This is a genomic window from Nannocystis bainbridge (assembly GCF_028368995.1).
Classification (GTDB): Bacteria; Myxococcota_A; Polyangia; order Nannocystales; family Nannocystaceae; genus Nannocystis; species Nannocystis bainbridge.
This window is the reverse complement of the sequence record NZ_JAQNDL010000001.1, coordinates 3622500-4083872: the sequence shown is the minus strand read 5'-3', so window position 1 is coordinate 4083872 and position 461373 is coordinate 3622500. Positions and strand designations below refer to the sequence as shown.

The window sequence follows — 461373 nt, the reverse complement described above, 5'->3', positions numbered from 1 at the left end:
TGGACCGGCGGGACTATCTGAACCCGGACAAGAACCCGTTCTTCAAGCACGCGCAGGCGGCGTTCTGGATCGCGCGCAAGGACGGGCGCGACGTCGCCCGGGTCGCCGCCGTACGCGACGAAGACTTCGTGAAATTCCATGGCGAGCAGACCGGCTACCTCGGCATGTTCGAGTGCCCCGACGACCCCGCGCTCGCGCAGGCGCTGGTCGACGTCGCCAAGGCCTGGCTCGCGGCCCGCGGCTGCACCGCGATGATCGGCCCGTTCGAGCTGTCGATGAACTACATCTCCGGCGTGCTGATCGAGGGGTTCGACCGCGACCCCGGCATCAACATGCCGTATAACCCGCCGTACTACGACCGCCTGCTCCAAGGGACAGGTCTGCGCAAGGCCAAGGACCTGCTGCACTGGGGCGTCGATCCGCAGCGACCGATCCCCGAGCGCGTCGAGCGGATCGCCGCCAAGGTCGCCGCGCGGCGCGGCATCACCGTCCGCGACATGCGCTTCGACGACTGGGACGCCGAGGTCCTGCGCTCGCTCGAGGTGATGAACGACGCGTGGGAGAAGAACTGGGGCTTCGTCCCGGTCGGCCGCGAGGAGTACCTGCACATCGCCAAGGACCTCAAGATGGTGCTCGAGCCCGGGCTGCCGATCATCGCCGAGGTGAAGGGCGAGCCGGTCGCGTTCGTGATCACCGTGCTCGACGTGAACCCGGTGCTGAAGAAGCTCGACGGCCGGCTGTTCCCGTTCGGGGTCCTGCGCCTCCTGTGGGACCTGAAGGTGCGCAAGGTCGTCAAGGGGGGGCGGCTCATCCTGCTCGGGATCAAGGCCGCCTACCGCGGCCAGGGCATCGACACGCTGCTGTTCCTCGCCACCCACCGGGCCGCGGCCCGGCTCGGCTGGACCGAGGGGCAGATCGGCTGGACCCTCGAGGACAACGACCGGGTCAACGCCGCGGTGAAGAGCATGGGCGGCTACCCGATCGCCACGTATCGCGTGTACGAGACCACGCTGTGACCCCGCTAACGGTGGCCGGCGCGCGCGCGGCTTCCGGCGCGGCTCCAGTTGCGATATAGCCGCCGGTACTCCGGGGAGCGCCGTGACTGAAGCCGCAAGACCTACCTACGAAGCCGTGCTCGCCAAGATCTACGCCTACTTCGACGAGAACCTGGCCGAAAAGCCAGCTGCTCCGGTGAGCGAGCAGTCGCACCTGATCCAGGACCTGCGGCTCGACTCGATGCAGAGCTTCGAGATGGTGTCCGACCTCGAGGATCACTTCGGCATCACCATGCCGATGGAGCTGTTCCAGCACGTGGTCACCGTCGGCGACGTCGCGCGCGAGGTCGTCAAGGTCATCGCGCAGGAACGCGGCGAGGCCTGAGGACGATGACGCGGCCCGAGACGCTCACGCAGGCCCTCGACGCGGCGACCGCCCGCGCCGACGCCGGCTACTCGCACCTCGTCCAGGAGAAGGACCCGGTCAGGTTCCTCTCGTACGCCGAGACCGCGCGGCGGGCCCGCCGCTTCGGCGCGGCGCTGCAGGCCGCGGGGGTCCGCCCGGGCGAGCGCGTCGGCCTCATCCTCCCGGACTCGTCGGAGTTCGTCGAGGCGATCTTCGGGGCGATGTACGCCGGCGCGATCCCGGTGCCGGTGTATCCGCCGATGAACCTCGGCCAGTTCGAGGGCTACCTCTCGAACACCACCCACATCCTGCGCCAGGCCGGCTGCTCGCTGGTGGTCACCGACGCCAAGGTGCGGCCGATCCTCGGCAAGCTGATGAGCAACGTGCCGAGCGTGCGCGCGGTCGAGGTCTACGCCTCGTTCGTCAAGCCGGTCGACGAGCGCGCGGCGCCGATCGGCGTCGACGTGAAGCCCGACGACGTCGCGTTCCTGCAGTTCACCTCGGGCAGCACCTCGCAGCCCAAGGGCGTCACGCTCACCCACGCCAACCTGATCGCCAACATCGCGGCGCTCGGGGCCGGCCTGCGCGCCGACGGCGACACCTTCGGCCTCAGCTGGTTGCCGCTCTACCACGACATGGGCCTCATCGGCTTCGTGTTCACGCCGGCGGTGCTGCAGGTGCGCGGGGTCCAGTTCATGTCGCCGCTGCTGTTCCTCAAGCGGCCGGCGATGTGGCTGCGCCAGCTGTCGGAGCGCAAGGCCAGCGTCTCGTTCGCGCCCAACTTCGCGTACGGCCTGTGCACCGCGCGGATCAAGGACCACGAGCTGCAGGGCGTCGACCTGTCGCACCTGCGCGTGGCCGGCTGCGGCGCCGAGCCGATCCAGTACGACACGCTCAACGCGTTCGCCGAGCGGTTCGCCCCCTGGGGCTTCAAGCGCACCGCCTTTTTGCCGTGCTACGGCATGGCCGAGCACAGCCTCGCCGTCACCTTCGTCGAGCTGGAGGAGGACCTGCGCGCCGACGTGGTCGACCCCGACGCGCTGGTCCACGGCGAGGCGAAGCCCAGCGACGCCGACGACGCGCTCAAGGTCGTCTGCTGCGGGCGCACCTTCCCCGAGCACGAGCTGCGGATCGTCGACGCCGAGGGCGGCCCGCTGCCGGACCGTCGCGTCGGCCAGATCGAGCTGCGCGGTCCGAGCGTGATGCGCGGCTACTGGGGCGACGCCGAGCGCACCTTGCAGGTGCTCAAGGACGGCTGGCTGTCGACGGGCGACCTCGGCTACCTGGCCGACGGCGAGCTCTACGTGTGCGGCCGGATCAAAGATCTCATCATCATCCACGGCCGCAACTACTACCCGCAGGACCTCGAGTGGCAGGCCTCGCAGGTCGAGGGCGTGCGCCGCGGCAACGTGGTCGCCTTCGGCATCGAGGACGCCTCGCTCGGGCGCGAGCGGGTGATCGTCGCCTGCGAGGTCCGGGCTCCGCACGCCGAGGACCTGCGCGACAAGATCGCCGCCAAGATCCTCGAGACCCTCGCGCTCAAGCCTGACGAGGTCGTGCTGCTGGTGCCCGGCAGCCTGCCCAAGACCTCGAGCGGCAAGCTGCAGCGCAACAAGACCTCGGAGCTGTTCCGCGACGGTCAGCTCGGCAAGGGCGTCGTCAAGGCCGGCACGATCGACGTCATCAAGCACCTGGCGACGTCGCGCTGGAGCTACATCCGCGCGGCCTTCGGCAGCCGCGACGCCGAAGACTGAGCGGCCCCGCCCGGCGCGCTTACGGTCGCTACCGACACCACGACCATGATCACGATCGTGATCATGGTCGCGGCCGCTTTGGCGTATCGTCGCCGCGGAGGTGCAGATGAGACGAGCGACGTGGCGGATCTCGGGAGCGGGCGTGGCGACCCTTGCGATCGCCTGCAGCACGGCGGCGAGCGCCATCGACACCGACGGCGGGCCCACCGGCAACGCGACCGGCCCAGCGACCTCGCTGTCCACCACCGACGACCCCGGCGGCCTCACCGGTGGTGGCACTGAGGGCACCACCGACGGGCCCGCGCCGACGACCGGCTTCGACCCGACCGGCAGCCCCGAGGGCACCACCGGCGGCACCACTGGCGAGCCGCCCGCGCCGAGCTGTGACGGCGGCGGTGGATCGGCCCTCGCTGCCGAACCTGTCCTTGCGTACAGCTTGAAAGATCGCTGGGAGGAGGCCTGGCTCGGCTCCCCCGCCGTCGCCGACCTCGACCTCGACGGCGCCCACGAGGTCATCGTCCCGCGCGGTCAGGCCTTGCTCGCCTGGGCCGCCGACGGCGAGGTCCTTTTCAAATTCGAGGCCGGGGGCGGGCGGATCTGGTCGAGCCCCGTCGTCGCCGACTTCATCGGCGGGCCCGAGCTCGAGATCGCCTTTGCCGCCCGCGACCAGGTCTACCTGCTCGATCGGTCAGGTGCCCTCGCGCCTGGTTTTCCTGTCACCTGGGAGGACGAGCTGCGCAGCATCGCCGCTGGCGACCTCGACGGCGACGGTCGGCTCGACATCGCCGTCAGCGTCGGCCGCAGCGGCCCGACCGACGTCGTGCACGCCTGGCGCGGCGATGGCAGCCCGGTGCCCGGTTTTCCGCCCAACGAGGCCGGCAGCGCGGGCTGCGACGACCAGTGTTACCTGGCTGGCTGCTACGATCAGAACCTGGCCGTCGGCGACCTCGACGGCGACGGCAAGGCCGACCTCGTCGCCCCGCACGACAACGCCTACGTCAGCATTCATCACGGCAGCGGCGAGGCCTTCGACGCCGCCGACATCTTCCCCGTCAGCAAGACCCCCGGCGTCCGCTACCTGCACGACCTCGCCGAGGCGATGCAGGGCTACGCCGACGACGAGGACAGCGCGCTGCAGGCTCACTTCACCAACACCGCCCCCGCGATCGCCGATCTGGACGGCGACGGCCAGCGCGAGATCGTCATGCTCGCCAGCGTGCAGAACGCCACCCAGAGCGACCGCGAGGAGGGCGTCGCCGTATGGGTCGTCGGCGCCGACGCCAGCCGCCGCCCCGGCTTCGAGACGCCGGTGCACTTGCCCGACTATCTCTCGGGCCTGTGGGACTACGGCGACACCAACATCGTCGGCATCACCAACCAGGTCGCGGTCGCTGACCTGCGCGCCGATCACCCCGGCCTCGAGATCGTGTTCGTCGGCTTCGACGGGCGCGTGCACGCCGTGAGCGCCGCCGGCCAGGTGCTGTGGAGCACCGCGTACACCACCGACCCCGAGGTCGCGGCCGGCGGCGTGGTGATCGGTGACCTCTCCGGCGACGGCGCGCCCGAGGTCGTGTTCAACAGCTACAGCACCGGTGACGACAAGGGCGCGCTGTTCGTCCTCGGCAGCGACGGCGCCGTGCAGCATCAGCTGCCCTTGCCGCGGCGCGGCGCGATGCCGGTGCCCACCCTCGCCGACGTCGACGGCGACGGCCAGGTCGAGATCGTCGTCTCGCTCAAGGACGCCGAGGACATGGTCGAGAGCGTGCGCGTCTACACCGTGCCCGGCTCGACCGCCTCGTGCCTGCTGTGGCCGACGGGCCGCGGCAACAACCTGCGCAACGGCCTCGTGCCCTGAGGTGCCGATTCGGACATGGCCGATGGGACATGTCCGAACGGACTCGCACAAGGCTCAGCTCGCTGCAAAATCAGACATGGCCGAAAGGTCATGTCTCACTATTTTGGCGGATGCGATCACGGCCTCTCCGTTCGCTCTCCAGCGCTGCCTCCGGACCCGCGCCCACCGACGATCCCGAACGCCTCCCGGCCCGCGGCCTCGGCGCCGCGTCTGCGTAGTCGCTTGCGCGCCCGCCAGCCCGCGTGCGCCAGCGCCTCCAGGCCGATACGGGACTGCGCCCGCACGGTTTGCTAGCGTTAGCATCATGTCCGACTCTGCCCGCAGTCACCGGGATCTCGTCATGGGCGCGCTCGCGGGCCAGGCCGCGCTCGCCGCTCGCTCTGCTGCCCGCACGCTCTACGACACCGGTGGCCGCGAAGTGCTGCCCACCGTGGCCCAGGCCGGCCTGCAGACCGTGCTCACCCGCACCGCCAGCAGCACCGTCGCGGGCGCGGCGCCGACGCTCGTCGATGTCGCGGCGCAGGCCGGCGCGGCCGAGGTCGTCAGCCTCGCGGTGGTGACGACCGCTCGCGCGGCGGGGCTCCAGATCGCGCGCACGGCCGCGCGGGCGGGCGTGGTCGGCCTCGTCATCGACGCCGCCTTCGGGGCCGCCGAGGGCGTCGTGGCCTGGCGCCGCGGCACCATGTCCGGCAAGCAGGCCTGTGTCCACGCCACCGTCGAGGCTGGCACCGGGGCCGCCTCGACCTCGGTCGGCGTGCTCGTCGCCGCTGGCGCTGTCGCCCTGACCGGCGGTCTGGCTGCTCCTGCGGTCATGGCCATTGGGACAGGTACTGCCCTCGCCACCAAGCTCGGCCTGAAGCGCCTGTTCGTCCGCAACCGCGCCAGCACCCCGGTCGCGCCGCTGCCGGCCGCCGGCTGAGCTGCCAGCCCTCCGCGTCGACTGCCAAGTCGTCGACGCGTGCCCGGCCTCGGCTGCCAAGCAGCTCGCCCGACCCTCCGCGCGCAGGAGCGCTGCGCGCCAGCGCTCGCGCGACAGGCGACTGATTCGGCCGCTTGTGCGCCTCCACGGCTTCTGGCAGGCATATGAGGCCTTGTAGCGACAGTGTGCGGAGAGTCGCCCCCATGCGTGGGGCGAGCCGTCGCCGGGGCGTGGAGGGTGAACATGCGAACGTTAGAGCTTGGCCTGCGGCGATCTGTCCTTTCGACCACCTTGTTGCTCGCGGCGTGCGGTGATTCCGGCACGGCCGGCACTGTCGGCGCGAGCGAGGCCACCACCACCGGCGGCGACGTGCAGACCAGCACCGGGGTGGCGACGACGACCACCACCGTCGGCGTCACCGACACGCCGACCACCACGCAGGGCATGACCGGCGGCATGACCGTCGCCACGACCGGCGACAGCACCACCACCACGACCACCGGCGAGACCACCGATACCACCACTGGCGAGCCCGACCCCGTCTGCGGCGACGGTCAGCTCGATCGGGGCGAGGCCTGCGACGACGGCCCCGACAACGGCGCCGGCAAGCCGTGCAACATGCAGTGTCAGGCCAATGCCTGCGGCGACGGCGATCAGGGCCCCGGCGAGGAGTGTGACGACGGCGCCGACAACATGGACACCAATAGCTGCAAGGCCGACTGCACCGACAACGTCTGCGGCGACGGGGCCGTCGGCCCGGGCGAGGGATGCGACGACGGCGACGAAGACGACACCGACGACTGCACCAATTCCTGCGCGCTCGCCAGCTGCGGCGACGGCATCGTCGCCCCGACCGAGCAGTGTGACGACGGCAACGCCGACAACAGCGACGATTGCACCGACACCTGCACCGACGCCACCTGCAGCGACGGTCACGTCCAGGACAGCGTCGGCGAGCAGTGCGACGACGGCAACGCCAACGCCGACAACGCCGCCTGCACCACCAGCTGCAAGCTCAACGTCTGCGGCGACGGGGCCCTCTACAACACCGGCGACGGCATCGAGGAGTGCGACGACGGCGTCGACAACGGGGCAGGCAAGGCCTGCAACGCCGGGTGTCAATTCAACACCTGCGGCGACGGCGACCAGGGCCCCGGCGAGGCCTGCGACGACGGCGACCTCGATCCGGGCGACGGCTGCTCGGCCACTTGCAAGCTCGAGGAGTGCGGCAACGGTACCCTCGATCCGGGCGAGGACTGCGACGACGGGCAGAACGGCGACGACGACGACGGCTGCACCGACAGCTGCGAGCTCCCCGCCTGCGGCGACGGCATCCATCAGCCCAACGAGGGCGAGCAGTGCGACCTCGGCGGCAGCAACAGCGACAGCGGCGCCTGCACCGTCGCTTGCAAGCTCGCCACCTGCGGCGACAGCCTCGTCCAGGCCAACGTCGAGCAGTGCGACGACGGCGTCAACAACGGCCCCGGCAAGCCGTGCAACGCCATGTGCAAGACCAACATCTGCGGCGACGGCGACAAGAGCCCCAGCGAGGCCTGCGACGACGGCAACCAGAGCAACGACGACGCCTGCACCAACGTCTGCAAGCTCGCCACCTGCGGCGACGGCTTCAAGCAGCCCGGCGAGCAGTGTGACGCCGGCATCGGCAACAGCAACACCGGCGTCTGCACCCTCGCCTGCAACAACCCGATCTGCGGCGACACCTTCGTCCAGCCCGGCAAGGGCGAGCAGTGCGACGACGGCAACCTGTCCGACAACGACGCCTGCCTCAACACCTGCAAGTCCGCCAGCTGCGGCGACGCCATCGTCCATCAGGGCGTCGAGCAGTGCGACGACGGCAACGCCAACAACAACGATTTTTGCAACAATCAGTGTCTGCTGCCGACCTGCAGCGACGGCGTCAAGAACGGCACCGAGAGCGACGTCGACTGCGGCGGCTCGTGTGGCAAGTGCGGCCTCAACCTCCAGTGCACCGGCGGCCTCGACTGCACCACCGGCTTCTGCACCGGCGGCAAGTGTGGCATCGCCACCAGCTGCAAGGCCATCAAGCAGGCCACTCCTGGCGCTGGCAACGGCGTCTACCCGATCGATCCGGACGGCGCCGGCGCCCTGCAGCCGTTCAACGTCTTCTGCGAGATGACCATCGACGGCGGCGGCTGGACCCTCGCCCTCAAGGCCAACGGCACCCTCAACACCTTCACCTACGCCGCCGCGCTGTGGACCAATGCTTCGACCTACCAGCCGCAGTTCCCCGACCTCGACCACAACGAGGCCAAGCTGCAGAGCTTCATGAGCGTGCCGTTCAACGACGTGCTCGTCGGCATGGAGTACCCGATCGGCAACGGGCCGCTGGTGCTCAAGACCATCAAGCTGCCGGGCCTCAACCGGCCGTCGCTGCAGAACCTGCTGAGCGGCGCCTACGTCGCGACCAGCGTCGGCCGCGACGCCTGGAAGAGCCTGATCACCGGCAGCTCGCTGCAGTCGTTCTGCAACCGCGAGGGCTTCAATTCGATGCCGTGGGCGGTGGCGGGCTGGCCGCGGGTGCGGATCGGCGTCGTCTCCAACCAGGAGAACGACTGCACCTCGCCCGACTCGTACATCGGCATCGGCGGCGATGGGGGCCAGTGCAGCGTGCTCGGTTACGCCGTCGGCGACCTCGCCAGCTGCGGCGGCGACAACGGCGACAAGAACCTCGCCACCTTCGGCGCCGTGTTCGTCCGCTGAGCTCGCCGGCCTCGCCGCGCGCTGGTGCCGCGCGCGAGGCGGGCAGGCATGAACCGGGCGCGGGCGGGCAGAAGGAGGCCCGCTCGCGCCTTCGAGCGGCTGTGGGGCCGCACAGCGTCGCCGAGACCGTCGCGGGGCCGGCACGCCGCGGCCCTCGTCGCGGTCGCCGGCCGACATGTCCCGAGAGACAGCCGCTCCGTCCGCGCCGCGAACGCCCCATGTTGCCGGGTCGCCCGTTTCGAAGCATCGTCCTCGCATGCCCCGCGACCCGCAGCTGCGCGCTCCTGACGACGTGCGCCAGATCGCCGCCTTGCTCGACAACGCCGTGCGGATCCCCGGCACCGACTGGCGCGTCGGCCTCGACCCCCTCCTCGGCCTCGCGCCTGGCCTCGGCGACACCCTCTCCTCCGTGCTGTCGGGCTGGATCGTCGTGCGCGCGGCCGGCCTCGGCGCCTCGCCGGCCACCCTCGCGCGCATGACCGGCAACGTGCTCGTCGACGCCCTGGTCGGCTCCGTGCCTGTCCTCGGGGACATGTTCGATTTCGGCTTCAAGGCCAACCAGCGCAACCTCGCCTTGCTCGAGGGCCACCTCGCCGAGCCCGCGCAGCGGCGCGCCGTCGATCGCCGGCTCGTGGTCGCCGCCGTGGTCGCCGCCGTGCTGATCCCCGTCGGCATCGCCGTCCTGATCGGCTGGCTGGTGTTCGCGGCCCTGCGCGCGATCGGCTGGTGACGCCGCGATCGCAGAGGTCGGCCCGCGGCCATCGCCCGCCGCGCGCTCCCGCCGCGACGCATTGCGCCGCCGCGAACCTCGTTCTCGGGCCCGCTCGGGTTGCCCGCGCCCGTGGACCTGCGCTATGAGCCATCGTCGCAGTCCTCGCCACGAACGGCCCCGCGCGATGCACCGACGCTCCACGATCTCCTCCTCCGTCGCCCTCGGCGGCCTCCTCCTCGCCGCCTGTGGCTCCGGCGCCCAGAGCCCTGCCCAGCCCGCTGCGACCGCGCCTGCGACCGCCGAGGCGCCTACCCAGCCGCTCCCGCCCGCGCCGGCCATCCCCGAGGGGCCGGCGCTCGGCGCCGACGAGCGGGCCGCCGCGCCCGGGCGGATCTTCTTCCTCGCCGAGCGCGAGGGCGGGGCCGCGATCGATGTCATCTTGCCTTCGGGACAGGGCGCAAAGACCATGCTCCAGGGGACAGGCGGCGAGGGGCCGCCGTCGGTGCTGCCCGGCCCGATCTCGCCGAGCGGCGAGCTGATGGCGATCATCACCGTCGACGAGCACGAGGGCGGCCACTTCGAGCGCATCGAGGTCCGGCCGCTCGGGGCCGCCGGCGAGCTCGGCGAGCCGCTGTGGCGCAGCGAGACCGCCCCCCAGGTGCGCAGCCCGGCGTGGTCGCCCGACGGGCGCAAGCTCGCCTTCGAGGCCGCCTTCTCGAGCTTCCGCGACATCTACGCCGTCGACCTCGCCGACCGCGCCGCGCCCAAGCTGAACCGCCTGACCGACCACCCCGCCGGCAACTACGAGCCCGCCTGGTCGCCCGACGGGCGCCGGATCGCCTTTGTCTCGAGCCGCGACGGCAACGCCGAGATCTATGTCATGCACGCCGACGGCCGCGAGCCGCAGCGCGTGACCCACTTCCAGCTCGACGACTGGGGCCCGGTGTGGTCGCGGGACGGCGGGCTCCTGGCGTTCCTCAGCAACCGCGAGAGCGCCGAGCGGATCTTCCTGGTCAAGCCCGACGGCACCGATCTGCGGCGGCTGACCGCCGACGCGCCGGGCGACCGCAAGGAGTTCGAGCCGGCCGAGGCCGAGCCGACCTTCACGCCCGACGGCGGCGGCCTGGTGTTCAGCACTCGCACCGGCTCGCAGCAGGCCGCGCTGCGCCGGGCCGACCTGGCGACCGGGGCGATCGTCCCGCTGACCGCCGGCACCAGCTCCAACCGTGAGCCGGTCTTCTCGCCCGACGGCAAGCTGCTGGTGTTCGCCTCCGACCGCGACGGCGACCCCGAGCTCTACCTGATGCGCCCCGACGGCTCCGGCGTCGTCCGCCTCACCGACCGCAAGGGCGTCGACTGGTTGCCGCGCTGGAGCCCGCGCTGAGGCGCTGGCCTCCGGAGCATGCTCTCCGGGACATGCGCGAAGGGACATGCCCCATGGGGCATGTCCCTTCGATCAGCCGCCCGTATCGAGCGGAATCCGGGGGCGGCCGGATCGCCGCTCAGGTCGCGGCGGCCGCTTGCTTGGCCTCGGCCTCGGCGCGCTCGCGGGCGATGCGCTCGCTGTCCTTGGCGTAGGCGTAGTCGTCGGGCTTCGGCTTGCGGATGAACACCAGGTACACGCCGGCGGCGAAGATGATCATCGTCGCGTAGTGAGCCGTGGTCAGGCCCAGGTACAGCTTGTCCTTCTCGCGCATGAAGTCGAGCGCGAACCGGAACGGCGCGTAGAGCAGGGCCGTGAGGCCGGAGATGCGGCCCGGTGCCGACTTGCCCCAGTTGAACACGAAGTGCACGAACAGCACGATCGGCACCAGGTACATGAACTCGAGCAGGCCGTTGTCGAAGCGGTACTCGCCGCCGGGCCACGGGCCGACCGCGAGGAAGTGCGACGGGTCGACGATCGCGCCCGGGTGGTCGTGGACCAGCGAGCAGCCGAGGCGGCCGAGGGTGAAGCCGACCAGCAGGCCGAACACCAGCATGTCGCACCAGAGCAGGTACGGCTGCTTCATCTTGCGCAGGTACCAGAAGAACCCGACCAGCGCGCCGAAGAACCCGCCGACGCTCGACAGGCCGTTCCAGATCATCAGCAGCACCGCGGGGTTCCGCGCCACGTCCTCGGGGAAGTAGAACAGCACCGAGACCCAGTGCGAGATGACGAAGCCCGTGATCAGGATGTAGAACATCAGGTCGCGGGCGATGAACTCGTCCATGTCGCGCTTCTTCGCGAACGCCAGGCAGCGGTGGTACCCGAGGATGACGCCCAGCGCGACCAGCGGCCCGAACACCTGCAGCTTGAGCGGCCCGATGACGGGAAGATCGGCGATCAGCTTCTCGGGCGGCTTGATGTACGGGATCAGTGCTTCGAGCATCGGCCGCAAGGTAGCCCAAGCCCCCCGGCCCTGCAAAACCCCTCAGCCCGCGCCGGAGCCCGGTTCGCCGTGCCCACCGCCCCCGGGCGTCTCGATCGTGAGCCGCTGGCCGGCCTGCACCGTGGTCCGCGCGCGTCCAGGCAGCTCCGCCCCGTCCAGCAGATTGCGCCCGCACGCCCCCGCAGCGCCGCCTGCCAGCCCGAACGGCGCTCGCCCGCGGCGCTCCGCCACGATCGAGACTTCGATCCCCCCGCGCAGGAATTCGAGTTCGCGCACGAGCCCGTCGCCCCCGCGCCAGCGCCCGATCCCCCCCGAACCGCGGCGCAGCGCGAACCGATGCACGCGCACCGGAAATCGCGCCTCGAGCACCTCCGGGTCGGTGATCCGCGTGTTCGTCATGTGCGTGTGCACCCCGGACGCGCCGGCCTCGCCCGCGATCGCGCCGCTGCCGCCGCCGATCGTCTCATAGTAACCGAAGCTCGCGTCGCCGAAGCTCAGGTTGTTCATCGTCCCCTGGCTGGCGGCCGCGGCCCCCAGCGCGCCGAGCAGCACATCGACCACGCGCTGCGCCGTCTCGACGTTGCCCGAGGCCACCGCCGCACCTGGCCCCGGGGACAGGATCGTGCCCGCCGGCAGCGCCAGGTCGACCGCGCGCAGGCAGCCCGACGCCAGCGGGATCGGTCGCCCCGCCAGCACGCGCAGCACGTACAGCAGCGCCGACACCGTGACCGCGCGCGGCGCATTGGCGTTGCTCGCCGACTGCGGCCCCGTGCCGGTGAAGTCGACCGCGAGCCGCGACCCGTGGCGCGTCAGCGTCACCGCGATCGCCGTGCCGTCGTCGAGCGCGTCGACGAACGTGCGCGGGCCCGCCGGCATGCGCGCGACCAGCTCGCCGACGCAGGCCGCCGCGTCGTCCTGGATCGCCCGCAGGTGGCTCGCCAGCGCCTCCGGGCCGATGCTCGTCGCCAGCTCCCGCAGCAGCCGCGCGCCCGCCTGGTTGGCGGCGATCTGCGCCTCGAGGTCGGCCAGGTTCTCCTCCGGCCGCCGCGCCGGCCATGGCCCTTCGGACAGGATCGCCAGCACCCCCGCGCGGTCGAACCGCCCGCCGCGCACCGCAGGGAACGCGCGGAACACCACGCCCTCCTCGGCCAGCGTGCGCGCGTCGGGCGGCATCGACCCGGGCGTGATGCCGCCGACGTCGGCGTGGTGCCCGCGGTTGGCCACGAACCCGCACAGCGCCCCCGCGTCGTCGTGCACCGGCGCGATCACGGTGATGTCGGGCAAGTGCGAACCACCGGCCGCGGGGTCGTTGGTGACGAACACGTCGCCCTGCCGCGGCGCCGGGTGGGCCGCCAGCACCCCGCGGATCGACTCGCTCATCGCCCCGAGGTGGACCGGGATGTGCGGCGCGTTGGCCACCAGGCCGCCTCCGGCGTCGAACACCGCGCACGAGAAATCGAGCCGCTCGCGGATGTTGGTCGACAGCGCGGTCCGCTGCAGCACGACGCCCATGTGGCGAGCGATGCCGGAGATCCGCGCACCCATGATCTCGAGGCTGACGGGGTCGATGCTGCCGGCGGCGACGACCTCGACGCCGGTGAGGTCGCGCGCGACCAGGCAGCCGTCGGCCGCCAGCTCGGCGACGAAGCCGGGCTCGAGCACGATCGTCGCCGTCGCGTCGAGGATCAGCGCCGGCCCCACGATCACCTGCCCGGCCGCGATCGCCTCGCGCCGCAGCGTCGGCACCCGCTGCCACTCGCCCGCGACCCACATGTCCGAACGGTCAGGTACGTCGGAATCATCTGTCTCTTCAGGCAGGTGACCGCCGACCGCCTCGTCGTCGACCCGCAGCTCGACCCGCGCGCTGACCACCTCGATCGGGTGGTCCGGCCGGGCGTAGCCGAACTCGCGCGCGTGGGCCTGCTCGAACGCCGCGCGCAGACCCAAACCCCACGCGACCGTCAGCGCCACATGGGTCCCGCGGTAGCGCAGGTCGACCCGCCGCACCGCCGAGACCTCGCGCGCGCCCTCGGCCGCCAGCGCCGCCCGGCCCTCGTCCTCTAGCCTTTGGAACATGTCCGAAAGTTCCAGGGACTCCGCGAGCTCGAGCCCGCCGACGTCCGCCTGACCGTGCCAGCCGGGCCGGGCCGCGCCGATGCCGAAGGCCGACAGCACCCCCGCGAGCGGATGGAACACCAGCGTGCGGATCTGCAGCGCCCGCGCCACCGCGCACGCGTGCTGACCCCCGGCCCCGCCGAACACCACCAGCGCGTGCTTGCGGACGTCGTGGCCGCGCCGCACCGTGACGTCGCGGATCGCCGCCGCCATGCGCTCGTCGGCGATCTGCCGCAGCCCCTCGGCGACCTGCAGCGGCGACATCGCGGCCCCGCCGGCGTTCACCTCCGCCGCCAGCGCCTCGAGCCCCGCGAACGCGCGCTCGCGGTCGAGCGCGAACGGGAAGCGGGCCGGGTGCAGGCGGCCGAGCGCGAGGTCGACGTCGGTCAGCGTCAACGCCTGCGCGCTCGCTCGCCCGTAGCACAGCGGCCCCGGGTCGGCGCCGGCGCTGTCGGGCCCGACGGCCAGCTTGCGATCGCGGTACCTGCAGACCGAGCCGCCGCCGGCCGCGATCGTGTGGACCGCCAGCATCGGCGTGCGCAGGCGGACCCCGGCGACCCGCGTCTCGTAGCTGCGCTCGAGCTCGCCGCCCCAGCGGACCACGTCGGTCGAAGTCCCGCCCATGTCGAACCCGATCACCTGCGACAGCCCCAGCCGCGCAGCGATCGCCGCGCACGCCACTGCTCCGCCGGCCGGTCCCGACAGCACCGCGTCGCGCCCGCGGAACCGCTCCGCCGCGCACAGGTCGCCGCTCGACTGCATCAGCTGCAGCGCCGCCGCCGGGCCCAGGCGCGCCTGCAGCCCGCGCACGTAGGCCCGCAGCAGCGGCGTCAGGTAAGCGTCGACCACCGCGGTCTCGGCCCGCGCCAGCAGCCCCTGCGCCGGCGCGACCTCGTGCGACAGCACCACCTCCTCGAACCCGGCTGCCCGCGCCGCCGCCCCGACGATCCGCTCGAGCCCGCCGTCGCGGTGATCGTGGATCACCGCGACCGCCGCGCTGCGGACGCCGCGATCATGGATGTCCCTCAGGACATGCTCCAAAGCACCTGTCTCGGGGGACACAATCACTGCACCGTCGGCGGCCCGCCGCGCGTCGACCTCGCAGGTCGTCGCGGCCAGCGGCGGCGGCTTGTGGATCGCCAGCGCGAACAACTCCGGTCGGGCCTGGTCGCCGATCTCGAGCAGGTCGGCGAAGCCGCGGGTGATGAGCAGGGCCGTGGGCGCGCCCTTGCGCTCGAGCAGGGCGTTGGTGGCGACGGTGGTGCCGAGGCGGATTTGGCACCGCGGGATAGGCTCGTGGTCGCCGAGGCCGAGCAGCCCGCGGATCGCCCGCAGCGGCGCGTCGTCGGTCGACAGCACCTTGATAGCGCGCAGCCGGCCGGTCCCGGGCGCCCGGCCGACGCAGTCGGTGAACGTCCCGCCGCGATCGATCCAGAACTCCCACGACTCCTCGCGCATCGCGGTCTCCTTACCACGTCACCGCCGCGCCGCTCACTCGGGCCGCTCCGCCAGGGATATCGTGTCCCACAGCGCCTCCCAGACCTCCTCGGCCATCGCCGACTCCTTGCGCCCGGGGCCCGCCGCGATCGGCCAGGCGATGTCCCAGTGCACGACCTCGCCGGTGCGGCCCTCGCGTCGCTCGATGATCATCAGCTGCCCGTCGAACTCGCCCGGAGGCGCGAACTTCGCCTGATCGGGCAGCTTCCACGCCGGTTGCAGCTTGGCCGCCACCAGCGCCCAGTCGACCGGCTCACGCGGCTGCGGCCGGCACATCCCGAGGCCGTGGCCGGTGCGCCGGTCGCCGCACGCGATCCAGTCGCGGTACTCGGCGTAGATGCCGTCGTCCTCCGCTTGCGACGGCGCCGACCAGAACACCCACATCTCGCCGGTGACACCGTCGGCGCCGCTGCGCAGCTCGACCAGAGCGCGCCGCGCCGGGGTCCGGATCCACACCCGCAGCTCGCTGTCGAGGGACCCCAGCCGGGCCTGGGCCAGCGGCGGTGCGTTGCGCAGCAGGTCGACGCGCGCCAGCTCGTCCATGCGAGCGGCCAGCCAGTCGACGGGCGGCAGCTCGCGCACGATGGTCGCCTCGCGCGGCGCAGCACAACCTGTCCCAAAAGTCCAGTGGAGCCCGAGCAGGGCGCCGGCGACGAGCCGTTGAAGCGAGACGTGCATCGCAGCGAGCAGCGTAGCGGGCCGGGCGAGCGTTGCCAAACCACTGGTTACATGCCAACCATCCGCCCGGCGATGACGACCGGCGAGAAGATCTTTCGTCATTTGCGGCGCCGCGCCAATCAGATGTTCGCGCGCCTGCGCCCGCCCCCGGCCACGTTCGTCTACGGCCCGCATTACGAGTGTTCGTGGCCGGGCTCCGAGGTCGACGAGGTGCGCGGCGAACGGATCCTCACCGCGCTGGCGGCCGAGGGCCTCGTCACCTTCGAGCAGGTGCGGCGGCCGTCGCTGGCCACGTACCACGCGATCCGGCGGGTCCACGACGACGCCTACCTCGACGCCTGTCAGCGCCCCGAGGTCATGGTCGACATCCTCGGCGGGCTCGAGGTCAGCGAGGTCGACACGGCGCGGATCCTCGACCTGCAGCGGGCCATGACCGGCGGCACCATGCTCGCCACCGACATCGCGCTCGGCACCGGCAAGATCGCCGTCAACCTCGGCGGCGGGTTCCACCACGCCCAGCGCGGGCGCGGGCGTGGCTTCTGCGTGTTCCACGACGTCGCGGTGGCGATCGCCGAGCAGCGCGCGCTCGGCTTCCACGAGCGCATCCTCGTCGTCGACCTCGACCAGCACGACGGCGACGGCACGCGCTCGCTGTTCGCCGACGACCCCAGCGTGTTCACGCTGTCGATCCACAACCAACACTGGGGCGCCACCGAGGCGGTCGCGTCGACCAGCGTCGCGCTCGGCGACGTCGTCGGCGACACGCTCTACCTCGAGACGGTGCAGCTGCACCTGACCGAGGCCCTGCGGCAGCACCGGCCGCGGCTCATCTACTTCCTCGCCGGCACCGACCCGGCCGCCGGCGACAAGATCGGCGTGTGGCAGATCAGCGCCGAGGGCATGCTGGGCCGCGACATCGCCGTGTTCGAGGCGATCCGCGCGTTCGCGCCCGACGCCGCGGTGGTGGTCTGCCTCGCCGGCGGCTACGGGCCGAGCACCTGGCAGCACAGCGCGCGCAGCTTCGCGTGGCTGCAGAGCGGCCACCGCGGGTTCGAGCCGCCCGACAACGACGAGCTGACGCTGATGCGCGCCCGTCACTACGCGGCGCTGCTCAAGCCGGCCGAGCTGACGGGCGAGGGCGACGACCTCGGGCTCACGCTCGAGGACCTGGTGCCGAGCCTGGCCGCGACCGCCCGCGAGCCGCGGTTTTTGGGCTACTACTCGCGCCAGGGCCTCGAATTGGCGCTCGAGCGCCACGGCTTCCTCGGCCGCCTGCGCGGCAAGGGCTTTCAGCCGTCGCTCGAGTTCAACCTCGTCGATCCGCAGCGGCACATCCTCAAGATCTTCGGCGACGCCGAGCACAAGGAGCTGCTGTTCGAGCTGGTCGTGCGCCGCGACCGTCGCACCGTGCCCGGCTTCGAGCTGCTGGCGATCGACTGGCTGCTGCTGCAGAACCCGCGCGAGCACTTCTCCGCGGACAGGCCCGCGCTGCCCGGCCAGCGCCACCCCGGCCTCGGCCTGTTCGAGGAGACCGTCGCGCTGTTGATCATCGCCTGCGAGCGGGTCGGCCTGGCCGGCCTGGTGGTGACGCCGTCGCAGTACCACCTGGCGGTCCAGTGGCAGAAGCGGCTGCGCTTCGTCGACCCCCGCGCCGGCGCGCGCATGCGTGCGGTCCGCGAGGCGATGCCCGGCGCGAGCCTGGCCGAGGCCGCGCGCGCGCTGCACGAGGGCCGCGTGGTCGACCCGTCCGGAAGGCCATGTTCGTACGAGCCTTCGCCGATGATCTTCCCGCTGTCGGACGAGCTCAAGGCGGAGCTCGACCCCGAGAACTACCTGCGAGCGATCGACGAGGCGGCCGAGGACTACCGCTTCCAGCTGTCCTCGCCGCGCTGACGACAGCTCGTGAAATCGTAGCGAACCATGATATGGCCCGCGCCGGCCGGATCGGACGGTTGCAGACGAGACGTGCCGGCGGTTTACTGCCGCTGCAATCGCACCGTCACGGCCGGCGATTCATCCGACTGCGAGTTGACCCGCAAATAGTAGGTCCCCGGTTCAAGGACCATCGTGCGCTCCGAAGTCTCGCGCGCGAGGAAGACGTCGTGCGGCTCCCAGGGGCAGCCGAAGCACGGACCGAAGCGCGCCGTGACCTCGGTGTTATCGAGCCAGAGGGTGTAGTATCCTCGTTCCGGGACCTCGAGCGTGACCGCATAAAAACTCGGCCACACCCAGTCCGGGCCGATTCCTCCGACGACGCCCGGAGCGTCACAGGCCATCGACACCTCGTGCTCCCACAACTTTTCAGAGCTCCAGTCAATGCTCGGCCCGGAGCACTCGTGTACATTCAAGGGGTGGGCGTCCGCCTCGCACGGCGGAATCCTCTCGCGGAAGGTCGCAATTTCGTCGGCAAGCTCGAGCCCGTATGCGCGCCGAAACTGCCTTTGGAGCCACGGCATCGTCACTGGCCCCCCGAGGCTGCGATAGAATTCATGAAAGCGCTCGGGGCCGTAGCGGACGATGAGAAATGTGACGAACACAGCAGCGGTCTCATAGTTCACGTCGCTGGGATTCGTGGCCGTCATCGTCGTCCGCGGGTCCCATGCCGGTTCGGCGAGGGCGGAGTCGGACCATACATACCGCGGTCCGACGTCATCATCGAGCAGATCTACGGCCGTGGCAATCCCCTCGGAGAAGAACATCGCGGGCATCCCTCCGGTGATGACATGGGTGAGCTCGTGAATATGAATCGGATCGGTCGCCCATGCATGGTCGCCCACAGCCCTGGCGAGGGTCGGCACCCCGAGCGGCATCCATGAATCGCTCGCCGCGATCCACGAGAACCTTAGCCGTTCGGGGGCACGGAACGCCAACTGCTTCTCAAGGAATGGGACGACTCGGTCTACGTAGTGAGCGGTGCCCGCGCAAGGGTAAAGCCCCTCGCTATGCTCGTAGAGCACGCGCTCTCCCTGAGATTGTTCGTAGTTCGGCAGACACGCCATCGGGGCGATGGCGATCAACGCGATGAACGAGCAAATCCGCATCATGGAGTTTCCATGGTATATCACCTATTTCTGAGGAGATCGAGTCACGAAAACACTGTCGTTAAAACCATCTCACGGATGTTTCGCACGTGAAGGCGGGCGAGTGGAGCGCCAGCCCCCATGTTAGACTGACCGTGAGGACTGCATGACACACAACGCTACTTCGTGCAAGATTGCGCTTTTCGTGGGTGCCTTCGCTATCATGGGGTGTGGGGCGCCAAAGGACTATACGATCCTCACATGTGAGTGGAAGGAAGAGACACCTGGCGGCCCAGAGTTGAAGACGGCTACCTTTTGCTACAAAAACCAGGATTTTTGCAAGAACAGTTTCCCAGATCTCCAGGAGTTCTGCGCTTGGAACGTGTTCACCTCCCAAGAATCTTCCGATATCGCAAAGTTTTCGAACCCAGACGGGTTTGCAGGCCAGAGTGATTGGCAGGAAGGGAGTTGTCTCGGTGCTGGCGGCCATCAGCAGTCGAAGGACTTTCCGCCACAGTCTGAAAATGACAACGCCTGCTACTCCATGGGCTCGGCCGGGAGCGGTCAGTCTTCCGCGTCCGCCACGGACCCTACTACGGGCGGAACGACCACGACCACGGGCTCGACCACGGACGAGCCGACGAGCACGACAGGACCGGAAGACGGCCGAGCGAAATACATTTGTAGCATGCAGTCCCCGTGGAAGTGCGCAAATCTTCAGCCCGACAGTGCTTTGGCAGAATATCCGACGTATCCCGACCCGTGGACGGATGCGAATCAGCTGACCCATTCGCTTTGGGATAATTGTTGGAGCCGGGTTGAGGTGGACGGGACGCCATACCACTATTCCAAATGCGTGATGGGTCTCAGTGAAGCCGACGCGGCGAGCATCTGCGAAGATGATTGCAAAGAGTACCGCAAGGGTATGGAAGAAGCTTGTGCGGTCGACCCGGACTGCGCCATCGTGGGGAGTATTGACTGTGATCTGGATGGCAGCTACGTCAACTCCAGTGGCGTATCGATCACCGGAAACCCGAGCGGAGAACGGCCCGTGTTGAAGTCCACGCTCTCCGGCTGGGAGTGCGACGGCGAAGCGCTCCTTCCTAAGGACGGTGCCTATCATCAATTCGAAGGGAGTGCCACGCTTGTCACGCCACAGGGTGATTCTGCGGGAGTAAGTAGCTTTCACGGCTACCTGGGGTATACGCTCACGGCATGTAGCCCTGCTCAATGTACGCTCACCATCGATAGTCTTGTCGGATTGACGAAGGCTGTCGAGGGGGGTTACTCCGATGCGGCCGGTGCGGGGGGCCTCTTCGAGGTGCAGCACATGGGGTTCCAGACGATCGCTCCGTTCACTGGTACGTGGAACCGCTCCCGAGGTACCGTGACGTTCCCCGACGCCACCATGAACACCCAGTTTTGGGCGGACGCCGTGATCGTGGACGGGACGCCAGTCACGTCGGGCTACGGAGCGTATAACGTTGAGACGGATCAGCTCGTAGGGAGTCTCCGCGCCACCGATGCCCCGCTTACCCTCAACCTCACCATCGACATGATGCCGTTCTACGGGATCGTGTCCGTGTCTTTGCACACGGTTCCGCCGGTCTGATCCTTGGCATCCTGTACGGGCCGATGCTCGTCCTCGCTGCCCTCACGGTGCTGCTCACCATCGCGCCCTCTGCCGGTCCACCGTCGGAGGGCGCGCGCAAGCTGGTCTTTGCCAACCGTTACAGCGTCCAGTGGAGCATCGTCTCCGGTGTGCCGGGCGGAGAGCTCGGGCTCTTTCTCGGTTCTTCACTGCGCCCGCGCTTCGATCGCCACAATCGACCGTGGAAAACTGCCCTTGGTTACGAATTCGCGGTGAGCGTCGGCGGCGCCGACCGCGGTACGGCGTTCTTTAGCTGGGGGGGGAACTACGGCTTGGTCTATCACCGCCACCACGTGGCTGCCCTTGGATATGGAGGGCCCGGTGATCGTCTGTTCTATCAGTTCGGCGGTGGCGTCATGCTCTGGCGATCCACGCTCGTCGCACTCGAAGCAGAGGTACGTCTGGGAGTCGTCCTCGGAGCGCGGCGGCAAGAGCGTGTCAAGGGCATCGTCGGGGGCGAAGCTCGGATCGTCGGCATTCTTGGAGGCGTACCGCTGCCACATTTCGGTGTATTTGCTGGCCTTCTGTTGTTCTGAGTGCTGCTGGGCGAAGCGCAAGTGGGCCGCTCGAAGGCTCGATGGGACATGTCAGGTCGGGTTCTCGGCGAGCCAGGCCGCGGCGTCGCGGGTGAAGAACGCCAGGGGCTCCTCGCCATACGCGGGGAAGTGGCGCTCGCCGTCGCGGTGCAGGCCAACTTTTAAAAGGACGCGCTGGGAGTCGACGTGCGGCAGGTCGGTGATCGCGGAGATCTGCGGCAGCCCGAGCTCGGCGAAGCCGTATCGCAGCAGGCGCGCGGCCATCTCGGTGGCGTAGCCGCGGCCCCAGTACTCGGGGTAGAGCAGGTAGCCGACCTGGATGACCGTGTCGTCGCGGACGTGGTTCAGCAGGTGCATGCCGACCGGGGCGCCCGTGGCCCGCTCGCTCGTCAGCCAGATGCCGAGGCCGGGGTGCTGGTCGTAGTAGGCGAGGATCCGCTCGCGCATCATCGCCTCGCTGCGGGCCCGGTCCTGGAGGCCGCCGGCGAAGCGCATGACCCGAATATCGGTGTGCAGGCGCACCAGCAGGTCGAGGTCGTCGGCGGTGTAACGACGCAACACCAGGCGCTCGGAGGTCAGCGTGTCGTGCGGAGCTCTCATGACCGCAGCACGGTAACACGCGGCGCGCGGCCGACCGACGCCGCGCAGCGAACCGGCGCGGACCTCTGCGGATCGTTGTTCGCGGCGACAGGAATAATTCGGGCCGGGCGCCGCTTGAACGTGGAGCGGCGGGTTCGCCGGATGGAGGTCCTGGGATGAGCTTCGACATGCGTTCGGGAATGATGCTGGCGCTCGGCTTCGCGGCCGGGCTGGTGTTCGTCGTCGGCTGTCCGTTCGACAGCAGCCCCGCGGTCGCGTGGGCCGAGGAGGGCGACTGTGGCCAATGGGAGGTCTCCGCCTGGACGCAGTACGACCCGGCCTCGGTCGACGCGTTGCCCGCCGGCTGGCACCCGTTCGCGGCCGTCGCCACCGGTGATTCGCTGGGCAGCGTCGAGGTGTTCGCGCGGCGCTGCGTGTCGCGTTGATGACGATCTGAATCCGTCGCAGGGAAACGGCGCGTGACGATCGGGTCACGTCACCGGTCGTCGCCAGGCGGGAGCCTCGAACCGGAGGATCCCGGTGGCGTCGACGCGCAGAGCTGGGCGGTGGTTTGAGCCGAGGTCTGCCCGCGCTCGGCGCAGAGCGGTAGAAACGCCTGGCTGCCAGGCGCCTCGGCGTGCAGGCGGCCGGTCGCTCGTTCAGGCCATGGGATGCACGCGCCGCGCTCGGAGCTGCAGCGCGAGCGCGATCCAGCCGAGCGCGGCGATGACCGACAGGCCCACGCCGACCCACCGGTTACTCGCCTCGGCCCCGACGTCCGATCCTGGCGGGATCGCCACCACCAGCGCGGCTATCACAGTGAGCAAGCTGGCGACGGCCAGCGAGAACGCGACGCCGCGGCCGTCATGGACGGTGAAGACCTTCGCGCACCGGCTGCAGGCGTAGCGGCAGCGCGTGCCGACGTCCATCCCCCACATCTGCCGCCGGTGCATGGCCGTGCAGCGCGCCCGCCCGCGACACCCGGCGCAGACGCGGTCCCCCGGCCCGCGGGGCGGCGAGGTCGAGGCACCATCCACCACCGGGTTGTCACTCCAAGCTCGCGCCTTGCGGCGAGCGCTGGCCATGAAGTAGAGGCCCGGGAAGATCGCCGGCAGCATCACGAAGGCGAACACGCGCTCGACCGCGATGTGCTTCGGCGAGTACAGCGTGACCTTGGCGCCGCACGACCGGCACTCGAGCTCCCGCGTCCAGGTGCCCGTGGCGACCCCCAATACCCGGTGCTGCCAGTCACGGGCGCACACCAGGGCTGCCTGGCCGCACCGGGCGCAGCGACGAAGTTCGTCGGGTCTGACGCTGCTGGTGTGCATGGGTGAGGGAGTGAGATAACACCGCGCCTCGACACCGTCCAGCCGACTGGAGACCACGCCCGGGTGCTGGCTGCCCCGTGCTCGGCCCGTGCGACACAGACGCCGCGCTGGTCGTCGCCGCAAAAGTCCCGCCCGTGCCCCGTGGACGATTGTCGAACGAGCACTTCGCAAGCGTCAGGCCGGCCGGGTGGTAGCCGTCACGACGAGGTTTGTCGAACGAGTACCTCAGACTCTGGGGCGGCAATGGCTTGAGCGTCGCTATTTGTCTCATCTCCCTCGGCCCTCCCCCGTTCTGAGCCCCATTACATTTATCGGTGCGGCGATCGTGGGATGCATGCTCCTCCTTGCCCCCGCCGTGGGCCGCGGCGCGCGCGTGCAGCCAGACGCGTCCGCAGCCGCGTGGCGCCTGGGTGGCAGCGGGCCGCGACGATTGGGTGGGGGCGGCGACTGTGGCGAGAGATCGCGGCGGCGCTATGGTCGCCGACCGCGAGCACGGATGTGCTCGCGGTCCCGAGGAAATCACCTCACCGCGGCGGCGGCGCGGCCTCGAGCACCGTCGCGCCGGCCTCGTCGCTGACTACCAGGATTGCGAACTGCTCGACGCGGTCGAGGTCATCCGTCGAGAGCGTCGCGTAGTCGAAGCGGCCGCGCATGTCGGTGTAGCCGTCCTTGAAGAACGCGACGTTGCCCCCGTGCTGGCGGGCGTAGACCTTGACGTAGGTCGCGGGCAGCGGCGTCTGGGTCGACGCGCGCAGCACCTTGATCTGGCCGTACTGGTGGGCGAGCTGGGTGGCGAGGTCGTGTGAGTAGTGGGTGATCGATCGGCGCAGGCCGGCGGCGACGGCGTCGATGACCAGATTGGCGCCGCGCATGCCCTGGGGGATCTCGACGGTCGTGCGGCTCTCGCCGGCGGGCAGCTGCACCTCGAGCGTGGCGCCGGGCTCGATCCACGAGAAGCGCTCGACGTCGCCCTGGACGAACGGCTGGCGCGAGAACAGCAGCTCGATGTCCATGCGGTAGAAGCGGAGCTGGCAGGTCGTCACGTTGTGGTGCTGGAGGATGATCCGGCCCTGCTCGGCGGTGACGGCGAGCGCAGGCTGACGCGCGGCCAGCTCGTCCATGCGTTGCTCGCGGCTGTCGTCGTCGACGGCGACGGCCGGGCCGCGACCCTCGGCCTCGTCGAGCATGGCCAGCAGGGCGGCGAAGCGGCTGCGCCAGCGGTCGACGGGGTGGGCGCGCCACGGCTCGGCGAGGGCCCGCGCGGTGGCGAGGTCGCCGCTGCAGCAGGCAGCGTAGGCGGCGAGGTAGTCGTATTGCAGGCGGGTCGCCAGCTGGCCGCGGTCGACGCGGGCGAGGGCAGCGAGGGCGTCGTCGGTGCGGTCGAGGCTGAACAGATAATGCGCGGCGGCCAGCAGATCGTCGGGGCCGGCGGCGGGGCGGTGGGCGACGAGCTCGAGGAAGTTGTTGTACTGGGCGGCGAGGGCGTCGTTGAGGACCTGACGCTTGCTGCCGAGGCGGTGGGCGCGGGCACCGACGAGCGGGGCGTACTCGAGGTGCTCGTACCAATTGCGCTCCGCGGCGTCGATTTCGATGACGCCGCCGACGAGCGCGGGCCCGGCCTTGCGCACGAAGGCGTCCTGGTGGCGCAGCCACTCGGCGACGCGCGGGCGGTCGGCGTGGGCCAGCGCGTAGGCCCACAGGCGATCGTTGTAGGTGCGGCGATCGGTGAGCAGGGCGAGCACGCGGGTGAAGGCGTCGCGGTCGCGCATGCGCCAGGCGATCCGCTCGAGCTCGACGCGGCCGAGGTTGGCGCCGGCGAGGAAGCCGAGGACCTCGTCGGTGGTGCCGTGCTGCGAGACGTGGGCCCACGAGCCGGCGTCGACGCGGGTCGGCGTGACGACGACGGCCAGCACGGCCGGCGGGCCGGCGCCGACGAGCTCGACCCGCTCGCCGCGGTGCTCGCTGACGTGGGCCGGGAAGTGGGTGAACTGCCCGGCGGCGGGGAAGTAGAAGGCGTACTCGAGCAGCTGGGTGCCGTAGCCGTGGAGCTGGAGGTTGAAGGTGCGGGTGTAGAAGCCGCTGGCGACCGGCATGGCGCCGCGGGGGATCTGCAGCAGGGCGGCGATCCGGCGGTGGCGGCTGGTCGGGTTGGTGACGACGACCTGGCAGCGATAGACGACGCCGACCAGGAACTCGCCGTCGACGACCTTCTCGCGCTGCTCGGCGCCGTCCCACTCCCAGCGGTCGTCGCTGCGGACGTAGCTCTGGCCGACGAGCAGGGCGGCGCGGGTGTCCTCGGCGGCCTCGACGGCGGCGATCCGGGTGCGCGCGGCGAGGGCCGGGGAGGCGCAGGTGAGGCTGAGGCGGGTGTCCTCGACGGTGACGGCGTGCGCGCCGGCGACGAACGGGAGGTCGAGCACGGCCAGTGCACAAAGGGCAGAGGCGAAATCGCCGGCGCACTCGTCCAAATGCGGGGAGAGGAACGGGCCGGTCGCGGGGTCGTGGCGGGCGAAGTCCCGCCAATAGCGATGGACGGCGATCAGGAAGCTGGTGGCATTGGTGGCGCGGATGTGCCACCAATCCGACTCGGCCCATTCCTGGGTCTTGTCGGCGCCGCGGTAGAGCGGGGCGGAGCGCCGACGCTCGCGCAGGTCGGCGGTGATGGTGGTGTCGTCGAAGTCGCCGCCGCCGCCGCGGCTGCCGGCGCGCATGGCCTTGGCGGCGGCCGGTGCACCGGGGGGCGGCGGCGGCGGGCCACCACCGCCGACGGCGCTGAAGCCGTCGCCCGCCTCTTCTTCGTCGCGGTCCATGGCGTCGATCTCGCGGCGGCTGCGGCGAGCCATCTTCTTGTGCTCTTTGACAGGCGCGCCTTCGCTGCCGAACGAGTCCTCGGCGAGCTCCATGGTGGCGGGGGCGGCCGCGGCGAGCGGGCTGCCCTCGAGGGCGGAGGCGCCGAGCAGGGTGTCGACGAGGCGATCGTCGCGCTCGGGGTCGGGCGGGATGAGGTCGACGGCGTCGCCGAGCAAGCGCACGATCGAGGCGCGGGCGTCGGGCAGGCGGCGGGCGAGCAGGGCCCGCTCGAGCGCGTTGAGGCGGCCGAACGCCCACGGCTCCAGGTAGCCCGAGAGGTCGGCGCCGAGCAGCCAGTGATCGACGAAGGTCTTGCGCCGCTTGTGCTCGAGGTACGGCCTGACGACGCGGGCGAAGAACTCGGGGTCGCGGAAGTGGAGGAACAGGTGCAGCTCGTGGCAGGCGTACTTGCTGTAACGGGCGCGGCGGGTGGCGTCGTCGAGGGCGTGCCACTGGGTGACGAAGGCGAACTCGCGCAAGGTGTCGGGGGCGCCGAGCGAGAGCAGGACCTGGTGGGCGCGAGCGACGGTGTCGACCAGCTCGAGCTTGCCGGAGCGCAGGTCCTCGACGACGAGGGTGGCGCCGGCAGGGGCCCCGTCGACGCCGCGCAGCTCGGTGAAGTGCTGGTCGTGGACGAGGGCGAAGCGCAGCCGGAGATCGCGCGGGCGCAGGTCGGTGGCCGGCAGGCCGAGGTCGACGACGCTGGTCAGCGCGGGGTCGACGACGACGATGCGCACGCTCTGGGCCGGGCCGAGGTCGGCCAGCGGGACGCGCAGGCGGCCGCTCTCGTCGGGGCGCAGGTTGGCGAGCACGACCGCGGGCGCGGGCAGGAAATCGAGCGCGACGAAGCCGACCTGCTCGCCGCCAAAGGCCGCCTGGGTCCGCGGCGCGGCGGTGGCCGGCGCGGCAGCGGGGCGCGCCGGACTGGCAGCGTAAGCCCCGCCGCCCTTGGCGTGCTGGACCCCGGTGCTGGTGGTCCGCACGGCCCACGGGTTGAGCAAGAGACCTGGCTTTTCGAGCAGCATGCCCGGGCGGCGCGCATGGTTGCGGCGATCGAGGACGTAGCGGTACTCGTCGCCGATGTCGCGGCCCGAGACGTAGTGCGAGAGCACCGGGGCGACGGCGCCGGCGAGCGGCGGCCGCGGGGCGCGACGCAGGCTGCGCGGCAGCACGCGATCGGGGCGGAAGCGGGTCGCCAGCAGGTGCACGCGAGTGTTGGGACCGGCGCCGTCGAGCTCGAGCTCGAGCTGATCGGCGGCGGCGCGCAGGCCGGTGATCAGCGGCAGCGGCGGCGACAGCTCGATCGAGGTCGGACCGGCGGCGGCCCAACCATCGACGATCGGGGTGTCGGCAGGCACGACGACGATCCGCACGTCGGCGACGCCGCGGCTCTGCAGCAGGTACTCGCCGGCCGGGAGGTCGCCGGCGACGACGAGCACGCGCTCGTCGAGGGAGACGCGGGCGGTCAGGTCGCGCGTGGGGGCGCCGCCGCGGAGCTCGACGAGCGAGGAGTCGCCGTCGCCGAGCGCGGGCGGGCGCGGCAGCAGGACCTGCTGGCCGGCGACGGCGTGGATCGTGCGGGCGGCGTCGAGCTCGGGCCAGAGCGCGAAGTGCTGCGATTCACTGGTCGGCAGCGAGGCGGTGATGCGCTCGATGCCGGGCAGGTGGCCGAGCTCGATGCGGCCGCGGGCGTCGGTCTCGAGCGTGGTCGACAGCTCGAAGGTGACGGCGACGTGCTTGAAGCTCAGGGCGATCGCGCGGCCGGCCCGGGGCTCACCTGTCTTTCCGAGCAGGTGGAGGACGTGGCCCTCGGCGCCGCTGGCGAGGTGCACCGCCTCGGTGTACTCGGTGCGGTGGATCCGCCCGACCTCGGCGCTGGCGCTGTCGAGCAGGTCGGCGGTCTTCTGGGTCGAGGCGACGCGGACCTGGCCGCGGGCGGTGAGGGTGAGCTGGGCGGCGTCCTCGGGGACGACGAGCTCGACGAGGGTCTCGGCGTCGTCGCGCAGGACCACCGGCAGGCTCCGCGTCGAGGTGGTGCCGGCGTTGTCGGTGACGGCGATCTCGACGATCGGGTCGTCGATCAGGGCGACGGTCGCGGGCCAGCCGGCGACGGTGAGCATCGGCCGCAGCAGCGCGCGGGCCTGCTTGCCGGGCACCAGGGACTCGCGCTCGAGGTGGATGCCGGCGTGGAAGTGATACTGCTCGGCGGGGTGCTGCAGGGCCTCGGCCTGGGCGATGTCGCCGTGGACCAGCAGCATGGTGGCGCGCGTGGGGGCGGTCGAGAACGGGATGGTGATCGAGCCGTCGTCGCGCGGGGCGTACTCGCGGCCCGCGAGCCAGATCCGTGCGTCGGGCAGCGGATGGCCGAGGTCGTCGAGGACGCGGATCGTCGGCCCGGCGACGCCGACGCGCACGGTGTGGCGCAGGCCGCCCTTGCGGATCAGCGCGCGGCTCGACTTGCCGCCGCCGATCAGCTCGATCACGTAGGTGCCGGGGCGGCCGCAGCCGGCGAGGTCGATGCGCCGACGCACGCGCTGGATCGCGGGGGCGTCGCCGAGGAACACTTGCTCGTCGCTGGCGACCAGGCCGTCGAGGTCGATGGTGGTGTCGACCTCGGCGCGACGGGCGAGGAAGTGGGCGACGGCGTCGATGCGGTAGGTCTTGACGACCAGGCGCGGGACGTTCTTGACCTCGACCTCGAGCGCGACCGGGGCGTCGGCGGCGAAGCGCGCGGGGTTGCGGAGGGTGAGCTCGAGGTCGACGCGGTCGCGCAGGGCGGCGAGGCGAGCCGGGCCGAGGAGGGCGGCCCAGCGCTCGGGCTCGGGGGCGCCGGCGAGCAGGCGGGCGGTGGCGAGCTGCTCGGCGAGCCAGTCGGCGCGCAGGTACTCGGCGAAGGCGTCGCCGTCTTCTTGCAGCAGCAACAGCTCGAGGTACTCGCGCACCAGCGGCTCGTCGTCGCCGATCGACTCGAGGCCGGCCGACTGGGCGGCGTGCCCACCGGGCGCGACCTGCTGGTCGGAGGGGACGTGGCGCAGGCGCTCGGCGGGGGCGTAGGCGACCTTGCGCGGGAGGGCGAGGTACCGCAGGAAGCGCTCGCGGTCGAGCACGCCGCGGCGGCGGTCGAGGTCGAGCTGGTGATAGAGGACCTGGGCCTTGAGGGCGTTGAAGGCGGCCGGCAGACCGGCGACGAAGGCCCACAGCTCGGCGAGGTAGGCGGCGCGCGCCTCGAGGTCGGTGCGCCAGTCGATATGAGTCGGCGGCCGCAGGCGCACGAGCACGGCGTCGACGAACTGCGGGTGCTTGCGCAGCTCGGGCCGCAAGGCGGCGAGCTCGTCGAGCTGGGCGCGGGTGAGGCGAGCGTGGACCGGCAGCGAGCCGAAGCTGTGCGAGGATTTCTCACCGAGGTCGGCGGCGACGAGGGCGACGAGCCCGGGGAAGTTGGTGCGAGTCAGTCGCTGCAGCAGGTTGCGGCGCTCGGTGGCGTCGAGGTCGCGATCGACGAGGTCGGGCAAGGCCCAGTCGGTGAGGTAGCCGAGCTCGGAGCCGCGGCGGCGGGCTTCGTCGACGAGCGCGTCCTGATCGATCAGCGCGGGATCGAGGCGGGTGGGGTAGCGGTGGGCGGCGGCGACGGCCTCGGCCTCGTCGTCGAGCCGCACGTGGGCCTCGAAGCGGAGGGCGTCGGCGTGCTTGCCGAGGTCGAGACCTGACCGAAGGAGCAGCTGACGCCGCGCCAGGCGGGCGTGAAAATCATCGGTCCGGCCGTGTCGCTTCTTCCACCCCGAGAGGATCGCGTCGACCTCGTCGAGCCGGCCGTGGTGCTGCGAGTGCACGCCGCGCCAGTAATCGTGCTCGGGCGTGCCGGGCAACAGGCCGGCGAGGGCGGCGGCGCGGTCGTCGGAGAGCGCGAGGGCTTCGAGGTGCTCGAGATCCATGAGGACGCTGAGGGTATGCCGCCGACAAGGCCGGTGCCACTGCGTGCGATCGCCCGGCGAGCGCGGACGAGCGCGGCGGGAGTGGGGATGTCTCTTGGGACATGTAGCGCGCATGCTGCGAGCGGTACGTCGTTCGTCGGGGCGATTGCGCGCGTTCGCCCCGAGCAGCCGCTGCCGGGCCGACGCGAGGCCAGGAGAACTCGGGTAGGCTCGCGGTCGGGATGGATCTCGAGGAGTTCAGGGCCTTCGTCGGCGTGGTCGAGACCGGCTCGTTCCTGGCCGCGGCGACCCAGCTCAACATGGCCCGCGCGACGCTGCGGCGCCGCGTCGAGGCGCTCGAGGCCCGCGCCGGGGTGCCGCTGCTCGAGCGCAGCGCCCGCGGGGTGGTGGTGACGGAGGCGGGGGCGGTGCTGGCAGCGAGGGGCCGCCACGTGCTGCAAGAGGCGAGCGCGCTGGTGGCTTCGGTGCGGGAGATCGGGCGCGAGCCGGTGGGGGTGCTGCGAGCGCTGCTGCCGATGGGGCTGCCGCCGCACGCGTTGACGCCGCTGTTCGCGGCGCTGCGCTCGGCGTTCCCGCGGCTGTCGCTGCAGCTGCGCTTCAGCGAGGATCCGGTGGCGAGCGCGCTGGAAGACGTCGATCTGCTGGTCCATTTCGGACCGACAGGGCCGGCGGGGCCGTGGCTGTCGCATGAGGTGTGGCGCCTGCGCGAGTGGCTGGTGGCGACGACGGAGTACGTGGGGCGCCGCGGGACGCCGAAATCACTCGAGGAGCTGACTCGCCACGAGGTGCTGGCATGGGCGCCGCCAGGCGAGGACCCCCGGGTGCTGCCGACGTTGACCGGCGAGTCGTTCGAGGTCGAGCCGTCGCTGATCTCGGCCGATGTGCATTGCCTGCGCCAGATGGTGCTCGCGGGCCTGGGGATCGGCTTCTTGCCCGATGCGCTGCTGCCGGACCCGGGCGTGCCCGACGGGGTGCTGGTGCCGGTGCTGCCGGAGCTGGTCGGTCGCTCGCGCGGGCTGCACGTGGTGGTGCCCGCGGCCCAGGCAGGGCTGCCGAAGCTGCGATCGATCTTGCAGCACGTGCGGGCGTTCGCGGAGCGCTCGGCGGCGCTGCGCGCCGGCTGAAGGCCGCGTGACGATGCGCAAACCCGAGGCTGAGACGTGAGCGGCCGCGTGATACTCTTTAAAAGAATGCTGCGAGCGCTCGGGACAGTCCTCGTGATCGCCGGGATCGGCTGTGGTTCGACCGATATGTCCGGAGAGACAGGTAGTACGAGTGGGACGGGCTCGACGGGGTCCACGACGGGCACGGCGGGCACGGCGAGCACGACGAGCACGGGCGAGGTGCCGACGAGCTCGAGCAGCACGACGGGCGAGCCGGTCGGCAACCTGTTGCTGTCGGACAAATTTCTGAACATCGCGCATCGCGGGGGGGCGTCGCTGCGGCCGGAGGAGACGCTGCTGGCGTTCGAGCACGCGCTGGCGGTCGGGGCGGACGTGCTCGAGTTCGATGTGCACGCGAGCAGCGACGGGGTGATCGTGGCGATGCACGACGGGACGGTCGACCGCACGACCGACGGGACAGGGCCGATCAAGGCGCAGACGCTGGCGCAGCTACGGGCGCTCGACGCGGGCTATCGCTTCACGACCGACGGGGGGCAGACGTTCCCGTACCGCGGGGCGGGGATCGTTATCCCGACGCTGGAGGAGATCCTCGAAAAATTCCCGGAGTCGTACTGCTTGATCGAGATCAAGCAGAACGATCCGCCGATCGTGGAGGGGCTGCTGTCGGCGCTCGCGGAGCACGGGGCGCTGGAGCGGGTGGTGATCGCGGCGACCGAGCTCGAGACGATCCAGGCGGTGCGCGCGGCGGCGCCGATGGTGTTCACGTCGCTCAGCACGCCGGAGATGCTCGACCTGCACCTGAACGTCGGCAGCCCGGACTACGTGGCGCCGGCGCAGTTCGTGCACGCGCCGTGGGACCTGGCGAGCGCCGAGCTGGTGACGTTCGCGCACGGGCTGGGCATGAAGGTGCACCCGTGGACGGTCAACCAGGAGAGCCGCATGGTCGAGCTGGTCGCGCGTGGGGTCGACGGGATCATGACGGACGACCCGGCGCTGCTGGCGACGGTGGCGCCGTGAGGCGGGCCGGTGAATTCATGGACATGTTCAAAGGGACATGACGGAAAGGACATGCGCGTCAGGGCATGTCCTCCGGGTCCGACAGGCAGCCGCTGCACAGCCGGAGCTTGCCGCGCAGCTCCTCCGGGGGCGCGGCGCCGGGGGTCCACGCGGCGCCGGGCTCGACGAACGGGATGAAGGTGCAGCCGCTGGTGACGGCGAAGACGTTGAAGCCGGCGCCGTGCGGGGCGGCTTCGCTCGGGTAGTTGAATTCGGCGGTCGGCGCGAACGGGTCGGTCTCGTCGAGGAGGCAGGACCGGGGGTCGCAGTCGGCGAGCTCCGGCAGGCACTGCGGCTGCTTGATGGGGGCGCTGTTCTGCAGGGTGGCGTTCAGCCACGTATCGGTGGGCACGTCGACGGTGATGTCGGCGGCCCAGGGCTCGGGCGCGCGGACCACCAGCTGGCCGAAGTTGTCGATGCCGCACGGACATTCGGGCGACCAGGCCTCGAGGCCGCTGCCGTCGGGGAACTTTTCGCAGGCCTCGACGCTGGCGGGCGGGCAGGCCGGGGCCGGCGAGAGGTCGCGGCACAGGCGGACCTGGGCCCGGCCGGCCTCGAGGTCGATCTCGCCGCCGCTGCACAGATCGAGGACAGTGACGTCGCCGCGGCGCGGCCAGCCGTCCTCGGCGGTGTTGTCCTCGGTGGCGACCAGCAGCTCGCCGCGATACGCCCGGGGCAGGTGGACGCGGAGGTCCATGCCGGTGCGGCTCGGCTGGGACTTGCCGTCGTAATAGGCGTAGATGGCACAGTTGTCCTTCCACGCGCCCTTGGTGCAATCGGTCGATGGATCGGGGTTGCGCGCGGGGTTGCCGGCGTGCACGAATGCCCACAGCGACAGCCGCTCGAACGCATCGATGTCGCTGGCGATGCCGAACACGTACTTGCGGGTCTCGATGGTGATGGTCGGCTCGTCGTGGTCGAAGAGGACCTCGACGACGCCGCGGTTGGCGAAGTTGTCGTCGTACTCCTTGCGACCGACGGTGAGGGTGTGAACGTCGGCGAGCGGGAAGGGCAAGGCCTCGAGGGCGACCTCCCACGGGCCCTCGCGCGGGCCGAGCTCGTCCGGCATGAGATCGCCGGTGGTCGAGGCGTCACCCGTGGTGCCGGTCTCGGCCCCGCCGCCGGGGCCACAGCCGGCGAGGCCGAGGCCGCCGAGCAGGAGCATGCATACGCCGCGAGAATAGGAGGTGGGCATGTTCCTCGGTTAGCACGCGATGTGACGGATCGACTCCGCGCACCGAGCGCGGACCGATCGCCAATCGTGCGACATCGAGCGGACGCGAGCTGGAGAACATGCGTGATAGGGTCGGTCGATGCGAGGCCCCACGCTCACCCTGGTGCTGACGATCTCGGCCTGCAGCCCGCACGCGCCGGCGCCGACGCTGGAGGAGGCGAAGGTCGAAGCGCCTGCGGAGGCGCCGCCCGGGCCGCCGCCGCCGCGCGAGCCGCTGCCGCCGAAGCCGGCGCCGGCGACCACGACGTGGACAACGCTGACGGTCGCGCCCGGCTGCGAGCTGCAGATCGCCGACGCGCCGGCGAGCCTCGGGCCGCCGATCGCCTGGACGCCGTGCAAGGGCGGACCGAATGGTTGCTTCGAGGCGCCGACGCAATCACCGGAGGGGTTGGCGCCCGATCTCGACGTGGTGGGGCTGTCGCGCGGCGGGCAGGTGACGATCGCGGCGCTGCGATCGCTGCCGGGGTCGCGGTCGCGCTATTCGCTGGCGCCGCGCGACGGGCTGCCGTTCTTCGCGGTCGAGGGCCCGCGCTCCGAACAATGCTCATTGGGGCAGATCGGGCTGTCGGACGACGGGGCGGTGATCGAGGTGGTGTTCGACAACAAGGACGGCTACGCATCGCGCGCGTACCTGCGAGGGCCGCTGGCCGGGGATCCGAGCTGGCGCGAGGTGGCCGCGGTGCTGCCGCGGCGGCAGTTCCCGGAGTTCATCGGCGAGTCGATGCTGTCGGTCGGCGGGCGGGTGATGGTCGAGCAGAACGGCGGGCCGCTGCGCTGGTACGACCCGGGCGAAAAGCGCTGGCACGAGGTGCCAGGCTCGCGCGCCGGCTGGGAGTGTTGCGCCAGCGGCCACGGCGACGCGGTGGTGTTCTTGCTGGCGTCGATCCCCGAGCGACCGATGGCGGCGCGCCTCGGCGAGCGCGCGCACCCGCTGCGATCCGGAACGATCGGGGGCACCAGCCCGGTGATGATCGACGGCTCGCAGGCGGTGTGGCTCGAGGGCCGCGGTCGCAACAACAACAATTTTTATAAAAGCATCGCGCTGTGGACGGCGGCGGTGGTCGACGGGCCGGCGCTGGCGGACGCACGGCAGGTGCTGACATTGCCGCTGAAGACGATGAGGACGCCGAGCTTCGCCGACGGGGTGGTGGCGATCCCGCAGGAGCTCCACGAGGCGATGATCGTGCGGGTCGAGTCGGGCGCGCAGCTGGCCCTGCGGGCGCCGGACGATCTGGCGATCGAGCGGATCCTGTGGCTGACGCGCGACGAGGTGGCGGTGCGCATCGGTCACGCCGACACGAGCGGTCGGCCGAGCGTGATGCGCCGGCTGCCGCTCGCGGCGCTGCCGCCGTGGACCGCGAAGTGAGAGGTTGCAGGGGCGGGCGAAACGGCCTAGCGTCGGCACGCCCATGGATCTGCCGCGCTTCGAAGCCCTGATGGTCGACCTCACCGCGAAGGTCGCAGGCCGCCCGCTCGACGCCGATCTGGCCGAGTGGCTCAACCGCGAGGTGCCGGCCGACGGGCCCGAGTTCGCCGCGATCGCGCAGGCCTGCCGCGAGGCTGTGGCGGCGGGGTGGATGTGCAGCCGCGAGCACGCGGGCATCAAGTACGGGCGGGTGATCAAGGCCGGGCCGGCGACGCATGGGTTCTCGGTCGACGTGGTCGACATGGACGAGGTGGCCGGTGGGCACCACGTGCACCCGAACGGCGAGATCGACATGGTGATGCCGCTCGCCGACGCGGCCCAGTTCGACGGTCACGGCGCCGGCTGGTGCGTGTATCCGCCGGGCAGCGCGCACACGCCGACGGTCGCGGGTGGGCGAGCGTTCGTGCTGTACCTGCTGCCGCAAGGCGCGATCCAGTTCACCCCGGCGGCGTGACGACGGCGAGGTCGTGCGTGTCATCCGCGCGCGCCTGCGACCGCGCGTGCGCGGGGCCGCGAACTTCGGTACCGTGAGGCGTGCGCCTCGCCCTCGCCGCCGCCCTGGTCCTCGTCGCCTGCGGCGGCTCTGCGCCCGCGAGCACCGACGGCAGCACGAGCACCACGACGAGCTCGACGGGCACCACGGCCGCGCCGATCGACTGCGCCGTCGAGCCCGACGCGCTCTTCATTAAAAGAATCGCGCCGCTGCTGGCGACCGACCGGCCGAAGACCTGCAACACCTGCCACCTGTCGGGCGTCGACATGGAGATGTTCGTGCAGGACACGCCGTGTCAGACGATGGCGTGCCTCGACGACCGGGGCCTGGTCGACCTGACAGATCCGCAGGCCAGCCTCGTGCTGCAGTGGATCTCCCGCGCCGACCCGGCCAGCCCTTTGATCGACCAGTCGGTGATCGACGAGGAGTACGCGGCGTTTCTGGCGTGGATCGAGGCGACCGCCGAATGTGGGTTGTGCTGGTCCGGTGATTCGCCGTGCGGCGAGCCGAGCGGGGCCAAATGCGAGGAGGACGAGGCGGCGTCGGCGTGGGTCGACCCTGGCGATTGCTCGCCGCTGACCCGCGAGTCGATGTTTCGCCACAAGGTGTACGCGTGGCGCGACCGCTGCTTCCCGTGCCACTTCGACAGCCACGACTTCGAGGCGCCGAAGTGGATCGCCACCGGCTCGTGCGAGCTCGGCTCGCTGATGACGATGCGGAACGTGCTGGAGCGCGGGCTCGTCGATTTCGCCGCGCCGGACCAGAGCCTGCTGCTGCTGAAGCCGCTGGCCGAGAGCGAGGGCGGGGTGATGCACGGCGGCCACACCAAGTTCGCCGACAAGAGCGACGAGGCCTACGTGGACTTCCTGGCGTGGATCTCCCGCGAGGTCGCGTGCACCCCGTAGTACCTGTCTCTTGGGACATCTAGAGCACGGTGGAGAGCGCTGTGCGTATGCGCAGGTCTCCCACATTTTGTGTTGACGCCACAGGACCACCCCCATATATTGCGGTCGGCGCTGGTACCTTCTGCGTTTGCAAGACGCCGAGGGTTTAATAGGGAACCCGGTGAGAATCCGGGGCTGCCCCGCAGCGGTAAGCGAGAACGAACCCCACGGAGCACTGGCCACGCGGCCGGGAAGTGTGGGTAGTAGGGACTCGGCGGTGACGTCGAGCAGCTCGTGAGCCCGAAGACCTGCCTGCGCCCGGCGACGGGAGACATCCGTCGCCGGAACGACCTGGAAGCCTCGCGGGAGGCGCGGTGCAAGCGAAGCGGTGACCCCGCGACTCGCCTCTGCCCCCGTCCCGCGCCGACTTCCGGTCGCCCGCGGGGGCGAGAGGTCGGTGCAGGGCGTCCGCTCGCGCTGATTCGCTGCCCCGGCTTTTCCTCGCGGTCCACACGCGACACGAGGAGGCGAGATGGACAGGGACACGACGACGAGCGAGGCGGCGCTGGCGGGCGAGCCGACCCGACCTGACCTTTCGGTCAGCACGCGCTTTCAGACCAGCATGCGGGTGAAGAAGCGCAGCGGCGCGCTCGAGCCGGTCGACATCCACAAGATCGTGCAGGCAGTCGACCGCTGCTGCGCCGGGCTCGACGCCGTCGACGCGGTGCGGGTGGCGACGCGCACGATCAGCGGGCTCTACGACGGCGCGACCACGCAAGAGCTCGACTTGCTGTCGATCCAGACCGCCGCGGGGCTGATCGCCGAGGAGCCGCAGTACTCGCGGCTGGCGGCGCGGCTGCTTTCCACTTATGTCGAGGCCGAGGTCGAACTGTCCGGGGTCCGCAGCTTCTCGCAGTCGGTCGCGCACGGGCGCGCGCTGAACCTGATCCACGAGCGCCTGCAGGCGTTCGTGGGCGCCCACGCGGAGGAGCTCGACGCGGCGATCGATCGCTCGCGCGACCTCGAGTTCGAGTACTTCGGCCTGCGCACCGTCTACGACCGCTACCTGCTGCGCCACCCGCAGACGCGGCTGGTGATCGAGACGCCGCAGCAGTTCTTCATGCGGATCGCGTGCGCGCTGGCCGAGTCCGTGGCGGAGGCGCGCGAGCTGTACGCGCTGCTGTCGGCGCTCGAGTACCTGCCGAGCTCGCCGACGCTGTTCAACAGCGGCACGCGGCACGAGCAGCTGGCGAGCTGCTTCCTGCTCGACTCGCCGCGCGATCAGCTGTCGCACATCTATCAGCGCTACCACGACGTGGCGATGCTGTCGAAGTTCTCCGGCGGGATCGGCATGGCGTTCCACCGGGTGCGCTCGCGCGGCTCGTTGATCACGGTGACGAACGGGATCTCGTGCGGGATCGTGCCGTGGCTCAAGACGCTCGACGCGTCGGTGGCGGCGGTCAACCAGGGCGGCAAGCGCAAGGGCGCCTGCTGCGTGTACCTCGAGTCGTGGCACGCCGACATCGAGGCGTTCCTCGAGCTGCGCGACAACACCGGCGACGAGGCCAGCCGCACGCACAACCTCAACCTCGCCAACTGGGTGCCCGACCTGTTCATGCGCCGGGTCGAGGCCGACGCGGCGTGGAGCCTGTTCGACCCCAAGACGGTCAAGGACCTGCCCGACCTGTACGGCGAGGCGTTCGAGGCCCGCTACGTCGAGTACGAGGCGGCCGGCCTGGCCGTGCGGACCGTCCCGGCGCGCGACCTCTACGCGCGCATGATGCGGACGCTGGCGCAGACCGGCAACGGCTGGATGACCTTCAAGGACCGCTGCAACACCACCTGCAACCAGACCGGAGCGCCGGGGCGGGTGGTGCACCTCTCGAACCTTTGCACGGAGATCGTCGAGGTCACGGCCGGCGACGAGGTGGCGGTGTGCAACCTCGGCTCGATCAACCTCGGGCGCCACGTCAATACATGTCCCGACGGACAGGTCGCCTTCGACTTCGAGAAGCTGGCGCAGACGGTCGCGCTGGCGGTGCGGCAGCTCGACCGGGTGATCGACCTCAACTACTACTCGCTGCCGGGCGCGCGCGACTCGAACGTGCAGTGGCGGCCGGTCGGGCTGGGGCTCATGGGGCTGCAGGACGTGTTCTTCCAGCTCGGGCTGTCGTTCGACGGGGGGGCGGCGCGGCAGCTGTCGCGGGACATCTCCGAGGCGGTGTACTTCCACGCGCTGACGGCCTCGTGCGCGCTTGCGCGGGAGCGCGGGCGGCACCCGACGTACGAGGAGACCCGGGTGGCCCGCGGCGAGCTGCAGTTCGACGCCTGGGGCGTGACGCCGAGCGAACCTGAACGATGGGACAGGCTGCGGGCGGACATCCGCGAGCACGGGCTGCGCAACTCGCTGCTGGTGGCGATCGCGCCGACGGCGACGATCGCGGCGATCGCCGGCTGCTACGAGTGCATCGAGCCGCAGGTGTCGAACCTCTTCAAGCGCGAGACGCTGTCGGGCGACTTCCTGCAGGTCAACCGCTACCTGGTGGCGACGCTCAAGCGACTCGGGCTGTGGACCGAGGCGACGCGCAACCAGCTCAAGCTGGCCGAGGGCTCGGTGCAGCAGCTGGAGGGGCTGCCGGAGGCGCTGAAGCTGGTGTACCGCACGGCGTGGGAGCTGCCGATGCGCTCGCTGGTCGACATGGCGGCCGAGCGCGGGGCATACATCGATCAGAGCCAGTCGCTGAACCTGTTCATCGAGAGCCCGAGCATCGGTCAACTCTCGAGCATGTACTTCTACGCGTGGAAGCGCGGGCTGAAGACGACATACTACCTGCGCTCGCGCCCGGCGACGCGGATCGCCAAGGCGACGGTCGATTCGACCCCGACCGCCGAGCCGATCGCGCCGCGAGCCGCGGTCGCGTGTTCGCTGGAAAACCCCGAATCTTGCGAGGCCTGCCAATGAGTCACGTCCACCGCCCCGCCCGCCTGCTCGAACCCGGGCTCTGCCTCACGCTGCGGCCGATGGCCTACCCGGTGTTCTTCGAGATGTACCGGGCGGCGATCAAGAACACCTGGACGGTCGAGGAGGTCGACTTCGCGACCGACGTGGCCGACCTGCGCGGCCGCATGTCGGAGGCGGAGCGCCACCTGGTCCAGCGGCTGGTGGCGTTCTTCGCCACCGGCGACGCGATCGTCGCCAACAACGTGGTGCTGAGCCTGTACCGCCACATCAACGCCCCCGAGGCGCGCATGTACCTGTCGCGCCAGCTGTACGAGGAGGCGCTGCACGTGCAGTTCTACCTGACGCTGCTCGACACGTATGTGCCGGACCCGGAGGAGCGTCACCGGGCGTTCGCGGCGATCGAGACGATCCCGTCGATCCGCCGCAAGGCCGAGTTCTGCATGCGCTGGCTCGAGACGGTGCAAGGCGTGGACCGGCTCGATTCGCGCGAAGATCGGCGCCGGTTCTTGCTCAACCTGATCTGCTTCGCGGCGTGCGTCGAGGGGCTGTTCTTCTTCGGGGCGTTCGCGTACGTGTATTTCCTGCGCTCGCGCGGGCTGCTGCACGGGCTGGCGGCCGGGACGAACTGGGTGTTCCGCGACGAGAGCGCGCACATGCGGTTCGCGTTCGAGGTGGTGAACACGATCCGCCGCGAGGAGCCGTCGCTGTTCGACGCGTCGCTCGAGGCGGAGGTGCAGGCGATGATCGCGGAGGCGATCGACTGCGAGACACAATTCGCGGAGGACCTGGTCGGCGGCGGGGTGGCAGGACTGTCGGTGCACGACATCCGGCAATACCTCGAGTTCTGCGCGGACCAGCGGTTGACGACGCTGGGGATGGCGCGCCGCTACGGGGTGAAGAACCCGCTGGCGTTCATGGAGCTGCAGGACGTGCAAGAGGTGGCAAATTTCTTCGAGCGCCGGGTGTCGGCGTACCAGGTCGGGGTGACGGGACAGGTGGTGCTCGATGCCGCCTTCTGAGAACGAGCGCATCGACGCCGGCCGGGTCCGCGAGGCACGGCTGATCGAGATGGTGTTCCCGGAGCAGACGAACCACTACGGGACGCTGTTCGGCGGGCAAGCGCTGGCGCTGATGGACAAGGCGGCGTTCGTGGCAGCTTCGCGGTACGCCCGCCGGACGGTGGTGACGGCGAGCAGCGAGCGGGTCGATTTCCATGTGCCCATCCGCCAGGGACAGCTGGTGGAGCTGATCGCGCGGGTGGTGGCGACGGGGCGCACTTCGATCACGGTCGATGTGGAGGTCTTTGCCGAAGACCTGCTGACAGGGGATCGGCAGCTGGGGACGCGCGGGCGGTTCGTGCTGGTGGCCCTCGATGCGCATGGGCATCCGACTTCGGTGCCTGCGATCTCGGAGTGACTTGGTTCGCGGAGCGCTTGATGGGGCGCTTCGCGACTTCGGTGCCTGCGATCTCGGAGTGACTTGGTTCGCGGAGTGCTTGAGGGGGCTTCGCGAATTGCCGCCTGCGCCTCGCATGGGGTCCGGGGAAGGGTCGGCGACGAGTTCAGCGTCGGGGTGGGCGCTCGTGCCTCGCGCCCACCCTGCCTCGTATTCGTCGCCGACCCTTCCCCGAACCCCGAGCACGGCTGCAGCCGTGAGAGGCCGCCTCGCCGGTGCGGGCTTCGATGGGAAGGTGTCTCTTGGGGCAGGTCGTCGGCGCCTGTTCGACGGCCGGGGCTGGCCGCCGAACAGGCGCTTTCTCGCGGTGCGGAACGGCGTGGCATCGTTCACGCAAATGTGGCCTGTATGCGCGGGCTTCCATAGATCGCTCGCAATTAAATCGGCTCTTCAGGGTTGAGGGTGGCGTGGGTTGCGCGCGAAATCGCGCCGTGATACCGTGCGCGAATGGCAGAGACCGAACTCTATGCCCGCATTCTCGGTATCGAGGCTCCCTGGCGTGTTGCTGCGGTGAAGCTGCAGCTCGGGCAGGGGCAGATCGTCATCGAGGTCGAGCACGACTCCGATGTGCCGACGAGGTGCCCGGAGTGTGACCAGGCTGTTCCCCGTCACGATACACGGACTCGTCGATGGCGGCACCTCGATACGTGTCAGTATCGGACGATCATCGAAGCCGGCGTACCGCGGACGTCGTGCCCGAAGCACGGTACGCTGACGATGCGCGTCTCTTGGGCGGACGGTAGCGCCCGGCTCACCGCGCTGTTCGAGGCGCTGGTGATCGACTGGCTCCGCGAGGCGTCGATCGCAGTGGTCGCGGAGCGCCTCGGCCTCTCGTGGGATCAGGTCGCCGGCGTCCAGGAGCGTGCAGTACAACGTGGACTCGAGCGCCGCGAGGTCGCGCTGCCGTCGATGCTCGCCGTCGACGAGACCTCCTTCCAGCGGCGCCACGAGTACGTCACGATCGTGCATGACCCGAAGTCCGCCAGCAAGCGGGTCATCCACGTCGCCGACGGACGCGGCAAAGGGGCCCTCAAGGGCTTCCTGAGCGGCTTTTCGCGCCCAGAGAGGGCTGCGGTCTCGGTGGTCGTCATGGACATGCACGAGCCCTACATTCAAGCTGTCCGCGAGGCCATCCCCGATGGCGACGCGAAGATCGCCTTCGACAAGTACCACGTCGCCGCGCGCCTCGGTCAAGCCGTCGACCACGTGCGACGCGAGGAACACCGCGCTCTCCACGGCCTCGGCGACGACCGGCTCAAGGGCACCAAGTACCTCTGGCTGCGCAACCCCGAACGGATGAGCAAGGAGGTCTGGGACGACTTCGAGGCGCTGCGGACGAGCTCGCTGCGGACGGCCCGCGCGTGGGCGCTCAAGGAGGCGGCGATGGAGGTCTGGGAGCACACCTCGCCGAGCAACATGCGGGATCAATGGGCCATGTGGTACGATTGGGCCATCCGCTCTCGCCTGGAGCCGATGAAGGCCGCCGCGCGCATGGTCAAGAATCACCTCGGCGGCATCATCCATGCAGCCACCGAACGGATCACCAACGCCTCTGCCGAGGGCCTCAACTCGGTCATCCAGAAGCTCAAGTACGTCGCCCGCGGCTTCCGTAACCGCGAGCGCTTCCGAGATGCGATCTACTTCCACCTCGGCGGCCTCGACCTCTATCCTGCCGGGATCACGCGCTGAATCAGCGGTATCCACCACAAACCCTGAAGAGCCATTAAATCGCTGCCCCCGGGATATTAGTGAAATCCGAAGCCTGCTCATGCATCACTATTGCAAGAGCACGTGGCTAAGTCGAACCCTCACCCGGCTCCTCGAAGCCCTGAACCAGCGCATACCTTCAAATCAGCGTAAGTTCCTGCAGGCCCTGGCCAACACGGTGGCTGATCCGGACCGGCGCAACAACCTCGGCAGTTTTCCGCAGTGGCGTTTGCCCGGGTGAGACCCTGCGACGCGCCACCTGACCGTCGACGCACGGGAGCGCCTCTCGACGCGCGAGTGACCTGCGCCTTGACCCCAGCGATCAATCGACGCTGAAGACGACCTGGCCGCCGATGCTGGCGCCGGTGGCGAGGTCGAGGCCGAGACGAGGGAACAACTGCGGGCACAGGGGGTCGACCTGGCGCGACCAGCAGCCGCACGGGGTGCCGGCGCTCTGGCTGCAGAAGCCGAGGTCCACTTTATTAAAAATGCTGCGCCAGTCGGCGATGATGGTGCTGGTGTCGGGGTCGAAGTTGTCGAGGGCGACTTCGAATTGATTGGGGCGTCCACCATCGGCGCCGAGGTCGAGGCCGACGCCGGAGAACAGGGGCGCGCCGGCGGCGAAGGGCTCCTGCTTGGCCCAGGCGGTGAGGAACAGGTGGGCGCCGGTGACGGCGGAGCGCATGGTGGGTTCGTCGAGCGGGGCGGGCAGGTCGGCGAATTCGGTGGTGTCGAGCTCGGGCGGGACGCCGACGCGGAAGCGGAGGCCGATGTAGTCGGCGCGCTGATTGCGGTGCTCGTCGGAGAGGACGCCGCGGATCGTCTTGTTGAGGGCCGGGGTGCCGCGGCGGCACTCGCCGGTGGCGTCCTCGAAGTCGAGGAGGGCGACGCCGCGGGCCTGGAACTGGCCGTCGTCGAGCAGCTCGAGCGGGTGCTCGTCACCCGCGGCGGTGACGAGGCGAATGGCGTGCACGAACAGCCGAAAGTCCTGCGGCTTCACGTTGGCGGTAGTTTCGCGGTAGATCTCGTCGCAGCTGAAGTAGCTGCCGGCGACGGTCGGGCGGAAGAACAGCTCGACGGCGCCGTCGTCGGTGTCGCGGGCGGTGCAGGCGGGGAGGACGGCGACGATCAAGAGCAGCGCGCGCATGGTCCGAGCTTAGCGGAGGTGGCCCGCGACAGGGCGAAGGCGGGCGCGGAGGTCCGTCGGCGGACCGATGGTTTTCGCTGTTCTGCCGGGGCCGTGCGGCAAGGGGATGGCGGCCTTGGCAGCGGCGGCGAATCAGTCGCGATGCGTCGGGCCGTCAGGCACACGGTGCGCCGCCGAGGGCGGCCTTGGCAGCGGCGGCGAATCAGTCGCGATGCGTCGGGCCGTCAGGCACACGGTGCGCCGCCGATGGCGGCCTCGCACTGGGAGGCGTCGACCAGGGCCTGCTCGCAGTGGTAGAGCCGACATTCGAGCGAATCGCCGGATATGGCCGGCATGCCGACGGTGGGCCACATCGCGGCGGCGGCGCTGCAGTTCTCCTCCGACTGCGGGTGCTCTTCGCCCCAGGTGCCATGATACTGGTCGTGGCAATTGACCAGCATGCACTCGCAATAATCGGCGATCGGCGAACCACCGCCCGTGGTCGTATCGGTAGTGGTATCGGAGGAGGTGGATGAGGAGGTGTGATCGTGACCGGTCTCGGTGTGCGCGTGACCCGTGGAGGTCGGCTCGGTGGCGTGGTCGTGGCCGGTCGAGGCGGTGGTGCCGGTCTCGGTGTCGTGCACGTGGCCGCTGGTGTCGTGCGAGTCGTGGTCGGTGCCGGAGTGGGTGGTCCCGCAGGCAGTCACGGCGAGGAGCAGGGGCGCGAGGATCGTCTTCATGGCGCGTGGTCGGCGGTACGCCCGAACGGGGCGGGTAGACCGGCCGAGCACTGTAGCCGAGGTGGCGGAGGGGCCGCGCTGCGGCCGCTTGTCGCAGGGCCGGAGAACGCGCGGGGCATGGATGGGTCGCGGGCGTGGATGGGGCCCGTGGGCCACGGCTGCGCGGGCGAAATCGTGAACGGGGGCAGGGCTGGCGCGGTGAAGCCGCGTGCGTGGTCGCGCCAGCATGTGGATTCGGGTCGGGGGCTCGTGACCTCCGAATGAATGGGGGGACTTCGTTTCCGGGGGTCGCAGGAATCAATCGACATCGTGATGACCGGGGCGGCGATCCCCGATGAGAGGATGCATTCATTGCTCGTACATGACGGACGGTCCAAGGCGAGGATCGGCGTGTCAAAATGGATCGCGTTGTCACCGCCGATGCTCGTCGGCCCTCCGAGCTGTCTGTTCGTGTGCGAGGCGGTGCCGCGATGGGCGAGGTCGTCCGCGCGTCCGTGAGCCGATCTGGGAGGCTTGTAGCACAGTTTGTGCCCAGATTGCTGCGATGTTCGGGCGCCGGTCTCGAGGTTGGAAACGGTCAAATCTCGGCTACGCACCGTTCTGTGGCAATGACTCCTTGCTCCAGGGTCGAATGGCGGTATCGGCGCCGAAATCAATGTGTACACCGCGTGGAGGACATCGAGTAGTTTGCGTTCTTATGCACTCCCGTCATTTCCTCCTGGGCCTCCCTGCGTGTGTGGGCATCGCCTGTTCGAGCGGCGCGGGGATCGAGCATTCCGGATTCACCAGTGCGACGCTCAGCGCGAGCGGCGCCACGTCCCCCGCGACGATGGGGCTCACCGAGGCCGACGCGGCCAGCAGTGGGTCGAGCAGCAGCGAGACGCAGGGGAGCAGCGACGGCGGGACGACCGTGGACCCGGCGCCCGGCACGAGCAGCAGCTCGACGACGACCGGCAACCTGAGCGGGGCGTTCGAGACGACGGAGCTGAGCGCGAGCAGCGGCGCACCGACGACCACGAGCGAGACGCCGGGGACGACGACCGGGGCCGATACGACGACGACGACGGGGACGACGTCGGGGACGACGACGACGACCGGGGACGGCACGACCGGCGGCCAGGGCAAGCCGCCGGTGCCCGACAACGCGACCGACGCGGACCTGCTGGTCGCGCTGCTCGGCGACCAGGGCACGGGCAAGGACACCAAGGCGGTGTACTCGCTGCTGCTGGCGGAGAAGGCCGATTTCGTGATCATCCTCGGCGACTTCGATTACGGCGACAACCCCGACGCGTGGGCGAACGAGATGGAGAGCGTGCTCGGCGACAGCTTCCCGGTGTTCGGGGTGATCGGCAATCACGACAAAGACGCGTGGTCGGGCTACCAGAACAAGCTCGAGGCGAGGCTGGCGAAGATCGCAGGGGCCAGCTGCGTGGGCGATCTGGGGGTGAAGTCGAATTGCACGTACCGCGGGCTGCACTTCGTGCTGTCGGGCCTCGGCACCAAGGGCTCGGACAAGGACCACGAGGAGTTCATCGCCGGGGTGCTGGCGAGCGACGATCACCTGTGGAGCCTGTGTACGTTCCACAAGAATCAGCGCGACCTGCAGGCGGGGGACAAGCCCGACGACCTGACGTGGAAGGCGCTGCAGTCGTGTCAAAACGACGGGTCGATCATCGTGATGGGCCACGAGCACTCGTACGCGCGCACGCGCACGCTGACCGACGTGGGGAACAAGGGAGCGGCCCATGGCGCGACCGGGATGGCCGAGCTGCTGGAGGTCGGACCGGGGCGCACGTTCTCGGTGGTGTCAGGGCTCGGGGGCAGGAGCATCCGCGAATGGGACGCGGGCCTGCACGGCGACGAGGACTGGTGGGCGTCAGTCTACACGAAAGATTACTGGCTGAAGAACGGGGTCGAGGAGGACAACTTCGAGGCCGACCACGGGGCGCTGTTCATTCGCTTCCACGTCGGCGGCGATCCCAACGCGGCGCATGGTTATTTCAAGAATATCCAGGGCGATGTGATCGACGAATTCGACATTGTCCACAAGTAGCGCGGGCGTGGCGTTGCGGGTCAGCGCCAGGCGCTCATGAATGCGTTGTCGTGGGCGAGGTCGTTGGCGAGGGTGGACGAGCGGCGGGCCGAGAGCGAGGCGAACGGGTTGGGCGTGGGGGCGAGCAGCGGTTCGGCGCCGATCGCCCGCAACAGGCGGGCCTCGCCGGCGGCCTCCCAGGCGCGATAGCTGGTGAGCGCGAACGGGACGCCCGAGCCGCGCAGGTCGTGCATGGTCGGCTTCCACGTGGGATAGAGGAGGAGGCCGCAGTCGTAACCGATGACGAGGTCGGGGCGCCCGAGCGCGGGCCACAGGTCGCGCCGATAGAGGGCCGTCACGGCACGCACGCCCGGTCCGAGGTCGCCGGGCGCGAGCTCGGGGCCGATGAGAGTGATGGCGAAGCGACGGTCGGGGTGCAGGCGCTCGAGCTCGCGCCACAGCGCCGGCGAGACGTCGCGCTCGCGCTGGGCGGCGGCGATGACGTGGATCGCGGTGGGATTCGAGATGTCCTTCGGGACATGTTCGGAGAGCAAGCCGAGGAGGTGAGCGAGCGTCAGCGGCCGGGTGGCGAGGTCGCTGAGGCAACGGCGCTCGACGGGCGCGAGGTCGGGGCCGAGCCAGGCGTCCCAGGAGGTGGGAAGGGCGGCGGTCCGACCGGCGCGGGCGAGGAGCCGGGCTTCGAGCCAGGGGCGCGCATGGGCGGCGAAGAAGGCGAGGTCGTCGGCGATCGCCCGCAGCGCGGGGCAGACCGGGGCGTGCCAGCGCAGGTCGAGCCGGCGGTGCTCGTCGCCGCAGTAGGCGACGCCGCCGCAGCGGTCGCACGGGCGGGCGGGGCCGGCGTCGCACACGAGGCAGGTGGCGGCGGGCGAGGGGGCGGCGAGACCCGCAGCAGGGTCGGAGGGGGCGGCGGGGCGCGGCTCGAGGCGTGCGATCTTCTCGAGCTCGGCGCATTGCCGGGAGTAGTCGAGGCGCGGCGGCATCGCGGGCGGAGTGTAGGACCGCGAGGGTCGGCGGGGGCCGCGAGCGCAGATCGGTGCATCGCTGCCGGGGTGGGCCGTGGCATCGCGCGGCGAGGTCGATGAATTGCGGCCGGCGAGCGCAGCGCACGCGGGCACGGACGCGCTAAGCTCGGCGCGCCCGTGCAGTCGTCGCTCGAGCCCCACGCGCCCCGACCCGGCCTCGTCGGGGCCGATGCGAGCGAGCGCGGGGCCGTGTTCACGCGGCCCGAGGTGGTCGAGGCGATGCTCGACCTGGCGGGCTATACGGCCGACCAGCCGCTGCAGCAGTGGTCGGTGCTCGAGCCGTCGTTCGGCGCGGGCGAGTTCATCATGGCGATCGTCGAGCGGCTGCTGGCCGCGTGCGCGCGCACGGGGCTGGGACCGGAGCAGGCGCGTCGGCTCGAGTCGACGGTGCGCGGGGTCGAGGTGCACGCGGAGTCGTTCGAGCGGACGCGCGAGCGGGTGCGGGCGCGGCTGCACGAGTGGGGCGCGAGCAGCCGCGAGGTGAGCCGGCTGTGCGATGCGTGGCTGATCCGCGGCGACTTTTTGCTGGCGCCGCTGACCGAGAAATTCGAGGTCGTGGTCGGCAACCCGCCGTACGTGCGGCAGGAGCGGATCCCCGAGGCCCTGCTCGTAGAATATCGCCGGCGCTATCATACCATCTACGATCGGGCCGACCTCTACGTGCCGTTCTTCGAGCGCGGGCTGCAATTGCTCGCGGATGACGGGCGGCTGGCGTTCATCTGCGCCAATCGGTGGCTGAAGAACCGCTACGGGGGGCCGCTGCGCGGGCTGGTGGCGCGCGACTATCACCTCTCGCATTACATCGACATGGAGGGGACGGACGCGTTCCAGTCGGAGGTGTTCGCGTATCCGGCGATCACGGTGATCCGTCGCGGTGCGGGCGAGCTGACGCGGATCGCCCGCAGGCCGCAGATCGCGGGCGAGCTGCCGGCGGTGGTGCAGGCGATGATCCGCGCGGACCCGGTCGACGATCCGCGGGTCGAGGTGGTGGCGCAGGCGGTCCGCGGCGAGGACCCGTGGCTGCTAGACGGCGCCGATCAGCTCGCGGTGCTGCGCCGGCTCGAGGGCGAGTTCAGGACGCTCGAGGACACCGATTGTCGGGTCGGGATCGGGGTGGCGACGGGCGCCGATCGGGTGTTCGTCGGCGATTATTCGGGGCTGCCGGTGGAGCCGGCGCGCAAGCTGCCGCTGGTGATGGCGGCCGACCTGCGCGGGGGCACGATCGCGTGGGGCGGCCGCGGGATCGTCAATCCGTTCGAGGCGGACGGGGCGCTGGCGGAGACCGGCCGTTATCCGCGCTTCGCGGCCTACGTGCATGCGCACCGCGAGGCGCTGCAGCGGCGCTACGTGGCTCGCCGCAGCCCGGAGGCGTGGTACCGGACGATCGATCGCATCGACCCTGCGCTGGCGCGCACGCCCAAGCTGCTGATCCCCGACATCAAGGGCGAGGCGACGGTCGCTTACGACGCGGGCGACTATTATCCGCACCACAACCTCTATCACGTGACGTCGCCGACGTGGGACCTGCAAGCGCTGGCGACGATCCTGCGCTCGTCGCTGGCGACGCTGTTCGTGGCCAACTACGGGATCCGGATGGCCGGCGGGTTCTTGCGGTTCCAGGCCCAGTACCTGCGGCGGATCCGGGTGCCGTCGTGGGCCGAGGTGCCGGCGAAGGCCCGGGCCGCGCTGGTCGCGGCAGCGCCCGCAGACCTCGCAGCGATCGATCGCGCGACGTTCGCGGCCTACGGAGTCGGGCGGGCGGAGGGCGAGACGATCCGCCGCGCGGCGGCGGCGGTCCGCGTCGGGCGCAGGAGCGCATAGATGGCTGAAAGGACATGCGCGGAGGGGCATGTCCTTGGGGACACAATGGATTGACTTCGCTCAGGACAGGGCGTCTTCGAGGCCGGCGACCATCCAGGCGAGCTGCTGGCGCTGGGGCTGGCTGAGGGGGCCGGTCCTGGCGGCGGCGGCGAGGGCGTCGAGGTGGGCGGCGGCCTGCGAGACGGCAGGGACGCGGGGCGCGAGGTGGCGGGCGAGGGTCCGCAGCGAGGCGATGGTGGCGAGGTCGTCGCGGGCGTGGGTGTCGAACGTGGGCGCGTCGGGCCGCTCGCGCAGCATCTGGACCAGGCCGGCGAGGTACTCGACGGTGGAGACGATCTTGTCGTAATCGAGCCGATCGGGGGTGTCGGTGGGCTGATGATAGTGCTCCCAGCGCCCGCAGCTGAGGAAGAGCACCGGGACGCCGGCCTCGCGGAACGGCTGGTAGTCGCTGAGCGGCGGGATGACGTCGAGGTCGGCGCGGCGCGGGTAGATGCCGCCGGCGATCGCGGCGGCGTCGACGAGCTCGCCAGTGCCGTGACTGAGCTCGGCGCCGAGCACGAACACGGAGTCGCGGACCTCGCTCGGGCAGCCGACAGGCCCGAGAGCGTGGCCGCACAGGTCCATGCAGACCATCATGTCGATGCCGGCGAGCGGGGCGGTCGGGTGGGCGACGTGATACATCGAGCCCATGGTGCCGTGGAGGAAATGCGGCGGCTCCTCGCCGTCGTAGGCGGCGAGCACGACGCGACGACCCGAACGGCGGCGGGCGAGCAGCTCGCGCCCGACCTCGACGAGGATCGCCACGGCGGCGGCGTTGTCGTCGGCGCCCCAAAAAGTGTCGCCGCCGAGCGAGCCCAAATGATCGTAGTGCGCGGCGACGACGATCGTGTGCTCGGCGAGCGGGCCGTGGCCAGGGATCTCGGCGAGGACGTTGGCGCCGCAGCCGGGCACGGGCTGCAAAAAGCCATCAGTGCCGCCAGGCGCGGCCCCGATCGCGCGGAACTCGTCGACGATGCGGGTGCGCGCGGCGATGCCCCCGGCCGTGTCTGGCGCCCTCCCGGCGCACTCCGGCGAGCAGAGGTAGCGAACGAGCGCTTCGATCCGCGCGCGTCTCTCCGATGGGCGAACTTGCATCCGACGATCGTAGCGGAATCCCGCGGGGCCCGGGCCGGTGAGGTCGGCGCGCGCGGTGAAGAGCAGCGGGGCGAAGACGTCCGGAGGCGCCGCGCCGTGGTCGACGGAATGGGGTGAGAACAATGGTCTATCGCAATTGAGCGAGACCGCCCGCGCTCTTCGTGGGTTCGTTGACCCCAGGGTCGCCGTCGACCTACACTCGTGAACTCGGAGTGATCATGGGCGCATTTCATGAGCAGTTACAGAAGCTCGCGGAGCAGATTCGCCGACGTCTGCCTCACGTGCACGGGGAAGAGTCGACGAAGCAGGCGCTGATTTTGCCCTTCATCGGCGCCCTCGGCTACGATATCTACGATCCGACCGAGATCCGGCCGGAATATGTCGCCGACTTCGCCAAGAAGCGCCCGGGCGGCCCGGCCGAGAAGGTCGATTATGCCATTCACCTGGCGGGCTCGCCGGTGATCTTCGTCGAATGCAAGTCGGCCGACGTGAACCTGCAGAACTTCAGCGGGCAGCTCGCGCGCTACTTCAACGCGACGCCCGTGTGCCCGGTGGCGGTGCTGACGAATGGCGTGAAGTACCTGTTTTATACGGACCTCGAGGAGCGCAACATCCTCAGCGAGAAGGCGTTCTTCGAGTTCGACATCCTGTCGTTCACGGAGGCCGACGTCGAGGTGCTGGAGTCGTTCACGCGCGAGCGGTTCAACCCGACGGGGGTGCGCGAGCAGGCCGAAGAGATCATCTATACCAGCAAGATCAGCGGCTATATCGGATCGATCTTGCGCAGCCCGCCCGAGAACTTCACCCGCTTCGTGCTCGGGGAGCTCAGCGTGTTCGCCGGCAAGCGGCTCACGCCGCGGGTGATCGAGAAGTTCACGCCGACGATCAAGCGGGCGATCCAGGCGACCCTGCTCGACATGGCGACGCGGTCGATCAAGGACCAGGGCGAGTCTAAGCCGGAGGTGCCGGTGGTCCCGCCGCCGCCGAAGGTCGAGGCGCCGCCGGTGCTGCCGCCGCCGCCGGTGATCAAGGTCGAGGAGAAGCCGGCGGCGCCGGCGGCTCCGGCGGCCCCCAACATCGTCACGACGGCCGAAGAGCTGGAGGCGCTGGAGATCATTCGCTCGATCTGCGCCGATTCGCCGGTGAGCCCGAGCGCGCCGATTCTTCACAAGGATACGACCAGCTGGTTCACGATCTCGACGATCTCGATCCGGCGGTGGTTCGTCCGGCTGTACTTCAATCAGCGCAAGAAATCGATCTTCACCAAGGTGTCCCCCGAGCAGGCCAAGGCGCTGTCGCCCGGGTTCGAGGTCGACAAGGGGTACGTCTATATCAATGGCGTGAAGGACCTGTACCGGCTGCGGCCGCTGATCCTGCTGGCGTACGAGGAGGCCGCGCGGCAGATCGAGCCGGTCGAGGCCGAGGCCGGGTGACGCGCTCAGGGGCGTGACGGAATCGCCGCGGTCCGGCCACCTGCGGCGATTCCCGCGGGTTTGGGCCGGTCCTGGTCGCTGCGTCGTTGCTGGGCCGCGGTCGTGATAGGAAGAGGGATGGCTCTCTCCCTTTCGGCTCGCGCGGCGCTCGGCGTCGCCCTCGTCACCTGCTTCGTCGCGCGCGAGGCGACGGCTTGCCTCGACCTCGGCGAGGCGTGCGCGGATGTCATGACGTGGACGACGGTCGAGTCGATGGCGGGGTCCCGCGAGCTGCCGCTCGACGCGATGATCTTGCTGAAGGTGTCGGGGCCGTCGCAGGTGCCGGTGCCACTCGACGTGATGACGGTGGAGGTGACGCTGGGCGGGATGCCGGTGGCGGGGCAGCTCGAGTCGACGGGGATCGACGGGCTGCTCGGCTGGCGGCCGGCGGGGCCGCTGGCGGCCGACAGCACGTATGTGGTGGCCGGCACGATCCACAACGTCGAGGCGACGCCGGGCGATCCGACCTGCGGCCTCGAGTTCGAGCCGTTCGAGTTCGAGGTGAGCACGGGCAGCGGGGTGATGCCGCCGCTGGTCGCGCCGGAGGTGAGCAGCAAGGAGGCGGCGGAGGTCACCGAGGTGCTGACGCTCGACAACCTGGTGTGCTGCGACGGGGCGTTCCCGGCGTTCTCCGGGGGGTGCGGCAGCGGCGGGGGATCGGTGGGCTTCGCCGAGGGTGAGTGCGTGCCGCTGCAGTGGACGGGGCGGCTGCGCGTCGACTTCGAGGGGCAGGTGCCGGGCGCGAGCGACGAGGCCGCGTCGATGGTGAGCGCGACGCTGGTGGTCGGCGGGTTCGTGGTCGAGGAGAGGTTCGTGACGTCGAGCTTCGATTTCCGCTCGCGCAACACGGGGCCGTTCTGTGCGCAGGTGGTGCTGCGCAACCTGGTGACCGGCGAGACGGCCCCGGGGTCGGAGCTCTGTCACGGGGATACGCTGGTCGATCAGCTCGGGGCGCAGACGCTGACGCAGGATTCGCCGGCGCTCGCGGTCTGCGTGGGCGCGCCGTACGTGTGTGAGATCGACGAGCTCGGTGATTCGTGGGACCCCGACCGCTGCACGGCGTGGCCGGCGAGCGAGGACAGCACGGGCGGGCCGGACGAGCCGACGACGGGGGGCCCGACGACGGGCGGGCCGACGACGGGCGGCTCGACGGGTGAGCCGGGCAGCGGGACGACGGCGGGGACTTCGGAGGACGGGGCGACGACGAACCCCGCGGACGGGCTGATCGTGCCCGGGTGCGCCTGCTCGGGCGGCGGAGCGGGGAGCGGGGGCTGGCTCGCGGGGCTCATGCTGGTCGGGTTGCGGCGGCGACGGGCGCGGGCTTGAGGCTGTTTCTTGAGACAGGTTGATTGCTGGCGCGAGAGAGGTTCTCGCGCTTCGAGGTTGGCTGTCACTCGGGACATGTGATTCGGAGGCGTCGGGCGCTGCCGCCCGGCGTCAGGCGTCGCTACGGAGCAGGCGGTAGCCGGGCTGCGGAACCGCCGCGCGTGGCCCAGCGCTGGACCGAGGAGCGGCGCCGACCTGTCGAGCGACGCGCTTGCGCTTCGAGATTGGCTGTCCCTTGGGACATGTGATTCCGAGACACTGACTCTGCCGCCCGGCCTCAGGCGTCGCTGCGGAGCAGGCGGTAGCCGGCCCATGCCAGCTCGGGGCCCTCGGGGCCGTCGAAGGCCGCGACGCGCTGGCCCTTGCCGCGGCCGACACCGAAGGTCCGGGCCTCGTGTGGGCCGGTGACGATGAGCGCGTAGCGGGCCAGGGTCGAGCTGGTGGCGAACGCTTGCGGCAGCTCGAGGCGGAGCTCGAGGCCGCCCTCGACGGCGGTGAGGTGGGCGGCCTTGAAGGCGACGACCTCGTCGGGGCCGGCGTCGACGGTGTAGCGGCCGACGCGGCGGAGCCAGTCCTCGGGGACATGTTCGAAGGGACAGCGCACACCGATCCGGGTCTCGACGCCGCGCACGGTGCTGGTGACGACGTGGTGGCCGGCGCGCTCGGCGATGGTGACGTGAGCGTCGGGGTTGTCGGCGCTGTGGAAGCCGCCGCCCGCCGCGGGGATCAGCGCGGTCTTGCCGATCTCGGCGCGCGAGACCAGGCCGCCGCGCTCGACGGCGAGGCGGACGACGTCGAACTCGTGGGCGTAGCGGCCGACGTGGGCCTGCAGCGCGGCGGGGTCGAAGGGGGCGCGCGGGCGGGCTTCGGCGTCGCCGGCGCTGGGCGGGAGGTCGAGGCCGTCGCGCTCGAGCAGGGCGGTCTGGAGGGCGAAGGCGGCGAGGTCCTCGACGCCGCCGGCCTCGCGGAAGTTGGCGAGCACGGCGACGCCGAGGCCGCGATCGGGCAGGGCGAACAGGGCGGCGCGGTGGCCGAAGGTGCGGCCGGTGTGCCAGGCGACGCGGCCGGCGTGGGCGAGGCCGACGTGCTGCAGGGCGAGGCCGAGGCCCCAGCGCTCGTCGAAATCGAGCGGGCCGGCCGACTGCGGGGTGAGCATGGCCGCGGCGGCGCCCTCACCGGCGAGCAGCCAGCGCAGCAGCGGGACGAGATCGAGGACGCTGCCGAACATGCCGGCGGCGGGCTGCAGGCGCAGGCGCGGCTCGTGCTCGCGCTGGCCGGCGCAGTAGCTGGCGGCCATGCCGGGGGGCGGGTCGAAGCCCAGGCCGGAGCCGCCGAGCGCGAGGCGGGCGACGTCGAGGACGTGCTCTTGATATGGTTTATCGGACATGTCGTCGAGGACATGTCCCATGAGGGTGTAGCCGACGTTGGAGTAGGCGTACCAGCTGTCGGGCGCGGCGAGCAGGGGCTCCTCGGCGACCTCGTCGGCGACGCGTCGCCAGTCGGGCGGGCGCGCGCCGAGGCTGCCGCGGTGCCAGTCGGAGACGAGGCCGGAGCGGTGACAGAGGAGCTGACGCAAGCGGATGGCGTCGCTGCCGAGCGCGCGCAACTGCGGGAGGTGGCGCTGCAGCGGGGCCTCGAGGTCGAGCCGGCCGGCCTGCGCGGCGCGCACGGCCGCGAGGGCGGTGTAGATCTTGGTGAGCGAGCCGATCGCGTAGACGGTGTCGGCGGTGGCAGGCTGCCGCGCCTCGCGGTCGGCCATGCCGAAGCCGGTGGCCCAGGCGAGCTCGCCGCGATCGACGAGGGCGATGCTGAGGCCGACGACGGGCATCTTCTCGCGCCAGGCGTCGAGCAGGGCGGCGACGGTGTCGCGCGTCTCGCCGAAGCCAGGCTCGACCCTGCGCGGCCGACCGCACGCGAGCGCGGCGGTCCCGGCGAGGAAGCTGCGGCGGCGCACCCGGGCATCGTACGCGAGGGCGGGCGCGGAAGGGGGATGGGCGTGGCAATGAGATGTCCCGAGAGACAGGTTGATTCGAGGGGCGGACGGGCGCGCCCGCGCGCGCCTGTCCCCCGGCGGAGGATCGGCGTGGCGATGAGATGTCCCGAGAGACAGGTGCTTGCGAGGCGCGCGGACGGGCGCGCGCGGGCGCGCCTTGCTGGGCCAGGGCGGCTGCGATAGCGTGGGCGCCACCGTGGACTTCCGCTCGCTCCGCGTCGCCGACCTCGAGGTTCGTCTGTTCGGCGAAGGGCCGGTGGCGGGGACGCGGCTGGAGTTCGCGGACGTGCGAGCGGCGGCGGCCTTCGTGACGCAGCTGCTCGCCGACCCGCGCGACGCGTGGGTGCTGCGGCGACTGGCGGGCGAGCTCGAGTTCTTCGCCGGCGAGGACGTGGTGAGCCGCCTGGCGGGAGCGCTGGTGGCGGGCCGCCTGGTGCTCACGCGCGGCGGGGCGACCGAGGCGCCGATCATCGGGCCGCCGGGCGAGGAGGCCGAGGGCGAGCAGCCGAACGAGGACGGGTTCACGGCGGTGGAGGCGGGGCTGCCGACGCACTGGGTGGAGATCCAGCTGATCGGCGAGGACGGCGAAGGGATCCCAGGGCAGCGCTACCGGATCATCACGCCGGACGAGGTCGAGTGGCGCGGCTTCACCGACTCCCTCGGGGTCGCGCGAGTGAACCGAATCCCGGCCGGCATCTGCCAGGTGTTCTTTCCCGACCTCGACGGCGAAGCCTGGGAGCCCGCGGCGACGATCGCCGGGCCGCCTGGCGAAGTAGCCGAAGCCTGGAAGGCGCCGGTCGTCGGGCCGCCGGGCAAAAAAGCCGAGGGCGAGCCGCGGAACGAGGGCCGGTCCACGGCGGTGGAAGCGGGGCCGCCGACGCACTGGGTGGGGGTCCAGCTGGTCGGCGAGGACGGCGAGGGGATCCCGGGTCAGCGCTACCGGATCGTGGCACCGGACGGGGTCGAGTGGCGCGGCTTCACCGACTCTCTCGGCTTCGCGCGGGTCAGCCGGATCCCCGCAGGCAACTGCGAGGTTTACTTTCCCGACCTCGACGCCGAAGCCTGGGAGCCCGCGTGAGGCGATCGCCGCGCCGGTGATTTCGTGCGATCCTGACGGCCTCTCTCTCGCCGCAGGAGCTCGAAGTGCTGGTCCCGCTCACGATCCTCGACTTCATGCGCCGCGCCGAGCAGGTCTACGGCGAGCGCGTCGCCGTGTTCGATGAACCGATGCAACCAGCGGCGCCGCTGGCCCCGCTGACGTACGGCCGCCTGGCCGCGCTGGCCCGCGCGCAGGCGGCCGGGCTCGACACGCTGGGGGTCGGGTTCGGCGAGCGGGTGGCGATCGTGTCGCACAACGCGGCGCGCATGCTGGTGGCGTTCTTCGGGGTGGCGGCCCACGGGCGCGCGCTGGTGCCGATCAACTTCCGCCTCAGCCCGGCCGAGATCGCGTACATCGTCGCGCACTCGGGGGCCTCGATGCTGCTGGTCGATCCGGAGCTCGACGCGTCGCTGGCAGAGGTGAGCTGCGCGCGGCGCTTCGTGCTCGGGGCCGAGAGCGACGCGCTGCTGCTGCGCCACGACGTCGCGCCGGCGCGCTGGCAACCCGACGAAGGGGCGACGGCGACGATCAACTACACGAGCGGGACGACGGCGCGACCGAAGGGGGTGCAGCTGACGCACCGCAACCTGTGGATCAACGCGACCACGTTCGCGCTGCACACGGGGGTGTCGGACCGCGACGTGTACCTGCACACGCTGCCGATGTTCCACTGCAATGGTTGGGGCATGCCGTTCGCGCTGGCGGGGCTGGGGGCCCGGCAGCACGTGCTGCGCAAGGTCGACGGGGCGGAGATCTTGCGCCGGGTAGCAGCGCACGGGATCACGCTGATGTGCGGGGCGCCGGCGGTGCTGAACGCGATCCTGACGGCGGCACAGGGGTGGCAGGGGCCGATCCCGGGGCGCGGCAAGCTGCGCGTGGTGTGTGCCGGGGCGCCGCCGCCGACGCGGACGATCGAGCGCGTGGAGTCGGAGCTCGGGTGGGAGTTCATCCAGATCTACGGGCTGACCGAGACCTCGCCGCTGCTGACGATCACGCGCACGCGCGAGGAGTGGGACGGGCTGACGGACCACGAGCGGGCCGAGAAGCTGGGCCGCGCGGGCGCGCCGGCGCTGGGCACCGAGATCGAGGTCGACGCGCACGGCGAGGTGCTGGCGCGCGGCAACACGGTGCTCGAGGGTTACTGGCAGGAGCAGGCGGCGACGGCGACGGCGCTCGAAGACGGGTGGTTTCACACCGGCGACGGCGGGACGGTCGATGCCGAGGGCTATCTGGCGATCTCCGACCGCAAGAAGGACGTGATCATCAGCGGCGGCGAGAACGTGTCGTCGATCGAGGTCGAGGACGCGCTCTGCTCACACCCCGCGGTCGCCGAGGCGGCGGTGATCGGGGTGCCGGACGAGAAGTGGGGCGAGACGGTCAAGGCGCTGGTGGTGCTCGCGCCGGGCGCGACGGTCGGCGAGGCCGAGCTGATCGCCCACTGTCGCCAGCGCCTGGCCCACTACAAGTGCCCGACGTCGGTCGAGCTGCGCACCGAGCTGGCGCGCACCTCGACCGGCAAGCTGCAGAAATTCAAGCTGCGCGCGCCCTACTGGGAAGGGCGCGCGCGGCAGATCAACTGAGCGCGCGCGCGTCAGTAGGGCTTCTCGCCCTGGCCGATGACGAACGGGCTCAGCGGGGCGCCCACGCCGTTGACGGTGGTGCCGCCGTTGTGGATCGCGGGGAACACCGGCTGCATGCTCTGCGGGAAGCCGAAGGTCGGCTTGGTGAGCGCGTCGAGGCGGGCCAGGTCATTGGCGTTCAGCTTGACCTCGAGCGCCTTGATGTTGTCCTCGAGCTGGGCCACGAGGCGCGCGCCGATGATCGTCGAGGTCACGCCCGGGCGGCCCTGCACCCACGCCAGGGCCACGCGGGCGACCGTGGTCTCGTGCGCGCGGGCGATCTCCACCAGCACGTCGACCAGCGCGAAGGTCTTCTCGTTGAGGTAGGGCTCGACGAACGCGCCGCGGCCGGCCTTCTCGTTGCCGTTGCGGGTGTACTTGCCGCTGAGCACGCCGCTCTTCAGCGGCGACCACGGGGTGATGCCGATGCCGAACTCGAGCGCGAGCGGGACCAGCTCTTGCTCGACCGTGCGCTCGAGCAGCGAGTACTCGATCTGCATGGCGATGAAGGCCGACCAGCCGCGGAACTGCGCCGTCACGTTGGCCTGGGCGATCTTCCACGCGGGGGTGTCGGAGACGCCGATGTAGCGGACCTTGCCGGCGCGCACGAGGTCGTCCAGCGCCGCCATCGTCTCCTCGATCGGCGTGTGGACGTCCCAGTTGTGAAGCCAGTAGAGGTCGATGTAGTCGGTCTGCAGGCGACGCAGCGAATTGTCGCACGCGGCGAGGATCGACTTGCGGCTCGAGCCGCCGCCGTTGGGGTCGCCCGGGTAGAGGTTGCCGCTGAACTTGGTGGCGAGCACCAGGCGGTCGCGGCGCGCGGCGTGGCGGCCGACGTGGTCGCCGAGGATCTTCTCGGAGTGGCTCTTGGTGTAGAAGTTGGCGGTGTCGATGAAGTTGCCGCCGAGCTCGATGTAGCGATCGATGATCTGCTGCGACTCCTTGACGCTGGAACCCCACCCGAGGTCCTCGCCGAAGGTCATCGCACCGAGGCAGAAGGGGCTCACGCGCAGGCCGGAGCGGCCGAGCGTCACATAATGGTCGAGGGGCATCGTGACTCCTGGTATGTTCGAGATGGTTCAGGCTCGAACTTGTTCAACCTTGAACTGGTTTAGTCCTGAACTAACCCGACCGCAAGGGGAGCCATGACGAAAATCGACGCCGCCAGGCTGTGGTCGCTCAATCACCGTTTGCTGATGTCCGTGATCACCACGGTGGCGGCCGAGGTGGGTGCGCTGGGCCTCGAGGTCAAGGAGCTGTTCGTGCTGTCGGAGGTCGACGAGCACCCGTACCCGGCCGAGCTGGCGGTGGCGCTGGTGATGCCGAAGCCGACCATGACGCTGTACGTGAAGCGGCTCGAGGCGGCGGGCTTCCTCAAGCGGGAGATCGACGCGGCCGACCTGCGCAAGCACCGGCTGGTGGTCACGCCGGCCGGGCGCAAGGTGATGCAGCGCGGGCTGACGCTGCTCGCCGACGCCTTCGCGGCCCGGCTGGGCCGCCTGAGCGGCGGCGAACAGGCCCAGCTGCGCGGGCTGCTCGAGAAGCTTGTTTGAGCTGTCCATCACGACATGTCATGGAGGACATGTCGCGAGAGACAGCCGGTGATCACGGGGCCGCGCAGACGTCGGAGCGGATCAAAAAGCGCACGCCCTCGGGGGCCTCGAGCGAGAAGCCGGAGCCGCGGCCGCGCACGACGTCGAGGGTGAGGCGGGTGTGGCGCCAGCGCTCGTACTGGTCGCCGCCGATGTAGAACGGGGCGCCGCCGACGTGGCCGAGCAGGACGTCGCGGGCGCCGAGCTTGAACTCGCCGGCGGGGTAGCACATGGGCGCGCTGCCGTCGCAACAGCCGCCCGACTGGTGGAACATCAGCGGGCCGTGCCGCTCGCTCAGCGCGGCCACCAGCGCCAGCGCGGCCGGCGTGGCGTCGATCGCGGGCGGCGCGGCGGCCATCAGAAGAACCCCATCGGCTTGGGGTCGTAGCTGACGAGCAGGTTCTTGGTCTGCTGGTAGTGGTTCAGCATCATGCGGTGGGTCTCGCGCCCGATGCCCGACTGCTTGTAGCCGCCGAACGCGGCGTGGGCCGGATACAGGTGGTAGCAGTTGGTCCACACGCGGCCGGCGGCGATGTTGCGGCCGGCGCGGAAGGCCGTGTGCACGTCGCGGGTCCAGACCCCGGCGCCGAGCCCGTAGAGCGTATCGTTGGCCTGGGCGATCGCGTCGTCGAAGCCGTCGAAGCTGCCCACCGAGACCACCGGGCCGAAGATCTCCTCCTGGAAGATCCGCATCTTGTTGTGGCCCTCGAAGATCGTCGGCGCGACGTAGTAGCCCTCCTCGAGGCCGTCGCCGAGGCGCACTCGCTCGCCGCCGGTGCGCACGCGGGCGCCCTCCTTCTTGCCGATGTCGATGTAGGCGAGGATCTTCTCCAGCTGGTCGTTGCTGGCCTGGGCGCCGATCATCGTGCGGGTGTCGAGCGGGTCGCCCTGGACGATCTGTTTGGTGCGCTCGGTCGCCAGCTCGAGGAAGCTGCCGTAGATCTTCTTGTCGATGAGCGCGCGCGACGGGCAGGTGCAGACCTCGCCCTGGTTGAGCGCGAACATGGCGAAGCCCTCGAGCGCCTTGGAGCGGAAATCGTCGTCGTGGTCGAGGATGTCGGCGAAGAACAGGTTGGGCGACTTGCCGCCGAGCTCGAGCGTCACCGGGATGATGTTCTCGGAGGCGTACTGCATGATGAGGCGGCCGGTGGTGGTCTCGCCGGTGAACGCGACCTTGGCCACGCGCGGGCTCTGGGCCAGCGGCTTGCCGGCCTCGACGCCGAAGCCGTTGACGATGTTGAGGACGCCGGGCGGGAGGATCGATCCGACCAGCTTGGCCCACAGGAGGATCGTCGCGGGGGTCTGCTCGGCCGGCTTGAGGACCACGCAGTTGCCGGCGGCCAGCGCCGGCGCGAGCTTCCACGCGGCCATCAGCAGCGGGAAGTTCCACGGGATGATCTGGCCGACCACGCCGAGCGGCTCCTTGAAGTGATACGAGACGGTGTGCTCGTCGAGCTCGGCGAGGCTGCCCTCCTCGGCGCGGATGCAGCCGGCGAAGTAGCGGAAGTGGTCGATCGCCAGCGGCAGGTCGGCGGCCAGGGTCTCGCGGACCGGCTTGCCGTTGTCCCACGTCTCCGAGACGGCGAGCTCCTCGAGGTGGGCCTCCATGACGTCGGCGATCTTGTTGAGCAGGCGGGCCCGCTCGGCGGCCGGGGTCTTGCCCCACCTGTCCTTCGCGCCATGTGCGGCGTCGAGCGCGAGCTCGATGTCCTCGCCGCTCGAGCGGGCGACCTCGCAGAAGGTCTGGCCCGTCACCGGGCTCGGGTTCTCGAAGTACTGCCCCTTGACCGGGGCGACGAACTCGCCGCCGATGAAGTTGTCGTAGCGCGACTCGTAGCGGACCTTCGCGTCGGGAGTGTTGGGCCTGGCATATCGCATGACGTCGGTGCTCCTCGCGAGCCAAGATACTCCCGCGCGGGGGCGGGCGCGTGGGGACTGTGGCCGACACGCGGGCGAGGGGCGCGCCGCGCCGTCGTTGCGGCGAATGGGGTCGCGGGGCCGACCGCGGTTCATTCGCGCGGGCGCGACGGGTGCGCGGGCTGCGAGGCGATCAGCGCGGGCGCGGGCCGCGAGCGGCGAAGTCCTGCATGAGCGGGCCGTACTGCTCGGGCGGCGGCAGGTCGGGGAACGAGTGCTTCGCCGGGGTGGTGACCCACGGCAGCTTCTCGGAGGTCGCGGTCTCCATGAAGGGGACGAACCACGCGTGGTCGTCGAGCATGGTGGCGCGGATCATGACGAGGTGGTCCATGCCGTCCGGGCGGGTGAACATCCACGACTTGCAGTGCGGGCAGTAGAAGTGGCGGCTCGGACCGTGCAGGCCGCCGATCGCCGGCTCGCCGCTGGTCAGCGTGAAGCCCTCGGACAGCAGCATCAGGCTCATCGAGAACGGGCCGGCGGTCATGCGCTGGCAGCCGCGGCAGTGACAGGCGCTGGTGACGAGCGGCGGCGTGGTGACGCGGAACCGCACGCGGTCGCAGCGGCAGCCGCCGGTCCAGGGGAGCTTCCATTCGTCGTTCATCGGTCGTCCTCGCAGGGGTCGCCGCGCAGGCTGTCCGGAAGGGCAGGTGACGCCGGCGCCTGAGTTCTAGCCCGCCGCCGCGAGAAGACAAGCGCGGTGCAGCGAGCGCGGCGGGCTCATGCGACGCGGCGTCGCGGCGTGTGGCATCATGCGCCGCATGTCCAGGCGTTGCCCGTGCGGTCGTCGCACCTACGAGAGCTGCTGCGGCCCGCTCCTCGCCGGCGCGCGGCCGGCCGAGACCGCGGAAGATCTGATGCGCAGCCGCTACACGGCGTATGTGGAGGGGGCGGTGGACTATCTCCTCGAGACCACAAGCGCGGCGACGCGCGGGTCGATCGATCGCCAGCAGCTCGCCGCGTACTGTCGCGGCTTGCGAGGGATGTCGCTCACCATCGTCGATACGGTCGCCGGCGGGCCTGCGGATGACACCGGCGTGGTCGCGTTCGAGGCGGCGCTCAAGTCCGAGGGGCGCCGCTTCGTGCAGCGCGAGCGCAGCCGGTTCACCCGCGAAGACGGGCGATGGGTGTACGTCGACGGCGTGGCGCAGGGCTAGCGGTGGCGCCGGATCGGTGAGGTCCTGGTTGACGGCCGGCGGGCCGTGGTCGACGTTCGCGGGATGACCCATCGCTTTGTCGTCGTCGCACCATTCGTCGCGCTGATCATGACCACGCCGGAGGCCGCGGAGGCGGCGTCGCCGTGCGACTGCGACCACGTGATCGAGCTGGCGGGGGAGGTCGTGAACGGCGCCCAGATGGGCGTGAAGCCGGGCGACAGCGTGTGCGTGCGCGGCGGCGACCGGCCGTTCTTGCGCCTGCAGGACTTCGTCGGCGAGGAGAGCTCGCCGATCGAGGTCCGCAACTGCGAGGGCCAGGTCAACATCGACAACGACGACAAGGGCTACGGGCTCACGGTCGACGGCTCGCACTTCCTGCGGGTGACCGGCGCGGGCGACCGCGACATCCCGTACGGCTTCAAGGTGCGGGCGTCGCGGACGGGGCCCGACTACTCGGCGTTCGGGGTGGCGGTGGGCGGTCTCAGCAGCGACATCGAGATCGATCACATGGAGGTCTACGAGGCGGGCTTCGCCGGGGTGGTGATGAAGACGGAGTCGCGCTGCGACGGCACGGCCAACCTCGGCAATTTCGTGATGTACAACTCGAAGCTGCACCACATGTACATCCACGACGTGAAGGGCGAAGGCATCTATTTCGGCAGCACCGGCTACGGCGGGCGCGTGTTCACCTGCGACGGCAAAGACGTGACGCTGTACCCGCACGAGCACCACGGCGCGGAGATCCACGACAACATCATCGAGAACACCGGCTGGGACGGGGCGCAGATCGGGGTGACGCCGGTCGACTGTCACTTCTATCGCAACACCATCAAGAACGTCGGCACCGCCGGCGAGCTGTACCAGCAGCAGGGGCTGCAGGTCGGCGGCGCTTCGAGTTGCAAGATTTGGGGCAATACCCTGCTCGACGGCCCCACCAACGGCTTTTTCATCTTCGGCGCCGGCCACACCCAGCTCTACAACAACGTGGTCGCCAACTTCGACGACTCCGGCATCTACGTCAACGATCAGAACCTGAACATGGGCTCGAAGATCCAGATCGCTCACAACACCGTGATCGACTCGGGCGAGTGGGGCATCGCGGTGTTCGGGGCGGCGCTCGGGCCGGGCTTCGTGCGCAACAACGCGGTCGCTGCGGCCGCCATGGGCGAGATCGCGGTCAACGGCGAGGTGCCCGAGTTCATCGACGAGGGCAACCAGATGGCCGGCGATCCTGCCAGCTTCGGGTTCGTCGACCTGGCGGCGCGCGACTTCCATCTGACCGACGATTCGCCGCTGCGCAACGTCGGCTTCCCGGTGCCCGAGTTCGAGATCGTCGACGATCACGACGGGGTGCCGCGCGACGACGGGGCGCCGGACGTCGGCGCGTTCGAGGTGACCGACACCGGGACGGGCGGCGATACGACGTCGACCACCGCCGATCCGACCGAGGGCACGTCGAGTGACAGCGAGACGGGCGGGCCGACGAGCGGGCCGACCAGCGACGACAGCGGCGACGACACCGGCATCGGCAGCGTCAGCGAGTCGGAGGGCGAGTCGAACGGCAGCACTGGTGGCATCACCGGCGACGGGCCGACGACTTCGGCGTCTTCAGCGAGCGGTGGGACCGACGACGCTTCGACCGGCGCCGATGCGGCGACCGCCGGCGAAGGCGAGGGCGACGCGAGTGGTTGCGCCTGCTCGAGCGAGACCAACGCGACGGCGGCGTGGCCGATGCTGCTGGTGCTGGTCGGCTTCCGTCGGCGCAAGCAGGCCGCGGCGGCCTGATCGCGGCGGGCTCGAAGCGTGGCGAGGCGCTCCTGCGGGGCGCCTCGCTGCGTTTGCGGCCGAGGTCGCCCGGGGCTGCATGGAAGGGGAGGCCGGCGAAGGGCCCGGGGCGGCCGGCGGAGGGCGTGCGAGACTCCGGGGCGGATACGCTCATTGCGACGACCTCGAGTGCCGTCATTCCCCGCGGGTACCTTCGAGTGCCCACAACGCCCCGGGCCGCGGCCGATCTGGCCGAAAAAGCAGTACCCAAGGGGCTGGCGGCGTGGGATGGTCGGCGCGTGGTGAAGCTTGAAAAGCAGGAGACGGCCCGCGTCGATCGCCTGCACCGCACCCTGGACGTGCCGCAGGCCGATCGCCTGAGCAACATCCGGCAGCTGGTGGCGGCGGTGCGCGACGGCATCGAACACGCGGGCATGCTGCTCGAGCTGCTCGATGTCGACCGGCGACACTTCCTCTACTACCGACAGGCGGCGGTGATCCTCGGGGCGGTGGAGTTCAATGCGCGCGGCGAGCTGCTGGTGACGTCGCTCGGACAGCGGCTGCTGGCCACGGGCGAGGGCTCGCGCGAGGAGCGACAGGTGTTCGCGGAGGCGGTCGGGCTGGCGCGGGCGCTGCGACCGTTCGCGTCGTTCTTCGCCGGCGAGGCGCTCGACCTGACGACGCTGACGCGCCGGCTCGAGGTGATGACGGGGCTGTCGCGGACGACGGCGGAGCGACGGGCGCACACGCTGATCAAGTGGCGTCGCTACATTCAGGGGCCGGACGCGACGCCGGCGGGGCAGCTCGAGCTCGGCGACCCGGCGCCGCAGATCGAGGCGCTGGTGGCCCGCCACAACGCGCTGGTGAAGCAGCAGACGCTGCAGTGGCTGATGGGGGTCGAGCCGCGCAAGTTCGAGGCGATCGTGGCCGAGCTGCTCAAGGCGATGGGCTACGTCGACGTCGAGGAGCGCGGCGGTCCGCTCGACGGCGGGGTCGACGTGGTGGCGGCGCACATCGACGCGTGGGGCCATCGCTCGCGGATCGCCGTGCAGGCCAAGCGCTACGCGGCGCCGGTCGGGCGCCGCTTCGTCGACGAGCTGCTGGGGGCGTACCGCCGGCAACAATTCGCGGAGGCGCTGCTGGTGACGACCTCGGAGTTCTCGCCGCAGGCGATCGGCGCGGCCCACGGGGAGCCGAACCTCAAGCTGGTCGACGGGCCGAAGTTCGTCGACATGCTGGCGCAGCACGGGGTGCTGCTGCGGGTCGGCAAGTTCGGGGAGCTCAAGCGGCTCGGGGCGTGAAATCGTTGTGCAGACGCGCGGGCGTTGAAGCAAGATCGGGCCCATGAGCCCGACGCTCCGCCTCGCCACCCTCGACGACATCCCGGCGCTGCGCGAGCTGATCGCCGCATCGGCGCGCGGGCTGCAACGCGAGGACTACTCGCCGGCGCAGATCGAGGCGGCGCTGGGCTCGGCGTTCGGGGTCGACACGCAGCTGATCGCGGACAGGACGTACTTCGTCGCCGAGGCCGAGGGCGCGCCGGTGGCGTGCGGTGGCTGGAGCTTCCGCCGCACGCTGTTCGGCGGCGACGACCAGCCGGGGCGCGAGGCGGAGCGCCTCGACCCGAAGCGCGAGGCGGCGAGGATCCGGGCATTCTTTGTCGATCCGGGGTGGGCCCGCCGTGGGCTCGGGCGCGCGATCCTGACCCGCTGCGAGGATGAAGCCCGCGCCGCCGGCTTCCATCGGGTGGAGCTGATGGCGACGCTGCCAGGGGTGCGGCTGTACGCGGCGCTGGGCTACGAGGGGACGGCGCCGCTGGAGGTGCCGCTGCGCGACGGGCTGACGATCACGTTCGTGCCGATGAGCAAGGCGATCTAGCTGTCCGCAGGGACAGGTCGTGACGGGCGGACGGCACAATCATGGGACTGCCGCTCGCCCGCAAGAGCCCGGCTGTCGACGGACGGCGGCGGGTAGGGGCGCACAGCAGCGGCCCGTGCAGGTCGCAGCGCTCGTGCGGGCCAGGCGGGGGACGCGATGATTGGATAGAGTGACGGGCTCTTGCGGGCCGCCCGCGGCGAATGTCTATACTGTGACGGTGAGCACAATCGGGGCCGCGGGGCCGCCGGAGCCGGAGCACGACGCGTCCGCGGCGGCCTGAGCCTGATCCGCGAGACCCGAGCGCGGCGGCGCGTGATTCGGGTCGTGCCCAGACTCGTGACATTCCCGAGGGCGCCGCGCCGCCCTCGCAGCAGACGAGAAGGAGTGCGAGTGATGTTCTTTCAATACAAGCGACGCTTTCACGCGGGCCTGATGATGGGGGCGCTGGTGCTGGGCTGTGCGCTCGCGGAGGACGACGACGACGACGCAGTGGCGGTCTGTGCCGTGGACGCCGACGACACCGATTGTGACGTGTGCATCAAGACCGGCTGTTGCGGCGCGTACTCGTCGTGCCAAAACGACCCGGACTGCATCTGCGTGCTCAACTGCGCCAACGAGAACCAACCCCGCGAGGTCTGCGCGAGCCGCTGCAACGTGCCGACCACCGAGATCTCCGACATCCTGACCGTGCTGGGCGGGACCGATCAAACCTGCACGGTCCAGTGCGACGACGAATGCGCGGTGTACGACTTCGTCGACGATGACGGGATCTGAAGCCGCTCTGACGCAACAGAGGAGGTTCGCGCGGGGTCGACAGGCTGTCGTCCCCGCGCGACGTCGCTGGGGGTGGATGAGGCCGCGAGGGGGTGGTAGCGTGCGCGCGTGCTCGCGTGTCCGGCTCGCCGCTCGCCCCCGGCCTGGATGAGGCGGGTGATTGCGCTGATTCTGCTGCTGTCTGGGTGCGCGGCGGGGCGGACGGACGAGGCGGCGGCGCCGGGCGAGCTGGTGATCGGGCGGTCGATCACGATCGATTCGCAGGTGCTGGGAGAGACGCGGCGGATCAACATCTACACGCCGCCGGGGCACGGGCCCGAAGGGCCGCCGCTGCCGGTGCTTTACATGCCGGACGGGGGGATGCAGGAGGATTTTCACCACATCACGGGGATCGTGCAGGTCTTGACGGGCAACGGGACGATGCGGCCGTTTTTGGTGGTGGGGATCGAGAACACCGAGCGGCGCCGCGATCTGACGGGGCCGACGAGCGATCCGGAGGACCGCAAGATCGCGCCGCGGGTCGGCGGGTCGGCGGCGTTCCGCAGGTTCCTGCGCGAGGAGCTGATGCCGCAGATCCAGCAGCGCCATCGCATCACCGGGGAGACGGCGATCGTGGGCGAGTCGCTGGCGGGGCTGTTCGTGATGGAGACGTTCTTTGTCGAGCCGGCGCTGTTCGACACCTACGTGGCGATCGATCCGAGCGTGTGGTGGGACCGCGGAGCGCTGGCGCGGGAGGCGGCCGCGCGGCTGCAGCAGCCGGGGCAGCCGCCGCGCACGCTGTACGTGGCGACCTCCGACGAGCGCGACATGCAGGAGGGCGTGCAGGCGATCGTCGGGGCGCTGGGCCAGGCGGCCGTGCCGGGCGTGCGCTGGCACCACGAGCCGATGCCCGAGGAGCGGCACAGCACGATCTTTCATGCCGCGGCGCTGCGGGCGTTTTGTAAGCTGTTCGGGCCCGCGGCGGCGGCTCTTTGAACTTCAGCGCGGCTTGCTGCTGCGTCGCGCCGGCCGGGTGACGCACGCCTCGAGGGTGTCGCAGATCGCGGTCAGCTCCTCGGGCGTGTGGGCGGCGAAGCCGAAGCGGAACGCCTCGATGGAGCCGTGAGCCAGGTGGGTCGCGCCGGGGGCGAGCGCGAGGCCACGGACCAGCGCGCGCGCGACCAGGTCGTCGAGGCGGGTCGCGCCGTGCAGGCGGACCCACAGCGCGAGGCCGCCGCTCGGGGGCTCGCAGGCGAAGTTGGCGGCCAGCAGCGGGCTGGCGGCGAAGCGCTGCAGCAGGTGGTCGCGGCGTTGGACGTAGAGCTGGCGGGCGCGCCGGGCGTGGCGCTGGAGCTCATCGTCCTCGATGAGCTCGGCGACGGCGCGCTCGAGCACGACGTCGCCCTGGCGATCGAGGCACTCGCGGGTCGCTTGCAGGCGCTGGGCGATCGGCCTGCTGGCGATGACGTAGCCGAGCCGCACCGCCGGGGCCAGCAGCTTGGACAGCGAGGCGACGTAGACGCACGACGGGCCGGCGAACGAAGCGGCGGACAGCGGCAGGCGTGGGGCACCGTCGAATTGGTACTCGTAATCGTAGTCGTCCTCGACGATGGTACAATCATAGGAGTCGCAGAGCTGGCGCAGGTGCATGCGCCGCTCCGGCGACAGCGTCACGGTGGTCGGATATTGATGATGCGGGGTGACGTAGACCGCCTTCAGGCGCCCGCGCAGCCGCTTCGCCGCGGCCTCGAGCAGGTCGGTGCGCAGGCCGTCCTGGTCGACGCCGATGTGCAGCACCGACGCGCCGGCGAGCTCGAAGGCCCGCCAGGCCGGGGCGTAGCCGGGGTGCTCGACGGCGACGACGTCGCCCGGTCGCAGGACCGCGAGCGCGAACAGGGCGAGGGCGCCCTGGCTGCCGCGGGTGAGCACCAGCTCGTCGCGCGTGCAGGCGAGGCCGCGGGCCTGGTTGACGAATGTTGCGAGGACGTCGCGCAGCACCGGGTCGCCGGCGGGGTCGCCGTAGCCGAGCCCGGCGCTGCGGGCCAGCGAGCGGAGCGCCCGCCGCTGCGCGCGAGCCAGGGCGTCGACCGGGGCGATGCGCGCGTCCGGGACGCCGTCGCCGATCCGCATGTGCACGGCCGGCCGTGGGGTCGGCCGAGGGGCTCGTGAGCGTCGCGCCTGGGCGTCGCCGACGGGCGACGTCGGCAGGTCCAGCGCCACGCGGATGCCCCGCGCCGGCAGGGCCTCGAGCCAGCCCTGCGCCACCAGCTCGTCGGTCGCCGCGACCACCACCTTGCGGTTGACGCCGACCTGCGCCGCCAGCGTGCGGCTGCCCGGCAGGAACGACCCGGGCGCCAGGCGGCCGCGCTGGATCTCCGCCACCAGCGCGCGCGCCAGCTGGGTCTGGCGCGGCACCGCGGCGGAATTGTCGAGCACCAGATCGAAGCGCCACGGCCGGCGATCTGGACCCGTGGGTATGTCGGTTCTGGCTCCTGTCACGGGTCCAGTGTCGCGCTACCTCTGTGGAGACGCAAGGAGCAGAGACATGACCGACAGATATCACTCGGCGGACTTCGACAAGACACCCCCGCGGCCGCGGGTCGTGATGCCCGAGCGGCTGGCCCACCCCGCGGTCGAGGCCGACGGGCAGCAGAGCGACTACTCGAAGGCGAGGAAGCACCCGGTGTTCTTCGTCGACCTGCCGTCGCACGCGATCAGCATGACGATCGGCTGGCTCGACGCGGGCCAATCGTCCAACCGCCACCGCCACACCTACGAGACGCTGGTCTACATCCTCGAGGGCGAGGGCTACTCGTACATCGGCGGCCGGCGCGTGGCGTGGAAGCAGGGCGACGCGGTGTACGTGCCGGTGTGGGCCTGGCACAACCACGTCAACACGGGCACGGGCCGCGCGCGCTACCTCGCCTGCGAGAACGCGCCGATGCTGCAGAACATGGGCGGCGTGGCGCTGCGCGAGGAGGTGCCCGATCGCGGCGACCGGCTGTTCGACGTCGATCACGAGGCCGAAGGGGGGGGCCGATGAGCGCGCCGCTGCGGGGGATCGTCGCGTACCCGATCACGCCGTTCACGGACTCGGGGCGGGTCGACGAGCGGCTGCTGACGCGCATCGTCGACGACATGCTGGCCGCGGGGGTGCACGCGCTGGCGCCGCTCGGCAGCACCGGGGTGCTGCCGTATCTGACGGACGACGAGCGCGAGGCGGTCGCCGAGACGGTGGTGAAGCGGGCCGCCGGGCGGGTGCCGACGCTGGTCGGCGTCTCGAGCCTGACGACCGAGCGCACGGTCCACCACGCGCGGCACGCCGAGCAGGTCGGGGCCAGCGCGGTGATGGTCATCCCGCTGAGCTACTGGAAGCTCACCGACGACGAGATCGTCGGCCACTTCGAGGCCGTCGCGCGGGCGATCTCGATCCCGATCGCCGTCTACAACAACCCCGCGACCGGCGGCCTCGACCTCGGGCCCGAGACGCTCGCGCGGCTGCTGCAGATCGACAACGTCACGATGGTCAAGGAGAGCACCGGCGACGTGCATCGCATGCACCGCCTCGTGCAACTGTGCGGCGAGCAAGTCGCGTTTTACAACGGCAGCAATCCGCTGGCGCTGGCGGCGCTGGTAGCCGGGGCGCGCGGCTGGTGCACCGCCGCGCCGCACGTGATCCCGCGGCTGAACGTCGAGCTGTGGGAGGCGGTCGCGCGCGGGGACCTCGAGGCGGCGCGGCGATCGTTTTACCGGCAGCTGCCGTTCCTGCAGTTCATCGTCGCGCACGGGCTGCCGCGCACGATCGCGGCGGCGCTGGAGCTGATGGGCACGCGCGTCGGGCCGCTGCGCGCGCCGCTGCGTCCGCTTGAGCCGGGGCGGGTCGAGGTGTTGCGGCAGATCCTGCTCGAGCTGCAGGTCCTCCCGGAGCGATGACGGCGTCAGTAGGGCGCGGTCTCGTGCGTGCTCCACGTCGGTCCGGGGGATACCATCGCCAGGCGCGGGTCTCGCCCCGGCCTCTGGCGATTGCGCGCCCGCGGCCGCAGCGCCCATTGGGGTGAGGGGCAGCGCCCGATAGGGCGCTCGCCGACTGCCCACATTCGCGGAAACAAGCGCCTGCAGTTCGCGGATGAAGCTCACGGCCGGCGGCGCGAAATAGGCGCATTCGCTCGCGGCTTGGTGATAGCTTGCGGGCCGACATTTTTTTTGGACGTGGGCGGCTCGACTGTGGACATTCGAGCGTCGGCGTCGGAGGGGCCTATTGCCGAGCCTCATCAAGGACGATCCGAGCGCGGAGGAGTTGAGCGCCATCGTATGGGGCGTGACGAATCACGAGCTGTGGGCCGTCCGCACGGCGTCCATCCGGGACCGAAGCGCGCGCGAGCTGCTGCTCGCGACCATCTATCAGGGGCGGAAGACGGGGCAGGCCTATCTGCACCGCCTGCAGGCCCTCGAGGCCGAGGCCCCGCCCGCGCACGCGAGCGCCGCAACCCAGTTCGCGCAGGTGTGGCGGAGGTTGCTGGCGACCGTGCTGGTGCGGACGACGCACACGATGAGCGCGCTGGCGCGGCAGCGGCTCCTCGCGGCCGCGCACGCGCGGTTCGAGGCGCTGTGGCAGGCCCTCGTGGCGGATGGGCCGGCTCAGGCCGGTCTGCCCGCGGCCGCGGAGATTCTCGGGGACATCCACGACGGGGTGGACCTCCTCCGGCGATTGCATGAGGTCGACCTGCAGCGGCCGCTGCTCTCGACTCAGAAATGGGGCGAGCTCGACGACGCGCAGCGGGCGACGGCGACCGCGGAGGCGCTGGAGGCCGCGGGGCTGGCGTCGGCGAGCCGGGTGGTCCGGTTCTTCGGTCACGCGACGATCGCGGCCGCCGTCGCGCTCGAGCGGTGGAGCCTGGCGGTATCGAAGCAGATCGTGGTCGATGCGGGGGACTTCGGCGCGGTCGCGCTGACGACCCCGGAGACGTCGGAGCAGGCGAGGCTCGCCGAACCGCTGGTGCTCCGGTCGCTGCTTCCGGCCGAGCCGTCGAGCGCCATCGAGCTGGCGCCGACGGAGGGCAGGATCGTGCTCGGGCTGGCCGTCAGCGCGATCGTCGAGGCGATGCTCGACGGCGTGCCGACCACGCCGCTGGCGCTCCCCGCCGAGCGCGCGGTGAGCCTCGCGGCGCCGGTGACCGACGCGACGGCGAGGTCGCTGGTGGCGTCGCTCGTGGTGACGCCGCGGTAGATCGCCCGCGGCCCGCCTCGAGTGGCGGGGCAAATGCGGCGCGCGACGTCGGTCGCGTCACTTCGCGGCGGGTGCAGGAGCGGAGCCGTCGGCGGGCGCTGGCGGTGCGGCCCCGGGGGTCGCGAGGGCCTTCGTGACCGCCTGCGAGAGCTCGCTGCAGAGGCCCCGGTTCGCGTCCTTGTTGTCGTTCGACCGGTCCGTCCAGGCTTGCGACGGGCCCTCGGCGCGGATGGCGACCTGACAGGTCGGAGCGCCCTCGTCGTCGAACACGACGGCCCGACCCTCGACGACGCCCGGGACCAGCACGGTGCCGGCCGCCTGCGGGAGCTTCTCGCTCTTCAGCTGGAAGAGCACGAGTTTGGTCGTCTCCTCGATCTTCTTCTCCTGCCAGTCGCCCGCGCCGTCGCGGTAGTTGGACCACGCCTCTTCCTCGCCGAACCCGGTCGAACCGCACGTCTGGGGGATGCCTGAACCGCCCTGGCCGCGGAGCACCAGCCGAAGCGGCTTCTCGACCGGCGTCGTGCAGGCGGCGAGGTCCCCGGCGGGGAAGGCCGCCGCAGCCTTGTTGAAGAGGGCCCGGCGCGGCGAGACGGCCGCCTTGTCGCCCGGGCTCGGGGCGCCCGACGAGCCCTTGTCGTCACACGCGACGGCGGCGAGCGAGAGCAGGAGGAGCAATTTCACGCAGACGTGGGTGGCCATGCGCGGGGGAGTATCGGTCGATGCAGCCGGATGGTTCAAGCGCTTCGGCGTCCGCACGCGTCGCATGAAACAGGCCGTCAGAGGCCCTTGCGGCGGCCACGGCCGAAGTGCCAGGCGACGTTGAGGCCGATCTCGGTGGCGAACGCGACCGCGCCGATGCCCCCGATCATGCCGAACTCGGCGTGACCGCCGAGGCTCCAGCGCTCGTTGATCTTGCCGAGCACCATCGGGCCGCCGAGCATCCAGCCGGCGAAGCCGACGCCGCTGGCCGAGCCGTGGGTGATGCCGACGCCGAGGCCGAGGCGGAACGAGAACAGGCCGACGATGCGGTCGTTGCCGCCGCCGACCAGGAGGTTGCCCTCGGGGCCGATGTAGTGGGTGGCGAAGTCGTAGCCGGCGAGGCCGGTCTCGCGGCCACGGACGCCGCGGTAGTGCAGGCGCGGGCCGCCGCCGATGTAGCCGCGCTGGCGCGCGCCGAACCGCTGCGAGGCGTGCACGCCGATGCCGAAGTGGCCGCCGTGGAAGCCGTCGCCCGGGTACCTCAGCGAGTAGCCGCCGAACATGCGCAGGGCCCAGTCGGGGTGCTTCTTGCCGGGGCTGCCCGAAGGGACAGGTGCGGGCTCGGGCGCGTCGGCGACCGTGCCGTCGGCGGGCAAGCTGCCCCCGCCCTCGGTGACGATGAAGCCGGCGCGGCGGTTGGCGGTCCAGATCTCCTTGCACTCGGCGAGCTTGTCGTCGGCGACGGTGTCCTCCGAGCGGTTGCGACAGCCGGCAGGCTCGACGCGCTCGGGCTGGCTCTCGCCGAAGCCGCGGGCGTCGAGGCGCTCGCTGGCGACGCCGCGGCGGATCAGCGCGTTGCGGATCGACTTGGCGCGCAGATCCGACAGCTCCTGGTTGGACTTGGTGCTGCCGCGGCTGTCGGTGTGACCCTCGACCCGGATCTTCAGCTCGGGGTACTGCTTGAGGACGGCGGCGTAGCGGTCGAGGATGTCGTCGGTGCCGCCGCCCACCAGCGCGGCCGAGCCGGTCTCGAACTCGATCTCGCCGTTCTCGTAGTCGAGCTTGTCGCCGTGGCGCACGATCGTCACCGAGGCGCGGGCGATCGACGGCTCGGCCGAGCCGCGGGTCGGCGGGGTCGATACGTTCAACGAGGCGGAGGCCGTACAACCGGCGCCGCCCGCGAGCGCGAGGGCGACGACGAGGTGACGAACGTGGCTGCGCATGCGCGGAAAATACACCACACCCGCGCCGACGAAGCGACGAAGTCAGTGGCCGGTGAGGCGCTGGAGGCCGGCGCGGGTCAGGCCGCAGACGAACAGCTCCATGCGATTGCTGGGCAGCTGCGTGGCCTTGACCTCTTCCATGCCCATGGCGCTGATCGAGGCGAGCAGGCGGGGCACGTGCCGGACGGCGCGCCAGTCGTCGAGCTTGAGAGTGAGGAGAACACCGTGAAGCGCGTGGCGAGGCCGGGCGGCGAGGCGGCGGGCGGTGATGAGGGCGACCTGCGGGGCGAGGTTCACGTCCATCAGCACCCAGTGCAGCGCGGCCGGGAGGTCGGCGCGCTGGACCAGGCTCATCGGGCGGTGCAAGTGAATGAAGCGATTGTCGGCCGGACTTTCGCCGCGGTAATCGAGCACGACCGGGTCCATCAGCGCCGGGTCGATGCCGTAGACGGTGACGCCGCGGCGCAGCAGGGCATAACTGGCGCCGCCGGGGGCGCTGCCGATCTCGACCGCGACGTCGCCGGCGCGCACCGGGGCGCCGGACCAGATCAGCGCCTCCTCGAGCTTGCGATAGGCGCGCGACGGGGCCTCGGGCGGCATGTCGACGGCGATCCGCCCGCCGGGCAACGGGGAGTGGCCGGGGCCGTGGACGTGATGGCCGATCCACCACGGCTCGCCCTCGGCGACGATGACGTCGAGCACGCGATCGCCAGGCTCGGCGACCTCGCCCGCGAGCAGCGGATGGCGCTGCGCGGGCCAGGCGGCCGTCAGCGCGGCGCGGACCTCGGCGGCGCGCGGGCCGTAGCGGAAGCCGGGCGGCTCCTCGCCGGGGCGGGTGACGTCGCGCTCCCACACGTGCAGGCGAATTGGCTGGCCTTCGGGACATGTCCCGGAGAGCATTGTGAACACCTGCTCGGGGCTGTCGGCCGGGCCGAGCGAGGCCCCGAAGGCGCGCACGAACACGGCCGGCAGCGGGGCGTCGGGGGCCACCGGCCCGGGCGACTTGAAGGTGACGAGGCCCGGCCGGCTGTAGGCGAAGCGGAGCTCGGGGCGCAGCGTGGCGAGCTCGACCTTGACGGCCGGCTCGGCGCCGAGCTGGCAGACGCAGAAGAAAAAGTGGGTCACGCGGGCGCTACTTGACGAACACCGCGACGTCGCGGATGCCCCACGACTCGTCTTCGATGGGCTCGTCGAGGTTGCTGGTGAAGCTGAGGGCGATGGCGTCGCCCTCGTGCGTGGCCGGGTCGGTGGCGATCGGCAACACGCCGTCGCCGACGCCGCCGCTGCCGCAGGCGTCCTCGTCCTGGTTGCAGCTGAACGGCGAGGCCGAGTCGCACAGGTGCGAGAAGATGTCGACGTCGTCGAGCTTGATGAGCAGCTGCTCGCCGTTGAAGGCGTCCCACGAGTCCATCACGACCGCCTCGGCGACCACGCGCAGCTGCTTGTGCGGGACGGCGGCGGCGGTGGTGGCGAGCAGGAGCACGTCGCCCATGCCGAACGGGCCCATCATGGCGCCGAGGTCGCCGCAGGCGCCCTCGACCTCGGGGGTCCAGGTGCCCTCGCCGCCGGCCGCGAACACCTGCGTCCAGCCGGGGCTCTCGGGGTCCATGTCGCAGTAGAAATCGGCCGCGGTGCCGTCGCCGTCAGGGTCGAGCGGGTAGGTGCCGCTCGGCAGGTCGGGCTTGGCGTCGAGCAGCTGCATGCAGCTGGCGGGCAGCGCCACGCAGGTCCCGGCGTCGCAGTTGTCCGAGCTGCAGTCGACGTCCTCGTCGCAGGCGAGGCCGCCGCCGCACGGGCTGCAGGTGCCGCCGCAGTCGATGTCGCTCTCTTCGCCGTTCTTCACGCCGTCGCCACAACCATCGGGCACGTCCGTGGTGTTCGTGGTGAGGGTGTCCGAGGTCATCACCGATTCGGTGGTGGTCGGCTCGGTGAGGCTGGTGCCGGGGCCGCTCGACGAGCCGGTGTCGGTCGTGTCGTCGGTCCCGCCCGTGGTGCCCCCCGGGGCCGGGTCGCCGCAGCCGAGGAGGAGCCCGGGCAGGGCCAGGGCGGTGACGAAGAGACAGGTCTTGAAGGACATGTGGCTCAGTGCTCGCTCAGGAAGCGGAGTGCGTCGACCGAGGTGTCGACCCACCGTATTGTGCCAGTCTTGCTGCGGATGGCCAGGCTTTGCAGGTGCATGCGATCACCGATTCGTCGCACACCTTTCAGCAGGGGGCCCCCGGTGACGCCGGTGGCGACGAAGATGACGTCGCCCCGGACCAGATCCTCGACGCCGAACACGCGGTCGGGGTCTTTGTGCCCCATGGCGATCGCCCGCTGACGCTCGTCGTCGGAGCGGAACACCAGCTTGCCGATGAACTCGCCGCCCATGCAGTGGATCGCCGCAGCCCCGAGCACGCCCTCGGGCGCGCCGCCGATGCCGTACACCATGTCGATGCCGCTCTTGGGGATGCAGGTGGCGACCACGGGGGCGACGTCGCCGTCGGTGATCAAGTGAATGCGAGCGCCGGCCTCACGCAGCTCGGTGACGAGGTTCTCGTGGCGCGGCCGGTCGAGCACGACGACGGTGAGCTCGTCGGGCCGGCGACCCTTGGCGGCGGCGAGGGTGTAGAGGTTGTCGCGCGGCGACTTCGACAGCGAGATCTTGCCGCGACCCTCGGGGCCGCAGGCGATCTTCATCATGTAGCAGTCAGGGGCGTTGAGGAGCAGGCCGCGGTCGGTGACGGCGAGCACGGTGATCGCCCCGGGCAAGCCGTTGGCGCACAGGTTGGTGCCCTCGAGCGGGTCGACGGCGATGTCGACCTCGGGCAGCGAAGGGTCGGAGGGGCCGACCTTCTCGCCGATGTAGAGCATGGGCGCCTCGTCGCGCTCGCCCTCGCCGATGACGATGGTGCCGCGCGCCGCGACGCGCTCGAACGCCTCGCGCATGGCCTTGACGGCGGCCGCGTCGGCGCCGTTGCGGTCGCCCCGACCGATCATGGTCGAGGCGGCGATCGCGGCGGCCTCGGTGACGCGGGTGTACTCGAGCACGAGGGTGCGGTCCATGTCAGTCGTCTCCTTCTGGCTCGGGGGCCAGGTTGGCGAGGGCGGCCCGCAGCGGGCCAGGAAAACGCGCCGGGCGCCCATCGGCGCGGGCGATGCAACAGTGGCAAGTCTCGGCGAAGGCGAGGGTCAACGGCTGCTCCAGGCCCTTGCGATCGCCAGCAGCGACGAGCACCTGGTAGCCGAGGATGAGCCGCGCGTAGCCGATCTCGACGACGCCGACCATGATCGAGAGGATGTCGTCGTAACGCGCCGGCGAGAGGTAGCTGATCTGCAGGTCGGTCAGCGGCAAGGCGAACCCGGCGGCCTCGACGTCGGCGTAGGTCTGCCCGGCGTCCCGCATGTACTCGACCCGCGCCGCCTCGAGGTAGCGCGCGTAGGTGCCGTGGTAAACGACGCCCATCTGGTCGGTGTCGGCGTAGATGACCCGCAACTTGACGCCGAGCCGCAGCTCTCGAGCAGGCGAACGGGTGAGCCGAGGTGTGCGCGCCATGAGGAGCGGCGCGAGGGTAAACCGCGGAAGCTGCGAGCGGGACAGACCGGGACGTGAGTCGGGTCGCGTGGGGGAGGAAAAAATGACGGGCGAGCGGGGCGAGAGCCTCCCAAGCGACGTTCAACGCCGGGGATCCGCGGCGAAGCGAGGGCGAAGCGTCGAGGAGCCGCGGCCGCGGCTGTGCTTGCTCTGCCCGTTGGAGGATTCGGCGGGGCCGCAGACCTCGCGAGGCCCGGTCGGGTGGCTGATTCTCACCGCGACGCAGAGGGGGCGAGCGTCGCGGACCGATGCGGCTCGGGCTCAGCGCTCTTGCTCGAGGACGAAGCCGTCGTCGATGCAGTAGAGGTGGGCGAGCTGCTTGCACTGCGAGGTCTCGAAGCTGGTCCACCAGCGTTCGGCTCGCCAGAGGTCCCAGTCGACGCCTTGCTCGAGGACAAGCGCGTTGAAGCCGCGACGGGCCACCAGCATGATGTCGGCGGCGAGCCAGTTCTCGCAGTGATCATCGATGCTGAAGATCTCGCCGAACGCCGATGTATTGGTCCATACTGGCCGGTTGAACACAGAATCGCCGAGCTCGGTGCGGGCGATTCCCGTGTGCGGGCCATTGCCGACCAGGTCGGCCAAGTCGTCGGCGACGACGACTCCGCCGGGGAGGATGACGGGTACTCCCGGCAGTTCCCACTGGTCGAAGCGAGTCTCTGGAGCCTGAAAATTGTCGCTCAGCCAGGCGCGGTAGGTATGGGCGTGCTCCAAGCCGGCAGCCGCAGCAGCGGCCTGGCACTTCAGGTCGGCGCCAGAGACACCGCCGAGGTTGCCCGAGTACTGCTGGCTGGTGATGAAAAGCAATCGACCAAAGTACCCACAGACGAGGGAGCACGGGGCGAGCTCGTCGTCCGTGACGCCCGTGCCGTTGAGAGCGCCCCGGTCGCAAATCTCATGCTCGGCCTGGAGCAGCCCGTCGCCGCATCGAGGGCCGAAGGCACAATCGAGGCAGCCATCGTAGGAGTCGTCGTTGCCGAGGCCGAAGTCGCACTGCTCGATGCCCTCCTGGACGAGGCCGTCGCCGCACGAGGCGAGCTTGCACTCGAGCGTGCAAGCGCCCGCGTTGGCGTTGGCCTCGCCGAGGTCGCACTGCTCCTCTTCGCCGACGACGCCGTCGCCGCAGATCGAGCCGTCAGGCCCGCTGGTTGCGGTGAGCTCGCCAGTCGAGGCGGAGCCCGTCGTCGGGAGGGTACTGGTGATCGGTGGCTCCGCGGTGGTCTCGGACGTGGAAGACGGCGGCTCGAAGGAGGTCTGCGAACCGCTCCCTCCGTCCGAGGCTGGCATCGAGACCAGCGGGTCGTCGGTGCATGCTGTTGCCATGAATACGGTCGCCAGTCCGACGAGGAAAATTTCGGGTCGCATGTTCATTCACCCTCGATGCAATAGAATCGGGCGTTGAGGCCGATGCAGCGCACGGGATTGAATTGGGGATCGGGTTCCATCGTCCAGCGCTCGTCGGTCTCCGTGACGAAGCCGATGTGGGCTGAGAAGTCGGAGAGCTTCTCCACGGTCCAGTTCTCGCAATGCGTGCCAGGTGCGGCCGTACCGTCGGGTTTGGTGCCGGTGACGACGGCGCCAAAAAGGTCCTGGTTGTCGTGCTCGTCGACGTTGATCGGGGCGTCGATCGAGCCCGAGAAGAACTGCTCGACCGAGGCGACGACGACGACGCCGTCGGTGCGCACGTAGCGGCCGCGGCCCGGGTAGAGGCGGTCGCGCACGTCGTGGTCGGCGTCGGACATCCAGGCGATGAAGGTCTTCCACGAGTCGTCGGCGCGGCCGCTCTGGAGCGCGTATTGCCGGCACAGGCTGTCGGCACCCTCGACGCCGCCCCAGGTGGGGTCGTTGTGAAGCGCGGCCGTGGCGAAGATCCAGCGGTTCTTGGCGCAGGCGTGGCAGCGGTCGCCCGCGACGTCGTTGCCGTCGTCGCACTCCTCGTCGCCGTCGACGACGCCGTCGCCGCACACGGGGTTGCCGTCGTCGGTGGTCATGGTGGTGCTACTCGTATCGGGCTCGGTGCCGGTCGAGGTCGTGCCGGAGTGCGACGCGGCGCCGGTGCCCTCGTCCTCGGTGGTCGTCATGATCGGGCCGCTCGTCGAGCTGCTCTCACCATCGGTGGTGGTCGTCGAGTCGCTGTCGCCCGTGGACGAAGAGGTCATCGGGATGTACTTCAGGCCAGGTGCGACGCAGCCGGTCAGCAGCAGGGCGGCGGGCAGCAGGGCCTGAATGCGCGACATCGCGCAAACGGTCTCATGATCGTCGGAAGCTTGTCAACCGCGGCTCCGGGGCGTGGCGCGGCCGTGCGCGGCCTACGGGCTCGCTGCGCGGACGAGCGCGAGCGGGCGGGCGGAGCCGCGAGCCGAGCGGTGTATGCTCCCGCGCGCAACGACATGCCGATCCACAACTACGCTCAGCCGCGCGGCACCACCGTCCATCTCGAGATCGATTCGCCGGCGCTGGCGGCCAACGTGGTCGGCGATCCGCCGTCGCGGGCGGTCGCGGTGTACTTGCCCGAGGGCTACGAGCGCGGGCACGAGCGCTACCCGATCTTCGTCGATCTGGCGGGGTACAGCAGCTCGGGGCTCAAGCGGCTCGGGTGGACCGGGTTCGGCGAGTCGATGCCGCAGCGGCTCGATCGGCTGATCGCCAGCGGGGCGATGGGGCCGGTGATCGGCGTGTTCCCCGATTGCTTCACGGCGCTCGGTGGCAATCAGTACATCAACTCGAGCGCGCTCGGGCTGTGGGAGGATTTCTTGGCCGAGGACCTGCCGCGGCGGCTCGAGCGGGAGTTCCGGATCGAGCCCGGGCGCGCGGGGCGGGCGCTGTTCGGCCACTCGAGCGGGGGCTACGGGGCGCTGGTCCACGGCATGCGCCGCGCCGACGTGTGGGGGGCGGTCGGCTGTCACGCCGGCGACTGCAACTTCGACCTGGTCTATCGGCCAGATTTCCCCAAGCTGCTGACGGCGCTGCAGCGCCACGGCGGGGTCGAGGGCTTTTTAAAAGCGTTCGCGGCGGCGCCGAAGTGGGGCGGCGGCGATCACCTGCCGCTGATGCTGTTGGCGATGGCGGCCACCTACGACCCCGACCCCTCCGCGTTCATGGGCGTGCGCTTGCCGGTCGACCCGCACACGTGCGAGCTCGACGCCGAGGCGTGGGCCCGCTGGCTGCGCTGGGACCCGCTGCGCATGGTCGAGGCGCCGGAGGTGCAGGCCAACCTGCGGCGGCTGCACGGGCTCTTCATCGACGCCGGCTCGCGCGATCAATACATGGCCCACTTCGGCGCGCGCGCGCTGGTGCGGCGGCTGAGCGCGCTGGGCATCGCGCACACGTACGAGGAGTTCCCCGACGACCATTCGAATACCAGCTACCGCCTCGACGTGTCGCTGCCGTTCCTGTGGCGCGCGCTCGACGGGGCGAAGTCCGAGTAACAGCGACGCCGGCGTACCCGCTGCGCGCACGACGGGCGGCGCGCGTGGCCCGAGAAGTCGCTGACGAGTCGCTGGGGTGCGCTCGACGGGGCGGGGCGCGAAGTGTATCCTGCGGCCCCATGCCGCCTGTCCGCTCGACCATCTTCGTGGCGCTCGCGCTCGCCGCGTGCCAGAACCCCGACGTGAGCAAGAGCGACAGGGCCCCGGCGGAGGAGGCCGAGGACGAGGCGGTGAAGCCGGCCAAGCCGGCGAAGCCGGCGCCGAAGCAGCCGGAGGTGAAGCCGCCGACCCAGGCCGAGCTGCTGCGCGCGAAGATCGATCAGTTCGTGACTTCGCCGCTGACGACCGACGTGTCGGCGCTGCCGCCGGCGGAGAAGGCGGCGCTCGACAAGCTGATCGAGGCGGCGCGGCTGATGGACCCGATCTTCGACCGCCAGGCGTGGGCCGGCAACCCGGCGCTGCGGGCGGAGCTCGAGAAGGACACCAGCGAGCTCGGGGTCATCAAGCTCGACTACTTCACGGTGATGCGCGGGCCGTGGGACCGACAGGCGCACTACGCCCCGTTCGCGACCACGCAGCCGCACCCCGCGGGCGGTGGTTTTTATCCCGAGGACCTCAGCGCCGACGCCTTCAAGAAGTGGGTCGCCGATCACCCGGAGGACAGGGCGGCGTTCGAGAGCCTGACCACGGTGATCGCCCGCGTCGGTGACAAGCTCGAGGCGCGGCCCTACAGCGCCGAGTACGGCGAGTGGTTGGGCCCGGCCGCCAAGGCGCTCGAGGACGCGGCCAAGCTGACGAAGAATCGGTCGCTGACGAAGTTCCTGCGCTCGCGCGCGCAGGCGTTCCGCTCCGACGACTATTATCAGTCGGACAAGGACTGGATGGACCTCGACAGCCTGGTCGAGATCACCATCGGGCCCTACGAGACCTACGAGGACGAGCTGCTCGGGCTCAAGGCCGCGTTCGAGGCCTTCGTCACCGTCAGCGACCCCAAGGCCTCGGCCGAGCTGGCCAAGTACAAGAAGTACCTGCCGGAGATGGAGCAGCACCTGCCGATCCCCGACGACATCAAGACGAAGCGCGGCAGCGAGAGCCCGATCCGCGTGGTCGACCTGGTGTTCTCGGCCGGCGACGCGCGCAAGTCGGTGCAGACGATCGCGTTCAACCTGCCCAACGACGAGCGCGTCCGGGCCGAGAAGGGCGCCAAGAAGGTCCTGCTGCGCAACCTGATCCAGACCAAATTCGAGGCGATCATGCGCCCGATCGGCAACGAGGTGCTGCACGCCGATCACGTCGCGTCGCTGTCGGGCGAGGCGTTCTTCCTGCAGGTGCTGTTCCACGAGCTGTCGCACAGCCTCGGGCCGGCGTTCGTCGGCGGCGACGCGGCCAAGGACAAGGACGGCAAGAAGGCCGCCAAGGTCGACGTCCGGGTCGCGCTCGAGGCCAGCTATTCGCCGCTCGAGGAGGCCAAGGCCGACGTGATGGGCGCTTACAACGTGCTCTACATGATCGAGAAGGGCGAGCTCGCGGCCGAGCTGAAGGACAAGGTGCTGCTGTCGTACTTCGCCGGGCTGTTCCGCAGCGCCCGCTTCGGCGTGGCCGAGGCGCACGGGCGCGGGGCGGCGCTGCAGCTGAACCGCTTCCTCGCGGCCGGGGCCGTGATGCCCGAGAGCTCGAGCGGCAAGTTCAAGGTCGACCTCGCCAAGCTCGAGACGGCGATCTCCGAGCTGGTGCGCGACATCTGCCTGATCCAGCACAGCGGCGACAAGGCGGCGGCCGACAAGCTGCTCGAGGAGTACGGCAAGATCACGCCGCTGCTGCAGGCCGCGCTCGACAAGCTGGGCAACATCCCGGTCGACATCCGCCCCTCTTACCCGCTCGCCGGCGAGATCTTGCCGCAGTGAGCGCGGTCGACGACATCGGCGCCGGGTCCCGCACGCTGCGGGAGTTCGCGGCCAAGCTGATCGAGCACCCCGACAAGAGCACCTCGTCGGACGCGATCCTCGAGTGCTTCCTCGATTGGGTCACCGAGACGGGGCTCGAGCTGTACCCGGCGCAGGAGGAGGCGATCCTCGAGATCCTCGGCGGCAAGCACGTGGTGCTCAACACGCCGACCGGCTCGGGCAAGTCGCTGGTGGCGACGGCGATGCACCTGGCGGCGGTGGCCCGCCGGCGCCGGAGCGTGTACACGAGCCCGATCAAGGCGCTGGTCAGCGAGAAGTTCTTCGCCCTGTGCCGCGACTTCGGGCCCGACCGCGTCGGCATGATGACCGGCGACGCGAGCGTCAACCGCGACGCGCCGATCCTGTGCTGCACCGCGGAGATCCTCGCCAACATGGCGCTGCGCGACGGGCGGGCGGCGCCGGTCGACGACGCGGTGCTCGACGAGTTCCACTACTACGGCGACCGCGACCGCGGGATGGCGTGGCAGATCCCGCTGCTGTCGCTGCCGTACACGACCTTCCTTTTGATGTCGGCGACGCTCGGCGACACGACCAAGGTCGAGGAGGGGCTCAAGCGGCTGACGAAGCAGGACGTCGCGGTGGTCCGCTCGGCGGTCCGGCCGGTGCCGCTCGACTTCGAGTACCGCGAGACGCCGCTGCACGAGACGATCGGCTACCTGCTCGACCGCGGGCGCGCGCCGATCTACATCGTCAGCTTCACCCAGCGCGAGGCCGCCGAGGAGGCGCAGAACCTGATGAGCACGAACCTGTGCTCGCGCGAGGAGAAGGCGGCGATCGCCGAGGCGATGGCGGGGTTCCGCTTCGACACGCCGTACGGCAAGGAGATCCAGGGCTACCTCAAGCACGGCGTCGGGGTCCACCACGCGGGGCTGCTGCCGAAGTACCGCCTGCTGGTCGAGAAGCTGGCGCAGCAGGGCAAGCTGCGGGTGATCTGCGGCACCGATACGCTCGGGGTCGGGGTCAACATCCCGATCCGCACGGTGCTGTTCACCAAGCTCTGCAAGTACGACGGCGAGCAGACGCGGATCCTCGGGGCCCGCGACTTCAAGCAGATCGCCGGGCGGGCCGGGCGCAAGGGCTTCGACGACCAGGGCTTCGTGGTCTGTCAGGCGCCGGAGCACGTGATCGAGAACAAGAAGCTCGAGGCCAAGGCGGCGGCCGACACGAAGAAGAAGAAGTTCGTGCGCAGGCAGCCGCCCGAGCGGGGATATGTCCCCTGGGACAAGTCGACCTTCGAGAAGCTCATCGACCGCGAACCGGAGCCGCTGCAGTCGCGGTTCGTGGTGTCGTTCGGGATGATCTTGAGCCTGATCCAGTCGCCGGCCAACACCAACGCGTGGGGCGGCGGCTACCGCCGGCTGATCGAGCTGATCGCGGCGGCGCACGACGAGGGGCGGGCCAAGACCCGCCACCGGCGCGAGGCGGCGACGCTGTTCCGGGCGCTGCGCAAGGCGGGCATCGTCAAGCTGGTGCCGCTCGACGCGCGCAAGGACGGCGGCGGCGGCCGGGCAGTCCGGCTCGACGAGCACCTGCAGAAGGACTTCTCGCTCCACCACACGCTGTCGCTGTACCTGCTCGACACGCTCGGCCGCGTGCCGCTGGACTCGCCGACCTACGCGCTCGACGTGGTGTCGCTGGTCGAGTCGCTGCTCGAGAACCCGCAGGTGGTGCTGCAGGCGCAGGAGCACCGCGCCCGCTCGGAGAAGATCGGCGAGCTCAAGGCGGCCGGCGTCGAGTACGAGGAGCGCATGGCCGAGCTCGAGAAGGTGTCGTACCCGAAGCCGCTGGCCGACTTCATCTACGACACCTTCAACGAGTTCACCGCGATCCACCCGTGGGTCGGGCAAGAGAACATCCGCCCGAAGTCGGTGGTCCGCGACATGGTCGAGCGCTACGTCGCGTTCAACGACTACGTCAAGGAGTACGGGCTGCAGCGCAGCGAGGGCGTGCTGCTGCGCTACTTGATGCAGGCCTACAAGCTGCTGGTGCAGACGGTGCCCGACGCGGCCAAGACCGACGAGGTGCACGACGTGATCGGCTTCTTGCGGGCGATGTTCGAGTACGTCGACACCAGCCTCTTGCAAGAGTGGGAGCGCATGCTGCACCCGCCGGCGGTCGAGGGCGAAGCCGCGCCCGTCGGGCCGCGCGATCTGTCGGCCGATCCCAAGGCGTTCGCGGCGCGCGTGCGCGCGGAGATGCACGCGCTGGTCCGCGCGCTCGCCGAACGCGACTACGAGGTCGCGGCGGTCGGCACGCGCGCCGACCCCGACGACCCCTGGACCCCGCAGCGCTTCGCCCAGGCGATGGCGGACTACTACGCCGAGTACCCGACGCTGCGCTTCGACCACGGGGCCCGGTTCCCCAAGTACACCCGCATCGAGGCGGTCGCCGACCAGCGCTGGCGGGTCACGCAGGTGCTCGTCGACCCCGAAGAGGAGAACCTGTGGCACATCGAGGGCGAGGTCGACCTGCGGGGCGAAGGGTTCCCCGAGGGTCCTTTGGTGACGGTCCGCGCGATCGCGGTGTGAGTCCCGGCGCGACATTCGCTCCGTGTCACCCCGCCCGTCCCCGCGTTGCCCCGGGGCCCGTGTTTGACCGACACTCGAGCGGGGCGCCGGTGCGTCCGCGGAGGCGACAGGATGTACGGTCTCGTCAACAAGGCGGTCGAGGATCTGGTGTGCTCGCACTACGGCGAGCTGACGTGGGCGCAGATCCAGGCGCGCGCCGGGGTGCAGGCGCCGGGCTTCGTGGCGATGGAGTCCTACCCCGACGAGGTCACGTACAAGCTGGTCGCCGCGGCCAGCGAGGTGCTCGGGGCGCCGACGGCGGTGCTGCTCGAGGCGGTCGGCGAGCACTGGATCCTCTTCACCGCGCGCCACGGTTATGGTGAGCTGCTGCCGATGTTCGGCGCGACGCTGCGCGAATTCGTGACCAACCTCGACAACATGCACGCGCGCGTCGGCCTGACGTTCGCCAAGCTGCGGCCGCCGAGCTTCGTGGTCCGCGACGCCGGGCCGCAGGTGCTCTTGCTCGAGTATCACTCGAGCCGCGAGGGCCTGGCGCCGATGGTGATCGGGCTGCTGAAGGGCCTGGCGCGCACCTTCGCCGAGGAGATCGCGGTCGAGCACGTGCACGGCCGCGAACGCGGCGGCTTCGACCTGTTCCGTCTCGAACTCCAACCGGCGGCGGCCTGACCATGCTGTTGCTTCTGCGCGAGCAATGTGAGCGGCTGTTCCCGTTCTCGATCCACCTCGACGAGGAGATGCGGATCCTCGACCTCGGGCGCTCGCTGCGGCGAGTGATGGCGGCGGACGTGACGGGGCGGCCGTTCGACGAGTGGTTCGTGATCGACCGCCCGGTCCTGGACGAGCTGTCGCTGAAGGCGCTGCTGGCCCGCCGCGACTCGGTGGTGCTGCTGCAGGTCCGCGACCTCGAGCTGCGCCTGCGCGGAGAGATCGTCGAGGTCGACGGCGGGGCGCTGTTCGTCGGCACGCCGTGGCTGACCGAGCTGGGGCAGGTCGCGGCGTCCGGGCTGATGCTGCGGGACTTCGCGCTGCACGACCCGACCACCGAGATGCTGGTGGTGATGAAGACGATGCAGACGGCGATCCAGGACGCCAACATGCTGGCCGATCGGCTGCGCCGGCAGGCGGCCCAGCTGCAGGCGGCGGAGCTGCTGGCGGAGCACCTGACGGCCGCCAAGAGCTCGTTCATCGCCAACCTGAGCCTCGAGCTGCGCACGCCGCTGAACGCGATCTTCGGCTACAGCGAGCTGATGCTCGACGAGCTGGGCGAGGCGACGCCGGACGAGATGCGCGACGATCTCCAGCGGATCCAGCTGGCCGGCCAGCAGCTGCTGCGGCTGGTCGCCGACGTGCTCGACCTGTCGCGCATCGAGGCCCAGCGGGTCGAGCTGCGCGAGGACGTGTTCTCGCTGGCGAGCCTGCTGCGCACGCTGCAGGCGACGGTGCTGCCGCAGCTGCGCCGGGGCGTGGCGCTGGTCTGGCCCGAAGACCAGGACGCGGCGCTGTTCGGCGACCAGGAGCGGGTGCGCCAGGTGCTGCAGGGCTTGCTCAGCAACGCCTGCAAGTTCACCGAGCTCGGCGAGGTCGGCCTGGCGGTGCGGATCGCCGACGACGGTCAGGCCGAATTCGTGGTCCACGACACCGGCATCGGCATCAAGCCCGAGCAGCAGGGCCGCCTGTTCGAGGCGTTCTACCAGGCCGACAGCTCGCTGCGGAAGCGCTTCGGCGGCTCGGGCCTGGGCCTGGCGCTGGCCCGCGGCTTCGTCGTGGCGATGGGCGGGACGATCACCGTCGAGAGCGAGCACGAGATGGGCTCGCGCTTCACGGTGCGAGTGCCGCTCGGCCGCTCTCAGAGCCCGAGGCCGAGAGCCGGCAGCAAGAGCGCCCCGCACGCGATCAGCACCAAGTAACCCAGCAGGTCGAGCACGATCCCGAAGCGGATCATCGACTGGATGCGGATGAGACCCGTGCCGTAGGCGATGGCGTTCGGCGGGGTCGAGACCGGCAGGGTGAAGGCGAAGCTGGCGGCCATGGTGACGCACAGGGTGGTCGGCAGCGGGTCGATGCCGGCCGCCTGGGCGATGGCGATCAGCACCGGGACCATCATGCTGGTGGTGGCGACGTTGCTTGTGACCTCGGTCAGCCACAGCACGAGGAAGGTGGCGGTCGCGAGCAGGCCGAACGGCGAGCTGGCGAGCGGACCGGCGATGGCCAGGAAGCCGCGCGCGAGCGCCTCGGCGAGGCCGGTGTCGAACATCATCGCGCCGAGCGAGAAGCCGCCGCCGAGCAGGTAGAGCGTCGACCAGTCGAGCTTCATCGCCTTGTCCCACGGCAGCACCGGGACGCCCGCCTGGCGGCCGCCGGGGACGATGCACAGCAGCACGCCGGCGAGGGTGGCGACGACGCCCTCCTGCAGGCAGCGGTCGGCCCACTGCGCGGCCGGGTGGGCGGCGCCGAGAGTGACCTTGAGGATCGACGGCAGCAGCCAGCCGAGCACCGCCAGCAGGAACACGCCGGCGGCCCGCCGCTCGCCCGCCGACAGCGGCCCGAGCGCGCGCAGCTGCTCGCGGACCTCGACGGTGAGTCCGTCGAGCCGATCGACCGGCGAGGGGAAGCGGCGGTGGGCGTAGACGAGGGCGATCGCCAGAGTGACGAGGCCGGTCGGCAAGCCGAAGCTGATCCACTGGAAGAAATCGAGCTGGATGCCGGCCTGCCGCTCGAGGAAATCGAGGGCGATGACGTTGGGCGCCGTGCCGATCGGGGTGGCGATGCCGCCGATCGAGCAAGCATAGGTGAGGGTCAGCAGCATGCCCTCGGCGTAGCGGTCGAACTTGGGCTGGTCTTCGGGGCGGGCGACGCCGCGGATCGCCGCGCACAGGCCGAGCGCGACGGGGATCAACATCGCAGTGGTCGCGGTGTTGGAGATCCACATCGAGCAGGCGAACGCGCCGAGGCCGACGGCCGTGCGCGCCCGCGCGGGCGAGCCGCGGACCCAGTCGCGCGCGAGCAGCCACAGCGCGGCCCGGCGGTCGAGCCCCTGCTCGCTGAGTCCGAGCGCGAGCATGAAGCCGCCGAGGAACAGGAAGATCAGCGGGCTGGCGAACGGGGCGAACGCCTTGGCCGCGGGGGTGACGTCCATCGCCACCGCCAGCGCCGGGGCGATCAGCGCGGCGGCGCCGAGCGGCACGGCCTCGCACACCCACAGGACCACGGTGGCGGCGAAGATCGCGGCCAGGCGGTGGGCCGGCGCGGGCAGGCCGGTGGGGGCGACGAGGATGATGAAGAAGACCAGCGGCGCGAGCACGCGGCCGACCCGCTGACGGGCGACGTCAAAGGCGCTACGAGCGACGCGATCCATGCGGGTTCAACGATCTTGGCGGAGGAACGGGATCAGCACCAGGCAGGGGATGCAGGCGACGGCGGCGATCGAGAAGTAGACGATGGGGCCGTGGGCCTCGTAGAGGAAGCCGCTGTAGGTGCCCGAGATGGTCTGCGCGAGCGAATAGATGGCAGTCGCGAACGCGAAGTGAGCCGCCTTGTGATCGGGGTGGCAGCGGCTCATGATGAAGATCGTCTGGGCAGCGGTGGCGAGGCCGCCGCACAGCTGCTCGATGACGAGGATGGTGCCGACGTGCCACAGCGGCGGCGACAGCGTGTGCGCGAGGCTCAGCGGGGCGCCGAAGCCGAGCATGACGTCGGCGGGCAGGCGCGGGGCGGCGAGCAGCAGGTAGAGCGGCAAGGTGCCGGCCATGATCAGGGCGATCGGCAGCAGCGCGCGCCGCAGGCCGACGCGCGCGACCCATAGCCCGCCGAGCATGGCGCCGGCGATGCTGGCGGCGGTGCCGAAGCCGTTGAGGACGCCGCGGTCGGGGGTGCTGATGCCGAGCTCGCGGAACAGCACCTTCGACATGCCGAACATCAGCGCGTCGCCCAGCTTGAAGCTGAGGAGGAACAGCAGGACGACGAGGGCCCGCGGCTGCAGCAGGAAGCTGAAGTAGGCGCCGCGCACGTGGGCGAGGCGGGCCCGCCAGTCGGCCGCCTTGTCGCCGCTGGAGGCCGAGACCGGGCGCACGGCGCCGATCTGCGGCAACCACACGCGGTGAGCCACGGCGAGCCCGACCATGAGCACGGCGCCGACGCCGAAGCCGGCCAGCCAGTGGACGCGACCGCCGAGGAACACCAGGCCGGACGAGCCGACGAGCATCGCCACGCGGAAGGCGGCCACGCGAATGCCGGTGTAGCGGGCCTGGTCGGCGCGGCCGAGCGCGGTCATGTAGTAGCCGTCGCAGGCGATGTCGTGGGTGGCGCTGAACAGGCCGATGACGATCAGCACCACCCAGATGGCGGCGGTGCCGGAACCTGTCCCCGAGGCCATGTTGTGGGCGAACACGGCGAGCACGGCCATCAGCACGCCGAGGCCGAACTGGGTGGCGACGATCCACTGGCGCAGGGTGCCGATCAGGTCGACGATCGGGCTCCACACGAACTTGAGGCTCGAGGTGAAGTGCAGCGCCGAGGTGAAGCCGACCTCGCGCGCGGGCAGGCCGGCGGCGGTGAAGAACTCGGCCGCGACCTGGTGGAGGATCGACCACGGCAAGCCCTCGCCGAAGTAGGTCGAGGCGGTCCACGCGACGGTGCCGCCGCGCCGCGTCGAAGGCTCCGACCCGGAGGGCCCCGAAGACGGGTCGGGCGGTGCGGCGGCGGTGCTCAAGCGGCTGGCCCGGTCATACCGGCAGGCGCGCCAGCGTCCAAGTTTCCGGGCAGGCGACCGCGGTCGCGGGAGGCCCAGTGTCGTTGCCGGGGGCGTCTCGGTGAGGCGGCCCCGCCAGGGGCTTGTTGCCGAGTCCGGCAAGCGCGTGGGCCGGGGCTGACCTTGCGGCAGGTCGGCGGCGGGCTGTCTGCGGCCGGCATTGCCGATCGCGGCCGAACGCCGTCAACCAAAACCGGCGGCGATCGCGGATGCCGGGGGCGCCAGCGAGGCGACGACCGGGCTGAGCAGGGCGATGGGACCGGCGAACATCGAGCACCCGGCGCGACGGCGAGGATCTCGATCGTCGCGCAGCACCGACCGTCTCGGAGACGGCGCACCCGCTCGAGCATACGCAGGCGCGCCTGTTCTTCGGGACAGGTCGTCAAGTTACGCGATCGGTCCGGCGAGCGCGCCGCCCGGAGACGTCGACGAGCGACCGGTCGCGCCGACTCACGATTCCCCGGCGCGCACGGAGGTGTCGAAGTCGGCGATCGACGCGCGTCGTCGTCTCGGTGCTCCGCGTTTATTCCGCTCGCGCTCTCTTTTTTGGAGAGGAACAGACGGGTGAGGTCGTGGGCGCGTCCTCGTTTTCGCCGCGCCGGATGTCGAACGCGCGCGGAGAGATCGGTGCGCACAATGTCGACCCTCGGAGTCATCGCACGCGCGCCGCGAACGAGCCGTCGACGCGCCTGCGGAGGTCGCTCGAGCGGCGGTCGGCGCGAGCAGCCAAGTGCCTGTCTGCGGCCAAAGGCGCGAGCCCGCGCCCTCGTTCTGTCCCTCGGGACATGTAGCGATGTCGCGCCTCCGCTCGCGAACGACCGTTCGCGCTCGATATGCGCCGGTTGACCCGCGATTCCTCTCCTATACAATGTCGCGGCGATGGGTGGCCGGCGGGCGACGAAGCAGGTGAGTGATATTGCGGCGCGCATCATGGATGAGTGCACGGCGTATCGCTTGCGCATCATCAACCGCGCGATCAGCAAGCTCTACGACGACGCGCTGCGACCCTTCGAGCTGCGCATCGCCCAGCTCAACACGCTGGTCGTGGTGATGCAGACGCAGGGGTTGACGCCGAACGAGCTGTCGGTGCGCATGCACATGGACGCTTCGACGGTCAGCCGCAACGTCGAGCGCATGTGCAACAGCGGCTGGCTCAAGCTGGCCGACATCGACGACGCGCGCTCGCACGAGATCCAGATCACCGAGAAGGGCATGAAGCTCATCGCCGACGTCGCGCCGGCGTGGGAGGCGGCCCAGCGCGACGCCGAAGAGCTGCTCGGCGTGTCGATCGGCAAGGCGATCGCCCGCGGGGCCGATCGCCTGGCCGGCGACTGACGCCCGCCCGCCGCTTCGCGGCCCTCGTCGGGTCTGCGTGACCTGCGCGAATTGTGGCTGGGGTGCCCAGGACCCGCCCGGGCCGCTCGCTGCAGGTCCGATCGCGGGTGGGTTGTAAGTCTCGCGCGAGTTCTGCATTCTGGGGGTCCTTTCGGTGACTACGGCCGTCCTCCTGCTCGCCCTGGTTCAGGCGCCCGCCCCCGCGCCCTCGGGTCCTGCCCCCGAGCACGGGCCGTTTTTCGCGCCCGTGGCCGCGAGCGAGTCGAACTTCGCCAGCGGGCCGCCGCCGGCCGCACCGCCGCGCTTCTCCGTCGGCCAGGGCGCGTTCTGCTTCGTCGAGGACTCGCAGTGTCGCTCGGCCCTGATCGCCAGCGTCGATGTCGGCGTCGGCATCAACGGCATCGCCGGTGACCGCGGCGTCGACCTGCCATACGCCCACTACAACTTCCGCGGCGGCTTCACGGTGCGCCCGGTGATGCTGGCGCGCAAGCGCTGGAACCCGTGGTCGGTCGGGCTGATCGCCAGCTGGTCGCGCGGCACCGGCGTGATGGCCAACACCGGCTCCATCGTCGACGCGCCCGACGAGGTGCTGCAGACGACCCCGCACACGTCCTCGTATCGCTTCGGTCTCGTCAATCAGCTGTGGCTGAGCCAGAAGCGCAACGCCTTCCACATCGACCTGACCGTCGGCGTGGTCCGCTCGTCGGTGCTCACGTACGCCGGCTGGTACAACGGCACGCACCTCGAGGTCGCGGCCGGCTGGGGCGGCTGGGGCGGGCTGTTCGTCAGCGGTGATTTCCTCGACGGCGACACCCGCGTGATCACGGGCTTCCGCGCCCACGCCATCCCCGCGTTGCCGGCGATCGGCCTCGTCTTGCTCGGCCTGCTGGCCGGAGGAGCGATGCAATGAGCGCGCTCCTACCTGCCTTTTGGGCCATCTCGCTGACGCTCGCGCAGCCGCCGGTGCAGACGCCGACGAGCGCGCCGCCGCCGGTGCAGACGCCGAGCTCGACGAGCACGACGACGACCACGACCTCGACCGGCACGACGACGACGACCACGAGCGCCACCGCGACGGCGACGACGCCGGCCGGGACTGAGACGAGCGCGCCGCCGGTGCAGGCGCCGAAGGCCTTGCCGGCCTGGGACCCGGCCGCGACCGGGGCCGTGCCCGCGGCGCCGATCGAGCCGCCGGTGCCGGTGCCGGTGGCCGAGACCGCGGCACCGCCGGCCGACGCCGCCACGCCCGCGCCGGCAGAGCAGCAGGGCCCGCCGTTCTACAGCACGACCGACATGCAGCAGCTGCGCGCGCGTCACGGGCTCGAGGCGAGCCCGCCGGCCAGCGAACGGCGGTCGCGCTGGCGCTGCCTGATCGCCGACCCGACCTGCGGCCTGGTGGTCGAGGTGCAGGCGACCTCGGGCTACGCCTACCGCGTGCGCCAGGGCGACGTGACCTCGCCGGGCGACCTTTACCGGTGGAGCTCGGCCCGCGTGCAATACGACGTGTGGGTCAGCATCCCGACGCTGGTCGAGTCGCGCGGGTCGTTCAAGTACACCCGCGTGTCGCTCGGCCCCAAGGGCGGCATCATCGCCAGCGACAGCAAAGATGTGTGGGGCAACGTCGGCTTCGCCGGCCGCTACTGGTTCAAGCGGACCCGCTGGTCGCCGACGATCGAGTTCTCGAGCGGCCTGGCGTTCAAGGTCGCCGGCATCCAGAAGCCCGACGGGCGGTTCGACAACGTGCGCAGCCCGATCGGCTTCGTCGCCGACGTCGGCATCGGCCTCGGCGGCTTCGGGGCGATCGTGCTCGGCGGCCAGTTCGACAGCCCGCTGGCGCGCGAGGACGTGCCCGAGCGCGCGCGCACGCCGGCGGCGGGGATGTTCTACATCGGCTTCCGCGGCAACATCCTGTGGGGCGCGCCGGCGGCGATCGGCGTGGCCACCCACGCGGCCGCGCTGCGCGGCGTCAACGCTCCCTGAGCGCGCGTATGCGGCCCGCAGGGGGTCCGCATCGGTGTTTTTGCGATTGGTTGTAATCTGGGGGCCGCTCGCGCGGCTCACCGGTCCGAGCGCATGACCCCTGGCAGTCACCTCCGGCCGGTGCCCTCTCTCCCGGGCCCGACCTCGCCCGCCGCCCCGCCGCAGCGGGCGAGCACCGAACAATTGGTCCAGCGGGCCAAGGCCGGGGAGATGAGCGCGTGGTCGCGGCTCTACCAGGACCACTACGAGCGGGTCTATCGCCACGTCCGCGCGCTGACCGGCGACGCCGGCCTGAGCGAAGAATTGGTGCAGGAGACGTTCGTCCAGGCGCTGCTGAAGATCGCCGCGTTCGACGGTCGCTCGCAGCTGTCGACCTGGCTGCACGGCGTGGCGATCAACGTGGTGCGCAATCACTGGCGATCGCAGCGCAGCACCGCCAAGGCGCACGCGCGGCTCGAGGTGATGCACTCGCTCGGCGCCGGCGTGCAGCCGCTCGACGGGGCGCTCCACCAGCGCCAGCGCGTGCGGGCGCTCTACGCTGCGCTCGAGGGCTTGCCGGACCACCTGCGCGTCGCCTTCGTGCTGCGCGACCTCGAGGGCCTGAGCCCCGAGGAGGCCGCGGAGCAGCTTGCGATCTCGCCTGGCAACCTGGCCGTGCGGGCCAGCCGGGCGCGTCAGCGGATCCGCAAACAATTGGTGGAGTGGGGCGTGCTCCCGCCGCAGGAGGAGGAGCCGACGTGAAGGACCTCGATGTCCTCGTCGAAGCGGCGGCCGACGACCTGGCCCGGGCGATGCGTCGCGAGCTCGCGCCCGACTTCGCCGCGGTGGTCGCCGAGGCCCACGCGCGCGACCCGAGGCGGGTGCCGGCCGGCGCGCTGGTCGAGGTGCGCGCGCTGGCCCCGGTGGCGCAGCTGCGCGGCGATCCGAGCGGGCGGGTGCCGGCGCGCGAGCAGGCCGAATTCGCGGCGCTGCTGGTAGCGGCGCGAGCGGAGATCGACGCCGATTGTGCGGCCGTGCGCGCAGCCGGGCCGCCGCCAGTACCTGTCCCGAAGGCCAGGCGAGCGGCGACGCGGCCGTGGATGTGGTTGGCGGCGGCGGCGGCGGTGGCGGGCCTGGCGTTCGGTGCTCGCCCGCTGCTGACCCGCGGGCAGGGCGGGCCCGACACGGCCCTGCAGGCGCCGTTTCACGACCAGGCGTCGCCGCCCCGCCACGAGGTCGCGCCCGCGCCGAAGAGCGTCGAGCGGGTGCGGCCGGCGAGCGCGCCGGAGCCCGAGGCGCCCGTCGAGGTCGCGCCGGCCGTCGAGCATGACCCGAAGACCATGGTTGAAGAGACAGGTCCAAAGGGCCAGCCCGAAAAGGCGGCCGCGCGAGCGCGGGGCGAGTCGCGGGCGGACCGGCTGCGGCGGCTCGACGCCGAGGCCGAGGCGAGCTGGGAGGCGGGCGACCTCGCCGGGGCCGAGGCGCTGTACCGGGAGATCGCCGCGCTCGCGCCGGGCTCGCGCGCGGCCGACCTGGCCTACGGCGATCTGTTCTCGCTCGCGCGCCAGCGCCACGGCGGCGACGAGGAGGTCGCGCTGTGGCGCAGTTACTTGCGCCAATTCCCGCGCGGGCGCTACGCCGACGACGCGCGCGCGGGCCTGTGCCGCCGGGCCGAGGAGGGCCAACGCGCGGCCTGCTGGCGCGATTACGCGGCCGACTTTCCGAACGGCGTGCATCGCCACCAGGCGGCCCGCGTGCTCGAGGGCGAGCCATGAGGATGAGGCTCTGTGCGCTGCGGGTGATCCTCGCAGGATGGGCGCTCGCGGGCTGTCGACCGGTGACTTACGAGTTCGTCGACAGCGCCAGCGCCACCGAGGCCGTCTCGGAGACCATGTCCTCGGGGACAGATACGGCGCTCTCCGAGCCGCCGCCGGCGCCGGTCGAGCCGTGCTTCGACGGAATCATCAACGGGGCCGAGACCGACCTCGACTGCGGCGGGCCGGTGTGTCCGCCGTGCGGGCCGGGGCAGCAGTGCTCCGGGCCGTGGGACTGCGCCGGCGGGCTGTGCGAGGCCGGGCTGTGCCGACCGCCGCTGCAGTGCCGGGTCGCCGAGGATTGTCCGGACGAGCCGTGTCGCCAGCCGCAGTGCGACGGCGGGCAGTGCTCTTACGTCGAGCTCGAGGGCATCAAGTGCGACGACGGCGACCTCTGCACCGAGGCCAACGTATGCATCGCCGGCGCATGCACCGGGGTGCCGCGCGATTGCAGCGGGCACGGCGGCGCGTGCCAGCAGGGCTTCTGCAACCCGGCCTCCGGCAACTGTGCGATCGAGCTGCTCGAGGACGGCGCGCCGTGCGACGACGGGCTCGGCTGCACCTTCGATGATTTTTGCGCCGGGGGTCAGTGCTTCGGCAAGCCGGGGCTGCCGATCCTGTTCGCCGATTTCACCGATCCCGGGACGTGGCTGACCGATCCGCCGTGGATGATCGGCCCGGCGAAGCCCTCCGCGTGCGCCTTCAACGGGCTCGAGGATCCGGCCGAGGATCACAGCCCCGGCGACGACAACATGCTCGCGGGCGCCGCGATCGGCGGGTGCTTGCCGGACGAGCCGTTGCCGATGGACGCCTGCCTCACCAGCCCGCCGATCGAGCTGCAGGAGGGGCCGGAGCCGCTCCTGCTGCACTACTGGAGTCAGATCTCGCTCGTGCCGCTGCCGCCGCGGCTGCCAGCGAGCGCGCGCGTCGATGTGTGGACCGGCAAGGAATGGTTGGCGGTGTTCGAGAGCAAGAACGAGCCGTTCGAGGATCCCGAGTGGACGCCGCACGCGATCGACATCACGCCCTTTCGCAACCCCGGGCTGATGGTTCGTTTTTGTCATCACCACCCGGAGCCGGGGCTGCCGCCGATCGCGGGCTGGAGCGTGGACGACGTGTTCATCGGCCCGCCCGATTGTCAGCCGCCGTGAATCACAATTCGTGAGGGTCGGCTGTAATCGCGGCCCGGGCCGGGCCACTCACCGTGCGAACGCATCGCAAGAAGGACGTTGAAATGACTACACTGCCCCTGCTGCGCCGACTCGGCCTCCTGTTCTCGTGCACGGTGTTCACCGTGCTGGTCCCCACCGGCTGCGACGTGAAGGTCGACCTCGAGGAGAAAGACGGGGACGACGAGCCGGCCCCCGACGATTGCAAGCAGCAATACGTGGGCTGCCTCGACCAGGGCCACACGGCCGAGGAGTGCGCGCCGCTGCTCGAGGGCTGCGCGCCGCCGCCGGCGCCCGAGCCGCCGGACTGCGAATGGCAGCTGCAGCTCTGCTTCGAGGCGGGCGTCGACCCGACGCTCTGCAAGGCCGAGTTCGAGCAGTGCGTTCAGCCGCCGCCCGACTGCAAGGGCGAGCTGGTGAAGTGCCTCGAGCAGGGCCATCCGGTCGAGGTCTGCGAGCAGCTGTGCCCGCCGGACCCGTGCCCGCCGCCGGCGGAGGACGCGTGCAAGCTGCAGCTCGAGATCTGCCTCGAGCAGGGCAACGACCCGGGCGAGTGCGAGGCGCAATGGCAGCAGTGCGTCGGCGAGCCGCCGCCGGCGCCGGACGAGTGCCACTGGCATTTCCAGGAGTGCCTCGAGCAGGGGATCGATCCGTCGGAGTGCGAGGGGGCGCTGCAAGAGTGCCTCGGCGAGCCGCCGCCGCCGCCCGACGGCTGCAAGTGGCAATTCGAGGGGTGCCTGCAGCAGGGGATCGATCCGGCCGAGTGCGAGGCGCAGTTGCAGGAGTGCCTGGGCCAGCCGCCGGCGCCGGACGAGTGCCACTGGCATTTCCAGCAGTGCCTCGAGCAGGGGATCGATCCGTCGGAGTGCGAGGGGGCGCTGCAAGAGTGCCTCGGCGAGCCGCCGCCGCCGCCGCCGGACGACTGCAAGTGGCAATTCGAGGGGTGCCTGCAGCAGGGGATCGATCCGGCCGAGTGCGAGGCGCAATTGCAGGAGTGCCTGGGCCAGCCGCCGGCGCCGGACGAGTGCCACTGGCATTTCCAGCAGTGCCTCGAGCAGGGGATCGATCCGTCGGAGTGCGAGGGGGCGCTGCAGGAGTGCCTCGGCGAGCCGCCGCCGCCGAATGGTTGCGACCTCGAGCTCGAGCTGTGCTTGCAAGAGGGCATCGCCCCGGAGGAGTGCAAGGCGCAGTGGGAGCTGTGCGCGGGCCCGCCGGAGCCGCCGCCGCCGTTCGAGTGCTTCGAGCAGCACCAGGGGTGCCTCGAGCAAGGGGGCGAGCCTGCCGTGTGCGATCAGAAGCTCGCCGATTGCCTCGGCCAGCCCTGACGGCAGGGATCACGAACGAGCGCCCGCGGCTGACGAGGGCTGCTGCGTCCGCTCGTCACGCGCCGGTCGCCTCGAGTCGACCGGCGCGACGGCTTGTCCCGGGCAACATGCCCAGGACGATCGGCCACGCTGGTCGGTTGCGCCTGTAGCCGAGGTTCGCGTCTGCTCGCCTCAGGTCGGGCGCAACATGCAGTGAGGCGAGGCACCCCGATCGAGCCGCGGCGGTGAGCGTGGCGAGATTGCGCGAGTCGACACGCACCTGCCGGCAGCCCTCGCCGCGTCGGCCCCGGCGGGCTATATAGCGGCTCGCCGTGCTCTTCGCTCCTCTGCTCGCGCTCGCGCTGACGAGCCCGACCGCCGCGCCTGGCGGGGCGGCGAAGCGTGATGCGGCCCTGTCGTCCGCGGCGCCGGGAGCGAGCGAGCCTTCGCCACCGAGGGACGATCAGGCGGCGAAGCGTGACGCGGCGCCGGGAGCGAGCGAGCGTTCGTCACCGAGGGACGATCAGGGAGCGAAGCGTGATGCGGCCCTGTCGCCTGCGAGCGTGGCTCCGCCACCGAGGGACGAACAGGGGGCGAAGCGTGACGCAGTCGCGTCACCTTCTGCGGCGCCGGGAGCGAGCGAGCCTTCGCCACCGAGGGACGATCGGGGGGCGAAGCGCCATACGGCCACGTCGCCTCCAGCGATGTCGGGAGCGAGCGTGCCTTCGCCGCCAAGCGACGCGAGCTCGAGTCCTGACGCAGCGCCGAGGGATGCGAGCACGGGACCTCCCGCAGCAGTGCAGATGGGCGCGAGCGAAGGCCCGGTCGGCGTGCGGGCGCTGACGATCGCCGGGGCGCTGGTGCACGTCGAGGGGCTGGTGTTCGCCGACGTCGCGCGGGCGCTGCGGGTGCGCTTGCCGTCGCTGGCGCTGGCGCAGCAGGGCGAGGCGCTGCCCGTGGGCGACGGCCTGCGCGCGTTCGTCGACCTGCGGCGGACGTCGCCGACGCAGGTGCAGGTGGCGCTGATCCTCGCTGACGGGCGGGCCTATTTCCGCGTCGTCGACACCGAGGACGAGCCGCCCGCGCGCCCGGTGGCGGCCGCGCTGGCGCTGCTGATCGCCGCCATCGAGGACGACTCGGTCGCCCCCGATCAGCGCGACGTGCCGGTGCCGCCGGCGATCGCCGCCGCACCACCGCCGCAGTCGCCTGTCCCGAAGGACATTTCTAATAGGACATGTCCCGAGGTGCAGCTTTGTCCGCGGTTGCCCGCGCCTGCGAAGCCGCGGGTGCCCGCGCTCGAGCTCGGCCTGGTCCGCTACGACGGGGCCTCGTTCGGGCTCGACCGGCCGCTCGCGGGGGTGCGCGGCGCGATGTTCGGGCTCGGGCTCGACCTGCGCTGGCGTCGCGGGGCGATCGCGGCGGTCGAGGTGCGGGCGACGGTGGCCCCGGTCGATCGCCACACGCTGGTGCGCGTGCGGATGGCGGCGGGGGCGGGCTTCGGCGTGCGGGTGCGGGCGTTCGAGCTGCCGATCGTCGGGCTGGTCGGGGTCGAGTGGTGGGGCCTGGCAGGCGGCGAGGCGACGGTGATCCGCGGCGGGTCGCGGCCGCTGCTCGGCGGCGGGCTGCGGCTGTCGCCGGGCTTCTGGCTGCGTCTCCCGGCCGTGGCGGTGCGCGCCGGGGCGCGCGCGGAGCTGTGGGCCTCGGGGGAGCCAGGCGCAGGCGGGCCGCGCAAGCCGCTGCTGGCGCGCCCGGGGGAGCCGGCGCTGGCGGCCATCGGCGGGGTCGAGCTCAACCTCGGGATCGAGGTGGCGGTGTGGTTCGACCCGGGCCGGCGCAAGCGCGCCCCGTGACATGCGCGAAAGAACATGTCTAAATGAGCATGCGCATAGGAGCATGTTCTCGGGAACATGTTCGAAGGTTTATGAGAATGCGAGCGGGGGCTCAGGAGCGGGCCTCGGGCGAGAGAATGTCGACCTCGGTGTGCCAGCGATAGCCGACGCCGCGCACCGTCTCGATCATGCCCGCGTGCTCGCCGAGCTTGGTCCGCAGGTTCTTGACGTGGACGTCGATCATGTTGGTGCCGGGGTCGTAGGTGGCCTCCCACACGTTTTGCAGCAGCTCGAGGCGGGAGACGACGCGGCCGGCCTCGCGCGCGAGGTAGCCGAGCAGCATGAACTCGCGGTGGGTGAGGTCGAGGTCGACGCCGGCGAAGCAGACGGTGCGGTCCTGGCGATCGATGCGCAGCAGGCCGACCTCGAGGAAGCGGTCGCGCTGGCCGCGACGGCCGAGGGCGCGCACGCGGGCGAGCAGCTCGCTGAGGTCGAACGGCTTGGGTAAAAAATCGTCGGCGCCGGCGTCGAGGCCGGAGATCCGGTCACAGAAGTCGGCGCGGGCGGTGAGCATGAGGATCGGGACGGTCTTGCCCGCGGTCCTCAGGGCGCGGCAGACGTGGAGGCCGTCGAGCGAGGGCAGCATCCAGTCGAGGATCACGAGGTTGTAGGGGATGCTGCGCGCCTGCGACACCGCGACCGCGCCGTCCTCGACGAGGTCGACGACGTAGCCCTCCTCGGAGAGCGCGCGCGAGAGGAAGCTGGCGAGCTTGCGGTTGTCCTCGACGACGAGGATCTTGGCGACGGTGGCTGGAGTGGGTGCCTGCATGATCGAAGCCGGTGGGTGAGTCGTGCGTGGCGAGGAGGTCGAGGACGGAGGTCGGCGGGCGCGCCCGTGAGAGCATCAGCAGGCGGGGCCGCCGAGCGAGAGGTCGAGGCTGTGGCCGCACAGGGGCACGTCGGCGAGCGAGCCGCCGCGCACGGCGGTGGCCAGGGCGGGCCAGGCGAACATGGCGGGGTCCTGGGCGCGATAGTCGATCAGCTGACCGGTGGCGTCGGTCTCGAGCAAATGGACGATCGGCCCGCGCGCGCCCTCGACGGCGGCGATCGCCAGGTGACGCGCGGCGAGCGGGGCGATCCCCGAGGTACGCGCAGCGGCGGCCCCGGCGACGCAGCCGAGGATCCACGCGAGGGCGGCCTCGACCTCGTGCACGCGCACGGAGGTGCGGGCGAGGCAGTCGCCGTCGTGCTCGACGAACAGCTCGACCTCGTGGCGGCGGTAGAGGCGGCCGGGGAGGTCGCGCCGGAGGTCGTGCGCCAGGCCGCTGGCGCGCGCAGCCGGACCGACGAGGCCGGCGAGGGCGGCGTCGCGGCGGCTGAGACCCCCGACGCCGTCGAGGCGGGCCTGGACCGAGCGAGCGCGCAGCAGGCCCGCGCCGGTGCGAGCGAAGGCGTCGCGCAGCGCAGCGAGGGTGGCGCGCACGTCGGCGATGCGGGAAGCGTTGAACGGCTCGGGCGCGCCGCCGGGGCGGATGAAGCCGTGCCCGTGGGGGTCGCCGCACAGGCGCACGAGGAGGTCGCGGACGCGGGCGTGCAGGCGCTCGAGCTCGGACGCGGCGGGGCCGCAGCCGATCGCGCGGGCGATGCGAGCGAGGCCGAGGAGGTGGCCGGCGATCCGCTCGAGCTCGAGGCCGACGCCGCGGTGCACGCTGCAGGCGAGGTCGACCTCGACGCCGGCGAGGCCCTCGATCGCCAGGGCGTGGGCCCAGGCGCGGGCGATGCTGCCCTCGTCGCGCAGGGCCTCGATCCGCGCGGGCAGCTCGGCGAACGGCTGCGTGCCCAGGGCGGACTCGAAGTCGCGCTCGGCGAGCGGGCGCAGCTCGGCGACGCGGATCTGGTCGCCGCGGCAGTGCAGGCGCAGCGGGCCGTGCTCGACGAGGCCGCCGAAGCTCGCGTCGCGGTCGCCGGGGCCGAGGTGCTTGTCGGCGGGCCAGAACCACATGTCGCGCGGGTCGGTCGATTCTTCGCGCGAAGGCGGGGCGGCGAGCTGCAGGCCGTAGGTCCGCTCGAGCAGGCGCTCGTGGGCGCCGAGCGGGCCGCTCAGGGCCGGCAGCGGGCGGTCGGGCACGGCGCGGCCGCGCATCACCGCGAGGCCGCGCGGGCGCACCAGCGCGGCGGTCAAGACGACGCCGCGGTCGTCGTCGCGGCGGGCGTGATAGGCCAGGACGCGCGTGCCGGCGGCGGTCTCGCGGGCGAGGGCGGCGACGAAGACGTCGCCCGTGAGCTCCGGCAAATCGTCGATCGCGGCGACGAGCGAGGGGCGCGGGCCGCCGTCGCCAGGGGCGGCGCGGCGCGAATGCGACGACACCAATTGCAAGCAGGGGCGCGACGCGGGGTGCGGGGGGGCATATCGTGGTACCGTCATTCGGCTCCTTGCAGGGGAAGGACGGCGCCGTGACGCTCGCACGGCGCGGCGGGCTCGCCGGCGCAGCCGGGCAGCGGCGGCGAACGGGAGGCGCATCGGCGCTCTCGCCACCGGAGCGGCGGCGATCGAGGACAGGCGGAGGAGCTGCGCAGCGCCCCGACTGGACTCGACGCAATCAAAGTACGAGCGAGGCCGCGAGCGGTCGAGTTAAGTGCGGTTCACCGGTTCCAGGGCCGCGCGAGGGCGACGCGGATGAACGGGCGCTCATCGAAACGCGGGTCGATGCACATGTCCAAAAGGTCAGGTGAAGCGGGTGCCCTGGCGAATGTGACAGTACGGCAGCGCTCGCGGTCGGTGAAGGCCGCGCGGGAACGGTGGCCGGGGCGTCTCCACGGCCGGGGGCGGTGCGAGGAGGCGAGCAGGGGGCGTTTGGCAGGCGAGTCGGCGAAGAGTAAGTGGGGAAATAAATGGCCGGAAATGATGGCGGCTTAACGGGAAAGCTGCCACGAGGCGGGCGAGACGCTGTTCATTCTTCGTGCGCGTGAGGCGCGGTGAGGGGCGGGGTGGGCGGAATTGCGCTTGCGAGATCTCCGTGACGCTCCGGCAGGTTCAGCAGGCGGTGGCCGCAATGCGAGGGCGGTGGCTTCGGGCCATCGCCGCGGCGCTGGCAGGGGGACCGTCAGCGGCCGCGGCGCTGGCGAGGCGCAGCAGGGCAATCAGCGGCGGCGGCGGCGGACGAGCGCGAGCAGCAGCAGCGCGAGGCTGCCGGCCGGGCTGCTCTGGCGGCAGCCGCAGCCGTCTTCGCCGCCGGTCTGCCCGCTGGTCGTCGCGCTGTCGGACGCTCCGCCGCTCGTGCTGGTGGGCGTCGCGCCCGAGCTCGACGACGTCGGCTCCGTCGTCGCGCCGGTGGTCGGCGCCGGGCCGGTGGTGTCGCTGGTGGTGTCGCTGTCGGTCGCGCCGGTGTCGGTCGCGCCCTCCTCGACCAGGCCGACGACCGGCACCGAGGCTGTCCATTCGGCCAGGACCAATGGATCAGGTTCGGCCGGGAACAGGGCCCGCGCGTCGGCGCCGGCGCTGTTGGTGTGGTTCTCGTCGGCCAGGAAATCGAGGTAGGCCGGGGTGTTGATGACGTAGAGGAGGCGGACGCGGAGGTCGAGCACGTCGGCCACGCCGGGGGTGGTGTCGATCGCCTGGCCCGGGCCGAACGAGTAGGTGACCTCGTCCCAGTGCGGCCAGGTCTCGTCGGGCAGCGGGGTGTAGCGGTCGCCGACGGGGTCGGTCTCGATGCCCGCCTGGAGGCCTTTGGGGGGGATCCTGCTGTCGACCTGCCAGTAGTCGTTGAGCAGCAAATGGTTGGTGACGCCGGTCTGCTGGTGGACGGCGATCGCCTCGTAGGTGCGCTGCTGAGGGTCACCCTCGAGGCCCTCGCCGGCGAGCCACCGGCCCGAGGCGTAGACGACCTCGTCGAAGTAGCTCGCGGTGACCTCGAGCCACATGACGCGACCCTCGGAGTAGCCGGTCGGCAGCTTGTGGCCGGTGTTGTTGGTGACCTTGACCGTCCACGCGTCGATGCCCGCGGCGAGGTCGACCTCCGCCGGCGCGGTGACCTCGAGCGTGGCGGCCCCGGCCAGCGACAGGTCGATGCCGGCGAGCGCGACCTCGAAGTACGCGTCCTCGATGTCGCCGCTGCCCTCGCTGCCGTAGAGGGTTTTCAAGATCTCGACCATGCGGCGGTTCGCCCCCGCGAGGTCGTGGCGGCGGCCGCCGGTCGGGTGGAAGGTGCCCTGGCCGTTGAACTCGGCGCAGCCGGCCACGTCGTCGACCGCCGGCATGTGGCAGTCCTGGCACGACTTGAACTCGAGGCCCTCGCTCGCGTAGGCGCTGGCGAGCCACTCGCTGTAGGTGCGCTGCTCGTTGAACTTGGCGCCGATCGGCTGGCCGCGGTCGTCGAGGCGGTCGCGCCCGGTGGTGACGTCGTGACAGGTGCCGCAGTGCTCGGAGCGGCCCAGCAGGTCGCCGACGACCCAGCTGTGCATCGGCTTGTCGCCGCCGTCGTAGGACCACGGGCCCTGCTTGGGCACGTCGCCGGCGTCGCCGACGACGTCGTCGATGGTGTAGTGCGCGTCGCCGAACGGGGTGAGGCCGTCGTCGATCATGCGGTGACAGAGGTCGCAGTCCACGCCGGAGAGGTCGTCGGGATCGAGGTCGTCGATCGCCGTGGCGTCGTCGCGGCCAGCCACGAAGGCCCGCGGCGAGTGGCAGCGGATGCAGCTATTGGTCTCGCCGGGCATGTCCTGGGCGGCGATCGCCACGCCGGCCCAGAACACCGGGTCGCGGGCGGCGTTGGCCATCATCCCGCCGGCCCACGCGATCGGCGAGACGTTGGGCAGCTCGACGTGCTGCGGCGGGTTGGCGAAGGCGTGGCACTTGCGGCAGTCGGCCGCCTTCTCGAGCGGGTTCTGCAGGCTGCCCGGCTCGGTCGCGGCGCTCGCCCTGCCGGACAGGAGCGCCGCGAGGGCGAGAGAGACCATGGGCCACGCGTCGCGAGGGACCGCCGTCATGGCGGGCATCCTATCGCGGCAGGCCGCGCCGGCGCATGCGCACGGGCGTGCGGATCGGCGCACCGTGTCCGTGACATGAGGCCTTCGCAGGTGCTTCGCGGATACGGCAGGACGGCGGGCAGGGCCGATCGAGGGGGCGCCGGACGGCCCGCGAAGCGAGACGTCGGGGGCGGGGGCGGCTATGCTCCGGCCGCATGCCTCGCGCGCGGGACGCTCTCTTCGCGGTGGTGCTCCTCGCCGCCTGTACCCCGGCCCCGGAAGGGCGCTCGGCCTCGCCGACGTCGTCGGACGCCGCGCCGGCGCCGACGCAGCCGAGCCCGCCCGCGGGCCGCACCGCCAACAACGACGCGCGCGGGTTCGCCAACCAGCCCGACTACGACGGCGAGGCGGCGGCGCTGCGGACCCAGGTCGCGTCGCGCCTGCCCGACCCGCTGCCGACCGACCGCAAGCAGGCCTGCTCGGCCATGTTCGCCGCCGCCGACGCGCTCTACCGCGACATCGACAGCGCGGGCGCGGCCGCGAAGCTGCTGCAGGCCAGCCGCGCGGCCGACCAGAGCGCCTGCGAGCGCGAGACCAGCCCGCGCGCCGCGGCGTGCGTGACGGTGCTGCTGGGCGACCGCAACGCCGAGCTGCCGTGGCTGCTCGACCAGTGCTCACGGGCGTTCCCGGACTGAGAGACATGTCCTGACGGGCATGTTCTTTCGCGCATGCCATAAAGAGCATGTTCGAAGGGGCATGTTCATCGGGACAGGAGCATCGCCGGGCATGGGTCCTCGAGTCGCGCACCTCGCGAGTTCTCCGGCGCATGCGGTGCTCGGAGTCGTGCCGGGTCGCGTGGACCCCGGCGTGCCGCTCGCTCGCGCGTGAGCAGGACCGCGACGGTGCGAGCGCCCGGGCGTGCGTGTCGCGGGGACCCTCACGCGCTCACGCAGGGCGGCGAATTCCTGCCCGGAGGGCTTGGCACGCCGTGTGCCTATGGTCCGTCGCCATGCTGCCTCGTGCTCTGCTCCCCCTCCACGCGCTCCTCCTCGTCACCGCGATCGTCGCGCCCGCCTGCAAGCCCGAGGGAGGGACCACGAGCGACACCGACGCGACCGATTCGGCGGCGACCGACACTGCTGCGACCGACACGGCGGCGACCGACACCGACGCGACCGACTCCGCGGCGACCGAGCCGACGACCGGTGACACGGCGGCGACCGACACCGATGCCGACACGGCGGCGACCGACACCGACACGGATACCGGCGGCGAGGCCTGCGTGTCGGCCGATCCCGCCGCCACCGCGTCGATCGGCATCAACTTCGGCGACTGGCCGGTCATCGACGGCGAGCAGCAGACCATCACCATGGCCGCCGCCTGCACCGTGCAGACGGCGACGGCCGCGGCGGGCAAGATCGACGTCGCGCTCCTCTGCAGCGAGGGCGAGCAGGTCGACGTCGCCATCACGCTCAACGTGACGGCGCCCGCCGACTTCGCCATCGACATCCAGAGCGGGCAGACGGTCGCGCTCGACGCCTACTGGCAGGGCGAGGGCCACCACTCCAGCGAGGGCGAGTGGTTCGTGCTCAAGGCGGCCGACACCGGGGCGGTGCTGCTGGCGGGGGTCGCCAACGAGAGCAACTACGGCGTCAACGAGAAGCTCGGCGCGCTCTCGGTCGACACGGTGGAAGGGGTGTGCCCGCTGCCCTGCGGCGACGATTGCTTCGACTCCGCCGACCCCGAGCGGGTCGGCTTCCGCTTCGCCCACGACGAGGGGCCGTGGGTCGAGCTGCTCGACGGCAACCGCGGCGAGTTCCTGGCCCTCGGCCGCAAGTACGACGCGGTGGTCTCGACCGCCGAGAAGTACTACTGCCTGAACTGCTGGAGCTGGTACGTGTGGGTCATGGCCTCGGTCCCGGCGTGAGGCGGGCGAGCGGCCGGCTCGCCCGCGCCGGGTCACATGTCCCGAAGGACATGCGAGGCGCCGGTCAGCCCGGCGGCTCGAACTCGTCGCAGGCGACGTCGATGACGCTGACCGCCTCGGCGAAGAACGGGGTGTAGTCGGCCGCGCAGACGCTGCCGATCACCCCGTTGGAGAACATCTTGACGAAGCTCTGCAGGCGCGGGGAGTCCTCGGCGCCGTCGGCGTCGCTGTTGGGGTCGACGCCGGGCTGGCACTGGCCCATCGGCAGGTTGCTGTCGCCGAGCAGGCCGAGGACCACCGCCGCCTTCTCCTCGCCCTTCTTGGCGGCGACCACGGCCTCGAACCACGCGGCCGGCTCGCCCGGCGAGCCCTTGCCGTCGTCGGCGACGTCGTCCTCCTCGTCGGTGATGAACACCAGCACGAGGATCGCGTCGTCGCGCAGGAAGCCCTCGTCGCAGCCGCCGGGGCCGTTCTGCGGCGCGCCGAGGGCCGAGGTGGCGGCCAGCATCGGCTTCTCGGCGCCGCTGCCGTAGGTGCCGACGTTGGCGATGCACTGGAACGTCTGCGCCAGGTCGGGCTGGCTGGCCGTCATGTAGCGCTTCATGTCGGCGAGCATGCAGTGCTTGCCGGCGGCGTCGAACTCCTTGCCGGTGCCGAACTCGAAGTGGCACTGCGACAGCGGCAGGTCGTCGCAGGCGAAGCCGTTGCAGGTCTCGCCCGAGCCGCCGCAGGCGTTCTCGCAGCAGACCGGCGCGGGGGTGCAGTTGCAGGTGCCGTTGGTGCACGAGCTGCTGAGGCCCGTGTTCATGCCGTCGTCGGTCGACACGGCCATGATGTGATAGTCCTTGGCCACCAGCGTATCGGTGATGGTGGCGATGAAGCCGGGGAACGAGGCGATCAGGTTGGCCTGCTCGTCGGCCATCGAGCCCGAGTTGTCGACCACGAACAAGAAATCGATCTTGTCGCAGCCGGCCGCCAGCGGGTCGCCCGGGCCGGTGGTCCCTTCCGGCTGCTCGCCGAGGTCGAGCTTCGGCAGGCCGTCGGGCGGCGAGCTCTCGGTGGTGGTGCCGGCGCTCGGATCGCCGCTGGTGGTCGGGACGGCCGTCGAATCGCCGGACGGGGCGTCCGGGCCGGTGGTGGTCGCGGGGGCCTGGCCGGTGAGGCCGGTGGCGCCGGTGATCCCGGTGGCGGTGGCAGGGCTAGGTCCGCCGCTGTCGCCACAAGCGGCGACGACGGCGAGCCCGAGGAAGGATTCGACGGCGAATCGGGAGGAGCGACGCATCATCGCCGCGATGATCGCTCACGCCATGACAGCGGCGATAGGCGCGAGGGCCATTGTCGTGTGTGTGCGCCGTCACGAATGATTGTGGAGCGATTGCGCGGTGCGGCGGGCGCCTCGCCGTATGTCCTTTAGGGCATGTATGTAGATTCTCGGAATGACGCCAGAGCGGACGGCGTTCACGGCAATCGCAGCCATGGCGCCCGGCCCGCCGGCGCGGGGCGGACGCCGCGTGAATGAGGGTACTTCGACGGTTCGCCGGGAATGCCAGCACCGCGCGTCAGCCGACCGGCACGAACACGTCGCAGGCGAAATCGATCACCCCGACCGCCTCGGAGAAGAACGGGGTGTAGTCGGTGGCGCAGACGCTGCCGATGACCCCGTTGTCGAACCGGTCGACGAACTCCTGCAGCCGCGGGCACGGCTCGGCGCCAGTGCCGTCCATGTTCGGGCCGCCGCCGGGCGGGCACACGCTGCCGCTCAGGTTGCCGTCGCCGACCAGGCCGAGCACCACCACCGCGTCGGTGTCGCCGTGCTTGGCGGCGATCAGCTGCTCGTGCCACTCCTTGGGCAGGCCGGGCGTGCCCTCGCCGGCGATCGCGTTGTCGTCCTCTTCGTCGGTGATGATGATGACGACCAGGATCGCGTCGTCGCGCAGGAAGCCCTCGTCGCAGCCGCCGGGGCCGTTGAGCGCGGCGCTGACGGCCTCGAGGGTGGCCAGCACCGGCTTCTCGGCGCCGCTGCCGTGGGTGCCGATGTTGGCGACGCACTCGAAGGTGCCGGCGAGGTCGGGCTGGTCGGCCTTCATGTAGCGGCGCTCGTCGGCGATCGGGCACCGGTTGCCGGTGGCGCCGTAGATGTTGCCGCGGCCGTAGACCTGGTCGCAGGCGCCGATCGGCAGGGCGTCGCAGGCGAAGCCGTTGCAGTCCTTGCCGAACAGCTCGCAGGTCTTTTGGCAGCAGATCGGGGCCGGCATGCAGGCGCAGCCGTCGTCGTTGCACTTGGTGCTGAGGCCGGCGGCCTGGCCGTCGTCGGTCGGCACGGCCATGATGTGATAGTCCTGGGCCGCGATGGTCTGGGTGATGGTGGCGATGAAGCCGGGGAACGAGGCGATCAGGTTGGCCTGCTCGTCGGCCATCGAGCCCGAGTTGTCGATGACGAACAGGAAATCGGCCTTGGCGCAGCCGGACGCGGCGGGATCGTCGGGCCGACCGCCGTCGGAGGGCGGGAGGTCGAGCTTGCCGACCGCGCCCGGGCCCGGCACTTCGATGCCGCCGCTGGAGTCGTCGCCCGTCAGCACAATGCCGCCCGAGGCCCCTTCGCCGGCGGTGCTGCCATTGTTGTCATTCTCGCACGCCGACCCCACCGCCCACAGCGTGAGCGTCGACGCGAACACGAAGCGATGCATGAAGCTGTATATGTGCCCGATCGCCGGGGCCCGCGGCCGACCGGTGGGGGCCGTCACATCGCCGGCGCGCGGCGCTTCACGACGACGAGGATATGAGCCGCGTCCGCTCGGCGGAGAGCGCTGATTTCACGCGGCCGAACTCGCGGGCCAGGGCCGCGAGCTCGTGGCTCACGGGCTGCTCCGCGCGGGCGGCGGCATAGAGGGACTGACAGCGTTCGGCGAGCAATCGCGCGCCGAACCCGGCGGAGCTGCCCTTGAGGCGGTGCGCCAGTTGAGCGACCCGCGCGATCTCCTGGCCCGCGGCGGCCTCCTCCATGGCCTCGAGGTCGCGCTCGGCCTCGCGGAGGTAGACATCGATGAGGCCGGGCACGAAGGCCGGATCCTCGGCGGTGACGTAGCCGCGGATCACCGCCAGGTCGACCGGCTGGGTGCGCTGGGCGGCGACGCGGACGATCGTGGCGCGCAGGGTCTCGAGCTTGACCGGCTTGATCAGGATCGCGTCGATGCCGGCGCCCTTGCAGCGGCCGAGCACGTCGATCTCGGTGTGGCCGGTGAGGGCGATCAGGGCCACGTCGCCGCGCACGTCGCGGATCTGCCGGGCCGCGTCGGGGCCGTCGAGCTCGGGCAACTGGACGTCGAGGATGACCGCGACGTAGGGCCGGGCCAGCGCGCTGGCGACCGCGGCCGCGCCGTCGGCCACGCCGTCGACCGCGTAGCCGCTACGGCGCAGGGCGGTGGCCAGCAGCTCGCGCCCGGCGCTGTCGTCGTCGGCGACCAGCACGCGCGGGCGGTTGTCGGCGGCGGCCGCCTGCTCGGCCGGGAGCGCGGCGAGCAGCGGCATGCGGACCTCGAAGCGAAAGGTGGTGCCGACGCCCGGGTCGCTGTCGACCTCGAGGCGGCCGCCGAGGGCCTCGACCAGTTGTTTGCTGATCGAGAGGCCGAGGCCGGTGCCCTCGACGCTCGGGTCGCCGACGCGCGCGAACTCGCGGAACAGCCGGCCGAGCGCCTCGGGGCTCATGCCGACGCCGGTGTCGCTGACCTCGACCTGCAGGTGCGCGACCTCGTCTTCGACGCGCGCCGCGACGCGCAGCTCGACGTGGCCCTGGCGCGTGAACTTGATCGAGTTGCCGATCAGGTTGATGACGATCTGGCGCAGGCGCAGGCGATCGCCGCGCAGCCGCGGCGGCAGGTCGGGCGCCAGCGCGGCCCGCAGCTCGAGCCCGCGCTTGTGCGCGCTCGGGCCGAGCAGGTCGACCAATTGCTCGAGCGTGGCCCGCGGCGAGAAATCATCGGCGCGCAGCGAGGGCCGCTTGCCCTCGATCTGCGCGGTGTCGAGGAGGCCGTCGATCAGCAGCAGCAGATCCTCGGTGGAGCCGCGCAGGGTGCTCAGGTGCTGCCGGCGCTGCTCGAGCGGCAGGCCGTGCTCGTCGAGCAGCGCGAGCAAGCTCATGATCGCCTGCATCGGCGTGCGCAGCTCGTGGCTGACGTGCGCGACCATGCGGGCGCGCAGCTCGGCGGTGGCGTGGGCGGCGTCGCAGCGCTCGCGCAGGGCGTGGTTCTCGGCGGTCAGCCGGGCCAGGGCGGCGCGATCGATCGCGGCACGCCGCCGCGCGAGGATCACCGAGGCGACCAGGGCGAGCGAGAGAGCGGCGACGACGACGGCCAGGACGACCGTCGCGACCGTCAATTCGGGCCCCCGACGACGATGAAGATCTCGGCCTCGCCCTTGCCCTTGATCTCGCTGAGGCCGATGCTCTCGGTCTCGTAGTCGGGTTCGACCTGCCGCCGCGCCGCGGCGCTGATGCAGACCTGACCGACGCGGGCGTTTTGTTCGATGCGCTGGGCGGTGTTCACCGTGTCGCCCCAGATGTCGAAGATGTACTGACGCGTGCCGACCACGCCGCCGACGACCGGGCCGACGTGGATGCCGATGCGCAGGTTCCAGTGGGTCGCGAGGTCGGCGCCGGCCGCCAGGATCGCGCGGCCGAACTGGACGCAGCGCAGGGCCGGGCGCTCGTCCTCGGCGCTGAACAGGCCGGCGGCGCCCATGAAGGAGTCGCCGATCGTCTTGATCTTCTGCACGCCGAACTCGAGCGCGAGCTGCTCGAAGCGGGTGAACAGGTCCTGCAGGCTGATGAGCACCTCTTCGGGGCTGTGGCGGTCGCAGTAGGCGGTGAAGCCGACGATGTCGGCGAACACCACGGCGACGTTGTCGAGCCGGCGCGGGGCGATCGTGCCGGTCGACTGCAGCTCGTCGGCGATCGGGTCGGGCAGCAGCACGCGCAGCAGGTCGTTGGCGCGCCGGCCCTCGGCCGCCAGCTGGATGAGGTGGTGGCGGGCCTTGTCGCGCAGGAACTTCTTCTCGAGGCAGGCGCCGAGGCGGGCCCGCAAGAGCGCCGGGCTGACCGGCTTGGGCAAGAAGTCCTCGGCCCCGCGCTCGATGCAGGCGGCCACGCTCGAGGTCTCCTCGACCGCGGAGATCATCAAGACGCTGAGCCGCTCGAGCGCGCCTTTTTCTCGCAGCTCCTCGAGCACGGCGATGCCGTCGCTGTCGGGCAGGAGGACGTCGAGCAGGACGACGTCGAACTCCTGCTGCCACACCAGGTCGAGCGCCTCGCTGGCGGTGCCCGCGACCTCGACGGTGTTGCCGGCCTGCCGCAGCTGGTGAGCCAGCAGCTCGCGGCTGGTCGGGCTGTCGTCGACGACCAGGACCGAGCCGGTGCGCCGCTCGGGCTCGGGGCCGGCGTCGGGCACGGCGAGCCGGGCCAGCCGCGCCGAGGCCTCGAACGAGTTCTTCCACCCGCCGCCGCTCAGCGACGCGACGGCCTGGGTCTCGCCGAGCGCGTTGACCAGCGCCGCCTGCTGCGACCCGGGGGCGACGCCGCCCAGCACGGTGAAGAACACGGTCGCGGTGTTGCCGGTGGTGTTGCCGGCCGACATGCGCCCGCCGAGCGAGAGCACCAGCAGGCGACAGATCGCCAGGTCGAGCCGGCCGCCCTGGCTGCGCGCGCCGCTGGTCAGCGGGTCGAACTCGACGTCGGCGGTGGTATCGGTCAGCGGATAGCCGGTGTCGCGGACCGAGAACAGCAGCTGGTGCGATGATTTGTCCCCGGGGACAGGTTCGACGGCGATCCGGATCTCGCCGCCCGGGGCCCGCGCGATCGCGTTGAGCCCGAGCAGGCCCAGGATCTGCCGGATCTGCGCCTCGCGCCCGTAGAAGGTCGAAGGCACGCCCTGCTCGACGTAGTGGCGCACGATCACCCCGGCGCGCCCGGCCTGGACCGACAGCGCCTCGGCGGCGTCGCGCAGCAGCGCGGCCGGCTGGAACACCCGCGCCCCCTCGGCGCTGCCGCCGAGGCGACCGACCTCGAGCAGGCTCTGGGCGACGCGCTCGAGCTGTTCGCCGGCGACGCCGATCTTGCGGGCCATGGCGGCGACGTCGGCCTCGGGCGGGGCGTCGACGAGGGCGCGAGAGGCCCGCGACAGCTGGCCCAGCGGGTCGCGCAGCTCGACCGCCACCAGCGCCATGAATTCGTTGCGGGCGCGCAAGATCTCCTCGGCGATCCGGACCGCGTCGTCGAGCTGACGTCGGCGCAGGCGGTCCTCGCGGATGTCGGTCAGCACGCACACGAACCCGCGGTGCGCCGGCACGATCGCCACCGCCACCGGCACCACCGCGCCGTCGCGGCGGCGCAGCTCGTGCTCGTGGGTGTGCGGCATGTCGATGCTGCTCTTGACCGCCGAGGTCGCGAACGGGTTCTCGAGCCCGACCGCCTGCATGATCGACTTGCCGACCAGGGCGCTGGCGGGCAGGCCGGTGATCTCGCACAGCTTGCGGTTGACGGTGCGGACGACGCCGCGGTCGTCGACCAGCAGCACGGCGTGGCTGAGGGCCTCGAGCATGTCGCCGACCTGGCGCTGGGTCATGCTCGACTTCACCAGCGCCTGCATGGTGCGGAAGCTGGCGTCCGCGGCGAGGTATACGAACACCCCACCGCCCAGGAAGATGACGCCGGTCAGCGCCACCACCGCCTCTTGCAGGCCGAGCAGGACGACGACCGCGGTGGCGATGTAGGCGGCGATGCAGACGACGATCAGGGAGAGCAGGACCCGCCACGGTCCGGCATGAGGGGTGACCTGACGCAGTCGAAGGAGCGCCAGCGTCCGCTTCGCGCCCAGCGCCAGGACCCCGGAGCCCACGACGATCAAGGCCGCGGTCACTGCGTGGAACGGCGTCATGATCTGCTTGCGAGCTTGCGCGAAGCGGCCCCGGCGCTCAAGGCCCCGGCGCGAATGGACAGGCGTCCGCACCGCCTGCGAGCGCGACGGCCGTGGCCTGCGTGACAGCGACGAGAGGTGTCGCGGCGTGCGGGCCGACCGACGTTCGCAGCGGCCTTCTGCGGCGCTTTTCGGCGCGCTTTGGCCCGTGAACGTCGGACTGCGCACGTCGCTTGTCGGTGCGCGTTGCCGCGCCGCGGAGGCCGCCCCATAGACCGGTCATGGCCAGGTTTCCGCAGCGCCTCCCGCGGGAGCGGCCGCGACCCGTGCGAGCGGTGGAGCGCAGCCGGATCCGTGCCCGGGCTCGCGCCGCGGTCGCGGTCGAGACGGCGCTCATGCGGCGGTGGTTCGGCGCCGCCGAATTCGACGAGCGCGAGCGCAGCATCGCCAGCGTCGCCGCCGAGCAGGAGATCCCCGCCTACGCGGCGCAGCTCGAGGAGGAGTACCGCTACGACGGCGTGTGGGCGCTGCGCTGCCCCGGCTTCCTGCGCATCGGCGAGGTCGCGGCGCTGCCCGACCGCGCGCTGCTGGCCTGGCTCGATCGGCTCAGCGGGCTGCGCCTGCCGCGGACCCTGGCGATCCTCGACGAGGCGCCCGAGTTCGCGTCGGCGTGGCAGCTGGCGTTGCGCGTGTACATGACGCAGACCCTCGCCGAGGCCGACCAGGACCTGCTCGGCCTGCTCGCCGTCGAGGTGTGGAAGCGCCGCCGGCCCGAGCGACCCTGCCTCGAGGTCCTGCTCGACGAGGAGTTCGCGGCCCACGTCGCCTGTCTGGCCGACGCCGGGCGCAACCTCGGCCGCTACGTCGCGTTCGTCCGCCGCGTGTTCCCGCTGCTGCAGGGCGACAACTTCGACGACGCGACCCTCGGGGGCGACAGCGCCAGCCACCTGGTGCTGTGCGTGGCCCGCCTGGCCAAGCTGTCCCTACGTGCCGCTTGCGCCGCGCCGGCGCAGGCAGAGGGCGGCATGGCCGAGGCGCTGCGCTGGTACGACCGCCTGCCCGTCCGCCGCGGCGACCTCCGCGGCCCGTTCGCGCGGATCCTCGCCGAGGGCCTCGAGGCGCTCGGCCGCGGCGACGAGGCGGCCCGCCTGCGCCGCCGGGCAGAGCCGCCGTTCACGTGATGTCCGAGCGGACATGCTCTCAAGGATATGCCCGATCGATAATGTTCGATGAGACATGTCGAATGAGGCATGTTCTTCGGGACATGCTGGGCACGCACGAGACTTGATTGACTCGCCACGCGTCGGAGCGCCGCGCCCACGGCCCCATCGCTCGCGCGCTCACGGCCCGTAAGCGTAGATCGCCGCCGACACCGTCCAGCTGCCGCCCTCCTTGACCTTGTCGATGGCGAACTGGAACTCGTGGTCCGGGCCGGCGCCGAGGGCCGAGGTGACGGGGCCGCGCAGCGGGGCGACGAGGTCGCCGGGGCACCAGTTGGCGCGCGCGGCCTGGACCGAGGCGATCGCGCCGCACGGGTTCTCGGCGCAGAACTTGGCCGGGCCGACGCCGAGCGCATTGTCGGTGATCGTGCACAGCTCGCCGCAGTCGGTGCGCCAGGCCTCGAACGAGGTGACGACGGCGCCGTCGAGGCTGATGTGGTGCTTGCGCTTGCAGAACTCCTCGGCGGGGCCGATGCAGCCGCCGCTGTTGTCGGTCGCGCCGCCGTGGCCGCTGACGGTGTAGACGAGCTCGGCCTTCTTGAAGCCCGCGGGCAGGCTGAACGGCACCGTGGTGGTCGCGCCGTCGACCCCGACGTCGCCGGCGAACAGCGAGACGGCCGCGAGCACCTCGCGCGGGGCCGGGCCGGGCTGGCCCTCGATGCGCACGCTGAGGTGCCAGCCGCCGGCCGAGCCGCTGACCTTGCCGGCGCCGTCAGGCCAGGTGTTGATGTACGAGCGCAGCACGTGCTCGCCAGGGTGGGCGTTGGCGTAGTCGGTGATGTCGGCCTCGAGGTGAGCGGGGCCGCCAAACGGGGTGATCGAGCGCAGCAGCTCGAAGCCGGGCGGGTCGCCCGGGTCGCCGCCCGGGTCGCTGATGAAGCCCATGGTCCGGTCGAACGCGTCGCACGAGGCCGGCCACGACTGCCCCGGCGGCGGCGGGCTGGCCTGCCAATTTTCCCACGGATAACAGTCGGTGCCGAGATCGACGATCAGCGTGACCTTTGAAAAGGGGGCTGCGCCGAGGTCGAAGGCGATGTCCTGGTGCTGGGTGGTCCAACCGTCGGTGCCGGTGATCCAGGCATTGTCGAGCACCTGAATGCTGAACGGCTCGCGGTCGACAGGCGCGCCGGTGGTGGTGCCAGTCGGCGCGTCGGTGGTCGGCGCGGTGGTGCCAGTCGAGGCGTCAAGGGTCGCCGCGGTGGTGGTGGACGTGGTCGTCGTGGTGGCCGGCTCGCCGGTCGAGGCGGTGGTCTCACCGCCGCTCGCGGGACAGGCAGCGAGGATCGAGAGACATGCACCAAGGGACAGGTTTCGCGCGGCCACCGACATGCGCTCGCAGTAGACCGAGCCGGCCAGGTCGGCGCAAGCGACCGGGGACCACGAGCCCCGCAGAACGCCGCCCCGACGCGAGTGAGCGAAGCCCCGGAAGCCGCGTGCGCGGGACATCACCCGAGCGGTCGCTCGAGAGGCCCGGACGAGGTCGCCCACGTGTCGGAGATCCTGGGACCTCTGGGCGGAGGATGTGGATGTCCCGAGGGACAGGTCCCTCGCGGGGTCAGGCGGCGCGGCCGAGAGAAGCTGTCCCGAAGGACAGGCGGGTCAGGCCGAGGCGGCGACCTCGACGTTGGCGGGGATCCGGCTCATGGCCCGCTCGGCGAGGGCGGTGATCGTGAGCGAGGGGTTGACGCCAGGGTTGGCCGAGACGGCCGAGCCGTCGATGACGTAGAGGCCGTCGTAACCAAAGGCGCGGTGCTGATGGTCGATGACGCCGGTCTCGGCCGAGTCGCCCATGGTGCAGCCGCCGAGGATGTGGGCGGTGGTCGGAATATTGAACAGGGTCTCGGTGACGAGCGACATCGAGTAGCCCTGGATCTTGTCGGCGACGCGACGGGCGATGTCGGTGGCCTCGGGGATCGATGCGGTGGGCGGCTTGCCGGAGGAGAGGTCGGTGGCGAGGCCGGTGGCGCCGAGGCGGAGGCGCAAGGTGCCCTCGGCGGTCTTCATGTAGAGGAGGATGATCGAGTACTTGGCGAGGTCGGGGACCATCAAGGCGCGGGCGAACTTGATCGGGTGGCGGAGGAAGGCGCCGGCGAACCGCGACAGGCGGACCAGGGCCTTCTCGCCGGCGACGTGCGGGGCGAGCAGCAGGCGCCAGAAGCCGGAGCCGGCGGAGTAGCGCACGGGCTCGACGTGCGAGTGCTCGTCGAGCTGGATGATCGAGCCGATGGCGACGCCGCGCGAGAGGTCGTGCTGACGCTGGGCGCCGACGATGCCGATGAGCGACTCGGAGTTGGTGCGCACGTTCTCGCCGAGGCGGTCGGACAACTTGGGCAGGCCGTCGGGGTCCTGCTTCATGCGCAGCAGCAGGTCGACGGTGCCGAGCACGCCGCCGGCGAGCACGACGTTGCGGGCGGTGAAGCTGCGGGCCTGGCGGCCGAGCAGGCCGGTGCCGCTGCGCGCCTCGACGCGATAACCACCGCCCGGCAGGGCGCGCACGGCGGTGACCTCGGTGTCGGCCTGCAGCTCGAGGCCGCGCTTGCGCGCGAAGAAGAGGTAGTTCTTGTCGAGGGTGTTCTTGCTGCCGAAGCGACAGCCGAGCATGCAGCCGCCGCAGTAAATGCAGCCGGTCCGCTCGGGGCCGCTGCCGCCGAAGTACGGGTCGGCCACGGTCTTGCCCGGCTCGCCGAAATAGACCGCGACATGGGTCGGCTCGACGGTCTTGCCCATGTCGGCAGCGACGCCCCGCATGACCCGGTCGACCGGGGTGACCGCAGGGTTCGGCGCCGCGCCGAGCATCCGCAGCGCGGTCTCGTAGTGCGGCTTCAGCTCGTTCTCCCAGTCGGCGAGGCGAGCCCACGAGGGCGACTCGAAGAAGCTGTGCTTCGGGACAGGTAGCGTGTTGGCGTAGACCAGCGAGCCGCCGCCGACGCCGACGCCCGAGAGCACGGTGACGTGGCGGAAGAAGGTCATCTGAAACAGGCCGCGCCAGCCGAGCTTCGGCATCCACAGCCACCGCTTGAGGTTCCAGTTGGTCTTCGGAAACTCGGCCGGCCCGAGCTCGCCGCCCTTCTCGAGCATGAGGACGCGGTAGCCCTTCTCGGTCAGCCGGAGGCCGGAGACGCTGCCGCCGAAGCCGGAGCCGACGACGATGAAGTCGTAGTCGAAGTCGGAAGTCACGAGATCGGGTGTATCACGGCCGGCGCGGCGCTGGCGACGAGCCGGCCGGCGGCGGCGTCGCAGGCCGGCGAACGGTGAATCTCCGGAGCGCGTCGGGGATCGCGTCCTACGCAGTCGGCGTGCGATCCTCGTCGGGTGATGGGCCGCCGGAGCCACCGTCACCGCGCGTCAGACCGGCGATGCGCCGGCGAACCGCCGTACGCGGCCACAGCAGGCCGCCAGGCGTCGGCGATCCGGACCGCCCGCGGTCGAGTTCGCCGGCGAGGCAGCCCCGCGGCACCGCGAGCGCTGCGCCCCCGCGCGATTGGTACTACGCTGTCGCCCAGCGATGGACCACCTCACCAAAGAACAGCTCGCCGATCTGAAGCAGCGCCTCGACGCCGAGCGCTCGTCCCTGCTCCGCCGGGAGATCGAGCACCGCGCCGACACCACCGACCCACTCACGCCCGACGTCGGCGACCAACAAGATCACGCCGCCAACGAGGCGGCCCAGGTGGCCCAGCTCAGCATCGCCGACCACGACCGCTCGCGCCTGCGCGAGGTCGAGGACGCGCTGGCCCGCATGCAGGCCGGGACGTACGGGATCTGCGAAGACACGGAGGAGGAGATCCCGTTCGAGCGCCTGTCCGCGCAGCCGACGGCGCGGCTGACGGTGGAGGCGCAGGAGATCCGCGAACGCGAGGCGCGTGAGCGGGCGGAGCTCCGCGAGGCGTATTGAGGGACAGGCGCCGCCGGCCGTGATGCTGCAGCGCCTCCCACAAGGGCTGCGGCCCAGGCCCGGCGAGCGCCGGGATACGGTGGCGGACCTGATTGCGTTATGGTGAGCGCGGCCTGATGTCGCGCTCGCAAGACCTGTCGAAGCTGTTGGCAAAGACGCTTTCGGTCGAGGAGATGCGCCAATTGTCGCGCGAGCTGCCCGACGGGCATGTACTCAAGCTCAATATTCTCGAAGGCAATTTGACTCGCTCGAGCTTCGCCTCCGACCTGGTCGAGGTGCTGGTTCGGCACAAAATGCTCGACTCGGCGCTGTTCGAGCGGTGGGTGGAGAGAGTGCCGGGCCAGCGCGAGGCCATCGAGGATGTCGCGCGTGCGTGGGACATCACGCTGCCGCTCACGGTCGTCAATCACTCCCGCGTGCCGCGGGGACGGCGAGGCAAGATGCTCGGGGTCGGCGGTGCGCTGGTGTTGCTGGTCGTCGGCATCGGCTCGTCGTTCGTCCAACGCGGGTCCGAGCGCGTCTGCTTCGCGGGGCGGGATGGGGTGCCCGAGCTCGCCCATGCGGCCTGTGCGACGTATCTCGACACCATTCGCGCTTACAACGAACGCGATCTCGCCCGCTACCACGCGGGCTTCGCTGCGCCGATGGAGTGCTTCTACGATCACACGAACGCGGAGATCGGGCAGCGGCGCTCCGAGCTGCGCGGCAGCCTCGACGTCGCACCCGCGAGCGTGTCGTTCTTGCGGGTGGAGGGCGCGGATCGGGTCGTCCTCTGCGACCTCGGCGTCTACGACCGCGGCGACGGCAAGGGCCGCAAGCCGCACAACAAGGTCATCGTCATGACGCAGCGCGGCGGCGAGTGGAAGATCGCGGTGGAGACGTCGCGCGAGGCCGCGAAGTGCTATCAATCGCCGTGCTGATCATTGCGCGGCCGTGAACCCGCGCGACCGCGAGGAGCGTCGCTCTCAGCGGTAGCCCTGCGCCTGCAGCGAGAACAGGCGCTCGTAGCGGCCGCCTTGCTGCATCAGCGACGCGTGGTCGCCGTCCTCGAGGATCCGGCCGTCGTGGAGCACGAGGATGTGGTCGGCCGCGCGCACCGTCGAGAAGCGGTGGGAGATCAGGATGACCATGCGGTCTTTTGAAAGATTGCGGACGTGCTCGAACACCTGGGCCTCGGCCTCGGCGTCCATCGCGGCGGTCGGCTCGTCGAGGACCAGCACGTCGGCGCCGCTGCGCATGAAGGCGCGCGACAGGGCGATCTTCTGCCACTGACCGCCCGACAGCTCGCGGCCTTCTTTAAAAAGTCGGCCGAGCTGGGTCTCGTACTGCTTCGGCATGCCCTTGATGAATTCTTCGGACATGCCTTTTTGCGCGGACGCCTGCCAGCGCGCGCGATCTTCGAACGCGGTGACGTCGCCGGCGCCGATGTTCTCGCCGACCTTGAGCTGGTAGCGGGCGAAGTCCTGGAAGATCACCCCCACGCGGCGGCGCAGCGCCGTCGCGTCCCACTCGCGGAGGTCGCGGCCGTCGAGGGAGATGTGGCCGGCCGTCGGGTCATAGAGGCGCGTCAGGAGTTTAATCAGGGTGGTCTTGCCGCTGCCGTTCTCGCCGACCAGCGCCAGGCTCTGGCCGGGGCGGATGTGAAAGCTGACGTCGTGCAGCGTCGGCGCGGGCGCGCCCGGGTAGGTGAAGCCGACGTGGTCGAAGCGGATGCCGTCGCTCGGATCGGGGCCGGAGGTCGCGGTGCCCGAGGGCGCGGCGACGTCCTGCGAAAGGTATTCGTAGAGGGTCGAGAGGTAGAGGTTGTCCTCGTACATGCCGCCGATCGCCCCGAGGATCGCCGAGACCGCGGTCTGACCCTGGCGGAACAGCAACAGGTACATCGTCATCTCGCCGAGCGAGATTTCGCCGGCTACCGCGGCGATGGCGATCCACATGTACGCGCCATAAAAAGCGCCGGTGGCGAGCAGGCCGAGCGCGCCGCTCCACAGGCCGCGGCGCAGCGTCAGCTTGCGGTCCTCGGCGTAGAGGTCGCGGAAGATCTGCCGATAGCGGCGGAGGAACAGCGGACCGAGTCCGTAGAGCTTGACCTCCTTGGCGTAATCGAGGGTGCTGATCGCCGTCTCGTAATAATATTGCATGCGCGTCTCGGGGGCGCGCCAGCGGAACAGGCGGAAGGCGTCGCCCGAGAACTTGGCCTCGGCGAGGAACGAGGGCAGCCCGGCGAGCGCGAGGATCAGCGCGGCCCACGGCGAGAAGCCGAACAGCAGGGCGGCGAAGCTGGTCAGCGAGATGGCGTTCTGGACCAGCGCGAAGGTGCGGCCGACGAGGCTCAGCGGGCGGCTCGAGGCCTCGCGGCGGGCGCGGGTCAGCTTGTCGTAGAAGTCGGCGTCCTCGAAGTGGGTGAGGTCGAGCGTCAGCGCCTTTTCGAGGATCATGACGTTGACGCGCTGGCCGAGCTGGGTGCGCAGCAGCGAGTGACAGACGGCGATCGCTCGCTGGGCGAAGGCGAGCAGGACGACCAGCAGCGCCTCGACGGCGACGAGCCGCAGCACCGGCGACGGATCGTGGCTGACCTGGGCGGCGTGCACGACGGCGTCGACGATGAGCTGGCCGACGTAGGCCGCGGCAGCGGGCAGCAGGCCGACGACGAGGGTGAGCGCGGCGAGGGCGACGGTCAGCGACTTGCTGGTCGACCACACCAGCCCCAGCGCGCGGCGGCCGTAACGGAACACGCCGAGGAAGCGGCGCAGGCCTGGTTCTTCGGGCGGAGCGGCCACGTCGAGCAGTGTGGCCGAAAGCTGCGCCGATCTGACGCTTCACCGCGGGCTCGGGAGCTCGAGAGCGACGAGCTCGGCAGCGAACGAGGCGGAAGCGCGGGGCGTGATGCGCCCGCTGTCAGTGGAGGATCTCGGCGGTCTGCAGGCGAGCGGGCTCGGCCGGTGATTTTCGCTCGGGCTCACCGGGCTCATGAGCGTCGTCGTCGATCGGCCGGGGCCAGGCGTCGACCGGCAGCAGCTCCGCCGATCGCAGGAGCGGCGGCGGGGCCTCGAGGTCGGGCACGATCGGCACCGACGGCAGGAATTCGGCGGTCTGCAGGCGCATGACCTCGTGCCGGGCCTCTGCCTCGAGCCGGATCGTCTCGGCCCGGTCGACGGCGAGGTGATGGCTGCCGAGGTCCTGAGACTCGAGCAGTACCACCATGGCGACGCCGACGAGGCCGGTGATGGCGATGACCGCGAGGATGACCCGGGTGAGTTGCAGGCCGGTGCGACGCGCGTGGTCACGGGCCAGGGACGCGGGCGGGCCGTAGATCGACACGAGGCCCACACGCTAGCGGAGGTCGAGGCGCGCGCCCAGCTCAGGCGGCGGCGATGCCCTGGGCGCGAAAATACTCGACGGTGCGGCGGATGCCCTCGAGCATCGAGACCTGGGGCTTGTAGCCGAGGTCGGCGGCCGCGCGCGCGCAGTCGAAGTAGTGGTGGGTGCAGATGTAGCGGATCGAGAACCGCGACAGGCCCTCCTCGGCGTGCAGGGTGCCGCCGCGGACGATGGTGTCGAAGGTCTCGCGGGCGGCAGCGGCGGCGTAGGCGACGGCGTAGGGGATGCGGAACCGCGGGGTCGGGTAGCCGAGGCCGACGAGGACGCGGCGCACGAAGTCCCAGAAGTTCATCGGCTCGCCGTTGGTGATGAAGTAGGCGCGACCGCCGACCGGTGAGCCGGGCACCAGGCGCTCGTCGGCGGCCAGCAGGGCGTCGACGATGTTGGTGACATAGGTGAAGTCGTTGAGGCGGTCGCCGCCGCCGACGGTGAACTTGAGGTTGCCGGCCCTGGCGCGGGCGAGGATCGCCGGCAGCAGGCGGGTGTCGCCGGGCCCGAAGATCATGTGCGGGCGGATGGCGCAGGTGAGCAGGCCGCCCTGACCGTTGGCGTTCAGGACCTCCTCCTCGGCGATCCGCTTGGTCTCGGCGTAGGGCGCGAGCCACTCGCGGGCGTAGGGCAGGTTCTCGTCGCCGCGCTCGATGTCGCGCCCCTCGTAGACGACGCTGGCGGAGCTGACGTAGACGAGCTTCGGCACCTGTCCCTTGCGACAGGCTTCGAGGACGTTGCGGGTGCCGTCGATGTTGACGGCGCGGACCTGCTCGACGCGGCTGTGCTTGGTGTGGACCAGCGAGGCGTTGTGGAACACGACGTCCTGGCCGGCGCAGGCGCGGGCGACGACCTCGGGGTCGCAGATGTCGCCGGCGATGAACTGGACGTCGTCGCGCCAGCGATCGACCTTGTGGTCGAGGACGGTGACCTTGTCACCGCGGCGGACGAGGGCGTCGACGAGGAAGCGGCCGAGGAAGCCGCAGCCGCCGGTGACGAGAGACTTGCGAGGCTCGGACATGCGAGGCGCGGACTTTAGCGAGCCAGGGCCGGCCGCTCAAGGGCAGATGCGCAAGCCCACCGTACCCTCGAGCTCCACATTCACGACGCACGGGTCCGCGTCGAACTCGATGCCCTCCAGGCCGCAACACGGCTTGCGCTTGTTGAACAGCTTGAACAGCTCGCCGTCCTTGTAGTAAGGGCAACTGGCGCCCCTCGGGGTGCAGCAGCCGTTGTCGGGGCCGCCGTCCTCGGGCTCGAGGAAGCTCTCACAGGTGGCGCTGCATGCGTAGGTGCACGCGATCATGAGGCCGCCGGCGTCGCAGCGGTCCTGACAGAACGCGCTCAGCGCTTGCAGATCGGGCGCCACCCCGGCGTCGCAGACTTCGGGCGCGAAGTCGTGCCTCCCGGCGTCGTCGAGGTGGAGGTCGTACTTGTCGATGACGGCGAGGCTCTCGAGGCGCGCGTTGCCGCAGTAGGTGCAGTCGGAGCGGTCCCATGTGCAGTCGGCGGTGCACTGGGTCGAGGTGCCGTCGCCGTAGGCGCGGTAGGTCGGGGCGGGGAGGTCGACGCATTCGACGCTGAGCGGGGCGCCCTTGTCGGTGAGGTCGTCGGGCCGACCCCAGTCGCACTCCTCGAGGTCGAGGTCGACGACGCCGTCGCCGCAGGTGCGCGGGCAGCTCGAGACGTCGATGGTGCAGTCGCTGCGGCAGCGGGCCAGGCCTGCGAGCGGACATGCCGGTTGGGACATGTCCCTTGGGTCACATGCCTCGCCGGGATCGAGCAGGCCGTTGCCGCAGCGGGTGCAGGCGTCGCGGTCGAAGGTGCAGGTCTCGCGGTCGCACGCGCCCGGGCCGGGGACCTCGTCGGCGCCGCAGAAGCCGAGCATGCCGGCGACCAGCGAGGGCTCGCAGTCCTCACCGGCGAGCTTGTCGATGAAACCGTCGCCGCAGTCGCGCACCGGGTCGAGCGGGACGACGCAGCCCACCCCGGCAGCGACGGCAGCAGCGACGAGCAGCGCGTACGGCGGGCGCATCGACTTCAAGGTAGCACACGCGGCAAACCGGCCGCGTGCGCCGCAGAGCCCGGCCAGGGCCGAGGCGGCGGTCAGGCGCTCGCGCCCGGTCACCAGGCCATGAGGCCGCGGAACCGGGGAGGGCGCACGCGGGCCGTTCGCTGCGCTGCCGGAGGCGCGAGATCGCCGCTCTGGAGCGAGGCTTCGCGCCGCGCGCGCGAGGCGACACGAGGCATGCCAGGCGGCCATACGGCGCCCGAGCTCGCTGCCCGCTCCGCGCCGGTGGTCGCCGGGTTCAGCGGCGGCGTGCCCTCTGCGATCAGCGGCACGTGTAGATGAGGTTTGGGAAGCCGGTCGGCTCGCAGGGATTCTCGTCCGGATGGGTGAGCTTGCGGCAGCAGTGGCTGCGGCCGGGCATCAGTTCGCCGGTCTGCGGGTCGTAGGGGCAGGTCTCTTTGCGGGCGGTGCAGCAGCCGAGCTCTTCGGTCGGCACGCCCACGTTCTCGAACTCCAGACAGTCGGTGGCGCAGGAGAACTGGCACTCGACGCGGTAGCTGCTGCCGCAGGCCGACTGGCAATGAGCCACCAGGGCCTCGGGGTCGGCGTGCTGGTTGTCGCAGACCTCGGGCGGCGGCTGGATGGTCTGCTCGAAGTCGACGTAGAGGCCGTCGACCTCGTCGCCCTCGAGCTTGTCGTTCTGGCAGTAGGAGCAGCGCGAGCGGTCCCACTCGCACTTGCTGGTGCAGCGGGTCGACTCGCCCGAGCCGTAGCGGCGGGAGATGCCGCCCGGCGAGTCGAGCTCCGCGCAGGCGATCGTCAGGGCCAGGTCGTCGAGGTCGAGGGCGAAGTCGCATTCCTCGTCGACGTCGAGCACGCCGTTGCCGCAGGCCGAGCAGGCCGAGCGGTCGACGGTGCAGTTGTCGCGGCAGGTCGCTACCCCTTCTCCGGGACATGTCGGTTCGGACATGTCCTCGGGGTCACACTCCTCGCCGGGGTCGAGCACGCCGTTGCCGCAGGCGAGGCAGCCGCTGGCGGCGAAGCGGCAGGTCTTGGGGTCGCAGGCGGCCGGGCTGGCGACGCGGTCGAGCTCGGCGCAGCGGTCGGCGTAGCTGTCGGGCAGGGACGGCTCGCAGTCCTCCTGGGCGAGCACGTCGATGAAGCCGTCGCCGCAGTCGGCCGGCGGGTCGAGCTCGACCAGGCAGCCCGAGACGACGCCGATCGTCGCCGCGAGCAGCACCAGGAGCCGGGAGCCGGGCCTCATCGTCGAGGACCATAGCATGCCGCCTCGCGCCCAGCGCCGAACCGCGCTCCGGTCCCCGACTCACGCTCCGCGTACGCGAACGCGGGCCAGTGAAGCTCGCAAATCGGCAAAGCCACGAGGCTGGCAACTCAGGCTACGATCGCGGTGATGCAGCCTCACGATCCACCGCCTCCGCAGCAGTCTCAAGTGCGCTCGTCACCGGCGGCGCTCCGCAATCGCGGGGCGATCGCAGAGGTGTTGGCACGGGTCCTGCCTGCGGAGGGTCGCGTGCTCGAAATCGCCAGCGGCACCGGAGAGCACGCGGTGAGCTTCGCGGCCGCGTTCCCTGGGGTCTCGTGGCAACCGACCGACGTCGACCCCGGGGCGCTGGCGTCGATCGCCGCGCGCGTCATCAGCGAGGGGACCCCCAACCTGCGCGCGCCGCTGCGGCTCGACGTCGGCGCGTGGCCGTGGCCCGTCGAGGCGGCCGAGGCGATCGTGTGCATCAACATGATCCACATCGCCCCGTGGTCCGCCTGCGAGGCGCTGATGGCCGGGGCCGGGCGAGTGCTGCCTGCGGGCGGGCTGCTCTTCTTGTACGGGCCGTTCAAGCGCGGCGGCCAGCACACCGCGCCGAGCAACGCGGCCTTCGACGACGACCTGCGGGCCCGCGACCCGGCCTGGGGCGTGCGCGACGAGGCCGTCGTGCGCGCGGCGGCGGCGACCCACGGGTTGCAGGCGACCGAGCTGGTGGCGATGCCGGCCAACAATTTCTCACTGGTGTTCCGCCGGGGCTGAGAGCCGCCGGTCCCGAGGGACATGCCCTTTGGGGCAGGTCGGCTGCGCTTGCGCGGGCGGGCAGCTGGGGCTATCCTGCGCAAAAGCGCGCATGGCTCCTCAGCTCGACCTCTTCGCCGATCCCTCGCAGGACCCGACCCCCGGCGGCCTCGGCCGTGGCGGCGGCAACAAGAAGACGCCGCTGCCGATCTTGCCGGCCGCGGCCCCGGCCGAGCTGGAGGCGCTGGCCGAGCGGCTGCCGAAGAACCTGCACTTCGGGACATCTTCGTGGGCCTACCCGGGCTGGTCGGGGCTCGTTTACGACCTGCCGCACAGCCAGCAGCGGCTCGCCCGCGAGGGTCTGGCCGCGTACGCGCGCCACCCGCTGATGCGCGCGGTGGGCATCGACCGCTCGTACTACGCGCCGCCGCGGACCGACGAGTACGCGGCCTACGCGGCGGCGGTGCCGGCCGAGTTCCGCTTCCTGGTCAAGGCCCACGAGGCCTGCACGACGGCGGTGTGGCCGAGGCACCAGCGCTACGGCAAGGTCCGCGGCCAGCCCAACGAGCGCTTCCTCGACCCGGTGTACGCCAGCGAATTCGTGGTCGCGCCGGCGGTCGAGGGCCTCGGCGAGACGCTGGGGCCGCTGCTGTTCCAGTTCGCGCCGCAGGACTTCGGGGCGCTCGGCGGGCCGCGCTGGCTGGTCGACCGCCTGCGCTATTTCCTCGACGGGCTGCCCCGCGGGCCGCTCTACGCGATCGAGCTGCGCAACCGCGAGCTGATGACCGGCGCCTACGCCGCCGCGCTGGCCGAGTTCGGCGCGTGCCACTGCATCAACGTCTACCCGAGCATGCCGCCGGCCCGGACCCAGCGGTCGCGCGTCAACCAGGGCCAGGCGCCGGCGCTGGTGTGCCGCTGGATGCTGCACCCGAGCATGAACTACGAGCGCGCCGAGGCCCGCTACGACCCATTCGACCACCTGGTCGACGAGGACCCCGGCAACCGCGATGAGCTGGCCCGCGTGTGCGTCGAGGCCGACCTCGACCTGCCGGTCTACGTGATCGTCAACAACAAGGCCGAGGGCTCGTCGCCGCGGACGATCGCCAGGCTGGCCCAGCGCATCGCCGAGCTGCGCGGTTAGCTGTCCGCGAGGACAGGTCCCGCGGGGGAGATCTCCCTGCCTGTCCCGAGGGACAGGTCAACGGACGAGGTGAAGTCCAGAGACTGTCCCGTGGGACAGGTCAGTGGACCAGGCGAAGTCCAGCGACTGTCTCGAGGGACAGGTCAGCGGAACAGGCGAAGTCCATCGACTGTCCCGAGGGACAGGTCAGCGGAGGGTCGCGGGCGGGGCGCTCGAGCGAGTCGGGCCGGGCGAGACGAGGGTGCTCACCTCCGAGCCGATGATCGTCTCGAGCGTGTACATGGCGTCGAAGTAGGTGCCGTAGGCGTCGAGCGCCTCGGTCTGGATCCGCAAGAAATTCTCGCGGGCGACGAACACCTCGATGATGTCGACCTCGCCGAGCTCGAAGGCCCGCTGCAGCAGCTGCAGGTTCTCCTCGAAGCGCGGCACGACCTCGCGCGAGTAGGTGCGCACGCGCTCGGCCGCGGTGTTGATGGCGTCGACCGCCCGGCGGGCGTTCATCGCCAGCTGGTAGCGCGTGACCTCGAGCTCGGTGTTGGCGACGCTCAGCTCGGCTCGGGTCTGGGCCCGCGCCAGCTGGTTGCGTTTGAAGAATGGCAGCGGGATCGTGATCATGCCGAGCACGATCCGCGAGGCCGGCATGTTCTCCATCAGGCCCGGCTCGCGCTCGCGGCCGACGTAGACGCCGACCCACGGCTCGGGCAGGCGGTCGCGCTTGGCCGACTTGGCGCGGGCCTCGCCGAGCTCGACCTGCGCCTCCCGGGTCTTGAGCGCGGGGTGCTCTTTCTGCACGTTGGCGATCAGGTCCTCGGGGTCGCGGACCTTGATCGGGTCGCCGAGCTCGCCGGCCGGGGCGATGAGCTGTCCCGAAGGCCAGCCGGCCATCTCGGCCAGGTGGATGCACGCCAGGCGGAAGTTGAGGTCCGCGGCCAGCTTGCTCTGGCGGGCGCGCGCCAGCTCACCCTCGGCCACGCGCACGCGCAGGCGCGAGATCTCACCGGCCTGCTGGCGCCGGCTGGCGATGTCGAGGAGGCGCTCGGCGAACTGCTGCGTGCGCGAGGCGGTGCGGGCGCGCTCCTTGGCGATCAGCGCCGTGTTGTAGGCGTAGTGGACCTGCGCGTGGGTGGTCCAGCGGACCTGCGCCAGCTCCTTGTCGAGGAACTCGCGGTACTCGCGGCCCGCCTTGATGCGGAGGCTGCGTTCGCGGCCGATCTCGATCGGCTGCTGCAGCGTGGCCTGCAGCTCGAACTGCGTGTCGTCCGTGTACGCGGGGTTCATGCGCGCGCCCATGCCGAGGTACAGCTGCGGGTTGTCGATCAGCAGCGGCTTGGCGCCGGTGATCGCGGCGTCGCCGAGCTCGAGCCGCGTGCGCGCGGCGCGGACCGGCATCGCGTTCTCTTCGGCGTGCTTGAGGATGGCGTCGAGCGGCAGCACCTGGGCCCCGGCGACGACGGGTTCGGGGATCGACTGGCTCGGCTCGGGCGCCGGCGCGAGCAGCGGTGCCGGCGGGTCGCCGGTCTTGCGCGCGGGGGCGGGGGCGGGCGCGGCTCCGGCCGCGGGGGCGAGCGACGCTGCGGTCACGGCCACGGCCAGCGTGAACATCGACGAGGTCCGGACGAAGAAGGCTGTGCGTCGTGGCATGCGAATCGGAGTGCGGACGGGTTCGTCGCGCGCTGTCAAGCCCGCGGACTCTTACACGCGGGGTCTGGCGTTGCCAAGATCCTTGTTCGGCCCGAGAGTTTCGGCACGTGTGAAGTGCTTTGGGAGCGGGGGAATCCTTGACATGAAGGCTCCGTAATGTAAGCAATAGTGTTCGAAACACCATCCCAGGGCCCTTTTCGGGCGAGATTCGTCCTCGTCCCGCCGGGCCCTGCGCCACGTTCGGGCCCGGGTGTGGCGCGCGGATTCCAGGTCTCCCAGGACGTGTCGTGATGAGCAATTCCTCTGCCCCCGGTCGAGCCTCGCGCTGGCTGATCCTCCTCGACCACGCGCGACGCTGCTTCGTGCTCATGTTCGTGTTCGCGGTCGCCACGCCGCTCGGCTGCAACCATGGCGAGGCGGCCGAGGCCGACGCGGCGACCAAGCCGCCCGAGCTGCCGTACTTCGAGGACGGCGTGATCAAGCTGCCGGAGGTGTTCGCCGAGAAGGCGGCGCTGCAGAGCGGCACGGTCGAGATGATGGAGGTGTCGCCGGTGGTCCACGTGACCGGCGTGCTCGAGTTCGACGAGCTGCGCATCGCCGAGGTCGGCTCGCGCATCTCGGGGCGCGTCAAAGAGGTCAAGGTCATCGAGGGCACGAAGGTCGAGACCGGCGACGTCCTGGCGACGCTCGACAGCGCGGAGCTCGGCAAGGCCCAGGCCGAGATCTCGGCGGTGGTGGCCAAGGCGGAGCTGGCCGAGCGCGACAAGGAGCGCAAGCGGCGGCTGCTGCAAGAGGGCATCGCCTCGCAGCGCGCGGCCGACCTGGCCAGCGCCGAGGTGTCGGTCGCCAGCGCCGAGCTGCGCGCGGCCAAGCAGCGGGTCCAGGCGCTCGGCGGCGGGTCGTCGAGCAGCGCGTCGCTCGGGGTGATGTCGCTGACCTCGCCGATCGAGGGCGACGTGGTCCGCGTGCGAGTGTTCCGCGGCCAGGCGGTCGAGCCGAGCTACACGGCCTTCACGATCGCCGACCGCAGCACGCTGTGGGTGCGCCTCAGCGTGTTCGAGGGCGAGGTCATCAACATCCGCGTCGGTGACTCGGTCGAGATCTCGTCGCAGGTGACGCCCGACGAGGTGCTGACGGGCACCGTGACGTTCGTCAGCACGGTGCTCGACCCGGTGACCCGCAGCGCCGAGGTGCGCGTGGTGGTCCCGAACGAGGCCGGCAAGCTGCGCGTCGGCCAGGCGGTCAACGCGAGGATCCGGCCGGGCGCGGCGCGCAAGCAGGCGCTGGCGATCCCGCGCAAGGCGATGGTGCAGGTCGACGGCAAGCCGACCGTGTTCGTCGAGGTCGGGGAGCGCCAGGTCATGCCGCGCACCGTCGAGATCGGCGCGCAGGGGCCCGACCTGGTCGAGATCAAGAAGGGTCTCGAGCCGGGCGAGCGCATCATCACCGAGGGAGTGTTCGCCCTCAAGTCCGAGCTGTTCCGCTAGCCGCGCGCCCAGGAGACGATCCCCATGCTGGGCGCACTCATCGATATTTCCATTCGCCTGCGCTTCTTGATGGCGGGCCTGCTCGCCGCGTTGCTGGTGGCCGGCGCGATCGCGGCCAAGAGCCTGCCGATCGACGCGCTGCCCGACATCTCGACGATCCAGGTCACGGTCATCACCGAGGCCCCCGGCATGTCGGCCCTCGAGGTCGAGCGCAACGTCACCTTCCCGATGGAGAACGCCCTCAACGGCGTGCCCGGGCTCGACGAGCTGCGATCGATCTCCCGCGCCGACATCTCGTCGATCACGGTGGTCTTCCGCGACGGCACCGACCCGTGGTTCGCGCGCCAGCTGGTGTTCGAGCGCATGCTGCAGGCCAAAGGCGACCTGCCGGCGACGATCCAGACGCCGATCCTGGCCCCGCTGTCGACCGGCCTCGGCGAGATCTTCCAGTTCGTGGTCCGCTCGCCGGTCCACACGCGCAAGCAGCTGCGGACGATGCTCGAGTGGGAGATCGTGCCGCGCCTGCGCGGGGTGCCGGGGGTCATCGAGGTCAACTCGATCGGCGGCGACCTCAAGCAGTACCAGGTGATCGTGCAGCCCGACCGGCTGGCGGCCTACGGGCTGACGATCCGCGAGCTGTCCGAGACGCTGGTCGGCTCGAACGCGATCGTGTCCGGCGGCTACATCGACCGCACCGCCGAGAGCTTCACGCTGCGCGCGGTCGGCACGTTCACGAGCATCGAGGACATCGGCAACGTGGTCCTCAAGGTCTCGGAGGGCCAGCCGGTGCTGGTCCGCCACATCGCCGAGGTGCGCGACGGCTCGGCCCTGCGCCACGGCGTCGTCACCTTCAACGGCGAGGACGAGGCGGTCGCGGGCATCATCATGATGCTGCTGGGCTCGAACAGCCGCGACGTCATCTACGCGGTCAAGGACCGGGTGGCGGAGATCCAGGCCGACCTGCCGGCCGGCGTGGTCATCGAGGCGGTCTACGACCGCGCGAACTTCGTCGAGCGCACGCTGGCGACGGTGCTGAAGAACCTCGCCGAGGGCGCGGGGGTGGTGTTCATCGTCCTGGTGCTGTTCCTCGGCACGGTCCGCGGCGCGCTCGTGTGCGTGCTCGGCATCCCGGCGTCGATGTCGGTGGCGCTGTTCGGCATGCACTGGGTCGGGATCGCCGGTGACCTGATGTCGCTCGGCGCGATCGACTTCGGGTTCCTCGTGGACGGCCCGATCGTCGTGCTCGAGGCGCTGATCGCGACCTATGTCGGCCAGCAGATGTCCCGCGAGGAGCGGGCGCAGGCCTACACGAACAGCATCGGGGTGGTGATGCGACCGGTCGCGTTCGCGGTGGCCATCATCATGCTGGTGTACATCCCGCTGCTCAGCCTCGAAGGGGTCGAGGGCCGGCTGTTCAAGCCGATGGCGACGACGATGGCGTTCGCGCTGTTCGGCGCGCTGGTCTACTCGGTGGTGTTCCTGCCGGCGCTGCTGGCCCTGTTCGTGCCGCCGCTGAAGAAGGAGGGCGCGACCTGGCTCAACCCGATCGCGCGCGGCTACAAGCGGGCGGTGCCGCACGCGATCCGCCTGCGCTGGCCGCTGATCCTCGGGGCCGCCGCGGCGCTGCTGATCTCCGGCTACATCTTCAAGGAGAAGGGCGCCGACTTCGTGCCGCGCATCGACGAGGGCGACCTGGTGGTCAGCATCCGCCGGCCGCCGTCGATCAACCTCGAGGAGGCCAAGCGCCTCGACTATCAGACGCAGAAGATCCTGCTGCAGTACCCGGAGATCCAGAAGACGCTGACGATGACCGGCCGCGCCGAGGTGGCGATCGAGCCGGTCGGCAAGGACCGGACCGAGATCACGATCCCGCTGCTGCCGAAGGAGGAGTGGTCGACGGCGCACGACCTCGACGAGCTCAGCGTGATCCTCAAGAACGACATCGAGTCGCAGGTGCCCGGCACCTTCGTCGCGGTGTCGCAGCCGATCGAGGACCGCAACAACGAGATCATCACCGGCTCACGCGCCGACATCCAGATCGTGGTCGCCGGCAACGAGCTGCTCGAGCTCAAGAACATCGCCGACCAGATCGCCGACGCGATCCGGCCGATCGAAGGCACCGGCGACCTCCGCGTCGAGCAGGTGCTCGGCATGCCCGAGCTGACCGTGCGGCCGGACCGGGCCCGCCTGGCCCGCTACGGCGTCAGCATGCAGGACGCGCTGCTGGCGATCGAGACCGCGCGGGTCGGCAAGACCTTCGGCCTGGTCTACGAGGGCATCCGCCGGTTCGACGCGCGGCTGCTGATCCCGCCGCGCGCGCCGGTGCCGGAGGCGCTCGGCGACCTGTTCATCGAGACGATCGACGGCCACCGCGTGCCGCTGTCGGAGGTGGCGACGATCGAGGAGGCGGAGGGCCCGGCGCAGATCCGGCGCAAGAACCGGGTCCGCGTGGTCCGCGTCGAGGTCAACCTGCGCGGCCGCGACCTGCTGTCGTGGGTGACGGACGCGCAGGCGGCGGTCGACGAGAAGGTCCAGATCACGCCGGGCTACAAGATCGAGTGGTCGGGTCAGTTCGAGAACTTCGAGCGCGCGTCGAAGCGCCTCGCGGTGGTCGTGCCGATCTGCCTGATGCTGATCTTCGGCATGCTGCTCTGGAACTTCGGCGACATCCGCTACGCGACGGCGGTGTTCGCGATCGTGCCGTTCGCGCTGATCGGCGGGTTCGTCGGCCTCATCATCCGCGACATGGCGTTCAGCATCCCGGCGGCGGTCGGCTTCATCGCCCTCGCCGGCGTGGCGGTGCTCAACGGGGTGGTGATGGCGAACGACGTGCGCCACGCGATCGACGAGGGCCATCCGTTCGACAAGGCGCTGGTCAAGGGTGCCGTGCACACGATGCGCGCGGTGCTGACCACCGGCGCGGTCGCGGCGCTGGGCTTCCTGCCGATGGCCCTGGCCACCGGCGCCGGCTCCGAGGTGCAGCGTCCGCTGGCGACGACGGTGGTGTTCGGCATCGGCGCTTCGACGCTGATGACGATGTTCCTGCTGCCGGCGATCCTCAAGATGACGCTGCGCCGCGAGCAGCGGGTGACCCCCGAGGCCCACGTGGCACCGCGATCGGGCTCCGAGCGCTCCTGAGCCGCGAGGCCAGGTGCGACGAGACCGGACGAGCCCACACGGGCGCGTCCGGTCTCGCTGCTTTCGGGAGGTGGTCTTCGGGACCGGTGAGGGTGCGCGGCCTGGCCCGAAGGTCATGTCGCGGGCGACGACCGCGGCCCCGCGGGCCTGTCCCGAAGGTCAGGCGGCGGCCGACTTGTTGGTGCCGGTGAGCTGCTCGGAGACCTCCCACAGGCGGAGGGCGGCGGCGCGGTCGAGCGCGTAGCGGGTGGGGCGGCTCTGCTTCGATTTCTCGAAGTACTGGCCGCTGGTCTGCGCGAGCTCGGGGGCGGTGGCGGCGTAGATGGAGGTGCGGGCGCCCTGCTCCGGGGTGATCATGAAGCGCTGGGCCAGGCCGAAGAGGAAGCGATAGAGGCCGCGGGTGTCGCCGTCGGCGCCGAAGCCGGACGCGACCACGCCGGGGTGGACGGCGTTGACGGTGACGCCGGTGCCGCGCAGGCGCTCCGCGAGCTCGAGGGTGAACAGCAGGTTGGCAAGCTTGGAGCGGCAGTAGACGGGCAGGCCGCGGTACTTGCGGCGGGACTGCAGATCGTCGAAGTCGAGGCCGCGGGCCGCGCGGTGGGCACCCGACGCGAGCACCACGATCCGCGAGGGCGCGCTCGCCTTGAGGCGGTCGAGCAGCAGGTGCGTGAGCAGGAAGTGACCGAGGTGATTGACGCCGAAGGTGGTCTCGAAGCCGTCGACCGTCTCGCTGCGGTCGGACTGCACGAGGCCGGCGTTGTTGATGAGCACGTCGAGGCGCGGGTGCGTGGCCAGGTACTCGGCGGCGAACCGGCGCACGTCCGCCAGCGAGGCGAGGTCGAGGCGCAGGAGCTCGACGGCGCCCGAACCGCTCAGCCGTTTGATGTCGGCGACCGCCGCTTCGCCCTTGGCCGGGTCGCGCGAGGTGATCGTCACGGCCGCGCCCATGCGCGCCAGCTCGACCGCGGTGGCCTTGCCGATCCCGGTGTTGCCGCCCGTGATCAGCACGTGTTTGCCTTGCATCGTCATGGCGCGGACCCATAGCAGAGCGGTCCAGACGGCGCCACGGGGGCCCAAGGCCCCGCGCGTGGTCGCCCCTCGGCCGGCAGATCCGCTACAACAGGAGGGTCATGTCCGCGTCGTCCCCTCCCGCCGTCCGCCCGCTCCGCCGCGGGGTTGCCCCCGACATGGTTTTTAAGACAGGTGGCGCGCGAGGTCGGCGATGAACGCGATCGAGGACGAGCTGCAGGCCGACGGCGAGGCGCTGCTGCGCCGGCGCGAGGCGATCGAGCGCAGCATCTCCCGCGACTTTCGCGGGTCGCGGGCGGCCGTGCTGGTGCAGGTGGCCCAGGTCGAGCGCGAGCGCGAACGCCTGCGCGCGGAGCTGCAGCGGCTGGTCCGCGAGGTCGACGAGGCCGACCCCCAGGACAGTTACGAGGACGAGGACGAGGCGGGCGCGGCCGACGGGTTCTACGCGGCGCGCGAGCGGCTGGCGGCGCGCGACCGCGAGCTGGTCCACCGCGGGGAGGCGCTCCAGCGCCGCGCGGCGGAGCTCCGCAAGGCGCCGGCGCCGGCGAAGCTGACCGAGCTCGAGCGCGAACGCGACCAGCTCGAGTCGCACCTCCGCCAGTGGCGCGGCCGCTGCCGCAGGGCCGGGCTCATGCTCGACCTGCCGCGCTGGGGCGAGTTCGCCGGCGCCGCCGCGGAGGACTGATCGGGCATGCCCGATCGGGCATGTTTTGAGAGACATTGTCGATTGGACATGTTGCATGGGACATGTCCTTGCGTGCGGCCGCGGCGTCTCTGAAGCGCGGCTCTGGACGATGAGAGAGCGCGGGACTTCCGGCAAGGTCGGCGGGCTCGCGCTCAGCGGCGGGAGGTTGGTCGGTCTCGGGCGCTCGAGCTCAGCGGGAGCTCGGGCGGTCTCGGGCGCTCGAGCCCAGCGGCGGGAGCCCGGTCGGTCTCGGGCGCTCGAGCTCAGCGGGAGCTCGGGCGGTCTCGGGCGGGCTCGAGCCGAGCGGCGGGAGCCGGCCGGTCTCGGTGCTCAGCGGCGGCGGCGGAGGCGGGGGATGAAGAGGAGGGCGAGGGTGAGGCCGAGCAGGTCGGGCCCGCCCGTGCCGCTGTTGCAGGCGCAGCCCTTTTCACCGTCGGCCGAGTCGCCGCCGGACGCGGAAGCGCCGTCGCCGGTGGTGCTGCCGGTCGAGTCGGCGCCAGTGGGGTCGTCGGTCGAGGAGCCGGTCGGCGCGGCTTCGGTCTCTCCGGTCGCGCCGTCGGTGGTGTCAGTGTCGGTGGCGGCGGCCTCGACGACCTCGACGGAGATGACGTCGATCTCGCTGGCGCCGCCGGGGCCCTCGCCGATGGCGTACAGCATGTACAGGGCCGGGGGCAGGGAGATCTCGAGCATGCAGGGCGAGGGCCCGGCCGGGCAGGCGTCCTCGCGCACGGTGGTCCACGGGCCGTCGCCGCCCTCGCGGGCGCGCGCGTCGAGCTTGATGTCGGCGCCGTCGAGGGTCTCGAACTCGATGATCAACTGAATGGTGGCGTCCGGCGTGCCGCTGAACACGTCGCCCGAGGTGGGCTGGACGATGGTGATGAGCTGCGGCGGCTCACCGCTGGTCTCCGGGAAGGTGTCGCTGTCGGACTCGCCGGTGGTGACGGGGATCGACGCCGCGGCAGGGGCCGTGAATCCGAGCAGCGCGAGAAGGAGAACCGAGATGCGCGAGCCGAGCGAAGCCATGCCCCGGTGTTAGCAATCGGCCAGCAGGGCGGTCAACCGCGACAGGGCTGTCGCGCTCACGACCGGGCTGTCGGCGTCACGGTCGCGAGGTTGTGGTTTGTAACCGTGTTCTTCGAGCGGCGGGGTGCTGCGCGCGTGGGCGTCCATGAGCGGCGGTATGCATGGACATGATTTTTTGCACATGTCTCATGGGGCATGTCCTTGAAAACATATCAATCGAGCGCCAGCAGCACGTCGAAGGCGCCCGCGCCGCGGGGTGGGGCGAGCGGGCCGGTGAACCAGGCGGTCACTGCCACGTGCACGCCGTGAGGAGCGGGGCTGAGGTGGGCGCCGAGGGCCCGGGCGGCGTGGCGGTAGGCGCTGCGCAGGACCGAGGGCGGCTGGATCGGAAAGCTGGCGAGGAGGGCCCCGGTCTCGGGGTCGCGCAGCTGGAGCTGCAGCGCGGGGGGGTCGTCGCCGGACGTGCGCGGGGCGACCGGGGCGGCGGGGATCAGCAGGTAGCCGCCGTGCAGGACGGGGTCGCCGACCGGGCGGGCGCACAGGGACCACAACAGGCGACCGTCGCGGGTGAGGCGGTGGATCTTGTGGTGATGGGCGGCGCCGGTGCGGGTGTGCTCGCCCTCGGTGAAGAGCAGCACGAGGTCGTCGCCGAGCGCCCGGACGATCCCGCGCGGGTGCAGCGACTCCAGGCCCTCGGTGGCGTCGATGCGCAGCGACCAGCGGGGGGCGTCGCCGAGGCGCTCGACGGTGACGAAGCGTGGTCCGGCGAACTCGACGCGGTAGTGCACGGCGGACATCGCGAAATTTTTAAAGAGGTCGCGCCGGTCAGGCGAGCAGATCGCTCAGGTCGGCGCCTGGTGGCACCTCCGTGGGCTTCTGATCGCGGCGGAAGATCCGGGCGCCGGTGACGCCGAGCAGGCTGAGCCGCGGACCCTCGCGCCGCAGCAGCGAGCCCTCGCGCAGGCCCACCACCGGCTGCGGGTTCTCCTCGTGGAACTGCTCGATCCGCTTCTCGCGGGTCTCGCCCATGTGCGTCGACCCGGGTTCCGGATCGAGGTAGTGCGGGTTGAGGTTGAACGGCACGAGGGCGAGGGCGCGGAAGCTCGGCGGTTCGACGATCGGCATGTCGTTGGTGGTGCCGATCGTCAGGCCGGCGATGTTCGAGCCGGCCGAGGAGCCGATGTACGGCATGTCCGAAAGGACACGTTCGCGCAGGGGCGCGAGCACGTCGAGCGCATAGAGCTGGCGCAGCAGCCGGAAGGTGTTGCCGCCGCCGGTGAACACGGCCTGGGCGGTCTGCACGGCGGCGCGTGGGTCGGCGGCCTCGTGCAGGCTGTCGAGCTGGTAGCCGAACTCGGCGAAGCGGGCCCGCGCCTGGGCGGCGTAGGCGTCGCGGTCGTGCAGCGCGAACGGGATGAACAGGACGCGCGTGACGCCGCGGCCGAGGAACTGCCCGATCTGCTCGGCGCAGTGATCGAGGTAGCCGGAGCCGTGGAGCGTGGAGTTGCTGACGAGCAGGAGGCGAGTCATGGCGGCGCGTCGAGGATAGCGCGACGGCGCGGGCTCGCGGCGGGCTTTACCTCGATCGCGCTCGCAAGACCGCCGTGGGCCGTTCACGAACCGTTCGAGCGTCCGCGAGCGTCACGACTTGCGCAGGTCGGCCAGCGCGAGGGTCATGCGGCGCACGGCTTCGGTGAGGCCGCGTTCGTCGAGGCCGGCGAAGCCGAGGCGCACGTACGGGAGCGGGCGCGACTCGAAGCTGAACTGCTTGCCGACCTGAAAAGCGACGCCGCGGGCCTGGGCGGCGCGGGCCCACGCGGAAGGGTCGACGCCGTGGGTGCGGGCCCACAGGGCCATGCCGCCGCTCGGCGGGGCGATCCGCAGGACCCCGGCGAGGCGCGTGGCGAGGGCGGCGAGCAGGGCGTCGCGGCGGGCCAGGTAGGTGCGACGGGCGCGGCGAATGTGACGACCGACCTCGCCGCTCGTCAGCAGCTCGGCGACGGCGGCCTCGAGGGTGCGATCGCCGTTGAGATCGGTGAAGGAGCGGACGGCGACGACGCGCTCGAGCAACGGCTGCGGGGCGACGCAGTAGCCGATCCGCAGACCCGGCGCGAGGACCTTCGAGAGGGTGCCGACGTAGACGACGGAGCCGGCCGCGTCGCCGCTGGCGAGCGGGAGCACGGGGCGGCCCTCGTAGTGGAATTCGTGGTCGTAGTCGTCCTCGAGGATCGCCATGCGGTGGGCGCGGGCGAGCGCCAACAGCTGCAAGCGGCGACCGGCGGCGAGGGTGACGGTGGTCGGATATTGATGGTGCGGGGTGGTGTAGACGGCGCGCACTGGTTCGCGCTCGAGCAGGGCGGCGAGGGCGTCGACGTCGAGGCCGCTGGCGTCGGTGGCGATCGGTACGAGGCGCGCTCCGGCGAGGCGCAGGGCCTCCCACGCGGGGCGATAGCCGGGGTCCTCGACGGCGACGACGTCACCGGGGCGCAGCAGGGCGCGGGCCACCAGCGAGAGGGCCATCTGGCTGCCGCGCGTGACGATCAGGTCGTCTTCGCCGCAGGCCAGGCCGCGGGTGGCGGCGAGCATGTCGGCGAGGGCGCGGCGCAGGTCGACGAGGCCGCGCGGGTCGCCATAGCCGAGCAAGTCGGGGCGGGCGAGGGCGCGGCGATAGGCGCGGGCGAGGCTGGCGGCGGGCACGAGGTGCAGGTCGGGCACGCCGCCGGGCAAGACGAGCAGGCCGGGCGTGCGCGGGATGGGGAAGTAGCCGTCGGGGCCGGGCGCGAGGTCGAACGCCGGCCGGGCAGGGACGCCGGTGCGCAGGGCCTGGCCGGCGCGCCGCGGGGTGGGCTCGGGGAGGGTGGGCGAGACGAAGGTGCCGCGGGCGCGGGCGCTGTCGATCCACCCCTCGGACTCGAGCTCGCGGAAGGCGGCGAGCACGGTGTTGCGGTGGACGCCGAGGTCGTCGGCGAGGCGCCGGCTGCCGGGCAGCGGGTCACCGGGGCGCAGGCGGCCGCGCCGGATGTCGGCCGAGACGGCGTGGGCGATCTGCACGAACAGCGGCAGATCGCCGGCGGGGTCGAGGTCGACGGCGATCTGCCACGGGCGAACTGGTCTGCTCGACATGGAAGAACTGGACCTTTTTCATGGACCAGTGTGCGGCCATCCTCGAAGCATGCGCAAGCAGGAGTTCTTCGGGATGGCGCGCGAGGAGGCGGTCGCGCTGCTGGCGGCGGCGCCGGTGGTGCGCCTGGCGGGGATCGGCGAGCAGGGGCAGCCGGTGCTGCGCACGCTGCACGCGGTGGTGGTCGACGATTGGCTGTACTTCCACGCGGCGCCCGTCGGCGAGAAGTCGGAGGCGGTGGGGCGCGCGGCGGTGATCGCCGCGGACGAGCTGGTGGCGACGATCCCGAGCCACGTGTTCGACCCGGAGCGGGCCTGCCCGGCGACCACGTATTACCGCAGCGCCCAGGTGCACGGGACGCTGGTGGGCGTGGAGGACCCGGCGCTCAAGGCCCGGGTGCTGCAAGCGTTGATGGAGAAGCATCAGCCGGAGGGCGGCCATGCGCCGATCACCGCCGACGATCCGCGCTACCGCGGGCCGGTGCGGGGGATCGCGGTGGTCGGCCTGCCGCTGACGCAGGTCGACGGCAAGGCCAAGCTGGGCCAGAACCGCAGCGCCGACGACCTGGGCAAGGTGCTGCGATTCCTGTGGGCGCGCGGCGAGGCTGGGGATCCGCGGGCGATCGATTTGGTGCGGGCAGCCAACCCGAACGTGGCGACGCCCGAGTTCCTGCAGGCGCCCGCGGGGGCGCGGCTCCACTGCGCGCTCGGGCCGGCCGACGTCGCGGAGGTGGCCCTGCTGCTCGGGGGGCAATACTGGAACGTGGATGTCCCGAAGGACAGGATCGTGCGCGCGCAGCTCTCGTCGTCGGCGTGGGTGGGCGCGCGCGACCAGGCGGGGGCGCTCGTCGCCACCGGGCGAGCGATCGCCGACGGGGCCCGCTGCGCCTTCTTGCTCGACATCGCGGTGGCGGAGTCGTGGCGCGGCCGCGGGCTCGGCAAGGCTCTTACAAAGATGTTGCTCGATCACCCGCGGGTCCGCGGCTGTCGGCGCGTCCTCCTGCGCACCCGCGACGCGCAGTCGTTCTATCACGGGCTCGGGTTCCGCGAGGGCGTGGCGCTGCCCGGCAGCGAGATGACGCTGATGCGGTGATCGCAGGTCGAGGGGACACCATGCTCATCGCGCAGATCAGCGATACGCACATCGGGGCGCCGGGGCGCGATGATCTCCTGCGCACGTCCTGGCACCTGGCCCGCGCCGTCGCGCACCTGAACCGCCGCGAGCGGCGTCCGGACCTGGTGGTGATCACCGGCGATCTGGTCGACCACGGCGAGGTCGGCGAATACGAGCACCTGCGCGAGCTGCTGGCGCCGCTGCGCATGCCCGTGTTCTTGCTGCCCGGCAACCACGACGATCGGCACAACCTCCGCCGCGCATTCGCCGATCACGCCTATCTTCAGCGCGAGGGCCCTTATTTAAACTATGTCGTCGACGATTGGCCGGTGCGGCTCGTCGCGCTCGATACGCTGGTCCCGGGGCAGCCCGGCGGTCGGCTCTGTGATGGGCAGCTCGCCTGGCTCGCGGATCGCCTCGCGGAGGCGCCGGCGCGGCCGACGGTGATCGCCATGCACCACCCGCCGTTCTCGAGCGGGGTCGCGGTGCTGGACGCCTTCGGGCTCGCGGGCAGCGACGCGCTGGCGGCCGTGCTCCGGCGCCACCCGCAGGTCGAGCGCGTCCTGTGCGGGCACCTCCACCGGCCGATCGTGCGGCGATTCGCGGGCACCGTGGCCTGCACCTGCCCATCGACCGCGCACCAGGTCGCGCTCGACTTGCCGCCGGCCGACCGGCTCGCGTTCGTGATGGAGCCGCCGGCCTGCATGCTTCACCTGTGGCTCGGCGAGGAGGAGGGGACCATCACCCATCTGAGCCCCATCGCGGACGAGCGCCCGCTGTGGGTCATGCACGACGGTGAGGGCTGGGTCCGCGGCTCGCGGCCGCCGGCGGGCTTTCATCCGACCTGAGCGGCGCGGGCCTCAATTAAAATCGTAGATCTCGCTGAGCCGGCAGGTGTCGCGGTGATAGGCGGCGAACCACGAGATGTCGGAGCCGGGGAACACGATGTCGGGGTGACGCAGGACGCGGAACTCCTCGAGGTCGTGGAAGTAGGGGTCCTCTTCGATGTGGACCAGCTCGACGACGAGGTCGAGCGACACCGAGGCCTGGGCCTGCTGCAGGCTGTTGCCGCCGGACGAGGAGATGTCGGCGCCGAACTGTCGATAGTAGGCCACGAGGTGGCTGCGCAGGTCGGCGACGAAGGTCGAGACCAGGTCGCGTTCGCAGTGCTCGGTGAACATCCGCAGTGACATCGGCGCTCGGGGAGCGATGGACCAGGAGAAGGTCGGTGGGGGCGTTAGCGGCCGCCGCCGTCGGCTATCGGTCCGGTCTTGCATACCCATCTTCATGATCGACTGACGGGCGCCGGCAACGGTGACATGAGGGGTGCGCGCCGACAACGGCCGCGGATTTCGGCGGTGTTACGGCTCGCCTCGGCGTTGAATCGTCTTCAATGACCCGTCCGGCGGAACGGCTCGCGCCGGCCGCCAGGTGAACGGCGGTCGAGCGCGCGCGTCGTCCGCTCGAGCGCAGCGCGGCGCGACGGCCACAGCCCTGCACACGCGTTCGCTGCTCCAATTGGCGACCGCGGCGCGCGGTTTCGGCGTGCAGGGGACGGGATGCGCAATGCGCGCGGAGCTATCAAGAACGAACGTCGGCTGCCGATGATTGCAACTGCAGCGACTGCGACGCGGGCGCGGCCCCGGCGGGCCGCGCTCCGGGGCGCTAGATGTTGAAGTACTTGGCGTCCGGGTGGTGGACGATGATCGCGCTGGTCGACTGTTCAGGGACCAGCTGGAAGCCCTCTTCGGTGAGGGTGACGCCGATCTCCTCGGTGCGGAGCAGCTTGCACAGGTGGGCCTGGTCCTCCAGGCGCGGGCAGGCCGGGTAGCCGAAGCTGTAGCGCGAGCCCTGGTAGTGCTGGCCGAACAGGCCCTTGATGTCGGTGCTGTCGTCCTGGGCGATGTCGAGTTCGCGACGGACCCGCTTGTGCCACAGCTCGGCCAGGCCCTCGGCGCCCTCGACCCCGATGCCGTAGAAGTGCAGGTAGTCGTCGTAGCGGTTGGCCGCGAACATCTCCTGGCAGTGCTGGGTGGCGACCTCGCCCATCGTCACGCAGGTGAGGGCGATGACGTCGCGCTCGCCGGAGCGCACGCTGCGGAAGAAGTCGGCGATGCAGAGGCGGTTCTTGTCGAGCTGGCGCGGGAGGGTGAGCCGGATCCGCGGCGTGCGGTCGTCGGGCTCGCCCGGCGCCGGGTAGATGAGCAGGTCGTTGTGGTCGCTCTGGCACGGGAAGTAGCCGTAGACCACGCGCGGCTGCAGCATCTTGTCGGCGATGGCGCGCTCGCACCACATGCGGAACTTGGGCTCGACCGTCTTCTCGAGCAGCTCCTCGTACTCGGCCTCGGACAGCTTGCCGCGGCGGTACTGCCACTGGCCGACGAACAGCGCCTTCTTGTTCATGTAGCGGAAGATCTCGCCGAGCTGCAGCTCCTCCGGGCCGACCACGCGCGCGCCCCAGAACGGCGGCTTCGGGACCCGCGCGGCCGGTTGGACCTCGCTCTTCACGTAGGTGTCCATGGCCTTGCGCAGGTGGGCTTCCCACTCCTCTTGCGTGGTCTGGCGATAGGCCTTGATCCGCTTGGGCGCGGTCAGGTTGATCTTCTCGGGCGGCACGTGGCCGCACAGCTCGTCCATCAGGCCGAGGCCCTCGAACGCGTCCTTGGCGTAGAACACCCGCGAGCGCGGGCGTGAGTCGGCCTGCCGCTGCGGCGATGTGTCGGTCGCGGCCTCGCCGGCGGCCAGGTCCTCGTCGTGGCCGCTGTAGGCGTTCTGCAGGTTGTGCTCGACGTAGCCGCGGGTCAGCGCCGCGCCGCCGCAGATCACCGGCATCATGTGCCCGAGCTCGCGCATGCGCTCGAGGTTCTCCTTCATGATGACGGTCGACTTCACCAGCAGGCCGCTCATGCCGATCGTGTCCGGCTTGTGCTCGGCGGCGGCGGCCAGGATCGTCTCGAGCGGCTGCTTGATGCCGAGGTTGACGACCTTGTAGCCGTTGTTGCTGAGGATGATGTCGACGAGGTTCTTGCCGATGTCGTGGACGTCGCCCTTGACCGTGGCGAGCACCATGCAGCCCTTGCTCGGGCCGGCCGTCTTCGACATGTGAGGCTCGAGGTGGCGCACGGCGGTCTTCATCGCCTCGGCCGACTGCAACACGAACGGCAGCTGCATCTTGCCGGCGCCGAACAGCTCGCCGACGGTCTTCATGCCCGCGAGCAGGATCTCGTTGATGATGCGCAGCGGCGGGTGGATCTCGAGCGCGCGGTCGAGCAGGACATCGAAGCCGACCTTGTTGCCGTCGACGATCCGCTTCTTGATCTGCTCCTCGAGCGGCAGCGTCTCCTCGGGCGGGCCCGAATCGATCTTCTTGGCCCCGGCGAACCGGTCGATGAAGGCGAACAGCGGGTCGTAGCCGTCGGCGCGGCGGTCGTAGATCAGGTCGCGCGTGACCTTGAGGTCGTCCTCGGTCAGCTTGTGGGTGGGGATGATCTTCTTGGCGTTGAGGATCGCGGCGTCGAGGCCGTGCTCGCGCGCCTCGGCCAGATAGACCGAGTTCAAGATCTGCCGCGGGTAGGGCTTGAGGCCGAACGAGATGTTGGAGAGGCCGAGGATCGTGCGCGCCTCGGGCAGGTGGGTGTCGATCAGGCGGATGCCCTCGAGCGTCTCGAGCCCGAGCTTGCGGCTGTCCTCCTCGCCCTGGGCGATGGTGAAGGTCAGCGGGTCGAACACGAGGTCGGCCTCGAGCAGGCCGTGGCGGTCGACGGCGAGGTCGCGCATGCGCGTGGCGACGGCCAGCTTGCCGGCGGCGTCCTTGGCCATGCCGACCTCGTCGATGGTGAGCGCGACCAGGGCGGCGCCGTACTCGCGGGCGAGCACGGCGATCTTGTCGAACTTGCCCTCGCCGTCCTCGAGGTTGATCGAGTTGATGATCGGCCGGCCGCCGATCAGCTTGAGCGCGGCCTCGAGCACGTCGAGCTGGGTGGTGTCGATCATGATCGGCAGCGACACCGCCGGGACGATCTTCTTGAGGCACTCGGTCATGTCCCGGACCTCGTCGCGGCCGACGTAGGCGACGCACACGTCGAGCACGTGGGCGCCCTCGGCCTGCTGCTCCTTGGCCAGCTCGGCGATGCCGTCCCAGTCCTCGACGAGCAGCATCTCGCGGAACTTGAGGCTGCCGTTGGCGTTGGTCCGCTCGCCGATCAGGAGCGGGCCGGACTCCTGGTCCAAAGGACAGGTGGTGTAGAGGCTGGCCAGCTGCGGGGCGATCTTCTCGGGGCGCGGGGCGGGCACGACGCCGGCCACGGCCTCGGCGATCGCCTTGATGTGCGCCGGGGTGGTGCCGCAGCAGCCGCCGACCAGGCCGGCGCCGAACTCCTCGGCGAAGCGGCGGTGCGCCTTGGCCAGCTCGGCCGGGGTGAGGTGGTAGACGGCCCGGCCGTCGACGTTCTGCGGCAGGCCGGCGTTGGGCTGGACCGAGACGAGGCGGGTGCTGGTGCGCCCGAGGTGACGCACGTGCTCGACCATGAGGTCGGGGCCGGTGGCGCAATTGAGGCCGACGACGTCGACCGGCAAGGACTCGAGGATGACCAGCGCGGCGGCGGTGTCGGTGCCGACGAGCATGGTGCCGGTGGTCTCGACGGTGACCTGCACGAGCACCGGGACCTCGACGCCCCGCTGACGCGCGACCCGGCTGATCGCCAGCACGGCGCACTTGACCTGCAAGATGTCCTGGCAGGTCTCGACGAGCAGGCCGTCGACGCCGCCGTCGATGAGGCCCTCGGCCTGGCGCGAGATGCTCGCCAGCAGGTCGTCGAAGCTCATGTGCCCGAGCGAGACCAGGCGGGTGCCGGGGCCGATCGAGCCGAGCACGAAGCGCGGCTTGTCGGGGGTCGAGTACTCGCGGGCGGCCTCCCTGGCGATCTCGGCGGCGCGGCGGTTGAGCTCGTAGCAGTCGGCGGCGAGGTCGAACTCGGCGAGCACGTGCGGCATGCCGCCGAAGGTGTTGGTCTCGACGCAGTCGGCCCCGGCCTCGAAGTAGGCGGCGTGGATGTCCCGGATGACGTCGGGCCGGGTGCGCACGAGGATCTCGGGGCAGCCGTCGTAACCACCGTAGTCGTCGAGGGTCAGGGTGCGGGCCTGGATCATCGTGCCCATGGCCCCGTCGCACACGAGCACGCGCTCCTGCATGGCCTTGAGCAGCGGCAGGGTGCGCCGGCGCGCGGCCAGATCGAAGCGAGGGACCGGGACCGTAATGTCATTGCCCGCAGACATGGGTGTGGGCTTGGTAGCAAGGCGGCGAGGCCATTGCAAACCTCGTCACGCCGCAGAAGTCGGACGGAAGGCCACGCGCCGAGTCGGACTCGAAGGCCGCCTGCGAGGCGGTGACACAAGACTCACGAGCACGGATCGCCGGCCGGCCTGCCGCCGCCGTCGGCGGGCATCCCACCGATCACGCGCCCGCGCAGGGCGACGTTGTGGACCTCGATCCGGTTGTTCTGCGCCCGGCCCTCGGGCGTCGAACCATCGACGAGCGGCTTGGTGTCGCCGAAGCCGACCGGATAGAGCCGCTGGCAGTCGATGCCCATGCGCACGAGCTCACGCGCGACCGCCAGCGCCCGCCGCTCCGACATGGCCTGGGCGTCAGGGCCGCTGAAGTGACCCTCGATGCGAACCTGCGTGACCGACGGTTTGGCCCGCAAATAGCCGCGAACGTGCTCCAGCGCGATCTCGCTCCCGCGGCCCGGGACGTCGGCGGTGGCGGCGAAGTCGAGCGGCCGCGGCAAGACGAGGCGGTTGCCATCGAGCTGGTAGGCGATCGGCTCGACAGGCGCGCTGGGCTCGACAGGCGCAGGCTCGGCAGGCGCGGGCTCGGCAGGGGCAGGCTCGGCGAGGTCGGGCGCCGAGGGCGCCTGCGGCTCGGCCGGGGCGGCGGGCCGACAGGCGCACAGACTCACGAGCACGAGCCGCGACCACCGCATCCACCGCATCGGCCGCATCCCCCGCATGATCGCTGCTCCCCGCGCGGGCGACTCAGCAGACGCGGCGCAGGAGCACGGCGCTGATGTTGTCGGGGCCGCCGTGACGGTTGGCGGCGTTGACCAGCCGACGCGTGGCCTCCTGCGGGTGATGCTGGGTGATGATGCTGTGCATCTCCTCGTTGGGGACGACATCGGAGAGGCCGTCGGAGCACAGCAGGATGTTGTCCCCGGTCTCGATGATGCCGGCGTTGATGTCAGGCACGCCCTTCGAGCGGCCGTGGCCGAGGCAGCGGGAGATCCGTCCGCGATAGGGGTGGACGGCGGCCTGCTCCTTGGTGATCACGCCCTTGCTCACGAGCTCCTGGACCATCGTGTGATCGAGGGTGATCGGCGTGGCAGCCTTCTTGTCGACGAGGTAGGCCCGACTGTCGCCCGAGTGCGCGACCCACATCTTGTCGCGGATGCCCATGACCATCACGCAGGTGCAGCCCATGCCCTCGGTGTCGGGGCTCTTGGCGCTGAACTCGGTGATCGCGGTGCTGGCCAGCAAAAAGGCGTGGTACAGCAGCTCGCGCGGGCCCTGCTTGCGGAAGTTGCCGTCGATGTAGGCGGTGATCCGCTCGACCGCGAGGGCCGAGGCGAGCTCGCCGGCGTTGTGGCCACCCATGCCGTCGCACACGACGGCGAGGTAGTAGCCGCGACCGTCGTCCTCCTGGATCGAGATCGCGTCTTCGTTGTGCTCGCGCGACATGCCGGTGTCGCAGGCGCCCGCCATCTGCACCTCGAAGTGACCCGGATAAAAGGTGCGCTTGAAGAGCTTGTACATGAACCGAGGGCTGCGGGCGTGAGGTCCGCCGATCCTGGCACCTCGGCGCAGCCGGTTCAAGCCATGATCGCGGCCGTCGCGCGGACGAAAGCCGCGCGTCGTGGTCGGCGGCCGTGAAAATCGAGGCCGTTAAAAGCTTCGAGCCCGAAGTCGGGTGACTTCGGGCTCGAATTCTAGTGGAGCAGAGGGGGATCGAACCCCTGACCTGTGCATTGCGAACGCACCGCTCTCCCAGCTGAGCTACTGCCCCGGCGAACTTGGAGGCCCGGGAAGCTACCCCAAGTGCTTCAGCGACGCAAGCGTCGCCCGACCGGCGAGGAGGCCGCGGGCACCGCGGGCGATGGGGGAAACATCACGCGGGCGGCGGCCGGTGCTGGCCGCGCCAGGCGAGCCCGAGCAACCCGCACCCGACCACGAGGACGAGGAGGACGATCTGGGGCCCGTCCAGCGGAGAGACCCACCAGTTCAGGGCCGCCTCGGGGCCCGCGGGCGCGACGGCGAGGTGCTGCGTGCGCGCCACCAGCTTGCGATATACGACAGGGCCCCGTGCCGCAACCTCCCCGCGTCCGCCTCGACAAGCTCGTCGTCGACCGCGGCCTGTGTGACTCCCGCTCGCGGGCCCAGGCGCTCATCATGGCCGGCAAGGTCGTCGTCGGCGACCACACCGAGAGCAAGCCCGGGGCGCTCGTGCCGGAGGACGCGGCGGTCCGCCTGCGCGTGGCCGACCACCCGTTCGTGTCGCGCGGCGGGCTCAAGCTGCGCGGCGCGCTCGACCAGTTCGCGGCGCTCGATGTCCGCGAGCGCGTGGCCCTCGATGTCGGGGCGTCGACCGGCGGCTTCACCGACTGCCTGCTGCAGGCCGGCGCGGCCCGGGTCTACGCGATCGATGTCGGCTACGGGCAGCTGGCGTGGAAGCTGGCGAGCGACCCGCGGGTGACCGTGCTCGACCGCAGCAACATCCGCACGCTGGCCCGCGAGGCGATCCCGGAGCCGGCCGACCTGGCGGTGGCCGACTGCTCGTTCATCTCGCTGGCGAAGGTGCTGCCGTCGGTGCTGCCGTTCTTGGCGGCCCGCGCGGACATCGTGGCGCTGATCAAGCCGCAGTTCGAGCTCGGCCCGGGGCGCGTCGGCAAGGGCGGGATCGTGCGCGCGGCCGAGGACCACGCCGAAGCCTGCCGCGCGGTCGTCGCCGCGGCCGAGGCGCTGGGCCTGCGCCAGATGGGCCTGTGCGACTCGCCGATCGAAGGCCAGGACGGCAACCGCGAATTCCTGGTGTGGCTGCGACAGGGGGCGTGAGTCGCGCGCGCGACCGCGCGCACGCGTGAGCCGGGCCGCGGCGGGCGTGCGACGGGTACACTCCGCCGCGTGAACCGCCCTGTCCTCGGCGCCCGCAGCCGCGCCTTCCTCAAGTCGCTCGCCCATCCCCTGGCCCCGGTGGTGCAGATCGGCGCAGAGGGGATCTCCCCCGAAGTCGTGCGCGCCACGAGCATCGCGCTCGAGGACCACGAGCTCATCAAGGTCAAGCTCGGCCAGAACTTCCCCGGCGAGCGGGTCGAAGCGGCCGAAGAGCTCGCCGCCGGGACCGGCAGCGCCGCCGTGCAGGTGATCGGCCGCGTGATCGTGCTCTACCGCCGCCGTTCGCGTGAAGATCCGAAGCGCCCGCGGATCGAGCTCCCGCGGCGCTGACCAATGTCGGTTATCATGCGGCCGATGTCGGCCAGACCCGCGGCGACCCCGGCGCTCTCGCGCGCGAGCCGAGACGCCGCGAGCGCGGGTGCCCTGACGGCGCGCCCGTGGTTGGCCGCGCTGGTCGGGGCGCTGACGCTGGTGAGCTGCCAGCCGCGCAAGGCGACCACGTCGCCGGCGGCGGACGTGTGGGAGGTCGGCGGCGATGCGGCGCGCGAGCACGCGATCACGCGCAAGCGGGCCCCGGTGGGCCTGCCCGAACCTGTCCTTGATTTCCTGGCCCAAGAGACACTCAAGAACCTGACCCAGCTGCAGGGCGAGGGCGCGGAGGTGCCGGCGTACTTCCTCGCCTACGACCTGATCGCCCGCGACCACCTGTGGCTCGAGGCGCAGAACGGGCAGATCGTGCGCAACCGGACCGACACCGACCGCACGGTCGACGTCGACGTCCGCGTCGGCACGCGCCAGCTCGACAACAGCCACCCGGGCGACGCCAACTACGGGCCGGGCAACGGGCTCGGCAGCGGCATGTTCGTGTCGGTGCAGAGCGATCCGCTGGCGCTGTCGCAGGCGCTCTGGCAGTACACCGAGGCGCAGTACAAGGACGCGCTGGCGGCCTTCAGCGCGGCCGAGAGCGCCGAGCAGCTGAAGAGCCAGACCGAGGACAAGCCGCCGTCGCCGGACTTCAGCGAGGAGAAGCCGAACATCCACGCCGAGCCGCCGGTCAGCCTCGACCTCGCCGCGCTGGGCAAGCTGTGGGAGCCGCGGCTGCGCGAGATCTCGGCGGCGCTGGCCGACGACCCGCACGTGCTCGAGAGCCAGGCGGTGTTCCTGGCGTGGGTCGACAACCGCGCCTACGTCAACAGCGAGAACACGCGGATCCAGGGCTCGCAGGTGCGCCTGCGCCTGATGCTGCAGGCCAAGGCCCAGGCCGACGACGGCATGACGCTCGACCGCTTCGAGAGCTTCGAGGCGATGGACCCGGAGCAGATGCCGGCGCAGTCGGTGCTGGTGGCCACCGCCAAGCGCCTGCGCGACGAGGTGCTGGCGCTGCGGGTGGCGCCGCTGGCCGAGCCCTACAACGGGCCGGCGGTGCTGGCCGGCCGCGCGGCGGGGGTGTTCTTCCACGAGATCTTCGGCCACCGCCTCGAGGGCCACCGGCAGAAGGACGACCTCGAGGGTCAGACCTTCGCCAACATGATCGGCAAGCGGGTGCTGCCTGTCTTTTTGGACATGGTCGACGACCCCACGGCCGAGACGCTCGGCGGCGTGCCGCTGTCGGGCCACTACCACGTCGACGACGAGGGGGTGCCGGCCGAGCGGGTGGTGCTGGTCGAGCGCGGCAAGCTGCGCACGTTCCTGCTCGGTCGCTCGCCGGTGCTGCCGTTCACGAAGAGCAACGGCCACGGCCGGCGCGAGCGCGGGTACCAGGCGGTGGCCCGCCAGGGCAACCTGATCGTCACCAGCCGCAAGACGATCCCCGACAAGGAGCTCCGCCGCGCGCTCATCGACGAGGTCAAGCGGCAGGGCAAGCCGTACGGGCTGTGGTTCTCCGACATCCAGGGCGGCTACACCACGACCGAGCGCTCGGGCCCGCAGGCGTTCAAGGTGATGCCGCTGCTGGTCTACCGGATCTGGGCCGACGGCCGCCCCGACGAGCTGGTCCGCGGGGTCGACATCGTCGGGACGCCGCTGGCGGCGTTCGAGACGATCGCGGCGACCGGCGACACGCCGGGGATCTTCAACGGGATGTGCGGCGCGGAGTCGGGCGATGTGCCGGTGTCGGCCGTCAGCCCGTCGCTGCTGCTGCGCAACCTCGAGGTCGAGCGCGCCACCCACGAGCGCGGCAAGCCGCCGCTGCTGCCGCCGCCGCCGACCAGCGGCAAGGCGGCTGACCCGAAGAACATGTCCCCGGCGCCATCTGCTGCAGGGGCCCGCAAGAGCGTGAATTCGGCGCTAGATGGCCGAAGGGACATGTCCCCGGCGCCAGCTTCGCGGAGGTCGCGATGAAGCCGCTGGTCCTGGCCCTGGCGCTCGCTCCGGCGGCGGCCGCCGCACCGGCGCCGGCGCCGACGCCCGCCGCGCCGACGACCCCCGTCAGCGCCGAGGCGGCCGAGGTCGAGATCGCGGCGATCGAGCAGGAGATCGCGCGCGGGATCGCGGGGCTGCGCCTGCCGGACTCGCCGGCGCCGTACCACGCGACGGTCTATGTGGTGCGCGCCGAGGTGCTCAGCATCGACGGCAGCTTCGGCGGCATCATCACCGACGTGCGCGAGGACCAGGCGGCCGCGGGCATCGACATCCGCGTCGGCACGGCCGAGCGCGACCAGACGGGGGTGTTCGGCCAGGACGGAGCGTGGCCGCGCTTCATCCTGTCGCTGGCGCCGTCGCCCGAGCTGACCCGGCACAAGCTGTGGCTCGGGCTCGACCAGGCGTTCCGCCGGGCCACCGGCACGTACGCGCAGAAGCTGGCGATCCTGGCCCGGCTTGCGGGTGAGCCGCTGCCGGCCGACTTCGGGCCCAAGCCTGAGCCGCTGGCGCGCCAGCCGGTGCCGGCGCCGCTGACCGACTCGGTCGACCGCGAGGGGCTGCGCGAGCTGGTGCGCGCGCTGAGCAAGCGGTTCGCCGACCACCCGGCGATCGACAACGGCGACGTGTTCGTGCAAGTGCTGCGCAGCCACGTCACGACGATCACGAGCGAGGGGTTGGTGCTGCACGAGCAGCGCGACCGCGCGGTGCTGGCGGTGATGGCCGACACGCGCGCGCTCGACGGGATGCACCTCGACCACGGGGCGGCGATCCATCTGCAAGAGCTGCCACGCGCGACGGAGGAGCTGCGCAAGCGCGGCGAAGAGCTGGTCGACGGGGTGCTCAAAGAGCTGACGCTGATGGCCGACGCGCCGATGCTCGACGACGACTACGACGGGCCGATCCTGTTCGCGGGGCCGGCCTCGGCGCAGCTGCTGGCGTCGACGATCGCGGTGCACACGGGCGGGACGCCGGCGCCGCTGGGCGACAACGGCCGGGTCCGCGACTTCGAACCCCACTGGCAAGACAGCCTCGGCAAGTCGGTGCTGCCGGGCTTCCTCGACCTCGAGGACGATCCGCGCGAGGGCTTCGGCCGGGTGACGATCGACGCGCAGGGCTTCGCGCCCAAGCCGCTGACGCTGGTGAAGAACGGGGTGCTGCAGGACCTGCTGATGACGCGCTCGCCGAACACGCAGCGCAAGGACAGCAACGGCCGCGCGCGCCTGAGCCCGGGCCTGGCGTGGGGCGCGGCGATCACGAACCTCGAGCTCAAGTCGAAGAAGCGCGGGTCGCCGCGCAAGGCGCTCGAGAAGGAGCTGCTCCGCCGGGCCCGCGAGGACGGCTACGAGTACGCGTACGTGGTCGAGTCGCTGCGCGACGGGAACATCCTCGGGCCGGTGAACCGCGAGGGCGCGACGAGCTACAGCACGGGCCGCAAGGTGTCGCTGCCGCTGCCGGCGAAGATCTACCGGCTCGATGCGTCGGGCAAGAAGACGCTGGTGCGCGGGGCGATGCTGGCGCCGGCGTCGATGCGAGTGCTCCGGCGGATCCGCGCAGTCGGCAACAGCGCGCCGGCGCTGCCGCTGCGGATCGCTCCGGGCGCGACGGGCGGCTTCGGGGCGGAGACGGGGATGGACGGGATCCTCAGCAACACGGTCGATGTGAGCGTGAGCTCGCCCGATCTGCTGCTCGATGGGCTCGAGCTGGTGGTGGAGCGCAGCGAGAACGAGCGCTTGCCGATCCTCGAGCATCCGCTGCGCCGCGGGCAGACTTCGCCTGCGCCTGCGGCTGCGGGCGACTTGGAGTAGAGGGCTTCGCGAGTCGAGGGCTCGGGGTTCGCTCGGGGTTCGTGCTTCGCGAATTGCCGGCTGCGCCTCGCGTGGGGGTCCGGGGAAGGATCGCCGGAGAGTTCAGCGCCAGAATGGGCGCTCGTGCCTCGCTCCCATTATGTCTCGAATTCTCCGTCGTCCCTTCCCCGGACCCCCTGGCACGGCTACAGCCGTGAGGGGCCGCCACCCCGTCGTGGGCTCCGATGCGGGACGTCGCCGGTTTGGCGATCGACGGGCGCCTGTTCGACGGCCAGGGCTGGCCGCCGGACAGACGCTTTCTCGGGGCCTTGACGGGGTGGCCTTCCGGGCGACGGCGGTCGCGGCGGCGCTCTCGAGGTTGTCGTGTCGCTTCAGCGCGTCAGCACCACGGCGAGGGCGGTGAGGATCAGGGCGCCGAGGGCGACGTTGAAGACGATGAGGCCGCGCGGGGACAGCCAGGGCTTGTCGAGGGCGGATTCGGGGCGGGCTCGGGCGATGGGCGCGGTCGCTGTCGGTGGCGCATCCTCGAGGTCGCGTGATTCATGGGATGGCCGATGGGGCATGTCCCTGGGGTCAGACAGGGCCAGCGTCGATTCGGCGGGCAGGGAGCCGGGTTGATCGAGGACCACGGTCGCTTCGGGGCGCTTGCCGGGCGAGAGCACGGATGGGTCGGTCAGGGCGAGCGTCGCCTCGGCGGGGCGTGGACCTGTCCTTGCGGGCATGTCCCTCGGTTCATCATCGATCACGGTCGAGCCGGGGCCGCGGCGGGGCAGCGCGCGCGTTTCGTCGTCGCCGGGGCCGTCGGGCAGGTCGCCGGCGGCGGAATTCAGCGGCGGGCGCCGCAGCGTCGGCATGGCGGTGGTCGCCGCGTCTTCGTCGGTGGTGGGGTTCGGCCGCTCGGGCTGGCGTCGGTCGTCGCGCCCGGGAGTTGAACCTGGCTTTCGCGCCAGGTCATCGACGGACGGCGTGAGGGGCTTTCGCGGCGGACGGGTGGGGTCGCGCTCGGTGGTGATCCAGTCGGCGGGAAGATCGGGCGGACCGGGGACGTAGTTAGCGGTGGGCCGGGCGGACTTCGAGGCCTGGAGCTGGCGGGCGACGGGCTCGAGTGAACCTGTCTTTCGGGACATGCGTGGAGATTCGGGCAGCGAGATCGTCGGCTCGGCGGGCGCGGAGCGGCGGGCGTCGCGTTCGGTGCTCGGCTCGGGATCGAGCCGGGGCAGGGCGGAGGGCGGAGGTTGAGGAGTGGTCGGCGTGCGCGTCGGGGTGGCTCGCTCGCGTCCGGTGCCCAGCAGCGCCGGCTCGTCGGCCGCGCGGAGGTCGGGCGGGTCGGCGGTGAACGGCGCGACGGGGGCCATGAAGGCCTGGCTGGCGCCGCGGGCGGGCGCCTCGATCGCCGCGGCGGGTTGGGGGCGCTGCACGGGGATCCGCAGCTGCGTGGTCGGATCGACGACGGGCTCGGCGGGCTCCGCGGTATGTGCATTGTCGACGGCGGCGGCCGGGCGCGGGGCGGCGCTGCCGACCGATTGCCGCACCAGCGTCAATGCGCGCAGGAACTCGCGCGCATTGGCGTGACGCTCCTCCGGGCGCCGCGCCAGCGCGCGGACCAGCAGCGGCCGGGCCTGGGCCGGCAGGCCGGCGGTCGCCAGGTCGGGCGCCGACTGCAGCGCCTTGTGGGCCGCCTTGAACGCGGAGGCGCCGGTGAATGGATGGACCCCGGTCGTCGATTCGAATAGCAGCACCGCGAGCGTGAACACGTCGGAGCGGGCGTCGCCGGCGTGGCCCTCGAGCTGCTCCGGCGCCCGGTATTCGACGAACACGCCGCCGGGGCGGGCCGGCACCGGCGTCACGCCGAGCTCGGCGATCCCGAGGTCCAGGAGCCGCACCTGCGAGTCCCCGGTGATGAACACATTGCCAGGCTTCAGCGCGCGGTGCGCGAGCCCTGTGGCCTCGTGAACGACCGCGAGCGCGTCCGCGCAGGTGCTCACGATCTCGGCGGCCCGCGACCATTGCAGCGCCCCGTCGCGGCCGCGCAGGCCGTCGAGGTCGAGGCCCTCCAGCCATTCGCGCACCGCGATGCGCGGGCCCCCGGCGACGGTGGGTGTCGCGGGCAGCACGAGCGCGGGGTGACGCGCCGCGGCGGCGCTGCGCACGGCCTCGGCGAACCGGCGGAACGCGTCGGGGGTGACGGCGCCGGGGTCGAACAGCTTGAGCGCGCAGGGCTGGCGGCGCTCGCGGTCCCAGGCGAAGAAGACCCGGCCGGGGCCGCTCGTATCGATCGATTCGCGCAGCTCCCAACGCTCGCCGAGCACGTCTCCGACCTTGGCTCTGGTCTCGGCGTCCGTCACGACCGAGCGAGCATCTACGGATCGGCGCAGGCTTTCAACCGCATATGCGGTGACCGAAGTCGCGCGCGTGCAAACGGTGCGGTTTTGTCGCGGCGCCGCGGCGCCTTGTCGAGGCCGATCGCATGTAGTAGCTTTTTGGCTCCGTTCGAGCGCTCATGACGGAAAGTGGCAGCACGGCCCTGCTGGGCAATCGATCGATGTTCACATTCACGGTGGACGGCTGCGGCGAGGAGCTGCGGGTGGTCCGCTTCGGCGGCGAGGAGGCCGTCTCCTCGCTGTTCGAGTTCCGCTTCGAGCTGGCGTCGACGACGATCCCGCTCGACGACCTGGTCGGCCACGCGGCGGTGTTGACGATCCACGGCCGCGAGGGCCTGCGCCACGTCCACGGGCTGGTGTGCGACGCCCGCTACATCGGTGAATCGTCGAGCTACACCCTGCACGAGGTCACGCTGGTGCCCGAGGTCTGGAGCCTGCAGCAGCGCGCGGGCAGCCGGATCTTCCAGGGCCAATCGACGCCCGAGATCGTCGCCAAGGTGCTCGAGACGGCCGGGATCCCGCGCGCGGGCGTGCGGATGCAGCTGCACGCGACCTACGCCCCGCGCGACTACTGCGTACAATACCGCGAGACCGACTTCGCGTTCGTCAGTCGGCTGCTCGAAGCCGACGGCATGTATTATTTCTTCGAGCACCACGAGGACAGCCACGTCCTCGTGATCACCGATCAGGCCGACGGCGGGACGCCGATCGCCGAAGATCCGGCGCTCGGGTTCAACGCCACCCGCGAGCGCGAGCGGCTGCTGCGATTTTCGCTCGGCGAGAGCATCCGCCCGCAGCGGGTGTCGCTGCGCGATCGCAACCTGCACACGCCCGCCGAGGAGGTCGAGGCCGAGGAGGGGCAGGGCGACGCGCGCGAGCTCTACGACTACCCCGGCGGCTTCCAGACCGGCGGCCGCGGCGGGCCGGAGACGGCGGGCAAGCAGGCGCGCATGCGCCTCGAGGCGGTCCAGGCGACCCGCCGCGCCGGCACCGGCGAGAGCGACAGCCCGCGCCTCACCCCCGGCTGCTTCTTTCACGTCGCCGACGAGTCGCGGCCGCACCTCGAGGGCGAGTACCGCCTGCTCCGCGTCCGCCACCGCGGCGAGCAGCCGCAGGTGCTCGACGAGGGCGCGGTCGGCGAGTTCTCGTACACCAACCGCTTCGAGTGCGCGGCCGCCGATCTGCCGTACCGCGCGCCGCGGACCACCCGCAGGCCGACGGTGCACGGGGTGCAGACGGCGACGGTGGTCGGCCCCGGCAGCGAGGAGATCCACTGCGACGAGCACGGCCGCGTCAAGGTGCAGTTCCATTGGGACCGCCGCGGGGCCTACGACGACGGCAGCTCGTGCTGGGTCCGTGTCAGTCAGATGTGGGCCGGCAATGGCTTCGGGGCGATGTTTTTGCCGCGCATCGGTCACGAGGTGATCGTCGACTTCATCGAGGGCGACCCCGACCGACCGATCATCACCGGGCGGATCTACACCGGCGTCAACACCCCGCCCTATCCGCTGCCGGATCAGAAGACGAAGAGCACCATCAAGTCGGAGTCGAGCCCGGGCGGCGGCGGATCCAACGAGCTGCGCTTCGAGGACGCGAAGGGCAGCGAGGAGATCTTCCTCCACGGGCAGAAGGACTGGAACATCGTCATCGAGCACGACAAGGGCCAGTCGGTCGGCCACGACGAGGCGCGCTCGGTCGGGCACGACAGCAGCGTGGCGATCGGCCACGACGAGGCGATCGAGGTCGGCAACGACCGCACGATCACGGTCGGCAAGATGCACGTCGAGCGCATCGGCGCCAACATGTCGATCGGGGTCGGCCAGAACCTCACCGAGTCGGTCGGCGCTAGCGCGACCTTCACGGTGGCCGCCGACCAGACCGAGTCGATCGGCGCCAACAAGGCCGAGACGGTCGGCATCGCCAGCATGCTGACGGTCGGCGCGGCCTATGCGGTGACCGTCGGCGGGGCGATGACCGAGACGGTCGGCCTCGCCAAGTCGGAGACGGTCGGGCTGGCCCGGGCCGTCAGCGTCGGCGGCAGCAGCTCCGAGAGCGTCGGCGGGGCCAAGAGCGTCAGCGTGGCCGGCAACCTCACCGAGAGCGCTGGCCAGAACATCGCCCTCCAGGCCGGCAAGCACGTCAACCTCACCGCCGGCGAGAACTTCAACGCGGCCGCCGGCAAGAAGGCGGCGATCGTCGCCGCCGACCAGTTGACGATCCAGTGCGGGGGCGCGACGGTCGTGCTCAAGAAGAACGGCGACGTCACGATCCAGGCCAAGAAGCTCAGCATCAAGGCCTCGGGCGAGGTCACCGTCAAGGGCTCGAAGATCAAGCTCAATTGATGCCACGCCGCCGCCATTCGCCGGAGCGTTCCACGAGCCCCGCCAGCGCGTTTCACGGGCCCGTGGGCCCTCTTTGATCGAGTCTCACGAACCGAGGAGCAACTGTCATGGCCGCACGTCGCCCCGCATCGTCCCGCGTCGTCCCCATCGTCCCGCCGACCCCGGCGCCAGCGCTGCCTGCGGTGATCCTCGGGTGGCTGACCGCCGCCGAGCCGCCGTTGGTCGATTTCCCCGGCAACGCCGCCGGCCCGGTGCCGGTGCGCCTGCTGATCGAGCTCGATACGCGGGCGCTGACGAACGCGGTGGCGACGCGGCAGCCGGCGGCCCTGATGTTCGAGGGCGGCGACCCGGCGCGGCCGCTGGTGGTCGGTCTGGTGCAGGCGCCGGGCTCGGGGAGCGAGGCCCGCGTCGACGGCAAGCGCGTGGTCCTGACCGGCACCGAGGAGGTCGAGCTGCGCTGCGGCGAGGCCAGCATCTCGCTGAAGAAGGACGGCAAGCTGGTGATCCGCGGCGCCTACGTCGAGACCCGCGCGAAGGGCACGAATCGCATCAAGGGCGGTTCGGTGCAGATCAACTGAGCATGCGCGCGAGCGACGACGAGCCGCTGTGGGACGTGCTCGAGGAGCACCTCGACGAGGCCGAGTTCCTGTGGGAGTCGTGGGAGGGCAGCCTGGTCGCCCCCAACTACACGCTCGCCGAGGTCGAGGCGAACGTCGAATCGCGGCTGCACGCGCACCTCGACGGTCTGGTGATCGGCGGGCCGGTGGCGGCGCAGCAATTGTTGGTACCCGCGCTCGAGTCGGATGAATCGGGCCGGGTCGCGGCGGCGGCGGCGGCGCTGCTGCTGGGGCCGGACGAGACGGCGCTCTCGACGTTGTTCGCGGCGCTGCACGAGCTGCCGGCGGCGAGGCCGGCGCTGGTGCGGGCGTTCGCGTGCATCGACCGCGCCGAGCTGCTGCCGCGCCTGCGCGCGTGCCTGACCGACGTCGACGAGGCGATCGTCGGCGCGGCCGCGGAGGCGCTGGTGTTCCGCCACGAGCCGCTCGGCGAGGCGCTGTCGGTGCTGCTGGCCAGCGACGAGCCGGCGCTGCGCGGCCTCGGGCTGCGGGCGCTGGCGGGCGAGCCCGGGGGCGCGGGGCAGGTGCGGGCGATCCAGGCGGCGCTGGCCGACGAGGCGCCGCAGGTGGTCGACGCCGCGATCGCGGCCGGCCTGGTGCTGGCGCCGGCGCCGACGTGGACGCGCGTGCGCTCGCGGGCCGAGCAGCCGGACGGGGCGCTGGCGCTGCTGCTGCTGGCGCTGCGCGATGGCCCCGGCGACCGCGCGGCGCTGCTGGCGGCCCTGGGCGACGCGTCGCGGCGCCCGGCGGCGATCTACGCGCTCGGCCACGTCGGCGCGCCGGAGCTGGTCGACGCTTGCCTCGAGTGGCTCGACGACGGCGACTGCGGGCCGCTCGTCGGCGAGGCGATGCAGGCGCTCACGGGCCTCGACCTCGACGAGGCCGGGGTGACGGCGACGGTCGAGGACGAGGCGACGGAGCACACGCCCGAGCACGACCTGGCGCGGCCCGATCCGCTGCCTGCCATGCAGTGGTGGCTGCGCCAGCGCCCGCGCTTCGCGGATGGTCAGCGCTACCTGCAAGGCGAGCCGCGGGCGCGCGCCGGGGTGATCGAGGCGCTGACGAGCGGGCCGATGCGCCGCCGCCCGGCCCTGCTGCTCGACCTGCAGCTCAAGGCGCCGCGCGGGGCGCTGCTGCGCCTGCAGACCGCGGCGCCGACGGCCAGGCAGCGCCGCGAGCTGGCCGAGCTGCGGCGCGCGCTCGGGTGAGCAGCGAGATGATCGTGGACATGTCCCGATAGACATGTCCAGATGAACATATTCACATGGACATGTCCCGGAGGACATGTCCTGGCCATCGGGGCCACGGCCCGGGCGAGCCGGCGTGATGACCTCGCGACCCGAGTTCGGCCGGCTTAAATGCAAATGGCCCTTCGGACAGGTCCGAAGGGCCATGCGGCTCAGGCCGGCGTCAGCGGCTCAGAGCTCCTTCTTGGCGAACTCGATCGCCTGGATGATCGTCCACTGGTCGTCCTTGCCCTTGCCGGCCAGCTCGTCGCCGGCGGGCGGGGTCTGGATGCCCTCGGAGTGCCAGCGGACGATGCCGTCCTCGTCGAGGAGGACGATCGCCGGCGGCTGGCGCAGGTACTGCTGGTAGGTCGTCGCGCCCTCGAGGCCGAGCTCGCGGGACGGCTGGTACTCGGTGGCGTTGGGGAAGCGGTAGGTCGGCAGCGTGCCCTTGTCGGGCAGGCCGCTGGTCTTCTGCCACTGGCGGAGGCCGGAGTCGTTCATCGGCGCCACGCGGGTGTTGGACGGGAACTGGATGTGCGTGAACATGATCTCCACGCCCGAGTTCTGCAGGTCGTCGCGGGCCATCTGCAGCACGCGCAGCATGTTGGCGGCCTGGGCCTGCTCCTCGCGGGTCGCCCAGTCCCAGAACAGCATCAGGCGCTTCTTGCCGACCAGCTGGCGGCCGTCGGTGATGCCGCCGTCCATGTTGACGAGCATCGCCATGAGGCTGGCGTGGCCGTACAGGTTGCGGCGGGCCCACAAGGGCGCCTTGTCGAGCTCGGCGGCGCCCACCGACCAGAACGGCGGGGCCTCCTTGATCGGCGGCAGCTTCTCGCTCGGGGTGGCGACGATCTCGACCTCGACCACCTGGCCGCCCTTCTTCTGCACCTTGAGCTTGACCGGCTGACCGGTGGCGATCTGGCTGACGCGCAGGTCCTTGGCGGTCGACACCGGCTGGCCGTTCAGCTCGAGCACGAGGTCGCCGCGGCCGAGCTGGTCGCAGCCCTTCTCGCAGCCGTTGACGTAGGTGATGAACACGCCGCCCGGCTTGAGCTGGTCGCTCGTGACCTCGACGGTCGGCGGGGACGAGCCGGCGCCGTCACAAGCGGCGACGGCCGACAGGGAGACGGCCAGCATGGAGGCGAAGCCGAGGGGGGCGAGACGGTGAACCAGACCGCGGAGCATCGCCGCGGACTTTAGAGCGGGGTCCCGCGAGCGTCAAATCCGGGCGGCGTGCGTAAAGAGCGCGGTCCGAATCTCGCGGGCCGGCAGGGCCGTGCAGGCCAACTGCGGGCCGAACTGCGGGCTGGGCGGCGGCGACGTCGTCGCTCACAGGCCCAGGCGGAAGCGGACGCTGACGGAGAACGACCAGAAGTGCGGCAGCCCCTTGCGGAGGTTGGTGCCGGCGTCGAGCGCCGCGCCCTCGATGATCGACAGCGGGGCCACCCCGGACAGCTCGGGGTGACTGACCCCGGTGATGACATAGAACGCGTAGTGATAGGCGAACTCGCCGGTGACGGCGATGTTGGGGTGGACGAAGGCGCCGCCGCCGACGCGGAACGGGGCGACGAAGCCGTGGAAGTCCATGCGGGTCGGGCCGCCGGTGGTCTCGTAGCGGTTGCGCCACAGCTGGTAGTGGATGCCGGTGCCGATGTACGCGACGCCGCGGCCCTTGCGGAGGAAGTGGATCCGCAGGGCCGGGCCGGCGCTGACGGCCCGCGCCTTGGCGCTCTCGACGGTCAGCTGGTTGAAGTCGACGTCGACCTCGGTGCCGAGCCGCTCCGACAGCGCCTGCTCGAGGCGGGCCGGGTCGATGCCGTAGAGCGTCACGGCGTTCTTGCCCGCGAGGTCGCCCGGCCGCAGCGTGCCCCACTGGGCCTCGATGCCGAGGTCGACCAGGCCGAGCAGGTTGCCGCCGACGAAGCCGCCGAGCAGCGCGCCGGGCCGCTCGTGGTGGCCGGCACTGCCGGCGCAGAACTCCCGCGTGCAGCCGAGGGTGCCGAACCGCGGCTCGAGGATGAGGCCGGCGTGGCGCCATTTCTTCGGCTGCTTGCGCCGGGCCCGGGCCGCCTCTTCTTCGATCTCCTCCTGCGACTTCGGCTCGGCCGGCTTGTCCGGCTTGGCGTCGGACCCGGTCGGGTCGGCGCCCGCGATCATCGGCGCCCGCGTGCCCTGCGGCGCCGGACCCTCGGGCGCCGGCTGCGTCGGGTCGGCGCCGGGCGAGCTGACCGAAGGGACAGGTGGCGGCGGGGTCGGCACCGGGCTCGTCACCGGCGGCGGCGAGCCCGGCGCGGCCGGCGGCGGCACCGACTCGACGGGAGGTTCAGCGGCAGGCGGCGGCGGCGTCGGGACCGGCGCGGGCGCGGGCCGTACGGACGGGCGCATCACCGGCGGCCCGGGGGCGGGCTTGACGGGCGTCGGCGCGGCGGTGGTCGGCGGCGCGGTCGGGCCAGGGCTCTGGGGCGGGACGTTCTGCGAGCCGAAGTCCGGCAGGGCCGGCGGCGGACCCACGTCGGGCAGCTTGGGCGGTGGCCCGACCGGAGCGGCGTTCGCCAGCGCCGGGGCGGCCCAGGCGAGCGCCAGCGCGCCGAGACAGGCCAGAGACAACGCAGCGCGACGGGCAGAGGGCATCACGGGCTCGAGTACGATGCGTGACCGACCCGGTGATTACAAGCCGAGTCCGACGCCGGGAGGTGTGCGCAGGCATCGACGGCGAGGCTCGCAGATCGGTGACGGATCTCGACCTGCGCGCGCCCGAGTTCCTGTCCCGAGGGACAGCTTCGAGTCGCGCCCCTGCGGCAAGCTGCTTTCTTCGCCGGAGCGATTGTGCGATAACGCGCGGGCGCTCGCGTTCTGGCGACGGATTCGATCCATGTCGCCTGCCTCGGTTATGATTCGGATCGCTCCCGCTGCTCCCGTCTTATGGACCCGTCGTCCCACACGCTCGAGCCGGCCCCCGGTGAATCCTCGGGAGTCATCAAAATTCCCAGCCTCGCGCAGGAGGCGGACCCGGCGTCGCGCAGCGGCAATCGCTTCGCCAAGCTCGCCGAGCCCGATGAGCCCGACGACCTGATCGAGCGCACCGTCGGCAACTACCGGCTGGTGCGATCGCTCGGCGGGCGCGGGCTGGCGACCGTGTACGAGGCCCGGGCCGTGGCCGGCGGCGACCGCCGGTTCGCGGTCAAGGTCCTGCGCAACGCCAACTTTAACCGCGGCGCGCTCGATGTCGTGCAGCGACGGTTCGTCCAGGAGGCGCGCGTCGCGTCGCGCCTGCATCACCCGCACATCGGCGACGTGGTCGACTTCGGCACCGACGCCGTGCTGGCGTACATCGTCACGGAGCTGCTCGAGGGCGAGAGCCTGCGCGAGACGTTGACCCGCCACGGGCCGCTGCCGTGGACGCGCGTGCTGCCGATGTTCCTGCACATCTGCGACGCGCTCGAGGCGGCCCACGCGCAAGGGGTGATCCACCGCGACCTCAAGCCGAGCAACGTGTACCGGGTGCGCCACGCCAGCAGCGACGATTATGTGAAGGTGGTCGACTTCGGCCTCGCGCGCATCGTCGACGAAGATCTGCCCGAGGGCCTGCTGGCCGGCGGCGTGCTGCTTTCGACGCCGGAGTACATGGCGCCGGAGCTGATCCGCGGGTCCAAGCCCGACCCACGCGTCGACATCTACGCCGTCGGCGTGCTCCTCTACGAATTGCTGACCGGTTCGTGCCCGTTCAAGAGCGGCAAGCAGACGACCGTGCTGGCGATGCAGCTGCTCGACACGCCGATCCCGCCGCGGCGGGTCGCGCCCGACGCCAACATCCCCGGCGTGGTCGAGCGGGTGATCCTCAAGGCCCTGAGCAAGGCCCCCGAGGAGCGCTATCAAAACATCATGGAACTGCGCCTCGCCCTGCTCGACGACAACCGCATCGGCCGCGCCGAAGCCTCCGCCGTACCCGCCAAGATCTCGTCCGGACCGATCAAGAGCGCCACCAGCGGCTCCGCGCCGGTCAAAGAGAGCAGCGTCGGCGTCACGATCGTCCTGGCGCTGATCGCCGCAGGCCTGATCGCGTGGGTCCTCGTCGGCACCCCGGGCCTCGAGTACGTCACCGGCGCCCCACCGCCGGGCCCCGCGCCCATGGTCGCGCCGGCTGCGGCCGTGGCCCCGCTCGACGGCCAACCCCCGGCCGCGACCGACCCACGCGTGCTCGAGACCACGCCGCCGGTGCCGTCGCAGGACCCGCCGATCGAGGCCGCAGGCGAGCCCCAGGAGCCGCCGCCCGAGCCGGACGACCCACCGGTGGCGCTGCCGAGCACGCCGCCCGAGCCGCTGCCGCCGAGCCACCCCGAGCCGACGGCGCTCAAGGCCGGCCGAACGATCAAGTCCTCCGAGACAGGCGCGAAGGAGCCGGTCAACTACGACATCGTCGACGACCCGAACGAGGCGACGGTGGTCACCGAGGGCCAGATCGACGACCTGCTGAAGCCCTTCCGCCCGGCCGCGGCCCAGTGCGGGCGCCAGCACGGGGTCGAGCTCGAGTCGACGGTGACGTTCAAGTTCATGCTGACGAAGGACGGCCGCCTGACGCAGATCAAGCCGGTCGGCCGCCCCGCCAGCGATCCCGCCGCGGTCTGCATGATCGAGCTGATCCGCGACGCCCGCCTGCCAGTGCCGGCCGGCAGCAGCTTTAAACACGCGTTCTTCGACTACGGCTTCCGCGTGTACTGAGGGCCGCGCGGAGGCGGTCGCGCGCGCCGACGCCGAGCTGGGCCTGAGGGTCGAGCTCGGCCGGTGAGGCCATAAGACCCGCGCCGGGGGGAGCTACTCGGCGCTCAGCCGCCGCAGGCCCACGAGATCTGAGGGTGGCCGACGGAGCATGTTCGAGGGGACATGCTCGGTAGAGCATGTCGTTTCGGACATGACCGATCAGGCAGGTCCGATCGGTCAACCTTTAATCCTCGAGGTCGCCGTCCTCGAAGCAGTAGAGGGGCCACAGCTTGTCGCACTTCCAGGCGAGGACGCTGGTCCACTGGCGTTCGTCGCGCCAGGCGTCCCAGGCGGGTCCCATCTCGAGCTCCAGCGCGTTGTAGCCGGTGCGGGCGGCGGCGAGGTTGCTGTTGGTGGTCCAGCCGGCGCAGTGGTCGGCCGCGCTGAACGGTTCGCCGAACGCCGACGTATTGGTCCACACGAATTGTTCCGTCACATGCGCGCCCGTCTCGGTCAGCGCGATCCCGGTGCGTGGCCCCTGCTCGATCAACTCGGTGAAGTCGGCGGCGACGATCCGTCCGTTCGGCAGCACGTAGGGCGCGCCTTGCAGGTCGACCTGCTCAAAGCGGCTCAGCGGCGCGTCGACGCCGTCGCTCAGCCAGGCGCGGAAGCTCTGCGCGTGCTCGAGGCCGGCGGCCGCGGCCAGGTTGCGGCAGCGGAGGTCGGCGCCGGACAGGCCGCCGAGGTCGCCGTCGTAGGTCGCGCTGCTGAGGAACACCATTCGGCCTTGCCAGCGGCACGTGGCGCTGCAAGGGGGACCCTGTCCTCGAGCCCCATGCCGGTGCCGTTGAGGAGGCCGAGGTCGCACTCTTCGAGGCCCGCGTCGAGCTTGCCGTCGCCGCAGCGGGGCGCCCACGTGCAGTCCGGGCGGCAGCCGCCGTACTCGCCGACGTTGCCCGGGCCGAAGTCGCAGTCCTCCTCGCCGAGCCACAACAGGCCGTCGCCGCAGGTCGCCGGGTCGCACATCAGCGTGCACGCGCCATTGTTGCTGTTGTCCGGGCCGAGGTCGCAGTCCTCGCCGAGGTCGACCTGACCGTCGCCGCAGGCCGGGCCAGGGTCGCCGGTCGACGCGTCGGTGGTGCTGCTCGTCGTCGTGGTGGTCGGGGTCGGGTCGATCGCCGTCGTGGTCGGCGCGGCGGTTTGAGAGAGATCGCCGAAGCTCGAGGTACCGCTGCTCGTCGTCGACGAGGTCGCGCCCGCGCCGGGCTCGTGGGTGGGCAGGCACGCCGGCGCGAGCGGCAGGGCCAGGCCGAGGGCGGCGCGGAGCTTCATGGCTCAGGCGCCCTCGAAGCAGTAGAGCCGCAGCGTCCCGGCGCAACTGGTCGGGTTGAAAGCGGCGTCGGGATCGAAGGTCCAGCGGCCGTCGATCGCGCCACTCTGACCGTAGTGGCCCTGGATCGCCGCCAGGTCGTCGATCGTCCAGTCGTCGCAGTGGCTGACGCCGACAGCAGCGGTGCCGTCGGGCAGGGTGCCGGTCCAGGCACCGCCGAGGGCGGTCTGGCCGAACTCGTCGACGTCGAAGGTGGCGCTGAGCGTGCCCGAGAGGAACTGCTCGAAGTTCTCGGCGATGACCACGCCGTCGCGGCGGCGGTAGCGACCCATGCCGGCGAAGATGCGCTCGCCGGCGCTGGTGCTGCTGTCGCTGAGCCAGGCGCGGTAGCTCTGCCAATTGTCGCCGAGGCCGGCCTGGTTGGCGAGCTGGCCGCACAGGCTGTCGGCCCCGGCGAGGCCGCCGATGAGGTCGGGCTGGAACATCATGCTGGTGGCGAAGACCCACCGGTCGCGAAAGCAGGCGGCGCAGCCGTCGTCGGGGTCGGCGTTGGCGTCGTCGCACTCCTCGTCGACGTCGACGAGGCCGTCCCCGCACTCGCCGACGCTGCCGGTCGTGCTGCTGCTGCTGCCGTCGCCGCTGCTGCCGTCGCTGTCCGTCTCGGAGCCGCCCGGGCCGTCCGTGGTGCCGGTCGAGGTCGTCGAGGTCATGACCGAGGTCCCCGTGCTCGAGTCCGGGTCGCCGCCCGTCGAACCGGAGCTCGAGGACTCCGCGCGGGTGGTCGCGTCCTGCTGCGGCGGAGCGGTCAGGAAGTGATCGAGCCCGGGCGCCGTGCACCCGGCGAGGGCGACGAGCGCGATGAAGACGCTGCGCGACACCGCGCCACGGTACCACGAGGAGCGCCGATCGACCAATACGGCCGGCCACAGCGCGTTTCACGCCTGTCGGCAAGCGCCCCCGCTCGGCGTCGCCCTCCAGCCGCAGGCCTGCGCACCGGGATGCATTGATATGTCTTTTAGGACATATCATCAATGACGGCGAGCGCCGCGAGCAGGTCCGACACCCCGCGAGACTCGAGAGCGCGCCTGTCACCCCCGGCACCTTCCATCCCGCCGCCTTCGAGCGCCGCAAACAGGCCCGACGGGGCCCCGGGATCGGGACCTCGCACGAACCGCGCGGCGTGTCTTCGCGGCCATGCTCGGCGCTTCTGCATCCGCCGGGCCCGGGCAGCCGCGCGCTGAAGGTCACGCCGAGTTCGCAGCGATGTGATGCGGAGTGCCCATAAAGTCGGGCCCGCGATGTCCGACCACGATGACGAGACCGGGGGCCCACGAAAGCTCGCGCGGCGAGACTTTTTAAAACTCGCAGGTGCGACGCTGGTGGCGGTGCCGGCCTGCGCCGACGACGTGATGGCGGGCACCGAGGGGCCCGACGGCAGCAGCACCGGCGCCGGCAGCAGCACGACCGGCGGCGAGGTGCCGACCACCGACGCGCCGACCACGAGCACGTCGGCCACCGGCACCGACGGGACGACGACCACCGGCGTCGACTCGACCACCACCGGCGACGACAGCACGACCTCCAGCAGCACCGGCGAGCCGAGCGACATGGGCGCCGAGCCGCAGGCCTGCGAGGGCCGCGAGATCGCCTTCGCCCCCGACGCGCTGGCCGAGGATCTGGCCCGGTTCCCGACCGCGGTGATGGCCGGCGCGATGCGGCAGGAGTCGGCGCTGCTGCACGGCCGCAGCGAGCTGCCGGAGCCGGCGCTGCTGCGCGTGTGGCAGCCGGGCGACGCGCCCGGCACGGTGCGGGTGGTCCACGAGCTCGAGGTGATGCCCGACGAGAGCGGCTACTTGCGGCAGCTCGTCGACGGGCTGTGTCCGGGCCAGTGGTACCGCTACGGCTTCTTCACCACCGACGGCGGCGAGCCGATCGCGCGGGGGATGCTGGGCGAGTTCCGCACCGCGATCGCCGACGACGCGCTCGAGCCGATCACGGTGGCGATCTCGTGCTGCAACGGGCTCGACAACTTCCCGTGGCCGGCGCTGCAGCGGACCAGCGACGAGTACTACGACGTCTTCCTCCACCTCGGCGACATGGCCTACAACGACGGCGAGATGTCGCTGGCGGACTATCGCAGCAGCTGGCAGTCGTACCTCGCGGTCGCCGACGCCGGCGGCATGGCCCTGGCTTACGCGCGCGCCGGCCTCTATTGCACGCTCGACGACCACGAGGTCACCAACGACTTCAACCCGGAGACGATCGATCCGCAGCGGCTGCAGGACGCGATGACCTCGTACTTCGAGGCCATCCCTGTGACCGATGCGCCGCAGGACTTCCGCGTGTGGCAGAGCTTCCGCTGGGGCCTGACGGTCGAGTTCATCGTGCTCGACTGCCGGACCGAGCGGAAGCCGTCGACCGCGAACTCGGGCGACCCGATCTACATCAGCAAGGAGCAGATGGCGTGGCTCAAGCAGCGGCTGCAGACGAGCCCGTGTCACTTCAAGGTGATCCTCAACTCGGTGCCGATCACCGACATGCCGACGATCCCGTGGGACTTCGCGGCCAACGACCGCTGGGAGGGCTACCCGCTGCAGCGCCAGGAGCTGCTCGATTTCATCGCCAGCGAGGCGGTCGCCAACGTCTGGTTCCTGTCGGGGGACTTCCACACGTGCTTCATCAGCCACATCGAGCCGGACGGTGACGGGGTGGTCGCCAAGACGCGCGAGATCGCCGTGACCGGCGGCAACACCAACATCCTCGGCGACTTCCTCGCCGGGTCGCAGTTCTCGTTCGGCTCGGCGAGCCCGCACGGTTGCATCATCACGTTCGACCCGGCCGCCGACGAGGTGCTGGTGCGCTTCATCGACCCCGACAGCGGACAGGACGCGTACAGCGAGACGCTGAGCCAAAAGTGAAGCGCCCGTCACGTGTACTTCGGGACATGTCCTCCAGCGCGTTCGCGCGCGGTAATGTCTTGAGGATCCACACGGCCGCGCGCGGACCGAAGCGGGGGCTTTGCGCCGCCGATCCTGGACGATGTGGCCCATGGAGATCCCGCAGGGACCCAGCCGCATCATGCCGACGTCGATGCTCAGCAGCGGCGCTGAGGACCTCGACTGCCTGGGACGCGAGCTCGAGCTGAACGTGCTGGACGGGGCGCTGCCGGCGGACATCCACGGGCACCTGTTCATCGCCGGCTCGATCGCCTCGCTCGGGCGCCCGGCCTTCACCGGCGAGGGCACGATCTATCGCTTCGACCTCGCGCCCGACCGCGTGCGCCTGGCCCAGAACATCATGCGGCCGCCGTGTCACTACGCCGACCGGGCGGCCACCAACTTCGGCGAGCTGATGCAGTTCCGCGACATCGGCCTGTCGCGGATCTCGCCGCTGCTGGGGGTCCGCACGGTGCTGAGCAATTCGCCGATCCCGCTGCGCGACCGCATGATCGTGACGACCGACGCCGGCCGCCCGTGGGAGTTCGACCCGGTCACGCTCGAGCTCGTGACCCCGATCGGCAAGGCCGACGAGTGGCTGGGCTCGATCCCGCTGCCGTGGCCCTTCCCGCTGGTGCTGAGCACCGCCCACCCCGCCGAGGACGAGGCGACCGGCGAGCTGTTCTCGGTCAACTTCTCCAACCCGGCGCCCGGCGGCCGGGCTGGCTTTTCCCACCTGGTCCGCTGGACAGGCAAGGCGCTCGAGCACTTCAGCCTGATCGATGGCGACGGCGAGCCGGTCCAGATCCACCAGTGCGTCCACCAGATCCAGGTGACGCGCAACTGGGTCCTCGTGCAGGACTCGGCGTTCGTGGTCGAGATGCGGCAGCTGGCGCTCGACGTGCTGGGGCAGGTGCTGCCGGTCGGGCCGCTGCGCGACCTGCTGGGCGCGAGCACGATGCGGACGCAGCGGCCGAGCACGGTGATCTACGCGATCCGCCGCCGCGACCTGCGGCCGCGCGCGGGCGGGTTCGCGGACCACCCGACGCCGGTGATGGCCCACCGCATCGAGCTCGAGGGCGAGTCGGTGCACTTCTACGCCGACTTCGAGGACGACGGCGAGACGGTGCGGCTGATCGTGCCGCACACGCCGACGCTCGACGTGTCGGAGTGGATCCACCAGGGGGACGACCTGCTGAGCGGCGGTGAGGCCGGGATCGAGGTCGCGGGCATGCAGATCCCCTGCGCGCTGGCCCGCGGGCGGCTGGGGATCCACAAGGTCCACGTGCCGTCGGGTAAGACGGAGTCACGCTTCGTCGAGGGCCGCGAGACCTGGGGCCTGGCCCTCGGGACATACGCCCGCCGCAGCCGCGAGGACCCGATCGAGGTCGTCTATTACAACACCAGCGGGTTCGCGCCGGAGCTGGTGCCGGCGCGCCTGCTGTCCGCGTACGCGCCGCGCGTCGACATCGCGGCGCTGCCGCTGGCCGACGGCGAGCCGCCGCGGCTGCTCGAGATCGACACCGAGACGGGGGCGCTGCGCAGCTATACGGCGCCGAACGGCTGGAGCTTGCTGTCGCCCAACTTCGTGCCCCGCCGCGGCGGGCCCCGCCACGCGCGCGACGGCTACATCGCGGTGCTGGCCCACGCGTCGGACTCGGTGCCGCGCACGCTGGGGTCGACCGGCGAGGAGCTGTGGCTGTTCGACGCCGCCGACATCACGAAGGGCCCGATCGTCCGCCTGGGCCACTCCGAGCTCGATTTCTCGTTCACGATCCACGGCTCGTGGGTGCCGACGCTGACGCCCAGCCGCCACGACTACAAGGTCGACATCCGCCACGAGCTCGACCTCGAGTTCATCCGCACGCGCGCGCTCGGCTCGCTGGCGTTCTCGGAGCTGTTCAATGAGACGCTGGGCCGGGTGATGCGCAGCGACGACGTCGAGGCGCTGCTGCTGACGGCGGTGTTCCCGAAGTACTGAGGCCGCTCGCCCGGCGACTCAGCGCTTCTTGCTCGCGGCCCTCTTCGCCGGGGGTCGTGCGCTCGTCCGTCGACGGGTACGCTCGCCTGCATTGAGCTCGTCGTCGATGCTGCGCTCGGCGTCGCTATCATGGATCTTCGGGCGGAAGCGTCGCTCGCAAAACCCTCGAGGGACCACACATTGGTGATCGTCGGTACGAACTATTCGGAATTTTGCGAATAGTTGCCAGTGAGTCGAGCTCGCCTCTTCATATACGTTTTGAGGTGCTCACACCCGGTGGAGATCGGCGATGAGGCCCGGCTGAGCCGAACCATGCTTTCTGCGAGCCGGACCTGGACTCGCGTATCACCATTGCATGCACGAGAAACTGGTTCACCGACGAGGCCATGAGTCGCTCGGACGCAGCCCCGAACCCCGTGAAGACTGGGACCTCGCCGGGGCGCGCGGTGCACGAGTCCGCGAAGGTGGTGAGAAATGTCTCCGGTCTCGTGGCGGCCCGCCCGCCGGAGGCTCGCCGGGAGCTTGACGGCCGGCCCCGGATCTCGTACCACTGCGCCCCCGCGCCCAGGTAGCTCAGTCGGTAGAGCAGGGGACTGAAAATCCCCGTGTCGGCGGTTCGATTCCGTCCCTGGGCACTCTCAAAAACAGACAGCAGAAGAGGCGGAGCGCCTGGCGCCCCGCCTCTTCGCTTTTGGGTCTCACGCGCGGGCGCGGCGGCCCAGGCGCGACGGCTTGTCCCACAGCTGGAGCTGGGCCGTGAAGCCGCCCATGTCGAGGTTCAGCGAGCGGCGCAGGACCAGGCCGGCCGCCTCGGCTGCCGGGTCGGTGGTCCGGGGGATCGGCGAGATCCACGCCAGGCGGCCGCCGGGGGCCAGGGTCGCGGCCGCGTTGGCGATGAAGGCCGTCAGCAGCGGGCCGACGTCGCCGCGATGGACGCGGCGGCCCATCGGCGGGTTGGTGATGACGAGGGTGACGCCCGGCGGTCGGTGGGTGGTCGCGTCGGCCTGGCGGAGGTCGGCGCGCAGGCCGGCGTTGCGCAGGTTGGTGGCGGCGACGGCGAGGGCGCGTGGGTCGAGGTCGGTGCCGAGCAGGGTCGTGGCGGGGCCGAGCAGGCCGCGCTCGCACAGCTCGAGGCCGGAGCCGACGAACGGGTCCCAGACGACGTCGTCGGGGCGGACCTCGGCGAGCTGCGCGAGGGCGGCGGCGATCGTCGGGTGCGAGGCGGCGGGGACGTCGCCGCTGCGGTAGGCGAACCGCGGGTCGGTGGTCTCGAGCGCGGGCTTGTCGTCGCTGGCGAGGTCGTCGGCGCTGGCGCTGGTGAGGTCGGCGGGCGGGCGTTCGGCGCTCCACCGGCGCGGGCGCAGCTCGGCGCGGACGAGCAGACCGGCGTCGTCGACCACGACCTCCCAGGTCGTCTCGCGTGGGTCGTTGACCAGCTCCGGCCACAGCGCGGCGGCGGCGGCGGCGACCTGCCACACGAGGGCGCGGCGGTGGCCGCCGCGGGCCCAGGCGAGCCGATAGCGGACCTGTCCCTTGGTATATGTCCCAAAGACCAGGCGCGCCTCGGGGCCGGTCAGCAGCGCCGCCACGGCCGCGGACAGATCTGTCCCGGCGGACAGGGGCGGCAGCGGCAGGCCGACCTCGGTCCACAGGCGCACGGCGAGCAGCTCGCGCAGCGGGCCGCGCAGGGTCGCGGTGACGCGGCCGGGGGCGACGACGCGGGGGGCGAAGGCGGCGCCGAGGGCCTCGGCGAGCAGCGTCTCGAGGCCGGGGCGGCAGCCGAGCACCAGCGGGCGCGGGGCCGGGGCGACGGCTTCGAGGTCGATCGCGGAGTCGACCTCGCCGCGGCCGAGGCTGCGGCCGAGCATCAGGCGGGCGCGCGCGGTCAGGCGCTGCAGCTCGGGGTCGTCGGCCTCGAGGCGGTCGAGCCAGGCGAGGGCGTCGGCGTCGCCGACCTTGCCGAGCGCCTCGACCAGGCTGCGCAGGTGCGGCAGCGAGGTCTCGGCGCGGGCGCAAGTCAGCAGGGCGGTGGCGACGCCCTCGCCGCCGCGCTTGCCGAGCGCGCCGATGGCGTTGCGCCTGGTCTTCGGGTCATGGTCTTCGAGACATGTTTTTAAGGACATGTCAATGGCGGGGTCGGCAGGCAGGCGGCCGAGCACGCGGACGAGGCGCGGGCGCAGCGGCGGCTCTGCCCCGGGCAGGCGGCGCAGGAGGGCCGGAGCCGCGGCGGCGCCGGCCCGCAGGAGGGCGCGCTCGACGTGGACGGCGAGGTCCTCGTCGTCGCCGAGCAGCTCGACGACGTCGCGCATGTCGGCGCGGCCCGGCGTGTAGCCGAGGTCGACGACGGCGCGCGCGAGGCTCTCGCGGCGCTGGGGCAGGAGCGGGGCGGGCTCGTGGCGCTGGGCGGTCGCTGCGCTGCTCGGAGCGAGCCCGGATGGCTCATGCGGGGCGGTCGTCGTCTCGCCCGGAACGGGTTCACGCCGCGTGTTCGCTGCCTGGTCCGGAGCGGTGGGTCGGGTCGCCATGAGCGGCGAAGCATAAGCGATGACCGCGGCGAAGGGCTGGCATGCCGGTCGACGGCAGCGCAGCGGAGCTCACTCGTGCGGAGGCTCCATCGCATCACGCGTGGCGCGGCGCGGCGCAGACGTGACCTCGCAGGTCCGCGTCGACGGGGCGCGGTCGCGGGGACGGCTCACAGGGCGGGTGTCGAAGCGATCGCTCGCGCCGCGGCGGATCATTCGTCGCGCAGCGGCGGGCCGTGATCTCGCGGTCGACATGCCGGCGGGGCGGCTCGCCGTGCGCCCCGCAGTGATGGCGAGGCGAATCACTCGCAGCGTTCGCCGAGCCCGGTCGTCACCTGCCGAGAGGGGCCTTCTCCATCAGCACCGGCACGGCGTTGGGGCCGCGGCGGACCTGGAACGAGGTCATGGCGGTGCGGTAGCCGGGGGCGTTGAAGCGGAGCAGCAAGGTCGCGCCGTCGTCCTTGAGCGGGAGCTCGGGGAACTTGTCGACCGTGTAAGGCTTGTTGTTGACGCACGGCCCGCTGACGCACTCGACGGTGGTGCCGGCGGGGGCGCCCTCGAACTGGAACACGGCGCTCTCGGGGGCGCCGAACTCCCGCTCGAGCGCGAACTGAATGAAGTTGCGGCCGGGCACGAGGTTGTAGCTGCCGACGTAGGGCTTGTAGTGCATCGCCCGGAACTCGAGCTGCACGGTCGCGCCGGCGGCCGGGATGGCGATCGGCGGATAGACGCCGGTGATGAAGTCGGCCGAGCGCGTCGGACACGGGCCGCTCACGCACTGCACGATCGTGTTCTGCGGGCCCCTCGCAAATTCGAGGTTGGCGACGGCAGCGTCGCCGGTCGGAGCGGTGGGTGCGCCGGAAGCGCTGCTCGAATTCGCGGCGACGTCCGGCGCTGACGCGCTCGCAGCAGCGACGAGCTCGCAGGTGCAGTGGGCGTCGTCGACGGCGGCGCAGCGCACGCCCGGGGCGACGCGCTCGATGTAGACGGCGCACGGGTCGCTCCCGGGGCCGCTGGCGACGGTGGGAGCGGCAGGGGCCGCAGAGGCAGTCGCGTCCGGCCGGGACCGGGCGCAGGCGAGGCCGAGGACGCACAGACCGAGCAGGGCAGGAGTGATTGCACGCATGGCGCAGCTCAGCTTTTAGCGCGGGCCGGCCGCTCGCTCAAGAAACGGACCGGGCGGAGGGAGGCGGTCCACCGAGCTCGGCCGCCGCGATCGGCAAGCGGGCGCGGAACGAGGGGGCCCGGCGAGCGCCGGCCGCCGCGACGTCGCGCCGGATGTGCACGCGAGCGCGAAGCGAAGGCGAGGCCGACGCGCGGCGGTTACTGGCGGCCGAGCGCGGCCGGGTCGCGCGCGGCGAGCGACCCCGCGAGCGGCAGCACGAACAAGACCTGCGATCCCCGGCAAGCCGAGCGAGCGGGCCGAGCGAGCGCGCCAGGTCGCACGCGGCGAGCGACCGCGCGAGCGGCAGCACGAACAAGACCCGCGACCGCCGGCGAGCGGGCCGTCCTGCGATCACGGGCGAGCGGGCCGTGCCGCGATCGCGGGCGAGCGAGCGGGCCGGGTCGCACACCCGGCCACCCCGCGAGCGCGGCGCAGCGTATGAACCGAGATTCACGTGCCGCGCGGGCCGGGTTCGGCTAAGTGCGAAGCATGGAGATCCTGGACCGACTCAAGAGCATCGTGGGGATCGGCAAGGCGACGATCGAGCTGTCGCGGGTCGACACGCCGGTGCGCGCGGGGGCCGAGCTGCACGCCACCGTGACCTTGCGCGGCGGAGACTACGACGTGGCGGTCCAGGACGTGCGCCTGCACTTCGACGAGGAGCGCATGGTGTACACTGCGCAGGGCCGCGGCGACTTCGCGTTCTGGCAGCAACACGCCAACGTGACGATCCCGCTGGGCGGCCGCACGCTCGGCAAGGACGAGCAGCTGGAGATGCCGGTGGTCCTCACGCTGCCGGCCGATCTGGCGCCGAACGCGGAGAACCTGCGCTACGTGGTCATCGCCGAGACCGAGATCCCCGGGCTCAATCCCAAGCACGCCGTGCCGGTCGAGGTCGTGGCATAACCACGATCGATGCCCGACGAGCGACTCGACGCGGAAGAGCTCGCGCGCCTGCGCGAGCTGGGCCAGCGGTTCATGCGGGGGGTGCCGCACAACAAGGCGCTCGGCCTCGAGCTGCGGGCGATGAGCGACGCGCGAGCCGAGCTGTTGCTGCCGTACGACCCCCGCCTGGTCGGCAACCCCGAGACCGGGGTGCTGCACGGCGGGGCGATCTCGGCGCTGATCGACGCCTGCTGCGGGGCGGCGGTGTTCCAGGCGCTGCAGAAGCCGATGGCGATCGCCACGCTCGACCTCCGCATCGATTACCTCAAGCCGGCCGCGCCAGGCCGCGCGGTGATCGCCCGCGCGCACTGCTACAAGGTGACGCGCCACGTGGCGTTCGTCCGCGGGGTGGCGTTCCTCGACAGCGAGGACGACCCGATCGCCACCAGCGCCGGGACCTTCATGCTCGGCACGCGCACCACCAGCCGCACCGAGGGGGCCGCGTGAGCCCGACCGACGCGTGGTTGCAGCAGGTGGTGGCCGAGGCCCGCGCGGCCGGCGATCCGGGCCGCCTGGCCGCGGTGATCCCATACGCGCAGACGATGGGGATCTCGCTGCGGCTGGCGCCGGATGGGCCGCACGCGGGGGAGCTGCAGGGGGTGATGCGGTTCGGCGAGCAGCTGATCGGCAATCCGATGCTGCCGGCGCTGCACGGGGGAGCCCTGTGCGCGCTGCTCGAGTCGACGGCGATCTTCCAGCTGCTGTGGGAGAGCGCGCCTCCAGCGACGCCGCGCACGATCAGTCTCACCGTGGAGTACCTGCGCTCCGGTCGGCCCGTCGATACGTTCGCCCGCGGGGTGCCGACCCGCCAGGGCCGCCGCGTCACCAATGTCCGCGTGGAGGCGTGGCAGGACGACCGCGCGCGGCCGATCGCGGTGGCCAGCGCGCACCTGTTGGTGCACAGCGACGAGGGACCGGTGAAGTTCGAGCTCTGACGCCTCCGGCCGGCGGCGTGGCGGCGGGCGGGTAAGGTCGAGGACGACACGGGGCGGAGCGAAGTCGTGCCCGGTGGGCCGCCGAGCGAGCAGCGCGGCCCCGCGGAGCGCCGGGGAGGCGCCCGGGTCCGCCGCGAGGACGGGCAGAAAGCTCGCCGCGGGCGCGAACGCCGGCCTGAAGCCGAGCGCGCTCGTCCCGGCCGCGCGAGCCGGTACACTGCTCGCGTGTCCCCGCCGCACCACGGCCGGCTCGAGGCCGCAGGATGACAGGCGCGCCGCCTGGCTCCGAGTTCCGGGCCCGCGCCCGCGCCGAGGCCGACCGCTACGGGCCCGACCCGTGGGTGTTCGTGCGCGAGCTGCTGCAGAACGCCCGCGACGCCGGGGCGACGAAGGTCGAGTTCACGGCCGAGGCGCGCGGCGGTCGGTGGGTGCTGCGCTGCCGCGACGACGGCGAGGGCATGACCTTCGCCCACGCGCGCCGCTATTTGTTCGCGCTGTACGCGTCGAGCAAGGAGTCGCGCCGCGACCAGGTCGGGCGCTTCGGGGTCGGCTTCTGGTCGGTGCTGCGCTTCGAGCCGGAGCGGATAGCGATCCGCTCGCGGGCGCGGCGCCCGGACCCGAACTCACCTGACCCGGAGGACAGGTCGGGGGCGTGGGCGCTCGAGCTCGACGGCGATCTTTCGACGGCGCGCAAGACGACGCCGCCGAGCCTGCCGGGCACGGAGATCGAGCTCGAGCGGGCGGCAGTCGACGAGGCGCTCGAGCGGCGGGTGTTCGACGCGGCGCTGCAGAACGCGCGGTTCCTGGCGACGCGCGACGATCCGGAGCGGCCGCTGACGGTGACGGTCAACGGCCGCAAGGTCAACAAGCCGTTCGCGCTGCCGGCCCCGAGCGCGAGCTTCCGCCGCGGGCGGGTGCGCGGGGTGGTGGGGCTCGGCGAGGCGGCGCGGGTCGAGCTGTTCTCGCGCGGGCTCCGGGTCCGCTCGGCGGCTTCGCTCTCCGATTTCGTGGTGGCCGGCGGCCGCAGCACCGACAACAGCCGGGTCCAGTTCACCGAGCTGCCGGGGCGGCTGGCCCCGCAGGCGCTGCTCGAGAGCGACGCGCTCGAGCTGATGCTGTCGCGCTCCGACGCGCGCGACAACAAGGCGCTGCGCCGGCTGGTCGACCTGGCCCAGCGGGAGCTCGAGGGGCTGATCGCCCGCCAGCTCGACGCGATCCGGCCGCTGCCGCTGTGGCAGCGGCCGTGGGCGGCGCTGCGCGGGCTGGTCCGCCGCTCGCTGGCGGTGCGCATGTTCCTGGCGGCGCTGCTGGGGGCGGCGCTGGCCGGCGGGGCGGCGTGGGCGCTGTGGGGCGACCGCGTGTGGGCCCGCTTCCGGCCGGCGCCCGGGATGTCCTACGGGACAGGTCCCATCGAACATGGCGAAACGGCCAGCGCCAACCTGCCGGCCCGTTACTCCGACCTGGCGGCGCGCTACCGCGGGCCGCAGGTCGACGTGCTGACCGGGGCCGGGGCCCGCGAGCCGCCGCTGACGTTCCGCCCGGCCGACCTGCGCCTGCACTTCGCGGCGCTGCTGTTCACCCGCCTGGGCGACGCGGCCGAGGCGCGGGCGCCGGCGCCGGGCGGTGATTATGTCTTCACGACATGTCTCGAAGGACAGGTGTGCCCGGAGGTCGAGCTGCGGCTCGGCGCGCCGGCCGGGCCGATGCGGCTGCCGGTGCCGACCGGCCACCGGGTGGTCGACGGCAGCGCGGCGCTGAGCGACGCCGACCACCCCGAGGGCGCGCCGGTGGTGCTGCAGCGCGGGGCCGACGACGACGCGCTGCTGATGCTGGCGGCGCCGTCGGACGGGACGCTGCGCTACCGCACCGCGCCGGCGCCGGCGGGCAGGCCGATCCGGCCGGTGTCGTCGGGGCTGCTGCCAGCCGACGTGCGCCGCGAGGCGCGAGCGCTGCGCGGACGAGCGATCGCCGCGCGGGTGTCGGCGCTGACGCGGCTGACCCGCGAGCTGGTGGCGTACAGCACGGCGCCCGAGGTGGCGGCGCAGCACCGGGCGCTGGCTGGCGAGCACTTCATCACCCGCGCGCTCGAGATCGGGCAAGGCGACTGCGACGTGCAGAACGGGCTGCTGACGGCGCTGCTGCAGGAGGCGGGGGTCGAGTCGCGGCTGGCGATCGGGTTCGTGGGCCAAAACGGGCGGGTCAACCCGTGGCTGCACGCGTGGGCGGAGTACCGCGGGCAGGACGGCGAGTGGGCGGTGGCCGACGCGAGCACGGGGATCGCTCTCGGGACGCCGGCGGGGCCGGTCGAGCCGGGGGAGATCGACGCGGCGTGGGAGACGGTCGGGGCGACGGACGAGACTGCCGGCGAACCGGCGGGCGCGGCGAGCGACGGGCCGGCGGAGATGGCCGTCGGGGCAGGTTCTTCAGAACATGTCGAAAGGGTCATGTCACCGCCGCGCGCGCTGGCGCCGTGGGGGCTGGCGATCGGGGCGGCGGCGCTGTTCGCGGTGGCGCTGCTGGGGCTGCTGCGCGAGCGGACGCGCCGGCGGGTGGCGCTCGACGCGACGGGCGATCTGTCGCGGCTGCTGCAGGGGGCGCTGCAGCAGCCGGAGGTGTTCCAGGCGGTGCCGGCGGTGTTCGAGCGGCCGCTGGTGCCGACGGCCGCCGGCGGGGCGCTGTCGCTGGCGCAGGCCAAGCGGCTGGCGGCCCGCGGCCGGCTGTACCGCACGCGCCGGCGCACGCCGCTGGCCGTCGACGCGCTGGCCGGCGACGCGGCGGTGCTCGACGAGGAGCGCGCCGAGGCCCGCGCGGTCGCCGATGCGCTCGGCGCGACCGACCTCGATCTGTGGGACGCGCTGCTGGCGAGCGCGCAGGAGACCGAATTGCTCAGGGCCGTGAGCGCGCGCCTGACCGCGGCCGGCGAGCCGTGGCAGGCGCTGGCCAGCCCTTCGCTCGGCAGCGAGGAGCTGCGAAGCCTCGACCTGGCGCCGCTGCGCTTGCGCAAATCACCGCTGCGCGGGCGCCGGGTGGTGGTGGTCGGGGCGCACAACCCGTGGCTGCAGGACGCCGCGGGGGCGCTGGCGAGTCGCCCGGCGGCGGCCGTGTTCGCGGCGCTCGACTATCTGCTCGACCGCCTCGACCTCGGCCCGGAACGCACGGCCCGCCTGCTGCGCGCGGCGGCCCGCGACGCGGTGCACGAGGCGGCCCGCGGGAGGCCGGCGTGAGCGGACTGGATGTCTCTCGGGACAGGCAACGGGCGGGCGAGGCGCGCGGGCTCGGCGTGAGCGGGCGGGATGTCTCTCGGGACAGGCAGCGCGCGGGCAGGGCGCGTCGGCTCGAAGCGAGCGAGCAGAATGGACTCCGGGCCGGGTGTCGGCTCGAGATCATGGCTGTCGCTCGGGACATGTCCTTCGAGGTTGCTCCGCGACATGTCCTTCGGGACATGTTAAGCGAGGTTGTTTCGAGACATGTCCTTCGGGACATCTGGGGGAAGCGAGCCAGCGCGAGGAGGCCTGGGTGAGCGAGACGGTCGACCTGCGCCAGCTGTTGGCGATCGACATCGAGGCCGAGCTGCGCAAGCTGGCGACGGCGCAGCTGCAGGGGCCGTGGCAGCTGCCGGCGGAGCTGGTGCGGCGGGCGCTGGCGGCCGGGGCCCGCACGGTCGAGGTCGAGCTCGGGCGGGCGTCGGTGCGCGTGCGCGACGACGGGGCGGCGATCGGGCGCGAGCTGCTGCTGGCGGTGGCGGACCTGCTCGACGCCGGGGTCCCGGCCGAGCGGCGGCACCGGGCCCTGCTGGCGCTCGAGCAGGCCGGGGCGCTGGCGCTGCTGGCCCTGCCGGCGCTGCGCCCGGGGCGGGTCGAGATCGTCGCGCGCTCGCACGGGCTGGTGCGTCGCCTCGAGTTCGCGGGGCCAGGGCGGGCGAACCTGTCCGAAGGGGCAGATCCGTCCGGCGGCCGCGGGACCGAGTTCGTGGTCCGCGGAGCCGAGCTCGAGCCGGCTCGCGCGCGCAGCTACCTGGCCGACGTGGCCCGCTTCGCGCCGGCGGCGATCCGCGTCGACGGGGCGGCGCTCGGCGACGGCCTGCGCCAGTTCCTCGCGCGCGCCGAGCTCGAGCTGCCGCAGTTCAAGCTGCGCGGGCACGTGGGGCTGGCCCATCGCGGCGAGCCGGCGCGGATCTGGCTGCTGGTCGACGGGGTGGTGTCGACGCACGTGGGGGTCACGCGCGCGCCGTGCTTCGAGGCGGTGGTCGAGCTGGCGGACAAGATCGCGGCCGGCGAGCTGACCCCTTCCGCGACCGCGGCCGACCTGCGCGAGGCGATCGCACCGGCGCTCGAGGCGATCGTCGACGCCGGTGTGCAGTTGATGCTGGCCACCGGGGCGCGCTCGGCCAGCCTGCCGACCGTCAGCCAGGCGCGGGTGCTGCACCTGCTGCTGCAGGCGCTGCGCTCGCGGCGACGCGCGGCCGAGGTGCTGGCGCTGCCAGTGGTGCCGGCGCTGGTGAGCCGCGACGAGCGGCGATGGTTGCCGATCGAGAGCCTGCCGGCGCTGGCCCGACCGGAGCCGGCGTTCGCCCTCGACCCCGACCAGGACCCCGAGGCGTTCGCCCTGCCCGGACCGCCGGTCCTGCTCCTCGGCACGGCCGAGCGCGGGATCCTGGCCGAATTATTGAACTTGCGGTTTCGCTCGCCACCGCCGCGCGGAAACGAGCAGTTGCCGGCCTCGGCAAGCCTGGCGCGCGGCTGGCGGCGGCTCTCGCAGGCGTTCGGCGGGGCGCGGCGGCCGTTGCCGGACTCGGCGCTGTCGTCGGCCGAGCGGCAATTCCTGGCGGCGCTGCGCGCGGCCGTGCATGGCGGGGCCGGGTCGCCCGAGCGGGTCGAGCTGTGCGCTGGTGCCGGCTCGCCGCGCGTGGTCGGGGAGCCGCCGGCGCTCTACCTCGGCCGCGAGCACCCGGACGTGCGCGCGGCGATCGCCGCGGCCGAGTCCGGCGAGGCGTGGCTGTTCCCCGCCTGCGTGGCTCTGCTCGCCGGAAGCGGCATGCCGGGGACGGCGAGCCGGGCGACGTGGGTGCGGACCTGGCACCGGCTGGTCCAGGGCCGGTGAGGGGCGCCTGGCGGGCCTGCGACTCGTTCGGGCTCCCTGAGTTCGCCGCGCTGTTACAAGGCCGAGCATGATCCCGGTTCGCGTCGACGATCCCGACGACCCGCGCCTCGCCGACTACAGGGCTCTGGAGGCGCTCGCTCACCGCTCCGACCCGCACCGCTTCGTCGCCGAGAGCGAGCTGGTGGTCGAGCGCTTGCTGCGGAGCGACTACGGCGTGGCCTCGGTGCTGACGACGGCCAGTCACTGCGAGCGGCTCGCGCCGATCTTGGCGGCCCGGCCCGAGGTCCCGGTCTACGTCGGCGAGCAGGCGGTGCTGCGGCAGGCCGTCGGCCAGAATTTCCACCGCGGCGTCGCGGCCTGCGGGCTGCGGCCTGCGGGGCTGCGCTGGAATGACATGTCCCCGGAGACAGATCGTCAACCTGTCCTCGAGGACACCCTTTTAGAAGATGTCGCCGGGCGCCCGGCGTACACCGTCTTGCTCGCCCAGGGCCTGGCCGACCCGGCCAATGTCGGCGCCATCGTCCGGGCTGCCCGGGCTTTTGGCGTCGACCTGCTCCTGCTCGACCGCGCCGGCGCGGACCCACTGAGTCGGCGGGCGATCCGCGCCGCGGCCGGGAACGTGTTCGCCCAGGCGACCCTCGGCGTCGGTGACCTCGTCGGGGCGGTCCAGCGGCTGCGCGGGGCGGGGGCCACCGTGCTGGCGGCCACGCCCGGTCCGCGAGCGCGGCCCCTGGGGGCGGTGGTGCGACCGGCGCGGCTGGTGATCCTGGTCGGCAGCGAGGGCCAGGGGCTGCCGGCGGCGTTGCGCGCGGTCGGCGACGACGAGGTCGCGATCCCGATGCGCCCGGGGGTCGACTCGCTGGGGGTCGCGGCCGCCACCGCGATCCTGCTGTACGCCCTCGCCGGGGCGCACGGCCCGGGGTTATGATGGGCGCAGGCGAACGACATGGACGTCATTCTCAGCGCCTCGCTCGGGCTCCTGTTTTTGGTCGTCGGCACGGCTGCCGTGTTCCTGATGTACTACCTCTGGGGCTTTCCGTTCGACAAAGCCACGCGCACGAGCGCGGCCCCGCCGTCGCTGATGCGGCTGCACCGACAGCTCGGGTGGTTCTACGTCCTGATCTACATCGTCTTGATGTTCGAGATGGTGCCGCGGATGTGGAACTACCAGGTCGAGTGGCCGGCGCGGACCGTCGCGCACATGTGCCTCGGCATGGGGGTGGGCTTCATCCTGCTGGTCAAGGTGGCGATCTTGCGGTTCTTCCGCCACCTCGAGGAGTGGATGCCGGCGCTGGGCACGGCGCTGCTGGTATGCACGATCATGCTCGCCGGGCTGTCGATGCCGCACGCGTTCCGCGAGATGGTGCTCGCCAGCGAGATGGGCGACGTCTACGGCGACGACAACCGGGCCCGCGTGAAGCGGCTGCTCGAGTCGGCCAAGCTGCCTGAAGAGGCGCCGGTCGACGAGCTGTCGACGGTCGACTCGCTGCAGGCGGGCCGCCAGGTGCTGCTCAAGAAGTGCGTCGCCTGCCACGACCTCAAGACGATCCTCGACCGGCCGCGCTCGCCGCTCGACTGGGTCGGCACCGTCGACCGCATGGTCATCAAGCCCAGCTTCAACGAGCCGATCTCCGAGTTCGAGGGCTGGCAGGTCACGGCCTACATGATCGCCATCTCGCGCGACCTCCAGCGCTCGCTCAAGGAGCGCCGGGCCCAGGAGGAGCAGCGCGTGCAGGCCGACGCCGCCCTGGCCGCGCCGCCGCCGTCGGCCGAGGCCGTCGCCACCGCGACCGAGCCGGCCGCGCCGCGCCCGGTCGACGAGGTCGCCGCGCGCAAGACCTACGAGAGCGTGTGCAGCCAGTGCCACGAGCTGTCGGAGGTCGAGAAGGCGCCGCCGACCAGCGAGGGCGAGGTCGTCGAGGTCATCCGCCGCATGGTCGACGACAACGAGATGAAGGTGACGCCCGAGCAGGTGACCCTCATCGAGTGGCACATGATCAAGGTATTCGTCCACCGCGGGTGACACCGCGGGTGACCGTTCGGACAAGTACTTTCGGACAGCGACAACAACGAGAGACACGGAAGGATCTCAGGACATGCAGCGCGATCTCGAGGGGCTCACCATCGTCGTCACCGGAGGCGCAGGCGCGCTCGGTGGGGCCGTCGTCCAGGAGCTGGCTGACGCCGGCGCGAACGTGGTGGTGCCGGCGATCGACGACGGGCCGGGTGAGCGGGTCGGCGGGGTGCGCTACGTGCCGCGCGTCGACCTGTCTCAAGAGGCAGCCGTGGCCGGGTTCTACGGCGAGCTGCCGGCGCTGTGGGCCTCGGTCCACCTGGCCGGCGGCTTCACCTGGGCCAAGCTCGCGGACACCGACCTGGCGACGGTCCAGGGCCAGTGGACGCTCAACGCGGTGACGGCGTTCCTGTGCAGCCGCGCGGCGGTGGCGAAGATCCGGGCGAGCGGCGGGCAGGGCGGGCGCATCGTCAACACCGTCGCCCGCGCGGTCAGCCAGCCGGCCGCCGGCCTGTCCGCCTACGCGATGGCCAAGGGAGCCATCGCGGCGCTCACCGGCCAGCTCGCCGAGGAACTGCGCGAGGAGGGCATCACGGTCAACGCGATCGCCCCGGGCCTCATCGACACGCCGATCAACCGCAAGAGCATGCCGGACGCCGACTTCTCGCGCTGGACCAAGCCGACGGAGATCGCCCGCACGGTGCACGCGCTGGTGTCCCCGGGCCTCGGGGTGACGAGCGGGGCGATCGTGCCGGTCTACGGCCGCTCCTGAGCGAAAGGACAGGTCGCGCCGCTGCTCGAACGACGCAGCGGCGACCTCTCCTGCCCCCATTGTGAGCGCGACGCAGAAGCGGCCCCGGTTCGGTGAGCCGGAGCCGGCTCGCGCAGCGCGGGGCCTGTTTCGTCGCGACGCCGAAGACGAGGCCGCGAAATGCGAACGGCCCCGGTTCGCGAGAACCGAGGCCGTGGGCGTGGAGCGAGCGACGAATCAGTCGCGCAGCTGGACGTACTCGAAGTCGACCGGCTGACCCTCGATGCCGCGGGTCGGCGGGGCGATCCAGTTGGCGAACTTGCCGCGCTCGTGCGCGGGCTTCATGATCGACAGCAGGTAGTCGTTGTCGGCCGGGTTCAGCACCCACTCGTGACGCCGCTGGTCGAACTGATCCCTGGTGATCAGGTTGCCGGTCGGGTCAAAGGTGTGGTCGGCGTAGATGCCCTGGTGGCGGTGGAAGCGGCGGCTCGGCAGGGCCAGGCGCGTGGGCGAGCCGGCCTCCTCGAGGGTGCGGTTCCACTTGCGGAGCGCGCGCTCGCAGTCGTGGACGTAGGCGTCGCGCAGGACCTCGTTCATGGCGTTGCGCATCGGCACGTCGCGCTCGCCGAGGCGGCCGTTCTCGACCACGGGCAGGCGGTAGGTGCCCTCGAGGGCGCGGTGCTCCTCGTACTTGTCCTCGCGGTAGCGGCCCTTGAGGCCGGTGGCGAAGAAGTCGGCGGCGTTGCTCGAGATCTCGCCGCCGAACAAATCGAGCGAGTAGGTGTACCAGTAGTTGATCGTGCGCTGGATCAGGTCGAAGTCGATGCCGCCCTGGTTGCGCACGTCGCCGTTGGGGTCGAGGCGCTGCAGCTCGGCCGAGCGCTTGACGATGCGGTCCATGCCGGTCTCGCCGACGAACAGGTGGTGCGCCTCTTCGGTGAGCATGAACTCGGTCGTGCGGGCCAGCGGGTCGAAGCCGCTCTGGGCCAGCGCGGCGAGCTGATACTTGCCGTCGCGGTCGGTGAACATGGTGAACGCGAAGAAGCTCAGCCAGTGGTCGCACGGCTGGTTGAACGCGCCGAGGATGCGCGGCTTGTCGGGGTCGCCGCTGCGCCGCTCGAGCAGCATGTCGGCCTCGTCGCGCCCGTCACGGCCGAAGTACTTGTGGAGCAGGTAGACCATCGCCCACAGGTGGCGGCCCTCCTCGACGTTGACCTGGAACAGGTTACGCATGTCGTAGAGGCTGGGCGCGGTGTGGCCGAGCAGGCGCTGCTGCTCGACGCTGGCCGGCTCGGTGTCGGCCTGGGTGACGATGATGCGGCGCAGCGCGTTGCGGTGCTCGCCCGGGACCTCGTGCCACGCGGCCTTGCCAGCGTCGTCGCCGCAGCGGATCAGCGACTCCTCCTGGCGCGGGTTGAGGAAGATGCCCCAGCGGTAGTCGGGCATCTTGACGTGGTCGTAGTGGGCCCAGCCGTCGTTGTCGACCGACACGGCGGTGCGCAGGTAGACGTTCTTCTGGGCGAAGTCCGACGGGCCCATGTCGTTCCACCACTCGAGGTAGTTGGGCAACCACCTCTCGAGCGCGCGCTGCAGCTTCACGTCGTCGGACAGCCCGACGTTGTTGGGGATCTTGGCGTTGAGGTCGACGTTGTTGCTGACCATGGGATCCGTGTGCTCCGAAGACGGGCGGGAGAGCGGGGGTGAAGTCGGGGGTGCTTACACGCGGTTGAGGTCGAAGTGCGGGCGCTGGGGCTTGCCGTAGAGGCTGAGCGCGCCCTCGGGGCCGGTGGCGTTGGGCCGGATGAAGATCCAGTTCTGCCACGCGGTGAGTCGAGCGAAGATCTTGCTGGTGTCGTTCTCGGCGCCGACGAAGCGGAGGTTGGCCTCCATGCCGGTGAGCGCGTCGGGCGACATGCTGGCGCGCTCCTCGATGGCGACGCGGGTGTCGTCGTCCCAGTCGATCTTGTCGAGCCGCACGGTGACGAGGCCGGCCTCGTCGGCCGCCTCGGGGTCCATCAGCTCCTGCTGCTCGTGCAGCCGGGCGACCTGGTCCGGATCGGCGGCGAGCCGCACGGACAGGCGCGAAGGGCCATGGCTCATCGGCAATGTCCCAAAGTTCAGGGGGCCGAGGCCGACGCGCACGGCCTCGTCGTCGAGCAGGTAGAAGCGGTCGGCGGCGAGGGCCAGCTCGAGCAGGCAGCCGGCGAAGGCCGAGTCGGTGGCGTCGCCGAGGGCGTAGAACGAGCGGCTGGTGAGGTCGAGGCGGCGCAGCACGCGGGCCATGTGCAGCGCGACCTCGCTGACGAACCAGTGGTCGCGGGCGGCGAACAGCGCCCGGTCGTGGGCCAGCACCCGCGCCGAGTCGCCCTCGGTGCGCAGCAGGACCAGGCCGATGTCGAGCAGGTTGAACCGCAGCCACAGCAGCGCGTCGTCGAGCTCGCGCATGGCCCGGAGCGCCCACAGTTGGTCGCCCGCGGCGTGGATGGCGGCGGCGCCCTTCTCGACCAGCGCCACGTCGTCGGCGCTCGGGCCCTTGACGGTGATCGTGGCGGTGCGGGTGGCCGTGTCCCAGATGAGCGCGACGTGGCGGTAGCTGCGGCGGCCTTCGCTGCGATCGGGGGTGATCGGGCCGAGGGTGACGCCGGTGCGCTCGCCGGGCCGCAGCTCGACCTTGCGCTCGGCGGAGGCCTTGGCCTTCTTGGCGACCTCCTGCTCGAAGCGGCTGCGCGGGAACACGGCGTCGACGAGGCCCCACTGCAGCGCACGCTTGCCGCGCACGCCCTCGGCGGTGGTGCAGAAGATGTCAGCGCGGTCGCGCCGGACCTTGCGCTTGTCGACCACGCGGGTCAGGCCGCCGGTGCCGGGCAACACGCCGAGCAGCGGCACCTCGGGCAAGCTGACCGCCGAGTTGCCGTCGTCCTGCAGGTAGATCTCGGCGCACGCCAGCGCGAGCTCGTAGCCGCCGCCGGCGCAGGTGCCGTTGAGCGCGGCGACGTAGACCTGATCGCTGTGAGCGGTCGCGTCCTCGATCTCGCAGCGCGTCTCGTTGGTGAACTTGCAGAAGTTGACCTTCCACGCGTGCGTCGAGCTGCCGAGCATGAAGATGTTGGCGCCGGCGCAGAACACGTTGTCGTGACCGGAGGTGACGACGACGGTGCGCACCTCGGGGTGCTCGAAGCGCAGGCGGCGGACCACGTCGGCCAGCTCGATGTCGACGCCGAGGTCGTAGCTGTTGAGCTTGAGCTCGTAGCCGGGGCGCAGACCGGCGGCGGCGTCGACCCGCATCAGCACCTTCGCAATCGCGCCGTCGTACTGCACTTGCCAATGGTGGTAGCGCGAGGGGTCGGTCTCGAACTCGACGGGGGGGTGTTGCTGCGGCGAAGCGTCCATCGCAGACAAAAAATTACATGGGCTCGTCGCTTCGTGTGCCGCTGTGCATCGTGTGCTCTCGCACGATTCGCGCGATGCGTGCGGTGGGCCGGGGGAGCTGCTTGGCGAACATCGGCGATCGTCGCGCGACTCTCGAAGTCGTCATGGATCGTCGCAAAACCGTGTGGACGCGCACGCGTGTGCGCTCGCACGGATCGCGGAATTTCGGGCTCCAACGGCGTTCTACGGCGATGTTCAACGACTTCTCTCGGCGCTCGGCCGGCGGCTCGCAACCTGTCCTTCGGGACAATTCGTGTGCTGACTCGCCGCGCCGCATCACGACTGCGGAGCGCGCTGCATTCGTCGCGAGCTTCGCAGTCGCGAAGTCGACACGCGCTGCGATGCGTGCGTCGGCCGCCGCCTGGCGCTGCGATGCAATCGTGTGCATCCACACGACGATCTGTCCCACAGTTCCGGATCTCCCGCCGAGCGCGACTTCAAGCCGCTGCGAGTGCTAGACAGCCCTCGTGCTCCGCGGCGTCCTCTTCGACCTCGACGGCGTGCTGGTCGACTCGCTGGCCTCGATCGGCGCTTGCTTCAACCACGCGCTCCAGACGCTCGGCCGCCCGCCGCTGACCCTGACGTCGCTGCGGCCGCTGATCGGGCCGCCGCTCGAGGAGAGCGCGCAGTCGGTGATCGGCGACGATCCGCAGCTGCTCGCGCGCTTCATCGCGGCGTATCGCGAGCGCTACGCGGCGACCTCGGTCGACGAGACGCGGCCGGCCGCCGGTTTGGTCGAGGTGGTGACGGAGCTGGCGCAGCGCACCGAGCTGGCCGTGGCGACCAGCAAGCCCGAGGTGTACGCGCGACCGATCCTCGCCGGCCTCGGGGTGGCGCACCTGTTCAAGGCGATCTGCGGCCGCTCGCTCGCCCTCGACGTGGAGCCCAAGGCGGCGGTGATCGCCCGCGCGCTGCATTCGTTCGCCGGCCGCGCCGAGGGGCTGGTGATGGTCGGCGACCGCCGCCACGACGTGGCCGGCGCGCAGGTCCACGGGATCCCGACCATCGGGGTGCTGCACGGGATGGGCAGCGAGGACGAGCTGCGCGCAGCCGGCGCTCGCTGGCTGGCCGCCGATCTGCGCGCGCTGCCGGGGCTGCTGCGCGAGATCGAGGCCGAGCTCTGATGCTGTTTTAAGGGACATGCCCGTGGGGGCATGTTCCGAAAGACATGTTGAATTCGGGGTCGATGAACTCCGAGAGATCCGCCGCCCGGATGCGAGCCGACGCTCGTCCGAAGCGAGGTCGTCGGTCGAGGTGACGCGGCGGTGATCTTGAGGCTCAGTCGTCGCCTGTCCCGTGGGACAGCCAGGCGACGAGCTCGAGGTGTGGGGTGTGGGGCAGGGTGTCGTAGGCGCGCAGGCGGCGGAGGACGTAGCCGCCGGCCTGCAGCGTGGCGAGGTCGCGGACCAGGGCGTCGGCGCTGCAGCTCATGATCTGCAGGCGCGGGGCGGCCTGGCGGACCAGGGCGGCGCACACGGCGGGGCCCATGCCGCCGCGCGGCGGGTTGGCGACGACGAGCTCGGGGTGGCGACCTTCGGCCTGCTGGCGGGCGAGGAAGACCTCGGCGGGTTCGGCGGGGACGCCCAGCGCGGCGGCGCTCTCGGGGTAGACCTCGCACGGGACGACCTCGGCGAACTCGCGCCGCAGCAAGGCAGTCGTCACCCCGGCGCCGGCGTAGAGGTCGAAGGCGAGTTTGCCGCGGTGCGGGGCGCCGGCCTCGTCGGCGACGAGGTCGCGATAGGCGAGCTCGGCGACGCGCGGATTGGGCTGCAAGAACCCGAGCGGGCCGACCTCGACGGGGACGCCGGCGAGGCTGACTGAAAGGACAGGTCGTCCGCGCAGCTGCACGGGCGGCTCGCCGCGCACGGCGTTGCCGCGGCCGGCCTGCACGCTCCAGGCGACGCCGGCGGGCAGCTTCAGGGCGGCGGGTAGCAGCTCGGCCGCGGGGCTCGGGCTGGCGGCGGTGATGAGGGTGAGGAGGACGTCCCGGCCGTCGGTCTTGAACCAGGCGTAGCGCAGGTCGCCGCTGCCGGTGGCCTCGTCGTAGGGGACGATCGCCAGGGCCGAGGCGGCGGCCTGCAGCTCGCGCGCGGCGGCGGCGATGCTCGGGTGGTCGACGCGGCAGTCATTCATGGCGGCCGGGGCGTGCGAGCCGCGGTGGTAGCTGCCCACGAGGACATGTCCCGAAGTACCTGTGATGATCCGCTTGCTCGACCACCGATAACCCCAGGCGTCGGGGCCGGCGACCAGCGGGCCGGGGTCGAGGCCGTGGCGGCGGACCAGAGCCGCGCGCTTGAGCTCGCGCTGGGCGGCGAGGTCGAGGGCCTGCAGCGGGCAGCCGGAGCAGGCGCCGCGGCGGGGGGCGATGCCGGCGTCGCTGTGCGGGCAGGGCGGCGCGACCCGGGCCGGGTGGGCCTGCAGCAGCGTGCGCAGGCGGGCGTGGGCCCGCGGGGTCTGGCGCGAGACGTGCTCGACCCGGACCTCGGCGCGCTCGCCGGGATAAACCCCGGGGACATGGACCGAAGTACCTGTGCTTTCGGACAGCCCGTCGCCCTCGGGCGTGAGCACCTCGAGGTCGACGGTGACGAGGTCGCCGGCGCGCACGCTCACTCGACCATGCCGAGGCCGGCGAGGACCTCGAAGTACTTGGGGAAGGTCTTGGCGACGCAGCCGGGGTCGCGGATCGTGACGTGGCCGGCGAGACTGAAGGCCATGGCGACGCGGTGGTCGCGGTAGGTGTCGATCGCGGCGCCAGCGACGATCTGCGCCGGCGGGGTGATGTCGAGGCCGTCTTCGTGCTCGACGACCTCGGCGCCGAGCTTGCGCAGCTCGGTGGCGGCAGCGGCGATCCGGTCGCTCTCGTGGTGACGCAGGACCTCGACGCCGCGGATCCGCGTCGGCCCGACGGCGTGCAGCGCGAGCACGGCGGCGGTCAGCGTGGTGTCGGGCATGTCGGAGAGGTCGAGGTCGACGCCGTGCAGGGTGCCGGCGCCGCGCACGAGGGTGATCTCGGGGCCCTGGAGGACGCTCGCGCCCATGCGCCCGAGCACGTCGCAGAAGCGGGTGTCGCCCTGCTGGCTGGCGCGACCGAGGCCGGGGACGCGCACCTCGCCGCCGAAGATCGCGGCCAGCGACAGCAAGTAGGTGGCGGCGGAGGCGTCGGGCTCGACGTGGTAGTCGCGGCCGCGCAAGGTGGTGGGGCTGACCTCGAGCACATCTCGCTCGAGCCAGCGCGCGTCGGCCCCGAAGTCACGCAGGCAGGCGAGGGTCATGTCGACGTAGGGCCGCGCGGGGGTGCCCTGCTCGAGCACGATGCGCAGCGGAGCGTCGGCGAGCGGGGCGGCGATCAGGAGGGCGGAGATGAACTGGGAGCTGGGCGGGCGAGCGAGGCGGATCTCGCCGCCGCGCAGGCGAGCGCCGCGGATCTCGCACGGCAACATGTCCTCGGCGGCGGTGCAGCGGATGTCGGCGCCCTGGGCCCGCAGAGCCTGCAGGAGGCCCTCCATGGGCCGTTCGCGCATGCGCGCGCTGCCGTCGACGAGGCAGGTGATCGGCGAGGCGGCGAACACGGCGGCGAGGAAGCGAGCGGCGGTGCCGGCGGTGGCGACGTCGATCGGCCGCTCGGGCTCGTCGACGCGCGTCAGCGGGCCGCCGACGCCGGTGACGCGGACCTCGCTGGCGTCCTCGCTGGCCTCGCAGACGACGCCGCAGCGGGCCAGCGCGGCGCGCATGACCTGGGTGTCCTCGGAGTCGAGGCAGCCGCGCAGCATGGATGTCCCTTCGGACATGGCCGCAAGGACAAGCGCGCGGTTGGTCAGGCTCTTCGAGCCAGGCGGGGTGAGGGCGGCCAAGATCGGGCCGGGTGGGGGGCGGACGCGGACTTCGCTCGTCATTGGATGACCTCGAATTCGACGCGCCCGACCAACTGGTCGTCCTCGGTGACGACGTCGATGCTCCACGGGCCGGTGCGGTCCGAGGGGATGTGGAACGAACGCAAGGTGGAACGCAGGCGGACGCTGCCGGGCGGTGGGTCGACGGCGGGCTCGCTGGCGCCGCGCTGGACCTCGAGGCCGCGGTGACGCCAGACGTGCAGGAGGTTGTCGCCGCGGCCGCCCGGGGTGACGACGTCGGTGATCGCGTGCATCTCGGTGATCAGCGACTCGTGGAGGGCGCTGACGTGCATGCTGAGGCGACCGTCGGGCAAGAGGGTCGGGCCGACCGCGCCGACGGCGACGTACATCGGCACCGGCGGGATGCCGCGCCGGCCGGCGTAGGCGATGAACACGGCCATGCCGACGGCGGCCACCAGGGCGAAGAACCACGCCGGCTTGAGCAGGTTCTTGAACGGCACGTGCATGGTGAAGAACACCACCGTCGCCAGCGCGGCTGCGGCCAGCAAGGTGACGAGCGTGCGCGTGTCAGGGAAGATCGCCGGCAACACCAGGTTGAGGCAGGCGAACAGGATGAACAGGTAGACGACCGAGGCCGGGGCCTTGTAGCGCATCAAGACCTGGTCGAACACGACGTCGACGGTCGACAGCAGCGCGAGCAGGCCGAGCAGGTAGAGGAAGAAGCGGTTGTCGGCGTCGAGCGTGGCGGCCTTCCAATAGAAGGGCACCAGGAAGAACAGCATGCTCTGGTAGAGGTTCTTCAGCGCCGTGGTCATCACGTAGAAGCGCAGCTTCGACTTGGCGTCGGTGACCCTGTCCTTCTGCCCGCGGCCCTGGCCGAAGTGGCGGAAGAACATGACGATCACCAGCCAGCCGGCGCACAACAGCACGACCATCCAGCGGGCGCGGTCGTAGCCCTCGGCGGCGTACATCATGACGAACGCGCCGAAGGTCATGGCGTAGGCCGAGTGCAGCCACCACAGCAGGTGACCGTGCTTGGCAAAGAAGGCGCGGAACCTGGCGAAGCGCTTGACGGTGGCGATCTCGCCGGCCGTCATGTCCTTGGGGACATCGACAGGCTCGCCGGTCTCGTCGCCGACCTGCGCCAGCTCGGCGGCGGCGACCTGCAGCTCGGGGCTCAGCGCGGCGGTCGGCGTGCCCACGGGCGGCACGGGCGGCGCGGGCGGGACGGCGCTGGCTTCAGTGGGCTCGATCTTCGGGTCCTGCGGCGTCTCGGCCATCCGATGGGTGAGGATGCGTGATTCACGGGCCGGTGCCAACCGTCGTCGCCGTACCATCTGCGGTGGCGCCCGTGGTGGCCGCGGTGCCGCCGGTGCCGTCGGTGTCGCCGGTGCCAGCGGTCTCGGCCATCGGCTCGGGGCGGTCGGTGGCCCACTGCACGCGCTCGGCCGTGAAGTTGAAGTACATCCACACGCCCTGGCCGTAGAGGCCGTGGTTGTCGATGTCGCTGAAGGTGTTCATGGCGTCGGCCTGGCAGCCGGCGCCGCCAGCGAGGACGTTCCACGGGACGAAGCTGATGCCGTTGGCCTGCCCGGCCGCCAGCATGGCGGTGGCCGCGGGCATGAAGCCGCGCAGGACGCCCTGGACGAGCTTCTGCGGCTGGCCGTCGATCGCGTAGGCGGCGGCGATCTCGACCTCGACGAGGGCGAGGTCGAGCGGGGTCATGCCGGCCTGCGCCGCCAGCCGCACGGGGGTGCCGGCGATCTTGGCGCTGACGAGGCACGGCGCGGGGGGCCGCGGCGGGGCGTCGTAGGCGGCGTTGAGCGAGTTGGGCTCGGTGTTCCCGCAGGCGCCGGCCTCGCGGTTGAAGGCGTCGATGTCGACGGTGTGGGTGCCGGCGATCATGCGGTCGGTGCAGTTGGTCGGCGAGCCGGCGATGCACAGCGCCGAGACGAACTGCAGCTTGGCGACGGCGCTCTTGAGGTCGAGCGGGCGCAGCACGAGCACGTTGCTGACGTCGTAGTCGGCGATGCCCTGGGCGATGAAGCCGTTGAGGGTGGCGGTCGAATCGGTGCACACGCCGAGCACGGGGTCGAAGGTGTAGGTGTGCGGGTCGACGAGCTCGAGCGAGGTGATCCGAAACGCGACGGGGCTCTCGGGCGGCGGGTCAGGACAGACGCCCGTGTTTGCGCACAGGCCCTCGAGGTAGTCGCTGCTGTAACAGCCGCCGAGGAGGCCGACCGCGAGCGCCAGCGCGGGGCGCATCCGTGCGGTGACGAGGCGACGACCGGCGACGAGCAAGGCGGCGCCATCATAGCGAAAATCCGCGCGGCCCGGCCGCCGCCCGCGATGTGTGTTGCCGCCGCCCGGCGCCTGGCGCACCATCCAGCCATGACTTCGCTTATTTCGCCGCGCGAGGCCCCAGGAGCCCGCCCGCCCGGCGTCTTCACCGAGAGGTGGCGGGCGGCCGTCCTGCCGCTGCTCGCCGGGATCGCCTGCCTCGCGTGCGAGCTCCGCGTGCACAACGAGACGGCGAGCGAGAGCGACAGCAGCAGCGAGGCGACCTCGGCCGGCGATGGCGCGCCAGAGGTGTGCCTGCGCTACGTGGCCTGCCTGAAGGAGGTCGACGCCGCCGCCGGAGCCGAGGCCGAGGCGACCCACGGGGCGGAGGGCAGCTGCTGGTCGGGCAACGAAGAGGAGGCGGCCGACTGCCTGGCGCTGTGCGACGCGCAGCTGCGCAACTACGCGGCGGCGTTCCCCGACCTCACAGCCTGCGAGGACGAGGGGATCGTTTCGGACGTCGAGTTCGAGATCGGGCAGGCAGTGTTCGACCCGGTCGACCCGTTCCTGCCGCCGGTGTACGCGAAACTCGAAGCCGGGGGGACGCTGCCGGTGGTTCGCGGCGGTCAGGGGCTGCTGATGCTGGCGTTCAGCCTGCGCGGCAAGAACTTCGTGATCACCGAGGACCCCAACGACTGGGACAACCCGAAGATGCCGCACGTGGACATGTGGGTCGATATCGAGGGCCACAACGTCGGCTTCGGCGGCCACTTCGCCCGCCTCAACAACTATTCGGTCGGCTTCTATCCGATAGGGGACGGCATGGGCACGCTCGAGCACATGTACATCGCCATCATCGTGCCCGACGCGATCGCCGACCCGCAGACGCTGACGAACAAGCCCGGGTTGGTCCACATCGAGCTGAGCACGTTCGGCGAGCCGGCGAGCATCCAGGAGCTGGAGTTCGTGGTGGCGCCGGAGATCCAGGAGTACTGACGCGCCATGAACCAAGCCGTCCGCGAGTTCATCCCCGTGCACGCCGCCGTGCTGACGGTCTCCGACACCCGCACGCTGGCGACCGATACGTCAGGCCAGACGGCGGTCGACCGCCTCACCGAGGCCGGGCACAAGGTGGTCCGCCGCGCGATCGTCCGCGACGACCGCGAGGAGATCCGCGCAGCCCTGCAAGGCTTCATCGACGACCCGGAGGTCGAGGTGGTGATCACCACCGGCGGCACCGGGGTGACGCCGCGCGACGTGACGCCCGAGGCGCTGGCGCCCCTGGTGACCAAGCCGATCCCCGGCTTCGGCGAGCTGTTCCGCTGGCTCAGCTTCGCGGAGATCGGGACTTCGACGATCCAGAGCCGCGCCGAGGCGGCCCTGTGCGGCACGACCTACGTGTTCCTGCTGCCCGGCTCGACCGGGGCGGTGCGCACGGCGTTCGACAAGATCCTGCTGCAGCAGCTCGACCACCGCCACAAGCCCTGCAACTTCGTCGAGCTGCTGCCGCGCATCCGCGGCGAACGGCCGGGCTGAGCGGCCGACAATCGGGACATGTCGCCGTGGACATGTCTCGCGGGACATGCTCGCTCGGGCATGCTCCCGGGGGCATGTCCCCGAGGACAGGCCGCTACAGCATCTGCTGGCCGGCGACCAGGTCGAAGACGTGGCCGGGCAGGGCGATCCGGAAGCCCGCCGCCTCGACGCGCGGGCGGTAGAGCTCGAGGTTGTCCTCGTGGTGCATGATCACGAGCTTGCGCCGGACCGCCTCGGGCAGGGCCTCGAGCCGGTCGAAGAAGCCGTGGACCTGACCGGGGTAGTCGATGAAGGTGCAGTCGTGGAAGAAGATGCTGGTGCGCGGCTCGATGCTGTGGAGGAAGGCGGGGTCGACGACGCCGTCGCCGGACCACCAGGCGATCCGCGGGTCCCGCGGGTCCTCGCCGACGTGCAGCTCGAGCGCGCACGACGGCTTGCCGGGCACGTGCTCGTTCTCGCGGGTGACCACGCGCAGGCCGTCGACCTCGAAGGCCTCGGCGTGGTTCCAGGGGTTCTTGCGCGGCGGCTCGACCGCGGCCGGAGGGATGACCTGAAAGAAGTGCTGCAGGGTGCCGCTGCGCAGGTTGCCGCGGCCGTCCTGGACGTAGCGCAGCGAGGGCGCCAGCGTCTCCCACACCTCGTCGCGCACGGCGCTGTGCGAGACGTACTTGGGCAGCGGCCCGCCGCGGCTCGAGGCCATCACCTCGGCGTGGGTCTCGAAGTAGCGGACGAAAGCGAAGTCCTCGAGGCCGAAGACGTGGTCGCCGTGGCAGTGGGTGATGATCTGGCCGTGGATGTCGTGCCAGGCGTAGCCGGCCGCGTACAGCTGGTCCGGCGCCTGACGCCCGCAGTCGATGAGCCACCGCTTGCCGTCGCGCAGGGTGACCATCGAGCAGGTCGTCCCGTAGCGACGGGAGAACGCGCCGCCGGCCCCGAACAGGCGCAGCGAGATGGTTTGACTGCTGGCGGACACGACCTTGAGGTTGTAGTGAAGCGCTCGGCTGCGGGGATGCAAGCCCCCGGGCCACGGGGCCGGGGGGACGGGCTCAGAGGGACCAGGTGGAGCGGTCGACGCCGTCCCGGACAAGGACCCCGATCGAGCTTAACTCAGCTCGCAGGCGGTCCGCCTCTTTCCAGTCTTTTTTGACCCGCGCCTCGTCGCGGAGGGCGACCTTCCGCTCGACATCGTCCACGTCGAGCCCGAGCCGCGCGGCCTTGCGAGACCGGCGCCCGAGCAGCCAGGCCTCGGGGTCGGCGGCGAACAGGCCCAGCATGCGCGCGACGGCCGGGAAGTCGGCGAGGAAGCGGCGCAGCGTGGCCGTACGACCGGCAGCGGCGCCCTTCTTCTTGGCCTCGAGCAGGCGGTTGATCTCGCGCAAGGGCTCGCTCAGGGCGGCCACCGCCGCGGCAGTGTTGAGGTCGTCGTAAAGCGCGGCGGTGAACGCGGCCAACATCCCACCCACGGCCGCAGAAACGGCGGTCTCGTGCGAATCCTCGGACTCGGCCAGAGCGCGGCGAGCGCGCGCGAGGGTGTCGTAGACGTAGGCGACCCGCTCGTCGGCCTCCTCCAGGCCGGGGAAGCGGATGTGGGCCCGCAGGCGCTCGCGGTCGAGCCCGGCGCCGCACTCGGGGCAGGCGCTGCCCTGCTGGGCCTCGGTGTCGAGCGGGCGCGCGCACGCCGGGCACGGGACCTCGACGTCGAAGTTGATGCCCGAGCGGTAGTGGACCCCGAGCAGGAACCACCGCACGGCCTCGGGCGGATACAGCGCGGTGACCTCGCGGATGGTGAAGAAGTTGCCGAGGCTCTTCGACATCTTCTCGCCGGCGAAGTCGACGAAGCCGTTGTGCATCCAGTGGCGGGCGAAGGTCCCGTGGCCGCACGCGCCCTGCGACTGGGCGATCTCGTTCTCGTGGTGAGGGAAGATGAGATCGCGGCCGCCGGCGTGGAGGTCGAAGCTCTCGCCGAGGTGGACCTTGCTCATGGCCGAGCACTCGATGTGCCAGCCCGGCCGCCCGGGGCCCCACGGGCTCGGCCAGGCCGGCTCGCCCGGCTTCTCGGCCTTCCACAGCGCGAAGTCGAGCGGGTTCTCCTTGAGCTCGCTGACCTCGACGCGCGCGCCGGCCTGCATGTCGTCGAGGCTGCGCTTGCTCAGCGCGCCGTAGGTCGGGTAGGCGGCGACGCGGAAGTACACGTCGCCACCTGACTCATAGGCCAGGTCGCGGGCGATCAAGGTCTCGATGAGGGCGACGATCTCGGGGATCGTGCCAGTGACGCGCGGCTCGACGTCGGGCCGCAGGCAGCCGAGCGAGTCGAGGTCTTCGTGGTAGGCCGCGGTGTACTTGGCGGCGACCTCGCCGGGGCTGATGCCCTCGACGTTGGCCCGCTTGATGATCTTGTCGTCGATGTCGGTGACGTTGCGGACGAAGGTGACGCGCACGTCCTGCTCGCGCAGGAAGCGGACCACGGTGTCGGCGACGATGGCGGAGCGCGCGTGCCCGACGTGGCTCAGATCGTAGACGGTGGGGCCACACAGGTAGAGGCCGATGTGTCCCGGCTCGATCGGCTCGAGCGGGCGCTTGCTCCCGCTCATGGTGTCGTAAAGAAGCAGCGTGGGCGTCGTACTCATCTCGGGCGAGGCAGTGTGCCTCAAGCCCGCCGCGCGCGCCACCCGGCGACCAGGCTGGTGACGTTCCAGCCGACGACGATCAGCACCAGGCACCACATCACGACCTCGAGCCAGCGGTCGCGCGGGCGGACGCCGACGTCGATCACGTAGCCCTGCGGGTCGACGGTGACGGGCCGCTCGAGCCGCACGGCCTTGACGTCGCCGGGATCGAGCACGAGCCGGCCGGCCTGCAGGGGCCGCGGGACGAGCTTGCCGTCCTGGAGGTCGAAGCCCGGCTTGGCGTTGTCGCCGGGCACGAAGCCGAACTTGCCGCCGTCGCCAGTGATGTCACTCGCAGGCACCGGGTAGCTGGTGATCCACGGCAAGATCGCCGCGCCCACGCTCGGGTCGGCCGGCTTGGCGTCCGCGGGGATGACCGCGGCGGCCGACAGCTTGGCCTGCGCCGACTCACGCTCGCCCGCGGGCAAGCGCACGTAGAAGTTGTAGAAGCGGGCGCTGCTCTGCTCGGGCGGGGCGTAGTACGGGAAGCCGAGCGCGGCCACGGCGGCCTCCGCGGCGGCCGGCGAGTCGAAGCTGCTGCGCCCGAGCTGGGCCTGCACGTCGGGCTGCTCGACCACGATGGTGACGGTGGCCTTGGTGCCGAGCGTGATGCTCTGGCCGTCGGTGTCGACGACGGTGATGCCGTCGCCCTGGCGCTTGCCGAGCGCTTCGAGCAGGGCCGCGGGGGTGGCGTCGCGGCCCTCGACGATGCGCTCGCCGTCAAAGTGCTGCTGGATGGCGGCGAAGTTGGGCGACTCGGAAAGCCGGCGCATGCGGCCCTCGAACACGCCCTCGAACTGCTGCGGCGCGGCCTCGGTGGTCCGCGGGATGGCGGCGAACAGGCTGCCGCCGCCCTCGATGAGGCGCAGGTAGCCGATCGTCCGCCCGGCCTGGCCGGACTTGGGCTCGATGCGCAGGCGGGCGGCGTGCTGGACGTCGGGGGTGCCGCGGAGGACGACGAAGGTGTCGTCGAGGCCGGGATCGACGCCCTTGGCGACCAGGGCGGCGGCGTCGCCGAGGTCGCGCGGCTCGCTACCCTGGAGGAAGTAGCGGACGTCGCCGAACATCCAGAACAGCATGTAGCCGCCGAGCGCGACCACCGCGACATCGATGATCGGAGAACGGCGCCGACGCGGGGCATCGGCCGGGGGAAAGTCGTCTGCTGGATCCGTCGCTTCGCTCACGACAACCTCGCAAAATCCAGGGCCGGAGGCCCGTGCAGCCGCCAGGGCCGGAGGCCCGTGCAGCCGCCAGGGCCGGAGGCCCGTGCAGCTATATCACACGTGGCGTGTGGCCGTGGGACCGTCGCCGCGGGGGGAGGTTCCCCCGTCACTCGCGAAAGACCCATACTTCGCGGGTCGCCTCGATATCGTCGCCGTCGCGGGCGGTGACGAGGATCCGGTTGCTCCCGGGCTCCAGCGGCACCTGCGCGGAGAACTGGAGGCTGCGGGCGGCGGCGCCCTGATGCGCGGGATTGGCCCGATAGTCGAGTTTGCGCTCGACCTGGGCCGTGCCCGGCGGTTTGACAGCGATGACGACGTCGCGGACCCGACCCTCGTGGCGGGCCGTCCCGCGGAGCTCCACCGTCTCGCCCGCAGCCACGGGTGCCACCGGTTCGACCTCGATCACCGGCGGCTGCACCAGCAGGGCCGGCCGCTCCGGCAGCTTGCTGCCCTTGCCGACGGCGCCGCCGATCTTCACGAGATCGCTGGGGAGCCAGGCGCGGCGGCCCGGACCGGCCGCGACGGCGCTCCATCCGCCGGCGGCGCCCAGGATGTCGAGCGCGGTGCCGCCGGCGACCTCGGAGAGCTGGCGCGAGCCGCTGTCGGCCGCGTTGTAGAGCCGCACCGGCTCCTCGCCGGCGACCACGCGCGCGGGCCCGGCGACGAACCCGGAGGCGGGCGGGCCGAGCGGGACCTCGAACTTGTGGCGCACGCTCTCGCGGACGACGACGTCGGCGACGATGACCTCGAGCTCGACGGGTTTGCTCGGGTCGGCCTGCTCGCTGACGCTGAGGCCGAACGCGCCGCGCACCGCGCCCTTGGCGGGGATCTTCCCCAGCTGCAAGAAGCCCTCTTCGAGCAGCACCTGGGCGCCGGACATGTTGTGGATGAGGGCGCGCGCGTCGGAGCTGTCGGCGCCGCTGTCGTTGCGGATCTCGAGCGCGAGCAGGACCTGCTCGCCGGGTTGCAGCACGCCGTCGCCGTTGCCCTTGACCACGAACGGCGGCTCGCCCGGGATCGGCGGCGACTTGGGCCGCTGCGGCGCGGCGGCCACCAGCTCGGGGTCGTCGACGATCCAGTAGTCGTAGGCGAAGCGCGGTCGCGGCAGGCCGCCGATGTCGAAGCGCACCGTGGTGCTGGCGTCGGCCTGTGGGCCCGGCTCGCCGGCGTGGAGGTCGACGCGCAGGGTGTCGACGAGGTCGGTGTGCCAGGCCATGACGTAGAGGCGGACGTCGCGGGTCACGGTCGCGCCGGGCTCGATGCGGCCGAGCAGCAGCTCGATGCCGTCGAGTTCGTCGCGCAGGCAGTCGGTGATCACGTGGACGCGCTCGGCGGCCTCGCTGCCGCTGTTGGTGACCTCGACGCGCAGCGTGAACGGCTGACCGGCGGCGATCTTCTTGTCGTCGACCACGCGGGCGCGCAGCTCGAGCGTGGGGTCGCTGCCGAGCCCGAGCGTGCCGGCCCAGTCGATCTTGGTGGCGGCGATGCCGGCGGCGATCTTCTCGTCCTCGCGCGCGGCGAGCTCGCCGGTGAGCGCGGCCAGGCGCTCGGTCCGTTGCTTGCTGTCCGAAAGGCCAGCCAGCGCGTCGGCCACGTCGCGGGCGAGCTGGACCTCCGGATCGGCCATCGCCGCCGGACCCTCGGCGGGGCGCGGCAGCGGCGTGCCCTGGCGGCCGGCGAAGTAGCGCAGGCGCGGCCCGTCGCCGGCGGCCTTGCCGGCGAACGCGGCCTCGTGCTTGCCCGAGGGCAGGTGCGCGACCTGGGTCGACTCGCGGCGGCGCTCGAACCGCTCGGTATCGTAGTAGTTGGCGACGGCGACGATCTCGCTGAGCTCGACCGGGTAGAGCGAGAGGTCGGGGCGCACGCCGACGGTCTGGATCTTGGTGTCGCCGGCGACGCGGTATTCGGCGATCGTCATCTTGAGCGCGAGCTCGCGGCCGTACAGGTTCTGCGGCTTGAGCAGCTGCACGGTGCCCTTGCCGAAGCTCGGGCGGCCGAGCACGACGCCGCGGCCGAGCGCCTTGACGCCGCCGCTGACGATCTCCGCCGCCGACGCCGAGTCCTCGTTGATCAGCGCGACCACGGCGGCGTCGGCCGGCAGGTTGACCTCGGGCTTGGCGTCCTCCGCCTCGCGGCCGAGCGCCGAGCGCACGATCACCAGCTCGCCCGCGGCGACCAGCGCGTCGACGACCTCGACCGCCTGCGTGAGCAGCCCGCCGCTGTTGTCGCGCAGGTCGAGCACCAGCCCGCGCAGCGCCTCGCCCTCCGGCGTGAGCTCGGCGATGGCCTTGCGCACTTGCTCGCCGGTGTTCTCCTGGAAGGTCGAGATCTCGAGCAGGGCGATCTTGCCCGGCAGCAGCGAGGCGGTGACGCTGTCGACGCGGATGATCTTGCGCGTGATCGTCAGCGTCAGCGTCTCCTGGCCGCGCTGGATCTTGACCGACACCTTGGTGTCGATCGGCCCGCGCAGCAGCAGTTGCGCGTCGGACGAGCGCAGGTTGACCGTGCTCTGCTTGTCGATCTGCAGCAGCAGGTCGCCGTCCTTGAGGCCCGCGGCCGCGGCCGGGCTGTTCGGCAGGACCTTGACGATCCGGATCCGCCGCTCGTCCTCGCGGATCTCGGCCCCGATCCCGCCGAACTGACCGCGCGTCTTGACGCCCAGGTCGGTGTGCTCCTCGGGCGTCAGGAGGATCGTGTGCGGGTCGAGCGGCGCGAGCATGCCGTTGATCGCCGCGTACTCGACCTTGTGCGTGGCCTCGGCGTCGAGGCGCAGGCTCTCCTGCACGAACGCGAGCACCTCCTCGAGGCGGTCGGCGACGGCCGGCAGGTCGCCGAGACCGGCCAGCGAGAACTCGCGGCGGAAATCGGCGACGGTGACGGTGGCGGTGTCGCCGGCGACGGTGGCGAAGAACTCCGGCGTGTTGAGGCCGAGGTGGCGCAGGGCCTCGGCGAACTGCTCGCGCGGGTCGATGCGCTCCTTGTCGAAGTAGTCCTGCTGGACCACGTAGGCGGTCCACACGGTCAGCGGGAAGCGACGGCGGTCGAGCTGCAGGCGCGTGGCGACGTCGACTTCGGGCTCGGCCACTTCCTCCGCCGGGCGGGCGGCCGCCGCGGCCTCGCCGGGGTGCTTCGCGGAGCAGGCGCAGAGCAAAACGGAGGCGAGACCCGCGGCGAGGCGACGAGCGACCATCGGCGCTAGCATAACGTTCGCCGGCCCCAGCCGAGGGTCGATGTAGGGGCCTCCGGCGCAAATCTACGAATCATCGCGACCATGATGGTTTTTGTCGCGAGCGGTTCTCGCGCTCATAGCCAAGTCACCTGAAACACTGATCATGGGCCCTGGCACGGGACCGGCATGTCAAGTTTTCTGCTTGCGGACCACGAACCTGCTCTCCCTGGTTACGGCCGTGCTCGTGGTGGGCTGCGTCGACGCGCCCATCACTCCCGAGCACATCCTGCCCGACGGGCAACTCCGCTCCGATCTCTCGTCGTCCCAGGCCGCGTTCGCGGCCACGCCCGCCCGCCCGGTCGGACACGCCGTGCAGGTCGCGGCCGTGCTGGCGGCGCAGGCGGCCGGGCCGCTGGTCGACGCTGCGACGTTCCCGGCCGAGTCGGGCTCGGTGCACCTGCACCTGCGCGCCGACAGGCTGCTCGAGCCGCGGCCCGTGACTTTCGTGTGGACGTACGGTGACTCGCGCGAAGAGGTCCCGGGCGTCCTCGCGCCGACGACCACGCTCGCGCTCGCGGCCAGCCATCCGCTGGGGCCTGAGCAGCGCGGCCCGTGGAAGGTCGAAGTGTTCACGCTGGCGGGGGACGAGCCCGCGCAACTGCTGCTCACCCGCGAATTCGAGGTTCTCTAGACGCTCTCTGCTTGGTGGCGTCGAGTCGTGCGACGCCCGCGGTCCAAGCTGGACCGCGGGCGTTTTCTATTTGCGGCCGGCGCTGGCGGCGACGGTGCCATGCCCGTACCATTCCGGGCCATGGAGAGCCAGCAAGGCAGCATGACCCCCGAGGAGATCGACGTGTTCGCCCGCGGTCTGCACCACCTCGCCAGCGTCGACGGCATCGATCCGCGGGAGGCGGAGCTCATCGGCGAATTCCTGCGCGAGTCGGGGGCAGAGATCACGCTCGACGACCTGAAGGCCAGCAGCTTCAGCAAGTTCGAGGCGGTGCAGGTGCTCGACAAGACCTACCTGCGGCGGATCTTCCTCAAGACCGCGATCGCCCTGGTCCACCGTGACGGGCACACCAGCCTGGCCGAGCGCCGCGCGCTCGCCGAGCTCGCCGATGTGTTCGGCCTGAGCAACCTCGAGTTCGTCGAGCTCGAGACCGAGGCCCTCGGCGCGGGCCTGGCCTGAAACCACCGGCCGCATCACCCCCTCGAACCACCAGCAGCACCGGAGCGACCATGGGCATCCTCAGCTTCATCAAGGGCCAGTTCATCGAGATCATCGAGTGGCTGGACAACACCAACTACACGCTGGTCTACCGCTTCCCCGACGACGACCACGAGATCAAGAACGGCGCCAAGCTGGTCTGCCGCGAGAACCAGGCCGCGATCCTCATCAACGAGGGTCAGCTCGCCGACGTGTTCGGCCCCGGCACGCACACGCTCAGCACGCAGAACTTGCCGATCTTGTCGCGCCTGAAGGGCTGGAAGTACGGCTTCAACAGCCCGTTCAAGGTCGAGATCTACTTCGTCAACCTGCGCCAGTACGTCGACCAGAAGTGGGGTACGGCCAACCCGGTGCTCATCCGCGACCCCGAGTTCTCGGTCGCCGGCCGCCCCGGTCGCGTGCGGATCCGGGCCTTCGGCGCGTACAACTTCAAGATCTCCGACCCCGCCGTGTTCTTCAAGGAGATCGTCGGCACCCAGGGCCTGACGACCACCGACTCGATCGCCGAGTACCTCAAGCGTCAGCTCGTCAGTAAGTTCACCGTCGCCGCCGGCAAGAGCGACCTCAGCGTCGCCGACATGGCGGCGCACTACAACGTGCTCGAGAACGCGGTCAAGGGCGACCTCGCCGAGGAGTTCGGCAAGCTGGGCCTGCTGCTGACCAGCTTCGTGATCGAGAACATCTCGCTGCCGCCCGAGATCGAGAAGGCGCTCGACGCCGCGGCGGCGCAGGCGGCCCGCGGGGTCGACAACACGATGGCCTGGGAGGGCCTCAACGTGATGCGCGACGCGGCCCGCAACCCCGGCGCCGGCGGAGCCTCGTCCGCGGGCATGGGCATGGGCATGGGCATGGGCATGGGCCAGATGATGGCGCAGATGATGGGCGGCATGGCCGGCGCCGTGAACCCGCAGCAGCAGTTCCACCCGCAGCAGCAGCAGTTCCAGCAGCAGCCGCAGCAGCAGCAAGCGCCCGCCGACGACAACAGCCTCGAGGCCAAGCTGCGCAAGCTCAAGGCCGCGTTCGAGGCCGAGCTCCTCACCGAAGAGGAGTACAAGGCCAAGCGCGCCAAGCTGCTCGAGGCCTTCTGAGCCCGAGCGGCGACCCCGGGCCTGCCGCGTGGGCAGGCCCGCCGCGGGTGTTCCTGGTCGGCACCGACACCGACTGCGGCAAGACGACCCTCGCGTGCGCGCTCCTGCGAGCGGCCGCGGGGGCGGGCCTGCGTGCGCTGCCGTTCAAGCCGGCCGCGAGCGGACCCGAGGGGCCGAGCGGTGACCCCGAGCGCCTCGCCGCCGCCAGCGACCTCGGCGTGACCGCCAGCGAGATCTGCCCGCTGCGCTTCGCCGAGCCGCTGGCGCCCGGCATCGTCGAGGACGCGCAGAGGTTCTCGCAGGGTCCGCGGCTGGATGTCTCCCAGGACATGCTGCGAGAGACAGGGCCGATCGGGCATGTCCGAAGGACCATGGAGGCGCTCGAGGCGAAGCACCGGCCCGCGGTGACGCTGATCGAGGGCGCGGGCGGGCTGTGGGTGCCGATGCCCGGCGGGACGTGGCTGCCGGCGTGGATCGCCGGGCTGGCCGCGGCGCCGGTGGTGGTCGGCCGCCTCGGCCTCGGCGGGGTCAACCACGCGCTGCTGACGATCTTCGGCCTGCGGGCGCTGGGCCTGCCGCCGCGTGGGTTCTTCCTGGTCGACACGCACAGCAGCCCGGACGCGGCGCGCACCCACAACCCGGCCGTGATCGCGGCGGCGAGCGGGCTGCCGTGCCTGGGGGTGATGCCGTTCGCGGCGACGAGCACGACGTGGCTGGCGGTGGACGCGTGGGCGCAGATGACCGGCGCGTGAGCGCGGGCCGGTGAATCGGCACGAGACCTGGGACAGCGAAGGCTCGCTGCACTCGCCGCTCGTGACCCAAACGGGCCGCGACGGGCTGATTCAGCCTCGTGGTCCCGCGGGCAGCCGCCCGGGTCGGCGAGCGTTCAGCTGACTCTCAGGACATGCCGCATCGGACATGTCCCGAAGCTCAGGCAGGCAGCGATCAGAATTGTCCGCGGAAGATCAGGCTGCCCGGGCCGATGCCGAGCTGCCGGGTGCCGCGGCGAGCGGCGCGCTTGTCACCGGCGTCGGTCTTGGAGCGGGAGTTGATGAGGATGACGGTGCCGAGGGTGAGGAGGGCCGCGCCGGCGAGGGTGGCGGCGACGCCGTACCACTTCGTGTTGAAGAGGTACTTGCACTCCTTTTCGCCGGTGATGCCGGGGTTCATCACGTTCTCGCCGGCGCAGTCGAGCGAGTAGTTGCGGCCGTCGATGGCGGTGAGGGCGATGCCGCCGCCGATCCCGAGGATGCCGACGGCGATCGAGGCGTAGCCCCAGCGCTTGCCGGGCAGACGGCTCGGCAGCTTCTCCAGCGAGTACTGCAGCTCCTCGCCGACGCCCTCGACGAAGGTCACCTCGCGCTCGAGGGCGATGAAGCCCTCCTTGCTGATCCGGATGATGTGCTTGCCGGGGACCGTGGGGCGGTTCAGCGGGGTGGTGCCGGCGATCTCGCCGTCGATGGTGACGAGCGCGCCGGGCGGGTCGGTCTGCAGCTTGAAGGAGGCCGGACCCTTGGCGAGGGCGTCGAGCTTGAGGCGCAGGGTGGCGGCGGCGGAGTCGATGAGACCGCTGGCGTCGACGACGCCGCAGATCTCGCAACCATCCTGGGTGGCGGCGATGCGCTGACCGTCGGCGCCGTTGAAGAGGTCGACGTGGACGTTGTAGTCGCGGTCGCGCACGGTGACGGCGGCGCGGACGATGTAGGCGGCGCTGGTCTTGGTGGCGATCGACTTGTAACAGACGGCGTTGTCGCAGCTGGCGGCGCCGCTGTCGGCGGCGATGACCTGCTCGGGCGCGAGGACGGTGAAGCTGCCGCGCTGCAGGCCGCTGATGAGCGATTGCGTCAGCGAGTTCTGGTCGGCCTCGCTCAGCGAACCCTCGACCACCAGCGGCAAGATCGCCAGCTTGGACCCCTGCTGCTCGCCACCCTCGCCAGGGGCCGCGAGCGCCAGCACGGGCCGCGAGGCCGCCGCGGCTGCCTCACCGATCCCCGAAGTGCTGAGGCACACACTGGCGGCCATCGCCACCGCAAGGCTCCGTCGCGCGAGGTCCATCTCGAGCCGAGGCTATCACGCTTGACCTTGGCGCCTCCACCGTCCCACCCTGTGCAAGCCCGGTGACTCCCCTCCGCACCGCTCTGCTCGCCGCTTCGCTCGCGTTCGCGCCCGGCTGCCCGCAAGGGCCCGCGGTCGACCTGCCGCCGCCGCCCGCGCAGACCCCCGCACGCGCGCCCGAGCCGTGGCTGTACGCGCCGGCGCTGCACGAGGCGATTCCGGCGGGGCTCGCGGTTCGCCCGGTGTTCGAGCTCGCCGACGGTCACAAGGGCCGGGCGGAGATCGGCGTGGCGGTGGCGAGTCCGGGCGCGGCGCCGCGGCTCGAAGTGTGGGAATTCAGCCAGAACAACCCGAAAGAGCGGCTTCAGCGGGTCGGCGAGGCGCGCGAGCTGGTCGCCCTCGACGCGCCCCGCGAGGCCCGCGGTCAGCTCGACGCGATTCGCACGGCGATCGCCCGCCCGGGCAACGAGTTCGTGCGCATGCGCGGCCTCGACGGCGAGCCGGAGGCGATCGTCGCCGAATTGCAGCGCCTGGCGGCGACGGTCCGCGACGAGGCCGCCAGCCCGGAGCTGCGCGCGGAGGCCCTGGCCAGCCTCACGCGCGCGCTCGACGATCACCTGCTGTTCACCGAGAACCGCCTGCCCGGGCTGCTGGCAGCCCTCGCCGGCGAGCTGGTGATCGCCTCGCGCGAGCCGGTCGGCGAGCGGCGGGTGATCGTGACGACGCGTGAACCACCGCACCGGCTGACGTTCGCCCGCACCGGCGATCGCTGGGCCCTCGTCGAGCTGCAGCTCGCCCTGGCGAGCGCGCCGAAGCCCTGAGCCCGCGGCGTCCTCGCTACGTGTCCCGAGGGACATGCGCGACCGGCCATGTCTCTTCGGACATGGCGTTTCGGGCATGTTGAGATCGACATGCCCCGAGGGACATGCCGTCACTCGGCGTCGGCGGCGCCAGCGGCGGAGCCGTCGCCCACGGCGCCCTGGCGCATGTACTTCTCGACCGCGGCCTCGTGCTCGGCGAGCGTCTTCGAGAACTGGTGGGTCTTGTCGTTGCGCGACACGAAGTACAGGAAGCGCGACTTCTTCGGCGCCAGCACGGCCTCGAACGCGGACTTGCCGGCGTTCGTGATCGGGCCCGGCGGCAGGCCCTCGTGCGTGTATGTGTTGTACGGGTTGTCGGGGTCGCGCAGGTGGATCCGGCGGATGCGGCCCTCGAACTTCTCGCAGGCCGCCGACTTCTTCACCGCCGCCGTGCAGCCGTAGATGATCGTCGGGTCGGTCTCGAGCCGCTTGGGCTGGAACGACGAGAAGCGCAGGCGGTTGAGGAACACGCCGGCGATGAGCGGCCGCTCGTGCTTGGCGGCGGTCTCCTTCTCGACCAGCGACGCCATGATGATGATCTCGCGGTCGCCCCAGCCGAGGGTCTTGCGCAGCTCCTCGAGCGCCTCGCGATGGCTGCGCTTGAGGTTGTCGTAGACCTTGCGGTGCTGCTCGACCATGCGGCGGACCACCTGCTCGGGCGTGGCCTCGGTCGGGAACTTGTAAGTGTCGGGGTAGAGGTAACCCTCGACGCTCTCGCCCTCGATCCCGAACTCCTTGAGCAGGGCAGGATCGCGCATCGCGGCCAGGATCACCGAGGCGTCGCCGTAGCCGGCGACCGCGAGGATGTCGGCGACCTCGAGGATGTTGCGGCCCTCGGGGATCGTCACCCGCGTCTCTTCGGTGCGCTGGGCCCGGATCAGCTCGGCGAGCACCTGCTCGGGCGTCATGTCGCCGCGGAAGCTGTGCGCGCCGGCGGTGATCTTGCCGGCGGCGCCGCGGTGGAGCACGAACAGCTTGAAGTAGAGGCCCTCGTCCTCGGGGATCACGCCGGCCTCGAGCAGCTGCGTCAACACCTGCGGGAAGCTGGCGCCCTTGGCGACCTCGACGGCGATCGGCTCGGCGCTGCCGACCCCCGGCCGCTCCGGATAGTCGATCACCCGCTGGTACGTGCGCGACAGCCACACGCCGCCGACCACCAGCGTGACCGCCACCACCGCGAGGGCGACGTACTGCGCCCAGCGGGACCGTCGCGGGCGCCACCACGGCAGGCGCTTGCCGGCGGCCCGCGTCATGTACCTGTCCCTCCGGACATGTCCCTTCGGCGCTGGCCTTCGAGCCAGCCCTCGAGGATGAACTGGGCCGCGGCGGCGTCGATGACCTGCTTGCGGCGGGTGCGGGACACGTCGGCCTGCAGCAGGGCGCGCTCGGCCCCGGCGGTGCTGAAGCGCTCGTCCCAGGTGGACGCGCGCGGCGAGCCGGGCAGCGCGGCGAGCAGGGGCTCGAGGACGGCGAGGAAGCGCTGGACCTGGCGGGCGCGGTGGCCGACCGAGCCGTCGAGCTCGAGCGGGAGGCCGACGACGACGTCGGCGGCTTCGAGGTCGCGGGCGAGCGCGGCGATGGCGGCTGCGTCCTCCGCGTGACCCCGGCGCGTGAGGACCTCGCGCGGGCTGGCGATCGTGCCGCTCGGGTCGGACACGGCGACGCCGATCGTCTTGCTACCGACGTCGAGGCCGAGGGCGCGCATGCCCGGGTTTCTAGCACAGGGAGGCGCACCCCGGGCAAATTCGCGAGCATCCGCGTGATCTTGAGCGGGCTCACCGCACACTCGGGGCCGGCCGGTCTTGCGCGGGCCCGGGCCTGGGGTCGATGCTCCGCCGCATGCTCGATCAGGTCCCGCATGCGCCGCAGAAGCTGCCCGTCGTCGGTCACATGGCCGCGCTCATGGCGGGCGCGCCGTGGGACGTGACGGAGCGCTGGCTGCGGGAGCGCGGGCCCACCGTGCGGCTGCGGATCCCCGGCGCCAGCTACCTCGTCACCTCGGACCCCGAGTTCATCCGCCACGTGATCGTCGGCGCCGCCGATCACTACGTCAAGGATCTGCGCGCCATGGGCGCCTTCCTCGACATCCTCGGACATGGCCTTTTGACCAGCGACGGCGAGCTGTGGAAGCGCCAGCGGGCGGTGCTGGCCCGGGCGTTCCGCATCGACGCGCTGCGCAACGTCGCCGAGGCGTCGATCCGCGCGGTCGACCGCATGGGGGCGGTGCTCGACGCCCACGCGCGCAGCGGCCTCCCGGTCGACATCGGCGCGCAGATGCGGCGGGTGACCCTGCAGGTGATCGCCGAGGCGACGCTGCAGATGCCGCCGCACCAGAGCGACGACGTGCTGCCGCGGCTCTACGAGCCCCTCGTCGAAGAGGCCAACAAGCGGGTCTGGCTGCCCTTCCGCGGCTATTTACCGACGCCCGCGAAGTTCCGCTACGACCGCTCGCTGGCCCAGCTCGACGCCTTTTTGCTCGAGAAGATCCGCGCGCGCATGCAGAAGCGGCGCGCCGACCCCAAGGCGCGCCCGAGCGACATGCTCGACATGCTGCTCGCCAGCCTCGACGACGGCACCTGGTCCGAGGACAGCGAGCGGCTCGTCAGCGACGAGCTCAAGACCATGCTGTTCGCCGGCCACGACACCTCGAGCGCGATGCTGACGTGGACGCTGCACGCGTTGACGCAGCAGCCGGCCGAGCTCGAGCGGCTGCGCGCCGACGCGGCCCTGGTGTTCAAGGGCGACGGCGTGCCCGACTACGAGCAGCTCAAGCGCCTCGATTTCGCCGGCGCGTGCCTCAAGGAGGCGCTGCGGCTCTACAACATCGTGCCGATCGTCGTGCGCGAGGCGATCGTCGACGACCGCTTCGGCGAGCTCGTCATCCCGCGCGGCACCAAGGTGATGGTGCACATGCAGGCGCTGCACAAGGACCCGCGCCACTGGCCCGAGCCCGAGGCGTTCCGCCCCGACCGCTTCCTCGGCGACGAGCCGGTCGGCCACCGCTGGCTGCCCTTCATCACCGGCCCGCGCAGCTGCGTCGGCCAGCACTTCTCGCTGCTCGAGGCGAAGATCGTGCTGTCGCGCCTGGCGCTGCGCTACGAGTTCGCGCCGGTCGCCGAGAACAGCGACGCCCGCCACCGCTTCAACATCCCCGTCGGCCCGCGCGGCAGCATCCTCATGCACGTGCGCCCGCGCGGGTGAGCGCGAGCGTCCGGAGTGACTCGGGGACATCGTCTCCGGCGGACTCGACCTGTCCTCGCGGCCATGCGAGGTCAGCGACCGCAATTCATATGTCTCTTGGGACATATGGTACGCGCGAAGCTCGGGCGGATCCCCAGGAGCCGATTGCACGCAGCGGCGGTCCGGTGACCTCGCGCCGTGTCCGGCCGACGGTCCGGCGGGCTCGGCCGTGGAGCTGACATGTCCCGGGGGACAGGCCCCCCGCGGCGCGTCGCGAATCATGGCTGCGGCGCGGAGGCGTGCTGTCCCGAGAGACAGATCGATGCGCTCGCCCGCTGCTGTCATTGTGCGGAGTCTGCGAGCGCGGCTCGGGGCGCGTGAACTGCGAGCAGCGGCGCGGGCCTGCGCCTGGGCTCGCTTACACGACCCGCCATGTCCCGAATCGACGCGTATCGACAGAGCTGCCGCTCCTCGCTATTCAGGTGCGAGTCTATGTCGATACGTCGTCGAAGCGTCTTGCACGGCCTCGGGATCGGTCTGGTCGCCGCCCCGTTTTTGAACCTGCTGTCGGCGCCGAGCAGTCGGGCTGACGGCGGACCGACCGCCAAGCGGCTGATCGTGTTCTTCAGCCCCAACGGCACCATCCCGCAGCAGTGGAAGCCGAGCGGGACCGAGACGAACTTCAGCTTTCCGCCGGGCTCGATCCTCGAGCCGCTGACGGAGATCCAAGATCAGCTGATCGTGGTCGAGGGCCTCGATTTCTTCGGCGCCGACAACCATGAGGGCGGCATGGCGGCGATGTTGACCGCCAGCGGCACCGCCTCCGACGAGTCGGGCGGGATGTCGATCGATCAATACGTGGCGGCGCAGATCGGTCAGGACACGCGCTTCTCCTCGCTCGAGTTCGGGGTCCAGACGTCGGCGTGGGGCGGCGGCGTGCAGACGCGCATGTCGTACTCGGGTCCGGGCGCGTGGGTCACGCCCGACGACGACCCGATGCACGTGTACGGCCGGCTGTTCGGCGACTTCATGGGCGGGGACGAGGCCGCGGCGGCGCTGCGAGCCCGGCGGCAGCGGGTGGTCGACCTGCTGGTCGACGAGGCTACCAGCCTGCGCGGGCGGCTCGGCAGCGAGGAGCGGCCCAAGCTCGACGCTCACCTCGACGCGCTGGCCAAGGTCGAGAAGGGCTTGATGGGCGCGGTCGGCTGCGGCTTGCCCGACGCGCCGATGGGCGGGGGCACGCAGGACAACGCCAACTTCCCGAACATCACCGCGGCGCAGATCGACATGATGGTGGCGGCGCTGGCGTGCGACATGACGCGCGTGGCCTCGCTGCAGCTGTCGCACACGGTCAGCCCGACGGTGTGCTCGTGGCTCGGCGTGTCCGAGGGTCACCACTCGCTGTCGCACATCGACGACTCGAACGTGGCCGGCGTGGCCCAGTTCGTCGAGTGCGAGCGGTGGATGGCCGAGCAGTTCAAGTACCTCGTGCAGAAGCTGGCGATGACGCCCGAGGCCGACATGCAGGGCTCGATGCTCGACAACTCGGTGGTGGTGTGGGCCAAGGAGATGGGCGACTCGCGGCTGCACACCTGCTCCGGCGTGCCGTTCGTGATTGCCGGCGGCGCGGGCGGGCGCTGGCAGACCGGTCGTTACCTCAAGTTCGCCGGCGAGTCGCACGGCAAGCTGATGGTCTCGCTGTGTCAGGCGATGGGCCTGAGCAACGAGACCTTCGGCAACTCCATGGTCGGCAACGGCCCGCTCCCGAGCCTGGTGTGAGGAGGACGATGACCATGCGAACGATCTACGCCAGCAACCTCGCGCTCCTCCTCGCGCTCGCGGCCTGCCCGAGCGGCGGCGGCGGGGCGAGCACCGACTCCGACACCGACGCCGCCACGGGCGGCACCGACACGATGGCCACCGGCAACGGCGACCCGACCGACGGCGGCGGCGACTGCCCGAGCGACGCGCAGTTCTTCGAGACCAGCGTGTGGACGCCGATCCTTAGCAAGACCTGCATCACCTGTCACAACCCCGACGGCCTGGCCAAGGACACGCGGATGGTCCTGCTGGCCGAGGGCGCGGAGGGCTGGCTCGAGGCCAACCTCGCGGCGGTCAAGGAGGTCGCGCTCGACGAGGACGGCGGCGTGTCGCTGCTGCTGCTCAAGCCGACCAACCAGCACCCCGACATGCACAAGGGCGGGATGGTCGTCACGCCCGACACCGAGGCCTACGACGCGCTGGCGGAGTTCGTCGCGCGCAGCCAGGGCACGTTCTCGTGCACGGCGCCCGACGGCGAGGGCGCGGCCGGCTGCGACGAGGGCGGCGCGGGGGTCCGGCGGGTGCGCCGGCTCAGCCACGTCGAGTACAACCGCAGCCTCGCGGCGGTGCTCGGCGCCCCGACCGACCTCGGGCTCGGCTTCGCGGCCGACACGGTGGTCCACGGCTACACCAACAACGCCGGGGCGCTGGTGGTCTCGGGGCTGCTGGCCGACCAGTACCGCGACGCGGCCGAGAAGATCGCCGACCTCATCGTCGCCGACCTGCCGGCGCGGCTCGGCTGCGATCCGGAGGCCGACGGCGAGCAGGCGTGCGCCCACGCGTTCATCGCCCGCTTCGGCAAGCAGGTGTTCCGCCGGCCGCTCACCGCCGACGAGCAGGCCCGCTACGAGACGCTGTGGAAGGAGGCCGCCGCGATCGAGAAATTCGCCGGCGGGATCCGCTGGACCATCGCCGCGATGTTGCAGTCGCCCGGGTTCCTCTACCGCACCGAGCTCGGCGAGCACGCGGGCGACGGCATCTATCAGCTCACGCCGCACGAGCTGGCCAGCGAGCTGTCGTACCTGATCGTCGGCGGCCCGCCTGACGCCCAGCTCATGGCCGCCGCCGACGACGGGACCTTGAAAGATCCGCCGGAGCTCAAGAAGCAGGCCGCCCGCCTGCTCGCCGACGCCGACGCCGACGCCACGCTGCACCGCTTCGTCGACGAGTGGCTGCACATCGATCGCCTGCGCACGGTCCCGCGCGACGCGGCGCTGTACCCCGAGCTGACGCCGCAGATCCGCGACGCCATGCTCGGCGAGACGCACCGGTTCGTCGGCGACGTGTACCGCGGCGGTGGTTCGCTGGCCGAGCTGCTGACGGCCGATTACTCGTACATGACCGACGACCTCGCCGGTTACTACGGCGTCCCGGCCGGCGCGGGCGAGCCCGATCCGGGCGGCTTCAAGAAGGCCGAGACCGGCGCGGCGGCGGGCCTGCTGACGCACGGCGCGGTGATGACGACGCACGCGCTGCCGACCTCGTCGTCGCCGATCCACCGCGGCAAGCTGGTGCGCGAGCGGCTGCTGTGCCAGGACATGCCGCCGCCGCCGCCGGCGCTCGACACCTCGCCGCCGCCGGTCGACCCGGGCCTGAGCACGCGCGAGCGCTACACCCAGCACTCGAGCGACCCGACCTGCGCTGGTTGCCACGCGCGCATCGATCCGATCGGCTTCGGCTTCGAGCACTATGACGCGGTCGGTCGCACGCGGACGATGGACGGGATCCACCCGATCGACGCCAGCGGCGAGGTGCTGCTGACCGACAATTCGGACGGGCCGTTCGACGGCGCCGACGAGCTGGCGCAGCTGCTGGCGGGCAGCCCCGACGTCGAGGCCTGCTTCACCCTGCAGTGGGCCCGTTACGCTGTCGGCTCGGCGGCGGGCAGCGAGCTGCAGTGCGTGCAGGACGAGTTGCGGGCGGCCTTCTCCGAGGCCGAGGGGCGGCTCGACAGCCTGGTGCTGGCGCTGGTCGGCACGCGGTTCTTCCGCGAGCGCGGCGGGGCGCCGAGCAGCGACCCCGACCCGACGACGGGCGGCGACCCGACCACCGGCGGCCCGGCGACGACCGGCGAGGACGAGACCACGACGGGCGACGGCACCACCGGCGGGCCGATGTCGGGGCCGATGACGACGCCGGGCATCGACGTGCAGATCACCCAGGACTCGAAGTGGGAGCAGGGCGAGTGCAACTCGGTCACCGTCAGCAACACGACCGGCGCGCCGATCGTGTGGCAGGTGGTGATCGCGATGCAGGGCACGATCCAGAACGCGTGGAACGCCAAGTACACGCAGGACGCGTCGCACCTGCTGTGGACCGGCGAGCCCTACAACGCCGAGGTCGCGGCCCAGGGCACGACCAGCTTCGGCTTCTGCATCCTCTACTGATCTTCGCGGCGATCGATCATGGCCGCGAGCTGCTCGCGATCATGATCGTCGCGTTTGACGATCGCGCCGGGGCCCTCGGCGCGGTCGACGGCGAGCACCCCGTCGAGGTGGTCGAGCTCGTGCTGTAAGAGCTCGGACTCGGCGGCGGGCAGGCGCTCGCGCAGGTGGAGCCGGCCGTGCTCGTCGCGGTGGCGCACGGAGATCGAGGTCCACCGCCTGACCCGCACGAGCAGCTCGGGGAAGCACATGCAGTCGTCCCACAGCGTGAAGGTCTCATCGCTGTGCCACACGATCTCGGGGTCGACGAGGGTGCGTGGGCCGTCGCCGAGGTTCATGGCGACGAGCCGCAGGCCGATGCCGAGCTGTGGCGCCGCGATCGCGCGGCCGAAGCCGTGCTCGGCCCGGAACTCGGCGAGCGCGTGGTGCAGCCCGCGCGACGGCGGCCGGGAATTCAGGGTCGGCGAGGTCGACGGGGCGAGCGACGGCACGCAACCGCGGGTCGCCGAGGCGGAGGATCGCGGACACGACGGCACCATCGCACGAGGAGGAGGAGGGGGCGCTGCCGTGGGCCGCAGACAGAAAGCAGGGCGCGAAAAAAATCGTGTCACGCCGCGGAGGGGCTGCCTCGTCCTCCTGGCGAACCAGGAGAACTCGCATGTCCCCCCATCTCGTCGTCATCGGTACCGGCTACGCCGGCCTGCTCGCGGCCCTTCGCGCCGCCCGGATCGCCCGCGGCCGTCTCACCGTCACCCTCGTCGGCGCCAGCGACCAACTCGTCGAGCGCGTCCGCCTCCACGAGCAGGCGGCCAGCGGCCGCAGCGTCGCCCACCCCATCGCCGCGCTGCTCGCCGGCACCGCGGTCCGCTTCGTCCACGCCCGCGCGCTCGAAGTCGCCCCGGGCCGCCTCGTCACCGACGCTGGCGTCATCCAATTCGACCGCGCCATCGTGTGCACGGGCGGCTCGGTCGACCTCGACCTCGTGCCCGGGGCGCGCGAGCACGCCTTTGCCATCGACGGCGACCGCATGGCCCGGCTGTTCGGCGAGGCGCGGCGCATTGCCGAGTGCGGCGGCCGGCTCGCCGTATGCGGCGGTGGCCTCACCGGCGTCGAGATCGCCACGGAGCTGGCGGAGGCCGTGCCCGGGCTGCGGGTCGAGCTGGTGTCGGCGAGCGAGATCGTGCCGGCGCTGAGCCACAAGGCGCGCGAACACGCGCGGGCGGCCCTGCGGCGGCTCGGCGTGACGGTGCGGGAGGGCGTGCGGGTGACGGCCGTGGCGGCCGACCACCTCGACACCGCGGCCGGGCCGATCGCCTTTGACCTGTGCGCCTGGGCGGCCGGGTTCCGGGCGATGCCGCTGCTTGCCGGGCTCGGCTTGCCGATGGCGGCCGACGGGCGGGTGATCGTCGACAGCCACCTTTACGCGCGGCCGGACCTGCTGGTCGCCGGTGACGCCGCGGCCTTCGCCACGCCGGGCGGCTGGCTGGCGGCCGGCTGCAAGACTGCGATGCCGATGGCGGCGCACGCGGCCGACACGGCAGTGGCCGAGATGACCGGAGGTCAGATGGATGCCTTCAGCTTCGGCGACCCGGGCTACTGCGTGAGCCTGGGCCGCCGGGATGGCATCGTGCAGTTCGTGGACGCGGCCGGGCAGCCCCGCGAGCGCATCTTGAAGGGGCGCGTGGCGGCGTGGATCAAGGAGCGGGTGTGTCGCTACACCGTGTTCGCGCTGCGGGCCGAGCAGCGGCGACTGATGGCGTACCGCTGGCAGCACGGGGCCGTGCGGCCGCTGGTGGCGGTGGAGGCGGTGCGATGAGCCCGGACGAGGCGGCGACCCTGTTCGGGGCTCACCGCTCGCGGCTGTTCGGGCTGGCGTACCGCATGCTCGGCAGCGCGGCCGAGGCCGAGGACGTGCTGCAGGAGGCGCACGTGCGCTGGCAGGCGGCCGAGCACGCGGCGATCGAGGCGCCGGGCGGGTGGCTGACCACCGTCGTCTCGCGCCTGTGCCTCGATCAACTGAAGTCGGCGCGGTCGCGGCGCGAGGCCTACGTCGGCACCTGGCTGCCCGAGCCGCTGCCGACCGAGCAGCTCGAGCGGACGCCGGATCTCGAGTCGATCTCGCTCGCTTTTTTAGTCCTGCTCGAGGCCCTGAGCCCGCTCGAGCGGGCGGTGTTCGTGCTGCGCGAGGTGTTTGATTACGACTTCGCCGAGGTCGCGGCGATCGTCGGCCGCGAGGAGGCTGCGTGCCGCCAGCTGGCCCACCGCGCGCGCGAGCACGTGCGCTCGAAGCGGCCGCGGTTCGCCCGCTCGCGCGAGCAGCACGAGCAGCTGCTCGGCGCCTTCCTCGGGGCGGTCGCCCAGGGCGACCTCGACGGGCTGCAGCGGCTGCTGGCCGACGACGTGGTCGCGTGGTCGGACGGCGGCGGGCGAGCGCGAGCCGCTCGCAACCCGGTGTTCGGGCCCGAACGCGTGGGCCGCATGATGGTCGGGATCGCCAAGAAGGGCGGCGCTCACGGCACGATCTCGCTGATCGAGATCAACGGCTGGCCGGCCGCGGTGCTGTGGGACGGCGGCGTGGCGGTGGCTGCTGTGTCGATCGAGGCCGACGACGACCAGATCCACGCGCTGCACATCATGGTCAACCCGGAGAAGCTGGCAGCGCTGAACTGAGGGGTCGATTTTTGTTCGGGGATGTCTTCCGGGGCATGTCCGTACGGGCATGTCCAAAGATCGCCATAAGGTGTCTCGAGGGACATGTCTCAAGTGACACGGTCGAGCGCGACGGCCAGGGCGCGGCGGCCGAGCGCGTGGAAGTCCGGGTCGGCGTGGCGTTCGGCCCAGGCCAGGGTGGCCACCGCGTGCAGGGCGAGCAGGACGTCGAGGCGGGCGGCGGCGTCGGTGTCCAGCGATCCGTGACCGGCGAGGAAGGCCTCGGCGAGCGCAGGGTTCTCGGCCCAGGTGTCGGCGCAGAGCTTGACGAGGTCGGCCTCGGCGGCGTCGAGGCGGGCGTGCTCGAAGTCGAGGACGTGCAGGGCATCGCCGGCGAGCAACCAGTTGTCGGGGGTGAAGTCGCGATGACAGGGCACGCGGCGCACGCCGGCAAAGGCGTCTCGGCGGGCGGCGAGCCGCTGCAGCGCGTCGCGCTCGGCCGGGCTCAGGATGTCGCGGGCGCGGGCGTGCCAGGCGTCGAGGCGCGCGGCGACGGCGGCGACGAGCGGGATGGGATCGTCGTCGACGGCGGGGAGCTGGTGAAGGGCGCGGAGGAACCGGCCCGCGGCCGCGTGGGCGGCGAGGGTCGAGGGAGAATCATGTGTCCCGAGATACAGGCGCTCGCCGGGCGCGGCGGACAGCGCGAGGCCCAGGCTGCGGCGATCGCTGGCGAGCAGCGCGGGGACACGAACGGCGAGCAGGTCATGCACGCCAGGTTCACGCGCGGGCGCGGGAGGAAGCGGCTCCGGCAGGCCGAGGAGGGGACTGTGCGAGTCCGATGAACTGCGGAGGTGAGGCTCCTGCGGGCCCGACGGACCGCGGAGGTGAGGGTGCTGCGAGTCCGACGGACCGCGGAGGTGAGGCTGCTGCGAGTCCGACGGACCGCGGAGGTGAGGCTGCTGCGAGTCCGACGGACCGCGGTGGTGAGGCTGCTGCGAGTCCGACGGACCGCGGAGGTGAGGAGCGTCCCGCGCGTCGAGCAGGCCCGGCAGCCAGTCGCGATAGGCCTGCAGCTCCTGCGCGAACGGGCGCGGGTGGCGGTGCTGCTTGAGGACGATCGCGCCCGCGGGGGAGTCGACGCGCCAGACCGCCGCGCACATCACATGAATTTTAAGACATGTCCATAAGAGCATGTCCTCAGGGACATGCTCGATCGCCAGGGCGCGGGAGGCCAGCGCGCGCAGCTCGGGGGTCACGGATCACCGGCGGAGGTTGGCCAGGCTGACGCGGCTCTCGCCGCGGGTGAACAGCCACAGGCCGAGGACCAGGACCAGGACCGAGAACAGCCCGCAGACGGCGCCCCACAGCAGGTAGGAGCCGCCGAGCGCGGCGGCGATGTGGGCCGAGTCGGACGGCATCACGCCCGCCGAGGTCTGGGCGCTGGCGGTGAACAGGTAATCGGCGCGGGAGAACACGCTGAGGGCCAGCTGCACCGCGACGAAGACCAGCGCGGTCTGGGCCGTGGTGGCGCTGGCGCGGGCGGCGAGGGCCAGCAGCAGCAGGCCGACGCCGCTGATGTACCAGAAGCCGAACGGGTTCTCGACGACGAGCGCGACGGCGGCCAGGAAGCCGAGCCCGAGCAGGCCGAGCACCACGCGGGCGACGGCGGGCCGGCGCGCGAGGGCGAAGCACAGGCCCGCGACGATCGCCGGACCGATCAGCCCGCCGGCGGCGACGATGGCCTGAAGGACATGTCCTTCGGGACCGGAATGAACAGCCATGCCCGAACCGTCCGGCCACAAGTAGAAGGCATGGAACGTGCCGCCGGTGGCGAGCGCGGCCAGGCCGTGGCCGAGCTCGTGGGCCAGGGTCGACAGCAGCAGCAGCGGATAGATGAGCAGGCCGCCGAACGGGACCAGGTAGAGCAGGAGGGTGATCGCGGCGCTGGCGAACAGGGCGCCGCGGGCCCGCCGCGTGACCTGGACGTGGTCGTGGGCTCTGGCGAAGGCGCGCGCTGCGGAGGACATCGAAGGGCAGCGTAGCATGGCGAGTCGGCCGCGCTCGCGGGCGCGAAGCGGGCGGGCGAGCGCGAGGGCTGAAACTCGCGGCCGATCGACGGGGTCGTGCGAGCCGGCGCGCCGAGGCCTGCCGCCGGCGCGGCCGTCGCTGAACCGTAGCCGTCCGCGTCGCGACGCTAGAGTCGCTCAGCCGTAGGCTTCTTCGGCGCGCACCGACTCGAGCACGATCGCGTCGCCGAGCAGGGCACATTTATAAAGCGTGTGGGCGAGCATCTGCGGGCACTCGCGGACGATCACCGGGCCGTGGGCCGCGGCGGCGCGCAGGCGCTCGACCCACGCGAGCACGACCTCGGGCGCGTCGGCGTCGACCTCGGACAGGTCGAACACCTGCGGCGCGCCGCTCACCGCGGCGGGACTCCGAAGCGCTGCAAGAGCTCGGCGAGCGGTCGGTCCATCACGTCCCAGAAGTCGTGGCGGCGCGTGAAGTCCTCGGTGGTCGCGCGCCCGCGATCGCGCGCGGCGAGGATCCGCGCCGGCTCGAAAGTGAGGCCGACGGGGTCGCCGACGCGCGCGCCGACGGCGTGCTGAAGCAGGACCAGGAACAGCGCGCTCGACGGGTCCTCGCGGCGCAGGCCGGCGATGAAGGCCAGGGTCTCGAGCTCGCCCTGGAGGTCGGCCTCGTAGCCGGCCAGGATGTGGGTGATGTCGTGGTGCACGAGCGCCTCGGGCACGCCACCCAGCTCGCCGGCGAACGCGAACTGTCGCTCGCGGTAGTACCGCCACAGCTCGCGCCCGAGCGTGCCCTCGGGCAGCAGACCGACCCGGCGATAGCGCCACGCGAGCTCGCTGTTCTCGCGGATCTTCGGCAGGGCGAGCAGGTCCTCGGTGAAGAAGCTGAGGACGCCCTGCCAGCCCTGGGCGGCGTACAGGGTGCCGACCTGCGGCGAGCCGAGGCGGCGCTGCAGCTCGTACTGAGTCCGCTGCCGGTGCTGCTGCACGAGGTCGTGGAACACCTGCATGGCGCCCTCCTCGACCCCGAGGGCCGAGCGGAAGGCCGACAGCACGCGCCACTCCTCCGGCGAGACCTGGCCGTCGACGATGCCCATCACGAGGCAGGCCTTGAGGGCCATGAGGCGCCGCTCCGGATCGTTCAGCGCGGCGGCGAGCTCGTCGGGCGAGAGCGTGGTGACGGCGTCGGGATCGGCGTCGACGCCGAGCAGCTCGGCCGAGGCCGCCAGCAGCGACCGCTCCTTGACCGCAAAGGTGCCGTCGGCCATCGCCACGGTCTTCAGGGCCTGGAGAACTGCTTTCGCCTCGTCGGTCGTGAACGGGAACAGCGCGGCCATGGCGGGGCCCACGCTACCAGGCCGGCCCGGCAGCGCAACCCTGACGGGCCGGCGCGCGACGAGAGGTCGCTGCGCGCCGCGGGCTGGCCGATGCACGCGACCTCACGCGCGCGGACGCCTGACCAGCCGCGCACGCGCAGCGGGACGGGCGCCGCGGGCCGGCGGGGGCTGTCCGCGGACAGTCGCGCCGCGGAAGTGGCGAGAGGCGGAGCGCGACGCGTGACGAAGGCCGCGGCGCAGACGCGCAGGGGCGAGGCGGGGGGACCATGACAGGCCGTTCATGGGCGAGGGCCGCGTCGCGGACGCGCAGGGCCGTCGCCGTGACGCGGCCGCCGGCGCGACCGGCCCGAAGGCGTTCGTCTGCGCTCGAGCGCACGTCTGGCGAAAGGAACATGTCCGATCAGAAATGCCCGAACGGACCTGTCTGAAAAAGCATGGCCGAGGGGACATGCCCTCGCGGGCATGTCTTTTAAGACAGCCGCTACTTCGCGGTGCGGACCCGCTCCATCGCCTGCTTCGCCGGCGCGGGCAGCTTCGGCTCGGCGCCGGCGCGGGCGGCGAGGATCTTCGCGCGGGTGTCGTCGCCGGCGGCCTCGGCGGCGAGGGCCAGGACCACCAGGGTGTCGACGGGGCCCTTGGCGAGCGGGCCGTCGTTCATGTGCTTGAGCGCGCGGTCGCTGAGGCTGCGGGCGCGCGGCTTGTCGCCGGCCGCGGCGGCGCGCAGAGCCTGGCCGCCGAGCGTGAGCGGGTGGAGCGGGGCGATCGCGGCGGCGCGGTCGAGCGCGTAGTCGCGGTTCGGGGCGTCGGCGGTGACGGCCGCCAGCATCACCAGGCGCGCGGCCGGGTCGTAGCTCATGCCGTCGATCGCCAGGCCCTCGCGCAGCAGCGCCTTTTCGCGGGCCACGTCGCCGTCGCGGCGGGCCAGCTCGCCCAGGCGGATGATCGGCTCGACCGCCTCGGGGCGGAAGCCGCGGGCCTTTTCATAGTGATCGGCGGCCTGCTTCCAGCTCGGGCCCTGCATCAGCACCTCGGCCAGGGTCATGCGCGGGATGTAGCCGTCGCCGCGGCCCTGGATCAGCTGCTGCAGCGCCCGCGCGGCCGAGGTCATGTCTTTCTTTTGCGCGTGGCCGAGCGCGGTCGACAGCAGCTTGTCGCGCTCGTCGGGCTTGTCGCCGCGGCTCTTGGCCGGCTCCCAGCCCTTGACCTTGGCGTCGAGCTGGCCGAACAGCCAGGTCTCGAAATCCTTCTCGACCACCGCGAGCGGCTTGCCGAGGTGGCGCTCCATCAGCGCCTCGGTGGTGCCGCCCTCGCCGTAGCCCTTGAGCATGGCGATCAGGCGCGGCAGGCCGTAGGTCTGGCCGAGGTAGCGGATGGCGTAGGCGGCGGTGGTGTAGGCGACCTCCATGGCCTGGGCGCTGCCGGCCCGCAGGAACGCCAGCTCGAGCTCGGACAGGCGGCGCAGGGTGCCCTTGCGGCGCGCGGCGGCCAGCAGCTCGGCGCTCTCGCGGGCCCACGACGGGTCGGCGAGCTCGGACTCCCACTCGGACAGGCCCTCGGTGAACCACCGTGGCACGCGGCCCTTGCTGAGCTGGACGGCGTAGACGTGGGCGAGCTCGTGCCACACGACCTGATGGAAGTTGTGGGTGCCGGCATACGGGCCGACGGCGGTGATGAGGCGGCCGAAGCAGACGCCGACGGCGCCGAGGCTGGGCACGCCGATCGTGCGGACCGAGAAGTCGCTGGGGTCGGCGAACACTTCGATGCGCAGCGGGGTCGGGCGCAGGGCGTAGCGCTTGTCGAGGCTCTGGCGGGCGCGGGCGATGATCGCCAACATGTCCCCGGAGACATACTCCTGGTCCTCCTTGAGGAGGCGCAGGCTGAGGTCGCCGTCGCTGACGTCGGTGTAGAGCGGGTCGATGCGCTGGTCGTAGAGGTCGAGGGTGTTGCGGGTGCGCTCGTTGAAGCGGTCGCGCTTCCACGCGGCCTTGAGCGCGGCCCGGCCCTCGGTCTCCTTGCCGAGGCGCAGCAGGTTGAGGCCCTTGGCCGACTGCACGTAGGCGTTGTCGGGGGCGCGCCCCGCCGCCTCGTCGAGGACCGTACCTGTCTGTTCGTACATGTGCATCGAGACGAGCAGGTCGGCCAGCGCGAGGTAAAACGGCAGCGGGTTGCCAGCCGCGGCCTGGTCGCGCAGGCGGGCGTAGGCGGCCTGGTCGTCGCGGGCCAGCGCCGCGCCGGCGAGCACCGCCAGCGCGTCGGGGTGACCGGGGCTGGCCGCCAGCATGTCGCCCTGCGCGCGCGCGGTCGCCTCGTCGCGGCGACCCTCGACCAGCGCCACCTTGGCCAGCACCCCGAGCGCCTCGGTCTGGCGCGGGTTGACCTGCAGCGCCCGCTGGGCCGCGTCGCTCGCGGCGGCCAGGCGCAGCTCCTCGAGGTGGGCCACGGCCACGCCCGCGAGCGCCTCCGCGTGCCACGCGTCGCGCCGCAAGATCTGCTCGTAGGTCTCGATCGCCTCGGTCGCCGCGTACTTCTCGCGGAACATCGCCCCGCGCAGCAGCAGCGCCCGGTCGCGCAGCACGTAGCCGGGCTCGGGCGCACCTGTCTCGAGGGGCAGCTTCTCCGCCTCGCCGAGCACCATGTTGGCGTCGTGGAACGCGCCCGTCGAGCCGCGGGCCAGCGCCGCCCGGGCCACCGCCGTGAGCTCCTCGACGGTCTTGGCCTTGCCGGCGTCGTAGGCGTCATAGAGCTGCTCGCGCAGGGCGACGGCCCTGGGATCTTTGTCCTGCCCGGCCGCGACCAGCAGGCTGAGCAGCTCACCGCGCGCGGGCAGCTCGGCGGGCTCGGCGGTGGCCTTCTGCAGCAAGGCGATCGCGCCGGCCCGATCGCCGCGGGCCGCGAGCAGGCGCGCGAGCAGGCGCAGCCGCGCGGCGCTCGGTTGACCGAGCTTGGGGTCGAGCGCGGCGGCGGCGAGGTCGTTGGCGCCGGTGGCCAGGTGGGCGTGGGCGAGCGCGAGGCGGACCTTCTCGTCACCTGGCTTTTGGCGCAGGGCGCCGGCGAGGAACGCCGCGGCGCCCTCGGGATTGCCCTGCTCGAGCGCCGCGAAGGCGCCCGGCAGATCGCTGACGACGACCGGCTCGGGTCGCTTCGGCGGCTGCTTGGCGACCGGCTCCTCGCCCTCTTCGAGGTCCTGGGGCCCGCCCAGCTCGAGCGGCGGCGGAGCTGTGCGTTCGGACAGGTCAGAGCTCGCCGGCGGGGCTGCGGACGGCGGCGCCGTGCGACACGCGGCGGAGGCGGCGGCGAGGACCGCGAGCAAGCGCACGGGCCACGCGGCGCGCGGACGGGACGACCATGAGCGCGGCATGCGGGCCGGAATTGTGCGAGCCACGCGCGGCCCTGTCAAAGGAATCCGGGGGCTCTGCTATGCTGGCGCGCATGGCAGCCAGCAGCAGCAGTCACACGGCCTACCCGAGCGAGGTGTACGAGTCCTTCGACGCCTTCATGCAGCAGGTGATCAAGGACACCTACGAGCGCGGGGCCAAGCGGCCGGAATTCGTGGCCCTGGTGCTGGCCTCCGGCGAGCTGCTGCCGATGGCCTGGGGCAAGATGCGCAAGAGCGGGATCCGCGAGCTCGCCGTCGGGGTCGGCGGCGTCGTCGCCCTCCGCTACGGCCTGGCGTACATCGTCAGCGGCCCGATCGGCGTCGCGCTGACCGGTTTCACGGTGGCGGCCATGGTCTCGTTCTTCTGGCAGAACCAAAAAGAGGTCCTGGCCCGCCGCAAGCCCTACAAGCAGCTGATCAACGACACCCGCGAGAAGTACGAGGACATCCAGGCCCGCTACCACGACGGGGTCTACGACTCGGGCGAGCGCGCGCTGATGGTCGAGGGGCTGCTGCGGCGCATGGTCGCGCAGATCGAGGCGCCGCTCGAGGAGCCGATCAAGGCGTCGTCCTGAGCCGTTTCGCCCGTGGCTGTCCCGAGAGACATGTGATTGGCGCGCTCGCGCGCTCGCGGCGACGACTGGCGAGCCGCCGCGGGCCGCGCGACCCGAGGAGACCATGCCGCTGCAGCGCGTGACCCACGTGCCCTCCGACCTGCCGCTCGGCGAGGGCCGCGACCGCTACCTGGCGCAGAACGGGTTCTCGATGGCCGAGTACTCGGCGCCGAAGTTCGCGTTCTACATCTTCGGCCGCGCCGTGCAGGTGCCGAACCCGCCGGCGCGCCGGCGTGTGGTGGCGCTGCACGACCTCCACCACGTGCTGACGGGCTACGGGACGGACCTCGCCGGCGAGTCGGAGATCGGGGCCTGGGAGCTGCGCGCCGGCTGCAACACGCCCTTCTTGTGGATGATCAACCTCACCGCGGTGGTCGGCGGGCTGTTCGTCGCGCCGCTGCGGACGCTGCGGGCGTTTCGCGCTGCGAAGGGCCAGCGCAGCCTCTACGTCGACGGCCGCGACGTCGAGGCGGTGCTGAAGATCCCCATCGCCGAGCTCCGCCGACAGCTCGAGATCCCCGCTGGCGGCCACACCGCCGCGCCCTGAGACCGCGCGGTCCGGGCTACACTCCGCGCCCTCGCCGATGTCGTCCGCGTCCCCGCCCCGCCCCGCGCGCCAGCAGCTCTGGACCGTCCAGGAGGTGCTGCAGTGGACCGTCGAGCGGTTCGAGCGCGCCGGCTTCGCCGAGGCCCGCGCCGACGGGCAGCACCTGGTGGCGCAGGCGCTCGGGTGCACGCGCATGCAGATCTTCCTCCGCTACGACGCGCTGGTCGACGACACCCAGCGGGGCGCGCTGCGCGAGCTGATCCGCCGCCGCCTGGCGCGCGAGCCGGTGGCGTACATCGCCGGCAAGCGCGGCTTCCACGGGCTGGGGCTCGAGCTCGCGGTCGACCGGCGCGTGTTGATCCCGCGGCCGGAGACGGAGCTGCTGGTCGACTGGTTGCTCGAGCGGCTGCCGCCGTCGCCGCCGCCGTACCCGCTGCACGTGCTCGACGTCGGCACGGGCTCGGGGGCGATCGCGCTGGCGGTCAAGCACGCGCGCCGCGATGTCGCGGTCACGGCGGTCGACGTGTCGCCCGACGCGCTCGCGGTGGCGCGCGAAAACGCGGGCAGCCTCGGCCTGCAGGTCGAGTTCGTGCGCGGCGATCTCCTGCGCGGACCGACGATCCCCGCCGGCGGCTTCGCGGCGATCGCCGCCAACCTCCCCTACATCGCCTCGCCCGAGATCGCCGAGCTCCAGCCCGAGGTCCGCGACTACGAGCCCCGCCTCGCCCTCGACGGCGGTAGCGACGGCCTCGATCTGGTGCGACGCCTCATCGACCAGTGCGCGGCGCCGGAGGTGCTGGTGCCCGAAGGCCGGCTGTTCCTCGAGATCGGGCTCGGCCAGGCCGAGGCGACCCGCGAGCTGCTGCTGGCGCGCGGCTACGAGGCGGTCGAGATCCGCCGCGACCTGGCCGGGATCGACCGGGTCGTCAGCGGCGCGGCGCCGAACCGCTGACGAACCCGAAGCAGCCGCCGCGGTGACGACGGCGGTTCATCGGCGCGGCGAGCCGGCGATGAACTGGCGGCCAGGGCGCAGCTCTCCTATCCTTTCGTGATGGTCCCGCGAGCGCGCGCAGGTGGCCGCAGGTCGGCCGGGCCGCGCGCCTCCGCGCTGCTGCTCGGACTTGTCCTTGGGGACATGTCCTGCGGGACAGCCACCGAGCGGATGATCCGCCGCGCGGTGCCGGCCGGCATCGACGAGACGCTGACGACGCTCGAGGACCCGAAGGTGCAGCGGCGCATCGAGGGGCTGCTCGACCTGCCCGAGGTCCAGCAAGCGGCGCGCGACCTGGCCGAGCAGGTGGCGGCCGGGGCGTTCGACGGGCTGACCGAACCGCAGCGCCTGGCCAAGGTCCGCCAGTTCAGCGAGGACTTCGTCGGCGCCCTGTCAAAGGCGGTCGGCCAGGGGCTGCGCGAGGACGTGAGCCCCGCGGTGGTCGAGACCAGCCGCCGCGCGGTCGAGCAGGCGATCCAGGCGGCGCTGTCACCGGCGACGCGGCGCGGCGCGGCGAACCTGGCCGAGGCGCTGACGCGCAGGACGCTGACGACCCTGAGCGAGGGCCTGCGCGACGAGCTGGGGCCGGCGACGCAGACGGTGCTCGAGCGCAACGTCGGGCCGGCGATCCAGCGGGTGGTCGAGGACAACGTCGGGCCGGCGCTGCGCCACACGATCGAGAAGGACCTGGCGCCGGCGCTGCGCGACGCGCTGAACACCGAGCTCGCGCCGGCGGCCGGCAAGGTGTCGCGCGAGGTCAGCCGCGAGGCGCTGCTCGGCGCGGTCGATGCCCTCGACCGCGTCGAGACCGACCCGCAATACGAAAAATTCCGCGAGCGCTTCTGGGGCCGCATCGACGGCACGCTCAGCAAGGGCGCGAAGGTCGGCGAGACGATCGCGTGGATCCTCGCGCTCATCGTCGTGATCCTCGGGCTGCTGCTGGCCCGTGCGATCGTGGTGCGCCGCCGCGAGCAGGACGAGCGCGAACGCAGCGAGCGGATGTTGCTGGCGATCCTGCAGGAGCTGAAGCAGGACGGCGCGGTGAAGGTGGAGCAGGTGGTGGACCACGTGTGCGCCCGCCACCCCGACCTGGCCCGCTCGAGCTCGCTCAACGCGATGATCCACCGGGCGGTCGCCGTGGGCCGTGACCTGTTCGACGGCCGCCCCGACCTCGACGGCAAGCCCGACGCGCCGAAGCGCTGACGCTCCGCGAGCTGTCTCGAAGGTCAGGCGTAGCGCGACGCAGGCCTGTCCCGAGGGACATCCGAGAACCCAACGCGCGACCGGCTGTCTCGGAGGACATGTGCTCCGCGGTCTGCAGGCGTCGACGTGCGTGCGATGCGAGGTGACCCAAGAGACATGTGTTCATCCGCGCGCGCGACGGTCGTCTACCGGTAGATAGCAAAGGATAAGAACAAAGCTGCATTCTTCCCCGGGCAAAGCCATTCAACTCCGCGGAATGACGCAGATCCAGCAAGCCATCATGGTCACGGTCCGATGCCTGCTCAAGGGGTCTGACAAGGAGCCCGTCATGGTCAACCTCTCGATCTTCACCACCCGCAAGGCCGCTCCCGTCGCTGACGCGGTGAACGAGGCAGGGGGTCGGGCGTACGCCCTGAGCGACAAGCACGCGCTGGCTCAGTACGCCGCGACCGGTTGCCTCAACAACACCTACTACGCGTCCGGTCAGAAGCAGCTCGAGGCGGTGCAGGCGCTGGTCGCCAAGGTCGACGCCGAGTTCGTCGCCAAGACGGCCGTGTACACCCGGCAGCACAGCCACATGAAGGACATGCCGGCGCTGCTCCTGGCGGAGCTGGCGAGCCGCAACGGGTTGATGCTCGACAAGGTGTTCGGGCGGGTGTGCGACAACGGCAAGATGCTGCGCAACTTCGTGCAGATCGTGCGGTCGGGGGCGACGGGTCGGCGTTCGTTCGGGACGCGGCCCAAGCGGCTGGTGCAGCGGTGGCTCGACCGCCGCAGCGACGCGCAGGTGCTCGGTGACTCGGTCGGCAACGACCCGTCGCTGACGGACGTGGTCCGGATGGTCCACCCCAAGCCGGCCAACGACGGCCGCCGGGCCCTCTACGGCTACCTGCTCGGCCGCCCGCACGACGCCGCGGCCCTGCCCGCGTGCGTGCGCGCCTTCGAGGACTTCAAGGCCGGCCGCACCGACGAGGTCCCGGACGTGCCGTTCCAGCTGCTCACCGGGACGCCGCTGCGCGAGAGCGCGTGGCGGGCCATCGCCGCCCGGGCCGGCTGGCAGATGCTGCGCATGAACCTCAACACCTTCCTGCGTCACGGCGTCTTCGACGACGCGACGCTCACCAAGGCGCTCGCCAAGAAGCTGGCGTCGCCCGACGAGGTGCGGAAGGCGCGGGTGTTCCCGTACCAGCTGCTCATGGCCTACAAGCAGGCCGACGACGCCATCCCGAAGAAGATCCGGGACGCGCTCCACGACGCCATGGAGGCGGCGCTCACCAACGTGCCCGAGGTCGAGGGCCAGATCTATGTCCTGCTCGACGTCTCGGGATCGATGCACTCCCCGGCCACGGGGTTCCGCAAGGGGGCGACCTCGGCGGTGCGGTGCATCGACGCGGCGGCCCTGGTCGCGGCGGCGTTCCTCCGCAAGAACCGTGACACCGAGGTGATCCCGTTCCACGACAAGGTCGTGCCGTGCAAGATCGACGGCCACGACAGCGTCCTCACCAACGCGCAGCGCCTGGCGAAGCTCCCGTCCGGCGGGACCAACTGCGCGGCGCCCCTGCAGGAGCTGAACCGCCGCAAGGCCAAGGGCGACCTGGTGATCTTCGTGTCGGACAACGAGTCGTGGATCGACACCCGCAACACGTACCGGCGCGGGACCCAGGTGATGGAGGAGTGGCGGGCCTACAAGGGCCGCAACCCCGCGGCGAAGCTGGTCTGCATCGACATCCAGCCGGGGGCGACCACGCAGGCGCCTGACCGAAAGGACATCCTCAACGTCGGCGGCTTCTCGGACGACGTCTTCTCACTCATCGCCGCGTTCGCGCGCGGCGGCCTCGCGGGCGAGCACTGGGTCCGCGCGATCGAGGCGGTCACGCTGTGAACGCCTGAAACCTTGGCTGCGAATGCAGGGCGGGACTACATCTTGGTTTGACGATGTCTCGCCCACCCTCGTCGCAGCCGCCTTCTTCGGGCTTCGAATGCCGAAGGGACTACATTCCAAAGGGGGACGCCGGTTCGAGTCCGGCCCGGCCCGCGAGGGTCGGTGGTTCAGGGGTAGAACGCCCGTATGTCTCTTCAACACCTGGTCGAAGCCCACCTTTTTACGCCCGACGATTTCGGGCCCCGAATGCCGAGGGGACTACATTTTAACGGTACGGTCGTCGGTTCGAATCCGGCCCGCTCCGAACCCATGGAGCGGTAGCTCAGCGGTAGAGCGGACCGCAGTTCGTCTCTTCGATCCCTCGTCGAGGCCCACCTTTTCTTCACACCCGGCTTTTGGACTCCGAATGCCCGGAGAGACTACATCTTCCAGGGATCGAGGTCGCTGGTTCGAATCCAGCCCGCTCCACTCGTACGGGGCGGTAGCTCAGCGGCAGAGCGCGTAAACGTCTCTTCGACCCTCGTCGGGGTCCACCTTCTCTGTGCACACATACCGTTTTGGGCCTCGAATGCCCGCGGGGACTACATTTTTAATGTCGAGGTCGTCGGTTCGAATCCGACCCGCTCCATCTCCACGGGGCGGTAGCTCAGCCCGGTAGAGCACGAATGTCTCCGTACCTTTCGTCGAGGTCCACCTATCTTTGGCTGCGAATGCTTGGCGGGACTACATCCTTTCACGACGCACGTCTCGCCGATTTCTCGTCGCAGCTGCCTTCTTCAGGGTCGCGAATGCCGAAGTGACTACAAGGGACCACGAGGTCGCTGGTTCGAATCCAGCCCGCCCTTCGGGGCGGTGGCTCAGCCTGGTAGAGCGCGTGGTAAAATGTCACTTCGAACTTCGTCGCGACCCGCCTTTTTCGTCAGCGGTAGATCTTCGGGCGGGCGCTCGACTCGCGCACGACGACGCCAGCGTCCTCGCGCAGCTCCGCGAGCGCGCGGGTCCGCTGCGGCGGGCTGAACGATCGCCCGCAACGCGGGTCGCCGCAGATCCACGCATCCGGGGCCGCGCGATAGACGGTCGCAGAGCGACCGCAACACGGGCACGGCAGCGGCAGCGCCAGGTGGGCGTAGAGCTTCTTGACCGGCGTCGGCAGCGGCAGCGGCGGGAGATCGGCGGGCGGCGGTCCGGGGCATGTCGGCCGGCGCAACGACACCAGCACCAGATCGTCGCCAGGGAAGATCCACACCCAGCGCGCGGCGTCGGCGAAGCCCACCAGCGCGTGGCCGTCCTCCTCGGCGAGGCGGAACGCGAGCGGCTGTCCTCGAGGACAGATGTTCGCGCGGCTCAGCAGCACGTGCAGCGTGGCCGCTGCCGGCTCGGTGACGTACGACAGGGTGCGGCCGCCGATGAACCTGACGGTGAACCCGCGCGCGCTGATCTCGGTGTCGGTGTCGCCGGTGAACAGGACGCGCAGCATCGTCGTGACGACGGATCGCGGCCGCGAGGTGAAGGGCGCGCCCTGAAGCAGCTCGCGGACCCGCGCGAAGTCTCCCGGCGGATCGTCGGCCCGCATGTCAGTCGAACTCGCTCTCGACGCTGCGCACGCGCCCCAGCGCGGCCTCGGGCGAGCTCGCCTGGCACAGCTCGGCGACGGTCTCGGGGGTGGCGAGGCGGGCGGCGCGGGCCAGCAGCTCGAGCGGCGCTTTGCCGCCGCCGAGGATCACGAGGAGCATCTGCAGCGGGATGTCGTCGGGCGTGGCGACCTGCAGCGGCCGGGCGAGGGTGACGAGCGCGGCGACGGGCTGGATGTCCGGGGTGAGGGCGTGAGGGACGGCGACGCCGTGACCGATGCCGGTCGGCGATTCGCGCTCGCGTTCGCGGATCTCGCCGGCGATGACGGCGGCGTTGAGGCCGGGGGCGGCGCCGGCGAGGCGCACGGCGGCGACGTCGATGGCGTCGCCGAGGTAGCTGCACGACAGCTTGAGGATCACCCGCTCCGGCGCGAGCAGCTGATGCAGGCGCGGGGTGGTCGAGCGAGCGACGCTGCGGGCCGGGAACTCGGCCTCGAGGAAGGCGTGCACGCGCGCGAGCTGGGCCGCGTTGAGCTTGCGCCGCGCGATCTCGAGGAACAGCGAGTTGGCCGCGGGCACATCCTCGAGGTAGCGAGCGACGAACGGCGAGACGCGCTGGGCCAGGTCGATGAGGAGGGTCGGCGGGAGCTCGAGCTCGCGGGCGATGGCCAGCAGGCGATCGGGCGTGGGGGCCTGATCGTGGCCGTTCTCGACCCGGCTGAGGTACGCGCTCGAGACGCCGATCTTCTGCGCGAGGGCGCGGAGGCTGACGCCGGCGTCGACGCGGAGGAGGCGGAGGGTGGCGCCGAAGTGCATGGGTGGCTCGCGGGGTGATGCCTAGCCGTTCGCGACGGCCCCGGCCTGCGGTTCGGTGAGCGGCCGGGGGCGCCGCGCGGCGGTCTGGGGCCGCTCGCGGTGATGCACGACCAGGAACGAGGTCGGGCAGCGCGTCATGATCTCGTCGGCCGACAGCGGGGTGGCGCCGAGAATGACGAGGTCCTGGCCCGCGGCGGCCTTGACCACCAGGTCGACCGCGCTGTTGCCGTCGTCGTCGGCCTCGACCACGGTGACGCGGTCGGCGGCCATGTCGGCGAGGAAGGCGTCGACGCGCGGGGCGTTGGCGTCGCGCACGCGGATGCGGAGGATCGTGATCTCGGCGCCGATGGCGAAGGCCATGCGCCGCGCCAGGCGGACCGCGACCTCGTCGTGCAGCGAGCCGCAGAACGGGACCAGGACCCGGCGCACCGCCCCGAGGTCGCGGCTGACGAGCACGGCGACGTCGGCCGGCGCGTCCTTCATGACGTCGTGCACCATGCCGCCGAGCAGGGCCTGACCGAACAGGGTCTTGTGCCAGCCGAGCAGGATCAGGTCGACGTCCTTGACCTCGGCGACGCTGCAGATGTCGTGCGCCGGCTCGCCGGAGACGAACGACATCGGCCGCACGTTGAGCCCGTGGTCGCGGCCGCGCGCGAGCAGCGGGTCGAGCGCGCTGGGGCTCTCGAGGTCGTCGCCGCCCTCGACCAGGGTCGAGGTGCGCTCGGCCGGTCGGTGCAGCTGCAAGCCGTAGAGGCGATCGGCGGGGTTCTGCTTGCCGACCAGGGCGCCGGCGATCTGGGCCATGCCGGGGCCGGAGCGGTCGAAGGCGACGCACATCAGGACGCTGAAGCCCTCGGGCAAGGTCGCGCGCATGTCGGTCGGCGGCGGCTCGACCAGCTCCTGGGCCAGCAGCTCCGGCGGGTACACCAGCTGCAAGATCGGCGTCGTCATGAAGGTCGTGACCAGCGCCATGATGACCATCATCGTGAACAGCGTCGGAGAGATCACCCCGAGGTCGAGGCCGATGTTGAGGACGATCAGCTCCATCAACCCGCGGGTGTTCATCAGGATGCCGAGCGCCGTCGACTCGCGCCAGCCGAGGCCGGTCCAGCGGGCGGCCACGTAGCTGCCGCCGAACTTGCCGAGGCAGGCGACGACGATGATGAGCAGGCACTGGACCCACGCCTCGGGCGTGTTGAGCAGGCCGATGTGGGTGCGCAGGCCGCTGAGCGCGAAGAAGGTCGGCAGCAGGACGATGACGACGATGTCCTCGAGCTTCTCCGCCAGCACGCGGGCGAAGCCGCCCTCGCGCGGGATGATCGCGCCCATCAAAAAGGCGCCGAACAGCGCGTGGATGCCGATCAGCTCGGTCGCCCAGGCCGACAGGAACAGCAGCACGAAGGTGAAGGCGACGACGTTCTGCGTCAGGCCCTCGCGGCCGGTGCCGCGCGCGGCCAGGCGGGCCAGGAACGGCCGCACGACCGTCAGCATGCCGACGGTGTAGGCGACGGCGAGGACGGTGGTGACGACGGCCTCGGTCAGCGCGGTGGCCCGGACGATCGAGACGACGAAGGCGAGGATGCACCACGCGGTCACGTCGTCGACGGCGGCGCAGGTGATGGTGACGGCGCCGACCTTGGTGCGGAGCAGGCGGCGTTCGGTGAGGATGCGCGCCAGCACCGGGAAGGCGGTGATGCTCATCGCCACGCCCATGAACAGGGTGAACGACGAGAACGCGACGCCCTCGGGCATGAGCGTCGGGTAGATGTAGAGCGCCAGCACGGTGCCGAGCGCGAACGGGGCGACGATGCTGGTGTGGCTGATGAGCACCGAGGCGCGGCCGCGCCCGCGCAGCAGGCCGAGGTCCATCTCGAGGCCGACCAGGAACATGAAGAGCAGCAGGCCGACCTGGCTGAGCATGCCGAGGATGCCGAGCGAGGCCGTGGGGAACAGCGCGGCCTTGACGTCGGGCGCGACCGCGCCGAGCAGCGAGGGCCCGAGCAGGATGCCGGCGACGACCTCGGCGATCACCAGCGGCTGGTGGATCTTCCGCGCCGCGAGGCCGAGGAGGCGCGCCGTGATGATGATGACGACGAGTTGCGCGATGAGCAGGCAGAGCGGGCTGTGAAGGAGGTACGCCATGACGCCTCGTCGTTGATTAAGTGCTCGCTTATCACCGGGCCGCAGGGGCCGTCAACCCGGGTGAAGACGCGAGCGCGACGCCGTGGGCGCCACGAGCGCTGAACCGGACGCGCGGCGCGGCGCGGCGGTCGACACGGCGAGCGCCGCGCGGACGAGCGAGGGCGCGAGGGAGCGCGCGAGGGCGAAGCGAGCGAGCGGGAGCTCCGCGCGAGAGCGAAGCGAGGGAGCGCGCCGCTGGGATCTCCGTCTGCTCGAGGTGGGAGACGCAGCCACGCGCAGCCGCGAGACGAGCGCGGGATGGACGCCGCGAAACGTTTGCGGGCTCCGGGTGATGGATGCTGCTGAGCGCCGGGTCGAAGGGACATGTGCGAACAGACATGCCCATTACGCCATGTCACCCTGGTGCGCTCGGGGCGGCGGCCTTGGCCTCGGCGACGATCGCTCGCGCCTCGTCGATCGTCGGGGCGGCGCGCATGCGGGTCATGGCTTCGCGGTTCTTGGCGTTCTGGGCCGGGCTGACGCCGAGCTTGGCGGCGTAGTCGTCGCTGTAGACGGCCAGCCACCACGAGCCGGCGGCGCGGGTCTTGGGGACCAGTGGGGTGCGGTCGAGGGCGCTGAGGTCGGCAAGCGCCAGGTCGGCGTCGGTGAGGTCGGTGGTGGCGAGGTCGCACTGCGTGAAGTCGACGCCGTGCAGGATGGCGCTGCCGAGCTGGGCCTTGGTGAGCACAGTCTTGCGCAGGCTGGCGCGGGTGAGGTCGGCGCGCACGAGGTTGGCGTCGGTGAGCACGGCGTCGACGAGGATGGCGTCGACCAGCTTGGCGTCGGTGAGGTTGGCGCCGGACAGGTCGGTGCGCGCGAGCTGGGAGATCGACAGGTCGGCGAGGGCCAGGTTGGCGGCCGGGAACTTGGCGTCGTAGAGCGCGGCCTGGCGGATGCTGACGCCCGGGAGCTGGAGCTGCGGCAGCTCGGTGCTGTGCAGGTCGACGTGGTTGAGGAAGGCGCGAGACAGGTCGATCTCGCTGACATCGACGTTGACGGCCGAGAGGTAGCGCAGGACCTGCTCCTGCTCGGGGCTCTTGATGTCCTCGGTGACGGCGTTGTCGACCGGGTCGACGCCCTTGTACGGCTGCAGCTGCGAGACGGTGGCGGTGATGAGGAGACGTGTCCCTTGGGTCAGCTCCTTGCGCTCGCCGCCGCCCTTGCCGGGGTCGCTGGCGATCGCGGCGAACACCTCGCGGGCGGTGGTCTGGCGCCGGTCGGCGATGCTGAGGGCGATCTCGACGGCCTGGCGCTTCTCCTCGAACGCGAGCTGCTTGATCGTGAGGTCGGTCTGGACCCGGATGAGCTCGTTCTGCTCGGTCATGCGCTCGACCTGCATGAACGAGGTGAGGAACACGGCGAAGCTGATCGCGCTGCCGAGGACCGCGAACAGGGCCGACAGCGCGGCCATGCGGAAGAAGGCGGCGAAGCCGAGGCCGGCGACCTCCTCGACGGCGGGGCGCAGGCGACGGAGGCGCTCCCAGACGCTCGGGAGGTGGCTCATGTCGCGCTGCAGGACCACGACGGCGAGCTCGTCGCCGAGGCCGGGCAGCTCGCTGCCGGCCTGGCGCAGCATGTCGAGCCCGTGCCGCTGCAAGCGCTTGCGGCGCGCCTCGAACATGTAGTGGCCGACGACGGCGCCGAACACCAGCGCGGCCAGCACGAGCATCAGGCCGCTGGCGATGTACCAGGCGGCGTCGAGCTTGAGCGCGACGCCGCCGAGCAGCGCCAGCACGACGCCCACCGCCATGCCCTTGATCATCGATGGTTCGGTGAACCACAGGACCAGGCGGACGATGGGGTTGCGCGACGGGCGGAACGGGGGCGGCGACGAGGGCGAGGTCACGGGCAGCGGCTGGTTCATCGCGGGCTCGGGGCGAGGCGCACTATAGCCTGGTCGCTGGGGCGCGGCGTATCATCTGGCGCGTGGCGGACGACGACGCGACGCGCGACAGCCTCTGCGGATTCCCACCGGTCACCATCGACGCCTGGCGCGAGCTGGCGACGCGCGAGCTGGGGGGCGCATCCACCCAAAAGCTCGTGACGCGCACCGCGGAGGGGCTCGAGCTGACGCCGCTGGTGACGGCCGAGGACGCGGGCGCCGCGGTGCCGCGCGCGCCGCTGCTGGCCCGCGGCAGGCGCGGGTGGGCGATCGCCCAGGAGTACCGGCAAGCCGCGGCGAAGATCGCGGGCGCGGCGGCGGCGGAAGATCTGTCTCATGGGACAGAGGCGGCGTGGTTCGTGCTCGACGAGGCGATCGCGGCGGGGCTGACGGGCGGCGCGCATGACGGGCACGGGCGAGGCACCGGGGTGGTGGTCGCGGGCGCGGCCGACGTCGCGGCGCTGGTGGCGGGGATCGATCTGGCGCAGGCCGAGGTGGTGATCGACGCAGGGGCGCGGGCGCTGCCGGTCGCGGCGGCGCTGGTGGCCGAGGCCCAGCGGCGCGGAGTCGCGCCCGGGCAGCTGCGTGGGGCGGTCGCCGGCGACCCGCTGGCGCTGCTGCTGGCGACGGGGGAGCTCGGCTGGCCGATCGAGCATGTCTATGAGGACATGGCCGAACTGACAGGCTGGGCGCGGGCCCACGCGCCGGGGCTGCGCACGGCGCTGGTCGACGCGACGCCGTGGCACGAGGCCGGGGCGAGCGCGGCCGACGAGGTCGCGGGGGCGCTGGCGGCCGCGCTGGAGCACCTGCGCGGGCTGCAGGCCGCGGGCGTGACAGTCGACGCGGCCGCAGGGGCGCTGGTGTTCGTGCTGGCGGTCGGGCGCGACCTGGCGCTCGAGCTGGCCAAGCTGCGGGCGGCGCGGAGCCTGTGGGCCCGGGTGGCGGCCGCCTGTGGGGTCGGTCCCGAAGGCCAGGTGATGCGGCTGCACGCGCGGGCGTCGCGGCGCGAGCTGAGCAACCTCGACCCGTGGGTGAACCTGATCCGCGCGACGACGGAGGGGGTGACGGCGGCGCTGGCCGGGGCCGACTCGATCGCGCTGCCGAGCCTCGACGAGGGGCTCGGCGAGCCGTCGACGCTGGGCCGCCGGCTGGCTCGCAACACGCAGCTGCTGCTGCGCGACGAGTCGCACCTGGGGGCGGTGACCGATCCGGCCGGCGGCAGCCACACGATTGAGCGCGCGACCGATGCGCTGGCGCGGGCGGCCTGGACCCGGCTGCAGGCGATCGAGCGCGAGGGCGGGCTGCTGGCTTCGCTGCGCGCGGGCGCGGCGCAGGGGCGGGTGGCCGCGCAGGCGCAGGCGCAAGCGCAGGCGGCGGCGACGCTGCGGCTGCCGATCGTCGGCGCGAGCCGCTATGCGACGCGGCCGATGGGGCCGCCGCTGGGGGCGAAGGTGCCGGCCGCGAGTGATTCTTCGGGCGCGACGGCGGGCGGGGCGGCTGTCCGAGAGGTCCTGTCGCAAGCGACATGGTCCGAAGGACATGCTTTTAAGAGCATGTCCGAAGTGCAAGCTGCGTTCACGGGCGCGCGCGGGCTCGGCGGGTTCCGGCGGCCGGGGCCGGGGCCGCGGGCGACGCCGCTGGCGCGCGGGCGGCTGGCGGGGCCGTTCGAGGCGCTGCGGGCCCGCGGGGCGGCGCTCGGCGAGCCGAGGGTCGCTCTGGTGCCGCTCGGCACGGCGAGTGAGGTGCGGCCGCGGGTCGAGTACGCGCGGGCGTACTTCCCGGTCGGCGGCTTCGAGGTGGTCGAGGTCGAGGCGACGGAGGAGCTGCAGGTGGCGGCGGCGCGGTTCGCCAACAGCGGGGCCCGGGTCGCGGTGATCTGCGGGACCGACGCTCGCTACGCGGCGGCGGTGCCCGAGCTGGTGCCGGGGCTGCGGGCCGCGGGCGCGCACGTGATCGTGCTGGCCGGCCGGCCCAAGGATTCATGGGAGGCGCTCGCGGCCGCGGGCGTCGATGTCTTCATCGCCGCGGGGGCCGACGCCCTGGCGGCGCTCGGCGCGGTGCAAGAGCGCCTGGAGGTGCTCGCGTGACGACGACACGGCCGTTCCCCGACCTCGCGCAGCTCGCCTACGACGATCTGCCTCAAGTGTCTCTTCCGACAGGTCCCGAAGGACAGGCGTGGGCGACGCCGGAGGGCATCGCGGTGCCGCCGGTGTACGGGCCCGAGGCGCTGCAGGCGATCGAGCCGGCCTGCCTGCGCACGCTGCCGGGCCTGCCGCCGTTCACGCGCGGGCCGTACGCGACGATGTACACCCAGCGGCCGTGGACGATCCGCCAGTACGCCGGGTTCTCGACCGCGGAGGAGAGCAACGCGTTCTATCGGCGCAACCTGGCGGCCGGGCAGAAGGGCCTGTCGATCGCGTTCGACCTGGCGACCCACCGCGGCTACGACTCCGACCACCCGCGCGTGCTCGGCGACGTCGGCATGGCGGGGGTGGCGATCGACTCGATCCTCGACATGCGGGTGCTGTTCGCCGGCATCCCGCTCGACCAGATGTCGGTGTCGATGACGATGAACGGGGCGGTGCTGCCGATCCTCGCGCTCTACGTGGTCGCGGCCGAGGAGCAAGGAGTGCGCCCGGAGCAGCTCAGCGGGACCATCCAGAACGACATTTTAAAAGAGTTCATGGTCCGCAACACGTACATCTATCCGCCCGAGCCGTCGATGCGGATCGTGGCGGATATCTTCGCCTACACGGCGAAGCACATGCCGCGCTTCAACAGCATCAGCATCTCCGGCTATCACATGCAGGAGGCGGGGGCGACGGCGGACCTCGAGCTGGCGTACACGCTGGCCGACGGGCTCGAGTACGTGCGCACGGGGGTCCGCGCGGGGCTCGATGTCGACGCGTTCGCGCCGCGGCTGTCGTTCTTCTTCGGCATCGGCATGAACCTGGCGATGGAGGTGGCCAAGCTGCGGGCGGCGCGGCTGCTGTGGGCCAAGATCGTGCGCGGCTTCGGGGCCAAGAGCGACAAGAGCCTGGCCCTGCGCACGCACTGCCAGACTTCGGGGTGGAGCCTGGCGGCCCAGGACCCCTACAACAACGTGGCGCGCACGTGCGTCGAGGCGCTGGCGGCGGTGCTCGGCGGGACGCAGTCGCTGCACACCAACAGCTTCGACGAGGCGCTGGCGCTGCCGACCGACTTCTCGGCGCGGATCGCCCGCAACACCCAGATCTTCCTGCAAGAAGAGGCGGGGGTGTGCCGCACGATCGACGCGCTCGGCGGCAGTTACTACATCGAGTCGCTGACGCACGAGCTGGCGCGCAGCGCATGGTCGCTGATCGAGGAGGTCGAGTCGCTCGGCGGAATGGCGCAGGCGATCGTGCAGGGCCTGCCGAAGCTGCGCATCGAGGAGGCGGCGGCGCGGACGCAGGGGCGCATCGACAGCGGGTCGCAGGCGGTGATCGGGGTCAACCGTCAGCGACTCGAGCAAGAGGAGCCGCTCGAGGTGCTGGTGGTCGACAACTCGGCGGTGCGCGCGGCCCAGCTGGCGCGGCTCGAGGAGCTGAAGCGCGGGCGCGACGAGGCGGCGACGCAGGCGGCGCTCGCGGCTCTGGGCCGCAGCGCGAGCGACGGCCAGGGCAACCTGCTGGCGCTGGCGATCGACGCGGTGCGGGCCAAGGCGACGGTCGGCGAGGTGAGCGCGGCGCTCGAGCAGGTGTGGGGCCGCCATCAGGCGGTGACGCGGACGATCCGCGGGGTCTATAGTGCGGCGGTGGACGACGACCGCAGCGTCGCGCGCGTGCAGGCGAGGGCCGCGGCGTTCGCCGCGGCGGAGGGCCGCCGGCCGCGCCTGCTGGTGGCGAAGATGGGCCAGGACGGCCATGACCGCGGGGCCAAGGTGATCGCCACGGCGTTCGCCGACATGGGCTTCGATGTCGACATCGGCCCGCTGTTCCAGACGCCGGCCGAGACGGCGATGCAGGCGGTCGAGAACGACGTGCACGTGGTCGGGGTGTCGTCGCTGGCGGCCGGCCACCTGACGCTGGTGCCGGAGCTGCGCGCGGCGCTGGAGCAGCTCGGCCGCGACGACATGATGGTGGTGGTCGGCGGGGTGATTCCGCCGCGCGACGTGGCCACGCTCGAGGCGATGGGCGTGGCCGCGGTGTTCGGCCCGGGCACGGTGCTGACGACCGCGGCAGAGTCGATCATCGACGCGCTGGCGCAACGCCTCGGTCACGCGGACTGAGGCCAGCGCGGCTCGATCCGCGCGAGGTCATCGGCCGCCTCGTCCCGCCGACGAGGCAGCGCTCGCGTCGCGTGATGTGGGTCGCGGGCCGCGAGTCGCCGTCGCTCGGTCGCAGGTGATGGACCGCGGAGCGAGCGCCGCTCGCTCCGCGGCGGACCTCGTCCTCCGAGGTCGCGACTTCTGGACATGTCCCTTGGGACATGTCGTGCGGGTGTTGACAGCGCTGGCGGGGGTTGCAAGAGTGCGCCGCGCATGAGCACGGCGATCGGGATCGATCTGGGGACGACGCGCTGCACGGTGGGGATCTTCGAGCACGGTCGGGCCTCGGCGCTGCTGCAGGGCAAGGGCGTGATGGTGCTGCCGGCGGCGGTGGCGATCGACGGCGAGGGCGCGGTGGTGGTCGGCGACCGGGCGCGGCGGATGGCGCTGCTGCGGCCCGACGGCAGCCAGCTCTACGTGCTCCGGCTGCTCGGGCGCCGGTTCGAGGCGGTGACGCCGGGGGTGTGGCAGCCGCAGACGCTGGTGCGGGCCGAGCACGGCGAGGCGTCGGTCAAGCTGGGCGAGCACGCGATCTTGCCGCAGGCGCTGGTGGCCGCGCAGGTCGCCGAGGTGCGGGCGATCGCCGAGGAGCAGCTCGGCGAGCCGGTGCTGCACGCGGTCGTGACGGTGCCGGTCCACTTCGGCGACGCGCAGCGGCGGGCGCTGCTGCACGCGTGCCGGCTCGGCGGGCTCGAGGTGCGGCGGCTGGTGCACGCGACGACGGCGGCGGCGCTGCTGTACCAGGCCGAAAGGACAGGCGTCGAGGACGAGGTGATCGTGCTCGTCGACGTCGGCGCGGGCGGGGCCAGCTGCGCGGTGGTGGAGATCAAGGAGCGCGAGGTCTCGGTGCTGGCTCAGCGCGGGCTGGCGCTCGGCGGCGAGGACATCGACGGGCGGCTGGTCGAGTGGCTGCTGAGCGAGCGCGGCGAGGAGGGCGGCGACGCGGAGCTGGTGCGCTCGCGGGTCCGCGACGCGGCGGAGAAGGCCAAGATCGCGCTGTCGGAGCGCAAGGACGTCGAGGTCCACCTGCCGTTCCTCAGCGCCGACGAGGCGGGCCCGAAGCACCTGGCGGCCAAGCTGACGCAGGCGCGGCTCGAGAAGCTGGCCGGCGACGTGGTCCAGCGGATCGCCGGGCTGGTGGGCCGCGTGTTCGAGGAGTCAGGGGTGGCGGAGGGGCGCGTCGGCGAGGTCATGCTGCTCGGCGGGACCAGCCGGGTGCCGGCGCTGCACGAGAAGATCGAGGCCATCTTTAAAAAGATCCCGTCGAGCAAGCTCGATACGATCGACACGGTCGCGCGCGGGGCGGCGATCCTCGCCGGGCTGATGGCGTCGCGGCACCCGGAGGTGCGGGTGCACGAGGCGCTGGTGCAGCCGCTGGTCGTGCGGCTGTCGGGCGGCGAGGTGCAGACGCTGCTGACGGCGCGCGCGGCGGTGCCGGCCGAGACGGCGGTGACCCTGAATACGCCGGGCGACGGGCGAGCCTCGGCCGAGGCGCGGCTGTTCCAGGGCGACCGCGGGGCCGAGGAGGATGACCTGCTCGCCAGCTTCGTGGTGACCGGTCGGCCGGAGGTCGAGGTCAAGCTGCGGATCGACGACAATCAGGTGCTCGAGCTGTCGGTGCGCGAGCTGCTGCGCGGCAAGGAGGCGCGGCTGCATGTGCGCGAGCGCGGCGGGCTGGCGGAGGAGCAGCTGAGCGCGATGGTCGAGGCGGCGCGCGAGCGCGAGGCGGCGGGCCGGCTCGAGCGCGAGGCGCACGAGCGACGGGCGCGGCTCGAGGGGATGGTCCAGCGCTGCGAGCGGATCGTCGCCGAGCAGGAGAAGCTGGCGCCCGAGGTGCGCGCGACGGTGGAGGGCGGCCTGCGCGACGCGCGGGCGGTGCTGGCCGGCGGCGACCCGGAGCTGGTGCGCGCGGGCATCGAGGGGCTGGCGGCGCTGCTGCAGCCGCTCGGCGGCGAGTGGGCGGCCATCGCCGCGCCGCCGCCCCCGCGCGCGCGCCTGCAGCCGGTCGTGGCGCCGCCGCCGAAGCGGATCACGGCCGACGCCGCGGCCGCGCTCGAAGAAGTGGGCGAGGTCGTCGAAGACGACGACGAGTAGGGTGTCTCTCGGGATATGTGCGAAGGAGCATGTTCATAGGAACATGCTCTGAGGGGAATGTCCTCAAGGACATGACCGGCAGGATGTGCTCGACGGTGCCGTGGCGTTGAAGCGAGGCTACGAGCGCGAGGGCTCGCTGCGTCCGTGGCGTGCCGGGGCTTTCCGCTGCGGCGCGGAGCCGCGGGCGCTCGGCTCGGGGCTCAGCGCTGGCGGGCGGCGAAGGCCAGGGCGCCGCTGCGCATGCGCCGGCCCTGGTCGAGCGTGAAGATCTGGCGCGGGCCCTGGCGGCAGGAGCACATCAGGTTCTGCGTCGAGGTGTCGTGCTCGAGGCCGAACAGGTGGCCGAGCTCGTGGACGAAGGTGGTGGCGGGGGCGTCGTTGCTGACGATGAGGTACTCGCGGTTGCGCATCTTGCCGAGCAGGCCGCGGTAGCGCCAGTGGAGGCCGCGGACGCTGCGGTCGGCGCGGAGCGTGCCGCCGAGCTCGAGGTTGCCGACGAGGAACACGTGCACGGTGCCGTCGGGCGGGGCGAAGCTGGAGAGGCGCCGACGGTCGCGGCGGTGGCGGATCTCGGCGAAGCCCTCGGGCAGGAGCTCGACGCGGGCGACGTAGACCTCGATGCCGGAGGCGCGCAGGGCCTCGTTGGCGCGGCCGACGGCGCGGTTGAGGCGGCGCAGGTCGAACACGACCTTGTCGGCCCCGGTGGCGACGTGGATCGTCAGCGGCAGGCGCACGAGCCGGGCGCCGGCGCGCAGCTCGGGCTGCGACTCGCCGCGGATGTCGGGCACGACGTGCCGGTCGGCGGCGCGGGCCGGGGTGAACCACATCGCGGCGACGAACAGACTCACCAGCGCTGGGAGGCGCGGACCGACGAGCCGACGAAGACGCGAGGCCAGTATCACCCGAGGATCGACATTACTCGAAACGCAGAAGAAAAAAACTGCGCGGTGCGCACCGAGGGGTGCGAAGCACAGCGCGCGGGTGATCGCGAGCATGTGCAGCCGACGGGACGCGGGGCTCGACGCGACGCCGCCCGCGGAGACCGACTGTGACCGATCGAGACCGATCGAGGACGACCGATGCTGAGCCGACGCTGACCGGGACACGGGCGTCATACCTGCCTTGCAGACCCGCAAGCCCGCGAGGCGTCGCGCACGCGCCTGCAGAGCCGCGCGGCTGCTGCTATCTTGGCGGGGAACATGCTGCAGTTCGGAGAGCGGGCCGCGAAGGCCCCGGAGTTCATCCCCGACCTCGAGACTCGCACGTGGCTGGCGCAGAGCCTCGCCGACGTGGTCGCCCACCTGGGGCCACCGGCGCGCAAGCAGCAGTGGGTGTCCGAGTCACCGCTGAAGAAGGCCGCCCCGCCGCGCGACCTCGACGCGCTGTTCGAGCTGGTCTGCGCCGCGCAGGAGCACATCGGCCAGGGCGACGTCGACATCACGCTGGCGCCGCCGGGGGCCGGCAACGCGGCAGTACCGCCGGGCTTCAAGGTGCTCGGCGATCCGTCGGGGCACCTGCTTCACACGTTCGTGCGCGGGTCCGAACTCGCGCTGGTGGTGATGCCGCAGGTGTTCAAGGCGCCGTCGCTGCTGCTCGGCAACCTGGCCCGCGAGCTGGGGCGGATCGGCTTGTGGATACAACCGACGCAGTCCCCCGCGGTGGCGCAGATCGACGGCGAGGCCGCGGCCGAGCTGGCGGCGATCTCCCTCGGGCTCGGCGTGTGGGTGGCCAACGGCGCGTACATGTTCGAGAACGCCTGCTGCGGCGGCGGCTGCGGGATCGACCTGCGGAACATGCGGGCCGGCCTGTCGCTGCCGGAGGCCAGCTACGCGCTGGCCCTCGACGCCCACCGCAAGGGCCTGTCCCGCCGCGCGGCGGCGAAGCAGCTCGAGCCGACGCAGGAGACGGCCTTCAAAAAGTGCTTCGAGGCGTGCGCGAGCGACGTGGTGGCAGCCCTGCCCCCGGCGCGCGAGCGGCCGGCGCTGCGAGCCTGATGGCCGCGAGGACATGTCCGTGAGGTCATGTCCTTTGGGGCATGTCCGCGATGTCATGTCCTTTGGGGCATAGAGCCGTGCGCTTGCGGGCGGACGCGAGTTCGCGGGCGATGCCGCGGGTGCACGCGGTCTCGCTCGACCGAAGAGAGTGGTGGCCTGCTCGCGCACTGGACGGCGCGTTCGGATGCGAGGGCTCGTGAAGGGGCAGGCCCTGGGGACAGGGACCTTGAGCTCGTAGGCGCCGCGTTCCCGCGGGGGACGCGACTATTGCGGACGAGGTCGCCTGACCCACGGGACAGGTCCTAGGGGACGGGGACCTTGAGCAGGGTGTAGTGGGCGTTGTCGTAGGCGACCTCGCTGCGGGAGCGCAGGTCGGCGGGCAGGGAGCTCTTGGCGCGGGCGCCGTGGCCTCCGGTGGTGATGATCCAGACGTTGCGGCCGTGGCCGCGGTTGGCGTCGATCAGCTCGGCCAGGGCCTCGCGGTCGGCCTCTTTTTTCACCCACACGGCGCCCTTCGTAAAGAAGGTCTCGCCGCGGTAGTAGAACCACCAGCTGGCCAGCGGGTCGTCGGGGCCGCGGTGGTCGTAGTAGTGGCGGAGCGCCGAGCGCTGCGACCAGTGCTCCGACACCGCGGGCAGGTAGCTGTTGAGCGTGTAGTGCAGGGTGATGAAGCCGGCCAGCAGCATGGCGACGAGCGCGGCCCGCTGGCGCCGCGCGGCCCACAGCGCCAGGCCGAGGGCGAACGGCAGGGCGCAGGCGACCAGGCCCGTGGTCTCGGGCGCGCCGTTGCGCCACATGTGGTCGTAGAGGTAGGTGGTGAGGTGGGTGATCCACGCCGGCTCGACGATGGCGTCGCGCAGGACCAGCGCGAGCAGGGCGGCGCCGAGGCCCGCGGCGGCCCAGGCGAGCTTGCGGTCCCGCGCGGCCGGGGCCGGCTCGCTCAGCCACAGGCCCAGCAGCAGGGCCAGCGGCGGCAGGGTCGGCAGCAGGTAGTGGTAGTACTTGGTGACGCTGGTGGTCAGCAGCGCCAGGGTGGCGAAGAACCACAGCAGGGCGAAGCGCCACAGCTCGCCCGTGGCCTCGCGCGGGGCGGGAGACATGTCCGTGGCGACATGTCCTTCGGGACCTGGTGATTGCGACAGGTCCTCGGGGACATGCCCCGAAGGACCGTCACCGCGCAGCCGGCGGGCGGCGGCCCACAGCGCGGCGGGCAGGGCGGCCGACCACGGCAGGGCGGCGATGCCGAGGGTGCGCAGGTAGTAGGCGAAGCCGCCGACGGCCTGGTCCTGCTCGCCGCTGCCGAAGCGGGCCAGGTTGTTGACGATGATCAGCTCGTTGAGCCACGGGTCGCCGCGGTAGATCCACATCGCGTGGTGCCACGGCAGCGAGGCCAGCGCGAACAGCAGGAGGCCCGTCAGCGGGCCGCAGCGCCACAGGTTGGCGAGGGTGAGGCGGCCGCCGACGATCAGGTGCAGCAGCACCAGCAGGCCGACCAGGCCCGGGCCGATCATGCCCTTGCCGATCAGCGAGATGCCGGCGGCGAGGTAGAGCACGCCCATCCACACCTGGGCCCGCGTGCGCCAGCGGAGGGTCCGCAGCAGCACCAGCAGGGCCACGGCGGCGTAGCCGAGCATGACGAGGTGGATCTTCACCAGGGTGGCGAAGTTGGGGACGCCGGGCTTCTTCACGAAGCGCGACACGCGGGCGACGGTGTGGTCGCTGCTGACGTGGAGGTCGAGGGCGACGATCGGGGCGACCACCGCGAGCAGGAAGAGCAGGAGGAAGCCGAGGTAGGCCCGGTCCCACGGCAGCTGCAGGCGGCCGATCGCGGGCAGGCGCGCGCGCCAGCCGGTGGCCGCAGGCGTCGAGTTGGCGGAGTCGGCGCGCGGGAGATCGGTCCCGGCGCGGCGCGAGAGATCGGTCGCGTGGGCCGGCGAAGCTGACGATGCGGACAGGTCCGGGGTCGCGGGCGCGAGCGCGGGATCGCCTGGCTTCGGGGACATGTCGCCGGCTGCGGTCAGAGCGGCGCCTGTACGAGCGGACAGGTCCGCGGGCGCGGTAATGTCTGTCTTTTTGGACATGTCGGAAGAGACATGACCATTGGGACCGACGCCGGAGTTCACGAATCGGAGGCGACGCGGGAGCAGATCGACGAGGGCGCGGCGGCCCAGCGCACGGTCGGGGCGCAGCCAGGCGAGGGCCCAGGCGGCCATGGCGAGCGTCACCGGGGCGACGAAGAACATGTCGGTCAGCGCCTGGCGGCTGACGATCGCCCACTGCGGCATGGTGACGAGGGCGAGGGCGGTGTAGAAGCCGGCGCGCACCGCCTGGCCGGGTTCGGCGGGGCGGGCGGCGGCGAGCAAGCGGGCGCAGGCCCAGCCGAGGAAGGCGGCGCAGCCCAGGCCGGTGATCATGCTCGGCAGGCGGATCGCCAGCTCGGGCCAGGGGGCGCGCACCATCTCGTCAGGGGCGGCGCCGAGGCCGATGCCGAGCAGCTTCATGCTGACGGCCATCAGCCAGAACGGCAGGGCAGGCTTGGACCAGAAGGTGTTCTCGGCGTTGCCGTCGGGGCCGACTCCGGGCTTCCACCACAGGTCGAGCGGGTCGTTCCGGACGAGGATCTGCCGCGCGACCTCGCCGTAATGGGTCTCCCACGGGTCCCACGGGCCGCAGGCGGCCATCGACCAGGCGCTGAGCGCGACGACGGCGAGGGCGGCGAGTGCGAACAGCGCCCAGGTCGGCGGGCGAAAGACGGGTCCGAAGGCCACGAGCGGGAGAGTCGTACCAAAGCCGCGGCCGCGGGTGTAGCCTGGCGTGCGTGACGATGTCCGTCGATGACGTGCGCGCCGCGGCCGAGCGCCTCGCCGGGAAGGTCGTGAGGACACCGGTGCTCCGCTCGCCGGCCCTCGACGCGCTGGCCGGGGCCGAGCTGTGGCTCAAGGCCGAGTGCCTGCAGCGGGTCGGGGCGTTCAAGGCGCGCGGGGCGTTGCACGCGGTCGGGCGCCTGAGCCCGGCGGCCCGCGACCGCGGCGTGATCACCTACAGCTCCGGCAACCACGCGCAGGCGGTGGCCCTGGCAGCGCGCGAGTTCGGGGTGCCGGCGACGATCGCCATGCCGACCGACGCGCCGGCGGTCAAGGTCGCGGGCGTGCGCGCGCTCGGGGCCGAGATCGTGTTCGCCGGGACGACTTCGGAGGAGCGGCGCGCGGCGGCGCTCGCGGTCCAGGCGCGGACCGGCGGGGCGATCGTCGAGCCGTTCGACGACCCCGACGTCATCGCCGGCCAGGGCACGGCGACCCTCGAGCTGGTCGAGGAGGTCGCGGCCCACGGGTCGAAGCTCGACGCGATCGTGGCGCCGGTCGGCGGCGGGGGCCTGATCGCCGGGGCCTGCCTGGTCGCCGAGGCGGCCGACATCGCGGTCTACGGCGCCGAGCCCGGGACCTGCAACGCGCTGGCCCGGAGCCTGGCCGCCGGCGAGCGCGTGGGCGTGCCGCCGGGGCCGACCCTGGCCGACGGGCTGAAGCCGGTCCGCGTCGGCGCGCACAACTTCGAGATCGCCCGCCGGGTGGTCCGCGGCAGCTTCGAGGTCGACGACGAGGCGCTCGGGCGAGCGCTGGTGGCGGTGCTGCTGCACGCCAAGGTGCTGGTCGAGCCGTCGGGCGCGGCCGCGGTGGCGGCGACGCTGTCGGGGGCGCTGCGCGGGCGTCGGGTCGGGATCTTGCTGTCGGGCGGCAACGTCGAGCCCGATCGGGTCGCGGCGCTGCTGACCCGCCACGCGGGATCGGTGTGAACTTCGGGACAGGTCATGAAGGACATGGCTCGAAGGACAATGCTTAATCGGACATGTCTGTTGGGACATGTCCTGGTGTACGGGCTGGCCTGCGGGCGCCCGGCCGAGCAGGCGCGGCCGAGCGCGACGGCGCCCGAGCAGCCGGCGCCGAGCCCGACGAAGGAGGCGCCGCCGCCCGAGCCGACGCCCGCGGAGCTGGCGGCCGAGGAGGCGCGCCGGGCCGAGGCCGCCGCCCACCGGGTGGTGTTCGCCGACCGGATCTCCTTCGGGTACGTGCTGCTGCTACCCGGACCGCCCGGGCCGGCCCCGACGCGCGAGGAGCTGCAGGCGATCGTGCGCCGGATGTTCGCCGAGAGCGTGGGCGACCCGGAGGTCGAGCTGCTGCTCGACCTGGTGGCGACGCCGCCGCGCGCGGACCTGAGCGCGCTGCACGGGCCGGGGCAGGCTGCCCCGCAGGCCAGGGCCGACGAGCCGCCGCTCGACCCCGAGGCGGCGGCCCGGGTGTGGGCCACGTCCGACCTGCTGGGCCTCGAGATCGACGCGCTGCCGGCCGCGGCGGTCGAGCCCAAGCTGCTGGCCGACCCCGAGCTGACGCGGGCGCTCGAGCCCGAGGAGCGGGCCAGCCTGCCCGAGCGCACCCAGCTGGTGATGGTGCGCGCGCTCTACCGCAACCAGAACGCGGTCCGCGGGCTGCGCCTGCTGCAGGCGCTGGTGCGGGCGGTGGCGGCCGACACCGGCGCGCTGGTGCACGACCCCGACACGCTCGAGACCTTCGGGCCGGCGGCGTTCGCTGCGCGCCGGCTGCAGGCCAGCCTCGGCAACGTCGCCGACCAGGTGGCGGTGGTCCCGTTCGTCGACCCGCGCCAGCCCGAAGCGGTGCGCCTCACGACCCGCGGGATGCGGCGCTTCGGCAGCGTCGACCTCGAGCTCGACGGGCTGGTGCGCGACCTGCCGGCGCTGCAGCAGGCGACATACTTCCTGCACGGGCTCGGCCTGGTGATGGTGCGGCTGGGGGAATTCGACCGCTCGGGCTTCGCCGTCGAAGCCCCGGAGGTCATCGGGCTGCACTATCGCGACTGCGTCGACGCTTACGGCGGTCAGGTAGCGTTGCCGCGGTGCAGCGGGTGTCCGGAGGAGGTGGAGATCCACCTCGTGGAGCGCCCGGCCGAAGCGCATGACTCCCCCGGCCACGTGGTGGCGCGGGTCGTGGCGCCGCAGGCCATCAGCGGCCGCTCCGACTACGATCACATCGCATGGATCCGCGCCGCCCTCGACCGGGTGCTCGGGCCGCCCGCGACTTGACGCCGGTCTGCGCTCGCCGGGGAGGGCCCGGTCGCCGCCGCCGGTTGGCGCGCCGCGGCGAGGCCCGATATACTGATGTCGGGCCGAGTTCGGCCTCTTGCGTCCCGACTTTGCGCTCCGGGCCCCGTGCGGGCTTCGGGCGGGCCTCCAGGCCGCGGGCTTCGGCCCGACCCACTGAATTACTCCTTGTCTGAGGTCGCCATGTCCTCTCTTCGCGGGTCCCCCCCCGTGTGTCCGTCAACCCCTGCTGCCGCCAGCCCCGCGGACGCAGTTCGCCCCGAAAACGAGCCGCGCGCGCGGCCCCGGTGGTCCCACCCCGGCGCGCTGCTGGGGCCGTGGAGCCTGGCGCTGACGGTGCTGGCGGCCGGGTGCTCGTCGGCGGCCAACGTCGGCGGCGCTCAGGACGGCGACACCGACACCGACGGCTTCGGTGGCTTCGCCTCCGGGCTGTCGGCCTCGCAGGGCGAATCGAGCGGCGAGGGCACGACGGCGGCGTCCGACGGGGCGGTCACCACCGGCAACGACGAGACCGGCGGCGCTTCGACCTCGGGCACCAGCGAGCTGCCAGCGCCGCCCTCGGACGAGCCGGCTCCGATCGACGAGAAGGACCCGCAGAACGTCCCCGAAGACGTGGTGTGCGCGGGTGACCAGACCACGGGGTGGCGGCTGGCGGCGCGCGACCCCGACGCGATGTCGTCGCCGGCCCACGCGCGCGAGGCGATGCTCGGGCAGTGGCCGTCGCTGACGAGCGTGTCGATCCGCCCGTGGGAATTCCTCAACTACTACACGTTCGCCTATCCGGCGGCGTCGCCGGGGCAGCTGCTCGCGGGGGCGCAGCTGCGCGCGAGCCAGGATGACCTCGGCGACCTCTACGAGCTGCAGGTGGCGATCCGCGGCCCCGAGCTGGCCGAGGCCGACCGCCCGCCGGTCCACCTGACGCTGGCGCTCGACAACTCGGGCTCGATGGAGGGCAAGGCGCTGGAGCTGCTGAAGCAGTCCGGCCACGTGCTGGCCGGCAAGCTGCGCGCGGGCGACACGGTGGCGGTGGTCAGCTGGAACGAGGCCGACGCGCCGCTCTTGCCGGTGAAGATGGTGTCCGGCCCGCACGACAAGGAGCTGCTGGCGGCGATCGACGGGTTCACCGTCGGCGGCTCGGCCGAGCTGACGCAGGCGCTGACCGCCGGCTACGCGCAGGCCGACAAGGCGTATGTCCCGAAGGACATCAACCGCCTGATCCTCGTCAGCGACGGCGGCGCGACCGCGACCCAGGACGACCTCGAGCAGATGGCCAAGCGGGCCGGCGACGTCGCCAACAAGACCGGCGTGCACGCGATCGGCGTCGGCGTCGGCGACCCGGGCCTCTACCGCAGCGGCCTCATCGACGCGATCGGGGTGGCCGGCGCGGGCCCTTCGATCTACGTCGGCAGCGGCGGCGCGGCCGAGACCCAGCTCGGCCAGCGCTTCCTCAGCCTGGTCGGGTTGACGGCCTCGGCGGTCGATGTCCGCGTGACGCTGCCGCCGGGCCTCGAGCTGGTGGCCGACGTGCCGGACGAGGCGCAGGTGCTCGGCCAGGACCACGTGACCGCGGCGCCGACCGACAACTCGGTGATCCACCGCCGCCTGCGGCCGTGCGTCGACGAGCTCGACCCGCAAGGGGTGGTGCAGGTCGAGATCCTCTGGGTCGACGCGCTCACGGGCGAGGCCAAGCAGACCAGCGCCGAGTGGAAGCTGACCCAGCTGTTGTCCGGCGAGACGGGCTGGCTGGAGAAGGGCGAGGCGGTGCTGGCCTACGCGGCGGCGCTGCGCACGATCCAGTACGACGCCGGCGACGTCGGCGCGATCGACCGCGCGTGGGAGCGACTCGAGGCGGCGAAGAAGGCGCTGCCCGGCGATCCGGAGCTGACGGAGATCGGTCAGGTGCTCGCGGCGCTGCAAGAGCCGTAGTAGGATCGCGCGGCCATGGACGCCGCGCCGCCGCTCGTGTGGATCGACCTCGAGATGTCGGGCCTCGACCCCGACCACTGCCAGATCCTCGAGATCGCGGCGATCATCACCGACGGCGACCTCAACGTCGTCGCCGAGGGCCCCGACCTGGTGGTCCACCAGCCCGACGCGGTGCTCGACGCGATGGACGAGTGGTGCACGCGCCAGCACGGCAACAGCGGGCTGACGGCGGCGGTCAAGGCGTCGCCGGTGTCGCTGGCCGAGGCCGAGGCGCAGGTGCTCGAGCTGGTCCGCCGCCACTGCCCGGCCGGCAAGTCGCCGCTGTGCGGCAACTCGATCGGCCACGACCGCCGGTTCCTGATCCGCTACATGCCGGCGCTCACCGGCCACCTCAGCTACCGCAACATCGACGTGTCGTCGATCAAGGAGCTGGTCCGCCGCTGGTACCCGACCGTCAGCGCGCCGACCAAGCGCGAGACCCACCGCGCGCTCGACGACATCCGCGAGTCGATCGCCGAGCTCCGGTTCTACCGCGAGCACGTGTTCCGCTGAGCCGCATGCGCACGGCGGGCTTCAAGCTCCACTACTTCCTGCTGTATGCGGTGGTCGGGGCGTACCTGCCCTATGTGCCAGTATTCTTGGGACATGACCTGAAGTTACCGGACAGCCAGATCGGCTGGATCACCGGGGCTTACGGGCTCGCCGTCCTGGTCGCGCCGCCGGCAGTGGCGGCCCTCGCCGACCGCAAGGTCCCGGGGCGCACGCTGGTGGCCGTCGGTTACGCGCTGTCGTGCGCGGTGCTGCTGGCGTTCGCGTGGGCCGAGGAGTTCGCGGCGGCGCTGCTGCTGTCGGCGGCGTTCGGGCTGGCCTATACGCCAATGACGCCGCTGCTCGACGCGCTGGCGTTCACCGAGATGGCGCGCGCGCGCACTTCGGGCGCGACACCGCCGAACTACGGGGCGCTGCGGGTGTGGGGCAGCCTCGGCTTCATGGCGCCGGCGTTCGTGCTGTTCGCGTTGATGCACTCGGGCCTCGCGGGCGGGCGCGCGGCGATGCTGACGGGCGCGGCCGCGGCGGCGCTGGCGGTGCTGTGCGCGCCGCTGCTGCCGCGGGTGGTGCCGGAGCCACGCAGCGCGACGGCGGTGCCGACGGCGGCGGCGTGGGCCGAGCTGCGCCGGCCGCCGACGTTCGCGCTGGTCGGGCCGCTGGTGCTGCTGTTCGCGTCGATCAGCGTGTTCTATGCGTTCTACCCGCGGCTGGTGGTCGAGGTGGGGATCGATCCGTCGTGGGTGGGTCTGGTGTCGAACCTCGGGGTGCTGTTCGAGCTGCCGTGGATCTTTTTGGCGCCGGCGATCCTGCGCCGCACGAGCGTGCGCTCGTTGATGCTGTTCGGGGCGGGGTGCATGACGGTGAGGATGGCGCTGCTGGCGGTGGAGGCGACGCCGACGACGGTGCTGGCGACGCAGGTGCTGCACGGGCCGGTGGTGATGAGCCTGTATCTGCTGCCGCCGATGGTGCTCGACCACAAGGCGACGCCGGACTTCCGCAACTCGGTGCAGGGGCTGTACGCGGCGCTGTGCTACGGGGCGGCGCGGTTCGTCGGCTCGGGCGCGGCCGGCCACGCGGCAGAGTTCGGGCTGCAGTGGGCCTTCGCGCTCGCGGCCGCGTTCGCGCTCGCGGCCGCGCTGTGGCTGGCGGTCGGCTGGCGCGATCCGGCGGTCGAGACGGCGCTGCGCGGCTCGCGGTAAGCTGGCGGCCGATGCGACGACTCGCGCTCGTGGTGATTTTCGCGGCCGGGTGCAGGCCGGCCTCCACGGCGACGACGAAGCCCGAGGCGCGCGCGACGGCGCCGGCGCAGGCGGGCGACCCGGAGCTCGAGGCGGTGGCCGCGAAGCTCGACCCGGGGCCGCAGCCGCCGCTGCACGAGGTGCTGCCGCCGTGGCTCAAGGCCAGGGTCGAGTCGTCGCTGACCGGCGACCCGAAGTCGCCGAAGCGGATCGCCGAGGCGCGCGAGGCGATCGCGGCGTGGGACAAGCTCGATACGCGCGACGCCGGATCGATGATGCAGACGGCGCTGCTGTTCGCGCGCGGGCTGATCCTGGCGGAGCGCGCGGTGGTGGCCGGCAGCGACGATCCAGAGCTGCTGGCGGCGCTGACGAAGGCGTACGGGGTGGTCGACAGCCTGCGGCTGTTCCAGCGCAGCGCGCTGTTCGGTCAGCTGCTCGAGCTGGCGATCGCTACGGCGCGCAAGGAGGCCCAGCTCGAGGCGCAGCAGATCGAGGAGGCGCTGGCGGCGGCGGGCCGGGCGGTCGAGCGGGCGCCTTCGCTGCACATGCACGTGACGGCGCGACTGCTGCGCGAGCACCCGCGTCACCCGACGGTGCCGGAGGTGCTGGTGCGCGCGAGCCAGGCGAAGCGAGAGGCCGAACAGTTCGCGGAGGCGGTGGCGCTGCGCCGGCTGGCGGTGCAGCGCAAGGGCGCGCGCGCGACCGGGGGCGACTACGCGGAGCTGACGGGGTCGTGCCTGACGGCGCTCGACCTCGCGTGCGCCGAGGAGGCGCGCGCGCTGGCGGCGGCGCGCGGGCCCGAGGAGGCCGGCGAGGCCAAGGCGGCGGCGTTCGCCAAGCGACTGGCGGATCTCGACGCGACAGCGACGCTGGTGCGACGCGTGGCGGAGATCGGGCAAACGCCAGAGCTGACGCTGCAGCTCGAGCGCGGGCACCTGCTGCTGAAGCTGAACCGCCTGGGCGACGCGGAGGCGACGTTCAAGGCGATGGCGACGGCGCACCCGAGCGACGCGCGCCCGCTGACGGGGCTGGCAGTGGTGGCGCTGCAGCGCAACTTCGATCTGGCGATCGCGACCCGCCACGTCCGCGCGGCCCGCGAGCTGGCCAATCACGACCGGCTCTACTACGAGGTCGCGCTCGGTACGGTGCCGCTGGTGATGATCGGCGAGCTCGCCACCCAGATGACGCGCGCGCCCGAGGCACCGCCGCCGAACCTCGACGCGCAGCTGGCGGAGCTGATGGCGCTGGTCCACGGCTTCCGCGCTCACGACCCGGCGCGCGCGGCGGTGCTCGAGCTGTTGTTCACGCTGACGCGCGAGGCGATGCCGAAGTTCGTGGCCAAGCAGCGCGCGCCGGCGCTGGCGCTGCTGCGCAAGCTGCCCGAGCAGGCGCTGGCGCTGACGCGCAAGTTCCCGGAGTCGCGCGACGCGTGGCGGCTGGTGTTCTCGAGCACGCGGCTGCTCGCCGATCCGCGCAAGGTCCGGCTGCTGGCGAGCGCGCCGCTGCCGGCGACGCTGCAGGAGGATCCGGATCTGCGGCTGCAGCAGGCCCGCGCGCAGCTGGCGGGGGCGCTGGCGTGGGAGGACGAGGAGCTGCTGCTGACGGCGGTGAAGTCGGTGAAGAGCCTGCCGAGCGGGGTCGATGCCGACGCGGCGGCGTTCTTCAACGCGACGGTGGACGCGATCGCGGGCCGCGAGGGCGAGAAGGCGTTGCTGCAGCGAGCGTTCGACGGGTTCACGGCGCTGGCCGAGCGCAAGACCGGGAAAGATCGGGCGCTGGCGCTGAACAACGCGGCGCTGGTGGTGGCCTTCTCGGGCGACCTGCCGGCGGCGATGACGATCCTCGAGCGCGCGGCGGCGGCCGACGGGGACGAGCTGGCCGCCCGCCTCAACGCGGGGGCGCTGGCGTTCCGCATGCAGAGCCTCGAGGGCCTGCCGGAGCTGTTCGCGAGCGTGGCCGCAGGTGCGGGCACCTCGAGCCTGCGGCTGCAGGCGCGCGCGTGGCTGGTGGCGCTGGCGGAGGCGGGCCACGGCGACGTGGCGGTGACGCGCGAGGAGTTCGCGACCGCGAAGCGCGAGGAAGAGGCGAACGAGTTCCGCGGGCGGGTACCGCTCGGTCGCTGGGGGGTGGTCGAGCAAGGCGACTTCAAGGTGTCGCTGGGCTACTCCTCGAAGGAAGGGCTGGTGCTGCTCGACGAGGTGGAGCAGCGCTGGTGGCTGGTGGTGCCGCCAGCGAGGATGGACTCGCTGCTGGCGGAGAAGCAGGGGCCGAAGAAGAAGAAGGCCGTGAAGCAGACGAAGCCGTGAGCGCAGGCGCCGAGGGGGGTGGCGTCCCGGAGAGCGTCGGGTCGGTGTCTTAGGAGGTGACCGTCGAGGTCGAGGGCGACTCCGTAGGTCATGAGGTTGGTGTTTGTGAGCGCAGCCGTCGAGGTCGTGGGCGCGACTCCGGAGGTTGTCTTATTTGGTGTCCCAGTAGACATGTCCTCGAGGACATGTTCTGTGGACACATCTCCTGGCGAACCCGTCAGGCGTCGAGGCGCAGGCCGGTCAACGGGCCGTCGCCGTCCTCGCCGAAGCGGGTGTCGGGCAGGCCGAGGGCCTGGAGGAGCGAGACGTAGAGGCGCGCCAGCGGGGTGCCTGTCTCATAGGCCAGGTGACGGCCGCCACCCCACAGGTCGTCGCCGCCGGCCAGCAGGACCGGCAGGTCGTGGTGGGAGTGGCTGTTGCCGTCGCCGACGTCGCTGCCGAGCAGGACGATGGTCGAGCGCAGCAGGTCGCCGTCGCCGTCGGGGGTGTCGGCGAGCCGCTGCAGCAGGCGCGCGAACTGGGCCGCTTGCCAGGCGTCGACCTGGCGCAGGCCGGCGATCTTGCTGGCGTCGCCGGCGTGATGCGAGAGGTCGTGGTGGCCACCCTCGACGCCGAGGAAGGGGAAGGCGCGGTTGCTGGCGGCGTTGCCGAGCATGAAGGTGAGGACGCGCGTGCGGTCGCAGGCGAACGCGAGCACCATCAGCTCGTTCATGAGGTCGAGGTGGGCGAGGAAATCGGCGGGCTCGCCGGGCGGGCTGGCGGCCGGACAGGCGCCAGCGGGGGCGTCGACCTGGCGCTCGAGCGCGCGCAAGCCCGCGAGGTAGGCGTCCAGACGGACGCGATCGCCGACGCCGAGGTCGCCCTCGAGGTCATGAATGTCGGCGAGCACGACGTCGAGCACGGAGCGCCGCTGGGCCCGCCGCCGGGCCCGCGCGGCCGCGCTGGCGCCGGGATCGTCGCCGGCGAGGAGGAGGTCGAAGGCGAGCCGCGGCGAGGTGAGCTTGGGCAGCGGGGTGGTGGACGAGGACCAGGAGATCGATCGGTGATAAGCGCAGGCGAAGCCGATGTCGCAGGCGCCGAAGGAGCCGCCGCCCTCGCACCCGAGCTGCAGCGAGTCGAGCGGGGTGGCGCCGGCGATCGCGGCGGCGTATCGCTGGTCGAGCGAGACGCCGACGTGCAGATCGACCTCGGAGCGCCGCGCCTTGCGAGCGGTGAGGAAGGCGGCCGTGCCCGAGGCGTGCGAGCCCGGCAGCTCGGGCAAACCAGGGGCGTTGGCGAGGCCGGAGAAGACGATGACGCGCTCCTTGACCGGGGCGAGGGCGGCCAGCGAGGGCGAGAGCTGCAGCACCGGGTCGGACGCGGGGAACCAGGCGTCGCCGCGCACACCGTTGGGCACGAAGTAACAGAGGAGCCGCCGCGGCCGCACGGGCCCGGCCGCGCGCGCAGGCGGGCGCATGACGTCGAGGAAGGGCAGACCGACGGCGACGGCGCCGCCCGCCAGCAAGGCGCGACGCGAGAGGCCCCGACGCGTGGCGGACTTCATGGGGCCTCCTGATGAGATGTCCGAGAGGACAGGTGAGATGTGCGAGCCATGCGCGGAGGAGTCGCGCACGGGGGCGATGAATCAAATGTCCGAGAGGACAGGCGAGCTGCGCGAGCAGGCGCTTTGAAGGGGAGGCTCATGGGGCCTCCGGATGGGATGTCCGCGAGGACATGTGAGGATGGAGGAGTCGCGCGCGGGGGTGACGAATCAAATGTCCGAGAGGACAGGTGATGTGTGCGCGCCGGCGCCTTGAAGAAGAGGCTCATGGGGCCTCCTGGGCGCGGCGGGCCCGGAACGGATCGCTCTGGACCACGGCCACGATCAGCGCGACCAGGTCGCGGTCGGCGGCGATGAACTTTTTATAAATGTTCGAGAGGACGGGTTGGTCCTCGGCGACCAGCGGGCGGCCGAGGGCGTAGGTCAGGACATGAGTGGCGACGCAGCGGGGGAAGCGGGGGTCGTCGGCGACGATCGCCGCCAGCTCGCGGACGTCGGCGAAGCGCTCGCCGGTGGGCAGCTCGCCGGCGGCGTCGATGAGCTCGCCGTGTTCGCTGCCGCGCCAGGCGCCGACGGCGTCGAAGTGTTCGAAGGCGAGGCCGATGGGGTCGAGGATCGCGTGGCAGCCGGCGCAGGCCGGATCGGCGCGGTGGTGGGCGAGGCGCTCGCGGGCGGTGCTGGCGTCGCTCACCGGCTGGGCGGCGGCCTCGGGCGGGGGCGGCGGTAGGGGCGAGCACAGCAGTTGCTCGAGCACGAAGCGGCCGCGGCGGGTCGGGGCGCTGGCGAACGGATAGGCGAGCACGGTCATCAGGCCTGGCTCGGTGAGCAGGCCGCGGCGCTTGTGCGGGCCGAGGTCGATGCGCGTGAATTCTCCGACGGCGACCTCGTCGGGCAGGTAGTAGAGCGCGGCCAGCTCGGCGTCGACGTGGGCGTGGGTGTCGAGCAGCAGGTCGCGGAGGTCGCGGCCGGGGACCAGGAACTCGCGGAAGCGGCGGCGCATCGCCTCGCGCATCGAGTCGCGCACGGCCTCGTCGTAGCGCGGGTAGCGGTGGGCGTCGCGGAAGATGTCGTCGAGGCCGCGGAAGTGCAGCCACTGGCCGGCGAAGCCGTCGACGAAGCCGGCCGCGCGTGGGTCGGCGAGCATGCGCTCGACTTGCTCGGCCAGCACCGACGCGTCCTGCAGGCGGCCGACGACGGCCAGCGCCAGCAGCTCGTCGTCGGGCGCGCTGCTCCACAGGAAGTAGGAGAGGCGCACGGCGAGGGCGTGGTCGTCGAGCCAGTGCGACTCGCCCGGCGCGCCGGCGTCGCGCTCCCAGCGGAAGGTGAACTGCGGCGACAGCAAGGCGGCCTCGATCACGAGGCGCAGGCCGGCGTCGAGCTCGGCGGGCTCGATGAGGGCCAAGTAGCGCTCGAGCTCGGCGCGTTCGGGCGGGCGCCGCCACGCGCGCGTGAGCAGCGACTCGACGATCGCGCGCAGGCACGGCGACGGATCGGCGGGCGCGGGCGTGCACACGTGCAGCGCCGCCCGGGCCGACTCGGAGCGCAGGGTCGCGTCGGCGATCGACTCCGCCGAGTGTTGGAAGATCTGGACCAGCAGCGAAGAGGGGGGCTGCGAGGTCGCCACCGTGTCGAAGCCGAGCGCTGGCGGATCGCCGGGGAACTCGCGCGCGAGTGATGCCTCGACCCCGAGGACGTCGCGCACGGTGTTGGCGTACTCGAAGGCGGTGAGGCGGCGGACCATGGCCTCGGGGACAGGTGGCGCCGCGGGCTCGGGCGCGCAGGCGACCGCGAAGATGCCGAGCAGCAGGAGGCCGATCGCTGCGCGCTCGCCGTGCCCGGGCGCTCGCTCGGTGGCGCGGCGGGTCGAGTCGGAGCTGGCGCTCGCGGATCGCATGGCTCGTCCTGGCGCTCAGGCGTGACGCCGGCGGCGCCACGGGGCGAACAGGGCGAACAGGGCCAGGCCCAGCACGTCGGCGGCGCCCGGGCCGGCGTTGCAGCCGCAGCCCTGCTTGTCGCCGTCGCCGCTGCCGCTGCTGTCGCTCTCGGTGTCGGTGGCGTCGGTGTCGGTGGCGTCGGTGTCGGCGCCGGTGCCGGTGGGCTGGCCGGTCGGGTCGGTGTCGGTGTCGCTGCCGGACTCGGTCTCGGCGCTGGTGGCCTTGACCTCGATCGTGATCTCGTGGACGTCGGTCCCGGCGATGACGTCGTTGCCGACGGCCTTCAGCACGTGGGTGCCGGGGGCCAGGGTCGCCTCGAACGTGCACGGCGGCGCTTCGGGGCAGGCGCCGACCTCGGCCTCGTCGATCCACAGCGAGACGTCGGTCGGGCTCGGGTAGCCCTGATGCTCGATCGTGACGGGGACGACGGCGTCGGGCGTGCCGTCGAAGCTGCTGCCGTCGGCGGGCGAGACGATGACGACCGAGGGTGGCTCGAAGTCGGTGTCGCTGGTGGTGACGAACTCGGCGGCGGAGGCCGGGGCGGCGGCGAGGAGGAGGAGCGCGGAGAAGCCAAAAATAAGGGAACGCATACCAGGACGGGGTTAGCCGGCCGGGCGAGGGGGGTCAAGTGTGACAGCGATGCCGCGGTCACGGCATGGATGGCATATGTTCGAAGGGACATGTCGCGCGGACGGGCTCGGGCTCGCGGGCTGCGGGCCCGCGTCCAGGGGCGATGAACAATGTGTCCTCGAGGACAGGGTATGTCCTCGGTGGCGACGCGCGTGATCGAACCGGTTGCAGCGGGTCGCTGCAGGCTCGCCGGCGGCCCGTCGGCCGGGCCGATGCCACGAAGACGAAGAGTCCCGCGCGGCATGGGCTGCTGCGCGGGACTCGGCGGGCGCGACGTTCCGATCAGTTCGGGTCGGGCTTGATGGTGTCGGGGCCGCTGATCGGCAGGTCCGGCAGCTTGATGTAGTCCATGTCGATCTTGCCGGTGAGGCTGTCGAGGAAGGCGATCAGGTAGGTCTTCTCCTCGTCCGAAAGCTTGCCCTTGGCGAGCTGGTACTCGGCCATGACGTCGAGCGCGTCGCCGAGCTCCTTGGCCGAGCCGTCGTGCAGGTAGGGCGCGGTCTTGGCGACGTTGCGCAGGCCGGGGACCTTGAACACGAACTTGTCCTCGGGCTTGTTGGTGACCTTGAAGCGGCCGACGTCCTTCGACTCGTACGGCTTCACGGCGCCGAGCTTCTGGTACATCGTGCCGCCGAGCGTCGGGCCGGTGTGACAGCTGACGCAGTTGAGCTCGATGAACAGCTCGAGGCCGCGGAGGGCGTCGGAGCTGAGCGCGGTCATGTTGCCGCCCAGGAAGTCGTCGAACGGCGCGGGGGTGACCAGGCCGCGCTCGAAGGCGCCGATCGCCAGCGAGATGTTGCGCGGGTTGCAGGGGTCGGGGTCGGCCGGGAAGGCGGCCTTGAACAGGTCGGCGTAGCCGGGCACCGACTTGACCGAGTTGACGCAGGCGGCCTCGTCGGCCAGCGCCATCTCGACCGGGTTCGTCACCGGCTTGAGCGCCTGGTCCTCGACGTCGGTGGCGCGGCCGTCCCAGAACTGGGCGATGTGCATGGCCGCGTTGTAGACGGTCGGGGTGTTGCGCTCGCCGCGTTGCTTCTTGTGGCCGGGCGAGGTCGCCTCGTGGTCGACGCCGTACTCGTCGAGCTTGTGGCAGCTGTTGCACGACAGGTCGTGGTTCTTCGACAGGCGCGTGTCGTAGTAGAGGATCCGGCCGAGCGCGACCTTCTCGAGGGTGATCGGGTTGTTCGGCGAATCAGCGGAGGCGGGCAGCGGCGCGAAGTACTTCTTGGCGGTATCGAGCAGCTGCGCGGCCGAGGGCACCGGCCGGCTCGCCTTCTTCTTGGGCGCGTCGGACTTGCTCTCGGACTTGCTCGCGACGGCAGGAGTTGGGGAGGCCTTGCCGGCGCCTCCTTCGCAGCCGGCTGCCGCGATAGCGGCCCCGAGCACGAGCAACGGGCCAAAGCAGGGAACTGTTGCGGAACGCTTGCGACGAACCATGACTGTTGCGACCATAGCGCACCGTGACCAGCTTTACGCGCACTCTGCAAACTGCGACCCTGGCGCTTTTCGGGGTCTCCCTGACACCCATGGCCGCGTGCGGCGGAGAGGACGCCGAGGACCGGCTGCCGCTCACGAACCGCGTGTGGCTGACCCAGGTGCCCAAGAAGGCGGGCGACACCGTCGGCGCCCTGGTGGTGTTCGAGGCCCGCGGCCGGCGCCAATTCGGCGCGCTCTACAAGGGTTCGCTGCTGCGGGGCTCGTTCGAGCTGTTCGAGTGGCAGCCCGACGAGCACGAGGGCCGGGCCCACATGCGCCTGCTGCAGGACGACAAGTCCGTGAAGATCCGCACCGAGACGTGCGAGCCGGACGCCGGCCTCGACAGCTGCATCATGCTGCACGGCGACCCGCTCGGGGCGGTCCGCTACCAGTCGAAGCGCATCTGGGGCCTGCGCGGGCGCCCGGCCGTCAACTCGCCGCTCGAGCTCGACATCGCCGGCGACGTGCGCGGCCTGCTGGCGGCCGACCCGGAGCTGGCGGCGCTGCTGGCCGAAGAGACATGAGTGACTGAGGACATGTTCTCACGGACAGGTCCCAAACGACAGGTCGGGCGAGCGTGAGCGACGTCGCCGCGCTGCTCGACCGACTGGTCGCGCAGTTCGAGGGGCCGTACGACTTCCTGCGCGAGCTGGTCCAGAACGCCCTCGACGCGGGCAGCGACCGCGCCGAGGTGGCGCTCGACGTCCACCCGGGCGAGTCGGCCGACCCCGACGAGGTGGTGTTCGAGCTGCGGGTGGCCGACGCCGGCGCGGGCATGGACGAGGCGATCGTCGACGGCGGGCTGACGCGGCTGTTCGCGTCGACCAAGGCCGACGACCGCACGATGGCCGGCGGGTTCGGCATCGGCTTCGTCAGCGTGTTCGCGTGGCAGCCCGAGGCGGTGGTGGTCCAGACGGGCCGCGCGGGCGAGGCGTGGGAGCTGACGTTCTACGCCGACCGCCGGTTCGACAAGCGCGCGCTGGCGGAGCCGTTCGAGGGCACGACGGTGACGCTGCTGCGCCGCGGCCGGGCGCCCGAGCGCGGCCCGATCGCCGAGGCGGTGCGCGACAGCCTGTGGCGCTGGTGCCGGTTCTGCAGGCTCGAGCTGTCGTTCGAGGACGTGGCCGGCGGCGAGGGTCCGGAGCTGATCCAGGACGCTCCGGCGCCGCCAGGGGCGCTGGCGGCGGTGGAGGCCCAGGCCGACGGGGCGATCCACGTGGCGTTCGCGGTCCCGCCGGCGGCGGTGATGCTGCGGCGCGGTCTGGTGCTGTCTCAAGGGACAGCCGCGGATCTGCTGGCCGACCTGCAGCCGCCGCCAGGGCCGACGCTCGAGCACCTGCAAGTCTGGGCCGACTCGCCGAACCTGCGCACGACGATGGCGCGCGACAAGGTGGTCGACGACCCGGGCCGCGCGGCGGTGCTGGGGAAGATCGCGCAGGCGATCGCGGGGCTGCGCGAGCGCCTGGTCGAAAGGACAGCCGAGGCGGCGGCCGAGCCGGGGCCGTGGACGCGCGCGCGCCACGACCACTACGCGTACCTGCACGCGCACCTGGCCCGCGAGCGCGGCCACCTCGGCGCGAGCCTAAGCGGGCGGCCGGTGCTGCGCGACCTGGCAGGGGGGCGGGCGCTGACGCTGGGGCAGCTGCAAGCCGCAGGGCGGCCGCTGCTGTGGGCGCCGCCGGGGACGAACGAGGCGGCGACGGAGCGGCTGCTGGCGGCGGCCGGGGCGGCCGGGGTGCCGGTGCTGGCGGCGGAGGCGGGCGATCTCGAGTGGTTGGGGCGCCTGGTCGAAGGGACAGGTCTGACGCTGGCCGAGCTCGGCCGCTGCTGCGCGCTGGTCGGCGAGGCGGCGGGCGAGGCAGAGCCGCTGCGAGCGGCGGTCGAGGCCGGGCTGCAGGCCGCGGGGGCGCCGGTGCAGCTGCGGGTGGGGACGGAGCCAGGCAGCGAGTCGCCGCGCGGCGGCGTGGGGGTGGAGCTGGGCCGCAGCCCGGAGGGGGTGCTGGTCTTGTGGACAGGTCAGCCGCTGGCGGGGGCGTGCTGGCGGGCGACGCCGCTGTGGCTCGACGCCGGTGAACCACTGCTGCGGGCGGCGGCGAAGAGCCATCCGGCCGAGCCGCGAGCGGCGGGACGCGGGCTGGCGCTGGCGATCCGCGCGCAGCTGAGCGAGGGGCCTCCGCCGGAGCGGGTGGCAGAGGCGATCGACGCAGGGCTCGGCCGGGCGGGCTGAGGTCGCGCTGCGCGAGGTCGCAAGATGGCGCGCGGAGTTGGGGCGTGCGACAGTCGCGGGACCGTGCACACGATCGCGAAGAGGTCGAACCTGGTGATGCTCGTCGGTACGTTGATGGGGAGCGGGTTGGCCTGCGGGCCGCTGCCGGCGGCGACGACGACGACGGACGGGACGACGGAGACCTCGAGCACGACGACGAGCACGGGCACGGGCACGAACACGAGCACGGCGCCGACGAGCACGACGTCGACGAGTGATACGACGACGAGTGATACGACGACCGGCGGGTCGTGCCTCGAGTTCGAGACGTCCGAGCGCCCGGAAGAGGAGGGGTTGCCGGTCCAGTTCACGTGCGGCCACACGACGGTGGTGTGCCCGTCGAACGGGGTCGCGGGGCTGTTCTCGTTCGAGGGCCCGCCGGAGTCGGAAGAGACGGTCAGCACGGAAGATCTGTCGCGGGTCCACTGCCTGATCGAGGCGCTGCGCGACCGCGTGATCGGCGAGGTCTCGTTCGAGCTGAGCTGGCCGGTGCTCGGCTCCGATCGAGTGACGCTCGAGATCGCGGGCGAGTTCGTGATCTCGCGCCGGGAGGTGGTCGAGGACTTTAATTATGAGTACGCCGAGGCGGCGCTATGGCTGGAGTCAGGGAAGGTGTTCGCCCTCTGCAGGGGGCAGAACACGGCGAGCGCGGCGTGGGGGTGCCTGCGACCGTATATCCTCGTCGATACGCAGCAGCTCAAGTGCGTGGCCGGGCCGCTCGTGTGCGAGTGACGGGGCGGAGTTGCGGTAGACTGACGGCCGTGGCGGGGCGGCGAGCGAGGGCGTGCGGATGAGCGAGCTGCACCCGAGCGTGGCGTTGGCGCTGGCGCGGATCCGCCGGGGCGAGGGCGAGGGCGGGGCGCTGCGGGCGTTCACGGTGGCGCGCACGGAGGCGGTGCTGCGCCTGCGCGAGCTGCCGCGGCCAGGGGCGTGGCACTTCACGCAGCCGCTGGTGCGGGCGGCCAACGCGGTGGCCAGCGGGGCGCGTGGCTTCGCCAAGGAGCAGGAGCAGGGCGAGCTGCGCACGCTGACGCTGACGTTCGCGACGGGCGGCTTCGATTTCACGGGGGTCGACCTGCGCGGGCTGGTGCTGGCGGCGGCGGAGGGTGATTCGGACATGTCCGAAGGGACATGTGCGATGGGGCAGTTCGCGGCGTGGCGCCGGCTGGTCGGAGCGGGGGTCAACGAGGCGCTGGCAGGGTCGCCGGTGGCGGTCGAGGTGCGGACTTCGGCGGGGGCGGTGCGATATGTCCGTAAGGACAGCTTCGCGGCGGGGCAGGATCCGTACGGCGAGCAGCGGTCGGCGGGGCGCTGCCTGCCGCAGGCGTTCGAGGTCGAGCTGCAGTGGCCGCGGCCGGGCTTCGGGCGCCGGCTGACGAGCTGGCTGGCGCGCCAGGCGAGCGCGGAGGCGGCGCTGACGGAGCTGTGGCTGGCGGCGCTGCCGGGGGCGGAGCCGAGCGAGAAGGCGAGCTCGTGGCTCCGGCTGGGGCGGCCGCTGCCGGGGCTCGAGGTGGCGCTCGGGACCGCCGAGGCGCCGATCGGGACGTGGGGCTGGGCGCCGCAGCAGGGCGGGCCATGGCTGGTGCGCGAGGGGGTGCGGCTGGTGTCGCTGGCGCCGGCGCTGACCCGCCTGGGGCTGACGCCGGCCGAGTTCGCGGGGTGGATCGATTGTCCGCGGATCCGGCTGACGGCGGACGAGGCGTCGGTGGCGATCGACGCCGGCTGCGAGCTGCTGGCGGCGTGGCTGCTCGACGCGCGGGCGCACAGCTTCCCGGACACGAGCGCGGCCGGGTTCGCGGTCCAGTGGCCGAGCGAGCTGCGCCACGTGCCGACAGTGTCGGGCCGGCCGGCGCCGCTCGAGCAGGTGGCGCAGCGCTGCCGTCAGGGCCGCGATCTGGTGTACGTGTGGCCGCATCAGGCGTCGTCGGTGCCGGAGGCGATCCGGGCGCGGGTGTTCGCGCTGTGGCCGTCGGAGCTGGCGCTGCTGCAGAAGGCGATCCCAGAGGCGCGGCCGGTGCCGGCGCGAGCGCTCGGCGAGAGCCCGCAGTTCGAGCGAGCTGACCTTTCAAACCTGTTCAAAAGTTCATTGCCTTCGAGCCAGGTGGCGATGGGGCCGGAGGCGAGCGTGATGACGCCGGCGGGGCGGGTGCAGTTGACGCTGGAGGCGTTCGTGCACCGGTTCGCGTCGGCCGAGGAGGGGGCGATCGCGCTGCTGTTCCACGAGCGGCGGGTGGCCCACGTGCGCGAGGCGGGGCGCACGATCGCCGGGGTGACGCTGGTGGCCAAGCTGGTCGGCGAGACGCCCGAGGCGCTGACGATCGACGGGCTGCGGGCCGAGAAGGGGCTCTTGAACGCGATCGCGGACAGCTGCAAGGCGGCGGCGCAGCGGGCGATCGCCGGGCTGTTGGCGCCGGCGCTGGCCCACGAGAGCCCGTGGGAGCTGCCGCTGGTGCGGGCGCAGGCGGGGGCGCTGACGGGGGCAGGGCTGGCGGTGCGCTACCGGCCGCGGCGCGAGCCGGGCGGGGCGGAGCTGGCGGAGCTGGCGTGGGACGAGTCACCGCTGCTGGCGCTGAAGGTCGGGCACGACATGGCGGGGCAGCCAGTGACGCTGCAGCAGGCGCTGGTCCGCTGCCGCGAGGTCGGCGGGATCGTGGTCGAAGATCCGAAGCAGCGCTGGACGACCTTCCGCTCGCGCGACCCACTCCACGAGCCGTGGGCGCTGAGCCGCGAGGGCCGGGCGCTGTGCGAGCGGGTGATCGGGGCAGCTGTCCTCTGGGACATGCCGACGACGCCGGAGGGGCACCTGCTGCCGGGGCCGGCGGAGGCGCAGCGGCGGCTGGTCCTCGGGCCAGGTGCGATCGAGCAGGCGCTGGCATCGCCGAAGCCGCCGCGGCTGCGGGCGGAGCTGCGGGCGCACCTGCTGGTGGCGGAGGGGCTGGGGCTGCCGGTGGCGGAGGTGATCGATGCGCCGCTGTGGATCCGCTACGACCCGCGCACGCTCGAGCCGGTGCGGATGGTGTCGCGCTCGGACGCGCGGACGGAGGGGCTGGGGCTGCTGCCGCCGGGGTCGGGGACGCGGGCGCTGGCGGGGCCGGTGCTGCTGGTGACGCCGGGCGAGGCGCGGCTGCTGCACGCGGCCGGGCACCCGCTGGCGGCGGCGGCGACGGGGACGGCGACGATGCACGCGCGGCCGAGCCGGGCGCCGCTGCGTCGCGCGGGCGGGGCCGGGCCGCCGCTGGCGGTGCTGCCGGTGGCCGACGCGCTGGGCCTGGGGGCGCTGCGGGTGGAGGCAGGGCCGGCCAAGATCGCGGTGTGGGGCGGAGGGCTGCACATCAGCGATGTCGAGCTGCCGCCGCCGCTCGACTGGATCGGCGGGCGCCTGGCGCTGACGCGCGAAGGGGCGCGGGCGGGCAGCGAGCGGCTGGCGGCGCAGGTGAAGGGGCTGGCCCGCGAGGTGGTCCGCACGGCGCTGCGCGAGCGGCTGCTGCACGCGCCGGGCTCGCCGCAACGGGCCGGGCTCGACGCGTTCCGCGAGCGCTGCGCGGCGCCGGGCTCACCTGTCGCAGAGTTTATGCGCGAACGGACAGGTATCGAAGGACATGCCCTTGCGGACATGTGCGCGCAGTCGCTGAAGCAGCACCCGCTGCGCCGGCTGCCCGCGGGGCCGCGCGGGTTCGAGGGGTTGTTGAAGCAGGCGCTGGTGCGGCCGGTGGCGGTGGAGGGGGCGATCCTGTCGTGGCAGGCGGCGCGACTGGGCAACGTGGAGGGGCGAGCGTGGTCGGTGGAGCTGGGGCGCCGCAACGCGGAGATCCAGCGCGCGCTGGCAGAGGAGGCATCGCACGACGCGCTGTTCGCGGCCGCTTCGCTGGCGCTGGCGCAGCTGTTCGCCGAGGCGCGCGCTCGCGGGCTGCCAGGGTCCGGGCTTCCCGAGGAGCTGGTGGCCGGCTATCGTGTCCTGGCGTTGCTGTACGCACATGTCCCTTGAGTCATCCATGACGCACGCCTCCAATCGCGAGTGGCTGGCCGCCGAGCCGTTCACGCTGGCCCTGTCGGCCGGGTTCTTCGGCTTCTTCGCCCACACGGGGGTGCTGCAGGCGCTCGAGGAGGCCGGGCTTTCGCCGCGGCGGATCGTGGGGGTGAGCGCGGGGGCGCTGGCGGGCGGGCTGTGGGCTTCGGGGCTGTCGGCGACCGAGCTGGCGGAGGAGCTGCTGCGCCTGCGTCGGGCCGATTTCTGGGACCCGGGGCTGCCGCTCGGGGGGCTGCTCAAGGGCGGGAAGTTCGCGGCGAAGCTGCGCTCGCTGCTCGACGACCGCGGGGTCCGCAAGGTGGAGGACTGCCGGCTGCCGTTCGCGGCGGTGGTCTACGACGTGGGCTCGCGCCGGGTCCGGGCGGTCGACCAGGGGCCGCTGGGTCCGGCGATCCAGGCGTCGTGCACGGTGCCGCTGATGTTCCGCCCGCTGCGCCACGAGGGCCGACTGCTGCTCGACGGCGGGGTGGCGGACCGGCTGGGGCTGTGCGCGCTGAAGCCGGGCGAGCGAGCGCTCCACCACGCGCTGCGCTCGCGCAGCCCGTGGCGCGGGCTGTCGGCCGGGGTGCCGCACGGGCTGTCCGATGGGCCAGGCCGCAAGGTGCTGATGGTCGACGACCTGCCGCGAGTGACGCCGTTCCGCCTCGACGCGGGACCGGCGGCGCTGCGCAGCGGGCACGCGGCGATGACGGCGTGGCTGGCGGGGCGGAGCTGAGGCTGTCCGAAGGGACGTCGGTCAGCAGGGCTGCGGCGATGAGGCCGGGGCAGGCGGCGCGGGGATGAGGCAGTTGTAGGTGTGGTTCACAGAGATGGCGTGAAGGACATGTTCTTGGGAGCATGTCCTTCCGACAATGTCTTCAAGGACATGTCATAAAGTTTGAAAGACGACGGGCGCCGGGAGTCAGTCGTCTTCCTGCTCGCGGGCCTCGGCGGCGGCGAGGGCGGCGGCGGCTGCTGCCTCGCGTTCGCGGCGGATCTGCTCGAGCTCGGGGGTCAGGGCCTGCTCGTCGAGGCCGCGGCGGGCGGCGGCCCAGCGGGCGGCGTCGTGGACGCGTGAGTCGGGCTCGAGCAGGCCGGCGGCGAAGGCGTGGCGCTCGTCGGGGTCGGGGGCGCCGGTGCGGTTGCCGAGCGCGAGCAGGGCGTTGCGGCGCATGAGGCGGTGGGGGATTCGCCGCAGGGCGGTGTGGCGGACGAAGCCGCGGTACTGGGCGCCGCCGAGCGCGGCCATGGCGGTGACGGTGGGCGCGGGCCGGGGCGCGGGCGGGAGCCAGGCGACCGTGGGGATCCGCGCATTGCGGCCGAGGCCGGCGTTGTAGGGGCAGACCTCCTGGCACACGTCGCAGCCGGCCAGGCGCTCGCCGAACTTTTCGGACATGTCCTCGGGGACAGGCCCGCGGTGCTCGATGGTGAGGTAGCTGAGGCAGCGCCGGGGGTCGAGCTGGCCAGGGGCGTCGAAGGCGGCGGTGGGGCAGGCGTCGAGGCAGCGGGTGCAGGCGCCGCAAGCGTCCCACGGGACGCCCCGGGGCGGGGCGGAGGGAGGTGGTTCGGACCAGTCGGCGGTGCAGAGGAGCTCGCCGAGCAGAACGTAGCTGCCGAGGCCAGGGACGATGAGGCAGCCGTGCTTGCCGATGAAGCCGAGGCCAGCGAGGGCGGCGGCGCTGCGCTCGAGGACGGGCTTGGTGTCGACGCAGATCAGGCTGCGTACGCCGGGGAGCTCGGCGTGCAGGGCGGCCTCGAGGGCGATGAGGCGCTGGTGGACGACGGTGTGGTAGTCGACGGTGCGGGCGTAGCGGGCGATCGGGCCCGGCTCGCCGCCGTAAGGGACGGCGGCGACGAGCATGGTGCGCGCGCCAGGGAGCATGCCGGACGGATCTTTGCGCAGGTCGAGGGTGCGCGGGATGAAGTCCATGTCACCAGCCTTGCCGGCGGCGACGTAGGCGTCCAGAGCGGCGCGCGCAGGGACGAAGCCAGGATGGTCGAGGCGGACGACGCCGAGTTTTAATAGGCCGCTCGCCTCGGCGACGGCGGCGAGGCGGGCGAGGATCGCAGGGGTGAGGGTGAGTGAGGTGTCCTCGGGGACAGGTGAGACGGCGGGGGCGAGTGAGGTGTCCTCGGGGACAGGTTGTGCGCTGCCCGGCGGGTCCGAAGCGAGTCCCTTCGGCGCGTGGGAGGTCGCAGAGAGATCCAGTGAATCCCTGTCTTTGGGGACAGGCGGCATCACGGCGCCTCGGGCGGGCGGGCAGGGGCGAGGTCGAGGCGCTGCAGCAGGTCGTAGACGATGCGGGCCGTGGCGCCCCACAGCGGGGGTTCGTGGATCTGGAACTCGTGCAGCTCGTAGCGCTGGCCCTGCCACTCGCGCTCGCCGGCGAAGCGGTAGAGGGCGGGGTCGGCGACGCGGCGGAAGGACGGCATGAGGACGGCGGTGACCTCGGCCTCGGCGTGGGTGGGGACGAAGGGGCCGTCGACGAGGCCGACGAAGGGGATGATGAGGTAGCCGGTGGGGACGGGGACGGGGCTGAGGCGGCCGAGGATGGTGACCCGCTCCGGCGGCAGGGCGACCTCCTCCCAGGCCTCGCGCAGGGCGGTGGCGACGAGGTCGCGGTCCTCGGGGTCGGGCTTGCCGCCAGGGAAGGCGATCTGGCCGGGGTGGTTGCGCAGGTTGCCGGCGCGCTCGATGAGGAGGAGGCGGGGGCCGTCGCCGGGGGTCTCCTCGATCAAGATCGGGGCGAGCACTGCCGCGTGGCGGAGCGGCGCGGGGTCGGGCAACGGGTCGCCGATGGGGTCGAGCCGCAGGCTGAGGTCGCGCGGGAGGGAGTGCACGCGCGCGAAGTTTGGCACATCACCAGGCGGGCGGCCGCACGGGACGACCGGCCCGGTGACTCGCGCGGGGCGCCCCTGCACGCTCGGGGCGTGCTCAGGCGGCGGCTGCACGGGACGACGGCCCTGGGCGACGCGCGCGCGGCCTCCTGCACGCTCGGGGCATCATCAACAGGCGGATGGCTGCACGGGACGACCGCCCTGGACGACCCGCAGGCTCGGTATCACCAGGCGGGTGGCCGCACGGGACGACCGCCCTGGACGACCAGCGCGGGGCGCTCGAGCACGCGGATGTCGGTGAGGGGGTCGCCGTCGACGACGAGCAGGTCGGCGATGAAGCCGGGCTTGACCTGGCCGAGGTCGCGCAGGCCGAGCAGCTCGGCGGCGCTGCGGGTGGCGGCGACGATGGCGTCCTTGGGGGCCATGCCGAGGTCGACCATGACGGCGAACTCGCGGGCGTTGTCGCCGTGGGGGAAGACGCCGGCGTCGGTGCCGAAGGCGATCTTGACGCCGGCCTTGACGGCGCGGGCGAAGCTGTCGCGCATGCGCGGGGCGATGAAGCGGGCCTTGGCGGCGCTGTCGGGCGCGAGCTTGCCGGTCTCGGCGGCCTGCTCGACGACGCGGCCGACGTAGACGGTGGGCACGAGGAAGGTGCCCTTCTTCTTCATGAGGGCGATGGCGTCGGCGTCGAGCAGGCTGCCGTGCTCGATGCTGTGCACGCCGGCGCGCACGGCGTCCTTGATGCCCTCGGTGCCGTGGGCGTGCGCGGCGACCTTGCGCCCGGCGCGGGCGGCCTCGTCGACGATGGCGGTGAGCTCGGCCGGGGTGAGCTGCGGGTCGCCGACGCCGTCGCCGGAGCTGAGCACGCCGCCGGTGGCGCAGACCTTGATGACGTCGGCGCCGAGCTTGATCTGGTGGCGCACGGCCTTGCGCACGTCGTCGGGGCCGTCGGCGATGCCGGCGCGAAAGTCGGGCGGGCCGCCGAAGACTTCGGGGCGCAGGCCGTTGGTGTCGTCACAGTGGCCGCCGGTGATGCCGATGGCGTGGTTGGCAGCGACGATCCGCGGGCCGGCGATCCGTCCGGCGGCGATGGCGTCGCGCAGGCTGCGGATGGCGAAGGTGCCGCCGACGTCGCGCACGGTGGTGAAGCCGGCCAGCAAGGTGGCGCGCGCGTGGGCGACGCCGCGCAAGGCGAGGTCGGCGTCGCTCTCCTGGACCTCGAGCATGACGGCCTCGGCGTGCGAGGCGGGCATGTGGCCGAGGAGGTGGGTGTGGGCATCGATGAGGCCGGGCAGGAGGGTGCGGCCGCCGAGGTCGATGACGGCGGCGCCAGCAGGCGCGGCGAGGCCCTTGCCGATCTCGGCGATCCGCCCGGCCTTGAGGAGGATGTCGACGCCGAGCTGCGGGGCGCCGCCGCTGCCGTCGATGAGCCGGGCGTTGCGCAGGAGGAGGGCCTCGGCGGCGGCTGTCTCCGGGGACAGGTCGGCGGCGCGCACGAGCGGGGCGTCGCGCTCGGGGACCGGACATACGGCCGCGGGCTGGGGCGGCGGCGCCGGCCTCGCGGCGCAGGCGGAGAGGATGGCGCTGGCGAGGAGCAGGCGAGGCAGCACGCCCGGATGATGCCACGCCCGGGGGGCTCGACGCGGGCGACGAGCGCGGCGGCGATCGGCCGGTGGCGGCGCCGCGGAGGCTCGACGCGGGGTGAGCGAGGCGGCGCAGCGGGGGCTCGACGCGGGCGGCGAGCGCGGCGATAGTCCGGCCGATGGCGGCGCCCCCCGAGAGCGAGTGGCCTTACGAGGTGTCCGAGTTCGCGTGCCATCGCTGCGGCAACTGCTGCCGCGGCGACGGCGACGTGGTCCTGACGGCGGACGACGTGACGCGGCTGGCGGCCCACGCGGGGCTGGAGGAAGCGGCGTACCTGGCCCGTTATACGGTTCGGCGCGAGGACGGGGCGACCTGTCTGATCGACCAGGGGGACGCGCTGCGCTCGTGCGTGTACCTGACGCCGGAGAACACCTGCGAGGTGCACGCGCTCAAGCCGACGCAGTGCGTGGGGTTTCCGATGAAGTGGCGGCCAGGCGACGCGCTCGAGATCTGCGCCGGGCTGCGCGCGGCGGCCGGGCTGCCGTACCCGACGCGGCGGACGATGAACCGACGGACGGGGTGAGCGGTGGCCCGCAAGCAAGACCTGGCGCCGGCCGCGGTGGCGCCGCTGTTCTGGCTGTTCGCGCTGGTGTTCGCGGCGATGGTGTTGTCGCGGTTCGACGGCTTCGGCGGGCAAATCCCGGCGCAGGCCCACGCGGCGATGCTGTGGGCCTGCTTCCCGCTGCTGCTGGTCGCCGGCGCGCTCGAGGGGCGCCTCGACTACGGGGAGCACGCGCGCCGGATGCCGCGGTGGATGGCGATCGACTCGCGGCCGGTGCGCTACACGTTCGCGCTGGCGCTCACGTACGTCGGGCTGGTGACGCTGCAGGCGTTCGACGTGTCGCTGGGGATCGTCGACCCGCGGGCGCCGACAGGCTGGCCGCCGCAACAGCGGCTGCTGTGGTTCGTCGGGTTCTCGTTCGGCATGGGCTTCGCCAATTACCTGGCGGCGGCAGGGGTGCTCATCCCGGGGCTGCGCGTGCTGACGGCGCCCTTTTCGCGCCTGCCAGCGCCGCTCGGACTCGGGCTGCTGGTGGCGCTCGGGCTCGGGCTCGCAGCGGCGGCGTTCGAGCTGCTGGTGCACGGACCGGTCTGGCGCGCCGAGTTCACGGCGGCGGCGAGCCGCGCGTGGCAACCGGAGTAGCCGGCGGCAGGCCGCAGCGCTGGCGACGGGTGTTGCGGCGGCGATCGGTGCTCCGCTGCGAAATTGAATAATTTCAAGGAGAAACGCGACGGCGCGAGGATTGTAAAGGGGGCGGCATCCCGGTCCAGCAGCGGACCACAAAAGGATTCCCGGCCATGTCGATCTTCACCCGTATCCGCACGCTCACCCTCACCGCTCTCACCGCCGCGACCGTCGTCGCCCCCGGCTGTGACGATGCCGCGACCTACGAGTCGCTCGGTGTGACGGTCGAGGACCTCGAGGTGATGTCCGCCGAGGAGCTCGATGCGCTCGATGCGGAGCTCGAGGCAGGTCCGCTCGAGCTGACCGACGAGCGGCTCTTGACGCACCGGCCGCACCAGCGCCCGGAGGGGCTGAAGGAGCTCCGCAACCCGCTCGTGTTCACTCACACGGAAGGCCTCGGCGCCCGCGAGGGGCTGACGATCCGGCCGCGCCCGACGCACGCAGGCGAGGTCCCCGCCCCGGCCTCCGACGCGCTCGCAGCCGAGCCCGAGGAGCTCGGTCCGTGTGACACGCACGGCGAAGATGTCGAGTTCGCCGACGAGTGAGCAGACACAGTCACCACCTCACCAAAAAGCGTGAGGTCGCACGCCCCCCGCAGCGCGCTACGGTCGCGCCGGGGGGCGTGTGCTTGACCGTATCATCGAGTTCGGCAAGCGTTAGCCCTGGCGCACGCGCCGACGAGGTGAAGCGAGTGGTGGTGATGACGACGCTCGGGGTCGATGCCCTGGTGGTGCTCGGTTGGCGCGAGTGGGTGGCGTTGCCCGATCTGGGGATCGGCGCGCTCAAGGTCAAGGTCGATACCGGGGCCCGTACCTCCGCTCTGCACGCGTTTGGCGTCGAAAAGCTGCCGAACGCGAGGGTCCGCTTCCGCGTCCATCCGCATCAGAACCACGACGGCGACGCCGTGGTGTCGGAGGCGATGATGGTCGACGAGCGCGTGGTCCGGACCTCCGGCGGCCACAGCGAGCTGCGACCCGTGGTGCAGACGCCGATCCGCGTCGGCTCGCTCGAGTTCGACGTGGAGCTGACGCTGTCCAACCGAGCGCTGCTCGGCTTTCGTATGCTGCTCGGACGCGAAGCCGTGCGCGGGCGCTTCCTCGTCGACCCACAGCGGAGCTTCTGCTGCGGTCACAAGCTGCGGAGGGTGTCGTGAAGATCGCGATCTTGTCGCGTGACGGGTCGCTGTACTCGACCAGCCGCCTGCGCGAGGCGGCCGAGCATCGCGGGCACGAGGTGCAGGTGGTCGACTACCTGCGCTGCTACATGAACATCACGTCGAGCCGACCCCACGTGGTCTACCACGGCGAAGACCTGCGCGATGTCGACGCGATCATCCCGCGGATCGGGGCTTCCAATACGTTCTACGGGACGGCGGTGGTCCGCCAGTTCGAGATGATGGGGGTGTTCACGCCGAACCGCTCGCAGGCGATCTCGCGCTCGCGCGACAAGCTGCGGACGATGCAGATCCTGGCGGCGAAAGGCATCGGGCTGCCGATCACGGGGTTCGGCCACTCGATCAAGGACATCGAGGGCCTGCTCGAGGTGATCGGCGGACCACCAGTGGTGGTGAAGATGCTCGAGGGGACGCAAGGGATCGGGGTGGTGCTGGCCGATACGCCGGCAGCCGCTCGCAGCGTGATCGAGGCGTTCCGCGGGCTCGACGTGAACATCCTGGTCCAGGAGTTCGTGAAGGAAGCCGAAGGCGCGGACATCCGGGCGTTCGTGATCGGCAACCGGGTGGTGGCAGCGATGAAGCGCCAGGGCGCACCAGGCGAGTTCCGCTCGAACCTCCACCGCGGCGGGAAGGCGACGAAGATCAAGCTGACGCCGAAGGAACGCTCGACGGCGGTCCGCGCCGCCGCGATCCTGGGACTGAAGGTGGCAGGGGTCGATATCCTCCGCAGCCGCCGCGGTCCGGTGGTGCTCGAGGTGAACTCTTCGCCAGGGCTCGAGGGGATCGAGCGGACGACCGAGATCGATGTGGCGGACTCGATCATCGAGTACATCGAGCGGTCGGTGGCGGGGGCGGACCGCAAGAGCGAGATGCCCAGTCCCTACTGAGCTCGCTCGAGGGGGGCAGGCTGCTTCGCATATTGCCGACTGCGCCTCGCAAGGGGTCCGGGGGAGGGTCGGCGACGAGTTCAGCGTCTGGATGGACGCTCGTTCCTCGCGGCCATCCTGTCTCGTATTCGTCGCCGACCCTCCCCCGAACCCCGAGCACGGCTGCAGCCGTGAGAGGCCCGACCGCCGTCCTCGGCTCCGCTGCGAGGGACGCCCAGGCGGCGATCGGCGGCGCCTGTTCGTCGGCCAGGGCTGGCCGCCGAACAGACGCTTTCTCGCGAAAAGTTCGGCGTTCGTTCCGGCGAGACGAGGCGTTCGTCCCGGCGCGACGAGCGGGAGGCTGGCGACGACGAGGGCGTCGTCGCGGCGCGACGAGCGGGAGCCTGGCGACGACGAGGGGTCGGCGCGGCGCGACGAGCAGGAGGCGGGCGACGACGAGGGCGTTGTCGTGGCGCGACGAGCGGGAGGCGGGCGACGACGAGGGCGTGGTCGCGGCGGTCAGCTCGGCGGGGTGCGCCGGGGGATCATTCCTGATGCGCAGGTCGACCGCGATGTCCGATGGGACATGTCGCATCGGACATGCGCGAAAAGTCAGGCCTGAATTAAACACGAAGCCCCGCGGACGCGAGGTCCGAGGGGCTCGTGGAGGCCGAAGAGCCGGAGCGGCTCGGGGCTGCTCAGCCGCCGATCGTCGGGGCGACGTAGCCGCCGAGGGTGAAGGCGATGATGAGGGCGAAGATGACCAGCGACTCGATGAAGGCGAGGCCGAGGAGCATCGGGACGAGGACCTTGCCGGCGCTGTTCGGGTTGCGGCAGATGCCCTCGAGGGCGGCCGCGACGGCGCGACCCTGGCCCAGGCCACCGCCGAGCGCGGCGAGGCCGATGGCGATCGCCATGGCGAAGCCGTAGATCGAGCGCTCGGAGCCGGAGGTCTCGGCAGCACCAGCGGGAGCGGCCAGGACGATCGCGGGGACGAGGAAGGTGAACAGGAAGGAGGCGATCTTGGTGATGTTGCGCATGGGACAGCTCCGAAACGGCCAGGGCCGCGAGGACAGGGGGCTCAGTGCTCTTCGGCGTGCTCGACGGCGAGGCCGATGAAGATGATGGTCAGCAAGGTGAAGACGAGGGTCTGGACGATCGCCACGACCGTACCCAGCAGGAGGAACGGCAGCGGCACCAGCAGCGGCACCATCAGGGCGACCACGCCGACGACCTTGTGGTCAGCGACGATGTTGCCGGTGAGGCGCAAGGACAGCGAGACCGGACGGGCCAGGTGGCTGACGATCTCGATCGGCAAGAACAGGAAGAACAGCCAGGGGAACCCGCCGATCTTCGGGCCGAGGAAGTGAGCGAGGTAGCCGAAGCCGTTCCGCACCACGCCAGCGACGTTGTAGACGATGAAGACGATCAGCGCGAAGACGAGGTTGGTCTTCAGCGTGTCGGTCGGCGGCAACATGCCGGGGACCAGACCCTGGATGTTGCAGACGAAGATGAACAGCGCCAGCGTGCCGGTCAGCGGGAGGAACTTCTTGGCGTCCTCCTCACCCATGACGTCGGCCGAGAGGTTGTAGACCGCGCCGACGAAGCCATCGACCATCGCCGCCAGACCGAAGTTGCGCGGCGGGATCACCCCGCGCGAACTGTCCTGCAGGCTGGCGCGGTAGCGCAGCGCGGCGATGATCAAAATGATGAAGGCGAGGAGGGCGCCGGCGACGTGCACCAGCGTGAAGTGCGAGGCACCGAAGATCAGGAACGCCTTGTCACGGGCGAGATGCTCGGCGGCGCTGGACTCCAGGTGGGCCCAAAACTCGGGCATCAGGAGCGTGTACCAACTGTCGTGATCACCCATGTTCAGGCGTCCGGTTCGGGATCGTCGCGGGAGAGGTCGGCGCGGCTGTGGAGTGCCGCCAGGCAGAAGGCGGCCAATGCCGCCAGGACCCCTGCTGCGAGCCCCTCAGGTCGGCCGGGCATGTACCAAAGGACGGCGACGGTCGCAAGAGCAGCGACCGGCCAGCGCACCAGAGCGAGCACCGCTCCGCCGCCCCCGCCGGCGTGCCGCTGCGGGTCGGCCCGCGCCTCGCCCACCAGGCGCACCACGGCCCGCGCGAGCGAGGCGAGGTTGACGAAGCCGATCAGAGCCCCGGCGACGACGCTCCAACCCTGCTCGGCGCCCGCCAGCGCGGCTGCGAGGCCGGCCGCGATCGCGGTGAGCGTGAGCGTCCACAAATACACGCGGCGCCGTACGAGATCCCAGATCGCCGGATCCACGACTACCGGACCTCGGGATCGTCAGTCGACTCGTGACTTTGGTGACTTTGGGGACTGGCCCCGGCGGCCCGCGCCTCGGCCCGCTCCTCGGCCTCGATGCGGGCGCTGAACTTGCGGGCGGTGCGGACCACCGCCAGCCCGGCGGCGCTGATGCCGACCGCCAGGCCGATGTAGGTGGTCCACGGGGCCCAGTGCGTGACGTGACGCTCGAGGTACATGCCCCCAAACGCGCCGATGGCGATCGCCACGGCCATCTCGATGCCGACCGAGCCGGCCTCGGCGAGCTGGAACCACCGCGCCTGCTTGAGCAGCGGCTCTCTCTTGCGGCGTTCGGTCATGGGCGGATCTCTCCCTCGCTAGCCGTAGCGACGGGCGACCGCGGCGAAGGCGGCCTCGGCGGCGGCGAGGGTGTGCTCGATGGCCGCGGCGTCGTGGGCGAGCGAGACAAAGCTGGCCTCGAATTGCGAGGGCGCCAGGTAGACCCCGCAGGTCAGCATCTCGCGGTGGAATTCGGCGAAGGCGCCGAGGTCGCTGGCCTTGGCGTCGTCGTAGTCGTGGACCTCTCCGCTGCGGAAGAAGCCGGTGAACATGGCGCCGACGCGGTTCATCACCACCGGCACGCCGGCCTTGGCGGCGCGGGCGGACAGGCCCGCGGCCAGGGCGGCGGAGGTGGCCTCGAGGGCGGCGTAGGGGTCGTCGCGGGTCAAGATCTGCAGGGTCGCCAGGCCGGCCGCGACCGCGACCGGGTTCCCGCTGAGGGTGCCCGCCTGGTAGACCGGGCCCAGCGGGGCGACGTGCTGCATGATGTCGCGGCGACCGCCGTAGGCGCCGACCGGCATGCCGCCGCCGACGATCTTGCCGAGGCAGACGAGGTCGGGGGTGACGCCGTAGCGCTGCTGGGCGCCGCCGAGGGCGACGCGGAAGCCCGTCATCACCTCGTCGAACACCAGGACCACGCCCTCGCGGGTGCAGGCGTCGCGCAGCGCCTGCAGGTAGCCGGGGTCGGGCGGCACGCAGCCCATGTTGCCGGGCACGGGCTCGACGATGATGGCGGCGATGTCGCCGCGGTGCTGCTCGAGCACCTGCTCGACGGCGACGACGCTGTTGAACGGGACGGTGAGGGTGTCGGCGACCGTGGCCGCGGGCACGCCCTCGGAGCCGGGGATGCCGAGGGTGGCGGCGCCCGAGCCGGCGGCCACCAGCAGGAAGTCGGCGTGGCCGTGGTAGCCGCCGTCGATCTTGACGATCTTGCTGCGGCCGGTGAAGCCGCGGGCCAGCCGCAGGGCGCTCATCGTCGCCTCGGTGCCCGACGAGACCAGGCGGACCATGCCGTCCTTGAGCGCCGGGACCACGCGGCACAGCAGCTCGGCGAACTCGACCTCGCCGGCCGAACATGCCCCGAAGGACAGGCCGTCGCGGGCGGCGCGGCAGACGGCGTCGACCACCTCGGGGTGGGCGTGGCCGAGGATCGCCGGGCCCCAGGAGCCGACGTAGTCGACCAGAGTGACGCCGTCCTCCGTCAGCAGGTAGGGCCCGCGGGCGGCGCGGATGAACGGCGGGTCGCCGCCGACCGCCTTGAACGCGCGCACCGGGCTGTTGACGCCGCCCGGGATGACGAACTGGGCGGCGTTGAAGAGCGCGCGGCTGTTGGCGCCGGCCCGGCCGTCACCGGGGATCTGGGTCCAGAACTCGGGCGTGGTGCTCATCGCTGTCCTCGGGGCCAGGTGCTTGAGAACATGTCCGGAGGGACAGGCTACTCCTCGCCGCCCTCGCCGTCGCCAGCGTCGCCGGCCTCGTCGCCGACCGGCGCTTCGCCGGCCTCGACGAGCTCCTCGCCGGCCTCGTCGTCGCGGTCGACGATGCGCTCGATGGCGACCACGCGCTCCTCTTCGCCGGTGCGGATGATGCGGACGCCCTGGGTGTTGCGGCCGATCTCGCTGATCGAGGCGGCGGTGGTGCGGATGACCTTGCCGCGGCTGGTGACGACCATGATGTGGTCGTCGACCTCGACCGGCAGCGCGCCGACCACCGGGCCGTTGCGCTCGGTGACCTTGATCGTGATGATGCCGAGGCCGGCGCGGTTCTGGACCTTGTAGTCCGAGGCGGCGGTGCGCTTGCCGTAGCCCTTGGTGCACATGGTGAGGATCGAGCCGGCGCTGTCGGGCTCGAGCACGACCATGCTGACGACGGCGTCGCCGTCGCGCAGGTCCTGGCCGCGCACGCCGCGGGCGGTGCGGCCCATCGGGCGCACGTCGTCCTCGACGAAGCGGATCGCCATGCCCTGGGCCGAGGTCAGCATGATCTGCTGCTTGCCGTTGGTGAGGCGGGCGTCGATCAGCTGGTCGCCGTCCTCGATCGTGACGGCGATGATGCCGGTCGAGCGGATGTTGGCGAACTCGTCGAGCGCGGTGCGCTTGATGTAGCCCTGCTGCGAGCACATCACGACGTAGAGCTGGTTGTTCTCGAGGTCGGCGTCGCGGTACGGGACCATGCCGAGCACGCGCTCGCCGTCGCGCAGGTCGAGGAAGTTGACCAGCGCCTTGCCGGCGTGGTCGCGGCGGCCGGCCGGCAGCTCGAACACGCGGGTGCGGAACACCCGGCCGGTGTTGGTGAACATCAGCACGTGCGCGTGGGCGCTGGCCTCGAACAGCTCGACCACGAAGTCGGCGGCGTCGCGGCCGACGCCGCCCTTGACGCCGGTGCCGCCGCGGCCCTGCACCCGGTACTCACCGACCGGCAGGCGCTTGATGTAGCCGTTGTTCGTCAGCATGACGATCATCGGCTCGTCGGCGACCAGGTCGATCGGCTCGATCTCCGACTCGTCGTCGAGGATCACCGTGCGCCGCTCGTCGCCGTACTCGTCGCGCACGCCGACCAACTCGCCGCGGATCACCTGCATCAGCATCGCGTCGGAGCCGAGGATGCTCTCGAGGTACGCGATCGTGGCGCTCAGCTCCTTGTACTCGGCCTCGACCTTCTCGCGCTCGAGCCCGGTGAGCCGCTGCAGGCGCATGTCGAGGATCGCCTTGGCCTGGTTCGGCCGGAGGTGGTACGGCTTGCCCTTCGCGGCCTCGACCTCGGCCTCGGGCCGGCCGCAGCGGGCCAGGAAGCCGGAGAAGCCGTGCAGCGGCTCGGCGCACAGGGCCTCGCGCGCGGCGTCCGGGTCGGGCGAGGCGCGGATGAGGGCGATGATGCGGTCGATCGCGTCGATGGCGACGCCGATGCCCTCGACGATCTCGCGCCGCTCCTGCGCCTTGCGCAGCTCGTAGCGCGAGCGGCGGGTGACGACGACGCGGCGGTGGTCGAGGAAGTGCGTGAGGCACTCGTGCAGGCTCAGCACCTGCGGGCGACCGGCGGCGATGGCGATCATGTTGACGCCGAAGCTGATCTGCAGGTCGCTGCTCTTGTAGAGCGAGTTGAGGACGACCTGGGCCGAGGCGTCGCGCTTGACCTGAATCCAGATCCGCATGCCGGTGCGGTCGGAGTAGTCCTGCAGGTCGCTGATGCCCTCGAGCTTCTTCTCCCGCACCAGCTCGGCGATGTGGCTGATGAGCCGCACCTTGTTGACCTGGTAGGGGATCTCGTGGACGACGATCGCCTCGCGGCCCTTCTCGTCCTCTTCGATGGTGCAGCGGGCCCGCAAGGTGAGGCTGCCGCGGCCAGTCGCGTAAGCCTGGCGGATGCCGGCCCGGCCGATGAGCTGCCCGCCGGTCGGGAAGTCCGGGCCGGTGACGATCTGCAGCAGCTCGCGCGGCGGCAGCTTGGGGTCGTCGACCAGGGCGATGCAGGCGTCCACGATCTCGCGCAAGTTGTGCGGCGGGATGTTGGTCGCCATGCCGACGGCGATGCCGACGGCGCCGTTGAGCAAGAGGTTCGGGACCTTGGTCGGCAGGACCGTCGGCTCGAACTCCTTGTCGTCGTAGTTGGGCGCCCAGTCGACGGTGTCCTTGTCGAGGTCGGCCAGCAGCTCCGAGGTGAGCCGCTTCATGCGGACCTCGGTGTAACGCATGGCCGCCGGCGAGTCGCCGTCGATCGAGCCGAAGTTGCCCTGGCCGTCGACCAGCGGGTACCGCATGGCGAAGTCCTGGGCCAGGCGGACCAACGCGTCGTACACCGAGGTGTCGCCGTGCGGGTGGTACTTGCCGATGACGTCGCCGACGACGCGCGCGGACTTCTTGTGAGGCTGCGCGTGGGTGTTGCGCAGCTGGTCCATCGCGTACAGCACGCGGCGGTGGACCGGCTTGAGGCCGTCACGCACGTCCGGCAGCGCGCGCGAGATGATGACGCTCATGGCGTAGTCCAAGAAGGAGCTACGCATCTCGTCTTCGATGTTGATCCCGGTCTTCTGCTCGCTCGCCATACGCCGTGAGGGGCGGGAGGATAGCGCGGGCGGTCCGACGCGGCTACGCGCTTTTGCCGGCCGCCGCGGACCCTGGCGGCGCCCCCCGCGCTATGGCCGCGCCCGGCCCCGCAGCGCTGCTGCAGGGGCCCGCAGCGGCGGTGCGTGAGGCGGCCGACGTAGATGCGCCGGCTCACGAAGCGCGCCAGGCCCCCGGGACCGGGAATTCACGCGTAGTCACGGAGTTTTGCCGCGCCGACGCGAGGCCGGGGGCGCGGCGCTGGGGGATCGCCGGGCGGGAATGGGCGGCAGGGGCCCCGCGGTTGTTCACGCGGCCGGGCGGCCCGTCCCGGCTTGTACGGCCTCACGGCCTGCCCCAGCATCGAAAATGAGGAGGTACCGGAATGGAATCGACCTGGTTCGTCGTCGCGGATCGCAGTCAGGCCCTGCTCTTCGAGGTCCAAGGCTCCCGCATGAAGCCCACGTTGACCCCGATCGAGACGCTCGAGAGCCCCGAACGTCCCCGTTACGAGCGGCGCGGGGGTTCGAGCAGCGCGTCAGGTCGGCGTGACCTGGTCAGCGAGACCCGCGGCGCGGCCGAGGAGCAAGACTCCAAGTTCGTGCGCCAGATCGTCGAGCGCCTGACGCAGGCCCAGCACCAGCGTCAGTTCGGCCGCCTGGTCATCGCCGCCCCGGCCGACTTCGTCGGTCGCCTGCGCGAGGTCGCCAGGGCCACCCTGCAGAAGTCGGTGGTCCGCGAGATCATCGGCGACTACACCAACGACTCGGTCCAGGCCCTGCAGGAGCGGGCTCGCCGCCACGAGTGGCTGCACTGAGTCGGTCCTCTCGGACATGTTGAAAGGGACAGGTCCTCGGGGACCTGTCCCTTGCGAACGGGCTACCAGCGGCCCTGGGAGGCGCGGATCATCGCGTAGGGGTAGGGCAGCGGGCTGGCCGAGGCCTCGTCGAGCGCGCGCACCTGCGCGGGCGACAGCTTGAGCTCCGCGGCCTTGAGGTTGTCGCGCAGCTGGTCCTCGGTGCGCGCGCCGAAGATGCACGAGGTGACGGCCGGCTTGTGAAGCAGCCACGCCAGCGCGACCTGCGACGGGGTGGCGTCGAGCTCGGCGGCGACGGCCTTGACGGCGTCGATCGTGCGCCAGTTGCGGTCGGTGTCGAAGCCGGCGAGCCGCTCCTTCCACTTGTCGAGGCGGGACCCGGGCGGCGGCGGCGCGCCGCGCTCGAACTTGCCGGACAGGAAGCCGCCGCCGAGCGGCGACCACGGCAAGATGCCGAGCCCGTGGCGCAGGCTCGCCGGCACCAGCTCGAGCTCGATGTCGCGGACGATCAAGCTGTACTGCGCCTGCAGGCTGACGAACCGCTCGAGGCGCTGGGCCTCGCTGGTATAGAGGCTCTCGACCAGGCGGTAGGCGGCGTAGTTGCTGCAGCCGATGTAGAGGACCTTGCCGGCGCGGACCAGATCGTCCAGCGCGCGCAGGGTCTCCTGCTCCGGCGTGTCGCTGTCCTGCATGTGGATCTGGTAGAGGTCGATGCGGTCGGTCTGCAGCCGTCGCAGCGAGTCGTCGACGCAGCGGACGATCCGCCGCCGCGAGGCGCCGGTGCCGTTGGCGCCCTTGTTCATGCGGAAGCGAAACTTGGTCGCCAGCACGACCTCGTCGCGGCGCTTGGTGTCGGCGAACCACTTGCCGATCACGCGCTCGCTGAGGCCGTCCTGGCCGTACACGTCGGCGGTGTCCCAGAAGTTGACACCTGCCTCGAGGGCCAGGTTCATGATGCGGAACGACGTCGCCTCGTCGCTGCCGACCTTGTGCATGAACGAGCTCTCGTCGGCCTCGCCGAACGTCATGGTGCCGAGGCAAAGCGTCGACACCGACAGGCCGCTGCGGCCGAGATTGCGGTACTCCATGGGTCCTCCCCCGCGCGTCGCGGGCGGGAGGACTCTAGGGCTGCCGGGGCCCGGTCTGACGGCCGGCGAGAGGCCGCGACGCTGGTGGTGTCAACACGAAGCGGACAGGCGTCCGGGCTTCGGGTCGGGCGATCCTGCGCGGGCGAGCGGCCCCAGGAGCGGAGCCTGCCGGCGCGAAACAGGACGGGACAGGGTGGGGCCCGGCGGCGACAGAATCAGCCGCCAGGGCAAGAGAACAGCGGTCTAGGCGCTGTCACGGCGGGCGCCGAGCTTGCCCGGCGCGACGGGCGTGGGGGCTTCTACACTGTCGTTCGCGGGCCAGGTATGGGCTAACCCCAGAGCCAGGCGGGCACCGACCTGTGGAGAGGCGTATTGCACCTTGAGGCACAGGTAGACCCAGGGAACTTCGGTCTTGGCGGACATGGCGGCTCCAGGGGGGGCAGGTCTCTAACAGCAAGAAGCTTGCCAAACCCTGGAAGCGTCAATTTGACGAGAAGGGGCCATCAGGATACCTTTTGGGCCGACATCGAGGTTGATATCCTACGACGTGTGCACAGGGCTGGAAAGCCCTGCCTCAGCAGTCAGCCTGGGGGGCGGTGTCCACGCCCCTCAGGGGCCTGACGAACGCGGTTCGAGTGGCGTCCCGATCTCGGACCTCGGGCCCCCAGCGAGCTGTGCCGACCACCTGGCCTTTCCGACAGGTTGCGGACGGTCGCCCGGACGATTGTCCGATTGTCCCCGCGGACAGAATCAGCGCGCTGTAGCCGCTTCGAGCTCGTCGGCGACGACCGTCGCCACGGCGGCCTGCGCGAGACCAAAGAGCAGAGGGCCCACGAATGGGAGGGCCATCACCGCCACCCACGGCAGACCAAAGCCGGCGAGGGTCGCGCGGTGGGCCCGCACGACCGTCTGCTGTTGCGCGTAGGTCTGGCCGGTCCGCTCGAAGTACGGGTCGAGCAGCTCCCAGGTGAAGGTCCGCGCCGCGTACCACAGCTGCAGCGGCGGCCCGAGCAGCGGCCCGACGAACGGGACCAGCGTGAGCCCGAACAGGACCGCGGTGACGCCGAGGAAATAGACCGCGCGGCGGATGCTGCCGACGGTCGCGGCCACGAACCCGAGCTCGGCCGGCCGCTCGAGCCGGGCCGCCAGCGCCGGGTCGGTCGCGCGCATGCCGGCCATGAACACGCCGTCGGCCAGGAACGGGAGGCCGATGCTGACGACGAAGAAGGACAGCATCGGCGCGGCCACCAGCGCCAGCAGGCCGCCGCCGATCCGCAGCGCCCAGCGCCCGAGCCATGTCGTCCAGGACATGTCCCCAGAGACAGGCACCAGCCACCACAGCAGGCCGCCGAGCAGCGCCGTGAGCACGACGGCGAGGATGACCAGCACCACCGCCAGGCGGAGATAGGCGCGGCGGACCTCGGGGCTGGCGAGCGCGATCTGCAGGCCACGGCCGGCCAGCTGGAGGCCGCGCGGGAGGCTCGAGGAGGCGGCAGCGGACGACATGGCCTCGCGAGTAGCACGAATCTCGGTTCGCGGCCGCGCCCCGGGCGCAGCCGCGCGAGGAGGCGAGCCATGGAGCCGCGATCGACGGAACAGACCGACGCTGCCTGCCGCGATGGCGAGTGGCGCGCGCCCGACAGGCGAGGGGCGGCGCAGCGGATCGGCGAGGTGTCGCTGCGAGCCTCGATGCCCCCGGGCCGCTCGCGCGAGGATCGGCGCACGCTTGCAACGGGCGACGACGCGGCGATGGGCGTCGCATCGAGGCCCCAATCATCGCGGGCGACACCCGCGAGCTTGCGCACGTGCGTCGACGATCGCTACAGGGTTCACCTGCGCGTGGCCTTCGCGACGCTTCGGGCTGGGCCGCTCGTGTATATTGCCGCGGCCTGAGGGGATGATGGACATGAAGATGGTCAGCCGAATTGCGCGTGGGACGATGCTCGCGGCGGTGTTCGCCGGTGGTTGCAGCGACGACGGAGGCACGGGCGCGGGCACGCAGAGCGTCGAAACCACCGCGCAGTCGTCCGACTCGACCGCCGCGACGCAGACGCCCGACCCGACCATGGTCACCGGTGGGCCCGGCTCGAGCGACGGCACCCAGTCCGGCGGTCAGACCAATACGACCGAGCCCGACCCGACCGCGGGCCCGACCAGCGACCCGACCTCGTCGACGACCACGGCCACCACCCCGGGCACGACGACGAGCACGACCTCCACGACCTCCACGACCGGCGAGGAGACGACCGAGGGGACCGGCGGGCTGGTCCGCTTCGTGGTGCTCGGCGACGTCGGCGAGGGCAACGAGGACCAGTATCAGGTCGCCGACGCGATCATCGCCGTGTGCGAGCAGCGCGGCTGCGACTGGGCGATGCTGACCGGCGACAACTTCTACGACAGCGGCGTCGAGGGCGTCGACGACCCGCAGTGGCAGGAGAAGTTCGAGCTGCCCTACATGGGCATCACGTTCCCGATCTACGCGGTGCTCGGCAACCACGACTACGGCGGCGGCGGCATCGGCGTCGACTTCGACACCAACAAGTCCGACTACCAGGTCGAGTACACCCAGCACAGCGAGCTGTGGCGCATGCCGGACAAGTACTACTCGTGGAAGCAGGCCCACGCGGAGTTCTGGGGCCTCGACACCAACCAGGTGATGACGGATCCGTTCAACGGCAGCGCCGACCCGCAGCAGAACTGGCTCGACCAGACCCTCGCCGCCAGCACCGCGACGTGGAAGATCGGCTTCGGCCACCACCCCTACCTCTCGAACGGCGACCACGGCAACGCCGGCGACTACGAGGACCTCGAGGGCATCCCGCTGCCGTTCGTGGCCGGCGACTCCGTCAAGGAGTTCATGGAGGAGTCGGTCTGCGGCAAGATCGACGTCTACATCTGCGGCCACGACCACACGATGCAGTGGCTGCAGGCGGCCTGCGGCACCGAGTTCATCGTCGCCGGCGCGGGCAGCAAGGCCAACACGATCGAGGGCAGCAACCCGTTCCACTTCCAGATCGCCGAGATGGAAGGCTTCACCTGGGTGGAGCTCAACGACAACAGCTTCACCGGCGTCATCTTCGACAAGAACGGCAACGAGCTCTACTCGCGCACGTTTAATAAGTGAGTGAGTGTGCCGCAGCGACGCGCCCTCGCGCGGGCGCGTCGCGGTGCGGCGAGCGACGCGGGGCGCTCGAGCAGGGCCTGTCGCTCCGCGGCGCCGATGGCCGCGGGCGTCAGCCAGATCTAGACCCTCAGGACATGTTCTCGAGAGCATGCCCTCGGGGACATGTCCTCATGAACATGTCCTCTCTTTAAAAAAGAGGTCTAGCGCTCGTCTTCGCCGCGGTAGATGCAGCCGGTGGTGCAGGTCTCGCGGACGACCACCTGCGACAGGCCGGGCAGGGCGGGCAGCAAGCGGCGCCAGATCCACCGGGCCAGCAGCTCGCTGGTCGGGTTCTCGAGGCCTTCGACCTCGTTGAGGTAGTGGTGGTCGAGCAGCGCGTGCAGCGGTTGCCAGGCGGCGCCGATGTCGGCGAAGTCGAGCACCCAGCCGCTCGTGTCGCCGACCGGGCCCCGCACGTGGATCTCGATCATGAACGAGTGGCCGTGCAGCCGCGCGCACTTGTGGCCCGCGGGCACGTTGGGCAGCAGGTGGGCGGCCTCGAAGCGGAACTGTTTGAAGATGTCCATGGCTCGGCGGCGGAGGCGGAGAGTAACGGAAGCCGGCGCGGGCGCCGAGCTGGGCGAGCTCACGGACGGGCGGGTCGGTCAGAGGCGCCAGTACGGGGCTTGCGCGGCGCGGGCGCGGCGGACGGCTGTCTCGCCGGCGGGGCTCGCGGGGCCCCCGCCGGGCGGCGTGCTGCCGGCCAGCACCGCCGTGCAGGCGTGGACGCTGTCGGCGAGGCCGCGGAGGTCGTAGCCACCCTCGAGCAGGAGGACCAGGCGGCCCTCGGCGAGGCGGTCGGCGAGCTCGCAGACCACGCCGCACAGGTGGGCGAAGCCGTCGGCGGTGACCTGCATGTCGCCGAGCGGGTCGTCGCGGTGCGGGTCGAAGCCGGCCGACACCAGGATCAGCTCGGGGGCGAACTGCTCGGCGATCGGCGTCAGGAGGTCGCGGTAGATGGTCGCGTAGTCGCCGTCGCCGAGGCCGCCGGGCAGCGGGACGTTGACGGTGAAGCCGCGGCCCTCGCCGCTGCCGACCTCCCCGGCCGCGCCGGTGCCCGGGTAGTGCGGCGCTTGATGGGTGTTGAACACCATCACGTCGCGCCGGCCCTCGAACAGGTGCTGCGTCCCGTTGCCGTGGTGGACGTCCCAGTCGACCACCAGCACGCGCGACAGCCCGAGCGCGACGCGGGCGTGCTCGGCGGCCGCGGCGATGTTGCTGAACACGCAGAAGCCCATCGCCGCGCTGTGCTCCGCGTGGTGGCCCGGCGGGCGCACCAGGGCGAAGGCGCGGCGGGCGGCGCCGCCGACTACCGCCTCGACCGCGGCGATGCCTGCCCCTGCGGCCAGGTAGGCGGCGTCGACGCTGCCGGGGCCGAGCAGGACGTCGGGGTCGAGGTCGAAGGCGACGCCGCGGACGCGGTCGACGGTGTCGACGTAGCCCGGGTCGTGCACCCGCAGCACCTGCTCACGCGTGGCCGGCGGGGCCGAGGCCCAGCGGACGCCGGCGATCGGATCGCGGCGCAGGCGCTCGCAGACCGCCCGCAGCCGGGCCGGGCTCTCGGGGTGATGCGGGCCTTGCTCGTGGCCGAGCATGCGATCGTCGCAGACGAGGAGCGTGTCGTGCGGCATGGCGCGGCAGCATAGTCGCCGCGCCAGGCCGACGCTACCGCGGTCACGAATGCGACGTCACGGCGCCGGCGGGCATCTGCCCGTCCTCGGGCTGCGCCTGCCCGCGCGAGACGATCGCGCGACCGGAGCGCCGCGCGTGGACCTGCGTGATCTCGGCGCCGAACAGCATGATCAGCGACGAGTAGTAGACCCACGCCATCAGCACCACCACCGAGCCGGCCGCGCCGTAGGCCGAACCCACGGCGGCGCGGCCGAGGTAGACGCCGATCGCCCACTGACCGATGGTGAACAGCAGCGAGGTGGTCGCGGCGCCGATGGCCACCTCGCGCCAGCGGACCTCGGCGTTCGGCAGCAGCTTGAACAGCAGCGCGAACATGCCGGTCATCACCGTGACCGAGATGCCGAGGTCGACGAGGCGCCAGAACCACCCGAGGCCCTCGGTGCCGGGCAGCGCCGACAGGCCGGAGACGACGGAGCCGGCCACCAGCAGGGCGACGACGGCGCCGCCCATGGCGAGGATGAGCACGAGGCCGAGCAGGCGCCCGCGCACGGTGTTGCGCCAGCCGGTCTGGCTCGGCGCGGCGCCCCAGATGTGGTCGAGGGCCGACTGCAACTGGCCGAACGCCGTGGTCGCGCCGACCAGCATGACCACGCCGCTGATGACCGCCGAGAGCCACCCGCCGCCGGCCTTGTGCGCGTGGGCGAGGATGTCCTGCGCCACCTCGGCGGCCTGGGGCCCGACGAAGTGCGACAGCCGATCGACGACCTCGCCGCGCGCGGCCTCCTCGCCGTAGATCAGGCCGACGATGGCCACCAGCAGCAGCAGGAACGGCGCCAGCGACAGCATCGTGTAATAAGAAAGCGCGCCCGCCTGCGTGAACGGGTCCTCGCGAGAGAACTCGAGCCCTGCTTCTTTGATGAGCTGGAAGATCTTGCGCAGTGTCCGCATAGGAGCTCTCCTGGCCGTACTTGGCGATTGTGATCGGGTTCGGCCGGTTCGCCAGCGGTGGGCGGAACCGACACGCGCGGTCGAACAACACATGTCCTAACGGGCATGTTGTTTCAGTCATGTCATGATTGGGTCGCGCGGACTTCGCTGTCTCGCGGACTTTGCGCGGCTGCACGGGCGGACGGCCAGGGAAAGGCTGGAGGAGCGGCTGCTCGGGGATTCCAGGGGCCGCGCGCGTGGCCCTTGAGGCTGGTCGAGATCATAGTTCGCGCGTCGTGCGCCCATTGTGGACATGTCTCTTCGGACTGGTGATCGCCGTCCTGGTCGGCTGCTCGAGCAAGCTCGACGACGTCCGTGGGTCCGACGCCTATATCAAGGACGTCCAGTTCGTCGGGGTCGAGCGCTTCACCGAGAAGGAGCTGCTGACCTACCTGCACATGGGCGAGACTTCGATCTTGCCGTTCAAGGAGCGCTACGCGTTCCTGCCGGCGAACATCCCGGTCGACGCCAAGCGCATCGTCGAGGTCTACAAGGCCCACGGCTACTACGACGCCGAGGTGGTGTCGATCACCCCGACGGTGAAGGCCGGGCGGATACGCCTGTTCGCCCGCACGCCGGGGGAGCGTCGCCCCGGCAAGGCCGCCCTCAAGGTGGTGGTCCGCGAAGGCGAACCCACGCTGGTCAAGAACATCCAGCTGACGTTCCCGGCCGGTCGCCCCGGCATCGCCGCCGCCGACCCGAAGGTCGGCGAGGTCGCGCTGCTCAAGCGGGTCGCGCTCGAGACCGAGCGGGCGTTCGAGGTGCCGAAGCTGAACCGCTCCGTCGAGCAGCTGCTCGAGACCCTGCGCGACGCCGGCTACGCCAAGGCGGAGGTGCGCGAGACGGCCGAGGTGTCGCCCGGCGTCGGGGCCACCGTGCGCTTCGAGATCCGCCCGGGCCCGTACTTCAAGATCGGCGAGATCAAGTTCGAGGGCCTCGGCAACGTGCCCGAGAAGTACGTCCGCAACGAGAGCGACTACGCCCCGGGCAAGCCGTACTCGCCCAAGCTGGTCAAGAAGGTCGAGGCGGCGACCTACGGGCTCGAGGTGTTCGACACCGTCACGATCGAGGAGGTGCCGTCGGAGACCAAGCCAGGCACGATCGACCTGGTCGTCAAGGCGCGCCCGGCCAAGCCGCAGTCGATCAAGCTCGGCGCCGGCTTCGGCCTCGACCCGGTCCGCTGGGAGCAGCGCGGCAGCCTGCTCTACACCCACAAGAACCTGTTCAAGAACCTGACCCGCTTCGACCTGCGCGCGCGCGCCGGCTACGCCGAGCTGCCGAGCATCTTCAACCCGCAAGAGCACGGGCCGATCGTCAAGTTCGAGCCGACGCTGCGGCAGAAGGGCCTGATCGAGAAGCGCACGGTGGCGACGCTGTCGCCGGCGTTCGAGCTCGGGATCTGGGAGGGCTATCAGTTCTACAGCCCGACCATGCGCGCCGGCCTGTCGCGCTTCTTCAGCCGCTTCGTCGAGGCCGAGCTCGCCTACAACTTCCGCTTCGTCGACTTCTTCAACGTGTCGCCGACCCTCAAGGGCCAGAACTCGATCCTCGGGCTCGACTTCCGCGACCCGTACACGCTCAGCTACCTCGAGCCGTCGCTGCGCCTCTACCTCACCGACTCCGTGCTGCGGCCGCAGAACGGCGCGATCATCGGCGCCGTCTACGACATCATGGGCCTGGGCGGCGACTTCAGCGCCCACCGCGTGCGCCCGAGCATCCGCCTCTACTGGACCCCGCACTGGCGCATCACCTTCGCCGGTCGCTTCGAGATGGGGTGGATCGTGCCGTACGGGGCCAAGGGCGGGGCGCCGATCGACATGCGCTTCTACCTCGGCGGCGCCGACACGGTGCGCGGCTGGGGCCTGCGGCGGCTGTCGCCGCAGGTGTTCCCGGACGGCTGCACGCCGGGCGAGGCCGACTGCCGCGGCATCCCCGTCGGCGGCAACACGATGATCCTCGCCAACATCGAGGCGCGCGTGCGGGCCACCAAGATGCTCAGCTTCGTCGCCTTCGCCGACGGCGGCGACGTGCGCGCCGGGGTCAATCAATTCGCGCTGGGCCAATTCAACTACTCGGCCGGACCCGGTGTGCGTCTTGATACGCCGATCGGCATGTTCCGCCTGGACGTCGGCTTCCGCCTCAACGAGACCGAGTACGCGCGCGACCAGAAGATCTGGGCCGTGCACTTCGGCCTCGGTGAAGCATTCTAACTAAAGGGATCAGGGGACGGATGACGACGAGGATCGCAAAGATCGCACGCACCACGCTGAAAGGGCTCGCGCTGGTCCTCGTGGTGGTGGTGTCCGCGGTCGTCCTGATCTTGACCACGAACGCGGGTCTGCGGCTCGCGCTGCGGGTCGGCCTGCCGATCTACAACGGCAAGATCGCCGGCAGCGTGGCGATCGCGGAGGTCGAGGGCTCACTGCTGGGCTCGTTCACCCTGCGCGGCGTGACGCTCTCCGACCGCGAAGGTCGCGCGCTGATCACCGCCGACGCGCTCTCGCTCGACTGGTCGCCGCGCGCGCTGCTCGGCCGCGACCTCGCCGTCGACGCGCTGACGCTCGAGAGCCTGCGCGTCTACCTGCCCGGGCCCGGCGGCAGCTTCGCCGACATCGCGCCGCCCGGTGATGATGTCCCAAAGGACATGTCCCTTCCGCCGGGTCCGGACCTGCCGCTCGGCATCGCCGCGGCGCTGCACCTGCACGACGGCGCGGTCTATTTCGCCGACGGCGCGCCGATCGTCGAGGGGCTCGACGTCGACCTGCGGGCCCGCGGGGTCGGGCGCGCGGCCGAGGCGGAGATCGTGCGGGCCCACGGGCGCCTGCTGGGCAACCGCGAGATCGAAGAGCTGGTGCTGAAGGCCCGCTGGGGCTCGCCGGTGGCGCAGATCGAGGGGCTGCGGATCGTGGCCGACGCGGCGGCGATCGAGATCCCGCAGGCGCAGCTCGATGTGCGGGCGTGGCGGATGCTGGTCGACCTCGAGGCCCGCGCGGCGGTCGGGCTGCTGGCCGAGTACCTGCCCGCAGGCACGGTCGAGAAGTTGAAGGCGCCGGCAGGCACGGTCGAGCTTTCGGTCGCGGCCGAAGGTGTGCCCGAGGACATGGCGGCCGAAGTCCGGCTGGCGCTGGCGCCGAACCTGGCGCTGAAGCTGACAGGCGCGGGCGCGTGGCGCGGGACGCCGGAGGCCGACATCACCCTGGCGGTCGACGCCGACCTGGCGCCGTGGACCCAGGCGCGGCTCGGACGCGTGCGGCCGACGCTCGAGCTGCACGCGCGACAGATGCCGAGCAAGCGCCTGGCGCTGGCCGGCGGGCTGCGCTGCCCCGAGTGCGCGCCCCTCGGCGGCGTCGCCCTCGACGTCGATGGTGTGATCGATCCGTCGAGCAAGAGCCTGTCCCTCGCGGCAGCGCTCGACGCGGCCGGGGTCGGCGCCCTGGTCGACGTGGTCGCCATCCGCGGCGCGCTGCGGCAGATCGACTGGCGCCTGGCGGTGGTCGACGTGGCCCGCCCGGTCGCGGTCGGCCGCCAGTTCGCCAGGCTGCCGGACATCACCGGCACGGTCTCGGGCCGCGGGGCCTGCAGCGGGCCGGAGCTGCGCTGCGCCGGCGCGCTCGAGCTGCGCCGCGTCGGCGTCGGCGGGGTCGCGCTCGAGCAGGCGCGCGTCGACGTGGATGTCCTTCGGGGCATGTCCGAAGGGACAGTCGCGGTGGCGCTCGCGGGCCTTAAGGCCGGCTCGGTGCAGATCGATCGCGGCGAGGTGCGGCTCGACGCGGACAAGCTGCCGCCCGGGCCGGTGGCCCCGCCGGTGCCGGCCTCGCTGCCGCCGCTGCACGCGCGGCTGCGGGCCGGGGCGCTCGGGCCGGACGCGCGGGTGGAGCTCGACCTGTCTGTACGGACAGGTCAGGAGATCGGCGCGGAGCTGCGGGCGCTGACGGCCGAGATGGCCGGCTTCCACGCCGAGCTCGAGCGGCCGGCGCGGGCGGTGCTGTCGGGCTCGCGCCTGCGCATCGAGGAGGACCTGGCGCTGAAGATCGCCGGCGGGCGCCTGGCGGCCGGCGGGACCCTCGACGCCGACGGGCCGAGCGACGTGCATGTCGACCTGACCGGGCTGGCGCTGGCCCGGCTGCGGCCGCTGCTGCCGAAGCTGCGCCCGGCCGGCCTGGCGAGCGCGCACGTGCGGGTCCACGGGCGGCCCGAGGCGCCGTCGCTGGTGGCGGACGTGACGATCGCCCGCGCCGGCCTGCGCGGCAACACCTTCGGCGACCTCGACGTCGCCGCCCGGCTCGCCGACGGCCAGGCCGCGGTCGACGTCGATCTGCGCGGGCCGCTGGCGCGCAAGCTCGAGCTGCGCGCGCAGGCGCCTGTCCACGTGAACATGTCGCTAAGGACAGGCTCGATCGGACATACGTACACCAAGCTCGAGCTGCAGGCCCAGGAGGTCCGGCTCGACCGGCTGCGGCCGTGGCTCAAGCAGCCGGAGCTGACCGGCCGGCTCGACGGCATGGTCCTGTTCGAGGCCAACGGCACAGACGGCCCGCTGGCGACCCCGCGGGTGGTGACCGAGTGGCGCGCGAAGGGGCTGACGATCTCGGGCGCGCCGGTCGGCGACGTCGCGGTCAGCGTCACGCACCGCGGCGACTGGCTGCAGGGCAAGGTCGATCTCCACCGCAGCGGCGGTCGGGCCCAGGTCGACGTGCAGGTGCCGATCGAGCTCGACCCGCTGCGCGGCAAGTTCGCCTGGCACCGCGAGCGCGAGCACCGGGTCCTGGTCCAGCTCGACGACATCGACGTGGCTGACCAGCTCGACGCGCTCGCGCCCGGCCACGACGCCGGCGGCAAGCTGACGCTGAAGGCCGAGATGACTGGCCCGGCGACCAAGCCGGAGCTGCAGGCCGAGCTGCACGGCGAGCGCCTGATGCACCGCCGGATCGAGTTCGGCGCGCTGTCGCTGGTCGCGACCATGCGCGACGGCGGGGTCGCCGTCGACATCTCGGGCGGCGGCGGGCAGGTCGGGCAGTTCCAGCTGCGCGGCCTGGCCCCGCTCGCGCTCGACGCCTCTGGCGTGCGCTGGCGTCGCGACGGCTGGTACGCGCTGATGCTCGACCTTCGCGAGCTCGAGCTGGCGCCGCTCGAGCCGCTGCTCGGGCTCAACCTCGCCGGCCGGATCACCGGCGGCGTGACCTTCGACGGCGCCGGTCGCCACCCCAAGTTGGTCGGGGCCGTGCGTGCCGACAAGCTGGCGTTCAAGGGCCAGCCGGTCGGCGCGCTGCGGGCCGACGTCGAGTACCGCGACGGCCTGGCCAAGGTCGGCGCTCACGGTCGGCTCGGCAAGATCACCACCATCGAGCTGGGCGGGCGCGTGCCGCTCGACATCGACCTCGCGTCGGGCGAGTTCGCGTGGGCGACCGAGCGGCCCGCCAAGGCCAAGCTCGACGTCAAGAACCTCGACCACGACGCGCTCGAGCCGTTCAGCCCGCTGCCGCAGCAGGCGGTGGTGGCCCTCAACATCCACGCCACGGCCGAGCTCGACGCCAAGACCGTGCACGCCGAGGCCCAGGTGCTCGGAGAGATCGGCCACAAGGTGCTCGGCGGCCAGCCGCTCAAGATCCAGCTCGACGTGGGCGACGCCAAGCAGACGGTGCGCGGCAGCTTCGGCCAGCGCGACAAGAAGCGGGGCTGGCTCGAGTTCTCGGCCGACACCACCGCCTCGATCCCGAAGCTGCGGGCCAAGCAGGCCAAGCTGACCGACACCCCGATGCGTGGCGAGCTCAAGGCCGAGGCGACCGACCTGCGCTACCTCAGCGGCTTCTTCCCCGAGGCCATCTACGACTTCACCGGCTTCTTCTCGAGCGAGATCACCGCGGGCGGCGTCATCGGCAAGCCCAAGCTGCGAGGCTCGGCCCGCCTGCAGAAGGGCGGCGTGACCGTGGTGGCCCTGCAGCAGCGGTTCCGCGACCTCAACTTCGAGATCCTCGCCGACGGGCCCGAGGTCAAGCTGACCAGCCTCACCGCGACCAGCGGCGAGGGCCGGGTCAAGGCTGACGGCAAGGTGACGTTCGCCAGCGGCGGCAGGGTCGACGCCGACGCTCAGCTCGACCTGCGCAAGTTCCCGGTGGTCCGCCCCGGCCTGCCGCAGATGATCATCGACACGCACGTGAGCGCCGACGTGAAGCGCAGCGCGGCCGGGCTCGGGGTCAAGATCGACGTCGACGGCGCCGAGATCTGGGTCTCCGACCTCACCACGCGCGCGCCCGACCCGGTGCCCGAGAACGACAACATCACGATCGTCAGCGGGCCGCTGCCCGAGCTGCAGGCCGCGCTCGGCAGCCAGGCAGGCGCCTTGAGCGACAAGGAGACGCCGGTGGTGCAGGCCGAGGAGGCGACGGCTCCGCCGACCAAAAAGCCGCCGACGGCCGACGTCCAGAGCAGCCAGTTCGACCTCGCGGTGCGGCTCAAGGCCCCGGTGCACATCAAGGGCCCGACGATGGACATGAGCTGGAGCGGCGCGCTGGCGCTGCACCGCAAGGGCGAGGAGGCCGGGGTCACTGGCGGCTTCCGGGCCGACCGCGGCCGCTTCGAGCTGCTCGGCAACCGCTTCACCATCGACCAGGGCCGCGTGTTCTTGCCGGAGGACGGCTCGACGATCGACCCGTACCTCGACCTCACCGCCGACACGACCACGCCGCAGGCCGAGGTCAACGTGGCGATCCGCGGCCGCCTCAGCCGGCCCGCGCTCAAGCTGCGCTCGCGCCCGTCGCTGACCGAGGGCCAGATCTTCGCCCTGCTGCTGACCGGCAGCGCCGACACTCAGGAGAGCGACCCGAAGAAGACCCAGGCGAGCGCCGCCGGCCTGCTCGTCAACTTCAGCAACCCGACGCTGTCGCGCTTCGCCGATCAGAAGCTCGGCATCGACCGCATCAAGTTCGGCTTCGCCGACGACGTCACGCAGCCGGTGCTGAGCGTCGGCAAGCACCTGACGAAGAAGATCTACGCCGAGACGACCTACCATCACAACGCGCCGATCCGGAACAACCGCATCCAGGGCTCGTTCGAGTACCGCTTCAAGCCGCAGTGGTCGGTGGAGACGTTCTTCGGCGACGCCGCGGTCGGCGGCCTCGACCTGTTCTGGCGCCGCACCTTCGGCCGCACCGGCGCCGAGGGGCAGAAGACCCCGGCGCCGAAGGTCGAGCCGGACCCGCCGCCGACCAAGCGCACGGCCCAGGCCGACACCACCCCGGACGCGCCGTAGGCCGGTGCGGGGGACCGACGCGGAGGTGTGGCGCTGCGGCGCCCGCCTCCGCGTCGCGCTTTCGGCGAATGGCAGGGCCGCGGAGAGACCACGCATTGGCGATTGGCGAGCGCTGTTCGCGCCAATGCTGTGCGCGCTTGACGCATCGCCGCCCGCGCTCGCCGCTATTGCCCCAATAGGCCCATAAAACGACGTTCCGGGGATGTAGTCGAGTTCGTCCTGGCTGCAACAGCGATCAGACTTGGACCAGGAAACGAGAACAAAGATGGCAATCAATCAAGACCAGGCGCAGGGGAAGTGGGACCAGCTCAAGGGCAAGGCCAAGAAGATCTGGGGCGAGCTGACCGACGACGATTTCCTCAAGGCAGAGGGCTCTGCCGACAAGCTGTACGGTGTCATTCAGGAGCGCTTCGGCGACGGGAAGGAGGCGATTCAACGCAAGCTTCAGGACCTCCATCTGCCATAACCAACGAAGCGCCGGCGTCGACATCGTCGCCGGCTGAATCACCGCGCCCTCCCCCGATGCAATCGGGGGATGGGCGCGGTCCCCATTTAAGCGCTCGCATTCACAGCAGCGCCAGGACGGGCTCCGGACCGGTGCTGGGACCGCCCTCCGCGGGGTGGTAGGAATCGAATATCAGGGGTTGATGGATGCCACCACGATGATTAAAGAAAAGAGTGATGGTCGAGGTTGCCTCATCGATGAATCGGATCATGAATTGAGCAGGAGGAAAAAATCATGCTTCGTTGGGCCGTCGTCTTCTTCATCATCTCCATCATCGCAGCGGTCTTCGGCTTCGGCGGCGTCGCCAATGCCGCCTCCGACATCGCGCAGGTGCTGTTCTTCATCTTCATCGTCATCTTCGCGGTGATGCTGGTCGCCGGCCTCGTGGCGGGCAAGAAGATCGCCGGCTGACGCACCCGCGGCGCGCGCTGCTGTCCCCCGACCGGGACGGCCGCGCTCCGCAGGCTTCGCGCCCGAGTCGGGTGCGCGCCTGGGTGAGGCGAGAGACAAGTCAGACGTGTGCGGGTCCGCGACGACCGTCGTGCGCCGGGCGGCGTGACGAGCGACAGCTCAGGTCACGCAGCGCGCGCCACGCGACGGTCGTCGCGCGCTCGCGTGCCGTCCGCCGGATGTCCCGAGAGACAGATGGCGTGTCGCACCGCGTCCCCGACGGCTCCTGCGCCGATCGGAGCTGTCTCGAGCAACAGCTGTCTCGAAAGACAGGCCGCTCGGACGCGTGGCGTCGCCGACCCGCAGACGCGGAGTTGCGAGGCGAGCGCACGGGCGCGAGCGCGCAAGCGGCCGCACATGCAGGCGGGCAGACTTCCCGTGTGCACGCGAGGGCACGCTGGCGAGCCCGCAGTTTGCGTTTGAGCGGCTCGCCCGTGTGTGGCACACGTGGCTGATGCTGAAGCGGGAAGACTTGTTCAAGCTTGGGGTGATGGCGGCCGCGCTGCTGCCGGCGTGTGGCGACGACGGCACGACCTCGGCCAGCGCGTCGGTGACGAACGTGACGGGTATCACCAACCCGATCACCACGACCTCGACCACCGACTCGCCGACCTCCACCGAGGGGCCGACGACGACGGTGGCCACCACCGACGGCACTGGCAGCCTCAGCGACAGCGAGGGCACCACCGTCGCCACGACGACCGACGCCACCACGGTCGCCAGCGACGGGACCTCGACGTCCACGACCGACACCACGGGGCCGGTCACCGCGACCACGACCTCCACGACCGACCCCGACACCACCACGGTCGGCCCGTGCGTGTGCAACCCGGGCGACCTCAACGGCTGCGAGGGCGACCAGATCCTCGTCTGTACCGACGACTGTCAGGGCTTCGCGCCGGAGCCGTGCCCCGGCAACGGCCAGTCCTGCAAGAACGGCGCGTGCGGCTCGATGCTGTGCAACCCGGGCCAGGTGGTGTGCGAGGGCCTCGACGCCGAGAAGACCTGCAACGGGGCCGGCGACGCCTACGACCCGCCGGTCGCGTGCACGGAGACCCAGCAGTGCGACTTCGGCGGCTGCACCGAGCTGTGTGACCTCGTGCAGTCGAGCCCGAGCTCGATCGGCTGCTCGTTCCTCGGCCACAAGATGGACAACTTCAACGACGGCCAGGCGGACTCGCTGATCGTCGGCAACACCCACCCGAGCAAGGCGGCGCAGGTCCAGCTGTACTTCGTGCCCAACGGCACCAACGTCGAGCAGCCCCAGGGCGCGCCGATCAACCTCGCGCCGGGCATGACCTACACGTACACGATGAGCAACGCGGCGCTCGACAAGAAGTCCGAGCTGCGCAAGGGCGGGGTCTACCGCGTCAACAGCAACATCCCGATCATCGCCTACCTGCACTCGCCGCTCGGCCAGCAGGCCACCAACGACGCGTCGATGCTGCTGCCCGAGTACGCTCTGCGGCAGAACTACATCGTCGCCTCGTGGCGTGACACCCACAACCAGTACCCGAGCTACTTCAACGTGATCGCGCTGCAGGACGGCACCACCGTCAAGTGGACGCCGCCGCAGGGCACCCTGGCCGGCAACGGCGTGCCGGCGGTGGCCGGCGGCGCGACCGGGCAGGTGGCGATGAACCGGTTCGACACCCTGCAGGTGCGCGGACCGCAGGCGGGCAGCGACGTGTCGGGCACCTTCATCGAGGCCGACAAGCCGATCTGGGTCATCGGCGCGGTCGAGTGCGTCAACGTGCCGACCAACGCGGTCAGCTACTGCGACCACATCGAGGAGCAGATGCTGCCGCTCGACTATTGGGGCAAGACCTACGTCGGCGCCCACTCGCCCAAGCGCGGCACCGAGAAGCACTACTGGCGCGTGTTCGCCGGCGAGGACAACACCACGATCACCACCGACCCGGTCCAGCCCGGGACGCCCATCAACCTGAACAAGGGCCAGTTCAAGGATCTGGTGATCCCCAACAACGTGAGCTTCATGTTCAACGGCGACAAGCCGTTCCTGCCGGTCCAGTACCTCGAGAGCCAGAACGGCGGCGCCAACACCGGCGACCCCGCCATGTACCAGATGATCCCGGTCGAGCAGTTCCTCGACCGCTACGCGTTCGCCACCGGCACCGGCTACACCGCCGACTACGTCCAGGTCATCCGCGAGAAGGGCGCCGCCGACGTCAAGGTCGACGGCAACATCGTCAGCGGCTACTACGCGGTCGGCAACTACGAGGTCGCCGACTGGAAGATCAACCAGGGCGGCCACCTGGCCGAGAGCGAGCAGCCGTTCGGCATCATCAGCGTCGGCTACACGGCGGTGACGTCGTACGCCTACCCCGGCGGCATGCGGCTCAAGATCATCAACCCGCAGTGATGCCTGGTCCGGAGGGCATGCCCTCCAGGACATGAATGAAGGGACATGCCCGCGAGGGCATGTCCCTTCGCGCATCCGCGGCTCAGCCGGCGCTGAGCAGCACGACCGGGCAGGGCGCGTTCTTCAGCATGTTCTCGACCCGGTGGCCGAAGAAGGCCCGGGCCGAGACGGCGCGCAGGCTGCTGCCGATGACGAGCAGGTCGTAGCCGCCCTGCGCGGCGATGCGGACGATGTCCTCCTCGGGTCGCGCGCCCTCGGTGACGACGGTCTCGACGCTGGCGCCGAACTTCTTGGCCCGCTCGGCCTCGCGGGCGACGATCTGGGCGCCGATCTCGTGCGGCCGCGCGCTGTCGACGTCGTTCGAGCCGGTGCGCGAGATGTGGATGATCGTGACCTCGGCCTTGGTGCTGACGGCGAGCACGGCCGCGAGCTCGACGGCGTTCTTGCTGTACTCGGTGCCGACAGTCGGCACGAGGATCTTCTTCGGCGTCCACACGCGGTACAGCGGCGGCTTGCCGCCCTCGCTCGGCCGGGTCGCCGGCTCGCGCACGACCAGGGTCGGGCACGGCGACTTGTGGATGATGCGGTCGGCCATCGGCCCGAACAGCGCCTCGGTGCTGCGGTGGCTCTCGCCGAGCACGACGAGCTCGTAGTCGCGCGCAGCCTCGGCCAACACCTGCTCGGCCGGGTCAGGGTCGCTGATGACCTTGAGCTCGGGCCGCGAACCCTTGAGCAGCCGCAGCGGCCGACCGATCCGCTCGAGCGCCTTGGCCCCGGCGGCGTGGAACCGCCGCACCGGCCGCGTCAGGCCGCGCCACCACGGGGTCCGCACCGCCTGCGGCCGGGCGTAGACGGCGGTGACCTCGATCGGCTGCTTGTGGCTGAGGTAGCCGAGGATCTGCGCCGGCAGGTCGAAGCGGGTGGCGCTGCGCCCGACCAGCAGGACGCGCCGCACCTGGCGGATGAAGCTGCTGGCCGCCAGCGCCTCCATCTCGAGCCGCTTGGCCTCGGTCTCGCCCATGCGGACCTTGGAGAGGGTCCAGCGCAGCAGCGGCGGGGCCATCAGCGAGGTGGCGATCGCGACCATGACGACGATCGAGTACATCTCGACGGTGAGGACGCCGAGGCTGAGGCCGATGGTGGCGACGATGATCTCCATGGCGCCGCGGGCGTTCATGCCGGAGCCGAGCGCGAGCCGCTCCCAGTGGGGAATCTTGCACGCCCAGGCGCCGAGATAGCAGCCGACGAACTTGCCGAAGCAGGCGATGGCGAGCACGACGGCGCCGACGAGGGCGACCTCGGGGTCGGCGAGGCGCATGAGGTCGACCTTGACGCCAGCCGAGGCGAAGAAGATCGGGGCGAGGAAGCTGGCGGTGACGAGCTCGAGGGTGTGCCCGACCTCGTGGCGGAACCGCGGAGCCTGACCGGCGAGGATGCCGACAGTGAAGGCGCCGAGCACGGCCTCGATGCCCATCTCGTGGGTCAAGGCGGCGGTGGCGAACGCGAGCGCCAGGACCAATGACATCTGCGAGCCGGCGCCGCCGAACCGCTTGTCGACGGTGGCCATGACCCGGGCGATCAGCGGCGCGCCGAGCGTGAAGGCGAACAGCATGAAGACGACCGCGCCGCCGACCGACTTGAGCGCGGTGACGACGTCGACCACGCCGGTCTTGGCCAGGCCGGCGACCACCGCGAGCAAGATCCACCCGATGGTGTCGTCGGTCATCGCCGCGGCCAAAATCAGCTGACCGATGTCGCGCCGGATCAACTTGAGGTCCATCAGGACCTTGGCGATCACCGGCACCGCCGAGATGCTCATCGCCACGGCCATGAACAGGCTGAACACCAGCCGCATGTCAGGGTTGGCGAGGTAGGCCGAGTCGATGAACTGACCCAGGGCGAAGCCGGTGGCGAACGGGACCAAAATGCCGCCGGCCGAGATCATCAGCGCCGTCTTGCCGCGCCGCTTGATGAGGCCGAGGTCGGTCTCGAGGCCGGTGCAGATCAGCAGGAACAGCACGCCGATCCACGAGATCGCGGACAGCAGGTCGGCGAGGTGCTGGTCCTTGGGGAACAGCAGGTGCTGCGCCTCGGGCCAGGCGATGCCGAGCACCGAGGGCCCGAGCACGACGCCCGCCATCAGCTCGCCGACCACCGGCGGCTGCTTCAACTTGCGCATGATCTCGCCGAGGAAGCGCGCGGTCGCCAACAGCACGGCGATCTGCACCAGCAGCATGAGGACGGCGTGGTGCGACAGGCCCTTGAGGACGGCCGGGGCGGCGGCCGCAGCCTCGGCCGCGGGCTCGCTCAGGGCCGCGAGCAGCGAGAGATCGAAGGAGGACGCGAGGGTGGCGCAGAAGGACATGGTCGCCGTCACAGGTGCCTCAGGTCCGCTCAGGACGCGCCCGGGAGGGGTCGATGCCGCGAAAGCCCCCGGCGAGACCGGTCGCGACGGTGATCCTCGGAATTTTATGTATCACGAAGCGCGCTTCGTGAAGCGCGCCATCGCCGGGCTATTTCGAGCCACGCGGCCAGATCAACCGGCGCTCAGCAGCAGGACCGGGCAGGGGGCGTTCTTCAGCACGCTCTCGACGCGGTGGCCGAAGAAGGCGCGGGCCGAGACGGCGCGCAGGCTGCTGCCGAGCACGATGAGGTCGAAGCTCCCCTGCGCGGCCAGGTGGACGATGTCCTCTTCGGGCCGGGCGCCCTCGAGGACGACGGTCTCGACGCTGGCGCCGAACTTCTTGGCCCGCTCGGCCTCGCGAGCGACGATCTGAGCGCCGATCTCGTGCGGCCGCGCGGAGTCGACGTCGTTCGAGCCGGTGCGCGAGATGTGGAGGATCGTGACCTCGGCCTTGGTGCTGGCCGCGAGCACGGCCGCGAGCTCGACGGCGTTCTTGCTGTACTCGGTGCCGACGGTGGGCACGAGGATCTTCTTCGGCGACCACAGGCGATAGAGCGGCGGCTGCCCGGGCACGAGCTCCCGCGCCGGCTCGCGCACGATCAGGGTCGGGCACGGGGCCTTGTGGATGATGCGGTCGGCCATCGGCCCGAACAGCGCCTCGGTGCCGCGGTGGACCTCGCCCAGCACCAGCAGCTCGTAGTCGCGGTGCGCCTCGGTCAACACCTGCTCGGCCGGGTCAGGGTCGCTGATGATCTTGAGCTCGGGCCGCGAACCCTTGAGCAGCCGCAGCGGCCGGCCGATCCGCTCGAGCGCCTTGGCGCCGACCGCCGCGTAACGCCGGCCGCGACGGCTCCAGAACTGCCACCACGGGCGCCGCACGGCCAGCGGCCGGGCGTACACGGCGGTGGCCTCGATCGGCTGCTTGTGGCTGATGTAGCCGATGATCTGCGCCGGCAGGTCGAAGCTGTGCGCGTGCCGGGTGACGAGCAGGACCCGGCGGATCTGGCGGATGAAGCTGCTGGCGGCGATCGCCTCGGCCTCGAGCCGCCGCGCCTCGCTCTCGCCCATCTTCACCCGCGACAGCGCCCACCGCAGCATCGGCGGCGCCATCATCGAGGTCACGATCGCGACCATGACGATGATCGAGTAGAGCTCGATGGTGAGGATGCCGAGGCCGAGGCCGACGGTGGCGACGACGATCTCCATGGCGCCGCGGGCGTTCATGCCGAAGCCCATGGCCAGCCGCTCCCAGTGCGTCAGGCGGGCCAGGGCGGCGCCGACGTAGACGCCGGCGATCTTGCACGCGCACGCGAGCCCGAGCACGGCGAGGCCGACGAGCGCGACCTCCTGGTTGGCGAGCCGCGCGAGGTCGACCTTGACGCCGGCCGACGCGAAGAAGATCGGGGCGAGGAAGCTGGCGGTGACGACCTCGAGGGTGTGCCCGACCTCGCGGCGGAACCGCGGGGCCTGGCCGGCGAGGATGCCGATGGCGAAGGCGCCGAGCACGGCCTCGATGCCCATCTGGTGGGTCAGCGCGGCGGCCCCGAGGGCGAGGGCGATGACCAGCGAGGTCTGGGCGTTGACGCCGCCGATCCGCCGGTCGACGCCGGAGATGATGCGCGCGACGATCGGCACGCCGACGGTCAACATCAGGCCGAGGAACACCAGCGCGCCGCCGACGGCCTCGGCGACGGAGACCGGGTCGACCTGCCCGGCGGTGGCGAGGCCGGCGACGACGGCGAGCAGGATCCACCCGACGGTGTCGTCGGTCATCGCCGAGGCGAGGATCAGCTGGCCGATGTCGCGCCGGATCAGCTTGAGGTCCATCAGCACCTTGGCGATCACCGGGACCGCGCAGATGCTCATCGACACCGCCATGAACAGCGCGAACACCAGCCGCTTGCTCGGGTCGGCCAGGTAGACCTCGGGCAAGTACCAGCCGAAGGTGGCGCCGGCGAGCAGCGGGATGGTGATCCCGCAGCTCGAGATCAGCAGCGCGCTCTTGCCCCGGCGCTTGATGAGGCCGATGTCGGTCTCGAGCCCGGTGACGATGATGAGGAACAGGACGCCGAGCCACGACACCACCGACAGCAGGTCGGCCTGGTGCTGGTCGCGCGGGAACACGTAATGCTGCAGCTCGGGCGCCAGCGCGCCGAGCACGGAGGGCCCGAGCAGCACCCCGGCGGCCAGCTCGCCGATCACCGCCGGCTGCTTCAACTTGCGCAGCAGCTCGCCGAGCAGCCGCGCGGTCGCCAGCAGCACCGCGAGCTGCAGCAGCAGCAAGAACACCGCGTGGTGCCCGAGCGACTTGAGGACCACCTCGCCGGCTGCGCCGGCCTGGGCGGCGGTGTCCGTGAGCGTCATGACGGCTGTGCCGAAGACCATGGTCAAAAGGACATGTCCTGAGGGTCAGATCATGCTGCGCCAGCGGAGGTCGTGGGTGACGGGGCCGACGGCGGTGGGACGGAGAGTGAGGAAGCCGCCGGGCCCGCCCTGGTCGACGAGGTGGCGCCGGCGCAGGTCGTCGATCTCGGGACCGATGCCGCCGGCCGTGGTGCGCACGATCTCCTGCAGCTGCCCCTCGGTCAGCGCGCCGTGCTGGACCAGGCTGACCAGCACCTGCCGCTGCGGCAGCGACAGGTCGTTCAGCGCGGTGCCGCGGCGGCGCGGCAGCGGGCGCACGAGGATGTCGTGTTGGGTCTTGGCGTCGAGGCGGGCCGAGAGCAGCCAGTAGTCGAGCGCCTGCCGCAGGTTGCCGCCGCACATGCGCTCGAGGTCGGTGAACCACTCCTCGCCCGGGTCGGGCAGCATGTCGGCGCGGGTGAACGGCCGCCGCAGCCGCTGTAGCGCGGGGGCGCGGCGCTCGCGGAAGCCGAGGCCGAAGCCGCTGACGCGGTGGCGCGAGCGGATCATGCTCTCGATGAAGCGCCCGCTCTCGGCCGGGACGTGCACGACCTGGCCGAAGTACAGCGGCAGCCGCAGGCAGGTCTCGAGCAGCGTGGCCGCGGGCGCGGCCATCAACACGACCCACAGGATCGCCTCGTCGGTGCCGCGGACCAGGTCGAGGAAGGCCTGCATGCGCGCGAGGCCCTCGGGGGTGCGCACGAACAGCTGCTCGGCGTTCTCGAGGATCAGCACCCGCCGCCCGCCGATCAGCGGGACGGTCCGCGCGAACTCGCGGAAGCTGCCGGCGTAGGGGGCGCCGGTGGCCTCGCACAGGGCGGCGCACAGGCGGGCCTCGCTGGCCAGGTGCGGGCCCATGGAGATCCAGTGGACCGGGAGCTCGCCGTGCAGCTCGGCGCGCACGCGGTTGACGAGGGTGCGCTTGCCGGCCCCGCGATCGCCGGTGACGAGCAAGGCGACGCGCTGGCCGGCGAGCCAGGTCTGGAACACCTCGCGGCACGGGGCCTCGAGGCGCAGGCGGTGCTGGTAGAGGTCCGACAGGCCGAGCGGGACCTCGCCGAACAGGCGCCGGTAGATCGCGGGCAGGCTGCCGGCGCGGTTCTCTCCGGCGATCAGGAGGTCCCAGTAGCCGACCCGCGGGCCCTCGCCGGTGAAGGTGCGGCGCACGTCCTGGGCCAGCTCGCGGACTACCGGCGCGGCGCGACCGTAGAGCGCCAGAGCGCCGAGGCGTGCGCGGTCGCGCTGGGCTCGGAGCCACGAGGCGCGCGACCGGGCAGCGCGCGCCTCGAGCTGCTGCAGGAGCTCGTCGGGCCGGTGGGTGCGCAGCGGGGCGAGGGCGTCGTCCATGCGCGCGGAGCTCTCGGCGACGAACCACTCGAACAGGCGCCGGACGCCGCGAGCGGTCCGCTCGGACAGCGCGCGCACCAGGCGGATCGCGTGGCCGAGGCCGGTGTGGGCCGACTCGTCGCGCGCGTCGACCTCGCGGCTGTCCTCGACGATGAAGAGGTGGTAGTCGAGCACGGTTTCGATGCGCTCGAGCTCGGCGGCGGCGTCGCGGGCGAGGGCGGCGGCGCGGCGCGTGAGCTCCTCGACGAGGCCGCGCACCGGCTCGGCGAACACCTCGCCGAGCCAGCGGCGCAGCGGCACGGCGATCTGCTCCGGCTCGGTCGGGGCGTCGTCGCCGTCGTCCGGGGCGGCGCGCTCGAGGAAGTAGATCTCGGGCTCCTCGGCGACGGTGCGCGCGAGGTCGGTCAGCAGCCCGGCGGCCGCCATGCCCTCGGAGAAGGAGGCGGCGGTGGCGGTGAGGGTGTCGCGGGCGCCGTGGATGGCCGGCCGGATCTCGTGCTCGAGCACCGCCCGCCAGCGCGTGCGCGACAGCGGGTGGCGGTTGTCGTCGTCCGCGAGGGTGACGAGCGCCTCCTCCGGCGCGAGCGGCGGCTGTATCTGCTGCTCGAGCGTCAGCGCCACCTGCTCCAGGCCGCCGAGGCAGTCTCCGCGCAAACGCTGGTCGAGCAGCTCGCCGGCTCGCCCCTGGAGCGCCGCGAACCACTCAGCCAGCCGGGCGAGCTGAGGGTCGAGGATCACGGGCCGAGGATATCAGCTCGAGCGCCCTCGGCGGTGAAGCCGATGAAAGGTGCGTTCCCGCGCGGCAGGCGCCGTCCTGAACAGGGGTGCACCTGCGCGCGGCGCGAGCCCGATGCGAGGCCGCGCCATGGATGTCCTTCGGGACAGGTCGAATCGCGCGCCCCGAGGATATGTCCCGAAAGACATATCCTCGCAGGCGCCGCCGCTCACGGGGTGTCGCTGGGGTCGGCCGGGTCGCTGTGGTGAAGGACCTCGTCGCCGTCGCGGTGGCCGTCGCCGTCGCGGTCGACGCCGAGGCGGTAGCCCGAGCCGGGCGGGGTGCAGGTGTAGGTGACGGGCTTGCCGGTCTGGGCCAGGAAGCGCACCGCGACGTCGCTGAGCGGCGGGATCGAGGAGAAGCTGGTGACGTAGGCGCCGCCGCTGTAGAAGAGCCCGAGCTCGACGCCGCCGACGTGGGCCTTGGCGATCAGGTCGCAGTCGCCGGCGTCGGCGCGCTGGCGCAGCAGGTTGATGCGCGGGCCGACGACGGGGCCGTTGCTGGCGGTGAGGCTGATCTGCTGGCCGACGACCGGCTTGAAGTTGGTGTCGAAGGCGAACGTGAACTCCGCGACCTTGCGCATCTGCTCGAAGTTGGTGAACCCGCCGGGGGTCACGGGCGTGGCGACAAAGGCGTTGAAGAACCGCATCGGCGTGTCCTTCGAGCCGTCGTGGGTGTAACCGAAGCCGCGGATCTGGTCGCCCTTGTGGCTCGGGTCGTAGAAGCCGCTGGCGATCGGGTCGTTGAAGACGGGGTCGCCGCCGGGGAAGCCGAAGGTCCCGACCTTGGTGTACATGTTGCGCAGGTGGGGGATCTTGAAGGTCTGCGAGAACTCGCCGCCGACGACCTCGCCGTCGCTGCCGAAGAAGCCGGGGTGAGCGTCGGTCGGGTTGGCGGCGAGGTCGAGCCGGTGACAGCCCTCGCAGGTGAACTTGCGCTCGGGCAAGAACGAGAAAGTCTCGACGTTCATGAAGAAGTCGCGGCCGAACTGCTGGTCGGCGTTGAGGCTGTCGTCGAGCGCGCGGATCGGGTTCGGCGGGTACATCACCTGCAACTGGAAGTCGGTGAACGCCTGCATCTGCTGGGCCGTCAGCGGCTCGTTGCGACCGAGCAGGCCCTCGAAGGCGACGTTGAAGGCGTTGAAGGCGGCGACCTCGCTGAAGGCGCCGCCGTTGGGCTGGGCGTTGACGCCCTGACCCTCGCCGTTGCGATCGCCGCGCCAGTGCATCGGCCCGTGGTTGGCGAGGCCGCGCAAGCTCTGGGTGGTCATCGGACCCTTGTTGGGGTGCAGCGGGACCTGGAAGCCGAAGAACGAGTCCTTGAGGATGTTCGGCGGGGCGGTGACGTCGCCGTCAGGGTCGCCGAGGTCCCACGCGAGCTCGTCCTTGTCGCCGAAGATATGGCACGAGGCGCACGACTGGTCGCCGTTGCTCGAGGTCAGCGCGGCGTCGTAGAGGAAGCGCCGCCCGGCCACCAGCGACGCCGGCTCGGGGTTGTGCATGGTGACGTGGGCGATCTCCTCGCGGTCGTCGGTGTCGATGATCGAGATGCCGTTGTCGAAGCGGGTCAGGACGTACAGACGATCGCGCTGCTCGTCGAGCACGAGCCCGGTCGGGCCGCCGCCGCTGACAGCGATCTGGTCGATGTCGTCGGGCCAGTGGTCGTCGTCCTCGAGGTCGCGGGTGTCGTAGAGGACGACCTTGTCGTTGCCGAGGACGGCGGTGTAGAGGGTGCGGCCGTTGGCGGAGATCGCCATGCCGAGGGTCTGGGACACGCTGAGGGCGCCGGTGTCGTTGGGGATCTCGTCGCAACAGTCGTCGCGGTCGATGTGCTTGTTGAGGTCGCGCGGGTGGACCGAGTTGCCGCTGCCGAGCACGGTGATGCGGTTGTCGACGGTGTGGCCGCGCACGGTCGAGCCGGCGAAGTCGCCGTGGCCCTCGAAGCGGACCTCGTTGCGCGCCTCGGTGTTGGAGACGTAGACCTTCCCGCTCTGCGGGTTGACGATCATGTTGAAGATGACGGTGCCGACGCTGCGGTAAAACCCGGAGTTGCCGGGCAGGACCGCCGGGGTGCCGGCGTTGGCGTCGATGACGAAGACGTCCTTGTCGGGCAGGTTGAACTTGATCTTGCTGTCCCACCAGCGACCGATCTCGTCGACCCAGTGCTTGCCGTCGTACTTGACGATCAGGCTCATGTCGGGCTCGGGCACGCCGGCGTGGTTGACGTTCGGCAAGGGGATGCCGCCGACGCCCTGGCCGCCGTCAGGGATGACGCCGAGCGCGACGACGGCGGTGCGGTTGCCGGACACGAACGAGGCGGCGTAGACGCGGTGGCCGCTCGGCGAGACGGCGAGGGCCCGCGGGGTGTCGCTGAAGAGGTTGACGATCGTCAGCGGGCTGCCGCCGAGGTTGCTCCCGAGGCTGTTGGCGTTGAACACCCAGACGTCGGCGCGGCCGATGCCGGGGGTGGTCAGCTTGGGGTCGAACGGGGCGTTCTGACCGCGGTGGGCGGCGGTGATGAAGGCCCGCGACTTGCCGGGCCCGGCGAACACGATGTCCCGCGGCTCGTCGCCGACGAGCAGGGTCCGCTTGACGTGCGGCGTGGGGTCGTCGACATCGACGATGCTGACGCTGTCCGAGAGGTGATTGACGACCCATACTTCGTCGTCGCTGCGCACCGCGACGGCGACCGGCTCGAGCCCGACAGGTACGGAAGCTTCATGCTCGAGGCCGCCGCCGTGCTTGATCTTGTAGATCTCGAGGCGATTGTCGGGAGTATTGACGGCATAAAGCCGGGTTCGGCTGGAGTTCAGCGCCAGCGGACGCACCTGGCCGCTCTCGAAGGCGGCGAACGGCGCAGCGGCCTGTGCGGACTCAAGAGTGCCGCCTATGGTGAGCAAGGTGACGAGCGAACTGATGCACAAATTGCGAGTTTCCATCGCAGTCACAGTACCGAGGCGTCGCCGCCGCCGACAAGGACCCTCGATGTCTGGTATGGTGATTTCTGAATGTCATGGGAAGACTGTAATCAGATCACATGTGTGCATAATGCGGCGCGCCGCTCATCGGGGGCGTCCCGAACATGCATTCGCCCGTCATTCACCAGCGCCCGACGTGCTCCCCGTTGACCCCAGTGGGGGTCCCGAAGCGTCATGGAGCGATGTGCAAAGGCGGTCCGGCGCTGACGATGTTCACGAGCGTCGCCGGGGCGATCCGGCGAATGACAATAGTTCAGCCGGGGCCGACGATCCGGTAGAAGGGCTCCGTGGCGTCCGCGATCTCGATTTCGTGGACCATGTCGAGGGTCGGGGTGAAATCGCCCACCGCGGTCCACGGGCCCTGCTCGGCCGGCGCCGATTCGATGGTGTAAAGGATGCCCGGCGCGAATTGTCGCGTGTGGATCTGGAGGGAGAGCGTATCGGGGTCGAACTCGACGGTGGCGCCGGCGAACGGACGCGCCAGCGGCTCTCCCACGAATACGCCCTCGCCGGGCCAATTCACCGACTTCCAGTACGCTTCGATCAGCGTCTCGCCGCGCCAGTAGTGCGGCAGGAACACCTGGGTCTCGGGGAACTTCGCCGGATAGTTGCAAGGCTCGGTCGCGGTGCCGTAGCTGCCGGTGGCGCCGGCCTCGAGCCAGCGACAGATGCTCATCTGACCGCTGTCGCAAATCTGGCCGCCGTAGGAGGTGAGGTGGTCGGCGACAGCGCCGGGCAGGTAGGTGTTGCCAGCGATCCCGGGCACGTCGGCGAGGCCTGTGAAGTAGAAGAGGACGTCGGTCTGGCCCTCGAGCACGTCCGAGCCCGTGCCCATGGCGTTGTCGACGTACTGCAGGGCGAGCGGCTGCGGGCTCCACTGCTCGACGGTGGTGACGAAGGAGGGCCAGCGGACGCTGCGCGCGCTGTCGGTGGTGCGCACGAACCAACCGGTGCCGCCCGGGGCGGTGCCGTCGGCCGCGACGCCGCGATCGATCAACGCCTGCACGTTCTCGAAGGAGGTGCCGGCGAGGTGCATGGCGGGGCGCAGGCCGTGGTCGGTGAACGGGCGCAGCGAGGGCGAATCGTAGTAGCCGCTCGGGGCGGTCTCGGTGCACGGCTGACTGCAGTACTTGGCGGGGTCGTGGCCGAGCGCGAGGGCGCTGACGAGCGACTGACATTCGACGCGGTAGGGCTTCGTCCACGCGATCGCCAGGGCCTGGATGTCGGGGCCGAGGGCGGCGTCGACCTGGCCCTTGAGACTGGCGAATGTGTCGGCCGCGAGCGCGTCGCCGGGCGGGGTGAAGCTGAGGACGACGAGGTTGTCCGCCGGCAGGCCGCGCGCGGCCATGTAGTGGGCGGCGACGGCCATCGACTGCGGGTCCTGGTCGTTGGCGAGCACGGCCAGCTCCCCGGGCTCGATCGCGGCCCGCGGGAGGATCACCGTCGGCGCGACCGGACCACCGGTGGTGGTGCCGGTGCCCGAAGTCGGGTCGTCGGTGGTGGTGGTGCCGGAGGTCGAGCTGGTCGAAGAGACAGGCTCGTCGCCCGTGGTCGTCGGGGTCGACGTCGTCGGCTCGGCGGTGGTCGCGGTGGAGGACGGGCCGGTGGTCGGGGTGGCGTCGGTGCCGTCGCCGAGGCTCGAGGTGCAGGCGCAGGCGAGCAGGAGGGCCGCGGAGAGGCGCGCGGGCTGGGGCATCGAGGCAGCGTATCAGCCGGCCCCACGTGCGCCGTGGGGGCCGGAGACGACGTTCACAAGCCTCACCAGCCGCGGCCGCCGCGAGGCGGGAAGCCGCTGGTGCGGCGCCACTGCGCGGGGTCGTCGGTGCCGCGGCTGTAGCGGCGCGCGGCGAGGCCGGCCTCACCGTTGGCGGCGAACCAGAGGAACACGGCGACGACGGTCATCATCGTGCGACCGCTGGCGATCGCGTAGGCGCCGAGGCCGAAGGCGGCGAACTTGCCGACAGCGGCGGCGATCTCGGTGGCGCGCAGCGGGCCCATGCGCGCCGACAGCAGAGCGCGGAAGACGCGACCGCCGTCCATCGGGAAGGCCGGCAGCAGGTTGAAAGCGCCGAGACCGAGGTTGGCCCACGCGAGCGCGCCGAGGAACGAGTGCGGCGAGAGGTCACCGGTCAGCGCGGAAAGGGCGAAGAACAGGCCCGAGAGCAGGAAGCTGACGACCGGGCCGGCGAGGGCGACCATGAACTCCTCGCGCGGGGGCATGTGCGCGCCCTCGATCTGGGCCACGCCGCCGATCGGGAGGAGCAAGATCTGCCGGGTAGCGATGCCGTAGCTGCGCGCCGTCAGGGCGTGGCCGAACTCGTGGGCCACGACCGAGGCGAACACCGCGACGAGGAAGGCGAGGCCGTAGATCACGGCGGCCGGACCGCCGCCGTAGCTGCTCAGAACCGCCCACAAGAGCACGAGGACGAAGGAGGCGTGGACCCGCGTCTCGATGCCGAACAGTCGGCCAAGCGACCATGACCATTGCATGATGAGCCACCATGCGCACGCGTCGGCGAGGGTCAAGGTCGGCACACGCGCCGTGCAGGCGGCGGTGAGGCGGAGCGCACGGGCAGGCGCGGCGAGGAGGGCGGCGGGGATGGCGCGGCCGAAGTCTGCGCGCCCGGTGTGGGCGCGGACCTGGCGCGAGGGACAGGTCGAGCGGGGCGGGTATTCCCGAGTTTAGCTCGTGCATGGGGTGGCCCGGCTCGGGCTCCCCGAAAGACAGCACGAGATGTCCCTGCGACATCTAGCGTGAGGCGGGCGCGGCGCGATGCTGTCCTGAAAGACAGCACGAGATGTCCTCAAGGACATCTCGTGCGTGGGCCGGAAGGTCCGTGAGGACATTTCGTGCGCGGGCCGGAGATGTCCTCAAGGACATCCCGTGCGTGGGCCGGAAGACGCGCCGGAGGTCCGCCGGCCGCGGCGGAAGATGTCGCTGCGGACATCTCATTATCGCGGCAGGCGCGGCGCGCGAAGCTGTCCGAAGAGACAGCACGAGATGTCTTTGCGGAACACCTCGTGCGTCGTTCGGGGCGGCTGCGGAGGTCAGCCGGCGGCGCTGAAGCGGCCGCGGTGGAGGAAGCTGGCCGCGGGCACGCGGCTGCTGGCGGCCTCACGGGCGCGCAGGCCCTCGGGCAGGTCGGCGACGTCGCCCTGGACGCCGACGGCGATCGCGGCCATCGCCTCGAAGTCGGGCTCGGGGACGCCGAGCTCGGTGTAGGTCTTGGCCTCGTCGAAGCCGGCCATGGCGTGGGCGTGGAGGCCGAGCACGCGGGCCTGGAGGGCCAGGGACATCCACGCGCTGCCGCAGTCGAAGCCGGCGTGGCGGTTGGCCTTGCCGGACGAGGCGAAGCGGCGGCGGCCGAACAGGATCATCACCAGCGGCGCGCTCTGGGCCCAGGACTGGTTGAACGGGACCAGGCAGCCGAGCACGCGCTTGTGATCGTCGGTGCCGGTGCCGTGGCCGTACACGACCATCCACGGCTGCTCGTTGTAGCTCGACGGGGCCCAGCGCATGGCCTCGAACAGGCTGGCGAGCTGCGCGTCGGTCAGCGACCCGGGCCGGAAGGCGCGCGGCGACCAGCGGTCGAGGAACATGGGGTGGACTTCAGCGTCGGGCGTGCGAGTTGTCGCGGTCATGCGCGCACCGATCTAGCACAGCACCCGGACCGCCGGGCTCAGGTCTCGAGCTCGAAGGCGATCTCGAGGCCGCCGGGACCCACCGGCAGGGCCAGGCAGTGGCGCGGGGCCGGGCGCGACATGGCAGTCCAGCCCGCCGCGGCGGTGGCCTGCCAGCGCTGGTCGGCGGGGCCGCGCACGGCGAAGCCGCGGCCGCCGGGGGTGCGCCCATGGACGACCGGGCCGTCGACCGCGACGACACAGGTCTGCGGGAGGTGGATCCGCATGGTCGCAGGGACAGGTTCGCCGTGATCGGGCAGGACGCGGTCGCTACAGCGCAGGGAGCGGCCGTCCCACGCCAGCCGCCGGTGGTGCACCGCCCGCGAGCGGAAGCCGCGTACGCCGGCCGAGACCTCGGATGTCCCGAAGGACAGGTCGACGAGCTCGCCGCGGCCGCCGATCCGGTGGCTGGCCCAAAGTTCATGTTGGTCGGCGTCGCCGGGGCCGACGGTGACGGTGTTGTGGGCGCGGGTGCTGCGGGCGTAGGCCCGCTCGGGGCCGACCTCGTAGGTGCCGACGCCGGCGTCGACGACGATCCGCTCGCCGCCGAGCGAGAGCTCGTAGCCGAGCCAGTCGGCGTGGATGTGGCCGACCTGCTGCGGCATGCCGAGGCCGCCGGCGTTCCACAGCAAGGTCCACGGGCCCCAGGCGCGGCGGAACAGGCCGGAGGCGGGGGCGTTGTGATCTGTCCCCTGGGACAGGCTGATGCCGCAGCGAGTCGCCAGCGCCGCGGGGGTGACGAGGCCGCGCTGGCTGTCGCCGAACAGGGCGACGTCGCCGTCGGGGTGGGCGAAGGCCGGCAGTACGGCGAGCATGCGCGCGAGGTTGTCGCGCAGCGCCCGGCCGGCGCGTGGGTCGACGCGCTCGGGCCCAAGCGCGACGACGCCGGCCAATTGCTCGGCGAGCAGGCAATGGTAGGAGGGCGTGCGCTCGCGGTGGAAGCCGTCGAGCGCGAGCTGCTCGCCGGTGACGGCGGCGAAGCGGGCGACCGCGGGCGCGAGCAGGTGGGCGCGCGGGCCGTCGAGGGCCAGCGCGCCGGCGGCCAGCGCGGCGAGGTCGGTCCACAGGTGATTGCCGTCGAGGTGGAGCTCGAGGTGGCGCTCGAGGTGCCGCAATTGCCCGGCGAGCGAGGCGAGCAGCCGCCGGCGGGTCATGCCGTCGAGATCGTCGATATGTCCCGAGAGCCAGCCGAGCCAGTGCAGCGCCCGCACGGCGGTCGGGTACGGCTCCCAGCCGACGCCCTCGGGGTGGTGGACGATCCAGTGATCGATCGTCGCCAGGGCCAGCGCGGGCGGGAGCCGCTGCAGCCAGCCGTGGTAATGCAAGGTGTAGAGGTAGAGCGGGCCGACCGGCGGGTCCCAGCCGGCGCGCAGCGGGTCGTGCGGCGGCTGTCCCAAGAGACAGACGCCATCGGGGCTCGGCTCGCCCTCGGGGGTGGGCGCGGGCAGGCGCGCGAGCAGGCCGGTGACGCCCTCGAGGCTGGTGGCCTTGGGCCGGCGCGCGGGGCCGCCGAGGCGCCGCCGCAGCTGGTAGGCGATCTGCCGCGGAGGCAGGTGCGAGGCCGTGCGGAAGAGCGTCCCGGGACCGTGACGGAAGAGCCGCGAGCTGGTCATACGCGCCTGTTGTCGGCCCCGGCCAGGAGGCCGACGGTGTCGACCACCATGACGCGGAGCAGGTCGGCGGAGCGCAGGCGGCGGAAGTCGCGGTGGGCGACCAGGAGGACCAGGATGTCGGCCCGCGCGAGCGCGTCGTCGAGCCCGACCAGCGGGCAGCCGGCGATCGGCGAGGCGCTGAGGTGCGGCTCGACCAGCAGGACGTCGCCGAGGGACTCGCGGTGCACGGCCTCGGCGATGTGCAGCGCCGGGCTCTCGCGCAGGTCGTCGATGTCTGGCTTGTAGGCCAGGCCGAGCAGGGCGATGGTCGGCGCGCGCAGCTTGCCGGCGAGGCGGCGGATCTGGCCCAGGACGCGCTCGGGGCGGCCGTCGTTGACGGTCCGCGCGGCCTGGATCAGCGGGGTGTGCTCGGGCGCGCTGGCGGCGATGAACCACGGATCGACGGCGATGCAGTGGCCGCCGACGCCCGGCCCGGGGCGCAAGATCTGGACGCGTGGGTGGCGGTTCGCCAGCCGGATCACCTCCCACACGTCGAGGCCGAGGTGGGTGCTGACGTTGGCCAGCTCGTTGGCGTAGGCCACGTTGACGTCGCGGTAGGCGTTCTCCGCCAGCTTGGTGAACTCGGCCACCTCGGCGCTGGTGCGGTGGACCTCGGCGCGCACGAAGCCCTCGTAGAAGACGGCGCAGCGGTCGGTGCAGGCGTCGGTGAGCCCGCCGACGATGCGCTCGTTCTCGACGACCTCGCGCAGCACGGCGCCGGGCAGCACGCGCTCGGGGGCGTGGGCGACGAACAGGTCCTTGCCGATGACGAGGCCGCTCTCGCGCAGGATCGGGGCCACGAGGTCGCGCAGGGTCCCGGGCGGGACGGTGGATTCGAGGACGACGAGGTTGCCGGGCCGCAGCACGGGCACGAGGGCGCGGCTGGCGGCTTCGACGGCGGCGAGGTCGGGGCGGTGGTCGGAGGTGATCGGTGTGGGTACACAGATCAAAAAGGTGCGCGCGGGGACGGGCTCGGGGACGGCGCGCAGGGTGCCGGCGAGCACGGCGGCGCGCACGAGGGCGTCGAGCTCGGGCTCGACGATGTGGATCCGCCCGGCGTTGATGGTGTCGAGGATGTCGCGGCGGAGGTCGAAGCCGGCGACGCGACGACCGCGCGTGGCGAGGACGGCGGCGGTAGGTAGGCCGACGTAGCCGAGGCCGACGACGCAGACGTCGAGATCGAGCGCGGCCGCACCGTCGGGTTGGGGATCGTTCAGGGAAATGGTCACCGGCTTTTCGGACATGCTATCTGGGTCGCGCCGATGCCGTCCACTGGGCCCCGGATCCTCATCGTTCTCGGGACTCGACCCGAGGTGATCAAGTTGGCACCGGTGGAGCGCGCGCTGCGGCAGCACACCGACTGGCAGGTGTCGCTGTGCTGCACCGGGCAGCACCGCGAGCTGGTGCCGCCGATCTTGCAGACGTTCGGGCTGCAGTGCGAGGTCGAGCTGAGCGCGATGACGCCGGCGCAGTCGCTTTCGAGCCTGATGGCGCGCCTGCTCGACGGGATCGATCCGGTGCTCGACGCGCTGCGGTTCGACTGGGTGGTCGTCCAGGGCGACACCACCACCGCGCTCGCCGGCGCCCTCGCGGCGTTTCATCGCAAGATCCCCGTCGCCCACGTCGAGGCCGGCCTGCGCACCCAGGACCTGACGGCGCCGTTCCCCGAGGAGGCCAACCGCCAGCTGATCGCCCGCCTCGCCAGCCTCCACCTCGCGCCCACGCCCTTGGCCCGCGAGGCGCTGTTGAGCGAGGGCGTGGCCCCGGAGGCGATCGAGGTCACCGGCAACACGGTGGTCGACGCGCTGCGCTGGGCCTCCAGCCGCCTGCCGCTCGAGGGCGCGCCGGCGCCGGAGCTGATGCGCTTCACCAAGGGCCGGCCGTTCGTACTGGTCACCGGCCACCGCCGCGAGAGCTTCGCCGGCGGCCTGGCAGCGGTGTGCACCGGCCTCGCCACGCTGGCCCGCGCCTATCCAGGGGTGGATTTCGTGTACCCGGTGCACCTCAACCCGGCGGTGCAATCGGCGGCGCGCGGGCAGCTCGGGGGGCTCGGCAACGTGTTCCTGCTCGAGCCGCTCGAGTACATGGCGACGGTGTGGCTGCTGAAGCGCTGCATGTTCGTGATCACCGACTCGGGCGGGCTCCAGGAGGAGGCGCCGGAGTTCGGCAAGCCGGTGCTGGTGACCCGCACGACCACCGAGCGCACCGAGGGTGTGACGGCCGGCTGCGCGGTGCTGGTCGGCTACGACACCGATCTGCTGGTGACCACGGCGCGCCGCTGGCTCGATGACCCGGCCGCCTACGCGGCGGTCTGTCCGCGCAAGAACCCGTACGGCGACGGTCGCGCGGCTTCGCGCTGCGTGGCGGCGCTGCGCCGACGACTGGGCTTGCCGGCGGCGACGGTGACGCCGTGGCCCGAGGTCCGGATCGAGCGAGCTGCGACCGACATGAGGTAGGATCGCCGGGTGAACGTCGGCGCACGTGGATGCGGGAACGCCGGGGGGCCCCGGTGAGCGCCGCCACGTGGGTGCTGTGGATCGCGGTCGCGGTGGCGTTCGTGCTGGTGGCCGTGGCGATGCCGTGGGCGATCCGGGGCTGGCGCGCGCTGGGCCGCTCGGACCGCGAGATCAGCCTGCGCAAGGTCCATCAGGGCGAGATCGCGCGGGTCGGCGGGTTCGTGATGATGGTGGCGATCGGCGCGGTGGCGTTCCGCGGGCTGGTCGGTACCAGCGAGCTGTCGCTCGTGCACGAGTGGCTGTCGCGCAATCCGCTGAGCGGGGCGCTGCTCGGGGCGCTGCTGTGCGGGCTGGTCGGGCTCTACGACGATCTGGTCGGCGCGCGAGCGCGGGTGAAGCTGGCGCTGCAATTGTTCGCAGCCGGAGTGGCGGTGTTCGCCGTCGGGCTGCGCTGGCCGGCGCTGGCCGAATTGCTCGGGCCGCTGGCGGCGATCGAGCCGGTGATCACGCTCGGCTTCCTGGTGGCGTCGGTCAACGCGATCAACCTCAGCGACGGGCTCGACGGGCTCGCGGGCGGCAACACGGCGATCGGCCTGGCGGTGGTGCTGGTGGCGACGCTGCTGCACCCGCAGCCGGACCTGGCGCTCGGGTGGGTCAGCGCGGCGGCGCTGGGCGGGGTGCTCGGGTTTTTGGTGCACAACCGCCACCCGGCGCGCGTGTTCATGGGCGACGCGGGCAGCTATTTCCTCGGGTTCCTGCTGCCGGCGCTGCTGCTGCAGATCGCGCCGGTGCCGGAGCGGGTGGCGATCATCGATGTGTCGCTGCCGCTGCTGGTGCTGGCGCTGCCGCTGCTCGACATGGGGCTGTCGATCGCGCGCCGGGCCGCCCGCGGGCAGCCGATCTTCGCGCCCGACAGCGATCACATCCACCACCGCCTGCTGGCCCGCGGGTTCACCCACGGCCGCGGGGTGGTGGTGCTGTGGCTGACGACGGCGATGTTCTCCGGGCTGGCGCTGCTCAACGTGATCGGCGTCGGCGGCTGGTGGACGCTGACGGGCGCGGTCGCGGGGCTGCTGGTGGTCGCGGGGCTGCTCGGCTACCACGAGCTGCTGCGCCACCTGCCGGCGTTCACCGGCGACCGCCTGGTGCTGCGCGACCGCAGGCGCGCGGTGATCGAGCTGCTGGCCGACTTCGATCGCCTGTCCGAAGAGACAAGGCGAAAAGAACATGTCTTCAAGGACATGGAGGACCCGGCGCTGGCGCGCTGGCGCGAGCTGTCACCGTCGCTGGCGCCGATCTTGACGCGCATCGGGGTGCCAGGGTTCGAGCTGCGCCGCGGGACGGCGACGGCGGTCAAGAGCGGCGACGATTCGCAAGCGTGGGGGTTCCTCAGCCTGCCGCTGCCGCAAGGCGCGGAGCTGCGGCTGGCGCTGGTGGCCCGCTTGCCCGAGCTGCAGCCGGAACAATTGGTGCTGCTCGAGCGGGTAGTGGGGCTGCTGGCCGATCAATCACCGTCGCACCGATGAGGCGATCGCCCGTGCGGTGATTCGCTGCGGTCGGCGATCGAACGATGATTCCATCAGCGCGCGTGGTGACGGTCCTCGCAAATGTCCGTGATGTATCGGCACGGTCGCGAGTCTTCGCATTCGCCGTCACGTGGCGGTGCCCACGCTGCTTGCGCAAGCGGTGGGGGGTGAAGACCTCTGCACCGGTATTGGGCTGCCCTGGACCGGAGAACTCAGGAATTGTCGGCGGCTTGGCCGCGAGCGGGACCCCGGTCTATAGTCCAGCCAGGTCTTCATGAAGTGGGTCGAGATCAGGCACGAAGGAGACGGCAACCGCGGTGCCGCGTACGTGGCCGAAGTACCCGGCGGCGTGCTCGTGCGGACGGTGACGCACCTGATCCTCCACACCGGGTTGTATGTGTCGGAGGCGCTCGCGTTCGTGCCGAACGTCGGCCTCGCCGACTTCGAGCGCAAGCCGAAGGACGAAGACTAGCGGGTGCTCCGCGGTCACGCCGGGCGTGACCCGGGCGAGCCGGAGCGGGTAGCGACGTCGAGGTCCCGTCGGGACGGGCCGTGAGGCGGTGTTGCGCGGGCGACCGCGAGCGACTGCGGAGCAGCGCTCCGTGGGCCGCGAGAGGCGTCGAGGACGGGCTCGCTGCGGCGGATGACCGCGAAGCGGCGCGCCGCAGCCCGAAGGCTGGCCGGGGCTCCCGGCGGTCACGGGACGTCCGTGGGCTGGGTTCTGCGGATGACCGCGACGCGGCTCAGTTGCGCTTGCGGCGGTCGGTCTCGGGCTCGGGGCCGCGGACGGCCGCGGAGTAGCGGTCGGGCTTGCGCTGCAGGACCATCAGCGTCGGCGCGCGGTCGGCTTCGAGGCCGAGGGCGCCGGTGACGAGCGACGACTGCGACGAGGCGGTCTCGAGCAGCGGCTTCAGGCGCTCGGGGGCGACGGCGAGCACGGCGGACAGCAGGTCGTCGGCGGAGTCCTTGGCGGACTCGCCCTCGGCCGCGGCCTTGGCCCAGCGCTGGACCACGGGCATCGGATCGGGGCCGATGACGACGAGCAGGCCGCCGGCACGCGGGTCGGCGGCGAGGGCGACGCGCAGGCGGCCCTTGTCGTCGAGCAAGGGCTTGCCGACGGCGGGGACGTGGCGCGAGACGCCGTCGACGGTCAACAGATGGACGGTGGGGTTGTCGCCGACCTTTTTGAAGCTGGCCCCGGGGACATCCGCGAACATGCGCGCGAGGCTGAGGTTGTCGACGAGCGTGCGGAGGCAGCCGACGAGGTCGCGATAACCAGCGGCCGGGTCGTCGGCGCCGAGGCCGAGCCGCAGGTGGCGGGCCGGGCCGGTGCCGATGAGGACGCGGCCGTTCCAGCGCCGCAGGGCCCGGGCGGCCTGGTCGACGAGCGGGTCGAGCATCAACTTGGCGGCGAACCCGGCCCGGTCGACGCCAGCGTTCATCTGCTTGATCGCGTCGGCGACGGCCTTCTTGTGGCCGGGCCAGCGCGTGCTGACGCCGGCCGCGAGCTCGGGGACCTTGAGCATGCCGGTCAGGGCGCCGTCGGCGATGTCCGGCGAGCTCGGCAGCGGCTTGCCAGGGTCCTCGATGACTTGCACGTCGAGCGCGTGCAGGCCCTGGCCGGCGCCGGCGATCCGGGCGTAGGGGAACTCGGGCATGACGGCGCGGGCGCGGGTGTCGGCGAGGGTGAACCACAGCGGGCGCTCGCCGTAGGCGGCGGGCAGCTGGCGGCTGGTGGCGAGGCCCTGCAAGCTGTCGGCGAACACGAGGTTGTGGGTCTGGGCGTCGAGCCAGGCGAGCCGCGGCGCCGGGGGCTTGCCATCGGCCGGGGTGCTGTCGCCGGCGGGCGCGGGCAGCTGGACGGCCCCGAAGTCGCCGACGGTCTCGAGGCCCTTGAGCGCGTCGCTGACGCTGGTCCCGGGGCGCACGGGCAGGACGACGATGTCCTCGCCCGCGACGTGGACGCCGGCCCAGGGGCGATCGCCGACGACCTGCGAGGCGAGCCGGTCAGCGAGCTCGGCCGGGGCCTGCATGCGCAGCGTGAACCCGGCAAAATCCGCGAGCGAGGGGACGTCGGGCAAGTAGGCGTCGATGCCGGCGAGGAGCTCGGCCGGTTTGGCGATGAAGGCGCCAGCGTCGGGTGTCTGGGACAGCGGATGCGCGGCGGGCAAGGCAGGGCCCGCGGGCATGCCGGCGCGCGGCGGGGCGGTGGTGGAGGAGACGCGCTGCGGGGCCTTCTTGCAGCCCGGGGCGGCCAGGACGGTGGCAGTGACGAGGGCAGCGGCGAGGGCGACGTGGCGAGGTCCGGGCATGCGCGTGCGTAACGTAGCAGGTGGGCGCGCTGGACGCATGCGCGGGCTCACGGCTTCGGGGTGAGGAGGCGGGCGAAGACGGGAATTGTCGCGGCGAGCGAGCACGACGCGCGGACGAAGGGCGCGGCGAGAATCCTCAGCGAGCGCGACGAGAGGAGACGCGGACGAAAGCGGGCGGGCGAGATTTTGGTCGAGCGCGAAGAGCGGGCGTTCTGCGGCGAGGATTCTCGGGGGCGCGACGCGGGGACGGGGGCGGGCGAGAATTCTCAGGGGATCGGGCATGCGAGGCGTGGCGACGGCGCGGAGGAACGATCGCGGGGCGCGGGCGGCAATTCGAGCGGCGAGCGGCGCGAGGAGCGGGCCCGCGGGCAGGGGCGCGGCGTTGCGACGGCGGGGGGGTTGACCTATCCTCCGCCGCGCAATGACGATCCGCCTGGGAATCAACGGAATGGGCCGCATCGGGCGGCTCGTGCTTCGACACGCGCTGGCGCGGAGCGCCGACTTCGCTGGCTCGGGGGCCGTGCGCAAGGGGCCGGCGATGCAAGTGGTCGCCGCCAACGACCTCGCCGACGCCGACGAGCTGGCCTACCTGCTGAGCCACGACTCGGTGCACCGCTACCAGCTGCCGAAGGCCCGCGCGGAGGGCGGCGCGCTGCACGTCGGCGACGGCTCGGTCACCCTGTTCAAGGAGCGCGACCCGAGCAAGATCCCGTGGGCCGACCACGGCGTCGACATCGTCATCGAGGCGACCGGTAAGTTCACCACCGGCGAGCAGATGGCCGGCCACCGCGCCAACGCCAAGGGGCCGTCGCACGTGATCCTCGCGGCGCCGGGCAAGAACGTCGACAAGACGCTGGTCGTCGGCGTCAACGAGGATGACTTCGATCCGGCGAAGGACCGCCTGGTGTCCAACGCGAGCTGCACGACCAACGCGCTGACGCCGGTGCTGGCTGTGCTCGACCGCGTGTTCGGGGTGCGCTGGGGCCTGGTCGGCACGACGCACGCGTACACCGCGGGCCAGGGGCTGGTCGACGGGCTCGCCGGCAAGGACCTCCGCCGCGGTCGCGCCGCTCCGAGCAACATCGTGCCGACTTCGACCGGCGCCGCCAAGGCGATCTCCGAGGTGCTGCCCAACCTCAAGGGCAAGTGCGACGGGACGGCCGTGCGCGTGCCGGTGGTCGACGGCTCGCTCTACGACGTGGTCTGCCAGCTCGAGGGCGAGCCGGCGCTGGCCCGCGTGATCGAGGCGCTGCGCGAGGCCGCCGCGACCGAGGCGCTGCGCGGGGTGCTCGATGTCCGCAAGGAGGCGCTGGTGTCGAGCGATATCCTCGGCGACCCGCACTCGAGCATCGTCGACGTCGACGCGTGCATGGGCCTCGGCGCGCTGGTGAAGATCGTCGGCTGGTACGACAACGAATGGGGCTACTCGGGCCGCGTGCTCGACCTGGCCGCGATCGCCGGCAACTGGATCGTGGCCAATCGCGGCAAGCAGAGCTGAGCGGCGCCGCCGAGCTCCGTCGCGCAGGCGACGGAGCTCAGGGTGCGATGAATCGCAAGCGGCGCGGATCCTGGCGCTGGTCGGCGATTCCGAGGACGAGAATGTGGCTGTTCGGCAAGCGGGCGTAAGCGCGGTGATTCGGCTCGTGTTCGTGGGCCCGGAGGAGCTCGTCCCGTCCGAGCAGGAGCTCGCCGAGATCGAGGCTGTCTGGGAGGAAGAGGTGCTCCGGATCGCCAGGGAGCACGAGGAGGGGCGCGCGAGCTCGGTCCCGTGGGAGCAGGTGCGGGCGCAGCTGTTCGGCCAGCGGGAGTGACGGGTTCGCCGCAATGGTCGTATCCGATGGGATGCGAACCAGTCGCATCATTCGGTCAGGCCGGCGGGAAGACCTTGCCCGGATTCAGGATGTTCTGTGGGTCCCAGGCGCGCTTGAGGGCCAGCTGTAGCGCGCGCAGCTCGGGCGATTGCTCGAGCGGCATGTAGGGGCGCTTGCTGAGGCCGATGCCGTGTTCGCCGGAGAGCGTGCCGCCCAGAGCGATCGTGGCGGCGAACAGGTCGGCGACGCAGCGGCTCACGCGGTCGCCGATGTCGCTGCTGGCCTTTGGGTCATACAGGAAATTGACGTGGAGGTTGCCGTCGCCAGCGTGGCCGAAGCTGGCGACGTCGACGCGATGGCGGGCGCCGATCTCCCGGGCGGCGGCGGCGAGATCGGGCAGGCGGGCCAGCGGGACCGCGACGTCTTCGCTGATCTTCTTGGGCCAGTGGGCGCGCAGGGTCAAGCTGAGGGCGCGGCGGACGTCCCACAGCGCCTCGCGGGTGGCCGCGTCGGTGGCCTCGGCCACGGCGAGAGCGCCGGCTTCGCGGCAGAGATCGGCGGCGCGCAGCAGGGCGCGGTCGAGGCCGGCGCCGTCGCCGTCGAGCTCGACCCACAGCAGGGCGCGCGCGCCCGGGGGCAGCTCGACGGCCAGCTTGCCGGTGCGCGCGAGTAACTCGGTACATGTCCGATCGGCCAGCTCGAGCGCGGCCGGGGCGACGCCGCCGGTGAGGCAGCGGTGGACCGCGTCGCACGCGGCGGCCTCGTCGGCGAACGAGGCCAGCAAGGTGACGGCGAACGGCGGACGCGGGATCAGCCGCAGTACGCACTGGGTGACGACGCCGAGAGTGCCCTCGCTGCCGACGAGCAGGCCGGCGAGGTTGTAGCCGGTGACGCCCTTGATCGAGCGATGGCCGACTTCGTGGCGCACGCCGGTGCCGTCGACGACCTCGAGGCCGAGGACGAAGTTGCCGGTGACGCCGTACTTGCACGCCCGCGGGCCGCCGGCGTTGGTGGCGACGTTGCCGCCGACGCTGCAGATCTTCAGGCTGGCCGGGTCGGGCGGGTAGAACAGGCCGCGGGCCTCGACGGCGCGGTGGAGTTCGCCGGTGAGCAGGCCGGGCTCGACGACGGCGAGCATGCTGCGCTCGTCGATGTCGACGATCGAGCGCAGGCCGCCGAGGTCGAGCACGACGCCGCCGTGGTCGGCGAGGCACCCGCCGACGGTGCCGGTGCCGGCGCCGCGCGGACTCAGCGGGACGCCGAGCGCGTGGCACAGGCGGACCAGCGGAGCGACCTCGGCGCGCTCGCGCGGGCGCACGACCAGGCCCGGCATGAACGGGCCCTCGGCGCCGTCGTCCCGCGCGTAGGGCTCACGCTCGTCGACGACGACGTCGGCCCCGAGCTCGGCACAGATCCGCGCGTGCAGGGCGGCGAGGTCGAGCACGGCCATGGCCCGCGAGGCGAACGACTAGACCGAGAACGAGCTGCCGCAGCCGCAGGAGCCGGTGGTGTTGGGGTTGTTGAACTTGAACCCCGCGCCCTGCAGGCCCTCGACGTAGTCGATGCTGGTGCCCATCAGGTACATGAAGCTCATCGCGTCGCACACGAGCTTGACGTCCTGGCTCTCGAAGTGGTTGTCGCCTTCGACGGGCTCGTCGAAGTAGAGGTCGTATTGAAAGCCGGCGCAGCCGCCGCCCATGACCTTGACGCGCAAGGCGTAGGTGCTCTCGATGGCCTCGGTCTCGCGGATCTCGCGAATCTTCGCGGCGGCGGTCTCGGTGACCTCGAGGGCGCCCGTCATCGGCGGGTCGTGGGCTTCATGCTGGGTCGGCGTCGCGGGCGCGGTCTCGGTGGCTACGGACATCAGGGCTCCAAAGTTGACGTTCGGGTAGGATGGTGCGCAGCCCCGGACGGGTCAAGCCTGCGGCCCTGCAGAAGCGGGTGCGGCATGCCACGCGCGTCGCGGCGGCGAACACGGCGATCGCCTCGCCGCCTCGGTTCGCGGGCGATGCAGCGCGGCGCGTCGAGGCAGCGAGCCGATGCTCACCACATCGCGCTGAAGCGGCCGAGGACGCCCGTGCGACCGATCTGTGTCCCCGTGCAAGTAAAGCGAAATCCTTCACCCACGCTGCGTGGCCAGGTGAGAATGGGCGCCAGGCGGTGTTTGACAGCGACGGCGACCTTCCCCTACCGTGGCGATGCGGCAGTTTTGCCGCAGCCGCACGAAGTCGGCCCGGAGCTCGGAGAACGCATGCGACGAACCCACGCCACCACCCTCACGCTCCTCACGCTCGCGCTGTTCGCGGGCGCGCTTCCCGCCTGCGGCGAAGGCCGGCAGGAGAGGCTCGAGCGCGAGATGGAGTACGCGAAGGCCGGCCGCAAGGACGACAAGGGCGTGGCGATCCCCGAGATCCCGCCGGACGAGATGCGTGAGGCGCTGCGTCCGCTGCTGGTCCACATCTACTCGAACACCGAGCGCCTGCCCGACGTGATCGAGGGCGACGTGGAGCCGATGGACGGCCGCAACTACGTGCTGCAGCCGGGCGTGCTGGCGGTGGTGACGGTCAAGAAGGGGCTCAGCAAGGCCGACAAGGCGCGAGCGATCATCCTCGGGGTGGCCGACGCCGACGCGTGGACGTTCCGCAAGAACGCCCGCAAGGAGTTCGCGCTGCTGGTCGAGAAGCTCAAGTACAGCTTCGGCGACGAGACCAAGGCGAAGGTGCTCGACGCGTACCCGCACCTCAAGCTGCTCAGCTTCTTCGGCTCGCCCGAGGCCGACAAGGCGCTCGGCGAGCTGTCCGGCGACGCCAAGGGCGTGGCCGAGGCGATGCGCAAGGAGTACACCGACGGCAAGCAGGACATCTGGAAGAAGTGGATGGGCGTCAAGATGTACGCCCGCCGCCTGGTCAGTCAGGACGAGCCGTTCCGCAGCGTGCTGAAGAAGATCGCCAAGGACTTCGGCCAGGAAGAGGTGCCGCCGAAGCCGTTCAAGGAGTCGGTCGATGCGCCGTTCAAGGCCTGGGCCGAGGCGATCGAGAAGGACGAGAAGCTGCTGACGATGCTCACCAACTACAAGGAGCTGCGCGACCGCGTCGATTTCCTCGGTGAGGCGCACACGGTGTGGGCGATCGAGGGCGGACCGCTGGTGCCCGAGCGGGCCCAGGGCGTCACGATCGACAAGAAGATCGGCTACGGCTTCTTCCGCGAGGACCTCGGCGGCGGCTACAACGACCTGGTGTTCGTGTTCAGCAAGAAGCTGGGCGGCAACGAGCTCAAGCGGGCGTTCCTCCACTCGTTCCTGTTCCGCCAGCTGCTCACCGACTTCCAGCTGCTGTCGACCGCCGGCACCGACTTCGCCAAGCGCGACATGGACGGCCAGATCGACATCGGCACGGCGACGGTGCCCGACAAGTACGACCCGCTGTACGCCAGCTGCGGCGGGACGGCGGCGCTCGAGACGATGCTCTACAGCTTCAACAGCGAGTTCCCGCTGCTGAACGGGGTGCCGTCGAAGGTCAAAGACTCCGAGGCGGCCCTCAAGGTGGCCCACAAGTGCATCGTCGACGGGGCCGCGGGCGACATCAAGATCCCCGCCAAGTCCGACGAGTTCGACACCGAGGGCCCCGCGCCCGCGTCGCGGCTGGCGCTGTTCCAGATGCTGGCCCGCTTCGAGAACATCAAGGTCAATACGTCCGTGCTCGCCGGCGACCAACGCACCGAGGAGGACGACGCGATCGACGAGGGCGAGAAGCTGCTCAAGCAGCTCAAGGCCCAGGCCGACGCGAAGAAGGAGTAAGCTGTCCCGAGGGACAGGCCCGAGACCTCGCCCCGGCGGGGTCTCGGCAATTCGAGATTGCGAGGTCGCGGTGAGGACATGTCCTGAGGGACATGTTTCCTGGGTACGGCCTCGTGACCCGGCGCCTCAGGAGCGTCGCGTATGTGACATGTCCTGAGGGACATGTTGATTGCCGTGCGCAGCCTCGTGGCTCGGCGCTGCAGGAGCATCACGCGGAGAGAACACGTCCGGAGAGACATGCTCGCGGCCGAGGTCGCGACCTCGCCGAGTCATTTGACTGCTGTCCAGAAGGACAGGCGCGGATCAAAGGCTCGCCAGGGCCTCGCTGGCGTCGGCGAGCGAGCGGGCGTGGCTGTGGATGTCGCGCCACAGGTCGCCGACGTCCCACAGGCGCTCGCGCACGTTGCGGACGTGCCAGCGGCGGGCGTCGAGCTCGGGGTCGTCGAGCTCGTCCCAGCCGATCGGCACGGCGACGGGGGCGCAGGGCAGGGCGCGGGCGCTGTAGGGCGCGACGGCGGTCTGGGCCTGGCCGTTGCGCAGGTAGTCGACGAACACCCGGTCGCCGCGCTTCTTTTTATTGATATCCATGGTGAAGCGCGCCGGGTCGCAGGCGACCAGGTATTGCGCGATCTTGCGGGCGAACTCGCTGACGCCGTCGCAGTCGAGCTCGCGGTGGATCGGCGCGACCACGTGGAGGCCGCGCGAGCCGGTGGTCTTGACGAACGGGACCAACCCGAGCGCGGGCAGCAGGTCGCGCAGCAGCCTGGCGCCGTGGCGGACCTTGGCGAAGTCGTCGTCGCTCGGGTCGAGGTCGATGATCAGGAGGTCGGGGCGGTCGAGGCTGTCCCGCAGGACGTGGCACGGGTGGAACACCAGGCAGTTCTGGCTGGCCAGGAAGACCAGCGTCGCCTCGTTGTCGGCGACGGCGTAGACGGTCTCGCCGCTGTGGCTGGCGAGCGCGAGGCGGTGCACGTAGGCCGGGAAGTGCTCCTGCGCGGCCTTTTGAAAGTAGCCGCGGGCGGCGATGCCGGACGGGAAGCAGTGCAGGCTCAGCGGCCGACCGGTCAGGTGCGGGACCATGAAGGGGGCGACGTCGCGGTAGTAGGTGACGAGCTCGCCCTTGCTGATCTGCTCGTCGGGGTAGAGCAGCTTGTTCGGGTGCGTGACCTCGATGCTCTCGCCCTCGACTACCAGTGTCGTGATGCCCTTGGCCACGCTCCCGCTCCCCCGTGAGGTCCGCATGCTGCCTCGAACGGCCCGGCGACGCCACGCGCGCAGCCGCGCGAGCCCGGGGCGCGCAAGCGCGCACGAAGGGTGACCTGGCGGATCGGTCAGGTGTCACGATCGGCTGCTCGCGGGGATGGAGACGATGATGGCTTTGAGGACATGTCCTTTGGGGAATGTCCTGTGAGGCGCGGCGGGCGGCCCGCGGCGGGCGTGAGCGCGGCATCACACGCGTCGCGTGGCGGCTCGCGCGATCGCGCTACCTTTTCGAGCATGCGGGAGCTCGTCCTTACCACGTGGGTCGCCGTCGCGGCGGCCGGGTGCAACTACGAGAGCGGCGGAGGATCCACGAGGGCGACGGACTCGGCGGCGCCGGTCGACGACGGCGCGACGACGGAGGGCGCCGCGCCGGATACGACGACCGCGGCGACGGGCTCGGCGACAGGGGCCACCAGCGAGGTGGCGGCGAGCTACTGCCACGGGTTCCAGGCCGCGGCCGAGGCGCCGTTCCTCTCGCTCTACATCGTCGGCGGCGAACTGCTGACCGATGGGTCGCCGTGGCCGATCGAGTGCGACGAGGGGCGGTGGATGTTCGGGCTCTACCCGTCGCTCGGCGGCTGGGACCCGCACGCGAGCGAGGTGCGGCTCACGGTCGAGGTCGACGTCGCCGGCTTCGACCTCGGCGGCGAGGGTCATTTTTTCAGCGACGAGGTCGACTATCACATCGGCTGCGAGGACCCGTGGGCCGGGCTCATCGGCGTCGCGCCGGTGTACCTGCCCGAGGACGTGCACGACCCGGGGCAGCTCGACGGCAAGCCGGCCGAGGTGCTCGTGACCGTGCTCGCGGGCGACATGGAGCTGCGGGCCGAGGCGTCGGTGACGCTGTCGGCGCCGCGCGACGTGCTGCTGCAAGGCTGCTCGTACCCGTGAGGGGTTGACGCCGCCAGCGCGATCGGTCATCCCAGCCCGGTGGCGACGGCGGGCAAGCGAGGGGTCGTGCGCGCGCTCAGCGTGGCGCCGATGATGGAGTGGACCGACCGCAATTTCCGCTGGCTCATGCGCCAGATCAGCCGCCGCACGCTGCTCTACACCGAGATGGTGACGACCGGGGCGGCGCTGCACGGCGAGCGGGACATCGTCCTCGGCTTCGATCCGGCAGAGGGGCCGCTGGCGCTGCAGCTCGGCGGCGATGACCCGCGCGCGCTGGCCGAGTGCGCGCGCATCGCCGAGGACATGGGCTACGACGAGGTCAACCTCAACGTCGGCTGCCCGAGCGACCGCGTCCAGGGCGGGAACTTCGGCGCATGTCTGATGGGACAGCCGAGCCGGGTGGCCGCGTGCGTGGCGGCGATGCGGGCGGCGGTGTCGCTGCCGGTGACGGTGAAGCACCGGATCGGCATCGACGGCCGCGAGCGCTACGAGGACATGATCGAGTTCGTCGACGCGGTGGCGGCCGAGGGCTGCGACCGCTTCACGGTGCACGCGCGGATCGCCGTGCTCGCCGGGCTGTCGCCGAAGGAGAACCGCACGGTGCCGCCGCTGCGCTATCCGGAGGTGTACCAGCTCAAGGTCGAGCGGCCGGGGCTGACGATCGAGCTGAACGGCGGGGTGCGCTCGCTCGACGCGGCGGCCGAGCACCTGGGCGCGGGGGTCGACGCGGTGATGATCGGGCGCGCGGCCTACGAGGACCCGTACTGCTTCGCCGAGGTCGACCGCCGGTTCTTCGCCGAGGCCGAGGCGCCGCCGAGCCGCTTCGAGGTGGCGCGCCGCTACGCCGAGCACGCCGAGGCGCACCTGCGGGCGCACCCGCGGCGCAAGGCGTCTGCCGTGCTGCGGCACGTGCTGGGGCTGTTCACCGGCCAGCCCGGGGCGCGCGAGTTCCGGCGGATCCTCAGCGAGTCCCGCGACGAGCGGGACGTCGGGGTGCGCATGGAGGCGGCGCTCACGGCGGTCCGCCGGGCGCACGAGCGGATCGCCGAGCACCGCGCGGCCGCCGGGTCGTGAGCGGTGCGCGTGGTCGATGGATATGTCCTTCGGGACATGTTAAAATGGTCATGCGCGAATAGACATGTCGCATCGGCCATGTCGTGGCGGCCTGGGCCGACGCCGGGTGAGGTGATGGGGCGCTGGTCGTGGCGGGCGGGCGCGGCTACCATGCGTGGCATGCACAGCCCCGCTTCACGCCGCACGCCATGCGCTCGCCCTTCGTCGCGGGGGGTCCGGTGATGCGGGCGATGGCGCAGCGGAGCTGGGCTCAGGGCGAGCCACTGGTGATGACGGAGTTGCCGACGCCGACGCCGCGGGCCGGGGAGCTGGTGGTCGAGGTGCAGGCGATCGGGGTCAATCCGGTCGACTGGAAGATGCGCTCGCGCGGGCCGCTGCGGCTGGCGGCGCGGCTGATCGGGCCGCCGCCGCCGGTGGTGGTGGGGATCGATTTCGCCGGGGTGGTGACGGCGGTGGGCGCGGGGACGCGGGTGCGCGTCGGCGATCGCGTGGTCGGTGGGACCAACTTCGCCCGCAAGCAGCGCGGCAGCCAGGCCGACACAGTGGTGGTCCGCGACGATCAGGTGGCGACGCTGCCGGAGGGCTTCGACATCGTCGTCGCCGGGGCGCTGCCGGTCGCGGGGGTGACGGCGTCGATGTGCGTGGGCGAGGTCGGGCGGCTGCAGGCGGGCCAGCGGGCGCTGGTGCTCGGGGCCTCGGGCGGGGTCGGGCAGCTGGTGGTCCAGTTCGTGCGCCACGCCGGCGGCAGCGCGGTCGGGGTGTGCTCGACGCGAAACCTCGAGCTGGTCCGCTCGCTGGGGGCGACGGCGATCGACTACACGCAGGGCGATCCGCTGGTGGAGGCGCGCGCGCACGGGCCGTTCCACCTGGTGATCGACTGCGTGGGCGGCTACAGCGGGACGGCCTGCCGGCGGCTGCTGGCGCGCGGCGGGCGACATGTGATGATCGCCGGCGAGACGGTGGGCGAGGCCCTCAACGGGCTGGTACCGCCGTTCACGTCGAAGCTGGTGCTCGGCCGGCCGACGCGGGCGCGGCTGGAGCCGGTGGTGGCGGCGGTGGCGAGCGGGGCGGTGAAGGTCCGGATCGAGGCGACGATGCCGCTGACGCAGGCCGAGGCAGCGCTGGCCCGCAGCCGCGAGGGTCGACTGACGGGCAAGCTGGTGCTGCTGCCGTGAATCGGGCAGGACATGTCGCATGGGACATGTCCAGGAGGTCATGTTGAAGCGCGAGCGACCTGGCTGAGCCGATGCTCGGCTGAATGACGACCCGTGGAGGCGCGCTCCCGCCGAGCTTTGGACGCTGGCGGGTTCACATGTCCCGAGGGACATGTCGGGGAGGCGAGCGACCGCGTCTCACGTGTCCTCGCTGCGACGAGCGGGCTGAGCAGTTCGGCGGTTCTCGATCGTGGGCCGGGGCGAGATCTCGCTGAAGAGCGCCTCACGCCGAGGTCGGCGCCGGCGGGTCGCGGGGGAAATCACATGTCCTCGGGGACATGTAGGTCTCGGACCTCGCGTGTGCCGAAGCTTCGGGTCAGGTCGCGGACTCGGGCGAGGCTTGCGCCGGGCGGTAGGCGGCGAGGAACACCGCGACCGCGCGCTGGACCGTGGCGACGATGGCCGGTTCGAGCGGGTCGGGGAGCACGCCGAACTGCGAGCGGACCGCCAGGTCGCCCTTGCACAGCAGGAAGAACTGGATGCCCGCGGCGTGCACGTCGGGGAGGTTGAGGGCGCCGAGGTCGTGCCAGCGGCGCAGGTACTCGGCCATGGCGGCGTGCATCGCCGCGGGGCCGCGCTCGTACAGCAGCGCCCCGAGCTCGGGGAAGCGCGCGACCTCGGCCGCGGTGTTGCGGTACAGCGCGACGATCGCCGGTGCGAGGACCAGCGACACGAGGTGCTCGCCCACGGCTTGCAGGGCCGGAGCGATCTCCCCGTCAGGCTCGCTGCGCAGCAGCTTGCAGCGAAGCGCCTCGCGCAGATCGTCGGCCTCCTCGGAGAAACAGGCGACGAACAGCGTCTTCTTGTCGAGGAAGTGGTTGTAGACGGTGGCCTTCGAGACCCCTGCGCGAGCTGCGACCTGGTCGACGCTGGCGCGCTCGAAGCCCATCTCGCCGAACACCTCGCGCGCGCCGGCCAGGATCTGGCGTCGCTTCGGCGAGTGCTCCAAACCGCACGGGCGCGCCGACTTGTCCGGGTGAGTCATCCGACGGGATTAAACTGAACGGTACAGTCTTGACCGTCAAGCACCCGCAGAGCATTGTTTGTGCGGTCGCGGTCGACGCCGCGCAATTTCGCTCCATGCTCGCGTCCCGGCTCTTTCCCCTGGTGTTGCTCGCGCTCGTGGCCTGTGGCTCGCCCGGGTCGGCAGCGGCCCCGAAGTCGGCCCCGGGGCCGGTCGAGGTCGGGGTGCTGACGCTGGCGCCCACCCCCGTGACCCTGACCCGCGAATTGCCGGGGCGGGTTTCAGCGCTGCGGGTCGCCGAGGTGCGGGCGCGCGTCAGCGGCGTGGTCGAGAAGCGGCTGTTCGAAGAGGGCAGCGAGGTGAAGGAGGGCCAGGCGCTCTACCGCATCGAGGCGGCGCCGTATCAGGCCAGCCTGAAGTCGGCGAAGGCCAGCCTGCGGCGGGCCCAGTCGGGGCTGAACTCGGCGCGAGACATCGCCCAGCGCGACGAGGAGCTGATGGCCAGCGCCGGGGCGGTCAGCGCCGAGACGGCGGAGCGCTCGGCGGCGTCGCTGCAGTCGATCGAGGCCGACATCGCGGCCAACAAGGCGGCGGTGCAGTCGGCCCAGATCAACCTCGGCTACACCAGCGTGACCGCGCCGGTGAGCGGACGGATCGGCCGCTCGGCGGTGACGGAGGGCGCCTACGTGCAGCAGTCGCCGGCGACGCTGATGGCGACCATCCAGCAGATCGACAAGGTCTACGTCGACGTGACGCAGTCGACGACCGAGCTGCAGCGGCTGCGCCGCGAGCTCGAGAGCGACGCGCTGCGCCCGGCCGGGGAGGCGGCGACGGTCACGTTGCTGCTCGAGGACGGCAGCAAATATTCGGAGACGGGCACGCTCGAGTTCACCGACGTGACGGTCGAGCCGGGCACCGGCTCGGTGGTGCTGCGCGCGGTGTTCCCCAACCCGCGCGGCGAGCTGCTGCCAGGCATGTTCGTGCGGGCCCGCGTCGACCAGGGCGAGGACCCGGCGGCGCTGCTGGTGCCGCAGCGGGCGGTGACCCGCGACACCCGCGGGCAGGCGTGGGCGATGGTGGTCGGCGCCGAGAACAAGGTCGAGCGGCGCAAGCTGGTCGCCGATCGCGTGGTCGGCAACGCCTGGCGCGTGACCTCGGGGCTGTTCGCCGGCGAGCAGGTGATCGTCGACGGGCTGCAGAAGATCCGCCCGGGCGCGCAGGTCACGACCGTGGCCGCCGCGCCCGACGAAGCGCCCGCCCCGGGCGACAAGCCGCCCGAGGCGGTCGCAGCCGGCGACGGCAAGGCCGAGAACCCACCCGCCGCCGCCGCGAGCGAGGGCAAGGCCGAGGCGGCGCCCGCCGCCGGCGAAGGCAAGGCCGAGGCGGCCAGGCAATAACAGGAGTCGCGCGTGTCGAGGTTCTTCATCGATCGACCGATCTTCGCCATCGTCCTGGCGATCATCGTCGTGCTGGTGGGCGGGCTGGCGATCGTGTCGCTGCCGATCGCGCAGTACCCCGCGATCGCGCCGCCGACGATCTCGGTCAGCGCGAGTTATCCGGGTGGCTCGGCCAAGACGCTCGAGGACACGGTCACGCAGGTGATCGAGCAGCGTATGGTCGGGCTCGACGGGCTGCGGTTCGTGTCGTCGTCGAGCGACGGCACCGGCTCGGCCCAGTTGACGTTGACCTTCGAGCCGGGCACCGATCCCGACATCGCCCAGGTCCAGGTGCAGAACAAGCTGCAGCTGGCGATGCCGCAGCTGCCGCAAGAGGTCCAGCGCCAGGGCGTGCGCGTCGTCAAGTCGGCCAGCAACTTCCTGATGATCGCCGGCTTCGTGTCGATGGACGGCAGCATGACCCGCAACGACATCGCCGACTACGTGGTGTCGGCGCTGCAGGACCCGGTCAGCCGCGTGCCGGGCGTCGGCGACGTGCAGGCGTTCGGCTCGCAGTACGCGATGCGGGTGTGGATGAACCCCGACAAGCTCATCTCGTACAAGATGACGCCGCTCGACGTGGTCGCGGCGATCCAGGCCCAGAACGCGCAGGTCTCGGCCGGGCAGTTCGGCGGCCTGCCGCAGGTCAAGGGCCAGCAGCTCAACGCGACGATCACGGCGCAGACGCGGCTGCAGACGGCGGAGGAGTTCGCGGCGATCTACTTGCGCGTCAACCCCGACGGCTCGCAGGTGCGGCTGCGCGACGTGGCCCGCGTCGAGCTCGCGGGCGAGAGCTTCGACGTCGAGAGCTTTTATAACGGCAAGCCGACGGCGGCGATGGGCATCCGCCTGGCCGTCGGGGCCAACGCGCTCAACACCGCCGACGCGATCCGGGCCCGCCTGGTCGAGCTCGAAGCGTTCTTCCCGCCCGGGCTCAAGACGGTCTATCCGGTCGACACCACCCCGTTCGTCAAGATCTCGATCAAGGAGGTCATCAAGACCCTGGTCGAGGCGATCGTGCTGGTGTTCGCGGTGATGTATCTGTTCCTGCAGAGCTTCCGCGCCACGCTGATCCCGACGCTGGCGGTCCCGGTGGTGCTGATGGGCACGTTCGGGGTGCTGGCGGCGTTCGGCTACAGCATCAACACCCTGACGATGTTCGGCATGGTGCTGGCGATCGGCCTGCTGGTCGACGACGCGATCGTGGTGGTCGAGAACGTCGAGCGCATCATGCACGAGACCGGGCTCGAGCCGCGCGAGGCGACCCGGCGGTCGATGGACCAGATCACGGGGGCGCTGATCGGCATCGCGCTGGTGCTGGCGACCGTGTTCATCCCGATGGCGTTCTTCGCCGGCTCGGTCGGCACGATCTACCGCCAGTTCTCGATCACGATCGTGGCCTCGATGGCGCTGTCGGTCGCGGTGGCGATGATCCTGACGCCGGCGCTGTGCGCCACGCTGCTCAAGCCCGGGCACGGGCTGGCCACGCGCGGGTTCTTCGGCCTGTTCAACCGCGGCTACGAGCGCACGGCGAACCTCTACCACCGCGGCGTCGCCGGGCTGCTGCGCTGGCGCAAGACCTCGATGCTGGTGTTCCTGGCGCTGACGGCCGGGGTCGCGGTCGGGTTCATGCGCATGCCGACCGGCTTCTTGCCCGAGGAGGACCAGGGCTCGATCACCGTGCAGGTGCTGCTGCCGCCGGGGTCGACGATGGAGCGCACCCGCGTGGTCATGGCCCAGCTCGGCGACTACTTCCTGCAGCAGGAGGGCGACGCGGTCGAGTCGGTGCTTTCGATCTCCGGGTTCGGCTTCAGCGGTCGCGGGCAGAACTCGGGGCTCGCGTTCATCCGCCTGCGCGACTGGAAGGACCGCGAGGCGCCGGAGCTCAAGGCCAGCGCGGTCACCAAGCGCGCGACGATGGCCTTCAGCAAGATCAAGGAGGCGACGGTGTTCGCGTTCGTGCCGCCGGCGATCTCCGAGCTCGGCAACGCGACCGGCTTCCAGCTGCAGCTGCAGGACCGCGCGGGGCTCGGGCACGAGGCGCTGATCGCCGCGCGCGACGGGCTGCTCGAGCTGGCGATGAAGGAGCCGTCGCTGACCAAGGTGCGTCAGGGCGGGCTCGACGACACGCCGCAGTACCGCATCGAGGTCGACCGCGAGAAGGCGGCGGCGCTCGGCGTGGCCCTGTCCGACATCAACGCGACGCTGGCGGCCACCTGGGGCGGCATCTACGTCAATGATTTCCTCGACCTCGGGCGGACCAAGCGGGTGTACCTGCAGGGCGACGCGCCGTACCGCATGCAGCCCGACGACATCAACCGCTGGTACGTGCGCAACAGGACCGGCGAGATGGTGCCGTTCTCGGCGTTCGCCAGCGGCAACTGGACCTTCGGCTCGCCCAAGCTCGACCGCTTCGGCGGCTACCCGACGATCCTCATCCAGGGCGAGCCGGCCCCGGGCTTCAGCTCGGGCGACGCGATGGAGACGCTCGAGCGGCTGATGACGCAGATGCCGAACGGCGTCGGCCACGAGTGGTCGGGCCTGTCGTACGAGGAGCGGATGTCGGGCGCCGGGGCGATGATGCTCTACGCGTTGTCGCTGCTGGTCGTGTTCCTGTGCCTCGCCGCGCTGTACGAGAGCTGGTCGATCCCCATCGCCGTGCTGCTCGGCGTCCCGCTCGGGGTCGCCGGCGCGGTGTCGACGACCCTCATCTTCGGGTTCGCCAACGACGTCTACTTCCAGGTCGGCCTGCTGACGACGATCGGCCTGTCGGCCAAGAACGCGATCCTCATCGTCGAGTTCGCCAAGGAGCTGCGCGAGCACGGCAAGAGCGGGGTCGAGGCCGCGCTCGAGGCCGCCCGCGAGCGCCTGCGACCGATCTTGATGACCTCGCTGGCGTTCGGCCTCGGCGTCCTGCCGCTGGCGCTGTCGGCCGGCGCGGGCGCGGGGGCGCAGAACGCCATCGGCGTGGCGGTGCTCGGCGGCGTCACCACCGGCACGATCCTCGGCATCGCCCTGGTCCCGGTGTTCTACGTGGTGGTCGCCCGCCGCGACCCGCCGCCGCGCACGGTGGCGCAGGTGCCGGCGCCGGTGAAGGAACCTTCGGACATGGTCTGAGAGGCATGTCCTGATGGGCATGTCCTGATGGACATGTCCTCAGGGACCGCCAGCGGCTACGCGCCGCCGCAGGCGAGGGCGATCTGGTCCTGCTGCGCGTCACAGCCGGCGCGCATCTGGAACTCGAGGCACGGCAGCTCGGTGAGGCAGGCGTACCACTCGTCGTAGGCGGTGCCGCACGCGGTGCCGTAGGCGTAAGCCTGGTAGTTGAGATAGGCCTGACACGCGCCGGCGGCGTAGTCGGGCACAGGCGTGCCGTAACACTCGGCCTCCTTGGCGGCGAACGCGACGCAGATCGCGCCGGCCTCCGGCAGGCAGCCGTCGGCGGCGTCCCACTCGGCCTCGCAGGCGGATGGATCCTCGCACTCGCTGGTCCCCAGGCACACGAAGGCGGCGTCGTACAGGGCGAGGCAGGCCGGACCGTACACGGCCTCGGTCCGGCTCCGGGTCATCGAGCAGTAGGCGAGGTACGCGTCCATCATCGGCTCGAGCCCGGGCTCGCACCTGAGCAGGTAAGCGACATAGGCCTGGCAGGCTTCGTCGGCGCTCCCGGTGTCGGTGGTGTCGCCGGTGTCGGTGGTGCCGCCCGGGTCGGTGGTCGTCGGCCCGGTGGTCGGCTCGGTGGTCGCGCCGTCGGTCGCGCTGCTGCCGGTGCCGTCGGTGGTTCCGGTCGTCGGGTCGGTGCCGCCGGTGCCGCCGTCGGTGGTGGCACCGCCCTTGGGGTTGCAGGCGACCGGCAAGCTCCCGAGCGAGAACAAAAAGGCGAGGCTGCGATAGGCCGAAGATTCCATAGACCGCCAATGTATCGCGTCCGCGCTCGCGCTGTGAAGACGGACGGAGCGGCGAGGGACGTGGGGACGCCCGGCGACAGGGCGGTGATTCGCGGCCCGAACGATGGGCTCAGGCCGTCGGCGAATGGGTGCGCGCGCGGGGCCCGGCGAGGATGTCCGTGGCGCGAAGGACCGCGAATCGCCGCTCAGGCGCCGCGGCGCAGGCGAGTGACGCGGCGCTCCTCGAGCTGGAACAGGCCGACGCCGACGAGCACGATCGCCCCGCCGGTGAGGGTGAGGGCGCCGAGCTTCTCGTCGCGGTAGATGCTGCCGAGGACCACGGCGATCGGCGGGGTGATGAGGGCGACGAGGGCCATGAGGGTGGCGCTCAGCCGCTTCAGCAGGCCGTAGTAGATCATGAAGGTGACGATCGAGCCCATCAGCGCGAGGTAGCCGACCGAGAGCACGACGGGCGGCGTCCACGGAAACGGCCGCGACCACTCGCCGGCGAGCCCGGCCACCAGCGCGAGCACGATGCTGCCGATCAGCATGCCGGCGCCGCTGAGGAACACGGTCGGCACGTCCTTGCCGTCGCGCTTGATCATGACCTGTGGGAAGCCCTGCACGAGCACGGAGCAGGTGACGATGCCGACGCCGAGCGCGGTGTCGGCCCCGAGCTCGCGCAGGCTGCCGTACGAGAGCAGGGCGAGGCCGGAGAAGCCGAGGCCGATGGCGAGCAGCTTGGCGAGGGTGAGCCGCTCCTTGAGGATGAAGTGAGCGAGGACGGCGACCCAGAACGGGAAGAAGCCGAAGGTCAAGGAGCCGAGGCCGGAGGGGATCCACAGCGCGGCGATGTAAGTGCAGCCGTAGCCGAAGCCGAAGCTGAGCAGGCCGACCAGGAGCGCGAGCCGCCAGGCGGTGCGGTCGCGGAAGGCGGCCGGGGCCAGGACGCGCGCGGCCGGCAGCAGCAGGGCGGCAGCGATGGCGAACCGCAGCGAGGCGCCGAGCAGCGGCGGCATGCCAGCGTCGACGCCGAGCTTGATCGCCAGCCAGGTCGAGCCCCAGATCAGGCACAGCAAGATGTAGCCGAAGGCCGCCACTGCGCCGCGAGTATACCGGGGCGCCCCCACGCGCGAGCCGTCGCGCCCGCCGCCGGGCCGGCGCTCACGCACGCAGGCGCGGGCGCGTGAGGCGAGAATGAAATGTCCTTCGGGACATGTTTTAAAATGGGCGACGGGCGGGTGTCCGGACCCGGACACCCGCGCGATACGAGGGCCTCGAGAGGCGGTGCACGGCCGAGTGCGACGTGCCCTCGCATCGCTCGGGCACGGCTGTCTCGCTTCGCGTGGCCGCGAGGAGGCGCGCCGCGACTGAACGCGACGCGCACGCGCTCAGGCGCGGACCTTCTTGGCGGTCTTCTTGGCCGGCGCGGCCTTGCTGACCTTCTTGGCCGGCGCGTCCGCGGCGACCTTCTTGGCGGCCTTCTTGGCGACGACCGGACCAGCCGCCTCGCCGGCAGCCGCGGGCGCGATGCGGATCTGGCCGCGCACGCGGTAGAAGCCGCCGCTGCCCGAGAGCTCGAGGCCGTCGACCAGGTAACGCGTGCCGGGGGTCCGGATGTCGCGCGGGAACTGGACGTTGAACTCGGCGTCGAAGCCGGGCGACAGCGGCCGCACGCGGATCTTGCCGCCCTCGTCGACGCACTCGACGAGCACGCCGGCGGCCCCGGCGGCGGCCTGCGGCAGCGCCTGGCCGACGGTGGCGACCTGGACGCTGCGCTCGGCCTTGACGAGCTTGAGGTCAGGGACCTTGCCCTCGCGCGCCTGGGCGATCGCGGCCTCGCTGACGTCGATGCAAGCGAAGGCGCCGTCGCCGGTGACGATGTAGAGCTTGTCGGCGTGGTACTGCATCGACAGCGCCGAGCCGCAGGTGGTGTCGAGCTTCCACAGGCGAGCGCCGGCGCGGTCGAAGCAATAGACGGAGGAGGCGTTGTCGCCGGCGAACACGTACTTGCCGCCGGGCGCGGCGGCGCAGGAGAAGACGCTGTCGTCGCACTTGTAGCGCCGGCCCTGGACGCCGGCCTTGGTGAACACCTCGACGTGGTCGGAGCTGGTGCCGGCGTAGACCTCGGTGTCCTCCTGCCAGCCGAACAGGACGCTGCCCTCGGTCTTCTTGGCCCACAGCTTCTTGCCGCTCCAGTCGTAAGCGGTGATGCCGTCGGCGTGGCCGTGGTAGATGCCGGCGCCGTCGCAGCGGACCATCCAGCCGCCGTGGCCGTAGCTCTTCTTGGCCCACAGCTTGTCGCAGTCGTGGTCGAGCACGGTGACCTGGCCGTCGTTGCTGCTGACGGCGAGCGAACCGTCGTGGATGTCGAGCCAGAGGATGTTGACGTCTTCGCTGATCTCGTAGGCCTCGAACGGCTGGCTGCCGCTGAGGTCGTAGACCTTGCCGTCCTGGCAGCCGCAGTACAGCCATTGATCGTCGCGCACGAGGCTCATGACGCCCTCGGGGACCTTCATGCGCCGCACGACCTTGCCCTCGTGGTCGAGCGCGGAGATCTGGCCGTCGTCGTCGCCGACCCAGCAGAGCTCGTCGTCGACGAACACGCCGAAGGCCCGGTCGCCGCTGTCGTAGCGCCACAGCACCGGGGCCCGGGTGGTGCCGGCCTTGGCGGCCTTGGTGGTGGCGACCGGCCGCTCGGTCGTCGCGCGCTTCTTGCGGACGCCCTGGACCGCCTGCGCGTAGCCCTTCTTGAGCTTGCCCTGAATGGCCTTTTGAGCCTCCTTCAAAGCCTCGGCCGGGGTCGCGTAGCTCTTGCTCTGGGCCTGCCCGGCGTCGCCGATCCGCCCGTAGCGGATGTCGACCTGCTTGCCGTTGACCACGACCTCGTAAAACTTGTGCGAGCCGCCGCCCTCCTCGGAAAGCTCGAGATACGTCCGCTCTTCGCTCATCACGTGCTCCTGGGTCCATGCCGAAGGTACACCGTCGGTCCACGCCGGCGGCTGGCGGGCCCGCGCGCGCAGGCGCGCCTCCGTAGGCGCACTTCCGCAGATTTGGAGGCGGGGAACCCCTCGGTTGGGGGCTCTTGCCCCGAGCTGGGCGATCGGAGATGGTGGCGCGAAGGAGGGGTCTTTTGCTCGCAGAACGCCTTTACATGCCAGCCCAGGTCGGGAGCAATCCCACCCCGCGTGTCGACTTCGACGGCGAGTTGGGGCTTCTACGCCTCGAGGGCGAGAGCCACCCCGAAGAGGCAGCGCTGTTCTACGCGCCGCTGATCCTGTGGCTCGACGCGCTGATCGTGATGCCCCCGGCGTCGGTGGTGCTCGAGCTGCGCCTGACGTACTTCAACGCGGCGACGCGTCCGCAGCTGGTGGCGCTGCTGCGCCGCCTGAAGAAATGGACCCTCCGCGGCGCTGCAGTCCGTGCGACCTGGTACGTCGACCCGGGCGACGAAGACATGGTCGACGTGGCCGGCGACCTGGCCGCAATGTCAGGCCTGGCGATCCGCGTGGCCAATACGGCGATCGAAGAGACGCCGATGCTCGACATCGCGGTGTGACCGCGATCGTCGAGACGATGCGAGGAGTCGTGGGCGCGTCCGCGGCTCGCTGCGTGCTCCGGCGAGGTTTGAAGCTCACCTGGATCTGAATCACGGCCCGGTCGCTCCGATGTAATCCGACGAGTCACGCCGATCTGAAGCCTGCATTTAGAATCTGCAGGAGGTCGAATACGAAGCGTTCTGGAACGCATCGGCGCGAGCGGTAGGCCAGACGATGTTTGCGCCGTCGGACCGGTACGTATCACGCCAGCGTGCCGTGGTACGCGATCGACCGGCTGTATCGTTCGCGCAGCCCGGCGACCGGCTCGTGGCTGGCCGCCAGCTCGAGGGCCCACAGGGCGTGCGGGGGCGCGAGGCACAGCGCGGCGGCCATCGCCGAGGTGCGCAGCAGCAGCAGCGGCGCTTGCAGAGCGCGAGCCAGCAGCACGCGCAGCTCGGGCGAGGGGTCGTGGTGTTCGAGCAGGCACAGGCGGCGCAGCGCCGGCATTGCGGCGATCGTCGTCGGGTCGGCGATCGTGGCCAGCAGCGTCGCGCGGTCGACGGGCGCAAGCGCCTGGACGATGTCGTCATGCATGTCCCCGTCGACGACGGCGAGGCGCTCACCGACGATGTGATGATCGACCAGCCGCACGCTCGCCGCGTCGCCGCGCATCCAGATCGTGCGGGTGCGAGTGTGCTTCCGCGTCGCCTCCTCCTCGAGCGTGAGGCCGAGGGCGCGCAGGCGGGCGACGATCTCGGCGCGCGCGAGGGTTGGGTCGGGGATCAGGCGAACTTCAGGCATCGTCGTCTTCCGCTTTCTCGAGGTCCTCGTGGCCGTACGTGTCGCCGTACATGTCGGGCGGCTCACCGTGCTCGTCGACCGCCGGCGGCGCGAGGCCCTCGGTGATGAAGCCCTCGAGTTGCTCGCGCAGATGCGCGTCGTCGCTGGCCGCGCCGAACTCCTCGACCAGGAACTGCCAGTTGTACTGCAGCGCCGCGTTGATGGCTGCCAGCGCCTCGGGGCCACCGGCGGCGAAGGCGGCGCGGGCGAGCCGGCCGACCTCGCCGATGTCGTCGAGGGCCACGCCGAGCGCCGCGCTGACGAGGGCACCGCGCATGCCGGGGACGGTCTCGTTGGCCAGCGCCGCGGCGAGCCGGTCGGCGTCCAGGAACAGGAACCCGTGGATCGCGGCGGCTCTGCGCCGGCACCCTCGCTGCCATGGAGGGTCAGATACAGCGCGTCGCCGGGTTCCTCGGCGTCGAAGCTCCTCTCGCGTGCGTGCATTACGGACCGTCCGCGGTCGAGGGGAACTGTGGGACCTGGAACGCTTGCACCCGAGCGAGCGGCGTCTTTGCCACCAGCGGCTCGATCTTCCATGAACTCGTCCATGCTGTTCGACAGAGTCAGGGCGGTGGCGGGGCGGTCGGCACCTGGTTGTTCGAGGAAGGGCTCGCCGAGTTGTTGTCCGGGTACCGCTGGCACCCGTTCTCCGCGCGGCTAGAACCGAGCGAGAGCGAGCGTGGGCCCGCTTTGCTGGCTGACTTTCCTCGCGGCGAGGATAAGTTCGTGCCCGGAGACTACGCCATCGCCGGACACTTCGCATCATGGCTGCGGGCCAATTACGGCGACGCGTCCCTGGTGGCGTTCTTCAACGATCCGCGATACCTCGGCGGCGAGGCATATGGCGAAGCATTCCTCAGTCACTTCGGGCTCTCGATCGAGGATGCCGACAGCGCTTGGCGGGCGTCGGGGCTCAAGGAGTATTCCTGGTCGGAGACTTGCGACCCTGCTTATATGCTGACATGGGAGGGATCGGCGCTGGAATTCACGGACAGGGTCGATTGCAACGCCGCATCGACCTTCGGCCCACGCGATTACGGCTTCGTGACGCTTCGAAGCTATTGTTTCACGGTCGCGCAGGCCGGAACATTGCGGGTCGAGTTCATCGCGGGTGGCGGGAGGGTCGATCTCTTTCCCGTGGACTGCGTCGACACAGGGGAGCTCCCGCCCGAGTCGTACGACTACAAATCACTGGGCTACGGCGACATCTTGGAGCTGGCCTTTGCGGCATGCACGTGGGAGGTCGCGGTCGACGGTGTCGCTGGGCTCACGCGGGACTTCACGCTGCGTCTGACGCAGCGATGACGTCGCAGGCGGCCTCGCGGACGAGGCCGCGAGCATCCGCTCGGATTCATCCTGCGGCCGTGGGCCTCACGCGTGCTCGGCGGTGAGCCCGCGGCCTTCGCGGATCTTCCGCTCGAGCGCGCCGAACACCAGGCCGTCGACGAGCACGCCGAGCAGCATGACGACGAGCATCCAGGCGAGCAGGCCCTCGGCGTCGCTGAGCTCGCGCGAGAACTGCAGGCGCACGCCGATCGACGGGGCGTGGCCGATGATGACGAGCAGCTCGCCGGCCATGAGGCTGCGCCAGGCGAACGCCCAGCCCTGCTTGAGGCCGGCGACGAAGCCGGGCAGGGCGGCGGGGATGATGATGTGGCGGTACAGCGCGAAGCCGCGGGCGCCCATGACCTTGCCGGCGCGGACCAGCAGCGGCGGGACCTGGTCGGTGCTGGTGAGCAGGCCGATGGCGATCGACGGCGCCGCGCCGAGCACCACGACCGCGAGGATCGCCGCCTCGCTGAGCTGGAACAGCAAGATCGCCAGCGGGAACCACGCCACGCTCGGCATCGTCTGCAGGCCGGTCAGCAGTGAGCCCGCGGCGGTGCGCAGGACCTTCACCCGCGCGAGCACGAGGCCGAGGCTGACCCCGGCGACCAGCGCGATCGCGTAGCCGATCACCGCCCGCTTCATCGTGATCGCCGCGGCCACGCCGATGTCGCCGGCCAGCAGGTCGGTCCACAGCCGGCCGAGCACCGCGCCCGGGCCCGGCAGCACGTACTCGGGCCGCCAGCCGCTCAGCACCACCAGCTCCCACACCACCAGGGCCATCGCCACCGCGGTCAGCTTGGGCCAGGCGCTGGACCACAGCGCGCGCCCGCGGCCGGGCCGGTCGCCGGGGCCGGGGCTGTCGTGCGAGGGGTCGCCGACGGCGGCGCGCAGGCCGGCGCGCAGCGGGTCCTCGGCCTCTGTCCGTTCGGGCATGTCGATCAGGACATGTCCCTCACGACCGGTGGCCCCGCCGTCGTCGCCGCCGGGCACGGCGTGCAGGTGCGCGCGGGCCAGGGGGTCGCCGGCGAGCTCACGCTGCGGCACGGGCGGCCTCGAGCAGGCGGTCGGTGATCGTGCGGGCGAGGCGGGCGACCTCGGGCGACTCGATGCGGCGCGGGCGGTCGAGGTCGACCTGGTACTCGGCGACGAGCCGACCTGGCCGCGAGGACAGGAGCAGGACGCGGTCGCCGAGGCGCACGGCCTCGCGGACGTTGTGGGTGACGAACACGACGGTGAGGCCGGTCTTCTGCCACAGGGTCTCGAGCTCGCTGTGGAGGTGGTCGCGCATCATGGCGTCGAGGGCGGCGAACGGCTCGTCCATCAGCAGCAGCTCGGCCTGCTGGGCGAGGGCGCGGGCGAGGGCGACGCGCTGCTTCATGCCGCCCGAAAGCTCGTGCGGGCGCCGCTTGGCGAACTTGTCGAGGTGGACGAGGTGCAGCAGCTCGGCGACCCGCGCGGCCCGGGCCTTGCGCGACAGGCCCTGCATCTGCAGCGGGAAGGCGACGTTCTCCTCGACGCTGAGCCAGGGGAATAGCGCCGACTCCTGGAACATCAGAGCGGGGCGCTCGCCGGCGACGGTGACCTTGCCGGCCGAGGGCGTGTCGAGCCCGGCGACGAGGTTCAGCATGGTCGACTTGCCGCAGCCGGAGGCCCCGACGACGCACACGAATTCGCCCTTCTTCACGGCGAAGGACATCGTGTCGAGCGCCACGACCGCGTCGCCGCCGGCGCCGTGGCGCTTGGTGACGCCGTCAAGGCGCAGCGCGACCGGGGCAGGCGAGGGGCTCAGGACGGACAGCGGGGCGTGCGGCAGGACGGCGCTCATCGGTTCCTCGGACTCTTCAGGCGTACAATATGCTGAACGGGTCGTCAATCCACGGAACTCCGGCCAGATCCGTGAAATCTGCCGCGCCAGCCCGCCAGCGGGCCCTGACAGCCCGTAGAGCCTGCTTGGGGGCGAGGCTGCCGCCGGCTGCATTCACCAGGATGTCGGCAAATCCGCTCCGGTGGCGCGGCGACGCTCCAGGTTGGAATTTTTCGGTTGGCCTCACGAGGCTTCCCCGATCAGGGTTTTTGACATGAAGCCCCACACTCCTACCTGGATCGTCCTCATGGACGGCTCGCGTAGCCGGATCCTGGTGCAGGAAGCACCCGGCGCCGCGCTGACCCGGCCGTTCGGCGACGGATTCACGAGCGGGCGAGAGCTCAACCATGAGGTCGGTGAAGACCGCCCAGGCCGCTCGCGCGGGTCCGCGGGCGCCGCCCGCCACACGTTCGAGCCGCGCAGCAACCCGCACGACAAGGCCGAGGTCGAGTTCAGCGGCCAGATCGCCGCGTTCGTCGACCGCGGCGTCGGCGACCGCCGCGTCCAGCGAGTGATCCTCGTCGCCCCGCCGCGTGCGCTCGGCGACCTGCGTCGAGCGCTGTCGCCGCGCGCGTACGCGCGGGTGCATGTCGAGATCGGCCACGACTGGCTCGACCTGACCGACGACGAGGTGGTCCGCCGCCTCGGTGACGCGCTGCACAGCCCGCTGTACTGCGCCTCGCCCTCGTCGATGGCGAGCTGATCGTTCGCGCGGTGGGCCACGCCCGAATGGGCATGACCCGAGATGGAGCCCGGTAACAACCCTCTTCTGATGTGCGCGGGAGCGGCCAGATTCGATCGCATCCCGCGTGCGCCCCTTTTAAAGAAGGGCTCAAAAGGGGGCGCGGGACGATGTGCCAGTGGCTGGGTTCGCATCGACGGGGCGCGGATTCATCTGTCCGTTCGGACATGTGACAGCGGCGGTCGCGGCGCCGATCGTCTTGATCGCGCATGTCCCTCGGGACATGTGATTGCGGGACACGGCGTCGTTCGACATGAATGTCCTTTGGGACAGGTTAGATCGGCGCGTCGGGGTGATTTGACCCCGGGGATGTTCCGATAGTCCAGGTCGGGGTGCTCCCTTCGGATCTTGCGCGCATGGCTGGGCGCGCATTCATGCGCTGCAGGGGTCGAGCGGGCGATCGCGCGACATGTCCCGGAGGACATGTCGCTCCGCGACCTGTCCCTGCGGACATCAGCCGATCGGCAGCTCGAGCGTGAACGCCGAGCCGCGGCCGGGCTCGCTGGCGGCGGTGAGGCTGCCGCCCATCGCCTCGGCCAGGCGGCGGCAGATCGTGAGGCCGAGGCCGACGCCCTCGAAGCGGCGCGTCGCCGAGGTGTCGGCCTGGACGAACGGCTCGAACACCGTCGCCAGCTCGGAAGGGCTCATGCCGATGCCGGTGTCCTCGACGACGAAGCGGACCTGCTTGCCGGCCCGCGCGGCGCGCAGGGTCACGTCGCCCTGCGCGGTGAACTTGGCGGCGTTGCCGAGCAGGTTGACGAGGATCTGGCGCACCAGCGTGGGGTCGCCGAGCATGACGCCGAGGTCGTCGGGCCAGTCGCGGACCAGCCGGTTGTCGGCGCGGCTCAGGTCGGGCGTGGCCATGCTGACGACGTCACCGAGCAGCCCGGCGACGTCGATCGGCTCGCGGACCGGCTCGATCCGCCCCGCCTCGATCTTGGTCAGGTCGAGGATGTCGCGCACGATCGCCAGCAGGTGCCCGCCGGCCCGGCGGATCTTGTCGAGGTCGGCGAGCATGCCCTCGAGCCCCTGGTCACCTGCCTCTTCGGACAGCATCTCACAGTAGCCGAGGATCGCGTTGAGCGGGGTCCGCAGCTCGTGGCTCATGTTGGCGAGGAAGCGCGACTTGGCCTCGCTGGCGGCCTCGGCGGCCTTGCGCGAGTCCTCGAGGCGGCCGAACAGCAGCGCGCGGTCGATGGCGATCGCGGCCTGGACGGCGAGCAGGCGCAGGGTCTCGCTGCGGTCGGGGCTGAAGGCGGAGGCGACCAGGTTGTTCTCGAGGTAGAGCACGCCGAGGCGCTCGCCGCCGTGGACCAGCGGGGCGGCCAGCAGCGAGCGCGGGCGGACGCGGCGGACGTACGGATCGGTGGCGAAGCGGGCGTCGTCCTCGGCGTCGTCGACGACCAGCGGGCGGCCGCTGCGGTGGGCGAGGATCGCCGCGGCGGCGGGCACGACGGCGAGCTCGGCCAGCGGGACGTCGCCGAGCGGCACGTGGTGGTCGCCCTCGGCGACGTACAGGTGCGCGCCGACCAGCCCGGCCCCGCGCGCCAGCAGCAGCACGCCGCGCTCGGCCCCGCTGTCCTCGACCACGAGGCGCATCACCGCGGCCAGCAGTCGTGGCAGCTCGAGCTCGTCGGCGAACACCTGCGTGGCCTTGAACAGGGTCGCGAAGTCGAGGTGCTGGCCGGCGCGGCTGAGCGTCGACTCGGAGGTCGAGGTCCGCGAGGGCGCGTCGGTGACGCGGCCCGGCAGCGAGGCCTCGAGGTCGAGGTCGTGGCCGCGGCGGTCGAGGCCGGCGTGGCTGAGGTCGAGCGCGCGGACCTTGGCCAGCGCGCCCCAGCGCAGGTAGGCCCGGCGGGCGCGGCGGAGGTAGACGTGCTGGGCGTCGCGCAGGCCGGCGGCGGCGAAGTGATGGGCCGCGACCTCGCAGGCCACGCCCTCGTCGTGCGGGCGCGCGTGGCGGACCGCGGCCGCCAGCGCGGCCTCGTAGCGCTGCAGGGCCCCCGCGCCGTCGCCGGCGACGCGGTGCTGCTCGGCGCGCACGAGGTGGGCGCGGGCCTCGAAGTTGGCCGGGCAGCCGCGGCTCCAGGCCTCGAGCTTGTCGGCGGCCGACTGCAGCGCGCGACGCAGCCGCAGCCCGGCGAGCGGGCCGGAGCCGGGGCCGCGGCGGGCCAGCAGCAGGGCACGGAAGCACACGTGGTCGGCGTAGATCGGCGCCTGGCCCAGCTCGCGGGCGGCGCGGGGCTCGGCGTTGTCGCTGTCGACCATGCCCTCGTCGATGCGGCCGAACATGAAGTGCAGCATCTCGCCCTGGACCGCGCGCGACAGCGTGACCATGTAGTCGGCCTCGCGCGCCGGGTCGACCGCGCCGACCTCGAGGTACACCCCCGTCAGCGCGCCGAACACCGCCGCCGCCGACTGCAGGTGCGAGACGGCGCTGCCGACGTGGGCCGTTCGCGCGTGCGCGAGCCCGGTCTCGAGGTCCTGTCGCACCTGCTCCAGCGGGCTGCCGGCCTGCATGCGCGTGCTGACCAGCGTGCTGGCGCACAGGCTCGCGTACATCAATTGCCCCGAGTCGAGGCCGGCCTGCAGGCCCTCGCGCAAGATCGGCAGCGAGCGGCTGAACGAGTGCCGCCACGGCTGGATCATCGCCCCGTAGAGGAACTTGACCACCGCCTCGACGCCGCGGTCCGGGTAGCGCGCCAGCACCTCGAGGGCGAAGCGGCCGTAGTCGTCGGCGATCTTGGCGTCGCGCTGGACGATCGACAGCATCATGCCGTAGCTCAGGAACTGCGCGGCCGACAGGCTCGACGTGCCGTGCTCGAGCGACAGCCGGGTCGCCCGCATCGTCATCGCCATCATCGTCATCATGTCGAACTGATAGACCGCGCCGATGATGACGAAGTAGATCCGCAGCGCCAGCTTGACCGTCGGGTCGCGCAGCGGCGGCAGGTCGGCCAGGATCGCCGTCGAGCGCCCGCCGATCGCCGACTTGGTGCGCATGAACTCGACCATCACCCCGGGCAGGCCGGTGCGGCGCGGGCACTCGAAGCCGATCGCGCGCAGGCCGACGATGCCGCGGTCGACGCAGGCCTCGAGGCGGCCGAGGTGGAGGTCGAGCGTGGCCCACAGCTCGGAAGCCAGCGCCTGCTCGCGGGGCTCGCGGGCCCGCCCCAGCAAGGTCGTCAGGATCGCCTCGGCGGCGGTGTGATCGCCGGACAGGAACAGGCCCTCGGCGCGCAGCAGGTCGAGCGCGAACGCGGTCTGCGGGGCTTCGGCGGCGATCGGGGCCAGCAGCGCGGCGCCGGCGGTGGCGTAGGCGGCGGTGGCGGCGAAGGCCCCCGAGGCCCGGGCCTGGCGCGCGGCCGCAAGATCGATGGCGGCCAGGGCTTGGCGCTCGCCGGCGTCCTCGACCTGGTCGACGGCGGCGTTGAAGTGATCGGCGATCTCGAACAGCCGCGGGTGCCGCTCGTCGACCGCTTCGCCGCCGCGCAGGCGCCGGCCGAGCGCGAGGTGGATCGCGGCCCGCTCGCTGGCCGCCAGCTGCGACGCGACGGCCTGCTGCACGCGGTCGTGGAAGAACCGCCAGCGCCCGCCGCGGGCCACGATCAGGCCCGAGCCCGCGGCCTCGACCAGCGCCGTCGTCACCTCGGCCTCGGGGCGGCCGGCCAGGTCGGCCAGCAGCGCGGCGTCGAACTCGTCGCCGACGCAGGCGGCCCGGCCCAGCGCCTCGCGCGTCGCCTGTCCCAAAGCACGTGTCCGATCGACCATGACCGAAACGACATCCGCGGACACCGCGGCGCCGGCGATCGCGGCCTGGTCCCACACGAAGCAGGCGCGCTCGGTGTCGAAGGCGATCAGGTCGTGGTGGGCCAGGTCGCGCAGGTACTCGCCGACCAGCAGCGGCACGCCGCCGGTGCGGTCGTGGACCAGCGCGGCCAGCGAGGCGACGTCGGCCGGGGCGCGGCGGAGGGCGTCGGCGACCAGCGCCGCGGTGTCGTCGGCGGTCAGCGGCCGCAGGTCGACGCGACGCGACACGTGGTCGAGCGCCTCCAGGGTCGACTGCAGCTGCGGCGACACGGCCTCGTCGCGCAGCGTGGCGATCACCAGCAGGCCGGGCGGGCTGTCGGCGGTCAGCAGCGCGACCAGCAGCTCGAGCGAGGCGGAGTCGGCCCACTGCAGGTCGTCGAGCAGCAGCACCAGCGGCGCCGACGGCTCGGCGAAGGCGCGGAGGAACGCGCGCACGGCCCGGTGCAGCCGGCCCTTGGCGGCCCCGGCCGAGTCACCATCGGCCGCGGCCGCGCCAGCGCGAGGCAGCGCCGGCTTCAGCTCGGGCAGCAACGTCAGCAGCGCGCCGGCGAGGCGGCCGAGCCCGCGCTCGAGCGCGAGCGAGCGGCGGGCCAGGCCCTCGTCGGAGTCGGCGAGCATGGCCTCGACGAGCTGCACGAACGCGGCCCGCAGCGCGCTGTAGGGGCGATCGCGGCGCAATTGCTCGAACTTGCCGGCGACCAGGCGGCCGCCGCGGCCGGCGATCTCGCGGTCGAGCTCGTGGACCAGCGCCGACTTGCCGATGCCCGGCGGGCCGGCGACCAGCACCAGCTCGGCGCCCTGGCCGACCCGCGCGTAGGCGCTCGACAGCTCGCTCGCCGCCGCCTCGCGCCCGTACAGCCGCGCCGGCAGCTCGAACCGCACCGGCGCGTCGCGGCGGGCCAGCTCGAACTGCGCCGGCACCTCGCCGATCCGTACGCGCTCGCGGCAGCGCTCGAGGTCGTGACGCAGGCCGCTGGCGCTCTGGTAGCGGTCGTCGGCCTGCTTGGCCAGCAGCTTGAGGACGATGTCCGAGAGCACCTCCGGGACCCCGGCTGCCAGCTCGCCGGGCGGACGCGGCGCGCGGGCGATGTGGCCGTGGACCAGCTCGACCGGGTCGTGGGCGGCGAACGGCGGCGCCCCGGTCAGCATCTCGTAGAAGGTCGCGCCGAGCGAATACAGGTCGCTGCGCGAGTCGACCGGCCGGTTCATGCGCCCGGTCTGCTCCGGGGCGATGTACGCCAGCGTGCCCTCGAGCACCCGCGGCGGGCTGGCGACCGCGAGCTCGCGCGGCACCTCCGAGGCGATGCCGAAGTCGATGACCTGCACCTGGCCCGCGTGGTCGACCAGGATGTTGCGCGGCTTGATGTCCTTGTGAAGCACGCCGCCGCGGTGCACCCCGTCGAGGATGTCGGCCAGCTGGACCGCGAGGTCGAAGAACTCGAGCAGCGACAGCGGCGCGCGGCGCAGCCGGGCGTCGAGCGTGTTGCCCCCGAAATCGAGCAGCACCAGCCGCAGCTCGCCGTCCTCCTCCTCCAGCGCCCGCGCCCGCACCACCCCCGGCAGGTCCAGGCGTTGCAAGATCTCGTACTCGCGGCGCAGCCGGGCCCGCTCGTTCGGGTCGCTGCGCGCCGCCGGCAGCCGCTTCAGCACCACCGGGCGGTTGTCTGTGGTGTCGAGCGCCCGATCGAGGGAGAACACGGCCCCGTCGTGCAGGTGTTCGACGACGAGGTAGTGGCTCACGGCGGACGAGTGTATCGCCAGGTCGCGCGCGAGAAACAAGGTATCCTCGCCCGGTGACGCCGCCCGCTGCATCCGCGAGAGACTGGGACATCACCGTGTTCGGCGCGACCGGCTTCGTCGGCCGTCTGTGCGCCGCCTACCTCGCCGCCCACGCGCCCCCCGAGGTGCGTCTCGCGGTCGCAGGGCGCTCGCGCGACAAGCTCGCCGCGGTCGCCGCGGAGCTCGGGCGTGAGGTCGGGATCGTCGTCGCCGACACCGACGACCCCGCCGCGCTCGCGCGCATGGCGGCCAGCTCGCGCGTGATCCTAACGACCGTCGGTCCCTACGTGCGCTACGGCGAACCAGTGGTGCGCGCGTGCGTCGAGCAGGGTGCCGACTACCTCGACCTCACCGGCGAGCCCGCCTTCGTCGAAAGCATCATCGCCGCGTACGACGCCGCGGCGCGGGCCCGCGGCGTGCTCGTGCTGCCGTGTTGCGGCTTCGACAGCATCCCCACCGACCTCGGCGTGTTGTGGACCACGCGCGCCCTCCCGCAGGGCCGGCCGCTGACGATCGCCGGCTATCTCGAGGGCCGCGGCAGCTTCTCCGGCGGCACGCTCGCGTCCGCGCTCGGCGTGCTCGGCGCCCCGACCCCTTCACGCAAGCCGCGGAGCGGCGCTCCGAGCGGACGCAAGCGAGCCGCGATCCACTACCAGCGCGAGCTCGGCCGCTGGGCGGTGCCGATGCCGACCATCGACCCGCAGATCGCTCGCCGCTCGGCCCGGCTGCGCGGCGACTACGGGCCCGAGTTCAGCTACGCGCACTACGTGGCGATGCCGCGGCTCTACCACGTCGGCCTGGCGATCGCGGGCGCCGGGGCGCTGGTCGGCGCGGCCAAGATCGGCCCGCTGCGCCGCCTGCTGTCGCGCATGCACCCGCCCGGCAGCGGCCCCGCGCCCGAGGTGCGGGCCAAGAGCTGGTTCAAGGTGACCTTCGTCGGCCGCGCCGGCGACGACCCGCCGGTGATCGCCGAGGTCTCCGGCGGCGACCCGGGCTACGACGAGACGGCCAAGATGGCCGGCGAGACGGCGCTGTGCCTGGTGTTACAACGAGACATGTGCAAAGAGACAGGTGGCGTGTCGACCACGGCGGCCGCCTGCGGCGAGCTGCTCATCGAGCGCCTGCAGGCCGCCGGCCTGCGCTTCGTCGTGCGCTGAGCGCGGGGCGAAATGACGAGCGCCGGCCCCGAGCGCCGGCGTGTGATTGCCGCCATTCACGAGCGCCGTTCGGCGGTCATGCCAATGGCGCCACCTTGCGATCAGGCGCAATGCGCCGCGCCGCCCTGCGACCGCAGGGCGACGATCACGGCGAATGCCGCTACCCCGGCTTGACCTCGTCGACCAGCCGCGACGACCACGGGCACCAGTGCCCGCCGGGCAGGAAGGCGCCGCCGGCCTCGTCGAGGTGATCCTCGAGGTATTGCATGCTCGAGTCGCACACTTCGATCGCCATGTCGAAGAAATCGATGGTGTTCGAGTCCAGGTGGAACGACCAGCCCGGGTTGTAGGGCACAGGCCGCTTGATGATGCGCCCGTGGATGTGGATCCGCTGGGTCTCCTCGCCGCTGAGGATCCGCCGCGCATGCGCAATCTTGGCCTCGTCGTTGAGCTCGATCACGAAGCGCGGCTGGCCATTGGTGTCGGTGAAGCGAAAATAGGCTGCCATGGTCTGTTTTCCGGTCTCCGCGGCCCACGCGATCACGCCCCGCCGGCGACGGCCGCAAGACCGCCGGCAGAGATGGGAGCCCGAAGGTGACCGACCTAGGGCCGGGTTGCAAGGCATGATTTCGCAAACAGCGGTTTCACGTCGTCCCCGATCTCGCGACAAAATGCGCGTCTTGAAGAGACATCGCGGTTCGCGAGGGGGCCCAAAGGCCGCGTGGGCAAGATCCCCCGAATGGCAAGGATCGCCCAATCGCACGTGCGAGCGATCGGTGGGGAAGGACGATGTGGAATACGCCGATCGATCACGGGTCAATGGCATGACGGCGAATGTGCGGTCAGCTGCCACCGGGCCGCGATCGACGCCGAACGAGGATCGTGGCTGCGACCGGTTCGCGGACGAGGCGCGACCGGCCTTCTCTGCGCGCGCCCTGTGGCCGAGCCTGCCGGACGCGCGGAGCTGCGCTTGCGTCCTGCGGCCCGGGTGTCAAGGTCACCGCGTCGCGCCGGGCGCGACCTGCGAGGACCCCATGCTTCGACGGGCAGCCATCATCGTGTCGATCGCGCTGGCTGCTTGCGACGCGGACGAGGCGGTCCCGAGCCCCGCGACGCCGGAGCAGGCCGAGCCGGCGGCACAGGCCGCGCCGGCGACGCAGCCGGGCGTGCTGGCCGAGCTCGACCTCGGCGGCGGCCACGTGGTGCTGTTCGAGGAGCTCGAGCCCGGGCTCATCAGCGTGGTCGAGCGCGGCAGCGTCGACGACCCCGAGCGCGCGGTGACGCCGGAGCTGATGCGCGAGGGCGCGGCCGAGGTGTGGTCGAGGCTGGCGCCCGGCCGCGAACCACCGCCCGCGCTCGCCGCGGCGCTCGACCGCCAGGCCGAGCGCGAGGTCGAGGAGGTGTCACCGTCGCCGAAGCCGGTCTCGCCGCCGACGCTGCCGGTCGCCACGGTCTCGCCGACGCGCGACGACTGGGAGCAGCAGTGGTTCAAGACCACTTTTTGTACCCGCCCCGAGCGCAGCCATTGCACGCAGGGCTGGGAGTGGGCCGAATCGACGTCGGACATGAACTCCGGCGAATACGAGGCGGTCGCCATGCAGGGCCGCGAGGGCACCGGCGACGCCACGTTCACCACCGATTGGTGGAAATGCCGCCGCACCTGCGAGCTCTTCGACTGCGACCTCGAGTGCTGGTGGGAGCGCGGCTCGACCGACACGATCAAGCCCGGCACATGGGTCGGTCGCCACTACGACAACGACCCGGGCCTCAGGCTCACCGGCGGGACTACCTACAAGGCCGAGATCCAGGGCGCCAGCGGTGCGCTGGTCAGCCTGCGCACGCTGTGGGAGCCCTGGCACGAATGAGCGCGGGGCGGGCTAGGAGCCGTGCGTCGCCAGCACGCGCTCGACCACGCCCCACGGGCCGCGCACCGGGACGCCCTCGCGCGCCTCGGCATCCAGCGCTCGCTTCGCGGCCTCGGCGAAGGGCAGCCGCACGGGGTGACCGATGCGGCGCCAGTAATCGTCGTTGCGGGCCAGCAGGTCGTGCGTCAGACCGACGACGATGTTGCGGGCCACCGACCATTCGGCGCGGGTGACGAAGCGGACCCACAGCGACGACAGGCGCGGCGAAAGCAGCGGGACGTCGAGCGAGCGCGGGCGCCCGTGGCCCATCGCGCGGGCGACCTCCTCGAGGATCTGCTTGCCCGTGAGCACGTCGGGGCCGGGGATGTCGAACCACGCGCTGCCGGCCTGCTCAAGCGCCAGCGCCTGCACTAGCGCGACCACGACGTCGTCGATCGCCACCGGCTCGGTGCGCGAGCGGAGCCAGCGCGGCAGCACCATCACCGGCAGGCGCGCGGCCAGGTCGCGGACCACCAGCCAGCTCAGGCTGCCGTGGCCGACGATCATGCTGGCGCGCAGCTCGATCGCCGGGACCGGGCCGGCGCGCAGCGCCTCACCGACCTCGAGCCGGCTCTGCAAATGCTCGGACGGCTCGTCGCCGGGCGCGACCCCGCCGAGGTAGACGATGCGCCGCATCGAAGGGACCTCCGCGGCAGCGGCGGCGAAGGTCTGCGCCGCTGCCAGCTCGCGCCGGCGAAAGTCGGCGCCCTCGCCGATCGCGTGGACCAGGTAGAGCGCCGCGTCGCAATCGGCCAGCGCGCGGGCGCAGACGGCAGGGTCGCCGACGTCGCCCTGGACCCACTCGATCTCCGGCCAGCGATCGCGCGCGCGGCGGACGTCACGGCTGAGCCCGCGGACCTGCCAGCCCGCGCGCAGCAACGCCGGCCGAACCGCGCGGCCGACGAACCCAGTGGCGCCGGTGAGGAGGATCCGGGGCATCGCAGGATGCATAGCACGCACCCGCCGGCGCGCCCGGCCCGGCGCTCCCGCGGGGCCACGATCCGGCGCTGGCCTGGCGAACGCGAGCGAGCAGATGGGTCGCACGTCGGCTGTCGTGGGCTCGGTTGCAGGTGTAAGCGCGAGGCTTCACTTGCACGGCGCGGGCTCGCGGCCTGGCGAGCGCTGCGGGCCGCTCGCGGTCAGCCGCTCGTTCGCTGGTGGTGACCCCGACGACCGTGCCGCGCGCCAGATGCTGCTGCGATTGAGTCTTCGTCACACCCACGGCCAATGTCATCCCCGACCGGGGTCATGCATCCGTCGCATCACCGCGGACCCCGACGGGCAAACCGGCGAATCGCCGGGCTCGCTGTCACGATCGGGCGGTCTCGCCCCTCGCGCTCGCGCGCCTGCACGTTCGCAGGCGCTTGTGCGCGCCGCGGCCGCGTGCGACCGTCGCGCCGCAGCATGACCACGGTGATTCTTACGCAACGCGAGATCCGCCAGCTCCTGCCGATGGCGGAATGCATCGAGCAGATGGCCGAGGTGTTGACCGCGCTCGCGCGCGACGAGGCGACCAGCCCGCTGCGCTGGGGCATGCGGCTCGCCGGCGGAGCGATCCTCGGCATGATGCCGGCGGCGCTGCAATCGCGGCAGGCGCTCGGGCTCAAGATCGTCGCCGTGTTCCCGAGCAATCACGGCACCCCGTTCGATTCGCATCAGGGCCTCGTGACCCTGTTCGACGCCGACACCGGCGCGCCGCGGGCGATCCTCGACGCCACCGAGGTCACCGCGATCCGCACCGCCGCGGTCTCGGCGGTGGCGACCCGCGCCCTGGCCCGGGAGGGCGCCGACGAGCTGGCGATCCTCGGCGCCGGCACGCAGGCATGGACCCACCTCGAGGCGATGCAGTGCGTGCGACCGATCCGCCGCGTGCGGGTCTTCAGCGCCACGCCGGCCAACCGCGAGGCGTTCGCGCGCCAGGCCCGGCAGCGGTTCCCGCTCGAGGTGCGCGCCGTCGGCTCGGCGCGCGAGGCGGTCGACGGCGCGGCGATCGTGTGCACCACCACTTCCTCGCGCGAGCCGGTGCTGTACGGCGAGTGGCTGGCCCCGGGCACCCACGTGAACGCGGTCGGCGCCTGCGTGCCCGCGGCCCGCGAGCTCGACGCCCGCGCCGTCGCCCGCGCGCGGCTCTACGTCGACCGCTGCGAATCGGCGCTGGCGGAGTCGGGTGATTTCTTGCTCGCGCGCGCCGAGGGGATCATCGACGACGGCCACATCCTCGGCGAGCTCGGCGAGCTGCTGTGCGGCGCGTGCGAGGGCCGACGCAGCGACGCCGACATCACCCTCTTCAAATCGCTCGGCCTCGGGGTCGAGGACGTGGCCGTCGCCCATTATCTGCACGGTCGCGCGCTCGCGACCGGCGTCGGCGTGCAGGTCGACCTCGGCGGCCGCCGTCGTCTCGGCGATTGAGGGCCGCGCGCCGCGACGCGCTCAATCGCCTTGCAAGATCCACTCGACCTGATGCGCCTCGGTCAGGTCGGGCGGCTCCCAGCGCCCCAGCATGCGCTCGATCGCCGCCAGCGGCACCTGGGCCTCGCGCTCGCGGTTCTGACGCAGCACCCGGCGATACGGCGTGTCGAGGAACACGACCCGCACGCGCGCCCCGTAATCGGTGCACAGATCGATCAGGCGCCCGCGCAGCTCGCGGCTCAGGTTGGTCGCGTTCCACACGAACGACTGCCCGCGGCGCAGGTACTCGCGGGCTTGCTCGCGCGCGGCCTGGATCACCGCGTGCTGCGGCCCCGTCGGCGACAGGTCGAGCTCCTCGCGCAGCGCGTCGAGCGAGATCACCGGCAGGTCGAGGTTGTGCGCGATCCAGTGATCCTTGCCGCTGCCGGGCAGGCCCGACATCAAGACGACCTCGCAGCGGGTGTCGTCGTGCACCGCGAAGCGCGGGTCGCGATCCTCGCTGCGAAAGTACACGAATCGCGTGTGCGCGCTCGGGAACGTCCACGGCTGGTCGAGGCATTCGTGCTCGGCGCAGAAATCGACGAACAGGTCGATGTTGTCGAGCAGTCGCTGCGGGTCGCGGCAGATCCGTCCGAGCGCGTCGGCGCGGGTCAGCAGGGCCAGGTGGTCGCAGCGGACCGTCTGGCTGATCTGCGCCGCGCGCCGGCGGGCGTCGTCCTGGTCGATGAGGAAGAACGGGATCTGATGGGTCCGCACCAGCGCGGCGATCCGCTCGCGCACGAGCGGATCGACGCCCATCTTCCAAAGCATCGCGCGGACCATCAGCGCCCCGCGCGGCGAGTGACCGGGCTGGCGGATCCGCCCGTCCTCGATGCGCGTGCACACCGGCTTGGCGATGTCGTGGAGCAGCGCTGACGCGAACACCACCTCGCGGTCGGCGGGCGCGAGCGCTTGCCAGCCGGGCAGGTCGACCAGCGCCTCGCACACCATCTTGGTGTGCGTCCAGACGTCGCCCTCGGCGTGGTGCTCCGGGTCTTGCGGGCACGCGGCCATCGGCGCGATCCACGGCTCCCACAAGCTGTCCCAGGGGACAGCCGTCGAGATCGCCGGATCGGCGGGGCAGGGATAGGGAAGCAGCATGGCGAGGTCCTCCGTCGACGCGCCGTGGGCCTCACGCGGGGGCCCACAGGTCGACGTCGTCGGCGAGTTGGTTGGGGACGATCGGGCGGTCGAGCCAGTGGCTGCCGCTGTCGAGGATCGCGTTGAGGAAGCTGGCGCGGACCCACTTGAGGCGAGCGGTGACGCGGCCCTCCTCCTCGACCTTGATGTAGAGGCCCTCCATGTCGTCGAAGCCGTCGGTCTCGGCGATCACCTGGGCCTGCGACACCCCGGCCGACGCGCCGGCTGCGGCCAGCCGCTCGCGCCATTGTGGGGTCTTGAACCGCGACGGGCCGGCGTGGCGGGTGATGTCGGCCGGCCGCTCGGGGTGGCCCTCCCACAGCACCGCGACCGAGACCACCGGCAGGCCGCGCAGCAGCTCGCGGCGGCGCGCGGTCGACAGGAACTCGCCGGTCTCGCGGTCGAAGATGTCGAACTCCATGAAGTAGTGGGGCAGCGCGTCGTAGAAGCAGGTGTGCTTGGCGTACATCCATTCGCCGTACATCACGAAGCGCTCGCCGAGGGCCAAATAGAGGTCGTCGACGTGGGTGTTGGCCCAGCGCTTGAGCAGGTCGAAGTGGCGCTCGCGGCCGCCGCCGGTCAGGTAGTGGCCGCGGCTCTGCAGCAGCAGTTGGCCTGAGCCGTCGAAGCTGATGCCGGCGTTGCCGCCGTCCATCTTCTCCTCGACCACGACGAAGCGGCCGCGGAGGTCGCGGAACGGCACCGCGTCGAGGTCGTGGTCGCCGTGCTGGAAGCGCGAGCCCTCGAGGTGCTGCGTGCGGGGATATTTTAAAATGGGCGGTGTCATGACGGACGCTCCTTCGCGCCGCCGGCCGCTCCCGCTGGGCCCCCCGGCTGCTCGCTATCGCGTCGACGGCCGCGCGGCCGGGCGGCCACGGAGCATTCGACGAGAGGCCACGAATGGCGACTGCCGGGGACGAGGGAGCGCGCAGGCGCTCAACGGGCCGAGACGGGCATGAGGCGTGACCCCTTGACGGGCGCGCAAGATGCCCCAACTCGCCGTGCCCGTCAAGCGACCACCCCGCGCAGGGCGAGAGCGCCCGTGGAGACAATTGCCGCGGCTGTATAGAATGTTTTTAAGGACATGCGCCAAGAGACATGTTGAAAGAGCCGCGCGGCCTCGCCGTGCTCCGGCGATCTTGCAGCGAGTCGATGGATGGGGCCAGGCGGCCCGGCTCGCCCTCGCCGCCTGATTCGCCGGCTGCTGTGATTGCAATCGTCGGACGCGCAGATCCGCGCCGCGCCTCGATGAGCGGTCGTTCATGTGAGCGATGGACGAGCCCGCCTGCGCCGATCGGCGATCGCCGATCCAGGAGCCGGCGCCTGTCGTGTTTGATAGCCAGCATCGCCGCGGTCCCCTCATCAGCCCGCGGCCCGGGCTCGTGCGAGGGCGAGATGCACGCTCACGGCCGCCGGGCGGCGTGACCCAGCCTGTGCACAGTGGGCCCCGGCCCGCGGACGAGCCGGGCACGCCCAGCCGTCGGCGAGCGCGAGGCCGGCGGCGGCTCCAGGTCCCGTGGGTCTCGCAGCGCGGCTGTTGGCTCGCCGGGGCGTCGCAGCGGTCGAGCGCGTTCGCCTGCACGCGCTCGCGGGGCGGCTCTCGCGGAGCGTCGCCGACGGACGTGCAGTCGCCGCGGATTCGCGGTGCCGCGGTCGTCCGGTCGTGTGCGCGAGCGGGGCGGTCGCGTGCGCCGGTGCACGCCGCAGCCGGCGGCCGCGGGATGGCAGTTGCTTGCCGACGAGCCTGTCGGTAGCGTCGCCCGATGCGATTTCAGACCTCTCTGTGTACGACCTACGCCTTGATCTCGGCGCTCGTGGCGATCCCCGCCTGCAGCGACGACAGCACCACGACCACCGCGCAGCCCGGCACCGAGTCGAGCGGCACCGAGTCCACCACGGCGGATTCGACCACCGCGCCGTCGACCGACACCCTGCCGACGACGACCACGAATGTGCCGACCACCGGCGTCGGCATGACCGACAGCTCGACGACGGCCGGGACGCTGACCACGTCGACCACCGATTCGCTCACGACCACCGACAGCACGCAGACCGGGCCGGGCACCGCCACCGAGACCGGCACTGACTCGACCACCGCGACGACCACCGGCGAGACCGAGACCGACACCGACACGTCGACCACGACCGGTCACAATTCGGTGTGTGGCGACGGTGTGCTCGAGGGCGGCGAGTCGTGCGACGAGGGGCCCGGCAACGGCCCCGGCAAGGCTTGCAAGGCCGACTGTACGCTCAACGTGTGCGGCGACGGCGATCAGGGCCCGGGCGAGCAGTGCGACTCGGAGGACAGCAACGGCCAGCCCGACGACGACTGCACCGACCTGTGCATGCTCAACGTGTGCGGCGACGGTATCCTCGGACCTGGCGAGGGCTGCGACGACGGCGCCAACAACGGCGACAACAACACCTGCACCTCGATGTGCGAGCCCAACGTGTGCGGCGACGGCCTGATCGGCCCCGGCGAGGCGTGCGACGACGGCAACGCGGTCGACAACGACGCGTGCAGCAACGAGTGCGCGCTGGCGACCTGCGGCGACGGCGAGGTCGCGGCCGAGGAGCAGTGCGACGACGGCAACCAGAGCAACACCGACGCCTGCACCAACTCGTGCACCCAGGCGACCTGCGGCGACGGGTTCATGCAGGAGACCAACCTCGAGGAGTGCGACGCCGGCGAGCTCAACTCCGACCAGAACGACTGCACCTCGAGCTGCCAGGTCAACGAGTGCGGCGACGGCCTCGTCAACCAGAACGGCCAGATGCCCGAGCAGTGTGACCTCGGCGTGGGCAACGGCCCCGGCCAGGCGTGCAACCTCGAGTGCGAGGTCAACGTCTGCGGCGACGGCGACAAGGGCCCCGGCGAGGAGTGCGACGACGGCAACGTCACCGGCGACGACGGCTGCAGCGCGACCTGCTTGCTCGAGTTCTGCGGCAACGCCATCGAGGAGGGCGCCGAGCAGTGCGACGACGGCAAGAACGGCAACCAGGACGACGGCTGCACCGACCAGTGCCTGGTCCCGTTCTGCGGCGACGGCTTCGAGCAGCCGAGCATCGGCGAGCAGTGCGACCTCGCGGCCCAGAACAACGACACCGGCGCGTGCACCCTCGGCTGCAAGGACGCCAAGTGCGGCGACGGCCTGATCTGGGCCGGCACCGAGCAATGCGACGACGGCGCCAACAACGGCAACACCAAGGCGTGCAAGGCCAACTGCACCACCAACGTGTGCGGCGACGGCTTCGTCGGCCCCGGCGAGGCCTGCGACGACGGCAACCAGAGCAACGAGGACAGCTGCACCAACGCCTGCAAGCTGGCGACCTGCGGCGACGGCATCAAGCAGCAGAACGAGCAGTGTGACCTCGGCGCCAACAACAACAACAACGGCGCGTGCACCCTGGCCTGCCTGCTGCCCAAGTGCGGCGACGGCTTCCTCCAGTCCGGCGAGCAGTGCGACGACGGCAACGGCAGCAACGGCGACGCCTGCCTCAACACCTGCAAGACCGCCAAGTGCGGCGACGGTGCGGTGTGGGTCGGCAACGAGGACTGCGACGACGGCAACACCGTCAGCAACGACGGCTGCAACTCGACCTGCAGGCGGCCGAAGCGGGTGTTCCTCACCAGCCAGTCGTGGAGCGGCAACCTCGGCGGCCTGAACGGCGGCGACCAGAAGTGCCAGGCCCGCGCCAACGCGGCCGGCCTCGGCGGCTCGTGGAAGGCCTGGCTCAGCCTCGGCAACCAGAACCCCAACACGCGCTTCGTCAAGTCGCTCCACGGCTACCAGCGCCTCGACAACCTCGAGGTCGCCCAGACCTGGGTCGACCTCACCGACGGCAGCATCGACGTGCCGATCAACCTCACCGAGCTGATGCAGATCAACGACGCCGACGTCTGGACCGGCACCCAGACCAATGGCAACACCGCCAACAAGACCTGCTCGGACTGGGACTCCGGCACGATCCTCAACCAGGGTCGCGAAGGCCAGAGCACCGAGACCAACGGCGACTGGACGATCATCGACCAGGTCGTCGGCGTCGCACAGCTGTGCAACGGTAACAACCGCCTGTATTGCTTCGAGCAATAGAGCCTGAAGGTGACAACGACTTGAGCGCACTCGCTGAACGCGTCAAGTCCGCATGAGAGCCGCGAGTCCCTGGGACTCGCGGCTTCGGCCCTATTTCTGGGAGAGCGGGCGGAGGCGCTGCGCAAGCGTGGAGCAGGCCGGTGTCGGCGTCCGCGCTCTTTGTCTCCGCGGCCTCGGCTTCACCATCGGACGCTGGGGCTGCAGTGATGGGACCGAGCCGGCATGCTGCGAGGCCCAGCATGCACGACTATGACCGCAGCGCCTACCCCGGGCGCGTCCCGTCACACCTTCGCCTCTCGGAGCGGTGTTGCTGTAGCGCCCCAGAGCGTCTCTCGCGACGTTAGTTGTAGGATCGAGCTCTCATGGGCGGGCAACATCCTGAAAGCAGTAAAGGTGGAGGCCGCCAGCACAGGTAACGATCTTGCCGTAGATGGTCCATGTCTCGTCCGTGACGTCGATAAGGCCGGGGGAAGACTTGACGCGAAGTTCTCCTCCTTGAGTCCAATTTTCGCAGTGATTCGTCATGTCGGTGACGGTTCCGTCTGGATTCGTGTTCGTCCAGGCGGCCCCGGTAACGTTCGGGTTGGAACCGTCCTCGTCCACGTTGATGGCATTCAGGAGCGGAGAGATGGCCAGCCCTGCGAATCCTTTCGTGACAGGTTTGCCGTCGAGGAGCCGGTAGTAGCCAGCGAACGAGCTGTCGAAGCGGGTCGAGGGCGAACCGGTGTCATCGCTGAGCCAGGCGCGCCAGGGGCGCTCGCTTGATAAATCACCGTGCTCGGCGACCGCCTCGCAGAGCGCGTCTGCACGATCCAGCCCCGTGAGTTGGTCATCCACATCGACGTAGTATGGCTGCTGGGTGTGCTGTTTTAGATCTCCGTTGAAGTCGATCGATGTGACGAAGACAAACCGTGATGCCACACATGCGTTGCTGCAGTCATCTGTGTCGATCGCGTTGCCGTCGTCACACTCTTCCTCGCCTTGCAATGCGCCATCGCCGCATTCGATCTTCTGGCACTTGTTCGTGCACATGTCGTGGTCCGACTGGTTGCCGTCGTCGCACTCCTCCTGCCCGACCCAGACGATCCCATCGCCGCAACCAGCCATGGCGCAGACGTTCGTACACGAGTCATCGATCCCGTTGCCGTCGTCGCACTCTTCCATTCCGGTCCAGACGACCCCATCGCCGCATCTTGCGGTCTCGCAATTGGGTAGGCAAGCATCGCGCACTTCCAAGTTCCCGTCATCGCACTCTTCTTCGCCCTCGAGAACGCCGTTTCCGCAGCCTGGAGCATCGTCCGAAGCCATGGACGCGCCGGTAGGGCTCGTCGAGGTCGGCAGTCCGGTCGTGTCCGTCATCGACGGTTCCGTAGTCGTGGAAGTGCTACCGCTATTGCTATCAGCTTGAGGGCCCGCGGTGTCCGTGCCCGCGGACAAGTCTGAACAAGCCAATCCCAGCGAGCTCCACAAACCACCCGCGCAGGCAGCGAGAAACCGAGCTCGACCCTGAGTGAAACGTCTCATGCTGCGAGCATCCCACACCAGCAGCACAAAAACCAGGGTCGTGCGACCGAGGCCGGCCCAATCGTCTAGATTGTTGCGGTCCCAGCGCTTGGCTGCGCACGAGTGACATGCCGCAGTGGTCATGCGACCAGTGCTGCTCCACCGGCGATTTCTCGAGAATCTCGCAACGGGTACCCGCTCACCCTCAGGTGATCGTCGCTAGCTCCGCTGTCCCTCGCGGCCGCATCCTCAAGTCTGATGCGTACGGCCCGCCTCGCCAAGTTCAGGGGTGCGCCAGTCTGTCGACCGTTTGTACTCGCGCGTATCCGGTTCGTAGCTCTGATCGCGCGTGAATTGCGCTTCGGGCCCGCCCAGACATCTGCTGCGTGTTCTCTCGATTTGAACCGTAGCGAGGCGCGAGCTCGCGTGCTTCTGCTGCCTCTGACCACAGGGAGCGCGGAGCTGATGCGTCGCCACCAGTTCTTTGAGACAGGTGGCGGAATTTGCGAGCCTGGGGACCTGCGGGCTCTCCCTGTGGAACATACTCGCGCGGGGTAAGCCCAAGGGCTACCGGACTCCTGGTCGAGACGAGCAGGACCCCGCGCACGAGGTGCGTGGGCGAACCCATGCGCCTCCTGCCGATCCTTGCGATCTTGCGGTCGAGTCCCTCGATGAGCGCAGAGAACCCACCGCAGAACGCGGTTCCAGCAAGAGAAGCCCTTGCGCGGCTGCGTCGCCTTCGCTAGCTTCGGACCCTGTGCTCGCCTCTCGACGTGCCGCGCTCCCGGTCGTTGCTCTCACCGCTGTCCTCGCCGCCCTGACGGGTTGCGCCGACGTGCCAGGCAAATGCCTCACTGCGCCGTGCTGGGCGCCGGCCGAGTCGAGCACCAGCACGACGACGGACCCGACGACGGACACGACGATGGACGTGACGACGACAGGCCCGGGCCAGTGCGGCAACGGCGTGGTCGAGGCCGGAGAGACGTGCGACGACGGCCAGGATTGCGACGATGAAGGGGTGTGCAACTCCGACGCGTACACGGGGGCGAAGCACTGCAACGCGAGCTGTACGGGGACGTATCCGGAGTGGTGCGGGGACAAGGCGATGCAGGCGACGGAGGCGTGCGACCTGGGCGGCAACACGCCGACCTGCGACGCGGACTGCACGCCGGCGATGTGCGGGGACGGGATGCACAACCCGGCGGCCGACGAGGCGTGCGACGACGGGGCGGAGAACTCGGACGCCTACACGGAAAACGCGGACGAGGCGCCCTGCAACACGGCGTGCACGGGCAAGGCGCCGCACTGCGGCGATGGGGTCTGTCAGGAGGCGAGCGAGGACGGGAGCTGCGGCGACTGCAGCTGCGGCGACGGCATCGTGAGCGCGCCCGAGGTTTGCGACGAGGGCGGCGAGACCCCGACGTGCGACAGCGACTGCACCCCGGCGGAGTGCGGCGACGGCCACCACAACCCCGCGGCCGGGGAGTCTTGCGACGACGGCAACGAGGACGAGGTCGAATGCCGCAGCGACTGCACGCGGTGCGGCGACGGCATCCCGCAGGTGGGCGAAGAGTGTGACGACGGCAACGATGTCGACGAGGATGCATGCAGCAACGCGTGCATCAAGCCGCGCCTCGTGTTCGTGACGGCGGAGGACTTCAAGGGTAACCTCGGGGGCCTCGCCGGCGCCGACATGATTTGCGCCACCGCCGGCATGACCGCCGCTCCCGAGCTCCCCGCCACCGGCTGGCGGGCGTGGCTGAGCGACGACACCGGCTCCCCCTCCACGCGCTTCGACAAGACTTTCACCGGCTGGTACCAGCTCGTCGATGGCACCCCGGTCGTCAAGGGCTGGTCGGACCTCACCGACGGGACGCTCGCAGCCGCCATCAACCTCACCGAGGCCGGTCAAATCTCCGGAGAGCCCTTCGGGGCGTGGTCCAATTCGGATTTGGCCGGAGCGAAAGCCGGTTCCGAGCACTGCAATAATTGGGCGTCCTCAGCAATTCCACCAAAAGGCCGTCTAGGAGACACGACCGCGGCGAACTCGGACTGGACCGACGTTGAAGACGCGGGCAACAACCCGCTCAACTGCAGCAACAGTTTCCACTTATACTGCTTCCAGAATACTCCCTGAATCAATCCCATCCATGCTCGCCCAGGCTCTCGAACTGCTCCGCTCCGCGCTTCCGCTCGCGCTACTTGTTTCAGGCGTTGTCGGCTGTAGCTCCGACAGCCCTGGCGCGACTGATTGCGGTCCCACTTCATGCGGCACGACGGACCCGACGACGGACACGACGATGGACGTGACGACGACAGGCCCGGGCCAGTGCGGCAACGGCGTGGTCGAGGCCGGAGAGACCTGCGACGACGGCCAGGATTGCGACGATGACGGGGTGTGCAACTCCGACGCGTACACGGGGGCGAAGCACTGCAACGCGAGCTGTACGGGGACGTATCCGGAGTGGTGCGGGGACAAGGCGATGCAGGCGACGGAGGCGTGCGACCTGGGCGGCAACACGCCGACCTGCGACGCGGACTGCACGCCGGCGATGTGCGGGGACGGGATGCACAACCCGGCGGCCGACGAGGCGTGCGACGACGGCGCGGAGAACTCGGACGCCTACACGGACAACGCGGACGAGGCGCCCTGCAACACGGCGTGCACGGGCAAGGCGCCGCACTGCGGCGATGGGGTCTGTCAGGAGGCGAGCGAGGACGGGAGCTGCGGCGACTGCAGCTGCGGTGACGGCATCGTGAGCGCGCCCGAGGTTTGCGACGAGGGCGGCGAGACCCCGACGTGCGACAGCGACTGCACCCCGGCGGAGTGCGGCGACGGCCACCACAACCCCGCGGCCGGGGAGTCTTGCGACGACGGCAACGAGGACGAGGTCGAATGTCGCAGCGACTGCACGCGGTGCGGCGACGGCATCCCGCAGGTGGGCGAAGAGTGTGACGACGGCAACGATGTCGACGAGGACGCATGCAGCAACGCGTGCATCAAGCCGCGCCTCGTGTTCGTGACGAGCGCAAAGTTCGACGGCAACCTCGGCGGGCTCGCCGGCGCCGACATGAAGTGCGCTGCGGCCGGCATGACCGCCGCTCCCGAGCTCCCCGCCACCGCGTGGCGCGCCTGGCTCAGCGACGACACCGGCTCTCCCTCCTCGCGCTTCGACAAAACTTTCACCGGCTGGTACCGGCTCGTCGACGGCACCCCAGTAGCCAAGGGCTGGTCGGACCTCACCGACGGGACGCTCGCAGCCGCCATCAACCTCACCGAGGCCGGTCAAATCTCCGGAGAGCCCTTCGGGGCGTGGTCCAATTCGGATTTGGCCGGAGCGAAAGCCGGTTCCGAGCACTGCAATAATTGGGCGTCCTCAGCAATTCCACCAAAAGGCCGTCTAGGAGACACGACCGCGGCGAACTCGGACTGGACCGACGTTGAAGACGCGGGCAACAACCCGCTCAACTGCAGCAACAGTTTCCACTTATACTGCTTCCAGAATACTCCCTGAATCAATCCCATCCATGCTCGCCCAGGCTCTCGAACTGCTCCGCTCCGCGCTTCCGCTCGCGCTACTTGTTTCAGGCGTTGTCGGCTGTAGCTCCGACAGCCCTGGCGCGACTGATTGCGGTCCCACTTCATGCGGCACGACGGACCCGACGACGGACACGACGACGGACGTGACGACGACGGGCCCGGGCCAGTGCGGCAACGGCGTGGTGGACCCCGGGGAGACGTGCGACGACGGCCAGGACTGCGACGATGAAGGGGTGTGCAACTCCGACGCGTACACGGGGGCGAAGCACTGCAACGCGAGCTGCACGGGGACGTACCCGGAGTGGTGCGGGGACAAGGCGATGCAGGCGACGGAGGCGTGCGACCTGGGCGGCAACACGCCGACCTGCGACGCGGACTGCACGCCGGCGATGTGCGGGGACGGGATGCACAACCCGGCGGCCGACGAGGCGTGCGACGACGGGGCGGAGAACTCGGACGACTACACGGAAAACGCGGACGAGGCGCCCTGCAACACGGCGTGCACGGGCAAGGCGCCGCACTGCGGCGATGGGGTCTGTCAGGAGGCGAGCGAGGACGGGAGCTGCGGCGACTGCAGCTGCGGTGACGGCATCGTGAGCGCGCCCGAGGTTTGCGACGAGGGCGGCGAGACCCCGACGTGCGACAGCGACTGCACCCCGGCGGAGTGCGGCGACGGCCACCACAACCCCGCGGCCGGGGAGTCTTGCGACGACGGCAACGAGGACGAGGTCGAATGCCGCAGCGACTGCACGCGGTGCGGCGACGGCATCCCGCAAGCGGGCGAGGAATGCGACGACGGCAACGAGGTCGACGAGGACGCATGCAGCAACGCGTGCATCAAGCCGCGCCTCGTGTTCGTGACGAGCACGATCCACAATGGCAACCTCGGCGGCCTCGCCGGCGCCGACATGAAGTGCGCTGCGGCCGGCATGATCGCTGCTCCCGAGCTCCCCGGCACCGCCTGGCGCGCGTGGCTGAGCGACGACACCGGCTCCCCCGCCACGCGCTTCGACAAAACTTTCACCGGCTGGTACCAACTCGTCGATGGCACCCCGGTGGCCAAGGGCTGGTCCGACCTCACCGACGGGACGCTCGCAGCTGCCATCAACCTCACCGAGGCAGGTTCGGACCCGGTGGCTCCCAAGAAAGTCTGGTCCAACACCGCCGCAGGCGGCGCAAAGGCGGGCGAGGAGCATTGCCAAAGCTGGACATCGCCAGAACTTGAACCAAGCGGCCGCCTAGGAGTCACCACCGCGATCAATGCCGATTGGACCGAACTGAACGACGGCAAGCTCAACCCCCACGGTTGCGGCACAGCTCTCCACGTTTATTGCTTTCAGGACCATCTCTGATCCTCGAATTCAGACCATGCTCCCACGCTCCCATGCCTCTGAGCCATTTGCCGCTGGCCCTGTGGCTTGCGGTCCGCGGCGTCACAGCCCAGGCGTGACCAGCTGTGTTCCCACTTCATGTAGCGCGACGGACGCGATGATAGGCCGGAGCCGCGACGCGTCGACGACCTGTACTCGCCTATGCAGCGACGCGAAACGGTGTGGAGGCACGATGATGCAGGTGTCGAAGGCATGTAGCGAGAGCTCCCCAAGCTCGGCCATCGCCACAACCTCGCCCGGGAGCTTCGAATGACGCGGCCGCCCGAGCAAGCGGCCGCCTTCGACGACGACGCCGCCACTGCACCGAACATGCGGCGGACGCCGGCCGATCCGTACATCGGCCTCGAGATCGAGGGACGCTATCGCGTCGAGCGCAAGCTCGGGGCTGGTGGCATGGGGCGCGTGTATCTCGGCAAGCACTTGCGGACGGGCGCGTCGCTGGCGATCAAGGTCGTCGAGGCGCATCCTGCTCGCGGCAGTGAGCTGCAGACGCGGTGCTTCAACGAGGCGCGCGCCATGATGGAGGTCCGCAGCAGCCACGTCGCGCACGCCATCGACGTCGGGACCTTGCCGCACGGGGAGCTCTATCTCGTGCTCGAGTACCTCCGCGGTGAGGATCTCGAGGTGCTGCTCCGACGCGAGGGTCCGCTGCCGTGGACGCGGCTGGGGCCGATCGCCTTGCAGCTGTGCAGCGGCCTCGGCAGCGCTCACCGCCAGGGCATTATTCACCGCGACATCAAGCCCAGCAATTGTGTCCGGATCACGATCGACGACAACCCCGATCATATCAAGATTATCGATTTTGGCATCGCCCGCGACGTGGACGCGCCCACCGGCCCGACGCAGAAGGGCACGGTGATCGGCACGCCCGATTATCTCGCGCCGGAGCTCGTCACCGGTGACGCCCGGGCTGGCATACGCACCGATATTTATGCGCTCGGCGCCACCCTCTACAAGCTTCTGACGGGCGTCGCTCCGTTCCGGGGCGACAGCGCGTTCGAGGTCATGGGCAAGCACGTGCTCGGCGAGCGGATCCCGCCGAGCCGTGTCGCGCCGCAGCTGGCGATCCCTGCCGCCGTCGACGCGATCATCCTCCGGGCTCTGGCCGCGAACCCCAGTGAGCGCTATGCCAGCACGGACGAGCTGGCGCAGGCGATCTGCGCGGTGCTGGGGATCCGCCGCGCCGGCGTCTCGGGCGCGGCCTTCAGCCTGCCGGCGACGGCGGTGCTGCCTCAGGGCAGTGTGATGAGCGGAGAGCCCCGGCCGTTCCCGCTCATGGGCCACGGCTCGACCGCTGAGACCGTCGCGCCGCGGGCGGTCGCCGCCCGAGCCGTCACGCTGCTCTCGACCATCGGCATCTTCGTGGTCGCCACACAGCTGGTAAAGCCCGCCGACGCCTCGCCCGACGTCGTCACGGCCAACGCGCCCACGCTCGTCGACCACCCGCCCGCGAAGTCACCCGAATTGCGCTCCCCGACGCAACGCCGGACGAACCCGCGTCTCACCGGCGGCTCGGCCGAGATTGCGCCGAAGGACGCGCCCCACGAGGCACCTCCGCCGTCGCTCGAGACCCAGCGAGCACCCAGCGAACCCGCGCCGATCGTCGCGCCGGAGCCCGGCGAGGCCACGCAGGTCCATCCGCCGTCTCCGTCCGAGGCCAAGCAAAACGTGCCGTCGCCGGAGACGAAGCAAACCCCGCCGTCGTCCCCGGAGGCGAAGCAAGACGCGCCGCCCTCGAAGGCGAAGCAAGACGCGCCGGTCTCCGAGTCAACGCAAACGCCGCCGGCATCCGAGTCGAAGCAAACGTCACCCGGACCCAAGCCTCCTTCGCCGACCGACGCTCAGCCTTCAGCACCAGTACCTCCGCCTACCGACCTTCCACCTGCGAAGCCGCGGCCCGAGGCCAATTTCCCCTATACGGCCGCGCGCTCGGAGATCGCCCAGCAGCTCAAGTATCTGCGTACCACCTGCATGATGACGGGCGGCCGCGTCACCTCCAGCGTCAAGTTCCGCGTCGATGTCACTCCGGGCGGCACAGCGGACATTCGCGTCTATTCGGCCGATGGTGAGCTTCGCGCCTGCTTTCGCAAGGCCCTGTCGTTCCCATTCGGCAAGAGCCCGCGCGGGGGTGCGTTTGTCTACACATTGACGCAGTCGAGCGCCGATTTCGTGCCCGTGCCGCTCGACAAGGCGGGCAAGCCATGAGCACCGCCCGGCTCGCTGTCGCCGGCCTCTACCGGCAAGCGCTGATCGCCTGCGCCATGCTCGGACTCGTCGGCGCCTCGATCGGCGCCTACCTGACCGTCCTGAAATTCCGCATTGTCTATACCCCATGCCTCGCCCCGAGCGGCGGCTGTCAGGTCGGCGAGATGCGCTGCGAGGACGCTCTCGGGGCGGCATGGTCGATCGTCGGCGGCCTGCCGATCAGCGCCTGGGGCACGGCGGCCTACGCGTGCATGGTGGTACTGGCGATCGGCCAGCTGGTCCGGCACGATTTCCTCGGCGGCTGCGCCGCTGGCTTGCTGTGGGGCATGGCGCTCCTGGTCGCGCTGGTGAGCCTCGTCTATGCCGTGTACGCGTTTGCGATCCTGCAATCGCCCTGTCCGTTCTGCCTGTCGCTGTACGTCGTCACCCTGCTCCTGTTGATATTCGCGGCGGTCGTGCGGCGCACCGCCGACCCGCGCGAGCAGTTCGGCCTGAGCATCGCGTTTCGTCATCGCCGCGCCTCGCTCATCGACGCCGGGTTCCGCCTCGGCATGCTGCTGACGATCGCCAGCGGCGTGCAGTCGCTCGCCTATCACGGCATGCGCCACACCGTCAGCGTGCGCGACGGCTGCCCCGAGCAGGCCGAGCCCTCGCCGATCGCGCCGATCCGCCTCGGGCCCGCCGACGCGCCGGTGATCCTCGCGGCTTATCTCGACATGTCGTGCAGCGCGTGCAAGCGCAAGTTCAAGCAGCTCGCCCACGCCTTGCGCAACCATCAATTCTCCCGGCCGGTCCAGCTGTGGATCTACCACGCGCCGCGCCACGCCTGTGATCCGGTGGCCTTCCCGGCCGGGTTCGTGCGCACCGACGATCGCGCCCGCGACGACAACGCCTGCCTCGCCGCGCGCGCGGCCGAATGCATGGAGAAGCTGAATCCGGGCGCCGGCTTCCGCCTGCTCGGCGGCCTGTTCGCCTTGCAGGACGATCGCCAGGCCGGCCAGCCGCTGTTCACCGCCGAGCGCGTCGGCAACCGCGCGGTCGACCTCGGCATGGAGATCGATCCGGACGACCGCAGCAATCCATTGTTTCGTTGCATCGACGAGGACCGCGGCGTGCTCGCCACGATCACCGCTCACCAGCGGCACACCGAGGCGCTGAACCTGGCGGTCCCTGCGATCGCGGTGCATGCCGCCAAAGACGGCCAGATCGATCCGGCGCGCCCGCCCTTCTGGATCTTCGCCAACACCCCGTTCGCCGAGCTCGGCATGTATGTCGAGCTGCAGGCCGCTCCGCCCGCCAGAGCCGATTGATTCGTCATGCCCGCGCCCCGCGATCCCGCGACCCTCATGATGCTCGTGCTGACCGTCGCCATGGCGGTCGCGGTCGCCTCGGTCGTCTATCTCGTCACCTCCGACACCGACCTCACGCTCGACCAGGTCCAGCCTCTGGCCACCGCCGCGGCACCGACTTGCGACCTGTCGCGCCCCGCGACCGCGACCTGTCCCGCGGGCCAGTATTGCCGCCTGAACGCCTGCGTCCCGGTGCCGATCGAGGTCCTGTGCGCCGAGGGCGACAGCTGCCGCGACTGCGAGTGCGGGGACGGCCTCGTCTGTCACAACCTGCGCTGCGCCTCGCCGGAGAGCATCGATCGCACCCCGCTCGTGTGCGAGAAGAACGAGGCGCTCGCCGACGCGGTCAAGACGCTCGCGGTCAAGTGCTCGACCCGCAAGACGACCGTCGCCGACATCGTCTCGGCCGGCGCCTGCACGACCGCCGAATGGGAGCAGCTCGCGCTCGAGGATGACAAATTCGACCTGCTGCTCTCGGCCTTCCCTGACCGCTTCGCGGTTCATTTCCCGAGCGGCCAGCCCAACCTGAAGCGCAAGGATTGGCCGGCGCAGGAGGTCCTCGCCCATTACCTCGACCAGGTGCGGCGGTTCGCCGGACCGCTGCGCGAGGCCAAGCAGATCTTCGTCATCGGTCGCGCCAGCCCCGACGGTGACGCCGAAGCCAATCATTGGCTGTCGCTGGCGCGGATCAAGTTCGTCGAGAACCTGCTCGACCTCGTGCTCTACGAGGGCGTGCCCGAGACCGAGCGCGATCGTCGACGCGTCCGGATCCGTTCGTTCGGCCTGCCCAATACGCGGACCATCGAGCCCGCGCGTTATCGTCAGACCTACTTGATGGATCCGGGTGGCCGACCGCCTGCGATCTCACCGCTCGTCACCGCCGATCCGACCAGCGCCCAGGAGCTGCGCGCCGCGCTCGAGGGGGCGATCGATCTCGACGATCGCACCACCCCGGCCTGGCAGGCCCTGTTCTCGGCCGTCAACCGCGTCGTCTTCGTCATCCCGATCCCCTGCCTCGGCGATGAGTACAAGCCGCCGATCTCCGTCGACCTCGAGGAGCCCGCGCCGTGACCGAACGAAGCGCGCGGCTGTTCGCCCAGCTCACCTGCCTGCTCGCCATGGCCAGCATCGTCGCCGCCGCGGTCGTCGGCGTGCGCTGGCGACACGAGCGCGACACCTTCGTGCGCCGGCTCGAGGGCGCGTGCGAACGGGAGCCGTGACGTGAGCCGCGACCGCACCCGGCTGTTCCTCGGATGGACCGCGATCAACCTCGTCTTCACGGCGCTGGGTCTCATCATCACGGTGTGGCTGATGGGCCGGCGGGCCGACCAGCACCAGCAATTCGTGCGAATCCTGGCCGAGCGGCAGCGGGCCTGCGAGCCCGCCGCGCCTGCGCCCGAGCCGGCGAGCCCCGAGCCGGTGCAGGGGCCGCCGCCGCGGCAGGACCCGGCGAAATCGGGCTACCTCGGCGCCTCCGGCATGGACATCTCCCCGGCGATGCGCCTCAACCTCGAGGCGCTGCCGCCGGGCGAGGCGGGCAAGCTCTCGCTCGAGACGCTGCGCCTCGGCTCATCGCAGGTGTTGCCCGCGCGGACGATCCACGTCGTCAACCTCTGGGCCACCTGGTGCGACCCGTGCCTCGCCGAGCTGCCCGAGTTCAAGGCGATGTTCGCCCGCCACCGCGAATGGGACAATGTCCGCTTCGTGCCGATCCAGATCAAGGACCACACCGATCCGCTGCGGTCCTATCATGACTATTCCGGCGTCATGCCGCCGGCGCCGGTCCGCCTCGCCGATCGCACGATGAGTGACGCGCTCGCCTCGACGCTGGCGGCGGGCGACGACGGCGGCCTCTATCGCGGCAACCTGCCGGTGACCCTGGTGCTCGACTGCAACCGCCGGGTCCGCTGGGCCAAGTTCGAGCAGCTCGGCGAGGCCGACTTCGCCGCGCTCGGGCCCCTGATCGATCAGCTGCGCGCCGAGCTGGCCGACACGCGGCCGGGCGCGTGGTGCAGCCAGGAGTGGCCAGGAAACGGCCGCTGCGAGCCGATCGAGCGCACCGCGGCGCATCACAGCTTCGAGGATTGTGGGCCGCTGCGTCGCCGCGGCGGCGACCCGGCCGGGTCCGGCGAAGTCGGCGAGCCCGAGCCCGCCACGGTCGTCGCCCCGCCGCTGCAAGAGGCGGTGCCGCTGACGTGCCCGCCGAAGACCCGGCTGCTCAACGGCAAGTGTTCGCGCTTGCAAAAGATCCCCGAGCTGCAGGTGCGCGAGCCCGCCGCCTCGCCGATGTGCGGCAATGGCATCTGCGATCCGCACGAGAGCCGCGGCAACTGCTGCCAGGATTGTCCGTGCGCCGATCGATTCGTATGCAAGAGCCTGCACCCCGGCGAATCGCCGCGCTGCCGCGCGGTCCTGCAGCCGTGACGACGCTTCGTAGGCAAGAGCCTGCGCCCCGGCGAATCGCCGCGCTGCCGTGCGGTCCTGCAGCCGTGACGACGCTTCGTAGGCAAGAGCCTGCGCCCCGGCGAATCGCGGCGCTGCCGGGCGGTCCGGCAGCCGTGACGATGCTTCGTGGGCAAGAGCGTGCGCCCCGGCGAATCGCGGCGCTGCCGCGCTGCCCGGCAGCCGTGACGATGCTTCGTATGCAAGAGCGTGCACCCCGGCGAATCGCCGCGCTGCCGCGCGGTCCGGCAGCCGTGACGATGCTTCGTCTCGCATGCGCGAGACGCGATTGAAAGTGATGGGCGCCGAGAGGCCGCAGACGGAATCGCCGCACCGAGTCGCTCTAATCGGGCCCACAGCGACGCGGGCTCGGACGGGCCTGCGGCTGCGATGATGATTTAAAACTTCCCGGACAGCACGAGGCCGGTCTGGCCCGGGCCTGCGCTCGGTGCGACGCGGATCGCCCGCGCGCCGCCGGGGCCGAGGTGCTTGCGCTGGACGACGAGCCCCGTGATCGCGCCCGCAAGCAGGCCGACGCCGAGCCCGCGCACCGTCGCGGCCAGGGCGGGCAGCCCCGAGTGGCGATGCTCGCTCCAGTGCTCGGGCCAGCCGTCGAGGGTGCCCTGCGGGCTCGCGTTGTCGCGGCTGAACGGGATCGTGCCGCGCACCAGCAGCACCTCGCCGAGGATCAGGCCTACGCCGCCGACCGCCGCCAGGGCGCTCCACGCGATCATGCGCTTGCGCGGGTCGTCGGCGCGCCACACCAGCGCGCTGACGGCCAAGCCCGCCCCCGCGCCGAGGAACGTCGAGCCGAGGTTGCGGAACACGAACCCGCTGGCGAACCGGCGCCGGCAATCCGCGAGCGTCGGATCCTCGCACGACTTGACGCGCTGGCCGTGGATCATCCCCACGCCGCCGCCGATGAACCCGAGCCCGGCAATAGCCGCCGCGCCGCCGCTGATGAAGAGGCCGCGCGTCGTCGTCTTGACGACCTCGAGCGGCACCACGCCTGTCTGCGGCGGCGGCTCGCGATCCACCGGTGGCGTCAGCGGCGTCAGCTGGGGTCGCAGCGAGATCGCCAGCGGAGCCGAGCCGACCGTCACCTGCTGCTCCACCGGCTCGTACGCCGCGCCCTCCACCCGCACGATCCACGTGCCCGGGTCGAGCTCGAGCTTCAGCGGCTGTCGCGGGCTCTTCAGCGCGAACGACAGATCGGGCCGCAGGTCCGCCGGGCTGTCGGCCACGTGGCGCGCGAGCACGGTCACGGTCTGCGGGCCCTCGAGCGGCAGCGTGATCGTCACCGCCACCGGCGTCACCTTGCGCGCCGACTCCTCGAGCTGCTCCTCGCCCTGCTTGCGATCGTCGGGCCCGATGTCCTTGCGCGTCAGGTACTCGCGCACGTAGGCGACCGCGTGCGCGAAGTGACCGGCAGAGTCGCGGCTGGCGGCGGCGTTGAAGAGGATCGACGGGTCGTCGGGGAAATCGCGCCGCAGCGCCTCGAACTCGAGCGCGGCCTCGACGTAGCGCCCGCCCTCGAAGAACTTGGCGGCCCGCGCGGTCCGCTCGGCCTTGGGGTTGGCCGGTTGGGCCAGCGCGCCCGCGTTCGTCGTCGTGGGGCCCGCTGGCGCCCCGAGCAGCCATACCATCAGGGAGACGCAGCAGAGAGACGACATGCCGGCGAGCGGGACCGTAGCCGAAAGGACCGCCCGACGCCAGTCCGTGGGAGGGCTCGTGATCGGGTCCAGAACACCGTTCATGGCCGGGTTGGACCCCCGTGGGGCAGGGGCTCGCGCAGCGCCCTCGCGGCGCGAAGGATCTGCGAGCGCTGCGGACCGCCGAGGGCGACGAGGGTCGAGCGGGTCGCCGGCTCGATCGCCTTGCGGCGTGTGGCTCCGTTTGGCACTGTCGGTGACCCGTGAAGCGCGTGCGATCGCAGGTCTTCGTGAGTGAGGCACCCCCGGCCCCGGTCTCTCCGGACATGTCCTGGGGGACAGCATCATGCGGAGCGAGCCGATGAGGTCCGTCGTGCTGGACGGCTTGGCGCTGCGAGAGGTCCGGCTCACCGACCTGAGCGCGCTCGAGAGCGAGGTCCTCGTGCCCGACGACGGGGCGCGCTCGGGCCGGGAGTTCGTGATCGTCCGGTTCCGCGGGGCCTACCGCTCTGGCTCGCAGGGGCAGCCGGACGCCCTCTACATCACGGCCGTCGTGAAGATGGCGCTCGCCGCCTGGAGCGCGAGCGGCCTCGTCGTCGACCTGCGCGAGCTGTCGTACTCGTGGGGCGACGAGATGGAGTGGATCTTCGGGCTGGGGCGCTGGCACGCCGGCGCCAGGATCCACTCGCCCGTGGCGATCGTCGTCGGCGACGCCTGCCGCGCCGCGCTGATGAGCCTGAACGCGGAGGCCTATCAGGAGCAGTGCCGCGACAGCCTCGCGGACGCGCTGGCGCTGCTCGAGCAGAAGCAGGCTGCTTACGACGCGGCCGTACGAGCGTGGATCCGCGAGCCCGGGTGATCGGCGAGCTGCGTGGGCGCACGATCGGGAGCTGTGCGGATGATCGGCGCCTGGATGCTCCACGAACTCGCGACTTCGATCTCGCAGCGAACGCCGACCCTCGACACCCGCATGGCGATGGTTGCGGCTGTCGAACGGAGTACGTCGAGTAACATCATTCTCGGCGTACCGCGCCAATCCTGGCACTCGCCAAATCATGGCACTCCCCAGAGTCGAGAATGCGGCCTGGCCTGAAAGCCACGGCGCGAAAACGCGAGTGGCGCAAGTTCCGCCGACCGACATCGGTGGACCCGCGGGGCGGAGGTCGGACCGCGGACGAGGCGCCGCAGTCTCGGAGGTGGGCATCGGCGGACTCGCACGCGGCGGGCAGACCCGGTTAGAGGCGGCGCGCTCGTTATTTGCCCGCACCCTCGCGCAGGAGGACAATGCGGTCGTATGCCGCGCTCGCCGCGAGATGTTCCGGCGCCCCTTCGCTCTGGTTTCTGCTTCGCGCTCGTGAGCGCCGTGCTCGCGGCCTGTTCGGCGCCGCCGGCTGGGCTGGCGGAGGTGTCGGAGAGCGAGCCGGCGGCGAGCGACGAGGCATCGCCGGACCCCGTCGAGGAGCCGGCGGTGGCCGGGCCGACGCCGAGCGAGAGATCGGTCGAGACCGCCACGCCGGTCGGTCACCGGGTCGTGCGCTCGGGCGCGCTCGTCTACGCCGCGCCGAACCGCCGCGGCGGGCGTCGCGGGCGGACCGAGCCGCGGCGGCCGTTCGCCATCTTCGGCGTCGAACCCGGGCCGGGCTGCGAGGGCGAGGGCTGGGCGCGGGTCGAGCAGGGCGGCTTCGTGTGCCTCGAGCACGCGGGTACCAGCAAGGGTCCGGCGCAGATCCAGCCGGAGCTCGCGGCGGAGCAGATGTTGCCGTTCATCTACGCCCGGCCGAAGATCCTCGACCGCAAGACCGGCGCGATCGCCAGGGTCCCGCGCTACCTCGACCGCTACGCGCTGGTCCGCAACGACCCGCCGATCGACTGGCTCGAGCCCGATCGGCAGTACACCTTCCTCCGCACCAAGACCCGGCGCGCCGGCCTGATGCTCATCGACGCCGATGAGCGCGCCACCCCGGCCCGCGACATGAAGATCGCCGCGCCGAGCCTGTTCGCCGGCCGCGAGCTCGCGCGTGAGCCGGTCGCGTCCGGACTCCGGCCCGCATGGGCCGTCGGCCACCCCGCGGTGCTGCGCGACGCTCCGGCCACGAACGCGAAGCAGGTCGGCACCGTCGAGTACCACGCATCGCTGGCCGTCGACCCGACGCCGATCGTCGTCGGCGAGGAATCGTGGTACGCCGTGCCGGACGGCGCGGGCCCGGGCAACGATGCCTACGTCGTCGCTGCTGACATGAACTATTGGATCCCCGGCCCCACGCTGGCCGAGGCGCGCGCGGACGAGGTGTGGATCGACGTCGAGCTCGGGCAGCAGACATTGGCCGTGATGCGCGGCCAATCGCCCGAGTTCGTCACCCTGATCTCGAGCGGCGCCGGCGGCACCGGCACCCCGCCGGGCCTGTTCCGCATCTACGAGAAGCTGGCCGTCGCCACCATGCGCAGCGGCCCCAACGCCGAGGACCCGTACTTCGTCGAGGGCGTGCCGTGGGTGCAGTATTTCCACCGGCGCTACGCCCTGCACGCCTCGTACTGGCACGACGATTTCGGCAAGCGCCGCAGCCACGGCTGCATCAACCTGTCGCCGAAGGACGCCGCCCGCGTCTACGCGGCCACCTCGCCGAACGTGCCCCCCGGCTGGAACTCGCTGCTCGAGCACGCCGGCGACCCGGGCACGCTGGTGCGCGTGCGCCGGGGCACCGACCCGGTCGAAGACCGCCGACTGCCGCTCGGGGTGATCGAGCCCGGGCAAGAGGGCGAAGAGACCGCCGAGCCGGCGCCAGCAGAGTAAGCGGCGACTCGTCGGTCGTGCCGTCCTTCTCTCGTGGACTACCAAATCCACGACAGGGGGAGGGCCCACGACGGCCGCATCCGTGCAGCCCGCATCCAGCGGCAACCTCTTCGCCTCGCCCCGAGATAGACGCGGCGCTGCCCGGGCGCAGTCGGTTCTTCCTCCGCCGCCCCTCGGCATCACCGTCTCGGACATGTGAGTCGCCCTGGCCACGGCACCAGAGTATCGAATCGCATGCGCCGCGCCAGCTCCGACGATTCGTGCTTTCTCACCAAATATCGTTGGGCATCACCAATAACAACAGGTGCGCCCCAAGCACGGTTGCATGCATTTAAATCCTGGCACCGCGGATCCATCTCGTTTAGCTTCATCCCATGGCTCGTGTCCGGGCCAGTCCGGAGTGACCCATGCTCACACCATTCTCCTCGCTGCCAAGCTTTGGCCTGCACGCTTACCTCGCCCGCGGATCCTCGGGACACGTCTGTAGAGCCCGCGCCGAGGCGGGCGACCCTTCCCCGGACCCCCGCGAGGCGCTGTCGGCAATTCGCGAAGCAGGAACACCGGGCCCCTCGGCAGCTCGAGCACCGAGCCCCTCGGCAGCTCGAGCACTCCTCGGCAGGAGTACCGGGCCCTCGAAAGCTCGAGCCCGCGCCCCGCCTGCACACGCAGAAGTATTTGCTGCGCCGCAACATGCCCCCCGCTCGACAGCCTCAGGAATCCGCCCATTTAAAGGAATCTATGTTGCAGCGCAGCAAAGTCCGGGGCATGCTGCCGCCCAGCATGCTCTACGAGCTCCACCACCTGCAGCGCCGCTGGCTGCGACCGATCGCCGGCCTCTCCCGGGTCAACGCGGAGCTCTTGCGCATGGCCCCCGGGGGTCTCGGGCGGCCCGCCGCCGCCGGGTGGGAATTGCTGCGGCGCATCATCAAGGATCACCCGCGGCCCGCCTTCGGCATCGACAGCGTCGAGGTCGACGGTCAGCCCGTCCGCATCCGCGAGGAGGTCGTCGCCCACACCCCGTGGTGTCGCCTCGTACGCTTCGCTCGCCACGCCGACGATCCTCAGCTGGCCGCGCGCCTCGACGCCGATCCGCGCGTCTTGCTGTGCGCCCCGCTGTCGGGGCACTTCGCCACCCTGCTGCGCGACACCGTGCGCTCGCTGTCGGCCGATCACGACGTCTACGTCACCGACTGGTCGGACGCGCGCGAGGTCCCGCTGTCGGCCGGCTTCTTCGGGCTCGACGACTACGTGCTGCACCTCGAGCGGTTCTTGCGCGCGCTCGGCCCGGCGCGCACCCATGTCGTCGCCGTCTGTCAGCCGGCCGTCCCGGCCCTGGCCGCGGTGGCCCGCATGGCCTCGGCGGGCGAGGAGACCGCGGCCTCGCTGACCTTGATGGGCGGACCGATCGACGGGCGCATCAACCCCACGCAGGTCAATCGCCTGGCGACCGAGCGGCCGCTGGTGTGGTTCGAGAAGAACCTCGTGCACCGCGTGCCCGCCGGCTTCCCCGGCGAGGGCCGGCGGGTGTACCCGGGGTTTTTGCAGCTGGCCGCGTTCGTGTCGATGAACCCGCGCCGGCACTTCGCGGCTTACCGCGATTACTGGTTCGACCGCGTGCGCGGGCGCGACGAGCAGGCGGCGGCGCACGAGCGCTTCTACGACGAATACAACGCCGTCCTCGACATGGACGCGCTCTATTACCTCGAGACGGTGCGGCTGGTGTTTCAGGAGCACGCCCTGGCCCGCGGCACCTGGAAGGTCGCCGGCGAGCGGGTGCGCCCGGGCGACATTCGTGACACCGCGGTGCTCACCGTCGAGGGCGCGGAGGACGACATCACCGGCGCCGGCCAGACCCATGCCGCGCAGGAGCTGTGCCGCGGGGTGCCCGAGGCCGCCAGGCAGCGGCTCACGGCCGAGGGCGCTGGCCACTACGGGATCTTCTCTGGCGCGCGCTGGCGCAACTCGATCTACCCGGCGGTCCGCGCATTCATCCGCGCGCACGACCCGGCATTCGCAGGAGGGCAGCGATCATGACGCAGTTCGCAGGCAAGACGGCGCTCGTCACCGGTTCGACCAGCGGGATCGGCCTCGGCATCGCCGCGGCCCTGGCGGCGCGGGGCGCCAATGTGCTGCTGAACGGCTTCGGCGACATCGAGGCGGCGCTCGCGGTGGTGCGCGACGCGGCGGCGCCGGTGGGCGGACGGGTGGCCCATCACGCCGCCGACGTGTCGCAGCCGGCCGACGTCGAGGCGATGATGCGCTACGCGGACGATGTGTTCGGCGGGGTCGACATCCTCGTCAACAACGCGGGGATCCAGCACGTGGCGCCGGTCGAGGAATTCGCGCCGGAGCGGTGGGACGCGGTGCTGGCGATCAACCTCAGCTCGGCGTTCCACACCACGCGGCTGGCGCTGCCGCGGATGCGCCGCGCGGGCTGGGGCCGGATCGTCAACGTGGCGTCGGTGCACGGGCTGGTGGCGTCGGCGTACAAGGCGGCGTACGTGGCGGCCAAGCACGGGCTGGTCGGGTTGACGAAGGTGGTGGCGCTCGAGACGGCGCGCACCAACATCACCTGCAACGCGGTGTGCCCCGGCTGGGTGCTGACGCCGCTGGTGCAGGCGCAGGTCGAGGCGCGGGCGGTCTCCGGCGGCCTGGCCTTCGACGACGCCCGTGACGCGCTGCTGGCCGAGAAGCAGCCCTCCGGCCAATTCGTGACCCCCGAACAGCTCGCCGAGCTGGTCTGCTTCCTCAGCAGCGACGCGGCCGCGCAGGTCCGCGGCGTCGCCTGGACGATGGACGGGGCCTGGACCGCACAATAACGCCACAGCGAAGGACACGACCATGCAGCGATTCGCACCGATCTTCGTCACCGCCCTTATCGTCGGTATGCTCGCGGGCCCGACGCCCGCGGCCGCGAATGGGGTATGGACCTCGCGCAGCGTCGCCGGGATGACGACCCACGTGTACACGCCGGCGACCGCGGGGGTGGTCGGCGAGGGCCGCGGCCTGCTGATCGCGCTGCACGGGTGCTCACAGTCGGCGACGGTGTTCCGCGACCTCGGCAACTGGGCCAGCGCGGCCGAGGCGTACGGGATGGTGGTGGCGGTCCCGAGCGCGCCGAACGGCGGGGTGCTGCTGGGCTGTTGGGATTACTTCGGCGGCAATCACTCGCGCACGCAGGGCCACGCGGGGGCGCTGCTGCAACTGGCGGCCAACCTCAAGGCCGACGCGGCGCTCGATGTCGACCCGGCCCAGGTCTACGTGGCCGGGCTGTCTTCGGGCGGCGGCATGGCGATGGTGATGGGCTGCGTGGCGCCCGACGTGTTCGCGGGGGTGGGGATCGACGCCGGCCCGACGATCGGCACCAGCTCGTCGCAGATCGGCAAGGTGTCGACGACGCAGCAGGCGGCCAAGTCGCTGTGCACGAGCCTGGCCGGGTCGAACGCGGGGGCGCTCCAGACCCAGCTGACGTCGGTGCTGGCGGGGACCGGCGACTACGTGGTGGCGCAGGGCTACGCCGACCTCAACGCGGCCGTGATGGCGCAGCTGTACGGGGCGTCCTCGGCGGGCGGCTTCAGCGTGGCCGACCTCGAGGGCTATCAGCCGGCCGGGACGGGGCTCTTGTGGGCCGACGCCGAGGGGCCGCGGGTGTCGCAGATCCGCGCGACGGGCCTGGCCCACGCGTGGCCGGCCGGCAGCGGCGCCGGGGCCGACAAGTCGTACGTGTCGCCGAAGCACGTCAACTACGCGTGGTACCTCGCTGATTTCTTCAGTACGCACAATCGCCGGATCTGCGCCGACTGCGGCGGGAACGGCGAGACCGGGACCGGTGAGACCGGGGACGGTGAGACCGGGAATGGTGACACCGGCAGCGAGACCGGCGGCGAGACCGGCGGCGATGACACGGGCAGCGGCGAGACCGGGAATGGTGACACCGGCAGTGGCGACACTGGCGAGGCTCCGTGCACGCCGTCGACGCCGTACGTGCAGGCGGTGACGGCTACGATCACCGGGCACCTGTCGCGCTTCACCAGCTACCCGCACGGCTTCGGCGTGGCGGACGCGACGTATACCTCGCTGTTCGCCAAGTACGGCATGTCGACGGCGTTCCCGCTGTACCAGGGCAGCGACAGCAAGTGGTACGCCGACCCGGCGAAGGTGCCGGGGGCGGTGAGCTGCCCCTGATTTCGAACCCGGCGGAAACATGCTGCGACGCGCGCCGATGCCTGTGCCGCTGGCAGTGACTCACGCTACGCAGCATCATGACGACGCGAGGCGCCTCCGCGCGATCGAGCGGGAGAGCGGGCGCCTCGCAGAGCGCAGGCTGCTCGGAGCCTGTGGGGGCCGCAGCTTCGTGCTGCGCGCGTCACGGCGTGTTTCGTGGGGCTCGCTGCGAGTCGACGGCCGCCTCGTCGAGGGTCAACTCGTCGAGGGTCGCCTCGTCGAGGGTCGCCTCGTCGAGGGTCGCCTCGTCGGGGACCGCCTCGTCGAGGGTCGCCTCGTCGAGGGCCGCCTTGTCGAGGGCCGTCTTGTCGAGGGGCGCCTCGTCGAGGGTCGCCTCGTCGAGAGTCGCCTCGTCGAGGGTCGCCTCGTCGAGGGTCGCCTCGTCGAGGGTCGCCTCGTCGAGGGTCGCCTCGCCGAGAGCCGCCTCGTCGAGGGTCGCCTCGTCGAGGGTCGCCTCGTCGAGGGTCGCCTCGTCGAGGGCGGCCTCGACAGTCGTCTCGTTGGCTGCCGCCTCTTCGGCGGGGACGAGGCGAAGCAGATGCTCGCTCGGAGCGCGGCTCGAGCTGCTGCGAGATTGCTGTCAGAACGCCAGCGACTCGGCGTCGAGGACGTCGCTGGCCGGGTCGGTCGCCAGCGTCTTGCCGGCCGGCGCGGGGACCTGGTTCTCGACCCAGTCGACCAGGTAGAGGAAGGCGCGCTCGGCGTAGGGCTGCATCAACACGAAGCGGTCGGCTGCGCCCTCCTCGCCGATCGTGCCGTCGAAATCGAAGTCGAGGCCGAGGCCGTCGCTGTGCGCGTCGACGTGACCGCCGTGCGACACGACGTAGAGGCGGTGCTGCGACGGGGTGCCGAAGGCCGCCACCGCGGCGCGGTAGCTCTGCGCGTGCACGGCGAATGCGTTGAGGCCGTCGGCGTCGCCGTGCACGCTGATCAGCGGGACCGAGAACTCGCCGGTGGTCGCGTTGGCGAGGGCCCACGTCACGTGTTCGGCGGTGAAGCCGGCGTCCTGCGCCTGCGCGAGCCAGGCGTACATGGCCGGCGGCGCGTCGTTGGGGCCGGTGTAGCAGGAGTAGGCGGCGGCCTCGGTAGCGTCGTGGCCCATCAGCTCGGCGCGGAACACGTAGCCGGTGAAGTTGTAGTAGCCGACGCCCTTGAACTGCGGCAGGCCGAAGCCCTTGAGGTAGTCGAAGGCGGTGTTGTAGGCGCCCCAGATCGGCGCCGAGGCCGGGTCGAAGCCGCCGGCCTGCATGGCAGCCTGGGCGTTCGGGTAGGGCGGGATCTGGGCGTAGTTGGCGGGGGTGGTCTCGGTCTGCGGATCGTAGGCGTAGCGCATGGTCATGGCGGCGGCCTCGTTGGTGCGGATGAGGTGGTCGCCGGCGGCCAGCTCGGCCGGCGTGACGGTGTCGTCGGCGTCGGTGTCGAGCACGCGCGCGTCGGGCCAGTAGACGCCGGCCCAGTCGAGTCCGCCGGCGAACACGGCAGCCTCGCCCTCCAGCACGCGCAGGCGATCGAGCTCGAGCGCGCGGCGGACCTGGTAGGCGCCGTTCGACAGGCCGGCGGCGTAGATCGCCGTGGGCGCTTCACCATGCGCGGCGGTCAGGCGGTCGCCGGCCCACTGCCCGAGGTCGATCAGCATGGCGCCCCAGTGCTGCGACGGGTGCTGCTTGTTGAGCATGGTCGCGTTGCCGTCGACGCCGCCATTGGTCATGCCCTTGTTGCCGACGACCACCGCGTAGCCGCGAGCCACCAGCCACGAGAGCAGCACGCCATGGCTCGACCACTGGTCGCGCGTGCCCGGGGTGCCGAGCACCACCAGCCGCCCGTTGTAGTCGGTCGGCACTGCCAGCACGATCTCCTGCGTGCGCGCGTCGATCGTCAACGCGCCGGTGATCTCGACTCCCGGGGTCTGGCTGGTGGGCACCCGCTGCGCGCTGTGCAGCACGCTGGCCTTCATCAGGTCGACCTTCTTCTGCTCGGCCGGCGGCAGGGCGTTGTACTCGGCGCTGCCCTTCACGAGCGCCCAGTAGGTGCTGTGCTCGATGCCGCCGTCACCCTCGCCGAGCCAGTCGAGCCGCACGCCGCCGTCGAGGCCGACCAGCAGCGCGTCGAGGTCCGGCGGCAGGTCGCCGGTGGTGGTGGTCTCACCCGGATCGGTGGTGGTGTCGGGGCCGGTCGAGGTCGAGGTCGTGGTCGTGGTGTCGACCGGCTCGCCGGTGGTCGTGGCGGTGTCTTCGGTGGTGGTCGAGTCACCGGTGGTGGTCGTGGCGGTATCACCGGTGGTGGTCGTCGGCTCGCCGGTGGTCGGCGTGACGGTGGTCCCGGTGATCGCGGTCGTCGCGTCAGTGCCGTCGGTGGTGCCGCTCGAGGTGTCGGTGCCGGTGCCGGTCTCGGTGGTCGTCACGGCCGCGTCGCCGCAGGCGACCAGCAAGGCCAAGGAAGTCGGGAGCGCGCTGCGAATGGGCATGACGGAGCAGACCACATGGACCCGTGAAAGCAAAGCGACGAGCGCCCGGGCCCGCGGCCCGCTGCGGCAATCATCGCAGCGGCGCGCCGTCGCTATGATTCATCGCAGTGGCGATCGCGCGACATCAGGCGGAGCGTGCATGCATGAATCACATGCGCGAGTCGACGCCGCCTGATCGCGGACGCGATCGGGCGTCATCGCCGCATCGCAGCAAATAGCGGCTGCGTCGAAGATCGCGCGGAGATCGGTAGGGCGTGATGATGGGCGCGAGCGGGCATCATCCCGCATCGCAGCGAATCGCGGCAGCGCCGCAGATCGGGCGGAGATCGGTAGCGCGTGATGACGGCGCGAGCGCAATGCATCGCTGCATCGCCGCGAATCGCGGCACGTCGAAGATCGCGCGAACACCGGTGGCGCGTGATGGCAGGCGCGAACGAGCGTCATCAACGCATCGCCGCAAATCGCGGCACGTCGAAGATCGCGCGAACAACGGTAGCGCGAGATGACAGGCGAACGAGCGTCATCGCCGCATCTCCGTGAATCGCGGCAGTCACGAGGAACGCGCGAGGGCCCGGGTGGACCGCCTCTGCGCGGGGTTTCGCCCGCCTCGGGAGCAATGTCGTGAGTCGCGCGAATCATGGTCCGTGGCGCGGCGCACACGGGTGAGCGAGCGATTCGCGTAGGGTCGGCGCCATGTCCGATGTCCTTGCACCCGCGAATCCGGGCCTCTCGGGGCTCTCGTTGTACGTACCGCGGCCGCGCGTCCCGCTGGCCGCGTTCGCCGAGTGGACGGGCGCCGATCCGGGCAAGCTGGCGGCGGTGGTGGGCGACGCGTTCCGCGTGCCGCAGCCCGACGAGGACGTCTATACGATGGCGGCGGCGGCGGTGCTGCGGCTCTTGCGGCAGCACGACGTCGATCCTGCGCGGGTCGGCATGCTCGCGCTCGGCACCGAGTCGAGCGTCGACAACGCGGTCGGCGCGGTGATCGTGCGCGGCATGGTCGACGACGCGCTGCGCCGCGAGGGGCGGGCGCCGCTGCCGCGCGATGTCGAGGTGCCGGAGGTCAAGCACGCCTGTCTCGGCGGGATGTATGCGCTCAAGGCGGCGCTGCGCTACGTGCAGACCGACGGGGCCGAGCGGGTGGCGATCGTGGTGGCCGCCGACATCGCCCAGTACGAGCGCGGCAGCTCGGGCGAGCCGACCCAGGGCGCGGGCGCGGTGGCGATGCTGGTCGAGCCGCGGGCGCGGCTGCTCGCGCTCGACCTGCGGGCCGCGGGCAGCTCGTCGGACGAGCGCGGCTGGGACTTTCGCAAGCCGGTCGCGCGCCACTTCATGCGCGAGTACCCGGACGGCTGCCGCGGCGAGCGCGACTTCCCGGTGTTCAACGGCAAGTACTCGACGGTCTGCTACGTCGAGGCGGTGGTGCGCGCGCTCGATTCGGCCTACGCGCGCGGCGGCGGCGATCCCCGGGCGCTGCTGGCCGAGCCCGCGGCGCTGCTGCTGCACCGGCCGTACGATCGCATGCCGGTCGCGGCCCTCGGCGCGGCGTGGGTGTGGGCCTGCGTCCGCGCCGGTGATCGCGAGGCGCTGGCCGCCGCGTGCCTCGCCGCCGACGTGAGCTTCGACGCGCTGATCGCCGAGCTGGCCGCCGATGTCCATGCGCGGGACGGTGTGCGCGCGCAGGGGGGGGAGTTCGATCCGCTCGCGCGCACCCAGGCGGTCGCGCGCCACGTCCAGGGCGAGCCGGCGTTCGCGCGCGTGCTGGCGGCGACGCAGCCCGGTCGCACCCTGGTGAGGCAGCTCGGCAACCTCTACACGGCGTCGCTGCCGGCGTGGATCGCCGCGGCCTTCGCCGACGCGCACGCGCGCGGGCTGGCGTGGGAGGGCGCCGCCGTGACGCTGATCGGTTACGGCAGCGGCGACGCGGCCGAGGTGTGGCGCGGCCGCGTGACGCCGGGCTGGCGCGAGGCGGCGGGGCGCAGCGACCTGGCGGGTGCGCTGGCCGGGGCGATCGATGTCTGCCGCGAGGACTACGAGGCGCTGCACGAGCGCCGCGCCCCGGTGCGCGAGCTGCATGCGCCGCGGCCGTTTGCGATCGCGGGTCGTGGCGTGCGCTACGACAAGAGCTGGCAGGACGTCGGGGTGCCGCACTACCGCGTGAACGAGGAGTGACGTCGAATGGCGAAGAGGACAGGTCTTGAAGGGCATGTCCTTGGGGACATATATCGACCTCGTCGTCGGTGGTCCGCGGTCTGCTCGGTTCGCGGGTCGGGGCGCCGCGCGAACCGCGTGAACGAGGAGTGACGTCGAATGGCGAAGAGGACAGGTCCTGAAGGGCATGTCCTCGAGGACATGCATGAGACCTCGACGTCGGCGGTCCGCTCGGGGAGCCGGTCTCTACCGCGCGAACGACGACCCGAGCGGACCGCGGCGCGGCTCACCCTCGGTGAGGTCAGGGCGCCGGTCGTTTGCGGCGCGGTCGCTTGCCGTCGCGGGCGCGGCGGGCGAGCGCTTCGTCGTGGGCCTCGCGCAGGGCGCGGAACGCCTCCGGGTCGCCGCCGCGGTCCGGGTGAGTGACGAGCGCGCGCTGGCGAAAGGCGGCGCGGATCTCCGGCACCGTCGCGTGGGGCGTGAGCCTGAGCAGCTGCCAGATCGACGCAGGGGCAGGCTCGCGGTTCGCTCGCGGCGCGGCGTGGGTGGTGGTGTCCTTGTCCGTCGGCGAGAACGGCGGCTCGCCCATCAGCACGCGGCCCCACGCGCGCGCCCACAGCGGCTCGATCTGGACCAGCGCGCGGCCTGCTGCCTTCTCGGCCCGGCGCAGCGCCTCGTCGCGGGTGCGCGCGCCCCCCTCGGAGGCGTCAGGGCGGCGGAACGGCTCGCGGCTCGGCGGCGCGGTCCACCAGGCGGCCCACAGGAAGCGACGCCGCCGCGTCGGGGCGATCGAGACGGCTGCGGCGAACAGCTCGGACACGCGGCGGAGCTTACTCGAATTCGCGGCGCGAGGTACGGCGCGCAGGGCTGGCGCGACGCGGTCGTACGGAAGACCGGTACGTTTCGCAACCCGGCCGCTCGCGCTTCAGGACGAGCGGGCCGAAGTCACTCGTTCATGAGGATATGTCGATTTGGACATATCGTTTGGGACATGTCGATTAGAACATGTCCTTAAAGACGCATGAGCGGCGACGGCTCAGCGCCCAGGCGGCGGGCCGCCGAGCGTCGCCTCGATCGTGGCGATGTCCTCGGCCGCGTAAAACTTGGCCTGCATCGCGTGCATCTCGGGGCGGGTGAACACCTCGGCGCGCGGGGCATCGATCGCGGCGGCGATGACCTCGGCCACCTCGGCCACCGGCTGCGCGCCGGGGATCTGGCGCGAGTCCATGCCGCCGTGCAGCGCGTTGTTGCCGAACTCGGTGGCGACCACGCCGGGCAGCACGGTGGTCGCGTGGATCTCGGGGAACTGCGGCCGGAGCTCGATGCGCACGCTGGCCATCAACGAGTTCACGGCGGCCTTGGCCGCGCTGTAGGCGCTGCGCATCGGGGTGAAGGGGATCCGTCCGAGCATCGACGACACGGCGACGATCTGGCCGCGCTGGCGCTGCTTGAAGTGGGGCAGCACGGCCTGCACGGCGTAGAGCACCGACTTGAAGTTGGTGGTGATCATGTCGTCGACGTCGGCCTCGGTGAGCTGCGAGGGCGGGCGGGAGATCCCGCGGCCGGCGTTGGCGACGAACACGTCGAGGCGGCCGAACTGGGCCAGGGTGCGCGCCACCAGTTGCTCGTTGTCGGCCTGGCGCGAGACGTCGGTGGGGACCGCGAGCGCGCGCTCGCCGAGCTGCTCGGCGACGCTCGCCAGCGCCTCCGCGCCGCGAGCCGCGAGCACGACCGTGGCCCCGCGTGCGTGACAGAGCTGAGCCAGCGCTGCGCCGATCCCCTTCGACGCGCCAGTGATGACGATGACCTTGTCCTTCATGGCCGGCATCGTAGGCAATCTTCGCCGGACAAGCAGCCGGACCGGCGCCGCGAGGCTCGTCGCGTGGCGACCTGGCGCCCGCCGAGCCCGCTCGACAGGAGGGCGCGGATCATCCTCCGCGGGGGCCTCGGCCAGACGCATCGCTGCGCGCGTGCGCCTGGGCCCGTAATTCGCCCACCGGGTCGCGGCGCTCGCGTGTACCCTCGCGACATGGGACGTGCGCGCGCGCTCGTCGGCGGTCTCGCGGTGCTGCTCGCCTGCACCCCGGACCCTGGGCGTGCCATCGCCGGTCCTTTGGGACAGGTCGTCCTCGACCCCACCGACCCGCCGCACGATGCGGCCGACGTCGAGCCCGGGCTCGCGATGTCGTTCGACCCGCCGCGCGCGCTCCTTTACCGCTGCAAGCAGCCGGCCCCCGTCGACTCCGGCTACCGCTTCGAGCTCGACGGCGCGTCCGTCGATCCTCGCATCACCTCGCTCGCCGGCGGCGACCTCCCGCGAGCGGGTGACATCATTCACCTCGACCTTCGCAGCGACTCGCGGTCTCCGCTGTTCGCGCCGGACGAACCCGTCGCCCGGGGCAGCGCCAGCATGGTGCTCGGGCAGCCCGGGCTCTACAGTTACTTCACCGTCAGCGCCCACCCCGACGCCCTCGAGCTGGCGTACGACGGCGGCGCGCGGCACCTCGTCCACCTCCAGGCCGAGGACCTGCCGGGCCGGCCGACGGCGACGCTCCGCCAGCTCCGCGGCCTGTCCCTTGGGACATGGAGCGACGACGTTGCCGCCGCGCTCGCGCGACTCGACGGCGCGGGGCTGGTGCTCGACTACACGCTCGCCGACGGCCAGCACGCCCCGAATTTACGGCTCCCGCCCCGCCTCCACGGGCTGCGCCTCGGCGTCGCTCTCGGCGACTTCCTCGGCCTGTTGCGCGGCGAGATCACAGCGGACGGGCCGCTGGTGCTCGCGGATCTCGCGGACCTGGGGCAGCTGCGATACCTCCACCTCGATGTCACCCAGATCGCCTCAGGCGGGCCGAGCTGGGTCGACGCCGCCGACCTCGCGCGGCTCGCAACGCTCGAGCACCTCCGGATCGACGCCTCGCTGCCCGTCCACGACCTCGAACGGCTGCGCGACCTCACCCGCCTGCGCGTCCTCGATCTGTCGGGGCGCCGCCAGCTCACCGACCTCGGATTTGTCCCCGGCCTGCCGGCGCTGCGCCGGCTCGACGTCGGCCGCACCGGCGTCACCAGCCTGGCACCGCTCGCCGGTCACCCGCAGCTCGTCGAGCTGCTCGCCGATGGCAGCCCGATCGCCGGCCTGCCCATGCCGCCGCCGCCCGCGCTGCGCACCCTCGGGGTGATGGCGACCGGCCTCGACGACGCCATCGTCGAGGAGTTCGCCGCGCTCGCGCCCGCGGTCGACGTGCATCATCGCTGGGATCAAAAGCTCGCCGACGTCGGCGCCTGCGCGACCCGCATCGTCGTGCGCGCGGGCGGCGTGTGTCACCGGCGACCCGCGTTCGAGCGGGTCTTCTTCGTGCACGAGGACCCGGCCGCCGTGCGCGAGCTGTTGCCGCTGCTGCGCCTCGACGAGTCGCTCAGCGACACCTCTTGCATGTGCTGCGGCGCCCTGACGATCGAGCTCCACCGCGACGCCGGGCTGCTGGCCGCTGTGAGCCTGCACCACGGCAAGACCCTGCGCTGGTACGGCTGGCCCGGCGACGGCCGACTCGCCGATCCCGCGCCGCTGTGCGCCTGGCTGACGCGGCACGGCGCGCCCGACGTGTGCAGCGAGCGACAGGACGGCGACGAATGAGCCCGGCCGGGTGAACGCGGCCCGCGGTAGCGACCCGATCGGGCCGCCGCGGGCCGTCGCGATCAGCTCACTTCGAGCCGCGCTCGGACGGCGTCGCCGCGGTCGGGGCGGCGTCGTTGGCGTCGCTCGCGGTGTTGGGGGCGGCGTCGGTCCCGCGCAGCGGCGCGCCGGCGCTGTTGATGTAGACCATGTTGCCCTTGATGTAGATGCCGCCGGCGTTGATGGTGATGAACCCGCCGGGGCCCTGGATCGTGAGGCCGCTGCCGGCGTCGAGCACGATCTTGCTCGAGCGCAGGTGGATCTCGTCGGCGGCCTCGATCGCCAGGCGGCCGCCGATGGTCGTCTGCTCGTTGCCGTCGACGATCCGCGAGACGTGCCCGTCGACCTTCTCGAGCGTGTTCTTGCGGGTGTGCTCGTGGCGGTCGCCGTCGATCAGCTCGAGCTTGTCGCCGAGCGTGTGCATGTCGAGGCGGCCGACGCCGTCGATGCCGCCGATCAGCAGCTCGACGTCGCCGCCGAGGTGGGCCTTGGTGTTGCGGTGGATCTTCAGGTGGTGGTCGTGGAACAGCTGGACGAAGCTGTCGCCGGCGGTGCCGCCCTCGTCGTGGCCGACGGTCACGTGCGAGTTGTTCCACACCGTCGAGAAGGCGTCGTTGTTGACGCGCACGTCGATGTTGCGCTCGGCGTGGAGGAAGATCTGCTCCTCCTTCTTCTTGTCCTCGAAGCGGAACTCGTTGTAACCGCCGCCGCCGAGCGAGCTGTCGGACTTGATGGTGCTCTTGGTCTTCTGCTCGGGCAGCGGGTACGGCACCTCGTTCTGCCCGTGGTAGATGCGCCCGGTGATGATCGGCCGGTCGGGGTCGCCCTCGAGGAAATCGACCAACACCTCGTGACCGATGCGCGGGATGAACATCGCGCCCCAGCCGTTGCCGGCCCACAGCTGGCTGACGCGGCACCAGCAGGTGCTGGTGTCGTCGAACGCGCCCTCGCGGTCCCAGTGGAACTGGATGCGCACGCGGCCGTACTTGTCGACGTGGACCTCCTCGCCCTCGGGCCCGGTGACCACCGCCGACTGCAGGCCGCGCATCACCGGCCGCTGGGTGACGCGGGCCGGCCGGAACTGGACCTTGAGCTCGGTGACGGCGAAGGTGTTGTCGTACGAGCTGGCCTCCTGGCCGTCGTGGTCGAGCACCTGCGGCTGCTCGCCGCGGTGCTGGACCTCGACGATGCGGTACTGGGTGTTGAGCTCCTGCTGCGAGTGACCGGCGAGCGTCATCGTCATGCCGGGCGTGAGCCGCGGGCAGTCGCTGACGCCCTCGCCGCGGCGCCGCGCGGCCTGCAGCTCCTCGAGCCGGATCTTCGCCAGCATCTGGCCCTCGTGCGGGCCGGCGCGGCCGGGGTCCTGATATTCGCCGGGGAAGTCGTAGGCCTCGAGCTCGGGCTTGGCCTTGCCGGTCTCCTTGACCTCCATGTTCTGGTCGGTCTTGTGGAGGTTCTTGTCGCGCAGCGAGACGGTGCCGGTGCGGATCCGTCCGCCGAAGCGAAAGCCCTTGACGTGCTCGCGGTCCTGGATCGCGCCGTCCGGCGGGTTGAACCACACGGTCGAGTCACCGGCGATCGCCGGGTGGGCCTGGCTGCTGTCGGCCATCACCCACACGTGCTTGCCCTCGTCGTGCTCGAACCAGTAGCAGATCCCGTCCTCCTCGAGCAGGCGGCTGACGAAGGCGAGGTCGGTCTCGCGGTATTGCACACAGTAGTTGCGCGGGCTGTACTTGCCCGTCAGCGCGAACCGGAACCGGTCCTTGCCGAGGCCGGCCCGCGTCAGCACCTCGCTGACGATCTGCTCGGTGGTCTTGTCCTGGAAGATCCGGCAGTCGCTGCGGTGCAGCAGCAGGTGCGCCGACGGCCCGACCTTGAGCTCGTAGAGGTCGAACTCGCGGGTGTGGCCGATGTACTCGGCGTCGTAGACGATGCCGTGCACGTGGCGCGCAGCCTCGGCGCCCTCGATCGTGAGCACCGCCGTCTGGCCGAGCACGCCCTCGGTGTCGAGGTCGATGCCGGCGACCTCGATGCGGAACTCGAACGGACTCGAGATCGCCTCGCGGCCGCTGAAGCGGACCACCCGCAGCGAGGCGCCGCCGACGTCGAGGGTGAAGATCGCGTCGCTGGATTGCAGCACCGAAGTGGGATTGGTAACGTCGACAGCCATCGCTCGGGGGCCTCAGGCCCTCGTTTCGCAAGATAGGTGGAGCGGCGAGACGGCGTCAACACGGGCGATTGCGCGGCGACTTCGAATGCGAAGCTGCGCCCGCGGACACGAAGATCCGCGCGCGCACGCTTCCGCGCGTGGGCGATGCTGCGCAGCGACGCCGAGTTCGCCCGACCGCGCGCGCGTTCACGCCCAGTGCACATTCGCGGGCGCCTGCGGCCCCGATGGCGAAAGCCGAGTTCGCCGCAGGAGCGGGACCGGCGCGAGGTGACGGCGCCGTCACGCGCGCGAGGTGCGGACATTCGCCGCCGGCGAGCGCGATTGCTCGGACCCGCCAATCGCGCCGAGTCGGCGCATTCAAATCACCGGCCGTGCGGCCTGCAGCGCGGCGACGCGGCCCCGGCTGCGAGCCACAGGCACGACTCGCTCGACGCTCAGCGCGCCAGCCGCGAGTTGAAGCGCACGTCGAACTCGCGCTGGCTGGCGAGGACCAGCAGCAAGGTCTCGATCAGGCTGATGACCATCGGGATCAGCGTCCAGAAGAACAGCAGATAGACGATGCCCATGCCGGTCTGGCCGAGATAGAACTTGTGGATGCCGAAGCCGCCGAGGAAGAAGGCCAGGAGCGCGGCGACCCACTTGTTGCGATCGGCGACCCGCACGAGCGCCCCGGCGGCCGGGCCCTGCGTCATCGTGTTGGTGTTCTGGACGACGATGTTGATCGGCTGCGGATAGCCCTGGGCCGGGTACATCATGTTCTGGGCGGGCATGGCCCCGGGCTGGCCGAACGCCTGCGCCTGGCCTTGAGGCGGAGAGGCCATGGGTTGCTGGCCGGGGCCGGCCTGCATCGCCTGGGCCCACCGCGGGTCGAACACCGGCGGGGTTGCGAGCGGAGCAGGGGCGGGCGAGCGCGGGGGCGGCAAGGTCGATAGTTGATTCATGGGCGAAGGTCCTGGGCGAGGGATGCGGGGCGGGCTGCGAGGGAGAACTGGAGTCGACCGCTGTCGAGGTCGATGTCGGCGTCCATGTGGCCGCCGCGGCTCATGGCGGTCAGGGCGGCCTCGGCGTCGGCGAGCGAGAGGTCGAGCGCGCGCGCGACCTCGACGACGGTCAGCGGGCCGGGCGTGCGCGCGGCGAGGGCGAGGATCCGCTGCTCGCGCGCCGCGGCGAGCGAGCGCCGGCTGTCGCGCGCGATCACGTGGATCACGGCGGCGGCGATCCACAGCGCCGCGGCAGCGACCACGCCGGGCAGCACCAACAGGCCCGGAAGCGCGAGGCTGCTGACGAGCGCGAGCCACGACAGGAGGACGACGCCGCCGAGGATCGCCACGCCGCCGACGATGAGCCGGCCGTGCGCCGCCAGGCCGCGCTGGACCGCGACGCTGGTGCGCGGGTCGGCGAGGCGGGTCGGTGCGTCCGAGGTTCGACGCGCAGGGGCTGCCGGTGCGGAGATGCGTATGCCGTTCGGTCCGCCGATCGAGAGGCTGTTGGCGTGGTCGTGGTCGTGCATGGGCAACAGAGATCCATCACGACGCCGCGAGCGATCGCGGCGCCGTCGCGCGAGCGGTAAGGTCGTTCAGGCTATTTTTTGATGCCGCCGTGGGTCGAACAGCAGCCGCCGTGAGGCTCGGTGCAGGTCGGCGAGGGCGTGCCGTCGTTGCACATGATCGTGCTCTTGGGGATCAGCGAGTCGCCGTTGCGGGTCGCGGCGCAGTAGGCCGTGCCGGCGCCGATGGCGGTGATCAGAGCGGCGGTGAGCAGCGGCGGCGCGGTGAACGGACGGCGACGGGGCGGCTTCGGCGGGGGCGGCGGGGGCCGACCCGAAGCGGCCATGGCCGCCTCGAAGATCGTGCGCAGCTTGTAGACCTCGGGGGCGCGCAGGGGCCTGTCGTCGGCCAGCTGCTTCCAGAACTCCGGCACCGGGTAGCCGGAGTGGCGCTGGATGAGGCTGCAGAGGTTGTGGGCGAACTCGTGCGGCGAGACCCGCTCGTCCGGCAGCCGCGAACCCGCCTCGGCGAGCAGCGTCAGCTCGAGCAGGAGCCGCATGTCCTGATTGTTGTAGGCGTCGGCGAGGTAGTCGCGCAGCGCCAGCCAGGCGCTCGCGTTGGTGGTGGAAGAAGAGCGTGGCGACGTCATCACGAGCCCGGGGCCGACGAGGGACCTGGGAGGTAGTGCAGGCTCCCGCCGCTTCCGGTCATCGGGAGCCGCCGCGACGCACGAAATTTTGCAGGCCGCACCAGGATGCGTGGTTCACGGCCGGCGATGTCGGAGGAAGGGCGACAGCGCCGGCGTGAATCACAGCCGCTTCGAGGTATAGGACGTCCGCTCGAGCAGCTCGAGCTTGGCCCGCAGCTCGTCGGCGATCGCTCGGACCGTGGCTTCGGGGAGCTCGCCCTCGACGGTCATCTGCAACGAATGGCCGTTGTCGACGAAGCGCACGACCACGCCGTCGACGCGGACGCGGACGGTGTTGTACGCGTCGTCGTCGTCCTTGAGCACCTCGTGGGCGATGGACGGGCGGAACAGCTGCCCGGCGAGGTCGAGGTCGGGCGGGGCTCCGAGCGCCGTGTCGAGCTTCTCGAGCTGCTCCGCGAGCTGGTCGCCCCAGCCGACTTCGCGATACCAGCAGGCTTGCCGCAGATCCCACAGGTGATTGCGCTGACGGTCTTCGCGGTGGAGCTCGAAGCGAGGCCAGCGGCGATCGGTGAGGCGCTGCCACTGCCAGGTGTCGAGGTCGAGCCGCCAGTCGTCGATGTTCTCGACGAGGGAGGTGTCACCGCCGAGCTCGAGCTTGCCGCGCTGGACCACGATCGCGCGGCCGTCGTCGGTCAGCGCGGCGCCGTGGCCGTGAATCCACCCGGGCATCTCGCCGCCGGTGGGGATGGTGGTGATGGCGAAGGTCCCGAGGTCGAGCGCGAGCACCTGCGTGTGGCCGGGCCGGCGCTCGTTCTGGTAGCCGATGCTGCCGATGAGGATGATGCGGTCGCCGACGCGCGTGGCCGAGTGGCCGTCGGTCGGCGGGAACACGTCGCGCGGGTAACCGAAGATGTCGATGCGACCGTCGGGGTGGCGGACGACGACGTCGTTGTAGATGAAGAAGTCGGGGTCGTAGTAGTCCTCGTGCTCGCCGGCGACGAGGATCTGGCGCCCGTCGGGCAGCTCGGTGGTGCTGCGACCGAAGCGCTCGAAGCACCAGCCGGGGCCGGCCGCGAGGGCCGAGGGGCCGTCGAATTGCCGGGTGACGCTCCAGGCGTTGACGCCGGCCCGCACGAGCCAGGTCCACACCGGATTGGTAAGACGCTCGGGGTTGGCGGCGCCGTATCGCGGCGAGCGCCACTCGAGGAACTGCTCGCGCGTGAAGTCCGGGGGCGGGGGCGGCGGCTCGTCGGCGTCGTCGTCCTCGTCGTCCTCGTCGTCGCGTGGGTCGTCGTCGGCGCCGGTCATGTCACGCCGATGCATAACACGGGCGCTCACTTCGGGTTGAGGCGGCCGGTCGCGTACAGCAGGCGGGTGGTGGCGACGTGGAGGTCGATGCGCGAATTGACGGCGCGCAGGGCCGCCTGCACCTGCTCGCCCTCGGCGGCGATGATCTCGTTGGTGGTCGCGGCGCCCTGCTTGTAGTTCTCGCTGGCGACGCGGTAGGCCTCGACCGACGAGGCCAGGCCGCGGGTGCTGAGCTCGATCCCGGCGATGGCGCGCTCGCGGTCGTGGAAGGCCTGCGCGACCTCGATGGCGATCGCGCGCCGCAACTGCTCGGCCTGCAGCTCGAGCTCGCGCTTGTTGGTCTTGAGCTCGCGGACCTGGGCCTTGGTGCGCAGGCTCTGGTTGATGGTGTAGCTGAGCTGCACGCCGACCGACCACGAGGCCCGCCACACGGGCGACAGCGGGAAGAACCGCTGGTTGGGGTTGGCGTACAGGGCGTCGGCGAAGGCGTCGAGGCGCGGGTAGTAGCCGGCCCGGGTGGCGCGGATGTTCTGATGGGTGCCGTCGACGGCGCGCTCGAGCGAGCGGACCTCGAGGCGGTTGTCCTGGGCCTCGGCGATGAGGTCGTCGACCGTGGGCAGCTCGCCGAGGTCGCGCGGCGGGGCGAGGATGTCCTCGCCGACGTCGTAGGCGCGGGTCGGCTCGTTCATCATGACGGCGAGGTTGCGCTCGGCGATCTTGCGGAAGGCGCGGGCGTCGGCGATCGCGGCCTGCTGCGACGACACGAGGGCGTCGACGCGGAGCACGTCGGAGCGGGTGGCGGAGCCGGCGGCGAACAGGTTCTCGGCGTCGACGAGGCGCGACTGGGTCCGCTGCAGCGAGTCCTCGATGACGACCAGCGAGGCGACGCCGCGCAGCCAGTTGTAATAGGCGAGGCGGGCGTCGGTCTGGACCTTGACGCGCTCGGCGTCGCGGGCGAACACGGCCGACTCGCGCGCGGCGAGGGTGCCCTTGCGGGCGGGCGCGAGCGAGAGGATGTAGTCGGAGATCGGGACCGAGAGGTTGGCCGACAGCGAGTAGGAGTTGAGCGGGATCTGGATCTTGAACGGCGGAGTGATGACGAGCGGCACGCCGGCCGGATCGAGCGCGCACTGGCCCCCGCCGCCGGGGCAGTCGCCGACGACGATCGGGGCGACGCCCTCGGACGGGCCGTTGACGGCGGCCACGCTGGCGCCGCCGCCGAAGTTGATCGCGGCCTTGGACAGCCGCGAGTAGCTGGCCTTGACCCCGAGCGTCGGCAAGAAGCTGACGATCGCCTGGTCGACGCGGGCCGCGGCGCGCTCGATCGCCTCCTGCTTGATCGCCAGCGACGGCGACACGGCGATCGCTCGCTCGGCGACGGCGTCGTCGGTGAGCCCGCCGGCCACCGGGGCGAGGCCCTTGCCGAGCGGGCCCGCGCGCAGGATCTGCTCGAGCTCGGCGACATCGACGGCGACGGTCCGGGAGGCGGCCGAGTCGACGCCAGCGGCGCGGCGCGGGTCGGGCACGGGGCCGGCGTCGACGGGCGGAGCGGCGAGGGCGACCACGAAGAGGGAGGCGATGGCGATCATGCGGCAGTGCTCGATCTGGCGCCGCCGCGACGGGCGGCGCCTGGATGGGCCAAAGTGACAGTGTGAGATTTTCGAGAGGACCGTCGCGGCTGCGACGGCGGATGGCCTTCGGGACAGCATGTCCCGAAGGCCATGTCGTACCTGCTAGTCGAGCGACTCGGCCGGGGCGTCGCCGAACAGCTTGCGGGCGATCCAGCGGGTCGAGCGGGCGGTCACCATGCGGTCGAACAGGAGGTAGGAGACCGGGACGACGACGAGGGTGAGGACCGTCGAGGTGATCATGCCGCCGATGACGATGACGGCCATCGGCGCGCGAGCCTCGCCGCCCTCGCCGAGGGCCAGGGCGACGGGGACCATGCCGAAGATGGTGGCGGCGGCGGTCATGACGATCGGGCGCAGGCGGACGCGGCCGGCGTTGACGAGGGCGGGCACGATCTCCTGCCCGCGCTTGCGCTCGTCGTTGGCGAAGTCGACCAGGAGGATCGCGGTCTTGGTGACGAGGCCCATCAGCATGATGAGGCCGATGAACGAGAACACGTTGAGGGTCATGCCGGCGAGGTAGATCCCGCCGAAGGCGCCGATGACCGACAGCGGCAGCGAGATCATGATGACGACCGGCTGGACGAAGCTGTTGAACTGGGCGGCGAGGATCATGTAGACGAGCACGATCGCCAGGCCGAGCGCGAGCAGCATCGCCTCGAACGACTCCTTCATCATCTCGGCGTTGCCGATGTAGCCGGTGCTGAGGTGGCCCGGGATGACGCGGGCGGCGGCCTCGTCGAGGATCTGCTGGGCCTCGCCGAGGGTGGCGTCGCGCAGGTTGGCCAGCAGCAGCACCTGGCGCTGGCGGTTCTGGCGCTCGATCTCGCTGGGGCCCGACTCGCGCTCGACCGAGACCAGGCTGGCGAGGTCGATCATCTGCCCGGTGGTGGCGCGGACCTTGAGGTTGCTGAGCGCCTCGATCTGGGTCCGCTGCGCCTCGGGCATCTGCACGATCACGTCGTAGATGTCGGAGCCGTCCTTGAGGTCGGAGATGGTGTCGCCGGCCATGAGCGAGCGGATGGTGCGGGCGACAGAGGCGATCGGGACGCCGAGGTCGGCGGCCTTGTTGCGGTCGACGTGGACGGCGAGCTCGGGCTTGCCGCCGCGGAAGGTGACGTCGAGGTCGACGAACTTGCCGGTCTGGGCCAGCTCGTCACGCAGGGCGGTGGCGGCGGCGGTGAGCTCGGCGAGGTCGTTGCCGCGGATCGAGAACTGGATCGGCTGGCTGCGGCCGCCGTCGCCGCCGAGCGCGTTGATCTCGGCGACGGTGACCTGGACGCCGTCGATGCCGGTCATGCGGTCGCGGACCCATTGCATGGCGTCGCGCTGGCCGAAGCCGCGGTCGTGGCGGCCGATGAGGATGACCTGGATCTCGGCCTTGTTGACCTGGGCCTGCTGGCCGCCGCCGATGGTGGTGAAGGTGGTCTTGACGCCGGGCAGGTGCTCGCGCAGGTCGGCGGCGACGGCCTCGGCGGTGGTGATGGTGGCCTCGAGGCCGGTGCCGGTCGGCAGCTCGACCTGGACGGCGAACTGCGAGCGGTCCTGACTCGGCATGAACTCGCCGGGCACGCGGGTGACGAGGGCGACCGAGCCGACCAGCGAGAGCACGGCCAGCAGCACGGTGGTCCACGGCCAGCGCAGGGCCCAGCCGAGGATGGCGGTGTACACCCGCTCGAACCCGCCAAAGGCGCGGTTGAAGGTGCGGGCGAACCAGCCGGGCTGGTGCTCGTGGCCGTGGCGCATCAGCACCGACGACAGCATCGGCGTGAGGGTGAAGGAGACCAGCATCGACAGCAGCACGGCGACCGAGACGGTGATACCGAACTGGAAGAAGAAGCGGCCGATGATGCCCTTCATGAAGGCGACCGGCACGAACACGGCGACCAGCGAGAGGGTGGTGGCGATGACGGCGAGGCCGATCTCCGACGTCGCGTCGAGGGCCGCGCGCATGCGGCCCTTGCCCATCTCGAGGTGGCGGTAGATGTTCTCGATGACCACGATCGCGTCGTCGACGAGGATGCCGATCGACAGCGACAGGGCCAACATCGAGATGTTGTTGAAGGTGAACCCCAGGTAGCTCATGAACGCGAAGGTCGCGACGATGCTGGTGGGGATCGCCACCGCGGCGATGAAGGTCGCGCGGAAGTCGTGGAGGAAGATGAGGATCAAGAGGACGGTCAGCGCCGCGCCGAGGGCGAGGTCGAACTGCACGTCGTGGATCGCGTGCTCGGTGAACACCGAGTTGTCGGTCGGGATCGCCGCGGTGATGCCGTGCTTGCTCAGCAGCGGCTCCATCTCGACCAGCTCCTCGCGGATCCGTTCGGCCAGCGAGACGACGTTGGCGCCGCTCTGCTTGCGGACGATGAGGCCGATGGCGGCGTTGCCGTCGAGGTAGGAGGCGGAGCGGGCGTCCTCGACGTCGTCGAGCACCTCGGCGCAGTCCTTGACGCGGATCGCGGCGCCGCCGACCCCGACGATGACGATGTCGCCGATCTCGCCGGCGCTCTTGATCTCGCCCTTGGTCTTGATCGTGAGCTCGTTGCCGCCGCTCTTGATGTAGCCGGCGGGCAGCTCGAGGTTGCCGGCCTTGATGGCGTTGATGACGTCGTCGACGGTGAGGCCGAAGCCGGTCATGCGCGCCGGGTTGACGAGGACCTTGATCTCGCGCTCGCGGCCGCCGATGACGTCGACGATGCCGACGCCGGGGATCTGCTGGATGCGCTGCTTGACCTCGTCCTTGGCGATGCGCGTCAGCTCGCCGATCGGCAGCTGGCCGGCGAGGGCGACCGAGAGCACCGGGGTGGCGCCGACGTCGAGCTTCTGCACCGTCGGCGGGTCGATGCCGTTCGGCAGCTCGCGCTCGATCGCGGCGACCTTGTCGCGGACGTCCTGCACGGCCTGGTCGCCGTTGACCTCGAGCTCGAACTCGAGGATCACCGCGGTGACGCCCTCGTAGTTGCGCGAGGTCATGCGCTTGACGCCGCTCAGCGACTGCAGCGCCTCCTCGATCGGGTCGGCGACCTTGGACTCCATGGTCGCCGGGTCGGCGCCCGGGTAGACGACGGTGGTCGTCACGACCGGGAACTCGACGCTGGGGAACATCTCGACCCCGATGCGCGGCAGCGCGTAGAGGCCGAACACCATGAGCGCGGCGATCAGCATCGCCGCGAACACGGGCTGTTTGATCGAAATTTCGGCGAGCTTCACAGCTTGGCCCCCGCGGTCGGCGACCGCTTGCGCTTGGCGCTGGCGACGGGTTGCTCCTTGCCGGCCGCGGCCGGGGCGGCGGCGACCTCGGCGGCCGGCGGGGTCAGCTCGACCTCGACGTACATGCCGGGGCGCAGCAGGTTGTCGGCGTTGGCGACGTCGGCGACGATCTCGATGGTGCGGGTCTGGGCGTCGACGGTCGGCTGGATGCGCACGACGGTGGCGCTGCGGGCCAGCTCGAGCGCGCTGAAGTGGGCGGTGATCGTCTGACCCTCGCGGATGGTCTTGAGCGCGGCCTCGGGGATGCGCGCGCGCAGCTCGATGACGGACTGGTCCTGGACGACCATCACGACGGTCGGCGGCATCATCGTCACCGACTCGCCGACGTGCTTGGCCTTCTTGGTGACGACGCCGTCGATCGGCGACGACACGGTGGAGTCGCCGCTGTTGCGCTTGGCCATCGACAGGGCGACCTCGGCCTGGCTGATGCCGTTGCTGGCGCTGGTGAAGGTGGCCTCGGCCCGCTCGAGCACGGCGGCGGAGATGGTGCCGGACTGGGCCAGGCGTTGCTGGCGCTCGAGCTCGCGCTGGGCGTTGTCCCGCTGGATGGTGGCGCCCTGCAGCGAGGCCTCGGCCTGGGCGATGCCGAGGCGGCTGGCGCGGGCGTCGAGGCGGAACAGCAATTGACCCTTCTTGACCCGCTCGCCCTCCTCCACCATCACGTCGGTGAGGGTGCCGCTCATGCGCGGGCTGAGGTCGGCGCTGTGCTTGGGCAGGGCGGTGGCGACGTAGCGGCCGGCGGCGCTGGCGGTCGGCGCAGCGGCGGCGGGCCCCTGCTCGGGCCGCGGCGGGGGACCCGGGACCTTGGGGGCGTCAGCGCCGTCGGCCGCGCGCGCCGGGGGGAGACCGATCTTCGGCTGGTCGCCGCTGTCGCACGCGAAGGGGATGAGCAGCGCCGCCCCGAGGAGCAGGCGTGAGAGGTGCACGGGTGTCATTGCTGGGGCCGCCTCGGAATGTGAGTAGCTTCGATTGTCCGCACGCGTGCCATTCGCACGCGCCATAAATGCATCGACCAGGGTCGTATCATCACAGGTGATGACATTGTCCGGCGATTTCAGGCAGGCGTGAACGCGCGCCTTTTGGGGCATTTAGTTAGTGAGTGAGCACGTTCTAACTCGGGGCCCGGGCGGGCGCAAGAAAAATAAATGAGCAATCACTTACTTTGAATTTGCCGGGCTAGCACCGCTCAGGAGCCGAAATTCGGGATGTGCGGAATCGAGCTGGGTCCGGCAGCGGGCCGGGCGACCGTCCGGAAGCGAGCGCGTCCACACGCGCGGCGGCGGGCGCGCAGGTGTGAGCGTCCGGTGATTGGAGAGGGTGGCGTGTTATTCAGAAGGTGGCACCCTCCAATCGGCGATGCGACCGCGTTCTTTCAGCGACGATGAGCTCCTCGACACCGCGCGTCGGTGTTTCCTCGAGCACGGCCCGAGCGTGTCGACGGACGTGATCGCCCAGGAGCTCGGGGTGTCGCAGGCGGCGCTGTTCAAGCGGTTCCGGACCAAGCAAGAGCTGATGGTGCGGGCGCTGATCCCCCGCAGCCCGCCCTGGGTCGCCGACCTCGAGAAGGGCCCCGACGAGCGGCCGGTGCTCGAGCAGCTGCACGAGCTGGCGGCCAAGATGGACGCGTTCCTGGTCCAGCAGATGCCGTGCATCTCGGTGCTGTCGGCGGCCAAGACCCAGCCTTCGAAGGTGCTCAACTGGGAGAAGGAGGGCTGGCCAGGGCTGCGTTCGCACCGCGCCGTGGTGGCGTGGTTCACCCAGCTGGCGGACGCGGGCCGGATCGTCGCGCCGTCGCCGAGCTCGCTGGCGACGGCGTTCGGCTCGAGCCTGCAGGTGCCCCACTTCATGCGCCACGCCCTCGGCGCGGCGGCGCCGGAGCTCGACCCGAACTATCGCGAGCAGATCGTCGAGCTGTTCTGGCGGGCGATCGAGCCGCGCGGGTGACTCTTGGGGTATGTCCGCGGGGACATGCGCGATGGGACATGGTGTAAAGGACAGCGTCAGCGCGGGCCGCGGCGGGCGTACCACGGCCGCTCGGTCGCGGCCGAGATGACGGCGCCGGCGATCGCGGTGCCGGCGATCAGCATGACCCAGAAGTAGAGGTCGAACTGGAGCGTGGGCGGGGGAGCGTCGACGACGATCCACCACAGCGCGGCGAACAACACGTGCAGCGAGAGCAGGACGACGACGGCGAGGCTGGCCAGGAGCAGGTGGCTGCGGCCGAGGTGGTCGCCGGCGCGCCGCTCGAGCGCGCCGCTCAAAGCCTCGGTTGACAGCACCATCGGGCCGCGTCGCGGGGCCGCGAGCTCGAACGGCGGGTCGCCAGCGCGGTACGGGGAGGCGCCGCCGGGCTCGCCGCTGCGGCGCAAGAGGCCGCGCACGAACACGCGCTCGCCGTTGTCGAGGCTCGCGCGCCGTCGCTGGTGAGCGGGCGCGAGGGTCTCGGCGGGGCCGAGGGCGTCGAGCAGCAGCGGAGCGTCGCCCGGCACGACCCGCACCGCGGCGCCGCCTTCGAGGCGCAGGACGAACGGCCGGGCGGCGGTGGTGCGGCTGACCTCGCGCCAGTCGCCGTCTTCGCGCTCCTCCTCGAGCGTGACCTCGATCGCCGCGGCGCCGTCGCTGGTCTCGACGGTGCCGGCGAGCGCGACCGGGCCGTTCGTCAGCGGCGGCGGCGTGGTCAGCGAGGTTTGCTCGAGCCGGGCCTGATCCCGCAGCCGCCGCGCCAGCAGGTAGAACACCGCGGCGGTGACGAGCAGCGCGAGCGCGGTGGCGGCGACGCAGGCCAGCGCCGGGGTTCCCGCGATCTCGCCGACTCCGCGCGCCACTGCGGTCGACGATAGCGCGGCCCTCGGGGGCGGACGAGCCCGCATCGGCGCAGGGGGATCGCGCTACCCGACCAAGGTCGGGTGTCGCCCGGCGCCGGCCCTCGCGGCTCAGGGCGTAGACTCGGGCGGTCCTGCGGCCCTGCGGTCGATGACCATGGTTTTACCGATGCGCGAGATCTCTGGTGGCGCCGGCGAGCCCCTCCCCGTCGAATTGATGGGCGGCTCGCCGCTGTGGCAGGAGGGCGACGTCGGGCTCGCGCGGGCGGCTCGCCGCAGCGATGGGGCGGCGGTGCTGGTCGTGCGCGGGCCGGTCGCGCGCCTCGAGCACGAGCTGGCGCTGCGCCACGTCATCGAGCCGTCGTGGGGCGCGCAGCCGCTGGGGCTCGCGCGCGACGGTGGGCGGCTCGTGTTGTTGCTGCGCGATCCGGGCGGCGACAGCCTGGCCGAGCTGGTCGGGCGCGCGTGGGAGACGACGGCCTTCTTGCGGGCGGCGATCGGCCTGGCGATCGCGCTCGACCGCGCCCACGACCGCGGCATCACCCACAAGGATCTGCGGCCGGCCAACATCCTGGTCGACGCGCGCGCCGGTGCGGTGTGGCTCACCGGGTTCGGCATCGCCTCGCTGTCGCGGCGCGAGCACCAGAGCGTCGGCGGGCCGGTGCCGGCGGGCACGCTGGCGTACGTGGCCCCGGAGCAGACCGGGCGCATGAACCGGTCGACCGACGCGCGCAGCGACCTCTACTCGCTCGGCGTGACGCTCTACCAGCTGCTGACCGGGGTGTTGCCGTTCGCGGCCGACGACCCGGCGGAGCTGCTGCACGGGCATTTGGCGCGCGAGCCGAGGCCGCCGCACGAGCTGGTGCCGGATGCGCCGCGGCCGCTGTCGGCGATCGTGCTCAAGCTGCTGGCGAAGACGCCGGAGGACCGCTACCAGTCGGCGCGCGGGGTGCTCACCGACCTGCGGCGCTGCCTCGCCGAGTGGGAGTCGTTCGGCCGCGTCGAGCCGTTCCGCCTCGGCGCCCAGGACGTGGCGCGGCGGCTCCGCGTGCCGGACAAGCTGTATGGGCGCGAGCGCGAGAGCGACGAGCTGCTGGCGGCCTTCGCCCGCGCGATATCGGGTGGCGCGCGCGAGCTGGTGCTGGTCACCGGCTATCCGGGCGCCGGCAAGTCGTCGCTGGTCGGCGAGCTGCGGCGCGTGCTGCTGCCGGCGCGGGCGCTGTTCGCCAGCGGCAAGGCCGACGAGTCGACGCGCGAGGTCCCGTACGCGCCGTTCGCCGGCGGCCTGCGCACCGTGGTGCGGGGGATCCTGGCCCAGAGCGAGGAAGAGGTCGGGCGCTGGCGCGAGTCGCTGCAGCGCGCGCTCGGGCCGAGCGGCAAGCTGATCGTCGACCTGGTGCCCGAGCTGGCGCTGGTCATCGGCGAGCAGGCGGCGATCGCCGAGCTGGCGCCGGAGGAGGCCAACAGCCGCTTCTATGCGGTGTTCCGGCGGTTCCTCGGGGTCCTGGCGACGGCCGAGCACCCGCTGGTGCTGTTCCTCGACGACCTGCAGTGGGCCGACGAGGCGACGGTGGCGCTGCTCGAGCACCTGGTCGGGCAGGACGAGGTCACGCATTTGTTTTTGGTCGGCGCCTATCGCGACCAACAGGTGGATGGCGACCACGCGCTGGCGCGGGCGATCGCGCGGATGACCGCGGCCGGGGCGACGCTGCGGGAGATCGCGGTGCCGCCGCTGCAGGTGCAGGACTTCGAGAAGATGCTCGGCGGGGCGCTGGGCTGCAGCCGCGAGCACGTGCGCCCATTGGCGCGGCTGGTGTTCGAGAAGACCAGCGGCAACCCGTTCTTCGCCATCCAGTTCGTCGGCGCGCTCTACGACGACGCGCTGATCGGCTTCGACCCGGTGAGCGGCAGCTGGACGTGGGACGTCGCGCGGATCCAGGCCCAGAACTTCACCGACAACGTCGTCGAGCTGATGATGACGCGCTTCGGCGGCCTGCCGGCGGCGACCCGCGAGGCGCTGAAGGATCTGGCTTGCCTCGGTCACACCGCGCCGGCGCGGATCCTCGAGGTCGTGCACGGCGAGCACATCCACGCGGCGCTGGCCGAGGCGATCCGCTCGGGCCTGGTGTACCAGCTCGACGGCGCCTACTCGTTCCTCCACGACCGCGTGCGCGAGGCCTCGTATGCGCTGCTGGCCGAGTCGGAGCGGCCGGCGGCGCACCGGCGGATCGCGCAGCGACTGCTGGCGAGCACGCCGAGCGAGCGGCGCGAGGAGGCGGTGTTCGACGTCGTCAATCAGTACAACGCCGGCTCGTCGCTGGTGGCGGCGGAGGACGAGCGGCTGCTGCTGGCGGAGCTCAACCTGCTGGCGGGCGGCCGGGCGCGGGCCTCGAGCGCGTACGCGCAGGCGCACCGCTACTTGACGCAGGCGAACGCGCTGCTGCCGGCCGACCGCTGGCAGCGCTGCCCGGCGCTGACGTTCCCGATCGAGCTGGCGCTGGCGGAGTGCGAGCGGCTCGACGGGGCCAATGATTCGGCCGAGGCGCGGCTGTCGCGGCTGGCCTCGCACGTGAGCGACCCGATCGAGCGGGCGGCGATCGTGTGCATGCAGGTCCACCTGTACACGACCTCCGACAGGTTCGATCGGGTGGTGCCGATCTGCCTCGATTACTTGCGCAGCGTCGGCATCGCGCTGCCGCCGGCGCCGACCGACGCGGAGGTGCGGGCGCAGTACCAGGGCATGCGCGCGCGCATGGGCGAGCGCACGATCGAGTCGCTGTTCGACCTGCCGCCGATGACCGACCCGGGGCGGCGCGCCACGGTCGACGTGCTGTCGCTGTTCACCACGCCGGCGTACTTCGCCGACAAGAACCTTTACGCGCTGCTGATCGTCCACATCGTCCTGCTCAGCCTCGAGCACGGCATCACCGACGGCTCGGCGCTGGCCTTCTCGCTGCTCGGCACGGTGATCGGTCCGCGTTTCGCCGCTTATCGCGACGGCCACCGGTTCGGCCGGCTGAGCGCCGACCTGGTCGAGCGGCGCGGGCTCGACCGCTACGCCGCGCGCGTGCAGATGGTGTTCGCCACCAACGTGATCCCGTGGACCAGCCACCTGCGCGCCAGCCATGCGATCACGTGGCGCGCCGGCGAGACCGCGCTCGAGAGCGGCGACCTCACCTACGCGTCGTACTGCGCCGGGTTTGCGATCACGTTCCGCCTGGCCGCGGGGGCCCCGCTGGCCGAGGTGCTGCGCGAGGCAGAGGCCGCTCTCGGCGTGGCGCGCCGGGCCGGCTACGCCTTCGCCGTCGACCTGATCGGGGCCCAGCTCGCGCTGATCCGGACCCTGCGCGCGCCGCTCGACGATCCCTCGGCCGCGACCGCCGAAGCCCGGCTCGTCGACGACCGATCGATCCCCGGCGCCCTGCTCGCGGTGTTTCGCTGGATCCGCGAGCTCCAGGCCTGCTTCCACCTCGAGCGCTTCGCCGAGGCCCAAGCCATCGCCGCACGGGCCCACGAGAGTATCGAGCTGGCGGCGCTGTTCTACGAGGAGGCCGAGTTCCACCTGTACTCGGCGCTGGCCCACGCGGCGGTCAGCGACGGCGCGCCCGGGCGCGATCACGTCGCGCTGGTGGCGGCGCATCACACCCAGCTGGTCACCTGGGCCGTGGACTCGCCGCCGACGTTCGGCTGCCAGGCGGCGCTGGTCGAGGCGGAGCTGGCCCGCCTGCAGGGTCACGAGCTGGCGGCGGAGCGGCTGTACGAGCGGGCGATCGGGCTGGCGCGCGAGGCCGGCTTCGTACAGTTCGAGGCGATCGCCAACGACCTGGCGGCGCGCTTCCACGAGCGCCGCGGGTTCGCCACGATCGCGGCGGCGTACACCCGCGAGGCGCAGGCGCTCTACGACCGCTGGGGGGCGCGCGGCAAGGTGGAGCTGCTGGCGCGGCGGCTGCGGGCCGGTCGCCCGGCGGTGATGCCGTCGAGCGAGACGCTGCTCGAGCGGCTCGACGCGGCGGCGGTGATCCGGGCCTCGCAGGCGCTGTCGAGCGAGATCGTGCTCGACCGGTTGATCGAGGCGTTGATGCGCACGACGGTCGAGAGCGCAGGGGCGACGCGCGGGGTGCTGGTGACGCTGGCCCGCGGCGAGGTCGAGGTCGCGGCGGTGGCGACGACCGGCAAGGACGGGGTGACGGTGCAGCTGCGCGGGCCGTCGGCGCCGGCCGAGGCGCTGCCGGAGACGGTGATCCAGTACGTGGCGCGCACCCGCCAGAGCGTGCTGCTCGAGGACGCCCGGCAGGCGCACCCGTTCGCGGACGACCCATACGTCACCAGGCACGGCTGTCGCTCGCTGCTGTGCCTGCCGCTGGCCAAGCCGTCGCAGCTGGTCGCGGTGCTGCTGCTCGAGAACACGCTGACGCCGCACGCTTTCACGTCGGAGCGGATCGCGGTGCTGACGCTGCTGGCGTCGCAGGCGGCGATCTCGCTGGAGAACGCGCGCCTCTACGCGGAGGCCGGTCGCTCGGAGGACCGACTGACGCGCATCATCGACACGATCCCGACGCTGGCGTGGTCGGCCCGGCCCGACGGCGCGGCGATGTTCTTCAACCGCCAGTGGCTCGATTACACCGGGCTGTCGCTGGCCGAGGCGCAGGCGCAGCGCCACCCGAGCGCGACCCACCCCGACGATACGGAGGCGGCCAGGTCGCACTGGCAGCGGCTGGTGCAGTCGGGCGAGCCGGGCTCGTTCGAGGCCCGGCTGCGCCGCGCCGACGGGGCGTACCGGTGGTTCTTGACGCGGGTCCAGCCGCTCTACGACGAGCAGGGGATCGTCGAGTGGTACGGCACGAGCACCGACATCGAGGATCGCAAGCAGGCCGAGGAGGAGCTCGACTCGCGGGTCAGGTTCTGGACGCTGCGCTCGCTCGTCTCGAGCCGCCTGGCCGCGTCGCCGACCGACCGCCTCGACGCCGAGATCGACGCGATGCTGGCCCAGCTCGGCGCGTTCTTCGAGGTCGACAGCATCTTCATCTTCTGGTTCCCGGTCACCGGCCACGACGCGGTCACGACGCACACGTGGGCCAAGTCGGGGGTGGGGCTGCCGCCGAACACGGTGACGATGTTCCCCGACAGCGTGGAGGAGATGCGCCGCGGCGAGGACGTGCCGGTCCACGACGTCCAGCGCATGCCGGACCACAAAGCCGAGGAGCGGCTGGCGCTGACGGCGATGGGGATCAAGTCGGTGATCGGGCTGCCGCTGATCGTCGGCGGGGCGACGATCGCGTCGCTCAACCTGGCTTGCACGTCGCGCCATATGCAATGGACCGACCCGGTCCGCCAGCGCCTGCGGATCTTCGGCGAGGTGTTCGCCAACGCGCTGGCCCGCCGCCGCGCCGAGCTGGACCTCGAGCGCAGCGAGTCGGCGCTGCACCGGGCCCAGACCGACCTCGCCCACGTCACCCGCATCACCACGCTCGGCGAGCTGGCGGCGTCGATCGCCCACGAGATCAATCAACCACTGACGGCGATCATCGCCGAGGCGGCGGCCTGCACCAACTGGCTGTCGGCGCCGCAACCAAAGCTCGACAACGTGCGCGAGTCGCTGGGGGCGATCGCCAGCGAGAGCAACCGCGCGGGGGAGATCTTGCGGCGGATCCGGGCGCTGCTGTCGCGCTCGTCGATCGAGACCAATCCGTGCGATCTGACGGCGGTGGTGTACGCGGCGCTGCCGGTGGTGCGCCGCCAGCTGCTGCAGGCGGAGGTGGTGCTCGAGACTTCGCTGCAGCCGAACCTGCCGCCGGTGATCGGTGACCCGGTCCAGCTGCAACAGGTGGTGCTGAACCTGATCCTCAACGCCAGCGACGCGTCGCGCGACGTCGAGCCGGGGCGACGGCGCATCACAGTGCGCACGTTCGTCGAATGGGGCGAAGCGGACCCATCCGTGGTGGTGGAGGTCGAGGACTGGGGGGTGGGCATCGGCTCGCTGGCCCCGGCGCACCTGTTCGAGCCGTTCTTCACGACCAAGGCGAACGGGCTCGGGATGGGGCTGGCGATCAGCCGGTCGATCATCGAGCGACATGGAGGTCGCCTGTGGGCCGATTCCAACGCGTCCGGCGTCGGTGCTACATTCGGGTTCTCCCTCACGGCCCTGCCCCGGACGACGCCGCGGAGCTCTTGATGAGCGCGACCTCCACCTCCCCCCGATCTGCACCGAAGGTCTTCGTGGTCGACGACGACCCGGCCGTGCGCACGAGCCTGAGCCGACTGCTGTCGTCGGTCGACCTGGCCGTCGAGACCTTCCCCAGCGCGGAGAGCTTCCTGTCGGCCGACCACTCGGAGGCCCGCGGCTGCGCGGTGCTCGACGTGAAGCTGCCGCTGCTCGACGGCCTCGAGCTGCAGCGGCGGCTGTCCGACGCGCAGGTGACCCTGCCGATCATCTTCCTCACCGGGCAAGGCGACATCCCGATGTCGGTGCGGGCGATGAAGGCGGGCGCGGTCGAGTTCATGACCAAGCCGTTCGAGCCGGCGGGCCTGATCGCGGCGATCCGCGAGGCGATCGAGCGCGACCGGGTGGCCCGCCAGGGCCGCGACGACCTGGCGGCGCTGACGAGCCGCTACGAGTCGCTGACGCTCCGCGAGCGCGAGGTGATGCGCGGGGTGGTGGCCGGCCAGCTGAACAAGCAGATCGCGGCCGAGTTCGGGACCCGCGAGGCGACGGTCAAGGAGCAGCGGGCGAAGGTGATGGAGAAGATGCGCGCGGGCTCGGTGGCCGAGCTGGTGCGCTTCGCGGTCCGACTCGGGCAGCTCGGCCCGGGCGAGGAAGCGCGCGCGAGATGACGGAGGAACGGATGATTGCGATCGTCGACGACGATGCCTCGCTGCGCCGCTCGCTCGGCAACCTGCTGGGCTCGACGGGCTTCCTGGTCGAGACGTTCCCGTCGGCCGAGGCGTTCCTCGAGACGGGCAAGGTGGCGGCGATCAACGCGCTGGTGCTCGACGTGCGGATGCCGGGCATGAGCGGGGTCGATCTGCTGGTCGAGCTGGGGCGCCGCGATTCGCGGCTGCCCGTGGTGGTGCTGACGGCGCACGGCGACGACGACGTGCGCAAGCAGTGCCTCCGCGCGGGAGCGCTGGCGTTCCTGACCAAGCCGTTCCAGGCGAAGGACCTGCTCGACGCGATCCAGCGGGTGACGAGCAACGACTGACCGTCGCCGCTCAGGCGCAGCCGGTCGGGACCTGGCAATCCATGGTCACGAGCTCGGCCCCCCGGACCTCGACGATGCACTCGGGCGCCTCCACCTGCTCGGGGCCGCCAGAGTCCTCGACTTCGAGGTACTTGTTGCAAAGCGCCTCGCAGGCCTCCTGCGGCAGCTCGCCGTCCTCCTCGGCGGCGTCGTATTCATCGCGCGGCACCTCGACGCGCGGGCTGTAATAGCAGGACCCGGTCTCGGTGCTGCCATCGTGGTTGCAAGCGCCGAGCAGGAGCATGAAGGGGACAAGCCAATGCATGTTCGCCATGATGCCGGGGTAGCTGCCGGCGCCGTGGCGAAGGATCGCGGCGCGCCGGGCGGGAGGCTCACGACCCGAATGTCGTGACACGTCCGGCCGCGGTGTCATGGGCGGGGCTCACAATGGCCGCTGAAACCCCGCCCACACGCCGAGGTTTCGCCGATGCGACGGGCGTCGAGGTGGGCGGGTGTCATGATTCGGGCGAGCAGGGCGAGCCGCCCATCCGTGCGATCGGGGATTCACACGTGCGAACCGGCCGGCGCGGTAGTCAACTGTGTGGGGCGAACAGGTCGGCGACCCAATCGACGAACACCTGCAGCTTGGCGCTGAGGTGGCGATTTTGCGGATACATGATGTAGATCGGGTGGGGCGGGCGCTGCCAGTCGGTGAGCACGGGCACGAGCTCGCCGCGCTCGAGGTGAGGACGCGCCATGCACTCGAGGACCTGGACCACGCCGAGGCCGGCGAGGGCGGCGACGAGGTGGGCCTGGCTGTCGTTGATCGAGAGGCGGCAGCGGCCCTTGATGGCGAGGGTCTCGCCGTCTCGCTCGAAATGCAGCACCATCGGCCGGGCCGTCGCAGGCGGCACGTAGGCCACGAGGTTCTGTTCGCTGTCCTCCAGGTCGCGCGGGTGCTGCGGCGCGCCGTGGCGCTCGAGGTAGCCGGGCGTGGCGCACGTGACCCAGCGAACGGCGCCGAGCCGGCGCGAGACGTGGGCGAGGTCATACGCGGCGCCGCGGATGACGCAATCGACATTTTCGCCGATGGGGCCGGAGAGCCGGTCGCTGATCTCGAGATCGAGCTCGATGTCGGGGTGCAGCGCCTGAAACCGCGGCAGCGCGGGGATGATGAGCATGCAGGCGGTGGCGGTGGCCAGGTCGACGCGCAGGCGGCCGCGCGGGCTCTTCTGCGCGTGGCTGAGGGTGGCCTCGATGTCGCTCAATTCGCCGAGCAGGCGGCCCGTATGCTCGTAATAGGAGGCGCCGTCGGCGGTCACGGTGACGCGCCGCGTGGTCCGTTCGAGCAGCTGGACGCGCAGACGCGCCTCCAGGCCCTGCACCAGTTTGGTCACTGTGGCCTTCGGCATCTGTAAAGAGGCCGCGGCGCGCGTAAAACTGCCGGCTTCGACGACTCGCGCGAAGACCCGCATCGCCAGTAGCTGATCCATTATCTCTGGGATTCTCCCCAGCCATTATTCCCGAGCAGAGACAAAGAAGCCAATAGTAACAGTGTTTGTTTCCCCACAGAAATAATTGGGCGCTCTACCCGTCGGCATCGGCAGCGGTCGCTTCGCCGAGCTCGACATTACGGGGCGCCGTGCTCGCAGCCGCGCCCAAACCGCCGGCGAGGCGCGCGCCGCGGGAAAAAGTTGACAATAGTTTCCACGGAAACTACAACGACCGGGCAATGACGGCTGGGGCGCAAGAGGAGGTCAGCGGGCTCGCGGCGCACCTGGGCTACTGGCTGCGGCTGGTGTCCAACCAGGTGTCCCACGCGTTTCGCCTCAAGGTCGAGGCGTCGGGGGTGAGCGTGTCGGAGTGGGTGGTACTGCGCGAGCTCTACGGCCCCGACAGCGGCTCGCCGGGGGCGCTGGTGCAGTCGTTGGGGATGACGAAGGGGGCCGTGTCGAAGCTGATCGACCGCCTCGAGAGCAAGGGGCTGGCGACGCGCTCGCCGTCGCAGGTCGATCGCCGGCAGCAGGCGGTGGCCTTGACGGCGGAAGGGCGGGCCCTGGTGCCCCGACTGGCCGCCCTGGCCGACGCGAACGACCAGGAATTCTTCGGTCGATTGCCCAGACAAGCCCGCGACGAGCTGATGCGCGTGCTGCAGGAGATCGCCCGCACCCACCACATCACGAGTGCCCCCGTCGATTAGGGGCGCAAGCGAAGGGTATATGACGAATCCGAATGTGAATATGGCGACGATCGAGGACTGCGCGCGGCAGTCCCACGCAGGCACGATCGACTTCGGGACCGTGGTCACGCGCCTGGCGGCGGCGGGGGTCGAGTCGTACCACGTCGATTATCGCGCGGGGCGGAGCACCTATTACACGGCCGACGGCCAGGTGTGCACGTTCGAGCTGTCCCTGGCCGAACCGGCCATCGCCCGCGAGTTCGACGGCATCGCCGTGCAAGCGGCGGTCCGCGGGGCCCAGGAGGGCGCGGTGAAGTACCCCGAGTTCGTCCGGCGCACGCGCGCGGCCGGCTGCGTCGGCTACGACGTGTGGATCGACGGCAAGCGGGTCGTGTACCACGGCCGCCGCGGCGAGCAGCAGGTGGAGTGGTTCCCGGGGGCGACGGAGGGGCGCGCGAACGTGGAGGTGGTGAAGCAGGTGTACGCGGCGTTCACTCGCCGCGACCTGGCGGCGGCGCTGGCCCTGTTCGCGCCCGAGGTGCAGATCGATCAATCCACGGAGGTGCCGTGGGGCGGGCACTACGAGGGCCAGACGGGGCTGCAGCAGTGCTTCGCGCGGCTGATGCAGGCGCTCGACTCGACGCTGGCGCTCGAGCGCTTCATCGACGCCGGGGAGCACGTGGTGGCGCTCGGCCGCACCCGCGGGACCGAAAGGGCCCACGGCCGCCGCTACGACGTGCCGATCGCCCACGTGTGGCAGGTCCGCGACGGGCTGGTGCGTCGCGTCCACTACTTCATCGACAACCCGACGATGCTGGCGGCGCTGGGCTGAAGGATGCGTGACCTGTCTCGCGGGACAGGTCGCATCAGGGCAGCGCGGCGCCGAGGTAGACCTCGACGCGGGGCGGATAACCGGCGGCCTGGGCGACGAGATCGGCGCGGCCGTCGCCGTCGAGGTCGCCGAGCTCGAAGCGCACGAAGTTGAAGCCGTCGTGGGCGACCGGGTCGGTCCAGCCGCCCTGGGTGGCGAGGTAGACTTGAAAGCGCCAGGCGTTGCCGGGGATGTCGGTCGCCGCGTCGGCGAGGCCGTCGCCGTCGAAGTCGCCGAGGTCGAACCATGAGAGGTTGAAGATCTCCGCGATCTGCGGCTCGCCGAGGTTGCCGGCGCCGTCGCCGGGGTGGACGTACAACTGCGGCGGGGAGCCGGTGCTGGCGGTGACGAGGTCGAGGTGGCCGTCGCCGGTGACGTCGCCGCTGCGTAGCAGGGCGTAGGCCCATGGATTGACGGCGGAGAGCGGCGCGTCGGCGATGCCGCTCTCGGTGCCCGGCCACACCTGGACCCACGGCATGAAGCTGTCGCCGTCGCCGATCAGGAGGTCGGCGTGGCCGTCGCCGGTCAGGTCGCCCGCGTGCATGTGCTTGAAGGTGAAGAGCTGGGTGGTGGCCAGCTCGGAGACGGTGAGGTCGTCGCCGCCGGCGTAGACGGTGATCCGCGGCGGGCTACCTGTCCCATGGGCCAGGACGTCGGCGCGCCCGTCTCCGGTGACGTCGGCGACGACGAACTGCGAGAAGCCGAACAGCGGGCTGTCGACGGCGGCGTCGCGGTCGAAGCTGCCGTCGCCGCGGCCGGGGTAGACGGTGATGCGCGGGGGAGCGCCGGTGCCGGAGGTGACGAGGTCGAGGCGGCCGTCGCCGTCGACGTCACCGAGGTCCATGGCGTCGAACTCCCACACCTCGGTGACGATCGGGGCCGGCGAGGGGTCGTCGCCGGTGATGTCGGGCCCGCCCGTGGAGGGCTCGCCGCTGCCGTCGCTGGTGGTGGCGCCGCTGGTGGTGGGCGCGGCGGTGGTGCCGGGGCCGCCGGTGGGGTCGGGCTCGCCGGTGACGGGGTCGACGGCGCCGGTGGTGCTCCCGGAGGCATCGGTGTCCGGGTCGGAGCCGGTGGGGTCGGGCGAGAGCGGGAAGATGCAAGCAGCGCTGCCGACCAGCAGCGCCGCGGGGAGGAGGCGAATCATCACGGAGGGGGAGCGTGGCACGCCGCTCCGGGCGTCGCAAACCGGGGGCAAAGGGCAGGGAATGGGCGCGGTGAGGGCGAGTTCCGCGGTGGCGCGCGACCGGAATGAATAGAATGGCGAGAGCGCAGGCGGGCGCAGATCGGGCGGTGCCACGCGGCAGCGGGTGACGGAGGTCGGGGTTCGCAGGAGGGTGCACGAGCGCGAGCGCCCGGCGCGAAAACTTTCGCTGCACGGAGAGGATGGGCGCGAGGCTGATGGTGTCGTGATGCCGGGTAGCGTCGGTGGGGATGTTCGTTGCAATTGCAGCGAGCGGTCGATTCGTGAGCTGCCTCGGCGGTGAGACGCGAATTGCGCCGGACATCTATCCGGGCACTGCGACCGGGCTCGGCCGCTCGCCGGAGGCCTTCGATGCGCAGAGGTGAATCGACCGGGCGGCGAGCGCGAGCGTCGCCTGGCTGGCTTCATCGCGGCTGGGCTCGCTCTCCGGGGCGTCGGCGTGCTCGTCGGGGCTGGCCGCGTCGGCGATCGCGTGTAATGGCAACGTCGCCCCCCAGAGGTCTCGACATGCGACGCACCTTCTCCAGCCTCCTCCATACATTGGCCTTTGCGATCCCGCTGCTGCTCGCGGCCGAGGTCCGGGCCGATTCCAGCCTGGCGCCCTGCGGCGAGATCTTCGTGCAGGGCGGCGCCGAATGTACGGTGTACGTCGGCCCGGTGTGCGAGGGCATGTGCAAGCCGGTCAGCTTGACCGCCGCCTGCGCCGCGGACCTGCGGGCCGAGTGCGCGGGTGATTGCAACGCCGAGGCCAGCGTCGATTGTGTCGGCAGCTGCGAGGGCGAGTGCCGGGCCGATTGCGACGTGGACCCGGGCGAGTTCAACTGCCAGCTCGAGTGCCAGGCCGACTGCAGCGCCAACTGCGACGGCAAATGCTCGGCGTCGGCGAACGGGGGCGAGTGCAAGGCCTCGTGCGAGGCGACCTGCTCGGCCGGCTGCGACGGCCAGTGCAAGGTCACCCCGCCGGAGGTCGACTGCGAGGCCAAGTGCCAGGCGTCGTGCACCGGCTCGTGCGACGCGCAGGCCAACATCGACTGCCAGATCGATTGCCAGGCCAGCGGCTACGTCAACTGCCGGGCCGACCTCGAGGGCGGCTGCAAGCTGCACTGCCAGCGGCCCGAGGGCGCGCTGTTCTGCGACGGGCAGTTCGTCGACGTCGGCGGGCAGCTCGACGCCTGCGTCGACGCGCTCAAGGCGTTGCTCGACATCGAGGTGTACGCGGAGGGCAGCGCCGAGTGCAAGGGCAACACCTGCCACGCGGAGGGCGAGGTCGGCTGCGAGTGCAACGCCAACGGGGGCTCGCCCGCGGGCGGGCTGGCGCTGATGGGGCTGGGCTTGCTGGCCTGGCGGCGTCGGCAGGCTTGAGCCGAGCGCGAAGAGCTTCGCGCCACCCCGCTGTCCGCGGGGTGGTGTCGCGATTGACGCGCGAAGCCTCGGGTCGTCTCGCCATTCGCAGACTCGGCCGAGACCAGGGCGGCCGTGCGGTGGCGACAATCGTGCCACCGCGAATCACGCCCGCGGGGCGCGATCAGGCCTGCTGGTGGGCTTCCCTCAGGGCGCGGGCGGCGGGGCGGCTGTCCGCGCGCTCCAGCCAGGCAGTGAGATGGGTGTACTTGGAGGCGTCGAGCTTGATCATGTAGAGGCCCCATCCGAGCACGCTCGACACGTCGGCGTCGACGAGGGTCCACTTGTCGTGGACGATGTTGCCGGTCTCGCCGAGGCGGGCGTCGAGGATCGCCAGGGCCTCGTGCAGCTCGGCCAGCGCCCGCTCGGCCTGCACGGCGTTGCGCGCCTCGGCAGGGACCTGCTCGCTGGCGTTGTGCATGTACGTGAAGAGCGGGGTGCCGAGCGAGACCTGGGCCCAGCACAGCCAGGTCAGGGCTTGCATGTGCTCGCGTGAGCCGACGGCCGGCCACAGGCCGCGCTCGACGCCGTAGCGCTCGCCCAGGTAGATCTGGATGGCGATCGACTCGAACATCGGCTGGCCGTCGACGACGATCGTGGGGATCTTGCCGTTGGGGTTGAGCTTGAGGAACTCGGGCTTGCGCTGGTCCTTCGCCTGCAGGTCGACGAAGACCTTCTCGTGGGGGATGTCGAGCTCCGCGAGGGTGAGCTGGACGCGAGAGGCCGAGGACATGGGGTTGTAGTAAAACGTGATGGACATGAGGGGGTGTCTCCGCGCTCCTTGTACGCGATACCGCGCGCCACAGCTAGTCTTTTGTTCAGGGGTCGTTCGCCGACACCTCTGCGGGCGAGGAACCCCTAATCCGGGGACGCAACCGTGATTCGCGGCGGCGATTGGGTAGATGTCCCGAGAGACATGTGATGTGAATGCGCGGACGCTCGCGGGGTCACCGCGGGGCGAGGCGGGCGGCCGATCGGTGGCGTGCATGGCCTGGCGTGGCGGCGGTCGCCAGGGCCGCTGGCGCGGGGCGGACGGACGCGGCATGCTGCCCGCCGCCGATGCTCCCGCGTCCCCGCCCAGGCCCCGGCCGCGCTCGCCCACGCCGACGGGCGCAGGAGGAACTCTGACGATGGCGACCAGCACCCGCAGCCGCAACAATGTGTTCGCCGCGCTGGCGCTCGACCGCGCGAGCGAGCGCCGCGACGACGCGGGGTGGATCGAGACGCGCAGGACGGCCGAGACGACGCGATACGCGGTGGTGCGCCCGGACGGCAAGGCGCTGGTCGACGCGACGCGCCGCGGGCTGCGCCTGCTGGCCGAGGCGGAGCGGGCGGCGTGGCTGGCGACGGCGCCGCTGTTCTATCTGGGCGAGGCGGAGCAGGTGGCCCACTTCGCGGTGGCCCACGCCGGCGACGACGAGGAGCCGCTGGCGCGCGAGCTCGGCGGGCAATGGATGGACCTGCGCGCGGCCGGGCTGGCGCTGCCGGCCTTCGACGCCGGGCTGTTCGCGTACGCCCGCGGGCTGCTCCACTGGCAGACGCGAGCCCGCTTCTGCGGCGCGTGCGGTTCGCCGACGATCTTCGTGTCGGCGGGGCACCGGGCCCGCTGCACCAATCCGGCCTGCCGCATCGAACACTTCCCGCGCACCGACCCGGCGATCATCGTCATCGTCGGCTGGGGCGACGCGTGCCTGCTCGGCCGCCAGGCCAGCTGGCCGCCAGGCCGCTTCTCGACGCTGGCAGGGTTCGTCGAGCCAGGCGAGACGCTCGAGGACGCGGTCCGCCGCGAGGTGTTCGAGGAGAGCGGGGTGACGGTGGCCGAGTGCGATTACCACTCGTCGCAGCCGTGGCCGTTCCCGGCGTCGCTGATGCTGGGCTTCACCGCGGAGGCGCAGGGCCCGGAGCTGCAGGTGGGCCCGGAGCTCGAGGCGGCCCGGTGGTTCACGGCCGACGAGATCGTGGGCTCGCTGGCCGACGGCTCGCTGGTGCTGCCGCCGCCGCTGTCGGTGTCGTTCCGGCTGATCGAGCACTGGCTGCGCGAGACGGCCGGGCTCGAGCTGACGACGCTGGCCCGCGGCTGAAGCGGCGGGTGCGTATGCCGGATCAGACATGTCGATAAGGACATGGCGATCAGGGCATGTTGTAAAGGACATGTCTGAAAGTGCTGCGGCGCGGGGTGAGGTCGCTCGGAGGCTCGGGTCTCGGGGCGGCACCGAAGGCGCCCGGCGGGGTGCGTTCTGGCGTGATGCACGGGGCGGAGGCGTCGAGCCTCGGAGCGGCACCGAAGACGCGGGGCCAGGTCGCGCGCATCGCGGGTGACGCGGCACGGCGCGGGGAGATCTGTATCCGCGGGTGTCGTGCTCGGGATCACGACGCGTTCGCTGCAACGAGGCCGGGGAGGGGCGCCAGGAGGCCTTGCGCGGGCGTTGGACCGCGCGAGCGTCACGGCGCGGGCGCGCGTGGGGCTGCGGCCGGGCTGGAGATCGGCGAGCGGCGCCTCTATCGTCGCGGCCGATGACCGGCGACGCGGAGACGACCAACAACAGGACCCGCCCCGACCAATTCGGCGGCCCGGGGGGCGCGCTCGCGCTGACGATCCTGATGCCGACGATCACGTTTTATCTGTGGTCGGCGGTGGCCCAGCACGGCGGCTCGCTGTGGTTGCCGGGCTCGCTCGCCGAGCTGCTGGCGATGATCCCGGCGCCGACCTGGGAGGCCGCGGCGATGTTCACCGGCTGGCTCGGGCTGCAGGCGCTGCTCTACGTGGTGGTGCCGGGCCGCGTGGTGCAGGGGCGGCGGACCGCGCACGGCGAGCAGGCCGAGTACCGCCTCAACGGGCTGGTCGCGTTCGGCCTGACGATGGCGCTGCTGGTCGCGGGCATCGCCGCCGACATCGTCTCGCCGGCGGCCGTGCTGGCGCAGCTCGGGCCGCTGCTGACGATCTCGGTCGTGTTTGCGTTCGCCGGCGCGGCGCTCACCTACGCGGCGGGCCGGCGGCGGGCGCACCTCGAGCGCAGCTCCGGGGTGGGGATCTACGACTTCTACATGGGCGCGATGCTCAACCCGCGGGTCGGTCGTCACGACGTCAAGTTCTTCTTCGAGTCGCGCATCGGCATGGGCACGTGGGGGCTGTTCGCCATCCTCATGCCGGCGGCCGAGCTGCAGGCGCACGGGTCGCTCTCGACGGCGATGCTGGTCGTCAGCCTGTGCCAGCTGTTCTACATCTTCGAGTTCTTCGTGTTCGAGTCGAACCTGCTGGCGACGCTCGACATCATCGAGGAGAACCTCGGCTTCATGCTGTGGTTCGCGTTCCTCGCGTGGATGCCGTTCAACTTCACGCTGCAGCAGCAGTACGTGCTCGAGGCGCGGCCCGAGCTGTCGGTGGTCGCCGCGGCCGCGATCATCATCTTCAACTTCGCCGGTTACTACGTGTTCCGCGACTCGAACCTGCAGAAGCTGCGGTTCCGCCGCGACCCCCGGCGACCGATCTGGGGCGAGGTCCCGGTCGCCATGGAGACCGCGCGCGGCAGCAAGCTGCTGCTGTCGGGCTGGTGGGGCCTCGCGCGCCACGCCAACTACATGGGCGACCTCATGATGGCGCTGGCGTGGTGCATGGCGTGCGGCAGCGGCAGCCTCGTGCCGTACTTCTACTTCTTCTACTTCGCGCCGCTGCTGCTCAACCGTGAGCGCCGCGACCACGCGATGTGCCAGCGCAAGTACGGGGCCGACTGGGACCGCTACTGCGAGAAGGTGCCGTACCGCATCGTGCCGTTCGTCTACTGACGACCCCTCGACGCCGATGCCCATGCGCCGCCGTGACCTGCTCCGCGCCCTGCCGCTGGTCGCCTGCACCCCGGCGCTCTCGAATCCGCCGCGCGCCGCGGACGGGTTCGACGACGTGCTCGCCGGCTTCGACCACGACGAACACGCCGACCTGCGCGCCGTCAGCGTGGACCGCGGCGGGCGACGGGTCGCGTCGCGCACCTACAACGGCGCGCGCGCCGACGAGCTGCACGACGTGCGCTCCGCCGGCAAGAGCATCACCTCGCTGCTGGCCGGCGCGGCCTTCGATCGCGGCATGTTGCGCGATCTCGCCGATCCCGTGCAGCGCTACCTCCCGGCCGCGCGCGGCAGCGCCTTCGCCGACGTGCCGCTGCGCGACCTGCTCGACATGCGCAGCGGCGTCGACGCCGACGACGAGGATCCCGCCTCGCCCGGCCGCGAGGATCTCATGGACGCCGCGCCCGATCCGGTGGCCTTCGCCTGGTCGGTGCCGCGAGCCACGGCGCCGGGCCTGCACTACCGCTACAACTCGCTGGCCGCCTACGTCGCCGGCCTCGTCGTGCAGCAGGCCTGCGGTCAGGACCTCGAAGCCTTCGCCCGCGACGCCCTGTTCGCGCCGCTCGGCATCACGCGCTGGCATTGGGCCCGCGACGCGGCCGGCAACGTGAAGGGCCAGGGCAACCTCTCGCTCGCAGTGCACGACTTGCTCCGCATCGGCCGTCTGCTGGCGGACGGCGGCCGACACGGCGAAACGCGCGTGCTGGGCCGCGAGTGGATCGAGGGCACGCAGCGACCGGCCTTCGCCATCGGCGACACCGATCCCTTCGCCTCGCACTACGGTCTCTACTGGTACCACGCCACGCACGCAGCGCGCGGCGGGCCGGTGCGCGTGCTCTTCGCCTCGGGCAACGGCGGCAACAAGATCTACGTGGTGCCGGCGCTGGACGTGGTGGTCGCCATCACGAGCCGCGCCTACGGGCGCGGCTACGGCCAGCGCCGCTCGCAGGCGATCTTGCAGGCCCTGCTCGCGGTGGCGTGAGACCGAGCGCCGCGACCTCGCTATGTGCCAGCGCAATCGCGGGGCCGACAGGGACCGCGACTGCGAGGAGGTGTCGAGCTCCACCCGGTCACCGACAGCGCATTCGCGGAATGCGGCGTCGACGTGCGCTTCCTGCCCGCGGCGCCAGCCACGGCGGAGGGCATGACAGCCGTGCTTGCCCAGGTCCATGAGGCTGCCTTCGCCATCGATACCGACGACCTCGGCGGCATCAGCCCGGCGGACGCGCGATCGATGGCACGACATCTCGGATCCGCGTAGGGCTGTCGCAAGCGGACGCGACCTCCTCTTCGGCCAGGCCGACGGGTAGAAAATGCTCCTGTTGCCCGCTGGAAATCACGAGGAACGCGATTATGTTTTCGTCACGTCGGCGTATATCGATACGCCGATCGGAAAAGAGGAAAAAATGCTGATCCAGTCCCAGATGTTGCTCATGACTGTGCTCTTCCTCGCCTCCCCCCAAAACGACACGGTCCCCCGCGACTACGAGTGCGGCGCCAGCGGCCACGGCGAGGAGGAAGAGGAGGAGGAGGAGTTGGCGACGTATTGCCTGGCCAAATGCGAGGGCAGGGATGCCTACAATCGCGTGAGCGGGGCCATCGATCCAGAAGACTACTCCAGGGAATGGTGCGAGAAGAAGGCCATGAAGTACTGCCACAAGTACGGCTACGACCTCGCGGATTCCTGCTTCGGCGAACGCCTCGATGATTAGCCGAGGGCGGGCGACCTCGCGCCACGGCCGTCACGGGCCCACGCGTCGAGGGCGGCGCCGCGGACGAGCGCCGTCGCCACGGGCACCTGGCCGTCGTCCTGGCCGACCTCGTGGACGGTGACGATGGGGCCTCCGCGGCCGGCCGCGCGCGGAGGCGGCGCACCGGCGGGTGATCGAGAATTCGGCGCTGCGAGAAATTGTTCGGCGCCCTTCGGTCACCTGGCTGAGGAGCACCCGCGATGCATCCCTTAGTCGGCTGCGCCCCTGCGTCACCCGCGAATCGTGGCACCGCGAGCGCCGCGGACGTACATGTCCGTGGCGCTCGGCGCGTCGGGTTCTCCGGTGATTCGCGTATCTGCTGCTGTCTCACCGTCTGCATCCTCGCAATATGCATCGACGCGATTAACCCGAAAGGCGAGGTGGCGACACTACCGGAGAGCCGAGGGACGACGCGGCCCGGGATGCACCGAGGCGCGGCGGTCACCGGCGAGAGCTCCCTGCGAAAGGACATGCCCGGCGGCCGGGCCGCTGCACCCGCTCCACCGTCACACGTTGCCTTCCCCACCCCCGGGCCAGGACGCACCCTCCCCCGCGTCCTGGCCCGCTTTTTTGCGCTTTCTCGCGGGCGCGTCGACGCTCGCGTGAAACCTCCGCCGCGCGGTCCCACTGTGCATAGTTTCAACGGCGCAACGAATGCCTCGAGCGCGAAGGCACGTGCTCGCGGGCCGGGCGCAGCGCGCGAGACGACTTGTGATCGCCCTCTCGCGCCTCCTCGGCGACGTGGCGCCTGGCGACGCCGGCGACATCTCGCAGCGAAAGGGTTGATCGTTAAGGCCGGTCGGCGACGCTACCCGGGCATCGAGGACGGGAGCTCGTCCTTCGACACGAAGGGGAGACCATGCCCGGGTGCGACGTTACCGCAGACAGCCTCCCCGCGATCTACGGGCCGCAATCGGCGACCCGAGCGCCGGGCCCGAGGCAGCCATCTTGCCGCCCCCGAAGCCCATCACGCGCCCCGCCGGCGGATCGGCGGCCTCTTGGCTTCGACACGAACTCTGCTATTCCGAAATAAAGTCGCTGCCTCGCCGCGCCATGGTCATTGTGATGGTCTCGGTCGGGGCGAAGCGCTCGCCATTCCCTTGTTCGTTCGCACTCTAACCATTGAGATCTTCGTCATGCATGAAACGCTCGCCATCGCCGTCACCGCCGCCCACCACGAGTGCGACGACGTCGTCCGCGACCCGTTGCTCGATTCGGCCCAGAGCGAGCTGTTGTTGGCGTTCTTCGCCCGCATGCGAGCAAAGAAGTCCAGCCTGATGGCCGACCCCGCGGCGCTGCCGCTGCTGGTCGGGCTGTCCGAGTGCGGCAAGGCCAACGTCGACCTCGCGGCCGGCTGCACCCTTTATGACATGGCGCTGCAGCTGTTCGACGACGGCTCCGGCCCGGCGGCCGCCAGCGATCGCCGGCGCGCGGCGCTGGTCGACAACGCCGGCCTGGCGCTGCACATGGTGGCCGTCGACATGATCGCCGGGGCGGTCCCTGCGGGTCGGGCCGAGGCCGCGCGGCGGTCGCTGCAGCGCCACTCGCTGCGCGCGGTCGCGGCCCGGCACCGCGATCTCGGCGGCACGATCGCCCATGACGAGGCCGGAGCGCGCCAGCACCACGCCGACAGGGCCTCGGTGTCGGCGCTGTCGGCCGAGCTGGCGGCGATCGCCGCCGGCTGTGAGCCCGAGCGCGTCGCGGCCTATTGCCGGATCGGCGAGGCCACCGCCGAGGTGGGCCGGATCGCCGAGGACCTCCACGATCTCCTGGCCGCGCCGCGCAGCCGCGACCTCGAGCGCGGCACGCTCAGCTTCCCGCTGGTCTGCTTCACCGCGCGCGCCAGCGTGGCCGAGCGCGCCGAGCTGACCCGGCTGCGCGCCGAGCTGCCGGCCAGCCTCGGGGCGATCCGCAAGCTGCTGCTGGCCGGCCCGGCGGTGCGCGCCAGCGTCGGGGCGATGGAGGCGGCGCGGCGCACGGTCCACGCCGAGATCGCCGCGCTGTTCCCGGTCGGCTCGGCGCTCGACCTGCTCGGCGAGTTCGTCGACGCGGTGGCCGCCGAGCGCTACCGCCGGCCACGTGCAGCATGATTTTCGTGCATGTCTTAACAGACATGTTCGAAAGACCATAGATTCTGGCGGCTGACGGATGAGATGTAGCGAAGAACAGGTCGATGCCGGGAGGTCGCGGCTCGCCCTAGCTGTCCCGGGGGACATGTTAGGCGAGCCGCGATCTGCGCGGAGTTCGCGGCTCCCGCGGGCCTGTCCCGCGGGACATGTTTTCCGCTCCACCTGGCGCTTCAGTGGGTCTTGAGCGCCGACTCGCGGCGGAGCAGGTAGGCCAGGGGGCCGAGCGAGCCGAACGCCAGCGTGGCGACGAGGTAGGGCGCGACCGTGAGGCCGTGCTTGCGGGCGTCGACGAGCATCCAGCCGGCGATCATGACCAGGGCGATGGTCAGGTCGAAGGCGGTGAGGATGCCGGGCCAGGTCGAAAGCAGGTCGGCGAACATGCCGACATAGCCGTGGTTGGCGACCACGTAGACGGTCATGGCGAGGAAGTCGAGGGCGACGAGGGCGAGGACGATCTGGCGGGTATTCATGCGATGATTTCCTTTGCTGCCCGTGCTTGAGCAACTCGCGTGCCAGCGGCCGATCGGGGCCGCGGCGGGGCTTCGGGGCCGGCGTGGCGCGATCGATGTTGCGGGCCTGCAACACGCGTTGCGGCGGTGCATCCTCGGCGGCGCGGCGCGAGGTTCGACGCGGCGACGATTCCGGGCCGCGAGCGCCTGCGAGGCAGCGGCGTCGGCGAGGCCGGGGACATCGCCCGCGAGGTGATGCGGGTCTGCGGGCGGTCCGCTGGCGAGGATCGAGCCCATCAGGCGCTGCGCGTCTGCGCCGCTGGCACGGCGCGTGCTCTGCGAGGCGCGTGACCCCGCGACCACGCCTCGCCTATAGTCGTCTCCGCGCCCTCGCGCTCGCCCCGGCCGGAGACGACCCCGTGACCCCAGCGCCGCCCTCGCCACCTTCCACGCGCCGCGCCTGGTTCGGCGCCGCCCTCGGGTTCGCGGCCGGCCTGTTCGATTTCCTGCTGCTGGGGCTCGCCGGCGTCGAAGTCTCGCCGGTGGTGGTCGGCTTCTTCGCCCTCACCTTCGCCGGCTTCGGCTACGCGATCGGCCTGCTGCTCGACGCCCGTGACCGGCTGCGGGCCAGCGCCGCCGCGCTCGCGGCCAGCCACCGGCGCGCGGCCCACAGCGAGAAGCTGGCGGCGATCGGTCGCCTCGCCGCCGGCGTCGCCCACGAGGTCCGCAACCCGCTCGGGGTGATCCGCTCGTCGGCCTCGCTTGTCCTCGAGGACATGTCCCCGGGGACAGATAATCATCAGGCCGCGCGCTTCATCGTCGAGGAGGTCGATCGTCTCAACGCCGTCGTCACCGCGCTGCTCGACTACGCGCGGCCGCTGGCGCCGCGGCGCGAGGAGGTCGAGCTCGCGGGGCTGGTGACCGCGGTCGAGCCGCTGGTGCGCGACGCCTTGCGGCCGAAGCGCGGCCGGCTCGACGCCGCCGAGGGCGACGGGCCGGCGCTGCGCGGCGACCCCGACCTGCTGGCGCAGTTGGTCTACGGCCTGGCGCTGAACGCCGCCCAGGCGATCGGCGACGACGGGCGCATCGAGCTGCGGGTGCGCCGGCGCGGGCCGACGGTCGAGCTGCTGGTGCGCGACGACGGCCCCGGCGTCGCGCCCGAGCACGCGGCGCGGCTGTTCGAGCCGTTCTTCACCACCAAGAAGACCGGCACCGGCCTCGGCCTCGCCACCGCCGCGCGCATCGCCGAGGCCCACGGCGGCGCGCTCGAGCTGGTCCCCGGCGGCGGCCTCGGCCCCGACGGGCGCGGCGCCTGCTTCTGCGTGCGCCTGCCGGAGGCCGCATGAGCGCCGCGCAGATCGCCGTCGTCGACGACGAGCCGCGCATGGCCGAGATCCTCGCCATGCTGCTGCGCCGCGACGGCCACAAGGTCGACGTGTTCGCCGGCGCCGAGCCGTTCCTGCGCGCGCTCGCCGAGCAGTCGTACGACCTGCTGCTGACCGACTTGATGATGCCCGGCGTCGACGGGCTCGAGCTGCTGCGGCGGGCACGAGCTGTCTCTCCGGACATGCCGGTCGTCCTCGTCACCGCCCACGCCAGCGTGCCGACGGCGGTCGCGGCGATCCGCGACGGCGCGTTCGATTTCGTCGAGAAGCCGTTCGACAACGACGCCTGCCGGGCGCTGGTCCACCGGGCCTTGCAGGTCCGCGCGCTGACCCGCGAGAACCGGCGCCTGCGGGCCGCGCTGCAGCGGGCCGGCTCGCCCGACATCATCACTTACAGCCCGGCCATGCGCGAGGTCCTCGACCTCGCCGCCCGGGCCGCCCGCAGCCGCGCCACCGCCCTCGTGACCGGCGAGAGCGGCACCGGCAAGGAGCTGGTGGCGCGCACGATCCACGATCACAGCGACCGCGCGCTCGGTCCCTTCGTCGCCGTCAACTGCAAGGCGTTCGCCGCCGGCGTGCTCGAGAGCGAGCTGTTCGGTCACGAGAAGGGCGCCTACACCGGGGCGGCCGGGGCCCGCGCTGGCGTGTTCGAGCGGGCCGGCGGCGGCACCCTGTTCCTCGACGAGATCGGTGAGGTCGATGTCGATTTCCAGGCCAAGCTGCTGCGGGCCCTGCAGACGCGTGAGGTGCTGCCGGTCGGCGGCACCCGGGCGCGGCCAGTGGATGTCCGGATCGTCGCCGCCACCAACCGCGACCTGCGGGCCGAGTGCGCCGCCGGCCGCTTCCGCGAGGACCTCTATTTCCGCCTGGCGGTGATCCCGATCCGCCTGCCGCCGCTGCGCGAGCGCCCCGAGGACGTGCTGCCGCTCGCCAATCACTTCCTGGCCCGCTTCGCCGCCGAGCTCGGGCGCGAGTTCGTCGGCTTTCACCCCACCGTCGAGACCTGGCTCAAGGGACATCCGTGGCCGGGCAACGTGCGCGAGCTCGAGAACCTGGTCGAGCGCGCGGCCGTGCTGGCGCGCGCCGAGGTCATCACCCGCGACGACCTGCTGCTCGAGGCCAGCGCGCCGCCGCCGGCCAGCGCCGACCCCGACGACGCGCTGCCGCTGCAGGTCCACCTCGACCGCGCCGCCGCGCGACGGATCCGCCTGGCCCTCGCGCGCGCCCAGGGCCGCCGCAACGACGCCGCCGCCGAGCTCGGGGTCGAGCGCACGACCCTCTATCGCCTGATCAAGAAGTTCGGGCTCGACGACGATTGATGCGAGGATCGCGGATCGACGCGGCCCATTTGTGGGCGGTGTCTCGCTCGACGTCAGCGACCGCGCGGCCTCAGCCGGCGACTCGCTCGGCCCACGGGCGCAGGTAGGCGCCGGCCAGGCGCGGCGGGACGTAGGCGAACTGACCGACCGGCGGGCGCTCGCCGCTGCCGAGGCGCGCCGCCACCCGGGCCTGGAAATCTTCGCGCGTCAGCACGCTGCCGATCGGATGCGGGCTCTCGAGTTCGGCCTCGCGCAGGCGGACGAACAGGCACGCTCGCGCGAGCGAACGCCACGCGCTGCGCGGCAGGCCGTCGGGCCCGGTGTCGACGTGCGCCAGCAGCCACTCGACGCAGGCCTCGTCGCCGAACAGCTCGAGGCGATCGTGGATGTCGAGCGCCGCGGTCACGTCGGCCTCGCCGGCGAACGCCCGGCCGTCGCGGATCGCCAGGCGGGGCGCGCCGTAGTTCGTGTATTCGACCGACGGCGTCGGTCGCACCAGCATCACCCCGGGGCCCGCTTGCGCCGGTTTGTCGCGGGCCACCGTGAAGCGCAGCCACTCGCGCGCGAGCGGGGCCTCGAGCGCGGCTCGCACCGCGGGCGAGAGCCTGGCGATCACCGGCGTCAGCGTCGCCTCGTCGTGCGGCTCGCCGCAGCGCGCCAGCAGCTCGCCCACCGCGTGGGCGAGGTCGTGCTGCGGCGGCCCGGGCGGCTCGCCGCGCGCGCGCCGGAACACCGCCAGGGCCTCGTCCAGCCACGTGTGCGCCGCGGTCCACCCGGCCTCGCCGGCGTGCAGGACGCTGTGCGCCCGGTTCGGCGGCGCGAACTCCGAAGCGAACGCCTCATAGTGTTCGGCGGCGAAGCGCTGGCCCTCGCTGACGAGATCGTCGGTGAACTTGAGCGGGTGCGTCGCCACGAACGCGGCCAGGAACTCCGCGAAGGGCAGCCGTCGCAGGTCCGCGGCGACCGGCGCGCGCGCGAGCCCCTGGTCGGACGCCCACAGCAGGAACAACGCCATGTGCGCCGCGGCCTCCTCCCAGGTCGTCACGTGGGCGACGTTGTCCATGTACGCGTCGGCGCGGTCGAGGCTCACGGCCGGCGATGGTAGCGCTCCGGCCCGTCGCGCGCGAGCCCCTGGCGAGCCCGCGCGAAAGGGGATGCGGGGCATGCTGGCCGCAGCGCACGGCTTGCCGGCGGTCGCGGGTGAACGTCGCTCGCTCACGCCGCGACCCCAGGCGCGCGGTCCCGGGTCACGCCGTTTCGGCGGCGCGCACGGTCGTCGCATTCGCCGTTCGTACCGCGTCTCCTCGACAATGCTAGTAGTCCGCATCAATGGCGTGTCGCGGCGCCGCGGGCGATAACTCCCGTTGAACCACGCGGCGGCGTTTGAAAGCATCCGGGTCGCCGCATTGGCGCGGCGTGAAAGGAACCATTCGATGCCGTCCCTCAACCAATTTGCGTACGTCGCGGGCACTGACCATTATCGATTCGGTCACAACTCGATCCCCAACATCCCGATCACCGGCGCGCCGGCCGACGCCAACCTGGCCCGCTGGTCGATGCTCCACGACGACGCGGCCTTCCGCCTCTACTGCTTCAAGGGCAGCAGCCGCGACGCGATCTACCAGTTCAGCTTCAACGGGGCCAGCTACGCCTTCGGCCACAACTCGATCCCCGAGCTGCGGCTCGAAGGCTTCCCGGCCGACGTCGACGCCAGCAGCTTCTCGATGCTGTTCGACGGCGCCGACTACCGGCTCTACATGCGGCGGCTCGGCCACTCGCAGACGCTCTACCAGGGCGCGTGGGTCCGCGGCACCAACGTCTACCGCTTCGGTCACAACTCGACGCCGCAGCTGCCCGTGATCGAGTTCCCCGGCGACACCGACTGGTCGCGCTGGTCCATGCTTCACGACGGCGTCGATTACCGCTTCTACGCCTTCAAGCTCGGCAGCAACACCCAGCTCTACCAGGGCGCCTTCAACCGGGCCAACAACAGCTACCAGTTCGGCTTCAACTCGATCCGCGAGCTGACCCTCGTCGGCACCCCGAGCAACAGCGACACCGACAGCTGCGCGATGCTGCACGACAACGCCAACTACCGCTTCTACTTCCAGACCCGCTGAAGCGGCGCGCGTGCTAGCCTCGGCGTCGGCATGGACGCGCTCGAGGCCTACGGCCGTGACTACGCCCCGCAGGCGGCCGCGGGCGTCGCCGACCACGCGATCCGCAGCGGCGACCGCTACGTCGGCCAGCGCGACCTGCTGCGGGCGATCGCCGTCGCCGACGCCGGCGCCGAGGCCGACGTGCAGCTCGGTGTCGACCCCGGCAGCTTTTATTGCGCCGATCAGCTCGCCAACCTGATCGCGCTGGCCGGCGACTCGCGGCTCGCCGGCGTGCTCACCGGCTTCATCCACGTCCCGCCCGACCGCTGCACCGGCGCCTCGGCGGCCGCCGCGGGGCATCTGCTGCCGCGGGCCGACAACCTGCAGCAGTGCGCGCGGGTGATCGCCACCGCGGTGCGCGAGCTGTCCTCAGGGACAGGCGATGCGATGCTCGTGCTCACCGGCTTCGGCCCGTTCGCCGGGGTCGCCGACAACCCCACGGCGGCGTTCGTCGACGGGGCCGACTGCCTCGACGTCACGGTCCGGCTGGCGAGCGCGGGCCTGGTGCCGGGCGAGCGCGAGTCGCTCGGCGCCGTCACGCTGCACCGCTACGCCGGAAACGGCCGCCGCCTGACGCTGGCGAGCGCGGTGCTGCCGCTGGCGGCCACCGCCGCCGAGGCGCTGACCGGCCGTTACTTCGACACCGACACCACCGCTGCCAACTTTCAGCGCGTGCTGGCCGAGGTGCTGACTGTCGGGCGGCCGCGGGCGATCGTCAGCCTCGGGGTCGACAGCGGCCAGGTGCTGCGCCCGGCTCGCCCGGCGTTCCGGATCGAGACGCAGACCCGCGGCTTTCACGGCGCCCACCGCGGCCGCACGGCCAGCGACGAATTTCAGCGCCACCCCGAGCTGGCCCGCCTGTTCCTGCGCGCGCGCGAGCGCGGCGACGGGCCGCTGCGATATCCCTAAAAAATATGCCCTTTCAGGCATGTTTTAAAAGACATGTCACAAGGGGCATGTCCGAAGGGGCATCATGAACAGGTCTCACGCCATGCCGACCAGCGCCAGGACCACGCAGGCGAACAGCACCCCGAGCTCGATGCGGGCGCCGGTGCGGGCCGACAGGCCGCGGCGGAAGCGGCTGCCGGCCAGGTTGCCGGCCAGGATCGCCAGCGCCAGCACGGCCGCGCGCACGAGCGTCTCGCCGGTCACCAGGCCGCCGAAGCCGTAAGCCGCGAGGCGGCCGACGTGCATCGCCGTCGCCGTCGCCGCCGCGGTCGCCACGTAGGTCGCGCCCGTCAGCCCGGCCGACTGCAAGATCGCCCCGAGGGCCAGGCCCGCGCTGCCCGTCGTCGCCGCCATCGCCCCGATCGCCGCGCCCGCGGGCACCAGCGCCGCCGCGGGCGGGGGCCGCGGCAGCCACCACCCGACCGCCCGCGCCAGCGCCAGCGCGCTGGTCAGCACCAGCAGCAGCTGCAGCACGGCCGTCGGCATGGCGACCACCACCAGCCCGCCGAGCGCGCTGCCAGGCAGGGCGCCGAGCGCGAACGGGACGGCGATCCGGCGGTCGACATCGTCGCGGCCGACGGCCCAGCGGTGCAGGTTGCCGACCAGCAGCGCCGGCGACGACAGCGCCAGCGCCTCGGCTGGGCTCATGCGCAGCGACAGGGCCAGGATGAGGAACACCCCGCCGCCGAGCCCGGCCACGGTCGTCAGCCAGCCCGCGACCCCTCCCAGCACCAGCAGCAGTCCAATCTCCAAGCAGCGACCTCCTGGGCCTGGTGTAGTGTCGGGACCACCATTCGCCCAATCGATTCTTCGGAAGGCTGCTATAAAAACTCCTGATGATCGACGAGCTGCGCCATTTCCTGCACATCGTCGAGCTCGGCACCTTCACCGAGGCCGCGCGCCGAGCGCATCTGTCGCAGCCGGCGCTCACTGCCTCGATCCACCGGCTCGAGGGCGCCTTCGCGGCCCGGCTGCTCGACCGCGGACCGGGCGGGGCGACGCCGACGGCCGCGGGCGCGGCGCTGGTGACCCGAGCGCGGGCGGTGCTGGCGGCGCTCGACGACGCCCGCCGCGCGGTGGCGGAGATCGAGGGCCTTCACGCGGGCGAGGTGCGGGTCGGCGCGGGGGCGACGGCGTGCACGTACCTGCTGCCGCCGACGCTGGCGGCCTTCCGCGCCGAGCACCCGGGCGTGCGCTTCTTGCTGCGCGAGGCCAACACCGACGAGGTGCTCGACGCCCTGCACCGCGGTGACCTCGACCTCGGCGTGGTCACCACCGATCGCGGTGAGCCGTGGTGCGTCGACGAGATGATCGTGGTCGCTGCGCCCGAGCTGCCCGATCCGACCCACGCGCCGTTCGTGACCTTCGCCCGCGGCACCACCTCGCGCGAGCTGCTCGAGCGCCACTTCCCCGCGGCCGACGTCGTGATGGAGCTCGGCAGCATCGCCTCGGTCAAGGGCAACGTGCGCGCGGGCATCGGCGTCGCGCTCATCAGCCGCGCCGCCGCCCGCAACGACCTGGCGCAGGGCCGCCTCGTCGAGGTGCCCGACCCGCGGACCCCGATCGCCCGCCCGCTCCACCTGGTCCACCGCGGCATCGACCGCCTGCCACCCGCCGCGGCCCGCCTGCGCGAGCTGCTGCTGGCGCACCCGCCGGACCGCCCGCCGGTCCGGCGCGCGAGCTGAGAGCGCGTGCCGGCAGTCGCGCAGCGTCGTGCCAGACGCGCGATGGCGAAGTCGAGTTGCCAGCGGCGTCGGGTCCGTGATCGTCACCGCGGTGAATCCTGAGGGTGTCCCGAAGAGCATGTCCTGAGGGACATGCTGAGGCTTGCGCTCGCGCGTCGGCTGGTCGAGACTGGGCCGGTGTCGCGCAAATTTTTGGGAGGCGTCGCGGTCGCGCTGGTGTTGCTGGCGATCGCGGTGTGGGCGGCGCTCGGACGCCCGGAGGCGGGGCCGGCGAAGCCCGAGGAGAAGGTGGACCGGGCCGCGCGGGCGGCTGCCATCACCCAGGAGCGGACCGCGGCGCGGGCTCGCGGTGAGATCGACGTCTCGCCCTGCTCCGCCGCGGGGCGGGTGATCGACGCCCGCAGCAAGCGGGGCCTCGCCGGCGCGGTGGTGATGCTGCGGCCGAAAGGTCTCGGTGCGCCGGTCGAGTCCGGTGATACCGGTGCGCCGATCACCGCGCGCACCGACGCCTCGGGTGATTGGTCGGTGCCGCTGGTGCGGCCCGGTCACTACATCCTCAGCGCCTCGGCCGACGGCTACCTGCCGTATGTCCGCAAGGACCTGTCGTTTCAGGCAGGTACCGCCCACGCCGGCCTCGACGCCGCGCTGGTCGCTGGCGGGCACGCCCTGCGCGGCACGGTGAGCGACATCGGCGGCGGCCCGGTCGAGGGCGCGATCGTCAGCGTCGATCGCCGGGGCGAGGGCAACGTCATCCAGTTCAGCCGCGCCTCGTTCCCGGCGGTCAGCGACGGCGAGGGGCGGTTCGTGGTGCAGGTCGACGATGGCGTGTACCAGGTCACCGCCTGGCACGCCGACTACACCGGCGACAGCGAGAGCGTCGACGTCGCCGGCGGCCCGCGCTCGGTCGACCTGCGGCTGGTGCCGGCCGCGTCGGTCGAGGGCACGGTGCGCGCCGACCCGGGCGACGCCCCGGTCGAGGGCGCGCTCGTCAGCGTCGGCGAGTTCGGCGGGTTCGGCGGCGGCTCGGCGGTCAGCGACGCGCGCGGCCGGTTCCGCCTCGGCGGGCTGGCCTCGGGCGCGCACAAGCTGTCGGCCGTGGCGTCCGGGCACGCCTCGCGCGAGCCGGCGGAGGTGGAGCTGGGCATCGGCGAGGCGCTCACGGGGGTCGAGGTCCGCGTCGAGCGGGCGTTCAAGATCTCCGGCTTTGTCGCCCCGAAGGACGACCCGCGCAAGGCGCTCGACGGCGTCATGGTCGGCGCGCTGGCGCTGGACCCGTTCGCGCTGCGGCCGGCCACCGGCCCGAGCGCCGTCGACGGCTACTTCGAGGTGCTCGGAGTGCGGCCTGGCACGTACATGCTCGGCTCGGTGGCCGAGCAGGCGCTGCCGGAGATCCTCGGCGGGCCGACGGTCACCGTGGTCGACGCCGACATCGCCGGCGTGCTGGTCGAGCTCGACCGCGGGGTCGAGCTGCGCGGGCGCGTCGAGCCGCCGGCGCTGGCCGCGATCTCGCTGACCCTCGCCGACGACGAACCGGGCTTCATGACCGTGCTCGCCAACCTCGGCAACGTGCTGGTCCGCAGCCGCGCCGACGCCGGCGGGGAGTTCACGCTGCGGCCGGTCAAGCCGGGCAAGCTGCGGGTGATCGCCGAGGCGCCTGATGGCAGCCGTGGCCAGCTCGACGTCGAAGTCGGCGTCGAAGGGCTGCGCGGGGCGGTGGTGACGCTCGAGCCGCGCGCGACGGTCACCGGCCGGGTGGTCGACGCCCGCGGCGCGCCGGTCAAGGGCGGCAGCGTGCAGCTGATGCCGGTGACGTCGAAGCGGGGCAACATGTCGATGGTGTTCGACGGCGAACGCCGCGACCGCCACCCGATCGCCGAGGACGGCACCTACGCCGCGCGCGGCCTCGAGGGCGGCGAGTACGAGCTGCGGGTGCTCGACCGCGGGGGCAACGTGATCCGCTGGGATGTCCCTGCGGACAGGTCGTACGAACCTGTTCGAAAGACCATCTCGGCCGCGGTCGTCACGCACGGCGTCGACCTGGTGGTCGAGCTGCGCGACGGGGTGCTGCGCGGGGTGGTGCTCGGGCCCGACGGCGCGCCGACGGCCGACGCATGGGTCACCGCCGCGCCGGAGCAGCGCGACCCGGGCGAGTCCCAATTCCACCGGCCCGAGGCCGCCCGGTCGGGGGAGAAGGTCGGGCTCGTGCCCGAGCCGCCGAAGGAGCCCGAGTCGCAGGCGTTCCCGGGGTTCGAGGGGCGCGGCGAGCCGGCGCTGTCGGGCGAGGACGGCCGCTTCGAGTTCACCGGCCTGGCCCGCCGGACCTACACCCTGCGCGCCGAGGCCCTCCGCGGCAGCGCGCGCGTCGAGGTCACCGGCCTGTCCCCGGGGACAGACGTGCGCCTGCAGACGGTCTCGCTCGCCGAGCTGACGGTCACCGCGCGCGCCGGGGGCCAGCCGGTGCCGCGCTGGGAGCTGCACGTCACCTCCCACAAGCCGGGCGGGGGCACCCGCAGCGAGCGCGAGAACGTCGACAGCGCGACCGGCAGCCACCGCATCGACCACCTCGACCCCGGCGAGTACAGCCTGATCGCCGTCGCCGACAGCGGCCGCGTCGAGCACGAGCTCGCGCTGAAGCCGGGCGAGCGCGCCGCGCTCGTCCTCGACCTGCAGCCGTGGGCCGGGCTGCGCGGCGTCCTGCTCGACTCGCGCACCGGCCAGCCGCTGGCGGGCATGTCGGTGATGACCTTCGGCAAGGGTGAGCGGACCGGCGATCTGCTCGGCAGCTTGTTCGGCAAGGGCCCGCGCACCGACGCCACCGGCCGCTTCGCGCTGGCCAGCGTCAGCCCCGGCGCCGGCGAGCTGCACTTCCTCGACGGCGACCTCTCCGACGGCGGCACGGTCGCCCGCGCCGACTTCTCGGTGGCCGCCGGCGTCGAGGCCGACCTCGGCACGATCTACGGCGTCGCCTCCGGCAAGGTCGCCGCCGCCGATCGCGGTGAGCTCGGCCTGCGCACGCGCCGGGCGACCGAGGCCGCGAGGCCGCGCCCGCTCGGCGAGCAGCCGCCGCCGCTGACCGAGAAGGAGGACCCCAAGGCGCCGAAGCGCCTGTGGATCGAGGCGGTCACGATCGACGGCCCGGCCGACAAGGCCGGGGTGCTGCCCGGCGACGAGATCGTCGGCGTCGACGGGCTGTCGGTGTCCGCCACCAACTCGGAGAACGCGGCCCGCATGCTGGCGCCCGCGAGCGTCCGACGCGGCCAGAGCGTGACGCTCGAGCTGGCCCGCGCCGGCGGGCGCGAGACGGTGACGCTCGAGGCGGCGGAGCGCCCGCGGTGACCGGCGCGCGCGCAGCGAGAGCACCTTCGCCGTCGGCATCCGCGCCGCGAGGGTCCGGATTCGGTGCGGACCCTCGCGACGGACGAGCAAGAGCGTCCGAACGCGTCAGCTCCGGAAGACAGCGTCCTGCGCGCCCGGGCGAGCGGATCGGCGCTCAGGGACTCGGCGGCGATGGCGAGGGGGACGGAGCGTCCCAGGGCCAATGAGCATGTCTTTCAAGACATGCCCTTCGAGTAATGTCCATTCGGACATGTTTTAAGAAACATGCCCACAAGGACATGTAGGATCGGGCTCAGCTGCTCTTGCCGTCGTACTTGTTGATGGTGAGCGCGTCGAGGTCGACGTCGTCGAGGCAGCGGATGTTGACGGCGATCATCTCGGTGCCGTCGGGGCCGACGCCGTTGGCGAACGAGCGGATCCCGCAGGTGTCGCAGAACTTGTGGTGGATGGTCTTGCTGGCGAACTGGTAGTCGGTGAGGCGGTCGTCGCCGGCGGTCAGGCGGAACTCGCTCTTCGGCACGAACGCCAGCAGGCTGCCGGTCTTGCCGCAGATGCTGCAGTTGCAGGACAGGATGGGCTGGCCGAGGTCGACGCCGACTTCGTAGCGGACCTTACCGCAGTGGCATCCGCCGGAGTGCTTGGTGGCTTGAGTCATGCGCCGATCCTCATGACACGGCCGGGCCGCGTATTGTAGAAATGCGACACGCCGATGCACCGCGCCAGCACGCGCTCGGGAGGGGTCCTCCATCCGCAGGCCGCGCGCGGGCAGTTCGCGCTGACGCGGCACCTGCCGGCCGACGACCTGTCGCCGTGGGTCGAGCGCCACTGGACCGTGCGCTGGGACCTGCGCGGCCGCCCGCCGCACGTGCAGGAGACGCTGCCGCACCCGTGCGTCAACCTGGCGATCACCGCCCACGGCGCCGCCCTGCACGGCTGCGCCCCGCGGCGGGCCGGCGTCGAGCTGCGCGGCGAGGGCCGCGTGTTCGGCACCAAGTTCCGCCCTGGCGCCTTCTTCCCGTTCCTGCAGCGCCCGCTGGCCCAGCTCACAGGTCGCAGCGTCCCCATGCGCGACGTGTTCGGCCCGGTCGCCGACGAGCTCGCTGCCGCCGTGCTCGCCTGCGACGACGACGCCGCCCAGGTCGACCTCGTCGAGGCCTTCCTGCGCGCGCGGGCTCCCGCCCCCGACCCCAGCGTCGAACGCGTGGTCGAAGTGGTCCAGCTCGCCCTCGACCGCCCGGCGATCGCCCGCGTCGAACAGCTCGCCGAGCTGGCGCAGATCCCCGCCCGAACATTGCAGCGGCTGTTCCGCCGCTACGTCGGCGTCGGCCCCAAGTGGGTCATCCGCTGCTTCCGCCTCCACGAAGCCGCCGAGCGCCTCGCCGCCGGCCGCGTCCTCGACGGCGCGACCCTGGCCGCCGAGCTCGGTTACTTCGACCAGGCCCACTTCATCCGCGACTTCAAGGCCTTCATCGGCAGCGCCCCCAGCGAATACGCGGCCCGCTGCGCCGCCCAGGCCGCCGCCTTCGCGCCCGTCGACGTCGAACGCGTCGCGTGACGAGCGTCGTCGTCACCGGTGAATTTTACAATCGTAGCGAGGCGCTCGCGTGACTGGGCGGTGCACGCCGAGCTCGGCGAGGCGCTCGCATGATTGGGTGGTGCACGCCGAGTTCGGCGAGGTGACGGAGAAGCGCGAGCCGGCGGCGATCGAGGCGGCGAGGTGCGCACATCGAACCGGCATGGCGGGGTGCGAGCGACGGATCGCGCGGCGTCGTGCAGGCCGCAACAGGCCGCGGGAGCGCCGTGTCGCGGCGAACTGTTACGATGCACGAAGTGTCCGCCGAAGCGCCGCTCGACCGCACCCTCGCCGTGCTCGCGCCCGCGGGGCTCGGCAGCGTGCTCGTGCTCGGCCTCCGTCACTCCGACAACGACCACCCGCTGCCCTTCTACCGGCCGTTTCTGCTCGCAGGGTTCTGGCTCGAGCTCAGCGAAGGCGTCGTCTGGTTCGACAATCATCAGGGCATCCTGACCGCGACCCCAGCCGTGCGCCCCGAGCCGCCCGCATCGATCGATAGCGACAGCCTCGAAGACCTGTGCATCCTCGACGCCGACGGCTTCCTCCTCGATCCCGCGCGTGAACCCGCCGCGATCTCCACGCTCGAGCTGGTCGCCGAGCACGACGAGGCCCTGCGCGAGGTCAGGATCGCCGCCGTGTTCCTGCGCTGCACCGACGGCGCCGAATTGTTCGCGCACGCCTGGTCGTTCGAAGGCGTCACCTTCGGCCGCGCCCCGGAGTACGCGGCCTGGCGCGAGGAGAACCCGTATTTTAAAAAATGGGGCCGCTATCGATGGGATGCCACGAATACCCCGTGGACCTGGGCCTCCCGCCAGAGGCTGCCCATGCTCCCGTGAGCGCTCGTACGACGAATGACGTCTCGTCACTCGTCTTGACGATTCGAATCACACGACTCAGCGCGCCGCACCGAATCATGCGAGATGAGGCCGGAGAGGCCTGCATGATTGAAGCGAGAAGGCGGCTGTTCGGCGGCCAGCCATGGCGTCGATCGGGGTGCCTCGCCATTCTGGCGCGGGCTCACCGGCGGGGCGCGCCGCTCGCGGGACTCGCCGTCCTGCGTGAGGCCGGGCCGTCGGGCTGTCTCCGGCGCCGATTGCAGGCTGACCCGAAGCCCCTCTCTGGGCAAGCGCGCGCCCAGGCTGTCCTCAAGGACATCTCGCGCCGTGACGGGGTTCGCATCAGGTCGACGCTGTGCCAGCGAGCCGCGGATTTGTCCGGTCCTTCCAATCCTGGCGCCGCCAGGAGGGGCATGAAGGTCCGCATGCATCACAAGCAGCATCCCATCGGCAGCGGGTTCGGCGCTGCGGCGACGGCGGACGACGTCCTCGCCGGCGTCGAGCTCGGCGGCAAGCACATCATCGTCACGGGGGGCCACGCCGGGATCGGCCTCGAGACGACGCGGGCGCTGGCCAGGGCCGGCGCGTCCGTCACCGTGGGCGCGCGCGATCCGGCCCGCGCTGCGCTGGCGCTGGCGGGCATCGAGCGGGTCGAGGTCGGCCAGCTCGACCTCGTCGATCCGCGGTCCATCGACGCCTTCACCAGCCGCTGGCTCGAATCGCGCCGTCCGCTCCACGTCCTCGTGAACAGCGCCGCCCTGCCGGCTCCCGGGACGATCACCCGCGATTCACGTGGCTTCGAAGTGCAGCTCTCGACGAGCCACCTCGGCCATTTCCAGCTCACCCTGGGGCTCTTGCGGGCCCTGCGGGCGGCGAAGGGCGCGAGGGTCGTGGTGGTCTCGTCAGGAGCGCAACGGATGGGCCGGATCCGGTGGGACGACCCGAACTTCTCGACGGGGTACGACCCGCTCGCCGCGTACGCGCAGGCGAAATTGGCCAACGTGCTGTTCGCCGTCGAGCTGGACCGGCGCTTCGCCGGTGAAGGGATCCGCGGCTACGCGGTGCATCCCGGCGTCGTCGTCGGCACGACGCTGAACAGCGCGGCCGGCGCGGACGGGCTGCGCGCGATGGGGCTCATCGACGACTCGGGCCACCCCATCATCGATCCGGAGCGCGGCAAAAAGACGGCCCAGCAGGGCGCGAGCACCATCGTGTTCGCCGCGACGAGCCCTCTCCTCGCGGACATCGGCGGCGTCTACCTCAAGGACAACGACATCTCGCGCCTCGATGACGAATCGAGGCCGCTCACCCCGGAGAGCATCCCCGCCGAGGCCGCGTCGCACGCGATCGATCCAGAGTCGGCGCGGCGACTCTGGGAGCTGAGCGAGCGGCTGCTCGAGACCTGATCCGGCGCGCCGCGCAGGCTCACTCCTGCTCGACGCGGTCGCTTCATGGAAGTCACACCGAAATAGCGACAGCTACCCGATGGGCCGCGGATCGCCGCCCCCGGGCAGACGCAAGCCGCCGCGAAGTGGGGCCGCGATCGCTGGGATGTCACAAACACCCCGTGAACCCGAGCCGCCCGCCAGACGCTCCCCATGCTTCCGTGAGCGAATCGCCCCGACGTGCGAGCAGAGCCCCCAGCCACCGCGAAGCAGAGCCCCGGCTCTCGCGGTGCACCGATTTTAATTAATGGCTCACCCCTCGACGGCGATCGCCGCTCCCGGGCACACGCAAGCCGCCTCGCGCACCGCCGCGTGCAGCTCTGCCGGCGGCGACGGGTCCAGCAAGATCACCATCCCGTCGTCCTGTTGATCGAACACTCGCGGCGCCAGCAAGCAGCACTGGCCCGCCCCGCAGCATTTTTCAAGATCGACAATCACGCGCATGGTCGGCTCTCCTTCGATTCTTTGAAATTCGGGTGAAGCAGTTTCAATCGGTCGGTGTGAACGGCGCTTGCCACAGCCCTGCCAGCGCATCGATGAGGCCCGCGGCTGCGCCTTCCCACGTCGCGCGCGGCGTCGTCGCCCCTTCTTGGAGCGCTCGCTCGCGCTCCGCGCACACGTGCACGATCAGGTGGCGGCTCATGTCGCCGCGCTCTGCTGCCACGTCCGCCGGCAGCACTGGCAGCAGCCGCTCCAGCCCCTCCGTGACCGCGCGCATCGACGGCGACACCGCCGTCTCCGCGATCACCAGCTGGCGCAGCGCCGGGTCCGTCGTCGCCTGGGCGATGAAGCGCGCGTACCAGCTCGGCGAGCCGAGCGACGCGATGTGTTCGGTGAGCGGCAGGACCAGGCAGGCCAGCCAGTCGCGCAGCGTCTGCGAGCCGCGGAGGCCGGCCAGCATCTCCATGCGTCGCCGCTCGATCGACGGTGAATCGCGGCGGACGATCGCCAGCACGAGGTCGGTCTTGGTGCCGAAGTGGTAGCCCACGGCGAAGTTGTTGGCCTGGCCGGCCGCTTCGCTGATCTGTCGGTTCGAGACCGCGGCCACGCCTTGTTCGGCGAACAGGCGCTCCGCCGTCGAAAGGATGAGCTCGCGGGTCTCGGTGGCGTGGGCTTGCCTCGTGCGTGGTCCGGCCATGGGTCACCAGCGTACTGGAACCCGCTCGAGTCCGCCGATCAGCAGGCCCTCGCGGCGGGCCAGGTCGCTGGCCGGGACCGCCAGCGCCAGCGTCGGCAGACGGCGCAGCAGCGCGTTCAGCACCGTCTGCAGCTCGGTCCGCGCCAGCGCCTGGCCGACGCACGAGTACGGCCCGGCGCCGAACGTGAGGTGGGCGTTGGGCGAGCGGCGCAGGTCCATCGTGTCGGCGCGCTCGAACGCCTGCTCGTCGCGGTTGGCCGCCGCCATGCTGCAGATCACCGTCGTCCCGGGCGGCAGCGTCTGGCCCGCCACCTCGAGCTCCTCGGTGATGAAGCGGGGCAGCCCGAAGCCGGCGTTGGCGTCGAAGCGCAGCGCCTCCTCGACCGTCGTGCGGACCAGCGACGGGTCGGCGACCAGCAGCTCCCAGCGCTCGCGGTCGCCGAGCAGCATCCCCATCATCTTGGCGATCGTGTTCGAGGTCGTCTCGTGGCCGGCGACCAGGATGCCCTGGCCGATCATCATCAGCTCGAGCTCGGTCAGCGGGTGGCCCTCGTCGACCGCCGCGACCAGCTCGCTCAGCAGGTCCTCGCCCGGCGCGGCCCGCTTGGCGGCGATGTGCATCGACATGTACGCCGAGAACTCGGCCTGGGCCGCCTCCATCTCCTGGCGCGTGAACTGCGACAGGTTGAGCATCGCGTTGGACCAGTGGGCCAGCTTGTCGCGGTCGATGCTGGGGATCCCCAGCAGCTCGCAGATCACCCACACCGGCAACGGGAACGCCAGCGCCGCCATCAGGTCGGCGGGCGCGCCCTGCTGCACCATCTCGTCGATCAGCTGATCGGCCATCGCCTCGATCCGCGGCTGCATCGCCGACACCCGCTTGGCGGTGAACGACTTGGCCAGCAGCCGCCGCCAGCGCTCGTGCCCCTCGGTCAGCGAGGCCGCCTCCTGGCTCTCGAACACGCCGCCCGGCTCCTCGGAGATCCGCGCAGCGCCCTCCTTGCCGAGCTGGCGCGTGAACCGCGGGTCGGCCAGCACCTGGCGCACGTCCTGGTAGCGGGTCAGCAGCACCGCGCTGTCACCGCTGGGCAGCCGCACGTGGGCGATCGGGCAGCCCGCCCGCAACTTGGCCCACTCCGCGGGCGGCTCGAGGGCGCTGGGCAAAGGGAGGGGATAGTCCAAGACCGGCTCGTTGCTGCTGCTGCTGCTGTCGATGCTCATGAAAACCTCTGCATCGGCAGGTCTAAGTCGTGCGACTGATTAAGTCAAACGCATGACTTAGATTCCCCGGGGCCGGCGCCGCAGCGGGCGCAGAAGGGTGTCAAAGGGCTCGCGGCGAGCACGACCGCGCACGAGGCCGGTCGCTCGTCGTCGCGCGAATGCCCGAAAGCACAGGTCCGAGCGCGGCCGGGCCAGGTCGCGGGCATGCTCGAAAGCACAGGTCCGAGCGCAGCCGGGCCGATTCGCCGGCATGTTCGAAAGGACAGGTTAGAGCGCGGCAGTCGTGGTTCTGCGTCACGCGACGCGAGCCGGTGAACCCGTAGCGACATGGCCGAGCGCGGCCTATGATTCGCACGTCCTTATGAGCATGCTCCGAAGAGCATGCTCCAAACGACATGCCCGAACGGGCATGTCGTTCATCCTGCCAAAGAAACTTCGCCGTCAGCTGACTTCGCGGTGGCGGACGGTGCCCTTGTGGACCGCGCCGCCGGCGTCGCTGCAGGTGACGTTGACGCGGGCGAGGCCGACCGGCATGCCGAGCACGCGGTGGGCGATCAGGTGGGCCGTGCTGAGGCGGCAGCGCGGGACGTGGCGGCCCTGCTCGGTGTCGATGGCGACGAACGCGTGCAGCTGGCCCGACTCGGCCAGCTCGAGCACGAACGCGAACTCCTTGTCGTCGCCGGTGACCGTGACCGTCAGCGAGCGGCTCGAGGCCCGGTGGTAGCGCAGCTTGACCATGCGCTCGACCATCGGCCCGAGCGGCTTGCGCCGGTCCTGCTCGGCCGTGTTGACCCACCACAGCCGGGCCTCGTCGAGCCGCGTCGCGTCGGCCGACACCCACGCGTCGATCGCCAGGTCGAAGTGCGGCTTGCCGAAGTCCCGCTTGACCCGCACGACCTCCGTCCCCGGCGCCGTCTGGCCGCTGTCCTTCACCGTCGGGGCGGCGCCCGCGAGCGCGAACACGAGAACAGAGGCGGTCCAGTCCAAAGCACCATCACCGTATCAAGCGCCGCCAGCCACGACAACGCGGTGCCGTGATTCACTATCGTGGATGCTCGCGGCCGAGGACGTCGGCGTCGCGGCGCTCGTCGTATTCGCGCCTCGTGACATTCGCCGGCCTCGCCGCCGCCGTACGCCGGCGAATTGGCCGTGTTCGTCACGGCGCGCCGGCCGACTGTCGGGCGAGAAAGCCAGCGACGGCCAGGGCGATGCGTTCAGGATACTCGCCGGTGAGCGCGTGCGAGGCGTCGGGCCACAGCTCGACCTGCGCCCGCGGGAGCAGACGGGCGCGGGCGGCGGCGCGCGGCGGATCGTGAATGATGCTGCGTCCGGCGATCACGACCAGCGCGGGCACGGTCACCGATCGCAGCGAGGCGTCGGTCGGATAGGTGGGCATCGGCAGGCGCGACTTGTAAACGCGCATGCCGACCTCGATGAGGCGGCCCTCGGCGCTGTCTTCGGCCGTCCGCGCGCCGCCGGCGATCCACGACAGCGCGAAGCTCCGCACGCGCCGGGGCATGAACGGCAGGGCCAGCACCGAGAACAGCACCACCTTGGCGCCGATCGGCCCGAACGTGAGCGCGGGGTCGAGGGCGATCACCGAGGCGACCCGCTGCGGGCGGTGGATCGCCAGGTTGACCGCCGACCAGCCGCCGAACGAGACCCCGAGCACGTGCGCGCGGGCGATGCCGAGGCCGGCCAGCGCCTCGTCGAGCCACTGGGCCTGCTCGGAGGCGGTGGTGATCGGTCGCGTCTGCACCGAACGGCCCGGCTCGCCGAGCAGGTCGAGGGCGACGACCGGGGCGAGCGCCTGCAGGCCCGGCAGGTTGCCGGCCCACAGCGGGGTGCTCGAGGCCTTGCCCGGCAGCAGCACGAGCGGGGTGTCGCCCGGCCCGGCGAACCGCCAGGCGCGCACGGTGCCGAAGCTGGTGGCGACCTCGAAGCTGGCCTCGGGCGCGGGCAGGCACCGCATGGCCTCGTCGTGGGCGCGCATGAAGGCGGCGCGCCCGGCCTCGCTGGTGAACCCTCCGACGACCGGCTGCATGCGCGGGCATTGTACGCCAGGGCGCAGGCCCGGCCAGCGTGAAGTCCCCGAGCGGCAGGCTTCGTGCGGCATGAGCTCGGAGGCTCGCTGCTCCCGGCCCCGAGGCGAACACCGACGATCGCAAACATGACCCCGGCGCGCGGAGTCAGATGTCCGAAAGGACAGGTATTTCGACGACCGCGCAAGCGGAGCGCACGGATGACCGGACGCGCCGAGCATCGGGCCGATTCCGTGCGTCCAGGCGGCATACGCGAGCGATGTCCAGCTGGCGGGAGGCATGCGATTGCAAGCCCTCGTCGCCGCGCATCCTCGCACGTCGCGGTGAACTCCCCGCGCGGCGACTGCAGCGGAGCCCGCTGGGCGGCCGGTCACGTCGCGGCTATCCTCGGCGAATGCAGAAGATCGCTGTCCTGTTTCACGCGCCGGTGCCCGTGGGCCATCGCGTCCAGGTCGTCTGGTACGAGTGCATGCAGGGCGGAATCTTCGGCGGGAAGATGGCGGTCCTCGAGCACGAGCCCCAGATCATCGACCTCGTCACCGGGGTCGAGTACGTCTCCGACAAGCTCACCGGCACCTCCGGCGAGAAGCAGGCGGGCAAGCCGCTCGCGGTCGGTCCAGGGATCGATGCCCGGGCGAAGCCAAAGTACCAGCTCGTCGGCGTGGTCCAGCGCTGCCGCATCGTCCACCACCGGACCTTCGGCGAGCTCGAGGCACAGACCGAGCTGACGATCGCCCAGCAAGCTGAACCGTGAGTCGAGCCTATCGGCCTGTCTCGCCGGGGCATGGGAGGCCGCCGGAGCACCCGCGTTTCGGGAGCGACGGGCCCGCGAGGCGCCGGCGCGCGAGTTGTCGACGATCCGCGAGCTGGCGGTGATGGGCCTTGCGGGCGCGACTCCCCGAGAGAGCGGCGCTCGCGGTGCGTGCGTGCGCGGAGGCGATCGCGTGCGGGCGCGGAAGCGAGCCGCGCGCGCCGGTGGCGCCGGGGCGCGGCCGAGGTTGGCCGGGCGGCCGGCATGACCGATGATGGGCCGAGAGAGGCGGTGGGCGGGCGCCCCCCCTTTTAAAAGAAGATGTCCAAGAAGACATGGCCCGAGAGTCAGGCGACGGACGCGCTCGAGCAGACCACCGCGCCCGCGTCGGGCCGACGGTTCTCTGTCGAGGAGACGGTGGTGCGCCCCGACAGCCTCGAGCGGGGGCGCACCGCGGTCGACGTCGAGCGCACCACCGCGAGCCTGCCCGCGGGCGGCGAGGCGCAGGCGCCCGCGTCCACGCTGGGCCGCTACGTCATCCTCGGGCAGCTCGGGTCCGGCGGGATGGGCACGGTCTTCAAGGCCCACGACCCCGACCTCGACCGCACCGTGGCGATCAAGCTGCTGCACGGCACGGCCGTCGGCGAGGCGCGCACGCGGATGATCCGCGAGGCGCAGGCGATGGCCAAGCTGTCGCACCCCAACGTGGTGCCGGTGTTCGACGTCGGGGCGCACCGCGACGACCAGGTCTTCATCGCCATGGACCTGGTCGAGGGCACCGACCTGCGGGCGTGGATCGCCACGCGCCGGCCGTGGCCGGAGGTCGTCGATCTGTTCGCGCAGGCCGGCGCCGGGCTGGCGGCGGCGCACGCGGTCGGGCTGATCCACCGCGACTTCAAGCCCGACAACGTGCTGCTCAGCACCGACGCCGCGACCGGTCGGCTGCGGGCGCAGGTGGCCGACTTCGGGCTGGCCCGCCGCGACGAGGATCCCGAGGCGCCGGCGGACGCGATCGAGGCCGCCGGCGCGAGCGCGCTCGACACCCAGATCACCCGCTACGGGGCGATCGTCGGCACGCCGGCGTACATGTCGCCCGAGCAGCACGCCGGCGTGGCCGTCGACGCGCGCACCGACCAGTTCAGCTTCTGCGTGGCCCTGTTCGAGGCGCTGTACGGCAAGCGCCCGTTCGCCGGCTCGACGATCGAGGAGCTGGCCGCGAGGGCCCGCAGCGGCCAGCGCGAGCCGCCGCCGCGCGGCAGCGAGGTGCCCGGGTGGCTCCACCGGATCTGCCTGCGCGGGCTGCAACCTGACCGAGAGGCCAGGTACCCGCGCATGGACGCGCTGCTGGCCGAGTTGCAGGCCGGGCGGGTCCGCCGGCAGCGGCGCTGGCTGGCCCTCGGCGGGACCCTGCTGGCGGCGGCGGTGGCCGGCGGCACGGCGCTGGCGATGACCGGGCCGGGCGTGTGCGGCGGCGGGGCCGAGCGCGTCGGCGCGGTGTGGCCCGCGGAGCGGCGGGCGACGGTCGAGGCGGCGTTCGCGGCCACCGGGCTGCCCTACGCGGCCGGGGCGTGGGCCGGGGCGGCGCCGCAGATCGATCGCTACGCGCAGGAATGGAAGGACATGTACGAAGAGACATGTGCTTCGACGCAGGTGCGCGGCGAGCAGTCGGCCGAGCTGATGGACCTGCGCATGGCCTGCCTGCAGCACCGGCTGCGCGACCTCGACGCGCTGCTCGAGTTGCTGGGCCAGGCCGACAAGCAGGTGGTGAAGCGGGCCGCGGAGGCGGTGGCGGGGCTGCCGGGGCTGCAGGGCTGCGCCGACGCCGAGGCGCTGCGCAGCGGGGCCCTGGCCTCGCGCCCGGTCGCCGACCCGGCCCGCAGCGAGGCGCTGCGCGAGCGGCTGCGGGCGGCGCGGGCCAAGGTGAACGCGGGCAAGAGCAAGGACGCGCTGGCCGAGCTCGAGGCGACGGCGACCGAGGCGCTCGCGCTCGACGATCCGAGCCTGACGGCGGCGGCCCGCCACGCGCTGGCGCGGGCGCAGCGCGAGGCGGGCAACGACGAGCTGGCGCGCACGACCGAGGCGGCGGCGATCTGGCAGGCGGTGGCCGACCGCGACGACGAGACGCTGTGGGATGGGCTGCTGAGCCAGATGTTCGTGGTCGGCTACAAGCTCGGGCGCAAGGCCGAGGCCCAGCCGTGGGTCGACCACGCCGAGGCGCTGCTGCGTCGCCGCGGCCAGCCCGACCGCGAGCGCGCGCAGTGGCTGCATCAAGTCGGCATGATCGCGATCGCCGCCGGCGACAACGCCGGCGCCGAGGCGCCGGTGAGCGAGGCGATTGCGCTGTACGAGAAGGTCTACGGCCCCGAGCACCCGCGCCTGGTCAACCTGGTCAACGTGCTCGGCGCGTCGAAGCTGCGCGGCGGCCATTACCGCGAGGCGCAGCAGCTGTTCGAGCGGGCGGTCGCGCTCGACGAGCAGGCCCACGGCGCGGGGCACCCCGACCTGGCCAACCCGCTGAACAACCTGGCGCTGGCGCTCGAGCGGCAGAACCGCCACGCGGAGGCGATCGCGGCGCTGCAGCGGTCGCGGGCCATCCTCGAGGCGATCAACCCGAAGGACCCGAACGTCGGGCTGATCCGGCAGAACATCGGCGGGATGCTGCAGCTGTCCGGAAAGCCAGCCGAGGGGCTGGTCGAGCTGATGGCCGCGCAGCAGCACCTCGAGGAGACATTGCCCCCCGGGCACGTGGCGCTCGCGGGGGTGTTTACGTTCATCGGCGACACCAGGCGCGACCTCGCCGACTACCCGGGCGCCCGCGTCGCGTACGTGCGGGGTTGCGAGATCCGCGAGAGCGCTCTCGGCCCCGACCACCCCGACCTCGGGCTCTGTCTTTTGGGCCAGGCGCAGGTCGACCTGCTCGAGAAGGACCCGGCGGCGGCGCTGCGGCGGGTCGACCGCGCGCTCAAGAACGTGGCCGCCTCGACCCCCGATCCCGGCGACCTGGGGATGATGCACCTGGCGCGGGCCCAGGCGCTGCGCGCGACCGGAGCCGCGACCGAGGCGGCCGAGGCGGCGAGGGCGGCCCGCGAGTCGCTGCAGCGCGCGGGGGCGGCCGGCCTGCGCGGGCTGGGGCAGCTCGACGCGTGGGAAGCCGCGCACTGAACGCTCTCTATCTTTTATAGAGAGTGACGTGCCCAGGCGGGCATGTTCATGGAATCATGTCCTGAATAACATGTCACATAAGACATGCTCATTGGAGCATGCTCTGAAGGACATGTCTGCAAAGCATGGCGATCGCGGGCGCGCCGGCTGGCGCGCCCGCGCGGGCCTTCAGGTCGCGAGGCGCCAGCCGTCGCGGGTCCTGCCCTTGACCTGCTTCTCGAAGTTCGCCTGCGCCTGCTCGGGGCTGGTGAAGCGGCGCAGCGTGTGGCTGCCGGCCGCGCCGGCCTTGCCGGAGCGGGTCAGCACGAATCCGGCCTCGGGGTCGAACACCACCTCCCAGAACTTGCCGCCCTGCACGTAGCGGCGGCGGACCACGCCCTCGTGGCGGCGCGCCCCGTACGGCAGCCCGAGCAGCTCGGGGCAGGCCTCGCCGAGCGCCTTGACGAACGGGCGGCCCAGCGACTCGGCGATGAACCACTCGAACGAGCCCTCGAACCACAGGTCCTCGGGCGGGCCGGCGACGTCGTACTCGACGAACACCCGCCCGTCGCCGCGCTGCGGCGATTTCGGCACGAACAGCACCACCGGCCGCTGCTGCGCGTCCTCGATCACCACCTGCGCGCCGGCCATGAATTTGCGCAGGGCCTCGGCGTCGGCCGGCGGCAGCTGGGCGGCGATGCCCTCGGCGGCGGCGGCGAGCGCCGGGCCGCGCGCGAGCGCCTCGTCGGGCCCGAGCAAGGCCAGGCCCTGCTCGCCGATCTGCCACGCCAGCGGGCCGTGGGCCCAGGCGTCGCGCAGCTTCTCCGGCACCTCGGCGCCGGCGGCGGCGGCGAAGCGGGCGATCGCGTCGTCGTCGGGCGGCGCGCCGTGGCTGACCGAAAGGCCAGGTACGGTTGACGCCCAGTCCCACTCGTTCAGCAATTGCTCGAACTCGGCGAACGCCTCGAGGTGCCAGCGCGGCGACTTCTCGTCGTCGCGGGCGCGGTCCGAGAAGTACTCGAGCAGGCCCATGTCGGAGCGCCGGCGCAGGTCGTCCATCCACTCGATGCAGGCCACGCGGGCGCCGGGGCGCTGCATCAGCGCCAGCGCCCTGGCCTCGGCGTCGGCCAGCGCCGCGGGCGTGCCCTCGAGCTCGTGCAGGCGGTCGCGCTCGTCGTTGTACTTGCCGCCGGGGAGCGGGGCGTAGAAGGTGCGCTGGACGCCGCCGAGGCCCGGGACGTACCAGGCGTCGGCGACGAACCAGTCCTTGGCCAGGTGATCGACGAGCTTGTGGTACAGCACGTCGGCGGCCCCGGCCCCCGCGGCGATCAGGCCGGTGGCGGTGAAGGGGCCGTTGTTGACGCCCTCGAAGATCAGCACGCGATCGCCGTAGCGGGCGATGTCGCGGAACTCCCCGGCCGCGCTGTTCCACTGGACGACGTGGCCGTCGCAGCGCTCGACGCCGGCGAGGAAGGCCCCGAGATCTTCGGGGCGGACGACGGTGAAGCTCGGGGCGCGGACCTCCTGGCCGTCGAACACGTGCAGGCGGTCCTGCTTGTCGAAGAACCACACCTCGCCGTCCGGGGTGGTGAGGAAGCGGCGGTCGACGGGCACGCCGGCCAGCTCGGCGAGGGTGTCGTCGTCGATCTTCTTCACGGGCTCGTCGAGCTTGCGCGGCCCGGCGACTTCGCCGGCCAGCACGCGATCCAGCAGCTTGCGATCCCTGGCCTTGAGCGACCCCCACGGGTCCTCGGTGGCGTTCTCGTAGTGGAGCTCGGCGAGGTTGGAGAACGGCGGCTCGGCGATCGCCAGCGCGGCGGGGTGGGCCAGGCGCACGAGCTCGTGGTCGGCGCTCTCGAGCCCGAGCCGGACGGCGTGCATCAGCACGAACTTGCGCTGGCCGCGGGCCCGCGGATCGGTCGGCTCCGGCCAGCCGAGCACGGCCCGCGCGAGCTGGGCGACGTAGGTGTGCGGCTTCTTCTTGGTGTCGTTGGCGAAGTCGATGAACACCACCGCGTAGCTGTTGGCCCCGTGGTCGCTGCGGGTCCGCTCGAGCTCGGCCATGACCTCGGCGTGGCCCTCGTCGTCGAAGGTCTCGGCGACGGCGTTGCAGAGGTTCCAGACCTGCCGCTGCTCGACGAACAGGCGCGAGCGCAGGAGCCCCAGCGAGTCCTCGGTCTTGATGTGGGCGAGCGCGCTGTAGAGGTTGCTCAGCAGCTCGACGTCGGTCGCCTGCGCGAGGACCTCGGCGATCGCCGGCAAGCCGCCCGGGTTGTCGAAGTAGAACAGGACCCGACCGGCGGCGTGGTAGACGTGGATCGCCGGGAACACGCCGTCTTCGTGCGCGTCGGCGTCGGCCGGCTTGACGCCGAGGCGCGCGGCCAGGCGGATCAGGCGGGAGGCCTGCGCCTCGGACAGGCGAGCGACGACCTGGTTGTCGTTGTAGGCGATGAACAGCTTGGAGAGGATGTCGTCGCGCAGGCTGTGCCGGCTGTCCTCTTCGAGCGCGGCCAGCAACCAGTCGAACACGACCGGCTCGTGGGCGACCGGCGCCAGCTTCTCGACCAGCGCCTCTTTCCAGTGGTCGGCCATGAACCCGTCGCTCTCGGGCCGCAGGAGCAGGCCCTGGACGATCGGCAGCAGCGGGTCGGCGAGGTCGACGATGCCGGCCTCGCGCAATTCGACGAGCTGCTCGGCGAACTGCGACGGGTCCTGCAACCCCTCGACGGTGCGCGCGAGCTCGGCGAGGGCGTCGGGGTCGCCGGCGCCGAGCAGGACATCGACGGCGACCGCGAGGGCGTCGCCGGCGATCTGGCTGGCCATGACGAGCAGGCGGCGGGCGAGCAGGTGCTGCTGCGCCGGCGGGAGCTCGCGCAGCCGCTTGAGGGCGGCCCCGCGCTCGTCGTCGTCTTCGCTGAAGATCTCGAGCAGGAGCGGCCGCACCTCGGCGAGCGGGGCGATGCGGGCGATGAACTGCTCGGCGCGCGCGACCTCGAGGTCGCGCTCGGCGGCGACCTTGCCGACCTCCAGCACGCCCCAGTGGAACGGGTCGCGCGCGAGCACGCTGTCGATCAGCGCGCGCACCTGCTCGCGGTCGGTCGCCACCGGCGCCAGCAGCTCGAGCACGTCGGCCAGCAGGTCGACGTCTGTACTTTCGTTCATGTCCTTGAGGACAGTATCGGCGGCGCGGCTGGCCTGGACGCCGGCGCGCACGTCGAGCAAGGCGGCGAGGCTGTGCCAGCCGAGCTCGGGCCCGGGCAGGCCGGCGGCGACGAGGTCGTGGAGCTGCTGCAGCTCATCGGCGGCGGCGGCGGCGTCGACCAGACGCTCGGCCTTGATGAAGCCGTGATTGACGGGGTCGGCGAACAGAGCGGCGGTCAGGCGCTCGCGGTCGACCTCTTCGCTGGTGAGGGCGCCGCCGGTGAGGAAGAGCAGCCGCGAGCGACGGACGCGGAAACCGGGAGCGGCGGGCACGTCGCCGTCGTGGGCGAGAGCGCCGAAGGCGGCGACAAAGGCGTGGACGAGCGGGTGCTCGCTGCCATCGAGAGCAGCGACGACCTCGTCGCGGCGGGCGTGGTCGGCGAGCACGCTGGTGTGGAGCAGCCAGTAGATGCCGAGGTGCGGGTCGTCGGCGAGGCGGCCGCGCTCGGCGGCGAAGGCCTTGGCCTCGGCGGCGCGGGTGGCGAAGGTGCCGCGCAGGTGGCCGTAGGCGCGGTTCACCAGGTCCGCGTCTTGCTCGAGGATCTGCCCGCGCAGCTCGTGGCTGCGCGCGAACAGCCACACGAGCCACTGGTAGCGCTCGAGCAGCTTGGCGGTGCTGGGCCGGCGCTCGCCGGTCGACTTGAGCTTGCGCGGACGGAAGCGGTCGGCGATCTCGTCGTCGTCGGCGTCCTCGTCGTCACTGGCGGCGGCCCTGGCCTCGCGGTAGCCGGCGTAGTCCTCGACGCTGGCGAAGGCGAGCGAGACTTCGCGGGTCTCGTGATCCTGCCACCACACCTGACCGCTGTCGCGCAGGTCGGCGAGGTAGTAGTTGTCGCCCTCGTCGTCGAGCACGTAGAAGCCGGACAGGGTCTTGTCGATGGCGCCGAAGTAGCCGAAGTTGCGCTCGAAGTGAGCGGCGACCAGGTCGTCACCTGTCTGAAGGGTCAGGCCCTCTTCGCTGGCGGCAAAGGCCTCGGCGTCGACCGGGAGGGCGTAGAACCGCTGCGCGGCGAGCACGGCGTCCGTGGCCGGGCCGGGCGCGGCGCGCCGCTTGGCGGGCTTGGCGGGCTTGCCGGCGGTCTTCTTGGCCTTGGCGTCGGACTTCCTGGCGGCCTTGGTGTCGAGCTTCTTGGCCTTGTCGGCGGACTTCTTGGCGGCCTTCTTGGTGGCCTTGGCGTCGGACTTCTTGGCGGCCTTCCTGGTGGCCTTGACGTCGGATTTCTTGGCGGCCTTCTTGGTGGCCTTGGCGTCGGATTTCTTGGTGGCCTTCTTGACGGCCTTCTTGACGGCCTTGGCGTTCGCCTTCTTGGCGGCCTTGGCGTCGGTCTTCTTGGCCTTCTTGGTGGCCTTGTCGGCCGTCTTCTTGGCCTTCTTGTCGGTCTTCTCGGCTCGCTTGGCGAGCTTGCGAGCAGCGGTCTTGGCGGCCTTCTTGGCCTTGGCGGCGGGCTTCTTGGCGGCCTTCTTGGCCTTCGCGGGCCCGGTGTCGCTCGCCTTCTTCTTCGGCTTCTTCGTCTGCTTGTCGGCCTTCGCGGTCGCCCTGGCGGCGGCGGACTTCTTGGCCTTCTGCTTCGACTTCTGCTTCGCTTGCGGCATCGGCCGCGAGGATAGAGGGCGGGGCGGCGATCGTCACCCCGCCATCGCGGACGGGCGCGCGATCTCGCGCAGGCATGGGCGAGAGCGCCCGGACGCGCTCGGATATTCCACGAAGGGAATGTCTTTGAAAGCATGTCCGATCGCGCATGGCGCGAACGACATGTTCGATGGTTCAGGCGCCGAACAGGGCGAGGGCGAAGCTGATGTCGTCGGAGGCGGGGGCGCGGCCGCGGTGGTGGGCCAGCCGGTCCTTGAGCTGGGACTCGAACCACTCGAGGTCGGGCTTGCGGCCGGCGGCGTGGCGGATGTCGGCGACCATCTCGGTGAGGCCGTCGACGCCGAGGATCTTGTCGTCCTCATTAAAACACTCGGACAGGCCGTCGGAGTAGAGGAGGAGCAGCTCGCCGGGGCGGAGGCGGTCGGTGCTGAGCTCGAGCTCGATGTCGATGAGGCCGATCGGCATGCCCTCGGCCAGGCGGAGCTCGCGGATCATGCCGTTCGGGCTGACGACCATCGGCGCCGGGTGGCCGCAGCCGACCGCCTCGAGCGCGCCGGTGCGCGGGTCGATCAGCGCGGCCGCGAGGGTCACGAAGGTCTCGCCGCTCCAGGTGTCGAGCAGCTGGCGGTTCAAGGTGTGGACGAGGTCGGGCAGGGACATGCCCTGGCGGACCGCCAGGTGCACGGTGGTGTGCAGGCCGGAGGCGATCAGCGCGGCGTCGATGCCCTTGCCGGCGACGTCCATGACGGTGACGAGGACGCGGCCGTCGCGGGTCGGCAGGGCGTCGACGTAGTCGCCGCCGACGCCCTTGCACGGGGTGAAGCCGAAGCCGATCTGAAGTGACCCGGAGGACATGTCCCGAGGGACAAGTCGGGCCTGGATCGCGGCGGCGCGCCGCAGCTCCTCCTCGAGCAGGGCCTGGCGCTGGGCCGCCTCGCGCGCGGTCCAGGCGTCCTCGGCCTGGCGGAACATGGCCGAGGCGAGCGAGGCGAGCGCGAGCCACTCGGCGGTGCCGTACTGGCCGGGCAGCATGACGTAGAGGACGTCGAGGTGCTCGCCGTCGCCGCCGACCGGGCAAGCGACGGCGGCGGTGGCCTGGCCGCCGAACACGACCGACATCTGGACCATGTTGTTCTTCGGGCCGGCGGGGCCGGAGCTGGCGAGCACGGGGGCGTCGCTGGCGAGCACGGCCTTGATCACCGAGCGGCTGATCGGCGGCTCGCCGCCGGGGCCGGTCGGGCCGGACAGAATCTCGGGGGCGCTGGCGTCGGAGCGGAGGATCCGCAGGACCACTGCGGCGTTGCCGTGGAAATGCGCGCTGGTCAGCAGCTCGCACAGCTGGAACATGCGCTGGTCGGCTGCCCCTTCGGCCAGCAAGGCGGCGCTGAAGCCGAGCAGCCGCGAGAGGTGCGAGGCGTCGACCTTGGGCGGGCCCAGCTCCTGCAAGGTGCGCGCGGGGCCGAAGGCGCCGTCGGTGACGCTGGTGCGCGGGCGCGCGGCGGGCCGCAGCGGGGCCGGGCCGGTGTGGAAGACGAGGTCGAACTCGTCGATGCGGAGGACGTCGCAGTTCTGCAGGCCGCGCTCGCCGGCGACGCGGGTGCCGTTGACGCCGGTGCCGTTGCGGCTGCCGAGGTCGCGCACGCGCCAGCCGGCGTCGTCGCAGATCAGCTCGGCGTGCTGGCGCGAGACCGAGGTGGTGTTGAGGACGACGTCACAGTCGGGGGAGCGGCCGACGATGACGCGACGCCCGACGAGGTTGACGTTGGTGACGGGAGCCTGGCCCCGGCGGATCTCCAACCATCCGGCCACGGAGCCACGATAGACCAAAAGCGCGGGCGGGGGCGCGCGAGGCGGCCCGTCCTGCCGCCAGCGGCCGGCCACGGACCCCTGGCTGCGGCCGGCGCGGGCGGGCGAGGCTCGCCGTGCACACGGGTCGTGGGTGCGCCAGGCGGCGCGGCCGTGACTTTGCGGAGGGCGCTGCAGGCGAGGCTGCTTCGCCGGTCGCGCGAGCGAGGCTGCTTCGCCGGTCGCGCGAGCCGAGGCAGTGAAGCGGCGAGGTGCGAGCCGGCGAGCGACGGCTCGGCGAGCGACGGCTCGGCGAGTGACGGCTCGGCGGGCGACACCTCGGCGAGTGACGGCTCGGCGAGCGACGGCTCGGCGAGCGACGGAGAAAGCAGGAACGACCCCGCGGCGGGCCGCGGAGTCGTTCCTGGGTGCGGGCGACGGTCGTCGCCGCGGGTCACTTGCCGGCGGTCTTCGGGGCGAAGAACACCTGGCCCTGCGACAGGGCGTAGGTGACCTTCATGCTCTTGAGCAGCGGCACGTTGACGTAGCCGCCGAGCTCGAAGCCGCCGAGCTCGACGACCTGGGCGAGGCCGCCGTCGGGCGGGGTGTTGGCGAGGACGAGGCCGCCGACGCCCTTGACGCCGAGCTCACCGACCTTGGCCTGGTCGATGTAGACCATCTTGAGGCCGGAGTTGGGGTCGTCGAGCGGGTCGAGCTCGCGCGGCAGGTGGCCGCTCTTGAGGAAGTTCTTCTTGGCGACGGTGAGGGCCGTGCCGTAGGAGCCGCCGAGCCAGGCGTAGAACTGGGCGTCGGAGCCCTCGAGCGTGACGGGCACGGTGGGCACGAGGAACAGGTGGAGGTCGAGCAGGAGCAGCTGCGACGCGGTGGCGCCCGCGGGCGCGGCGGTCGGCGCGGCGCTCTGCAGCTCGAGCGAGGCGTTGGGGAAGTCGAAGGTGATCGCGCCGATCTTGCTCATGACCTGGCGGCCGAGCAGGACGCCGGGCGTCTCGCCGAGGCCGAAGGTCGAGAGGTCGTCGACGATCGCCGGGATGTTGGTGATCTTGAGGTCGCCGAACTTGACCTCGGGGATGATGACGATGCTCGTCTCGGTGTCGCTGCCGAAGGTCTTGATCTTGGCGACCTCCTTCAGCTTGAGCTGGTCGGCGAAGGCCTTGTGGATCCGGGCCTCCTCGCGCAGCTCGAGCAGGAGCACGCGGGTGTACTCGCTGCCGACGGTGGCGCCGGCGTGCTTGAGGCCCTGGGTCGGGTCGAGCTGCAGGTCGGAGCTGCCCTTGGCGCCGTCGACCTTGGCCAGCTCTCCCTTGCCCTCGAGCGGGCGCATGAAGGCGGCGTGGCTCTGCAGCAGCGGCAGCAGCGGGTTGTCGGGCTCGATCAGCTTGAAGACCGCGTCGAGGGTCTTGACCGCGTTGACGGCGTCGAGCTGGGCGTAGTAGCTCCACAGCTTGATCAGCAGCGGGTCGATCTGGTTCTGGTCGGCGGCGAGGATCGTGTCCTGCAGCTCGATCGCGGCCTTGTGGTCGCCGACGGCCTGGTAGTTGCGGCCGAGGCCGACGGCGGCGCCGAAGTTCTTGCGGTCGAGCTCGAGCGCCTCCTTGAAGGCCTTGGTCGAGCCGGCGTAGTCACCCGCGCGCCAGCTGGCCGCCCCGAGCACCGCGTAGGCGTCGGCGTTCTTCGACTCGGACTCGAGCGCCCGCTTGGCCCGCTCGCGCGCCGAGGACCAACGACCGCTGGCGAGGTCCTTGTTGGCCAGCGCGACCAGCGTGTCGGCCTTGGCGGCCTTCTGCGCGTCGGCCCGCTTGCGGTCGGCCTCTTCGACCGACATGCCCTTCTCGCCAGGAGCGGTGGTGTCGCCCTTCTTGCCGCACGCCGCGGTGGTGAGGGTCAGGGCGAACAGGCCCAAGAGACCGGGGCGGAACAACTGGCGAAGCGTACGAAGGTCGCGCGACATGAACTCTCCAGCGCGGCGCACAGGGCGGCGCCGCGCCGGCGGAGCATACCCGCGGGAGCGGCCGTCCAGCAACGGCCAGGCGCGGGGGCCAAAGCCGACGCCGCGGCACGAAAGCCCCCGGAGGGGCCGGCCGCGGGAGAATTACCGGAGGGTCAGGCGATCGGACCGGGTTCGGAAGGGCCGCCCGGCGAGGGATCGGTCGGCCTCCGGCGCCGGTCGCGGCCGAGGAGCGCGAGGCCGGGGAGGGCGAGCAGGAGGGCGCCGAGGAGGCCGAGCAGGTACATGAGGGCGCCGAAGCTGGCGCCGGGCCCGGCGAAATCGGCCGGGCCGATGAAGAGCTGCAAGGCCAGGGCGGCGCCGAACTGAAAGCTGCCGACCTGGGCCGGTCCGCCGGGCAGCTGGATGCTGAGGCCGACGATGGCGACGATCACGGCGGCCTCGCCGGCCCCGAGATCGATGCCGCAGGCCCGGAGCACCAGCCACAACTGCAGGAGGGTGACCGCCCAGTAGACGAGCGAGGCGGCGAGCAGGAACAGGCCGCGAGCGCTGGTGAAGATCGGCCGCAAGGCGGCGGCGAGGTGGAACACGAACTCGCCGAGGCGGGCGCCGAGGACGGGCCGCACGAGGCCGCCGAGGCGCTCGTGGTGGCGCGGGGGGGTGAAGGCGAGGAGGCCGAGCGCGAGCATCAAGCCGGCGAAGACGACGCCGGAGGCGAGGCCGAACCGCTCGACCGAGCCGACGAGGGCGGCGAACTCGGGGCTGAAGGCGGTCGAGAGGCCGAGGCCGAGGAACAGCATGCCGACGACGAGGAGGCCGTCGAGCAGGCGCTCGCTGGCGATGGCGGCGATCGCCTCGGGCAGGCCGAGGCCAGGGACGCCGGCGCGGGCGAGCAGCAGCGGGCGCGACAGCTCGCCGAGCCGCAGCGGCAGCAACAAGATGACGAGGAAGGACACGAGGCCGCTGCCGACGAGCAGGTCCCGGGAGACAGGGACGCCAGGCGGCAAGGCCCAGCGCAGGCGCACGGCGCGGAGCAGGCTGTAGGGGAGGTGCAGCGCGGCCGCGAGGGCCAGCAGCCCCGGCCGCGGGAGGTGCAGGACGTCCGGCCACAGCGGGACCGTGCGCGAGGCGAGCCACAGGAGGACGACGGCGCCGACGCACGAGACGGCCCACAGGAGGGCGCGACGCCGCGGCGGTGTGGGCAGGGCCACGACGGGCACTCTACGGCGGACGCCGGCCGCGGTGCACGCGACCGACGCGCGAGCCGCCGTGAGTCAAGATCGAAGGCGCGATCTTCGTGTCGCGGGCGAAAGAGATCGGGCCGCACGAAGGGTGACCCGCGGGCCCGGGTGGACGAGCGTCGCCCCGGCCGCGCGCGGCCGGGGCGAAGCATGTCTCTCAGGACATGTCCTCAAGGACAAGTCATTTGATGGCGAGGTCGATGCGCGGCTCGCCGTCCTCGTCCTTGCCGGCGGTGGCGACGACGGTCTGGCCGCCGCGGATCTCGCCGGCGAGGATCCGGGTGGCGAGCGGGTCGAGCAGGGTGTTCTGCAGCAGGCGCTTGAGCGGGCGCGCGCCGTAGGTCGGGTCGTAGCCGCGGTCGGCGAGCTGGCGCTTGGCGTCGTCGGCGACCTCGAGGTGGATCTCGCGCTGGGCGAGGCGCTGCTCGATGCGCGCCAGCTGGATGTCGAGGATGCCCTGCATGTCGTCGCGCTGCAGCGAGCCGAACGAGATCACGCCGTCGAGCCGGTTGAGGAACTCGGGCCGGAAGTGGCGGCGCAGCACCTGCTCGCGCGCCTGCTCGAGCGCCTTGCCGGTCAGCCCCTCGGCGGCCAGCTCGCTGCCGATGTTGCTGGTCATGAGGATGATGGTGTTGCGGAAGTCGACCACGTGGCCCTGGCTGTCGGTGAGGCGGCCGTCGTCGAGCACCTGCAGCAGGAGGTTGAAGACCTCGGGGTGGGCCTTCTCGATCTCGTCGAGCAGGACCACGCTGTAGGGCCGGCGGCGGATCGCCTCGGTGAGCTGGCCGCCCTCCTCGTGGCCGACGTAGCCCGGCGGCGAGCCGATCAGGCGCGAGACGGAGAACTTCTCCATGTACTCGCTCATGTCGATGCGCACGACGTGGCGCTCGTCGTCGAACAGGAACTCGGCCAGGGCCTTGGCCAGCTCGGTCTTGCCGACGCCGGTCGGGCCGAGGAACAGGAACGAGCCGATCGGGCGCGCCGGGTCGGACAGGCCGGCGCGGCTCTGACGGACGGCCTGGGCGACGCGGTGGACCGCCTCGCGCTGGCCGACGACGCGGCGCTCCAGCACCGACTCCATCTCGACCAGGCGCGCGGTCTCGCTGGCGAGCATGCGGCTGACGGGGATGCCGGTCCAGCGGCTGACGATGCCGGCGATGTCCTCGTCGGTGACGACCTCGCGGACGAACGAGTCCTTGGTCTTGGCGGCGTCTTCGAGCCTGGCCCTGGCGTCCTCGCGCTGCTTCTCGAGCGCGCGCATGGTGCCGTAGGTCAGCTCGGCGACGCGGTTGTAGTCGCCGGCGCGCTGGGCCTTGGCGGCCTCGTTCTTGACGTTCTCGATCTGCTCGGACAGCTCCTTGATCTCGCGCACGCGGTCGCGCTCGCCCTGCCAGCGCGAGCGCAGCCCGGCGACCTCTTCACGCAGCGAGGCCAGCTCGCTCTCGACCTCGCCGACCCGCTTCTTGACCGCGGCCGACTTGTCCTCGCGCAGCAGCGCCTGGCGCTCGATCTCGAGGCGGGTGATCTTGCGCTCGCGCTCGTCGATCGGCAGCGGCACGCTCTCGATCTCCATCTTCAGGCGCGCGGCCGCCTCGTCGACCAGGTCGATCGCCTTGTCGGGGAGGAAGCGGTTCTGAATGTATCGGTGGCTGAGCTTGGCCGCGGCGACGATCGCGGCGTCCTGGATGCGGATGCCGTGGTGAGCCTCGAACTTGTCGCGCAGGCCGCGGAGGATGGCGATGGTGTCGTCGACGCTGGGCTCGTCGATCATCACCGGCTGGAAGCGGCGCTCGAGCGCCTTGTCCTTCTCGATGTGCTTGCGATACTCGTCGAGCGTGGTGGCGCCGATGCAGCGCAGCTCGCCGCGCGCGAGCGCCGGCTTGAGCATGTTGGCGGCGTCCTGAGCGCCCTCGGCCTTGCCGGCGCCGACGAGGGTGTGGAGCTCGTCGATGAACAGGATGATCGCGCCGCTCGCGGCCTCGACCTCCTGCAGCACGGCCTTGAGGCGCTCCTCGAATTCGCCGCGGTACTTGGCGCCCGCGACCAGGGCGGCGAGGTCGAGCTGGAGGAGCTTCTTGTCCTTGAGGCTCTCGGGCACGTCGCCGGCGGTGATGCGCTGGGCGATGCCCTCGGCGATCGCGGTCTTGCCGACGCCGGGGTCGCCGATCAGCACCGGGTTGTTCTTGGTCCGGCGCGACAGCACCTGCAGCGCGCGGCGGATCTCGACGTCGCGGCCGATCACCGGGTCGAGCTTGCCGGCGCGCGCGGCCGCGGTGAGGTCGCGGCAGTACTTCTGCAGCGCCTCGTACTTCTGCTCGGGGTTGTCGTCCTGCACGGTCTGGGTCCCGCGGATCTCGGCCAGCGCCGACAGCAGGAGGTCGCGGCTGCCGCCGAGCTTGGCCAGCAGCTCGGCCGCGCGGATCTTCTGCTTCGTCGCCTTGGGGCTGAAGCAGGCGAGGATCAGGTGCTCGGTGCTGACGAAGCGGTCGTGCAGCTGCTCGGCCTCGGTGGCGGCGAGGTCGAGCAGCTCGCGCAGCTCGTGCGAGGGCGGCGGTTGATCGCCGCCCTGGACCCGCGGCTGGCGGCCGAGCTCGGCCTGGATCGCGCGCAGGACCGCGGCGCCGTGGATGCCGGTGCGCTCGAGCAGCGGCAGCGCGAGGCCGCCTTCTTGCTGCAGCGAGGCGAGGAGGAGGTGCAGGCTGGTGGTCTCGGGGTGGCCGAGCTCGCGGCTGATGGCCTGGGCGTGCGCGAGCGCCTGACGGGTCTTGAGGGTCACAGTTTCGGGGTTGAAGACGGCCATGGGGTTCCTCGGGCGGGCGTCGACAAAAAGACTTGAAGGACAGCGCTAGCCTGGGCTCGCGTGTCAAAATGGCAACGCGGTGGTCGAACTGCGCGGGCGTCTCGAGACCTCACGCGCCGGCCGCACTTGCGCGAGGCCATGGCTGGCCGCAAGCTTTTGGGCTTTGCGCGCGGGGTGGCAGTTGCGGCCGGCGAGGTTCCCGGGCAGCTTCAAGCGAGCCATGGTTCGCGCTCGTGC

348 protein-coding genes, 2 tRNA genes and 1 riboswitch (1 of these 351 cut by a window edge) are annotated in these 461373 nt (G+C 71.5%); of the genes, 184 read left to right on the top strand and 166 right to left on the bottom strand.

From position 1 onward, the window contains the following. The 8 genes from POL25_RS15925 to POL25_RS15890 form a co-directional block, all read left to right on the top strand. On the top strand, positions 1 to 1016 hold the 3' portion of the coding sequence (locus POL25_RS15925; protein WP_272086872.1) for an N-acetyltransferase. The gene continues 124 nt to the left of window position 1, outside the view; the window shows 1016 of its 1140 coding nt (coding positions 125–1140); its start codon lies off the left edge, out of view; its stop codon occupies positions 1014 to 1016. Positions 1017 to 1131: 115 nt separating this feature from the next. Then, positions 1132 to 1380, top strand: a complete 249-nt coding sequence (locus POL25_RS15920) for an acyl carrier protein (RefSeq protein WP_272086871.1) — start codon at positions 1132 to 1134, stop codon at positions 1378 to 1380. Between the two features lie 5 nt (positions 1381 to 1385). Beyond that, positions 1386 to 3155, top strand: a complete 1770-nt coding sequence (locus POL25_RS15915) for a fatty acyl-AMP ligase (RefSeq protein WP_272086870.1) — start codon at positions 1386 to 1388, stop codon at positions 3153 to 3155. Positions 3156 to 3297: 142 nt separating this feature from the next. After that, positions 3298 to 5010 (top strand): FG-GAP repeat domain-containing protein, encoded by a 1713-nt coding sequence (locus tag POL25_RS15910; RefSeq protein ID WP_272086869.1) that lies wholly within the window; start codon positions 3298 to 3300, stop codon positions 5008 to 5010. Positions 5011 to 5314: 304 nt separating this feature from the next. Further along, complete coding sequence (locus tag POL25_RS15905) at positions 5315 to 5929, top strand: hypothetical protein (RefSeq protein ID WP_272086868.1); 615 nt, start codon at positions 5315 to 5317, stop codon at positions 5927 to 5929. A 243-nt stretch (positions 5930 to 6172) separates the two neighbouring features. Continuing rightward, positions 6173 to 8671, top strand: coding sequence for a DUF4215 domain-containing protein (locus tag POL25_RS15900; protein ID WP_272086867.1), 2499 nt, complete (start codon positions 6173 to 6175; stop codon positions 8669 to 8671). A 256-nt stretch (positions 8672 to 8927) separates the two neighbouring features. Beyond that, positions 8928 to 9401, top strand: coding sequence for a DUF4112 domain-containing protein (locus tag POL25_RS15895; RefSeq protein ID WP_272086866.1), 474 nt, complete (start codon positions 8928 to 8930; stop codon positions 9399 to 9401). A gap of 166 nt (positions 9402 to 9567) precedes the next feature. Then, the gene (locus POL25_RS15890) at positions 9568 to 10767 is read left to right on the top strand and encodes a beta-propeller domain-containing protein (protein ID WP_272086865.1); all 1200 of its coding nucleotides are present in this window, start codon (positions 9568 to 9570) and stop codon (positions 10765 to 10767) included. Positions 10768 to 10885: 118 nt separating this feature from the next. Here the strand turns inward: POL25_RS15890 and POL25_RS15885 are convergent, their stop codons facing one another. The 3 genes from POL25_RS15885 to POL25_RS15875 are packed head-to-tail and all read right to left on the bottom strand — an operon-like array spanning position 10886 to position 16042. Next, positions 10886 to 11752: a prolipoprotein diacylglyceryl transferase gene (locus POL25_RS15885; protein ID WP_272086864.1), complete on the bottom strand. Its 867-nt coding sequence runs from the start codon at positions 11750 to 11752 to the stop codon at positions 10886 to 10888. Positions 11753 to 11794: 42 nt separating this feature from the next. Then, positions 11795 to 15325, bottom strand: coding sequence for a hydantoinase B/oxoprolinase family protein (locus tag POL25_RS15880; protein WP_272086863.1), 3531 nt, complete (start codon positions 15323 to 15325; stop codon positions 11795 to 11797). A 33-nt stretch (positions 15326 to 15358) separates the two neighbouring features. Continuing rightward, positions 15359 to 16042 (bottom strand): hypothetical protein, encoded by a 684-nt coding sequence (locus POL25_RS15875; RefSeq protein ID WP_272086862.1) that lies wholly within the window; start codon positions 16040 to 16042, stop codon positions 15359 to 15361. 51 nt (positions 16043 to 16093) lie between these two features. Between POL25_RS15875 and POL25_RS15870 the strand changes: the two genes are divergently transcribed. Then, positions 16094 to 17935, top strand: a complete 1842-nt coding sequence (locus POL25_RS15870; protein WP_272086861.1) for a histone deacetylase family protein — start codon at positions 16094 to 16096, stop codon at positions 17933 to 17935. Positions 17936 to 18018: 83 nt separating this feature from the next. Here the strand turns inward: POL25_RS15870 and POL25_RS15865 are convergent, their stop codons facing one another. Then, entirely contained in the window at positions 18019 to 19086 is a 1068-nt protein-coding gene (locus POL25_RS15865; protein ID WP_272086860.1) for a hypothetical protein, read from the bottom strand. Positions 19087 to 19750: 664 nt separating this feature from the next. On the opposite strand from POL25_RS15865, the gene POL25_RS15860 reads away from it, so the two are divergent. Together POL25_RS15860 and POL25_RS15855 are read left to right on the top strand one after the other, a co-directional pair. Beyond that, positions 19751 to 20674, top strand: coding sequence for a hypothetical protein (locus POL25_RS15860; protein ID WP_272086859.1), 924 nt, complete (start codon positions 19751 to 19753; stop codon positions 20672 to 20674). 47 nt (positions 20675 to 20721) lie between these two features. Then, on the top strand, positions 20722 to 21249 hold the full coding sequence (locus POL25_RS15855) for a hypothetical protein (protein WP_272086858.1): 528 nt from the start codon (positions 20722 to 20724) through the stop codon (positions 21247 to 21249). A 51-nt stretch (positions 21250 to 21300) separates the two neighbouring features. Here the strand turns inward: POL25_RS15855 and POL25_RS15850 are convergent, their stop codons facing one another. Continuing rightward, entirely contained in the window at positions 21301 to 21849 is a 549-nt protein-coding gene (locus POL25_RS15850; protein WP_272086857.1) for a GNAT family N-acetyltransferase, read from the bottom strand. Between the two features lie 167 nt (positions 21850 to 22016). On the opposite strand from POL25_RS15850, the gene POL25_RS15845 reads away from it, so the two are divergent. Then, entirely contained in the window at positions 22017 to 22274 is a 258-nt protein-coding gene (locus tag POL25_RS15845) for a hypothetical protein (RefSeq protein WP_272086856.1), read from the top strand. A 213-nt stretch (positions 22275 to 22487) separates the two neighbouring features. Here POL25_RS15845 and POL25_RS15840 read toward each other — a convergent pair whose 3' ends face one another. Both POL25_RS15840 and POL25_RS15835 read right to left on the bottom strand, forming a co-directional pair. Beyond that, positions 22488 to 23156: a hypothetical protein gene (locus POL25_RS15840; RefSeq protein WP_272086855.1), complete on the bottom strand. Its 669-nt coding sequence runs from the start codon at positions 23154 to 23156 to the stop codon at positions 22488 to 22490. Between the two features lie 524 nt (positions 23157 to 23680). Next, on the bottom strand, positions 23681 to 29938 hold the full coding sequence (locus POL25_RS15835) for a hypothetical protein (protein WP_272086854.1): 6258 nt from the start codon (positions 29936 to 29938) through the stop codon (positions 23681 to 23683). 221 nt (positions 29939 to 30159) lie between these two features. Here POL25_RS15835 and POL25_RS15830 point away from each other — a divergent pair, with 221 nt between their 5' ends. Further along, on the top strand, positions 30160 to 31062 hold the full coding sequence (locus tag POL25_RS15830) for a LysR family transcriptional regulator (RefSeq protein ID WP_272086853.1): 903 nt from the start codon (positions 30160 to 30162) through the stop codon (positions 31060 to 31062). A gap of 66 nt (positions 31063 to 31128) precedes the next feature. Beyond that, the gene (locus tag POL25_RS15825) at positions 31129 to 32079 is read left to right on the top strand and encodes a glycerophosphodiester phosphodiesterase family protein (protein ID WP_272086852.1); all 951 of its coding nucleotides are present in this window, start codon (positions 31129 to 31131) and stop codon (positions 32077 to 32079) included. A 58-nt stretch (positions 32080 to 32137) separates the two neighbouring features. Here POL25_RS15825 and POL25_RS15820 read toward each other — a convergent pair whose 3' ends face one another. Then, the gene (locus POL25_RS15820) at positions 32138 to 33313 is read right to left on the bottom strand and encodes a hypothetical protein (protein ID WP_272086851.1); all 1176 of its coding nucleotides are present in this window, start codon (positions 33311 to 33313) and stop codon (positions 32138 to 32140) included. Positions 33314 to 33431: 118 nt separating this feature from the next. On the opposite strand from POL25_RS15820, the gene POL25_RS15815 reads away from it, so the two are divergent. The 6 genes from POL25_RS15815 to POL25_RS15790 all read left to right on the top strand — a co-directional run bounded on the left by POL25_RS15815 (position 33432) and on the right by POL25_RS15790 (position 40533). Beyond that, complete coding sequence (locus POL25_RS15815; RefSeq protein WP_272086850.1) at positions 33432 to 34718, top strand: hypothetical protein; 1287 nt, start codon at positions 33432 to 33434, stop codon at positions 34716 to 34718. A gap of 43 nt (positions 34719 to 34761) precedes the next feature. Further along, complete coding sequence (locus tag POL25_RS15810; RefSeq protein ID WP_272086849.1) at positions 34762 to 35232, top strand: 4-hydroxylaminobenzoate lyase; 471 nt, start codon at positions 34762 to 34764, stop codon at positions 35230 to 35232. 80 nt (positions 35233 to 35312) lie between these two features. Further along, positions 35313 to 36176, top strand: coding sequence for a hypothetical protein (locus POL25_RS15805; RefSeq protein WP_272086848.1), 864 nt, complete (start codon positions 35313 to 35315; stop codon positions 36174 to 36176). Between the two features lie 95 nt (positions 36177 to 36271). Then, a riboswitch (cobalamin riboswitch) is annotated at positions 36272 to 36485 on the top strand. A gap of 202 nt (positions 36486 to 36687) precedes the next feature. Next, positions 36688 to 39117: a ribonucleoside-diphosphate reductase subunit alpha gene (locus tag POL25_RS15800; protein ID WP_276593760.1), complete on the top strand. Its 2430-nt coding sequence runs from the start codon at positions 36688 to 36690 to the stop codon at positions 39115 to 39117. Further along, positions 39114 to 40136 (top strand): ribonucleotide-diphosphate reductase subunit beta, encoded by a 1023-nt coding sequence (locus tag POL25_RS15795; RefSeq protein WP_272086847.1) that lies wholly within the window; start codon positions 39114 to 39116, stop codon positions 40134 to 40136. Before POL25_RS15800 ends, POL25_RS15795 begins: the two co-directional genes overlap by 4 nt. Next, positions 40123 to 40533, top strand: coding sequence for an acyl-CoA thioesterase (locus POL25_RS15790; protein WP_272086846.1), 411 nt, complete (start codon positions 40123 to 40125; stop codon positions 40531 to 40533). Before POL25_RS15795 ends, POL25_RS15790 begins: the two co-directional genes overlap by 14 nt. A gap of 429 nt (positions 40534 to 40962) precedes the next feature. Here POL25_RS15790 and POL25_RS44350 read toward each other — a convergent pair whose 3' ends face one another. Then, positions 40963 to 41130, bottom strand: a complete 168-nt coding sequence (locus tag POL25_RS44350) for a hypothetical protein (protein ID WP_272087264.1) — start codon at positions 41128 to 41130, stop codon at positions 40963 to 40965. Here POL25_RS44350 and POL25_RS15780 point away from each other — a divergent pair. Continuing rightward, positions 41083 to 42261, top strand: coding sequence for an ISL3 family transposase (locus POL25_RS15780; RefSeq protein WP_272086845.1), 1179 nt, complete (start codon positions 41083 to 41085; stop codon positions 42259 to 42261). The two genes, POL25_RS44350 and POL25_RS15780, sit on opposite strands and share 48 nt — an antisense overlap. Positions 42262 to 42601: 340 nt before the next feature. Here POL25_RS15780 and POL25_RS15775 read toward each other — a convergent pair whose 3' ends face one another. Next, positions 42602 to 43426 carry an MbnP family protein gene (locus tag POL25_RS15775; protein ID WP_272086844.1) on the bottom strand — a complete coding sequence of 275 codons (825 nt, stop codon included), beginning with the start codon at positions 43424 to 43426 and terminating at the stop codon, positions 42602 to 42604. A gap of 224 nt (positions 43427 to 43650) precedes the next feature. Then, positions 43651 to 44145 carry a hypothetical protein gene (locus tag POL25_RS15770; protein ID WP_272086843.1) on the bottom strand — a complete coding sequence of 165 codons (495 nt, stop codon included), beginning with the start codon at positions 44143 to 44145 and terminating at the stop codon, positions 43651 to 43653. A gap of 829 nt (positions 44146 to 44974) precedes the next feature. On the opposite strand from POL25_RS15770, the gene POL25_RS15765 reads away from it, so the two are divergent. Further along, positions 44975 to 46198, top strand: a complete 1224-nt coding sequence (locus POL25_RS15765; protein WP_272086842.1) for a metallophosphoesterase — start codon at positions 44975 to 44977, stop codon at positions 46196 to 46198. A 20-nt stretch (positions 46199 to 46218) separates the two neighbouring features. Here the strand turns inward: POL25_RS15765 and POL25_RS15760 are convergent, their stop codons facing one another. Further along, entirely contained in the window at positions 46219 to 47178 is a 960-nt protein-coding gene (locus POL25_RS15760) for an MSS51 C-terminal domain-containing protein (RefSeq protein WP_272086841.1), read from the bottom strand. Between the two features lie 159 nt (positions 47179 to 47337). Here POL25_RS15760 and POL25_RS44345 point away from each other — a divergent pair, with 159 nt between their 5' ends. Then, positions 47338 to 49041: an Eco57I restriction-modification methylase domain-containing protein gene (locus tag POL25_RS44345; RefSeq protein WP_272086840.1), complete on the top strand. Its 1704-nt coding sequence runs from the start codon at positions 47338 to 47340 to the stop codon at positions 49039 to 49041. Between the two features lie 60 nt (positions 49042 to 49101). Here the strand turns inward: POL25_RS44345 and POL25_RS15750 are convergent, their stop codons facing one another. Further along, positions 49102 to 50175, bottom strand: a complete 1074-nt coding sequence (locus POL25_RS15750; RefSeq protein ID WP_272086839.1) for a M28 family peptidase — start codon at positions 50173 to 50175, stop codon at positions 49102 to 49104. Positions 50176 to 50393: 218 nt separating this feature from the next. Between POL25_RS15750 and POL25_RS15745 the strand changes: the two genes are divergently transcribed. Both POL25_RS15745 and POL25_RS15740 read left to right on the top strand, forming a co-directional pair. After that, positions 50394 to 51608 (top strand): type I restriction endonuclease, encoded by a 1215-nt coding sequence (locus tag POL25_RS15745; RefSeq protein ID WP_272086838.1) that lies wholly within the window; start codon positions 50394 to 50396, stop codon positions 51606 to 51608. A gap of 117 nt (positions 51609 to 51725) precedes the next feature. Next, on the top strand, positions 51726 to 52973 hold the full coding sequence (locus POL25_RS15740; protein ID WP_272086837.1) for a hypothetical protein: 1248 nt from the start codon (positions 51726 to 51728) through the stop codon (positions 52971 to 52973). A 277-nt stretch (positions 52974 to 53250) separates the two neighbouring features. On the opposite strand, the gene POL25_RS15735 is transcribed toward POL25_RS15740, so the two are convergent. After that, the gene (locus tag POL25_RS15735; RefSeq protein WP_272086836.1) at positions 53251 to 54927 is read right to left on the bottom strand and encodes a serine hydrolase domain-containing protein; all 1677 of its coding nucleotides are present in this window, start codon (positions 54925 to 54927) and stop codon (positions 53251 to 53253) included. A 235-nt stretch (positions 54928 to 55162) separates the two neighbouring features. On the opposite strand from POL25_RS15735, the gene POL25_RS15730 reads away from it, so the two are divergent. Next, positions 55163 to 56044 carry a hypothetical protein gene (locus tag POL25_RS15730; protein WP_272086835.1) on the top strand — a complete coding sequence of 294 codons (882 nt, stop codon included), beginning with the start codon at positions 55163 to 55165 and terminating at the stop codon, positions 56042 to 56044. A 65-nt stretch (positions 56045 to 56109) separates the two neighbouring features. After that, the gene (locus POL25_RS15725) at positions 56110 to 57645 is read left to right on the top strand and encodes an AMP-binding protein (RefSeq protein ID WP_272086834.1); all 1536 of its coding nucleotides are present in this window, start codon (positions 56110 to 56112) and stop codon (positions 57643 to 57645) included. 11 nt (positions 57646 to 57656) lie between these two features. Here POL25_RS15725 and POL25_RS15720 read toward each other — a convergent pair whose 3' ends face one another. Next, positions 57657 to 58736, bottom strand: coding sequence for an aldo/keto reductase (locus tag POL25_RS15720; protein ID WP_272086833.1), 1080 nt, complete (start codon positions 58734 to 58736; stop codon positions 57657 to 57659). A gap of 93 nt (positions 58737 to 58829) precedes the next feature. Between POL25_RS15720 and POL25_RS15715 the strand changes: the two genes are divergently transcribed. Further along, complete coding sequence (locus tag POL25_RS15715; protein ID WP_272086832.1) at positions 58830 to 59237, top strand: MarR family winged helix-turn-helix transcriptional regulator; 408 nt, start codon at positions 58830 to 58832, stop codon at positions 59235 to 59237. Between the two features lie 52 nt (positions 59238 to 59289). On the opposite strand, the gene POL25_RS15710 is transcribed toward POL25_RS15715, so the two are convergent. The 3 genes from POL25_RS15710 to POL25_RS15700 form a co-directional block, all read right to left on the bottom strand. Further along, positions 59290 to 59634, bottom strand: a complete 345-nt coding sequence (locus tag POL25_RS15710; protein ID WP_272086831.1) for a DUF779 domain-containing protein — start codon at positions 59632 to 59634, stop codon at positions 59290 to 59292. Further along, positions 59634 to 61154: an acetaldehyde dehydrogenase ExaC gene (exaC, locus tag POL25_RS15705; protein WP_272086830.1), complete on the bottom strand. Its 1521-nt coding sequence runs from the start codon at positions 61152 to 61154 to the stop codon at positions 59634 to 59636. The genes POL25_RS15710 and exaC overlap by 1 nt, the downstream gene beginning before the upstream one ends. 172 nt (positions 61155 to 61326) lie before the next feature. Then, the gene (locus POL25_RS15700) at positions 61327 to 61794 is read right to left on the bottom strand and encodes a GFA family protein (RefSeq protein WP_272086829.1); all 468 of its coding nucleotides are present in this window, start codon (positions 61792 to 61794) and stop codon (positions 61327 to 61329) included. Between the two features lie 157 nt (positions 61795 to 61951). On the opposite strand from POL25_RS15700, the gene POL25_RS15695 reads away from it, so the two are divergent. From POL25_RS15695 to POL25_RS15670, 6 genes are all read left to right on the top strand, one after another. Further along, entirely contained in the window at positions 61952 to 62347 is a 396-nt protein-coding gene (locus tag POL25_RS15695) for a YchJ family protein (protein ID WP_272086828.1), read from the top strand. Between the two features lie 63 nt (positions 62348 to 62410). Next, complete coding sequence (locus tag POL25_RS15690; RefSeq protein ID WP_272086827.1) at positions 62411 to 64132, top strand: right-handed parallel beta-helix repeat-containing protein; 1722 nt, start codon at positions 62411 to 62413, stop codon at positions 64130 to 64132. Positions 64133 to 64410: 278 nt separating this feature from the next. Then, a complete protein-coding gene (locus POL25_RS44340; protein ID WP_272086826.1) occupies positions 64411 to 65412 on the top strand; it encodes a restriction endonuclease in 1002 nt (333 codons plus the stop codon). A gap of 43 nt (positions 65413 to 65455) precedes the next feature. Beyond that, on the top strand, positions 65456 to 65989 hold the full coding sequence (locus tag POL25_RS15680; protein ID WP_272086825.1) for a GNAT family N-acetyltransferase: 534 nt from the start codon (positions 65456 to 65458) through the stop codon (positions 65987 to 65989). A 393-nt stretch (positions 65990 to 66382) separates the two neighbouring features. Next, positions 66383 to 66763, top strand: a complete 381-nt coding sequence (locus tag POL25_RS15675) for a hypothetical protein (protein ID WP_272086824.1) — start codon at positions 66383 to 66385, stop codon at positions 66761 to 66763. Positions 66764 to 66910: 147 nt separating this feature from the next. Then, entirely contained in the window at positions 66911 to 67738 is an 828-nt protein-coding gene (locus POL25_RS15670) for an alpha/beta hydrolase (protein WP_373372094.1), read from the top strand. A 3-nt stretch (positions 67739 to 67741) separates the two neighbouring features. Here POL25_RS15670 and POL25_RS15665 read toward each other — a convergent pair whose 3' ends face one another. After that, positions 67742 to 69178 (bottom strand): aminotransferase-like domain-containing protein, encoded by a 1437-nt coding sequence (locus tag POL25_RS15665; RefSeq protein ID WP_272086822.1) that lies wholly within the window; start codon positions 69176 to 69178, stop codon positions 67742 to 67744. A gap of 109 nt (positions 69179 to 69287) precedes the next feature. Between POL25_RS15665 and POL25_RS15660 the strand changes: the two genes are divergently transcribed. The 3 genes from POL25_RS15660 (at position 69288) to POL25_RS15650 (ending at position 71969) form a co-directional block, all read left to right on the top strand. Beyond that, complete coding sequence (locus tag POL25_RS15660; RefSeq protein ID WP_272086821.1) at positions 69288 to 69785, top strand: cupin domain-containing protein; 498 nt, start codon at positions 69288 to 69290, stop codon at positions 69783 to 69785. Next, on the top strand, positions 69782 to 70675 hold the full coding sequence (locus POL25_RS15655) for a dihydrodipicolinate synthase family protein (RefSeq protein ID WP_272086820.1): 894 nt from the start codon (positions 69782 to 69784) through the stop codon (positions 70673 to 70675). The genes POL25_RS15660 and POL25_RS15655 overlap by 4 nt, the downstream gene beginning before the upstream one ends. A gap of 325 nt (positions 70676 to 71000) precedes the next feature. Next, complete coding sequence (locus tag POL25_RS15650) at positions 71001 to 71969, top strand: hypothetical protein (RefSeq protein WP_272086819.1); 969 nt, start codon at positions 71001 to 71003, stop codon at positions 71967 to 71969. A gap of 57 nt (positions 71970 to 72026) precedes the next feature. Here the strand turns inward: POL25_RS15650 and POL25_RS15645 are convergent, their stop codons facing one another. The 8 genes from POL25_RS15645 to POL25_RS15610 form a co-directional block, all read right to left on the bottom strand. Then, complete coding sequence (locus POL25_RS15645; protein WP_272086818.1) at positions 72027 to 72668, bottom strand: hypothetical protein; 642 nt, start codon at positions 72666 to 72668, stop codon at positions 72027 to 72029. A 77-nt stretch (positions 72669 to 72745) separates the two neighbouring features. Next, positions 72746 to 73891, bottom strand: a complete 1146-nt coding sequence (locus POL25_RS15640; protein WP_272086817.1) for an OmpA family protein — start codon at positions 73889 to 73891, stop codon at positions 72746 to 72748. Between the two features lie 42 nt (positions 73892 to 73933). Further along, positions 73934 to 75016: a class I SAM-dependent methyltransferase gene (locus POL25_RS15635; RefSeq protein WP_272086816.1), complete on the bottom strand. Its 1083-nt coding sequence runs from the start codon at positions 75014 to 75016 to the stop codon at positions 73934 to 73936. A gap of 7 nt (positions 75017 to 75023) precedes the next feature. Next, positions 75024 to 75968 carry a fibrinogen-like YCDxxxxGGGW domain-containing protein gene (locus POL25_RS15630; RefSeq protein ID WP_272086815.1) on the bottom strand — a complete coding sequence of 315 codons (945 nt, stop codon included), beginning with the start codon at positions 75966 to 75968 and terminating at the stop codon, positions 75024 to 75026. Positions 75969 to 75973: 5 nt separating this feature from the next. Next, on the bottom strand, positions 75974 to 76936 hold the full coding sequence (gene glpX, locus POL25_RS15625) for a class II fructose-bisphosphatase (RefSeq protein WP_272086814.1): 963 nt from the start codon (positions 76934 to 76936) through the stop codon (positions 75974 to 75976). Position 76937: 1 nt separating this feature from the next. Then, the gene (locus tag POL25_RS15620; protein WP_272086813.1) at positions 76938 to 77426 is read right to left on the bottom strand and encodes an acyl-CoA thioesterase; all 489 of its coding nucleotides are present in this window, start codon (positions 77424 to 77426) and stop codon (positions 76938 to 76940) included. 300 nt (positions 77427 to 77726) lie between these two features. Next, complete coding sequence (locus POL25_RS15615) at positions 77727 to 78788, bottom strand: hypothetical protein (RefSeq protein ID WP_272086812.1); 1062 nt, start codon at positions 78786 to 78788, stop codon at positions 77727 to 77729. 44 nt (positions 78789 to 78832) lie between these two features. Beyond that, a complete protein-coding gene (locus POL25_RS15610) occupies positions 78833 to 79702 on the bottom strand; it encodes a DUF4215 domain-containing protein (protein WP_272086811.1) in 870 nt (289 codons plus the stop codon). Between the two features lie 153 nt (positions 79703 to 79855). Between POL25_RS15610 and POL25_RS15605 the strand changes: the two genes are divergently transcribed. The 5 genes from POL25_RS15605 (at position 79856) to POL25_RS15585 (ending at position 87292) form a co-directional block, all read left to right on the top strand. Then, a complete protein-coding gene (locus POL25_RS15605; protein WP_272086810.1) occupies positions 79856 to 80893 on the top strand; it encodes an alpha/beta hydrolase in 1038 nt (345 codons plus the stop codon). A 119-nt stretch (positions 80894 to 81012) separates the two neighbouring features. Then, entirely contained in the window at positions 81013 to 82797 is a 1785-nt protein-coding gene (locus POL25_RS15600) for a DUF8614 domain-containing protein (RefSeq protein ID WP_272086809.1), read from the top strand. Continuing rightward, on the top strand, positions 82794 to 85385 hold the full coding sequence (locus POL25_RS15595; RefSeq protein ID WP_308477893.1) for a DEAD/DEAH box helicase: 2592 nt from the start codon (positions 82794 to 82796) through the stop codon (positions 85383 to 85385). The genes POL25_RS15600 and POL25_RS15595 overlap by 4 nt, the downstream gene beginning before the upstream one ends. A 111-nt stretch (positions 85386 to 85496) precedes the next feature. Continuing rightward, positions 85497 to 86051 (top strand): heme NO-binding domain-containing protein, encoded by a 555-nt coding sequence (locus POL25_RS15590; RefSeq protein WP_272086808.1) that lies wholly within the window; start codon positions 85497 to 85499, stop codon positions 86049 to 86051. 2 nt (positions 86052 to 86053) lie between these two features. Next, complete coding sequence (locus POL25_RS15585; RefSeq protein ID WP_272086807.1) at positions 86054 to 87292, top strand: sensor histidine kinase; 1239 nt, start codon at positions 86054 to 86056, stop codon at positions 87290 to 87292. Here the strand turns inward: POL25_RS15585 and POL25_RS15580 are convergent. Then, entirely contained in the window at positions 87232 to 88740 is a 1509-nt protein-coding gene (locus POL25_RS15580) for an SLC13 family permease (protein ID WP_272086806.1), read from the bottom strand. The genes POL25_RS15585 and POL25_RS15580 overlap by 61 nt on opposite strands. A 6-nt stretch (positions 88741 to 88746) precedes the next feature. Beyond that, positions 88747 to 90093, bottom strand: a complete 1347-nt coding sequence (locus tag POL25_RS15575) for an MFS transporter (protein ID WP_272086805.1) — start codon at positions 90091 to 90093, stop codon at positions 88747 to 88749. Between the two features lie 969 nt (positions 90094 to 91062). Between POL25_RS15575 and POL25_RS15570 the strand changes: the two genes are divergently transcribed. From POL25_RS15570 to POL25_RS15535, 8 genes are all read left to right on the top strand, one after another. Further along, positions 91063 to 91467 carry a MarR family winged helix-turn-helix transcriptional regulator gene (locus POL25_RS15570; protein WP_272086804.1) on the top strand — a complete coding sequence of 135 codons (405 nt, stop codon included), beginning with the start codon at positions 91063 to 91065 and terminating at the stop codon, positions 91465 to 91467. A gap of 154 nt (positions 91468 to 91621) precedes the next feature. Next, complete coding sequence (locus POL25_RS15565; protein WP_272086803.1) at positions 91622 to 92377, top strand: hypothetical protein; 756 nt, start codon at positions 91622 to 91624, stop codon at positions 92375 to 92377. Further along, entirely contained in the window at positions 92374 to 93447 is a 1074-nt protein-coding gene (locus POL25_RS15560; RefSeq protein WP_272086802.1) for a hypothetical protein, read from the top strand. Before POL25_RS15565 ends, POL25_RS15560 begins: the two co-directional genes overlap by 4 nt. Positions 93448 to 93567: 120 nt before the next feature. Next, positions 93568 to 94188, top strand: a complete 621-nt coding sequence (locus POL25_RS15555; protein WP_272086801.1) for an RNA polymerase sigma factor — start codon at positions 93568 to 93570, stop codon at positions 94186 to 94188. Beyond that, complete coding sequence (locus POL25_RS15550; RefSeq protein ID WP_272086800.1) at positions 94185 to 95201, top strand: serine/threonine-protein kinase; 1017 nt, start codon at positions 94185 to 94187, stop codon at positions 95199 to 95201. The genes POL25_RS15555 and POL25_RS15550 overlap by 4 nt, the downstream gene beginning before the upstream one ends. Then, positions 95198 to 96391, top strand: a complete 1194-nt coding sequence (locus tag POL25_RS15545) for a hypothetical protein (RefSeq protein ID WP_272086799.1) — start codon at positions 95198 to 95200, stop codon at positions 96389 to 96391. Before POL25_RS15550 ends, POL25_RS15545 begins: the two co-directional genes overlap by 4 nt. Before the next feature lie 83 nt (positions 96392 to 96474). Beyond that, complete coding sequence (locus POL25_RS15540; RefSeq protein ID WP_272086798.1) at positions 96475 to 97734, top strand: hypothetical protein; 1260 nt, start codon at positions 96475 to 96477, stop codon at positions 97732 to 97734. Positions 97735 to 98510: 776 nt separating this feature from the next. Further along, positions 98511 to 99563, top strand: coding sequence for a hypothetical protein (locus tag POL25_RS15535; RefSeq protein WP_272086797.1), 1053 nt, complete (start codon positions 98511 to 98513; stop codon positions 99561 to 99563). 91 nt (positions 99564 to 99654) lie between these two features. Here the strand turns inward: POL25_RS15535 and POL25_RS15530 are convergent, their stop codons facing one another. From POL25_RS15530 to POL25_RS15520, 3 genes are all read right to left on the bottom strand, one after another. Further along, on the bottom strand, positions 99655 to 100371 hold the full coding sequence (locus POL25_RS15530; protein WP_272086796.1) for a response regulator transcription factor: 717 nt from the start codon (positions 100369 to 100371) through the stop codon (positions 99655 to 99657). Positions 100372 to 100446: 75 nt separating this feature from the next. Then, positions 100447 to 101910 (bottom strand): NADH-quinone oxidoreductase subunit D-related protein, encoded by a 1464-nt coding sequence (locus POL25_RS15525; protein ID WP_272086795.1) that lies wholly within the window; start codon positions 101908 to 101910, stop codon positions 100447 to 100449. 773 nt (positions 101911 to 102683) lie between these two features. Beyond that, positions 102684 to 104528 carry a multiheme c-type cytochrome gene (locus POL25_RS15520; RefSeq protein WP_272086794.1) on the bottom strand — a complete coding sequence of 615 codons (1845 nt, stop codon included), beginning with the start codon at positions 104526 to 104528 and terminating at the stop codon, positions 102684 to 102686. A 194-nt stretch (positions 104529 to 104722) separates the two neighbouring features. On the opposite strand from POL25_RS15520, the gene POL25_RS15515 reads away from it, so the two are divergent. Then, entirely contained in the window at positions 104723 to 105202 is a 480-nt protein-coding gene (locus POL25_RS15515) for a hypothetical protein (RefSeq protein WP_272086793.1), read from the top strand. Between the two features lie 314 nt (positions 105203 to 105516). Then, positions 105517 to 106434 carry a hypothetical protein gene (locus POL25_RS15510; protein WP_272086792.1) on the top strand — a complete coding sequence of 306 codons (918 nt, stop codon included), beginning with the start codon at positions 105517 to 105519 and terminating at the stop codon, positions 106432 to 106434. 64 nt (positions 106435 to 106498) lie between these two features. Here POL25_RS15510 and POL25_RS15505 read toward each other — a convergent pair whose 3' ends face one another. The 4 genes from POL25_RS15505 to POL25_RS15490 form a co-directional block, all read right to left on the bottom strand. Further along, positions 106499 to 107719, bottom strand: a complete 1221-nt coding sequence (locus POL25_RS15505; RefSeq protein WP_272086791.1) for a hypothetical protein — start codon at positions 107717 to 107719, stop codon at positions 106499 to 106501. Positions 107720 to 107993: 274 nt separating this feature from the next. After that, positions 107994 to 109121, bottom strand: a complete 1128-nt coding sequence (locus POL25_RS15500; RefSeq protein WP_272086790.1) for a hypothetical protein — start codon at positions 109119 to 109121, stop codon at positions 107994 to 107996. 76 nt (positions 109122 to 109197) lie between these two features. Further along, a complete protein-coding gene (locus POL25_RS15495) occupies positions 109198 to 110808 on the bottom strand; it encodes an ATP-binding protein (RefSeq protein WP_272086789.1) in 1611 nt (536 codons plus the stop codon). Continuing rightward, complete coding sequence (locus POL25_RS15490) at positions 110805 to 113360, bottom strand: adenylate/guanylate cyclase domain-containing protein (protein ID WP_272086788.1); 2556 nt, start codon at positions 113358 to 113360, stop codon at positions 110805 to 110807. Before POL25_RS15490 ends, POL25_RS15495 begins: the two co-directional genes overlap by 4 nt. A gap of 260 nt (positions 113361 to 113620) precedes the next feature. Between POL25_RS15490 and POL25_RS15485 the strand changes: the two genes are divergently transcribed. Continuing rightward, positions 113621 to 114520: a hypothetical protein gene (locus POL25_RS15485; protein WP_272086787.1), complete on the top strand. Its 900-nt coding sequence runs from the start codon at positions 113621 to 113623 to the stop codon at positions 114518 to 114520. A gap of 159 nt (positions 114521 to 114679) precedes the next feature. Here the strand turns inward: POL25_RS15485 and POL25_RS44335 are convergent, their stop codons facing one another. Further along, the gene (locus POL25_RS44335) at positions 114680 to 115882 is read right to left on the bottom strand and encodes a peptide-N-glycosidase F-related protein (protein WP_272086786.1); all 1203 of its coding nucleotides are present in this window, start codon (positions 115880 to 115882) and stop codon (positions 114680 to 114682) included. 276 nt (positions 115883 to 116158) lie between these two features. Continuing rightward, the gene (locus POL25_RS15475) at positions 116159 to 117736 is read right to left on the bottom strand and encodes a GMC oxidoreductase (protein ID WP_272086785.1); all 1578 of its coding nucleotides are present in this window, start codon (positions 117734 to 117736) and stop codon (positions 116159 to 116161) included. A 328-nt stretch (positions 117737 to 118064) separates the two neighbouring features. Between POL25_RS15475 and POL25_RS15470 the strand changes: the two genes are divergently transcribed. Both POL25_RS15470 and POL25_RS15465 read left to right on the top strand, forming a co-directional pair. Continuing rightward, the gene (locus tag POL25_RS15470; protein WP_272086784.1) at positions 118065 to 118454 is read left to right on the top strand and encodes a TraR/DksA family transcriptional regulator; all 390 of its coding nucleotides are present in this window, start codon (positions 118065 to 118067) and stop codon (positions 118452 to 118454) included. A gap of 116 nt (positions 118455 to 118570) precedes the next feature. Beyond that, entirely contained in the window at positions 118571 to 119374 is an 804-nt protein-coding gene (locus tag POL25_RS15465; RefSeq protein WP_272086783.1) for a hypothetical protein, read from the top strand. A gap of 45 nt (positions 119375 to 119419) precedes the next feature. Here POL25_RS15465 and POL25_RS15460 read toward each other — a convergent pair whose 3' ends face one another. From POL25_RS15460 to POL25_RS15440, 5 genes are all read right to left on the bottom strand, one after another. After that, the gene (locus tag POL25_RS15460; protein WP_272086782.1) at positions 119420 to 121234 is read right to left on the bottom strand and encodes an ABC transporter ATP-binding protein; all 1815 of its coding nucleotides are present in this window, start codon (positions 121232 to 121234) and stop codon (positions 119420 to 119422) included. A gap of 118 nt (positions 121235 to 121352) precedes the next feature. After that, positions 121353 to 121775 carry a hypothetical protein gene (locus POL25_RS15455; protein ID WP_272086781.1) on the bottom strand — a complete coding sequence of 141 codons (423 nt, stop codon included), beginning with the start codon at positions 121773 to 121775 and terminating at the stop codon, positions 121353 to 121355. A 40-nt stretch (positions 121776 to 121815) separates the two neighbouring features. Further along, positions 121816 to 122844, bottom strand: coding sequence for an NAD-dependent epimerase/dehydratase family protein (locus POL25_RS15450; protein ID WP_272086780.1), 1029 nt, complete (start codon positions 122842 to 122844; stop codon positions 121816 to 121818). Positions 122845 to 122880: 36 nt separating this feature from the next. After that, positions 122881 to 123858: a hypothetical protein gene (locus tag POL25_RS15445; protein ID WP_272086779.1), complete on the bottom strand. Its 978-nt coding sequence runs from the start codon at positions 123856 to 123858 to the stop codon at positions 122881 to 122883. A 298-nt stretch (positions 123859 to 124156) separates the two neighbouring features. After that, entirely contained in the window at positions 124157 to 125098 is a 942-nt protein-coding gene (locus POL25_RS15440) for a hypothetical protein (RefSeq protein ID WP_272086778.1), read from the bottom strand. Between the two features lie 102 nt (positions 125099 to 125200). Between POL25_RS15440 and POL25_RS15435 the strand changes: the two genes are divergently transcribed. Together POL25_RS15435 and POL25_RS15430 are read left to right on the top strand one after the other, a co-directional pair. Continuing rightward, positions 125201 to 125875 carry a DUF938 domain-containing protein gene (locus POL25_RS15435; RefSeq protein ID WP_373372093.1) on the top strand — a complete coding sequence of 225 codons (675 nt, stop codon included), beginning with the start codon at positions 125201 to 125203 and terminating at the stop codon, positions 125873 to 125875. Between the two features lie 91 nt (positions 125876 to 125966). Then, on the top strand, positions 125967 to 126995 hold the full coding sequence (locus POL25_RS15430; RefSeq protein ID WP_272086776.1) for a DUF72 domain-containing protein: 1029 nt from the start codon (positions 125967 to 125969) through the stop codon (positions 126993 to 126995). Positions 126996 to 127181: 186 nt separating this feature from the next. On the opposite strand, the gene POL25_RS15425 is transcribed toward POL25_RS15430, so the two are convergent. Next, entirely contained in the window at positions 127182 to 128636 is a 1455-nt protein-coding gene (locus POL25_RS15425; protein WP_272086775.1) for a TolC family protein, read from the bottom strand. Positions 128637 to 128926: 290 nt separating this feature from the next. On the opposite strand from POL25_RS15425, the gene POL25_RS15420 reads away from it, so the two are divergent. Continuing rightward, positions 128927 to 130123 (top strand): efflux RND transporter periplasmic adaptor subunit, encoded by a 1197-nt coding sequence (locus POL25_RS15420; protein WP_272086774.1) that lies wholly within the window; start codon positions 128927 to 128929, stop codon positions 130121 to 130123. Positions 130124 to 130147: 24 nt separating this feature from the next. Further along, positions 130148 to 133261 (top strand): efflux RND transporter permease subunit, encoded by a 3114-nt coding sequence (locus POL25_RS15415; protein ID WP_272086773.1) that lies wholly within the window; start codon positions 130148 to 130150, stop codon positions 133259 to 133261. Between the two features lie 159 nt (positions 133262 to 133420). Here POL25_RS15415 and POL25_RS15410 read toward each other — a convergent pair whose 3' ends face one another. Then, the gene (locus POL25_RS15410; protein WP_272086772.1) at positions 133421 to 134290 is read right to left on the bottom strand and encodes an SDR family oxidoreductase; all 870 of its coding nucleotides are present in this window, start codon (positions 134288 to 134290) and stop codon (positions 133421 to 133423) included. A 193-nt stretch (positions 134291 to 134483) separates the two neighbouring features. Here POL25_RS15410 and POL25_RS15405 point away from each other — a divergent pair, with 193 nt between their 5' ends. Further along, positions 134484 to 134975 (top strand): hypothetical protein, encoded by a 492-nt coding sequence (locus tag POL25_RS15405; RefSeq protein WP_272086771.1) that lies wholly within the window; start codon positions 134484 to 134486, stop codon positions 134973 to 134975. A gap of 330 nt (positions 134976 to 135305) precedes the next feature. Here POL25_RS15405 and POL25_RS15400 read toward each other — a convergent pair whose 3' ends face one another. The 4 genes from POL25_RS15400 to pdxR form a co-directional block, all read right to left on the bottom strand. Then, complete coding sequence (locus POL25_RS15400) at positions 135306 to 135998, bottom strand: hypothetical protein (RefSeq protein ID WP_272086770.1); 693 nt, start codon at positions 135996 to 135998, stop codon at positions 135306 to 135308. Between the two features lie 212 nt (positions 135999 to 136210). Then, positions 136211 to 136795, bottom strand: coding sequence for a hypothetical protein (locus POL25_RS15395; protein WP_272086769.1), 585 nt, complete (start codon positions 136793 to 136795; stop codon positions 136211 to 136213). Positions 136796 to 136823: 28 nt separating this feature from the next. After that, positions 136824 to 137528, bottom strand: a complete 705-nt coding sequence (gene pepE / locus POL25_RS15390) for a dipeptidase PepE (protein WP_272086768.1) — start codon at positions 137526 to 137528, stop codon at positions 136824 to 136826. 111 nt (positions 137529 to 137639) lie between these two features. Then, positions 137640 to 139121: a MocR-like pyridoxine biosynthesis transcription factor PdxR gene (gene pdxR, locus POL25_RS15385; protein ID WP_272086767.1), complete on the bottom strand. Its 1482-nt coding sequence runs from the start codon at positions 139119 to 139121 to the stop codon at positions 137640 to 137642. Between the two features lie 49 nt (positions 139122 to 139170). Here pdxR and POL25_RS15380 point away from each other — a divergent pair, with 49 nt between their 5' ends. Then, positions 139171 to 140211, top strand: a complete 1041-nt coding sequence (locus POL25_RS15380; RefSeq protein ID WP_272086766.1) for a GNAT family N-acetyltransferase — start codon at positions 139171 to 139173, stop codon at positions 140209 to 140211. A gap of 20 nt (positions 140212 to 140231) precedes the next feature. After that, the gene (locus tag POL25_RS15375) at positions 140232 to 141080 is read left to right on the top strand and encodes a phosphodiesterase (RefSeq protein ID WP_272086765.1); all 849 of its coding nucleotides are present in this window, start codon (positions 140232 to 140234) and stop codon (positions 141078 to 141080) included. Positions 141081 to 141092: 12 nt separating this feature from the next. Here POL25_RS15375 and POL25_RS15370 read toward each other — a convergent pair whose 3' ends face one another. From POL25_RS15370 to POL25_RS44330, 6 genes are all read right to left on the bottom strand, one after another. Further along, the gene (locus tag POL25_RS15370; RefSeq protein WP_272086764.1) at positions 141093 to 141425 is read right to left on the bottom strand and encodes a hypothetical protein; all 333 of its coding nucleotides are present in this window, start codon (positions 141423 to 141425) and stop codon (positions 141093 to 141095) included. A 472-nt stretch (positions 141426 to 141897) separates the two neighbouring features. After that, positions 141898 to 145506, bottom strand: coding sequence for a methionine synthase (gene metH, locus POL25_RS15365; protein WP_272086763.1), 3609 nt, complete (start codon positions 145504 to 145506; stop codon positions 141898 to 141900). 122 nt (positions 145507 to 145628) lie between these two features. Further along, on the bottom strand, positions 145629 to 146231 hold the full coding sequence (locus POL25_RS15360) for an OmpA family protein (protein ID WP_272086762.1): 603 nt from the start codon (positions 146229 to 146231) through the stop codon (positions 145629 to 145631). Between the two features lie 34 nt (positions 146232 to 146265). Beyond that, complete coding sequence (locus POL25_RS15355; RefSeq protein ID WP_272086761.1) at positions 146266 to 147039, bottom strand: PP2C family protein-serine/threonine phosphatase; 774 nt, start codon at positions 147037 to 147039, stop codon at positions 146266 to 146268. A 177-nt stretch (positions 147040 to 147216) separates the two neighbouring features. Beyond that, positions 147217 to 147289, bottom strand: a tRNA-Ala gene (locus POL25_RS15350). A 102-nt stretch (positions 147290 to 147391) separates the two neighbouring features. Further along, the gene (locus tag POL25_RS44330) at positions 147392 to 147559 is read right to left on the bottom strand and encodes a hypothetical protein (protein WP_272086760.1); all 168 of its coding nucleotides are present in this window, start codon (positions 147557 to 147559) and stop codon (positions 147392 to 147394) included. A 26-nt stretch (positions 147560 to 147585) separates the two neighbouring features. On the opposite strand from POL25_RS44330, the gene POL25_RS15340 reads away from it, so the two are divergent. The 4 genes from POL25_RS15340 (at position 147586) to POL25_RS15325 (ending at position 152561) form a co-directional block, all read left to right on the top strand. Continuing rightward, positions 147586 to 148335: a TlyA family RNA methyltransferase gene (locus POL25_RS15340; RefSeq protein ID WP_272086759.1), complete on the top strand. Its 750-nt coding sequence runs from the start codon at positions 147586 to 147588 to the stop codon at positions 148333 to 148335. A 69-nt stretch (positions 148336 to 148404) separates the two neighbouring features. Next, positions 148405 to 148725 (top strand): ribosome assembly RNA-binding protein YhbY, encoded by a 321-nt coding sequence (gene yhbY, locus POL25_RS15335; protein WP_272086758.1) that lies wholly within the window; start codon positions 148405 to 148407, stop codon positions 148723 to 148725. A 24-nt stretch (positions 148726 to 148749) separates the two neighbouring features. Beyond that, on the top strand, positions 148750 to 150735 hold the full coding sequence (locus POL25_RS15330; protein ID WP_272086757.1) for a TldD/PmbA family protein: 1986 nt from the start codon (positions 148750 to 148752) through the stop codon (positions 150733 to 150735). Then, positions 150732 to 152561: a metallopeptidase TldD-related protein gene (locus tag POL25_RS15325; protein WP_272086756.1), complete on the top strand. Its 1830-nt coding sequence runs from the start codon at positions 150732 to 150734 to the stop codon at positions 152559 to 152561. The genes POL25_RS15330 and POL25_RS15325 overlap by 4 nt, the downstream gene beginning before the upstream one ends. A gap of 371 nt (positions 152562 to 152932) precedes the next feature. Here POL25_RS15325 and POL25_RS15320 read toward each other — a convergent pair whose 3' ends face one another. Further along, positions 152933 to 154906, bottom strand: a complete 1974-nt coding sequence (locus POL25_RS15320) for a serine/threonine-protein kinase (protein WP_272086755.1) — start codon at positions 154904 to 154906, stop codon at positions 152933 to 152935. Between the two features lie 155 nt (positions 154907 to 155061). On the opposite strand from POL25_RS15320, the gene POL25_RS15315 reads away from it, so the two are divergent. From POL25_RS15315 to POL25_RS15305, 3 genes are all read left to right on the top strand, one after another. Further along, a complete protein-coding gene (locus POL25_RS15315) occupies positions 155062 to 157284 on the top strand; it encodes a type VI secretion system Vgr family protein (RefSeq protein WP_272086754.1) in 2223 nt (740 codons plus the stop codon). Between the two features lie 107 nt (positions 157285 to 157391). Then, a complete protein-coding gene (locus tag POL25_RS15310) occupies positions 157392 to 157862 on the top strand; it encodes a DUF6484 domain-containing protein (RefSeq protein ID WP_272086753.1) in 471 nt (156 codons plus the stop codon). Positions 157863 to 157864: 2 nt separating this feature from the next. Further along, positions 157865 to 159109, top strand: a complete 1245-nt coding sequence (locus POL25_RS15305) for a TIGR02270 family protein (protein WP_272086752.1) — start codon at positions 157865 to 157867, stop codon at positions 159107 to 159109. Between the two features lie 210 nt (positions 159110 to 159319). On the opposite strand, the gene POL25_RS15300 is transcribed toward POL25_RS15305, so the two are convergent. Together POL25_RS15300 and POL25_RS15295 are read right to left on the bottom strand one after the other, a co-directional pair. Further along, on the bottom strand, positions 159320 to 160267 hold the full coding sequence (locus POL25_RS15300) for a PDZ domain-containing protein (protein WP_272086751.1): 948 nt from the start codon (positions 160265 to 160267) through the stop codon (positions 159320 to 159322). A 192-nt stretch (positions 160268 to 160459) separates the two neighbouring features. Then, positions 160460 to 161761 carry a putative outer membrane beta-barrel protein gene (locus POL25_RS15295; RefSeq protein ID WP_272086750.1) on the bottom strand — a complete coding sequence of 434 codons (1302 nt, stop codon included), beginning with the start codon at positions 161759 to 161761 and terminating at the stop codon, positions 160460 to 160462. A 291-nt stretch (positions 161762 to 162052) separates the two neighbouring features. Here POL25_RS15295 and POL25_RS15290 point away from each other — a divergent pair, with 291 nt between their 5' ends. After that, positions 162053 to 163849 carry a serine/threonine protein kinase gene (locus tag POL25_RS15290; RefSeq protein ID WP_272086749.1) on the top strand — a complete coding sequence of 599 codons (1797 nt, stop codon included), beginning with the start codon at positions 162053 to 162055 and terminating at the stop codon, positions 163847 to 163849. Between the two features lie 633 nt (positions 163850 to 164482). On the opposite strand, the gene POL25_RS15285 is transcribed toward POL25_RS15290, so the two are convergent. Next, positions 164483 to 165160 (bottom strand): hypothetical protein, encoded by a 678-nt coding sequence (locus POL25_RS15285; RefSeq protein WP_272086748.1) that lies wholly within the window; start codon positions 165158 to 165160, stop codon positions 164483 to 164485. Positions 165161 to 165163: 3 nt separating this feature from the next. Further along, a complete protein-coding gene (locus POL25_RS15280; protein ID WP_272086747.1) occupies positions 165164 to 166036 on the bottom strand; it encodes a DUF4215 domain-containing protein in 873 nt (290 codons plus the stop codon). A gap of 420 nt (positions 166037 to 166456) precedes the next feature. On the opposite strand from POL25_RS15280, the gene POL25_RS15275 reads away from it, so the two are divergent. The 3 genes from POL25_RS15275 (at position 166457) to POL25_RS15265 (ending at position 170710) form a co-directional block, all read left to right on the top strand. Next, positions 166457 to 168076 (top strand): alkaline phosphatase D family protein, encoded by a 1620-nt coding sequence (locus tag POL25_RS15275; RefSeq protein ID WP_272086746.1) that lies wholly within the window; start codon positions 166457 to 166459, stop codon positions 168074 to 168076. Between the two features lie 130 nt (positions 168077 to 168206). Continuing rightward, positions 168207 to 170075 carry a carotenoid oxygenase family protein gene (locus tag POL25_RS15270; RefSeq protein ID WP_272086745.1) on the top strand — a complete coding sequence of 623 codons (1869 nt, stop codon included), beginning with the start codon at positions 168207 to 168209 and terminating at the stop codon, positions 170073 to 170075. Positions 170076 to 170637: 562 nt separating this feature from the next. After that, positions 170638 to 170710 (top strand) — tRNA-Phe (locus POL25_RS15265). Positions 170711 to 170773: 63 nt separating this feature from the next. On the opposite strand, the gene POL25_RS15260 is transcribed toward POL25_RS15265, so the two are convergent. Both POL25_RS15260 and POL25_RS15255 read right to left on the bottom strand, forming a co-directional pair. Next, positions 170774 to 172600 carry a HEAT repeat domain-containing protein gene (locus POL25_RS15260; protein ID WP_272086744.1) on the bottom strand — a complete coding sequence of 609 codons (1827 nt, stop codon included), beginning with the start codon at positions 172598 to 172600 and terminating at the stop codon, positions 170774 to 170776. A 328-nt stretch (positions 172601 to 172928) separates the two neighbouring features. Further along, positions 172929 to 173723 (bottom strand): hypothetical protein, encoded by a 795-nt coding sequence (locus POL25_RS15255; RefSeq protein ID WP_272086743.1) that lies wholly within the window; start codon positions 173721 to 173723, stop codon positions 172929 to 172931. A gap of 528 nt (positions 173724 to 174251) precedes the next feature. On the opposite strand from POL25_RS15255, the gene POL25_RS15250 reads away from it, so the two are divergent. The 8 genes from POL25_RS15250 (at position 174252) to POL25_RS15215 (ending at position 183528) form a co-directional block, all read left to right on the top strand. Continuing rightward, positions 174252 to 174668, top strand: coding sequence for a sporulation protein (locus POL25_RS15250; protein WP_272086742.1), 417 nt, complete (start codon positions 174252 to 174254; stop codon positions 174666 to 174668). Positions 174669 to 174677: 9 nt separating this feature from the next. After that, positions 174678 to 175154 (top strand): PaaI family thioesterase, encoded by a 477-nt coding sequence (locus POL25_RS15245; RefSeq protein ID WP_272086741.1) that lies wholly within the window; start codon positions 174678 to 174680, stop codon positions 175152 to 175154. Then, positions 175151 to 175642 carry a PaaI family thioesterase gene (locus POL25_RS44325; protein WP_272086740.1) on the top strand — a complete coding sequence of 164 codons (492 nt, stop codon included), beginning with the start codon at positions 175151 to 175153 and terminating at the stop codon, positions 175640 to 175642. Before POL25_RS15245 ends, POL25_RS44325 begins: the two co-directional genes overlap by 4 nt. Before the next feature lie 263 nt (positions 175643 to 175905). Beyond that, entirely contained in the window at positions 175906 to 178866 is a 2961-nt protein-coding gene (locus POL25_RS15235) for a sacsin N-terminal ATP-binding-like domain-containing protein (RefSeq protein ID WP_272086739.1), read from the top strand. 292 nt (positions 178867 to 179158) lie between these two features. Continuing rightward, entirely contained in the window at positions 179159 to 180742 is a 1584-nt protein-coding gene (locus POL25_RS15230; RefSeq protein WP_272086738.1) for a hypothetical protein, read from the top strand. Positions 180743 to 180809: 67 nt separating this feature from the next. Further along, positions 180810 to 181670, top strand: a complete 861-nt coding sequence (locus POL25_RS15225; protein WP_272086737.1) for a TrmH family RNA methyltransferase — start codon at positions 180810 to 180812, stop codon at positions 181668 to 181670. A gap of 18 nt (positions 181671 to 181688) precedes the next feature. Continuing rightward, positions 181689 to 182765, top strand: coding sequence for a hypothetical protein (locus tag POL25_RS15220; protein WP_272086736.1), 1077 nt, complete (start codon positions 181689 to 181691; stop codon positions 182763 to 182765). Between the two features lie 73 nt (positions 182766 to 182838). Beyond that, the gene (locus POL25_RS15215; RefSeq protein WP_272086735.1) at positions 182839 to 183528 is read left to right on the top strand and encodes an SDR family NAD(P)-dependent oxidoreductase; all 690 of its coding nucleotides are present in this window, start codon (positions 182839 to 182841) and stop codon (positions 183526 to 183528) included. Positions 183529 to 183744: 216 nt separating this feature from the next. On the opposite strand, the gene boxB is transcribed toward POL25_RS15215, so the two are convergent. Both boxB and boxC read right to left on the bottom strand, forming a co-directional pair. Next, a complete protein-coding gene (gene boxB / locus POL25_RS15210; protein WP_272086734.1) occupies positions 183745 to 185169 on the bottom strand; it encodes a benzoyl-CoA 2,3-epoxidase subunit BoxB in 1425 nt (474 codons plus the stop codon). Positions 185170 to 185223: 54 nt separating this feature from the next. After that, positions 185224 to 186897 carry a 2,3-epoxybenzoyl-CoA dihydrolase gene (boxC, locus tag POL25_RS15205; protein WP_272086733.1) on the bottom strand — a complete coding sequence of 558 codons (1674 nt, stop codon included), beginning with the start codon at positions 186895 to 186897 and terminating at the stop codon, positions 185224 to 185226. Positions 186898 to 187403: 506 nt separating this feature from the next. Between boxC and POL25_RS15200 the strand changes: the two genes are divergently transcribed. After that, positions 187404 to 188060, top strand: coding sequence for an HAD hydrolase-like protein (locus POL25_RS15200; RefSeq protein ID WP_272086732.1), 657 nt, complete (start codon positions 187404 to 187406; stop codon positions 188058 to 188060). A 154-nt stretch (positions 188061 to 188214) separates the two neighbouring features. Here POL25_RS15200 and POL25_RS44320 read toward each other — a convergent pair whose 3' ends face one another. The 4 genes from POL25_RS44320 to POL25_RS15180 are packed head-to-tail and all read right to left on the bottom strand — an operon-like array spanning position 188215 to position 193088. Next, on the bottom strand, positions 188215 to 189540 hold the full coding sequence (locus tag POL25_RS44320) for a class I SAM-dependent RNA methyltransferase (RefSeq protein ID WP_272086731.1): 1326 nt from the start codon (positions 189538 to 189540) through the stop codon (positions 188215 to 188217). A gap of 2 nt (positions 189541 to 189542) precedes the next feature. Further along, positions 189543 to 190829, bottom strand: a complete 1287-nt coding sequence (gene aroA, locus POL25_RS15190; protein ID WP_272086730.1) for a 3-phosphoshikimate 1-carboxyvinyltransferase — start codon at positions 190827 to 190829, stop codon at positions 189543 to 189545. Continuing rightward, positions 190826 to 192067: a DUF5924 family protein gene (locus POL25_RS15185; RefSeq protein ID WP_272086729.1), complete on the bottom strand. Its 1242-nt coding sequence runs from the start codon at positions 192065 to 192067 to the stop codon at positions 190826 to 190828. The genes aroA and POL25_RS15185 overlap by 4 nt, the downstream gene beginning before the upstream one ends. Positions 192068 to 192089: 22 nt before the next feature. Further along, positions 192090 to 193088, bottom strand: coding sequence for a hypothetical protein (locus POL25_RS15180; protein WP_272086728.1), 999 nt, complete (start codon positions 193086 to 193088; stop codon positions 192090 to 192092). A gap of 90 nt (positions 193089 to 193178) precedes the next feature. Here POL25_RS15180 and POL25_RS15175 point away from each other — a divergent pair, with 90 nt between their 5' ends. Then, a complete protein-coding gene (locus POL25_RS15175) occupies positions 193179 to 194063 on the top strand; it encodes a hypothetical protein (protein ID WP_272086727.1) in 885 nt (294 codons plus the stop codon). Positions 194064 to 194069: 6 nt separating this feature from the next. Continuing rightward, on the top strand, positions 194070 to 194603 hold the full coding sequence (gene moaB, locus POL25_RS15170; RefSeq protein WP_272086726.1) for a molybdenum cofactor biosynthesis protein B: 534 nt from the start codon (positions 194070 to 194072) through the stop codon (positions 194601 to 194603). Between the two features lie 94 nt (positions 194604 to 194697). Here moaB and POL25_RS15165 read toward each other — a convergent pair whose 3' ends face one another. The 4 genes from POL25_RS15165 to POL25_RS15150 all read right to left on the bottom strand — a co-directional run bounded on the left by POL25_RS15165 (position 194698) and on the right by POL25_RS15150 (position 201682). Beyond that, entirely contained in the window at positions 194698 to 195576 is an 879-nt protein-coding gene (locus POL25_RS15165) for an MBL fold metallo-hydrolase (RefSeq protein ID WP_272086725.1), read from the bottom strand. 73 nt (positions 195577 to 195649) lie between these two features. Then, the gene (gene cysS / locus POL25_RS15160) at positions 195650 to 197230 is read right to left on the bottom strand and encodes a cysteine--tRNA ligase (RefSeq protein WP_272086724.1); all 1581 of its coding nucleotides are present in this window, start codon (positions 197228 to 197230) and stop codon (positions 195650 to 195652) included. 20 nt (positions 197231 to 197250) lie between these two features. After that, complete coding sequence (locus POL25_RS15155) at positions 197251 to 198369, bottom strand: hypothetical protein (RefSeq protein WP_272086723.1); 1119 nt, start codon at positions 198367 to 198369, stop codon at positions 197251 to 197253. A gap of 229 nt (positions 198370 to 198598) precedes the next feature. Beyond that, complete coding sequence (locus POL25_RS15150) at positions 198599 to 201682, bottom strand: MXAN_5808 family serine peptidase (RefSeq protein WP_272086722.1); 3084 nt, start codon at positions 201680 to 201682, stop codon at positions 198599 to 198601. 181 nt (positions 201683 to 201863) lie between these two features. On the opposite strand from POL25_RS15150, the gene POL25_RS15145 reads away from it, so the two are divergent. The 4 genes from POL25_RS15145 (at position 201864) to bioD (ending at position 204729) form a co-directional block, all read left to right on the top strand. Further along, positions 201864 to 202352 carry a hypothetical protein gene (locus POL25_RS15145; protein WP_272086721.1) on the top strand — a complete coding sequence of 163 codons (489 nt, stop codon included), beginning with the start codon at positions 201864 to 201866 and terminating at the stop codon, positions 202350 to 202352. Between the two features lie 120 nt (positions 202353 to 202472). Continuing rightward, positions 202473 to 202850 (top strand): tellurite resistance TerB family protein, encoded by a 378-nt coding sequence (locus POL25_RS15140; protein ID WP_272086720.1) that lies wholly within the window; start codon positions 202473 to 202475, stop codon positions 202848 to 202850. A gap of 50 nt (positions 202851 to 202900) precedes the next feature. Continuing rightward, positions 202901 to 203977 carry an SPFH domain-containing protein gene (locus tag POL25_RS15135; protein ID WP_272086719.1) on the top strand — a complete coding sequence of 359 codons (1077 nt, stop codon included), beginning with the start codon at positions 202901 to 202903 and terminating at the stop codon, positions 203975 to 203977. Positions 203978 to 204024: 47 nt separating this feature from the next. After that, a complete protein-coding gene (bioD, locus tag POL25_RS15130) occupies positions 204025 to 204729 on the top strand; it encodes an ATP-dependent dethiobiotin synthetase BioD (protein WP_272086718.1) in 705 nt (234 codons plus the stop codon). A 193-nt stretch (positions 204730 to 204922) separates the two neighbouring features. Here bioD and POL25_RS15125 read toward each other — a convergent pair whose 3' ends face one another. After that, complete coding sequence (locus POL25_RS15125; RefSeq protein WP_272086717.1) at positions 204923 to 205999, bottom strand: PEGA domain-containing protein; 1077 nt, start codon at positions 205997 to 205999, stop codon at positions 204923 to 204925. Positions 206000 to 206094: 95 nt separating this feature from the next. On the opposite strand from POL25_RS15125, the gene POL25_RS15120 reads away from it, so the two are divergent. After that, the gene (locus POL25_RS15120) at positions 206095 to 206853 is read left to right on the top strand and encodes a hypothetical protein (RefSeq protein ID WP_272086716.1); all 759 of its coding nucleotides are present in this window, start codon (positions 206095 to 206097) and stop codon (positions 206851 to 206853) included. A 110-nt stretch (positions 206854 to 206963) separates the two neighbouring features. On the opposite strand, the gene mltG is transcribed toward POL25_RS15120, so the two are convergent. Both mltG and ruvX read right to left on the bottom strand, forming a co-directional pair. Continuing rightward, a complete protein-coding gene (gene mltG / locus POL25_RS15115; RefSeq protein ID WP_272086715.1) occupies positions 206964 to 208145 on the bottom strand; it encodes an endolytic transglycosylase MltG in 1182 nt (393 codons plus the stop codon). Further along, positions 208142 to 208597 carry a Holliday junction resolvase RuvX gene (gene ruvX / locus POL25_RS15110; protein ID WP_272086714.1) on the bottom strand — a complete coding sequence of 152 codons (456 nt, stop codon included), beginning with the start codon at positions 208595 to 208597 and terminating at the stop codon, positions 208142 to 208144. Before ruvX ends, mltG begins: the two co-directional genes overlap by 4 nt. Positions 208598 to 208731: 134 nt before the next feature. Here ruvX and POL25_RS15105 point away from each other — a divergent pair, with 134 nt between their 5' ends. From POL25_RS15105 to POL25_RS15095, 3 genes are all read left to right on the top strand, one after another. After that, positions 208732 to 210093 carry a cytochrome P450 gene (locus POL25_RS15105; RefSeq protein ID WP_272086713.1) on the top strand — a complete coding sequence of 454 codons (1362 nt, stop codon included), beginning with the start codon at positions 208732 to 208734 and terminating at the stop codon, positions 210091 to 210093. A 495-nt stretch (positions 210094 to 210588) separates the two neighbouring features. Continuing rightward, the gene (locus tag POL25_RS15100; protein ID WP_272086712.1) at positions 210589 to 211851 is read left to right on the top strand and encodes a DUF1552 domain-containing protein; all 1263 of its coding nucleotides are present in this window, start codon (positions 210589 to 210591) and stop codon (positions 211849 to 211851) included. Positions 211852 to 211865: 14 nt separating this feature from the next. After that, positions 211866 to 214280: a DUF1592 domain-containing protein gene (locus tag POL25_RS15095; protein WP_272086711.1), complete on the top strand. Its 2415-nt coding sequence runs from the start codon at positions 211866 to 211868 to the stop codon at positions 214278 to 214280. Here POL25_RS15095 and POL25_RS15090 read toward each other — a convergent pair. After that, entirely contained in the window at positions 214274 to 214768 is a 495-nt protein-coding gene (locus POL25_RS15090) for a peptide deformylase (protein WP_272086710.1), read from the bottom strand. The genes POL25_RS15095 and POL25_RS15090 overlap by 7 nt on opposite strands. A 167-nt stretch (positions 214769 to 214935) precedes the next feature. Between POL25_RS15090 and POL25_RS15085 the strand changes: the two genes are divergently transcribed. Both POL25_RS15085 and POL25_RS15080 read left to right on the top strand, forming a co-directional pair. Further along, a complete protein-coding gene (locus POL25_RS15085; protein WP_272086709.1) occupies positions 214936 to 216093 on the top strand; it encodes an NAD(P)/FAD-dependent oxidoreductase in 1158 nt (385 codons plus the stop codon). Beyond that, the gene (locus tag POL25_RS15080) at positions 216090 to 216947 is read left to right on the top strand and encodes an RNA polymerase sigma-70 factor (RefSeq protein WP_272086708.1); all 858 of its coding nucleotides are present in this window, start codon (positions 216090 to 216092) and stop codon (positions 216945 to 216947) included. The genes POL25_RS15085 and POL25_RS15080 overlap by 4 nt, the downstream gene beginning before the upstream one ends. A gap of 89 nt (positions 216948 to 217036) precedes the next feature. Here POL25_RS15080 and POL25_RS15075 read toward each other — a convergent pair whose 3' ends face one another. From POL25_RS15075 to POL25_RS15055, 5 genes are all read right to left on the bottom strand, one after another. Then, a complete protein-coding gene (locus POL25_RS15075; protein WP_272086707.1) occupies positions 217037 to 218119 on the bottom strand; it encodes a phosphotransferase enzyme family protein in 1083 nt (360 codons plus the stop codon). Positions 218120 to 218185: 66 nt separating this feature from the next. Then, positions 218186 to 218953, bottom strand: coding sequence for a M50 family metallopeptidase (locus tag POL25_RS15070; protein ID WP_272086706.1), 768 nt, complete (start codon positions 218951 to 218953; stop codon positions 218186 to 218188). A gap of 177 nt (positions 218954 to 219130) precedes the next feature. Next, positions 219131 to 219349 (bottom strand): hypothetical protein, encoded by a 219-nt coding sequence (locus POL25_RS15065; protein ID WP_272086705.1) that lies wholly within the window; start codon positions 219347 to 219349, stop codon positions 219131 to 219133. Beyond that, positions 219346 to 220290: a hypothetical protein gene (locus POL25_RS15060; protein ID WP_272086704.1), complete on the bottom strand. Its 945-nt coding sequence runs from the start codon at positions 220288 to 220290 to the stop codon at positions 219346 to 219348. Before POL25_RS15060 ends, POL25_RS15065 begins: the two co-directional genes overlap by 4 nt. Positions 220291 to 220771: 481 nt before the next feature. Then, positions 220772 to 223648, bottom strand: coding sequence for a tetratricopeptide repeat protein (locus tag POL25_RS15055; RefSeq protein ID WP_272086702.1), 2877 nt, complete (start codon positions 223646 to 223648; stop codon positions 220772 to 220774). Between the two features lie 71 nt (positions 223649 to 223719). Here POL25_RS15055 and POL25_RS15050 point away from each other — a divergent pair, with 71 nt between their 5' ends. From POL25_RS15050 to POL25_RS15030, 5 genes are all read left to right on the top strand, one after another. Continuing rightward, on the top strand, positions 223720 to 224241 hold the full coding sequence (locus POL25_RS15050; protein WP_272086701.1) for a hypothetical protein: 522 nt from the start codon (positions 223720 to 223722) through the stop codon (positions 224239 to 224241). 103 nt (positions 224242 to 224344) lie between these two features. After that, positions 224345 to 224827, top strand: a complete 483-nt coding sequence (locus POL25_RS15045; RefSeq protein ID WP_272086700.1) for a hypothetical protein — start codon at positions 224345 to 224347, stop codon at positions 224825 to 224827. Between the two features lie 37 nt (positions 224828 to 224864). Beyond that, positions 224865 to 225779: a peptide chain release factor N(5)-glutamine methyltransferase gene (gene prmC, locus POL25_RS15040; protein WP_272086699.1), complete on the top strand. Its 915-nt coding sequence runs from the start codon at positions 224865 to 224867 to the stop codon at positions 225777 to 225779. Positions 225780 to 225962: 183 nt separating this feature from the next. Continuing rightward, entirely contained in the window at positions 225963 to 227021 is a 1059-nt protein-coding gene (locus tag POL25_RS15035; protein WP_272086698.1) for a hypothetical protein, read from the top strand. 328 nt (positions 227022 to 227349) lie between these two features. Continuing rightward, positions 227350 to 228903 carry a TROVE domain-containing protein gene (locus POL25_RS15030; protein ID WP_272086697.1) on the top strand — a complete coding sequence of 518 codons (1554 nt, stop codon included), beginning with the start codon at positions 227350 to 227352 and terminating at the stop codon, positions 228901 to 228903. Between the two features lie 919 nt (positions 228904 to 229822). Here the strand turns inward: POL25_RS15030 and POL25_RS15025 are convergent. The 4 genes from POL25_RS15025 to POL25_RS15010 form a co-directional block, all read right to left on the bottom strand. Continuing rightward, positions 229823 to 230476 carry a hypothetical protein gene (locus tag POL25_RS15025; RefSeq protein WP_272086696.1) on the bottom strand — a complete coding sequence of 218 codons (654 nt, stop codon included), beginning with the start codon at positions 230474 to 230476 and terminating at the stop codon, positions 229823 to 229825. 1 nt (position 230477) lies between these two features. Continuing rightward, positions 230478 to 231290: a helix-turn-helix domain-containing protein gene (locus tag POL25_RS15020; RefSeq protein WP_272086695.1), complete on the bottom strand. Its 813-nt coding sequence runs from the start codon at positions 231288 to 231290 to the stop codon at positions 230478 to 230480. 21 nt (positions 231291 to 231311) lie between these two features. After that, on the bottom strand, positions 231312 to 233432 hold the full coding sequence (locus POL25_RS15015) for a cation:proton antiporter domain-containing protein (protein WP_272086694.1): 2121 nt from the start codon (positions 233430 to 233432) through the stop codon (positions 231312 to 231314). 394 nt (positions 233433 to 233826) lie between these two features. Then, positions 233827 to 235335: a pentapeptide repeat-containing protein gene (locus POL25_RS15010; RefSeq protein ID WP_272086693.1), complete on the bottom strand. Its 1509-nt coding sequence runs from the start codon at positions 235333 to 235335 to the stop codon at positions 233827 to 233829. 62 nt (positions 235336 to 235397) lie between these two features. On the opposite strand from POL25_RS15010, the gene POL25_RS15005 reads away from it, so the two are divergent. The 3 genes from POL25_RS15005 to POL25_RS14995 all read left to right on the top strand — a co-directional run bounded on the left by POL25_RS15005 (position 235398) and on the right by POL25_RS14995 (position 241735). Beyond that, positions 235398 to 237440, top strand: coding sequence for a methylmalonyl-CoA mutase family protein (locus POL25_RS15005; RefSeq protein WP_272086692.1), 2043 nt, complete (start codon positions 235398 to 235400; stop codon positions 237438 to 237440). Positions 237441 to 237496: 56 nt separating this feature from the next. Next, positions 237497 to 239602, top strand: a complete 2106-nt coding sequence (gene scpA / locus POL25_RS15000; RefSeq protein WP_272087257.1) for a methylmalonyl-CoA mutase — start codon at positions 237497 to 237499, stop codon at positions 239600 to 239602. A 252-nt stretch (positions 239603 to 239854) separates the two neighbouring features. Continuing rightward, positions 239855 to 241735, top strand: coding sequence for an Hsp70 family protein (locus POL25_RS14995; RefSeq protein ID WP_272086691.1), 1881 nt, complete (start codon positions 239855 to 239857; stop codon positions 241733 to 241735). Positions 241736 to 241935: 200 nt separating this feature from the next. Here POL25_RS14995 and POL25_RS14990 read toward each other — a convergent pair whose 3' ends face one another. Then, positions 241936 to 242583: a M12 family metallo-peptidase gene (locus POL25_RS14990; RefSeq protein WP_272086690.1), complete on the bottom strand. Its 648-nt coding sequence runs from the start codon at positions 242581 to 242583 to the stop codon at positions 241936 to 241938. Positions 242584 to 242934: 351 nt separating this feature from the next. On the opposite strand from POL25_RS14990, the gene POL25_RS14985 reads away from it, so the two are divergent. Further along, on the top strand, positions 242935 to 243729 hold the full coding sequence (locus POL25_RS14985) for a hypothetical protein (protein ID WP_272086689.1): 795 nt from the start codon (positions 242935 to 242937) through the stop codon (positions 243727 to 243729). Between the two features lie 302 nt (positions 243730 to 244031). Here the strand turns inward: POL25_RS14985 and POL25_RS14980 are convergent, their stop codons facing one another. Further along, positions 244032 to 246497, bottom strand: a complete 2466-nt coding sequence (locus POL25_RS14980; RefSeq protein WP_272086688.1) for a glycosyltransferase family protein — start codon at positions 246495 to 246497, stop codon at positions 244032 to 244034. Between the two features lie 56 nt (positions 246498 to 246553). Here POL25_RS14980 and POL25_RS14975 point away from each other — a divergent pair, with 56 nt between their 5' ends. The 6 genes from POL25_RS14975 to POL25_RS14950 all read left to right on the top strand — a co-directional run bounded on the left by POL25_RS14975 (position 246554) and on the right by POL25_RS14950 (position 254858). Further along, the gene (locus POL25_RS14975; RefSeq protein ID WP_272087256.1) at positions 246554 to 247519 is read left to right on the top strand and encodes a threonine ammonia-lyase; all 966 of its coding nucleotides are present in this window, start codon (positions 246554 to 246556) and stop codon (positions 247517 to 247519) included. A 24-nt stretch (positions 247520 to 247543) separates the two neighbouring features. After that, positions 247544 to 248821: a hypothetical protein gene (locus tag POL25_RS14970; RefSeq protein ID WP_272086687.1), complete on the top strand. Its 1278-nt coding sequence runs from the start codon at positions 247544 to 247546 to the stop codon at positions 248819 to 248821. 228 nt (positions 248822 to 249049) lie between these two features. Next, on the top strand, positions 249050 to 250765 hold the full coding sequence (locus POL25_RS14965) for a vWA domain-containing protein (protein WP_272086686.1): 1716 nt from the start codon (positions 249050 to 249052) through the stop codon (positions 250763 to 250765). Positions 250766 to 250780: 15 nt separating this feature from the next. Then, positions 250781 to 251317, top strand: a complete 537-nt coding sequence (gene orn / locus POL25_RS14960; RefSeq protein ID WP_272086685.1) for an oligoribonuclease — start codon at positions 250781 to 250783, stop codon at positions 251315 to 251317. Between the two features lie 5 nt (positions 251318 to 251322). Beyond that, positions 251323 to 252513, top strand: a complete 1191-nt coding sequence (locus POL25_RS14955) for an MFS transporter (RefSeq protein ID WP_272086684.1) — start codon at positions 251323 to 251325, stop codon at positions 252511 to 252513. An 11-nt stretch (positions 252514 to 252524) separates the two neighbouring features. Next, positions 252525 to 254858, top strand: a complete 2334-nt coding sequence (locus POL25_RS14950) for a hypothetical protein (RefSeq protein WP_272086683.1) — start codon at positions 252525 to 252527, stop codon at positions 254856 to 254858. 217 nt (positions 254859 to 255075) lie between these two features. Here the strand turns inward: POL25_RS14950 and POL25_RS14945 are convergent, their stop codons facing one another. From POL25_RS14945 to POL25_RS14930, 4 genes are all read right to left on the bottom strand, one after another. Next, positions 255076 to 256401, bottom strand: coding sequence for a DUF1552 domain-containing protein (locus POL25_RS14945; protein ID WP_272086682.1), 1326 nt, complete (start codon positions 256399 to 256401; stop codon positions 255076 to 255078). A gap of 262 nt (positions 256402 to 256663) precedes the next feature. Then, positions 256664 to 258292, bottom strand: coding sequence for a DUF1592 domain-containing protein (locus tag POL25_RS14940; protein ID WP_272086681.1), 1629 nt, complete (start codon positions 258290 to 258292; stop codon positions 256664 to 256666). Positions 258293 to 258307: 15 nt separating this feature from the next. Then, positions 258308 to 258922, bottom strand: a complete 615-nt coding sequence (locus tag POL25_RS14935) for an MYXO-CTERM sorting domain-containing protein (protein WP_272086680.1) — start codon at positions 258920 to 258922, stop codon at positions 258308 to 258310. Between the two features lie 322 nt (positions 258923 to 259244). Next, positions 259245 to 260348, bottom strand: coding sequence for a cytochrome-c peroxidase (locus tag POL25_RS14930; protein WP_272086679.1), 1104 nt, complete (start codon positions 260346 to 260348; stop codon positions 259245 to 259247). 140 nt (positions 260349 to 260488) lie between these two features. Between POL25_RS14930 and POL25_RS14925 the strand changes: the two genes are divergently transcribed. The 5 genes from POL25_RS14925 to POL25_RS14905 all read left to right on the top strand — a co-directional run bounded on the left by POL25_RS14925 (position 260489) and on the right by POL25_RS14905 (position 267446). After that, the gene (locus POL25_RS14925) at positions 260489 to 260962 is read left to right on the top strand and encodes a hypothetical protein (protein WP_272086678.1); all 474 of its coding nucleotides are present in this window, start codon (positions 260489 to 260491) and stop codon (positions 260960 to 260962) included. 53 nt (positions 260963 to 261015) lie between these two features. After that, on the top strand, positions 261016 to 262665 hold the full coding sequence (locus POL25_RS14920; RefSeq protein WP_272086677.1) for an ATP-binding protein: 1650 nt from the start codon (positions 261016 to 261018) through the stop codon (positions 262663 to 262665). Positions 262666 to 262728: 63 nt separating this feature from the next. Further along, positions 262729 to 263436, top strand: coding sequence for a hypothetical protein (locus POL25_RS14915; RefSeq protein WP_272086676.1), 708 nt, complete (start codon positions 262729 to 262731; stop codon positions 263434 to 263436). A 58-nt stretch (positions 263437 to 263494) separates the two neighbouring features. After that, positions 263495 to 266689 carry a hypothetical protein gene (locus POL25_RS14910; protein ID WP_272086675.1) on the top strand — a complete coding sequence of 1065 codons (3195 nt, stop codon included), beginning with the start codon at positions 263495 to 263497 and terminating at the stop codon, positions 266687 to 266689. A gap of 7 nt (positions 266690 to 266696) precedes the next feature. Continuing rightward, entirely contained in the window at positions 266697 to 267446 is a 750-nt protein-coding gene (locus POL25_RS14905; protein WP_272086674.1) for a patatin-like phospholipase family protein, read from the top strand. Positions 267447 to 267632: 186 nt separating this feature from the next. Here POL25_RS14905 and queG read toward each other — a convergent pair whose 3' ends face one another. The 3 genes from queG to POL25_RS14890 form a co-directional block, all read right to left on the bottom strand. Further along, a complete protein-coding gene (gene queG / locus POL25_RS14900) occupies positions 267633 to 268949 on the bottom strand; it encodes a tRNA epoxyqueuosine(34) reductase QueG (RefSeq protein ID WP_272087255.1) in 1317 nt (438 codons plus the stop codon). Further along, entirely contained in the window at positions 268949 to 269551 is a 603-nt protein-coding gene (locus tag POL25_RS14895) for an NUDIX hydrolase (RefSeq protein ID WP_272086673.1), read from the bottom strand. Before POL25_RS14895 ends, queG begins: the two co-directional genes overlap by 1 nt. A gap of 221 nt (positions 269552 to 269772) precedes the next feature. Beyond that, positions 269773 to 271158: a metal-dependent hydrolase family protein gene (locus POL25_RS14890; protein WP_272086672.1), complete on the bottom strand. Its 1386-nt coding sequence runs from the start codon at positions 271156 to 271158 to the stop codon at positions 269773 to 269775. 152 nt (positions 271159 to 271310) lie between these two features. Between POL25_RS14890 and POL25_RS14885 the strand changes: the two genes are divergently transcribed. The 5 genes from POL25_RS14885 to rimK all read left to right on the top strand — a co-directional run bounded on the left by POL25_RS14885 (position 271311) and on the right by rimK (position 274439). Next, the gene (locus POL25_RS14885; protein ID WP_272086671.1) at positions 271311 to 271715 is read left to right on the top strand and encodes a YkgJ family cysteine cluster protein; all 405 of its coding nucleotides are present in this window, start codon (positions 271311 to 271313) and stop codon (positions 271713 to 271715) included. Between the two features lie 3 nt (positions 271716 to 271718). Beyond that, positions 271719 to 272336, top strand: coding sequence for a hypothetical protein (locus tag POL25_RS14880; protein ID WP_272086670.1), 618 nt, complete (start codon positions 271719 to 271721; stop codon positions 272334 to 272336). A 155-nt stretch (positions 272337 to 272491) separates the two neighbouring features. Continuing rightward, on the top strand, positions 272492 to 272923 hold the full coding sequence (locus POL25_RS14875; RefSeq protein WP_272086669.1) for a hypothetical protein: 432 nt from the start codon (positions 272492 to 272494) through the stop codon (positions 272921 to 272923). 155 nt (positions 272924 to 273078) lie between these two features. Next, a complete protein-coding gene (locus POL25_RS14870; protein ID WP_272086668.1) occupies positions 273079 to 273531 on the top strand; it encodes an ATP-dependent zinc protease family protein in 453 nt (150 codons plus the stop codon). Beyond that, positions 273528 to 274439 (top strand): 30S ribosomal protein S6--L-glutamate ligase, encoded by a 912-nt coding sequence (rimK, locus tag POL25_RS14865; protein WP_272086667.1) that lies wholly within the window; start codon positions 273528 to 273530, stop codon positions 274437 to 274439. Before POL25_RS14870 ends, rimK begins: the two co-directional genes overlap by 4 nt. Positions 274440 to 275116: 677 nt before the next feature. Here rimK and POL25_RS14860 read toward each other — a convergent pair. From POL25_RS14860 to gyrA, 6 genes are read right to left on the bottom strand one after another with little or no spacing between them, the layout of a single operon-like run. After that, positions 275117 to 275458: an ATP synthase F0 subunit C gene (locus tag POL25_RS14860; protein WP_272086666.1), complete on the bottom strand. Its 342-nt coding sequence runs from the start codon at positions 275456 to 275458 to the stop codon at positions 275117 to 275119. A gap of 41 nt (positions 275459 to 275499) precedes the next feature. Further along, positions 275500 to 276255: a F0F1 ATP synthase subunit A gene (atpB, locus tag POL25_RS14855; RefSeq protein WP_272086665.1), complete on the bottom strand. Its 756-nt coding sequence runs from the start codon at positions 276253 to 276255 to the stop codon at positions 275500 to 275502. 35 nt (positions 276256 to 276290) lie between these two features. Further along, a complete protein-coding gene (locus POL25_RS14850) occupies positions 276291 to 276707 on the bottom strand; it encodes an ATP synthase subunit I (RefSeq protein ID WP_272086664.1) in 417 nt (138 codons plus the stop codon). Positions 276708 to 276709: 2 nt separating this feature from the next. After that, the gene (locus POL25_RS14845) at positions 276710 to 277045 is read right to left on the bottom strand and encodes an AtpZ/AtpI family protein (RefSeq protein ID WP_272086663.1); all 336 of its coding nucleotides are present in this window, start codon (positions 277043 to 277045) and stop codon (positions 276710 to 276712) included. Positions 277046 to 277063: 18 nt separating this feature from the next. After that, on the bottom strand, positions 277064 to 278413 hold the full coding sequence (gene hemL, locus POL25_RS14840) for a glutamate-1-semialdehyde 2,1-aminomutase (RefSeq protein WP_272086662.1): 1350 nt from the start codon (positions 278411 to 278413) through the stop codon (positions 277064 to 277066). Between the two features lie 47 nt (positions 278414 to 278460). Further along, entirely contained in the window at positions 278461 to 281067 is a 2607-nt protein-coding gene (gene gyrA, locus POL25_RS14835; RefSeq protein ID WP_272086661.1) for a DNA gyrase subunit A, read from the bottom strand. Positions 281068 to 281450: 383 nt separating this feature from the next. On the opposite strand from gyrA, the gene POL25_RS14830 reads away from it, so the two are divergent. After that, positions 281451 to 281882: a host attachment protein gene (locus POL25_RS14830; protein ID WP_272086660.1), complete on the top strand. Its 432-nt coding sequence runs from the start codon at positions 281451 to 281453 to the stop codon at positions 281880 to 281882. A 62-nt stretch (positions 281883 to 281944) separates the two neighbouring features. Here the strand turns inward: POL25_RS14830 and POL25_RS14825 are convergent, their stop codons facing one another. The 3 genes from POL25_RS14825 to POL25_RS14815 all read right to left on the bottom strand — a co-directional run bounded on the left by POL25_RS14825 (position 281945) and on the right by POL25_RS14815 (position 284476). Continuing rightward, positions 281945 to 282970, bottom strand: coding sequence for an aldo/keto reductase (locus POL25_RS14825; RefSeq protein ID WP_272086659.1), 1026 nt, complete (start codon positions 282968 to 282970; stop codon positions 281945 to 281947). A 243-nt stretch (positions 282971 to 283213) separates the two neighbouring features. Continuing rightward, a complete protein-coding gene (locus tag POL25_RS14820) occupies positions 283214 to 283393 on the bottom strand; it encodes a hypothetical protein (RefSeq protein ID WP_272086658.1) in 180 nt (59 codons plus the stop codon). Between the two features lie 327 nt (positions 283394 to 283720). Further along, positions 283721 to 284476 (bottom strand): EI24 domain-containing protein, encoded by a 756-nt coding sequence (locus tag POL25_RS14815; protein WP_272086657.1) that lies wholly within the window; start codon positions 284474 to 284476, stop codon positions 283721 to 283723. A gap of 69 nt (positions 284477 to 284545) precedes the next feature. Here POL25_RS14815 and POL25_RS14810 point away from each other — a divergent pair, with 69 nt between their 5' ends. Together POL25_RS14810 and POL25_RS14805 are read left to right on the top strand one after the other, a co-directional pair. Next, positions 284546 to 284863, top strand: coding sequence for a hypothetical protein (locus tag POL25_RS14810; protein WP_272086656.1), 318 nt, complete (start codon positions 284546 to 284548; stop codon positions 284861 to 284863). Between the two features lie 19 nt (positions 284864 to 284882). Continuing rightward, positions 284883 to 286094 carry a metallophosphoesterase gene (locus tag POL25_RS14805; protein ID WP_272086655.1) on the top strand — a complete coding sequence of 404 codons (1212 nt, stop codon included), beginning with the start codon at positions 284883 to 284885 and terminating at the stop codon, positions 286092 to 286094. A 200-nt stretch (positions 286095 to 286294) separates the two neighbouring features. Here the strand turns inward: POL25_RS14805 and queD are convergent, their stop codons facing one another. From queD to POL25_RS14790, 3 genes are all read right to left on the bottom strand, one after another. After that, complete coding sequence (gene queD, locus POL25_RS14800) at positions 286295 to 286660, bottom strand: 6-carboxytetrahydropterin synthase QueD (RefSeq protein ID WP_272086654.1); 366 nt, start codon at positions 286658 to 286660, stop codon at positions 286295 to 286297. Between the two features lie 78 nt (positions 286661 to 286738). Beyond that, on the bottom strand, positions 286739 to 287764 hold the full coding sequence (locus POL25_RS14795) for a histone deacetylase family protein (RefSeq protein WP_272086653.1): 1026 nt from the start codon (positions 287762 to 287764) through the stop codon (positions 286739 to 286741). Positions 287765 to 287807: 43 nt separating this feature from the next. Continuing rightward, entirely contained in the window at positions 287808 to 288713 is a 906-nt protein-coding gene (locus tag POL25_RS14790; RefSeq protein WP_272086652.1) for a YihY/virulence factor BrkB family protein, read from the bottom strand. Between the two features lie 275 nt (positions 288714 to 288988). Here POL25_RS14790 and POL25_RS14785 point away from each other — a divergent pair, with 275 nt between their 5' ends. The 3 genes from POL25_RS14785 (at position 288989) to POL25_RS14775 (ending at position 296467) form a co-directional block, all read left to right on the top strand. Further along, positions 288989 to 290962, top strand: a complete 1974-nt coding sequence (locus POL25_RS14785) for a BamA/OMP85 family outer membrane protein (RefSeq protein ID WP_272086651.1) — start codon at positions 288989 to 288991, stop codon at positions 290960 to 290962. A 20-nt stretch (positions 290963 to 290982) separates the two neighbouring features. Further along, positions 290983 to 296001, top strand: coding sequence for a translocation/assembly module TamB domain-containing protein (locus POL25_RS14780; RefSeq protein ID WP_272086650.1), 5019 nt, complete (start codon positions 290983 to 290985; stop codon positions 295999 to 296001). A gap of 271 nt (positions 296002 to 296272) precedes the next feature. Beyond that, entirely contained in the window at positions 296273 to 296467 is a 195-nt protein-coding gene (locus POL25_RS14775; RefSeq protein WP_272087254.1) for a CsbD family protein, read from the top strand. Between the two features lie 100 nt (positions 296468 to 296567). Here POL25_RS14775 and POL25_RS14770 read toward each other — a convergent pair whose 3' ends face one another. After that, complete coding sequence (locus POL25_RS14770; RefSeq protein ID WP_272086649.1) at positions 296568 to 296717, bottom strand: hypothetical protein; 150 nt, start codon at positions 296715 to 296717, stop codon at positions 296568 to 296570. Between the two features lie 23 nt (positions 296718 to 296740). Between POL25_RS14770 and POL25_RS14765 the strand changes: the two genes are divergently transcribed. Both POL25_RS14765 and POL25_RS14760 read left to right on the top strand, forming a co-directional pair. Beyond that, complete coding sequence (locus POL25_RS14765) at positions 296741 to 296917, top strand: DUF1328 domain-containing protein (protein ID WP_272086648.1); 177 nt, start codon at positions 296741 to 296743, stop codon at positions 296915 to 296917. 493 nt (positions 296918 to 297410) lie between these two features. Beyond that, on the top strand, positions 297411 to 299339 hold the full coding sequence (locus POL25_RS14760) for an IgGFc-binding protein (protein WP_272086647.1): 1929 nt from the start codon (positions 297411 to 297413) through the stop codon (positions 299337 to 299339). 82 nt (positions 299340 to 299421) lie between these two features. Here POL25_RS14760 and POL25_RS14755 read toward each other — a convergent pair whose 3' ends face one another. From POL25_RS14755 to wecC, 9 genes are all read right to left on the bottom strand, one after another. Continuing rightward, entirely contained in the window at positions 299422 to 301704 is a 2283-nt protein-coding gene (locus POL25_RS14755; RefSeq protein WP_272086646.1) for a cation:proton antiporter domain-containing protein, read from the bottom strand. Between the two features lie 171 nt (positions 301705 to 301875). Then, positions 301876 to 304128, bottom strand: a complete 2253-nt coding sequence (locus POL25_RS14750; RefSeq protein ID WP_272086645.1) for a cation:proton antiporter domain-containing protein — start codon at positions 304126 to 304128, stop codon at positions 301876 to 301878. Between the two features lie 24 nt (positions 304129 to 304152). After that, the gene (locus POL25_RS14745; protein ID WP_272086644.1) at positions 304153 to 306231 is read right to left on the bottom strand and encodes an ATP-binding protein; all 2079 of its coding nucleotides are present in this window, start codon (positions 306229 to 306231) and stop codon (positions 304153 to 304155) included. Positions 306232 to 306437: 206 nt separating this feature from the next. After that, complete coding sequence (locus POL25_RS14740; protein ID WP_272086643.1) at positions 306438 to 309206, bottom strand: beta-propeller fold lactonase family protein; 2769 nt, start codon at positions 309204 to 309206, stop codon at positions 306438 to 306440. A 292-nt stretch (positions 309207 to 309498) separates the two neighbouring features. Then, complete coding sequence (locus POL25_RS14735) at positions 309499 to 310941, bottom strand: TIGR03790 family protein (RefSeq protein ID WP_272086642.1); 1443 nt, start codon at positions 310939 to 310941, stop codon at positions 309499 to 309501. Between the two features lie 62 nt (positions 310942 to 311003). Further along, positions 311004 to 311735 carry a site-2 protease family protein gene (locus tag POL25_RS14730; RefSeq protein WP_272086641.1) on the bottom strand — a complete coding sequence of 244 codons (732 nt, stop codon included), beginning with the start codon at positions 311733 to 311735 and terminating at the stop codon, positions 311004 to 311006. Positions 311736 to 312293: 558 nt separating this feature from the next. After that, on the bottom strand, positions 312294 to 312887 hold the full coding sequence (locus tag POL25_RS14725) for a nitroreductase family protein (RefSeq protein ID WP_272086640.1): 594 nt from the start codon (positions 312885 to 312887) through the stop codon (positions 312294 to 312296). 38 nt (positions 312888 to 312925) lie between these two features. Next, positions 312926 to 314539: a heparinase II/III family protein gene (locus tag POL25_RS14720; RefSeq protein WP_272086639.1), complete on the bottom strand. Its 1614-nt coding sequence runs from the start codon at positions 314537 to 314539 to the stop codon at positions 312926 to 312928. Further along, positions 314536 to 315807, bottom strand: coding sequence for a UDP-N-acetyl-D-mannosamine dehydrogenase (gene wecC, locus POL25_RS14715; protein WP_272086638.1), 1272 nt, complete (start codon positions 315805 to 315807; stop codon positions 314536 to 314538). Before wecC ends, POL25_RS14720 begins: the two co-directional genes overlap by 4 nt. Before the next feature lie 33 nt (positions 315808 to 315840). On the opposite strand from wecC, the gene wecB reads away from it, so the two are divergent. The 3 genes from wecB (at position 315841) to POL25_RS14700 (ending at position 319032) form a co-directional block, all read left to right on the top strand. Beyond that, complete coding sequence (wecB, locus tag POL25_RS14710; RefSeq protein ID WP_272086637.1) at positions 315841 to 317034, top strand: non-hydrolyzing UDP-N-acetylglucosamine 2-epimerase; 1194 nt, start codon at positions 315841 to 315843, stop codon at positions 317032 to 317034. 53 nt (positions 317035 to 317087) lie between these two features. After that, the gene (locus POL25_RS14705) at positions 317088 to 318560 is read left to right on the top strand and encodes an MraY family glycosyltransferase (protein ID WP_272086636.1); all 1473 of its coding nucleotides are present in this window, start codon (positions 317088 to 317090) and stop codon (positions 318558 to 318560) included. A 274-nt stretch (positions 318561 to 318834) separates the two neighbouring features. After that, positions 318835 to 319032, top strand: a complete 198-nt coding sequence (locus POL25_RS14700; RefSeq protein ID WP_272086635.1) for a hypothetical protein — start codon at positions 318835 to 318837, stop codon at positions 319030 to 319032. A 271-nt stretch (positions 319033 to 319303) separates the two neighbouring features. Here POL25_RS14700 and POL25_RS14695 read toward each other — a convergent pair whose 3' ends face one another. Beyond that, on the bottom strand, positions 319304 to 320872 hold the full coding sequence (locus tag POL25_RS14695; protein WP_272086634.1) for a hypothetical protein: 1569 nt from the start codon (positions 320870 to 320872) through the stop codon (positions 319304 to 319306). A 421-nt stretch (positions 320873 to 321293) separates the two neighbouring features. On the opposite strand from POL25_RS14695, the gene POL25_RS14690 reads away from it, so the two are divergent. Then, complete coding sequence (locus POL25_RS14690) at positions 321294 to 322370, top strand: type I glyceraldehyde-3-phosphate dehydrogenase (protein WP_272086633.1); 1077 nt, start codon at positions 321294 to 321296, stop codon at positions 322368 to 322370. 133 nt (positions 322371 to 322503) lie between these two features. Then, positions 322504 to 322683 carry a hypothetical protein gene (locus tag POL25_RS14685; protein ID WP_272086632.1) on the top strand — a complete coding sequence of 60 codons (180 nt, stop codon included), beginning with the start codon at positions 322504 to 322506 and terminating at the stop codon, positions 322681 to 322683. Between the two features lie 55 nt (positions 322684 to 322738). Here POL25_RS14685 and POL25_RS14680 read toward each other — a convergent pair whose 3' ends face one another. Both POL25_RS14680 and erpA read right to left on the bottom strand, forming a co-directional pair. Then, entirely contained in the window at positions 322739 to 324133 is a 1395-nt protein-coding gene (locus POL25_RS14680) for an FAD-binding oxidoreductase (RefSeq protein ID WP_272086631.1), read from the bottom strand. An 18-nt stretch (positions 324134 to 324151) separates the two neighbouring features. Beyond that, positions 324152 to 324547, bottom strand: a complete 396-nt coding sequence (erpA, locus tag POL25_RS14675; protein ID WP_272086630.1) for an iron-sulfur cluster insertion protein ErpA — start codon at positions 324545 to 324547, stop codon at positions 324152 to 324154. A gap of 387 nt (positions 324548 to 324934) precedes the next feature. On the opposite strand from erpA, the gene POL25_RS14670 reads away from it, so the two are divergent. Then, complete coding sequence (locus POL25_RS14670; RefSeq protein ID WP_272086629.1) at positions 324935 to 326479, top strand: hypothetical protein; 1545 nt, start codon at positions 324935 to 324937, stop codon at positions 326477 to 326479. A 303-nt stretch (positions 326480 to 326782) separates the two neighbouring features. On the opposite strand, the gene ligD is transcribed toward POL25_RS14670, so the two are convergent. After that, positions 326783 to 327694: a non-homologous end-joining DNA ligase gene (ligD, locus tag POL25_RS14665; RefSeq protein ID WP_272086628.1), complete on the bottom strand. Its 912-nt coding sequence runs from the start codon at positions 327692 to 327694 to the stop codon at positions 326783 to 326785. A 282-nt stretch (positions 327695 to 327976) separates the two neighbouring features. Between ligD and POL25_RS14660 the strand changes: the two genes are divergently transcribed. The 3 genes from POL25_RS14660 to POL25_RS14650 all read left to right on the top strand — a co-directional run bounded on the left by POL25_RS14660 (position 327977) and on the right by POL25_RS14650 (position 330882). Continuing rightward, positions 327977 to 328633: a hypothetical protein gene (locus tag POL25_RS14660; RefSeq protein ID WP_272086627.1), complete on the top strand. Its 657-nt coding sequence runs from the start codon at positions 327977 to 327979 to the stop codon at positions 328631 to 328633. Positions 328634 to 328672: 39 nt separating this feature from the next. After that, positions 328673 to 329707 carry a tRNA dihydrouridine(20/20a) synthase DusA gene (gene dusA, locus POL25_RS14655; RefSeq protein WP_272086626.1) on the top strand — a complete coding sequence of 345 codons (1035 nt, stop codon included), beginning with the start codon at positions 328673 to 328675 and terminating at the stop codon, positions 329705 to 329707. A 269-nt stretch (positions 329708 to 329976) separates the two neighbouring features. Beyond that, positions 329977 to 330882: an NAD(P)-dependent alcohol dehydrogenase gene (locus POL25_RS14650; RefSeq protein ID WP_272086625.1), complete on the top strand. Its 906-nt coding sequence runs from the start codon at positions 329977 to 329979 to the stop codon at positions 330880 to 330882. A 355-nt stretch (positions 330883 to 331237) separates the two neighbouring features. Here POL25_RS14650 and POL25_RS14645 read toward each other — a convergent pair whose 3' ends face one another. Continuing rightward, positions 331238 to 331906, bottom strand: coding sequence for a TetR/AcrR family transcriptional regulator (locus POL25_RS14645; RefSeq protein WP_272086623.1), 669 nt, complete (start codon positions 331904 to 331906; stop codon positions 331238 to 331240). A gap of 95 nt (positions 331907 to 332001) precedes the next feature. Between POL25_RS14645 and POL25_RS14640 the strand changes: the two genes are divergently transcribed. Beyond that, on the top strand, positions 332002 to 333282 hold the full coding sequence (locus POL25_RS14640; RefSeq protein ID WP_373372072.1) for an efflux RND transporter periplasmic adaptor subunit: 1281 nt from the start codon (positions 332002 to 332004) through the stop codon (positions 333280 to 333282). 12 nt (positions 333283 to 333294) lie between these two features. Further along, on the top strand, positions 333295 to 336438 hold the full coding sequence (locus tag POL25_RS14635; protein ID WP_272086621.1) for an efflux RND transporter permease subunit: 3144 nt from the start codon (positions 333295 to 333297) through the stop codon (positions 336436 to 336438). Between the two features lie 56 nt (positions 336439 to 336494). On the opposite strand, the gene POL25_RS14630 is transcribed toward POL25_RS14635, so the two are convergent. From POL25_RS14630 to POL25_RS14620, 3 genes are all read right to left on the bottom strand, one after another. Next, positions 336495 to 337229, bottom strand: a complete 735-nt coding sequence (locus tag POL25_RS14630) for a hypothetical protein (RefSeq protein ID WP_272086620.1) — start codon at positions 337227 to 337229, stop codon at positions 336495 to 336497. Positions 337230 to 337414: 185 nt separating this feature from the next. Then, the gene (locus tag POL25_RS14625; protein ID WP_272086619.1) at positions 337415 to 338308 is read right to left on the bottom strand and encodes a DMT family transporter; all 894 of its coding nucleotides are present in this window, start codon (positions 338306 to 338308) and stop codon (positions 337415 to 337417) included. A gap of 291 nt (positions 338309 to 338599) precedes the next feature. Beyond that, positions 338600 to 340159, bottom strand: coding sequence for a WGR domain-containing protein (locus tag POL25_RS14620; protein WP_272086618.1), 1560 nt, complete (start codon positions 340157 to 340159; stop codon positions 338600 to 338602). Between the two features lie 203 nt (positions 340160 to 340362). Here POL25_RS14620 and POL25_RS14615 point away from each other — a divergent pair, with 203 nt between their 5' ends. Then, complete coding sequence (locus POL25_RS14615) at positions 340363 to 340767, top strand: DUF1987 domain-containing protein (RefSeq protein WP_272086617.1); 405 nt, start codon at positions 340363 to 340365, stop codon at positions 340765 to 340767. Positions 340768 to 341008: 241 nt separating this feature from the next. Here POL25_RS14615 and POL25_RS14610 read toward each other — a convergent pair whose 3' ends face one another. Together POL25_RS14610 and POL25_RS14605 are read right to left on the bottom strand one after the other, a co-directional pair. Further along, positions 341009 to 341548 carry a hypothetical protein gene (locus tag POL25_RS14610; RefSeq protein WP_272086616.1) on the bottom strand — a complete coding sequence of 180 codons (540 nt, stop codon included), beginning with the start codon at positions 341546 to 341548 and terminating at the stop codon, positions 341009 to 341011. Beyond that, on the bottom strand, positions 341541 to 341864 hold the full coding sequence (locus tag POL25_RS14605; protein ID WP_272086615.1) for a hypothetical protein: 324 nt from the start codon (positions 341862 to 341864) through the stop codon (positions 341541 to 341543). The genes POL25_RS14610 and POL25_RS14605 overlap by 8 nt, the downstream gene beginning before the upstream one ends. A gap of 101 nt (positions 341865 to 341965) precedes the next feature. Here POL25_RS14605 and POL25_RS14600 point away from each other — a divergent pair, with 101 nt between their 5' ends. After that, positions 341966 to 342892, top strand: coding sequence for a hypothetical protein (locus POL25_RS14600; RefSeq protein ID WP_272086614.1), 927 nt, complete (start codon positions 341966 to 341968; stop codon positions 342890 to 342892). 66 nt (positions 342893 to 342958) lie between these two features. On the opposite strand, the gene POL25_RS44315 is transcribed toward POL25_RS14600, so the two are convergent. Both POL25_RS44315 and POL25_RS14590 read right to left on the bottom strand, forming a co-directional pair. Next, the gene (locus POL25_RS44315) at positions 342959 to 343960 is read right to left on the bottom strand and encodes an ABC transporter permease (RefSeq protein WP_272086613.1); all 1002 of its coding nucleotides are present in this window, start codon (positions 343958 to 343960) and stop codon (positions 342959 to 342961) included. Continuing rightward, positions 343947 to 344741, bottom strand: a complete 795-nt coding sequence (locus POL25_RS14590; RefSeq protein ID WP_272086612.1) for an ABC transporter ATP-binding protein — start codon at positions 344739 to 344741, stop codon at positions 343947 to 343949. Before POL25_RS14590 ends, POL25_RS44315 begins: the two co-directional genes overlap by 14 nt. Positions 344742 to 344994: 253 nt before the next feature. On the opposite strand from POL25_RS14590, the gene POL25_RS14585 reads away from it, so the two are divergent. Further along, a complete protein-coding gene (locus POL25_RS14585; protein WP_272086611.1) occupies positions 344995 to 345483 on the top strand; it encodes a host attachment protein in 489 nt (162 codons plus the stop codon). A gap of 492 nt (positions 345484 to 345975) precedes the next feature. Here POL25_RS14585 and POL25_RS14580 read toward each other — a convergent pair whose 3' ends face one another. Beyond that, on the bottom strand, positions 345976 to 351072 hold the full coding sequence (locus POL25_RS14580; RefSeq protein ID WP_272086610.1) for a protein kinase domain-containing protein: 5097 nt from the start codon (positions 351070 to 351072) through the stop codon (positions 345976 to 345978). 53 nt (positions 351073 to 351125) lie between these two features. Between POL25_RS14580 and POL25_RS14575 the strand changes: the two genes are divergently transcribed. Next, positions 351126 to 352268, top strand: a complete 1143-nt coding sequence (locus tag POL25_RS14575; protein WP_272086609.1) for a saccharopine dehydrogenase family protein — start codon at positions 351126 to 351128, stop codon at positions 352266 to 352268. Positions 352269 to 352428: 160 nt separating this feature from the next. Here POL25_RS14575 and POL25_RS14570 read toward each other — a convergent pair whose 3' ends face one another. Next, complete coding sequence (locus tag POL25_RS14570; RefSeq protein WP_272086608.1) at positions 352429 to 352776, bottom strand: BP74-related protein; 348 nt, start codon at positions 352774 to 352776, stop codon at positions 352429 to 352431. Positions 352777 to 353302: 526 nt separating this feature from the next. Here POL25_RS14570 and POL25_RS14565 point away from each other — a divergent pair. Beyond that, a complete protein-coding gene (locus POL25_RS14565; RefSeq protein WP_272086607.1) occupies positions 353303 to 354133 on the top strand; it encodes a hypothetical protein in 831 nt (276 codons plus the stop codon). A gap of 12 nt (positions 354134 to 354145) precedes the next feature. Here the strand turns inward: POL25_RS14565 and POL25_RS14560 are convergent, their stop codons facing one another. After that, entirely contained in the window at positions 354146 to 355111 is a 966-nt protein-coding gene (locus POL25_RS14560) for an NAD(P)H-binding protein (protein WP_272086606.1), read from the bottom strand. 474 nt (positions 355112 to 355585) lie between these two features. Here POL25_RS14560 and POL25_RS14555 point away from each other — a divergent pair, with 474 nt between their 5' ends. Continuing rightward, on the top strand, positions 355586 to 356581 hold the full coding sequence (locus POL25_RS14555) for an ornithine cyclodeaminase family protein (RefSeq protein ID WP_272086605.1): 996 nt from the start codon (positions 355586 to 355588) through the stop codon (positions 356579 to 356581). A 21-nt stretch (positions 356582 to 356602) separates the two neighbouring features. On the opposite strand, the gene POL25_RS14550 is transcribed toward POL25_RS14555, so the two are convergent. Both POL25_RS14550 and POL25_RS14545 read right to left on the bottom strand, forming a co-directional pair. Beyond that, positions 356603 to 357721: an AAA family ATPase gene (locus POL25_RS14550; protein WP_272086604.1), complete on the bottom strand. Its 1119-nt coding sequence runs from the start codon at positions 357719 to 357721 to the stop codon at positions 356603 to 356605. Positions 357722 to 357752: 31 nt separating this feature from the next. Further along, positions 357753 to 358547, bottom strand: coding sequence for an RNA ligase family protein (locus POL25_RS14545; RefSeq protein ID WP_272086603.1), 795 nt, complete (start codon positions 358545 to 358547; stop codon positions 357753 to 357755). 976 nt (positions 358548 to 359523) lie between these two features. Between POL25_RS14545 and POL25_RS14540 the strand changes: the two genes are divergently transcribed. Further along, positions 359524 to 361854, top strand: a complete 2331-nt coding sequence (locus tag POL25_RS14540; protein ID WP_272086602.1) for a DUF4215 domain-containing protein — start codon at positions 359524 to 359526, stop codon at positions 361852 to 361854. Between the two features lie 360 nt (positions 361855 to 362214). Here POL25_RS14540 and POL25_RS14535 read toward each other — a convergent pair whose 3' ends face one another. Continuing rightward, positions 362215 to 363213, bottom strand: a complete 999-nt coding sequence (locus POL25_RS14535) for a DUF4215 domain-containing protein (RefSeq protein WP_272086601.1) — start codon at positions 363211 to 363213, stop codon at positions 362215 to 362217. Positions 363214 to 364192: 979 nt separating this feature from the next. On the opposite strand from POL25_RS14535, the gene POL25_RS14530 reads away from it, so the two are divergent. The 8 genes from POL25_RS14530 to POL25_RS14495 all read left to right on the top strand — a co-directional run bounded on the left by POL25_RS14530 (position 364193) and on the right by POL25_RS14495 (position 374267). Continuing rightward, positions 364193 to 365494 (top strand): DUF4215 domain-containing protein, encoded by a 1302-nt coding sequence (locus POL25_RS14530; RefSeq protein WP_272086600.1) that lies wholly within the window; start codon positions 364193 to 364195, stop codon positions 365492 to 365494. Between the two features lie 169 nt (positions 365495 to 365663). Continuing rightward, positions 365664 to 366872, top strand: a complete 1209-nt coding sequence (locus POL25_RS14525; RefSeq protein WP_272086599.1) for a DUF4215 domain-containing protein — start codon at positions 365664 to 365666, stop codon at positions 366870 to 366872. 169 nt (positions 366873 to 367041) lie between these two features. After that, the gene (locus POL25_RS14520; RefSeq protein ID WP_272086598.1) at positions 367042 to 368250 is read left to right on the top strand and encodes a DUF4215 domain-containing protein; all 1209 of its coding nucleotides are present in this window, start codon (positions 367042 to 367044) and stop codon (positions 368248 to 368250) included. A gap of 288 nt (positions 368251 to 368538) precedes the next feature. Next, entirely contained in the window at positions 368539 to 370494 is a 1956-nt protein-coding gene (locus POL25_RS14515; protein WP_272086597.1) for a serine/threonine-protein kinase, read from the top strand. After that, the gene (locus tag POL25_RS14510) at positions 370491 to 371804 is read left to right on the top strand and encodes a vitamin K epoxide reductase family protein (RefSeq protein ID WP_272086596.1); all 1314 of its coding nucleotides are present in this window, start codon (positions 370491 to 370493) and stop codon (positions 371802 to 371804) included. Before POL25_RS14515 ends, POL25_RS14510 begins: the two co-directional genes overlap by 4 nt. A gap of 6 nt (positions 371805 to 371810) precedes the next feature. Continuing rightward, positions 371811 to 372914: a hypothetical protein gene (locus POL25_RS14505; protein ID WP_272086595.1), complete on the top strand. Its 1104-nt coding sequence runs from the start codon at positions 371811 to 371813 to the stop codon at positions 372912 to 372914. Beyond that, positions 372911 to 373063, top strand: a complete 153-nt coding sequence (locus POL25_RS14500; protein WP_272086594.1) for a hypothetical protein — start codon at positions 372911 to 372913, stop codon at positions 373061 to 373063. The genes POL25_RS14505 and POL25_RS14500 overlap by 4 nt, the downstream gene beginning before the upstream one ends. 1 nt (position 373064) lies before the next feature. Next, positions 373065 to 374267, top strand: a complete 1203-nt coding sequence (locus tag POL25_RS14495) for a TlpA family protein disulfide reductase (protein ID WP_272086593.1) — start codon at positions 373065 to 373067, stop codon at positions 374265 to 374267. A gap of 416 nt (positions 374268 to 374683) precedes the next feature. Here the strand turns inward: POL25_RS14495 and POL25_RS14490 are convergent, their stop codons facing one another. Further along, entirely contained in the window at positions 374684 to 375931 is a 1248-nt protein-coding gene (locus tag POL25_RS14490) for a hypothetical protein (RefSeq protein ID WP_272086592.1), read from the bottom strand. Positions 375932 to 376310: 379 nt separating this feature from the next. Between POL25_RS14490 and POL25_RS14485 the strand changes: the two genes are divergently transcribed. From POL25_RS14485 to POL25_RS14465, 5 genes are all read left to right on the top strand, one after another. Beyond that, positions 376311 to 376796, top strand: coding sequence for a hypothetical protein (locus POL25_RS14485; RefSeq protein WP_272086591.1), 486 nt, complete (start codon positions 376311 to 376313; stop codon positions 376794 to 376796). 495 nt (positions 376797 to 377291) lie between these two features. After that, positions 377292 to 378728, top strand: coding sequence for a L,D-transpeptidase (locus tag POL25_RS44310; RefSeq protein WP_272086590.1), 1437 nt, complete (start codon positions 377292 to 377294; stop codon positions 378726 to 378728). 765 nt (positions 378729 to 379493) lie between these two features. Further along, positions 379494 to 380762, top strand: coding sequence for a polyhydroxyalkanoate depolymerase (locus POL25_RS14475; RefSeq protein WP_272086589.1), 1269 nt, complete (start codon positions 379494 to 379496; stop codon positions 380760 to 380762). Further along, positions 380759 to 381547: a 3-hydroxybutyrate dehydrogenase gene (locus POL25_RS14470; protein WP_272086588.1), complete on the top strand. Its 789-nt coding sequence runs from the start codon at positions 380759 to 380761 to the stop codon at positions 381545 to 381547. Before POL25_RS14475 ends, POL25_RS14470 begins: the two co-directional genes overlap by 4 nt. Before the next feature lie 22 nt (positions 381548 to 381569). Beyond that, on the top strand, positions 381570 to 382913 hold the full coding sequence (locus POL25_RS14465; RefSeq protein ID WP_272086587.1) for an extracellular catalytic domain type 1 short-chain-length polyhydroxyalkanoate depolymerase: 1344 nt from the start codon (positions 381570 to 381572) through the stop codon (positions 382911 to 382913). 181 nt (positions 382914 to 383094) lie between these two features. Here POL25_RS14465 and POL25_RS44900 read toward each other — a convergent pair whose 3' ends face one another. After that, positions 383095 to 383490 carry a pentapeptide repeat-containing protein gene (locus POL25_RS44900; protein WP_373372091.1) on the bottom strand — a complete coding sequence of 132 codons (396 nt, stop codon included), beginning with the start codon at positions 383488 to 383490 and terminating at the stop codon, positions 383095 to 383097. A 42-nt stretch (positions 383491 to 383532) separates the two neighbouring features. Further along, positions 383533 to 385416, bottom strand: a complete 1884-nt coding sequence (locus POL25_RS14460; protein WP_272086586.1) for a hypothetical protein — start codon at positions 385414 to 385416, stop codon at positions 383533 to 383535. 693 nt (positions 385417 to 386109) lie between these two features. On the opposite strand from POL25_RS14460, the gene POL25_RS14455 reads away from it, so the two are divergent. Further along, positions 386110 to 387588, top strand: coding sequence for a hydroxymethylglutaryl-CoA synthase (locus POL25_RS14455; RefSeq protein WP_272086585.1), 1479 nt, complete (start codon positions 386110 to 386112; stop codon positions 387586 to 387588). A 280-nt stretch (positions 387589 to 387868) separates the two neighbouring features. Here the strand turns inward: POL25_RS14455 and POL25_RS14450 are convergent, their stop codons facing one another. Next, the gene (locus tag POL25_RS14450; RefSeq protein ID WP_272086584.1) at positions 387869 to 388387 is read right to left on the bottom strand and encodes a J domain-containing protein; all 519 of its coding nucleotides are present in this window, start codon (positions 388385 to 388387) and stop codon (positions 387869 to 387871) included. A 216-nt stretch (positions 388388 to 388603) separates the two neighbouring features. Then, positions 388604 to 389386: an SDR family oxidoreductase gene (locus tag POL25_RS14445; RefSeq protein WP_272086583.1), complete on the bottom strand. Its 783-nt coding sequence runs from the start codon at positions 389384 to 389386 to the stop codon at positions 388604 to 388606. A gap of 210 nt (positions 389387 to 389596) precedes the next feature. On the opposite strand from POL25_RS14445, the gene POL25_RS14440 reads away from it, so the two are divergent. Then, on the top strand, positions 389597 to 391201 hold the full coding sequence (locus POL25_RS14440) for a leucine-rich repeat domain-containing protein (protein ID WP_272086582.1): 1605 nt from the start codon (positions 389597 to 389599) through the stop codon (positions 391199 to 391201). Positions 391202 to 391268: 67 nt separating this feature from the next. Here POL25_RS14440 and POL25_RS14435 read toward each other — a convergent pair whose 3' ends face one another. The 8 genes from POL25_RS14435 to POL25_RS14400 form a co-directional block, all read right to left on the bottom strand. Continuing rightward, positions 391269 to 393410 carry a type VI secretion system Vgr family protein gene (locus tag POL25_RS14435; RefSeq protein ID WP_272086581.1) on the bottom strand — a complete coding sequence of 714 codons (2142 nt, stop codon included), beginning with the start codon at positions 393408 to 393410 and terminating at the stop codon, positions 391269 to 391271. Positions 393411 to 393844: 434 nt separating this feature from the next. Further along, a complete protein-coding gene (locus tag POL25_RS14430) occupies positions 393845 to 394351 on the bottom strand; it encodes a TM2 domain-containing protein (RefSeq protein WP_272086580.1) in 507 nt (168 codons plus the stop codon). After that, positions 394348 to 394920 carry a hypothetical protein gene (locus POL25_RS14425; RefSeq protein ID WP_272086579.1) on the bottom strand — a complete coding sequence of 191 codons (573 nt, stop codon included), beginning with the start codon at positions 394918 to 394920 and terminating at the stop codon, positions 394348 to 394350. Before POL25_RS14425 ends, POL25_RS14430 begins: the two co-directional genes overlap by 4 nt. A 71-nt stretch (positions 394921 to 394991) precedes the next feature. Beyond that, positions 394992 to 395546 carry a hypothetical protein gene (locus POL25_RS14420; protein ID WP_272086578.1) on the bottom strand — a complete coding sequence of 185 codons (555 nt, stop codon included), beginning with the start codon at positions 395544 to 395546 and terminating at the stop codon, positions 394992 to 394994. A 159-nt stretch (positions 395547 to 395705) separates the two neighbouring features. After that, positions 395706 to 396854, bottom strand: coding sequence for a Kelch repeat-containing protein (locus POL25_RS14415; RefSeq protein ID WP_272086577.1), 1149 nt, complete (start codon positions 396852 to 396854; stop codon positions 395706 to 395708). A 26-nt stretch (positions 396855 to 396880) separates the two neighbouring features. Beyond that, on the bottom strand, positions 396881 to 398443 hold the full coding sequence (locus tag POL25_RS14410) for a TolC family protein (RefSeq protein WP_272086576.1): 1563 nt from the start codon (positions 398441 to 398443) through the stop codon (positions 396881 to 396883). 144 nt (positions 398444 to 398587) lie between these two features. Further along, positions 398588 to 401692, bottom strand: a complete 3105-nt coding sequence (locus tag POL25_RS14405) for an efflux RND transporter permease subunit (protein ID WP_272086575.1) — start codon at positions 401690 to 401692, stop codon at positions 398588 to 398590. Next, entirely contained in the window at positions 401689 to 402678 is a 990-nt protein-coding gene (locus POL25_RS14400; protein ID WP_272086574.1) for an efflux RND transporter periplasmic adaptor subunit, read from the bottom strand. The genes POL25_RS14405 and POL25_RS14400 overlap by 4 nt, the downstream gene beginning before the upstream one ends. Positions 402679 to 403108: 430 nt before the next feature. Here POL25_RS14400 and POL25_RS14395 point away from each other — a divergent pair, with 430 nt between their 5' ends. Continuing rightward, positions 403109 to 403696: a TetR/AcrR family transcriptional regulator gene (locus POL25_RS14395; protein WP_272086573.1), complete on the top strand. Its 588-nt coding sequence runs from the start codon at positions 403109 to 403111 to the stop codon at positions 403694 to 403696. A 56-nt stretch (positions 403697 to 403752) separates the two neighbouring features. On the opposite strand, the gene POL25_RS14390 is transcribed toward POL25_RS14395, so the two are convergent. Beyond that, a complete protein-coding gene (locus POL25_RS14390; RefSeq protein ID WP_272086572.1) occupies positions 403753 to 404577 on the bottom strand; it encodes a hypothetical protein in 825 nt (274 codons plus the stop codon). Positions 404578 to 404743: 166 nt separating this feature from the next. Here POL25_RS14390 and POL25_RS14385 point away from each other — a divergent pair, with 166 nt between their 5' ends. From POL25_RS14385 to POL25_RS14375, 3 genes are read left to right on the top strand one after another with little or no spacing between them, the layout of a single operon-like run. Further along, the gene (locus POL25_RS14385; protein WP_272086571.1) at positions 404744 to 410746 is read left to right on the top strand and encodes an AAA family ATPase; all 6003 of its coding nucleotides are present in this window, start codon (positions 404744 to 404746) and stop codon (positions 410744 to 410746) included. A gap of 44 nt (positions 410747 to 410790) precedes the next feature. Continuing rightward, on the top strand, positions 410791 to 411405 hold the full coding sequence (locus POL25_RS14380; RefSeq protein WP_272086570.1) for a response regulator transcription factor: 615 nt from the start codon (positions 410791 to 410793) through the stop codon (positions 411403 to 411405). 11 nt (positions 411406 to 411416) lie between these two features. Then, on the top strand, positions 411417 to 411773 hold the full coding sequence (locus tag POL25_RS14375; protein ID WP_272086569.1) for a response regulator transcription factor: 357 nt from the start codon (positions 411417 to 411419) through the stop codon (positions 411771 to 411773). Positions 411774 to 411783: 10 nt separating this feature from the next. Here POL25_RS14375 and POL25_RS14370 read toward each other — a convergent pair whose 3' ends face one another. Then, positions 411784 to 412077 carry a hypothetical protein gene (locus POL25_RS14370; RefSeq protein ID WP_272086568.1) on the bottom strand — a complete coding sequence of 98 codons (294 nt, stop codon included), beginning with the start codon at positions 412075 to 412077 and terminating at the stop codon, positions 411784 to 411786. Between the two features lie 268 nt (positions 412078 to 412345). Further along, complete coding sequence (locus POL25_RS14365) at positions 412346 to 413227, bottom strand: LysR family transcriptional regulator (protein ID WP_272087253.1); 882 nt, start codon at positions 413225 to 413227, stop codon at positions 412346 to 412348. A 257-nt stretch (positions 413228 to 413484) separates the two neighbouring features. On the opposite strand from POL25_RS14365, the gene POL25_RS14360 reads away from it, so the two are divergent. Next, positions 413485 to 413952: a MarR family winged helix-turn-helix transcriptional regulator gene (locus POL25_RS14360; RefSeq protein WP_272086567.1), complete on the top strand. Its 468-nt coding sequence runs from the start codon at positions 413485 to 413487 to the stop codon at positions 413950 to 413952. Between the two features lie 19 nt (positions 413953 to 413971). After that, positions 413972 to 414763 carry a nuclear transport factor 2 family protein gene (locus tag POL25_RS14355; RefSeq protein WP_272086566.1) on the top strand — a complete coding sequence of 264 codons (792 nt, stop codon included), beginning with the start codon at positions 413972 to 413974 and terminating at the stop codon, positions 414761 to 414763. A gap of 34 nt (positions 414764 to 414797) precedes the next feature. Here the strand turns inward: POL25_RS14355 and POL25_RS14350 are convergent, their stop codons facing one another. Beyond that, positions 414798 to 415946 carry an FG-GAP repeat domain-containing protein gene (locus tag POL25_RS14350; RefSeq protein WP_272086565.1) on the bottom strand — a complete coding sequence of 383 codons (1149 nt, stop codon included), beginning with the start codon at positions 415944 to 415946 and terminating at the stop codon, positions 414798 to 414800. 564 nt (positions 415947 to 416510) lie between these two features. On the opposite strand from POL25_RS14350, the gene POL25_RS14345 reads away from it, so the two are divergent. Further along, complete coding sequence (locus POL25_RS14345; protein WP_272086564.1) at positions 416511 to 417365, top strand: MYXO-CTERM sorting domain-containing protein; 855 nt, start codon at positions 416511 to 416513, stop codon at positions 417363 to 417365. A 163-nt stretch (positions 417366 to 417528) separates the two neighbouring features. Here POL25_RS14345 and POL25_RS14340 read toward each other — a convergent pair whose 3' ends face one another. Next, positions 417529 to 418164 carry a glutathione S-transferase family protein gene (locus POL25_RS14340; protein ID WP_272086563.1) on the bottom strand — a complete coding sequence of 212 codons (636 nt, stop codon included), beginning with the start codon at positions 418162 to 418164 and terminating at the stop codon, positions 417529 to 417531. A gap of 370 nt (positions 418165 to 418534) precedes the next feature. Between POL25_RS14340 and nudC the strand changes: the two genes are divergently transcribed. From nudC to POL25_RS14310, 6 genes are all read left to right on the top strand, one after another. Then, entirely contained in the window at positions 418535 to 419485 is a 951-nt protein-coding gene (nudC, locus tag POL25_RS14335) for an NAD(+) diphosphatase (protein WP_272086562.1), read from the top strand. Between the two features lie 433 nt (positions 419486 to 419918). Then, a complete protein-coding gene (locus POL25_RS14330; protein WP_272086561.1) occupies positions 419919 to 421187 on the top strand; it encodes a phosphatidylethanolamine N-methyltransferase family domain-containing protein in 1269 nt (422 codons plus the stop codon). 22 nt (positions 421188 to 421209) lie between these two features. After that, positions 421210 to 422226: a serine hydrolase domain-containing protein gene (locus POL25_RS14325; RefSeq protein WP_272086560.1), complete on the top strand. Its 1017-nt coding sequence runs from the start codon at positions 421210 to 421212 to the stop codon at positions 422224 to 422226. 123 nt (positions 422227 to 422349) lie between these two features. Next, positions 422350 to 422505 (top strand): hypothetical protein, encoded by a 156-nt coding sequence (locus POL25_RS14320; RefSeq protein WP_272086559.1) that lies wholly within the window; start codon positions 422350 to 422352, stop codon positions 422503 to 422505. Between the two features lie 52 nt (positions 422506 to 422557). Continuing rightward, the gene (locus POL25_RS14315; protein ID WP_272086558.1) at positions 422558 to 422956 is read left to right on the top strand and encodes a hypothetical protein; all 399 of its coding nucleotides are present in this window, start codon (positions 422558 to 422560) and stop codon (positions 422954 to 422956) included. Between the two features lie 1175 nt (positions 422957 to 424131). Continuing rightward, positions 424132 to 425085: a hypothetical protein gene (locus POL25_RS14310; RefSeq protein ID WP_272086557.1), complete on the top strand. Its 954-nt coding sequence runs from the start codon at positions 424132 to 424134 to the stop codon at positions 425083 to 425085. A gap of 209 nt (positions 425086 to 425294) precedes the next feature. Here the strand turns inward: POL25_RS14310 and POL25_RS14305 are convergent, their stop codons facing one another. Next, entirely contained in the window at positions 425295 to 425594 is a 300-nt protein-coding gene (locus POL25_RS14305) for a hypothetical protein (RefSeq protein ID WP_272086556.1), read from the bottom strand. Between the two features lie 398 nt (positions 425595 to 425992). Here POL25_RS14305 and POL25_RS14300 point away from each other — a divergent pair, with 398 nt between their 5' ends. After that, entirely contained in the window at positions 425993 to 426919 is a 927-nt protein-coding gene (locus tag POL25_RS14300) for a sensor histidine kinase (RefSeq protein WP_272086555.1), read from the top strand. Next, the gene (locus POL25_RS14295; protein ID WP_272086553.1) at positions 426916 to 428277 is read left to right on the top strand and encodes a sigma-54-dependent transcriptional regulator; all 1362 of its coding nucleotides are present in this window, start codon (positions 426916 to 426918) and stop codon (positions 428275 to 428277) included. The genes POL25_RS14300 and POL25_RS14295 overlap by 4 nt, the downstream gene beginning before the upstream one ends. A 70-nt stretch (positions 428278 to 428347) precedes the next feature. On the opposite strand, the gene POL25_RS14290 is transcribed toward POL25_RS14295, so the two are convergent. Continuing rightward, the gene (locus tag POL25_RS14290) at positions 428348 to 429367 is read right to left on the bottom strand and encodes a hypothetical protein (RefSeq protein ID WP_272086552.1); all 1020 of its coding nucleotides are present in this window, start codon (positions 429365 to 429367) and stop codon (positions 428348 to 428350) included. A gap of 343 nt (positions 429368 to 429710) precedes the next feature. Between POL25_RS14290 and POL25_RS14285 the strand changes: the two genes are divergently transcribed. Next, positions 429711 to 430397, top strand: a complete 687-nt coding sequence (locus POL25_RS14285) for a hypothetical protein (RefSeq protein ID WP_272086551.1) — start codon at positions 429711 to 429713, stop codon at positions 430395 to 430397. 30 nt (positions 430398 to 430427) lie between these two features. Further along, on the top strand, positions 430428 to 431345 hold the full coding sequence (locus tag POL25_RS14280) for a hypothetical protein (protein WP_272086550.1): 918 nt from the start codon (positions 430428 to 430430) through the stop codon (positions 431343 to 431345). Between the two features lie 75 nt (positions 431346 to 431420). On the opposite strand, the gene POL25_RS14275 is transcribed toward POL25_RS14280, so the two are convergent. Further along, a complete protein-coding gene (locus POL25_RS14275) occupies positions 431421 to 432137 on the bottom strand; it encodes a sulfite exporter TauE/SafE family protein (protein ID WP_272086549.1) in 717 nt (238 codons plus the stop codon). Positions 432138 to 432220: 83 nt separating this feature from the next. On the opposite strand from POL25_RS14275, the gene POL25_RS14270 reads away from it, so the two are divergent. Beyond that, positions 432221 to 433069: a LysR family transcriptional regulator gene (locus POL25_RS14270; RefSeq protein WP_272086548.1), complete on the top strand. Its 849-nt coding sequence runs from the start codon at positions 432221 to 432223 to the stop codon at positions 433067 to 433069. A gap of 132 nt (positions 433070 to 433201) precedes the next feature. Further along, complete coding sequence (locus POL25_RS14265) at positions 433202 to 436405, top strand: carboxypeptidase regulatory-like domain-containing protein (RefSeq protein ID WP_272086547.1); 3204 nt, start codon at positions 433202 to 433204, stop codon at positions 436403 to 436405. Positions 436406 to 436697: 292 nt separating this feature from the next. Here the strand turns inward: POL25_RS14265 and POL25_RS14260 are convergent, their stop codons facing one another. Next, positions 436698 to 437060, bottom strand: a complete 363-nt coding sequence (locus POL25_RS14260; protein WP_272086546.1) for a GFA family protein — start codon at positions 437058 to 437060, stop codon at positions 436698 to 436700. 54 nt (positions 437061 to 437114) lie between these two features. Here POL25_RS14260 and POL25_RS14255 point away from each other — a divergent pair, with 54 nt between their 5' ends. From POL25_RS14255 to POL25_RS14245, 3 genes are all read left to right on the top strand, one after another. Continuing rightward, positions 437115 to 437960: an AraC family transcriptional regulator gene (locus tag POL25_RS14255; RefSeq protein WP_272086545.1), complete on the top strand. Its 846-nt coding sequence runs from the start codon at positions 437115 to 437117 to the stop codon at positions 437958 to 437960. 275 nt (positions 437961 to 438235) lie between these two features. Next, positions 438236 to 438814: a hypothetical protein gene (locus POL25_RS14250; RefSeq protein ID WP_272086544.1), complete on the top strand. Its 579-nt coding sequence runs from the start codon at positions 438236 to 438238 to the stop codon at positions 438812 to 438814. 425 nt (positions 438815 to 439239) lie between these two features. After that, complete coding sequence (locus tag POL25_RS14245) at positions 439240 to 440220, top strand: SDR family NAD(P)-dependent oxidoreductase (protein WP_373372090.1); 981 nt, start codon at positions 439240 to 439242, stop codon at positions 440218 to 440220. Positions 440221 to 440511: 291 nt separating this feature from the next. Here POL25_RS14245 and POL25_RS14240 read toward each other — a convergent pair whose 3' ends face one another. The 5 genes from POL25_RS14240 to POL25_RS14220 all read right to left on the bottom strand — a co-directional run bounded on the left by POL25_RS14240 (position 440512) and on the right by POL25_RS14220 (position 444662). Next, entirely contained in the window at positions 440512 to 440703 is a 192-nt protein-coding gene (locus tag POL25_RS14240; RefSeq protein ID WP_272086542.1) for a ferredoxin, read from the bottom strand. Between the two features lie 43 nt (positions 440704 to 440746). Beyond that, a complete protein-coding gene (locus POL25_RS14235) occupies positions 440747 to 441397 on the bottom strand; it encodes a TetR/AcrR family transcriptional regulator (protein WP_272086541.1) in 651 nt (216 codons plus the stop codon). A 3-nt stretch (positions 441398 to 441400) separates the two neighbouring features. After that, complete coding sequence (locus POL25_RS14230; RefSeq protein ID WP_272086540.1) at positions 441401 to 442618, bottom strand: cytochrome P450; 1218 nt, start codon at positions 442616 to 442618, stop codon at positions 441401 to 441403. Positions 442619 to 443059: 441 nt separating this feature from the next. After that, positions 443060 to 443605 carry a hypothetical protein gene (locus POL25_RS14225; protein WP_272086539.1) on the bottom strand — a complete coding sequence of 182 codons (546 nt, stop codon included), beginning with the start codon at positions 443603 to 443605 and terminating at the stop codon, positions 443060 to 443062. Positions 443606 to 443774: 169 nt separating this feature from the next. Further along, positions 443775 to 444662, bottom strand: coding sequence for an alpha/beta fold hydrolase (locus POL25_RS14220; RefSeq protein ID WP_272086538.1), 888 nt, complete (start codon positions 444660 to 444662; stop codon positions 443775 to 443777). 392 nt (positions 444663 to 445054) lie between these two features. Between POL25_RS14220 and POL25_RS14215 the strand changes: the two genes are divergently transcribed. Both POL25_RS14215 and POL25_RS14210 read left to right on the top strand, forming a co-directional pair. Further along, positions 445055 to 445414, top strand: coding sequence for a hypothetical protein (locus tag POL25_RS14215; protein ID WP_272086537.1), 360 nt, complete (start codon positions 445055 to 445057; stop codon positions 445412 to 445414). A gap of 318 nt (positions 445415 to 445732) precedes the next feature. Continuing rightward, positions 445733 to 448573, top strand: a complete 2841-nt coding sequence (locus tag POL25_RS14210) for a serine/threonine-protein kinase (RefSeq protein ID WP_272086536.1) — start codon at positions 445733 to 445735, stop codon at positions 448571 to 448573. A 168-nt stretch (positions 448574 to 448741) separates the two neighbouring features. Here the strand turns inward: POL25_RS14210 and POL25_RS14205 are convergent, their stop codons facing one another. The 5 genes from POL25_RS14205 to clpB all read right to left on the bottom strand — a co-directional run bounded on the left by POL25_RS14205 (position 448742) and on the right by clpB (position 461136). Beyond that, positions 448742 to 453346: a WGR domain-containing protein gene (locus POL25_RS14205; protein WP_272086535.1), complete on the bottom strand. Its 4605-nt coding sequence runs from the start codon at positions 453344 to 453346 to the stop codon at positions 448742 to 448744. Positions 453347 to 453518: 172 nt separating this feature from the next. Beyond that, positions 453519 to 455153: a SpoIIE family protein phosphatase gene (locus tag POL25_RS14200; RefSeq protein WP_272086534.1), complete on the bottom strand. Its 1635-nt coding sequence runs from the start codon at positions 455151 to 455153 to the stop codon at positions 453519 to 453521. 430 nt (positions 455154 to 455583) lie between these two features. Next, positions 455584 to 457068, bottom strand: coding sequence for a tetratricopeptide repeat protein (locus tag POL25_RS14195; protein WP_272086533.1), 1485 nt, complete (start codon positions 457066 to 457068; stop codon positions 455584 to 455586). Between the two features lie 182 nt (positions 457069 to 457250). Further along, the gene (locus POL25_RS14190; protein WP_272086532.1) at positions 457251 to 458306 is read right to left on the bottom strand and encodes a lysylphosphatidylglycerol synthase domain-containing protein; all 1056 of its coding nucleotides are present in this window, start codon (positions 458304 to 458306) and stop codon (positions 457251 to 457253) included. A gap of 211 nt (positions 458307 to 458517) precedes the next feature. Beyond that, positions 458518 to 461136, bottom strand: coding sequence for an ATP-dependent chaperone ClpB (gene clpB, locus POL25_RS14185; RefSeq protein ID WP_272086531.1), 2619 nt, complete (start codon positions 461134 to 461136; stop codon positions 458518 to 458520). Positions 461137 to 461373: the final 237 nt, after the last annotated feature.

Coding starts and splice junctions, on each gene's coding strand:
- POL25_RS15915 (WP_272086870.1), top strand. CDS start 1,386: ATGACGCGGCCCGAGACGCTCACGCAGGCCCTCGACGCGGCGACCGCC.
- POL25_RS15905 (WP_272086868.1), top strand. CDS start 5,315: ATGTCCGACTCTGCCCGCAGTCACCGGGATCTCGTCATGGGCGCGCTC.
- POL25_RS15900 (WP_272086867.1), top strand. CDS start 6,173: ATGCGAACGTTAGAGCTTGGCCTGCGGCGATCTGTCCTTTCGACCACC.
- POL25_RS15895 (WP_272086866.1), top strand. CDS start 8,928: ATGCCCCGCGACCCGCAGCTGCGCGCTCCTGACGACGTGCGCCAGATC.
- POL25_RS15890 (WP_272086865.1), top strand. CDS start 9,568: ATGCACCGACGCTCCACGATCTCCTCCTCCGTCGCCCTCGGCGGCCTC.
- POL25_RS15885 (WP_272086864.1), bottom strand. CDS start 11,752: ATGCTCGAAGCACTGATCCCGTACATCAAGCCGCCCGAGAAGCTGATC.
- POL25_RS15880 (WP_272086863.1), bottom strand. CDS start 15,325: ATGCGCGAGGAGTCGTGGGAGTTCTGGATCGATCGCGGCGGGACGTTC.
- POL25_RS15875 (WP_272086862.1), bottom strand. CDS start 16,042: ATGCACGTCTCGCTTCAACGGCTCGTCGCCGGCGCCCTGCTCGGGCTC.
- POL25_RS15870 (WP_272086861.1), top strand. CDS start 16,094: ATGCCAACCATCCGCCCGGCGATGACGACCGGCGAGAAGATCTTTCGT.
- POL25_RS15865 (WP_272086860.1), bottom strand. CDS start 19,086: ATGATGCGGATTTGCTCGTTCATCGCGTTGATCGCCATCGCCCCGATG.
- POL25_RS15860 (WP_272086859.1), top strand. CDS start 19,751: ATGCAGTCCCCGTGGAAGTGCGCAAATCTTCAGCCCGACAGTGCTTTG.
- POL25_RS15850 (WP_272086857.1), bottom strand. CDS start 21,849: ATGAGAGCTCCGCACGACACGCTGACCTCCGAGCGCCTGGTGTTGCGT.
- POL25_RS15845 (WP_272086856.1), top strand. CDS start 22,017: ATGCGTTCGGGAATGATGCTGGCGCTCGGCTTCGCGGCCGGGCTGGTG.
- POL25_RS15840 (WP_272086855.1), bottom strand. CDS start 23,156: ATGCACACCAGCAGCGTCAGACCCGACGAACTTCGTCGCTGCGCCCGG.
- POL25_RS15835 (WP_272086854.1), bottom strand. CDS start 29,938: ATGGATCTCGAGCACCTCGAAGCCCTCGCGCTCTCCGACGACCGCGCC.
- POL25_RS15830 (WP_272086853.1), top strand. CDS start 30,160: ATGGATCTCGAGGAGTTCAGGGCCTTCGTCGGCGTGGTCGAGACCGGC.
- POL25_RS15825 (WP_272086852.1), top strand. CDS start 31,129: ATGCTGCGAGCGCTCGGGACAGTCCTCGTGATCGCCGGGATCGGCTGT.
- POL25_RS15820 (WP_272086851.1), bottom strand. CDS start 33,313: ATGCCCACCTCCTATTCTCGCGGCGTATGCATGCTCCTGCTCGGCGGC.
- POL25_RS15815 (WP_272086850.1), top strand. CDS start 33,432: ATGCGAGGCCCCACGCTCACCCTGGTGCTGACGATCTCGGCCTGCAGC.
- POL25_RS15810 (WP_272086849.1), top strand. CDS start 34,762: ATGGATCTGCCGCGCTTCGAAGCCCTGATGGTCGACCTCACCGCGAAG.
- POL25_RS15800 (WP_276593760.1), top strand. CDS start 36,688: ATGGACAGGGACACGACGACGAGCGAGGCGGCGCTGGCGGGCGAGCCG.
- POL25_RS15795 (WP_272086847.1), top strand. CDS start 39,114: ATGAGTCACGTCCACCGCCCCGCCCGCCTGCTCGAACCCGGGCTCTGC.
- POL25_RS15790 (WP_272086846.1), top strand. CDS start 40,123: ATGCCGCCTTCTGAGAACGAGCGCATCGACGCCGGCCGGGTCCGCGAG.
- POL25_RS15775 (WP_272086844.1), bottom strand. CDS start 43,426: ATGCGCGCGCTGCTCTTGATCGTCGCCGTCCTCCCCGCCTGCACCGCC.
- POL25_RS15770 (WP_272086843.1), bottom strand. CDS start 44,145: ATGAAGACGATCCTCGCGCCCCTGCTCCTCGCCGTGACTGCCTGCGGG.
- POL25_RS15765 (WP_272086842.1), top strand. CDS start 44,975: ATGGGGCTCACCGAGGCCGACGCGGCCAGCAGTGGGTCGAGCAGCAGC.
- POL25_RS15760 (WP_272086841.1), bottom strand. CDS start 47,178: ATGCCGCCGCGCCTCGACTACTCCCGGCAATGCGCCGAGCTCGAGAAG.
- POL25_RS15750 (WP_272086839.1), bottom strand. CDS start 50,175: ATGCAAGTTCGCCCATCGGAGAGACGCGCGCGGATCGAAGCGCTCGTT.
- POL25_RS15745 (WP_272086838.1), top strand. CDS start 50,394: ATGGGCGCATTTCATGAGCAGTTACAGAAGCTCGCGGAGCAGATTCGC.
- POL25_RS15740 (WP_272086837.1), top strand. CDS start 51,726: ATGGCTCTCTCCCTTTCGGCTCGCGCGGCGCTCGGCGTCGCCCTCGTC.
- POL25_RS15720 (WP_272086833.1), bottom strand. CDS start 58,736: ATGCCCCTCGACCATTATGTGACGCTCGGCCGCTCCGGCCTGCGCGTG.
- POL25_RS15715 (WP_272086832.1), top strand. CDS start 58,830: ATGACGAAAATCGACGCCGCCAGGCTGTGGTCGCTCAATCACCGTTTG.
- POL25_RS15710 (WP_272086831.1), bottom strand. CDS start 59,634: ATGGCCGCCGCGCCGCCCGCGATCGACGCCACGCCGGCCGCGCTGGCG.
- exaC (WP_272086830.1), bottom strand. CDS start 61,154: ATGCGATATGCCAGGCCCAACACTCCCGACGCGAAGGTCCGCTACGAG.
- POL25_RS15700 (WP_272086829.1), bottom strand. CDS start 61,794: ATGAACGACGAATGGAAGCTCCCCTGGACCGGCGGCTGCCGCTGCGAC.
- POL25_RS15695 (WP_272086828.1), top strand. CDS start 61,952: ATGTCCAGGCGTTGCCCGTGCGGTCGTCGCACCTACGAGAGCTGCTGC.
- POL25_RS15690 (WP_272086827.1), top strand. CDS start 62,411: ATGACCCATCGCTTTGTCGTCGTCGCACCATTCGTCGCGCTGATCATG.
- POL25_RS15680 (WP_272086825.1), top strand. CDS start 65,456: ATGAGCCCGACGCTCCGCCTCGCCACCCTCGACGACATCCCGGCGCTG.
- POL25_RS15675 (WP_272086824.1), top strand. CDS start 66,383: ATGTTCTTTCAATACAAGCGACGCTTTCACGCGGGCCTGATGATGGGG.
- POL25_RS15670 (WP_373372094.1), top strand. CDS start 66,911: ATGAGGCGGGTGATTGCGCTGATTCTGCTGCTGTCTGGGTGCGCGGCG.
- POL25_RS15660 (WP_272086821.1), top strand. CDS start 69,288: ATGACCGACAGATATCACTCGGCGGACTTCGACAAGACACCCCCGCGG.
- POL25_RS15655 (WP_272086820.1), top strand. CDS start 69,782: ATGAGCGCGCCGCTGCGGGGGATCGTCGCGTACCCGATCACGCCGTTC.
- POL25_RS15645 (WP_272086818.1), bottom strand. CDS start 72,668: ATGGCCACCCACGTCTGCGTGAAATTGCTCCTCCTGCTCTCGCTCGCC.
- POL25_RS15640 (WP_272086817.1), bottom strand. CDS start 73,891: ATGCGCAGCCACGTTCGTCACCTCGTCGTCGCCCTCGCGCTCGCGGGC.
- POL25_RS15630 (WP_272086815.1), bottom strand. CDS start 75,968: ATGTCCTTCAAGACCTGTCTCTTCGTCACCGCCCTGGCCCTGCCCGGG.
- glpX (WP_272086814.1), bottom strand. CDS start 76,936: ATGGACCGCACCCTCGTGCTCGAGTACACCCGCGTCACCGAGGCCGCC.
- POL25_RS15620 (WP_272086813.1), bottom strand. CDS start 77,426: ATGGCGCGCACACCTCGGCTCACCCGTTCGCCTGCTCGAGAGCTGCGG.
- POL25_RS15615 (WP_272086812.1), bottom strand. CDS start 78,788: ATGGCAACAGCATGCACCGACGACCCGCTGGTCTCGATGCCAGCCTCG.
- POL25_RS15610 (WP_272086811.1), bottom strand. CDS start 79,702: ATGTCGCGCATTCAGGCCCTGCTGCCCGCCGCCCTGCTGCTGACCGGC.
- POL25_RS15605 (WP_272086810.1), top strand. CDS start 79,856: ATGCCGATCCACAACTACGCTCAGCCGCGCGGCACCACCGTCCATCTC.
- POL25_RS15600 (WP_272086809.1), top strand. CDS start 81,013: ATGCCGCCTGTCCGCTCGACCATCTTCGTGGCGCTCGCGCTCGCCGCG.
- POL25_RS15590 (WP_272086808.1), top strand. CDS start 85,497: ATGTACGGTCTCGTCAACAAGGCGGTCGAGGATCTGGTGTGCTCGCAC.
- POL25_RS15585 (WP_272086807.1), top strand. CDS start 86,054: ATGCTGTTGCTTCTGCGCGAGCAATGTGAGCGGCTGTTCCCGTTCTCG.
- POL25_RS15580 (WP_272086806.1), bottom strand. CDS start 88,740: ATGGATCGCGTCGCTCGTAGCGCCTTTGACGTCGCCCGTCAGCGGGTC.
- POL25_RS15570 (WP_272086804.1), top strand. CDS start 91,063: ATGGATGAGTGCACGGCGTATCGCTTGCGCATCATCAACCGCGCGATC.
- POL25_RS15560 (WP_272086802.1), top strand. CDS start 92,374: ATGAGCGCGCTCCTACCTGCCTTTTGGGCCATCTCGCTGACGCTCGCG.
- POL25_RS15545 (WP_272086799.1), top strand. CDS start 95,198: ATGAGGATGAGGCTCTGTGCGCTGCGGGTGATCCTCGCAGGATGGGCG.
- POL25_RS15540 (WP_272086798.1), top strand. CDS start 96,475: ATGACTACACTGCCCCTGCTGCGCCGACTCGGCCTCCTGTTCTCGTGC.
- POL25_RS15530 (WP_272086796.1), bottom strand. CDS start 100,371: ATGCAGGCACCCACTCCAGCCACCGTCGCCAAGATCCTCGTCGTCGAG.
- POL25_RS15520 (WP_272086794.1), bottom strand. CDS start 104,528: ATGACGGCGGTCCCTCGCGACGCGTGGCCCATGGTCTCTCTCGCCCTC.
- POL25_RS15515 (WP_272086793.1), top strand. CDS start 104,723: ATGCCTCGCGCGCGGGACGCTCTCTTCGCGGTGGTGCTCCTCGCCGCC.
- POL25_RS15510 (WP_272086792.1), top strand. CDS start 105,517: ATGCTGCCTCGTGCTCTGCTCCCCCTCCACGCGCTCCTCCTCGTCACC.
- POL25_RS15505 (WP_272086791.1), bottom strand. CDS start 107,719: ATGATGCGTCGCTCCTCCCGATTCGCCGTCGAATCCTTCCTCGGGCTC.
- POL25_RS15500 (WP_272086790.1), bottom strand. CDS start 109,121: ATGCATCGCTTCGTGTTCGCGTCGACGCTCACGCTGTGGGCGGTGGGG.
- POL25_RS15490 (WP_272086788.1), bottom strand. CDS start 113,360: ATGACGCCGTTCCACGCAGTGACCGCGGCCTTGATCGTCGTGGGCTCC.
- POL25_RS15485 (WP_272086787.1), top strand. CDS start 113,621: ATGGCCAGGTTTCCGCAGCGCCTCCCGCGGGAGCGGCCGCGACCCGTG.
- POL25_RS15470 (WP_272086784.1), top strand. CDS start 118,065: ATGGACCACCTCACCAAAGAACAGCTCGCCGATCTGAAGCAGCGCCTC.
- POL25_RS15465 (WP_272086783.1), top strand. CDS start 118,571: ATGTCGCGCTCGCAAGACCTGTCGAAGCTGTTGGCAAAGACGCTTTCG.
- POL25_RS15450 (WP_272086780.1), bottom strand. CDS start 122,844: ATGTCCGAGCCTCGCAAGTCTCTCGTCACCGGCGGCTGCGGCTTCCTC.
- POL25_RS15445 (WP_272086779.1), bottom strand. CDS start 123,858: ATGCGCCCGCCGTACGCGCTGCTCGTCGCTGCTGCCGTCGCTGCCGGG.
- POL25_RS15440 (WP_272086778.1), bottom strand. CDS start 125,098: ATGAGGCCCGGCTCCCGGCTCCTGGTGCTGCTCGCGGCGACGATCGGC.
- POL25_RS15430 (WP_272086776.1), top strand. CDS start 125,967: ATGGCTCCTCAGCTCGACCTCTTCGCCGATCCCTCGCAGGACCCGACC.
- POL25_RS15425 (WP_272086775.1), bottom strand. CDS start 128,636: ATGCCACGACGCACAGCCTTCTTCGTCCGGACCTCGTCGATGTTCACG.
- POL25_RS15420 (WP_272086774.1), top strand. CDS start 128,927: ATGAGCAATTCCTCTGCCCCCGGTCGAGCCTCGCGCTGGCTGATCCTC.
- POL25_RS15415 (WP_272086773.1), top strand. CDS start 130,148: ATGCTGGGCGCACTCATCGATATTTCCATTCGCCTGCGCTTCTTGATG.
- POL25_RS15410 (WP_272086772.1), bottom strand. CDS start 134,290: ATGACGATGCAAGGCAAACACGTGCTGATCACGGGCGGCAACACCGGG.
- POL25_RS15405 (WP_272086771.1), top strand. CDS start 134,484: ATGAACGCGATCGAGGACGAGCTGCAGGCCGACGGCGAGGCGCTGCTG.
- POL25_RS15400 (WP_272086770.1), bottom strand. CDS start 135,998: ATGGCTTCGCTCGGCTCGCGCATCTCGGTTCTCCTTCTCGCGCTGCTC.
- POL25_RS15395 (WP_272086769.1), bottom strand. CDS start 136,795: ATGTCCGCCGTGCACTACCGCGTCGAGTTCGCCGGACCACGCTTCGTC.
- pepE (WP_272086768.1), bottom strand. CDS start 137,528: ATGACTCGCCTCCTGCTCGTCAGCAACTCCACGCTCCACGGCTCCGGC.
- pdxR (WP_272086767.1), bottom strand. CDS start 139,121: ATGTCGAGCAGACCAGTTCGCCCGTGGCAGATCGCCGTCGACCTCGAC.
- POL25_RS15380 (WP_272086766.1), top strand. CDS start 139,171: ATGCGCAAGCAGGAGTTCTTCGGGATGGCGCGCGAGGAGGCGGTCGCG.
- POL25_RS15375 (WP_272086765.1), top strand. CDS start 140,232: ATGCTCATCGCGCAGATCAGCGATACGCACATCGGGGCGCCGGGGCGC.
- POL25_RS15370 (WP_272086764.1), bottom strand. CDS start 141,425: ATGTCACTGCGGATGTTCACCGAGCACTGCGAACGCGACCTGGTCTCG.
- metH (WP_272086763.1), bottom strand. CDS start 145,506: ATGTCTGCGGGCAATGACATTACGGTCCCGGTCCCTCGCTTCGATCTG.
- POL25_RS15360 (WP_272086762.1), bottom strand. CDS start 146,231: ATGCGGCCGATGCGGTGGATGCGGTGGTCGCGGCTCGTGCTCGTGAGT.
- POL25_RS15355 (WP_272086761.1), bottom strand. CDS start 147,039: ATGTACAAGCTCTTCAAGCGCACCTTTTATCCGGGTCACTTCGAGGTG.
- POL25_RS15330 (WP_272086757.1), top strand. CDS start 148,750: ATGTCGGCCAGACCCGCGGCGACCCCGGCGCTCTCGCGCGCGAGCCGA.
- POL25_RS15325 (WP_272086756.1), top strand. CDS start 150,732: ATGAAGCCGCTGGTCCTGGCCCTGGCGCTCGCTCCGGCGGCGGCCGCC.
- POL25_RS15315 (WP_272086754.1), top strand. CDS start 155,062: ATGACGGAAAGTGGCAGCACGGCCCTGCTGGGCAATCGATCGATGTTC.
- POL25_RS15310 (WP_272086753.1), top strand. CDS start 157,392: ATGGCCGCACGTCGCCCCGCATCGTCCCGCGTCGTCCCCATCGTCCCG.
- POL25_RS15305 (WP_272086752.1), top strand. CDS start 157,865: ATGCGCGCGAGCGACGACGAGCCGCTGTGGGACGTGCTCGAGGAGCAC.
- POL25_RS15300 (WP_272086751.1), bottom strand. CDS start 160,267: ATGCTGGCCGTCTCCCTGTCGGCCGTCGCCGCTTGTGACGGCGCCGGC.
- POL25_RS15295 (WP_272086750.1), bottom strand. CDS start 161,761: ATGCCCTCTGCCCGTCGCGCTGCGTTGTCTCTGGCCTGTCTCGGCGCG.
- POL25_RS15290 (WP_272086749.1), top strand. CDS start 162,053: ATGGACCCGTCGTCCCACACGCTCGAGCCGGCCCCCGGTGAATCCTCG.
- POL25_RS15285 (WP_272086748.1), bottom strand. CDS start 165,160: ATGAAGCTCCGCGCCGCCCTCGGCCTGGCCCTGCCGCTCGCGCCGGCG.
- POL25_RS15275 (WP_272086746.1), top strand. CDS start 166,457: ATGTCCGACCACGATGACGAGACCGGGGGCCCACGAAAGCTCGCGCGG.
- POL25_RS15270 (WP_272086745.1), top strand. CDS start 168,207: ATGGAGATCCCGCAGGGACCCAGCCGCATCATGCCGACGTCGATGCTC.
- POL25_RS15260 (WP_272086744.1), bottom strand. CDS start 172,600: ATGGCGACCCGACCCACCGCTCCGGACCAGGCAGCGAACACGCGGCGT.
- POL25_RS15255 (WP_272086743.1), bottom strand. CDS start 173,723: ATGCGTGCAATCACTCCTGCCCTGCTCGGTCTGTGCGTCCTCGGCCTC.
- POL25_RS15250 (WP_272086742.1), top strand. CDS start 174,252: ATGGAGATCCTGGACCGACTCAAGAGCATCGTGGGGATCGGCAAGGCG.
- POL25_RS15245 (WP_272086741.1), top strand. CDS start 174,678: ATGCCCGACGAGCGACTCGACGCGGAAGAGCTCGCGCGCCTGCGCGAG.
- POL25_RS15235 (WP_272086739.1), top strand. CDS start 175,906: ATGACAGGCGCGCCGCCTGGCTCCGAGTTCCGGGCCCGCGCCCGCGCC.
- POL25_RS15225 (WP_272086737.1), top strand. CDS start 180,810: ATGATCCCGGTTCGCGTCGACGATCCCGACGACCCGCGCCTCGCCGAC.
- POL25_RS15220 (WP_272086736.1), top strand. CDS start 181,689: ATGGACGTCATTCTCAGCGCCTCGCTCGGGCTCCTGTTTTTGGTCGTC.
- POL25_RS15215 (WP_272086735.1), top strand. CDS start 182,839: ATGCAGCGCGATCTCGAGGGGCTCACCATCGTCGTCACCGGAGGCGCA.
- boxB (WP_272086734.1), bottom strand. CDS start 185,169: ATGGTCAGCAACAACGTCGACCTCAACGCCAAGATCCCCAACAACGTC.
- boxC (WP_272086733.1), bottom strand. CDS start 186,897: ATGGACGCTTCGCCGCAGCAACACCCCCCCGTCGAGTTCGAGACCGAC.
- aroA (WP_272086730.1), bottom strand. CDS start 190,829: ATGACGAGCGAAGTCCGCGTCCGCCCCCCACCCGGCCCGATCTTGGCC.
- POL25_RS15185 (WP_272086729.1), bottom strand. CDS start 192,067: ATGGCCGAGACGCCGCAGGACCCGAAGATCGAGCCCACTGAAGCCAGC.
- POL25_RS15175 (WP_272086727.1), top strand. CDS start 193,179: ATGACTTCGCTTATTTCGCCGCGCGAGGCCCCAGGAGCCCGCCCGCCC.
- moaB (WP_272086726.1), top strand. CDS start 194,070: ATGAACCAAGCCGTCCGCGAGTTCATCCCCGTGCACGCCGCCGTGCTG.
- cysS (WP_272086724.1), bottom strand. CDS start 197,230: ATGAGTACGACGCCCACGCTGCTTCTTTACGACACCATGAGCGGGAGC.
- POL25_RS15150 (WP_272086722.1), bottom strand. CDS start 201,682: ATGGTCGCTCGTCGCCTCGCCGCGGGTCTCGCCTCCGTTTTGCTCTGC.
- POL25_RS15140 (WP_272086720.1), top strand. CDS start 202,473: ATGGAGAGCCAGCAAGGCAGCATGACCCCCGAGGAGATCGACGTGTTC.
- POL25_RS15135 (WP_272086719.1), top strand. CDS start 202,901: ATGGGCATCCTCAGCTTCATCAAGGGCCAGTTCATCGAGATCATCGAG.
- POL25_RS15125 (WP_272086717.1), bottom strand. CDS start 205,999: ATGGCCGCCAGTGTGTGCCTCAGCACTTCGGGGATCGGTGAGGCAGCC.
- mltG (WP_272086715.1), bottom strand. CDS start 208,145: ATGACGCGGGCCGCCGGCAAGCGCCTGCCGTGGTGGCGCCCGCGACGG.
- ruvX (WP_272086714.1), bottom strand. CDS start 208,597: ATGCGCGCCCTCGGCCTCGACGTCGGTAGCAAGACGATCGGCGTCGCC.
- POL25_RS15105 (WP_272086713.1), top strand. CDS start 208,732: ATGCTCGATCAGGTCCCGCATGCGCCGCAGAAGCTGCCCGTCGTCGGT.
- POL25_RS15095 (WP_272086711.1), top strand. CDS start 211,866: ATGCGAACGATCTACGCCAGCAACCTCGCGCTCCTCCTCGCGCTCGCG.
- POL25_RS15085 (WP_272086709.1), top strand. CDS start 214,936: ATGTCCCCCCATCTCGTCGTCATCGGTACCGGCTACGCCGGCCTGCTC.
- POL25_RS15080 (WP_272086708.1), top strand. CDS start 216,090: ATGAGCCCGGACGAGGCGGCGACCCTGTTCGGGGCTCACCGCTCGCGG.
- POL25_RS15075 (WP_272086707.1), bottom strand. CDS start 218,119: ATGCTCTTATGGACATGTCTTAAAATTCATGTGATGTGCGCGGCGGTC.
- POL25_RS15070 (WP_272086706.1), bottom strand. CDS start 218,953: ATGTCCTCCGCAGCGCGCGCCTTCGCCAGAGCCCACGACCACGTCCAG.
- POL25_RS15060 (WP_272086704.1), bottom strand. CDS start 220,290: ATGGCCGCGCTGTTCCCGTTCACGACCGACGAGGCGAAAGCAGTTCTC.
- POL25_RS15055 (WP_272086702.1), bottom strand. CDS start 223,648: ATGCCGCGCTCATGGTCGTCCCGTCCGCGCGCCGCGTGGCCCGTGCGC.
- POL25_RS15050 (WP_272086701.1), top strand. CDS start 223,720: ATGGCAGCCAGCAGCAGCAGTCACACGGCCTACCCGAGCGAGGTGTAC.
- POL25_RS15045 (WP_272086700.1), top strand. CDS start 224,345: ATGCCGCTGCAGCGCGTGACCCACGTGCCCTCCGACCTGCCGCTCGGC.
- prmC (WP_272086699.1), top strand. CDS start 224,865: ATGTCGTCCGCGTCCCCGCCCCGCCCCGCGCGCCAGCAGCTCTGGACC.
- POL25_RS15035 (WP_272086698.1), top strand. CDS start 225,963: ATGTCCTGCGGGACAGCCACCGAGCGGATGATCCGCCGCGCGGTGCCG.
- POL25_RS15030 (WP_272086697.1), top strand. CDS start 227,350: ATGGTCAACCTCTCGATCTTCACCACCCGCAAGGCCGCTCCCGTCGCT.
- POL25_RS15025 (WP_272086696.1), bottom strand. CDS start 230,476: ATGCGGGCCGACGATCCGCCGGGAGACTTCGCGCGGGTCCGCGAGCTG.
- POL25_RS15020 (WP_272086695.1), bottom strand. CDS start 231,290: ATGCACTTCGGCGCCACCCTCCGCCTCCTCCGCGTCGACGCCGGCGTC.
- POL25_RS15015 (WP_272086694.1), bottom strand. CDS start 233,432: ATGGCGTACCTCCTTCACAGCCCGCTCTGCCTGCTCATCGCGCAACTC.
- POL25_RS15010 (WP_272086693.1), bottom strand. CDS start 235,335: ATGAACCAGCCGCTGCCCGTGACCTCGCCCTCGTCGCCGCCCCCGTTC.
- POL25_RS14995 (WP_272086691.1), top strand. CDS start 239,855: ATGAGCACGGCGATCGGGATCGATCTGGGGACGACGCGCTGCACGGTG.
- POL25_RS14985 (WP_272086689.1), top strand. CDS start 242,935: ATGCTGCAGTTCGGAGAGCGGGCCGCGAAGGCCCCGGAGTTCATCCCC.
- POL25_RS14975 (WP_272087256.1), top strand. CDS start 246,554: ATGTCCGTCGATGACGTGCGCGCCGCGGCCGAGCGCCTCGCCGGGAAG.
- POL25_RS14970 (WP_272086687.1), top strand. CDS start 247,544: ATGGCTCGAAGGACAATGCTTAATCGGACATGTCTGTTGGGACATGTC.
- orn (WP_272086685.1), top strand. CDS start 250,781: ATGGACGCCGCGCCGCCGCTCGTGTGGATCGACCTCGAGATGTCGGGC.
- POL25_RS14955 (WP_272086684.1), top strand. CDS start 251,323: ATGCGCACGGCGGGCTTCAAGCTCCACTACTTCCTGCTGTATGCGGTG.
- POL25_RS14950 (WP_272086683.1), top strand. CDS start 252,525: ATGCGACGACTCGCGCTCGTGGTGATTTTCGCGGCCGGGTGCAGGCCG.
- POL25_RS14945 (WP_272086682.1), bottom strand. CDS start 256,401: ATGAAGTCCGCCACGCGTCGGGGCCTCTCGCGTCGCGCCTTGCTGGCG.
- POL25_RS14940 (WP_272086681.1), bottom strand. CDS start 258,292: ATGCGATCCGCGAGCGCCAGCTCCGACTCGACCCGCCGCGCCACCGAG.
- POL25_RS14935 (WP_272086680.1), bottom strand. CDS start 258,922: ATGCGTTCCCTTATTTTTGGCTTCTCCGCGCTCCTCCTCCTCGCCGCC.
- POL25_RS14925 (WP_272086678.1), top strand. CDS start 260,489: ATGGCCGCGTGCGGCGGAGAGGACGCCGAGGACCGGCTGCCGCTCACG.
- POL25_RS14910 (WP_272086675.1), top strand. CDS start 263,495: ATGAGCGAGCTGCACCCGAGCGTGGCGTTGGCGCTGGCGCGGATCCGC.
- POL25_RS14905 (WP_272086674.1), top strand. CDS start 266,697: ATGACGCACGCCTCCAATCGCGAGTGGCTGGCCGCCGAGCCGTTCACG.
- queG (WP_272087255.1), bottom strand. CDS start 268,949: ATGCCGCCTGTCCCCAAAGACAGGGATTCACTGGATCTCTCTGCGACC.
- POL25_RS14885 (WP_272086671.1), top strand. CDS start 271,311: ATGGCGGCGCCCCCCGAGAGCGAGTGGCCTTACGAGGTGTCCGAGTTC.
- POL25_RS14875 (WP_272086669.1), top strand. CDS start 272,492: ATGTCGATCTTCACCCGTATCCGCACGCTCACCCTCACCGCTCTCACC.
- POL25_RS14870 (WP_272086668.1), top strand. CDS start 273,079: ATGACGACGCTCGGGGTCGATGCCCTGGTGGTGCTCGGTTGGCGCGAG.
- POL25_RS14860 (WP_272086666.1), bottom strand. CDS start 275,458: ATGCGCAACATCACCAAGATCGCCTCCTTCCTGTTCACCTTCCTCGTC.
- atpB (WP_272086665.1), bottom strand. CDS start 276,255: ATGCCCGAGTTTTGGGCCCACCTGGAGTCCAGCGCCGCCGAGCATCTC.
- POL25_RS14845 (WP_272086663.1), bottom strand. CDS start 277,045: ATGACCGAACGCCGCAAGAGAGAGCCGCTGCTCAAGCAGGCGCGGTGG.
- hemL (WP_272086662.1), bottom strand. CDS start 278,413: ATGAGCACCACGCCCGAGTTCTGGACCCAGATCCCCGGTGACGGCCGG.
- gyrA (WP_272086661.1), bottom strand. CDS start 281,067: ATGGCGAGCGAGCAGAAGACCGGGATCAACATCGAAGACGAGATGCGT.
- POL25_RS14830 (WP_272086660.1), top strand. CDS start 281,451: ATGGAATCGACCTGGTTCGTCGTCGCGGATCGCAGTCAGGCCCTGCTC.
- POL25_RS14825 (WP_272086659.1), bottom strand. CDS start 282,970: ATGGAGTACCGCAATCTCGGCCGCAGCGGCCTGTCGGTGTCGACGCTT.
- POL25_RS14820 (WP_272086658.1), bottom strand. CDS start 283,393: ATGTCCGCCAAGACCGAAGTTCCCTGGGTCTACCTGTGCCTCAAGGTG.
- POL25_RS14815 (WP_272086657.1), bottom strand. CDS start 284,476: ATGTCGTCCGCTGCCGCCTCCTCGAGCCTCCCGCGCGGCCTCCAGCTG.
- POL25_RS14810 (WP_272086656.1), top strand. CDS start 284,546: ATGGAGCCGCGATCGACGGAACAGACCGACGCTGCCTGCCGCGATGGC.
- POL25_RS14805 (WP_272086655.1), top strand. CDS start 284,883: ATGGTCAGCCGAATTGCGCGTGGGACGATGCTCGCGGCGGTGTTCGCC.
- queD (WP_272086654.1), bottom strand. CDS start 286,660: ATGGACATCTTCAAACAGTTCCGCTTCGAGGCCGCCCACCTGCTGCCC.
- POL25_RS14795 (WP_272086653.1), bottom strand. CDS start 287,764: ATGCCGCACGACACGCTCCTCGTCTGCGACGATCGCATGCTCGGCCAC.
- POL25_RS14790 (WP_272086652.1), bottom strand. CDS start 288,713: ATGCGGACACTGCGCAAGATCTTCCAGCTCATCAAAGAAGCAGGGCTC.
- POL25_RS14780 (WP_272086650.1), top strand. CDS start 290,983: ATGACGACGAGGATCGCAAAGATCGCACGCACCACGCTGAAAGGGCTC.
- POL25_RS14770 (WP_272086649.1), bottom strand. CDS start 296,717: ATGATCCGATTCATCGATGAGGCAACCTCGACCATCACTCTTTTCTTT.
- POL25_RS14765 (WP_272086648.1), top strand. CDS start 296,741: ATGCTTCGTTGGGCCGTCGTCTTCTTCATCATCTCCATCATCGCAGCG.
- POL25_RS14760 (WP_272086647.1), top strand. CDS start 297,411: ATGCTGAAGCGGGAAGACTTGTTCAAGCTTGGGGTGATGGCGGCCGCG.
- POL25_RS14755 (WP_272086646.1), bottom strand. CDS start 301,704: ATGTCCTTCTGCGCCACCCTCGCGTCCTCCTTCGATCTCTCGCTGCTC.
- POL25_RS14750 (WP_272086645.1), bottom strand. CDS start 304,128: ATGGTCTTCGGCACAGCCGTCATGACGCTCACGGACACCGCCGCCCAG.
- POL25_RS14740 (WP_272086643.1), bottom strand. CDS start 309,206: ATGGAAACTCGCAATTTGTGCATCAGTTCGCTCGTCACCTTGCTCACC.
- POL25_RS14735 (WP_272086642.1), bottom strand. CDS start 310,941: ATGCCCCAGCCCGCGCGCCTCTCCGCGGCCCTCCTGCTCGCCTGCGCC.
- POL25_RS14730 (WP_272086641.1), bottom strand. CDS start 311,735: ATGCAATGGTCATGGTCGCTTGGCCGACTGTTCGGCATCGAGACGCGG.
- POL25_RS14725 (WP_272086640.1), bottom strand. CDS start 312,887: ATGACCGCGACAACTCGCACGCCCGACGCTGAAGTCCACCCCATGTTC.
- POL25_RS14720 (WP_272086639.1), bottom strand. CDS start 314,539: ATGACCAGCTCGCGGCTCTTCCGTCACGGTCCCGGGACGCTCTTCCGC.
- wecB (WP_272086637.1), top strand. CDS start 315,841: ATGCCGTCCACTGGGCCCCGGATCCTCATCGTTCTCGGGACTCGACCC.
- POL25_RS14700 (WP_272086635.1), top strand. CDS start 318,835: ATGAAGTGGGTCGAGATCAGGCACGAAGGAGACGGCAACCGCGGTGCC.
- POL25_RS14695 (WP_272086634.1), bottom strand. CDS start 320,872: ATGCCCGGACCTCGCCACGTCGCCCTCGCCGCTGCCCTCGTCACTGCC.
- POL25_RS14690 (WP_272086633.1), top strand. CDS start 321,294: ATGACGATCCGCCTGGGAATCAACGGAATGGGCCGCATCGGGCGGCTC.
- POL25_RS14680 (WP_272086631.1), bottom strand. CDS start 324,133: ATGGCCGTGCTCGACCTCGCCGCCCTGCACGCGCGGATCTGTGCCGAG.
- erpA (WP_272086630.1), bottom strand. CDS start 324,547: ATGTCCGTAGCCACCGAGACCGCGCCCGCGACGCCGACCCAGCATGAA.
- POL25_RS14670 (WP_272086629.1), top strand. CDS start 324,935: ATGCGACGAACCCACGCCACCACCCTCACGCTCCTCACGCTCGCGCTG.
- POL25_RS14660 (WP_272086627.1), top strand. CDS start 327,977: ATGCGGGAGCTCGTCCTTACCACGTGGGTCGCCGTCGCGGCGGCCGGG.
- POL25_RS14650 (WP_272086625.1), top strand. CDS start 329,977: ATGACGGAGTTGCCGACGCCGACGCCGCGGGCCGGGGAGCTGGTGGTC.
- POL25_RS14645 (WP_272086623.1), bottom strand. CDS start 331,906: ATGACTCACCCGGACAAGTCGGCGCGCCCGTGCGGTTTGGAGCACTCG.
- POL25_RS14640 (WP_373372072.1), top strand. CDS start 332,002: ATGCTCGCGTCCCGGCTCTTTCCCCTGGTGTTGCTCGCGCTCGTGGCC.
- POL25_RS14630 (WP_272086620.1), bottom strand. CDS start 337,229: ATGGAATCTTCGGCCTATCGCAGCCTCGCCTTTTTGTTCTCGCTCGGG.
- POL25_RS14620 (WP_272086618.1), bottom strand. CDS start 340,159: ATGAGCGAAGAGCGGACGTATCTCGAGCTTTCCGAGGAGGGCGGCGGC.
- POL25_RS14615 (WP_272086617.1), top strand. CDS start 340,363: ATGCCAGCCCAGGTCGGGAGCAATCCCACCCCGCGTGTCGACTTCGAC.
- POL25_RS14610 (WP_272086616.1), bottom strand. CDS start 341,548: ATGCCTGAAGTTCGCCTGATCCCCGACCCAACCCTCGCGCGCGCCGAG.
- POL25_RS14605 (WP_272086615.1), bottom strand. CDS start 341,864: ATGCGCGGTGCCCTCGTCAGCGCGGCGCTCGGCGTGGCCCTCGACGAC.
- POL25_RS14600 (WP_272086614.1), top strand. CDS start 341,966: ATGGAGGGTCAGATACAGCGCGTCGCCGGGTTCCTCGGCGTCGAAGCT.
- POL25_RS14590 (WP_272086612.1), bottom strand. CDS start 344,741: ATGAGCGCCGTCCTGCCGCACGCCCCGCTGTCCGTCCTGAGCCCCTCG.
- POL25_RS14585 (WP_272086611.1), top strand. CDS start 344,995: ATGAAGCCCCACACTCCTACCTGGATCGTCCTCATGGACGGCTCGCGT.
- POL25_RS14570 (WP_272086608.1), bottom strand. CDS start 352,776: ATGGCAGCCTATTTTCGCTTCACCGACACCAATGGCCAGCCGCGCTTC.
- POL25_RS14565 (WP_272086607.1), top strand. CDS start 353,303: ATGCTTCGACGGGCAGCCATCATCGTGTCGATCGCGCTGGCTGCTTGC.
- POL25_RS14560 (WP_272086606.1), bottom strand. CDS start 355,111: ATGCCCCGGATCCTCCTCACCGGCGCCACTGGGTTCGTCGGCCGCGCG.
- POL25_RS14550 (WP_272086604.1), bottom strand. CDS start 357,721: ATGCTGCTTCCCTATCCCTGCCCCGCCGATCCGGCGATCTCGACGGCT.
- POL25_RS14545 (WP_272086603.1), bottom strand. CDS start 358,547: ATGACACCGCCCATTTTAAAATATCCCCGCACGCAGCACCTCGAGGGC.
- POL25_RS14540 (WP_272086602.1), top strand. CDS start 359,524: ATGCGATTTCAGACCTCTCTGTGTACGACCTACGCCTTGATCTCGGCG.
- POL25_RS14535 (WP_272086601.1), bottom strand. CDS start 363,213: ATGACGGACACGACCGGACTGCCGACCTCGACGAGCCCTACCGGCGCG.
- POL25_RS14515 (WP_272086597.1), top strand. CDS start 368,539: ATGACGCGGCCGCCCGAGCAAGCGGCCGCCTTCGACGACGACGCCGCC.
- POL25_RS14510 (WP_272086596.1), top strand. CDS start 370,491: ATGAGCACCGCCCGGCTCGCTGTCGCCGGCCTCTACCGGCAAGCGCTG.
- POL25_RS14505 (WP_272086595.1), top strand. CDS start 371,811: ATGCCCGCGCCCCGCGATCCCGCGACCCTCATGATGCTCGTGCTGACC.
- POL25_RS14490 (WP_272086592.1), bottom strand. CDS start 375,931: ATGGTATGGCTGCTCGGGGCGCCAGCGGGCCCCACGACGACGAACGCG.
- POL25_RS14475 (WP_272086589.1), top strand. CDS start 379,494: ATGCTGCCGCCCAGCATGCTCTACGAGCTCCACCACCTGCAGCGCCGC.
- POL25_RS14470 (WP_272086588.1), top strand. CDS start 380,759: ATGACGCAGTTCGCAGGCAAGACGGCGCTCGTCACCGGTTCGACCAGC.
- POL25_RS14465 (WP_272086587.1), top strand. CDS start 381,570: ATGCAGCGATTCGCACCGATCTTCGTCACCGCCCTTATCGTCGGTATG.
- POL25_RS14460 (WP_272086586.1), bottom strand. CDS start 385,416: ATGCCCATTCGCAGCGCGCTCCCGACTTCCTTGGCCTTGCTGGTCGCC.
- POL25_RS14455 (WP_272086585.1), top strand. CDS start 386,110: ATGTCCGATGTCCTTGCACCCGCGAATCCGGGCCTCTCGGGGCTCTCG.
- POL25_RS14445 (WP_272086583.1), bottom strand. CDS start 389,386: ATGAAGGACAAGGTCATCGTCATCACTGGCGCGTCGAAGGGGATCGGC.
- POL25_RS14440 (WP_272086582.1), top strand. CDS start 389,597: ATGGGACGTGCGCGCGCGCTCGTCGGCGGTCTCGCGGTGCTGCTCGCC.
- POL25_RS14435 (WP_272086581.1), bottom strand. CDS start 393,410: ATGGCTGTCGACGTTACCAATCCCACTTCGGTGCTGCAATCCAGCGAC.
- POL25_RS14430 (WP_272086580.1), bottom strand. CDS start 394,351: ATGAATCAACTATCGACCTTGCCGCCCCCGCGCTCGCCCGCCCCTGCT.
- POL25_RS14425 (WP_272086579.1), bottom strand. CDS start 394,920: ATGCACGACCACGACCACGCCAACAGCCTCTCGATCGGCGGACCGAAC.
- POL25_RS14420 (WP_272086578.1), bottom strand. CDS start 395,546: ATGACGTCGCCACGCTCTTCTTCCACCACCAACGCGAGCGCCTGGCTG.
- POL25_RS14415 (WP_272086577.1), bottom strand. CDS start 396,854: ATGACCGGCGCCGACGACGACCCACGCGACGACGAGGACGACGAGGAC.
- POL25_RS14410 (WP_272086576.1), bottom strand. CDS start 398,443: ATGATCGCCATCGCCTCCCTCTTCGTGGTCGCCCTCGCCGCTCCGCCC.
- POL25_RS14395 (WP_272086573.1), top strand. CDS start 403,109: ATGCGACCGCGTTCTTTCAGCGACGATGAGCTCCTCGACACCGCGCGT.
- POL25_RS14385 (WP_272086571.1), top strand. CDS start 404,744: ATGCGCGAGATCTCTGGTGGCGCCGGCGAGCCCCTCCCCGTCGAATTG.
- POL25_RS14375 (WP_272086569.1), top strand. CDS start 411,417: ATGATTGCGATCGTCGACGACGATGCCTCGCTGCGCCGCTCGCTCGGC.
- POL25_RS14370 (WP_272086568.1), bottom strand. CDS start 412,077: ATGCATTGGCTTGTCCCCTTCATGCTCCTGCTCGGCGCTTGCAACCAC.
- POL25_RS14365 (WP_272087253.1), bottom strand. CDS start 413,227: ATGCGGGTCTTCGCGCGAGTCGTCGAAGCCGGCAGTTTTACGCGCGCC.
- POL25_RS14360 (WP_272086567.1), top strand. CDS start 413,485: ATGACGGCTGGGGCGCAAGAGGAGGTCAGCGGGCTCGCGGCGCACCTG.
- POL25_RS14355 (WP_272086566.1), top strand. CDS start 413,972: ATGACGAATCCGAATGTGAATATGGCGACGATCGAGGACTGCGCGCGG.
- POL25_RS14350 (WP_272086565.1), bottom strand. CDS start 415,946: ATGATTCGCCTCCTCCCCGCGGCGCTGCTGGTCGGCAGCGCTGCTTGC.
- POL25_RS14345 (WP_272086564.1), top strand. CDS start 416,511: ATGCGACGCACCTTCTCCAGCCTCCTCCATACATTGGCCTTTGCGATC.
- POL25_RS14340 (WP_272086563.1), bottom strand. CDS start 418,164: ATGTCCATCACGTTTTACTACAACCCCATGTCCTCGGCCTCTCGCGTC.
- nudC (WP_272086562.1), top strand. CDS start 418,535: ATGGCGACCAGCACCCGCAGCCGCAACAATGTGTTCGCCGCGCTGGCG.
- POL25_RS14330 (WP_272086561.1), top strand. CDS start 419,919: ATGACCGGCGACGCGGAGACGACCAACAACAGGACCCGCCCCGACCAA.
- POL25_RS14325 (WP_272086560.1), top strand. CDS start 421,210: ATGCGCCGCCGTGACCTGCTCCGCGCCCTGCCGCTGGTCGCCTGCACC.
- POL25_RS14315 (WP_272086558.1), top strand. CDS start 422,558: ATGCTCCTGTTGCCCGCTGGAAATCACGAGGAACGCGATTATGTTTTC.
- POL25_RS14310 (WP_272086557.1), top strand. CDS start 424,132: ATGCATGAAACGCTCGCCATCGCCGTCACCGCCGCCCACCACGAGTGC.
- POL25_RS14305 (WP_272086556.1), bottom strand. CDS start 425,594: ATGAATACCCGCCAGATCGTCCTCGCCCTCGTCGCCCTCGACTTCCTC.
- POL25_RS14295 (WP_272086553.1), top strand. CDS start 426,916: ATGAGCGCCGCGCAGATCGCCGTCGTCGACGACGAGCCGCGCATGGCC.
- POL25_RS14285 (WP_272086551.1), top strand. CDS start 429,711: ATGCCGTCCCTCAACCAATTTGCGTACGTCGCGGGCACTGACCATTAT.
- POL25_RS14280 (WP_272086550.1), top strand. CDS start 430,428: ATGGACGCGCTCGAGGCCTACGGCCGTGACTACGCCCCGCAGGCGGCC.
- POL25_RS14270 (WP_272086548.1), top strand. CDS start 432,221: ATGATCGACGAGCTGCGCCATTTCCTGCACATCGTCGAGCTCGGCACC.
- POL25_RS14265 (WP_272086547.1), top strand. CDS start 433,202: ATGCTGAGGCTTGCGCTCGCGCGTCGGCTGGTCGAGACTGGGCCGGTG.
- POL25_RS14260 (WP_272086546.1), bottom strand. CDS start 437,060: ATGACTCAAGCCACCAAGCACTCCGGCGGATGCCACTGCGGTAAGGTC.
- POL25_RS14255 (WP_272086545.1), top strand. CDS start 437,115: ATGCACCGCGCCAGCACGCGCTCGGGAGGGGTCCTCCATCCGCAGGCC.
- POL25_RS14245 (WP_373372090.1), top strand. CDS start 439,240: ATGCATCACAAGCAGCATCCCATCGGCAGCGGGTTCGGCGCTGCGGCG.
- POL25_RS14240 (WP_272086542.1), bottom strand. CDS start 440,703: ATGCGCGTGATTGTCGATCTTGAAAAATGCTGCGGGGCGGGCCAGTGC.
- POL25_RS14235 (WP_272086541.1), bottom strand. CDS start 441,397: ATGGCCGGACCACGCACGAGGCAAGCCCACGCCACCGAGACCCGCGAG.
- POL25_RS14230 (WP_272086540.1), bottom strand. CDS start 442,618: ATGAGCATCGACAGCAGCAGCAGCAGCAACGAGCCGGTCTTGGACTAT.
- POL25_RS14220 (WP_272086538.1), bottom strand. CDS start 444,662: ATGCAGCCGGTCGTCGGAGGGTTCACCAGCGAGGCCGGGCGCGCCGCC.
- POL25_RS14215 (WP_272086537.1), top strand. CDS start 445,055: ATGCAGAAGATCGCTGTCCTGTTTCACGCGCCGGTGCCCGTGGGCCAT.
- POL25_RS14210 (WP_272086536.1), top strand. CDS start 445,733: ATGTCCAAGAAGACATGGCCCGAGAGTCAGGCGACGGACGCGCTCGAG.
- POL25_RS14205 (WP_272086535.1), bottom strand. CDS start 453,346: ATGCCGCAAGCGAAGCAGAAGTCGAAGCAGAAGGCCAAGAAGTCCGCC.
- clpB (WP_272086531.1), bottom strand. CDS start 461,136: ATGGCCGTCTTCAACCCCGAAACTGTGACCCTCAAGACCCGTCAGGCG.